Below are 461,373 nucleotides of genomic sequence, written 5' to 3'. Positions count from 1 at the left end.
TTAAAACAAACCCATCGCGCCGCGCCTGACCGGGCGGCGGCGTCCGCCTTGCAGGAGGGGCCGTCCATGAACCGCTACCGTACTTCCTATCGCGTGGATCGCGCGCTCGCCGGCCTGGGACTGACGCTGGCCTGCGCCTTCACCGCGGCGCCCACGGCCGAGGCGGCGCGGCCGGCCGACGCCTGGATCTATGTCGCCAACGACAATACCGGCGAGATGAAGGACCTGCTGGCGTCCGGATGGAACCCGAACCAGAAGAACCGCGGCCAGCCCGCCCTCATGCAGGCGGTGCGGGACGGGGCCTGGAAGGTCTTCGACCTGCTGGCGGCCGATCCCCGCACCGACGTGAACGCCACCAACGGCAGCGACGAAACGCCGCTCATGTACCTGGCGCTCAAGGGCGAGACCAAGCGCGCCGAGGCGCTGATCGCGCGCGGCGCCCAGGTCAATCGCCTGGGCTGGACGCCGCTGCACTACGCGGCTTCCACGGGACAGGTGGAAACCGCCAAGTTGCTGCTGTCCAAGCAGGCCATCGTCAACGCGCCGGGGCCCGACGGCACCACGCCCTTGATGATGGCGGGCCGTTCGGGCAGCCGCGAGATGGCGCAATTGCTGCTGGATGCGGGCGCGGACCCGACCAATCGCAGCCTGGCCGGCCTGGATGCCGCCGCCTGGGCGCGATCCGCGAAGCAGGAATCGCTGGCGCAGTGGCTGGACCAGGCGGCCAGGAACTACCATCCCCCGCGCGCGTCGGCGTCGCCGCCGGCCGGCAACGAGGCCGCGCCCGCGGCGGACACCGTGGCGCAACCCGCCGCGTCCACGCCGGCGCCGTCCGCCGCGCCGTCCAGCCAGCCCGCCGGCGATGGTCCCACGCTGGGCGGCGTGTCCGGCGTCAAGCTGAATTCCTACGACGACCCGCCCAAGCACTGAAAGCCTGAAGGCTGAAACCTGAATCCTGAAAGCGCCGCCGAGGCCGGCTCCGATCTCCGGACCTCGCGCGGCGCCGTTGCGCGCGACCCGGCGTCGCGGCACGGAGCGTCGCGTCCATCGATTTCAATGCGGCCCGAACCATAGGCCCGACCGCCCGGGACTCGACATCGCGTGCGTCTGTCCGCCCGGTTTTTTGCGTGGGTTTGACGGGGGCGTCGCGCCCGTTGAAGCGTTTTGCGTTTGTATGGATCCATATGGGCAAAAAAGTCACTCAGCGGGGCACCTGAGTTAAGATGAATTCGGCTCTGGCCCCGCTTCGGTGCTTTTGCCGGCACCGTGATCCGGGCCGCGCTCCATTCCCCACCAAGGAGGTTTACCCCATGCTCAAACGAAAAATCGCTGCCGCTTTGGCCGTCCTGTCCGTCACCTGGTTCGCCGCGGCCGCGCCGGCCGCCGCGCAGTCGGGCAAGCAACTGGTGGTCGCGACCGACACCGCCTTCGTGCCGTTCGAATTCAAGCAGGGCAACGCCTATACGGGCTTCGACATCGAGCTGTGGGCGGCCATCGCCAAGGAGCTGAACCTGAACTACCGGCTGCAGCCCATGGATTTCAACGGCATCATCCCCGGCCTGCAGACCCGGAACATCGACGTGGCGCTGGCGGGCATCACCATCCGCGACGATCGCAAGCAGGTCATCGATTTTTCGGATCCGTACTACGAGAGCGGCCTGACCATCCTGGTCGGCGAGAAGAACAACACCATCAAGACCGCGCAGGACCTGGCCGGCAAGAACGTGGCGGTCAAGACGGGCACCTCGACCGTGGACTTCCTCAAGGCCCAGGTGCCCGACGCCAAGCTCAAGCTGTTCCCCAACATCGACAACGCCTATCTGGAACTGGCGACGGGCCGGGTCGACGCCGCGGTGCACGACACCCCCAACGTGCTGTATTACGCCAACACCGCCGGCAAGGGCCGGGTCAAGGTGGCGGGCAACGTGAAGAGCGGAGAGTTCTACGGCATCGCCTTCCCCAAGGGCAGCGACCTGGTGCCGCAGGTCAACAAGGCCCTGGCCACGCTCAAGTCCAATGGCCAATACGACGCCATCTACGCCAAGTGGTTCGGCAAGAAGCCCTGAGCCCGCTGCCGTTTCCGACGCACCGCCGCTGCCATTCCGGCGCCTGACCTCCTTGGCCGGACAGCGGTGGATTCATTCAAGATACGGCGTTCGCCGGCGCTTCTTTGTCCGCGATGGCGCGGGACAGAGCGGGGCCGCGTGAGCGCCTTACATGGGGATGCCTGTGAATTTCGATAGCTCCGTCATCTGGGCGGCCTTGCCCAATCTGCTTGACGGGACGCTGATGACCGTCAAGATCACCTTCTGGGGCCTGCTTGGCGGCTTCGTGCTGGGCGCGCTGGCGGGTGTCGCGCGCGCCTACGGCGGCATCGTGCTGTCCGTGATCGCCCAGATCTACGTGGCGGTCATCCGCGGCACGCCGATCGTCGTGCAAGTGATGTTCATCTATTTCGCGCTGCCCTTATTGATCGACGGCTTGCGGGTGGACGCCGAATGGGCGGCCATCGGCACGCTGATGATCAACTCGGGCGCCTACATCGCGGAAATCGTGCGCGGCGCGCTGTTGTCGGTCAGCAAGGGCCTGCGGGAAGCGGGCCAGGCGATGGGCCTGCCGTTCCACAAGATCCTGACGCACATCATCGGGCCGGTGGCGGTGCGCCGCATGATCCCGCCGCTGGGCAACCAGTGCATCATCAGTCTCAAGGATTCGTCCTTGTTCATCGTGATCGGCGTGGCCGAGCTGACGCGGCAGGGCCAGGAAATCATGGCCAGCAATTTCCGCGCGGTTGAAATCTGGTCCGCCGTGGCCATCATCTACCTGATCCTGACGGGCTTGATCGCGCTGACCCTGCGGATCGTCGAGAAAAGGATGCGCATACTATGAGCATGGTTGAATTCCAGAATGTCTCCAAGAAGTTCGGCGAATCGATCGTGCTGCGCGACATCAGCCTGAACATCGACACCGGGGAAGTGGTGGTGGTCGTGGGGCCGTCGGGCTCCGGCAAGTCGACCTTCCTGCGCTGTATCAACGTGCTGGAAACCATCGAGGAGGGCGATCTGCTGGTCGACGGCCTGAGCGTCAAGGGCACGCCGGCGGAGATCCGCGAAATCCGCCGCGAAGCGGGGATGGTGTTCCAGCAGTTCAATCTCTTTCCCCAGTTGACCGCGCTGGAGAACGTCATGTTCGGCCCGATCCATACGCGCGGCACGTCGCGCGACGAGGCGCGCGCCGAAGCCGAGGCCCTGCTGGCCAAGGTGGGCTTGTCCGAACGCATGGGGCACTATCCCTCCGAGCTGTCCGGAGGCCAGCAGCAGCGGGTGGCCATCGCGCGCGCGCTGGCGATCAAGCCCAAGCTGATGCTGTTCGACGAGCCGACCTCGGCGCTGGATCCGGAGCTGCGGCACGAAGTGCTGAAGGTCATGCGCGATCTCGCGGAAGAAGGGATGACCATGGTGGTCGTGACCCACGAGATGGAATTCGCGCGCAAGGTCGGCAGCCGCCTGATCTTCATCGATGGCGGCCGGGTGGCCCATGACGGGCCGCCCCAGGAACTGTTGTCCAATCCGCCCAGCCAGCGGCTGAAGGACTTCCTCCAGCACGTCAGCTAAGGCCATCCCGTGGTCCGCGCGCGCCCGGCCTGAGCGCGCGCCACCAGACGGGAATCGTGGCGGCGGACGCCGCCACGACCAGTCCCAGCGCGGCGCGCATGCCCGATTCGATCGGCGGGACGGCGCCCAGGACGGTCCCGAAAATCGCCACCCCCAGGGCCGCACCGGTTTGCCGGCCGGTATTCAGGACCGCCGCCGCCACGCCGGCGCCTTGCGGGGGGACGGTTTCCAGCGCGGGCGCGGTGGCCAGGGGCGTGATGATGCCGGCCGCCAGGCCGATGACCAGCAGGGACGGCACGGTGAGGGCGGCGTTCGCCAGCGCGAGGCCCAGCCCCAGGCCGGCGGCGCCGCCGGCATAGCCGGCCAGGGCGGCAATCATGGGCCATTTACGGCCATGGCGCGCGGCCAGCGGGCTGGCGCTCATATTGCCGACGCCGACCATCGCCGTCATGGGCAGGAGGACCAGCCCGGCATGCAGGGGCGTGTAGCCGCGCGCCTGCTGGTAGTAGAGGCTGATCACGAACAACAGGCCGTAGAACGCGAAGGCCGACACCAGGGAAACATGGACCGAAGCGGAGAACAGGCCGTCGCGGAACAAGCGTGGCGGCAGCATGGGAGCGGGGTGCCGCGTTTCGACGCGCAGCAGGATCGTCCATGCCGTGACGCATAACGCCGCGCCGGCAAGCATGGGCGCCGACGTCCAGCCCAGGACGCGCCCCTCGATCAGGACGCCGATGGTGGCGCCCAATGCGACGACGCCGCAGGCCAGGCCGGCCAGGTCCAGGCGCCCGGGAGACCGGGGCGCCTCGGCCTGCGCGGGATCCCGCGCGATGCCCCAGGCCATCGCCATCCCCGCCAGGCAGATGGGAACGTTGACCAGGAACAGCGCGCGCCAATCCAGCCAGTGGATCAGCAGGCCGCCGGCCAGCGGACCGGCGGCCATGGCAATGCCGCCCAGGCCGGCCCATATCCCGATCGCCCGCGCGCGTTGTGCGGCGGCGGGGCAGGCCTGGTGGATGAGCTTGAGCGAGCACGGCACCAGCAGCGCCGCGCCCATGCCCTGCAGGGCGCGCGCGCCGATCAGCACGGGCAGCGTGGCGGCCATGGCGCACGCCGACGACGCCAGCATGAACAAGCCCAGTCCGGCCAGATAGACCCGGCGCGCGCCCCAGCGGTCGCCCAGCGCGCCGCCCGTCAGCAGCAGGCTCGCGAACATCAGCGTGTAGGCGTTCATCACCCATTGCAGGCTGGCGATGCCTGCCCCGAACGCCAAGGAGAGATTGTTCAGCGCCACGTTGACGATGGAGATGTCCAGGATGACGATGACATAGCTGACGCTGGTCGCCGCCAGGACGCGGCGGGCCTGGCTGTCCGGCGCGACGGGCGGCGCGCCCGGGCAGGAGAGGGAAGAGTCGGAGGCAGCGGGGCTGCGCATGGGGTTTCCTTTGGAAGATGCGGCGGGGGCGATGCGCGCGGCGCGAGAGCCGGGGCGGCGCAAAAGGCCGCGGACAAGGACCTCTGCCGGATAGCGGCCGCGGGCAAGGGCCTGGAGACAAGCAGGGCCTGGAAACAAGTCTAGGAAAACGGGCAGCCCCGATGATTCGATGGGCATCGAATCATGCGATGGAAGCGCGGTGCTATCGTGGCCGCGTCATTGAAGACGGGAAGAAGGAGGCCGAGATGATGACGGAACCGGACGTTGCCCGTGTCGCGCACTTGATCGCGGACCCGGCGCGCGCCGCCATGCTCATGCTGTTGACGGATGGCCGCGCGCGTCCCGCCGGCGAGCTGGCCTATGCCGCCACGGTGACGCCGCAGACGGCCAGTTCGCACCTGGGCAAGCTGCTGGCCGGCGGTATGCTGGCCGTCGAGACCGAGGGCAGGCATCGGTACTACCGCCTGGCGGGCGCGCACGTGGCCGTGGCGCTGGAGCAGTTGGCGGCCATCGTTCCGCTCGCGCCCGCGCGGCGCAAACCGCTCGGCCGCGAGGCGCAAGCGTTGCAATTCGCCCGTTGCTGCTACGACCACCTGGCGGGCAGCGTGGGCGTGGCCATCGCCCAGGCCTTGCTGGCGCGTGGCTACCTGGCCGCGGGCCCAGGCAAGCAATTCGAGGTTACGCCCGAAGGCGCCGCCTGGTTCGCCGGCATGGGTTTGGATATGACGTCAATCAAGCCGACGGCGCGCGGCCTGGCGCGCGCCTGCCTGGACTGGACCGAACGGCGGCATCACCTGGCCGGCCCCCTGGGCGTGCAATTCACCGCCTTGCTGTGCGAGAAGGGATGGCTGCGCCGCCACCGGAATTCCCGGGCAGTGCAGGTGACGCCGCAAGGGTGGACGGGATTGCGCGAAACCCTGGATATCGCGCCCGGGCTGGGCCTGGACACGCCAGGCTCCCAGCCCCTTAGCCCAAGCCCTTAGCCCTTAGCCCTTTACTCGGACGATCTTCTGCACCTGCGGCACGTGGCGGATGGCGCGGATGACCTGCGCCAGGTGCTTGCGGCTGTCCACCTGCACCGTCAGGTGCAGGGAGACGGTCGCCACCGCGTCGTCGTGCATGGTGACGTGCACGATATTGGCGTCCGTCGCCGTGATCTCGGCGGCCAGGCGGCCCAGCACGCCGCGTTCGTTGCGCGTGACGATGTCCAGCCGCGTCGACAGGTGCTTGGCGGTCTGGGTGTCCCAGGCCACGTTGATCCAGCGCTCCGGCTCGCGCGTGCGTTGCCGCGCGGCGACGGGACAGTCGGCGGTGTGGACCACCAGCCCATGGCCCAGCCGCATGCCGGCGATGATGGCGTCGCCCGGCAACGGACCGCAGCAAGGCGCCAGTTGCACGGCCTGGCCTTCGTTGCCCTGGATGAGGATGGGCGCGGCGCGGGCCGCGGTGATCTCGTCGACGACGCCGGCGGTGGTGGCTATCAGGTCGTGCTCGGGCCCGAAGCGGCGCGCGACGACGGCGGCCAGGCGCTTGCCCAGGCCGATGTCGGCGAGGATTTCGTCGCGCGAGGCGGCGCCGGTGCTGCGCGCCAGCTTTTCCCAACTGGGATCCTCGGGCGAGGGGAGTTGCAGGTGCAGTTCCTGCAAGGCCTGGCTCAGCAGGCGCTCGCCGAACACCACCGACTCGGCGTACTTGACCGTGCGCAGATAGTGGCGGATTTCCGAGCGCGCGCGACCGGTGCGCACGTAGTTGAGCCACTGCGCGTTCGGCCGCGACGCCGGCGAGGTGACGATTTCCACCGTGTCGCCGCTGGCCAGTTCGGTGCGCAGGGGCACGAATTCGTTGTTGACCTTGGCGGCCACGGCCTGGTTGCCGATGTCGGTGTGGATCGCGTAGGCGAAGTCCACCGGCGTCGCGCCGCGCGGCAGCGAAATGATCTTGCCGTGCGGCGTGAAGACGTAGACCGCGTCGGGGAACAGGTCGACCTTGACGTGTTCGAGGAATTCGCCCGAATCGCTGTTCTGGCTCTGGATGTCCAGCAGCGACTGCAGCCATTGGTGCGTGCGCTTCTGCAGGTCATTGAGCGATACGTCGGCGCCCTTGTACAGCCAGTGCGAGGCCACGCCTTCCTCGGCGACGTGATGCATGTCGCGCGTGCGGAACTGGAATTCCACCGGCGTGCCGTAGGGGCCGACCAGGGTGGTGTGCAGGGACTGGTAGCCGTTCACCTTGGGAATGGCGATGTAGTCCTTGAACTTGCCGGGGACCGGCCGGTAGAGCTGGTGCAGGGTGCCCAGCGCCAGATAGCATTCCGGCAGCGTATGCACGATGACGCGGAAGCCGTAGATGTCCAGCACCTCGGAGAAGGTCTTCTTCTGGTCGACCATCTTGCGATAGATGCCGTACAGCGTTTTCTCGCGGCCCGTCACTTCGGCTTCGATGCCGGCGGCCGGCAGCGCCGCGCGCACCGCGTCGGCGATCTTGCCGATCACTTCGCGCCGGTTGCCGCGCGCGGACAGCACGGCCTTGTACAGCACCTGGTAACGGTTGGGGTACATGGCGGCGAAGCACAGGTCCTGCAACTCGCGGAACAGCAGGTTCAGGCCCAGGCGATGGGCGATGGGCGCATAGATGTCCAGCGTCTCGCGCGCGATGCGGCGGCGCTTTTCGGGCGTCACCGCGTCCAGCGTGCGCATGTTGTGCACGCGGTCGGCCAGCTTGATCAGGATGACGCGCACGTCGCGCGCCATCGCCAGGAGCATCTTGCGGAAGCTCTCGGCCTGCTGTTCGGCCTTGGTGGCGAAGTCCAGCCGGTCCAGCTTGGACAGGCCGTCGACCAGTTCGGCCACTTCGGGGTTGAAGCGCTCCGCCAGCTCGGCCTTGGTGACGTCCTGGTCTTCGATGACGTCGTGCAGCAGCGCCGCGGACAGCGCGTTGGCGTCGAGCTTCCAGCCGGCGCAGATTTCCGTGACGGCGATGGGATGGGAGATGTACGGCGCGCCGCTGGCGCGGAATTGTCCGAGATGGGCCTGGTCGGCGAAGCGATAGGCTTCACGCACGCGCTCGACGTCCTTCTTGTCCAGGTAGCCGCTGATGATTTCGGTCAGCGGCGCCAGGGACGCCACGGGAGACGCCGGCGCCTCGGCCGCCTCCTGGGCGGCCGCCTCGGCGGGCGAGGGCGGGATCTTGCCGTTCTTCTTACCGGGCCTGCGTCCCAGACGGGAACCCGCGCGTAGCGCGGCGAGCAGGCCGGACGAAGCGTACTTCAGTCCGGGAAATGCCATGCGAGCCACCCCCGGGTCGAGATCAGGTCGGGACTTTGCGCAGCATTTCGGTGCCGGTCAGGCCGGAGGCGATCTCGCGCAGGGCGGTCACGGTGGGCTTGTCCTTGCTGTCCAGGCGCGGCGCATGGCCCTGGGCCAGTTCACGCGCACGATAGGTGGCGGCCAGGGTCAACGTGAAACGGTTGGGGATCTGGTTCAGACAATCTTCAACGGTAATACGGGCCATGGGTCACCTGCTGCTGCAATGCGTGGAAACAATGAAAACCGCGTCGCCCATGAGGGCGGGACGCGGCGGTGGGGCGTCTTTTTTAGTGGGGCGCCGAGATGCCTAATTGCGAGAACAATTGGGCGTGCCGGACGGCCTGCGATGAAAAACGCAAGCGGGCCGCGCTGACGATTTGTACGAGTTGCAGCAGGGCCACGCTAAATTCTTGATTAATAATAACATATTCGCACTCGGGCGCGTGGGCGATTTCCCCGCCGGCGCCAAGCAGGCGGCGCGCGATGACGTGGGGCTCGTCCTGCCCGCGCGCCTTCAGGCGCGCCTCCAATTCCTCGATGGAAGGCGGCAGGATGAAGATGCCGATGGCCGCGGGAAAATGCTGGCGCACCTGGCGCGCGCCCTGCCAGTCGATTTCGAGCAGCACGTCGCGGCCCTGGCGCGTGGCCTCGTCGATGCGGTCGCGCGGCGTGCCGTAGAAATTGCCGTGCACTTCCGCCCATTCCAGCAGCGCGTCCTGCTCGCGCAGGCGCGCGAATTCCTCCTGCGAGACGAAGCGGTATTCGCGTCCGTCGACTTCGCCCGGCCGGGGCGCGCGGGTGGTGCAGGAAATGGACAGGCTGATGGTCGGATCCTGCTTGAGCAGGGCGCTGACCAGGCTGGACTTGCCGGCGCCGCTGGGCGCGACAACCATGAAGACGTTGCCGTAGGTAGTGGACATGGCGATAAGGAAGCGGGGTGTGCCGAGACGCGAAGGATACCAAATCGCCTTACGCGGTAGTAGGATCGCGCAATATTCCAAGGAGGCGTTGAATGCAAGCGAATAACGAACGTGGCAGCGGCAAGGTGGCGGTGGTGACGGGGGCGGGCAGCGGCATCGGCCGGGCCGTGGCGCTGCAACTGCTGGCGGAGGGATACCAGGTCGTGCTGGCGGGACGGCGGCCGGAGGCGCTGGAGGCGACGCGGGAAGCCGCCGGGGCGGCCGCCGGGCGGGCGATCGCCGCGCCGACCGACGTCTGCGTGGAGGACTCCGTGCGCGGCCTGTTCGAACTGGTCCAGTCCCGCTGCGGCCGCCTGGACGTGCTGTTCAACAATGCCGGGCGCGGCGCGCCGGCGGTGCCCATCGAGGACCTGCCGGTCGACGTATGGCGCAACGTGGTCGACACCAACCTGACCGGCATGTTCCTGTGCGCGCAGGCGGCCATCCGCATCATGAAGGCGCAGCAGCCGCAGGGCGGCCGCATCATCAACAACGGTTCGATTTCGGCGCACGCGCCGCGCCCGTATTCGATCGCCTACACGGCCACCAAGCATGCGGTGACGGGTCTGACCAAGTCGATTTCGCTGGATACGCGGCAGTACAACATCGCCTGCGGCCAGATCGACATCGGCAACGCCGCGACGGAAATGACGGACCGGATGGTGAAGGGCGTGCTGCAGCCGGATCACACCACGCGCGCGGAGCCGCGCATGGACGTGCAGCACGTCGCCGACGCGGTGGCGGCCATGGCGGCGCTGCCGCTGGACGCCAACGTGCAGTTCATGACGATCATGGCGACCAACATGCCCTTCGTGGGGCGCGGCTAGGAGAAGGCGCCCGGCGTGCGAAAGCGCGGCGCTCGAAAGAGGCCGCACCCCGCGCGCCAGGCGCTGTCCCTTGTCCTGCCTGCGTCGTCCGGCTTACTTGCTGGCGACGTGGACCTGCTGATTGCCGGTCGGCGACAGGTAACGGCGGGCGCCGTTGAAATGCTTGGCCCAGTAGCCGGCGTCGAGGTCATCGATGCGCACGGTGGAACCGGTGGTGGGCGCATGCACGAACTGGTTGTCGCCGATGTAGATGCCGACGTGCGACGTGCGGTAGCTCACCACTTTCCTGGCTTTCTTGCCCTTGCCCTTGCGGGTCACGGTGCTGCTGCCGAAGAAAACCAGGTCGCCGGGCTGCAGTTGCGAGACGGCGATGGGCTTGCCTTCGTCGCGCTGGGAAGCCGCATGGTGCGGCAGCGCGAGGCCGGCGACTTCCTTGTAGACGTAGGCGACCAGGCCGCTGCAGTCGAAACCGCCGTCCGAACCGTCGCCGCCCCAGGTGTAGGGCGTGCCGATGGCGTCCAGCCCCGCTTCGACGACGCGGTCGCGCAGGGTGGGGACGGTGGGGGCGTCATTGGGGGACAGGCCTTTCAGGTTGCCGAGGGCGTCGGCAACGATCATCGCATTGGCGGCGGCGGGCATCGCGGCCAGGGCGGCGATGGACAGGCAGGCTGCGGTGAAGAGGGAACGGGGGAAAAATGCTCGTCTCGTCGGCGGCGTCATAACTTCACTTTGGAAAATGGAGTGCTAATGGCGGCGTGGCTTCAACAACGTTCAAGCCGGCGAAGGTTACTGAATTCGGGGTACTGCTCAGGGGATACTGCCGGGGTGCTGCATGGGTACTGCGCGGGGTACTCGGGATGTGGCCGGCAGCGTATATGCGCACCCGGGCACGAGATGTGAATCGCAATAAATTCAGCCTATGCGGCCGATACGTATTCACTAAGTGCGCGAATTATATACCAATGAAAGATTGTTACGCTTATATTCTTATTCTGCGTACTTCAGGGATTTCCCGCGTATGTTCTGACAAACGGATGACAAAAAGGGGCCGGATTGTCATAGAAAACCCGAGTGTCCGTTAGCAAAGTTGTTGATTTGTATCAAGCCTCGGCGAATTCGCTTGTAAATTCTACCCGCGGCCTGCGTGCATCCAGGGCGTGCCGGGGCTGTTGGCTTGCCCCTCATGCGAGGGGCGAGCCGGGGCGGTGCGCCGCCGGCTTGCCCCTTTCATGCCGTCCGCTTATTTAGAAGTTGGCGCGCAGCCCCACCATCACCGCGCGTCCGCCTTCCGGCGCGATGTCGCGCAACACCGACGTCGAATAGCGTATTTCCTGGTTGGTCAGGTTGGTGCCGCGCACATACGCCAGCCACTGCGTCTGCCCCACCTTGAAGGCGTAGCTGGCGTCGGCGTCCAGCCGGTAGTAGCCGGCCGTCGACGTATCGTTCTCCGGCCGCCGGTGCTGGGCGAAGGCCTTGGTGAAGGATACGCCGGCGCCCCACGGGCCATAGGTGTAGTCCAGGCCGAAGCCCAGGCGCAGCGGCGGGATGCGGGGCAGCGGCTCGCCCGTGTCGCTGTTGCGGGCGTGGGTGTAGTCGCCGGACAGGTTCAGGTCCAGCTTGTGGGCGCCGCTTTCCAGCACGCGCGTGGTGGTGCTCGCCTCGAAACCGTAGAAGTCGGCGGGCACGGCGCGGTAGACCGCCTGCGACAAGGCGTCGTCGGTGCTCGACGGCACGACTTCGCCGTCGTCGTCGGTGTACAGGCCGGTGTTGACCTCCGTGATGTAGTTGCGGAAGTGGGTGTAGAAGATGCCGAAATTGGCCTTGTTGGGACCGTCTTCGAAGCGCAGGCCCAGGTCGCCCGAGAACGAACGCTCCTTGTTCAGGTTCGGGTTGCCGATCAGGTACTGGCCCGTGGCGTCATGGGGGCCGTTCGCGTACAGCTCATAGAAGGTCGGCGCGCGCTCCGTATACGCGCCGTTGGCCGCGATGGACCAGCGGCTGTCGAGCTTGTAGATGGCGCCCAGCGAGAAGCTGGTGGCCGTGAAGTCGCGCTTGGACGAATCGAGGAAACGGTCGTTGCCGCCGGCCGACGGGGACAGGCGCGTGTATTCCACGCGGCCGCCCGCGCTCAGCGTCAGGCGGTCATTGACCTTCCATTGCTCCAGATCGAAGATCGCGAAGTTGTTGGTGTCGGTGGACGGCACCAGGGCCTCGTCGCCGAGCGCGGAAAACTGCGTCTGGCTGATCTGCAATCCCATCGATCCGCTGATCGGGCCGAAGTCGCGATGGCGCGCCTCGATGCGGGCCTCGTAGCCGTGATTCTTGAAGGTGGTGCCGGTCTCGCCGTCGTCGACTTCCTTGTGCTGGTAGTCGGTGTAGGCGAAGTCCGCCTTCAGCTTCGTGAAGAAGCCGTCGAGGTCGCGGATCTCGCCGCTGGCGCCGAAACGTTCCTGGTGCATTTTCAGGCGCACGGTGTCCTCGGCCACCGAGCCGTAGTCGGAGTTGTAGCCGCTATACGAGATGCCGGCGTAGCCGCTGTCGCCGGTCCAGGACATGCCGACGCCGCCGCCGTGCACGCGGCCGTCGCTATTGGGCAGGTGGTCGCGCGGGCCGTTGCCGTCGTCGTCCTGGCCGCGGATGTTGCCCGAGTCCGCGTAGCCGGGAATGCGCAGTTCATGCGTGGCGCGGGTATAGGCGTCGGCGCGGATGGCGAACTTGCCGTCGCCGCCTTCCACCTGCACGGCGCCGGTGCGGTCGTCGTTGGCGCCGCCCCAGTCGCCCTGGGCGGTGCCGTGGATGCCGTTGATGGGTTCGCTGGGGATGCGGTCGTCGATCACGTTGACCACGCCGCCGACGGCGTTGCCGCCGTACAGCAGCGCGGCCGGGCCGCGGATGACCTCGATGCGGTCGGCGCTGATGGGATCCATCGGCACCGCGTGGTCGAACGACAGCGAGGACGCGTCGACCGAACCCAGGCCGTTGTTCATGATGCGGATGCGGTCGCCGTCCAGGCCGCGGATGATGGGGCGTCCGACCATGGGCCCGTAGGTGGTGGTCGAGACGCCGGGCAGGCCGTTGAGCGTCTGGCCCAGCGTGCTCTCGCGGCGCAGGTCGAGCTGCTTGCCTTCGAGCACGGACGAGGGGGAGCTCAGGGCGTCATTGCCCAGCGGGTTGCCGGTGATGATGACCGGCGCGAGGTTGGTGGTGTTGATCGGCATGGCGCCGTTCGTGTTGGCGGCGTTGCCGGCGGCGGGGGCGGCCGTGGTGGACGGGGCGGCGTTGTTGGCGCCGGTGGCCGGGGCCTGTTGCGCCCAGGCGGCGGGCGCGAGGCAGCAAAGCGCCAGCGCAAGCGGCGTGAGGGCGCCGGCGCGGCGGGCGGCGGGCGAAGGACGGGAAGCGCGGCGCGCCGGCTGGGCGCGCACGGAGGAGGGCACGAAAGACATGCGTGGATCCGCGAGAAATAGGGGAAGGGCGCGACACGCGCGGCTGCATGCCGTGCGCGCGAGGCGGCGCGGTGCGAAGCGCGGGTGTCGGGTGGCGAGGCGCCGGGGGAGTCAGGCGCGGGCGGAGGAGGCGCGCGGTGGCGCGCGCGGCAGGATCCACGGGCCGCGCGCGACCTGGATGGGGCGCGGCGCGGGGTCGACGCGGGGCAGGAAAGTGGGCGAGGGCAGCGCCAGCAGCGGCGTGGGGGTCAGGACATGGTCCAGGACCTGCCACTCGTCGCAGGTGTGGCAGTGGGCGTCGGCGCCGTGGCCGTCTTCGTCGCCGCCGCTATCGATGATGGGGGCCGGCAGGGCGGTCGCGGCGGCGGGACCGCCGGCGAACGAAGCCGCCGCCAGCGCGCGCAGCGGCGCATGGCCCAGGTGGGTCATCGCGTGCAGCGTGGCGCCCACCGGCGTCAGAACCAGCATCAGCACGGCCCACGCCAGCAGCGCTGCATGGCAGCGCGCTAGGGGGCGTGAGCGGTGGCGTCGGTGCTTCATGCTGGTGTGAAGGCCGCGGAAGGAATCATGCGGCCGGGCTGGAAATGGCGGAAAGAATCGCAATGGCTTGCACGACGCGGCCATCGGCCGCATGAGCGGGCCGGCGCGCAAGGAGGGTGTATCGGGTAACGCGAACTAATGGCTGCGGGCGTGGACTACCAAGGCGAATTACCAAGGTGAATTTTTGGTAATGATATATTATTTCAATATCTATGTCCGCCGATTTGTCTCTCGCCTCTCCATATTCATGCCGGTTTGGGCGAGGTCGTCGCGAGGAGGCGACGGCCATGCCAAGCACAGTGCGCCCCGGAAGCGGCGTGCGCGGGCACTGTGCTCGAAAAATGACGCGCCGGCGGCGCCTCATGGCGGGCCGCGCGATCCTAAAATGCCTGCGGGCGGCGTTCGCCGGCCGCCCGCCATGCCGACCCCCGGTCCACGGAAACACGGAAGTCGTCTGCGCTGGTCACGGTTAGCGGGCGGCTGGCCGTTGCCGCGCCGCCGACGCCGGCGTTGACGGGCCCGGCGCGCCGGCGGGCATTCTTCTCCCTGGGCAGCCTGGCGCGGCCGCCCGCGCAGGGGTTTCCCCATGATCGTTCGTCCCAAGACTACCTGGTTCCGGATGCTGTTCGTCTGGCACGGGTCGGTGCTCCATCGCGTCCTCGCGCCGCTGCTCGTCAACTTCCTGCTGGGATTGCTGGCGGTATGGGGCTCGACCCATGCCTCGCATTTCTTCCCGCACCTGAATCCCGTGCCGTTCTCCCTGATCGGCGTGGCGCTGGCGATCTTCGTCAGCTTCCGCAACAACGCCTGTTATGCGCGCTACTGGGAAGCCCGCACGCTCTGGGGCAGCATGAAGAACCAGGCGCGGGATCTCGCGCGCTTCGCGATCACGGTGACGGACCTGCCCAAGGACGATCCGCAGGTCGCGCGCGCGTTGAATCTGGTGGCGGCCTTCGTCTATGCGCTCAAGCACCAGCTTCGGGACAGCGATCCGCGCGACAGCCTGGCCCGCTTGCTGGACGGGGAGCTGGTCGAGGACATCCTGCGGCGGGACTGCCGGCCGCAGTACATACTGGAATGCCTGCAGCAGCAATTGGTGGCGTGGTGCCGGCAAGGGCGCTACGGCGATATCCTGCTGGAGTCGGGACTGCGCAAGCTGGACACCCTGAACGCCGTGCTCGGCGGCTGCGAACGCATCCGCGGCACGCCCTTGCCCTATGCCTATGACGTGCTGCTGCATCGCACGACCTATTTCTATTGCGCGCTGCTGCCCTTCGGCCTGATCGGCAGCATAGGCCTGGCGACGCCCTTGATCTCCGTGTTCATCGCCTACGCCTTCCTGGCCTGGCACGCCATTGCCAGCGAACTCGAAGACCCGTTCGGCGACGAGCCCAACGACCTGGCGCTGGCGTCGCTGTCGGTCGACACCGAACGCGCCTTGCGCCAGGCCGTCGACGCGCGGGACATGCCGCCGCGCCTGCTGCCGGACCTGGACTTCCGCTTGCGCTGAGCCGGTCCGACCCCCGTGCGGTTCGCTGAATCCTGAATCGTATATGGGCTGAATGGGAAGAATAGGAAATGTCTGATGTACCGCCCGGGACCTCCGTCCTACATTGGCGACCCGGGCCGCTCGCGGGTCGCTCGCCGCGTTTCCATCCCTGGTGCGCCGGCCGGCGATCCGTCACCTGCGCGGCGGGATGTGACAACTACGCGAGTGAATCGGATGATCGTTCGTTCCAAGACGGCTTGGATCAGACTGCTGTTTTCCCGGCATGGATCAATGTTGAAATACATTGCCACGCCCCTGGCCCTCAATCTCCTGCTGGCGCTGGCGGCGGTCTATGGGGAGTACAAGGACCCCGGTTTCTTCAAGGAGCTGAGCCCCATCCCTTTCTCGCTGCTCGGGGTGGCCCTGGCCATCTTCGTCGCGTTCCGCAATAACGTTTGCTATGCCCGGTTCTGGGAGGCGCGCATCCTCTGGGGCAACATGAAGAACACCGCGCGCGATCTTGCGCGCTTCTTCATCACCGCCCCGGGGCTGTCCATGGACGATCCCCAGGTCGTGCGCGCGATCGATCTGCTGGCGGCCTTTCCCTACGCGCTCAAGCACCAGTTGCGCGGCACCGATCCGCGCGCCAATATCACCCGCCTGCTGGACCGGAGCCTCGCCGCCGATGTTCTGCGGCGCGAGTGCCGCGCGCAGTATGTGCTGGAATTGCTGCAACGGCGGCTGGTGGATTGGCATCGGGAGGGGCGTTACGGAGAGGTCCTGCTGGCGGCGGGGCTGCAAAAACTGGGCGTCCTGAGCGGCGTGCTGGGCGGCTGCGAGCGGATACGCGGCACGCCCGTGCCCTATGCGTACGACGTGCTGCTGCATCGCACCACCCATGTCTATTGCGCGGTGCTGCCCTTCGGGCTGGCCGGCAGCCTCGGCTGGGCGACCCCCTTCATCGCCTCGTTCATCACCTATGCCTATCTCGCCTGGCATGCCATCGCGACCGAACTGGAAGAGCCGTTCGGCGTGGAGCCCAACGACCTGGCGTTGGCGGCGATGTCGGTCGACACGGAACGCGCCCTGCGCCAGGCGATCGACGCCGCCGACATGCCGCCCCGGCTGGCGCCGGACAGGCGCTTTCGCCTTTATTGAGCGGGGAATATCGTGAGCGGGGAATACCGCGCGGCGAACTCAGTCGATTTCCAGGTCCGCCAGCGGCCCGTGCTGCTGCGCGCCGTAGACGTCCCGGTCGAAGCTGGACCCGCTGCCGTTGACGCCCCAGCGGCGCGGCAGCGTGACCTTGATGGCGCGCACCCGATCGAACGGGATGACGCGCACCTGCGCGGCGTCGACCTGGTAGCGCGGCGCGATGTTCGCGGGGGTCACGACCCCGGAGGCGAGCACCCGCCGGTAGGCGTCCTCCTGGTTGAACATGATGTCGATCGTGATTTGAAAGGGGCCGGCGTTCTTGCTGCGAAGAACGTCGGCCAGGGCTTGGAGCGTTGCCATGGCGTCAGACCTGTTCGTAGTCGATGGGGAATAGGGAGGTGTTCGTGTCCACGTCCATCAAGTGATAGACGCTGAACTCGTAGACTTCTCCCGCGGCCATGTCGGAGGGGGAGAAGGGGAAGGCCAGGTTGCCCGCCGTCGTCTTGCGGCCTTCGAAGGGACAATGCAGGAAAGAGGACCTCGCCAGGGACAGCACGTAGTTGGCCGTCAGTTGATCGCCGGCGACCGCTTCGATCAGCACGCCGACTTCGCGCGGCGGGATATGGCGCAACGGTTCCAGTTCGCCCAGCACCGCGTCGCGTCCGTAATAGCGGAACTCCAGTTGGAAGTCGCCGTCCGCGATGCCTTTATGGAGGTTGCGCCGCACGGCCGCGCGCACCGTGGTGGCGATGACCTCCAGGTTCTCGATGACCGCCGCGTCCCGGATGCCGGCGATGGTGAACGCGCGGTATCCGAGCAGCCGGGCGCCTTCGAGCTTGATGCGATAGCGCGGCGTCGGTATGAATTTCGAGCCGGAGACGCGCACCGTCTGCCGGTCGGCCTGGCTGAACTCGGCCATGGAGAGGTCCACCCGCCCTTCGGGCTCATGGATGGTCAAGGGGTCGCCTTGCTCGTACATGGTGTGCGCCGCCACCGAATCGGGCGTGCAGATGCGGTTTTCCGACAGGGGGCGGACCAGGAAGTGGTCTTTCCTGATGACGCCCAGCAAGCTGTCGTTCGGCGCCAGCGGGATGCCGCACTGCGCGCCGCACTCCATGATCTTCGCCATATGCAGGGCCAGTCCGGGATCGTAGCCGCGGGCGATGGGCAGCGCGGCGTAAATCGCCGTGTCGCAGGATCGGCCCGCGAGCACGACGTCCGCGCCGGCGGCCAGCGCGCGGGCAAAGGGCTCGGTGCCCATTTGGCCCACGATGCGGATACTGCCCATGATCGCGTCCTCGGTCAGGGCCGGGACATCGTCCATGGGCGTGATCGCGCCCTTGCGCAAGGCGTCGCGCACGTGCGCCTTGTCGATTTCGGCATGAATCGTGGCGAGTTTGAAGTGCAGGTTCTCCTCGCGGGCAAGTTCCAACAGGATTTCGCGCACCCATTGCAGATTGGGTTCGCCGCCCGCCATGCCGGCGGAACCGATGACCAGCGGCACGTTCGCGGCGCGCGCGCGAATCAGCGCCTGTCCAAGGTCGCGCCGGACTTGTTCGCGCTTGACAAGCGCGGTGCCCGATCCGAGGTAATAGGGACCGGCGTCGGTGGAGCCGGCATCGCCGCCCACCATTGCCGGCGCGAGCGCCAGCCCCGCTTCCAGGCTCTTGACCTCGTACCCGTAGCCGAGGCAACCATTGAGGGACACGATTTTCAACTCTTCCATGCGTTCTCCATGATGGGTTCTTCCGGACCGCGATCACGAGGCTTATTCAAGGCGGATGCCGGTCTTTTGCAGGAAGTCCGTCCAGAAGACGGACTCTTTTGAAATGAAGGCCTTCGTCTGGTCCGGCCCCAGTTGCATCGGCTCGAAGCCCAGCGTTTTCAACTGCCGCGACATCTTCGGGGTGCCGAGGGCGGCTTGCGCGGATGCGCTGAGCTTGGCCACCATGTTGTCCGGCGTGCCCGCGGGCGCCATGAGCGCGAACCAGGAATAGGACGTGAATCCCGGGTAGCCGCTTTCGATCACCGTGGGGACGTCGGGCAGTTCCGCCGTCCTGGTTTCCGACGTGACGGCCAGCGCGCGCAGCTTTCCGCCGCGTATGAGCGGCAGCGCCGCCGCCGTGGTCTCGGCGGAGAAAAGCGTGACGCCGGCCGCGACGTCGGAAAGCGACTGGGCCGACCCTTTGTAGGGGACGTGCGTGGCCTTCGCGCCGACCGTGCGCACGAAGCGCTCGCCGGTCAGATGCACGATCGTTCCCATGCCGGAGCTCGCGTAGGTCGCATTGCCCGCCTTGAGCCGCGCCGCGAGTTCCCGCAGGGTCTTGGGCGCCTGGGGCGTATTCGCGGTCACGATGACGAAGGCGGACCGGGCCAGCCCGCAGATCGCGCGGAAGTCCTTTTCAACCTTGTAGCGGGCGTTGCTGTTCAACAGCGGGTTGGTCAGCAGCGTGCTGGTCGTGCCGGTGGTCAGGGTGTACCCGTCGGGATTGGCCCGGGCCACATAGTCGGTGCCCAGAATCCCGCCGCCGCCGGGCCGGTTTTCCACGATGACGCTTTGTCCCAGCGGGCCTTCCATCGATTGGGCCAGCAGGCGCGATAGCGCGTCGCTGCCCGTGCCGGGGGCGAAGGCGACGATCAGATGCACCGGTTGCTCGGGGTAGGGCGCTGCCGCGGCCGGTCCGGCGATGAATGCGGCCGCTGCCCAGGCCATCAGGCCCTGTCCCAGGCCACGTTTCAGGGCACTTTTCAGGCCGGGTAATAGCCTCTCTAGCTTCTTCTTCATGTCTCCTCCTCGGGGGCGTGCCCGTTATCTGTCTGTTTTGCCTGCTTTTCTCGAAGCGTTGCTCTTGTCTACTGTCTGGTCATTCAAATGTACGGACAGGTGAGTCTACGGTAAGATTCCGCCCATCGTCAACAAGGGAAAAAATGTCGATCTCGTCTGGTTCAAGCCCGCGGCAGTCCCGTTACGCGGTCATCGCATCCGCGATCGCGGCCGATATCGAAAGCGGCCGCTATCCGGTAGGGGAGACGCTGCCCGCCGAAGCCGAATTGATGAGGCAGTTCGGCGTCAGCCGCCATACCGTGCGCGAAGCGCTCCGCGAACTGAAGGGGCGGGGATTGGTGTCGTCGCATTCGGGCATCGGCACCCGCGTGCGGGCCAGTTCAGGCGATCAGCGCTTCATCCATGGCGTAAGTACGATCCAGGATCTTCTGCAAGTCGTCGAGGCGACCTATCTGCGGGTGATCGAGACGCGGGAGCTGGTTGCCGACGAGGCGTGGGCTGCGCTGCTGCGCTGTAGCCCGGGCCAGCACTGGACGGAGGTGGCGACCCTGCGCATGGTTCGCGGCAAGCCGGTTCCCATTGCGCTGGTCTACGCTTATATTCCGCCGATGTACAGCGCGGTCGTCGAGGACATCGAGGCCTCGACGCAGCCGGTTTTTTCCATGATCGAACAGCGTTACGGCGTGCGCGTCGTGGAGATCCGCCAGGAGGTGACGGCCGTCACCCTGGATGAAACGCAGGCGCAATTGCTGCAACTGGCCGCCGGCGCGTCGGCATTGAAGATCGTGCGGCACCATCTGGATGCGCAGGACAGGGTCAGCCAGGCGAGCATCGGCATCTATCCGACCGAACGCTCCAGCTATGTCACCAGCTTCCGCGTGCAGCGCGGGCTGGCGCACGGGTAGTCGCCGCCGTCAGCGCACCGGCCATCCGTACATCAGGCCGCCGTCCTTGTAGGAGGCGTTCAGGCCGCGGGGCAGCTTCAGCGCGCTGTCCTGGCCCACGTTTCGTTCGAAGCTTTCGCCGTAGTTGCCGATGGTCTTGATGACGTTGTAGGCCCATTTGTCGTCGACGCCCAGGTTCTTGCCCATGCCCGGCGTCACGCCCAGCAGGCGCTGCACGTTGGGGTTGCTGCTCTTGAGCATTTCATCGACGTTCCGGGACGTCACGCCGTATTCCTCGGCCTCCAGCATGGCGAACATGGTCCAGCGGACCAGGTTGAACCATTGCTCGTCGCCCTGGCGCACCATCGGACCCAGCGGTTCCTTGGAGAAATTCTCCGGCAGGATGTCGTAGCTGTCCGGGTTCTGCAGCGTGCTGCGCGCCCCGGCAAGCTGCGACTTGTCGCCGGTGAAGGCGTCGCAACGGCCCACCACGAAGGCGCGGACGATTTCGTCCATGGTGTCGACCACGACGGGCTTGAAGACGATGTTCTGCGCGCGGAACCAGTCGGCCAGGTTCAACTCGGTGGTGGTGCCGGGCTGCACGCAGATGGTGGCGCCGCCCAGTTCCTTGGCGCTCTTCACGCCCAGCGACTTGTTCACCATGATGCCCTGGCTGTCGTAGTAGTTCACGCCGACGCCGATCAGGCCCAGCGTGGTGTCGCGCGCCATCGTGATGGTGGTGTTGCGCGGCAGCACGTCGACCTCGCCGGACTGCAATGCGGTAAAACGCTGTAGCGCGCTGACGACCGTGATCTTGGCCTTGTTGACGTCGTTGAACATGGCGACGGCCAGGGCGCGGCACAGATCCACGTCCAGGCCCTTCCATCCGCCCTTGCCGTCGGCGATCGAAAAACCGGCCACGCCGGTGGACACGCCGCAATGGACAAAGCCCTTGGCCTTGACGGCGTCGAAGGTCACGCCGGCATGGGCGGCCCAGGAGGAGAGGGACAAGATGGCGCCCGCCGCAAGCAACTTAAATGTTTTCATCGTTTTTTTGTCGCGCGATTCGGCGCATAGCTATGGGGTGCTGAAGCGTAACAAATTTTCGACCCGAAAGCGTGATCGCGCGCGGTCCGCGCCAGGCTCAGTCCAATCCCGTTTTTCCGGGCGCCCAATAGGCCTTGCTGGCGATCCGCGATGCCGGCGTGCCCAGGGCTTTCAGGCAACGGCGCAGGCGTTGGATGGAGGGCGCCTTGCCCGTCAGCAGGAACGTCGCGCCGGCAGAGGCGAGTTCCGCCAAACGGCGCTCCAGGTCTTGCAGATGGGCTTCGTTGTCGGTCCTCGGGAAAAGCTCGGTCCGCCGCAGGTCCAGCCGCGCGAGTGCTTCGCGCGCGGGCGCCAGGGCGTTGACCTCGAACAGGCAGCGGGGCGGATTATCGGGCGCGCGATGGCCGAGTGCGTGGGCCAACCCGATGGAGGTTTCGTCGCCGAAGACGACGCGCAGGCCGGCGGGGTCGCCGCCATCGAGCGACGCGCGCGGCCCGAATACGTCGCAGGCCTGGCCGGCCTGGGCGCGGCGTATCCATTCGCTGCCGGGACCATTGCCATGCGCGTAGCCGAGGATGCGCGTCTGCCGCGTGGCCGTATTCCAGTCGATCGGCGTGAACGTCCTGGCGACGAAGGCGGATCCCATCGCGATCTGCACCTTCTGGCCCGGCGTCCATTGTGGTCCGTCGAACTCGGGGCTTTCCAGGGTAATCAGCCTGAAGCCTTCGGCAATGGACTCGGCCTGGACGACGCGCGCTTGCTTCATCAGCATGCGGAGCAGGACGCGGCCTAGCCGTCCCGGTTGGCGCGGGGAGGGCGACGCGGGCGCGGGTGCAGGGCTCGTCATCGCGTGTACACCGTGAATTCGTTGCCGCGGCCGGGGCTGACGGGAACCGTTTGCGAAACATAGCCGTTCGCCGGATCGCGGACATAGGCCAGGTACGCATTGTCGTCCTGATCGAAGGCGTTTTCCGCCAGGATGGGCGCGCCGGCGGCCAGGCGGGGTTCGAGCAGCTTCAGCACCGGCAGGTAGAGGCTGAACGCGCCGTCGAGCAAGACAAGGTCGATGGGGCCGCCGATCTCCCGCAGGGTTTCGCGCGCGTCGCCGACACGGATCTCGACGAGGTCGGCGAGTCCCGCCGCTTCCAGGTTGGCGCGCGCGCGTTCCTCTTTGGAGGGCTCCAGTTCGGTTCCGATCAAATGGCCGCCGCCCATATCGCGCAGCGCCGCGGCAAGATAGATCGTCGACACGCCCATCGACGTGCCGAATTCCACGATGCGCCTTGCCTTGCAGGCGCGCGCGCACTGGTACAGAAAGCGGCCGTATTCCGGCGCGACGTTGAGGAAATTGCCGGCATAGCTTCGGTACAGGCCGCGCAGGTCGCGGCTTTCCCGGGCGAAGTGTTCGGCGACGCTCTCGGCGAGCAATTGTTCGGGCGCCTCCGCAGCGGTGAACCGCGCCATCAGCTCGCGGTCGGCCTCATCGGCTTCCTCGAAAAGGCGTTGCAGGGTGAGGGCGACGCGCCCGGCGTGCAAGGTATCCATGGGTCCGTGTACTCCGCGAAAGGCCTGGGCAGCGGGGTGCTGGCAGCCGTTCCGGCATGGTAGATAGCGGTGTCCTTGGCAGCATTGGCGAATGTTGCCAAAATATGCGTAATTCCTGCCAAACGCGTGGCCGTCCACGCCCGCCATCTACCGTGCCCGTTCTGACCCGCCTCCCGCATGACGCCGAATGGACGGATCCCGATCTGGTCCCCCGACCGGTGGTGACCATGGGCGCCGCGGGGATCGACCTCGCCGACCTGGATGCCGACGGCCTCGACCGCCTGGAGAAGGATTTCCATCGCCATCGGAAAGGGCAGCTCCTGCTGCTGTTGCGCGGGGTGTTCACCTGCGAAGTGGAGGGCGGGCTTTGGATCGTGCCGCCCCATAGCGCGATCTGGGTGCCCGGCGGCGTCCTGCACAAGATCGTCGCCGCCGGCACGATCGAGTGCTATGTCGTATTCATCGACCCGGCGGCGGCGTCCGGTCTGCCGGCGAAGTGCTGCACCGTCTCCACGACGCCGCTGCTGCGCGAGCTCGTGATCCGTTCGGCCGATCTTCCCCTGCTGTATGCGGACGGCGGCATGGAATCGCATTTGGTCACCTTGCTCCTGGATGAAATCGCGGTGGCGCCGACGGGCAACCTGCATCTTGCGATGCCCACCGACGCCCGGCTGCGCAAGATCGCCGAGATGATCGTGGAGGACCCGGCCGACCGTGGAACGATGCGGACATGGGCGCGGCGCGTGGGATTGAGCGAGCGCACGCTGGCCCGCCGCTTGACGGAGGAGACCGGCATGAGCTTCGGCCGCTGGCGGCAGCGGCTCCATCTCATGCTGGCCGTGAAATGGCTGGGGACCGGATCGTCGGTCCAGCAGGTGGCGGACGGCCTGGGCTACGAGAGCGCCGGCGGTTTCGTGTCGATGTTCCGCAAGGCGCTCGGCACGTCTCCCGGGCGCTATATCGCGGAGCGCCAGCCCGGCCCCGTGTCTTTCAGGTAGGCGCCGTCGCCGGGCGGCGACGGATTTTCAACGCGGTCTTCCAGACAGTCTCGCTTCGCCATGATGAAAACCTATTTTCAAAACCGGATCACCGAAGAAGAATTCAAGCGCCTGATGGAAAAGGGGGATTCGTTCGTGCTCGAGAACGTCGGGGACATGGAGGGCGCGATCAGGGTGTGCGTAGCCGCGGCGGCGGCCCGCGGACTGCGTTGCCGTGTCGACGAACGCCGAGGTTCGTGGCTGGTTGACGGGGCGTCCTTGCTGCCCTTGCCGCTTCAATTCCTCGCGGCCATTTGGATAATAGGCAAGGATTTAATGCATCGCGGCACCGCGCCGCATCCGGGCGTGTTGCTGATTCGGTATCCCCAGGCATTGCACGTCCGGTTTCGTGCGCAGGCTCGGGTTTCTCCGGCCGGATAGCATGAATGACGACTTGGCGGCCGCGGCGCCCTGGCGGGGCGGAGTAAGATAGGGCGGTCCAGGTCGAGCTGGCATTACCGATCAAACAAGCATGGAGAAGGAATGATGATGATTCGTTCAAAGTTGAAGTTTGTCGCGGCGCTTGCATGCGGGGTGGCCGCCGTTCCGCTGTCAGCCATGGCGGCCGATGCGGCGTCCGGCCAGTTGATCGGTAGCGACGGTGGCGCGCGCGGCACGGTCCAGATCACGGCGGCGCCGGCCGGGGTGATCCTGCGCGTGGAAGCGAAGGGTTTGACGCCCGGGTGGCATGGCATGCATTTCCATGAAAAAGGAGATTGCGGCGCGCCCAAGTTCACCAGCGCCGGCGCCCACGTTCATTCGGTCACGCCGGTCGTGCATGGCTTGCTCAATGCCAAGGCGAACGACGCGGGCGACCTTCCCAACCTCTTCGTGAATGCCGATGGTTCGGCCACCGTGGAGCTTTATTCCACGCTCGTCTCGCTGAAACCGGGCGGCAAGCATCCGCCCTTGCTCGACGCTGACGGCGCCGCGCTGGTGATCCACGCTCAGCCCGACGATTACCAGAGCCAGCCGATCGGCGGGTCCGGCGACCGGGTCGCGTGCGCCGTCCTCCATTGAGCGGCGGCTCCGGCGGCCATGCCGCCGGCAAGGACGTGTGAGAGGTCGAGCCTATGCTGGGCCCGTTCGTAAGGGAAGAAGAGGCGATTGCCGGTCTCTTCTTCCGTATTGCAGGCGTGCTCAACTGGCCCGGCGTCGAAGACGCATCGGAGACAGGGAGAAAGGATGGTGCTATCCAACGAGCAAGTCTGGGACGAACTTGAGAATATCCGGCTTCGGCAAGTTCCCTGGCATAAGAAGCCTGCCGTTTTTTCCGCCTTGCAGACGCTCGGTTTGATCGTGCCGGCGCCTCAGCAGATTCTTTCGAATGGCAATCGGCCGGCCGTGCAGATCGCCGTGCTGACCGGGGAAGGGAAGGCCGAACTGGAGCGATTGGCCGGCTATCGCCAGGCTGCCGAGTGGGCCCGGTTGCGCGGGTCTGAATATGCGTATGCGGGGCGGGGCGGTTGAGGGCTGCTTTACAGGCGCCGATGGGGGCGCCACGCGGGCTTTCCGTCTGAGACGGGCCCTACTTGTGGTGCGTAGCTGCCTGTCGCTACCTGCCAGGGGCCTGCTCAGGCAGAGCTTCCGTCTGCGAACCGTGCGCGGAAGATTCGAACAGCGCGCGTAGCGCGTCGGGCCGGTCCACCAGCACGCATTGCTTGCCCGTGCGCGTGCAATAGTCCTGCACGCGCCACCAGGCGCGATGGCTGACGCAGCCGGTCTGGCAAACCACCAGGTCGGCGTCGGCCAGGCCCGCGTCGAGCGCCGACGCGTCCGATCCATCCGACTGCACGACCCGGGCGCCCATCTTGTCTATCGCGCGCTCGGTCCAATCCGTCGCCTGATCCCGGCTTATCCAGAGCACGACCTTCTCATGCAGATCGGGAACGCGCGGCGCGGCGGTCTCGACAGCCGGGCTGTCTTGGCGAGTCCGCCTCCGTACCAACGTGTCGGCGCCCCGCGTCCGGCCCGCTTCCGTCGTCAGGCCCGCATAGGCAGGGGACTGTGCCCGCATCAGTTCACGGACACGTGCTTCTAGTTCGACAACGCGACGCGCCAGTGCCAATCGGCGGGGCAGCCCAGGAACCGCTGCCCGGACGGCATCAAGCTCATCCCGCGCCCACGCCAGCGCCGTTTCCTTCACCATCACGGCGGCACGCAGTCGCATCACCTCGGCTTCCAGCCCGGCGATAACGCCAGCCATGCGTCGCACACTCGCGGCCCCCTGGCGCGACCCCCGCGCCAGCCGAGCGCGGACAGTGGCCACGCCATCACCGCCGGAGAATTGCTCGTCCGGATTTCCGGTCATCTCACACCTCTATCTTCGTCGCCCTCCCAGGCATCCTGGCGGATCGCCGCCAGGTCGATCTGTCTATTGTAATGATAATCATTATTTTTTGTAGGGAAGGCCCACGCGATGCCGGAATCGGTTCCGTCCTCCTCGGGAACAGGTGCAGCCCGGAGGTAGAGAGATGCGGGCTCACCCCCTGCGCAGGCCCTTGGCAGCGCCTCTGCCATTTGGGGTGCGTGCTACGATCCCCGTTGAATCAAATAGTGGAGAGAAAATGGGTAAACGCGAAATTGATGGTTGGACCGTGTGTAGTGGTGCTTTTCAGTCGGGCGACGTGCCGGCAATCGCCGATGTCACGACCCACAAAGAAGGCGAGCCTGAATCAAGTCGTTTTTTCCGAGTGGTAACGGATTGCTCGTTCTCGCAGTTGGAGGATGCCAAGCTCGCCTCGGATGTCGTTGTTGACCGCATCGAGTCGATCGATGAAAACGGCGTGCCGCACCCCTTGACCTACTAGGGTGCTCGCGGCGGGGACAGCGGCGATATCGGCCATGCCGAACAGAAAAATATGCTTTCCCCGCCTTGCCTTTCGACCTTGCTTTGCCATAAAGACGCTGGAAACAAAGCGTAGCGCACTCGCGAAGAGGTTTCCGAGGACGGACGATTTTTCGTGGCAGACTCGCCCTTTTCGAATCGGCCCGGTGGCGAGATCGCCCACCACGCGCCAGCGGAGCCGACATTGCTGGAGAGTTGCGTTGGAATTGGATATTCACGAGATCACGGCGAGGCTACCGCATCGTTATCCCATGCTGTTGATCGACAGGGTCCTGGAGCTTGTCCCGCAAGAACGGATCCTGGCCGTCAAGAATGTATCGGCGGGGGATAGCTTTTCCCGCGGTACGGACGGAGGCAACCTGCCCATGCCGGGGCCACTGATCCTGGAAGCGATGGCGCAAGCCGCGGCGCTATTCTCGTTTGCCGAAAAGGGGGCGGGAAAGAGCACGCACGAGCGGCCTGAAGAGGCCGCGGCCGTGTATTACTTTCTTGGCGTGGACGATGCCAAGTTCCTGCGGCCCGTGCTGGCCGGCGACTGCCTTCGGCTGGATGTTCGCGCTCTTCGATTGAGTCGCTCGATCTGCAAATACAGAGGGCAGGCCTATGTCGGCCAGGAGATGGTCGCAGAAGCAACCTTGCTGTGCGCGGTCCGGTCGACATAGTCATTTCGGGGTGGCGTGGCACCCCGCTGAGCTTTACTCCAAATTCGCCGCCTGCTCCCGCATCTGCTCAATCAACAATTTCAGATTCATCGCCGCGCGCGTGACTTCGACGTTGCCGGCTTTGGAGCCCAGGGTGTTGGCTTCGCGGTTCATTTCCTGGAACAGGAAGTCCAGGCGCTTGCCGGCGCTGCCGCTGGCGCGTTTGCCGGTCTTGTCCTTGTCGGCCTTGGCGTCGTCGCCGGCGCTGAGGATGTGCGTCAGCTCGGCCAGGTGCGAGCGCAGGCGTGCGAGTTCTTCGGCGACGTCGATGCGCAGGGCGAAAAGGGTGGCTTCCTGGGCCAGGCGCTCGCTCAGTTCGGCGCCGCTGATGTGGGTAAAGCCGCCGGGGAAGGCCGTTTCCACGCTTTCGCGCAGCTTGGTCGCCAGTTTCTCGCGATGATCGGCCAGCAATTGCGGCAGCAACTGCTCGACGTCGGCGACGACCTTTTCCATGCCGGCGGCGCATTCGCGCATGACCTCGGCCAGGCGCTGGCCTTCGCGCGTACGCGTTTCCTGCAATTGAGCCAAAGCCTGGCGCGCCGCCTCCATGCCCGCCGCGCCCCAGGCCTGGGGATCCATGGCGTCGTTGTTGCGCTGGCCGGGCCAGTTGAAGAGTTCGGCCAGGCGCGGCGGCTCGATTTCGGGCAGCACCTTGCGCGCGGCGTCGAGTTGTTCGGTCAGCGCGTGCAGCCAGGCCGGGTCCAGGCGCGGCACGTCGGCGTCGGCGTTGCGCGTGTAGCTGACCCGCACCTCCACCTTGCCGCGGCCCAGATTGGCGGTGAGCAGTTCGCGCAAGGGCGATTCCAGATGGCGCAGGTCGTCAGGCAGGCGGAAATGCAGGTCGAGAAAACGGCTGTTGACGCTGCGGAATTCCAGCGCCACCGAACCTTGTTCGAGATCGGCGCGGGCGCTGCCGAATGCGGTCATGCTACGTATCATGTCGGGTGTCCAGGGGATGGTTGCCGGCGCCCGCCGCGGCGCGGGCGGGCGCATGGCCTGAGGATAACAGAGCGCAAAGCCGGCCCATTTACAATGCCGGCCTATCGACGTCTCGATTTTGACGACACACTGACTTTAGCCATTGGAGCCGACCATGACCACTACCGTTACGCCGGGCGCACGTCCCTCGGGCCGCGCCGTCGACGAACTGCGTCCTTTTTCGCTGGAGCGCGGTTTCACGCGGTATGCCGAAGGCTCCGTGCTGGTGAAGGCCGGCAATACGCACGTGCTGTGCACCGCCAGCGTGCTTGAGAAAGTGCCGTCGTTTCTCAAGGGCCAGGGGCAGGGCTGGGTGACCGCCGAATACGGCATGCTGCCGCGCGCCACGCATACCCGGGGCGACCGCGAGGCCGCGCGCGGCAAGCAGAGCGGCCGCACCCAGGAGATCCAGCGCCTGATCGGCCGCAGCCTGCGCGCCGTGGTCGACATGGCCTTGCTCGGCGAGCGCACCCTGCACATCGACTGCGACGTCCTGCAGGCCGACGGCGGCACCCGCTGCGCCAGCATTACCGGCGCATGGGTCGCCACGGCCGACGCCATCGCCTTGCTCATGAAACGCGGCGACCTGGCCGTCAATCCCTTGCGCGACCACGTGGCCGCGGTATCCGTCGGCATGGTCGACGGCCGCCCGGTGCTGGACCTGGACTATGCCGAAGACTCCGCCTGCGACGCCGACGTCAACGTCGTCATGACTGGCGCCGGCCGTTTCGTCGAAGTGCAGGGCACCGCCGAAGGCGTCACCTTCGACCGCGCCGAGCTGGACAGCCTGCTGACGCTGGCCGAGAAGGGGATCGCGGGCCTGGTGAAGGCGCAGAAGGCCGCCTTGGCGTAAACGGGCACCGCCACGCGCCAGCCGATGAGGGTGTGTCAAGGAATTGCCAAATATTGCCGGGATAATGCCTCAGGAGTCTCCCCTCCGGGAGACGTGGCAGCTTCCCCATGCAGAATCGCTTGCGCATCGACACGGCCCTCTCCGCGGTCCTGGTCCTGTTCGTCCTCCTCTTCGCGCTGGCCGGCGCGGGCGCCATCCTCATGCTGCGCGACACCCGCGCCTGGGTCGAAACGCTGGGCCGCGACCACATCGAACGCTCGGGCGACCTGAGCATGCTGGGCACGGCCGTGTTCCAGGCCCGCGCGGCGTTGACCGACGCCAAGACCTATATGGAAGGCGGCCGCATGGAGGACCGCGACCACGAAGTCGCGCACGCCGAAAACCTCCTGGCCCAGGCACAGCAGGCCTTTGCCCGCCTGCGCGAGGTCCCCTATACCGACGCGGACGGCGCCTCGCGCTACACGGCCGTGCTCAAGTCCTACACCGACCTGGCGGACGGTTGCCTCAAGCCCATGATCAAGGCGATCCGGGGCTGGAACGGCATCGAGGTCAATCGCCTGAGCGAGCAGGTGCTGGGGCCCGCGTCCGATGCCTTCGTCAAGGCCCAGAGCACCTTCCAGGCCTATGCGCGCCAACGCGGCGTCGAAGCCGTCGCCGCGGTCGCCCGGTCGCAGGATACAGCGATCTACACCGCGCTTGCCTTGGCGCTGGTCACCGCCGCGCTGGCCATCGGCATCCGCATCTTCTTCCACCGCGCCATGCTCCAGCCGCTGGGCCGGGCCGGCGCGCATTTCGACCGCATCGCCAATGGCGACCTGACGCAGTCCGTGCGCGCGGGCGGCAATAACGAAATCGGCGTGCTTTACACGGCCATGCGCCGCATGCAGGACGGCCTGACGGGCGCGGTGTCCGGGGTGCGCGGCGGCGTGGAGGCCATGCACGCCGGCGTGCACGACATCGCCCAGGCGTGTTCCGATATGTCCGACCGCAGCGCCGGACAGGCCGCCGCCTTGCAGGAAGCCGTGGCCAGCATGTCCGAACTGGCGGATGCCGTGCAGGCGACCTCGGACAACGCGATGGAAGCGAGCCGGCAGTCCGAGCAGGCCGCCGACCTCGCGCAGCGCGGCGGCGCCGCGGTCGAGGCCGTGGTCGCCGCGATGCGCGACATTTCCGCCAGCGCGCGGCGGATCGCGGAAATCGTCGGGGTGGTCGACGGCATTGCCTTCCAGACCAATATCCTGGCCTTGAACGCCGCCGTCGAGGCTGCCCGCGCGGGCGAGCAGGGACGCGGCTTCGCCGTGGTCGCCGGCGAGGTGCGCGGCCTGGCGCAGCGCAGCAGCGTGGCGGCGCGCGAGATCCGCGACCTGATCGAGGAGTCGTCGGCGCGGGTGGATGCCGGCGTCAGCCAGGTCGGCGTGGCCGGCCAGACCGTGCGGGATATGCAGAGCGCCGCCCATCGCGTGTCCGGCATCGTGAGCGAGATTTCGGGCGCCGCCGCCGCGCAGGCGCAGGGCGTGCAGGTCGTCAACGAAGCGGTGGGCAGGATAGAGCTGACGACCCAGGAAACCGCCGCGCTGGTGCAGGACACCGCCACCGCCGCCGCCGCGCTGCGTGCGCAGGCCGGGCAACTGCGCGAGGCCGTGGCCGTGTTTCGTATCAATGAAGGGCAGCGGCGCGAGGAAGACGTGACGCCGGTTGGCGTGCCCGCCGCGCCTCGCCTCCTGATGACGTAGCGTTCGGCGCGCTACTTCTGCGGCCGGCTTCTGGCCGCCTTGGGCGGGGGGGCCGCAAGCGATTCGGCAGGCAGGCCCACCGCGCGCATGGCGATGTTGGTGAGCTCGTCGCACACTTCTTCGATGGACAAGCGCCCTTTGGGGGAGTACCAGCGGTGCACGCTGCGAACCATGCCGCTGATCGAGAGGGCGACCAGCTTGGGTTCCGCCACTTCCACGCCCGCCGCCTGCGCGCTTTCCTTGATGAGGCCCATCAACTGATCGTCGAACGCGCGCAGCTTCACGCGCATGTCCTCCAGCTTTTCCGGGCTGAGATTCTTCTCTTCTTCCAGCAGGACCGCGGAAAACTGGGGCTGCTCCAGATTCTTCCGGATGTATTCCGAGAGGAAGTGCCGCAGCCGTTGCGCGGGCGGAGCGTCCGCGAGATCGTCGAAATGGGTGGCGGATTGAATGACCTGGTCGTAGATGCGATCGAACAGCCGCACCAGGATGCTGTGCTTGGAAGTGAAATACGTATAGACAAAAGGCTTGGTGAAGCCCAACGCCGCGGCGATGTCGTCGATCGTCGTGCGCTGGAACCCCTTTTCGTAGAACAGCCTGGCAGCGGCATCGATGATCAGGGATTCTTTGTATTCCTTGATCTGCGCCTTGGCGTCGATCTCGACCGTTTCCAACCGCGCCGAGTTGCCTGCTCGTCCTTCACGCTCTTGAAGCACTGGAATCCTCACTAAGGTTACGCGGATTGTAGTTGACATCCTCCCCCGCCTAAAGGCAGAGGATCCCTACGGCGCTCATTGCAGGCATCGCGCCCGAACAAGCCGCTTCGGTGGGTTCCTGCTTTACCGAGGCTGCACGCATGGCCTTTGCAGGCTTTGCATGGCTGACATCCTCTCCACAGGCTAGCCGGGCGTGTCCCGCCCTTAAAACATTGATGGCGCCGACCTCATCGGCGTTGGCTTCGTGACCGCATTGCACGCACTTGAACTGCGCTTGCGTCTTGCGGTTGTCCGCCGATACATGGCCGCAACATGGGCAGGTGCGGCTGGTGTTTTGCGGCGGTACGGCAATGAGCATCCCGCCATTCCAGGCCAGCTTGTATTCCAGTTGCCGCCTGAACTCGAACCAGCCCCGAGCCAGGATGGCTTTGTTCAGTCCCGATTTGGCCTTGACGTTCCTGCCCGGAGCCTCTGCCGTGCCGGCGGCCGATCTGGACATATTCTTAACCTGCAAGTCCTCGATGCACACCATCGCGTGGTTTTGGCTGATCGTGGTCGTGGCCTTGTGCAGGTAATCTTTGCGGCAGTTGGCAATCCGCGTGTGTATAGCTCGAACCTTCCTTTTGGCTTTGTGCCAGTTCTTGCTGAACTTCTGTTTTCGGCTCATGGCTCGCTGGTAGCGGCGCAGGCGGATTTCGTGCTGTTTGAAGCTCGCCAGCGGTTCCAGAAACGTACCGTCCGAGAACGTAGCTAAGCGAGTAACACCCATATCGATGCCGATGGCCGATGTGGCCCGCGGCACAGCTTGCACCATTTCGCGCTCTGTCTGAATGCTCACAAACCATTTGCCGCCCGATCGGCTCACCGTAGCATTGCAGGGCTTGCCCAGAACCGCCCGGGACAAACGCAAGCGCATCCAGCCCAGCTTGGGCAGGAAGATTCGGTGATTGGTCTCGTCGAGTTTGAATTGCTTGGCGTCGGGATAGCGAAAGCTCTCCCTGAGGCCTTTCTTCTTGAAACGTGGAAAGGCTGCCCGCCGGGCAAAGAAATTCTTGTGCGCCCGCTCCAGGTCCCTGAGCGCATGTTGCAACGGATGCACAGGCGCATCCTTGAGCCACGGGGTTTCGGTTCCATTACGCCAAGCCGTCAGGTGCCTTGCCATCGCCACATAGCCGATGAATTTTCCACCCGCTTCGTAATTGGTCTTTTGCAGCGCCAGCGCCTTGTTGAACACGAATCGGCACGAGCCAGCGAAGCGGTGCATCTGGCGTGTTTGCTGGCCGTTGGGGCGCAGTTCGTATTTGAAGGCTTGGAGGCGTTGCACAGGCACAGTTTAGTTTGGTTCATGAGTAGCGACAACGGCATTCGTCACGGCAGGCATTGCGCACTCCTGATGCACGTTCATTTGTGCCTTTGTGACCAGATACCGTCGCACTGTGTTCACTGTAGCGATATTGGACGATCTGCGACCCATTTTCGCCAAGATTTGCGCCGACTTTGAGGCGCAGTTGGTGGAGTTCGACGGCGAGGACGACCATGTGCATCTGCTGGTGAGCTGTCCGCCCAAGGTGTCCGCGTCCCCGCTGGTCAGCAACTTAAGGGTCTCCCTAGCTTGCGTTGATCGTCTTTACCTCGGGCACGACAGGCAGCCTCGAGGACGTTACCCACGATCACAGGTCGAAGCGCTGCGCCTGGTCGAAAACGAACGCAAGGGGATGCTCAGGGTGAGCCCAACGAGAACGTCTCGCTTCAAGATCCCGCGCTACGTCATTTCGGTCGACACGCTGCCGATGACGGCGTCTGGGAAGGTGCAGCGCGTGATCCTGCGCGACCGGGCCAAGGAGGAAGTGGCGGGCGGGCAGTAGCCGCGATGCCGGCTCCCGCCCCCTCAATCCTCGCCGACGCCGCCGTAGCGCTCGACCACCAGCGCCGCGTTGCCGTGCTTGACCTTGTGCTTGACCTGGGCGGCCGCCGAGGCGATGTCCTCCGGCCGGATCCGGTCGTATGACGCCGGCTCGACGCGCAGGGCGCCGATCCCCAGCGTGACGCAGGGAAAGAAGCGCATCACGCCATGGCGGTCTTCCGCCTCGATGCCGCCCGAAGCGCGGCCCGCGTCGTCGTAGAGATCGCGCGCGCGCAAGTCGAACTGCGCGATGATGCTTTCCAGCCGGCGATGCCAGTCCGGGCTGCGCATCAGCACCACGAAATCGTCGCCGCCGACGTGGCCGACGAAATCCCGCTGGGGATCGCAGTGCTCGCGGATGATGTCCGCGCACAGCAGGATCATGTCGTCGCCGCGCCAGTAGCCGTAGACGTCGTTGAACGGCTTGAAGTTGTTCAGGTCGCAATAGCCGGTGACGAAGCCGGCGCCGCTTTCCAGCAGCGCGCCGATGTGCCGGCTGATGGGGATGTTGCCCGGCAGCGAGGTCAGCGGATTGGCGTAGCGCGCGGCTTCGATGCGCATTTCCGTGACCGAGCGCACCAGCGCCTCGCCGGTGCCCAGGCCATCGTAGACGCCGTCGCGCGTGACGATGAAGCCGTCGACCAGGTAACGCTGGTCTTGCGAGATCAGCACGTGGCTCAATTGATCGATGGAGGACTGCGCGTCCACCAGCACGGGTTCGCCGTTCATGAAGGTGGAGCAGGGGTCGCGGCCGAACAGCTCGCGCGTATAGCGCTGGGCATAGCGGTCGGTGAAGTCGCGCCGGTTGATGATGCCCACCGGCCGCTGGGCGTCGTCGACCACGGCCACGGCATGCAGCGATTTGTGTTCCGCGAACAGGCGGTGCACGTCGTCATTGGTATGGCGCCCGTGCGAGACGGCGGGCGCCTCCACGCGCAGCGCGGCGACGGTCGAACTGGCGTCGCGCGCCGGGCTGGCCCGGTGCGAGGCGCGCCGCGCCAGCATCTGCCGCGCGTCGTCGGGGATGTCCTGCAAGGGCGCCGGGTGGGGCCGGCCGAGGAACCAGCCCTGGGCGTAGCGCACGCCGAGATCGCGCACGACGGCCAGGTCCTCGGCGCTTTCGATGCCTTCGGCGACGGTGGGCGTGCCGTAGCACTGCGCCACCGCCAGGACGGCGCGCACCAGCTTCTGCTTGCGTTCGTCGCCGCTGATGCCGTCGAAGAAGTAGCGGTCGATCTTGACCAGGTCGGGCTGGGCCTCGGCCCACAACTGCAGGCTCGAATGCCCCACGCCATAGTCGTCCAGCGCCAGGCGCAAGCCCCGGGCGCGCAGGCTGGCGAAGGCTTCGGACAGCACGGCGATGTTCGAGGCGACCGGATCGTGTTCCGTCAATTCGATGATGATGCGGTCCGGCGCCAACGCCAGGCCGTCCAGGATGCGCGATCCCATCTCGTCGCCCCAGGTGGTCCAGAAATGGATCAGGGCGGAACCCGACATGTTGACGAAGACGTAGCCCGCCGTATCCGACGCCTGGCCCTGGAAGGTGCGCAGCCCGGCATGGGCGCTGGCCAGTTCCATCTGCGGATGCACGCCCTGGCGCCGCGCTTCCGAAAACAGGTGCTCGGGCATGTGGAAAGCGGTGTCGGCGGGGCCCCGGATCAGGCTTTCGTGGCCGTAGATGCGGCCATGGGCGATGTCGACCACGGGCTGGAAGTGCGCCGTCAGGCGCCGGTTGCGCAGGATATCGCCCAGGGAGTGGGGGCCGGAGCGGGGCGCCGCGGAAGGCGGGCCCCCGGCCGGCTCGGGGCCGCGACCGTCGGGAGAGGAAGAATCGGAGACAAACATTCGGACGATGCTTCGTTGCGCAATGGCGCTATGGTGGGTGGAGAATGTTTCGCGAACGTTTCAAAGTGTGAACAGGGCAGGTGGGCGATACACTACCACCACCTTGAACGCGCCGCCCGCTCTTTACATTTGCGTGGGCGGCGGCAACCGTCCCTTGTTTGCATTCATGACAGCGATTTCATCCGCCGGCGGCATGCCTGCCCGCGTCGTCCTGGCCTCCGGCAACCCCGGCAAGCTGCGGGAATTTTCCGCCCTGTTCGCGCCCCTGGGCATGACCCTGGTCCCGCAGGGGGAGCTGGGCGTGCCGGACGCCGAAGAGCCCTACGGCACTTTCCTCGAGAACGCGCTGGCGAAGGCCCGCCACGCCAGCCGCCTGACGGGGCTGCCGGCCATCGCCGACGACTCCGGCCTTTGCGTCGATGCGCTGGGCGGCGCGCCGGGCGTGTATTCCGCGCGCTACGCCAGCCTGCAGGGCGGTGAGAAATCCGACGCCGCCAACAACGCCTTGCTGGTTCGCAACCTGGCCGGCCAGGCCAACCGGCGCGCCTGCTACGTCGCCTTGCTGGTGATGGTGCGATCGGAACAGGATCCGCGCCCGCTGGTGGGCGAGGGCGTGTGGTGGGGCGAGATCCTGGACGCGCCGCGCGGCGGCCACGGATTCGGCTACGATCCCTATTTCTATCTGCCGCCGCAAGGGCAGACCGCGGCCGAGCTCGATCCGGCCGAGAAGAACCGCCTGAGCCATCGCGCCCAGGCCCTGCGTCAACTGTTGGAGAAACTGCGGCCCGGCGCGGCCTGACCCCGCCGCCATCCCGGGCGCGCCCCGGCGCTCCCATGCCGGACCGATTCGTTCATGCCCATTTCCATCCCCATCCGCAGCGCCGGCGCGCCCGCGCCGGCCCGTATTCCGGGCCTGTCCGCGGGCAAGTCTTCCGGCCTCGCCAGCCTGCCGCCGCTTTCCGTCTATGTGCACGTGCCCTGGTGCGTGCGCAAGTGCCCCTATTGCGATTTCAATTCGCACGCCGCGCCGGGGGGCGACATCCCCGAGCGCGCCTACCTGGATGCCTTGCGCAGCGACCTGGAGCAGTCCCTACCGCTGATCTGGGGCCGCCAGGTCAATACGGTCTTCATCGGCGGCGGCACGCCCAGCCTGCTGTCGGCGGCGGGCCTGGACGAGATGCTGGCCATGCTGCGCGCCTGCCTGAATCTGTGGCCGGACGCCGAGATCACCATGGAGGCGAACCCCGGCACGGCCGAGGCGGGGCGCTTCAAGGATTACGCCGCCAGCGGCGTCAACCGCCTGTCGCTGGGCGTGCAGAGCTTCGACGACGCGCAATTGCGCGCGCTGGGCCGCATCCACGACGCCGCCCAGGCCCGCGCCGCCATCGGCATGGCCCAGCAGGCCTTCGCCCGCGTCAACCTGGACCTGATGTTCGCGCTGCCCGGCCAGACGCTGGCGGCCTGTAGGCAGGACGTGCGCGAGGCCATCGCCTTCGGCACCGAGCACCTGTCGCTGTACCACCTGACGATGGAGCCGAATACGGTCTTCGCCAAGTTCCCGCCGCCGCTGCCGGACGACGACACGTCGGCCGCGATGCAGGACGAGGTCGAGGCCCTGGCCGCCGCCGCGGGACTGCAGCGCTACGAAGTGTCGGCCTATGCCCGCCAGGGCGCGCGCTGCCGCCACAACCTCAATTACTGGGAGTTCGGCGACTACCTCGGCATCGGCCCCGGCGCGCACGGCAAACTGTCGTTTCCCGACCGTATCCTGCGCCAGGCCCGCGTGCGCGGGCCCGAATCCTGGATGACGCGCGCCCTGGCGCGCGACGGCAGCCACGTGGCGGAATCGACGGAGGTGGGGCCGGACGACCTGCCTTTCGAATTCATGCTCAATGCCTTGCGGCTGAAGGAGGGCGTCCCTGCTTCGTATTTTTCCGAGCGGACCGGGCTGTCCCTGGCCGTCATCGCGCACCAATTGGAGGCAGCCACCGAGCGCGGCCTGCTCGATCCCGACCCCACCCGCCTGCGCGCCACGCCCCGGGGTTGGGCCTTCCTCAACGACTTGCAGGAACTATTCCTGGGCTGATGCACCATAATGGATCATTTAATGCACCATTTTGGACACCATCTTGGTGCATGGCCAAAACAGCACCTGCGGGATAGCCAGGAGGCCGCTACACGGTTACTTGGCATGCATATTGCTTTTCCCCTTATGCCAGTCGAGTTGCAGCACTCGACCCTTTATCAAACGGAGATGACATGGCAAGCGAGAAAGAAGTCCTGAAACAGATTAAAGACCTGGAAGTCAAGTTCGTGGACTTCCGGTTCACCGACACCATGGGCCGTGAGCACCACGTGTCGGTGCCGGCCCATCAGGTCGACGAAGACAAGTTCGAAGGCGGCCACGCGTTCGACGGTTCCTCGATCCCGGGCTGGAAGGGCATCGAGGCTTCGGACATGCTGCTGATCCCGGACGCCTCGTCGGCCCGTATCGATCCGTTCATGGAAGAGACCACGCTGGTGCTGACCTGCGACGTCGTCGAACCCTCGGACATGAAGGGCTACGACCGCGACCCCCGCTCGCTGGCCAAGCGCGCCGAAGCCTACCTGAAGTCCTCCGGCCTGGGCGACACCGCCTTCTTCGGTCCGGAACCCGAATTCTTCGTGTTCGACGGCGTGACCTGGAACACCGACATGTCGGGCACCTTCGTCAAGATCAAGTCCGAGGAAGCCCCCTGGTCGACCGGCCTGGAATTCGAAGGCGGCAACCTGGGCCATCGTCCGCTGGTCAAGGGCGGCTACTTCCCCGTGCCCCCGGTCGATTCCTTCCAGGACATGCGCTCGGAAATGTGCCTGCTGCTGGAGCAACTGGGCGTGCCCGTCGAAGTGCACCACCATGAAGTGGCCGCTCCGGGCCAGTTGGAAATCGGCACCAAGTTCAGCACGCTGGTCCAGCGCGCCGACTGGAACCAGATCATGAAGTACGTGATCCACAACGTGGCCCACGCCTACGGCAAGACCGCCACCTTCATGCCCAAGCCCGTCGTCGGCGACAACGGCTCCGGCATGCACGTGCACCAGTCGATCTGGAAGGACGGCCAGAACCTGTTCGCGGGCAACGGCTACGCCGGCCTGTCGGAATTCGCGCTGTACTACATCGGCGGCATCATCAAGCACGCCCGTGCGCTGAACGCGATCACCAACCCCGGCACGAACTCGTACAAGCGCCTGGTTCCGCATTTCGAAGCCCCGGTCAAGCTGGCCTATTCGGCCCGCAACCGTTCGGCCTCGATCCGCATCCCCTACGTGGGCAACCCGAAGGGCCGTCGTATCGAAACCCGCTTCCCGGATCCCCTGGCCAACCCCTACCTGGCCTTCTCGGCGCTGATGATGGCCGGCCTGGACGGCGTGCAGAACAAGATCCACCCCGGCGATCCGGCCGACAAGAACCTGTACGACCTGCCGCCGGAAGAAGATGCCAAGATCCCGACCGTCTGCGCGTCGCTGGATCAGGCGCTGGAAGCCCTGGACAAGGACCGCGAGTTCCTGACACGCGGCGGCGTGTTCAGCAACGAAATGATCGACGCCTACCTGGCCTTGAAGGAGCAGGAAGTGCAGCGTCTGCGCATGACGACGCACCCGGTCGAATTCGACATGTACTACAGCCTGTAATCTCCTTGCTTCCCCGGTAAGGCAAAGGGCGGCGGACCGCGAGCCGGTACGCCCGCCCGCGCCCTGCCGGGCGCAAAAAACGATGAACGTAGACGCCTTCGAACTCCTCGCCACCGCCATCCTGCTGGTGGATCCGCAAGGCCACGTCGTATATGCCAACACCGCGGCGGAAGACTTGTTCAGCCGTTCGCGCCGGCAATTGACGGGGCAGGCCGCGGCATCCCTGTTCGACGATCGCGAGCAGGTGCAATCGTCCATCGACCAGGGCCTGAAGGGCATCTTCGCCGACGCGCGCCAGTTGTCCTCCCTGCGTCGCGGCGGCGAATCGGTCACGGTGGTGGTCACCACGGTGTCGCTGTCCGGGCAGCCGTGGCCGGTGCTGGTCGAAGTGCGCGAGATCGAGCAGCGCGTGCTGGCCGACCGCAATCATCGTCTCATCGACGAAATCGAAACCCATCGGGAATTGCTGCGCAACCTGGCCCACGAGGTGAAGAATCCCCTGGGCGGCCTGCGCGGCGCGGCGCAGTTGCTGGAAGGGGAGCTGCCCGATCCTTCGCTGGCCGAATACACGCAAGTCATCATTTCCGAGGCCGATCGCCTGCAGGCGCTGGTCGATCGCCTGATCGGGCCGCAGCGCGTGCCGCTGAACGCCAAGCCGGTCAATATCCACGAGGTCTGCGAGCGCGTGAGCGCGCTCATCCAGGCCGAGTTCCGCGATGGCGTGCTCATCGTCCGGGACTACGATGCCTCCATGCCCGACGTGCCCGGCGACGCGGCGCGCCTGATGCAGGCCGTGCTCAACGTGGCGCGCAACGCCGCCCAGGAACTGGTCATCCAGGCGCCGGGCGACGACGTGCCGCCGCCGCAGATCACCTTGCGCACGCGCGTGGCGCGGCGCGTCATGCTGGCCCACCGGCAGCACCGGATGGCCCTGGTGCTGTCCATTATCGACAACGGTCCCGGCGTACCGGAACAGATCCGCGACCGTATTTTCCATCCGCTCGTTACCGCCCGTCCCGGCGGCACGGGCCTGGGCCTGAGCCTGGCGCAGGACTTCGTGCAGCAACACGGGGGCATAATCGAATTCGAATCACGTCCCAGGCATACGGAATTCCGCCTGGTGTTGCCGATGGAACCCGCATGAAACCCGTTTGGATCGTAGACGACGACCAGGCCATCCGCTGGGTGCTTGAAAAAGCGCTGGCGCGGGCTGGCGTGACCACGCGCAGTTTTTCGCAGGCGGCCGACGTGCTTGCCGCATTGGAGAACGACACCCCCGCCACGCTGGTATCGGACATCCGCATGCCGGGCGGCAATGGCCTGGACTTACTGCGCAAGATCAAGGATGGGCACCCGTCGCTGCCGGTCATCGTGATGACCGCCTATGCCGACCTGGACAGCACGGTCTCCGCCTTCCAGGGCGGCGCGTTCGATTACCTGGCCAAGCCTTTCGACGTCAACGAAGCCGTCGCGCTGATCCAGCGCGCGGTCCAGGAAAATGCCGACGCGAACGTGGCCCAGGCCGCGGCGCCCAGCGAACCGGGCGCGGAACGCTGGATGATGACGCAGTCCTCGTCCACCGCCATGCAGGAGATCTTTCGCGCCATCGGCCGCCTGGCGCAGTCCAAGGTGACGGTGCTGATCACCGGCGAATCGGGCACCGGCAAGGAATTGGTGGCGCGCGCCCTGCATGGGCATGGCGTGCGCGCCAACGGCCCCTTCGTGGCGCTGAACGCCGCGGCCATTCCGCGCGATCTGCTGGAGGCCGAGCTCTTCGGCCACGAGCGCGGGGCCTTCACGGGCGCCAACAATCTGCGCCGGGGGCGCTTCGAGGAAGCCAACGGCGGCACGCTGTTCCTGGACGAGATCGGCGACATGCCGATCGAGCTGCAGACGCGCCTGCTGCGGGTGCTGGCCGAAGGCAGTTTCTACCGGGTGGGCGGGGCCCAGCCGGTGCGGGTGGACGTGCGCATCGTGGCCGCCACCCACCAGCCGCTGGAGCAGCGGGTGGAGCAGGGCCTGTTCCGCGAAGACCTGTTTCACCGCCTGAACGTCATCCGCCTGCGCCTGCCGCCCCTGCGGGAGCGCGTCGAGGACATTCCGGCGCTGGCGCAGCATTTCCTCACGGTCAGCGCGCGCGCGCTGGGCGTGCCGGCCAAGCGGCTCACGGCCGAGGCGCTGGCCGTCCTCACGCGCTTCGACTTCCCGGGCAACGTGCGCCAATTGGAGAACTTCTGCCATTGGCTGACCGTCATGGCGCCGGGCCAGACCATAGACCGGCAGGACTTGCCGCCGGAAATCCGCGCCATGGAACACCAGGGCGCCGGCGAATCGTCCGCGCGATCCGTCGCGGCGGTGGCCGCGGGGGCGGGTGCCGGCACTGGCGCCGGGACCGGCGCCGAACCGCAGAGCTGGCAGGATTCGCTGCTGCGCGACGCGCAAAGCCGCCTGGACCGGGGCGAGCCCGCCATCATGGCGACGCTGACGCGCCAGTTCGAACGCATCCTGCTGCAGACCGCGCTGGACGCCAGCCGCGGACGGCGGGTCGAGGCGGCCTCGCGGCTGGGCATCGGCCGCAATACCATCACGCGCAAGCTGCGCGATCTGGGCATCGAGGACGAGTAGAAGGCCGAGGCGGCGGGCGGCAAGGATTCCGCCTTGCCGCGGCCGTCGGTTTGGCGGCGATCCTCGGCCGGTTTCAGTGGTCTTTGCCGGGTCTCGGACCGCTTCGTGGCCCTTCGTGGCCTGTCCTTCGTGACCTGCCCGGCCTGGTTCCAGCCGGTTCCAAGCGACTCCAGCCGCTTTCAGGCGGGCGCCGGCGTGCCTTCGGTCAGGCTCGCGCACAACCGTTCCGATTCCAATTTCTTGAGCCACCACTTGAGCGCCTGGCCCTGCACCGGCGTGCGCCAGGCATAGAGCAGTCGCTCGCTGCCGAACTTCCGTTCCTGCGTGGCTTTCTCCACCAATAGGCCTTGCGCCAGGTAGACGCCGGCGAGGGCGCGCGGCAGGTAGCCGCAGCCGAGGCCGCGGATCTGCGCGTCGACCTTGGCCTGCATGGTGGGCATGACGATGCGCTGCTGCTGATCCAGCAGGTTGCGCGTCGCCGGCGGCAGGGCGCGCGCGGTGTCGGCCACCACGATGGCGCAATGGCGGGTGATCTCGGCCGGCGTCAGCGGATGCTCCACCCGCGCCAGCGGGTGATGCGGCGCCACGCAGAAAGTGAAGCGGGCTTCGCCGAGGGGACGGGATTCGTAGCGTCCCGGGGGCGCCGTGGAGGCGTCGGCGCCGATCGCCAGGTCGGCGCGGCCGGCGGCCAGGGCGTCCCACGAACCGCTCAGCACCTCGCTGGAAAAGCGCAGCTTGGTGGCGCTGCCCAGGGCCTGGAATTCCTCGATCAGGTCGTAGATCGGCTTCCACGCGACGACCGCGCCCACGGCGATACGCAGTTCCAGCTCCCAGCCCGTGGCGATGCGGCGCACGCGCCGCGCCAGGTCCTCCAGCGATTGCAGGACCACCCGGCCGTCCTCCAGCAGGGCAGTGCCCGCCGGCGTCAGGACGGCGCGGTGCCCGCTGCGGTCGAACAGCAGCACGTCCAGCTTGTCCTCCAGGCGGCGCACCGCGTAGGTGATGGCCGAGGGCACCTTGTCCAGCTCGCGCGCGGCGCGGGCGAAGCTGCCGGTGCGGGCGATGGCGTCCAGCATCACCAGCAATTCCGGGGTGATGGGCGGCCCGGTGGGCGTATCGGGAGACGCGGCGGAGGGGGGAGGACGGGCCATGGGCAGGGGGATAACCGGAAGGTGGCGGTCCGCGCGGCCGGCAGGCGGGGCAGGCGGTCCGGATTTTCATTCAAATTTATTGAATGATGTCGTCAAAACCATGCGGCTGCAAGCCCTGGAGTCGCCCCCACAATACCTTCCATGGCAGTTCAACAACATACGAGTCAACGGACCTGCGAGTTCAACGGTCCGAACGACCGGGAGTCATCGACATGCTTACCCTCCGTCGCAGTGAAGAACGCGGTTACGCCGACCACGGCTGGCTGAAGAGCCACCACACCTTTTCCTTCGCCGATTACTACGATCGCAACCACATGGGTTTCGGCCCGCTGCGCGTGATCAACGACGACCGCATCGCGGCGGGCCGCGGCTTCGGCACGCACGGCCACCGCGACATGGAAATCCTGACCTATGTGCTGGAAGGCGCCATCGCCCACAAGGACAGCATGGGCAACGGTTCGACCATCCGCCCGGGCGACGTGCAGCGGATGAGCGCCGGCCGCGGCGTGCTGCACTCGGAATTCAATCCGCAAGCCGACCAGGGCACGCACCTGCTGCAGATCTGGATCGAGCCCGACGTCGCGGGCATCGTGCCGGAATACGAGGAGAAGCGCTTCGACGAGGCCGAGAAGCGCGGCCGTCTGCGCCTGGTGGCGTCGCCGGACGGCGCCGACGGCTCGGTCCGCATCCACCAGGACGCGCGCCTGTACGTCGGCTTGTTCGACGGGGCCGAGCGGGCCGAACTGGCCCTGGCCGAGGGCCGCCGCGCCTGGGTGCACGTGGCGCGCGGCAGCGTGGTGGTCAACGGCCAAGCGCTGAAGGCGGGCGACGCGCTGGCGGCGCGGGACGAAAGCCGGCTCGAAGTCAGCCAGGGCGACGGGGCCGAAGTGCTGGTGTTCGATCTGCCGTAATGCCGTGATGCCGTGGATCGCCGCGGTCGCGGCGGGAGGCGGGCTTCGGGGTTTCGGCTCCGGGGCTCGTCCGACGACCGGCGATTCTACGATCCCGTGATCCGGCGATCCCGCGTGATCCGGCGATTCCGTGATCCGGAGATTCCTGTCCAGCGTTGCCTTTCCAGCATTACCTGTCCGGCGATACTTTCTTGCCGATTATCCTTGGAGCCCTCCATGTCCACACCGACCCAAGATCCCTCGTCCGCCATCGAAACCATCGTCGTGCCGCGCACCAGCGACCTGGGCGGCTTCGAGGTCCGGCGCGCGCTGCCGTCCGTCCGCAAGCGCACGGTCGGTCCTTTCGTCTTCCTGGACCAGATGGGGCCGGCGCTGCTGGCGGCGGGGCAGGGCCTGGACGTGCGTCCGCATCCCCATATCGGCCTGTCCACGGTCACCTACCTGTATGAAGGCGCCATCGTGCATCGCGACGGCGCGGGCCATGTGCAGACCATATTGCCGGGAGAAGTGAACTGGATGACCGCCGGGCGCGGCATCGTGCACTCCGAGCGCTCGCCGGTGGAGAGCCGCGCGCGCGAGCAGCGCATCGCCGGCCTGCAGGCGTGGGTGGCCTTGCCGCGAGAACGGGAGGAAACCGATCCCGGCTTCGTCCACTATGGATCAGAGTCCCTGGCCGAGGCCGAAGGCGAGGGCGTGCGCGCGCGGATCATTGCCGGATCGCTGTTCGGCCAGACCTCGTCGGTGCCCACCCTGTCGCCGCTGTTCTTCGGCGACGTGCGCCTGCAGGCCGGGGTGCGGGTGCTCCTGCCGGCGGAATACGAGGAACGCGCGGCCTACATCGCCAGCGGCGCGGTGGAGATCGAAGGGCAGGTGCACGAGGCCGGCCGCCTGGTCGTATTCGCGCCGGGTTGTCCGGTGGCGCTGCGGGCGCGCGACGAGGCGCGCATCGCCCTGCTGGGCGGCGAGCCGCTGGACGGCCCGCGCCACGTATGGTGGAACTTCGTGTCGAGCAGCGCGGACCGCATCGCGCAGGCCCGCGAGGATTGGATGCGCGATCGCTTCGCCCAGACCGTGCCCGGAGACGAAACGGAATTCATCCCGGCCCCGGAACTGAAGCGGAGCTGATTCGGGGTTCCGCTCCCGCGACCTATGTGGCTTGTGCCGCGTATACGGCATAGGCGACATATGCGGTATAGACGGTATGTCCGGCAGCCACGCCGCGGATTTTTCCGCGCGCGCCGACCGCTTCCCGATATCATGCGAACAGCCCGGGCCCGGATGAGGCCCGGCATCGCAGAATATCGAGGAGACAACCATGACCCTGCCGGTCCGGCGTCCGTTCGCCGCCATCCGCGTTCGCGCGGCATCCCATGCCATCGCGCCCGTCCCCGCCATGAGGGGGCGGCTGGCGCGCGCCGCGGTTTTCTGCGCGGCGGCCGTCGCGCTCGCCGCCGGCGTCGCCACCGCCGGTGCGGCCCGGGCGGCCGGCTTTCCCGCGCGGCCGATCACCTTTATCGTTCCCTATACGCCGGGCGGCACCACCGACATCGTGGCGCGCACCGTCAGCCAGAAGCTGGGGGAAAGATTCGGCCAGACGGTCATCGTGGAAAACCGTCCGGGCGCCGGCGGCAACATCGGCATGGAGGCGGTCGCCAAGGCCGCGCCGGACGGCTACACCATCGGCTTCGGCGCCATCTCGACCAACGCGCTCAATCCCTTCGTCTATCCGTCCATGCCTTTCGATCCCACCAAGGCGTTCACCGGCATCAGCATGCTGGGCACGTCGGCCGTCGTGATCGATGTCGGCCCGCAAGTGCCGGTCAAGGACGTCGCGGGCCTCGTCGACTATGCCAGGAAGCACCCGGGCCTGGGCTTCGGCACGCCGGGCACCGGCACGTCCATGCACCTGGCCGGCGTCCTGTTCGACCAGGCGACCGGCGCGGGACTGCAGCACGTGCCGTACAAGGGCAGTTCGCAGGCCATCAACGACCTGCTGGGCGGGCACATCGACATCCTGTTCGACAACCTGCCGGCATCGCTGCCGCATATCAAGGCGGGGAAGATCCACGCGCTGGCGGTCACCGGCAGCGAGCGCTCCAGCGTGCTGCCGGACGTGCCGACGCTCAAGGAGCTGGGCTATGCCGGCGCGGTGGTGGACCCTTGGTTCGCCGTCTATGGCCCGGCGGGCATGCCGGACGACGTCACCCAGGCCTTGAGCGAGGCTTTCCGCTGGGCGCTGGCGCTGCCCGACGTCAAGGAGAAGCTGCGCCTGGCGGGCTTCAATCCCTACGGATCGACGCCGCGCGAAGTCGATACGCTGAGCCGTTCGGAATACGAGCGCTTCAAGGCGCTTTCGGCCAAGGTGTCCTTGAAGGCGGAATAGCCGCGCGGGCCTTGGTGTCCAGTCGCGCCGGCCTGGCTACGCGCCGGCGCCTGCCTCCTGGCTGCCGCGCGCATACGCCGCCGCGCGCCGCTCGGCCAGCGCCGTTCGGCGTATGAAATCCGCGACCCCGGCGTCGGCCGGATGATGGCGCAGGGCGTAGGGCGTGTCCCACTGCGCCAGCCGGCCATCTCGCATCACACCGATACGGTCCGCGATGGCGAAGGCCTCGTCCTGGTCGTGCGTGACCAGCAACGCGGTGTTGCCGCTGGCCCGCAGAATGTCGCGCAGTTCGAAGGCCAGCCGCTCGCGCGAGTCCGCGTCCAGGTTGGAGAAGGGCTCGTCCAGCAACAGCAGTTCGGGCGCCGGCGCCAGGGCGCGCGCCAGCGCCACGCGCTGCTGCTGTCCGCCGGACAATTCGTGCGGATAGCTGCCGGCCATCGCTTCCAGGCCGACCAGCGCCAGCATGTCGCGCACGCGTTCCCGCTGCCGCGGTTTCGGCTGCCGGCGCAGGCCGAAGCCGACATTGCCCGCGACGTCCAAGTGCGGGAAAAGCGCATAGTCCTGGAACATCATGCCGACGCGGCGCGCCTGCGGCGCCACGGCGGACGCCGGGCTCGCTATCTCGGCGCCGTCCAGGCGGATGCGGCCGCGGCGCAGGGGTTCGAAGCCGGCAATGGCGCGCAGCACCGAGGTCTTGCCGCAGCCGGACGGCCCCAGCAGGCAGCCGATGTGGCCGCGCTCCAGCGCCAGGCTCAGCGCGTCGACGACGACGCGCGGGCCCTGGCCGGTGTCGTAGGCCAGTTGCAGTTGGTCGAGTTCGAGCAGGACGGTCATGGCGGGGACCCGGATCGGGAAGGCAAGGGCGGCCCGGCCGGCGCCGGCGTGCGTCCGGAAAAACGCGGCGCGGCCTGCGCCCGGGCCAGCAGGATGACCGGCAGCAGTCCGGCGGCGACGATGCCCAGGGCCGCGACCGCGCCCTCCTCATAGGCGCCGCGCGCCGCCTCGGCATACAGCCAGGTCGCCAGCGTATCGAAATTCATGGGCCGCAACAGCAGCGTGGCCGGCAGTTCCTTCATCGTGTCGACGAAGACCAGCAGCGCCGCGCTCGCCAGCGCCGGGCGCAGCAGCGGCAGGTGCACGCGCCTGAGGACGCCGCCGGCGTTTTCGCCCAGCAGCCGCGCGGCCTGTTCCAGCGAAGGCGGAATGCGCGCCAGGCCCGCTTCGATGCTGCCGGCGGCGATTGCCAGGAAGCGGATGACGTAGGCGATGACCAGCGCGCTCATCGAGCCCATGAGTATCTGTCCGGCGCCCAGTCCCAGCCAGGCGAGGACGTCGTCGAAAATTGCCAAGGGCGTCAGCAGGCCGATGGCCAGCACCGTGCCGGGTATGGCGTAGCCCAGGCTGGCGACGCGCGGGCCCCATGCGAGCGCGCCGCCGCGCGCGCTTTCGCGGACCCGGCGCGCGGCCCAGGCCACGGCCAGCCCACAGGCCAGGGTCGCCAAGGTCGCCGCGGCCGCGACGCCGGCGGTGTTGCGGGCGGCGGCCCACAACTGGCTGGAGACGCCGCCCACCAGATGCAGGCGTTTCTGCGTTTCCCACAACAGATACAGCGCCGGCGCGACGAAGCCCAGCAGGACGGGCAGGGCGCCCAGCCCGCAGGCGAAGCAGGCGCGCAGCCCATGCAGGCGCCGCGGTTGCATGGGGCGGGGCCGTTGCGTGGCGGCGTAGCGTTGGCGGCGCCGGCCGCGCCGTTCCAGCAGGATCAGGGCCAGCACGCAGGCCAGCATGGCCAGGGCGATCTGCGCCGCGCCGGCCAGGTCCGACCGCGTCACCCATGTCGTGTAGACCGATACGGTCAGCGTCTGGACGCCGAGGAATTCCGACGCGCCGATATCGTTGAGCGTCTCCAGCAACGCCAGGCTGACGCCGACGGCCAGCGCCGGCCGCGCCATCGGCAGCGCCACGCGCCAGAACACGCCCCAGCGGCCGGCGCCCAGCGTGCGCGCGGCTTCCAGCACATTGGCGGCCTGGGTCGCGAACAGCGCCCGCATGCTCAGGTAGACGTAGGGATAAAGCGCGAAGCCCAGCACGAAGATCGCGCCCGGCAGCGAACGCAGGTCGGGCAGGCGGAACTGGCGCGGATTGTCGTAGCCGAGCAGGGCGCGCAGCGCGCTCTGCACCGGGCCGATCGGATGCAGCAGGTCGAGATAGGCGTAGGCCAGGATGTAGGTGGGCATCGCCAGCGGCAGCAGCAGCGCCCAGGACAGCAGCCGCCGGCCGCGGAAATCGTAGGCGCTGACCAGCCAGGCGCCGCCCACGCCCAGGAGCGTGGTGAGCGCGCCCACGCCCGCCAGCAGCGCGCCGGTATTCAGCGCGGCCTGCGGCAGCACGTGGCGGCCCAGGTGGGCCCAATGCGCGGTGTCGCCGCTCAGGGCCCAGCCGGCCAGGGCCGCGAGCGGCGCGCAGACCAGCAGGGCGATCAGCGCCGCCGCCCAGGACCAGGGCGTGGATGGCGTCATGCGGGCCGCGCGGCTTACTGGTCGAAGCCGACCTTGTCGACCAGTTCGCTGGCCTGCTTGCGATAGCGGGCGATGTCGGCCACCGGCAGCGTATCGACCTTCAGCGGGCCGAAGGACGCGACCACCGGGTCGAGCTGCACGCCGGCGCGCACCGGGTATTCATAGTTGGCCTGGGCATAGAGGGCCTGGGCCGGCGCCGACACCAGGTAGGTCAGCAGCTTGACCGCGCCTTCCTTGTGCGGCGCGTGGCGCGCCACGGCCGCGCCGCTGATATTGACGTGGGTGCCGTCGCCCTCGATGAAGGTGGGACGGATGACCTTGATGGCGTCGCCCCACTTGCGCGCGTCGCTGCCGGCTTCGGCGTTCTTCATGTGGCCCGCGTAGTAGGCGTTGGCCAGGCCGATGTCGCAGATGCCCCCGAGTATGTCGCGCGCCACGTCGCGGTCGCCGCCGGTCGCCTTGCGCGCCAGGTTGGCCTTGACGCCGCGCAGCCATTTTTCCGTGGCCTCGGCGCCGTCGTGGGCGATCATCGCCGCCACCAGGCCGGTGTTGTAGGGGTGCTGGCCCGAGCGGATGCAGACCTTGCCCTTCCATTTCGGATCGGCCAGGTCTTCGTAGCGGAAGCTGTCCAGGGGCAGGTCTTTCTCGGCATAGAGCACGCGGTCGCGCAGCGACAGGGCGTACCAGGCGCCGCCGGCGCCGCGCAGGTTGGCCGGCACGGCGGCCTCGATCTCGGGCGACGGCGCGGGCTGCGTGACGCCGCCGTCGACGAGGTCCATCAGGTTGCCGATGTCCACCGTCATCAGCACGTCGGCGGGGGACTTTTCACCCTCGGCCTTGACGCGCTCCAGCAGGCCGTCCTTGACGAACACGGTGTTGACCTTGACGCCGCTTTCCTTGGCATAGGCGTCCAGCAGCGGCTGGATCAGCTTGGGTTCGCGGGTGGTGTAAAGGGTGACTTCCTCGGCGGCGTGCGCGGGCGTGGCGGCGGCCAGCGCCAGGAGCGCGAGCAGCGGGACGAGACGGGGCAGGGTGGGGGACATGGGGGATCTCCTGGCAATCGCGCCGCGCGGCGGCGGCAGGGCTGAGAATCCAGTAACGAAAATGATTCTCAAAACGCGGAAGCCGCAAGATAGCAGGAAGTTCCCGTTCGTTCAACTTAATGTAAGGAATCTGGCGTGGCGCGGGACCAACCCGCGAAAAAGAAGAGCGTGTCTTTTTACGCCGTCACCGCGATGGAGCTGATTAACGAGCGCGAGTTTCAGCGGGTGCCGGGGCTGCGGCTGGAAAACTGGACGGTGGAACCGGCGCAAGGGTGAGGGCGGCCGCGCCGGCGACACGGCATCGGCCGTTCGGGGCCCGTCACTGCCTTGCCGCCGGTCACATTTGGCATAAGCACATGCCGAATGCGTCTAAACCAAAGCCGCCAATGAGAACGTTTATCATCAAAAAGCGCTAAAATCGGAAATTCCTTTAATGGCTCGGCGCGTCCTTTTTGCGCGGGCCGGCGGCGACGGCTCCAAGGAGTTGCCGCGACGCATCTCCTTATCCGCGCATCTTCCTATCCGATATGGCAGCCTTCAACACCGAGCGCGTCTTGAGCGTGCACCACTGGAACGACACCCTTTTCTCCTTCAAGACCACCCGCGACGCGGCGCTGCGCTTCCACAACGGCCATTTCGTCATGATCGGCCTGGAAGTGGAGGGCAAGCCCCTGCTGCGCGCGTATAGCATCGCCAGCGCGAACTACGAAGAGAACCTCGAATTCCTCAGCATCAAGGTGCCCGACGGCCCGCTGACCTCGCGCCTGCAGCACCTGAAGGAAGGCGACACCATCCTGGTCAGCCGCAAGCCGGTGGGCACGCTGGTGGTGGACGACCTGAAGCCCGGCAAGCACCTGTACCTGTTCGGCACCGGCACCGGCCTGGCGCCGTTCATGAGCATCATCAAGGACCCGGACGTCTACGAACGCTTCGAAAAGGTCGTGCTGGTGCATGGCGTGCGCTGGGTCAGCGAACTGGCCTACGCCGACTACATCCAGAACGAGCTGCCGGCCAACGAGTTCTTCGGCGACATGGTCAACGGCAAGCTGGTCTATTACCCGACCGTCACGCGCGAGCCCTTCCGCAACCAGGGCCGCATTACGGAACTGGTCGAGAACGGCAAGCTGTTCGAGGACATCGGCCTGCCACCCCTGAGCCCCGAAAACGACCGCGCCATGATCTGCGGCAGCCCGCACATGCTGGCCGACATCAGCGCCATGCTGGACAAGCGCGGCTTCGTCGTGTCGCCGGGCGTCGGCCAGCCGGGCGACTACGTCGTGGAACGGGCCTTCGTCGAGAAGTAATCCGGCCGGCCCGGGCAGGGCATCGGCTTTTATGCCGGCGCTTGCCGGGGCGTTTGGCGACGGGGGCGAGTGGCGTCTTGCAGGAAGACGTAGAAATTGGCTTCCAGATTGCGGCTCATGGCCTGTCTCTTGACGGTGCGCGCGGCGCGGTGCGCGGCCGCGTAATCGAAACGCCATACGCTGATTGCTTCCTTGCCGAGGTGTTGAAGCATTCTCTGGGTAAACCTTCCGTTATCCGTTTTTTCCAGGAATGCCCTCCCCATATCCTCGGTGGTGCGATGATCGTGGAAACCGGTGGAGAACGCGCCCAGGTATTGTTCTGTCTCGCTGCGTGTGTGGAAGTTTACGACGTGCGAGTATTCGATGATGCGTATGCGTTTCGCATCGAATCCCGCGACGCGAGAGGCCTGATAGGCGAACACATCGCTTCCGAAGTAATCCGATGTTTTCTCTTGCCGGAACGCCAGCTCGATGGTGACCTTATCGTCGGCAAACGCAGTTCGGAACACGCTTTTCGGTTCCCCGTACACCCTGCTCGATTCCGGAGGCGAGGGATAGGTGCCGTTAGGTCGTGAGAGGACCGTGGTTGTGTATCCGCTGAAGCCATCATCGGTTCCCGAGCTTATTCGATGGTCAAATGCCTTCGCCACGAATTCCCTTCTTTCGTCGTCGCTCCTGGCCGCCTGGGATGCTTGCGCCGTGGTTGAGCGTCCATGCATGTCTCTTGAGTCATCCTGGTTTACCAGTGCGGCAGAAGGGCCCTCGGCCTGTGCGACTTCCTCCACGATCCTGATGACGCTTTCGAAGATGATCAGGGCATCCGGGGCCTGGAGCGCTCTATAGTCGAATGTCGACGGGGCCGGGCGGAATGTGCGTAACACGCTGGCGTGGGCTGCTGGGCCGCCGTCTTCCGGGTCGTCGTGAACGGTCCCGAACGCGTCTGTCATGGTCGCCGGGTTGTTGCCCATGGCGCGATACAGGTTGAGGCCATCCGTGGCGCCGGCGGGGTCCGGGCTTATCCATCGTCCTGTCCACGGCTGGTAATAGCGCAAGCCGTAGTAGTAGAACCCGGTGGCGTCGCGCTCCTTGCCGGAATAGCGGATGAATTTGTATTTGACCTCGCTGTCGGTGCGCGATGTCAGCACCGCCGTGCCGCCGTAGGGGTAGTACTCCTCGCGGGTGATGAGGTTGCCGTCCTGGTCGGTTTCGACCATGCAGGATTGTTGGCGGTCGCTGTATTGGTAGCGCAGTTGCAGGTTGGGGATGTCTGAAGGCTTGGCCGTGCCGGCGGGCCAGTTCAATATCCGCGCGCCGTCGTCCAGCACGATCACTTCCAGTTGTTCTCCTGTGCCGGTGTCGCTGCGCAGCTCCAGGCCGGGGAGATAGCGCGTGTCGGTATGGTTCCAGATGCTGCCGGCCTTGCTGCTGCCGTATTTGCGTATCCGTTGGCCGTCGCCGTCGTAGGCATATTGTTCGCGGTCGCTATTGTTCCAATCCGGTTCCGCCTCTCCGGGGGCACGATAGGCGGTCACCACGCAATAAAGCCGATGCAGCGGCGTCCAGTACATGGGCTGGTTGGGGTTGCCGTCCACGCAGATGCTCTTGCCGGCGCTGTCGAAATAGTTGTCGATGTTGTCCGGAGTCGGTCCCGGGTAGTTGGCCGTGCAGACGGCGCGGTTGCTGGCGCGGCCCACGACCAGCTTGCGGGTCGGGGGCATGGCGCCGGTCCAGTCGGCGCTGCCTGTCGAGGTGAGATTGCCGCCGAGGTCGTAGGTGTAGGCGCGTGTGTAAGGACGATAGTCGGGCGTGGTCGATGGCTTGAATGCGCCGCCGGGCCAGTCGGTGCCCTTGGGGCTGCTATCGACGTAGTTCTCGCGGCCGCTGGCATTGGTGAGTTGATACAGGGCATCGTAGGCATAGACGCGGTCGGGCGTGGCGACGCGGTTACGGAAGAAAGTGACCTGCGCGCCGGGGCTGTCGTCGGATAGCGCGGTGACGTTGCCTACGCCATCGTAGGTATAGGCTAGGGCCTGGAGGCGAGTCATGCTGCTGCGGATATTTCCTTCGGTGCGCGTGTCGGTAAGTCTCTTGGTTTCCGATATGCGTGATGCCGTGATTGAAACCAAGCGCCCGGTAATCTGCGGTTCGTAGGTGTACGCCACCTGGATTCCGTTAGCGTCGCTGCGGGTGTCGATCTCGTCGGCGGCGGTATAAACGATGGCGGTGGTGACCGGCATGCGATTGCCGCCCTTGGGTGTGACCGCGGTTGAATACTTGCGTCCGGCGCAGTCGTAGCCCGTGTGCTGCTGATGGCCTTGGGCATCGGTCTGGGTCAACACCTGGGCCAGGGCGTTGTAGGTCCAGCACGTGGCGTACGGATCACGCCCCTCCAGAAGCGACTTGTTGGCGATGAAAGGCGGCTTGTTGTCGCTGACCATCCAGTTGTTGTCGGGGTCGCAGGCAAGCGCCAGGAAGCTGCGATCTTGCCGCAGGGCATGCCCCTGTACGCTATAGCCCAACACACTCATGTCGAGCAGGCCGGCGGTATCGAAGTGCTGGAGGAGTTGCCCGCGTTGGTTGGCGTTGCGCGGGTCGCCGGCATTGAGCGGATCGTAGGTGTCGCCCGGCTGCCCGCTTGCCTCGCCATAGAACCAAAGATCGCAGGCGCCGACGTTCCGCATGCTGGCCATTCCGCCTGGCGTTGTGGACGAAGTGGAGGTAGCGAATACGGTGGACGTGGCAGGCGTAGCAAGCGTGATGGGCGCAGCGGACGCAAGCGGCGAGGTGGCGCGGACCCTTTGTACGGGACGGCCCAAGGCATCGTAATACCAGCGAACGGTGAGGGCGTTATCCGACCGCAACTGGCTGTCGCGCCCTTGGCTGTAGTGCCAGAAAGGCCGGCCCACGATATCAGCGCACGCCCTGGACGTGCCCGCGTCCGCGCTCACGGTTTCCAGCACCTGCCCGGACAAGGCCGGCACGTGGCGAAAGTTCAGCGTCGAACCGCCGAAGAATCGCGGGTCCTGCGACGAAAGCAACTGCCCCAGAGCGTTATGCGTGTAAGCGTCGACGTATTGCGCCGCCACCGCCCCTTCGGCGCCGCGGTTGTAGCGCAGCGTGCGCACGCCCAGTCCACGGTTGTCGCGGACCGTGATCGTCGGGGTGCCAGCGCAAAGGTTCGCCATCGCTCGCGTCGCCGGAAGCGGTCAGGGGGAGCTTGTTTGTATACCCGGGCCACCGCCGCGGCGCCTCTGCGATTCGGCACGATTCTTTTGAATCGGGACTGGCGGACGGCCCTCGCAAGACAGGAGAACCGCCCCGGCGGACCCACATCAAGCAATCACTCAGGCTCGATCCCGGCCTGCTTGATGATATTCGCCCACTTCTTCGATTCGCTCTGCTGGAAGGTTGCCAGTTCCGCGGGCGTGGAGGTTTCCGGCACGGTGCCCGTCAGCTTGTAGAACTGCTGGGCCGCCGGTCCCTTGGTGGCCTCGGCCAGCAGGTCATGCAGCTTCTGGACGACGGCCGGCGGCGTGTTGGCCGGGGCATAGGCGGCGAACCAGTAACCCATCTCGTAGCCCGGCACGCCGGCCTCGGCGATGGTCGGCACGTCCGGCGCCAGCGGCGAGCGCTTCAACGTCGTCACGCCCAATGCGCGCAACTTGCCGGATTGCACCTGCGGCAGGCCGGTGGCGGTGTCGGTGATCATCAGGGTGATCTGGCCGCCCAGCAGGTCCGTGACCGCCAGCGGATTGCTCTTGTAAGGCACGTGCAGCAGCTTGACGCCGGTCATCTGCTGCAGCAATTCGCCCGCGATGCGGCTGCTGGAGCTGCCGCTGCCGAAGCTGAGCTTGCCCGGATTCTTGCGCGCGGCGTCCAGCAGGTCCTGGACGTTCTTATAAGGCGAGTCCGGCCGCACCACCATGATCTGGGCCCCCTTGCCCAACAGCGTCAAGGGCGCGTAGTCCTTCACGGGGTCGTACTGCAAGTGCTTGTACAAATGCTCGTTGGCGGCGTGCGTGGTATTGGTGGTGATCAGCACGGTGTAGCCGTCGGGCGCGGCCCGCGCCACCGTTTGCGCGCCTATCATGGCGCTGGCGCCCGGCTTGTTCTCGATGATCACGGCCTGGCCGCTTTCCTGCGTCACGCCCTGGCCGATGGCGCGGCCGATCTGGTCGGTGGCGCTGCCCGGCGCGAACGGCACCACGAAGGTAATGGGGTGGTTGGGAAAATCGGCGGCCTGTGCCGCCGGGGCCAGGGCGGCGCCGGCCAGCAGCAGCGCAAATACGCGGGACGCGGTGAATCGCATGAGTGTCTCCGGTTGTGATTGTGATTTGTGGCTGCACTATAGGCAGGTAGAGGCCGATTCGTGAAATCGAAAAACAGGATGAATTCATAGATAAACCCGATGCCGCCATGCACAGGGAGGTTTCGCCCGCTTGCGAGGATGCGGAAGCCGTCGATTTGCGTGTCCCGAGGAAAGCAGGCCCCCTGAGGGATAGCCCGGAATCGGATAGTCCTGAGGCCGAAATCGCCGCTGGAGCCAAACCTTTTCCGCCCGTCCGTTACAACTACCGCATTCACCCGCCGTCCCGTCCAGGTCTTTCGCATGCAACTATTGATGATTAAACTTCGATAGACTAAGGATTAAGTCAGACAACGCCTTTCAAGGATCCCCTCATGAGCAAGCAGATCATCCACACCCAGGCCGCGCCCGCCGCCGTGGGACCTTACTCCCAGGCGGTGGCCGTGAATGGCGGCAAGACGGTCTACCTGTCGGGCCAGATCGGCCTGGAGCCGCACACCGGGGATATGGTTTCCGAGAATTTCGAGGCCCAGGTGCGCCAGGCCTTCGAGAACATGCAGGCCGTCATCAAGGAAGCAGGCGGCACGCTGGAGAACATCGTCAAGCTCACCCTGTTCCTGACGGACCTGGGCAAGTTCGCCGCCGCCAACGCCATCATGGCCGAGATCATTCCGCAGCCGTTCCCGGCGCGTTCGACGGTGGGCGTGGCGAGCCTGCCCAAGGGCGCCCAGTTCGAGGTCGAAGCGATTCTGGTCATCTAGACCCCATCGATCGTTCCACGCGAGCGGCCGCGCCGCTTGCAGGACCCACGCGCGACATGCCTGTTTCAGCGGCTTCCCGCAAACCCGCTCCCGCGGCCGACGGCAAACCCGCCTCCCGGCGCGGCAAGACCGCCGGCGCGAAGGCGGACAAGGCCGACGGCGCCGCGCCCCGTTCCGACCTGGAACGGCGGCTGCGCACGCTCGGGCTGACCACGTCCATGGACCTGGTGCTGCACCTGCCGCTGCGCTATGAGGACGAAACGCGGGTCATCCCCATCTCGGCGCTGCGGCCGGGCTATCCGGCCCAGGTCGAAGGCGAGATCACGCGCTGCGAGGTCACGTACCGGCCGCGCCGGCAACTGACCGCCGCCATCGCCGACGAATCCGGCGAGCTGCAATTGCGCTGGCTGAACTTCTATCCCAGCCAGCAGAAGCAATTGACGGTGGGCCGGCGCCTGCGGGCGCGCGGCGAGGTGCGCGGCGGCATCTTCGGGCGCGAAATGGTGCATCCGCGCATGGCGTCCGCCGACGCGCCCCTGGCGACGTCGCTCACGCCGGTCTATCCGACCACGGAAGGCCTGCAGCAGCCGGTGCTGCGCAAGGCCATCGCGCAGGCGCTGGCCGAGACCGACCTGGGCGACACCTTGCCGGACGCGGTGCGTGAACGCTACGACCTGCAGCCTTTCGACGCTTCCATCCGTTTGCTGCACGCGCCGCCGCCGGGCGTCAGCGAGGACGCCTTGATCGAGCGCGCGCATCCGGCCTGGCTGCGCGTCAAGTTCGACGAGTTGCTGGCGCAGCAGTTGTCGCTGGCGGCGGCGCGCGCGGCGCGGCGCGCCAACCGCGCCATGCCGCTGCGCGCGACGGACGCCCCGGACGGCCTGGTGGCGCGCCTGTACGGCGTGCTGCCGTTCACGCTGACGGCCGCGCAGATGCGCGTGGTGGCGGAAATCCGCGCCGACCTGGGCCAGCCTTATCCCATGCACCGCCTGCTGCAAGGCGACGTCGGCAGCGGCAAGACGGTGGTGGCGGCCATCGCCGCGGCGCAGGCCATCGAGGCCGGCGCGCAGGTGGGGCTGATGGCGCCGACGGAAATCCTGGCCGAACAGCATTTCGGCAAGTTGGTGGATTGGCTGCGGCCGCTGGGCGTGCGCATCGCATGGCTCAGTGGCAGCCTGGGGGCGAAGGCGCGCCGCGAGGCCGTCGCCGCGGTGGCCGCGGGCGACGTCGACCTGGTGGTGGGCACGCAGGCCCTGATCCAGGACCACGTGGAGTTCGCGCGCCTGGGCCTGTCCATCGTGGACGAACAGCATCGCTTCGGCGTCGGCCAGCGGCTGGCGCTGGCGCGCAAGGGCGAAGCGCCGCGGGCGCGGCTGATTCCGCATCAACTGAACATGAGCGCCACGCCCATTCCGCGCACGCTGGCGATGACGTTTTTCGCCGACCTGGACGTCTCGGTGATCGACGAGCTGCCGCCCGGCCGCACCCCGGTGGTGACCAAGCTGGTCAGCGACGCGCGCCGGGAGGAAGTCATCGCCCATATCGCGCAGGCGGCGCGGCAGGGCCGCCAGGTCTATTGGGTCTGCCCGCTGGTCGAGGAAAGCGAGGCGCTGGAATTGCAGACGGCCGTCGACACGCACCAGGCCTTGTGCGAGGCCTTGCCCGATCTGCGGGTCGGGCTGGTGCACGGGCGCTTGTCGCAGTCCGAGAAGGCCGAGGTCATGCAGGCGTTCCGCGCGGGCGAGGTCGACGTGCTGGTGGCGACCACGGTCATCGAGGTCGGCGTCGACGTGCCCAATGCCTCGCTGATGGTGATCGAGCATGCCGAGCGTTTCGGCCTGGCCCAGTTGCATCAACTGCGCGGGCGGGTAGGGCGGGGCACGGCGGAGTCCGTGTGCGTGCTGCTGTACGCGAGGCCCTTGTCCGGCGTCGCCCGCGAACGCCTGCGCGCCATGTTCGAAACCTCGGATGGCTTCGAGATCGCGCGCCGCGACCTGGCGCAGCGCGGCCCCGGCGAGTTTCTCGGCACGCGCCAGTCGGGCACCGCGCTGTTGCGCTTCGCCGATATCGAAATCGATGCCCGAATCGCCGAGCAGGCCCGCGAAGCCGCGGCCTGGCTGCGCGCCGAGCATCCGGCGGCCGCCGAGGCGCATCTGGCGCGCTGGATGCGCGGCCGCGAAGATTTTCTACGGACCTGAGATCCTGGCCGCCGTCCGGGCCACATTACTGGAACCGCGAATATGACGCTCACCGAACTCAAATATATCGTCGCCGTTGCGCGCGAGCGCCATTTCGGCCGTGCGGCCGAGGCGTGTTTCGTCAGCCAGCCGACCTTGTCGGTGGCCATCCGCAAGCTGGAGGACGAGCTGGGCGTGACCATCTTCGAGCGCGGCGGCGCCGAGGTCGGCGTGACGGCGATCGGCCAGCGCATCGTCGCGCAGGCGCAGAAGGTGCTGGAGGAAAGCGCGGGCATCAAGGAAATCGCCCGCCATGGGCACGATCCGCTGGCGGGGCCGCTGCGCGTGGGCGTGATCCACACCATCGGTCCCTATCTGTTGCCGCGCCTGGTGCCGGTGCAGATCGCGCGCACGCCGCAGATGCCGCTGCTGCTGCAGGAGAACTTCACGGTGCGCCTGGTGGAACTGCTGCGCCAAGGCGAGATCGATTGCGCCATCATGGCCTTGCCGCTGCCCGAGGCCGGACTGGTGGTGCAGCCCTTGTACGACGAACCTTTCCTGGTGGCGGTGCCGCGCGACCATCCCTGGGCCAAGCGCAAGAGCATCCACGCCGAGGACCTGAAGCAGCAGACCATGCTGCTACTGGGCAGCGGGCACTGCTTCCGCGACCAGGTGCTGGAAGTCTGTCCTGAACTGTCGCGGTTTTCCGCGGCCAGCGACGGCATCCAGCGCACCTTCGAGGGGTCGTCGCTGGAAACCATACGTCACATGGTCGCCGCCGGCATCGGCATCACGGTGCTGCCGATCACGGCGGTGCCCGAACATCCGCCCGCCGACAGCCTCCTGACCTATGTTCCGCTGGAGCCGCCGACGCCCGACCGGCGCGTGGTGCTGGCCTGGCGGCGCAGCTTTCCGCGCCTGGCGGCCATCGAGGCGCTGGCGCAGTCCATCTACGCCACGCAGTTGCCGGGCGTGCGGATGCTGGAGAACGAGGTGGCCTCGCATCAGGATTGATGGATTGACGGCGGCCGCGGCGGGTCGGAACGCGAGGGACGTTGCCGCGGAATTGGCGGCCTGGTCTTATCGGCGGATTCTTGTTGAGTGTCAAAAGCTGTTTATTTGCTAGTGGTATTCTTGTTGAGCATTTCATCCAATTAAACGAGGCTCATCCATGGCTAAAGTTTCCAAGAACAACGCTGGCGCACCGCGGATCAACATCGGCATCTCCGACAAGGACCGCGCGGCCATTGCCGCCGAACTGTCCAAGTTGTTGGCTGACTCGTACACGCTGTACCTGATGACGCACAACTTCCACTGGAACGTCACCGGGCCGCTGTTCAACACGCTGCACACGATGTTCATGACCCAGTACACGGAAGAGTGGAACGCGCTGGACAGCATCGCCGAACGCATCCGCGCGCTGGGCCACCACGCGCCGGGCACGTATCGCGAATACGGCAAGCTGTCCTCCATCGCCGAGCCGGACTCGGTGCCCGAGGCGATGGAAATGGTGCGCCTGCTGGTGAAGGGCAATGAATCGGTCGCCAAGACGGCGCGCGCCGCTTTCGAAAAGGCCGACGGCGCCAACGACCAGCCCAGCGCCGACCTGCTGACCCAGCGCCTGGACGTGCACGAGAAGAACGCCTGGATGCTGCGTAGCTTGCTGGAGTAAGGGGTAACGCCGTCCGGGGGCGATCGTCCCTTACCCTTGCACGACCTCTTGGCGCTGGGTGCCCAATCCATCGATACCTAGCGTCACGACATCTCCCGCCTTCAGGTATATGGGCGGCTTCAGGCCCATTCCGACGCCGGGAGGCGTGCCGGTGGAAATGATGTCGCCAGGCTGCAGGCTCATGAACCGGGACAGGTACGCCACCAACTGGCGCACGTTGAAGACCATGGTCTCGGTTGAGCCGTGCTGGCGGCGCACGCCGTTGACCTCCAGCCACATTCCCAGCCGCTGCGGATCCGCCACTTCATCGCGCGTCGCGAGCCATGGGCCGATGGGTCCAAAGGTGTCGGCCGACTTGCCCTTGGTCCATTGGCCTTGGCGCTCGATCTGGAACGCGCGTTCCGACACGTCGTTGACGAGGCAATAACCGGCGACATGGTCCATCGCGTCCGCTTCGCTCACGTACTTGGCGGGCTTGCCGATCACGACACCCAGTTCCACCTCCCAGTCAGTCTTGGTCGATCCGCGCGGAATCTCGATCGCGTCATTCGGGCCGGCGATGGCGGACGTCGCCTTCATGAAAATGATGGGTTCGGACGGCACCGTCGCGCCGGTTTCCGCGGCGTGGTCGGAATAGTTCAGGCCGATACAGATGAACTTGCCGGTGCCGCCGACACAGGGACCAAGGCGCGGCTGTCCTTCCACCCGAGGTAGCTGCTCGAGGTCGAGCGTGGCAAGCGCCTGTACGCCGGCGGGCGTCAGCACGTCGCCCGCGATGTCGGCGACATGGGCCGAGAGGTCGCGCAGGTGGCCCCGCGCATCGAGCAGGCCGGGTTTTTCATGGCCCGCGAGGCCGTAGCGAACGAGTTTCATCAAGGCATCCTTTGGATGTGTGGATAGGAAGAGGGAATGCGAGCAGGGGCCAGGCAGCAGGTGAGCTTCAGGCGTCGCAACGCAGGCGCTGCACGACGGCCTCGTCCACATCGATGCCCAGGCCGGGGCCATCGGGCGCACGGACGAAACCATCGACCTGTGCCAGCGGCAGCGCGACGAGTTCCTGCTGAACGGCCACCGGGAAGGGCTTGAGCTCGAACAAGCGGGTGTTGGGAGAAGAGAGCGACAGGTGCAGGCTGGCCGCCGTAGTGATGGCGGTGCTCCATGCGTGCGCGTTCACGGTCATGCCCGCCGCGCCGGCGCGTCGGTCGATTTCGCGAAAGCCGGTGATCCCCTCGGCGCGGGCCGGATCCACGCCCAGGACGTCGACCGTGCCGCTGTCGATCAGCCGCTGGTAGCCGCTCACCGTCCACTCGCGCTCGCCGCTTGCAATCGGCACGTTCACGGCGGCGCGCAGGGCGCGGTAGTCGTCCAGGAAGGTCGGATAGAACGGCTCCTCGATCCAGCCGATCTCGTGTTCGGCCATGCGTCGCACGGTGTCGATGGCGGTATCGGCGTCCCACCGCAAGCCGTTGCCGACGTCCACCAGGATCTCGAGCCCGGGGCCGGCTTCGCGCCGCAGGCCCGCCACGAGGGCAATGCTGCTTTCGGGATCGTGTCCGACCGTCGAAAGCGACTTCTTGCCCAGCCCCAGCTTCACGCTGCGAAAGCCCTCGGCATGGAAGCCAAGCGCTTCGTCGATGCACGCCGCGAGGCTCTGCTTGTTGACGTGGCAACTGGCGTTGGCCGGCAATTGCTCGCGCGCCCGTCCCCACAGGATCGACAAGGGCTTGCCCTCTTGCTTGCCGTGGATGTCCCACAAGGCCATGTCGATCGCGCTCAAGGCAAACGAGGCGATGCCGCCTTCGCCGTACCACCAGGTGTGCTCTCGCATCTTCCGCCAGCACTGCGCGACCGTGAGTTCGCCCGCTTGCATGAGCACGGGCGCCAGTCCCTGCTCGATCAGGACCACGGTCGCGCGGCAAGCCTCCGGCCACATGGCGATCGCCTCGCCCCAGCCGACCACGCCTTCGGCCGATACCAAGCGCACGAGGACCGTCATGCGCGCCCGGTCCAGATCATTGGGGTCGGGGTAGCGAAGGATGTAGGGCTGGACGTGGGCGAGCTTCATGGGGCGCTTGCATCAAAGATGCCTTGACGGGGTGGGAGGGAGCTTATATTCTGGCGGCCAAGTCGTCAAGTGACCAAGTGGCCTGACCACTTTGCTGATTGCTGACCACCGGTTTTTCCAGCGCGGTCGGCGCAACGAGCCTTCCCTTCCTGCAGGACGCATCGCAATGACAGATCCCTCCTTCCAAATCACCAGCGTCGAACGCGATCCGGTTTCCGAGCAGGTGGTTGCTCAACTGCTCGGCATGGTCCGCGCGGGCAATCTCAAGCCCGAGGACCGGCTCCCCTCCGAGCGCGAGCTGGCCCTGTCCTTCGGCGTCAGCCGGCCCACCATCCGCGAAGCCGTCCGTGCCCTGGCGGTGCTGGGCGTGCTGAAAACACGCCACGGCGGGGGCATTTACGTGTCCAGCCTGCGCGCCGAAGAGCTTCTTGGCCCCCTGCAGTTCTTCCTGTCGCTGGAAGAGACAGCGGTGGAAACGCTGTACGACGCCCGCCAACTGATCGAAGGCGGTATCGCCGCACGCGCGGCGCTCGCCGCCAGCCCCGCGGACGTGACCCGCCTGCGCGACCTGATCGAGCAGCAGAAGGCTTCCATAGGCGATCCGCAGGCCTACCGCAAGCTCGACATCGCGTTCCACGAGCACATCCATGCACTGGCGGCCAACCCTTTTCTTGCGCGGGCCGCCACCAGCCTGAACACGTTGGGCCTGGAGTTCCGCACCGTGGCCTCCGAATCGCGCCAGGTGATCGCCCAGAGCCTGGTCGACCACGCGGCGATCGTCGCCGCCCTGGCCGCCAACGACGGCGCCGCCGCCGAGCTCGCCATGCGCCAGCACATGCTCAACGTGCTGCAGTCCACCCAGGCCTCGATCGAGGCCACGCGAACCCGATCGGCACGCCGCGCCCAAGGAGAGGCATCTTGAATACGATTTCGCATCTCGAATCGACCACCGTGGTGGTCACCGGAGCAGGCCGCGGCATCGGCGCCGCCTGCGTGCGCCAACTGCTGCGCGACGGCGCCTCCGTGCTGGCGCTTGTGCAGCCGGGTGCGGAGAACGAACTCGCTGCTCTCGCCGGACAGTACCCACAGCGTCTGCGCATCCTCGACGCCGACGTGCGCAGCACCGGGCAGGCCAGCGCGGCGGCCGCCGCCGCCGAGCAGTACTTCGGCGGCGCGGACGTGCTGGTGAACAACGCGGGCGTGATCCATCCCATCGGGCGATTGGCCGAGGTCGACCCCGACCAATGGGCAGAGGTGCTGGCGATCAATGCCGCCGGTGCGATGCGCTGCACCCGGGCCTTCCTGCCCCAGCTACTCGCGCGGCAAGGCCTCATCGTCAACATGAGCTCCGGTGCGGCCTACCGCCCATTGGACGGCTGGAGTGCCTACTGCGCCAGCAAGGCCGCGCTGGTCATGCTCTCGCGCGCCACGGATCTCGAATATCGCGGGCAGGGGCTGCGCGTGTTCTCGCTGGGCATTCCGCCGACCGACACCCGAATGCAGGGCTCCATACGCGACTCCGGCATCAACGAGGTCAGCCGAATCCCGCGGCAAAGCCTGAATTCGCCGCGGGTCACGGCCCGCGTCGTGGCCTGGCTGTGCGGCCCACGGGCCCGCGCCAGGATCGACAAGGTCGAGGTCGACGTGCGCGACCCCGAATTCGCCGTCTTCACCAAGGAAACCGAATGAGCAGCAGCAAGAAGCGACGCGTCGTCGTCACCGACTACACCTTTCCCGACCTCGATTCGGAGCGCGCCGCCGCCCAGGCACATGGCGCGGACTTCGAGTCGTTTCAATGCAGCACCGAGCAAGAGGTGAAGGAAGCCGTTGAAGGCGCCGATGTGGCCCTGGTGCAGTTCGCACCCATGACCGGCGCGGCGATCTCCGGACTGGCGCCAGGCGCGGGCATCGTGCGCTACGGCATCGGCTTCGACAACATCGCCCTGGAAGCGGCTTTCGCCCGAGGGCACGAAGTGGGGTATGTCCCTGACTACTGCACCGCCGAGGTGGCGGATCACGCCGCCGCGATGTTGCTGGCGGCGCTGCGCAAGCTGCCCCAATTGGACGCCTCGGTGCGCTCGGGCGACTGGAAGGCCGTGGCGGTGGCCAAGCCGATGAAGCCGTTCGCCGAAACCACGGTCGGCTTTCTGGGACTGGGCCGCATTGGCACGTTGGTGCTGGCGCGGCTGAAGGCTTTCGGTTTTCGCTTTCTGGTGTCGGACCCTCAGGTCGACGCGGAGCGCGCGGCGCAACTCGGCGCGCAAAGCGTCGACCGCGACACGCTGTTGCGGCAGGCCGACGCGCTGTCGCTTCATGCGCCGGCCACGCCCGAAACCACGCACGCCATCAACGCGCAAACGTTGCGCGCCATGAAGCCCGGCGCGGTCATCGTCAACACTGCGCGCGGGCGTCTCATCGATGAGCCCGCGCTGGCTGAAGCGCTTTGCGCTGGCGTGATCGGCGGCGCTGCCCTGGACGTGTTCGAGGACGAGCCACTGCCTTCGGATTCCGCGTTGCGCGCGGCGCCCAACCTGATCCTCACGCCGCACGCCGCCTGGTATTCCGACGCCGCCATCGTGCGTCTGCAGGAACTCGCCGCGGCCGACATCGGCCGCATCCTGGCTGGCCAGGGGCCGCGTTGTCCGGTGCCTGGCTCGCCCTTGCGCTGAGCGCGCCTCAATTCGCCGGAGAAACCCGAATGCCCCAATACACCGCCGCCAAGCGCCCGATCACGGTTGAAGAGATCCTCGCGCCAGGCTTTTCCACACCGCTGGACGCGCCGACGATTCCTCCCTTTTCCTTCGAATTCCGAAACGCCGAGGTGCTGACGCTGGCCTATCGTTCGGACCCCGCGGCCATGGCCCGCCTGCTGCCGCCGCCACTGGAGCTCACCGGCGACACGGTGCTGATCCACATCTACAAGATGAATGACACCGATTGGCTCGGTCCTTATGGCGAAGCCAATGTGATGTTCGGCGCCCGGCTGCCCGCCGCCCAAGTCAGCGGGGCGTACTCGCCCTATCTGTATCTGAGTTCGGACGTGGGCGTGACGCACGGGCGCGAGATCCACGGCCAGCCGAAGAAGATGGGGCATCCGCGCCTGGAAGCGCGCGGCGACGCGTGGGTGGGCACTGTGTCGCGCAACGGTATTGACGTGATCACGGGCACGCTGGCTTACAAGCAGCACCGCGGAGACCTGGCCAGGCTCTCTGAACTGGTCGACTTCAAGACCAACTTCAACCTCAAGGCCATCGATCACATCGATGCGACACCCGCCATCCGGCAGATCACCTCCCGCAGGCTGACCAATGTCGTCGTGCACGAATGCTGGTCGGGGCCCTGCACCGTGGAGTTGCGCCCCAACATCCAGGCTCCCGTCTTCCGCCTGCCGGTGCTTGAGATGCTCGACGCCTTCTATTGGCGGGCGGACTTCACGCTGGTGCCCGGCGAAATCCTGCACGACTACATGGCCGCTTGAGCGGTGGCGCCAAGTCCGATTCTTCACCGCTTTCATAATCAGACCAACACACGCCCTCCAGGAGACAACGATGGACATGACGAACAAGCCTCCCGCGACATTGCCGTCCCGGCGCGCGGGAGCATCCGAGACCTCGGCCACGCCACCTCACACCGGCCAGGTGTCGCAACGCAAGATCCGCCAGGTACTTGCTGCATCCATCGTGGGAACTATCATCGAATGGTATGACTTCGTCCTGTTCGGCGTCGCGGCGGGGCTGGTCTTCAACAGGCTCTTCTTCCCCTCGTTGTCCCCGGTTGCCGGGACCCTGGCCGCGTTCCTCACCTTGGGCGTGGGCTTCCTGGCGCGGCCCATTGGCGGCCTGGTCATCTCGCATTTCGGCGACAAGAAGGGGCGCAAGCCCGCACTGATCTTCACCATCGCATTGATGGGAACGTCCACGCTGGCCATCGGCTTTCTTCCCACGTACGACCATATCGGCATCATGGCGCCGATCCTGCTCGTTCTGTTGCGCATGCTGCAAGGACTGGGCGCCGGGGCGGAATACGCGGGCGCTCTGATTCTGGTGGCCGAGTACGTGCCCGAACGCAGGAAGGGCTACTACACCGCGTACGTCCTGTCCGCCACGGTGGTGGGCCTGCTGCTGGCGACGCTGGTGTTCCGTGCGATCGCTCAGTTGCCCGAACAGGACATGCTGTCCTGGGGCTGGCGTGTCCCATTCTTTCTCTCGGCCATTCTGGTCGTCCTGGCCCTTTACATACGCAGGCGGCTGGAGGAAACGCCTGAATACGTCAACGCCGTCAGCAACGCAAGCGCCGCGAAGCAAGCCGCCGTGCCGCTGCGCGAAGTCCTTGGCAAGCAACCCAAGACCGTCCTGTACGCGTTCCTGGCCATGGCCGGGGCTAACGCCGTCACCTATCTGATCAACACTTTCGCGCTGAGCTACATGGTCAACAACCTGGGCTTCGACAAGATCGCATCGCTGAATGTGATTATCGTGGCCTCGATTGCCGGCATCGTCTGCACGCCGATCATGGGCGCGGTCGCCGATCGCTTCGGCTACGGCCGCGTGTACGCGCTGGGCACGGCATTCATTCTTGTGTACGCGGCGCCCATGTTCTGGCTCATGGACACCAGGAGTATCTTGATGGCGACCTTGGCGCTTGTCATCGCCTACGGCATTGGCTTCGGCTCCGTCGCGGGCTCGCAAGGCGCCTTCCTCACCAGCCTCTTTCCCGCCCGCTATCGCTTCTCCGGCATTGCCTTCGTGAGAGAGATCAACGGGGCGACCGTGGCCGGGATGACGCCATTCATCGCAACCTGGCTCACCGGGCAGGCCGGCGGCAAATCGACCTACCTGATCGCCTATCTGATCTGCCTCTGCGTGATTTCGGTGCTGGCTATCGTGGCACTGCGAAACAATCGGCAGCCCGCTGATCAGGCAACAACTTGACGGCAGACCTTGCTTACGAGGGCGCGTAGCCCGGTACGGGGGCGATGCGGCGCGCGGGCGGCGCGATGCGCCAGACGGCGCGGCGGCGCAGGGCGCCGTAGAGTTTCAGGCCCTGCGGCCAGTTCTCCAGGCCGCTCTCCGCGTTGATGTGGCCGGCGCCTTCCAATACCACCAGCCGGCTGCCCCAGTCCCCGGCGAATTCACGGGCGCGCGCCAGCCCGCAGCAGGGGTCGTCGTCGCTTGCCACCACCACGCTCTGGAAGCCCAGCGGGCGGCGCGGGATGGGCGCGAATCTGGCCAGGTCGGGATGCGCGCCGTGTCTTTCGATATCCGCCGGCGCCACCAGCAGCGCGCCGGCCACCTTGGCCCGCAGCGGGACGGGCAGGGCCGCGACCGTGATGCAGCCCAGGCTGTGCGCGATCAGCAGCGCCGGCCAGCGCGACGCCTCGATCGTGGCGGCGAGCGCCGAGATCCAGGCATGGGGTTCAGGATGTTCCCAGTCCTGCTGAGGCACGCGCACGGCGTGCGGCAGGCTTTGCTCCCACAGCGTTTGCCAGTGGCCGGGGCCGGAATTCTTCCACCCGGGAACGATGATCGGTTGGAATCGCATGGGCAGGATGATGCGCGCGCGCCTATCCAACGCCAACGAATTAATGGTCGATTGTTTATGCCCTTTCGGGAATAAGGCGGGGTGGGAAACGCCGACGGAAATGGCGCGTTACAACTTGACCCCCTAATTCGGCGCTGATCCGGACCGCGCCTCCAGCGCCGGCTTTTGTTCATGTATTCTTTTCGCCGCCGGGAGGGGAGCCCACCCCGTACCCGCGTCGCGGGCCCCCTCGAGGGGGCGGCGTTGGCGGACCGGCGGAGCCGGATCCGCGACGCCCAGGATGGGTATCGGGCTTGCGCCCGGCCGCGGAGTGTGGAGACAAAGCAAGGAGACAGGCAAATGCAATCATGGCGAAAACTCGCCCCGGCCCTGGGTGTCACGATGGGCATGTTGGCCGGCGGCACGGCATCGGCACAGGGCGCGCTGCGCATCGCGGTGGTCGGCCCGACCACGGGTCCGGTGACGCAGTATGGCGATATGGTGCGGCAGGGCGTCGATACCGCGGTGGAACAGATCAACGCCGCCGGCGGCGTCCTGGGCCGGCAACTGGAGACGGTCAACGTCGACGATGCCTGCGAGCCCAAGCAGGGCCCGGTGGCGGCCAATCGCGTGGTCAACGAGAAAATCCATTTCGTCGTCGGCCCGGTCTGCTCCGGCGCCTCGATCGCGGCCGCGTCCATCTATAACGACGAGGGCGTGGTGATGGTCACCCCCTCGGCGACCGCGCCGGCGCTGACCGACCGCAAGAACTACACCTTCGTCTTCCGCACGATCGGGCGCGACGACCAGCAGGGGCCGGCCGCGGCGCGCTACATCATCGACAAGGTCAAGCCCGCCAAGGTCGCCGTGCTGCACGACAAGCAGTCCTACGGCCAGGGCATCGCCACCGCGGTCAAGGAGCGGCTGGACCAGGCCAATATCCCGGTCGCCCTGTTCGAAGGGATCAATGCCGGCGACAGCGACTATTCCGCCGTGATCACCAAGCTCAAGGCCGCCGGCGTGGATTTCGTCTACTTCGGCGGCTACCACCCGGAAATGGGCCTGCTGCTGCGGCAAGCCGCCGAACAGGGCCTGAAGGCGCGCTTCGTGGGGCCCGAGGGCGTGGGCAATCCGGACATCAATGCTATCGCGGGCGACGCGGTGGAGGGCATGCTGCTGACGCTGCCGGCGGATTTCGCGCACAACCCGGCCAATGCCGCGGTGGTGAAGGCCTTCGCCGACAAGAAGCGCGACGGCAGCGGCGCTTTCCAATTGCCCGCCTATGCGGCGGTGCAGGTGATCGCCGAGGGTATCAAGGGCGCCAATTCCACCGATCCGGCCAAGGTGGCCGCCTATCTGCACGCGCACAGCTTCGATACGCCGATCGGCAAGGTGGCGTGGAACAAGCAGGGCGACCTGACCGACTTCGCCTTCGACGTCTACGCCTGGCACAAGGACGGCAGCAAGACGGCGCAAAAATAGGCGCGGCCCGTCCTGTCCCTGGCGCGGGCCGTTGCAATGCGGCTGCGGCATAATGCCTGCAAATCATGAGGGCGCCGCGCGCGGCGTGGCGTCCCCGTGACCGTCCATCATTCCAGCAGCGGCGTTCCATCATGGTCAGACCGGATTTCATGCCTTTTGAATTGTTCGACAGCGCCGAAGCCGCGGTCGAGCGCTTGATCGCCATTTACGATCGCAATACCGCTTTCCTGCGCGAGGCGCTGGAGCGCGTGACGCGCGGCGAGGCGTTGCAGGGGCGGGTGCGGGCCTGCTATCCCTCCATCCGCATCGCCGTGCACACGTACGACGCGATCGATACGCGCCTGTCGTATGGCCACGTGGCCGAGCCGGGGGTATACCAGACCACCATCACGCAGCCGGCGCTGTTCAAGCATTACCTGCTGGAGCAGATAGGGCAGCTCTTGCAGAATCATCGCGTGCCGGTCGAGGTCGGCGAATCGAACGTGCCCATTCCCCTGCATTTCGCGTTTCCCGACGGGGCGTATGTGGACGGCAGCAGGATCGAGGCCTTGACGCGGCCGCTGCGGGATATCTTCGACGTGCCGGATCTGGCGATCACCGACGATGCGATCGTCAACGGCACATGGCATGGGCGCGAGCACGAACCGCGTCCGCTGGGGCCGTTCACGGCGCCGCGCATCGATTATTCGCTGCATCGGTTGCAGCACTATACGGCCAGCAAGCCGGCCGATTTCCAGAACTTCGTGCTGTTCACGAACTACCAGTTCTACGTGGACGAGTTCTGCGCGCGGGCGCGGGCCTTGTTGGCCGACGAGGCCGGGGGCTACGAGGCCCTGGTGGAGCCCGGCAACCGGGTGACGCCGCGGGGGCAGGCGGCGGCGGAGAACGCGGGCGCCGGCCCGGCGCGGCTGCCGCAGATGCCCGCCTATCATCTGGTGCGGCCAGGCAATTCCGGCATCACGCTGGTCAATATCGGCGTGGGACCGTCGAACGCGAAGACGATCACGGACCATATTGCCGTGCTGCGCCCGCATGCGTGGCTGATGCTGGGGCATTGCGCGGGGTTGCGGACCTCGCAGCGCCTGGGGGACTACGTGCTGGCGCATGGATACGTGCGCGAAGACCACGTGCTGGACGCCGATTTGCCGACATGGGTGCCGGTGCCGCCGCTGGCGGAGGTGCAGGTCGCGCTGGAGCAGGCCGTGGAAGAGGTAGCGGGCCTGTCCGGTTGGGAGTTGAAGCGCATCATGCGCACGGGGACCGTGGCCACCATCGACAACCGGAACTGGGAGCTGCGCGATCATTTGGAGCCCGTGCAGCGCTTCGCGCAATCCCGCGCGATCGCGCTGGACATGGAATCGGCGACGATCGCCGCCAACGGTTTCCGCTTCCGGGTCCCGTACGGCACGCTCCTGTGCGTTTCCGACAAGCCGCTGCATGGCGAGCTGAAACTGCCCGGAATGGCCACCGAGTTCTACCGGCGCCAGGTAGGACAGCATCTGCAGATCGGCATGCGGGCATTGGAGCGCCTGCGGGAAATGCCGCCGGAACGCCTGCACTCCCGCAAGCTGCGCAGTTTCATCGAGACGGCGTTCCAGTAGTCTTCTCGTCCAGTTTTACTGTCATCGTCTTGAAAAAGGCGGCGCCGGCTGGTGCCGCCTTTTTTACGCCTCTTGCAGGAGATCATCAGATAGGCGTTTCGCGGCGTCGTCGGAACCACTTCATCGCCTCGCGCACCCATGCCACTGCTGACGCGTGTTCTGGCGGCAGCCAGTTCTCGTTCTATTTATTGGAGACTGAGGATGCGCATGGGAAAAGTGAAACTGGCCGTGTTGGCCATGGCAGGAGGAATGATACCGATGATGGGAATGTCTTCGAATCTGGAAGCCGAGGGATATCCGCGGCGGCCCATCACGCTGGTGGTCGGCGGGGCGCCCGGCAGCAGCGTCGACCTGCTTGCTCGTCACTTGAGCCGCTATATGTCGGACGATCTGCGGCAAAAGGTCGTCGTCGAGAACAAGCCCGGGGCCACGGGCGCATTGGCCGCCTTGTCGGTCATGCGCGCCGCCCCGGATGGCTATACGGTGTATTTGGCGGGAAGCTCGCTGATCCTGCGCGAGCTGATGTACGGGCAGGGCGAAGTGAATCTGTTGAAAGACATGGCGCCGATCGGCATGGCCACGGGCGTGCCCGTTGTGCTCATCATGGGCAAGCATGTCCCGGGCGCCACGCTGGATGAGGTCATCAGGATGGCGAAGCGCAGGAAGGAAGCGTTGCGCTGCGCCAGCGGCGGAAGCGGTTCCGTGGGCGATTTCCTGTGCGACGCCATGCAGGCCACGGCGGGCGTGCAGTTGATCCACGTGCCCTATAAGCAGAACGCGCAGGCGCTGGCGGACCTGATGGAGGGCAGGGTCGATTTCTATGTTTCCAGCGTCGTGGGGCTGTTGCCTCACATACAGGCCGACCGCGTGCGCGTCATGGCGGTTGTTTCAGAAGGAAAATTCGATCAACTCGCGGATGTTCCCAATATCGGGACCTTCGGTTTCTCCAGCGCGGCGATACCCAGTTGGTATGCCTTCCTGGCGCCGAAGGGAACGCCGGATGAGGTCATCTCCCGCCTGAATCGGTCCTTGAATACGGTGCTGGGGATGGCCGAGGTCCGGCAAAACCTGTCGGAACTGGGCTACGCCGTCCTGCCTGCCTCGGCAGCGTCGCCCGAGGGTCTTGAAGATCGCATCGCCAAGGACACGGCAGCCTGGTCGGAAATCCTGCGGTATCGCGGGATGAGCGTCGTCCACTGACCGCGCATTTGGCTGCACGTCTGGCCGCGTCCGGGCCGGTTTCGGTTGGCCGACCGTTGCGGCCGTGCGCGTGGCGGGTCGGCCGGCCGAAGAAGCCAACCACGCCGGGTCTCGTGTCCATGCCCGATGTCCGGTTTTCCCTGGGGAAGCACGATCATTGGGCGGCCGGGGATGTCCGCGCTACATTTTTTGACTTTTTTGCAGACTTTGGCGCGGGAAAGCATGGTTCATTAGATCTTTATTTACCCCGTCGCGCTCTCCCTGCCGAATGGCGGCGTCGACGGTAAAGGAGATCTGAATCTTATGTCTACTGCGACCCCATACTTGCGCGGCGCCGCGCTGGCCTCGGCCTGCACGGTTTTGCTGCTGGCGGGATGCGCGTCGGATAGGCCGAAGTACGCTGAGACGTTCAGCGATAAGGGGACCTATACGCGGGACTATGCCGTTTCCGGCAAGGATGCCTGCGAGGCGGCGCGGCGCGCGCTGCTGAGCCAGGGCTATACGATCGATAAGGTCAAGGACGATGGCGTGGACGCCAGCAAGAACTTCCAGGAGCCGGATCAAAAACACACCCAGTTGTCGATGCACGTGGTGTGCGCGACGGACGGCAGGGATGGACAGCACAGCACGACGTTCGTGAACGCGGTGCAGGATCACTACATCATCAAGAAGAACAGTACGTCCGCGGGTGTCGGGCTCAGCGTGCTGGGATCGGTGTCGATGCCGTTCGGGTCGTCCGATGATTCATTGACCAAGATCGCCAGCGAGACCATCGATTCGCCTGATTTCTATGACAATTTCTTCGATTTGATGGCCCGCTACATGCCCAAGCCGGCGCCGGCGGGGAACGTGGCGCAGGGCCAGGCAGCCAAGGATCAAGCGGCGAAGGATCAGGCGGCCAAGGATCAGGCGGCGAAGGATCAGGCGGCCAAGGATCAGGCAGCCAAGGATCAGGCAGCCAAGGATCAAGCGGCCAAGGACCAGGCCGCGAAGGACCAGGCCGCGAAGGACCAGGCCGCCAAGGACCAGGCGAATCAAGGTGCGGATGCCGGCGCTGGTTCGTCGTCCGACGCGACCGCCAAGCCGGCGGATGGTGCAACGCCATGACGGTTCGGGAATGAGGGGCCGCGCCTGCATGGCGCGGCCGGCCCCGGCCAGGGGGCCAGGGATCGTACACTTACGCCCTTTACCGAGTTGGCCTGGCCGTTTTTCATGTCGATCACTATTAACGAAGACCTGCGCGCGTATATCGATCCCTTGACCGAGGACGAATACGCGGCGCTGGAGCGCAGTCTGCTAGCGGAAGGATGCCGCGACGCATTGGTGCTGTGGGGCGATGTGCTGGTGGATGGGCACAATCGCTACGAGATCTGCCGGAAACACGGAATTCCGTTCAATACGGTGCAGAATTCCCGCTTCCAGAGCCTGGAAGACGTCCATTTGTGGATGATCGACAATCAACTGGGCCGGCGCAGCGTGTCGGATTTCCAGCGCGGGCTGATGGCCTTGCGCAAGAAGGAGATCATGGCGCTGCGCCGCGTGCGCGCCCAGGCTCGCCGGGCGGCGGAGTCCGAGGGCGCCGAAGGGATGGCGGCCGGGAACCTCACGGCGCCGGGCAGCCAGGATGGAAGCGATATTCCGGGTAATGTCTCCACGGCCGGACAGGCTGGCGAGGCGGCGCCCGACGCCCGATTTGCCGCCGGCGCGGCGGCCGCCGATGACGGCACGCACGCCGGAGACCCGGCCGGCCAGGATGGCGCCGCCGCCGATGACGAGCCGCCCTGGAACCGGCAGACGGCCGCCCGGGTCGCGCGCGTGACGCCCGCGACGCTGACGCAAATCGAGAAGATCCAGAAAAGCGCCGCGCCCGAGCTGGTGGACGCCATCAAGTCAGGCGTGATTTCGATCAACGCGGCCGCCGCGGTGGCCTCCTTGCCGGCCCAGGACCAGGTCGCGGCCGTGGCCGGCGGCAAGAAGGAGCTGCGCGCCGCCGCGCGGCAGGTGAGGGAAGCGCGCGCGCCCGCCAAGCCGCCCCGGCCCGATCTGCCGGAACCGCCTGCCGACGCGACCCCCGAGCAGTTGCAAATCCACAACTTGATGTGTGAAATCGCGGACCTCAAGGATGAGCGCGACCAGTTGAAGAAAAAGGTGCAGCAACTGACCATCGCCTTGGCCCAGGCGCGCGGCGAGGGTGGGGCATGAAAATAGCGAAATAGCGCCAGCGCGCCCTGTTATTGGGCCGCTTATGGCCCGTTTCGACTCATCGACGAGTTATTCGATCCGGCGATCCCGAGCCAAAGTCCGGGCGGCGGCGAGCCCCAAGTCCGAGAACGCAAGCCGCCGAAATGCAGGCACGGTCCGTGCTGACAAGTTTGGCCAGGTATAAGTTATGTAACTTATTTTCACGCTTGGCTGGCGGCCCGCACGGTGGCGTTATATCCTGACCGATCTTGCATGTGCGCGTCTTCAATCGCGCTGGCGCGGCGGGATCCGCGGCGCAGGGGCGGTAATCGCCGGTTCGGCATCACGGCACACGACCATGGCGGAAATCCTGCCAGGCGGTTGAAAGTTTCAAGGGTTGGGGGTAAGCCATGGATGAAATGAACGACGTCGTAACGGTGCAGTCGGCGCCGTCGCGACCCATGTTGTTGCTCAATGAGGCGTGCGCGGCGGCGCGCCGATGCGAGGCCGAATCCGTGTGCCAGGCGATCGACAAGGCTTTGGGCGAATTGGTCGGCCACAAGCTGCTCGCCGTCTATGCCGTATCGCAGGAGCCGCGCGAGATCGTGCGGATGTACAGCAGCCGCCCGCAAGTCCATCCCGCCGGCGGACACCACCCCACCGGCACGCCATCCTGGAACGATCTGGTGATCAGCCGCGGGCAGCCCTACATCGGCTGCGATGCGGATGATTTGCGCTGGGCCTATGAGCACCCCGACGAGATCACCCGCCTGGGCTGCGTTTCGGTGCTCAATGTGCCGGTCGTCGTGAAGGGCGAGACGGTGGGCATGCTGAGCCTGATGCATGAAGAGGGCTGGTACCGCGACCTGCACGTGCAATTGGCCATGCCTTTCGCCTATATGCTGGCCCCCGCCTTCGCCGCGGCGCGTCAGTTGGTGGAAGCGTAGATCCGGCCGTTTTCTTCATTCGCCTCCACGCGCAGGCGCGCATCCGGAGGCAGGGCGCCCAGGCAACGCCACGTTTCGGCATCGACCGTGACGATGGGAACCTGAGCCGCATAGAGTTCCGAGGCGACGATACAGCCCAGCGCGACGATCAGGTCGCGCTCCCGCATGACGATGGCCGCCGGCCCCGTGCCGTTGCGTATCGCCTCCGCCAGCACGCTGCTACTGCTGCTCGATCCCTTGGCGCGGGCCATCAGCAAGGTCGCGCCGGCCAGGGTAGCGCCGTACTGCGGATGGCGCGCTTCGACGATACGGCCGGCATCCGCATCGTATCCACCCCAAAAACTGAGCGGTTCGTCCAACAGGCGCACCGGTCCGCCGCCAGCGCCGGGCACCACGCTGTCCGCGTCCCAATATTTATCATTCATCGAATGCCACCTTGCCCAGGCAGGCGGAACGGATGCAGTCGCGCAGGCTGCCGTAGGCGACCTGCACGCCGATGTTGGCGGGTGCGTAATGGGCCCATTTGCCGGAGTTGGTCATCACCACGCCCCGGGTATCGCGCATGATCGGCGTCAGGTAGGTGCAGGTGTCGGTGACGAACTGCACGCCGGCCTGCCGCAACCGCGCCGCCAGGCCATTGGCTTCCATGTCCCAAAGAATGTAGCGGCTGGTGTTGACGTAGAAGTCCGTCAGCAGGGGCGCGGGCTGCCGCGCGAGCAGCGCTTCCAGGCGGGCGCATTCGTCCAGGGAAAAATGCGGCGTGCCGACGCTGACGGCGGCGAGCGGGGCGCCGGGCGGGGCCTGGTTCAGGCTGTAGCGCATGGCGCGCAGGTCGGCGCCCGTCACCGCCATGCGCTGGCTCGGCGGCCGGTTGCCCAGGGCCTGCGCCAGGCTGCCGGCTTCCGGCGTCAGGCCGACGGCATGGAAAAGGGCGATGGCGCCGCTGGAGGCCGCCGCCGCGCCCAAGGCCTTGAGTTCATCCTCCCGAGTGTCGGGCGGCAAGCCTTCGATGACCGGGATGCGCGCGCCGGCATGGCGGCCCACCCATAGGCCGAGGGCGGCGTACCAGATGTCGCGGCCGTCGGGGTCGGTGGGGAAATCGTCCACTTGGAACAGGTATTGGCCCAGTCGGTTTTCCGCCAGGTGCAGGCCGCAATACGGCGCGCGGCCGGTCAGCGCGGCGCAGAGGTCGATGAAGTCGCCGTAGCGGTTGGTGCGCGCGCCCAGCACCGAGTTGGCGAAGACGATGGCGTTGGATTCCGCCCAGGCGATCTGCTGCCCGAAGCGGGGCCGGTGCTTGAGCTGGTAGGGGGCGCAGGTGAACGTCGATTCGCAGCCCAGTTCCAGATGCGCCCGCATCAGGCGCTCGGCGTCGCGGCGCAGCGCCTCCCCGCCGCGAAAGAGTTCCGGATGGATCAGGTCCACCGACCCGACGTTCAGGGTGGTGGGGACCACGACCCGGCCGCCTCCCGCGACCAGGCGCTCGACGAAATCCAGGCTGGTCTGGCCGTGATAAAGGCAACCGTCGATGTGGGCGCTTTCTATGTCGACCAGGCGGCCGGCGCCCATGACGCCGGCGCAGCGGACCAGGATGCGCATGGCCAGCGCGGCCGCCGGTCCATGGCGGCCGTCCAGCAGTTCCTGGTCGTGGCGGGATAGGGTGACCAAGCGGCAAGTCTCCGGTTCGAGGGAGCGTGATCGCGGATTTTAGCGATGCGCGGGGAGCCGCGTCCTGAAACCGGCCGTTGCCCGCCGGGCGGCGCGGATAGAGACGGGCGCGCTTGGCATCCGCGGGGGCGGAGGGTGTGCCGATGCCATCCTTTCCGTGCCATCTTTTGTCCGGTAAACGGCCGCTGCAAGTAACGCTGTATTACACAATGGGGATTGTGAGGGGACGGCGGGAGACGCAGAATTCCGGCGATTCGAGGCTTATGCATTGTCCAGGCAATGTCCCAAATTTTAAAAAATAGGACGGCATGCGCGCTGGCGCGGCTGTATTGAAGCAGTGGCATATCGAGAAGAAGCGCGAGAACAAGCGGCCCGTGGCCGCGCAGGCAAGTCCGCCGCGAGGCGCGCGGCAACGGCGTTGCTGGCGTGGGCCATGATGGCGGGCGCCACGGCGGCCCAGGCGGCCTACATCGTGGTGGACACCGGCCATACGCCGCAGCATCCGGGCGCCACCGGCGCCAGCGGCCGCGTCGAGTACCAGTACAACCTGGATCTGAGCGGCGCCGTGGCGCACGACCTGATGGCGCTGGACGACCGCGTGAAGCGGGTTTCCGTCAACGGCAAGGAAATCGCGCTGGCGGAGCGCACCGCGCAGGCGCCGGACGCCGATTTCTTCATCTCCATCCATCACGATTCCATGCCGCAGGCCTGGATCGACGCCGGGCGCCAGCGCGAGTTCGCCGGCTACTCGATCTTCGTGTCGCGGCTCAACCCGCATTACGACCAGAGCCTGCGCTGCGCCCAGGCCATCGGCGAGCACCTGCTGGCCGCGGGCGAAAAGCCATCGCTGTATCACGCCACGCCCATCCCCGGCGAGAACCGGCCGCTGATCGACAAGCGCCTGGGCATCCATCGCTTCGACGACCTGGTGGTGCTGAAGACCGCGACCATGCCGGCGGTGCTGGTGGAGGCGGGCGTCATCGTCAATCCCGACGAGGAAAAGCGCCTGGCCCAGCCGCAGACCATCGCGAAATTGGCCAACGCCATCGCGCAGGCCGTGCATGACTGCAACGCGCAACACTGAGATGGCGCGTCATTGCGCCATCCCGCCCCTTTGTCCGCCCGCTTTCGTCCACAAGGAGTAATGACATGAAAAAAACCGCCTTCGGCCTCGCCGTCACCGTGGCCGCCTTTGCCGGTTCCGCTTTCGTGGCGACCGGCGCCCAGGCCGCCGGCTGCGCCAAGCCGCGCAATGCCTTCGACCAGGTCTATTGCTCGGGCAACCTGTTTTCGCAGACCGACCATGACCTGAATACGGCCTATGGCGACCTTCGCAAGCTGTTGAAGCCGGCGCAGCAGGACGCGTTGAAGAAGGGGCAATTGGCCTGGATCAAGACGCGCGACGAACAGTGCAGCTACGAGAAGCCGAACGGCTACTACGTGAACCTGGACTGCGCGGTGAGCATGACGCAGCAGCGCCTGGATTTCCTGAAGGAACGCGAGCGCGAGTGCAAGAGCACCGGCTGCCAGGACAGCAAGATCGGCGGGTAGGAGGGTAGGGACGCGCGTGTGTTGCACGCTGCGCGGGGAGCCGGGGGAGCCGGGAGGGTACCCCCGGCTCCCCGTTCCCGAGTGGCGGCGCGCGCATTCCGCAACGGCTTCTTGGCAAGGGCCAGGCGGAAAATTATCTTGAATTGAGATTCAAAGGTAAATATAGTTCTCAAAATAAGATTTGAGATTGGCGCCGTTCGCCGTCATGGCCGGCCGTCTCGAATCCTGCTTTGGGGACGCCCGTGGAACTTGCCGAACTCGAAATCTTCCGCGCCGTGGCGCTGGCGCAAAGCGTGACGCGCGCGGCTCAGCATCTGGGACGCGTGCAGTCCAACGTGACGACGCGGCTGCGGCAGTTGGAAGAAGGCCTGGGCGTCGACCTGTTCCGGCGCGACAACAAGCGGATGACGTTGACGCCCCAAGGCCAGCGCATGCTGGACTACGCCGAGCGTCTCCTGGCCTTGGCCGAGGAAGCCCGCCAGGCGGTGCTGGGCGCAACGCCCAGCGGGCGGCTGCGCCTGGGATCGATGGAAGCGGCCGCCGCGAGCCGGCTGCCGGAACCCCTGGCGCGCTTCCGCGCCGATTGGCCGCAAGTCGCCGTCGAAATCCAGACCGGAACCACGCAGGCGCTGGCCCAGGCCGTGGCCGAGTGCCGCCTGGACGCCGCCATCGTGGCCCATCCCGCCGCCGGGCGTCCGGAGGATGCCGATATGCGCGAGCTGGGCGAGGGCCTGGAAGGCCGCTATCTCTTCACCGAGGAACTGATGTTGGTGACGCCGCCGGGGCACCCCCGGCCGCGCACGGCCGCCGATCTGCAAGTGCGCAGCCTTGCCGCGTTCGCGCATGGCTGCACCTATCGGAAGTGCGTCCTGCAATGGCTGGCGGAGCAGGGCGGGGACCCCGGCCAGTGGACGCTGCTCGACCTGAACTCCTACGACGCCATCCTCGCCTGCGTGATGGCCGGCGCGGCCGTCGCGGTGCTGCCGAGGTCCATGATCGACATGCGGCGCGTGCCGACCGGGGCGGGGTTGGTGCCGCTGCGGCCGGTCCATAGCTACCTGATACGCCGCGCGGGTTTCGACACCGCCGCGTTGAGCGAGTTCGCCAGGCTGCTGGCCGCTTGAGGTTTCCCGGCCCATTCACTTTCCGGCCCACTCACTTCCCGGTCCATTCATACCGCCGCTTCCCCCGCATCAAGGAAATCGCCATGTCCCTGCCATCGCCCCGCACCTCGCCCTCGGCCGCCGCGCCTTCCTCGTCGGCGCAATCGTCTCAGACTTCCGCGCCGGCCGCCGGCGTTTCCCTGTCCGCCCGCCTGGGCCTGGCCGCGCCCATCGTCCAGGCGCCGATGGCGGGCACCAGTACGCCGGCGCTGGCCGCGGCGGTGAGCAATGCCGGCGGCCTGGGTTTCCTGGGCCTGGGCGCGATGAACGCGGAGGCGGCGCGGACCGCCATCGCGCAAACCCGCGCGTTGACGACTCGCCCCTTCGGCGTCAACGTGTTTTGCCATGCGCCGGCCCAGGCCGACGCGGACGCGGAGGCGGCGTGGCTGCACTATCTGGCGCCGGAGTTCGAGCGCCATGGCGCCAAGCCGCCCGCGGCCTTGAAGGAGATCTACACCAGCTACCTGGTGGACGAGGACATGCAGGCCTTGCTGCTGCGGGAAAAGCCCGCCGTGGTGAGCTTTCATTTCGGCCTGCCCGCCGCCGGCCATATCGAGGCGCTGCGCGCCGCCGGCATTTTCCTGATGGCCACGGCCACCAGCCTGGACGAGGCGCGCCGGATCGAAGCCGCCGGCATCGACGCGATCGTGGCGCAGGGGATCGAAGCGGGCGGCCACCGCGGCTTTTTCGATCCGCGGGCGCACGACGACAAGCTGGGCACGCTGGCCCTGGTGCGCCTGCTGGTCGCGCGCACGCGGCTGCCGGTGGTGGCCGCCGGCGGCATCATGGATGGGGCGGGCATTACCGCCGTGATGGCGCTCGGCGCCCAACTGGCGCAGCTCGGCACGGTTTTCGTGACGTGCCCGGAATCCGCCGCCGACGCGGCCTACCGCCAGAACCTGCTGGGCCACGAGCAGGTGAGCACCGCGCACACGCGGGCGATTTCAGGCCGGCAGGCGCGCGGCGTCCGCAACCGGCTGGTGGCGCTGGGCGAGGCCGCCGGCGCGCCGCCGGCGCCGGACTATCCCATCGCCTATGACGCGGGCAAGGCCCTGCACGCGGCAGCCAAGGCGCAGGGCGACAACGCCTATGCCGCGCATTGGGCGGGCCAGGCCGCCTCCCTGGCGCGCGCGCTGCCCGCCGCGGAGCTGGTGGCGGCATTGGAGGCGGAACGCCGGGCCGCTATCGCGGCGTTGGCTGGCATTTGAGCAACCGGGGCAGGGAATAAGGCTGGACGTAAAAAAATGCCCCCACGCCGCGCGGCTATCGCCGCTTGCTGCCCCCCGAGGAGGCGTTTCTGCCTTGGGACGGCCCGGCGGCAAGAAGCAACGCCTATCGAAGACACCGCGGAGCCGGGTCCCCCGGTCCGCCGGTGTCGCCCCCTTTGAGGGGGCCGCGCGCAGCGCGGTAGGGGGTGGGCCCATCCTTCCGGTCCGCCAACGCCGCCCCCTTGAGGGGGCCCGCGAAGCGGGTAGGGGGTGGGCCTCCCTTGGCGGCCCGGCGGTAAAAAAATCTTTGTTTCGTCCGTTTACAGACCTAAAGACCTTCGGGCAACGGACGTAAAGGAGGAGGTAAGGAAGAAAGCGGTGCGCTAACACTCGATTTCTTGGGACGACCGGCAACCCCGGACGTCCGGGTTCCATCCCACGGCCCGCGCGTGCCGTGTCCCTGGAGGACGCGACGCCAGGGCCGTACCTCGTTGTATCGGCAGCAATCAAGAGTAGGACAAGAAATCGTCATGTTGAAGAATATGAAAATCGGCGCCCGTCTGGCGCTTGGGTTCGGCCTGGTGCTGGCCTTGGCCATCCTTATCGCCGCCATCGGCCTGTGGCGCCTTAGCGGGGTGGCCGATGCCACCCGCGCGATGATGGAGCTGCCGCTGGCCAAGGAGCGCATGACCAACGACTGGGCCAATTTCGTGCTGGTCGGCATCACCCGCACCTCCGCCATCGCCAAGAGCACCGATCCCTCCCTCTCGTCCTTCTTCGCCCGCGACGCGTCGGAAGGCACGCGTATTTCGCTGGAGATCATGAAGAAGCTGGAGCCGCTGATCCAGGCCGAGGACGAGAAGGCGGTCTACCAGAAGATCATGGAGGTGCGCGTCGGCTACGTGAACGCGCGCGACGCGATCATGAAGCTCAAGGGGGAAGGCAAGGCGGAGGAAGCCAGCCAGATCTTCCAATCCACCTTCCTGCCCGCCTCGGTCGGCTACAGCAAGCTGTTGGCCGAGTTCGTCGGCGTGCAGCGCAAGCGCCTGGACCAGGACGCGGCCCACATCCAGCAGATCGCCGGGGAGAGCCGCCATCAACTGATCGTGCTCGCCATCCTGGTGCTGGCGTTCGGGGCGGTATGCGCCTGGCTGCTGACGCGCGGCATCACGCGGCCGCTGGCGTCGGCCGTGGACGCGGCCCGGCGCGTGGCCGAGGGCGACCTGAGCAGCGAGATCGTTATCCATGGCCGCGACGAGACCGGCCAGTTGCTGCTGGCCTTGCAGGCCATGAACGGCAATCTGCGCGACATCGTCGGCCAGGTCCGCGGCGGCACTGATTCCATCGCCACCGCGGCGCGGGAAATCGCCGCCGGCAACCTGGACCTGTCCTCGCGCACCGAGGAACAGGCCAGCTCGCTGAGCGAGACCGCCGCCACCATGGAACAGATGACCGTCACGGTCAAGCAGAACGCGGACAACGCGCGCCAGGCCAACCAATTGGCGATGTCGGCCTCGGAAGTGGCCAGCCGCGGCGGCGCCGTCGTGTCGCAGGTGGTCGGCACCATGACCTCGATCAACGAGTCGTCGCGCCGTATCGTGGACATCATCGGCGTGATCGACGGCATCGCGTTCCAGACCAACATCCTGGCGCTGAACGCGGCGGTCGAAGCCGCCCGCGCCGGCGAGCAGGGCCGCGGCTTCGCCGTGGTCGCCAGCGAAGTGCGCAGCCTGGCGCAGCGCTCGGCCACCGCCGCCAAGGACATCAAGCAGTTGATCAGCGACTCGGTGGTCAAGGTCGACAGCGGTTCGCAACTGGTCAGCCAGGCCGGCGCCACCATGGACGAGATCGTCGAGAGCGTGAAGCGCGTGACCGACATCATGGGCGAGATCAGCGCGGCGACGCACGAGCAGACGGGCAGCATCGAGCAGATCAACCTGGCCATCGCGCAGATGGAGCAGGTGACGCAGCAGAACGCCGCCCTGGTGGAAGAGGCCGCCGCCGCCTCGGGCGCCATGCAGGACCAGACCGCGACGCTCGCGCAACTGGTCAGCGTGTTCCGCATCACGCAGGACGCCGCCGCGAAGCGCGTTCCGCGCCTGGCGGGCGCCGTGCAGGAGATCGAGGAATTCGCCGCCATGCCCGCTTGATGGTGGACGGTGCGCGAGCACGATAAGGCCGCGATGGCGGCCGATCCGGCGCGGCGCCTGGATCCGGACGCGAATCCGGACCGGGGAGAGGGGCCGCCGGGCGCCGGCGGCGATGCGCCGGCCGGCGCGCGCCGGCACGATGACGATGCCTTGCGCGCGCGGATCGAGCATTTGCAATGCCGCTTCGATCTCATCATCCAGGCGACCAGCGACGCATTGTGGGACTTGGAGCTCGGCGACCGCGACGTCAGCGATCCCGAATGTCCCTGCTGGTTCTCGGACCAGTTCCGCCGCCTGCTCGGCTACGCCACGCGCGAGGAGCTGCCGGATCTGTTGGGTAGCTGGTCCTCGCGCCTGCACCCCGACGACCGGGCGCGCACCTTGAGCGCCTTCGCCGCCCATATCGACGACCGCGGCGGCCTGACGCCTTACGACCTGACATACCGGCTGCGCCGCCGCGACGGCGGCTACCGCTGGATACGCGCGCTCGGCCGCACGCAGCGCGCGCCCGACGGCAAGGCGCTGCGCGTGGCCGGCGCGATGACCGATATCACGGACAGCATGGTCCTGCTGGACCTCAAGCGCTATGCGGAGGACATCGCGACCCGCTACCGCGACCAGGCCTCGCTGCTGGACAAGACCACCGACGCGGTGATCGTGCGGGGGTTGGACGGCCGCATCCAGTTCTGGAACAAGAGCGCCGAACGCATGTATGGCTGGTCCGCGGAAGAGGCAACCGGACGCCTGGCGGCGGAGCTGCTCTATGCCGACCGGATCGTGCTGGAAGATATCAATGGCCATATCCTGGCGCGGGGCGAATGGCGGGGAGAGATCCGCCACCGCCGCAAGGACGGCACGACCTTCCCGGTGGAAGTGCATGGGACGCTGGTGCTGGACGAGGCCGGCGAGCCCAAGTCCATCATGGTCATCAACACCGACATCACCCAGCGCAAGGCGGCCGAGCAGAAGATCCGCCTGCTGGCCATGTACGACTCGCTCACCGGCCTGCCCAACCGCACCCTGTGCATGGAAAGCCTGGGGCGCGCCTTGCTGGAAGCCCGCGTGAACGACGGCATGCTGGCGGTGCTGTTCATGGACCTGAACCGCTTCAAGGAAATCAACGATACGCGCGGCCATGGCGTGGGCGACCAGGTGCTGGTGCAGGTGACGCGCCGTTTCCAGGCGGTGCTGGGCGCGGGCGAGACCCTGTCCCGCCTGGCCGGCGACGAGTTCATCGTCGCCACGCCCGTGCTGGACCGCGCCACGGCCGTCGACGTGGCGGAGCGCCTGCAAGGCGCGCTGACGGAGCCGGTGGCGGCGGCCGACCACACCTTCTTCATCCGGGTCAGCATAGGCATCGCCGTGTATCCGATGGACGGCGCCAGCATCGACGACCTGCTCGGGCGCGCGGACATCGCCATGTACCGGGCCAAGCGCGGCGGAGGCGGGCACGTCTTCTACCGGCCGGAGATGAGCGACGGCTTGGCCGAGCGCATGGAACTGGCCAAGGACCTGGCGCGGGCGCTGAACAACGACGAGTTGCAGCTCTACTACCAGCCCAAGATCGACCTGGAGAGCGGCGCGATGGTGGGGGCGGAGGCGCTGCTGCGCTGGTACGACGCGCGCCGCGGCTGGGTCAGCCCCGTCGATTTCATTCCCGTCGCCGAAGCCCGCGGCATGATGGCGCCCCTGGGGCGCTGGGTGCTGCGCGAAGCCTGTCGCCAGATGAAGGCGTGGCAGGGGCAGGGGCTGCATTTTCCCGGCCGGCTGGCGATCAACCTGGCCGCGCAGGAGCTGGACGACGGCACGCTGGCCGGCAATATCGTCGATATCGTGCGGGCGGCGGACCTGACACCGTCCCTGTTCGAGCTGGAGTTGACCGAGAGCGGCCTGATGGGCAACGTCGAGCGCGCCATCGTGGTCATGGCGGCGCTGAAAACGGCCGGCTTCGCGCTGTCCATCGACGACTTCGGCACCGGGTATTCGTCCTTGGCCTATCTGAAGCGCCTGCCGGTGGACAAGCTGAAGATCGACATTTCCTTCGTGCGCGACATGCTCAACGACCGCCACGACCGCACCATCGTCACCACCATCCTGGGCATGGCGCACAACCTGGGCCTGAGCGCCATCGCGGAAGGCGTGGAGCGGGCCGAGCAGGCGGAGGCGCTGCGCGCCATGGGCTGCGACGAGGCACAAGGCTATTACTATGGCCGGCCGCAGCCGCCCGCGGTGTTCGCCCGCACCTGGCTGGCCGCGCGGGCCGGATCCTCGCGATAGCCACGGCTAGAACAAGCCCAATTGCCCGTCCGTGAGTTGCGAAAAATCGTCGCCGACAAAGGCGAGGATGGCGTCCGCGACCGGTTGCAACTGCTTCTCGACATAGTGTTCGTAGTCGATGCCGGCCTGGCGGTTCTCCATCGGCTCGGGGCCGGCCAGCGTCATCACATAGCTGATCCAGCCGCCGTTCTGGTATTGCAGGGGCCGCTGCTGGCGCTGGTTGTATTCGTCGGCGCTACGCGCCGCGCGGACATGGGGCGGCACGTTGCGTTCGTAGTGGTCGAGACGGCGGCGCAGGCGCTTGCGGTAGACCAGCAGCTCGTCCAGTTCGCCGGCGCGGGTGCGGCGCACGAAGTCGCGGATGTAGTCGCGGTAGGGCTCGCGCCGGAAGACGCGCAGGTACAGGTCCTGCTGGAATTGGCGGGCCAGCGGCGACCAGTCGGTGCGCACCGATTCCAGCCCCTTGAACACCACTTCCTCGCTGCCGTCGGCGCGCCGGATCAGGCCCGCATAGCGCTTCTTGCTGCCTTCCTCGGCGCCGCGCACCGTGGGCATGAGGAAGCGCTGGAAATGGTTTTCGTATTGCAGCTCCAGCGCGCTTTGCAGGCCGTATTCCTGTTCCAGGTGCCGGCGCCACCATTGGTTGATGCCGGCCATCAGTTCGCGGCCGATGCGCGCGGCGTCCTCCTCGGCGCGCGCGCGGCCCAGCCAGACGAAGGTGGAATCGGTATCGCCGTAGATCACGGTATGGCCTTGCGCCTCGATCAGCTCGCGCGTGCGCTGCATGATCTGGTGGCCGCGCAGCGTGATGGACGACGCCAGCCGCGCGTCGAAGAAACGGCAGCCCGGCGAGCCGAGCACGCCGTATAGCGAGTTCATGATGATCTTCAAGGCCTGGGACAGCGGCTTGTTGCCCGCGCGCTTGGCGGCCTCGCGGCCCTCCCAGATGCGCGCCACGATGGCCGGCAGGCTGTGCCGCGTGCGCGAGAAGCGCGCGCCCGCGAACCCCGCGACGGAGTCGGCGTCGCCGGGCCGGCGCAAGCCTTCCACGAGACCCACGGGGTCGATCAGGAAGCTGCGGATGATGGAGGGATACAGGCTCTTGTAGTCCAGCACCAGCACCGATTCGTACAGCCCGGGACGCGAGTCCATGACGAAGCCGCCCGGGCTGGCGCGCGGCGGCTGCGCGCCCAGGCGCGGCGCCACGAAGCCGCCGCGGTGCATCAGGGGCAGATAGAGATGCTCGAACGCCGCGACCGAGCCGCCGCTGCGGTCGGCGGCCAGGCCGGTGACGGTGGCGCGTTCCAGCAGGAAGGACAGCAGCTCCGTCTTCTCGAAAATGCGGGTGACCAGTTCGCAGTCCTGCAGGTTGTAGCGCGCCAGGGCGGGCTTGTCCTGCGCGAACATGCGGTTGATCTCGTCCATGCGCTGGTAGGGATCGTCGATGGCCTTGCCGGCGCCCAGCAGGGTCTGCGCCACGTGCTCCAGGCTGAAGGAGGCGAAGCTCCAGGTGGCCGAGCGCAGGGCCTCGATGCCGTCGATGATCAGCCGGCCGGCCGCCGCCGCGAAATAATGCTGGGGCCGCGCGCCATGCTCGCGCCATTCCATCGGCGCGCCGCCGCGGCCCAGCCGCAGGGGCACGCCCAGGCGCTGGGCGTGTTCATGCAGGATGCGCAGGTCGAACTGCACCAGGTTCCAGCCGATCACGGCGTCGGGATCGTGGCGCGCCAGCCAGTCGTTGAGCCGGCGCAGCAGGGCGCCGCGATCCGTACAGTATTCGAGATCGAAGTCCTGCCCATCGGCGCCGGCGACCCGTTCCGTGCCCGCCGTCTGTCCCAGCATATAGACCTGGCGTTGCCCGCAGCCTTGCAGGCCGATGCAATACAGGTTGCCGCGCTGGTCCGTTTCGATGTCCAGCGAGGCCAGGCGCAGCGCGGGGCGATAGTCCGCGTCGGGCTTCAGGGTGGCGTCGAGCAATACGCCGTCCGGACCGGGCTGGCCGCTGAAACGCACCGGCGCGGTGATGAAGCGTTCCATGAGGTAGCGTTCGGGCGGGCGGATGTCGGCTTCGTAGACGTCCACGCCGGCTTCGGCCAGGCGTTTCTCCAGGCGGGCCATCTGGCGCTGCTGCCTGCAATACAGGCCCAGGACGGGACGGTGCTGGAAATCCTGGAGCGCGAGCGGACGCAGCTCGCCGTCCGTTTCGCCGCGCAGGGCGGCTTCGGCCTGCGCGCGCTGGTCGGCCGGGACGAAGGCCACCGAGGGCTGCGCCGGCACCCGCACGCGCCACGGGCCGTCGTCGGTGGCCAGCCAGAATTCGACCTCCACGCCCGCCGGCGTATCGCGCCAGTGGCGGGTCAGCAGGAAGCCCTGGCGGGTTTCGGCGGCGTCGGCGTGGCCCGGGCCGGCGGGCGTGGCCGGGAGGGGCGAATCTGAGGGCATGGCCGGGGCGGATATACTGTTCATGGATACAGTATTTTGCCATGAGCCCGTCAGATCCTCTTTCTATCCCGGTTTCTATCCCGGCTTCCGCCCCGGTTTCCGCCACGGGCGCCTTCGCCACGCCGGCGCGGGCGCCGGCCGCGTCCGTGGACGTCCGCCTGTTGCAAGGTCGCGTGACCGATGACCATGCGCTCGAAGGCGGCGCGGGCGAGCCGGAGGCGGAGCGCGGGACCGCCATCGCCGAAGCGGCTGCCCGCCTGGTTCGTCCGCTGGACGAGGAGGGGCCGGATCCGCACTACTACCTGCGCAACTTCACTTTCGCCCTGGCCTGGATCGCCGAACGCTATGGCGACCTGCTGGACGAGGCGGAGCGCGCCTTCCTCGACGACTATGCGGGCCTGCCGAGGCCCGCGCAGGCGCTGCTGGTGCGGATGCTGATGCGCAAGGGACCGTTTTTCCGGGGCGATACGCTGCGCTACGCCGAGATCGGCGACCCGCGGGCCGCCGCCGCGCCGTTGTTGGCGCGCGGGTGGCTGGATGCGAACCCCGTGCTGACGCTCGATGCCTTGTTCGGCGTCCTGCGCCAGGCGGAACTGGCGCGCCTGTTCGCCGGGGCGGCGCCGGGCAGGCTGTCCAAGGCAGGGCTGCTGGCGTATCTGCGCGGACAGGCGGGTTATGAGGAGGCGAGACGCTGGCGGCAATGGCGGGGCGATGAGGACGATGCGGCCGCTACAACCGCTGTAACCGCTGCCCGGGACGACGACGGTACGGTCAGCCCGGTCCACGCCGCCGGCGCGGCCCTCGCCGTGGACGATCTCGACGTCGTGGAGGTTCGCATCGCGCCGCTGGCCGAGCGCTTGCGCCTGATGTTCTTCGGCAACCTGCGCCAGGACTGGTCGGAGTTCGTGCTCGCCGATCTCGGCATCTTCCAATACGAACGCGTGGCCTTTCCGGTGGAGGCGCGCGCCTTCCAGCACCGGTCGGACATCGATACCTACCTGCGCCTGCAACGCCTGCGCGAGCGTTTCGAGGAGGGCGCGCTGTCCGGCGGCGGCGCGACATCTCCGGCAGACGATGCCGCGCAAGCCGCCGGCGACGCCGCCAGGAACGCCGTCGATACGGATTGGCGCGACATTCTCCAGGCCCTGCTTGCCGAGTCGCCGGCGCATCCGTGGCTGGGCCGGCGCCGCGACAAGCTTTTGTTCACGCTGGGACGGGCGCGCGAGCGGCGGCGGGATTGGGAGGGGGCGCTCGCCTGCTACCGGCCATGCGGATATCCGGGCGCCCGTCACCGTGTCTTGCGCGTGCTGGAGCAGCGCGGCGCCGACGGCGAAGCCCTGGCCCTGGCCGAAGCCGCCTTGGCCGCGCCTGAAAGCGAGACCGAAGTCCAGTTGTTGCAGCGCTTGATTCCCCGTCTGCGCCGTCGTCTCGGCCAGCAGCCGGCGGCGCCGCGCCGGCGCGCGGCGGTGACGACGCTGGACCTGTGCCTGCCGCGTCCACGCGACGGCCTGCCGGTGGAGCTGGCGGCCCGCGACCACCTGACCTGCGCCGATGGGCCTGTCCATTACGTCGAGAACACGCTGGTCAATGCCTTGTTCGGCCTGTTGTGCTGGCCGGCCATCTTCCAGCCGGTGGCGGGCGCGTTCTTTCATCCCTTCCAGCGCGGGCCCGCCGATCTCCACGATCCGGGATTCGCGCAGGCCCGCCGCGCGGCTTTCGACGCCTGCCTGGCCAGATTGGACGACGGCAGCCATGCCGACGCCATCCGCGCAAACTGGCGCGGCAAGGCCGGCCTGATCTCGCCCTTCGTGGCGTGGGGCGCGCTGAACGAGGAATTGCTGGACCTGGCCTTGCATTGCCTCCCGGCCGTTCATCTCAAGCTTTGGTTCACGCGCATCCTGGCGGACATCAAGACCAATGCCAGCGGCCTGCCCGACCTGGTGCGCTTCTGGCCGGCCGAACGGCGCTATGAGCTGATCGAGGTGAAAGGGCCGGGAGACCGCCTCCAGGACAACCAGTTGCGCTGGATCGCGTACAACCAGGCCCACGGCATTCCCGTGCAGGTATGCCGCGTCGCGTGGCGGGAGTCCGCGCCGTGAGCTACGTCATCGCGGTTCGCGCCCTGTGCGAATTCACGGCTCGCCGCGGCGACCTGGACACGCGCTTCACGCCCGCCCCGTCCGGGCAGGAGGGCATCGCCGGCCACCAGGCCGTGGTCGCCGGCCGTCCCGCCGGCTACGAGGCGGAGATCGCGCTGGAAGGCGTGTACGGCGTTGCCGATGCGGGCGACGCGGGCGGCGGCCCGAATGAGAAGCACCCGGCGGATTCCCAAATCCTGCTGCGCGTGCGCGGCCGGGCCGACGGCTACGATCCGGTGAGGCATCGGCTGGAGGAAATCAAGACGCGGCGGGGTTCCGCCGACCGGGTGCCGGACAACCAGCGCGCCGTGCACTGGGCGCAGGCCATGGTCTATGGGCATCTCCTTTGCCGGGCGCGCAGCTTTGACGACATCGAGATCGCGCTGGTGTACTTCGACCTGGGCAGCCAGGAAGAAACCGTATTGACCCGCGCCTGTACCGCCGTCGAACTGGCCGCCTTCTTCGCGGACCAATGCGAGCGCTTCCTGGCGTGGGGCCGGCAGGAGGCGGTGCATCGCGCGGCCCGCGACGACGCGTTGCGCGCCATGCCGTTTCCGCAAGCCGCGTTCAGGCCCGGCCAGCGCGAACTGGCCGCCGCCATCTATCGCGTCGCGCGCGACGGCCGGCCGCTGCTGGCGCAGGCGCCCACCGGCATCGGCAAGACCCTGGGCAGCCTGTTTCCCATGCTCAAGGCCATGCCCGCCGCGCCGCTGGACCGCGTCTTCTTCCTTTGCGCCAAGACAGCCGGCCGCCAGGCGGCGCTGGACGCGGTAGGGCGGGTGCGCGCCGCGGCGCCGCTGCTGCCGCTGCGCACGCTGGAGCTCGCCGCCCGCGAGCAATCCTGCGTCTATCCCGGACGCAATTGCGACGGCGAGGACTGCCCGCTGGCGCGCGGCTTCTACGATCGCCTGCCGGCCGCGCGCGCGGCCGCCGCCGCCGAGCCGGTATTGGACCGGCCGGCGCTGGGCGCCATCGCCGCCGCCCACGGCATCTGCCCGTACTACCTGGGCCAGGAAATGGCGCGCTGGTGCGACGTGGTCATCGGCGACTACAACTACTACTACGACTACAACGCCTTGCTGCACGGGCTGACGCTCGGCGCGCAGTGGCGCGTGGGCGTGCTGGTGGACGAGGCGCACAACCTCGTCGAGCGGGCGCGCGGCATGTACAGCGGACAATTGCCGGCGGCGCGGCTGGCGTTGGCGCGGCGCGCGGCGCCGAAGGCCTTGCGCAAGCCGCTGGACGCGCTGCGCCGCGCGTGGCGGGCCAGCCTGCGCGACCGCGCCGGCGAGGGCTACCGCGTCTACGAAGCCTTGCCGGCCGCGTTGACGACGGCGCTGCAGCGCGCCGCCTCCGCGCTCGCGGATCACTTCGCCGAGCCGGCGCCCGCGATCGAGGACGATCTGCTGGCTTTCTACTTCGACCTGCTGCGTTTCCTGCGTCTCGCGGAAGACCATGGCCCGCACGCGATCTTCGATGCCATGCCTGCGGGGCGCGGTCCGGGCGAAACGCCCATGGAAGCCACCCCGCGGCCGGACGAACGACCCCCGCGAGGGCGGGCAGAGTCCCTGGACACGCTTTCCGTGCGCAACGTCATCCCCGCGCCTTACCTTGCCCCGCGTTTCGCCGCCGCGCACGCCACGGTGCTGTTCTCGGCGACGCTGGGACCCGCGCATTTCTATCGCGACACGCTGGGGCTGCCGGCCGATTGTCCCTGGGTGGACGTGCCGGGGCCGTTCCAGGCCGATCAACTGGAGATCCATCTGGTCGACCGCGTATCGACCCGCTATCGGGACCGCGAGGCGTCGATCGCGCCCATCGTCGCGCTGATGGCGCGCGCCTACGAGCGGCAGTCGGGCAACTACCTGTGTTTTTCCAGCAGCTTCGATTATCTGGCCCGGCTGGCGGACCGCCTCGCGCTCGCGTACCCGGACATCCCAGCATGGCGGCAGGCCTCGGGCATGGATCCCAAGGCGCGCGGCGAATTCCTCGCCCGCTTCGTCGCGGACGGGAAGGGCATAGGCTTCGCGGTGCTGGGCGGGGCGTTCGGCGAGGGCGTCGACCTGCCGGGCTCGCGCCTCATCGGCGCTTTCATCGTCACCCTGGGCCTGCCGCAGATGAATCCCGTCAACGAGGAAATGATGCGCCGCATGCAGGCGCGCTTCGGCCAGGGCTACGACTACACCTACCTCTATCCCGGCCTGCGCAAGGTCGTGCAGGCCGCTGGCCGGGTCATCCGCTCCGAGGCGGACCGCGGCAGCGTCTACCTGATCGACGACCGCTACCGCCGCAAGGAAGTCCGCCGCCTGCTACCGGCCTGGTGGGCCGTCTAGGTCACTGCCGGCCCGCATCCTGCCGGACGTCGCGCGCCAGCCGCAGTCCCGAAAACTGCCAGCGCGCCGCCGGCGGGAAGAAGTTGCGATAGGTGGGCCGCGTGTGCCCCTCCGGCGTCGCGACGCTGCCGCCGCGCAGCACCAGTTGCCCCACCATGAACTTGCCGTTGTATTCCGCGGCCGCGCCGCTCAGCGGCCGGAAGCCGGGATAGGGATCGTAGGACGAGCGGGTCCATTGCCACAGGTGGCGCGTGGCCTGGCTGAAATCCGGCAGCGACGACGCCGCTTCCCACTCGAACTCCGTCGGCAGCCGCGCGCCGGACCAGGCGGCATAGGCGGCCGCTTCATAGAGGCTCAGTTGCGCCACCGGCTCATTTGGATTCAGCGGTTGCAGTCCGCCCAGGCCGAAGACGTGGGCGCCTTTCAAACCCCGGGCCCGGAGGCGTTCTTCGCCTTCCGGCAGCCAGTAGGCCGGGGCCCGCCATTCCTGGGCGCGCACGGTGGCCCAGCCATCGGAGAGCCAGAACTCGGGACGCTCGTAGCCGCCGTCCGCGATAAAGCGGGCATATTCGCCGCAGGTCACCAGGCGATTGGCGATTTCATAGGGATGCACGTAGACGGCATGGCGCGGCCGTTCGTTGTCGAAGGCGAAGTCGGATGCGTCAGCGGGATGGCCGATCTCGACCATGCCGCCGGGATGGCGCAGCCATTGCAGCGGGATGGCCGCGGTCTCGGCGGCATGCGCCGCGCCGGTGGCGCGATATGCCGGCAGCAGCGGATTGCGCGAGAACGCATGCAGGATGTCCGTCAACAGCAGTTCCTGGTGCTGTTGTTCGTGGTGCAGGCCCAGCTCCAGCATGGGCGCCAACGCGGCCAGGGCATCCGCGTCGGCGGCGCCGAGGAGGGCGGCCATGGCCTCGTCCACGTGGCGGCGGTAGGCCAGCACCTGCGCCTGCGGCGGCCGGGTGAGCATGCCGCGCTCCGGCCGCGCATGGCGCGGTCCCAGGGCTTCATAGTAGGAATTGAACAGATAGGGAAAATGCGGATCGAACAGCGCGTAATCGGGATCGTGCTCGCGCAATACCAGGGTCTCGAAAAACCAGGTGGTGTGCGCCAGGTGCCATTTGGTGGGACTGGCGTCGGGCATGGATTGGACGCACTGGTCTTCGGCGGACAAGGGTTCGGCCAGGGCCAGGCTGTGCGCGCGCACCGTCTCATAGGCGGCGCGCAAGGCCTCGCTCGAGAACGGCGGCTGGGAACGGGACAAGGTCATCGGGGGCGAAAACTCCTGGAAATCGGTCCGTGCGGCCGGATACGGGCGCCGCGGCGCAGGGCGCGGCTTCCTCCGCAAGCCGCGCGCCCGCCGGGGTCAGGGCAGGGGCCGGGTGAAGTCGTCCGCCAACGCCGGCGCGTCCGCGAAGGCCGGCGTCAGCATGGGGATGTCCGTGGTCTCCGCGGCCTCGGCCATGTCGGCCCCGTCGCCGTCGTCCGCGATCAGGGCCTCCGTCTGCTCTTGCGCGACGCCGTCCGCCAGCAGATAGCTGCGGTCGGCGACGTCCGTCGGGAACTCCGGATTGCGCTCGGTGAAGAGAATACTGTAGCCCAGCGACTTCAGCGCCGTGATGGTGCGTCCCATGTTGCGGGCCGCCGGTCCCGGCAAGCCGTCGCAGATCTGGTCGAACAGCAGCAGGTTGGCGCCGCTGCGCAGCACGCGCGCCACCGCCAGCATCTGCTGCTCCGCTTCGTCCAGGTTCACGCCCGGCGCGGCGCGGCAGCGGCGCAGCGTGGGAAAGAGTTCGTAGATTTCCGTCAATGACAAACCGCCGCCCAGCACGCCTTCCAGCGGCAAGGGCAGCAGCAGGTTTTCTTCGCAGGTCAGGCCCGATACGACGTCCGGCCGCGCGGGGCAGGCGGCCACGCCGAGATGGCTGACGGCGTGCGCGTCCAGCCCGATCGATTCCACGCCATGGATCTGGATCGAACCTTCCCGCGTGGGATTGTGGCCCAGCACCGCGCGCAAGGTCGCGCTGAGTTCGGCGCCCTCGTGTCCGAGCAGGGCAACCGCTTCGCCGGTGGCCACGCGCAGCTTCACCCCGCGCAGGACGGGGGTCCGATTCTCGCTCGCCTGCAAACCGGTGATTTCCAGGGCGGGAAGCGTCATGGCGGCTCCTTTGTGGGCGGGCGACGGTGTTCTATTCTTTAGGCCGAAGGCGGTATCCAGGGGACATCCGTGCGGTGTATGCCTTTACAGCTTATGGGAAGTCCGCGCCCGCTACACGTAGGGATTTCGCGGGGTAATGCGTGGCGCGTTGGGCGCGCGCATCAGAGTGAAAGTGGCTGTGAGATGGGTATCAAAGAATTACCCTTCATGGGCATTAACTTCCAGGACATGAATCCTAGGGATTTTCCCGGTGTCGCATTAAGATGGGCCCCCGGCCGCACCGCGCCGGGGAGGTCCGCCGGCGGCCGCGTCGCGCGCGCCATGCGCCGAGCCCGCTGCCCGGACCTCACGCCATTCGTCATTCTTATGCCGTCGAGGACCTGACATGGGTAAGCACACCCGCAACGCCGAACATCCCATTTCCGAAATCTTCCTGGAACGCTGGTCGCCGCGCGCGTATACCGGCGAGGAGATTTCCGAAGCCGAATTGCTCACCATGCTCGAAGCCGCCCGCTGGGCCCCTTCGGCCTACAACCTCCAGCCCTGGCGCTTCATCTACGCGCGCAAGGGCACGGCGCATTGGGAGCGTTTGCTGGCGGTGCTCAACGAGTTCAACCAGAGCTGGGCGCGCAATGCGTCGGCGCTGATCGTGGTGCTGTCCGCCGAAACCGGCACGCCGCCGGGCAAGGACCAGCCGGTGCCCAATGCGTCGCACAGCTTCGACACCGGCGCGGCATGGGGCTTCCTGGCGCTGCAAGCCAGCCTGGAAGGCTGGCAGGCGCACGGCATGGCCGGCATCGATCGCGAGAAGGCGCGCGCCGACCTTGGGGTGCCGGCGGGCTACACGGTGGAGGCCGCCGTCGCCATCGGCAGGCCGGGCGACAAGCGCACGCTGCCCGAAGCCTTGCAGGCGCGCGAGGGATACACCGCGCGCCAGCCGCTGGCCAGCATCGCGGCGGAAGGGCGCTTCGACTTCTGAATCCAAGCGCCTGAATCCAAGAGGGCGGCGCCGGCGCCTGTCAGGCGTCGCCCGAATGCGTCTTTTCCCAGAAGACCACGCGCCGGTGCAGGGCGCGCATCAGCAGCGAGCCGGTCAGGCCGATCAGCGCCAGCAGGATGACGCCGGCGAACATGGTGGACAGGCTCATGCTGACCGACGCGGACGCGATCATGTAGCCCAGGCCTTCCTGCGCCGACAGGAATTCGCCCACCACCGCCCCGATCAACGCCAGCGACACGCCGATCTGCAGGCCGGAGAAAATATCGCCCGCCGCCGCCGGCAGCTTGACGTGCAGCAGCAGATAGCCGCGCGAGGCCGAGAAGGCGCGGCACGCGTCCAACAGATCGCGATCCGTGCGGTTGATGCCGTTGACCGTATTCACGAACAAGGGGAAGAAGCACACCAGCGCCACCAGCACCACCTTGGACGCCATGCCGAAGCCGAACCAGACCAGGATGATGGGCCCCAGCGCCACCTTGGGCGTGGCCTGCAGGCCGATCAGCACCGGATAGCAGAAGCGTTCGAAGGTGCGCGATTCGGCCAGCAGCGCGCCCAGCACCACCGCCAGGATGCAGCCGATGGCATAGCCGGCGAAGGTCTCGCCCAGCGTCGCGCCGATGTGCGGCCACAGGGCGCCGGTGGCGAAGCCGTCCACCAGGGCATGCCAGACGCTGGCCGGCGTGGGCAGCAGGTAGTCCGGGATCTTCAGCAGGACGATGGCGAAATGCCAGGCCGCCACCAGCACGGCGAGGCTGATCAAGGGGTAGAGGAAGTCGGTGAAATCAGGACGCTTCATGGCTGAAATGGCGGCGCAGGTGGTGGCAGGCGGCGTTGAAGGCCGCGTCGCCCAGGGTTTCGAGCGTGCGGGGGCGCGGCAGGCCAGGGCGATAGTCCTCGACGATGCGGCCCGGGCGGGGCGACATCACCAGGATGCGATCGGCCAGGAAGACCGCTTCCGGAATGCTGTGCGTGATGAACAGCACCGACTTGCGCTGCTGGCTCCAGATGCGTTGCAGCTCCAGCGTCAGGGCTTCCCGCGTCAGCGCGTCCAGGGCGGCGAAAGGCTCGTCCATCAACAGCACGTCCGGATCGGGCAGCAGCATGCGGGCGATGCCCACGCGCTGCTGCATGCCGCCGGACAGTTCGCCCGGATAGTTGTTGGCGAAGCCGTCGAGGCCGACCAGCTTGAGCAAGGCGGCCGCCCGCTCGCGCGCCGCAGGCATGGGCAGGCCCAGCGTGGTGGCGGGCAGCAGGACGTTGTCCCGCACGGTCTTCCAGGGCAGCAGCAGCGGCTTCTGGAACACCACGCCCGTGCGGCGGCTGGGCTTGCGCACGGGTTCGCCGGCCAGCGTCAGGACGCCGGTGGTGGGCGCCAGCAGGCCGGACGCCAGCTTCAACAAGGTGGACTTGCCGCAACCGGACGGTCCGAGGACCGCCACGAATTCGCCGGATGCGATGTCCAGGTCCACCGGCCCCAGCGCATGGATGGCGCCGCGCCGGGTCGGGTAGGTGAGCGTGACGTCCTTCAGCGACAAGGATCCGTGGCCGGTCTCTCCGGCGTAGGCGCCTTCCTGCGATATCGCTGAATTCATGCACTGGCCTCCGCCAGGAAGTCCCGCGCGGCTTGCCACGAGGCGGCATTGGCGCGGGCATTGGCCAGCGGCGTGCCGCCGCCGGTCAGCACCACGCCGGCCACCGGGTGCGGCTTGGCGATCAGCGTGGTCGGCGTGTTGGGCAGGCCGATGGCGTGGCCGGCGCCTTCGCCGCGGAAGTGGCGATAAGGCCAGCGGTGGCCGCTGGCGCGCAAGGCGTCGACGATCCGGTCGCTGTACAAGGTGGACGGCCAGAAGCCGTCGTCCGTGCCGGAGATCAACAGCACGGGGCCCTCGATTCGCTCGACGGGAATGCGCGCCGCCGCCACGGCGTCGGCGTTGCGCAGGACGCTGAGGAAGGCCGGCGCCTGGCGCACCGGCTGGCCGTCGGCGGGGACCTGGTCGAAGGCGGACCAGTCGGCGTCCGGGTTGTCTTTCCATACGTTGGGCAGGGGTTGGCCCTGCCAGGTCCAGACCGGCGAATCGGGGGCTTCGCCGGGACGGCCGGCGCGCAGCGTGCCATGCACCAGGATGCTGGGCACGTAGGCGATGACGGCGTTGACCAGTTCGGGAAAGCGCGCGCCCAGCAGCAGCGCCAGTTCGCCGCCGCGGGACTGGCCGGTGACCGCGACGAAGCCCTTGCGTGGCGCCAGCTCGGCGCGGGCCCAGCGCAGCGCGCGCTCGAAGTATTCCAGCGGCGTGTTCGAAATATGATCGGGCAGGCCGGGCGCCTTGAAGTAGCCCAGCGCGAAGGCGGTATAGCCATGCGTGGCCCATTGCGATGCGCGCTGCAGCGGAATGCCGCCGCCGGAGCCGTTCATCACCACGATGACCGGATGCGGCCCGGCGCCGCGGGGTGTGAATACGGTGCCGACGATGCCGTCGACGTTGACGTCGCGGCGTTCGACGCCGTCGACCAGATAGCGCTGGATGAATTCGGCCCGCGCCGACGCCCCATCCGCGCCGCGCGCCTGCACGGCGACGGTCAAGGGCTCGATTTCATCGGTCAGCGCGGCCTGGCTGGGCGGCTGCAAGCGGCGCATGGACCACACCAGGCCCATGGCGTCGGCTTCGCGCCAGTCGCCGGCCGACGGCGCCTGGCGGTCGAGATCGACATGGCCGTCAGCGTCCGCGGTGACGGTGGCCTCGCTGCGCCAGACGCTGCCGTCCGGATGGCGCAGTTCCGCGCTCAGTTGCACCGGGCCGGGGGCATAGCCGTCCAGCACGATGCGGCGGGGAACATCCAGCGCGGCGTCGCGCGGAACGATCTGGATCGTCGGCTCGCTCATTTTGCCTCCCGGGCCTTGGCGCGCACGGCATCGGCGTCGAAGTCGTTGATCTTGGCGATGTATTCGTTGGAGAAGATCTTCTCCACCGGCACGTCCGCCGAGGGATATTCCTTGGCCTTGGCCATCGCCTCGATGCCGGCGCGTATGGCCTTCAGGTCGTACTGGCCCGGCACGCGCGCCTGGCCGGAGGGCGTATGCAGCACGCGGCGCAGGCGGTTGCTCACCAGCGTGACGGCGTCGGCCAGCGCCTTGGCTTCGTCGCCGGCGGGCTTGGATTGCGGGTTGGCGCGCCAGAAGGCCCGCACGCAGAATGTGGGATTGGCCTCGCACGCGATCTGGCCCTTGGTATAGGCGCGCGCGAAGCGCACCAGCAGGTCGGGATGGTCGCGGAAGGTGTCGACGTGGGCGATGAAGCCGTTGCCGGCGGTCTCGTCGAAGACGTGGGGATAGGCGATGCGGCGGATGGGCGTGCCCGACAGCTCCAGTTGGTCGTCCCAACTGCTGTTGAAGTTCAGCGCGTCGACCTGGTGCGTCTTCAAGGCCTGGAAGCCGGCGGCCAGGGCGCCGACGGCGACGTAGTTGACGTTGACGCCGGGCTCCAGCCCGGCCGTGCGCAGCGCCGCGCGGCCGCCGGGAATGGTGCCCCAGGTCAGCGCGCCCACGCCTATCTTCTTGCCCTTGAGATCCTGGATGGTCTTGATGGGCGAATCGGCCAGCACCGCGAATTCCATCGTGTTGGCCGGCACGCCGTTGTAGAAGTAGCGCAGCGGCAGGACGTCCTTGCCCGAGAAGTAGCTGGAGATCACCGGTTCGGAGGTGGGATAGCCGAAGGTCACGCGCTTGGCGGCGACCTGCGGCAGCAAGGCCCCGGCACCCTGGAATACGATGGTCTTCACGGAAAGGTTTTCTTCCTTGAAGAAGCCCAGTTCCTCGGCCGCGGCGTAGGGCGCGCCGTCATGTACGGCGGCCGGCACGGCCAGGGCCACGGTGACGTCGTCCAGGGCCAGCGCCGGCGCGGCGGCCGTGGCCAGGGCCAGCGCGGCAAGAAGGGAGGTAAGGCGGATACGCATGAAAGTGTCCTGGTTCGTTCGATTCTTGTGGGAGGATGAGCGACTGGGTGAACGGTGAACTGGGCCGGGCGCGCGGCTAGGCCGGTGACGACGCCATGCGGCTGGCCGCGTCGCGCAGCAGGAAGGCGCGGTCGATCTTGTTGGTGGAGGCCAGCGGCAAGGCATCGACGAACCACACCTGGCGCGGATGCTGGTAGGCGGGCGCGTTTTCCAGGGCGTAGCGCTTGATGTCGTCGGCGTCGGCATGCTGCCCGGGCCGCGGCACGATGTAGGCGACGGGCTTCTGGCCCTTGATGTCGTCGTCCACCGGCACCACGCAGGCCTGTTGCACCGCGGGGTGCCGTTCCAGCATTTTCTCCACCTCGCCCGGATAAATGTTTTCGCCGCCGCTGACGAACATATCATCGCGGCGGCCGACGAAGTAATAGAAACCCTGCTCGTCGCGGCGGAATACGTCGCCGGTCGAGTAGTAGCCGTCGGGCGTGAAGGGCGCCGCGAGATCGGGCCGCTGGTGATAGCCCAGCATCAGGCCGGGGCTTTTCATCTCCAGGATGCCTTGCCGCGGCCCGTCGGCGGGACCGGGCGCCAGTCGCAGCGACACGGCGGGATGCGCATGGCCCACCGACATCGGCGGCGTCGGCAGCTTGTCCGGATGCGGGCCGAACACCACCGGGCCGCCTTCGGTCGTGCCGTAGGCGTTGATCACCCTGGCGTTGGGCAGCATGGCGTGGATCTGCGCCAGCAGGCTGGCGCTGACGGGCGCGGAGCCCATGCGGATCACCTTCACCGACGACAGGTCGGTGCGCGCCAGCAGTTCGTGCTCGCGCAGCATCATGGCGATCATGGGCGGGACCGCGGTCAGCCAGGTGCAGCGGTAGCGGCCGATGCACCGGATGTAGGCGGCCGCGGTGAACTGTGGCAGCAGCACCGTGGTGGCATGGCTGGCCAGCGCCAGCAGGACCAGCGCCAGGGCGTTCATGTGGTACAGCGGCGCGGCGATCAGCGGGCGTTCGGCTTCCAGCGGCGTCGCCTGGCGGCGCATCCGCACGGTCCACAGATGGCTGGCGTGCGACAGGCGCACGCCCTTGGGCTTGCCGGTGGAGCCGGAGGTGTACAGCATCAGGGCCACGTCCTCCGGCTGCACGTCGGCCTCCGGCGCGGGACCGGGACGCAGGTAGTCGAGGAAGGGTTCGCCGTCCAGCGCGATGGCCTGCAAGCCAGCCGGCAGCGCATTGCGGCGTTCGTGGTCATGGAACACCACGCGGGCGCCGCTGTCCGCCAGCACGTAGGCGATGGTCGCCGGCGGGAACTTGAAGTTGACCGGCACGGCGATCAGTCCCGCGCGCATGATGCCCAATAGCGTGGCGACGTAGCGCACCGAGTTGGCGGCCAGGATGGCGACGCGGTCGCCGGGCCGGGCGCCGCCTTGCAGCAGCGCCCGCGCCACGCCGTCGGCCATCGCTTCCAGCTCGCCGTAGGTGCACGGCGATTCGTTCAGCGCCAAGTCGACGCCCAGCAGCGCCACGCGCGCCGGGTCGGCGGAAGGATCGATGACGCGGCCCAGGTTCCGTGGCGTATACATGGGCGGACCTCAGGCCTTGGCGGGCGCGGGCGCCGGCGCGGCGGTGGAATAGACGCCGCGGCCGCTGGCGACCAGCTTGCCTTCGTTGTCGAAGACCTGCGCTTCGGCCACCGACAGTTGCGAGCCGAACTTGACGACCTTGCCCTTGGCGCGCAGGTCGCCCGGCAGGGCGGCGCGGTGGTAGTCCACGCGCAGGTCCACCGTGGGCACGCCGCGGCCCGTCTTGGAAACCAGCGCCCAGTCGGCGGTGAGGTCGACCAGGGCCGCGAGGATGCCGCCGTGCGTGTAGCGCTTGTCGGGATTGACGACCCATTCTTCGCGCCAGCGCGCGGACAGTTCGATTTCGCCCTCGGCGACGGCGAGGACTTCGATGCCCAGCCACTGGTGGTAGGGGCCGCGCAGCAGCCTGGCCTGGATGTCTTCCTTGGTGGGGAGAGATGCGGTGCTCATGGATGGTTTTCCTTGGAATCAGGGGTTGACGACGACCTTGCCCAGCACTTCGCGGTCGCGGATCAGCGCCAGGCCGTCGGCCGCGCCTTCCAGCGGCACGGTGCGGTCGATCACGGGCTTGACGCTGCCGTCGGCGACCATTTGCAGCAAGGCCTTCAGGTCTTCGTCGTAGAAGCTGTTCGAGCCCTTGATGTTCAGTTCGAAGCTCCAGACGTAGCGCAGGTCTTCCTTCGGGTCGTGGCCGGCGGTGGCGCCGCAGACCAGCAGGGTGCCGCCGCGCTTGAGGCACTTGATCGACGGCAGCCAGGTGTCGCCGCCGGTGAAGTTGATCACCACGTCGACGCCGCCTTCGTAGTTGCGGCGCTGGGGCTTGCCGTACTCGGCGATGGCCCACTTAGAGAAGTCGGTGTCGCGGTAGTTGACGACGTGGTCCGCGCCCAGTTCCTTCAGGCGCGCCAGTTTTTCGTCGCTGCCGGCGCAGGCGATGACCTCGGCGCCCAGCAGCTTGGCCAGGATGACGCAGGCGGTGCCCACGCCGCCGCTGGCGCCCAGCACGACGACGCGATCGCCGGCCTTGACCGTCTTGTGCGTGACCAGCATGCGGTGCGCGGTGCCGTACGCCACGGGCAGCGCGGCGGCGTCGTCATAGCCGACCTTGGCCGGCAGGGCGATCAGTTGCGAGGCCGAGACCAGGCAGTATTCGGCCATGCCGCCGTCGAGCATTTCGCCCATCAGGCCCTTGGCCTTGTTCAGCGGATTGACCAGCACGCGGTCGCCGGCCTTCCAGCCTTCCACGCCGGCGCCGACCTCGACGATATCGCCGGCCATGTCCAGGCCGATGACCACGGGCAGCGGCACCTTGATGCCGGGCATGCCCTGCACGGTGAAGACGTCGTGGTAGTTGAAGGACGATGCGCGCACGCGGATGACGACGTGGCCTTCGGTGGCCTGGGGCACGGCCTTGTCGGCGACGACCCGCAGCTTGTCCAGGCCGCCGTGTTCGTTCAGGACCAGGGCTTTCATGGTGGTGCTCATTGTTTGTTCCTCGCTTCCTAGGGTTTGGTATGGGGCGTATCCGCCGTTGCAAAAGCCGGTCCCACGGCGGGGCGGGCCGTGGGGCAGGGCGTCGCGCCGGCCGGGTTCACTTCAAGGTCTTGGCCTGCTGGTAGGGACCGGTGACGAAAATGTCGGCGGGCAACTGGCCCTTGACCAGGCCACTGTCGGCGAACACCTGGTGCTGGCGTTTCAGCGTGTCGATGTCGGCCGGTTCGAACGACACGCGGTACATTTCCCGCCATTGCCCGGCATAGACGCGGGCGTCGGCCTCGGGCAGGTTGGCCGACTTGCGCAGGATATTCACGACCTCGTCGCGATGGCTGTCGCCCCAGGCGAGCGCGTTGCGCAGGCCGGCGATGACGTGGGCCACGGTATCGGGATGCTGGGCGACGAAATCGCTGCGCACCGCGCCGATGCCGATATACGGCACCGAGTCCGACTTGGTCAGCGTCTTCCACTCGTCGGCGAAGGAGCCCAGGCGCGTCACCTTCAGGTCGGTCAGTTGCGCCACGGTGACCGAGCGCAGCGCGGCGGCGTCGACCTGCTTCTGCGCGAGGAATTGCGCCAGGCGCGACTCGTTGCCGCCCACCAGCGAAAAATCGTTGGCCTTGATGCCGTGATTGCCGGCCAGCACGGCGCCGGCGATCACCGCCACCGAACTGCCCGCGGGCGACATGCCGACTTTCTTGCCGCGCAACTGGTCCAGCGACTTGATGGGCGAGCCTTCGGGCACCACGAACTGCACGTCGGCGGGCTGGGTGGCGGCGAAGATCTTGATGGGCACGCCTTCGGCCGCGCTGCTGAAGACGCCCGCGGCCGGCGCGCCGAAGGCGAGGTCGATGGAATTCGACGCCAGCGCGCGCAGGGGCGCGTTGACGTCGGGAAACTTGACGAACTCGACGTCCAGGTTCTGCTGCTTGAGGAAATCCGTGGCCTCCAGCACCGCGCCGTAGCCCAGGCTGACGCCGCTGCTCCAGTAGCCGATGCGTACTTTGTCGGCGGCTTGCGCCGGGCCCATGGCGCCGAGGGCGAGCGCCAGCAGGGCGGCGGGCAGGTGCTTGGTCCATTTCATATCGGAACTCCCGGAAGATGCGTGGATGAGAAGGGCGGCGGAACGCCGGCTATAGCGGTTTCCAGCGGAACAGGCGGCGCTCCAGCGGCTTGAGGACGCCGCTTTCCAGCAGCAGCATCAGCACGACGAGCAGCAGGGTCCAGGCGAACACCTGGTCGGTCTGCACCAGGTCGGCCGCCTGGCGCAGGCGGTAGCCGATGCCGTCGGACGAACCCAGGGTCTCGGCCACCAGCGACACGCGCCAGCCGAACCCGAAAGCGAGCCGCGCGCCGGAGAAGAAATAAGGCAGGATGGTGGGCAGATAGATCTTGCGCAGGATCTGCGTCCGCGTCATGCGGAAGCTGCGGGCGAGGTCCACGTGCAGCTTGTCGACGTTGCGCGCGCCTTGCCAGACATTGGTCAGGATCAGCGGCATGGCCGTCATGAACACCACGAAGATGGTGGTGGCGTTGGAGATGCCGAACCAGATGATGGCGAAGACCGCCCAGATCGCCGAGGAGATGGTGTTCATCACCGCCAGCAGCGGCTCGAAGACCTGCGCCAGCGCCCGGCTCGAACCCAGCGCCAGGCCCAGCGGCGTGCCGACCAGCGCGGCCAGGACGAAGCCGCAGACGACGCGGTACATGGTCATGCCGATGTCGTGCAGGAAGGAGTCGGTGCGCGACAGCTCGCTGAGCGCGCGCAGCACGCGTTCCGGGCCGGGCAGGATGAAGGCGGGCGTGTGGCGGGCGGCCAGCCACCAGGCGAGCACGAAGACGAGCGCCAGCATGACGCGCTGCGCGACGAGGGTGGCGGGGTTCAGGCCCGGCTTCATTGGACGACCTTCAGCCGCAGCAGGCGGGTTTGCTCCGCGACGTCGCGGTCCGTCGCCAGGCGCGGCCGCGCCAGCGGGACGTCGGCGATTTCGCGCACGCGGCCGGGACGGGGCTCCAGCAGCACGATGCGATCGGCCAGCACCACGGCTTCCTCGACGTCGTGCGTGACGAACAGGATGGTGGTGTGCTTCATGGCCTGGATGCGCAAGAGTTCTTCGTGCATCTGCGCGCGGGTCTGCGGATCCAGCTTGGAGAAGGGTTCGTCCATCAGCAGGATGTCGGGTTCGGTCACCAGGCTGCGCGCCAGCGCCGCGCGGCTGCGCATGCCGCCGGACAACTGGTGCGGCCAGGCCTGGGCGAAGGCGGCCAGTCCCACCAGTTCCAGCACGGCCGCGGCGCGGCGCCGGCGTTCGGCCTTGGGAACGCGCCGCGCCTCCAGGCCCAGCGTCACGTTGTCGCGCAGGGTGCGCCAGGGCAGCAGGCGGTCTTCCTGGAAGAGATAGCCCAGCTTCTGCCAGTCGCGGAAGCGGGCGGCCGGCTGGCCGCGGATTTCCAGGTCGCCGCCGTCGGCGCTTTCCAGGCCGGAGATGATGTTCAACAAGGTGCTCTTGCCGCAGCCGGACGCGCCCAGCAGAGCGACGATTTCGCCGCGTCCGACGGCGAAGGAGATATCGCGCAGGACCTCCAGGTCGCCGAAGCGCTTGTTCAGGCGCCGCACACGCACGGCATCGGCGCGGGCGCCGTCGGCGTCGATTGCGGTGTCGATTTCGGCATCGGCGCCGAGGCCGGCGATTGCCGCCGGCGGCGCGGCGGCGTGGGCGTTCGACTGCATGGCGTTCATCGGCGGGCTTCCTGGTGGGTGGGCACGGGAATGGCGGCGCCGGTCTGCGCCAGGCTGGCGTAGAGTTTTTCCAGGGTCATGGCCTGGAAGGTTTCGATGTGGCGCCGGGCGATGAGCTCGGCGCGCTTGCCGTCGCCGTCGGCGAAGGCGTCGATCAGGGCGTTGTGATCGTGCTTGATCTCCGGCTTGGTCCGCTGCACGCCGAAGCCCAGCGCCACCAGGCGCGACATTTCGTCGAGCAGCGACGCGAGGGACTTGTGCAGGCGCGCGTTGCCGCTGGCCTTGGCGATGGCCAGGTGGAACGCCTTGTTGGCGTCCATGAAGACGTCGATCTGGTCGTTCAGCTTGAGCACCGGGTGCTGCACGCGGCACGCGGCCTCCAGTTCGCGCAGCAGGCCCAGGTCCACGCGTCCCACGGCCAGGCGCGCGGCCAGCGGCTCCAGTTGGACGCGCAGGGTGAAGACTTCCTCGACGTCGCGCAGCGTGATGGGCGCGATCTGGTAACCCTTGCGCGGCCGCGAACGCACGAAGCCTTCCTGCGCCAGTCGCACCAGCGCGATGCGGCAACTCGTCTTGCGGATGTCGTAGGCGGCCATCAGCGCCGGCTCGGTGACGAAGGCGCCCGGCGCCAGCCGGCACGATATGACGTCGCGCCGGATGCGCAGGTAGGCGTCGTCGCCGAAGCTGGCGGCGGCAGCGGGAAGAGAGTCAGCGGGAAGGGATTCGAGGAGGTCAGTCATCGTCCATGGTCAACGTTGAACGTGCTGCTGAGCTGCTCACAGATGTCGTGAGAGGCGAGTACGGAACGATTCTAGGCAGGTCCGGACGCCGCGTGAACTACGCATTTCCCCTATGCTTATGCAGTCTCGGGATAAGGAGGCGTGAGCTGCTCAGCAAGAAGCCTGAGCTGCTCAGCGTTGCTTCGGAACGTGTTTGCGTGCTGGCGCAGGGATGGCGCGGCTCGGCGATTGCACAGGCTCAAGCCCATAAGCTAAGACCCATAAGCTAAGGCCTCATCCGTCGTTCCGACTGCTGCGCCGGCGACGCAGACTATCGGCCTTTTTCATCGCCGGGCCGCTCCCAAGATGAAAAGCGCCCCCTCGGGGGGCAGCAAGCGGCGCAGCCGCGCGGCGTGGGGGCCTTTTTTCATCGCGCGGCCGGACGTTGGCGGCCTGATCATGGGGTAAGCACAGCATGAATACCGTATATCGACAACGGCGCCGGTTGCTGCAAGGCATCGCGCTGGCGGCCTTGCCGGCCTGGGCCGGCGCGGCGTCCGCGCCCGCGGCCAAGTATCCTTCGGCCACCGTCCGCATCCTGGTGCCGACGGCCGCGGGGGGCAGCCTGGACACGCTCGCGCGTTTGTTGGCAGGGCGCCTCGAACAGGACTTCGGGCAGTCCTTCGTGGTCGAGAACAAGCCCGGCGCCAACGGCAACCTGGCTTTCGAAACCGCGACGCGCGCCACGCCCGACGGCCTGACGCTGCTGCTCGCGTCGGACGCCATCACCATCAATCCCTTTCTCTACCGGCAGGTGCATTACGATCCGGTCGGCGGGTATGCGCCGGTGTCGCTGGTCTGCACGGCGGCCCAGGTGCTGGTGGTGCATCCCGGCCTGGGAGTCCGCACGCTGGCCGAGTTCACCGAGCTTGCGCGCCGCCGCGCGGCCGAGGGGCGGCCGTTGAACATCGCGTCGCCGGGCGCGGGCAGCGCGGGCCATCTGGCGGGCGTCCTGTACCAGCAGCGCGCCCACGTTTCCTGGACGCACGTGCCGTACAAGGGCGGCGGCCCGGCCGTCGCCGACCTGCTCGGCGGCCATGTCGACGGCCTGTTCGTGACGCTGGCGTCGGCGGTGCCGCAGATCCAGGCCAAGGCGCTGGTCGCGCTGGCCGTGACCACGCCGGCCCGCTCGGTGGCCTTGCCCGACGTACCCACCGTCGCCGAAGCGGCCTTGCCGGGCTTCGACGTGACGAACTGGGAAGGGCTGTTCGCGCCGCCGGGCACGCCGGCGGCCATCGTCGATGCCTTGCAGCATAGCGTCGCGGCGGCCGTCGCGGATGCCGCGGTGCGCGAGCGCCTGCTGGGCCTGGGCTTCGAGCCCGTGGCGGGCGGCCCGCGCGCGCTGGCCGCGCTGGTGAGAGACAATACCGGCAAGTGGAGCAAGGTGATCGAGCAGGCCAACATTCATCTGGAGTGAGTCGGGCATGGATCTGCAATTACGAGGCGACCGTATCCTGGTGGTCGGCGCCAGCAGCGGCATCGGACTGGCGACGGCGCGCGCGCTGGCGCTGGAAGGCGCGGACGTGACCCTGGTCGGGCGCGACGACGCGCGTATCGCGGCGGCCGCGTCCGCGCTGGCCGGCGAAACCGGCGCGCCGGTGCGGGGCATCGCCGCCGACGTGACGGACGCCGCGTCGGTCGAGGCCTTGCGGGCGCGGTGGGACGCCGAGGGGCAGGCGCTGGACGCCCTGGTCGTGGCGACCGGGGGCAGCCGCCGCGCGCGGTTCGAGGAACTGGACGACGCCGCGTGGCTGGAGAACTACGAGTACAACATCCTGGGCGGCGTGCGGCTGGTGCGCGCCTTCCTGCCGGCGTTGCGGCGCGCCGAAGGGGCGCGCGTGCTGCTGTTCGGCGCGGCGGCGGCCAAGATGCCTTATCCCAACCAGGTCGTGTCCAACGTGCACAAGGCCGGCTTGCTGGCGTTGACCAAGACGCTGGCGGGCGAACTGGCGCCGGGCATCCGGGTGAACGCCATCTGCCCGGGACGCACCCTGACCTCGCTCTGGCTCGATCGCGCGCGCGACCTGGCGCGGGTCCAGGGCAAGACGCCGCAGGAAATCATCGATCATTTCGCCGAGGAAATCCTCGCCGGCCGCTTCGCGGAGCCGCGCGAAATCGGCGACGTGGCCGCGTTCATCCTGTCGCCGCGCGCGTCCTACGTGATGGGACAGTGCATCAACGTCGATGGCGGCATCGCGCGCGGCTTGCTTTAGCTTCAGCCCACCGCGGCGACTCCGATTCCTATGGCCGGCCGCGCGGCGGCGGCGGATGTCCCTTGGCGGACGGGGCGCGCTTGCCCGCGCCGCTCATCGCCAATGCCGCCGAGGCCTTGCGCGCCGCCTGCATGACGGCCGGGGCATAGGCTTCCAGTTCGGCCAGGCCCAGGCGGTCCGCCGGGCCGGCCACGCACAGCGCGCCGATGACCTTCCACGAGCCGCCGAAGACCGGCGCCGCCACGCTGGCCGCGCCGGGGTGCATTTCCGCCAGCGTGCACCAGTAGCCCTGGCGGCGGATGCGCTCGAATTCCGCGCCGGCCTGGCCTTCGAAGGCCAGGATGACCTTGCCGGCCGAACCCTTGGTCAGCGGCAGCGATTGCCCCACCCGGGAACTGCTGGCGAAATCGTCATGGCCCCGCACGCGGATCAGGCGCACGCGCCGGTTGCCGTCGTGGGCGAAGAACGACGTCGTTTCGCCGGTGCTGCGGGCGAGATCGCCCAGGATCGGCTCCAGCACGTCGTGCAGGTCGAAAGCCACGTGATAGCGCGCGGAAAGCCAGGCCGCGGCGGGCCCCAGGCGCCAGCCGGCGTTCTCCAGTTGCACCAGGTAGCCGGCCTGCGCCAGCGTGTGCGCCAGCCGGAACGCGGTGGTCTTGGGCAGGGCGGTGCGGCGCGCCAGTTCGGCCAGGCTCAACTGGCTGTCCTCGATGCCGAAGGCGTCCAGCAAGGCCAGGGCGCGGACGACGGCGGTCACGGGTTCGGGCGCGCCGGACGCCGAAGCGGCGGCGGTGTTTTCGGAGACGGGCCTGGCGGGGATGCGGGCGGGCATGCGATGTGGGATGCGCGGAAGGCGTATAAAGACGAAGATGCGGGACGAAGGCGCAAGACGAGGATGCGGCGGAATGGCTGCACGGGCAACGCAATCCGGCGCGTTGTCCCGGCGATCGTTCCACCAGCCGGAACGCTATTGTAGGCCGGCGGCGGAGTGCCTAGACTGCCCGCCGACAGAGTTCACGCAGAATCCCAGCAGGAGCGCAGCACCATGATCATCGATTGCCACGGCCACTACACCACGGCGCCCCAGCGCCTGCGCGATTTCCGGCAGAGCCAGATCGCCGCCGTGCTCGACCGCACCAGCCCCATGCCCGATCCCAACATCCGTTTCAGCGACGATGAAATCCGGGAGGGCCTGGAGAACAACCAGATCCGCATCCAGCGCGAGCGCGGCGTCGACCTGACGCTGTTCTCGCCGCAGGCCGGCCAGATGGCGCACCACATCGGCGACGCCAAGGTCAGCGCCACCTGGACCCGCCTTTGCAACGACCTGATCCACCGCGCGGTGGAGCTGTATCCGTCCAATCTGGCGGGGGTGTGCCAGTTGCCGCAATCGCCGGGCGTGAGCCCCGCGGAATGCATCCCGGAACTGGTGCGTTGCGTGGAAGAATTGGGATTCGTCGGCTGCAACATCAATCCCGATCCCACGGACGGCTATTGGACCGATCCCCCGTTGACGCAGAAGCACTGGTATCCGCTGTTCGAGAAAATGGTCGAGCTGGACGTGCCGGGCATGGTGCACGTGAGTTGCTCCTGCAACCCGAATTTCCATTTCACCGGCGCGCACTACATCAACGGCGACACCACGGCCTTCATGCAGTTCCTGCAGTCGGACCTGTTCAAGGATTTCCCCACGCTGAAGTTCGTCATCCCGCATGGCGGCGGCGCCGTGCCTTATCACTGGGGCCGTTACCAAGGGCTGGCCCAGAACCTGCAGCGTCCGCCGGTGGAGGAATTGTTGAACAACGTGTATTTCGACACCTGCGTCTATCACCAGCCGGGCATCGAATTGCTGTTGGAAGTCATCCCGCCGGAGAACGTGCTGTTCGCGTCCGAAATCGTCGGCGCGGTCAAGGGCATCAACCCGCGCACGGGTTTCAACTACGACGACACCAAGCGCTACATCGACGCGGTCAGTTGGCTCTCCGAGGAGAACCGCCGCCTGATGTTCAGCGAGAATGCATTCAAGGTCTACAGCCGCCTGCGTCCGGAGTTGGTGCGGCGCGGCGTATTGTCCGCCTGAGCCGGCCGGGGCGAGGCCCCGCCGGCGCCGGCGAAACGGGCCGGCGGCCGGCGGGACCGGACCCGGGCGGGCAGGGCGTTCGCGCATACGGTTTTGCACACGGGTTTGCACGCCGATTGCACATCACAGGAAGGAGTTCAGGATGAGCGCAGGTTTTCAGGTTCTCAAACGCAAGCGTGCCGTCGATGCCGAGACGACGGCCAAATTCGCCGCCGTGCCGGTGGCCAACATCAGCGATTCCATGCATCGCATCGTCGCCGGCGGCCCGCGCCTGCGCCCGCTGCACAAGGGCGGCGTGCTGGCCGGTCCCGCGCTGACCGTCAAGGTGCGCCCGGGCGACAACCTGATGGTGCACATGGCGCTGAACCTCGGGGTGGAAGGCGACGTCATCGTGGTCGACGCGGGCGGCGATTTGACCAACGCCATCATCGGCGAGCGCATGATCGCCTATTGCGTGGCCAAGAAATTCGCCGGCATCGTCATCAACGGCGCGGTGCGCGACCTGGCCTGGATCCGCGAGCACGACTTTCCCGTGTACGCGGCGGGCATCACGCACCGCGGTCCCTACAAGGACGGCCCGGGCGAGATCAACGTGCCGGTGGCCTTCGACGGCCTGGTCATCGAGCCGGGCGACCTGGTGGTCGGCGACGACGACGGCCTGCTCTGCATCCCCTACGATGCGACCAAGGACGTGCTGGTGAAGGCCCAGGCCAAGCACAAGCAGGAGAGCGACACCTTCGCCGACATCGGCAAGGGCGACAACAATCGCGCGTACTACGAAAAGCAGTTGCGCGACAAGGGTTGCTACTTCGAAGCGTGATTTAACCGCGATCCGCGGTCATGGCGGCCTGCCGGTCATGCGGCAGGGTCGCCGGGCCCGGCGACGCGCCCGATCGTCACGCCGCGCTCCCCGCGCGGCGTTTCAACGCGCGGGAGAAGCACCCGCCCAATAGCGGCAGCAGCACGGCCGTGCCGCCGAACAGCCACTGCGGATCCACGCGCTGCACCAGCGCGGCGGCCAGCGCCACGCCGGCCGACTGGCCCAGGAACAGGCAGCAGGCGAACAGCGCGACCGCCGTGCCGCGGCGCGAGGGCGCCATCTGCGTGGCGTTGGTCTGCAGCGTGCTGTGGACCAGGTAGTAGCCGAAGCCGCTCAACAGGCTGCCCACGGCGCACCACGTCCATGCCGGGCCCAGCGCATAGAGCGCGCAGGCCACCATCAGCACCAGGCCGCCGGAGGCCACCAGGCCCGCTTCGCCCAGGCTGTCGATCAGCTTGCGCGAGATCAGCACGTAGCCGATGCCGCCCACCGCGAACAGGCCGCCGATGGCGCCAGAGGCGGTCGGTCCCAGATGGAAGCGTTGCTGCACGTAGGTCGGCACGAAAGCCAGCACGCCGAAGACCAGCGCGCCTTCCAGGAAGACGGTGAGCAGGACGGCGCGCGCCCAGGGATAGCCCAATACGCTGCGGATCGGCGCCAGCAGGCCCGGCGCCCCGGACTGGGCGGCGGCGGCGCGGGCCGGCGCCAGCCGCATCAGCAGCAGCCCGGCCGCGAGGTAGATGGCGGCCAGCGTGGCGAAGGCGGCGCGCCAGCCTATGGTGTCGGCGAACAGGCCGCCGATCAACTGGCCCGCCGCCATGCCGATGATGGTGCCGGTGATGAAGCGCGCCAGCGTGGCCTGGCGCTGCGCGTAATCGACGTTGTCGCCGATCCAGGCCATGGCCAGGGGAATGATGCCCGCGCCGGCCGCGCCGGACAGGAAGCGCGCCACCAGCATGCCGTTCAGGCTGGGCGCCAGCGCCGCGCCCAGGCTGCCCACCGCGCAGAGAAACGCCGCCGCGGTCACCGTGCGGTACTTGCCGTAGCGGTCGCCCAGGGGGCCGAACAGGAACTGGAACACGCCATAGGCCACCGCGAATATCGTCACCACGCCGGCCGCTTCGCCCGTGCTGGTGCCGTATTCCAGCGAGAGTTGCGGCAGCAGCGGATCGCAGATGCGAAACGCGCAGGCGCTGGCGAAGGCGGCAATGGCCAGGACCAGGATGATGCGATGGGGAACGGGGGCGGGAGCGGGGGGCGTGGCGGAGGCGGTGGCGGACATGGCTGGGCGGTGTGGGCTGGATGCGCGGGATGATTTCACGCCGCGTCCGGACAGCGCCCAATCATAGCTTGCGCCGGGCTGAACAAAAAAACTTCGCCGGCAAAGTGCGCCGACGATGCGCGAGGGTTTTTGCCTGGGGCGCGGCCAGTGGCAGAAAAAACCGCGCCGACGCTAGGCGACCATCACGCCGCGCGCCCGGAAGCTGCGCCGGCCTTCGCGCAACACGGCCAGCAGGCGGTCGCGGCTTTCCCGCACGTGCGCCTGCACCAGCGCCACGGCATGTTCGGCGTTGCCTTCGCGCAGCGCCGCCAGCACCGCCCGGTGCTCGGCCCAGCCGTGGCCGATGGGATCGCTTTCCAGCCAGCGCGTGCGCGCCAGCCGGTTCATGGCGTCGGCCACGCCCCGGCTGATGAATTCATTGCCGGACAACTGCGCCAGGCGGACGTGGAACTCCAGGCCGATGCGATGGGTTTCCTCCACGCTGGCTTCCTCGCCGCAATCGTCGAGCAGCGCCTCGATGTCGTCCAGGCCGGCATGATCCGGATTCGCCACGGTCAGGCGCATGGCGGCCACTTCGAGGACTTCGCGGTAGACGAATAACTGTTCGATCTCGGCGATGTTGATCGGCGTGACCATCCAGCCGCGGCCTTCGCGGCAGACCAGGCCTTCCGACTCCAGACGCAGCAGGGCGGCGCGCACGGGCGTGCGCGAGGCGCCCAGTTGTGCTTCGGCCCAGCGTTCGGTGAGACGTTCGCCTGGGCCCAACTGCATGTCCAGGATCATCGCGCGTAGTTGTTTTTCGACTTCCAGGGATTGGGACATGGATGCTCCTGCCAGGACGGTGGGCGGCGACAACAATTGATTGGCGGCGCCAAAGATTGACAAGCCGTCCGACGGTGTTTAATGTATCCCAACTTGGTATCCCAAGCAACCCAACTCCCCCCGCACCCATGTCTTCCGACCACAACCCACATTGGCATCGCAATCTTCTCGTCTGCCTCTTCGGCTCGTTTTCCACCCTGGTGGGCATGACGCTGATGCTGCCTTTCCTGCCGCTGTACGTGGAGGAACTCGGGGTGAAGGATCATGCGGCCATCGTGCAGTGGTCGGGCATCGCCTACGGCGCCACCTTCCTGACGGCGGGCATCGTGGCGCCGCTGTGGGGCCACCTCGGCGACCGCTACGGCCGCAAGCCCATGTTGATCCGGGCCAGCTTCGGCATGGCGATCTGCATCTCGCTGATCGGTTTTTCCACCAACGTCTGGCAATTGCTCGCCCTGCGTCTGCTGACGGGCATCGCCGGCGGCTATTCGTCGGGGGCCACCATCCTGGTGGCGGTGCAGACGCCCAAGAACCGCTCGGCCTGGGCGCTGGGCGTGCTGTCGTCCGGCATCATGGCCGGCAACCTGATCGGCCCGCTGATCGGCGGTTCGCTGCCACCGCTGATCGGCATCCGCGCCACCTTCTGGCTGTCCGGCGGGTTGATCTTCATCGCCTTTCTCGCCACCACCTTCCTGGTCAAGGAAGGACCGCGGCCGGCGGGCGCCGCGAAGAACCGGCCCAAGGGCGGCTGGTCGCACATCCCGCGCCGCGACGTGGTGCTGACCATGCTGTTCACGGGCATGCTGCTGATGTTCGCCAACATGTCGATCGAACCCATCATCACGGTGTACGTGAGCACGCTGGTCGCCGATCCCGCGCGGGTGACGTTCGTGGCGGGCCTGGCGATGTCGGCGGCGGCGCTGGGCAGCATCCTGTCGGCCTCGCGCCTGGGCCGCCTGGCCGACCGCATCGGGCATGCCTACGTCATCGTGCTGGCGCTGTGCGTGGCCGCCGTGCTGCTGATCCCGCAGGCCTTCGTCACGGCCGGCTGGCAACTGGTGGGCTTGCGCTTCCTCATGGGCCTGGCGCTGGGCGGCCTGCTGCCTTGCATCGCGGCGGTGGTGCGGCACAACGTGCCGGACCATTTCGTCGGCAGCATCATGGGATATTCCGTCTCGTCGCAATACGTGGGACAGGTGACGGGCCCCTTGCTGGGCGGCTACGTGGGCGGCCACTACGGCATGCCGGCCGTGTTCCTCGGCACCAGCGTGCTGCTGCTGGCGGGCGCGCTGGGCACCTGGCGGGTGGCCGGCGCCGCCGGACGCAAGACGGCCGCGGCGGCGAAAGCGGAATAGCCCGTCATTCGCCGGCGGGTATGGGCAGCGGGAAGAAGCCGCGGTAGGGCCGCGCGTCTTCCACGCAGCGCGCGAAGGACGGCCATTCCAGTAGGCGCTTGCGGTACGCCTGGATATTGGGATGGCGCTCGTCGATCGGGTGCACCCAGTGCGCATAGAAAAGAAAGGGCGCGGCGCCGCAGTCGGCCAGCGTGCGCGACTCGCCCGCGGCCCAGGCGCGCCCCCGCAGGTGCTGCTCCAGCCAGCCATAGGCGTTGTCCAGCATGGCGTGCGCCTCCTTCACCCCGTGCGTGTCGTGCGTGGCAGGGTCGGGGCGCAGCGCGTCGAACACGATCTTCTGCACCGGCGTGGAGATGTAGTTGTCGAAAAAGCGGTCCAGCCACCGCACTTCGAGCGCGGCCCGCGTGTCGGCGGGGATCAGCCGCGCGGGGCCCGGATGCCAGGTCTGCAGGTGCTCGACGATGCAGGTCGCTTCCATGACCTGCTGCGCCCCGTCGACCAGCATGGGAAAGCGCTTGACGGGCCACAGCGCCGCCAGTTCCTCGTAGGCGGGCGAGCCGGGGCCCTCGACGATGCGGCCTTCGAAGGCGATGTCGTTCTCGTAGAAGGCCAGCAGGGCCTTGTGGCAGTAGGAAGAAAACGGGTGGTAGTAGAGTCGCAGGGCCATGGGGGTCTCCTTGTCGCCGTCGCGGCGGGGGCCGCTTTATCGGCTCCTGCCGGTACGACGAACGAGGCCGCCGGCTTTCGACATGATGTGCCGGGGATGGCGCGCGCCGTCGCCGCCGGCCGGCGGACAGGCTTCCAGGGTGTACAGGCGTCCACACAGGGATTTGCGTCCTGATTTTATGTATGCAAAAATATACAAAAATCAGGACGAGACAACATGCCCATCGCCAAGGCGAATTCCCAATCGCACGCCGCCTATAACGAAATCAAGCGCCGCATCCTGGGCGGCCTGTTCGGCCCGCAGCACCGCCTGCGCGAGATCGAGGTCGCCAGTCTGCTGGACATGGGCCGCACGCCGGTGCGCGAGGCGCTCAAGCGCATCCAGGACGAAGGCCTGATCACGCACGAGCCGGGCCGCGGCCTGGTCGTCACCTCGATGGACCAGCAGGAAGTCGGCGAGCTGTACGCCATGCGCCAGGTGCTGGAGGGCGCGGCCGCCGAGCTGGCCGCCCGCCATGCGTCCGAGGCGGAGATCGCCAATATGCAGGCCATCCTCGACGACGGCGACGGCGGCGATCCCGTGGCGCAGAACCTGCGTTTCCACCAGGCGGTGTACAGCGCGGCGCACAACCGCTATCTGATCCGGTCGCTGCATTCGCTGACCGAGACGACCTATCTGTTGGGACGCAGCACGCTGAGCACGCCCACGCGCGCCGCCAAGTCCGATACCGAACACAACGCCATCGTCGCGGCGATCCGCGCGCGCGATCCCGGCGCGGCCCGCGAGGCCGCCCAAGACCATATTCATCAGGCCCTGCTGGAACGTTTGAAAATGCTGCGTCAGGGATGAGCGCGGCATAGCACGGAGACACGAATAATGCGGAAGTCGATTTTCCCCCGCCGGCGCTTGCTGGCGGGGCTGGCCCTGTGCATCCCTACGTTGGCCATGACGGCGGCCGCGCGGGCGAGCGACGATTACCCCAGCCATCCGATCACGCTGGTCGTGCCGTTCGCGGCCGGCGGCGGCACGGACAGCATCGCCCGCGACCTGGCGCGCACGCTGGCCGATCGCCTGGGCCGCTCGGTGGTGGTGGAGAACCGCGGCGGCGGCGGTGGCGCCATCGGCGCCGGCATGGTCGCCAACGCGCGTCCGGACGGTTATACGCTGCTGTTCGCCACCTCGACGTTCGTCACCAATGCGGCGGCGGGCGTGGCCACCAACTACGACGTGCAGAAGTCCTTCGCGCCCATCGCGCTGCTGGGACGCGGCCCCTTGCTGGTGGTCTCCGCCAAGAATCTGGGTCTCAAGAACATCGCCGGCCTGCGCGAACTGGCTTCCAAGCCGGACGCCAACCTGAATTTCTGCTCGGCCGGCAACGGCAGCATCAACCATCTGTCCGGCGAGCTCTTCAAGCAGAAGACCGGCGCGCAGATGACCCACGTGCCGTACAAGGGCAGCGGTCCGGCCACCGTGGACCTGCTGGCCGGGCGCGTGCAGGTGTTCTTCGCGACCGTGCCGACCATCCTGCCGCAGGTCAAGGACCATCGCGTCGACCTGCTGGCGGTGACCGGCAAGACGCGTTCGCCGCTGTTCCCGGACGTGCCCACGGTCGAGGAGTCCGGCGTGCCCGATTTCGATATCTCGACGTGGTGGGCGGTGCTGGCGCCGGCCGGCACGCCCCAGGCCATCATCGACAAGCTCAACAAGGACGTGAACGCGGCGGCGGCCGACAAGATCGTCGCCGAGCGGCTGAAGAACGAAGGCGCCGAAGCCTTCAGCGGCCCGCCGGAAGCGCTCGCCAAGACGCTGGACAGCGAGTTGAAGATGTGGCGCCAGGTGGTGGCGAAATCCGGCATGAAGATGGATTGAGGAGACCCGAGATGCGATACGAATCCGCCACCGGCCTGACGCGCCGGAGTTTCATCAAGGCCTCGGCGGCCGGCTGCGCGCTGGCCCTGGGCGGCCGCGCATGGGCCGCCGGCGACGCCTATCCCGACAAACCTGTCACCCTGGTGGTGCCCTATGCGCCGGGCGGGCAGGGCGACGTGTTCGCCCGCGTGCTGGCCGAACGCCTGGGCACGGAAAAGAAGTGGACCGTCATCGTCGAGAACCGGGCGGGCGCCTCCGGCGCCGTGGGCTCGCGGGTGGTGCTGCGCGCGCCGGCCGACGGCTATACGCTGCTGCTGGGCCAGACCGGCGAGATCGCGGTCAACCAATTCGCGTCCAAGACGCTGGGCTACGATCCGCTGAAGGCATTCGCGCCGGTGATCCTGGTGGGCGATTCGCCCCTGGTGCTGGCGGTGCCGGAGAAGTCTCCCTACGCCGACCTGCAGGCCCTGGTCGCGGCCGCGCGCGCCAAGCCCGATGCGCTGGCCTACGCGTCGTCCGGCACGGCGACGCCGGGCCACCTGGCCGCCGCCGCGCTGGCCCTGGGCACCGGCACGCGCATGGTGCACGCGCCGTACAAGGGCGCCGGCCAGGCGATGTCGGACCTGCTGGGCGGCCACGTCGACTTCTTCTTTTCCAGCGCGTCCGCGGTGATGCCGCATATCAATTCGGGCCGCCTGCGCGCGCTGGCGGTATCCTCGCGTGAACGCCTGAAGGTCCTGCCCAACGTGCCGACCGTGGCGGAGGTGGTGCTGCCGGACTTCCAGTTCAGCCTGTGGGGCGGCGTGTTCGCGCCGGCCGCCACGCCCAAACCCATCGTCGAACAGCTCAACGCCGCGTTGAACGCGGTGCTGGCGGAGCCCGGCGTGAAGGCGCGCTTCGAGGCCGACGGCGCCGCCGTGCGGCCCAACACGGTGGCGGAGTTCGAACAATTCGTGCAGAGCGAGGCGGCCAAGTACCAGAAGCTGGTGCAGGCCACGGGCATCCAGGTGGAGTAAAACAGCGTTCATTCCCGCCGCGTCGAATCGCATCGACGGGCGGCATCGACCAACGGTATCAACCCGCGTAAGGATTCATCATGAAGATAGTCGTAATTCCCGGCGACGGCATCGGCCCCGAAACCGTCGGCATCGCCGTCGACGTGCTCGAGGCCGCGTCGCGGCGCTTTGGCCTGGGCCTGAAGTTCGAGCATGACATCGCCGGCCACGAGAGCCTGAAGAAGCACGGCGCCACCGTCACGCCCGCCTTGCTGGAGAAGGTCAAGGCGGCCGACGGCCTGCTGCTGGGTCCCATGTCCACCTACGATTTCAAGGACGAGGCCAAGGGCGAAATCAATCCGTCCAAGTTCTTCCGCAAGGAGCTGGACCTGCACGCCAACATCCGTCCGGCCCGCACCTATCCCGGCATGAAGCCGCGCCTGGGCGAGTTCGACCTGGTGGTGGTGCGCGAGAACACCGAAGGCTTCTACGCCGACCGCAACATCGAATCCGGCAACAGCGAAATGCTGATCACCCCCGACGTGGTGGTGTCGCTGCGCCGCATCACGCGCTTCTGCTGCGAACGCATCGCGCGCTCGGCCTTCGAACTGGCCATGACGCGCAAGAAGCACGTCACCATCGTGCACAAGGCCAATGTGCTCAAGCGCGGCGACGGCATGTTCATCGACGTCTGCCACGAGGTGGGCAAGGAATTCCCCGAGGTCGCCGTGGACGACGTCATCGTCGACGCCATGATGGCGCACGTGGTGCGCGCGCCGCAACGCTACGACGTCATCGTCACCACCAATATGTTCGGCGACATCCTGTCCGACCTGACCGCCGAGATGTCGGGCAGCCTGGGGCTGGGCGGATCGCTGAACGCGGGCCGCGAATACGCCATGGGCCAGGCCGCGCACGGTTCGGCGCCGGACATCGCGGGCCAGAACCTCGCCAATCCGATTTCGCAGGTGCTGTCGGCCGCCATGCTGCTGAACTGGCACGGGCAGCGCGCCAACGATCGCAAGTTCATCGATGCCGCGGCCGCCATCGAGCAGGCCATCGCCGGCAGCATCGCCGCCCAGGAATGCACGCGCGACGTCGGCGGCAAGCTGGGCACGCGCGAGGCGGGCGAGGCGATGGTCAAGCGGGTGGCGGCGTGATGGCGGCGGCCGGAGCGGACGCGCGCGGCGCCGGGCATGCCGGCGCCGCGCCCTTGCCGGCCGGCGCCTGCGACTGCCATGTGCACGTGGTGGGCGACCCGGCCGCCTATCCCATGCTGCCCGATCGTCCCTATACCGCGGGCCCCGCGACGGTGGCGGACCTGCGCGCGCACATGGCGCGGCTGGGATTGGCGCGCGCGGTCATCGTGCAGCCCAGCTTCTACGGCACCGACAACCGCCTGCTGGCCGACAGCCTCGCGGCCATGCGGGGCGACGGCCGCGGCATCGCCGTCCTGGCCGAAGACGTGAGCGACGCGGCGTTGCAGGAACTGCACGAGGCGGGCGTGCGCGGCGTGCGCGTCAACCTGGAGAGCGTGGGCGCCAGCGATCCCGAGACCGTGGCGCGCGCCTTCGGCGCCTGGGCGGGCCGCTTGCGCGGACAGGGCTGGCATATCCAGGTCTATGCGTCGCTGGACGCCATCGCCGCCGCCGCGCCGCGCCTGCGCGGCCTGGGCGTGCCGGTGGTGCTCGATCATTTCGCCATGATCCCGGGGCGCCTGCCCCTGGACGATGCGCGGGTGCGCGCCGTCCTGGACCTGGTCGGCGGCGGCGCGGCCTACGTCAAGCTGTCCGGGTCCTATCGCATGGACCAGGGCGCGACGGCGGCGCAGGTCGCCGCGCTGGCGCGGGCTTTCCTCGACGCCAATCCGGAGCGCGCCGTCTGGGCCAGCGATTGGCCCCATACCAACCGCGCGCCGGGCAAGCTGCCGACGGAGGTCAGTCCCTATCGCGACATCGACCCGCGCCGGCTGCGCGAGGAAATCGACGCCTGGCTGCCGGAGGCGGCATTGCGCGAGCAGGTGCTCGTCCGCAATCCGTCGCGCTTGTATGGCTTTTGAGCGGGGGCGGGGACGGGGCCTGGCGCCATTGATTTCATATTCTGGGCCCCAGCCTCCGGGTCCCGGCGCTGCCCCCGTCCCGATTCTTCTATAGCTTGTAGCTCTGGTCCAGGCGATCCAGCTTGCGTATCAGCGCCGGCCATTCCAGCACGCCGAAGGGACGGCGGACGTTGGGCTGGTAGTTCTGGAAGGTCTTCTCGATGCATTCCGCGGAGACGGGATTGAGGTCGGTGTTGCAGGCCAGCGCGGCCAGTTGGGCCTTGGCGCTCAATTCCAGCCGGTGCATGGCGTTGAAGGCTTCGGCGATGGTGTTGCCGACGGTGAGCAGGCCGTGGTTGCGCAGGATCAAGGCGTTGTGTTCGCCGAGGTCGCGCACCAGCGATTCCTGTTCGCTCAGGTCCAGCACCACGCCCTGGTAATCGTGATAGCCGATGCGGGCGAAGCGCATGGCGGTCTGGTTCATGGGCAGCAGGCCGCAGGACAGCGACGACAAGGCCATGCCGGGCCAGGTATGCGTATGGATGACGCAGGCCACTTCATGGCGCGCGCGGTGGATGGCGCTATGGATCACGAAGCCGGCCTTGTTGACGCCGTAGCCCAGCTCGCCGAAGTCCGGCTTGGCCAGTATCTCGCCCTTGCCGTTGATCTTGATCAGGCTGGAGGCGGTGATCTCCTCGTACAGCAGGCCATAGGCATTGATCAGGAAAGCATCGTCTTCATCGGGAACGCGCGCCGAGATGTGGTTGGCGATCAGGTCGGACATGCCGTACATGTCCATCAGGCGATAGCACGCCGCCAACTGGACGCGCACCTTCCACTCCGCCGGCGAGCAGGCGGCGCGGATCTCGGGAAAGTGCAGGGGGCCGGAACTGGCGCGGTCTTCGTCGACGTCGTCGACATCGTCGTGGCGGGTATTGGCGAGAGGCATGATGGAGTCTCCATGTTGCGTTGCGGCGTGTTGCGTTGCGGCGTATCCGCCCATCCTACGCCGGATATCGGCCGGCGGCCGGCGTCGGCGCCGCCGTGCGTGCGTCGCGCGCTGGCCGGGGACGCCGCGCCGGCGGTCTGCCTGCATGCTAGCGCTTCGCCGCCGCCGGCCCCTTGCTGGTTGAGAAACGCTGGTATCTCTTTTCTTCAATACGCTTTTGCGCGGCGTGCCGCAAGATGAGCGGGCCGACCCGGCGCGGAAACGGGCGGTTGACATCAAAACGAAAGGAGACAGACATGCAAGACCATGCCCTGCGCGGATCCCGCCGCGCCTTCCTGGCAAGCGCGCTGGCCGGCGGCGCGGCGCTGGCGCTGAACCGCGGCGCGGCGGCCGCGCCGGCCTATCCGGCCCGGCCCATCACCGTGGTGGTGCCCTACGCGCCCGGCGGCAACCTCGACATTACCGGCCGCGCGATCACCAGCGCGATGGGCGCCATCATGCATGCCTCCTTCGTCATCGACAACCGGCCGGGCGCCGGCGGGGTGGTGGGCCACGAGCTGGTGGCGCGGGCGCAGCCGGACGGCTACACCTTGATCGTGACGGCCAACGGCAGCTTCGCCTACGCGCCGCGCCTGGTGCACGGCAGCAAGCCTTTCAAGCCCGCCGATTTCGCGCCCATCGGCTATATGGCGGAGACGCCGCTGGTGCTCGAAGTGCCCGCGCGCAGCCGCTATGCCAGCTACCAGGAATTCATCGCGGCGGCCAAGGCGGCGCCGGGCAAGATCAGCATCGGCCATTCGGGCAACGGCACCACCAATCACATCGCCATCCTGTTGCTGGAGAAGGCCACCGGCGCGCGCTTCAACATCATTCCGTACAAGGGATCGGGACCGGGGCTGAACGACCTGCTCGGCGGCCAACTGGACGCCTTCGTCGACCAGTTGCCCAGCTCCCTGCCGCACCTCAAGGCCGGCAACCTGAAGCCGCTGGCGATGACTTCGGCCAGCCGCGCCAGCGACCTGCCGCAAGTGCGGACCTTGCAGGAACTGGGCGTGGCCGGTTTCGACGTGACCACCACGGCGGGCCTGATGGCGCCGGCCGGCACGCCGCCCGCCATCATCGCGCAACTGAACCAGGTGCTGAACCAGGCGCTGGGCCAGGCCGACGTCAAGCAGAAGATGGCGAACCTGGGGTCGACGGTGAAGCAGGGCAGCGCCGCCGAGTTCACCGCCTATCTGGCGTCGGAGGACAAGAAGGGCGAGCAACTGGCCAGCGAGGGCTTGCTGCGCGCGGGGTAGGCGGTGGCATAATCGCCTGCGTCATCGTCACCGGACGCGGTCCTGCCGCGCCGCGTGACGCACTGCCGCAACGACCCCGGGCGATGCCTGGAAGGTGGACGAGCCGCATGAAGTATCCGACGCTAGAACAGGCCGCCGCGCAATTGCGCGAGGGCCAGGCCAGCGCGGCCAGCCTCGCCGAGACGGCGCTGGCCCGCGCCGCCGATCCCGCGAGCGAGGGCGCCCGCGTTTTCACCAGGCGCTATCCGGAGCAGGCGCGCGCCGCCGCACAGGCGGCCGATACGTTGCGGGCCGCGGGCCTGGCCTGGATCGCCGCCGTGCAGGCGGACATCGCCGGCCATGACGCGCTGGTGCTGCCCACCGTGCCCATCGTCGCGCCGGCCATCGCGCCGCTGCAGGCCAGCGACGATGCGTATTACGCCGCCAATGGCGCGATGCTGCGCAATCCCACCCTGATCAACTTCCTGGACGGCTGCGCCTTGTCGCTGCCTTGCCATGAGGAAGGCACGGCGCCGGTGGGCCTGATGATCGCCGGCGCCCGCGACACCGACCGCCGCATCCTGTCCATCGGCATGGCGGTGGAGGAAATGCTGGCCGCGGATTGAGGCTATCGGGCGGACGCGCCGCCGCCGGTCACGGTCATGCCGGAACGCGCGGCCTCGGCCAGAAGGCCACGGTGCCGAGCTGCACCAGGCCCGCCGTCAGGCCGATGGCGGCGCCTATCTGCCACGCCAGGTCGTAGTTGTGCAGCAGGTCGTAGACGTAGCCGCCGCCCATCGCGCCGGTGAAGCTGCCCAGTTGGTGGCTGCAGAACGCGACCCCGATCAGCATGGCCTGCCAGCGCAGGCCGAAGGTTTCGGCGATCCAGCCCGACACCAGGGGCACCACGCCCAGCCAGAGAAAGCCCATGATGGCCGCGAAGACCAGCGTGGTCTCGGGCGTGGGCAGGTGATGGAAGTACCAGGCCAGCGTCAGGGAACGCAGGACGTAGATCATGCCCAGCAGCGCCTGCTTGTTCCAGCGGCCGCCCGCCCAGCCGAAGAACAGGCTGCCCAGGGCGTTGAAACCGCCGATGGTGGCCAGCGCCTTGGCCGACAGCATGGGATCCATGCCGCAGATATCGAGATAGGTGGGCAGGTGTGTGGTCAGGAAGACCAGTTGCATGCCGCAGACGAAATACGCCAGCGCCATGATCACGAACGGTCCGTTGCGCAAGGCCATGCTGAGCACCTGCGGCGCCGTCAGCTCCGAGCCGTTGGCGGCGCGCGGCGCCGCCGGGCGCGGCAGCCGGTCGACCCGGCCGGCGAACCAGGCGGCCGGCACCATGACCACGGCCAGGACGATGAAGGACAGCGTGCCGACGCGCCAGTGCCAGTGCTGCATGATCTCCTGGCCCAGCGGCGCCGCGATCATCGCGCCCAGCGAGCCGAAGGAGGACACCAGGCCCAGCACCAGGCTGCGCTGCGCCACCGACACGGGACGCACCGAGACGGCCATCGCCATGCTGCTGCCGGTCGCCGCCAGGGCCGCGCCGATGCAGACGCCAGCGCCCAGGATGACCAGCGGCAGGCCATGCGCGCAGGCCATCAGCACCAGGCCCAGCAGGAAGAGCAGGGCGCCGCTGACCAGCAGGGGACGAAAACCGATGCGCGGCACCAGGGCGCCCGCGATGGGCTGCAGCATGCCCCAGGCGAGGTTCTGCACCGAAATGGCGATGGTGAAGTCGCTGACGGAGATGCCCAGGTCGTGCGTCAGCGGCGGTACGAATATCCCCAGGCTCTGGCGCATGCCCATGGAAAGGCTGAGCATGACCGCCGCCCCCAGGAGTATCGGAAGGGCGGGACGCAAGGCGGATAGTTGCTGCATGTCGGTAGGCCGCGGGGGAACGGCGGTTGGGGGATGGCCGCCGGCGCGCCGCGCCTGGCCATCTGGGATGGGTTGTCTCGGATGAATCTTGCCGCATGTCCTAAATATTGAATATGCGGTATATAAATTTTGAAACGACTATACAGCTTATAAGAACGCTAGTCTCTCAACATTTATTGTGCGACGCAGCATTTGTGGTCCCATGGCGAGGGAACGATGGAACCCGCGCGCCATGCCGCGGCGCGGCGACGCGAGCGCCTCGCCTCAGCCCGGCCAGCGGCCACCCAGGGCCCGGGTGGCGCGGGCGGCGCTTTCGAGCAGCAGCCTGGACATCTTCTTGATGGACGCCGGGGTGTAGCGTTCCTTCGGGCCGGACAGGGAAATCGCGCCGCGCATTTCATCGTCCGGGCCGAACACGGGACTAGCCACCGCCGCGCAGCTCGGATCGCGCTCGCCCATGGACGTCAGGATCAGGCCGGCGGTTTCCACGCTTTCGCCGCGCACGAGGTAGGCGGTGAGCAGCTTGCCCGCCGCGCCCTTGTCGAGCGGCAGCAGGTCGCCCGGACGGATGCGGTCCAGCGTCGAATGATGGGAATCGACGCGCAGCAGGCAGATGCGCGAGCGCGGGTCGTGATAGGCATGGAAGGACGCGCTTTCCGTGCCCTGGTCGACCAGGCCTTGCAGCAGGGGCTGCAGGGTTTCGGCCAGGCGATAGGTGGCCTCGTAGGCGCGTCCCAGTTGATGGGCGTAGAGTCCCAAGGCATAACGCCCATCCGCGCGCCGCACCACCAGGTTGGCCTTTTCCAGCGAGGCGATCAGCCGCAGCAAGGTGCTCTTGTAGAACCCGGTCGCGCGCGACAGGTCGGCGAGACCGATGGGCTCGGTGCGTTGGGCGATGGCATCGACGATGGACAGGGCGCGTTCGACGGCGGCCACGCCGTCGGTATTGTCCTGGGGGGCGCTACGGCTCATGAGGCGGATGGGGCGATGGTCAGGGCGGTTGGCCCGAGCCCGCGTTCACGGCGCCGCGCCATCCTCGTCATCGATCACGCGGCTGATGACGGGCCAGTACCGGTCGCCCAGGCCACGCGCCAGGGCCGCCTCGAACCACTGGTCCACGTTGCGGGCGCCGTGCGCCGGGATGCCCGTTTGTTCGGCCAGCCGCAGCGCGTAGTTCAAGTCCTTGCGCGCGTAGCTGACAGGGAACGCTTTCTCGGGAAATTCACCCGGCAGCATAGCCTTTAAGCCATGGTTGCGCAACGCGAAGCTGTCGGCCGAACCCAGCGTGAAGGTCTCCAGGATCACCTTGGGATCGACGCCGGCGCGGCGCGCGATGCCGCGCGCCTCCGACAGGGCGGTGACCGTCTCGAACAGCACCATGTTGTTGAGGATCTTGACCACCTGGCCGCTGCCGACGCCGCCGCACAAGGTGATTTCATTGGCGTAGGTCGCGATCAGCGGACGGACCTGTTCGAACACCGCGGGCTCGGCGCCGACCATGACCGACAGCGTGCCCGCTTCCGCCGCCGCCCGCGTGCGCGCCACCGGCGCGTCGATGAAGACGGCCTGGCGTTCGGCGAATTCGGCCGACAGCTTGCGCGTGGTGTCCACCGGCGAGGTGCTGGTGTCGACGATGACCTGGCCGGGGCGGCAGACGGCGAGCAGGCCGTTCGTGCCATCCGTGCCGCGCGCCAGTTTTTCCACCACCTCGCCGGACGGCAGGGACAGGAAGATGATGTCGCACTCGCGCGCGAGCGTGGCGACGTCGGCCGCCTGCACGCCGTGCGGCGCCAGGCGGGCGAGCGGTTCGGGGTTCGTGTCGCAGCCCAGCACGGGCAGGCCGCATTTCTGCGCCAGGTTGCGGCAGATGGGCTCGCCCATCACGCCCAGGCCGATGAAGCCGACGCGGGTAAAACGATGCATGTTTGGTCTCCGGTGATGAAGGATAGGGGTATCGATGCGCCGGGCGGCGCGCGCCGCGCCATGGCTCACATGGCGAAGTAGATGCCCTTGGATTGCTGGTACAGGCGCAGGCCGCCGATGCCTTTCTCGCGCCCGATGCCGCTTTGCTTGAAGCCGCCGAAAGGCGTGGAAATCGACAACTGCTTGTAGGTGTTGATCCAGACGCTGCCCGCTTCCAGTTGGCGCGCCACGCGCCATGCGCGGCGATAGTCGGCGGTCCAGATGCCCGAGGCCAGGCCGTAGACGCTGTCGTTGGCCTGCGCGATCAGGTCGTCCTCGTCGTCGAAGGGCAGGGCGCACAGCACGGGGCCGAAGATTTCCTCGCGCACCACGTGGGCGTCGGGCTTGAGTCCGCCGATCACGGTGGGCAGGTAGAACGCGCCCTGCGCCAGGCGGTCGTCCTCGGGCCGCTGTCCGCCGGTGAGGATCTCGCCGCCGTCGTGCAATGCGCTGGCGACCATGGATTCGATTTTCTCGCGATGCGCGAAGGAGGCGATGGGGCCCATGCCGGCGCCTTGCGCGTCGGGCTGGTCGACCCGTATGGCGCGCGCCCGCGCCAGCAGCTTTTCCAAAAAGGCCTGCTGCACCGAGCGCTGCACGTATAGGCGCGAACCGGCCACGCAGGATTGGCCGCTGCCTTCGAAGATGCCGCCGATCACGCCCTCGACGGCCGCGTCCAGGTCGGCGTCGGCGCAGACGATGTGCGGCGACTTGCCGCCCAGTTCCAGCGCCACCGGCATCAGCTTGTCGGCCGCCGTGCGCGCGATGGCGCGGCCGCTGGCGGTGCCGCCGGTGAAGGACACCATGCGCACGCCCGGATGCTCGACCAGCAGCTTGCCGGCGCCGCTGCCCAGGCCGGTGACCACATTGAGGATGCCCGGCGGCAGGCCGGCCTCCAGCGCGATGCGGCCCAGCTCCAGCGCCGGCGACGAGGTCACTTCGGAAGGCTTGAGGATGACGGCGTTGCCGGCGGCCAGCGCCGGCGCGACCTTCTGCGCCTCCATGGTCAGGGGCGAGTTCCACGGCGTGATGGCGACGATGACGCCATAGGGTTCGTACTGCGTCATCGACAGGTAGTTGCCGCGCGGCGGCGTGACCTCGGCGGTCACGGTTTCGCAGACCCCGGCGTAGTACCGGAAGGTCGCGGCGGCGCTGGCCACCTGCGCCTTGCATTCGTGCCAGACCTTGCCGTTCTCGATCATCTGCAGGCGCGCCAGCAGTTCGGCGTTGGCGTCGATGCCGTCGGCCATGCGGCGCAGCAATGCCGCACGCTGGTGCGGCAGCATGTCGCGCCAGGCCTTCTGGCGCACCGCGCGCCAGGCGCTGTCCACGGCCGCGTCGACCTGGGCGGCGTCGGCCGCGCCGATATCGAAATTGGCAGCGCCGTTGGCGGGGTTGACGGAGGCGAAGGTCTGCGCGGCCGGGGTCCAGCGCCCGTCGATCAGCAGGGATTTCGTTTGGGAGGGAGTCTGCGGCATCTGTGTCTCTTCCAGTGGATAGGGCGCTGCGTAGCGGCCTGGATGGCGGCTGTTTCGACGAGGCATGCCGATCCTCGGAGAGGACCGGCAAGGGAAAACCCCAATCGAAAACCAAGGTCGCGCCGAAATCGAAAACGTCGAAAAGGTTATAAAATAGAATACATGTTCTGTAGAACAGAACACACAGAATATACAAACCATTCATCGAAAACAAGAGGAGACCACTCGATGAAACACAATCATGGGCACATCGTGACGGCGCGCGCGCAGGCCGCCCAGTCCGTCCAACGCGGCGGCGGCAAGCGCTCGTGCGCCTCGCGCCGCGGCCTGCTGGCCGCCGCGTGCGCCGTCCTGGGCATGGCGCTGATGCCCGCGGCCCCGGCCCGCGCCGACAACTATCCGTCCAAGCCGGTGACCCTGGTCGTGCCGTATCCGGCGGGCGGCGCCACCGACGTCGTGGCGCGCGCCATCGCGGAGAAGTTGACGGGCGCGTGGAAGCAATCGGTGATCGTGGAGAACCGCGCGGGCGCGGGCACCACCATAGGCGCGGGCACCGTGGCGCGCGCCGCGGGCGACGGCTATACGCTGTTCATGACGACGTCGGCGCACACCATCAGCGGCCATATCTACGGCAAGCTCAACTACGACCCGGTCAAGGACTTCGCGCCGATCACGCTGGTGACCAAGGTGCCGCTGGTGCTGGTGGTCAATCCCTCGGTGCCGGCCAAGACGCTGCCGGAATTCCTGGCGTATCTGCGCAAGGACGGGGCCGGCGTCAATTTCGCCTCGCCGGGCAACGGCACGGCGCAACACCTCAGCGGCGAACTGTTCAAGATCGCCACCCATACGGCCATCACCCACGTGCCGTACCGCGGCGATGCGCCGGCCTTCACCGACCTGGTCGGCGGCCAGGTGCAGATGATGCTCGCCACCATCACCTCGGCCTTGCCGCTGATTCATTCCGGCAAGCTGCGCGCGCTGGCGGTGGCCAACGGCAAGCGGGTCCAGGCGCTGGCCGACGTGCCCACCTTCGCGGAGGCGGGCATGCCGGGCTTCGAGGCCGCCACGTGGTTCGGGCTGCTGGCGCCGGCCTCCATCAAGCCGGCGCTGCAGCAGCGCATCTACGAGGACGTCTCGGCCATCGTCGCCACGCCGGACATGCAGCGCCGCATCGAGGACCTGGGCGGCGAAGTGGTCAACAGCACGCCTCGTGAATTCGCCGCGTTCATGCAGGAAGAGACGGCCAAATGGGGCAAGGCGGTCAAGGCCAGCGGCATGGCGACCTTGCAATAAGACCCTTGAGGATGACGAGGATGGAGACAAGCAAGGAGCAGGACGCCGGCGCGAGGCTGGCGGCGCGTTTCATCGCCGTGGCGCGGGACTATGCCCGGCCGCGCCGGTGCGACGTGGAAATGCTGGTGCGCTTCGACGCCACGCCGGTGCACGTGTCGGTGCGCGAGGGCAGGGTCGTCGATGCCGCGGTGGCCGCGCGGCCGCTGGACTCCTGGGATTTCGCCTTCAGCGCCGATGCCGGGACGTGGCGGCGCTTCTGGGAAGCCGTGCCGGCGCCGGGCTGGCACGACATCTTCGCCCTGAGCAAGCGCGGCGCCTTGCGCATCGACGGCAATCTGCAGCCGCTGATGGCCAACCTGCAATTCGTGAAAGACATGCTGGCCCTGGGCCGGGAGGCCGCGCCGGGCGCGCATCCTCCGTCGGAGAAGCAGCCGCGCGGCGGCAGGAGGGCAGGCCAATGACCGATCATTCATCGCGGCAAGGCATGCTGGGCAAACCCGGCAGGCGCGCGCGCATCGAACCCATCGTCGGCCGCTATCTGCACATGGAGGTGGACGGCCAGCCGCATCGCGTCTATTTCGAGGAAGCCGGCCAGGGCATTCCGCTGGTCTGCCTGCACACGGCCGGCGCCGACGGCCGGCAATACCGCCACATGCTGTGCGACGAGGCCGTGACCAGCCGCTTTCGCGTCATCGCCTTCGACCTGCCGTGGCACGGCAAGTCCTATCCGCCGGCGGGTTGGCAGGACGGCGAGTACCTGCTGACGACCGATCGCTACGTGGCCATCGTCATGGCTTTCTGCCAGGCGCTGGACCTGGACGCGCCGGCCCTGATCGGCTGCTCGATCGGCGGGCGCATCGTGCTGGAGCTCGCCAACCGGCACAGCGACTACTTCCGCGCCTTGATCGGCGTGGAGGCGGCCGATCACCAGCAGCCGTGGTACGACACCAGTTGGCTGCATCGTCCGGACGTGCATGGCGGAGAGGTCTGCGCGGCGCTGGTGTCGGGGCTGGTCGCACCGCAATCGCCCGCCGAGCATCGCCACGAAACGCTGTGGCAGTACATGCAGGGCGGTCCCGGCGTGTTTCGCGGCGACCTGCATTTCTATCGGGTGGATAGCGACCTGCGCGGGCGCCTGGGCGGCATCCGCACGGACCTGTGCCCGCTTTACCTGATGACCGGGGAATACGACTTTTCCTGCTCGCCGCAAGACACCGAACGCACGGCGGCGGGCATTCCCGGCGCCGAGGTCACGGTGATGCGCGAGCTGGGCCATTTCCCCATGAGCGAAAACCCGGTCCAGTTCCGGCGCTACCTGCTGCCGGTGCTGGACCGCATACACGCCCGCGGCGCGGGCTGAGCGGCACGGCGCGAAGTCCACGACCGGCAAGACCCACGATCACCAGAAACTACAACCACCAGGAGACGACACCATGAAGAAACATACCCTCGCGGGCCTGATCGCGGCCCTGTCCATCGCCGCCGCGCCGCAGGCGCATGCGCAATCGCAGGACACGCTCACGCTGGGCGCCCTCGTCACCCTGTCGGGGGCGGGCGCGGCCTGGGGCCAGGGCATGAAGAACGCCGCGGAGATCGCCGCCGACCAGGTCAACAAGGCGGGCGGCCTGGAGGTCGGCGGCAAGAAGTACCAGGTCAAGGTCGTCGCCTACGACGACAAGTACCAGGCCAACGAAGCCGTGACCGTGGCCAATCGCCTGGTGTTCGAGGACAAGGTCAAGTACATCATCGGTCCCGTGGGATCGGCGCCCGTGCTGGCCATCCAGCCGATCACGGAAAAGAACGGCGTCATCCTGATGACGCTGGGCTTTACCGCCAAGGCGCTGGCGGCGGACAAGCCCTATACCTTCCGTCCCAACGTCACGACGGCGGAGGTCTCGCAGCCGCAGATCGACTGGCTGGTCAAGCACGAAGGCCTCAAGAAGGTCGGCGCGCTGTTTCCCAATGACGAGACCGGACAGCAGATCGCGCAAGACCTGACGGGCGCCTACAAGAAGGCGGGCGCCGACCTGGCCATCAAGGAATTCTTCGAGCGCGACCGCGTCGACTTCGTGCCCATGCTCACGCGCATGCTGGCCAGCGGCATCGACGCCATCGAACTGGACGGCAACTCGCCGGCCACGGCGGGCATGATCGTCAAGCAGGCGCGCGAGCTGGGCTATACCGGCAGGATCGTGCGCACCGGCGGCCCGGCCACCCAGGAAATCGTCAACGTGGCGGGCAAGTCGGCGACCCAGGGCATGTTCGTGCATACCCCCATCGATCCGGAGCTGGCTTCGACCAAGGCCTATGCGGCGCTCTACGCCGCCAAATACAAGCAGCCGATGAACGGCTTCAGCCCGGCCTTCTACGACGGCACCAACCTGCTGTTCGAGGCCATGCGCCGCGCCGGCACGGTCACCGACACCGACAAGGTGCGCAAGGAGCTGGAAAAGATCAGCGGCTACGAAGGCGCGCTGGGCAAGCTGAACTGGACCGGCAAGGCCATGTACGGCATCGATCATCAACTCGACGCGCCGTTCTACGTGGCCGAGGTCGTGGATGGCAAGGAAGTCATCCGCGCCCGCTGCACGGTGGCCGGCTGCCAGTGAGGCGCATGTGGACTGGACTCTATTGGCAACCCAGGCGACGGTCAACGGGCTGATCGTCGGTCTGCTGTACCTGCTGATGGCGGTGGGCTTCACCCTGGTCTTCGGGGTGATGCGCATGGTGAACTTCGCCCACGGCGAGTTCTACATGCTGGGCGCCTTCGGCGCCTACTTCCTGACCGGATCGCTGGAGCTGCCCTTCATGGCGGCGGTGGCCCTGACCTTCGCCGGCGCGGTGGCCGGCGGGGCGCTGCTGGAATGGGGCGTCCTGCAGCCGTTCCGGCGCGATGAACTCAACGGCATGATCGCCACCATCGGCCTGGCCATGATCCTGCAGAACGCGGCCCTGATGTGGTTCGGGCCCGACCCCTTGTCCATGCCGCCGGTGGCCGAGGGAGTGACGCGCCTGGGCAAGGTGGTGATCCCGACCGCGCGGCTGTACGTGGTGCTGTTCGCCTGCGTGGTGCTGGCGCTGCTCTATGGTTTCCTGCGCTATTCGCGTCCGGGCCGCGCCTTGCGCGCGGTGGTGGAGGACACGGAGATCGCCGCCATCCAGGGCATCCGTTCGCGCATCTACTACCCCCTGGGCTTCGGCCTGGGCGTGGGCCTGGCGGCGGTGGCCGGCGCGCTGATGGCGCCGCTGTTCTCGGTGTCGCCCTTCGTCGGCGCGGCGCCGCTGCTGAAGGCCTTCATCGTGGTGATCCTGGGCGGCCTGGGCAGCATCCCGGGCGCGGCGGCGGCGGGCCTGCTGCTGGGACTGGTGGAGAGCTACGCCAGCCTGCTGCTGTCGGGCAGCACGGCGGACATGCTGATCTTCGCCATCGTCATCGTGATGCTCGTGGCGCGGCCCAAGGGGCTGCTGGGCCGGGGAGAAGCCTGATATGAATACGCTCGTTTTCCCCGCCCCGGCGGGCAGCCGGCGCGGCCGCGCCGCGCGCGCGGGCCTGGCGCTGCTGGCGATCCTGGCCGTGCTGCCGTGGTTCGGCGGTCCCTTCGTGCTGCACCTGGCCATCCTGACCTGCCTGAACGCCGTGATGGTGTGCGGCCTGGCGCTGATCGCGCGCTGCGGCCAGTTGTCGCTGGGCCATGCCGCCTTCGTCGCCATCGGCGCCTACATCTCGGTGCTGGCGGACCGGCTGTGGCAATGGTCGTTCCTGCCCGCCGCCGTGCTGGGGGCGCTGGCGGCCGGGCTGGTGGCCTTGCTGCTGGGATGGGCCATCCTGCGCCTGCGCGGGGTGTATTTCGTCCTGGTCACGTTCGCGTTCGGCGAACTGCTGCGCCTGGCGCTGCTCGACGGCGCGGCCCTGACCGGCGGCGCCAATGGCATCGCCGGCATCGGCCCGGTGTCCGTGCCCGGCTTCGTGTTCGATACGCGGGCCCGCTTCTATGGCCTAGCGCTGGCGGCCGCGCTGGCGTCGACCTGGGCGCTGGCGCGCCTGTTCAAGCGGCCCCTGGGCCACGCCATCGACGCCGTGGCGGACAATCCGGCCCTGGCCGAAGCCACGGGCCTGAACGTGCACCGCATCCAGGTGCTGGCCTTCATCGGCGGCTGCCTGCTGGCGGCCGCCGGCGGCGCGTTGCAGTCGCGCTATATCGGCTACGTGTCGCCGGAATCCTTCAACACCGGCATTTCGGTGGGCTACATCATCATGCTGGTGATCGGCGGCCGCCGCTCGATCTGGGGGCCGCTGGTGGGCGCCATGGTGCTGACGCCGTTGCCGGAGCTGTTCCGCGGCGCCGTGCAGACCCAGCACATTTTCTACGGCGCGGCGCTGATCCTGATCCTGCGCTTTCTGCCGGGCGGGCTCGCCAGCCTGCCGGCGCGCCTGCGCGCGCGTTTTTCCAAGGAGCGGGCATGACGAGCGCCTTGCTGCAAGTAGACAAGCTGTCGCGCCGTTTCGGCGGCCTGGCGGCCTTGCGCGATTTGTCGTTCTCGGTGGACGCGGGGGAGATCGTCGGCCTGATCGGTCCCAACGGCGCCGGCAAGACGACGGCCTTCAACGTCATCAGCGGCACGCTGCCGGCCAGTTCGGGACGGGTGCGCTTCAACGGCGTCGACCTCACCGGCGGCCCGCCGAGCCGCGCCGTGGGGCACGGCCTGGTGCGCACCTTCCAGTCGGCGGCCACCTATGCGGACGTGTCCGTGGCCGAGAACGTCTATCGCGGCCTGCTGCCGCGCATCGCCGGCACCGTGCTGCGGCGCCGCGGCGGCCGGGCGGAGGGCCTGTTGCGGGCCGACCAGGTGCGCGGCGAGATCCAGGCCTTGCTCGACCTGACGGACCTGTCGGCCTGGGCCGATGCGCCGGCGGGCAGCCTGGCCTATGGCCTGCAGAAGAAACTGGGCATCGCCGTGGCCCTGGCGGCGCGGCCGCGCATGCTGTTGCTGGACGAGCCGGCGGCCGGGCTCAATCATGAGGAATGCAACGAGCTCGGCCGCCTGCTCCAGCGCCTGCGCGACCAGCAGGGCCTGACTCTGCTACTGGTCGAGCATCACATGGCGCTGGTCATGGCCCTGTGCCATCGCATCGTGGTGCTGGTGCAGGGCGAGAAAATCGCCGAGGGCGCGCCGGCCGAGGTGCGCGCCGACCCGGCCGTGATCGAGGCCTACCTGGGAGCGCCCGACTATGCCCATGCTTGAAGTCGACAACCTTACCGTGCGCTACGGCCGCCTGGAAGCGGTGCGCGCGGCCAGCTTCCAGGTGCAGGCCGGGCAGATCGTGGCGCTGATCGGCTCCAACGGCGCGGGCAAGAGCTCGTCGCTGAAGGCGGTGATCGGCCTGGCGCCGGCCGCGTCCGGCCGCATCCGCCTGGACGGCCGCGACATCACGACGCTGCCGCCCGCGGCGCGGGTGGCCGGCGGCCTCGCGCTGTCGCCGGAAGGGCGCCGCCTGTTCGGCCGCATGTCGGTGCAGGACAACCTGCTGGCCGGCGCCCATGCCGTGCGGTCCAGCGCGCTGCGCAAGCGCACGCTGGACGAGATCTATGCCTTGTTCCCGCGGGTGCTGGAACGCCGCGCCCAACTGGCGGGATCGCTGTCGGGCGGCGAGCAGCAGATGGTGGCCATCGGCCGCGCCATGATGGCCAATCCGCGCCTGTTGATGCTGGACGAGCCGTCGCTGGGCATCGCGCCCAAGATCGTGGGCGAGATCGCGGCGGCCATCGAGCGCATCAACCGGGAAAAGCAGCTCGCCATCATCCTGGTGGAGCAGAATGCGCGGCTGGCCCTGCGCCTGTCGCACCAGGCCTACGCGCTGGAGCACGGCGAGATCGTGCGGGCCGGGCAGGGCGCCGAGCTGCTGGCCGATCCCTTCGTGCGCAAAGCCTACCTGGGGGTGTGAAGTGGAATACGAGATCTACGCGCTGCGCTATGCCCGCATGCCGCGCCGGCGGCGCGACAACTTTCTCGGCGGCGATCCGCACGAAGGGCCCATGCCCATGGATTTCTTCGTCTGGCTGTTGCGCGCGCCGGGCCACGTGGCGCTGGTGGATACCGGCTTCAGCGCGGCCACGGCGGCGCGCCGGCGCCGCGAATGGATGCGCTGTCCCATCGAGGCCCTGGGTGCGCTGGGCGTCAGCCCGGAAGACGTCGACGACGTGGTGGTGACCCATCTGCACTACGACCACGCCGGCAACCTGGACAAGTTGCCGCGCGCCCGCTTCCACGTGCAGGACGGCGAGATGGACTACGCCACGGGGCGCTGCATGTGCCACGAACCGCTGCGCCACGCCTACGAGGTGGAGGACGTCGTCACGCTGCTGCGGCGGGTCTACGAGGACCGCGTGGTTTTCCACGACGGCGACGGCGCGATCACGCCCGGATTGCAGTTGCTGAAGATAGGCGGCCACACCAAGGGCCTGCAGTCCCTGCGCGTGCGCACGCGGCGGGGCTGGGTGGTGCTGGCGTCGGACGCCAGTCACTACTACGAGAACATGGCGCATGCGCGGCCATTTCCCATCGTCTACAACACCGCCGACATGCTGGCGGGCTATGGGCGCCTGCGCGCGGCGGCCGACAGCGAGGAACACATCGTTCCCGGGCATGATCCGGTCGTGATGGAAATCTATCCGGCGGTCGATGGGCTGACGGATATCGTGGCCTTGCACGAGCCGCCCCGGGCGAGGGCATAGCCGTCGGCGGCCGCGCGGGGCGGCCGGCAGGCGCGGCGCCGGGGGACCAGCCCGGTCCCGCGCCGCCGCGCCTGTCCCTTACAACACCGCGATGCGCTTCCGCTCGATCAGCTCGAAATCGATGTTGGCGCCCAGTCCCGGGCCTTGCGGCGCGTGGACATAGCCGTCGGCGTCGGGCTCGATGTCCTCGGCCATGCCGTACTTCTGCGCGCCGCCGGGCAGCAGCACCTCGAAGTACTCCGTGTTCTTCAAGGCCATGGCGACGTGCAACTGCGCCAGGTTGTTGAGCGAGTTGCCGCCGTGATGGATTTCGTAGTTCATGCGGAAGGCTTCGGCCAGGTGCGCCGTCTTCAGCATATTGGTGATGCCGCCCTTGTTCGGCACGTCGCCGCGCAGGAAATCGGTGGCGCTCTGCTGGATCCACGGGACGTAGGAATCCAGGCCGGCGGCCGGCGCTTCGGTGGCCATGATGGGAATGTGCAACTGCTGCTTCAGCTTCACGTAGTTGTACAGGTCCGAATCCTGCAATGGATCTTCGTACCAGTAATAGTTGAGATCCTCGATCGCGCGCCCCACGCGCACGGCTTCCGGATATTGGTAGGCCCAGGCGGCGTCCAGCATCAGCAGGTAGTCGTCGCCCACCGCGCGCCGCACGGCCTGGCACACGCGGATGTCCTCCTGCCAGGGATGCGGCGGATGGATCTTGTAGGCGGCCCAGTTCCGGGACTGGTAGAGCAGGGCTTCCTCTGCGTATTCCTCGGCCGAATCGAGAATCATCGAGCTGGCGTAGGCCTTGATCTTGTCGCGGAAACCGCCGATCAGGCGGTGGATGGGCAGGCCCGCCGCCTTGCCCGCGATGTCCCACAGCGCGACGTCGCAGGCGCCGATGGTGCGCACGTTGGACGTGCGCACGCGGCGCCACATGGCCTGGAACAGGCGTTCGCGGTCCAGCGGGTCCTGGCCCATGAGGATGGGCTTGAGGTACTTGACGATGTTGGCGCCGTCCATGTCGGCCGGCCAATAGGCGGAGCCCAGGAAGGAATGCCCGGTGATGCCGTCGTCGGTCTGGATCGCCAGCAGCCCCAGCTTGCTGGAACCGGCGAACTTGCCGGTATGCGCCGCGTAGCTGGTCGGCGGGATGTCGTCCCAGGAGAACAGGGTGAGGGTGACGTTGTCGATTTTCATCCCGTCGGCCCTCAGGGTTTCTCGGTGTAAAGGCGCATGCCTTGCTGCACGCCGGCGCGCGCGGCCATGCGCTCGCCCCAGGCGGCCAGCGCGGGGAAGTCGCCCGGCGGCAGCAGGTCGCGGCGCAAGGCGTAATTGGGATAGAGCATGAAGTCGGCGAAGCTGAGCGGGCCGGCCAGGTATTCACGGCCCTGCAACTGCTTTTCGGCGATGCCGAAATAGCGCAGGAAACGCTTGCGGAACAATTCGATGGTGCTGGGCACCTTCTCCGGGGCCACGTTCTCCACCTGGTTCATGGCGGCGCTGGTGCCGGCGATGTCGCTGGCGGCCTGCATGCACCATTGCATGGCGCGGAAGTAGTCGGCGGGATCGGCGGGAACGTGGCGGCCGGCCTTCTGGCAGGCGTAAAGCACGATGGCGCCGGATTGCGCCAGCGTCAGCGGCTGGCCGCCGGGACCGTCGGGATCGACGATGGCGGGGATCTGGCTGGCCGGGTTCACGCGCAGGTATTCCGGCGCCTTATGGGCGCCGGCGCCCACGTCTATCGGGATGACCCGATGGGGCAGGCCGGATTCGGCCAGGGCGATGGTGGCGCGCAAGCCGTTGGTGGTGCGCCAGGCGTAGACATCTATCATCGATCGTTTCTCCGGGTTTGACGAAAGGGGTTCCTGCGTCGCCTTTCCTGTGCCACGTTACTCCACGTGCACCTTGGCGGACTTGATCAAGGCGGCCCAGTCCGTGGATTCCTTGTCCAGCCATTGCTTGTAGGCGTCGGCCGACTGGTCCACCGGGGCCACCATCATCTTGCGCAGCGTGGCCTGCATGTCCGGCTCGCGCATCAGGGCGACGACGGCGGCGTTCATGGCGGCGACGGTCTTGGGCGGCGTATTGGGCGGCGCGAACAGCCCTTGCGAGATCATGGAGGTGAAGCCGGGCACGCCGGATTCGCTGATGGTGGGCACGTCGGGCGCGTCGGCCGAACGTTCGGGCGTGGCGATGGCCAGCGCGCGCAGCTTGCCGGCGTGCAGCAGCTCCAGCACCGAGGGCAGGCCGGTGAAGACCATGTCGAGATGGCCGCCGGCGGTGTCGGTGATGGCCGGTCCGCTGCCCTTGTACGGCACGTGCACCAGCTTGATGTTGGCGGCCTGCATCAGCTTCTCGGCAGTCAGGTGCGTGATGCTGCCCGTGCCGGCCGAGCCGATGGTCAATGTGCCGGGCGATTTGCGCGCGGCCGCGAGCACGTCCTGGAAGGTCTTGAAGCGGGAGTTGGCGGCCACCACCAGCACGTTGCCGAACATCGCCAGGTTGGCCACGGGGATCAGGTCGCTGCGCTTGTACTGCAGCTTGGGATAGAGCGCAGGGATGATGGTGTAGACGGCGGAATCGGCCACCAGCAGCATCTTGTCCTCGGGCCGGGAGCGCACCACGGTTTCCGTGCCGATGATGCCGCCCGCGCCCGCGCGGTTCTCTACGATGACGTTTTCATTGAGCGCCTTGCCCAGGCCGGGCGCCACCAGGCGGGCGAAGAGGTCGGAGCCGCCGCCCGGATTGAAGGGCACGACGATACGGATGGGATTGCCTACCTGCGCCTGCGCGGCGGGGACCGCCAGGGTAGTCAGGGCGGCGAGTCCGAGCGCCGCGCAACTGGCGCGCAACAGTTTGTTCAACATCGATTGTCTCCTGGGTTTTTATGGGCACTGCGTTATTGGTACTGCGTATCGGCACTGCAAACTGGCACTGCGAAAGGGGCTTGCCCCGCGGCGGATTGCGCTCGTCTCCGTGAATAGGATTTTTGGGTAAATTACATTATTGTTAAGTTGTAAGGCAACTAGTGTTTGCACTTCCGCTCGCACTTTCTTCCGCGCCGCGGAGCGGGCGATATACTGGCCGCCGAAAAAAACTCCGCCGCGCGGCCCAGGCCGCCTGCCATGAAAAAAGCTCGCAACCTTTCTCCCCGGCCAGCCGCGGCGCCGGACGCCGCGCGCGCCGCCGACGCCCCCCGTGCGACCGAAGGCCTTCGTACCCCCGAACGGCCGCCGCGCCTTGCCGACCAGCTCTACGATCAACTGCTGCGGCAGATCACCCAGGGCAAATATCCCGAGGAAAGCCGCCTGCCTTCCGAGTTCGAACTGTGCGCGGCCTTCGGCGTGTCCCGGCCCGTGGTGCGCGAGGCGCTGTTCCGCCTGCAGACCGACGGCATCGTCGTCTCGCAACGCGGCGCCGGCTCGTATGTGCGGCATCGGCCCAGCCCCGAACTGGTCAGGCTGGCGCCCATCGGCGGCCTGGCCGAACTGGTGCGCTGCATGGAACTGCGCCGCGCCATCGAAGGCGATGCCGCCTACATGGCGGCCCTGCGCCGCAACGACGACGACCTGGCCGCCATGGAATCCGCGCTCGCCGACATGCAGCGCGCGCTGGACAACCGCCAGGTCGGCAACGAAGCGGATTTCCGTTTCCACCAGGCCGTCGCGCTGGCCTGTCGCAACGATCTCTTCGTCACCGCGCTGCAATCCCTGGCCACGCAGATCTTCGACTACATGCGGGTCATGCGCAGCCTGGCGCTGGCCAGCGAGGCCAGCCGCGGACGCCAGGTGCAGCGGGAACACGAACGTATCTTTCTCGCCATCAGGAACGAACAGGCCGACGAGGCGCGCGACGCGATGCGCGAACATATCAACAATTCGCGCATGCGCACGCTGGACGAAACGTTCGCGCCGTGATTTCCGTCACCGCGGCGTTAATCGATTGCATTCCGCGTTTAACTAAGCCCATTACGCTTTTAACCGCGCCTTAATGGCGTTCATGGGAACCGGGATAATCAAAAGTCCACGTGGATTACGCATCGTTACTCAGGGGAAATTCAGCGAAATTTCTGCGCCTGATTTTCCTCATCTGTTAGAAAAGAGTTAACATTCCCACGCGATCGATTAATGAATTGCCGATTGCGTCGTAGTTATTTTTGCTTTTTTTTTGCGGTCAGCCCCATGACTTGGCCGCTTGCTGATCTGTCATTCGTGCAGTAGTTGGGCAAGGCATAGCTGCGGTGCAGGGTGGGGACATGGGCATAGACCCATGTGCAGTTCCGGAAACGATCTCGCGTTTTTTCTCAAATCATCAGGGTCCTGATGCGAGGCGATACCGTGTTGCCGACTCGCGTCAGTGTCCTGGACACTAGCGAAGACATCCATGTCCAATGACGATCAAGAGCCGCGACGCAAGTTTTTGCGCCAGGTGATTTCCATCGTTCCAGCGTCGACGCTGGCGACGGGCGCGGCGCTCACGCAAACGGCCTGTAGCAGCGGCACGTCGACCCCGACGGCCGCCGCCCCCAGCAGCAACGCCCCCTACGACCCCCGTTATTTCACCGCGGACGAGTGGAAATTCCTCCACGCCGCGGTCGACCGCCTGATCCCCGCCGACGAGCTGGGACCCGGCGCGGTGGCCGCGCAGGTTCCGGTCTTCCTCGACAAGCAGATGGAACTGCCTTACGGCCACGGCAAGCTGTGGTACATGCAAGGGCCTTTCCATACGGACCAGCCGCCGGAAATGGGCTACCAGTTGAGCCTGGCGCCGCGCGACATCTATCGCCTCGGCATCGCGGCCTGCGATGCCTATTGCAAGAAGCAATACAACAAGATCTTCGCCGATCTGGATCACGCCACGCAGGAAACGGTGTTGAGCGATATGGAGCACAACAAGGTCAAGTTCGACCAGGTGCCCGCCAACACCTTCTTCAGCTATCTGCTGAAGAACACCAAGGAAGGCTTCCTTTCCGATCCCATCCACGGCGGCAACGCCGACATGGTGGGCTGGAAGCTGATGGGCTTCCCTGGTGCCCGTGCCGACTTCGCCGACTGGGCCACCCGCCCCGGCGAAAAGTACCCGTACGGGCCTGTTTCGATCTCCGGACGCCGAGGTTAATTCATGGCAATCAAAAAAGATAAAGTCGACGTCGTCATCATCGGCCTCGGCTGGACGGGGTCCATCCTCGCGCAGGAACTGACCAGCGAAGGCCTGAACGTGGTCGCGCTGGAGCGCGGCGCGATGCGCGACACCCCGACCGACGCGCAATATCCCAAGGTCATCGACGAACTGGAGTACGTCTCGCGCGGCAAGCTGTTCCAGGAGCTGGCCAAGGAGACCGTCACCATCCGCCACAGCCCCAACGACCTGGCCGTGCCTTACCGCCAGAACGGTTCCTTCCTGCTGGGCAACGGCGTGGGCGGCGCGGGCTTCCACTGGAACGGCATGCACTACCGCATGCTGCCGGAGGAACTGCAGTTGCGTTCGCACTACGAGGAACGCTACGGCAAGAAGTTCATCCCGGAAAACATGACCATCCAGGATTTCGGCGTCACCTACGACGAAATGGAAGAGCATTTCGACAAGGGCGAATACCTGATGGGCACGTCCGGCAAGGCCGGCAACCTGAACGGCAAGATCGTCGAAGGCGGCAACCCCCTGGAAGGCCCGCGCAAGCGCGACTATCCGAATCCGCCCCTGGTCAATACGCTGGGCGCCCAGTTGTTCGAAAAGGCGGCGAAGGAAGTCGGCTTCCATCCGTATCCGGCGCCCGCGGCGAACGCCTCGCAGCCGTACACCAACTTCTACGGCGTGCGTCTCGGCCCCTGTAATTTCTGCGGTTTCTGCGAAGACTTCGGCTGCTACATGTACTCGAAGGCGTCGCCGCAGACCACCATCCTGCCGGTGCTGCTGAAGAAGGAAAACTTCGAGGTCCGCCCGCATTCCCAGGTGGTGCGCATCAACCTGGACTCGGACAAGAAGAAGGCCACCGGCGTGACCTACATCGACGCCCAGGGCCGCGAAACCGAACAGCCCGCGGATCTCGTGATCTCGGCGGCCTACCAGATGCACAACGTGCGCCTGCTGCTGCTGTCGGGCATCGGCAAGCCCTACGATCCCAAGACGGGCGAGGGCGTGGTCGGCAAGAACTACGCGTACCAGATGAACGGCGCCATCAACGTGATGCTGCCCAAGGGCACCACGCTGAACCCCTTCATCGGCACGGGCGCCGGCGGCGTCGGCATGGACGACCTCAACGGCGGGCAGTTCGACCACGGCAAGCTCGGCTTCCTGGGCGGCGCCAGCATCCGCCACGTGCGCTACGGCGGCCGTCCCATCAACCAGACGCCGACGCCGCCGGGCACGCCCGGCTGGGGCAGCAAGTGGAAGGCCGGCGTGGCCGACGCCTACCAGCGCTACATGACGATCGGCATTTCCGGTTCGGTGATGTCGTACCGCGACGCCTACCTGGACCTGGATCCCACGTACAAGGACGTGCACGGCCTGCCGCTGCTGCGCATGACCTTCGACTGGCATGACAACGAATACGACATGCTCGGCTACCTGGGCGACCGCATGGAAGAAGTGGGCAAGGCGATGAAGCCGGAGAAGGTCATCCGCGCCATCCGCAAGAAGGGCCAGCACTACGACACCCGCGTCTATCAGTCGACCCACACGACCGGCGGCGCCATCATGGGCACCAACCCGTCGAACAGCGTGGTCAACAAGTACCTGCAAAGCTGGGATGTTTCCAACCTGTTCGTGCTGGGCGCCTCGGCGTTCCCGCAGAACATGGGCTACAACCCCACGGGCGCCGTGGTGGCCTTGGCCTACCACGCCGTGAAGGCGATCAAGGAGCAATACCTGAAGTCGCCCGGTCCGCTGGTGCAGGCTTGAGAAGGGGAATCGACATGCTGAATCGTTACGCTCTCGCGACCCTCGTCCTGGCCGGCGCCACCGCCGCCACCGCGGCCTGGAGCCAATCGCCGGCGCAGCCCGCCGCGTCCCAGGCCCCGGCCGCTTCCTCGGAAGATCAACAGCTCATCGCGCGCGGCGCCTACCTGGCCAAGCTGGGCGATTGCGTCGCCTGCCACACGGCGGAGAAAGGCAAGCCTTTCGCCGGCGGCCTGGGCTTCGACACCCCGGTGGGCAAGATCTATTCGACCAACATCACGCCGGACAAGGACACCGGCATCGGCAGCTTCACGCTGGAAGACTTCGACAACGCCGTGCGTCATGGCATCGGCAAGGACGGGTCGACGCTGTATCCCGCCATGCCGTATCCGAACTACGCCAAGATCCGCCCGTCGGACGTCAAGGCCTTGTACGCGTACTTCATGCACGGCGTGCAGCCGGTGTCGCAGGCCAACAAGGACTCCGACATCACCTGGCCGCTGTCCATGCGCTGGCCGCTGTCGATCTGGCGCCACGTGTATGCGCCCGACGTGGCGACCGACGACGCCCCGGCCGACAAGGACGCGGTGGTGCGCGGCAAGTACCTGGTCGAAGGGCTGGGCCACTGCTCGGCCTGCCACACGCCGCGCGGCGTGGGCTACCAGGAAAAGGCGCTGTCGGATGACGACACCGCCTTCCTGTCGGGCGGCGTCATCGACAACTACCTGGCCAAGAACCTGCGCGGCGACATCACCGACGGCCTGGGCAAGTGGACGGAAGCCGATATCGTCGCGTTCCTCAAGAGCGGCCGCAACGACCATACGGCCGCCTTCGGCGGGATGTCCGACGTGGTCGAGCACAGCCTGCAGTACGCCAGCGACGAGGACCTGACGGCCATCGCCAAGTACCTGAAGACGCTCAAGCCCGTCGATGCCAACGCCAAGGCGCTGGCCTACGACGACGCCACGTCCAAGGCCCTGGTCGCCGGTTCCGACCGCAGCAACGGCGCGCTGACCTTCGTGGACAACTGCATGGCCTGCCACCGTTCGACGGGCAAGGGCTACGCGCAGACCTTCCCGGTGCTGGCGCAGAACTCGGCGGTCAATTCAGCCGATCCGACGTCCTTGATCTCCATCGTCCTGCGCGGCGGCGAGATGCCGTCGACCACGGCCGCGCCCACGCACTACGGCATGCCCGCCTTCGACGATCGCCTGACCAACCAGGACATCGCCGACGTGCTGACCTTCGTGCGTTCGAGCTGGGGCAACAAGGCGTCGGCGGTCACCGTCGACCAGGTCGCCAAGATCCGCAAGGATTCGGGCGCCGCGCCAGAACCCAAGCGCTGAGGTGACGCGGCGGGGCAGCCGGCCTTCCGGGCCGGTTGTCCTTTCCGCTCCGTACGCGTGTAGATAGAAAAAAACCCTTGGGGGTAATGCCCCAAGGGTTTTTTGCATGGCCGCCCGGTTCGTGCGGGATTGCGATGCGCGCCCTCAACCCTCAGCCCGCCGCGGTCAACGCGGCATAGGTGTTCTTCACCATGGCTTCCAGGGTCGGCAGCAGCTTGGCCGCCAGGTCTTCGCGGTAGCCGTAGGGCTCGGTCTCGTCCATGTACACGCATTGCGCCATTTCGAGCTGCACGGCGTGCACATTGTCTTGCGGACGGCCGTAGTGGCGGGTGATGTGGCCGCCCTTGAAGCGATCGTCGATGACCCAGGTGTAGGGGCCCGAGGCGGCCGCCGCCATGGCGGCTTCGCGCAGCGCCGGCGCGCAGGCCGCGCCGCTGAAGGTGCCGATGTTCAGGTCGGGCAGGCGGCCCTCGAACAGGTAGGGCAGTTCGCTGGCGATGGAATGCGCCTCCCACATCAGCACGCGGCCATGCTGCTGGCGCACGCGCTGGAGTTCGGCGGCCAGGGTGTCGTGATACGGCTGCCAGTAGTCGCGCACGCGCTGCGCGGTTTCCGCGGCGTCGGGGACGTCCTCGGGGTCCAGGTAGACGGGCTCGCCGTGGAAGGTCGCCACCGGGCACAGCGTGGTGGTGGTCTGTCCGGGGTAGAGCGCGGCGCCGTCGCTGGGCCGGTTCACGTCGATCACGTAGCGCGAGTAGTTGGCGCGAACCATCGACGCGCCCATCTGCCGCGCGAAATCGTACAGGCGCGACAGGTGCCAGTCGGTGTCGGCCAGCTTGCGCGCGGCGGGCGTCATGCGGCGCGCGTATTCCTCGGGCAGGTATTCGCCGCCGTGCGGGATGGAGATGAGCAGCGGAATGCTGCCTTGTTCGAGACTGACGATGGGCAAGGTCATGGCTGGTGCTCGCTGGAAAGAGGGTGTCGGGGTGGTTGGAGGTGCGCGTCCGCGTTGTCGAGTCCGGCCCGTTCGGCCAGCACCTGGCCGAGGGTGCGGACGCCGGCCGCGAAGTCCGCCATCTCCATGGCTTCGTCCGGGTTGTGGCTGCCGTTGGCGTTGCGCACGAACAGCATCGCCGAGGGCACGCCCTGGTTGGCGAACATGGCGCTGTCGTGCCCGGCGCCGCTGGGCATGTCGCGCACGCTGGCGCCCGCCGCGGCCGCGGCGTTATGCAAGGCCTGGCGCAGGGACGGGTCCATGGTCGCCGGCCGGCTGCCGGAGACCGGTCCCCATTCGAAGCTTACGCCTTGCGCGTCGGCGATGGCGAGGGCGGTTTCATGCAGGCGCTCGTCCATCAGGCGCAGCGTGTCGGTGTTGCGCGAACGGATGTCGACCGTGAAGGACACCTGGCCGGGCACCTTGCTGAAATCCGCCTGCTTGGGATCGGTATAGACCTGGCCGAAGGTCAGCGTCAGTTCGTGGCCGTCGTTTTCCAGCTCGGCCCAGGTGTCCTGCAGCCGGTCGATCAGCGCGGCCAGGGCGACCACGGCGTCGGCGCGATGGCCGCGCGGCGTGGCGCCGGAATGCGCGTAGCGTCCCAGCACGCGCGCCTCGCGGTAACGGTGGCTGCCGCAGACGCCGGTCACCACCCCCAGCGCCTGGCCGCCGCCGATCAGCACCGGCCCTTGTTCGATGTGCAGTTCGACGAAGCAGTCCAGCCCGGCCGCCTGCAAGGCGGGCACGCCGGCCGCCACGAGCTCGGGCTGGCCGCCGCAGTCGCGCATGTGGTCGCCCAGGGAACGCCGCGTGTCGGCGCGCGGGCTTTGCAGGGCCTGCGCGTCGAGCAGGCCGAAGGCAGCCTTGCTGCCGACGTAGGAGACGGGGAACCAGGCGCTTTCCTCGGCGCGTATGCCCATGACGACGACGTCGCGCTGCGGGGTCAGGCCGGCGCGCACCCAGCCGGCGAGCACCGCCAGACCGGCCACCACGCCTGCCGCGCCGTCGTAGTTGCCGCCGCGCGGCACCGAGTCCAGGTGGGAGCCGGTCATCACGACGGGCAGGTCGCGGCGCCGGCCGGGCAGCGTCAGGTAGAGATTGAGCGCGGCGTCGCGGCGCGTTTCCAGCCCGAGCTGGCGCGCGCAGTCCTCCATGGTTTCATGGGCCGCCTGCTCGCCGGGGCCGTAGCTGTCTCGGGTAATGCCCACGCCGTCGTGGCTGCGGGCGCGCAGGCGCTCGAACAGGCGTTCGGCGAGGGGGATGTCGGGTTCCATCATGATCGCGGACGGCATCAGGCCGTCTTGGGGGAAGTGGCGGAGGGCGGGGCGGGGGCCGGCACCGGCGCCGCGGCGTGCGCCGGCGCATCGCCCGCCGCGTCGAGGTCCGCATCGGCGGCGATGGCGGCGACGGCGGCCGCCGGGTCCCAATCGCGGCCGGGCATGGCCGCGATGAGCTGTCGGGTGTAGGGATCCTGGGGGTCGCCGAAGATGCGCGCGGGCGGCCCTTGCTCCACCACGCGGCCGCGGTGCATCACCAGCAGGTGGTCGCAGATCTGCGCCGCCACGCGCAGGTCGTGGGTGATGAAGATCAGGGCCAGTTGCAGGCGCTGCTGCACGTCCTGCAGCAGCTTCAGCACCTGGGCCTGGACGGATACGTCCAGGGCGGACACCGATTCGTCGGCGACGATCAGTTGCGGCTCCATGGCCAGGGCGCGCGCGATGCCGATGCGCTGGCGCTGGCCGCCGGAGAATTCGACCGGATAGCGGTCGAAGGCGGACGCGTCCAACTCCACGAGCTTGAGCAGTTCGCGCGCGCGCTGCTCGGCCTGCGCGCGCGGCACGCCGTTGGCCAGCGGCCCGTCGCAGAGGATGCGGCCCACCGTCTGGCGCGGGTTCAGGGAAGCGAAGGGATCCTGGAAGATCATCTGGATCTTGCAGCGCTGCGGGCGGAACTGGGTTTCCGACAGCGGCGCGATGTCCTGGCCGTCGAACAGCATCTGGCCGCCGTCGATGTCCAGCAGCTTGAGCAGGCATTTGCCGATGGTCGACTTGCCCGAGCCCGACTCGCCGACGATGCCCAGGGTCTGACCCCGTCCCACGCGGAAGCTGACGTCGTTGACCGCGTGGACCACGCGCTTCTTCTGGAACAGCCCGCCGCCGGCGGCGTAGATCTTGTTCAGGTTCTTCACTTCCAGCACCGGGCGCGGGCCGGCCGTGCGGCGCTCTTCCTCCGAGGCATGCTGGCTGGGCACGGCGGCGATCAGGCGGCGGGTATAGGGATGGCTGGGGTGGTTCAGCACCTGCGACGCCGGGCCTTCCTCGACCAGCACGCCTTTCTCCATGACCGCCACGCGATCGGCGATTTCGGCGACCACGCCGAAATCATGGGTGACGAACATCACGCCCATGCCTTTCTCGCGCTGGATGCGGGCGATGAGGGCCAGGATCTGCGCCTGGGTGGTGACGTCCAGCGCGGTGGTGGGTTCGTCGGCGATCAGCAGGCGCGGCTCCAGCGCCAGCGCCATGGCGATCATCACCCGCTGGCGCTGGCCGCCGGACAGGCGGAAGGGCCAGGCATGGCGCAGGGTGGCGGGCTCGGGCAGGCCGACGAATTCCAGCAGTTCGAGCACGCGCTTCTCGCGCGATTCGGCGTTGCCGACGCCGTGCACGCGCATGACTTCGTCGATCTGGTCGCCGACCGTCTGCAGCGGATTCAGCGCGGACAGGGGCTCCTGGAAGATCATGGCCATCTCGCGGCCGCGCATGCCGCGCAGGGTGTCCTCGTCCAGTTGGAGCAGGTCGCGGCCGTCGAACAGGATGCGGCCGCCCTGCGGGCGCAGGTAGTCCGGCAGCAGGCCCATGATGGCGTTGGCGCTCATCGATTTGCCGGAACCGGACTCGCCGACGATGCACAGGATCTCGCCGGCGCGGATGTCGAAGGAGATGTCGCGGACGGCGTGCGGGCGGTCGCCCCCGGCGGGCAGGGCGATGGTGAGGTCGCGGATGGAAAGCAGCGGCGCGGCGTCTTTCATGGGGGTGGGCGTGGCGTCGGTCATGGTCAGGCTCCACGCTTGCGAAGTTGCGGATTGAGGGCGTCGTTCAGGCCCTCGCCGATCAGGTTGATGGCCAGCACGGTGAGCATGATGGCCAGGCCCGGCCACAGGCTCATCAGCGGGGCTTCGCGCAGCATGGTGCGTGCCGCGCCGATCATGAAGCCCCAGCTCATCAGGTTGCGGTCGCCCAGGCCCATGAAGGACAGGGCCGATTCGGTGAGGATGGAGGTGGCCGTCATCAGCGAGGCGGTGACGATGATGGGCGAGGCCGCGTTGGGCAGGATCTGCGTGAGGATGATGCGCAGCGGCCGCTGGCCGATCACGACCGCCGCCTGCACGAACTCGCGGGTGCGCAGCGTCATGAACTCCGACCGCACCAGGCGCGCCACCGGCGGCCAGGAGACGATGGCGATGGCGCCCACGATGGAGACCAGGTTGGGCTTGAAGATCGCCACCAGCACCATGGCCATGGCCAGTTGCGGAATGGTCTGGAAGAACTCCGTCAGGCGCATCAGCAGGTCGTCCAGGCGGCCGCCGAAGTAGCCGGCGAGCGCGCCCACCAGGATGCCGATCAGCACCGCGACGGCGGTGGAGATGACGCCGATCAGCAGGGACACGCGGGCGCCGTAGGCCAGGCCGGCGGCGATGTCGCGGCCCAGCATGTCGGTGCCCAGCGGGAAGGACGGGTCGCTGAAGGGCGCGAGCAGGGGCGAGCCCACCATCATCCAGGGCGACTCCTCGAACCAGAAGGGGGCGAGCAGGCCGACCAGGATCACGGCCAGCAGGATGACGACGCCCGCGGTGGCGCCCCGGTGGGCGCAGAAACGTTTGAGAAAGGCTTTCATGGCTCAGCTTCCCTGGATGCGGGGATCGACGAAGCGGTAGATCAGATCGGTGATCAGGTTGAAGACCACCACCATGGTCGAGGTGACCAGGAACACGCCCAGCAGCAACTGGTAGTCGCGCTGGACCAGCGCGTCGAACATCAGGCGGCCGATGCCGGGCCAGCCGAACACGGTTTCGGTTAGCACGGCGCCGCCGGCCATCTGGCCCAACTGGATGCCGGCGAAGGTGATCACCGGCAGCAGCGCGTTGCGCAGTGCATGGCGGCGGATGATCTGCTGCACGGGCACGCCCTTGGCGCGCGCGGTCTTGATGAAATCCATGCCCAGGACTTCCAGCATCGAGGCGCGGGTCAGGCGCGCATAGATCGCCATGAAGAAGCAGCCCAGCGAGACCGTGGGCAGCACCAGGTGCTGCGCGATGTCGCCGACGCGGGCCCAACCGGTCAGCGTGGAGGCGACCGTTTCCATGCCGAAGGGCGGCAGCCAGCCCAGCGTCAGGGAAAAGAAGATCACGGCCAGCAGGGCCAGCCAGAATTGCGGCGTGGCGTAGATCAGCAGGGCGCCGCTCATGATGGTGCTGTCCACCCAGCGGCGGCGCCCTTCGTAGCGGGCCCGCGCGGCGATGACGCCGGCCAGCATCCCCAGCGCGACCGAGAAGATGAAGGCGCAGACCATCAGCAGCAGGGTGGCCGGCAGGCGGTCCAGGATGAGGTTCAGCACCGGCACCCGCTCCCGGTACGAATAACCCAGGTCCAGGTGGGCGATGCCCTTGAGATAGGTGCCGAGCTGCACGTAGAGCGGCTGGTCCAGGCCGAACTCGCGGCGCAGTTGCTGGACGTAGGCGGGGTCGGTGGCGCCGGCCTCGCCGGCCAGCACGGCGGCGGGGTCGCCGGGCGCCATGCGGATCAGCAGGAAATTCAGGATCACCACGCCGAGCACGACGATGACGGCTTTACTCAGCCGCGAGGCGAAATACGACAATGTCTTCAAAGCGTCGGCTCCAAAGCGGTCAGGCAGGAAAACGGGCGGCGCCATGGCCCGCGACGAGCGTGGCCATGGCGGCGCCTGCGGACGGACAAGCGGCTTATTTGTCGATGTACACGTCGGCGAAGGTGTCGTTCAGGCCGATGGCCGTGGTCACCAGGTTATGGACCTTGGCGCGATACAGCGTGGGGTTGTCGATCTCGAACAGGTAGCCGTTGGCGACTTCGTCCACCAGGATCTTCTGCACCTGGGCATAGGCCTGCGCGCGCTCCGCGTCCGAGGTCGAGGTGGCGGCCTTGTCCCACAGCGCGTCGGCCTCGGCGTTCTTGTAGCCCTCGTTGTTGACGAAGGCCGAACCCTTGACGATGTTGCGGGTCAGGAACAGGCGCGACACGCCCAGGGCCGGATCGCCGTACTGCGAGGTGAAGCTGAAGGTCAGGTCGAAGTCGAAATCGGACACGCGCTTGGACCACGTGCCGGCGTCGGCCGATTCCATGTCCACCGTGAAGCCGATCTGCTGCAGGGCCTGGCGGGTGTACTCGCCCAGCCGGTCCCAGGCCGCGCCGTAGGGATAGGCGAGGATCTTCACCGGGGTCTTCGACAGGTCCACGCCCGATTCCTTGATCAGGGCGCGGGCCTTCTTGATGTAGTACGGGTATTGCGTCACGTCGGCGCTATAGAAGGGCGTCTTCGACGAGATCGGGCCGGTGGCGATCTTGCCCAGGCCGAAGAAGATGTTGTCGACGATGAACTTGCGGTTCAGCGCGTACATGACGGCCTGGCGCACCTTGACGTTGTCGAACGGCGGCTTGCGTTCGTTCATCTGGATATAGGCCTGCTGCGAGAACATTTCCCAGCCGTTGGTGGTGTAGTTCACGTTGGGCAGGGCCTTCAGGCGCTTGATGTCGACGTTGTCGACGTCGCCGCTGCGCAGCACGTCCACGTCGCCCCGCTCGAAGGCCACGGCGCGCGAGGCCGAGTCCGGGATCACGCTGAAGACGATGCTGTCCAGGTAAGGCTTGCCCTTTTGCCAGTAATTGGGATTGCGCACCAGCTCGATGGCCGAACCCTTGGTCCAGCTCTTGAACATGAAGGGACCGGTGCCGATGGGATGCTGGTTGTTGGGATTGTTCAGGTAGTCGGTGCCGTCGTACAGGTGCTTGGGCACGATGGGCATGTTGTCGCTGACGAAGGCCTTCAGGAAGGGCGCGAAGGGCGTCTTCAGCTTGATCTCGACCTTGTCCGGCGCCAGGGCGGTGACCGAGTCGACGAACTGGTTGATGATCACGCGGGCGCGCGGGTGCACGGCGCGCAGGAACTTGTCGATGCTGAAGACGACGTCGTCGGCGCTGAAGGGCTTGCCGTCATGCCAGGTCACGCCTTGCTGCAGGTCGAAGGTATAGGTCTTGCCGTCTTCCGAAACGTGCCATGCGCGGGCCAGGCCGGGCTGCGGCTTGAGGTCCGGCGACCAGGTCAGCAGGCTTTCGTAGATCTTGCCCGCGACGTACTGGGTGGGGATCTGCTGGTTCAGGCCCAGCATGAGCATCGGCGGCTCGGGCTGGACGATGGCCCGCAGCGTGCCGCCTTGCGTTTGCGCCTGGGCGCCGGGCGCGCCGGCGACGGCCAGCACGGCGGCCAGCGCGGCGGACAGCAGGGGTCCCTTGAGCCGGCCGAAGCGGGTCGGGGCCGAGGGCGTGTTCGGTGAGGTGGAAGACATGCAGGTCACTCCTGGACTGGGCGGTGGCGTGGAGACGCCGCGGGCGGCTGTTGCGGCGTCGGGACCACGATCGATGAAAAAGGCTCCCCGGGAGCCGCGCGGCGAGGCGGCGTCCGGCGGGGCTGTCGTGGGGTTGGGATGAACGGCCGCGTCTCCCCTTGAGCACGCGGCCGCCACCCGGGCGGACGGCGGCTATACCGTCCGGACTTCGATTCCTTCGGCCTCCAGGGCGGCGCGGATGTTGCGGGCGAACACCGCGGCGCCGGGCTGGTCGCCATGGATGCACAGCGTGTCGGCCTTGATCGGCACTTCCTTGCCCGACAGGGCGCGCACCACGCCGTCCTTGACCATGCGCTTGACCTGGGCGATGGCCTGGTCGACGTCCTCGATCATGGCGTGCGGCTGCGAACGGGGCGTCAGCGTGCCGTCGTCCTGGTAGGTGCGGTCGGCGTAGATCTCGTAGACGGGCTTCAGGCCGCGCTCCAGCGTGGCCTTGGCCATGGGCGCGTTGGCGACGTACATGGGCAGCGACGGGTCGACGTCGGCGACGGCGCGGGCCACGGCATCGGCCAGGGCGGGATCGCGCGCGGTCATGTTGTAGAGCGCGCCGTGGGTCTTCACGTGGTGCAGCTTGCCGCCCTGGGAGCGGGCCACGGCCTGCATGGCGCCGACCTGGTAGACCACCAGGGCGTAGATTTCGTCGGCGGTCATCGCCATGGCGCGGCGGCCGAAGCCTTGCAGGTCGGGCAGGCCGGGGTGCGCGCCGATGGCGACCTTGTGCTCGATGGCGCAGCGGACGGTGGCGAGCATCACGTCCGGGTCGCCGGCATGGAAGCCGCAGGCGATGTTGGCGGCGGTGATGTGGGGCATCAGCGCGGTGTCCTGGCCCATGACCCAGGCGCCGAAGCTTTCGCCCATGTCACAGTTGATGTCGATGGAAGGCATGTCGCTTACTCCTCGCGTTGCGGGGGAATGTTGGGTGGGGGGCTCGTCACGGTCGCAGGACGCGGGCCGCGGCTTGCCGTATTTCGTGCAGACGGTCCTCGACGCCGCGCCACGCCAGCTCGGCGTCGGCCTGCTCGATGCCGGTGAATTGCAAGGCGTCGCCCGGCATCGCCTGCGCCAGCAGCGGCAGGTCGGCGCTGGCGACGTAGGCGATCTTGGGATAGCCGCCGGCGCTCTGGCGGTCGGCCATGAGCACGATGGGCTGGCCGTCGGGCGGCACCTGTATCGTGCCGAAGGCGGTCGCCTCGGAGACCAGTTCCAGCGGCGCGCTAAGCTTCAGCGCTTCGCCGCGCAGGCGCGCGCCCATGCGGTCGGACTGCTGGGTGACGGTATAGGGCAGGGAGGTCAGTTGTTCGTGCGCGGCGGGGGCGAAGGCGGGCCAGTGGGGACCGCGGACGAAGCGGATGGGCTGGGACGCGTGGGACGCGTCGGACTCACGCGGGCCCGGCGGCGTCACGTCCACGGTGTCCGCGTGCACCACCGGCATGCCGCTCTGGACCATCAGCTTCTCGATGGGCAGGATGGGCAGCTCGCGCGGAGGGCGTCCGACCGGCACGCGGTCGCCCCGCTTCAGCGCGCGGCCCTGGTAGCCGCCGAAACCGGCGCGGATATTGGTGCTGCGGCTGCCCAGCACGGGCGCGGGCGCGAAGCCGCCCCGCACGGCCAGGTAGAGGCGCGCGCCTTCCAGGCGTTCGCCCACGTCCAGCACCGTCCCGCGCCGCAGCAGCACCGCGCGGTCCTGCGGCAGCGGCTGGCCATTGGCCGTAATGCGCATGCGCGCGCCGCACAGCGCGACCAGCGTGTTCTCGGCGAAGACCACGCGCGGTCCGGTCAGCGTGCATTCCAGCACCGCCGCGTCCTCGTCGTTGCCCACCAGGGCATTGGCCAGGCGGTGCGACCATTCGTCCATCGGGCCGTTCACCGACACGCCGTATTGCTGATGGCCCAGCCGGCCGCTGTCCTGCAGCGTGCTGAGCATGCCGGGGCGTTCCACGATCATCGCGTTCATGGCCGCGGCTCCAGCAGGTCGCGGAATTCATCGGGTGTGATCGGCTTGAAGCGCAACTGGTCGCCCAGGCGCAGGCGCGTGGGCGGCTGCCGGTCCACCTGGAACAGGTTCCAGGGCGTGCGGGCGATGACGTTCCAGCCGCCCGGCGAGGTGCTCTGGTAGATCGAGGACAAGCCGTTGGCGATGGCGACCGAGCCGGCTTCGACGCGGGTGCGCGGCGACGAACGCCGCTTGACGTTCAGGCGCGGGTCCAGGGGCCCCGCGAAGGGATTGCCCGGGGAGAAGAAAAAAGCGTAAAGCGTCAGCGGCGAACCGCTGTGCAGCGCGACGACTTCTTCCGGCGCCAGGCCGCATTGCCGCGCCACGTCTTCGAGATCGGGACCGTATTCGCCACCGTAGCAGGCGGGAATCTCCACCACGCGGCCTTCGCTGGCCACGTCGGGCAGGTCCTGGCGCAGCAAGGCTTCGATCTGGCGGGTCAGGTACACGCTGGGCAGGTCGCCCTCGCGCGGGCACAGCGAGGGCTGGTAATGCACCGCGACGGTGGTGAAGGCCGGCACAACTTCCACCACGCCGATCGGTGGGCAGGCGTTGATGAGCGCCGTCACCGCCTGCACCGCGTAATGCGTGGCCAGGTCCACGGTGTCGCCCAGGCGGATGAGCAGGCAGCGGTCGCCCACCGGTTCGATGGACGCGCGCGCCCGCGTGCTGGCGCTGTCCGCCGCGGGCGCGGCGTCGTGTTCCAGCGTGGCTGCGTCGACGGGACGATTCAAGATTCGGCTCCGCGCGCGCTCAGCGGGTCAGCTTGGCGCAGGCGGCGACGATGCGTTCGCAGGCGAGCTTGAGGCGGTCGTCGGCGATGCAGAAGGTCAGGCGCAGATACGGCTCCAGGCCGAAGGCACTGCCGGGCACGACCGCCACGCCGGCTTCCTCGATCAGGTAGCGGGCCAGGTCGGCGTCGGTGGCGATGGTCTCGCCCGCCGGCGTGCGCATGCCGATGGCCTGCCGGCAATCCGCGAAGAAATAGAACGCCGCGGGCGGACGGCGAACGCTCAGCACCGGCGCGGCCGCCTGCAGGATGCCGAGCGCCATGTCGCGGCGCGCGCGCAGGCGGTCGCGCCAGCCGTCCAGGAAGTCCTGCGGGCCGTTCAGCGCGGCGACGGCGGCCGCCTGGCTCACGGAACTGGGATTGCTGGTGCTCTGCGACTGCAGCAGGTTCATGGCCTTGATCAGCCAAGCCGGGCCGCCGGCATAGCCCAGCCGCCAGCCGGTCATGGCGTGCGACTTGGAGACGCCGTTGATCGTCAGCGTGCGCGCGCGCATATCGGGCGCCGCCTCGGCGAAGGACACGAACTCGCCCTCGTAGACCAGCTTCTCGTAGATATCGTCCGACATCACCAGCACGCGCGGGTGCTTGCGGATCACCGCGGCGAGCGCGGCGAATTCCTCGCGCGTGTACAGCGCGCCGGACGGGTTGCAGGGCGCGTTGAGGATGAGCCAGCGCGTGTTCGGCGTCAGGTGCTGCTCCAGCAATGCCGGGGTCAGCTTGAAGTCGTTGGCGGCGTCCGGGGTGACGATCACGGGCGTGCCGCCCGCGATGCGCGTCATTTCCGTATAGGAGACCCAGTACGGGGCCACCACGATGGCCTCGTCGCCGGGGTTCAGGGTGGCGAGCAGGGCGTTGAAGAGGATCTGCTTGGCGCCCGTGGCGGCGATGATTTCCGCCGGCGCGTATTCCAGGTGGTTGTCGCGCGCGAACTTGGCGGCGACCGCCGCCTTCAGGGCGGGCGTGCCGCCGACGTCCGTATAGCGCGTCTGCCCGCCGGCGATGGCCTGGACGGCGGCCTCGCGCACGTGGGCCGGGGTGTCGAAATCCAGTTCGCCTTCGCTCAGGCTGATGATGGAGCGGCCTTCGGCCGACAACCGTCGCGCGAGTTCGCTGACGGCGCCGGTGGCGGAGGGGCGGGCGGCCGCGACGCGGTCGGACAAACGGACATCAAGTTCGGCGGAAGACATTGGCTTTCGTGTCGGGAGGACCAGGGATGATGGGGGATTCTGGTCCTTGTGACCGTTTGAGTACATTAGGTATACCACTTATATACAATGTGTCGACTGCGGGGCGAGGATGCGCTTGGCTGGGTGAAAAGCCGCTAACCTCGGGTGCACTAAAACAGCATTTAGGACACCTGCCTACGCCACATTGGCTTTTTTTATGCATATTTCACAAACAGAATTCATGAATCCGGGACACGAGGGAGCGGCGTCCAACCAGGAGCTGGACGGCGGCAACAGGGGATTGGCGAACCAGGCCTACGACGCGCTGGTCGACCTGATACTCTCGCGCGAGCTGAAGCAGGGCGAGCAGGTGCAGGAGAGGGCGCTGGCCTTGCGGCTGGGGGTATCGCGCACGCCGCTGCGGGAAGCCATGCACCGGCTCGAGGGCGAGCAGATGTTGGAACGCAAGTCCAACAATCGCCTGTTCGTGCGCCAGGTCACCTTGCAGGACCTGATGGAGACGCTGCACATCCGGCGCCTGCTGGAGGGCGATGCCGCGGGACGCGCGGCCGGCAAGGTGCCGGCCGCGACGCTGGCCGATCTACGCGCGCGCGTCCAGGCCCTGATGGAGGAAGGCCAGCCGGGCGATCCGCTGCATCAGGAGCTGGACGCCGAGCTGCATGGCCTGATATCCGAATACTGCGGCAACGAGCTGATGGCGGACATGATCGCCAAGCTGCGGCAGAAGACCCGCATGTTCTCGCTGAAGCGGCTGGAGAACCGCATGGTGCCGGTCTGCGGCGAGCACCTGGCGATGCTCGACGCGCTGGCGCGCGGGGACGCCCAGGCGGCCACGGCGGAGACCATGCGGCATATCGAGAACATCCGGCTATCCATCATCGAGAAGCTGTCGGGGACGTACTGAGGGCGGGCCCGGCGGCGGCAGCGGCCGCCGCCGGTGGGCTTACCACTTGTACTTCAGGCCCGCGAGGATCACGCGGCCGGCGCCCCAGGTGCAGAGGCCGCCGGAGCAATAGGACAGGTAGTCGCGATCGAACAGGTTGCTGGCGGTCAGCGACGCCGTCCAGCCGCGCATGCTGTCGAAATTGCGTCCCAGATCGTAGTGCAGCGCGACGTCGACCAGCGTGACCGAAGGCAGCTTCAGGTCGTTGGTGGCGTCGCCCCAGGTATTGCCGATGTAGCGCACGCCGGCGCCCACCTGCAGGCCGGCCAGCGCGCTCGACGGGATGGTGTAGTCCGCCCACAGGCTGGCGGCGTTGCGCGGAATCCCCACCGGCACGCGATCGAGATTGCTGCTGTTGCTGCGCGTGTTCAGCAGGTCGGTGTAGGTGTACGAGGCGATCAACTGGAGGTTGTTGCTCAAGCTGGCGTGGCCTTCCACCTCGAAGCCGCGCGAACGCACTTCGCCGGTCTGGACGCTGAAGCTGGTGTGGTCCGGATCGGTGGTTGTGACGTTTTCCTGCGTCAGGTGAAAGGCCGCCACCGTGACGAAGCTGTTGTAGCCCGGCGGCTGGTACTTCACGCCGACTTCGTACTGCTTGCCCTTGGTGGGCTGGAACGGCGTGCCCGAGTAATCCGTGCCGATCTGCGGCGCGAACGACTTCGAATAGCTGGCGTACGGCGCGATGCCGTTATCGAACTTGTAGACGCCGCCCAGCCGCCACGTGAACGCCCGGTCCGATTGCTCGGTGCTGGCGGTGCCGGCCTTGTAGGGGTCGAACGACTCGTGCGCCCAGTCCTCGCGGATGCCGCCCAGCAGGCTCCAGTTGCCGACGTCGATCTGGTCCTGCGCGTACAGGCCGAACTGGCGCAAGGTCTGGTCGCCGGCCGTCGCGAACTGGAAATTGGCGTCCGGCACGGTTTGTCCGTAGACGGGATTGTTCGGGTCCAGCGACGGCCCGCCCGCCAGGTTGCCCTTGAAATCGTGGTCGTACTGCGTGTGTTGGTAGTCGGCGCCCAGCGTCACCTGGTGCGTCAGCGGACCGGTGCCGAAGCGCGCGATCAACTGGTTGTCGAGGGTATGGGTGTTGATCTGGCCGCTGTTCCAGTAAGGCGTGCGCAGCAGGGTGCGGCCGTCGGACGACAGGCTGGAATAGCTCAGGTAGCGGATCGATTCGCTGTTGTGCAGGAAACGATAGTTCTGCTTCACCGACCATGTGTCGTTGAAACGATGCTCGAACGAATAGCCGATCGACTCCTGCGTCTTGCGGAAGCTGTCGAAGTCCGGCTCGCCGACGTCCAGGCGGCGCGGCAGCTTGACCACGCCGTCGGTCGCGGTGCCCACGGCGGGCACGAAGTTGTAGCCGCCGGCCTTGGGATCGGCCTGGTAATAGGCGTACACCGTCAGCTTGGTGTCGCCGTTGGGGCGCCACATGATGGAGGGCGCGACGGCGTAGCGTTCGAGGCGGTTGTAGTTGGTCTGCGTGCCCGTCTCGAAGCCGTCGGCCGTCAGGCGATAGAGCAGGGTGCCGTCCTTGTTCAGCGCGCCGCTGAAATCGCCGAACACCTGGGTGCGGCCGTAGCTGCCGGTCTGGATGCCGATCTCGTGCAGGGGCTCGTCGGTGGGCGCCTTGCCCACCAGGTTGACCATGCCGCCAGGGGAGCCCTGGCCGTAAAGCACCGACGAGGGACCGTGCAGCACCTCCACGCGCTCCAGCATGTAGGGATCGAAGCTGGTGACGTTGTAGCCCGCGGCGGAGCCGGGCAGGCGCAGGCCGTTCCAATATTGCTCGACCTGGAAACCGCGCGCGTACAGGTATTCGAGCGAGTCGGTATTGGTGCCGCGCTGTTCGGGCGTGACGCCCGAGGTGTAGCGCAGGGCTTGCGCCACGCTTTGCACGTTCTGCGTCGTCATCTGGTCGCGCGTCACCACGGAGATGGCTTGCGGCGTCTTGATCAGCGGCGTGTCGGACTTGGTTCCCGATACGCTGCGCTCGGCGACATAGCCGATGACGGGACCGGTGCCGGTCTGGTCGGAGGCGGTCACGTGCACCGTGGGAAGCTGCGTGGCGTCCTGGGCGCCGGCGGCGGGGCCCTTCAGGGTATAGGCGCCGGCGCGGGTGGCGACGACCTGGATGCCGGAGCCCGCCAGCAGTTGATCCAAGGCCTGGCGCGGCGACATCAAGCCTTGGACCGGCGGCGCGCTGCGATTCGCCACCGTGCTTTCGTCGAACAACACTTGCTGGTGCGCCTGCGCGGAGAAAGCGCGCAGGGCGCTATACAAGGGTTGGGACGCGATGTTGAAGCTGACGCGGGCTTCCTGTTGCGCGTAGGCCGCGGGCGCGGCGGCGGCGACCGCGCCGGCGACGGCCAGGGCGAGGGCGGTCGGCCGCGGGCGCCAGGCGGCGCGCAGGGACAGGGCGGCCAGGGGGCCGCGACGGCGCGGCGGAAGTCCGGGGTTCATTGCCTAGGTTCTCCAGGAGTGTGTCTGTGCGCGGATCTGCGCGGATATCTACGTGAGACGCATTCGCAGGAGAAGTGAGAACCTTGTCCGGGAAATTAATTTGTAACGGCCGTTCGCTTCGGGATTCAGGACTCAGGACTCAGGACTCGAGACTCAGGATTCAGGGCCGGGCGGCCGGGTCGATCCGGTAGCCGCCGTCGGCATCCCGCGCCACGCGCACCGGCAACAGGTCCGGCAAGGATTCGAGGAAGGCCTGCGGCCGCACGGTCGCGGCGAAACCCGACACGGGCAGGGCGCGCGTGCGCGCATCGGCGATGCGCACCGGCTTGCCGAGGTAGCGCGCCAGGTCCAGCGCCACGTCTTCCAGCGGCGTGCGGCGGAAGATCAATTGGCCTTCGCGCCAATCGCCGACCATATCCGTCGTGACGCTATAGACCGGCGTGCGGGCGCAATTGCTGCCCATGTTGATCGCCTGGCTGGCGGTCAGCACCGCCGGTTCGCCGCAGTCGCGCGGGCCCCGGACTTCCACGCGGCCCTCGCGGACCTGGACGGTGGTGCGGGCGGGCAGGTTGCGCACGTCGAAGACCGTGCCGGTCACCCGCACTTCGTTTTCGCCCGATGCGACGACGAAGGGATGCTGGGGCGCATGGGCGACCTGGAACCAGGCTTCGCCCTGGTGGAGCTGGACCTCGCGGCGGCGCGGATAAAGCCGCACGCTCAAGCGCGTATCCATATTGACGGCGATGCGCGATCCGTCGGGAAGGTCCAGGGTGCGCGTCTCGCCGTGGGCGGTCGCGACGTCCAGCCGATATGTCGGGAAATTGTCGTAGGCGAACCAGCCGCCCGCGGCGAGCAGCAGACAGGCGGCGGCCAGCCGGGGCGAGCCGGACCGAAGCGAATACCAGGGCTGTCGTGTCCGGGGCCTGGCATGGCGTGGCGGCAACGGGCGGGTATGGGAGGCGGGGGCTTGCGGCGGTCGCGTCGTGGAGGGGCTTGCGGTCCGCCATGCCGTGGCGGCGCCTTCATTGGGGCTGGCGCCCGCGTCCCGCGCCTGGGCAGCGGCCGAGCCTTGCGCCGCGGCGTCGAGCGCCAGGGGCGGGCGCGCGACGTCGGAGAAATCCAGCCACGTCCGGGACAATGCGCGCAACGCGTCGCCATGGCGGGGATCGGCCCGCAGCCAGGCATCGAACGCCGTCTCGTCGGCGTCGCTCCAGTTCGCGTCCTGCCGGCGCAGGTACCATTCGGCGGCGGCCTCGTGCAGGGCCAGCGTATCGTCGTCGGCCTGGGTCACTGAGGCACCCTCCTGTCGCCGCGCGATCGCTTCCCGGAGAAAGATGCGCGCTTGAAGCGGCCCGGCGCGTTCATGCCCCATCCTCCGGTTCGTCCTGCGCGTCGTCTTGCGGGCGGCTGGCCATCTGGTCGGCGCTCGCATAGCGCACGCGCACCTCGCAGTAGGCGAAGGCGCGGCTCAAGTGCTTGCTTACCATGCGGCGGGAAATACCCATGCGGTCGGCGACTTCATCCTGTGTCAGGCCATCGAAGCGGTGTAACACAAAGGCTTCGCGCTGGCGTTCGGGAAGTTCCTGCAAGGCCTGTTCCAGGCGATGCAAACGTTCGCGGTGTTCCGTGCTGGCGACGGGACAGGCGGAAGCGTCCACCGGCACCTCGTCGGCACGCGTTTCGGGATCGTCGAAGGAAACCATCTTCATCGGCCCTTGCCGCAATTGTTCCCGGGCGCGGTCCCGCAGGAGATTGGCGGCGATCTGGAACAGGTAGGGGCGTTGATTCCTCAGCGCGGTCGACTGTCCGGCGGCGGCCAGGCGGGTGAACGACTCCTGCAGCGCGTCTTCGGCGTCCTGCCGATCGCCCAAGCGGTGCTGCAAGAAGCGCAGCAGCGGGGCGCGGAAGCTGGCGTACATCTGCGTCAGCCAGGACCGGGAATCATCGGAAGGCGCGCTCAATCGCGCTCCCTCGGTCCGCGCGATAACGCCGCCCCATGCGCTTCGCCGCCGCCCGCCGCGCAACGCGATCGCGGGCAGCGCGAAGAGGCGGAACGGACGCTGACACGCTTCATCGACCCATGCACTTAAATGCGAATAGGTCGCAATTCTATCCGAAGCCATGCCCTGAGGGAACCGGATCGATCTATTCTGCGCTGCCTGTGGCGCGCGTGAAACGTCCGGCTTGCCGGACAGGGTGTTTTTCTGGAAGCGGCCGATCGGTCGATGCTGATAGAGTCGCGGGGATGGGGCCGAACCGGTTCTTGCGACCGTCAAAGGAATGAGGATGCTTCGAGGAAGTTGCTTATGCCAGGGCGTTGCGTTTCAAATTGCCGGGTCGGTGACGGACCTGCTTTATTGCCATTGCAGCATGTGCCGTAAAGCCCACGGGTCCGCGTTTCGCGCGAGAGGCCGGGTCAAGGCGTCCGAGTTCCGCTGGACGCGCGGAGAGGCGTTGGTCCGCTTCCATGAATCCTCTCCCGGGCAGCACCGTGGCTTCTGTTCCGTGTGCGGATCCCCTTTACTCACCAAGTTCGACTCGGATCCCACGACCTTCGGCCTGGCCCTGGGCGCCCTCGACGACGATCCCGGCGCGCGTCCGGAACGCCATGTTTACGTCGGATCGAAGGCGCCGTGGCACGAGATAGCGGATTCGCTTCCCCGGCATGAAGGGGGCGCTACGACCTGATGGGCGCCGCCGGCAGCGCGGTTTCCACGACCTGGCCGCCCACCATATCGACAAGGTGAGCGGTCGAGCCGCCTTTCCATGCGTAGACGGCGTCGCGTTTTCCATTGGCGTAGAAGACGGCCGCATAATCGTCAATCGCGATGGATGGTCCGATGCCGCCAGCCGCGCAAGCGGCGTGTAGCGATTCCCTGCGCAGGGGATCGCCGTTGTAGTGGACGGCGCACCCGCCTGGTATGAAACCCAGGCAATCGACGGGCCTATACCACTTGGGCGAGAACGAGTCCGTCACTCCCGATTCAAACCAGCACAACGCGCCGGCGCTCATGCCCGCCAGGAGAATGCCGGCGTTGCCCGCTTCCCGCAGCACGTTATCCAGTCCCCATTCCTTCCACACGCCAAGCGCGGCTTTCGTATTTCCGCCTCCCACGAAAATCGCATCCTGGTCCAGCAGTCGGCTGCGAATGTCCGTCAATGGGATTGCACGCGGGCCGGTGTCTCGGAAAAAGGCAAGATGCGATGCTTCGCAACCCAGATAACCGTAAGCGGCATCGAACTTCGCGAACTGCAAAGGCAGGTCGCCGCTCGCGGTTCCGATGAAGCATATTTTGGGACGCGCCTTGCCCGTCATGTCTCGCACAAGCGCGTCAATGGGAGAAGGGTTTTCTTCCATCAGGAATCCTCCGCCTCCTATGGCCAAGATCCGTTGCGTCATACCAGGAAGCCCCTTTTGATTGGCGGAAAGCCGGATTTACGAATTCGAGGATGAATATTCGCACCAGCAACGTTATCGCGTTTCTCTTCTCCGCGATTGCGATGACGTTCGGATTGCTGTCACCGGGTCGACCAAAGGACGATATGCGTGCCCGACTTCATTGGCCGGCCGTCGGGAGCTGGTCAAGGAGCGGTTTTGCCAGGTGCAGGACCTCGTACGTCACGGCGTGCTTGGGGGCGTCTTCTTGGTGGGATTCGCGTAGAGCGATGCGGGTGATGCGCCAGGTTGTGGTGTCCACGCCCACGGCGGCGGCGACTACGCCGGTTTGGGCCGCGACGGCGCGGTTGTGGTCCAGTTCCTGGGCATAGGCCTGGCCCAGGTCCTGGTCCAGGGGGATGTCGATTTCTTCTGTTTGGGCATAACGCGCCTCCTTGCCTGTGCCGCGACGGGCGTCCAGGACGATGCGGGTGTCGATGTCGGCGCGGCCGAAGCTGTCGGTGACGGTCCTGTATTTGTTCTGCAGGAGGAAATCGCGCAGGCCCTGGTCGTCCTGCCAGAGATACAGCGAGGAATAGCTGTGGCCGATGGCGCCGAGCTGGCCGGCTTCACGAAGCAGGAAACCCTTGAAATGGAGGCGCGGCGTGGCGTCCCAAAGCTTGCCGCGCTCCGCGGCGCGGCGGCGGATGATGTTGAGGTCGTAGTCGGCGGGAAGGCGGTGGGTGTAATGGGCGATGAGCATGGTCAGGTTCCAGGGAATAGGACAGGGCAGGTGGGCCTGCATCAATACGAAAAGGCGAAGGGACGAAGGGGCGAAAAACCATCCGGGTTGGCGAATCGAAAATTTGAATCGCACCCGTCGCACTCGTCTGGACGACAGCGTATCGGCGGCGCTATCATTTGAAAATACGATTTATCAGTATTTCAATGATTTAAAAATAAAATGATTGAGATGCGCCCGTGCCGCCGAAACGGGCGGCCGCCCGCCGAATTCCTTGCTCCGCAAGCCACCCCGACCCGCAGGAAAGCACGATGAAAACCCTGGATATCGAAGCCGTCCAAGCCTTTGTCCTGACGGCGGACATGAAAAGCTTCACGCGCGCGGCGGAAGTGATGGATACGACGCAATCGACCATCAGCTTGAAGATCCGCCGCCTGGAAACCGCCTTGGGCCGCCGCCTGCTGGATCGCACGCCGCGCCTGGTGCGTCTCTCCGCGGACGGCGGTTCCTTCCTGCCGGCGGCGCGCTCGCTGGTGGCGGCGCACCAGGGGGCCTTCAATGCCTTCTCAGATGCCAAGCCGCGCCGCCTGGTGGTGGGCGTCAGCCACCACGTCGTCGGCTCGGAGCTGCCGCGCATGCTGCGGGGCCTGAACCGCGCCGACCCCGCGCTGACCCTGGAAATGCGGATCGCGTCGTCGCTCGACGTGCTGGATGAATTCGACGCGGGCCGGCTCGATGCGGCCGTCGTGCTGCGTCACGACAGCCGTCGCCTCGACGGCGAATTGCTGCTGCAAGAAGGCTTCGGCTGGATGGGCGCGCCCGATTTCGAATGGACCGCCGGTCAACCCTTGCGGCTGGCGACGCAGGCCGAACCCTGCAGCGTGCGCGCGATGGCAGTGGACGCGCTGGGGCAGGCCGGCGTGCCGTGGACGGAAGTGTTCGTCGGCGGCGGCGTGTCGACGATAGGCGCCGCGGTTTCGGCGGGCCTGGCGGTGGCCGCCCTGGGCCGGCGGGTGGCGCCGGCGGGAACCATGGACCTGGGTCCCCGCCTGGGCTTGCCGCCGCTGCCGTCCCGCGACGTCGTGCTGCATACCGGCCCCACCGATGCGCAGGCCCGCGGGGCCTTGCGCGCGCTGGGCGCGGCCATCAGGGCGACGGCGGTCGGGCCATGATCATGCCGCCTGCGCGAGCAAGGCCTGCACCGCCGTTTCCGCATTGGCGATGGCCGCCTGCGCCGCATCGGGCCCGTAGGAGAGGCCTTCCACGCGGACCTGCTCGATATCGGTCAAGCCTATGAATCCCAGCAGGTGCTTCAGATACTTCGATTGGAAATCCGCGGTGGCAAACGGCCCGTCCGAAAAAACGCCGCCGGACGCCGTGACCAGGTAGACCTTCTTGCCCGTGACCAGCCCCTGGACCTTGCCGTCCTCGTACTGGAAGGTGACGCCCGGCCAGGTCACGTTGTCGAACCATGCCTTCAACTGCGTCGGCGGCCCGAAATTGATCATGCCCGAGCCGATGACGACGATGTCCGCGGCTTTCAGTTCCGCCACCAGCGTTTCGGCCTGGGCGACGGCTTCAGCCTGCGCCGGCGTGCGGGCTTCGGAGGGCAGGGTGCGCCCGACGACATAGGCCTCGTCGATGTGGGGCAGGGGGTGGGCGTACAAGTCGCGGACGGTCAGGACGCCGCCGGGGTGGCGCTGGCCCAGCCGGCGCGCGAAGTCCGTGGCGAAACGGGCGGACAGGCTTTCCGCTCCGCGCGGGCTGGAAGTGATCAGCAGAATGTTGCTCATGAGAGCTCCAAGGTATGGAAAAGGAACCAGGTATTCAATCGAGCTTGAATTACCATCCGGTACGAAGGATGGTATGGTTCCTTCCTCGGCCCCACAAGAAGGCACATCCATGTCACCCAGTCACAGCCGCCTGCCTGAGGCGGTCCACGCGCTGCCCAAGCCCGAACCGGGAGGCTGCCGCGCGACCCGCCTGATCCTGGACAGGATCGGCGACAAATGGAGCCTCTACATCATCGCGACGCTGTCCAGAGGGTCGCGGCGTTTCAACGAGTTGAAGCGGGAGATAGACGGCATCTCGCAACGCATGCTGACGCTGACGTTGCGAGGTTTGGAACGCGACGGGCTGATCACGCGGACGGTGTATCCCACCATTCCGCCGCGGGTCGATTACGAACTGACCGGAATGGGACGAACCCTGTTGCAGCCCGTCATGGCATTGCTCAATTGGGCCGACGAGAACCAGCAGGCCATCGAAGACGCGCGGCAGCGCTTCGACGAGGAGCCCGAGCCGGAGCAGGTCCTGATCAAGGGCGTCGTGTACCAACGCCGGTAAGGCCTATCGCGCCGACGCCGCGCGTCCGGGCGCCGCTGCATGCGGTCCGGCCCAGGCGCTTCCGCGGCTTCAAGCCGCCAGCAGATAGCGCTGCAGCAGGTCGCCGAAGCGGTCGTAGGCCGCGTTGGCGCCGGCCAGGACCTCGTCGTGTTCCTCGACGGAGACGGCGCTGCTGTCCAGGGCGGCGACGAAACGGCGCCAGACTAGAGCGCGGCCTTCGGGATAGGCGGCGAGATTGCGCGCGCCGAAAGCGGCGCCCAGTCCCAGGGTCTGTTGCACTTCCTTGAGCAGGAAGGCGGCGCCCAGGGTCGACCCTTCCGAAACGTAAAGCCAGCCCAGGGCTTGCGGCATGGCGACGTGGGAGGTGGCCAGGGCTTCCCGGGGAATGGCCTGTCCCAGATCCTGCAAGTCCGCGGCGGCGGCTTGCACGCGGCCGCGCACCGCCAGGTCGGGAACCGCGGCCTGGACGCGGGCATCGTCGAAGAGATGCTCGACGTCCTGCTGGAACAGGTACTGCGCGGCGACGAAGCGCGCATAGCGTTCACGCGATTCGAATGGCTTGCCTTGCTCCATCAGGGCGTGCATGCGTTCATGCTGTTCGTTGGTCTCATGCTTGAGGCGGAACGAAAGCGTGGCGGGCAGGTCGAGGACGGTGTTCATCGCGGGGGTAATCCGAGTTGGCATGTAGTGCTGTTGTACCCCAAAGGCGCCGCGCGGGGGAACCCCGGCGAGAGCGGCGCCGTCACGCGCCGCCCAGATCCTCGCTCAATAGGCGGGCCTGCTTCCGTATCGCCGGCAGCATGCGCTTCACCGTCTGCTCCGAATAGCGGTAGAGCGGAATGACGACGGACATCGCGCCCACCAGCTTGCCGTCGTGCCCGAAGATCGGGCACGCGATGGCGGCGCTTTCGGGATCGCGTTCCTTCTGCGTGATGGCGTAGCCCTGGGCGCGGATGGTGTCATAGGGCTCCCCTTCGGCCTGCTGGTCGAAGGCCAGGATCACGCGCCCGGCGGCGCCGCGGTCCAGCGGAAACAACACGCCTTCGCGCACGTGCGAGCGCACCGAGCGCTGGGGCTGGATGTGATGCAGGCAGATGCGCTGGTCGCCTTCCCGCACGTAGAGGCCCGAGCATTCCTCGGTTTCCGCGGTCAGGGCGCGCAGGCGCGGCAGCACGTAGTCGGACAGCTTGAACGACTGCCGGTACATCTCCGCCAGGGGCATGACGCCGGGCCCGACCACATAGCGGCCGTCGGCGAGTTTCTTCACGAAGTTGGCCAGGATCAGCGAGTCGAGCAGGCGCAGGATGGTGCTTTCGTAGAGGCCGGTGGCGGCGCCCAGCATGGTCAGGGTGAGGCCGTCGGGCGCCTGGCCGAAGGCGCGCAGGACCGTCAGGGCGCGGTTGGCCGCGGCCACCCCTTCGGGTTTCTCGGGCGCGCCGGTAGCGGCGGAGGGACTGCGTTTGGCGGGCATGTGCGTATCTGGGATTCGTCGTTGACAAGAAAATAGAAGTTTATTCTAATAAAAATAGAAGTTAATTCTATTTTTTAAAAACGACGGAGGCGCGCCGGCAGCAGCATGAGCATCAATGGCAAGGCCTACATTGCGGGAGCCTACGAGCACCCCTTGCGCAAGGCGCCCGACATCTCGCTGGCGCAACTGCACGCGGACGTCGCCGTCGGCGCGCTGGCGGACGCCGGGATACCCGCCCAGGAGGTGGACGGCTATTTCTGCTCGGGCGACACGCCCGGGCTGGGCGCGACCTCCATGCTCGACTATCTGAATCTGCAACCCCGCCACGTCGACAACACCGATCTCGGCGGCGCGTCCTACATCGCGCTGGTGGCGCACGCGGCGCAGGCCATCGCCGCCGGCAAGTGCCGTATCGCGCTCATCACGCTGGCGGGCCGGCCGCGCAGCGAAGGCGTCGCCACCGGCACCAAGGCGCGGATGCGCAGCCCGGACCAGCCGGACGCGCAATGGGAGTTCCCTTATGGCCTGGCCAACGCGGCGGGCTATGCGATGTGCGCGCGGCGTCACATGCACGAGTACGGCACGACCGGCGAACAACTTGCCTGGATCAAGGTGGCCGCTTCGCAGCACGCCCAGCACAACCCCAACGCGATGCTGCGCAAGCCGGTGACGGTGCGCGACGTGCTGGAGTCGCCCCTGGTGGCGGATCCCTTGCATCGGCTGGACTGCTGCGTGGTGAGCGACGGCGGCGGCGCGCTGGTGGTCGTCAGCCCGGAGATCGCGCGCGGCTTGCGGCGCCCGCTGGTGAAGGTGCGCGGCGCGGGCGAGGCGGTGAAACATACCGCGGGCGGCTACATCGACCTGACGTATTCCGGCGGCCGCTGGTCCGGCGCGCGGGCCTTCGAGGAAGCGGGCGTGACGCCGGCGGACATACGTTATGCCTCCCTCTACGACAGCTTCACCATCACGGTCCTGATGCAGTTGGAGGACCTGGGCTTTTGCGCCAAGGGCGAGGGCGGCCGCTTCGTGGCCGACGGCAACCTGATCTCCGGCGTTGGCAAGCTGCCGTTCAACACCGACGGCGGCGGCTTGTGCAACAACCATCCCGGCAATCGCGGCGGCATGACCAAGGTGATCGAGGCCGTGCGGCAGTTGCGCGGCGAGGCGCATCCTGCCGTGCAGGTGCCGGACTGCCATCTGGCGCTGGCGCACGGCACGGGCGGCATGCTGGCCACCCGGCACGGCAGCGCGACCTTGATCCTGGAGCGAGTATGAACGGCCAATCGCAAGCAAGGACTGATGCGGATACCACGCCGGCGCGTGTCCATCCCGCGCCCATCCCGTCGCCCGACACCTTGCCTTTCTGGCAGGCGGCCGCCGAGGGACGCTTCCTGCTGCGGCGTTGCGCGGCCTGCGCGCAAGCGCATTGGTATCCGCGTCCACGCTGCCCCTTGTGCGGGGGCGACGCCGCATGGACCGAAGGCAGCGGCCGCGGCCGCGTGTATTCCTTCACCACGGTGGCGCATGCCGAAGCGCCTTTCGTGCTCGCCTTCGTGACCCTGGCCGAAGGGCCGTCGATGCTGACGCATCTGGTGAACCCGCCGGCCGATGGTTGGGCGATCGGCGACGCCGTGCGGGTGACGTTCGCCGCCACCGACGGTTCCTATCCCTTGCCGGTCTTCGAGCCGGATACCGACGCACACGTTGCGGGAGACAAGCAATGATCGACAAGATCGTGGACGGCCTGGACGCGGCCGTGGCCGATATTCCGGACGGCGCCGTCCTGATGGTGAGCGGTTTCGGCGGCGCCGGGCTGCCGTTCGAACTGGTGGACGCGCTGGTGCGCCAGGGCGCGCGCGGCCTGACCATCATCAGCAACAACGCCGGCAGCCTGGGCAAGGGCCTGAGCAAGCTGGTGGCGGCGGGCCAGGTGCGCAAGTTCATCTGCTCCTTTCCGCGCCAGCCGGGATCGAATGCCTTCGACGACCTTTATCGCGAGGGCAAGCTGGAACTGGAGCTGGTGCCGCAGGGCACGCTGGCCGAGCGCATACGCGCGGGCGGGGCGGGCATCGGCGCCTTCTTCACGCCGACGGGCGCCGGCACCGAGCTCGCGCAAGGCAAGGAGAGCCGCGTCATCGACGGCGTGGAGCACATCCTCGAATATCCGTTGCGCGCCGACTATGCCTTGATCAAGGGCTATGCCGGCGATCGCTGGGGCAACCTGACCTACCGGCGCTCCGGCCGCAATTTCGGCCCGGTGATGGCCGCGGCGGCGCGCTGCGCCATCGCCCAGGTCTCGCGCATCGTCGAACTCGGCGGCCTGGATCCCGAGCACATCGTTACCCCGGGCGTCTACGTCCAGCGGGTCGTCCTGGCAGGAGCGAACTGAACATGAGCAAACCCTATACCCCGCGCAGCGTGCCCGACGTCGCGCGCCGCGTGATCCAGGACATTCCCGAGGGCGCCTGCGTCAACCTGGGCATCGGCCAGCCGATGACCATCTCCAACCTCTTGCCGCCGGACCGCGAGATCATCCTGCAAAGCGAAAACGGCGTCATCGGCATGGGACCCGTGGCCGAGGGCGACGACATCGACACCGAACTGGTGAATGCGGGCAAGCAGTTCGTCACCTTGCTGCCGGGCGGCGCCATCGTGCACCACGCGGATTCCTTCGCCATGATCCGTGGCGGCCACATCGATATCTGCGTGCTCGGCGCCTTCCAGGTTTCCGTGCGCGGCGACCTTGCCAACTGGCGCACGCGCGACGCCAGCGCGATTCCGGCGGTGGGCGGCGCGATGGACCTGGCGCGCGGCGCCAGGCAGGTCTTCGTCATGATGGAGCACACGACCCGGAACGGCGAATCCAAGCTCGTCGAGACCTGCGACTACCCGTTGACGGGCGCCGGCGTGGTCGATCGCATCTACACCGACCTGGCCACGCTGGCCGTCACGCCGGAAGGCTTGCGGGTGGTGGACCGCGTCGACGGCCTGACGCACGAGGCCTTGGAGGAGATCTCGAAACTGCGCCTGCTGCGCGAGTGACGGGACGAAAGCAAAAAAAAGAGAAGCACGGCCGACAAGCCGAGTCGGCCGCAACGACAAAACAGGAGACAGCATGGACCAAGTGGAACAACAAGCAAGACGATACAAGCGAAGCGGCCGATGGGCGATGGCGATCGCAATGATGGCGGCGGCCGTGACGACGGCTCCGGCCCCAGCCCTGGCGCGTTATCCGGACAAGCCCGTGCACATCGTCGTCGGCTTCACCCCCGGCGGCAGCACCGACGCCGTTGCCCGTCTCCTGGCGGCCAAGCTGGGCGAACGCTTGGGACAGTCCTTCGTCGTCGAAAACAAGCCGGGCGCCAACGGCAACATCGCCACCGAATATACCCAGCGCTCGCCCGCGGACGGCTATACGCTGTACTACACGTCCATCGGCTTCGTCACGAATCCGTTGATGTACAAGTCGGCCCGCTACGATCCGGCGCATGACTTTACCGCCATCGGCCAGGTGATGAGCGCGCCCAATGTCCTGGTGGTGCCGGCCAATTCGCCGTATCGCGACATCAGGCAGCTCATCGCCGACGGCAGGAAGCGTCCCGGTGAATTGAACTTCGCCTCCTCGGGCACGGGCACGTCGGTGCATCTTTCCGGCGAACTGTTTGCGTCCCTGGCCGGGCTGGACGTGGTGCACATTCCCTACAAGGGCAGCGGCAGCTTCATGTCCGATCTCATCGCGGGCCGCATGACCATGGCGTTTCCCAACCTGCCCACCGCGCTGCCCCTGATCAAGGGCGGCCAACTGCGCGCCCTGGGCGTGACGACGCGCACGCGCTCCGGGGCGGCCCCCGACATTCCGTCGATCGAGGAAGCGGGCTTGCCGGGCTACGACATGTCGACCTGGTATGGCCTGATCGGGCCCAAGGGCATGCCGCCGGAGGTGGTGGCGACGCTCAGCGACGCATTGCTGAAGACGATGGACGATCCGGACTTCAAGGAAAAACTACTGCAGAGCGGCGCCGATCCCAAGGGCAGCACGCCCGCGGCGTTCCAGCAGTTCATCAATCAGCAGACGACGGCATGGAAGGGCGTGTTGGCCAAGATGAAGATGGAAGGCAACTGAGCGGATAGGAAGCCCTCACGCCGGGCGCGCGGCGTCCTCGTAGAGCGAGGCGTCGTGCTCCAGCCACCATGTGGGAAAGAAGGGGACGCGCGTATCCACCATGCTGGTCCACGATCCTGACATCCGGCGGTCCAGCATGGCGATGTGCGCGTGGGCCCGCGACAGCACGAAATGCTTGTGCCCGGGAAACAGCACGTCCACCTTCAATTCCGCCAGGCGCCGCACGGAAGCGCGATAGGCGCGGAAATCCGTATCCGCATTGACCGTCCCGTGTCCGCCCTCGGCGAAACAGGTGTCGCCGCCGAACAGCACGGTGCGGCCGTCCAGGCGCGCCAGCAGGGAGATGGAGTCGTCGCTGTGCCCAGGCGTATGCACGACCTCCAGGGCGATGGCGCCGACCTCGATCCGGTCGCCGTCCTCCAGCGGCCGGTCCACCCTGGCGCGGCGCGAGGCCACGCCGTGCCGTTCGACGTGCGAGGACGGCCACAATTGCGTCTCCAGGGTGCGCACGCCCAGGCGGTGCACGGCGAGCCTTGCGCCCGTGGCCGCCACCCACCAGGCGGCGCCGCGGCCATGGTCCCAGTGCGAGTGCGTCAGGACGATGGTTTCGATCGCCGTCATCGGGATTCCGTCCTCCCGCATCCGGTCGCGGATTTCCTCCGGCGCGATGCCGCTGCCGGCGTCGATCATCGCGGCCGCGCCGCCGTTCTCGATGACATAGACGTGCGAGTCGCAGGGGTGCGATAGACCCATGCCGCCGCCGCCCACCATGTAGACGGAGGTGCGGCCGGACTTGAATATCTTCATATCAGCCTCCTTGCTCGTTGGCCAGACGCAGGACTTCCCGCATCAATCGATAGACGGACTGGTTGGCGGCGCGCGAGGTCCCGTCCACGGTGTCCAGCGCCAGTCCGCTATACCCGTCGTAGGCGCCCGCGGCGATGGGCGCGGCGATGCTGGCGGCGACTTCGGGCCAGTCGGGCATCAGGCCCGGCCGGCCGTGGACCAGCGCCAGCGCCCCCGCGATGGCATAGGCGCCCCAGTTGGAGACGGCCGCGGGCAGGAGCAGGTCGACTTCCGTCGCGTCCAGCAATCCGCCGTGGCAGGGGCAGCCGCAATCGCGTCCGCCGGGCAGGACGTCGGCGAGGCTTGCGCGCAGGCGCCCGAAACCGATCTCGTTGCCGCCGTCGCCCACCGCCAGCGTGGGCAGGCCGCGCGCGCGCAAGGCGTCCGCGAGCAGGTGGGCGTGCGCCACCCATTCGCTGTCCTTGGGCTTGCCGCTGCTGTTGTGGAAGACGCCTTGCGCGTTCGGTCCCGGCTTCTCGATGAAGAAGCCGGCGGCGGGGTCCGGCAAGCGGCGCAGCAGGCCGTCGATGAACGGTTCCGCCGCCGCCGCGCCGGTGGGAAAGGGCAGCGCGAGGGCGGCGTTATCGCGCCGCCGCCAGGCGGATTCCTCCAGCAGGGGCGTGCCGGCGGCGCGCACCGCCGCGGCGATGCCGGGCAGGAAGCGCGCTTCGGACAGGACGCAACTGCGCAAGCCCAGGGCGCCGAAGACGCGCGCCAATACGGCCACGCCGGACGGTCCGTCGGTCTCGCCTTGCGGCAGCCATTCGGGGTTGCCTGTCCCGGTAACCAGGATGACCGTCCCGCCTGCCGGCAAGGGCAGCAGGGCGCGGGCGATGCGCGCGCAGATCGGCCCGCCGCCCTGCGCGTCGCGCGCGGCGCGATAGCGCAGGGCCGTCCCGCCTTGCTGCGCGGGCTTGTTCTTCAGTTCCAGGTTGGCGATCTGGTCCAGATATTCGTAGTACCAGGGATTGGAGGCGGCGGCGGAAAGTTCAGTGTGCATGGGCATCTTTTCCGAATCCGATGTCCATCCACTGTTCCCACAATTTGGAAATGGAGGCATAGTCCAGGCGGTCCAGTCCGGCGCCGCGCGCGATCTCATACACGGAATGGGACGCCTGCATGGTGAACAGGGGCACGCCCAGTTCGCGCGCCAGCTCCAGCGCCAGCGCGGAATCCTTGCGGGCGTTGGCCGTGGGCATGCCGCCCTCGAAGTCCTGCCCGAGGATGCGTTCGCCGAAGCGGTGCGTGAGCGGACGCATGAGGCCGGATTCGCGCCGCATCAGGGTGTAGAAGACGTCCAGCGGCACGCCCGCCTTCACGGCGAGCGCGGCGGCCTCCAGCAGCATGACCATGGTGGTATGGGCCACGGCGTTGCTCACCAGCTTGGCCCGCATGCCGCTGCCCGCCGCGCCCAGGTGGAAGATCTCCTCGGCGGCCGCTTCCAGGACCGGCCGGGCGCGGGCGTAGTCGGCCGGATCGGCGCCCACCAGGAAGGTCGTCTTGCCCTCGGCCAGTTTGTGCACGCCGCCGATGATGGCGGCGTCAACGACGCGGGCGCCGTGTCCGGCCACGCGCGCCTGGAGCGCCGCCACGTCTTGCGGGCTGACGGTGCTGGTCTCGACGATCAGGCGGTCGCGCAGGGCGTCGTCCGGCGCGCCTTGCGCCAGGGCGTCGGCGGCGGCCAGCGACGCGGCCGGCGTGGGCAGGGACAGCAGGATGATGCCGCTCTCCCGCGCGAGCTGCGCCGCGTCGGCCGCGCCGCGCAGGCCCATGTCGCGGGCCAGCGCCAGCCGCCCGGTGTCGCGGTCGTAGCCCAGGACGTCGAAGCGGCGCGACAAGGGCTGCGCCAACGCCAGGCCGGCGTTGCCCAGGCCGATGACGCCCACCGTCGGCTTCTTCTCATTCATGATCTGCGGCTCCATATATCGGGATAAAACGTATTGAGGTAAGCGGTATTGGGACAGGCGGTCAATCCACGCGGGCGCCCGATGCCTGCACGACCGGCCGCCATTTCCGGATCTCGCTGGCGATGTGGGCGGCGAACTCCGCCGGCGTGCCGCCGACGGCCGTGGCGCCCTGGGCCTGCAGCTTCTGCTGGATATCGGGACGGTGCACGATCCCCGCCACCACCTTGCCGATCTTGTCCACGATGGCCGGCGGCGTGCCGGCCGGCGCGAGCAATCCGTACCAGGAGCCCACTTCGTAGCCGGGCAAGCCGGCCTCGGCCAGGGTGGGCAGGTCGGGCAGGGCGGGATCGCGTTTCGCGCTGGTGACGGCCAGGGCGCGCAACTGGCCGGACTTCACGAAGGGCATGGCCGACGGCAGGGTATCGAAGATCACCTGGACCTGGCCGCCCATCGTGTCCGTCACCGCCGCCGCGGTGCCGCGATAGGGCACGTGCGTCATCTTCACCCCGGCCATCGAATCGAATAACTCGCCGGCCAGATGATGGGAACTGCCGTTGCCGGCCGACCCGAAGTACAGCTTCCCCGGATGCGCCTTGGCGTAGGCGATCAGGTCCGCCACGGATTTCACCGGCAGGGAGGGGTTTACCTCCAGCACGCTGGGCGTCGACGCCACCAGGCTAATAGGCGCGAAGTCCTTGACCGGGTCGAAGGGCATGCTTTTGTAGAGGCTCACGTTGATGCCGTGCGTCGCCACCGTGCCCATCAGCAGCGTGTAGCCGTCCGGCGCCGACCGCGCCACCAGCTCGGAGCCGATGTTGCCGCCCGCGCCGGGGCGGTTGTCGACGATGACGGGGACGCGCAGTTCGGCGCCCATGGCCTGCGCGAGGATGCGCGTCACCAGGTCGCTGGTGCCGCCCGCCGCGAAGGGCACGACGATGCGGATGGGGTTGTTCGGATAATCGGCGGCGGCAGGCGCGGCGGCGACGGACGAAAGCAGTCCCAGCGTGCAAGCCGCGGCGAGCGCGATACGGGAAGCGAGGGGGGCGCGTGCGCTCCGGTTCATGACGGTGTCTCCTTTGTATGGTTGTATGGGCCGGGCCCTGTTTTCGTTGTTTCGTATCGCCGCTTGGGACGGCCTCGGAAGAGGACGCCCGCGCGGCCCACGGTCGAGGACCGAACCCCATAGCGCAGCCGGCCGCTTCAAACCTTGGGACCCCGAATCCTGGGATTGGATAATCACATTGTGATCAAAGTCGTTTTGTGATCTGATCCACTCGTTAGCCAAAATATCGAGGCCGCGGCGCAAAGTTATAGGAATATGTGCCGCCGGGATAGAGATGAACCGGATTCGATGATCACAATATGACCGACACGCCTGCTCTTGCATCGCCGTCCGCCGCGCCCGCCGGTGGCACCCAAAGCATCCGCCGCACGGTCAGCCTGCTGCGGGCGCTGGTTGCCGCGCAGCGGCGCGGCGCCACTTCGCCGGAACTGGCCGCGCGCACCGGCCTGGACCGCAGCACCGCGCGGCGCATGCTGCAATGCCTGGTCGAGGAAGACGTGCTGGTATTCGACAGCGCCACGCGGCGCTACCATTTCGGCCACCTGGCCTACGACATGGGCCTGGCGGCCTCGGAGCGGCTGGACCTGCCGCAACTGTGCAAGCCGGCGCTCGCGCGCATCGCCGACGACACCGGCGACACGGTCTTCCTGATGATCCGCAGCGGCGACGATGCGGTATGCGCGGATCGCGCCGTCGGCTCCTATCCGATCAAGACCTTCATCGTCGACGTCGGCACGCGGCGGCCGCTGGGCATAGGCGCCGGCAGCCTGGCCATGCTCAGCGCGTTGCCGGAGGAGGTGGCGGAACTGGTGCTCGCCAACAATGTCCCCCGCCTCGGCGCCTATGCGGGCATGAACGAAAAGCGGCTGCGGGCGATGATGCGCGAGGCGCGCGGCCAGGGACACGTGGCCATTGACGTGGTGGAGGTGCCGGGCGCGCGCACCGTGGCGGTGCCCATCATGACCGGCACCGGCCGGCCGGTGGCCGCCCTCAGCGTCGCGGCCATCGCCATGCGCATGACGCCCGAACGGGAGGCCATGGTGCTCGCCGTCCTGCGGCGGGAAGCGGCGGGCATCGGGCAGTCGCTGACCGCGCGTTCCGAGCGGGAAGAGGGCGGCGCTTGAGACCCGGGGGCTAACGACGATGCGTTCCAAGGGCTGACAGGCAACGTCGCGCGGCGCGGCGGACCGTAAAAAGCGGCCATCCCACGGGCAGCCCCGTGGATGGCCAGCGGCGGGACCGATCCGGTACAGTGATCCAGCCGGCGTGCACCGCACGCCTGTCACCAGTCCTCGCAAGGGAGCCCGCATGCAAGCATCCGCCACGGCCGCGGCGCTGGACCGCGCCATCGCCGTCGTGGACACCGCGATCCAGGACGTATCGCGGCGTCCCGACGTTCATTCCTTCTTCGACGAGAACACCTTCACGGTCAGCCATATCGTCGTCGATCCCGGTACGAATACCTGCGTCATCGTCGACAGCGTGCTGGACTACGATGCGGCCAGCGGCCGCACGGCGCATGCCAGCGCCGATCGGCTGATCGAGTTCGTCCGCGCGCGGGACCTGCAAGTCGCATGGGTGCTCGAAACGCACGTCCACGCGGACCACCTGTCCGCCGCGCCCTTGCTGCGCCAGGCGCTGGGCGGCCGCGTGGCCATCGGCGCGCGCATCACGGCGGTGCAGGACGTCTTCGGCAAGGTCTTCAACGCCGGCGCGGAGTTCGCGCGCGACGGCAGCCAGTTCGACCACCTGTTCGCCGACGGCGATGCCTTCCACGTGGGACATCTGCAAGCGGTGGCCTTGCATGTCCCGGGCCATACGCCCGCGTGCATGGCGTATGTCATCGGCGATGCGGTCTTCGTCGGCGATACGCTGTTCATGCCGGATTACGGCACGGCGCGCTGCGATTTTCCGGGTGGGGACGCGGCGACCCTGTATCGTTCCATCCGGCGTCTGATGGCGCTGCCGGGCAGCGCGCGCGTTTTCCTGTGCCACGACTACAAGGCGCCGGGCCGCGACCGTTACGTGTGGGAAACGACCATCGCGGCCGAGCGCGAGGGCAACGTCCACGCGCGCCAAGGCGTGTCCGAACAAGAGTTCGTGGCCTTGCGCGAACAGCGCGACGCCACGCTGGGCATGCCGCGCCTGATCCTGCCATCCGTGCAGATCAATATGCGCGCGGGGAAACTGCCCGAGCCCGAAGGCAACGGCGTGCGGTATCTGAAGATTCCCCTGAATACCTTGTGACGCAAGGCGAGACGGCGCGCGGGCCGCCCTGGATGCATACGCCGGGATCGATAGTTGCGAATGAATCGCGACTATCGGGAGAACAGGGAGAACATTCATGAGCGAACTCAAGGAAGGCCCCAAGGATGACCGCGGGCAAGCCGAGGCCACCGCGGACAAGCAGCGCGCCATCCAGCGGAAGCAGGATCAGCGGGACCAGGCAGGCGCCGGAAAGCCGCCGTCCTCATCCGGCGGGAAAAAGGCGATGCAGGCCGGACAGCGGAAGTATCCGGAGCCGCCCCTGCCGGGCCAGCGTATCGAGAAACCCGGCCTGGAAGCCGATATGGACGTGCGGCCGGCGTTCTCGGCGCCGGGGTATCGCGGCAGCGGCAAGCTCGACGGCTTCTCGACCATCGTCACCGGCGGCGACTCCGGCATCGGCCGCGCGGTGGCGGTGCTGTTCGCGCGCGAAGGGGCGGACGTCGCCATCGTCTATCTCGATGAGCACGAAGACGCGGAGGAAACCCGACGCTGCGTGGAAGCGGAAGGGCGGCGCTGCCTGCTGATCCCCGGCGACGTCAAGGACCCGGCGTTCTGCCGCCAGGCGGTCGACCAAACCTTGCAGGCGTTCGGCAAGCTGGACGTGCTGGTGAACAATGCGGCGTTCCAGGAGCATGCGCAGTCGATCGAGGAACTGAGCGAAGAACGCTTCGACGAGACGCTGCGCACCAACGTCTACGGTTATTTCCACATGGCCAAGGCCGCCGTGCCGCATTTGAAGGAGGGCGGCAGCATCATCAACACCGGATCGGTGACGGGGCTGCGCGGAAGCGGTGGACTGCTCGACTATTCCACGACGAAGGGGGCGATCCATGCCTTCACCATGTCGCTGGCCAGCAATCTCGCGGAGCGCGGGATACGCGTCAACGCGGTGGCGCCCGGCCCCGTGTGGACGCCTTTCAATCCGGCGGACAAGCCGCCCAAGGAGTTGGAGGAATTCGGCGCCAAGACGGCGATGGGCCGGCCCGCGCAGCCGGAGGAATTGTCGCCGGCCTATGTCTTCCTGGCCGCGCCCGCGTGCGCCAGCTACATCACGGGGCTGATCCTGCCGGTGACAGGCAGTCCGGGCTAGCGGGTCCTGGCCGGCTCGACTAGCTCGTGCCGCCGGCCTTTTGCTGCGGCCCGGTCTCCTTCGATTCGCGTTGCGCGGCGCGCGTGGCCTGACCGCAAGCTGACATGCCGCGCGTGCGAGCGGGCGGCATGGTGCTTGCTCCGCCAGCGCCATTTTCGGCCACTCGCGCGCGTCGGCGCGCTGCACCCTGCATGGCACAGGTCTTCGACAAAGCCGCGGTCCTGGGTATCAAGCTGGTCCTGTTGGGCACGCTGGCCTTGCTGTTCGCGTCGGTCGCGGCCGTCGTCTGGCAGATGACCGCGCCGGTGGCCGCCGACGTGGCGGTGGCGCAGCCCATTCCGTTCAGCCACAAGCACCACGTCGGCGACGACGGCATCGATTGCCGCTATTGCCATGTCTCCGTGCAAAAGACGGCGTCGGCGGGGATGCCATCGGCGGAGATATGCCTGAGCTGCCATGCGGTGCTGTTCAAGGACTCGCCGGTGCTTGCGCCCTTGCGCGAGGCCGCGGCGAGCGGCGTGCCCATCCACTGGAAGCGGGTCTACGACCTGCCCGATTTCGTGTTCTTCGACCATAGTGTGCACGTGGCCAAGGGCGTGGCCTGCGTCACCTGCCATGGCCGCGTCGACAAGATGCCGCAGTTGGTGCGGCATCAGGAGTTGCAGATGCAGTGGTGCCTGGATTGCCACCGGGCGCCCGAGAAACACGTCGGCCCGGTGGACCAGGTATTCGTCATGCGCGACGTGCCGCCCCTGTCCGACGCCGACGTCGCCACCTTGCAGCGCGTCTTTCATTTCGAAAGCGAGGCGCGCATGACCAGTTGCACGACCTGTCATCGATGACCATGGACCGCCCGCGGACGATACCCATCCTTCCCGTTCACGGCTCCCAGGCAGGGGAGGCCGCGGCCGGCGGCGCGCCGGATGCGCCCGCCAGCCCCTCCCGGCGCGTCTTGCTGAAATGGATGGCGGTGGCCACGGCGCTGGCGGGGGCGGGGTGCAGCGGGCCGCCGGAGGAAGCGATCGTGCCGTACGCGCACATGCCCGAAGGCGGGCCTGGCAACGATCCCGTGTTCTATGCCTCGGCGGTGACGCGGGCGGGCTACGCGCTGCCGGTGCTGGTGGAGACGCACGATGGCCGGCCGACCAAGATCGAGGGCAATCCGCGCCATCCGATGAGCATGGGGTCTACCGATGCACGGACGCAGGCAGCGCTTTGGCAGTTGTGGGATCCGGACCGGTCGGACATGGTGCGGCGAGGAGAAGCAGTGTCCGGCTGGGATGCGGCGCGGGAAGCGTTGCTGGCGCGGCGCGCGGCGATGGCGGCTCGCGGCGGCGCCGGACTGCGCGTATTGACGGGCCATGTCACGTCGCCGACCTTGCTGCGGCAACTGGATGCGCTGGCTGCGCGGTATCCGGGGATGCGCTGGCATCGGCATGACCCCGCGTATCCGGCGGCGGCCGAGGAGGGCGCGAGGCGCGCATTGGGGCGGCCCGCGCAGCCCATGTATCGCCTGGAACACGCGCGTGTCGTCGTGACGCTGGGGGCGGATATCTTCGTCGATACGCCGGCGGGCGTGCGCCTGGCCCGCGAGTTCGCGCGCGGACGGGGCGAGCCGCGGGCCGAGGCGCGGACGCGGCTGTACGCGATCGAAGCCATGCCGGGATTGACCGGCGCGATGGCGGATCAGCGCTGGCCCATGAACCCCGCGGAAATGGGCGGGCTGGTCGAATGGCTGGCAGCGGAGTTGGGCGTGGGCGGCGCGGCGAATGGGAAGGGGGATGGGAATGAGGACGAACGTGGGGAAACACATGGAGATGCACACGGACACGGCGATGATGCACACGGACACGGCGACGTCACGCCTGCATGGCCTTCGTGGGCGCATCGCCTCGTCGATCTTCTGCGCGGGGGTGTAGGGAATGCGGTGCTTGTCGCGGGGCCCTCGCTCCCGGCCGAGGCGCACGCGCTGGCGTGGGCCATCAATGCGCGCCTGGGCGCGGTAGGCAAGTTCGTCACGCCCGTCTCCGTGCGGTCTCCCGCCGGACTGGGCGCGCTGGTCGAGGCGATGCGTGCCGGCGACGTGGAGACCTTGATGGTGCTGGACGTCAACCCCGTCTACGACGCGCCCGGCAAGGCAGCGTTCGCCGATGCGCTGCGGCGGGTGCCGTGGTCCATGCACGTCGGCCTCTATCGCGACGAGACGGCGCGCGCCTGCGCGTGGCACGTGCCGCGCGCGCATGAGCTCGAGACATGGAGCGATGCGCTCGCCTGGGATGGGACGGCGACGATCCAGCAGCCCATGATTGCGCCGCTGCACGGCGGGATATCGCCGCACACGGTGTTGCAGGTGCTGGTGGATGGCGAGGATCCGGATGCGCTGGCGGTGGTGAAGCGAACCTGGCAGGCGCGATGGGGAGGTGCCTCCGGTTGGACCCCTGAGTTGGAGCAACGGTGGCAGGCTGCGCTGCGCAACGGCTACGTCGACATGGCGGGGCAGGCCGACGTGGCGGACGCGCACGCCCCCGATGCGCGGGCTTCAGATGCGCGGGCTCCTGATGCACAGGCTCCAGATGCTGCTGCTCCCATTGTTTCCACTGCTCCGACTGCTCCGGCTGTATTGGCTACGCCCACTGCCACCCTGGGAAAGCCGGCAGCCTCGTCGGATGACAGCCCAGCCTCACAGCCAAGCGTGACAGTGCAACCGACGGCGCAATTGACGGTGCAACTGCTGCCCGATCCCTATCTCGGCGCCGGCGACATGGCCAATAACGCCTGGCTACAGGAATTGCCGCGGCCGTTGACGCGCCTGACGTGGGACAACGCCGCCTTCATGGGACCTGACACGGCGCGCAAATACCAACTCGACACCGGCGACGTCGTCACGCTGACGGCCGTGTCGCGCGACGCCGGCGTGGATGCGCCCGTTCACGTCCTGCCCGGCCATGCCGAAGGCGTGGTCACCTTGCATCTCGGCTACGGCCGGCGCAACGCGGGCAGCGTGGGAACCGGCGTGGGCGTGGACGCCTATGCTCTGCAGGACTGCGATGCGCGGGGCGACCCCTTGCCCACGGTGCAGGCGGTCCTGGCGCGCACCGGGCGCCGCCATGCCTACGCGCATGTCCAGACGGAGATGTCCATGCACGGCCGCGACATCGTCCGCGTCGAAGACCTGAGCGCGCCGCCGCTCGCGCCGACCCCCGAACCGCCGTCGCTTTATCCGAAGGTCGATTATCCGGACTACGCCTGGGCCATGACCATAGACCTCGACCAATGCATAGGCTGCAATGCCTGCACCGTCGCCTGCCAGGCCGAGAACAACATTCCCGTGGTGGGCGCGGAGCAGGTGATGCGCGGCCGGGTCATGCACTGGATACGCGTCGACGTCTATCGCGAGGACGAAGACACGCTGTTCCAGCCCGTGCCGTGCATGCATTGCGAGGACGCGCCTTGCGAAGCGGTCTGTCCGGTGGGCGCCACGGTGCACGATTCGGAAGGACTGAACGCGCAGGTCTACAACCGCTGCGTGGGAACGCGCTTCTGTTCCAACAACTGTCCCTACAAGGTGCGCCGCTTCAATTTCTTCGACTTCGCGGATCACGGCGAGGCCGCCGCCGCGCATCAGAATCCCGACGTCACGGTGCGCCAACGGGGCGTGATGGAGAAGTGCACGTATTGCGTCCAGCGCATCAGCCGCGCGCGCATCCAGGCGCAGAAGGAGAACCGCGAACTGCGCGACGGCGAGGTCGTCACGGCTTGCCAGGCCGCCTGTCCCACGCAGGCCATCGTCTTCGGCAATCTCAACGACCCGGATAGCCAGGTCGCCGCCAGCCGCGCCTCGCCCCGCGCCTATGCCTTGCTGGAAGAGCTGAATACGCGGCCGCGCACGCGCTATCTGGCGCGCCGCGAAGACCGCGCCGCCCGCCTGGAGCCCGACGATGCCTGACACCTACGCCAGCATCACCGACCGCATCTCCGACATCGTGCTGGCGCGCGGACGGGGGCGCGGCGCGGGTTTCCGCGCCGGTTGGCGGGCCCACTGGCGCTGGCGCACGCTGTTCCTGCTCGCCTCCGCCGCGACCCTGACGCTGTTCGGGGCCAGCGCCTGGCTGTTCTACAGGGGCGTGGGCCTGTGGGGCGTGAACATTCCCGTGGCCTGGGGCTTCGCGCTGGCGAACTTCGTCTGGTGGATAGGCATCGGGCACGCCGGCACCTTCATTTCCGCCGTGCTGCTGTTGCTGCGCCAGAAATGGCGCACCTCCATCAACCGTTTCGCCGAGGCGATGACGCTGTTCGCTGCGGGCATCGCGGGTTTGTTTCCCATCCTGCATCTCGGGCGGCCATGGTTCGCCTATTGGCTGATGCCTTATCCCAACCGCATGGACCTGTGGCCCCAATGGCGCAGCCCCCTGGTGTGGGACATCTTCGCGATCAGCACCTATTTGCTGGTGTCGCTGATGTTCTGGTACGTCGGCTTGCTGCCGGACCTCGCCACCTTGCGCGACCGCGCGAAGCGCCGGGCCAGGCGGATCGTCTATGGCCTGTTCGCGCTGGGCTGGCGCGGCGAGGCGCGGCATTGGGCCCGCTACGAAACGGCCTATCTCCTGCTGGCCGGCCTGGCGACGCCGCTGGTCGTATCCGTGCATACGGTGGTGTCGCTGGACTTCGCGATCGGCAATACGCCCGGGTACCACTCCACGATCTTTCCGCCGTATTTCGTGGCCGGCGCACTTTATTCGGGATTCGCCATGGTGTTGACGCTGGCGATCCCGCTGCGGCACGTTTTCCGCCTGCAGGACCTGATCACCATCCGGCATCTGTCGCTGGCGGCGCGCGTGCTGCTGGCCACGGGCGCCATCGTCGCCTACGGCTATGCGTCGGAAGTCTTCATGGCCTTCTACGGCGGCGATGAATTCGAGATCGCCATGGTCCGGGACCGCTGGTTCGGCGCCTATGCGCCGGTCTATTGGTCCGTGCTGCTGTGCAATGTGCTGATTCCTCAGGTGCTTTGGTCGCGCCGCGTACGGACCAGCCCCGTCTGGCTGCTGGCCGTGAGCCTCGTCATCAACCTGGGCATGTGGATGGAGCGGTTCATGATCGTGGTGCAGAGCACGCATCGGGATTTCCTGCCCTCGTCCTGGGGCATTTTTCATCCCACGATTTGGGATTGGACTTTCCTGCTGGCGTCCATCGGCTTCTTTGCCTGGCTGTTCCTGCTCTTCCTGCGCTTCGTTCCGATGATTTCGATGAGCGAAGTGCGGGAGATGGCGTATGAGGAGGAGGGCGAGGTGGCGGCGGAAGATGGTGGTATATCCGCGGGGGGCGTCGGCTTGGCGAAAGTCCCGGCCACCGGACTGCCGTCCCGCCTGTACGGTCTGATCGCCGAGTTCAGGACCCCGGAGGCCTTGCTGGAAGCCGCGCGGCAGGCGCGGGCGGGTGGCGGCTTCACGCTCGAGGCCTACGCGCCGTTCCCCGTGCCCGGCCTGCCCGAGGCCGTGGGCTACGGGGAGAACCGCTCGGTCCCGCGCGCGGCGCTGGCGGGCGGCGTCCTGGGCGGCGTCATCGGCTATGCCATGCAGTGGTATTCCGCCACGCTGGACTACCCCATCAACGTCGGCGGCCGGCCGCTGCATAGCTGGCCCCTGTTCATTCCCATTGCCTTCGAAATGACCATCCTTTGCGCGGCGGTCTGCGCCGTGCTCGGCATGCTGTGGGCGAACGGCCTGCCGCGCCTGAACCATCCGCTGTTCGACGCGCCGGATTTCGATCTTGCCAGCCGCGACCGCTTCTTCCTGTGCCTGCGCCTGCCGGAGAAGGCCGTCCAGGGCGATCGGGCTTGCCAGGCCGCCCGTGCGGTGCTGGAGGGCCAGGAAGCCCTGGCGATACGGGAGGTGCCGCTATGAGGCGCGAGGCGAAATGGCCGCGCCGCCCGTCGCCGGGCGGTCCTGTTCGCAGGACGGGGACGGGCGAGCGGGCACGGGGCCGGCGATCGCTCGGCGCCTTGGGTCCGGCGCTGGCGCTGCTCGCCGTGTTGGCCTTGGCCGGTTGCGAACGCGCCGCGCAGAATATGTACGACCAGCCACGCGGCAAACCCTACAAGGCGGGGACGCTGTTCCCGGACGGCGCCCTGTCCCGCACGCCGCCGCCCGGCGTCCAGGCCTACGCCCGCGGCAGCGAGGCGGACACGAGCAGCGGCAGGAACGGCACGGCCGGCGTCGATGACGACCAGCGGGCGCAGGCCGCCACGGCGTTGCCCGATCCGATCACGCCGGCGATGCTGCGCCATGGACAGACCCTCTACGGGGTGTATTGCATGCCTTGCCATAGTCCAGTGGGCGATGGCGACGGGCGTATCGTCCAGCGGGGCTTCCCGGCGCCGCCCACGTATCACAGCGATCGCCTGCGCGCCGCGCCGGACCGGCATTTCTATGACGTGATCAGCAATGGCTATGGCGTCATGGCCGCGTACGGCAACCGCATCGAACCCGCGGACCGCTGGGCCATCGTCGCCTTCGTCCGCGCGCTGCAACTGAGCCAGCACGCCACGCCGGATACCTTGCCGCCGGCGATGCGGGACGCCGTCCGGGACGGCTTGGCGCGCGCCGGCGCAGGGGCGGACACGAAAGCAGGCGTGGATACGGGCACAGGGGCTGGCATGACAAAGGCAGCAGAGGCAGACACAGCAGGGACAGGCACAGCAGGGACAGGCACAAGCGACGGTCCCAAAGGACAGGAATCGCCCGCCGCCGGCCACGCCAAGCCGGGGAGCCTTCCATGAAGACGCCGCGGCTGCTCCGCCAACTGGCGCGTCCGGGCGCCACGCCACTGCGCCATGGCGTTCTCCTGCTGGCCGCCGGCGGGATTCTTGCGTTGCCGCTCTGCGCGTACGGATTGATCGCGGACAAGCGAGCCTTCGGCGCGGCCTGGTTGGCGGCCTGGTGGTTCTGGGCGGGCCTGGCCCTCGGCGCGCAGGCCACGCTGTGGATGCAGCGCCTGACCGGCGGCCGCTGGCTCGCGCCCATCGCGGACACCTTGAGCCGCCTGCGCGCGGGAACGCCGGCCCTGGCCATACTCATCCTTCCCGTCTTTCCCTGCCTGCGCGCGCTGTATCCCTGGGCGCGTCCCGACTGGGTCGACGCCGCGAAAGAGACTGTGTTCCGTGGCGCCTGGCTTCAACCTTCGGGATTCATGGGAAGAATCGTGATCTACGTCCTTCTCTGGTCCGTGCTGGCATGCCTGGACGGCCGGGGCGGCACGGCGGCGCGGCGGCAGGGCTATGCGGCCGCCGGCCTGGCGCTCTACGCCGTCAGCATCAGCCTCGCCGCGGTCGACTTGTTGATGTCCCTGACGCCGCCCTGGTATTCGACGGCCTTCGGCCTCGTGGTGCTGGTGGCACAACTGAAGATGGCCATGGCGGCCGCGGCGTATCGGGGCGCGCGCATTGCCGCCCCGGAGACGCGCGGCGATCTGGGAAACCTGCTGCTGATGTACGTGCTGACCTGGTCCTACATCGCATTCACGCAATTCCAGATCATCTGGGCGGAAAACCTGCCGGCGGAAATCTCCTGGTATCTGCCGCGTGTGGCGGGACCGTGGGCCGGCGTCGCCCTGGGGCTGGCGCTGCTGGGGCTGGCGCTGCCGCTGGCCGTCCTGCTGTCGCGCGGTTTCAAGCGCGATGCGGCATGCCTGCGCGGGCTGTCGTTGCTGCTGCTCATGGTCGGCGCGTGCGAGATCGCATGGTGGATATTTCCCTCGATCGAGGGCCTCGGCGGACAGGCCGCATGGATGACGGTCCTCGCCTGGCTGGGTATGGGCTTGCTGGTGCGGGGCGCCGTCATGTGCTTTCCCGCGCGATTGCCGCCGGCGCCGTCGCCATCCACCGCGCGGCCGGAACAGGAGGCGGATCATGCATGACGGCATTCGCGTGCGCAGCGTCGTCCGCATCGGTCTGGGAGGACTGGTCGTCCTTGCGGCGGTCGTGACGGCCGCCATGCTGCTGACCTCGCGCTGGGACGGAGACCATCCGCCGTCGGCCTCGACGCCGCCCGCGGCCTGGGTCAAGGGCCCTTTGCTGGAGACCGAACCGCAGGTGGACATGGCCCGCTACCTGGCCGGCAAGCGCAAGCTGCTCGACGGCTACGCCTGGGTCGACCGCGCACGCGGCATCGCCCGCGTCCCGCTGGACGTCGCGATGCAGGCGCTCGTTCAAGGAGCGCGGCCATGACCACGAGAAGTGCGGCAATGAGACGCTGGATCGCGGCGCTGCTGCTCGGTCTCGCCGGCGCGGGGCCGTCGTTCGCTTCATCGGACCTGGCCGCCGGGCTGGATGCCTCCGACTTCGCCTTCCGCCAGCATCCGGGACGGATGATGCCCATGGTCCAGGGCTTGCGCGATGCGCAGGGGCAGGAAAGGGGATTGTCCGATTATCTGGGCCGGCGGCCCGTGATCTTCGTGCTGGGCTACTACCGCTGTCCTGTGCTTTGTTCGACGCTCATGGATTCCGTGCTCCAGACCTTGCAGACCGTCGACGTCCCCCATGAGGTGGTCGCCGTCAGCATCGATCCGGCGGAGACTCCGGCCGACGCCGCGCGCAAATACCCGTACTACGCCAGCCTGATGCCCGCGGGACAACGTGGCCGTCTGCACTTGCTGACGGCCTCCGCGCCCGCCATCGCCGCGTTGACCGACGCCGCCGGCTTTCCCTACCGGCGCGACCCCGCGACCGGCCAATACCTGCATCCGGCGGGCTTTCTCGTCCTGACCCCGCAAGGGCGCATCTCCCGCTACCTGCTGGGCGTCGGCCAGTCCGCGCGCGACGTGCGGCTGGCCCTGGTGGAGGCCTCGGGCGGAAAAGTGGGCGGCCTGGCGGACCAGTTGATCCTGCTGTGCTCCCACTATGACCCCCGGACGGGCCGCTATAGCGTCGCCGCCATGACGATGGCGCGGGCGGCGGGCCTGGGTACGCTGGCCGTCCTGGCGATGGGGCTCTGGATGCTGCGCTGCCGCCGGCGCGGGAACGGGAGGCGCGCATGAGCGATACGCCATTCCTGCTGCCGGTCGCGGCGTCGTCGGTGGCGCCGGGCACCGACCATCTTTTCCTGACCCTTGTCGGCGTGGCGGGGACGATGGCCCTGGCGCTGACCGTGCTGGCCATCGTTTTCTGCGTGCGCTACCGGCGCGGTTCCACGGCGGATCGCAGCCGGGCGCCGGACCACGCCAACGGCCTGGAATGGACCTGGACGATCGCGCCGTTGCTGATATTCATCGGGCTTTTCCTGTGGGGCGCCTACGATTACGCGGCCTTGACGCGCGCGCCCGCCGGCGCGATGCCGGTCTACGTCGTCGCCAAGCAGTGGGTCTGGACGCTGGAGCACGAAGACGGCACGCGCGAGATAGATGAACTGCACGTGCCGGTGGGCCAACCCGTGCGCCTGCTCATGACGTCGCAGGACGTCATCCACAGCTTTTACGTGCCGGCGTTTCGCATCAAGCAGGACGTGGTTCCCGGACGCTACACCGCCATCTGGTTCACGGCGACCAAGGCCGGGACCTATCATTTGCTGTGCGCCGAGTTCTGCGGGACCGACCATGCGTCCATGGGCGGGGGCATCGTCGCCATGCCGCCGGAACAGTACCGCCAATGGGCGGCGCAGGGCAGGGCGGGACCCGACCTGGCCGAGCGCGGCTACCGGCTGTTCAGCGAACACGGCTGCGCGGGCTGCCACGATGCCCGCTCCACGGTCCATGCGCCGGACCTGACGAACCTGTTCGGCCGGCGGGTGTTCCTGCAGGACGGCCGCGTCGTCGTCGCCGACGAGACCTATATCCGAGATTCCATCCTGGAGCCGGGCAAGGATGTCGTCGCCGGCTATGCCCCCGTCATGCCGTCCTTCGCCGGCCAGTTCAGCGAATCGGACCTGATGGCGCTGGTGCAGTACCTGCGCTCCAACCGGCCCAAGGAGGCGCCGCCGCGATGAGCACCATTCCCGGGCCGGCCGCGCCGGCATCCCCCTTGCCCGCGTCGCCGGCCGTGCGCACGTATCTGAACGCCGGCCACACCTTGCGTTCCTGGCTGTTGACGCGCGACCACAAGCGCATCGCCATCCTGTATGCGCTCAGCATCACGGCATTCTTCGTGCTCGGCGGCTGCGCGGCGGCGCTGATGCGCCTGGAACTGGTCACGCCGCAGGGGGACCTGGTCAGCGCCGACACCTATAACAAACTGTTCACGGCGCATGGCGTGATCATGGTCTGGATGTTCCTGATTCCCTCCATCCCCTCCGTCCTGGGCAATTTCCTGGTGCCCCTGATGCTGGGCGCGGAGGACCTGGCGTTTCCCCGCCTGAACCTCATGAGCTGGTATCTCTACGTCATCGGCGGCTGCTTCACGCTCGCCGCGCTGGTGCTGGGCGGCGTGGACACGGGCTGGACGTTCTATACGCCGTTCTCCAGCATGTTTTCCCACAGCCACGTGATCGTCACCTTGTTCGGCGTATTCATCGTGGGCTTTTCCTCCATCCTGACGGGACTGAACTTCATCGTCACGGTCCATACCATGCGCGCGCCGGGCATGGGCTGGTTCCGCATGCCGCTGTTCGTGTGGGCGCTGTACGCGACCAGCATCATCCTGGTACTGGCCACGCCCGTGCTGGCCGTTACCTTGCTGCTGCTGGCCGCCGAGCGCCTGTTCGGCATCGGCTTCTTCGATCCGGCGCTGGGCGGCGATCCGCTGCTGTTCCAGCATCTCTTCTGGTTCTACTCGCATCCGGCCGTCTACATCATGGTGCTGCCCGCGATGGGCGTGGCCAGCGAGATCATTCCCTGCTTCGCGCGCAAGCGCGTCTTCGGCTACCGCACCATGGCCTACGCCATCCTGGGCATCGCCGTCATCGGCTTCCTGGTGTGGGGCCACCACATGTTCGTCAGCGGGCAATCGGTGTACGCGAATATGACTTTCTCCATCCTCAGCTTCCTGGTCGCGGTGCCGTCGGCGATCAAGGTCTTCAACTGGACGGCGACCCTGTACAAAGGGTCGATCACCTTCGAGGCGCCCATGCTGTACGCGCTGGGGTTCGTCGGCCTGTTCATGGTGGGCGGACTCACCGGGCTGTTCCTGGCGACGCTGGCGATCGACGTGCACGTCACCGACACCTATTTTGTCGTGGCCCATTTCCACTACATCATGGTGGGCGGCGCGGTCATGGCCTATCTGGGGGCCGTGCACTTCTGGTGGCCCAAGATCAGCGGACGACGGTATCCGGAAACCTTGGGACGCATTGCCGCGCTGACGATCTTCATCGGTTTCAACCTGACGTTCTTTCCTCAATACATCCTGGGATATGAAGGGATGCCGCGCCGCTACCACGCCTATCCCCCGGAATTCCAGGCGTTGAACGTCGTCTCCTCGCTGGGCGCGGCGGTGCTGGCCGTCGGCTACGTGTTGCCGCTGTGCTACCTGCTCTGGTCCTGGTTCCGGGGCGAGCCCGCCGGTCCCAATCCCTGGCGCGCCACCGGCCTGGAATGGCAGACGCGTTCGCCGCCGCCCACGCAGAACTTCGACACGCCTCCTGACGGTGGGCATGATCCCTACGATTACTCACGGGGGAACGAGTGATGAGCGCGCCGGGCCGCCCCAAGCGCGAATCCTCCCTCGGGGAGGGGGGAGCGAAGCGACAGGAGGGCACACCATGAGCGAAGCGGCGCTTTCGGCATCCGACGTCCTGCATGCCTACAAATCGCGGCTCGCGATGTGGGTGTTCCTGGCGTCGGAAGCGATGTTCTTCGGGCCCGTCTTCTTCGCCTACGCCATCGGGCGCTTCCATCATCTGGAGGCCTTTTCGGCGGCCAGCCGCCTGACCGACGTTACTCTGGGCGCCATCAACACCATGGTCCTGCTGAGCAGCAGCGCGGCCATCGCGCTGGCGGTCGAATATGGCCACGCGGGCGTGCCGTCGCGGGCCAGGCGCCTGCTGTGGCTGACGCTGCTCCTCGGCGGCGTCTTCCTCGCCATCAAGGGCTTCGAATACGCCAAGGATGCCGGGGCAGGCCTGTTCCCCACCGCGGCCTTCCACGCGGCCGGGGCCGATTCGGCAGGGGGCATGCGCCTGTTCTTCTTCGTCTATTTCGTCGCCACCGGCATGCACGCGGTGCATATGATCGTCGGGTTGGCCCTGGTTTCCTACATCCTGGCGTCGGGCGGCCGCGCGCCGGGGACGCCGTGGGCCCGGCGCCTGGAGATCGTGGGCCTGTACTGGCATTTCGTCGACGCGGTATGGGTTTTCCTGTTTCCCATCCTTTATCTGGCGGGACGCGCATCATGAAGATCGAGAATCCCGAATCCCAAATCCTGGATGACGGCTTGCGCCGCCGCCGGCGGCGACTGCTGGCGATATGGGCGCTGCTGCTGTTCCTGGCGGCCTTGACGGTGGGCACCGCCTACATTCCCCTGGGCAGCCTCAACATGCCGCTGAACATCCTCATTGCCGGGATCAAGGCCGTATTGATCGGCGTCTTCTTCATGCACCTGGCCGCGCCCCAGGCGGTGCCCCGCCTGGTCTGCGCGCTCGCGGGCCTGATGCTGGTCATCATGTTCGCCCTGAGCGGCGTCGACTATTACACCCGCGACGACCAGGGCGGCCAACCGCCGCCGGTGTCTTACTCGCCGCCGGCCTAGGACGCCGCGCCAGCCTGTCCGGCGCCGTCGCCAGCCTCGCCGGCCTCGTCGACCAGCGCCAGTTTCCCATCCTCGTACAGCACCGTCCTGCCCAACCACGACGGATCCACGTCCGGCAGCACCGCCGACGGCTTGCGCAGTTCGCGCAACAGCGTCGACCCGTGCGACAGGCGCCCGCCCATGCGCGCGATGACGGCGCGCGCCGCCTGGTAGCGGGCATACATGCCGGGCTCCAGCGCATCCACCAGCAGGATGTCCGCGCCCAGCGTGCCTCGCACCCGCCCCGGGTAGATCATGAAGCCGGCGGCCCGCTCCGCGCTCTCGCGCCCGTCCTGCCAGAAGCTGCCCTGGCGGTCGCGGCTGTCCTCGTGCGGCGCGAACCAGTGCGCGCGGTCGGCCGCGGGCATGGCGTGGTGCAGGCGGAAGCACACCCGCATCAGGTTGTCGCGATACCACTCGCGCACCTGCAGGTAGTAGCCGCGCATGCCGGGCAGTCCCAAGGCATGGGCAAGCCCGATCAGGCGCGGCCATCGGGGAAAGGCCTGCAATGGCAGCGCGGCGAGCGCGGGCCGCGGCGACGCCGGATCGGCTTCGTAGGGCACCCGGTGCGGGCTGTCCGCGAGATCGCCGTAGGCCGTGGCCGGGCGTCCCAGCATGTCGCCGCCGCTGCCGGCCAGCGCCGAGGCGATGCACAGGTTGCCCTGCACGACGAAGACGTAGAAGCGCGTGAACCAGTCGGCCAGTTGCTGTCCGTCCGCGCCTTGCGCGATCAGCCCGCTGAGTTCGTCGTCATGGCGGCGCAGTCCTGCCTCCAGCGTGTACAGGTGCGCGCGGGCGCGCCGCTGCATGCGCGCGAACAGCGGCAGCGAGCGCAGCAGCCGCAGCGGACGCCAGGGCAGGCGCGGCGCCGAGCCGCCTATCTCCGCCGCATAGCCGCGCGACGACATGCCCCAGTCGGCCATGCGCGCCAGGAACAGGTCGCTGTTGATATAGGACGCGCCGGCGAAGGTCGCGGTGAAGGGTTCGTTGTCCATCAGGACGCGCGCATCCCAGCGCGCCATGATGGCGGGAATGCTGCCCGCCGCGCGCCGCTGGGCATATTCGGTCAGCCGGCTGGGGCGCGGCGGCAGGATTTCGCCGATGTTGGCGGAGGTCAGGTTGCGCCGCCAGGGATAGGCGCTGATGGGACGGTATTGCAGCAGCCACAATTGCCGTCCATCCCACGCCCATTCGATATCGCCATGGACATAGTGGAAGGTGCGCAATACGGATTGCAGGAAACGCCACAGCGCGGCCGCGGTCAAGCCGTGGGACGCCGAGAACGCGCCTTCGCGCCAGGCCTCGCCCAGCGGCGACAGCACGGCGCGCCGCGGCGTGGCGGTGCCGTCGGCCAGGCCTTCCAGATGGCCCTCGACCCATTCCAGTTCCACCGCCACGTGGCGCACGAAGGCGATGCCCGAAAGCGCCGGCGCGACGTAGCGCTGCACCACCGCTTCTTCGACGCCGCTGGCGCGCAGGTCGGCGATGCGCGCCGGCACGTCGGCGGCCGGCACGCGCAGGTAGGTGGTATGCAGGCCCGCGTTGGCGGCATCGGCCTGGTCTTCCGTGTGGCTGGACGAACGCACCGCCCAGGCGGCGTTGGGATGATCGGCGAACAGCCCCGGCAAGCGCGCGTCGCCCGGGTCCGTCACGGTGATCGCCGGCGGTACGGGTTGTCCCGCCAGGGTGGCGAGCCGCAGCCGTCCGCCCTTGGTGTGCGCGATGAAACCGCGCGCCGGCGGTCCCGATTCCAGCCAGCCGGCGAATTCGGCTGGCGCGTCGATCCAGGGATAGTGGCCCCAGCCTCGTTGCAGGCTGACGGTCAGTTCCGCCCGCGCCAGGATGGCGGACCAGGCGGCCGCCTGCGCGACGCCCAGCATCCGGTCCTGGTCGCCCCAGACCAGTTCGATGGGATCGCGCACCCATTCCAGCAGGGGCAGGGCGGTGTCCGGCCGCACCAGGTCCCAGTGCGGCACGAAGGCGCGGCAGCGCGCGTAGCCGCGGCCCATGCGGCGGTATTGCTCGCCGGTCCAGCGCTGCCGCGAGAACTTGCGGGCGAACAGGGCCGGCCGGCGCGACAGTAGCCAGTGCACGGTCTTGCGCAGCGGCAGGGGCGCCATCAAGGCCGGCAGGCGCCGTTGCCACAGGAAGGCGCCGACCGGCGCCAGCAGCACCGTCCGCGAGAAATGGCCGGGTTGCCGTTGCAGCGCGTGCAGGACCAGCAGGGCGTTGACGCCCACGGCGACGATGGCGTGGCCCCGTTCCGTCATGGACAGCAGCGCTCGCGCATACTCGGCAAGATCGGCGCATGGCGGCAGGGGATTGTCGCCGAAGCCCGGCAGTTCCAGCGGGCGGGCCTCATAGCGCCGGAAGCAGGGCAGGACATCGTCCCACCAGTCGGTGGCGCTGCCGTTGCCGGCCAGCAGGTATAGCAGGGGCTTGGTCATGCCGCGTTCTCAGACGACATCGCGCAGCGCGAGATCCAGGGTGGGGTAGAGAAAGGTGTAGCCGCCCGCGGTCAGCCGGTTCGGCACGACGCGCTGGCCGTCGAAGAACAATTGCGCCATCTCGCCCGCGATCGCGCGCACGGGGCGCGCGGGTACGTGCAGCCAGACCGGCCGCCGCAGGATCTTGCCGACGCGCTCGGCGAAAACCGCCTGGCTGACGGCGTCGGGCGCCACCAGGTTGTAGGCGCCTCGCATGGCGGGGTCCTCGAAGGCATGGGCGATCACGCGCGTGACGTCGTCGCGATGCACCCAGCTCATGATCTGGCGGCCGTCGCCCATGCGGCCGCCGACGCCCAGGCGAAAGGGAATCAGCAAGGGCAGCAGCGCGCCGCCGGCGCCGAAGACGATGCCCAGGCGCAAGGTCACCTGGCGCACGCCCATGGCCGCCGCCGGCCGCGCGGCCGCTTCCCAGCGGGCGCACAGCTCCGCCATGAAACCTTCGCCCTGGGCGGCGTTCTCGTCCAATCGCTCCTCCGGATCGCGCACGCCGTAGTAGCCGATGGCCGAGGCCTGCACCCACAGCGCGGGCTTGTGCGCGGCGCGCGCGAGCCATTGCAGCAGGGCTTCGGTGGTGCGGATCCGGCTGGCGAGCAGCTTGGCCTTGCGCCCGGGGCGCCATGGGCCGCCGGCGATCGGCGCGCCGGCCAGGTTGATGACGGCGTCGTAGGCGTCGGCGGCGGCGAGCTGGCCGAGATCGCGCACGCAACGGGCGCGGCCGTCGAACTGGTAGGCGGCGCGCAAGGGATCGCGCGTGAGCAGGGTGACCGCATGGCCAGCCTCCAGCAGTTGCGCGACGAGTTGTTCGCCGATGAAGCCGGTGCCGCCCGTCACCAGCACGCGCTGGTGGCCGAGGCCGGCGAAGGGATTCGCGCGCGGCCGCTGGCGTCGCAGGCGCAGGGCGGCGACGCCGTCGCGTATGCCGGAAGCGGTGACGCCGATGGCGAACAGCGTCAGCACCCAGCCGCGCCAGCCCAGGTCCAGGGGCGCGAGCGCCGTGGGCAGGTGGGACCAGGCCCATAGCTGCATGCCGTAGAGCGCGAAGAAGGCCCCCGCGTTGATGGCCAGCACGGTGTGCATGATGCGTTCGATGGCGGGCAGTTTGCGGCTGCGGTCCTCGATCACGAAATCCCACAGCGTCAGGCAGATTTCGAGGGAGAACAGCACGGCCACCGTGACGGCCCAGCCGCCCTGGAAGGCCCGGTGCGCGATGCCCAGGAACAGCACGCCGTAGAAGCAGGAGCGCATGGCGTGGATGCTCAGCTCCAGTCGCGCGCTGCGGCGATAGGGCAGCGCGACGGTGAGCTCATGGTGGTAGATCGTGTCGAGGGCGCCGAGGATCGCCTGGATGATCAGCAGATCGAGCGCGAGGGTCAGCACGGAGAAATCAGCCATGGTCGGGGCGATGCGGGAGAGGGGAGACGGGGGATGTGCCGATGCACCGGCGGTCGTGCCGGTACAGCCAGGCCAGGGGCGGCAGCAGGACCAGCAGAGCGGCGGCGTCGAACCAGAGATTGATCCAGACGCCCGAAGCGATGGACAGATGCATGTCCTGGGGCGCCCAGAGCAGCACGCCCGCCATCAGGCCGAGCCAGGCGGCGGGCGCGCGCAAGGTATTGCCCAGGTGCACCAGCGCCAGCATGAACAGGGAATAGCTCTGCAGGGTCGCGCCGAACAGGGCCAGCCACCAGCGTTGCAGCGCCTGTTCCTGCGCGGGCGCGGCGTCAGGCCGCAGCGCGTGCCCGACGGTGGCCAGATAGTCGGTCACCACGGCGGCGTGGCCGCCCCAGGTCAGGAAGAGGCTGACGGCCAGATGGCCCAAGGCCACGGCGTATAGCCAGGCAACCAGCACGCGCCGAAGGCGTGACGAGGAATGCGACATGGACGGCAGGTATCGACATCATCGTTATGGATGAGTTGGAGTGTACCTGCTTGCCGAGGGGTTGCCGCGAGGGGGCGCGCCGTCTTGCGCGACGCGCACGGCCTTCCCCCTCGTTCACGGCCGCTCGGCGCTCAGTCGATGGTCGCGCCGGCCTTCTTCACCGCGCTGGACCAGGTCGCGATGTCGCGGTCGACCATGGCCTTGAACGGGGCCGGATCCATCAGCATGGCGTCCGCGCCCAGGGTGCGCAGGCCTGCCTGCACGTCGGGCTGGCGCAGGATGTCCTGCACTGCTTCGTTCATCTTGCCGGCGATCGCCGGCGGCAGGCGGGCAGGGCCGAATACGCCGTACCAGGGCTGGGCCTCCAGGCCGTGCACGCCCAGTTCCTTGAAGGTCGGAATGTCGGGAAACAGCGGCGTGCGCGCCTCGCCGGTCACGGCCAGGGCTTTCAGCTTGCCGGTCTGCACCTGGGGCATGACCACGACGGGGCTTTCGAAGGTGAGCTGCACCTGGCCGCCCACCAGGTCGGTGAGCAAGGGACCGGAACCCTTGTAGGGAATGTGCTGCAAGCGGGTATGCGTGGCGGTATTGAACATTTCGCCGAGGATGTGCTGCGGCGACCCGGAACCCGCGGAGCCGAAGTTGAGCTTGCCGCCCTTGCCGGCGTCGATGACGTCCTGCACGGTGCGCATGCCGGTGGCGGCATTGACCGTAAGGAAGAAGGGCGTCGCCACCAGGGGCGCGACGTCCGTCAGGTCGCGCGCCGGCTGGTAGCCCAATTTCGGATACAGGGCGCCGGCGATGGTGATGGGGCTGCTGGAGCCGACCAGGAAGGTATAGCCGTCCGGCTTGGCCCGGCTGACGTACTCGGTGCCTATGGTGCCGCCCGCGCCCGGACGGTTCTCGACGATGACGGGCTGGCCGAATCGCTTGTTGAGCCCGGCGGAAAGCAGGCGGGCCAGCAAGTCCGAGGTGCCGCCGGCGGGATAGGCGACGACGAGGACGATGGGTTTCGCGGGCCACGCCGATTCCGGGGCGGCCTGCGCGCTTGCCGGGGCCGCGGTGGCCGCGGCGGCCGTCATCGCCGAGAGGAACAGGCCGGCCGCGATGCGCGGCAGCCTGGTCGTGATGGGGCGGGTATTCATGGTGTCTCCTCTTGTTTTTCCGTGTTTGCCACGGTGTTCGGTACGGCGTTCGATGCGGCGGCGCCGCGTCATCGCTGCCGCCGGATGCGGCCGTCTCAGGCCTTCCGTTGCAGCGTGTGATACCCCAGCGCTTCACGCGCGGCGCGCAGGGTGTCGCCCTGGGCGATGCGCGCGCGTATGGCGGCTTCGACGCCTTCGATCTCGTGGGCGAGGGCCGCCACCTCGCGCGCGCGATGGCGCGGCACGATCACCACGCCGTTCGCGTCGGCGACCACGATGTCGCGCGCGGCCACGCGCACGGTGCCTACCGTTACCGTGACGTTGACGGCCTCGACCTGCACCCGGTCCTTGCCGGTGCGCATGGAGCGTCCGGCGGTGAACATCGGGTAGTCGTCGGCCAGGGCGCGGCCGACGTCGCGGCAGACGCCGTCGATCACGGTCGCCGCGACGCCGTGCAGTCCGGCGTATTGGGTCAGGATGTCGCCCCAGACCGTGCAGTCCAGCCGGCCGTCGTTGTCGAGCACGACGATGTCGCCCTCGGCGACGTCGTCGATGTAGTCGCCCACCGTGCCGGCGGGGACGGTGGCGGGCACGTACTTCACCGTGTAGGCGGGGCCCACCACCGTGCGGCGGTAGTCGGCCAGCGGCAGGATGCCCAGCGCCTGGCCATGCAGGCCCAGCTTGTCCAGCGCGTCGGATACGCCGGCGGTGTCCAGGCCGGCGAACAGCGCGACGAGTTCCTGGTCCTCAGGGTGGGGTTTGCGAAGGGTGTTCGTGGTCATGGCGGTTTTCCTCGTTGTGTCCTCGTTGTGTCCTTGTTGCGCCCTTATCGCGCCCGGATGGCTTCGAATTCCTCGTCGTGCATCACCTCGGCCACCGGCCGGCCCTGGCGCACCGCGGCCACCATGCCGTCCTGCCGGCGCGCGATGCGTTCCCCCAGGTCCAGGACCGCGTCGATGTGCGCGGCCGGGACGAACACGGCGCCGCAGCGGTCGGCGATCACGTAGTCCCCCTCGTGCACGGTGACGCCGGCCATCGTGATCGGCTCGCCCGCGCCTGTCTGCACCACGCGATTGCGGGCGCTGATCATGGTCACGCCGCGTCCGAACACGGGATAGCCGATGGATTCGCTGCCTTCGATGTCGCGGCTCAGGCCGTCGATGATCGATCCGCGTATGCCCTTGGCGTGGGCGGCGTTGGCGAGGATGTCGCCCCAGCAGGAAATGCCGTCGAGTCCGCCGGCGATCACCAGCACGCGGTCGTTGCGGTCGATGGCGTCGATCACCGGCGAGATGAGATGGACCGTCGGCCGGTCGTCGCGCTTGGGGCCGAGCTGGATGGTGCTGGCGCGTCCGGCCACCTTCGGGCAGTCCCATAAGGGGCGCAGGCCGCAGGTGGCGCCGGGCAGGCCGAGGAAATCGAGGGCGTCGGACACGGTGTTGGTGTCCAGGGAGGCCAGGCGGTCCAGGAGAGATGTCATGCGTCGGTCGATCCACGAGGAAGCAAAGCAGGAAAGTCGCCGTATTATCTGGAGGCCCCACTGATAGCGAAATTTCTAATTTCATATCGCCGTGATACGAATTCCGGAACACATGCCATGAGCACCATCGATTTCCGCCTGATCCGCCAGTCGTGGATGTTTCTCGCCGTGGCCGAGGAAAAGCACTTCGGCCGCGCCGCGCTCAGGCTGGGCATGTCGCAGCCTCCGCTGACCGAGCAGATCAAGGTGCTGGAGCATTCGCTCAAGCTGCGGCTGTTCGAGCGTTCGCGCCGCGGCACGCGTCTGTCCGCGGCGGGGGCGGCCATCCTTCCCGCGGTGCGCCAGTTCGCCGGCCAGGTCGAGCACCTGGAGCGGGTGGTGCGGGAGGTCGCGGCCGGGCAGTCCGGCGTGCTGCACGTCGGCGCCATTACGTCGGCGATGCTGGAGACCGTGCCGCCCTTGCTCAACGCGCTGCGCCGCGGCCATCCTCATCTGACGGTATTCGTGCGGGAGATCGACAGCGCCGAGGCCGTGCCGGCCCTGTTGGCCGGCGAACTGGACATGGCCTTCGTGCGCCTGGACGGCGAAGCCGGGCCAGGCATTGCCACCTTGCCCTTGACCGAAGACCGGCTGGCTGTCGCCTTGCCGCGGGAGCATCCCCTGGCCGCGATGACGCGCATCCGCCTGCAATCGCTGGCGAACGAGCCGCTGGTCATGTCCTCGCGCCAGGTCAGTCCGGCCTATTTCGATATGCTGACGGCCGCCTGCCGCGCCCATGGCCTGATGCCGCGCGTGCTGCACGAGGTGCGCTCGGTGGCGTCCCAGGTGGCCTATGTCGGCTGCGGGCAGGGCGTGGCGCTGGTGCCGTCCTCGATGAAGAAGCTGGCGCCGGAAAACGTGGTGGTGCGGCCGCTCAGGGAAAAGGTCATGGTCGTGACCGCCGCCCTGGCCTGGTCGGCGGAGCGCGCGCATCCCCTGGTGGACGCGGCGGTGGCGTGGCTGAAACGCCGCTACGGAACCGCGCGCCCCGGGGCGTAGGCCTACTTCACCACGGTGACGGGCACTTTCGCCAGGTGCAGGGTCTTGGTGGTCACCGAGCCCAGCCACATGCCGGCGGCCGAGCCCAGGCCGCGCGTGCCCATCACGATGTGGTCGCAATGGTTCTCATCGGCCGTGGCGACGATGGTCTCGGCGCTGCTGCCGGCCTGGATGTGCGCGGTGTAGGGGATGCCGCTGCCGTCGAGCAGCGCCTTGGCGTTGGCCAGGGCCGCCTCGCCTTCTTCCTGGTGGTATTTGTGGATGGTGGCGCTGTCGATGAAGCGGCGCACGGACGCGGACGTGATGGGGATCTGGACGTTCAGCAGATGCAGGGTCAGCGGCTCGAACATCGGCTTGTGGTCGATGACGTAGCGCAGCGCCCGAAGCGCATTGTCGGAACCGTCGACGGGGACGAGTAGGCAGCTCATGCAACCTCCTTGTGGCAAGCCGCGCGGCGGCGCGGCGATCATGGGAAGGACAGGTATGCATCGTCGGCGGGGCGCCGTGCCGGAAAGCTGACAATGCGCTGACAGTATCGCGGCTGCCAGCGCCGGGGTTTTTGCGCCAGATCAATCTTGCGCGGGATCGAAGGAGCGCGCCGCGCCTTATTCCTGCTGGCCGACGGCGTCCGACCAGGGCGAGGTGATCTCGGTGGCGCCGAAATGCCGGCCCCGGCTGGCCATGACGGCCGAGGGGAAGGCGTAGGCGTAGGGATACAGCGTCGCCTGCGTCTGCACCGTCGGAAACGCCTCGCGCAGCGCGGCGATCACCGCCGGGGGCAGCTTGCTGTTGGCGATGACGGTGCCGCTGCCGCTCATGTCGATGCGCGGCTGCCGGAACGCGTCCTCCAGCGTCAGGCCATAGTCGCTGAGGAAGACGGACAATTGCAGCACCGCGCTCATGATCTTGCGGCCGCCGGAAGCGCCCACGGCGTAGCGGTCGCCGCCCGCGGTTTCGCCCACCACGGGGCACACGTTCATCAGGCATTTCTTGCCGGGCGCCAGCGAATTGGGACGGCCCGGCTCCGGATCGAACCACATGATGCCGTTGTTCATCAGCAGCCCCGTCGACGGCGACACCACCTTGGAACCGAAGGCGGACAGCAGGGTCTGCGTGACGGCGCACATATTCCCGTGCCGGTCGATCACGGAGAAATGGCTGGTGCAGGCGGGCGCCGTGGGCGAATCGAGGTCGCCCATCTGCGTCAGCCGTTGTTTGAAGGAACGGTCCAGCGCGCGCGCCATGGCGACGTAGGCCTCCGGGCCCGGCCGGTCGCGCCCGGCGGCGGGCGTGCGCAGCGCCGCCTGCAGCTCGTCCAGGGCCACCTTCAGGCTGGGGCCGGCGGTGTGGCCCGGCGTCGCGTGGATGCGCGCGCCGCGGTAGGGGATGGCCAGGGCATCCTCCAGCCGGGCGGCGTACCCGCGCAGGTCTTCGGCGGACAGGTAGCCGCCCTTGTCCTGGATGTCGCGGGCCAGGGCCTCGGCGATGTCGCCGGTGTAGAACGCCGCCGGCCCCTGGTCCGCCAGGTGGTCCAGGGTGTGCGCCAGCTTGCCCTGGTCGAGCCGGCGCTCGGCCAGCGCCGTCCATCCGCCCACGATGGGCCATTTCCCTTCGTCGAGGAACATGGCCGCCGCATCGGGATCCTGGGCCAGTTCGCGCGTGCACGACGAGATCAGCAGTCCGGCGTACCAGTCGACCAGCAGGCCTTGCCTGGCCATGCCGACGGCGGGCGCCAGCACGTCGCGCCAGGGCATGCGGCCGTAGCGGGCGTGGGCCAGGCCCATGCCGGCGACCGTGCCCGGCACGGCGATGGCCTTGGGGCCGCGCACGTTGCGGTCTTCCAGCACCGCCGGCCAGCCGAAGAATTCGCTGCGGGGCGCCTCGGGCGCCAGGGGATAGGCGGCCGGATCGAGGCGGCCGGGCGCGTGCAGGCCGAAGTTGACGGCGTATGCGCGCTGCTCGTCGGCGCGCCAGACGACCATCGCGCCGCCCCCGCCGGCGCCGCTCATCCAGGGCTCGGCCACGCCCAGCGCGAAGGAGGTGGCGACCGCGGCGTCGACGGCGTCGCCGCCCGCGTCCAGCACGGCGACGCCGGCCAGGGCCGCGCGGCGGCTTTGCGAGGCGACGATGCCGCCGCGGCTCTCGACCATGGGCTTGTCCACGACCTGCGTGCGCGACAGGTTCTCGGTGCTCGCCGCGATGGCGGGGGATTGCGGATTTTCCATGTGCTTCGCTCCAAGAGATTCGGGCCGCGCGTCCCGTGGAGGCGTTGGGCGCGGCGAGATGTTCCAGTCCATTTTCCGGCGTCGTCTATGCCGGTGTTTATGCCGGCGCCGGTCCGCATGAGCCGCGGACCGTGATGCCGTGCCGCGGCAGCGGAGGCGCCGCCGCCGACGGCTTGCCGAGTTCGATCATATCCAGCAAATAGGAAGCGGACGCGCGCCCGAGATCGATGAAAGGATAGCTGACCGCCGTCACCGGGGGAGTGAGCATGTCGGCGACGAAGGTGTCCAGCAGCGCGAGCACCGATACCTGCCGCGGCACCGCGAGGCCCGCGCGCGCCAGCACCGCCAGGATGCCCGCCGACACGGCGACGTTCGCCGCGCATACCGCCGTCGGCGCTGATCCCTCGGGTTTCAGCAATTGGGACATGGCCGATTCCGCTTTCGCGCGTCCATAGTCGCACTCCACCACCAGCGCCCGGTCGAATTCGAGACCCGCTTCCTCCAGGCCGGCCCGGTATCCTTCCAGCCGGGTCCTGCCCGTATAGTGCTCCAGCGGCCCGCTGACGTAGGCGATGCGGCGATGGCCCAGGGCGGCCAGGTAGCGCACCGCGTCGCGCGTGCCGTGCCGGTAATCGACCATCACCTTGGGATCGTCGGCGCCCCTGTCGCGATTGACCAGGACATAAGGAATGCTCCAGCGCCCCGGGTCGAACGGCGGCGCCGTTTGCAGGGTGGTCACCAGCAGGCCGTCCACCTGGTTGTCCTCGACCAGCCGGGCGTAGAGGTCCTGGTCCGGAAAGTCCTTGTCCGCGTAGGCGATCAGCAGCGAGTAGCCGCGCTCGATGGCGACGCGCTGGGCGCCCCGGATGATGGCCCCGAACACAGGGTTGTCGATTTCCGGGATGACCAGCCCGATGGAGAAGGATTTGCGGGCTTGCAGGCTGCGGGCGCGGGGGTTCGGCCGGTAGGACAGCGCGCGCGCCAGTTCCAGCACGCGCTCGCGGGTCTCCGGCCGGATGGAGAGGGTTTTCTCGCCGATCAGGATGCGCGATACCGTCGACGTCGCCACGCCGGCCCGTTCGGCGATGTCGGCGAGCCTGGCCCGCCGCTGCGACGCATCCTGGTTACGCTTCATGGTGTCCCGTCATTTTGGCCTGTCATTCGACCGTGGATAAAGCGCAAGCATAGTCGGAACGGAAGGTCAGCCGGCGATACCGCGCCGGGGCTGGGCGGCCGCGTCCGGCAGGATGCCGCTCATCGACGGCGCCGAGGCCAGGAGTTTTTGCGTATAAGGATGGCGGGGCGCGCCGATCAAGGCGTCGGTCTGGCCTTCCTCCACGATCCGGCCCTTGTACATCACGCAGATGCGATCCGCGATATGGGCCACGACGGCCAGGTCGTGCGAGATGAAGAGATAGGCGACGCCGAGCTGGTCGCGCAGGTCACGCAGGAGATTCAGGATCGAGGCCTGCACCGAGACGTCCAGCGCGGAGACCGCCTCGTCGCAGACGATGAAGCGCGGCTCGGTCGCCAGGGCGCGCGCGATGCCTATGCGCTGTTTTTCGCCGCCGCTCAACTGGTGCGGGTAGCGGTCGGCGTAGTGCGTCCCCAGGCGCACCCGTTCGAGCAGTTCCATGACCCGCCGGCGCGCTTCGGCCTGGGTCGCCGCGAGGCCGAACAACTGCATGGGACGCGCGAGGATTTCGCGCACCGTCTTGCGCGGATTGAGCGACGAATCGGGATTCTGGAACACCATCTGGGCGTCCTTCAGGATCGCGCGCCGGGTCCCGGCGTCGGCGGATACCAGGTCCCGGCCGTCGATGCGCACCTGGCCCGCCGTGGGATGTATCAGGTCGACGATGCAGCGGCCCAGCGTGGTCTTGCCGCACCCGCTTTCGCCGACCAGGCCGACCACCTCGGCCGCGCCGACCGTCAGCGATACCCCGTCCACGCCCTTGAACACGCTGTCCCGGGCAGGCGCGGCGTGGGACCGGCCGCCGAACAGGCGAGGCAGGCGCAGGCGCCAGCCGCCCGCGTCAAAGGCGCGCTCCAGGCGTTCGACGGTGACCATGGGTAGAGCCTCGACATTGGTTCGCGGCGCCGTTTCGCCGGCCGCGCCCGGCTCGGCCGCGGGCCAGGGCTGGCCGGCCAGATCGCGGGCGCGCCAGCAACGCGCGACGTGGACGGACCGGACCGTTCCAAGCGCGAATGCTTCCTCGGGGAGGGGAGAGCAGCCGTTGTCGGGCGCCTGTTCGGTCATTGCCTGGGGCGCCGTACAGGCCTCGGGCCGCATGAAGGGACAGCGATCCGAAAAGACGCATCCCGCCGGACGCGCCGACGGCGGCGGCAGGCGGCCGGGGATGGGAAGCAGCCGCTTGCGCCGGTCGTCCAGGCGGGGCAGGGCGGCCAGCAATCCCTTGGCATAGGGATGCCGCGGATCCGCCAGGACCCGGGCGGTGGGGCCGCGTTCCAGGACTTCGCCCGCATACAGGACGCAGACCTCGTCGCATATCCGGGCGATCACGCCCAGATTGTGGCTGATGAACAGCATGGACAGCTTGCGGGTGACGCGCAATTCGGCGAGCAGGTCCAGGATCTGGGCCTCGACGGTCACGTCCAGGGCGGTCGTCGGCTCGTCCAGGATCAGCAGTTCCGGGTCGGAGGCCAGCGCGGCCGCGATGAGGGCGCGCTGTTTCATGCCGCCGGACAACTGGTGCGGATAGCTGCGCATCATCTTGCCGGGATCGGCGATGCCGACTTCTTTCAGCAGGCGCCGGCACTCGGCATCGGCCCGTGCCGCATCGAATCCGCGGTGCACCCACAGCGTTTCGCAAATCTGGCTGCCGACGCGCAGGGAGGGATTGAGGCTGGTGAAAGGATCCTGGAACACGATGCTGATGACGCTGGCGCGCAGCTTGCGCCGCTCCTCCTCCGGCATCGCGTACATGTCGCGGCCCTTGAAAAGCACCGCGCCGCGCCGGATGCGCGCATCCTTGTCGGGCAGGCCCAGCGCGGCCAGGGCCACGGTGCTTTTCCCCGAGCCCGACTCGCCCACCAGTCCCACCGCCTGGCCCGGGGCGATGTCGACGTCGATGCCGCGCAAGGCCTGGACGGGCATCGGGCCGCCCGTGAAGTCGATGCACAGGTCCCGTATCGATAGCAGCGGGGCGTTCATGCGCGGCTCCGGCGCAGGCGGGGATCCAGCCGCTCGCGCAGGCCGTCGCCGATCAGGTTGATCGCCATGACCGTGACGCACAGGGCGATGCCCGGGGCGCACGCGATCCATGGCGCGGAGGCGATGAAGGGCCTGGCTTCGGCGATCATCAGCCCCCAGTCCGAGGCGGGGGGCTGCACGCCCAGTCCCAGGAAGCTGAGCGCGGCGCCCAGCAGGATGGCGAACGTCACGCGCAGCGAGGATTCGACGATGATGGCCGGCCAGGCATTGGGCAGGATCTCGGAAAACAGGATGTAGGACGTGCGTTCGGCGCGCGCCCTGGCGGACTGCACGTATTCCTCGCCGCACACTTCCAGCGTCACGCTGCGCGTCAGCCGCACCATGATGGGCACGTAGACCAGGCCGACCGCGAGGGTCGTCTTCCAGAGGCTGGGCGTCGTGATGGAAAGAATGAGCAGGCCCAGGATGACGGGCGGCACGGAGATCATCACGTCGACCGCGCGCATGATGAGGTCGTCCACGCGGCCCTTGAAATAACCCGCCGAGAGTCCCAGGGGCACGCCGGCCAGGATGCTGAAGGCCGTCGCGCCGAATCCCATGGCGAGGGACGAGCGCGCGCCGTTGAGCAGGCGGCTCAGGACGTCGCGGCCGAACTCGTCGGTGCCCAGCCAATGGGCGGCATCGGGCGGCGCCAGGCGCTGCGCCAGCGAGGTGGCGTCCATGGGGTAGGGCGAGATGACCGGGCCGATGGCCGCGACCAGGAGGACCAGCAGCAGCAGTCCCAGGCCGACGTGCAGGCCGGTGATCCGGGACTTTCCCCGAAGAAGACTTCGCCCTTGGGACGGCCCGGCATGATCAGGCATCGCGGCCGCTCCCGTATCGGATTCTGGGATTGAGGAAGGCATAGAGCAGGTCCGCCGCCAGGTTGGCCAGGGCATAGACGAAGGTGACGATCATCATGCAGGCCTGCAGCAAGGGCAGGTCCATATGCTGGATCGCGTAGAGCAGGGTTCGGCCCAGCCCCGGATACGAAAAAATGGATTCCGCGACCACCACCCCGCCCATCAGCACGCCCACGTCGATCGCCAGCACGGTAATGGCGGGCAGCAGCGTGTTGCGCAAGGCATGGTGGCGCACGATGCGGCGCTCGGAAAACCCGCGCGCCCGCGCGACGCGGATGTACTGGCTATTCATGACGTCGATCACGCTGGAGCGCGTGAGCCGGGACACGTGCGCGATCAATCCCGTCACCAGCGTGAAGACGGGCAGGATGAGATGGCGCAGCCAGTTCCACACGCCGTCGTCCAGGCTGGCATAGCCCGTGGCGGGCAGGACGCGCAGGTAGCCGGCGAACAGCATGATGACCACGATGGCCCAGAAGAACTCCGGTATCGCGATATTCACGTAGGTGACCATGGAAACGGCCTGGTCCGCCCTCGATCCGCGCCGCACGCCGGTATAGACGCCCAGGCCGATGCCCAGGATGGCCACCAGGACGATGGACGTGCCGGCCAGGACCGCCGAGCGGCCCACGGCGCCCCAGACCACCTCGGCGACCGGCTGGTTCATGGACAGGGAGTCGCCCATGTTCCCGTGCAACATCGCCCAGGCCCATCTCAGGTACTGGACATACCAGGGGTCGTTCAGTCCCATCTGGGATTCCAGGGTGGCGATATCCTCGGGCGTCGCGAAGTCGCCCAGGATCAGGTGGGCGATATTGCCCGGCATGATCTGGGTGATCAGGAATACCAGCATGGACATGACCGCCACGATGGCGATCACGTGCAGCAGCCGCTTGACGACGTATTCCAGCATCGCGGTTCCCCCCTTTCTTACCGATGGCCGGCCAAGGCGCCAGGCGTCATTCGAAATAGGCCGAGCGCAGGTCCATCCAGGAATAGGGATGCGTGTGGTAGCCCTTCAGGGAGCTCGTGTAGGCGGTGACGAAGTTGATCGTGTACATCACGACGCCGGGCACGTCTTCCACGGCATATTGCTGGAAGGTCTTGTAGAGGGCGTTCTGCTTGTCGGGATCCGTTTCCAGGCGCGCCTTGTCCAGCACGGCGTCGATGCGTTCGCTCTTGAAATGCCACATTTGGTTGTTCCAGGAACCCGTGCTGTGATACCAGGGATAGATGGCCGTATCCAGGGTGGGGCGGGCCAGGTAGCCGTCCATGTAGAAAGGCGACTTGCCGGCGATGGTGGCGCCCCAGCGGCTGTAGGGCACCCGCTCCAGCTTCACGGTCACGCCTATCTGCTTCAGCATCTGCTGCAGCGCGACGGCGGCGCGCTCGCGCGTCGGCCGGCCGACGGGGACGTTGAGCGTGATGGAGAATCCCTTGGGGTAACCCGCTTCCGCCAACAGTTTCCGGGCGCCGTCGGGGTCGGGCGTGAACGAGATGTCCTTGTTGAAGGCCGGGCTGTTCGGCGGCACGGGCGTATGGGTGGGGGCGCCGGCGCCGAACAGGGCGAACTCCACCAGTTGCTTCTTGTCGACGGCGAGTTCGAAGGCGCGCCGCACGCGCACGTCGTTGAAGGGCTTGACCTGGTTGTTCATGACGAAGCCGTCCCAGGTGGAGGTGGGCGCTTCGTCGACCACGACATTCGGGATGGCCTTCAGTTCCTTGATCGATTCCAGCGGCGCATTCCACAGGATGTCCACGTCGCCCGCGGAGAGGGCGGCCACCTTGGCGGCGTCCTCGGGCATGATGCGCAGGGTGACCTTGTCCAGCTTGGGCAGGCCGGGCTCCCAATAATTGGGATTCTTCTTCACCACCAGGCGGTCGCCCGGCGTGTAGCTTTCCAGCATGAAGGGCCCGGTGCCTACCGGCTTCTTCATCAGGTCCTCGGCGCTGTGGCCGTCGGGGACGATCTTCAGTTGCCGTTCGATCAGCATGTTGGGCCAGGCGCCGTAGGGCTCCTTGAGCACGAACTTGACCGTGTGGTCGTCGGGCGTCTCGATGTGGTCCACCATCTCCGTGGTGGAGCGGGCCCGCGACGCCAGCGCCGGGTCGGCGAGCAAGGCGAAGGTGTGGGTGACGTCGGCGGCGACGAAAGGCTTGCCGTCCGAGAACTTCACGCCCTGGCGCAGCTTGAACGTCCATACCCGGGCGGCGGCGTCCGAGCTCCAGCTCGTCGCCAGTTCGGGCACCAGTTGCAGTTTTTCGTCGATGCCGACCAGGCCGTTATAGACCAGCATGCCGAAGTTGTAGTCCTCGGCCGCCACGCCGCGCCCGGGATAGAGGAAGTTCACGTTCGAATTGATCGTCGCCACCAATTCGGTCTTGGGCGCGGCGTGCGCCATCGGTCCCGCGGCCAGGGACAGGCAGGCCGCCGCCAGTACGCTTGCGATACGAAGAAGCACTTTCATGATGTGTATCCCCTTGTAGGCGCGAGTGCGGTTTTCCCGGCCGCGCCACTCGCGGGCCGCCATGGCGGCGGGTCGCGAAGATCGCCGTTTCAGGCGCGCGTCCGTTCCGTGGCAAAGCGCGCGATGGCCTGGGCCAGTTGGCCCAGGTGTTTCCTGACTTCCGCGAAGCCCGAGCCTGGTTCGAAGGTGTCCTCGTTCATATACAGCCCGCGCTTGATCTCGATCTGCACGCTGTGGATGCCTTCCGCGGGCCGGGCATGCTTGCGCACCGACTCGGCGCCGGGATAGTGGAAGTTGCGGGTGACGCGGTAGCCGAAACCGCCCAGCGTGTCGGCGATCAGTTCGCTGAGCGCCGGATCGCAAGTGCTGCCGTGGCGGTCGCCGATATCGAAGTCGGAGCGCGGCTTGCCGCGATCCAGCGTGGACGGCCCGCCGATCGAGGCCATGCTGTGGCAACTGACGTGATAGGCGCCGCCGAATTTCTTCCTGCGCTCGGCCAGCATGCCGGCCAGTTCATTGTGATAGGGCCAGTAGTAGCGGTCCAGGCGCCGCTGGACGTCCTGCACGCTGAGCGGCTTGTCATAGATGGCCACGCCGCGCTTGCCGCATCGGGAATGGATGAGGCCGATGCCCAGGCGGGATTTCTCCGTGGTCTCCAGCGCGCCGGGCCAGGGGCCGTCCAACAAGGTGGGATCGATATCCCGCTCGTGGCGGTTGGCGTCGATATAGGTATTGGGAAATGTGGCGGCCAGCCAGCTTGCGCCGCTGTCCACCACGTCCGCGTAGAGATCCGGGACGTGCATGGACACCGACTGGTGCAGGTCCAGGAAGGGCGCGGCGGGGGTGAATTCGCAGGGATACCAGGTGCCGCTGCGCGGGATGTCGAAGACGACGGGGACGCCGGCGCCGTCCGGATCGCGCCGCAGGAACACGCCAGGAAGGACTTTCATCGTTGCTCAAGCTCCGTAGGGCATCCCGGCAGCGGATGCGAGGCCAGCAAACAAGGACCGCGAGAGGAGGGCGGCGGTGGGGAGATAAAAAAGGAAAACAAGGAAAACGTTTTCCTTAGGCAAATTCTGCGCCCCGAGCCGGCGGCGGTCAATACGCCGAGGGCTTCGGAAAAACCCCTAGTCGCCGATTCGCGGGGCCGGCCGCCGCGCCGCCGCCGAACGCAACTAGAATGAACGACGACGCCACAACGAGGGTGAGCCGTGTACGCCGCGACGATAGGCAATGTCCGCCATGTGTTCGAAGGATTGAAGGAAGTCATGGCGCGCGCCACGCCGCTGCGCAGCGGCGACGTCCTGGCCGGCGTCGCCGCGCGCTCCGGCGAGGAACGCGTCGCCGCGCAGTACGTGCTGGCCGATCTGCCGCTGCGCACCTTCCTGGATATTGCGCTGGTGCCTTACGAAACGGATGAGGTGACCCGGCTGATCGTCGATACCCACGATGCGCGGGCGTTCGCTCCCATATCCCATATGACGGTCGGCGAGTTTCGCGACTGGCTGTTGGCCGATACGACGGATACCGCGGTCCTGACCCGGGTCGCGCCGGGCGTGACGCCGGAGATGGCGGCGGCCGTGAGCAAATTGATGCGCCTGCAGGACCTGATGCTGGTCGCGGCCAAATGCAGCGTGGTGACCCGCTTCCGCAATACGGTCGGCTTGCCGGGACGGCTTTCGGTGCGCCTGCAGCCGAACCATCCCACCGACAGTCCGCAGGGCATCGCCGCGAGCATCCTGGACGGCCTGCTGCTGGGCGCGGGCGACGCGGTCATCGGCATCAATCCCGCCACCGACAGCCCCGCCATGGCCAGGGACCTGCTTTGCCGCCTGGACGAAGTGCGGGAGCGCCTGGATATTCCCACCCAGAGCTGCGTGCTGACGCATGTGACCACCGGCATAAAGCTGGTCGAGCGCGGCGCGCCCGTCGACCTGGTTTTCCAGTCGATCGCGGGCACCGAAGGGGCGAACCGCGGCTTCGGCATCGACCTGGCCTTGCTGGCCGAGGCCCGCGACGCCGCGCTCTCGCTCGGACGCGGCACGGTGGGATCGAACGTGATGTATTTCGAGACCGGGCAGGGTAGCGCGCTGTCGGCGGGCCAGCACCACGGCGTCGACCAGCAGACCCTGGAGGCGCGCGCCTACGCGGTGGCGCGGGCGTACTCGCCGTTCCTGGTGAACACGGTGGTGGGCTTCATCGGGCCGGAATATCTCTATGACGGCAAGCAGATCACGCGGGCGGGGATCGAAGACCAGTTCTGCGGCAAGCTGCTGGGCCTGCCCATGGGATGCGACGTCTGCTATACGAATCACGCGGAGGCCGACCAGGACGACATGGACGCGCTGTTGACGCTGCTGGTGGCGTGCGGCGTGAACTTCGTCATGGGCGTGCCGGGCGCCGACGACATCATGCTGGGCTACCAAAGCACCTCGTTTCACGACGCCCTGGCGATGCGCGAACTGCTGGGCCGGCGGCCGGCGCCCGAATTCGAGGCGTGGCTGGCCAGGCAGGGCTTGTGCGACGGGAACGGCCGCATACGTCCGGCGTCCTTGCCGCCCGCATTCACCGCCTTGCTGCCCGCCGCGTGAGGGCCCTTCGACCATGCCCACGGACGATATGAAAGACAGGCGCCCGGACTTGCCCGGCACGGGCATCGACACCGGCACCGCGGCCGCGGCCCCGCTGTGGCAACGCTTGCGGCAATTGACGGCGGCGCGCATCGGCTTGCCGCGTTCCGGGGCGTCGCTGGCCACGGAGTCCCTGCTCGATTTCCGCCTGTCGCACGCGCGGGCGCGCGATGCCGTGCATGCCGCGCTGGACACTGACGCCTTGCGCGCCGACCTGCTGCCCCTGGGCCTGCCGGTGCTGCATTGCCGCACCGAGGCCGCGCAGCGGCAGCAATATCTGCTGCGGCCCGACCTCGGACGCCGGCTGGACGCCGATTCGCGCGACAGGCTGGCGTCTTCCGGACATCGCGGACTGGATCTCTGCATCGTCGTCGCCGACGGGCTGTCCGCGACGGCGGCGCAGCATCATGCGGCGCCCTTGCTGGAGCATCTGGTGCCGCTGCTGCGGGACGAGGGATGGCTGCTGGCGCCCCTGGTCCTGCTGGAGCAGGGCCGCGTCGCCGCGGGCGACGACATCGGCGAGGCGCTGGACGTCAAATGCATGATCATCCTGGTCGGCGAGCGGCCGGGCCTGACGTCGCCCGATTCGCTGGGGGCGTACATGACCTGGATGCCCAGGGTCGGCCGCACGGATGCCGAGAGGAATTGCGTTTCGAACATCCGCCCGCAGGGTTTCGCGCTGCCCGACGCCGCGCGCAAGATCGCCTATCTGGCCGGCCGCATGCGCGCCGAGGAATGTTCCGGCGTCCGCCTGAAGGACGATTAGGACGCGAATCCTAGGGTTTCCACCTATTTGCATACGTATGCAAGGATTCAAAACTGCCCCGCATCGAGCAGTTCCCACGATATCTTTTGCAGGGCAGGAGACCCATGATCCGCTATCTCAAGCGCGGCCGCACCGCCGCCGTGAAGACCGAAGACGACGCCAAGGTGCGCGCCACCGTCGAAGGCATCATCCGCGACATCGAAACCCGCGGCGACGAGGCGGTGCGCGAATATAGCCGCAAATTCGACCAATGGGATCCCGCGGATTTCCGCCTGTCGCGCGCCGAGATCGAGGCCGCGCGCAAGCAGTTGTCGGCGCGCGAGATCGAGGACATCGCCTTCGCCCAGGCCCAGATCCGCCACTTCGCCGGCATCCAGCGCGAATCCATGCGCGACGTCGAGGTGGAGACCTATCCCGGCGTGGTGCTGGGCCACAAGCACATCCCGGTGAACGCCGTGGGCTGCTACATCCCGGGCGGCAAATATCCCATGCTGGCCTCCGCCCACATGAGCGTGCTCACCGCCAAGGTCGCCGGCGTGCCGCGCGTGGTTTCCACCGCACCGCCGTACCAGGGCAAGCCGCATCCGGCCATCGTCACCGCCATGGACATGGCCGGCGCCGATGAAATCCTCGTGCTGGGCGGCGTGCAGGCCGTCGTCGCGATGGCGGTGGGCACGCCCACCGTCGCGCCCGTGGACATGCTGGTGGGCCCGGGCAATATGTTCGTGGCGGAAGCCAAGCGCCAGTTGTACGGCCGCGTGGGCATCGACCTGTTCGCCGGGCCCACGGAGACCCTGGTGATCGCCGACGACAGCGTGGATGGCGAACTGTGCGCGGTCGACCTGCTGGGGCAGGCCGAGCACGGCCCCACCTCGCCGGCCATCCTGCTGACCGATAGCGAGAAGCTGGCCCGCGACACCCTGGAACAGGTCGAACGCCAATTGGCCGCCTTGCCGACCGCGGCGATCGCCGCCAAGAGCTGGGCCGACTGCGGCGAGGTCATCGTCTGCGATACGCAGGAGGAAATGCTGCGGGTGGCCGACGATCTCGCTTACGAGCACGTGCAGGTCATGACGCGGGACCCCGACTACTTCCTGCGCAACATGACCAACTACGGCGCCCTGTTCCTCGGCCCGCGCACCAACGTCAGCTTCGGCGACAAGGTGATAGGCACCAACCACACGCTGCCGACCAACCGCAACGCGCGCTATACCGGCGGTCTCTGGGTCGGCAAGTTCCTGAAGACGTGCACCTACCAGCGCGTGCTGACCGACGCCGCCAGCGCCGCCATCGGCGAATATTGCTCGCGCCTGTGCCATATGGAGAATTTCGCCGGGCACGGCGAGCAGGCCAACATCCGCGTGCGCCGCTACGGCGACCGGCCGGACCTGCCCTGGTACCAGCCGGTGGCGGCCGGAGGGCAGGCATGATCGCCTTGCCCAAGGGGCCGGGTTTCGGCCTGGAAGGGCGCCGCGCGCTGGTGACCGGCGGCAGCGGCGGCATCGGCCTGGCGGCGGCCGCCGCGCTCGGCCGCGCGGGCGCGCACGTCACGGTGGCGGCCCGCCGCGGCGCCGAACTCGAGCAGGTGTGCGAGGCGCTGCGGGCCGAGGGCATAGATTGCGCCGCGCAGGTGCTCGACGTCACGGACGCGACGGCCGTCGACCGCGTCATGACGCAGGGCGAGGCGTACGACATCCTGGTCAACAATGCCGGCATGAACCGTCCCAAGCTCCTGGTCGAGCAGCCGGACGAGGATATCGACGCGGTCTTCGATCTCAACGTGAAGGCAGCTTTCCGCACCTGCCGCGCGGCGGCGCGCCGCCTGCTGCGGGAAGGGCGGGGCGGCTCCATCATCAACGTGTCCTCGCAGATGGGACACGTGGGCAGCCCCCGGCGCACCGTGTACTGCGCCAGCAAGCATGCGCTGGAAGGCATGACGCGGGCGCTGGCCTGGGAAGTGGGATCGGCCGGCATCCGCGTCAACACGATCTGTCCTACTTTCATCGAAACCCCGATGACGGCGGCCATGCTGGCGCAGCCGGGCTTCCGGGAATGGATCTGCGCGCGCAACGCGCTGGGCCGGGTCGGCCGGCTGGACGAGGTGATGGGCGCCATCGTCTTCCTCGCCGGCGAGGCCTCCAGCCTGGTGACGGGCAGCGCCCTGATGCTGGACGCGGGGTGGACCGCCGCATGAAGACCTCTCCCCGGGCGCAGGACGTTGCGGATCTCGCCAACGTGTCGCAGTCCGCGGTCAGCCGCACCTTCACGCCGGGCGCCAGCGTCTCGGAAGAGACGCGGCGCAAGGTGCTCGCGGCCGCGCAGAAGCTGGGCTACCGGCCCAATGCGCTGGCGCGCAGCCTGATCACCCGCCGCAGCCGCATCGTGGCGCTGGTCATGAGCTATCTGGAGAACCAGTTCTACCCGCTGGTCATCGAGAAGCTGTCCCAGAAGCTGCAGAAAGAGGGCTATCACGTCCTGATGTTCATCGCGGAAGTGGACGAGGCGGCCGACGGCGTGCTGGCCGAGATCCTGCAATACCAGGTGGACGGCATCGTGATGGCGTCGGCCATGCTGTCGCCCAATATCGCGCGCGGCTGCGCCGAGGTGGGGGTGCCGGTGGTGCAGTTCAACCGCATCTCCATGCTGGGCGGGCTGGCGCGCCACGCCAGCAGCTCCGTCACGTCCGACAACCGGGCCGGGGGCCGCCTGGCCGCGCGCCTGCTGGCAGCGCGCGGCTACCGCCGTTTCGGCTATCTCGCGGGACTGGAGGATTCGTCGACCAGCATCGAGCGCGAGCGCGGCTTCCGCGAGGAGCTGGCCGCGCTCGGCCACGACCTGCGCCGCCGCGAAGCGGGCCATTACGACTTCGACCGGGCGCAGGCGGCGGCGCGGCGCCTGTTCGACGGCGGCGGCATCGATGGCCTGTTCGTCGCCAACGATCACATGGCCATCGCCGCGCTGGACGTCCTGCGGCTGGAGCTGAAGCTGCGCGTGCCGGAGGACGTGGGCGTGATCGGTTTCGACGACGTGCCGCAGGCCGCCTGGGGCGCCTATCGCCTGACGACCGTGCGACAGCAACTCGAGCCCATGGTCGACGCCACCGTCGCGCTGCTGCGCGAACAGATGCAGGCCGAACTGCGGCCGCGCGACGTCGTCGTGCCGTGCGTGATGGTCGAGCGGGCGACCGTGCGTCCGGCCATCGCCGCGGGATCCACGCATCCATGACGCAACGAGCATCCACATAAATCAAATAACCACGGCGGGCGCCATATCCGTCCGCATTTCAACCGCAGGAGACAACTATGTATCGCAAGTTCTTAGGCGCGCTGGCCGCTACGGCCTCGCTCGGATTCGCCATGGGCGCCGTCGCCACGTCCGCCCACGCGGCGGGCGCCTGGCCGACCCACACGATCCGCTACATCGTGCCTTTTTCGCCGGGCGGCGTGTCCGACGGCGTGGCCCGGCTGATCGCCGAGCAACTGACGACGCGCCTGGGCCAGTCCGTCATCGTGGAGAACAAGCCCGGGGTGTCCGGCATCGTCGGCACGCAGCTCGCCGCCCGCGCCGATCCGGACGGCTACACCATCGTCGGCGGCACGATCACGACCCACGCGGTCAATCCCTTCTTCGTCAAGTCGCTGGGCTATGACCCGGTCAAGGACTTCGCGCCGGTCGCGCTGGTGGGCATGGTCAGCAATGCGCTGGTGGTGCGGGCCAACAGTCCCTACAACTCGGTGCAGGACGTGATCGACGCCGCCCGCGCCAAGCCGGACACGCTGACCTACGGCACCGCCGGTCCCGGGACGTCGCAGCACCTGTCGGGCCAGTTGTTCCAGTCGATCTCGGGCACCCACTTGCGGCAGATCGTCTACAAGGGCGGTTCGCAGTCCATGATCGACCTGATCGGCGGCCAGATCGACATGGTGTTCGATACGGTCGCGGCGGAACGTCCCATGATAGATTCCGGCAAGGTGAAGGTGCTGGGCGTCACGTCCGCCAAGCCGCTGGCGGACCTGCCGCAGGCCAAGCCCCTGGCCGAACTGGGCCTGCCGGGTTTCGAGATGCAGTCCTGGCAGGGCATCTTCGCGCCGGCGGGGACGCCCGCGCCGGTGGTGGAGCGGCTGGCGCATGAGATCGCCGCCGCCGTGGCGACGCCCGAGGTTCGCGCTAAATTGCTGATGCTGGGCGTCACGCCGGATGGCCGGGGCCCGGCGCAATTCGCCGCGTTCCAGCGCAGTGAAATCGAGAAATGGGGCAAGGTGATCAAGGACGCCGGCATCCAGGCCGATTGATGGCCGGTTGACTTACCGATTGATGACCGATCGGTGGCCGGTGCGCCCCCCGCGTCCCGGCCCGCCGAATCGCCACGGCAACGTGGAACAAGGAGACATGCATGACCGATACCCGTTTTCCCATCGACGGCCGCCTTCCCGCGATGTTGCGCGGCGGCCAGCCTTTGCGGGGGCTGTTCAATGGGCTGCCCAGCCCGGCCATCGTCGAAATGTGCGCCTATGCCGGCTTCGATTTCGTGATCCTGGACAATGAGCACGGCAGCGCCGACCTGGGCGTCACCGAGCATATGCTGCGGGCGGCGCGGGCCTCGGGCATCGCGCCGGTGGTGCGCTGCTTCGAGCACGATCTGCCGCGCATCCTGGACATGGGCGCCAGCGCCGTGCAGGTGCCCATGGTGCAGACCGCGGAACAGGCGCGGCGCCTGGCGGGCATGACCCGCTATCCGCCGCTGGGCAGCCGCGGCAGCGCGTTCAGCACGCGGGCGGCGGGCTACGGCGCGTTCGGCGGGGCGGGACATACGCAGCGCAGCAACGACGGCATCGCCTTCATCGCCATGATAGAAACGCCGGAGGCCATCGACGCGGCCGCCGCCATCGCCGCGGTGGACGGCGTCGATGCGGTGTTCATCGGCCCCAACGACCTGGCGCACGCCATGGGCCACGGCAGCGACTGGAACGCCGAACCGGTGCAGCGGGCGATCGAACGCGGCCTGAAGGCCGTCGCCGACGCGGGCAAATGCCCGGGCATCATCGCCCTGACCCCGGCGGACGAGGAGAAATACGGCGCCTGGGGCGCGCGGTATTTCGCCAACGTATCGACCAGCATCATCACCCGGGCGCTGGCGCAGGCCGCCGCGGCGGGGAAGGACGGCGGACTGCGCTATTGACCGGAACGGGCAGGGCGCCGCCGCGCCCCTTGCTGCCCCCCGAGGGGGCGTTTTTGCCTTGGGGCGCGCAGCGGCAAGAAGCAACGCCCATTGAAGACACCGCGGAGCCGGGTCCCCCGGTCCGCCGGTGTCGCCCCCTTTGAGGGGGCCGCGCGCAGCGCGGTAGGGGGTGGGCCCATCCTTCCGGTCCGCCGGTGTCGCCCCCTTGAGGGGGCCCGCGAAGCGGGTACGGGGTGGACTTCCTCAGCAAAAAACTTCCAATACGCTTACTATTCTGTCCGCAGCCCTATCAGAGCAACAACCACCGCTGACGGCCAGGAACGTGGGGGCGTTCCCGTCAGGCGAGAAAGAGTGGATCAAATGGGCGATATATCGATGAATAGGTATCAGGAGAAAACCTTGAACATTACCCGTCGCCGTTTCAATACGGCCGCCTTCGGTCTGGCGTCCGTCGCCGTGGCTCCCAAAATCGCTTTCGCGGACGACAAGTGGCCCTCCCGGCCGATCCGCGTCGTCGTGCCGTTCGCGCCCGGCGGCGCCAATGACCTGCTGGGCCGCGCGGCCGCGGAAGGCATCTCCAAGGCGCTGGGCGTCAGCGTCGTGGTCGAGAACAAGCCGGGCGCCGGCGCCGTGATCGGCACCGACTACGTGGCCCGCGCCGAGCCGGACGGCTACACCTTCCTGATCAGCGCCGCCGGCGTGATCTCGAACAGCATGATCCGCAAGGTCCACTACAAGGACAGCGACCTGGTGCCGGTGGTCATGGTGGGCCTGGCGCCGTCCGTGGTGATCGCCCCCGCCAACTCGCCGTACAACACCCTGAAGGAATTCGTCGAAGGCTCGAAGAAGGGGCACGGCCTGCACTTTTCGACCGCCGGCACGGGCAGCACGCCGCACTTCGTCGAAGGCATCCTGACCACCAACTACGGCGCCAAGCTGGACCTGGTGCCCTACAAGAGCGGCAGCGAATCGGTGTCCGCGGTGATCGGCGGCCAGGTCGACGCGACCTCGGAGGCCAGCATCGTGGTCCTGCCGATGGTCAAGAGCGGCAAGGTCAAGGCGCTGGCCTGCACGTGGTCGGAGCGCATCAAGGCCTATCCTGAATTGTCGACGGCGGCTGAACAGGGCTTCCCCGACATCAAGATCGCCCACTGGGCCGGCGTGCACGCGCCCAAGGGCGTGCCGGACGCCATCCTGGACAAGGTCGCCGCCGGCGTCGACGCCGCCATGAAGGACCCGGCCAACGTCAAGCGCTTCACCGAGCAGGGCATCGAGCCCGTCGGCGGCACGCGCGCCGACTTCATCAAGTTCTGCGATGAAGAGCGCGCGCGCCTGGGCGCCGTGGTGAAGGCCACCGGCATGCACCAGGACACCTGATCCGGGATTGCCGCCGGACCCGGCTCGCGGACTACCCGCGAGCCGGCGCCAGGAATAAGAAAGGGGGGCTTCGGCCCCCCTTTCTTATTGGATGCGTTCAACGGGATGCGTTCAGCGGCCTTCGCCGCCCGCCGCCGGGTGATGCACCTGGCTGAATTTGAACAGCCGTTCGACGTCGGCCAGGTTCTTCGCGGCGCGCTTGCGGTTCCTGATCAGCACCTCGGAACACAGGGCATTGACCAGCGACAATCCGCCCGTCAGCGAGGTGGCCGTACTGAGCACCGAGGTGTGCACGGGCAGCAGCACGTCGGCCACGGCGGCCGTGGGCGACAGCGGGCCGTCGGTAATGGCGATGAGCTTGGCGTTGGCCTCGTGCGCGTACTGCATGGCGGCGACCGTCAGGCGCGCATGGCGCGGGAAGCTGATGCCGATGAGCACGTCCTGCACGCCGATGTTCTGTATGGGCTCCAGCGCCTCGCCCGCCACCGCGTCCATCAGGACGGCGTTGCCCAGCATCTGGTGCAACTGGAAGTAGAGGGAGTGCGCCAGGCAGAAGGTGGTCCGCAAGCCCATGATGTAGATGGTGCGGGCATTGGAGATGATGTCGACGGCGCGGTCCATCAGCGCGGGGGAAATGCCGCGCTCGGTCCGCAGGATGTCCTCGATGTCCTGGTGAAACAGTTGCGAATACGGCCGCACGTCCTGCTGCCGCTCGCGCGAGCTGATCGCCAGGCGTTGCAGCGGCTCCAGGTGGCGGCGGATGTCGCTTTGCAGATCCCGGCGGAAGGCGGGATAGCCTTTGTAGCCGAGCAGGACCGCGAAACGGGTGACGGTCGATTCGCTGACGCCCAGGCGCTCGGCCACCCGCGCCGCCGGCAGCATGGCCACGTCTTCCGGCTTCTCCAGCACGAAATGCGCGACGGCGCGCGCGCCATCGCTCATGTTGTCGAGATTCTTGCGGATGCGGTCGTTGAGCTGGGAAGTCAGCATGGGATGTCGAAAGGGCGCGGCGCCCGCGCCCGGGATGGATGCCGTCCGGCGAAGGATACCACCTACTTTTGCGCCAGGCCCGCCGCTTCGATGAGCGGGCCGAGCGTCTTGTCGCTCTGCTCGAATTGCGCCTGGAGCTGCGCGCCGCTCATCGACTGCGGGATCATCGCCATGCTTTCCATGACGCGCTGGAATTCGGGGTCCTTGACCGCCTGCGCCACGGCGTTCTCCAGCTTCTTGCGGATGGACTCGTCCAATCCGCGCGGCGCCGCCAGGCCGGTCCAGACGTCGGCGTCCCAGTCGAAGCCGAGTTCGCGGATGGAGGGAACGTTCTTGATGGCCGCGATCTTCTGCGACGAGAACGACGCCAGGAAACGGATCTTGCCCGACAGGACGTAGGGCAGGGCCTCGCCGGCCAGCGTGGCGACCTTGATCTGGCCGCCCAGCATGGCGGTCAGGATCTGCGCGCCGCCGCCGTAGGTGATGTATTCGGTCTTCAGGCCGCGTTCCTTCATCATGCGCGCCGTGGCCAGGTGGGTGCCGGCGCCCAGCGTGGTGATGCCGAACATGATCTTGCCCGGATTGGCCTGCATGTCCGCCAGCAGGTCGTTCAAGGTCTTGTAGGGCGAATCGGCCGGCACCGCGATGTAGAGCGTGGTCAGCGCATAGTTCGCGATCAGGGAAAAATCCTTCTTCGGATCGTAGGCCACGGCCTGCATATGCGGCGCGATCACCGCGTTGGGCGGCATGAAGACGCCCAGCGTGTAGCCGTCCGGGTTGGCGCGCGCGACCTGGCCCAGCGCGATGGCGCCGCCGGCGCCCGGTTTGTTGACGATGACCACCGAGGCGCCGGGCAGCGTCTTTTCCAGCGCGCGTCCCAGGGCGCGCGCCGTCACGTCGATCGAGCCCCCGGCGCTGAAGGGGACGTAGAGCTGGATGGGATGGGACGGAAACCCGTCCGCCGGCGACGCGGCCCGCGCGTTCGCGAACAACAAGGCCGCGCCGATCAGCAAGACCCTGCTCCAGATGCCGAAGCGATTCATTGCATTCCCCTTCGTCTCTTTAATGAGATAAAAAAATCATTGATGTTTGGTTGATGACTGAATTTATGCTTATCAGGACCGAAATCTACACACCTGGCTTCCATCCATAAAGCCAGGGCTTATACCTATAAAAACCACAAAATCCTTGGATGAGTCGAGACTGAAGTGGAGCATATCCGCCAAATCAGTGCAAGAAATTAGTCATTTAATTTATTGCAAAGAAGAAAAACTTGCGCAAGAATTCAGCCTGGAACATACGGCAGGGCCCGGCCCGCAACCCAGGAACATCCATGAAGCTCAATCAAATGCGCCTGTCGCTAGGTGTGGACATCGGCGGCACCTTCACCGATATCGTCGTGCTCGACGAGGCCACCCACCGGGTGTGGTCGTTCAAGGAACTGACGACGCCGCAGGCGCCCGCGCAAGGCGTCATCCGGGGAATCGCCAAGCTGTTCGAGCGCGAGGGATTCCAGATGGCGCAGGTGGGGCGCGTCGTGCACGCCACCACCCTGTTCACCAACGCCTTGATCGAGCGCCGCGGCGCCAAGGTGGGCTTCATCACCACCGCGGGTTTCCGCGACCTGGTGGCGATCGGACGCGAGCGCAAGTACGACATCTACGATCTGCAGATCGAGATGGTGGCCCCCCTATGCGGCCGCGATGCCTGCTATGAAGTGGCCGAACGCATGGACGCCGCCGGCGCGGCGGTCGCGCCCCTGGACGAATCCGCCTTGCTGGCCGCGGTGGAGCAAGCGCTCGCCGACGGTTGCAAGAGCCTGGCGGTCGGCCTGGTCAATGCCTACGTCAACCCGGCGCATGAGAAACAGGCCCGGCGCGCGATCGAGCGCCGTTTCCCGGATGTTCCCTTGTCCGTCTCACATGAGATCGCCAACGAGGTCCGCGAATACGACCGCTTCTGCACGGTCATGGCCAATGCCTACATCCAGCCGCTGGCCATCGGCTATCTGAACGTCCTGGCCGGCGAACTGAAGCAACTGGGCCTGGCCTGCCCCTTGTTCGTCATGCGTTCGAACGGCGGCCTGACCACGGTGCAGGAGGCCGCGCGCGCGCCCATCCAATTGCTGGAATCCGGGCCCGCGGCGGGTACGCTGGCGGCCGCCTATTTCGCCAGGACCTGCGGATCGGAAAACTTCGTGGCGCTGGACCTGGGCGGCACCACGGCCAAATTGTGCGCGGTGGAGAAGGGCGAGCCGCTGGTCTCCCACGTGTTCGAGGCGGCGCGGCAGAAGCGCTTCACGCCCGAAAGCGGCCTGCCCATCCGCATTCCCACCGTCGATCTCATCGAGATCGGCGCGGGCGGCGGCGGCATCGCCCGCGTGGACAACCTGGGCCTGCTGAAGGTCGGCCCGACCAGCGCGGGTTCCGAGCCGGGCCCGGCGGCCTATGGCCGCGGCGGCGACCAGCCGACGGTCAGCGACGCCAACCTGCTGCTCGGCTACCTGAACCCCGGCTACTTCGCCAATGGCGAGATCACGCTGGACCGCGGCCGTTCGGAGGACGTATTCGGCCGGCTCGGCGGGCAACTGGACGTCGCCATGGACGCGGCGGCCTGCGGCGTGCACGACCTGGCCAACGAAAGCATGGCGGCCGCGGCGCGCGTGCATGCGGCCGAGCGGGGCCAGGATCCGTCGCGCCTATCCTTGCTGGTGACGGGCGGCGGCGGCCCCATCCATGGCGGCGGCGTCGCCCGCAAGCTCAAGATCTCGACGCTGATATGTCCGGCGGCGGCCGGCGTGGCCTCCGCCATCGGCCTGGTGCTGGCGCCGGTGCGCGTGGATTGCGCCCGTTTCCTGGGCGCGAAGCTCGCGGCGGACACCTTGCCGGCGATCCTGGCGGCGTACGCCAGCCTCGGCGACGAGGCGGTCACCCAGGTCTCGGGCATGCTGCCGGGGCAGGGCGCGGCGCAGCTAACCTGCGTGGCCGAGATGCGCTACGCCGGCCAGGGGTTCGAGCTGTCCGTGAGCCTGACCGAGGCCCTGGCCGCGAGCGACCCGGCCGCGGCCATCCGCGCCGCGTTCGAGGCGCAGTACGGCGCCGTCTTCGGCCAGACCCTGGCCTGGGGCGTGATCGAGTTGACCATGCTGCGCGTGACCGCCACGGTGACGCTGGTCGATCCGGACGCGGTGCTCAGCTTCCCCGAGTCCGGCCCGGACGGCGGCGCGGACGCCAAGGTCGCCGAACGCGACATCCTCATTCCGGGCGACGCCGGGGCCTGCAGGGCAAGCGTCTATCGTTGGCACGCCATCGCCGAGGGGCAAGAGGTCGACGGTCCCGCGGTGGTCGAACAGCCCGGCTCCACGCTGGTGCTGGCGCGCGGCGACAGATTGCGCATGGGCAAGGGCGGAACGGCCGTCGTCAGCATCGCCGGCGCGACCTCGCACAACACGCAGTTCGACAGCGTCAGCCTCGAGATTTTCTGGCGGCGGCTGATCGCCATCGTCGACGAGGCCGCGGCGGCGCTGGTCCGTACCTCGTTTTCCACGGTGGTGCGTGAATCCGACGACTTCTCCGTCGTGCTTACCGACGCGCAGGGCCACGCGCTCGCGCAGGGCACCAAGAGCATTCCCGTCTTCATCGGCAGCCTGCCGCGCACGGTGCGCCATTTCATTGCGCATTTCGGCCTGGACGACATACACGAGGGCGACGTCTACGTGACCAACGACGCGTGGCTGGGCACCGGCCACCTGTCCGACATCAACGTCGCCGCGCCGATCTTCCACCAGGGCAAGCTGGTGGCCTTCGCGGCCAGCACCGCCCATGCCGTGGACATCGGCGGCAACTCCAACGCCTACGCGATTCCGGACATTTTCCAGGAAGGCTTCCAGATTCCGATCATGAAGCTGAAGGAGCGCGGCGTCGTCAACGGCGCCATCCTGCAACTGCTGTCGAAGAACGTGCGCGCGCCGGACCAGGTGGTGGGAGACCTGTTCGGCCAGATCTCCGCGCTGTCCGTCATGACCCGCCGCCTCAAGACCGTCATGCAGGAATGGAACCTGGACCATCTGGAGGACTTCGCGCGCGAGTCGTTCGCGCGCACCGATAACGCCACGCGCAACAGCATCCGCGCCATCCCGAACGGCGTGTATCCGGCCAGCCAGTGGATGGACGGCCTGGGCGCGCCGCTCAAGCTGGACGCCAGGGTGATCGTGGAAGACGAGCGCGTCACCGTGGACTACGAGGGCACGTCGGACGAGGTCCGCGCGGCCCTGAACGTCGCCTACTGCTACACGCACGCCTTCACGGTCTACGCGCTGAAGTGCCTGCTGGACCCGGACAGCCCGAACAACGAGGGTTCGTTCCGCGCCCTGGAGGTGCGGGCGCCCGAGGGCAGCATCCTGAATCATCGCTTCCCCTTGTCGGGCGGCAATCGCGCCACCGTGGGGCACTACCTGCCGTCGCTGGTGTTCCAGGCCCTGGCGCCCGCGCTGCCGGGCAAGATCCAGGCCAGCGCCGGCGCGCCCATCTGGGCCATGCTGATCAAGGGCAAGACCGACGACGGCGAGAACGTGATGATCAAGGGCTTCTTCAACGGCGGCGTGGGCGGATCGTATGCCCGCCACGGCCTGTCCACCCTGAGCTGGCCCAGCAACATCTCCGGCGCGCCCGTCGAAGTCCTGGAGCGGCTGGGCCCGGTGCGCGTGAACTACCGCCGCCTGCGCGCCGGCTCCGGCGGCCAGGGCTGGCGTCGCGGCGGCGACGGCGTGGATATGGAGTTCCTGATTACGCGCCCGGGGACCTATACGCTGAACATGGTGGGCGATCGCGTCCACCATGGCGCGCCGGGCCTGTTCGGCGGCGCCGCCGGCCAGACCGGGCAGGCGCTGCTCAACGGCGTGCAGATCGACCTGCGCAAGAGCCACGACCTGAAGGCCGGCGACGTGCTCATCGTCCGCACCCCGGGCGGCGGCGGTTTCGGCCAGGCCGGCTGGACGGAAGACGACGCGCGGGCGTTGCTGGCCAATTGACCGCTCGTCGCGGCTCGCCACCGGCTCAGGCGATGGGCCGCCTGTAATGCTGCGGCGTCAGCGCTTCGAAGGCCAGGGCGAGCTTGAGCAGCTCCTTGTCCTGGCCCAGCGAGCCGACGAACTGTATGCCGATCGGCAGTCCCGCGTCGTCGAAGCCGTTGGGCAGGCTGATCGCGGGATTGCCTGTCATGTTGAAGGGCATGGTCCACGGGAACCAATTGCTGCGTATGCCTTCGACGCGCTGGCCGTCGATCTCGATGGGCGAGTACAAGTCCTGCTCCAGGGGCAGGGCGGGACGCAGCAGGGTGGGCGTGACCAGCATGTCGGCGTCGGCCAGCAGGTTCTCGACGTGGCGGAACAGCCGGGTGCGGCTGAACATGGCCTCCTGGTAGTCAGCCGCGGTGAAGTGCTGCGCGGATTCGATCTGGCGGATGAAGGTGGCGCTGAAGTCGGACGGCCGCTCCTGGACCAGCTTGCCGAAACGCGACCGCCACACGGTGTGGTTGACCGTCCGCCAGATGGGTTCGACGTCGAATTCCTCGCCCGCCTCGAAGGGTTCGACCTGCGCGCCGGCGGCGGCCATGGTCTTCAGCGCCGCCATGAAGGCTTGCCGGACCGAGGGCTCGACCAGCTTGCCGCGGGGCGCCAGGCAGAACCGGATCCTGCGGCCGTGGAACGAGGTGACCGTCTCTTCGTCCCGCACCGGCGCCGTGCCGCGCGCCCGGGACCACGGATCGCAGGCGTCGCCGCCGGCCATCGCGTCCAGCATGAGCACGGTGTCCATGACGTTGCGCGAAATCGGCGTCACGTAGGTCTGGTTGCCGAAGGCGTCCTGGGCCTGGCTGTGCGGGACCACGCCCAGGCTCTGCTTCAGGCCGACCACGCCGTTGACAGAGGCGGGAATCCGGGTCGACCCGCCGCCGTCGGTGGCGATGCCGATGGACCCGATGCCGGCCGCGACCGCCACGGCCGCGCCGCCGCTCGATCCGCCGCTGGAGTGAGCGGCGCTCCAGGCATTGCGCGTGTCGCCGAACAGGGGCGAGCGCGTGATGCACTGGCTGCCGAATTCCGGCGTGGTCGTCTTGCCGACCAGGATCGCGCCGGCTTGCCTGAGCCGCGCGACCGCCACGGCATCCTGCGTCGGCACGTGATCCTTGTAGGCCACGGTGCCGTAGGTGGTGCGCACGCGCGCGGTATCGACCAGGTCCTTCACCGCATAGGGGATGCCGTGCAGCGGACCGAGATAGCGCCCCGCCATGATCTCCTGCTCGGCGGCCCTGGCGGCGTCGAGGGCGGCCTCGCCGCATAGCGTGATGAAGCAGTTGAGCGCCGGTTGCAAGCGTTCGGCCCGATCGAGCACGGCCCGGGTGAGTTCGACGGGAGAAAGGCGTTTCCCTTCGATCAGCCCGGCAAGTTCGACGGTGGACAGATAGCTCAAATCGCTCATGACTTCCTCATTCAGGGTGCTCGGTGGCACTGGGGTAAGTACCAATGTAGATACAATTGCGGCGTCCGTAGTATCCCAGAAAATCCAAAATCCGGGATACGGGCCTCCAAGGGGAATCCGGAAAGTTCCAAAATCCTGAAAAGGCCTCCAGGCGGAGGCCCCCCACAAGCGAGTTGGCATGACGAAGCCATTTTCCACGCAGTTCCCGGGCGCTTTCACTTTCACCTTCGATAAGCGGCGCCAGGCAAGTTCCCCGACGGGCGCCGGCGTGGCGGCACAGGCAAGACCCGGCAAGCTGCGTTACCTCGCCGGCCTGGCGCTGCTGGGCATCGCGCTGGCGGCCTCGGCGCCGCGCGCCCGGGCCGACGACGCGCCCAAGGACCTGCCCAAGGGATTGATCAAGATCGTGGTCGGTTTCGCCCCTGGCGGCGCCGCCGATTTGACCGCGCGCACCTTCGCCGAGCAGTTGTCCCGGGAAGGCGTCAAGGAAGTCATCGTCGACAACCGCCCCGGCGCGTCGACGCGCATCGCCAACAGCTACGTGCAGCGCGCCGCGCCCGATGGCCTGACGCTGTTGCTGGCGACGTCGCCGGCTTTCACGATCTATCCCTACACCTACAAGAACCTCGGCTACGACGTCGAGAAGGATTTCCGCCCGATCGCGCTGCTGGTCGATATCCCGACAGCCATCGTCACCGGCGTCGACCAGCCCTACAAGGACATGAAGGAGTTCGTCGCCTGGGCCAAACAGCATCCGAACAATGCCACGATAGGCCTGGCGGCGCAGGGCAGTTCGGGTCAACTTGGGACGATCGCCTTGGGCAAGGCCATCGGCGTGGACTTCGCTCCGGTCGTCTACAAGGGCGCCTCTCCCATGCTGGTGGACGTGGTCAGTTCGCGCGTTTCCATGGGTTGGGATGCGGCGGCGAGCATGGTGCCGCTGTACCAGGGCGGCAAGATCCGATTCCTGGGATTGAGCGGATCGGAGCGCCTGGCTTCCTTGCCCGGCGTCCCGACGGCGAAGGAGCAGGGCTATCCGCAGTTCGAGGCGGCGACCAGCTTCTATGCGATCTTCGCGCCGGCCGGCTTGCCCGACAAGACCGCGGCGGCGCTGGAGAAAGTCTTCCTGAAGGCGGCGCGCGATCCGTCGCTGGTGAAGAAGCTGCAGGACAACGGCCTGGTGGTCAAGCCGATGGACCACGCGCAACTGGCGCAGCGCGTGCGCACCGAGCAGGCATTCTGGGCGCCGCTGGCCAAGCAATCGGGCATACAGTTCGAATGACGCCGTGCGTCGTGACGCACGGCGCGCGGGGAGCGGCGGCCGGTCCCCGCGCGGTGCGATGGGGCATCCCATGCGCGGGAAGGCCGGCCCGGCGAGCTCAGCGCCGCGTACTTACTGCCACGCATCCCGCGTGCGGCCGCCGCGCGTTGCGGCGTAGGTGGACGAGAAGGCGCCGATCAGCATCGAAATGAAGGCCCACAGGGCGAAGCCGGCCGCGGCCTTGCGGGCGGCGTCGGCGGCTTCGAGCGCCTTTTGCTTGGCCTGGTCGGCCGCCTGCTTGGCGCTGTTGATGGCGTCGTCGATGCGCTTTTCGGCCGTGGGCTGGTCCACGCCCGTCTGCGCCGAGATCACGCGCGCCACATAGGTCTTGTCCTCCGGCGTGACGTTGCCGCGGGCGATGCTGGCGGCCACGATGCGTCCGACTTCGGCCTTGGCCGCGTCGCCTTGCGTGGCGTCCGGACGGTCGGAGCGGAACAGCATGTCGGTGAAGTATTGCGTGGACGACGACATGCCGCCGGCATTGCCGCTGCCGGCGCTGCTGGCCGCGCCCGCCGCCACCGCCGAGGTGGCCGCCGTGCCGACGCCCGACGCCGCGCTCGCGCCGACGTTCGCCACGCCGCTGATGGCCGACGAGGCGCCGGCCGTCATCAGGAAGGCGCTGACGGTGGCGCCCAGCGCCCACACCAGGAAGCCGTGGGCGGTGTCGCGGAAGAACACTTCATCGGAATGGACGTCGACCCACTTGGTGCGCAGGCGGCCGGCGATATAGCCGCCCAGGCCGGCCGAGATGATCTGGATGACCACCAGCCACACGATGGCGCCGATGCCTATGGCCTTGGCCGATGCGCCGTCGCCGCTCCAGGGAGAGGAGGACGCCAGCCCCAGGCCGGCGCCGGCGACCAGCAACATCAGATACGTGGCGGTGGCCACGAAGGCGCCAGCCAGGACGGCGCCCCACGATACCGCGGACCCGAAGGACTCGCGCTTGCCGATGGAGGCCGGCGATCCGGCGACATACGAAGGACTGGTTTCCATTTGGGTTACCTCGTTCAATTGGGTGATGGTGGCGCGGGCCTACGCAAACCGCATACCCGGGCTGGCGCCGCGGTCAGCGCGCCGGTTTTTCCGCGTTGGCGGGCGCGGCGCGGTCCTGGGGCGGCGGCGTATAAAGACGCTGCACGTCCTTGTTGGTGACCGCGTCGTTGTCGTCGCCGGGCTTGCCGCCGGCCGAAGACGCGGGCGGCGTGCCGGGCGGGGCATGGGAATCGCCTTGCGCGCCGCTGCCTTGCGGCCCGCTGCCGGAAGCGCCCAGGCCGCCGCCGCCTTGCCCGCCTTCCTGGTGCTGGCCTTCTCCCTCCTTGCCGGAGCCGGCGCCCTGGGCAAGGGCCGGCGGGCTCAGCATCAGCCCGGCCGCGCCCACGCCGGCCAGCGAGAGCGACAGCCCGCCGGGCGACGATACGGCCGCCGCGAGGGCGGCCAGCGAGATGAGCATGGCGGGGCGCCTGCCGCCTTTGTTCCTGGGTCCGTCGATGTGCATTTCCGTCTCTCCCTGAGCCAGCCGCCGCCCATTGCCGCGGCTGGCCGTCCGGGAGCAGGCGCCGTGCCCGTGAACCGCGTCCCGGGCGCCGCGCGCCCGCCTGATGAACAAGGCGGCGATGAGACCGTCCAAGGACGCCTGCGCCGGCGTCCTATCGCGCCATCACGGCATTGCGCCAGGCGGGCACCGAACGGATGACCAGCTTCTCCGCCTCGACGAAAAGGAAGAACAGCACCGCGCCCGCGAGCAGCCGGGCCCAGACCGACAAGGGCAGCGATTCGGTCGAGAAAATGGCCTGGAAGGGCGGGGCGTAGGTGAACAGCAACTGCAACACCACCACGGCGAGGATGCCGTACCAGAGCAGCGGATTGCCCCCGTGGGCCTGGGTGGACAGCGACGACAGGATCAGGTGCCGGCTGTTGAGCAGGTAGAACACCTGTCCCAGCGTAATGGCGTTGACCGCCGCCGTGCGCGCCATGGCTTCGGACGCCCCCTGCGTCTGCAGCGCGAAGAAGGTCAGCAGCGTATAGATCAGCAGCGCCGCGCCGACGAACAGGATGCGCCAGATGCCGAAGCGGTTGAGGATGGGCCGGTCGACCGCGCGCGGCGGCCGCTTCATCACGTCGGACTCGTGCGGCTCGAAGGAAATCACCAGCCCCAGGGCGACGGAGGTGATCATGTTCACCCACAGCACCTGCGGCGCGGTAATGGGCAGGGCGAAGCCGAACAGGATGGCCGAGGCGATCACGGCGCCCTGGGCGACGTTGGTCGGCAGCATGAAAAGTATCGCCTTCTCGATGTTGTTGTAGACCGTGCGGCCTTCCTTCACCGCGGCCGAGATTGACGCGAAATTGTCGTCGGCCAGTATCATGCCGGCCGCCTCCTTCGTGACCTCGGTGCCCTTGACGCCCATCGCCACGCCGATATCCGCCTTCTTCAGCGCGGGCGCGTCGTTGACCCCGTCGCCCGTCATGGCCACCACCTGGCCGTTGGCCTGGATGGCCTTCACCAGCCGCAGCTTGTGCTCCGGGCTGGCGCGGGCGAACACGTCGACCTCGCGCACGCATTCCCGCAGCGCCGCGTCGTTCATGGCTTCGATCTCCACGCCGGCGACCGCCGTCCTGCCGTCGCCGATGCCCAGCCGGCGGGCGACGGCCGCGGCGGTGGTCTTGTGGTCGCCGGTGATCATCGTGACCCGTATGCCGCCGTCATGGCACTCGCGCACGGCCTCGATGGCTTCCTTGCGCGGCGGATCCATGAGGCCCACGAGGCCCAGGAACACGAGGTCGCGCGGCAGGTCCCGCGGGTCCAGGCCGTCGGGGCGCCCGGCCAGGCCCGGGTTCGGCAGCCAGGCCAGTCCCAGCACCCGTTCGCCCCGCGCGGCGAGCCGTTCGCCTTCGCGCGCGAAATGCCCGCGATCGATGAGGACCGCCCCGCCTGACGTCTGCTGCCGGTCGCAGTGTTCCAGGATGACTTCGGGCGCGCCCTTGACCAGCAGCATGTCGCCGTCCGCCGAGCGGTTCAGCGTCGCCATGAACTTGTGCTCGGATTCGAAGGGGATGGCGTCCACGCGCGGCGCGGCGGCGGCGACCTCGCCGCGGTCCATGCCCAGCTTGGCGGCGAAGGGGTACAGCGCGCCTTCGGTGGGGTCGCCCTCGACTTTCCACTTGCCGTCGGCCTGGAAGAGTTCGGCGTCGTTGCAGAGGCATGAAACCAGGCACATCATCTTCAGCGTGTCCGGCACCGCGCCCGCGACCGGCCGGCCGTCCTGGCTGACTTCGCCTTCGCAGGCATAGCCGTCGCCGGTCACGTCGTAGGCGCCGTCCGCCGTCACCGCGGAGGTCGCCATCATCTCCATCAAGGTCAGCGTGCCGGTCTTGTCCGAGCAGATCCGGGATACGGATCCCAGGGTTTCGACCGCGGGCAGGCGCCGGATGATGGCGTTGCGCCGCGCCATGCGCTGCACGCCGATGGCCAGCGTGATGGTGATGAGCGCCGGCAGGCCCTCCGGGATGACCGACACCGCGATGCCGACGATGGCCTGGAACAACTGGACGAAGGTCATGTGTCCCAGCCAATGGCCCCAGGCGAAGAGCAACACGCTGACGACGCCGATCACGGCCGTGATCGTGTAGCCGAACTTCTTGATCTGGCGCAGCAGCGGGGTTTCCAGCAAGGTGACTTCGCCCAGCAACTGGTTGATGCGGCCCAGCTCCGTGTGGTTGCCGGTGGCCACGACCACGCCCGTCGCGCGGCCCGAGACGACCAGCGTGCCGGAGAAGGCCATGTTCGCGCGATCGCCCACGGTGGCGTTGGCCGATACCGTGGCGGCCGTCTTTTCGGCGGGAATCGATTCGCCCGTCAGCGCGGCTTCCTCGGTGCGCAGGTTCTTGACCTCGAGCAGGCGCAGGTCGGCCGGAATCTTGTCGCCCGATTCCAGCAGGACGATGTCGCCCGGGACCAGGTCGTCCGCGGAAATGAGACGGGCCGCGCCGTCCCGCAGCACGCGGGCGTGCGCCGATAGCATGTTGCGGATCGAGTCGAGCGCCTTCTCCGCGCGGCCTTCCTGCACGAAGCCCAGCAGGGCATTGAGAACGACGACGGCGAAGATGATGGAGGCGTCCAGCCACAGGCTCAACATCAGCTTGATGAAGCCGGAGACGAGCAGGACGTAGATGAGGATGTTGTTGAACTGGCCGAGAAGGCGGGCGACAGGGCCTCTCTTCTTGCCTTGCGGCAGGCGGTTGGGGCCGCAGGCGTCCAGCCGTTCGAGGGCTTGCGCCGCATCGAGCCCCTGGTCGGCGCTGACCTTCAACTGGCGCTCGACCTCGTTGGCCGGCAAGGCGTGCCAAGGCGTCCCGTCCGTTTCCGCGGCAAGCTGCTGGGCTGCTTTCATCCCCGTCTCTCCTGTTGCGATGCATTCGAGGGCGGGGGCAGCGGAACCGGAACTCACGCGTGGTGGCTATCCCCGGGCGTTGCCGACCGATGATAGCGGCCGTCCCGCGCCGCGGCAAGGCAAGCCGGGCGCGGAAGCGGCTTGTTGCACCCGCGCGCGCGGGCATGTGGCCGCATTTGACGTAGATCAACATCCGGGACGGCGTTGACGGCAACAGTAGGGGCAGAGACCGAGAGGAGCTGAAAATGAAGAGTGCGAATACCGAATCCTATGACATCGCCTGCCTGGCGTCGATGCTGATCCATTTCCTGACGACGGTCGGCGTCTCGCGCGACGAAGCGATCGAAGTGCTCAGGGCCGCGGAAGACATGCTGCCCGCGGCGAGCAAGCCGGTGGCGGTGAAACCCGCCGTGACCAGGAAGCACGAACCGGTCGAGGCTTTGGCGGTGGCGCTGTAGCGTCAGCCGGCCCAGCGCAGCGGCAAGGCCCGCGGACGGCGGACGATGCGCAGGGGCATGAAGCGCCACAGCCGCTCCGCGCCGTCGAACGCGGCAACGTCGGGCGTATCGGCGACGACCTCGGCGCGTCCGCTTATCTGCAGCAGGTCCCCGTTGGCGAAGTCGACGAAGACGAGACCGGCCCTGGCGTTGAGCATGATGTTGCCCAGGGTGTTGAAGAAGCGGTTGCCGTTGAAATCCGGGATCGTCATGCCGCCGTCGGCATCCAGGTGGACGAAGCCCGGCGTGCCGCCGCGATGGGAAACGTCGACCTGCCGCGCCCCGTCGGGCAGGTCCGCGTAGGACGCCACGAAGAAGGTGTCGGACCTGGCGATCAACGCCCTGGCCTCGGCATCCAACGTATCCAGCATTTGGGACGGGGCGTCGCTTTGTTCCGCGGGGTCGCGCGTATAGGCGATGGCGCGCTGGTGTATGTAGCGCGGGCAATTGCCGAAGCTCTGCGCCACCTCGATATGGGACGGCATGCCCCGGGCGTGGCGCAACACGCCGTTCATGCGGTTGCGCCGGCGGGTGGCCAGGTCGATGCCCAGCAGGCCCACCGCATTGCCGTCGTCGAACCCCTCGTCGGCCGGATCGTCGCTTTCGCGCGAGAGCGCGATGTCCAGGCGGCCGGGATCGGGAGACGCCAGGAAACCGGGCCGTCCCGCCCGCAGCGTGGCCCAGGCCGCGCCATCGCGCGCCACCGCTCCCAGCACGACGAAGGACAACTGCGCGAAGAATTCGCGGTGTTGGTCGGGCATGCGGTCGCGAATCAGGCGGCGGCCCAGGCCGTCCATCGCGTCGATCGCGCCCGCCTGCGTTTGCAGGGCCAGTTCGCCGGCGTGCCAGGGAGAAGGGGAGGCCATGAGGTTTCCTCGGCGTGTTTCCTCGGCGGGGAGTACCCGTTCGCTCAGGCCGCCAGGCCGACCGGGGTGCGCCGGAATTCCACGAACCCGGGCAGGGCTTCGACCCGCGCCAGCCAGGCCCGCACATGGGCGTAATCCTTCAAGTCCACATAGCCTTCGGGGGCGCGCGCCGTGTAGCCGTACAGCGCCACGTCGGCGATGGTCGGCTTCGGCCCGGCGATCCACGGGCTGCCGGCCAGCGCGTCGTCCATCCGCCGCAGGACGACGTGGGCGCGGGCAATGGCCGCCTCGGTGTCGACCGGCGCCGCGAACACGGTGGCCAGGCGGGCGGCGGCCAGCCCGAAGATGATGTCGCCGGCCGCGACGGTCAGCCAGCGCTGCACGGCGGCGGCTTCCTTGGGCGTTTCCGGCAACCAGTCCGTCTTGCCGTATTTTTTGCACAGATAAACCAGGATGGCATTGGAATCCGCGATGGCGGCGTCCCCATCTACCAGCACCGGAACCTGCCCGAAGGCATTGAGCTTGAGGAATTCGGGCTGCTTGTGGGCGCGCGCGGCCAGGTCGACCTCGACCAGCTCATGGGGGCATCCCAGGAGCGAGAGGAACAGGTGGACGCGGTGGGAGTGGCCGGAGAGCGGGTGGTGGTAGAGCTTCATGGCGGTAGTCCTATCGTTTCGGTTTTCGCGGCCAATGGCAGCGAATGCAAGGGTGAAACGAATGTTAGGAGTCCGCGCCGCCCGGAAAAACGGCTTCCGGGACAAGATATTCTTCTTGAAACAGCAATAATTGGGATTTGCGCCTAGCCGTTGAGGGACTCGTCCGCGCGCAGCCGGTCGACCGCCAGGTCCAGGAAAGCGCGCACTTTGCGCAAGGCGTGCCGGCCTTCCCGATGAATGAGATGGATGGGGGCGGCCGGCGGCTCGTAGTCGGCCAGCAGCACCCGCAGCTTGCCGTCCCGCAGCTCGCCGGTGATCTGGTAGGACAGCACGCGCGCCAGGCCCAGCCCGGCCGTCGCGGCGGCGATGGCGGAATCGTTGGTGGTGGTGGCGAAGCGGGGCGCGTAACGGTAGGGCAAGGGGGCGCCCTGGTGCGCGAAACGCCATTCGGGCAGGGTGCTGATGCCGGTGACCTGGATCAGCGTGTGCCGGGCCAGGTCGTCCGGCGTCCGGGGCAGGCCGTGCGCCTCCAGATACGACGGCGCCGCGCAGACGACACGCCGCACCCGGCCGACCGGGATGGCCCGCAAGGTGGAATCCGGCAATTCGCCAATGCGCACGCCGACGTCCATGCCTTCCTCGATCAGATTCACGTTGCGGTCCAGCAGCAGGCAGTTGACGTCCACTTCCGGATACCGCCGCAGGTACTCGACCACGATGGGGGTCACGTGCCGGGCGCCGAACAGCACCGGCGCCGTCACCGCCAACTGCCCGCGCGGCGTGGCGTGCGCGCCGGCCGCCGCCAGCTCCGCGTCCTCGATCTCGCCCAGGATGCGCTTGCAGTTCTCGAAATAGGCGGCGCCGGTGTCCGTGGGGCGGACGACGCGCGTCGTGCGGGTGAGCAGGCGGACGCCGAGATGGGTCTCCAGCTCGGTCACGACGCGGCTGACGACCGACAAGGAGACGTCGAGCTTGCGGGCGGCCGGGGTGAAACCACCGCTTTCGACCACGGCGACGTAGGTCTTCATGGCCTGCATCAGGTCCAAGGCAAGGCTCCCGGCGATAAAAAAAGGCCCCCACGCCGCGCGGCTGCGCCGCTTGCTGCCCCCCGAGGGGGCGCTTTTCATCTTGGGAGCGGCCCGGCGATGAAAAAAACCCTCCGAAGAGGGCTTTTCGACTACCGTTCAGCTAGTCCGAAGACTTACAGCACGGTGATCTTGGTGGCCTGGGGACCTTTCTGGCCCATGGCGGGGACATAGCTGACGCGCTGGTTTTCTTGCAGCGACTTGTAGCCTTCACCCTGGATTTCGGAGAAATGGGCGAACAGGTCATTGCCGCCCTTTTCGGGGGTGATGAAGCCAAAACCCTTTTCCGAGTTAAACCACTTGACGATTCCGGTTTCCATGAATTGCGGTACCTTGATGAGTTACGGACACGTGTCCGGGAGGGAGATGATCAAGGCAAGAACATGGACAAATGTGCGCACCACTTACTCGTGCGCGGAGGAACAATATCAGGGCACTTGAAAATCTGGCGTTCACTATGGGGGCGAGTCAGCGGCGAGTCAAGTTTTATTCGCGATTTCGTGCGTATAAAGTCAAAAATTAGTGAAATCGCTCAAACGGCTTCTCATCAATCCAACGCAGCGACTTTCGCAGCTTTGTAACCAGGTCCTCGACCTGCTCGTGGCTGAGCAGAAATACTTCGGTCGATTCCACCGCCGATTCGGCGCCCGGCTCCGACCGGCCGATGCGCAACAGGATGGTATCGCTCGGTCCTGCCAAGGCGCCGACGTCGATGCTGGTGACGTGGGTGAGGCCTTCAATGTCGATCGTCTCCATGGATGCTTTGCCTTAGGTAACGCGAACCGGCATCCCGGGGGCGCGGGGCATCGAGAATGCCGTGCACCGGGCGAGGGGCGGGGCCGCTGGCCAAAAGGAGGCTCGTCAGAGCCCATTGAGGGTCGAGCGTGCAGGATATCGGGTCGGATATATGAGGGTTCGTCTCCGAAGATTGACGCAAGGTTTCAAGACTAGCACGCCCGGGCGCGCCCCGGGGAGCGGCGGTTTCCCCCAATTAAATTCCCCGTCGTCCGTCCGGGGCGGCCGTCGAATCGCCGCGCCGCCGGCGGCGCGCAGCCAATCCGGCGTCCGGTAGCCGCCGAGGTCAGCGCGCCGTCAGCGTTCCGCCGGCTCGACGGCCGACTCGATATCGATGACCGGTTCGCACCGGATGGGAAAATTCACGGAATTCGCGATATAGCACTTCTCATGGGCGGCGTGATGCAGGCGCGCCGCCAGTTCGGCGTCGCCGCCGGCCGCGATCGTCACGCGCGGCCGCAGGACGATGTCGGTGAAACGCCCGCCGGCCGGGTCGTCGGCCATGGCGCCGACGGCGTCGTCCATATAGGACAGCACGCGCACCCCGGCGTCCGCGCACAGATGCAGGTACCAGAGCTTGTGGCAGGCGGACGTGGCGGCGACCAGCAGGTCTTCGGGATTCCAGCGGGCGGCGTCGCCGCGGAAAGCCGGGTCGGCCGAGCCCGGAATGTCGGGCTTGGCGCCCGCCCGGATAAGGTGGTCGCGGCCGTATTCGCGATAGCCGGACGTGCCGCTGCCCTTGTTTCCCGTCCACTGCACGGAGACCCGGTAAATGTGCTTGCCATGTGCCACTGCGCGCTCCAAGAGATGTCGAATTGCTATTTTGATACGGTCTGTCGCAAATCAGCCTCACCGCCGCAAGGGCTAGAGCATACGCCCGGCCTTCTTCCCATGGCCTAGGACATTTCTCCCGCGCTCCGCCGCGACCGCGGCCAGGGTGCGCCGCACAACCCTGGCATGGCGCCGGCACGGGCCCGGCGGGCTCGTCCTTCCCTCAACCCGCGCGCATCGCCTGTTCCTCCGCCACCTTTCCGATGTCTGTTCGGCCTAGGACGAGTTGTCAATTGGTCGGGACGCATTTCGAACGAATCATGGATCACACCTCCTGGCGTGGATCGCCTACGACCAAGGGGGATCCCGATACCGCTCGATACCGTAGGCCCGCCCATGAACAGGTTTCACAAGATCGTCTGGAATGTTTCCCGGCAGCAATATATCGTCGCCTCGGAATTTGCCCAGGGCAAGACACGATCCACATCCGCCTCGCGCCGATCGGGCGCCCGCCCGGCGCCGCGCGCGCTGCATCGTGCGATGGTCCTGACGGTCCTGGCCGCGGGCATCGCCGGCCCCGCGCTGGCCATGGCGTCGAGCTGCAAGACGGGAACCGCCCAGCAATCGGCGCCGGTGGGCGGGCATTGCGCCATCGCGGACTACAACCCGCCCGTCAGCCAGAACGGCGCGGGCGGCGCGGTGGTGAATCATGGGCAGACCGTCACGCTGACGGGCACCTCGGTCGTCGGCACCGGCTACAGCGGCAACACGACCGTGCCGGCCGACTCGGTGAACGTCGTCGCCGGCACCTTCGACTCCAGCGCCGTGGTGACCGGCCCGCAGAACGTGACCGTCAGCGCCAGGAACCCCGCCACGGGCGCCAACGTGACCTACCGCACCTACGATTCGGGCGCGTTCACGGACCAGTCCAATCTCGCCACGCCGGTGAACCAGTTCGAGGACGTCGCCGGCGATATGTATTACCACGCCTCGCTGGGCCGCGTGGACAAGACCGGCGGCACCCTGAACGTGAACCTGGGCGCCACGCCCAGTGGCGCGCCATCGTCCAACGGCATCCTGATGGTTTCCAAGCAGACCTATCTGACCTCCGCCGACGGCAGCGGCAACGCCGACAGCCGCGTCGTCTGGCGCTCGCGCAACGCCATCGACATGGGCATCGATCCGGGCCTGCCCACGCCCGACGTCAACACGGGACAGTTGACCGTCAGCGTGCCGGTGACCACCTACGCGGGCAGCGTGACGTTCAACGGCGTCGCCTACACGGTCACCAATGCCGCGGAGCTGGCCGCCTACAACGACGTGCTCGTCGCGGCCCTGAAGAACGGCACGCTGACCTCGCAGCAGGCCTATGACGCCGCCTTCGCGCAGGCCTACACGACCGTCGACACGCCGGTCACCTACAACACCAATACGACGGCCGGCGACCTGGCGCGCGCGCCCAACGGCGACCGCTACGCCATCCTGGCGTCCGGCCGCAACGGCTCGGCCGTCGTCGCCGCCGGCGGGCAGATCGACATCACGCGCGCCTCGGGCGCCATCAAGGCGACCGACGGCGCCACCGCGACCAATCACGGCACGCTGTCCGGCAACGTCATCGAGCAGCTCGTGCGGGTCGACAACGGCGCGCATTTCATCAACGCGGCCGACGGCGTGGTGTCCAGCGGCTACCTGGCCGGCGACAAGCTGGACACCGCCACCGCCGACACCTTCTACTACACGGGGTCCGGCGTGATCGCCTCGGGCGCCGGCAGCACGGTGCAGAACAGCGGCGTGATCAACGTCTCGGGCTTCGCCTATACCGGCAACACCTCGGTCGGGATGGGATTGGCGCAGGGCGCCAGCGGCAACAACGACGGCAATATCAACGTCGGCGTGAACCCGGGCTACGTGACGACGGCGGTGGGCGTGAACGTCAGCGGCGGCAGCAGCTTCACCAACGCCGCCGGCGGCACCATCTACATCGGCCGCGCCGCGCAATACGGGCTGGCCGACGCGGCGCCCGACGTCGCCATCTCCGCGCCGACCTACGGCGTGCGCATCATGGATACGGGCGACAGCGCCGTCAACGTGGGCCATATCGTCATCGGCGGCCAGGCGCAAGGGGCGGTGGGCATGTATTCCACCGCGCCCGTCAACTCGCTGCTGCTGAACACCGGCACCATCGACGTCACCGGCAGCGCCGCCGGCATGCCTCTTGCAAACATCGGCATGATGGCCGACGACAACGGCGCGGCCGGCACGGGCGCGGTGGTGCGCAACGCGGGCACGATCAATCTCACCGGCGTCAACGGGGTGGGGGTGATGGTCAACGCGGATCCCGGCATCGCCGCCAACGCCGAATCCACCGGCACCATCAACGTCGACGGCGGCGCCGACGTCGCCTCCGGCACGCGCAATTTCGGCGTGTGGGTGAACGGCGCGCAGGGCGTCGCGCAGGTCAGCGGGGCCGTCAACCTGACGGGCACGGGGGCGGTGGGCGTCTTCGCGCAGAACGGCGGCACCATCAACGTCGACGCGGGCGCGGTGCCGCAATTCCTCGCCGGCACGGACCAGATCGGCTTCTATGCGGCGGGCGCCGGCTCCAGCATCAACGTCAACGCCAGCGTGCTGTCGGTGGCGACGGACGGCTCCACGCTGTTCCGCGTCGCCGACGGCGCGGCCTTCACCGGTTCTTCGACCGCCGGGGCGCTGGACATCACCGTGGCCGGCAAGGACGGCCGCGGCGTCGTGGCCACGGGCATGGGCACGACGCTGTCCACCGGCATGTCCACCTATCGCGTCACGGGGGCGGCCGGCAGCGCGGGCGGGGCCGCGGCGGTGGTGGCGGAAGGCGGGGCCACGGGCACCATCGACGCCGGCACCACCATCGTGCTGGCGAACGCGGGCGCCACGGCCGGCATCGTCGACGGCCAGGCGCACGACTTGACCAACGCCGCGGTCGGCGATCCCGTGGCCACCACGCTCACCAACAACGCCGCCATCCGCTCGGATACCGGCGGCGCCGTGGGCTTCGTCGCGCGCAACCTGGGCACCTTGGTCAACAACGCCGACATCGCCTTGACCGGCGCGGGTTCCACCGGGGTGATCGTCGGCCCGCTGGGCACGGTGAACAACACCGCCACGATCCGCGTGGCCAACGGCGACGGCGCCCTGGTGCAGGGCGCGCAGGCCAGCCTGTCGAACAACGGCATCATACGGGCCGACGACGGCACGGCGGCGGTCCACCTGACCGGCGCGGGCGCCTCCGTGGCGTTTTCCGGGTCGGGCCTGGTGCAGGCCGGCGGCGCCGCCGACGGCATTCTCATCGACGACACCGCCGTCAACGGCCGCGTTACCGGCACCGCCGGCACCATCGTGATCGACGGCAGCGGGATGGCGCTGGACAACCGGGCGGCGGGCGGCGCGATCACGCTGACGGATACGTCGATACGCACCAACGGCAATGGCGCGGCCGGCATCAGCTCGTCGGGCTCGAACGGCGAGATCGTGCTGTCGGGCGGCACGGTGAGCACCGCGGGGACCAATGCCGTCGGCATCTACGTCAGCAGCGCGGGACGCCTGCAGATGACGGACACGACGCTCACCACGCAGGGCGGCGGCGCGCACGGCATCCTGCTGGACAACGGCGCCACGGCGGCGCTGTCGCGCGGCGCCGTCTCGACCCAGGGGACGGGCGCGGCGGCCCTGTACGTCGAGGGGCCCGACGGCGCCGCCACGGTCGCCGGCACCACGCTGGCCAGCGCGGCGGGCGCCGGCGCGCAATCCAATTCCGGCGGCACGCTGTCGCTGCGCGGCGCCACCGTCGCCGGCGCGACCTCGGGCCTCGCCGTCACCGATACGAAGGGCAACGGGCAGGCGTCCAACATCGCGGTGTCCGGCGGGACGCTGGCCGCCACGGCGGGCAACGCCATCGACGTCACGGGCGCCCGCGCCAATATCGTGCTGGCCGACGGCGCGAACGTCACCGCCGCCTCGGGCACGCTGTTGAACGTGGCCAACGCCAGCACCGTCAACCTGTCGGCCCAGGGGGTGATATTGAACGGCGACCTGATCGCCGACGCCAGCAGCAACGGCGTCGTCAACCTGAGCCAGGGCACCGTCCTCACGGGCCGCATCGATCCCCTGGACGTCAACGTCGACGCCTCCAGCACGTGGAACGTGTCGGCGAGCTCCGTCACCGGCGCGCTGTCCAACGCCGGCACGGTGGCCTTCGTGCCGCCCACGGGCGATCCCAGGCAGGCCGCCAGCTACAAGACCGTGACGGCCTCCAGCTACGTCGGCGCCAACGGCACCGTGGCCTTGAACACCTGGCTGGCCGGCGACGGCTCGCCCTCGGACCGGCTCGTCGTCAACGGCGGGACGGCGACGGGCGCCACGGCGCTGCGTGTCGCCAATACCGGCGGCCCCGGCGCGGCGACCACCGGCGACGGCATCAACGTGGTCGCCGTGACCGGCGGCGGCAGCACCGCGCCCGGCGCCTTCCGCCTGGCCGGGCCGGTGCAGGCCGGCGCCTATGAGTACCTGCTGTACCGCGGCGGCAGCAGCAATCCCGACGATTATTTCCTGCGTTCCACCTTGCAGGATCCGCAGGGCGGCGGCGGTTCCGGCGGCGGCAGCGCCCCGGTCGCCTACCGGCCGGGCGTGGTGGGCTATACGCTGACGCCCGCGATGAACCTGGACTACGGTTTCACCAACCTGGGCCGGCTGCACGAACGGGTGGGCGACGTCTACAGCACGGAGCAGAACCAGACCGGCAATCGCAACGGCGTATGGGGGCGCATGGGCGGCTACGGCGTGCAGGCGGACGCCGGCGACCGCTTCTCGGTGAACCAGTCCACCTTCTTCATGCAGTTCGGCAAGGACTGGACGCTGGCGCAGGATCCGGAAGGGGGCAGCACCCACGCGGGCGTCACGGCGAGCCTGGGCGTGACCGACGCCAAGTTCAAGGACGGCGCGCGCGACCTGAATTCCATGCTGTCGGACCGCACCGGCAAGGCCAACACCCAGGCCCAGAGCGTGGGCGGCTACTACACGAAATACCTGCGGGACGGCTCGTATTGGGATTCCGTGGCCCAGGTCACGCACTATCGCAACAAATACGACGACATCTACGGGGACAGCGGCAAGCAGAACGGCTTCGGCATCGCCTTGTCGCAGGAAGTCGGCAAGCCCTTCCTGGTCATGCCCAAGCTGGCCATCGAACCGCAGGCGCAGTTGATCTATCAATACCTGAAGCTGAACCGCTTCGACGACGGCGTGTCCAGCGTGTCGGGCACCAGCGACAATGCCGTGCGCGGCCGCATCGGGGTGCGCATCTATTCGCCGAACGTGCACACCGAAGACGGCACGGGCGCCGGCACGCCGTATATGACCATCGACGTGCTGCACGACTTCGTGCCGGCCAAGGCGGTATCGGTGGACGGGGCGTCCCTGCGGCCGAATTTCAGCCGCACCTGGGGCGAACTGGGTTTCGGCCTGAACGAGAGCATCGGAAAGGGCAGCCAGCTCTATGCCGCCATCAAGTTCACCAAGAGCCTGGATGGATCCGACAGGAAGGGCGTCTTCGGGCAGGTGGGATACCGCTATAGCTGGTAGCGGGCGGGTAGGGCGGACAGAGCGGGTGCAGGGCCACGCCCGATGATGCAAAAACGCCCCGGCAGCCGACGGAAGGCCGGTTTCCGGGGCGCGGCGCGTGGGGCGCGCTTAGAGTTTAGGTCCTGACCTTAGTCCTGATAATGGACGACCGAGCGGATCGACTTGCCTTCGTGCATCAGGTCGAAGGCCTCGTTGATGCCCGTCAGCGGCATGGTGTGCGTGACGAAGGGTTCGAGCTGGATGCGGCCGGACATGGCGTCCTCGACCATGCCGGGCAACTGGCTGCGGCCCTTGACGCCGCCGAAGGCCGTGCCCAGCCAGCGGCGGCCGGTGACCAGTTGGAAGGGGCGGGTGGAGATTTCCTGGCCCGCGCCGGCCACGCCGATGATCACCGACTGGCCCCAGCCGCGGTGGGCCGCTTCCAGCGCCGCGCGCATGACGTTGACGTTGCCGATGCACTCGAAGCTGTGGTCCACGCCCCAGCCCGTCATCTCGACGATCACCTGCTGGATGGGCTTGTCGTAGTCCTTGGGATTGATGCAGTCGGTGGCGCCGAAGGTTTTCGCCAGCTCGAATTTGGCGGGGTTGGTGTCGATGGCGATGATGCGGCCCGCCTTGGCGAGCTTGGCGCCCTGGATGACGGCCAGGCCGATGCCGCCCAGGCCGAACACCGCGACGCTGTCGCCTTCCTGCACCTTGGCGGTGTTCTTCACCGCGCCCAGGCCGGTAGTCACGCCGCAGCCCAGCAGGCAGACGTGTTCGGGATTGGCCTGCGGATTGATCCGGGCCAGCGAGACCTCGGCGACGACGGTGTATTCGCTGAAGGTCGAGCAGCCCATGTAGTGATAGACCGGCTGGCCGTTGTAGCTGAAGCGCGTGGTGCCGTCGGGCATCACGCCCTTGCCCTGGGTGGCGCGCACCGCCACGCACAGGTTGGTCTTGCCGCTCTTGCAGAACAGGCACTCGCCGCACTCGGCGGTGTAGAGCGGAATCACGTGGTCGCCGGGCTTGACGCTGGTCACGCCGGGGCCCACCTCGACGACCACGCCGGCGCCTTCATGGCCCAGCACGGCGGGGAACAGTCCCTCGGGATCGTCGCCGGACAGGGTGAACGCATCGGTATGGCACACGCCGGTGTGCGTGATCTTCACCAGGACTTCGCCCTTGCGGGGCGGTTCGACGTCGATCTCGACGATCTGCAGGGGTTTGCCGGCTTCGAAGGCAACGGCGGCGCGGGATTTCATGGACAGGGCTCCAGCAAATGAATGGAAGACGAAGGCGGGCGCGCCCGCCGGAAGAAGGGCGGGGCCGCCTACCGCAGGTAGGCGCGCACCAGCGTGGTCATGTCGCGCACGCGCTGGGCATGCCGCGGATCCTTCCCGGAGTAGTCATCGAACTCCTCGCGGATGTGCGATTCCAGCACCTCGGACATCAAGGCGTTGGCGGCGCCGCGGATGGCGGCGATCTGCTGCAGGACGAGCGCGCACTCGGCGCCGGCTTCCAGCGCGCGTTCCAGCGCCTCCGCCTGGCCGCGGATGCTGCGCACGCGGCGAAGCGCCTTCTTCTTCTCGTCGGGGGTATGTGGCATGGGCGAATACTACACCCCCGGGGAGTGTCCGGGCAAGCGCTCGACACCCGCATTGCGGATGCCGGAGACCGGCGCGGCGGAAGACTGGATCGAAGGGCTATTGCAAGCCGTAGCGCGCGGTCATCAAGTCCGCCACGGCTTCGATCTTCGAATTCAGCAGGTCCAGGGAGGTAATGCAGAGCGAGAGCAGGTCGTCGATCTGCGCGCGGTCGAAACGGCCGTTCGCGCCGGAGTCGTCCGCTTCGTCGTCGTCCTGCGCGCGCAGGATGAGCAGCAGCGAACCGACTCCCGAGGCAATGGAGCGCGAGAATTCCAATGCGTCGAGAAGCGGAAGCGCGTCGATCTTGTGCTCACGGGCGACTTCATAAACGGTCCTATCAAATCGCTTGTAAGTGCTTCCATTCCGTTTGCTAGTCAAGTCTTCCATGACACCGTCAGAGTTTCCGTGGCGTGCGGGATCGAGCTGCGGCTGACGTCCGGCCCCGGCGTTCGCCTGCGAGTCCGGCGCGAATGCATGGCATTCGGCGCGGCCGCGCGAGCGTTGTCTTTCCCACCGGACCTCAACGCGCTCGAGGATTTTTCAATACTGGGCGAAATATACCGATAAATAGATATCGCAAAAACACAATTGTGTTTTATCTATACATAATTGTGATCGAGAACCGGATTTTTTCCAGCCTATTGGCTCGCGGTTTGCATTTTGCAACCTTAAAGACACTTCTAGCAGCGTTCACTCCTTGCCGCTGCGAGACCGGATGAAGGTGTAGACCAGCGATTCCAGCAGCATCTTGTCGGCGGCGGAAAGCTGGCGGAACCGTGCATAGGGCACGGTCTGGAACGGCCATTCCGCCGGGGAGGCCGTGGCAGCGCGCCTGGCGGCCCGGGGCGCGGGCGCGGCGGGCTTGGCGGCGGCCGCGCCGATTTCCATGGGACCCTCGCCGCTGCTGAGCCACACGGCGGAAACGTTCAGGGCCTGGGCCAGCTTCATCAGCGCCGCGCCGGAAGGTATGGTCCGCTGCCCGCTTTCATAATTGCCGATGGCGCTTTGCGCCAGCCCGCTGGCGCCGGCCAGGGTTTTCTGGGTCCAGCCATAGCGCAGGCGTGCCTCGCGCACCCGTTTACCGAAATTCTTCACGGTCATCCTTTGGTAGGGCAACACGCTTCCGGGGCGGACAATCATTCCGCCGCCCCGGAAGTGGGCCGACGGCTGGCATTTTAAACAGCGGCCGCCATCTGGTGCACCGGGAAAAAGGGGGAAAACTCAGCGGATATGCCGCCATAAACCGCCGCTCAGGCGGAGGTTTTCCGGCGGTCCGCCCAGGTATTCGCGCAGGACGGCGAGATAGGCATGGCGCCAGCGCGTCGCATAGCGGCCGACGTCCTCGCCGGGTTCGGGGCGGGGCAGCATCTCCATGTGCAAGGCGATGCGGCCGTCTTTCCAGGCGGGCGCGTAGAAAAAGGACGGCGCGCCGGTGCGGAAGGCCGCGCGCGCGGCGAAGGACGAATAGGTGATCTCCTGGCCTTCGAAGGGGATGCGGGGCGCCGCCGGCGTGGGCGCGCCGTCCACCGCCAACCCCACCATATAGCCTTGCTGGAGCGCCTTGAAGCTGGCCTTGGCGACCTGGACTTCCGTTTGGTCGCTGGTGGAAATCAGCGAGGCGGCGTAGCCGGTGCGCGCCACGCTCGGCGTGGAGGCCAGCCAGCGCGCCCGGACGCCCAGCAGTTCCAGCACCATGGGGCCCGCGTACATGGGGCCGACGTGGGCCGTGGCCACGACGATGCCGCGGCCTTCGGCCAGCAAGGGCCGCAGGAAGGACTCCGCGGCGTCCAGGTCGTCCAGCAGGGCCATGGCTTCGTCGGCCCGGTCGTCGCGGCATTCCAGCCAATCCAGCATCAGGTGATCGACCAGGTTGCCCCAGCGCGCGGCACGCTCCCATTGCGCCCGGTCGGCGGAGCCGGCGCCGCGGCGCATTCCCCAGGCCCAGTCCAGCCGCGCCTGGGGAATGCGCACGCCGTCCGCGCGCCGCGCCAGGTCGTCCAGGCCTTGCCGGAAGCTGGCGGGCAGGGCCGCGGCGCGGCGCTGGATGAAGGCGTCGAACAGGGCGTCCGCCTCGGCGGCGCGGCCCGCCTGGGTCAGGGCGGCCGCCGCCTGGCGATGCCAGTCCAGCCGCCCGGGGACGGCGTGAACCAGCTTCAGGGTCTGCTCGGCCGCTTCGGCATGGCGGCCGGTATGGCGCAGCGCTCTCGCGTACAGGGCGCGGACGTGCTCCAGGCCCGGCTGCCGTTCGCAGACGCCGGCCAAGGCGTCGGCCGCCGCGTCGTAGCGGCCGGCGCGCAGCAAGGCCTCGCCGTACAAGGCGTTCAGGGACACGTCGTCCGGCGCCAGCCGCAAGCCGGCCTCCATATGGGCCAGGGCCTGCGCGTGGCGTTCCGCGGCGCCCGGGCCCGCCAGGCAGGCCTGGGCGAGCTGGGCGCGCAGGGCGGCGCCGTCCTGTCCGGCCGCCAACGCGGCCTGGCCGGCGGCGAGGGCCGTGGGCGCGTCGTCGACGGCCAGCAGGGCGCGCACCGCGGCGGCGGCCGTGCGCGCGTCGGCATAGCGCGCGGGATCCATGCCCCTGGCTACGCGCGCGGCGGCCTCGGCGTCGCCGGCGCGCAGGAGCGCGGTCAGCCAGATGCCGGCCTCGGCGGGCGCCTCCAGCGCCTGCCCGGCGGTGTCGCGCGCGATATCGCCCGCTTCCCGCGCGCGGCCGGCCATGAGGCGCAGCCGGATGCGGGCGGCGTGCAGGGCGGCGTCCGCGGGCTGGACGGCGGCGGCGAGGTCGATGTGCCCGATGGCCTCGTCCCAGCATTTCAGGCGGCCCAGCAGGCTGGCCAGGAGCCGGTGGTCGTCGGCCAGGGCGGGGTAGGCGCAAGCCAGTATCCGCAGCACCCGTATCGCGGCGTCCAGGGCGCCGTCGCGGATGAGCGGGCTCACGACGTGCCGCCGCAAGTCCGGGCGGCCCTGCGCGGCGCGCACCAGGTCCGGCGTCAGCATGGCGATCCCTTCCGCCTGGTCGCCCTGGTTGATGGCCTCGATGGCGCGCAGCAGCCGGGCGCGCGCCTGATGCGGCGCTTCCTGGCCGGCTGGTTCCGCATCGATCGCGGCATCCGGCGCGGCGGCCGTCCCGGTTTCAACCATGGCTCGCGCTCCCCGACAGCCCGCGCGCGAGGTTGACGACGAAGGCGAGAACCAGGCCGGCGGCCAGCGCTTCCAGGAGCAGGATGGGAATATCCGGGCTGCCGGGACGGATCTCGGGCACGGGATTGGCGATGACGCTCAGGTAGCGCTGCAGGCGCAGCGTGTCGGTAAAGGCCTGTTGGTAGTTCTGCCGCGCGGTCGCCAGGTTGGCGTCGGTGAAGGCCTGGGCGTTCTTCAGCGTCTCGTACGATTGCAGCGCGCTGGCCTCCGTGTCGCCCTGTCCGCTCATGCGGCCGCGCACGTCCCGCAGGCGTTGCGACAGCGCGGCGACCTGCATCTCGGCGGCCCGCAGCATCGGATGCCGCGGGTTGCCCATCGCCCGGATCTTGTCCAGGCTGACCCGCGCGGCGTTCAACTCCGCCTCGATCTGGCCGGCCAGGTTCAGCAGCATGGCGGCATTGGCGGCCGGATCGATGTCGCCGTGCGCGTGGCGCCATTCGGCCAGGGCCGCCAGGGCGTCCAGGTCCTGCCGCTGCGCCAGGTCCACCGCCTGCTTGCCGACGCGCAGCGCGTCGGCCACGCCCTTTTCGTCCATGCTGTGCACGAAGGACTGGGCCACCTCGATCAGCGCGTTCGAGATCAGGGCCGCGTCGGCGGACGAGAGCGCGCGCACCCGCACCACGTTGATCTGCTCGAGCATGTTGTACGAGGGGTCCACAGCATCCAGGTAGGCGCGATACAGGGTGTCCTCGTCGGCGTCGCGCGCCAGGCGGTTCAGCGGATCGAGGCCGGCATACGCCAGGCGCCCGCGCAGGTCGATCTTCCGGTCCAGTTGGCGCATGCAGTCGCGCGACTTGAGGAAATCGTTGACCGCCCAGCCGTCCACGAAACCGCCGGCCAGGGCCGATCCGTTGCCGGCGGCGGTCAGGCCGGTGGCGCCCGCCGGCGCGGCCGCCTGCGGCATGCTGGAGCGCACCGAGAAACGGGTCTCCGCGCCATAGCGCGGCGCCGCCACCAGGACGGCATAGATGCCCGCCAGAAGCACCGGCAGCAGGACCAGGGCAACGGTCAGCCAGCGGCCCCGCCGCCGCCGGCGCATGGCTTGCTCCCGTGCGCGGCGCCGCTGCGCCAGGTCGCCGTCGTCAGACGCCGAACTGTCCTCCGGCGTAGTCCTCGATGATGCCTTCTCCTCCCTGATCGGCGGATTCGCTTCGGGATTGCCGGGCGGGGAAGCGTCGTATGCAGCGGTCGAGGTCGGCGTCGACGCGGAAACCGTTTCGTTCATAAACTAGGCCTTTGATGCAGTAATCGGTCATCTGGTTCTGGCGGTACGTGGAAAGGATCAGCGTGCGGCCGACCAACCTTTCCTCGAACAAGCCCAGCCAGAGACGGGTGAAGCGGCAGGGTTCGAAAGGAATCGCGCCCTCGATGACGTAGATGTCGAAGGCGGGCAGCAGTCCCAGCGCGAAGGAAAATTCCTGCCGGACGAACAGGGGCCAGTGCTCCATGGAGCGGAACAGGTAGTCCGGATCGGTGAGCAGATCGGCCACGAATTCGACGCCGGGCCCGGTCTCCATGCCATAGATCCGGCAGACGAACTCGATCATGCGCAGGCCGGTGGCCCGGCCGCGAATGAAGCCCTGCCGGCCGATTGGCCAGGAAACCTGTCCTGTGTGATGCACCATGCCGCGGCGGGGCGGCCGCAGTCCGGTCAATACGTCGATGAGGGCGCGGTGCAACTCCGGGGTGCGCGACAGCAGGGCGTAGCGCCCGCGCGGCAGGTACAGGTCGGCGTCGTCCAGCAGCAGGCGAGGCATGCCGAAGATGCGCGGCGTATCGGTGACGGCGTTCAACTGGATCATGGCCGTTTCCTCACATGGGCTGGACGTTGCTGCGCACCGCGCGCTCGGCGGCGAGCGCCACCGCGCCCAGGAACACCAGCGAGGTCAGGAAATAGGACAGGCTCGCGTCGCTGGAGCGATAGCTCGTGAAATAGGCGGAACGCAGCAACTGCATGCCATGCGCGAAGGGCGACCACAGGAAAAGGCCCCGATATTGTTCCGGCAACTGCTCGGAAACGAAGAAGACGCCGGAAAACACCTGCAGGATGCGCTCGATCACCGGCGCGAAGCGGAGGAAGTAGGGCCACACGGTGGCGATGCTGCCGAACAGCACGCCGGTGCAGGCGCCGCCCACGCCCATCAGGACCACGAACAACAGGAAGCCGGCCCGGCTCGCCGGCAGCGTGACCAGCCCGAATCCGTATCCCGCGCCAAGCAGCACGGCGAAGACCAGCAGGTAGATGCACAGGTAGATCAGCGCCTGCGTCAGCGCCAGCGTGAGCGGGCTGACGGCTTCCAGGTTGATGAGGGAGCGCGCCGACACGTAGCTGGTGCTGCTGCGAAAGACGATCTGCCGGAACATGATCCACGTCGTGGCCCCCAGCAGCGAGAACGTCGCCACGTCCATGCCCAGGATGTAGTGGACGCCGGTGAGGAAATACAGCGAGGAGATCACGCTGAGCAGCACCGCCGGGCCGAGCAGGGCCCACAGCAGGGCGACGCGGCTTTCCCGGTGGATGACGTGCAATTGCAGGAGCAGCAGCGGAATCAAGGTGCGGGACAGCCGCGCGGACGGCGCGGCGCGCGCGGGAAGCTGGCGCGCGTGGATGCCGGCCAGGCGCCGGCGCAGGGCAGCCAGTTGCGGCGCCTCCTGCGCGGGCAGGTCCATTTCCAGCGCCACGTCCAGGCGCGACGCGCGCCGCCGCGCTTCGCGTTCCTCGACGACCTTGCGCAGGCGGGCGCGGCGCGCGTGGCCTTGCGTCAGCCGCTCGTTGATCTCGTCCAGTCCGGCGGGCGCGTAGCCGGCCGCATGCACGTCGATCTCCGCGCGGATGTCGTGTTCCACCTGGCGGATGACGGCGCCCAGTTGGCGGCGGTGGAAGTCGGCGGTCTCCTCGGCCGGGACCTCCCGTTCGATCCCCCGGGCCTGCCCGTCGCGCAGCGCCGCATAGACGGCGCGCCGCTCGGCCGCCGTCGCGCCCGGCGCGCGCGAGAGCGCGTCGAGCACCATGGACAGCGCGGCGCGCGCCGGCGCGGGGCTGTCCGCCACGGCCGCGGCCGCCAGCAGGAAGGCCTGCTCCGGCGCGGTCTGTTCGCGCGATCCGGCGGCGGCCGCCTCGCGCCGCTGCCGCCAATTCCTGATACGGTCTTCGTTCGACATGGGACGACGCTTACCGGCTCGCGGCATTGGTCACGCCCACCGCGGTGTTGCCGAACACGGACAGCACCTTCTGCACGCGGGTGAAGGGCGCGTCGGAGATGTAGATGGCGTCGCCGTCCTGCACGCTGAACATGCCGGCGTCGGCGATCTGCTCCGGCCGGGTGAAATCGAACTGGTAGACGGTGGGGCGGCCCGGCGCGTCCGGCGCGCCGCCGGCGGCGGCCTGCCGCAGCAGATAGACCGCGCGCGGCTGGGCCAGGCCGTCGTTCAGCCCGCGCGCGTCGCCCAGCGCGTCCATGACGCTGTAGTTGCGGCGCGTCAGCGGCAGGCGGTTCTGCGCGCCCGCGGCGCCCAGCACCGTCAGGTAGGACGACACCGCATGCGCGGTGACGACGTCCCCGGGACGCAGGGCGATGTCCTGATGCGGATCGTTATAGATATCGGACAGGCGCACCGTCCCGGACAGGCCGCCGCGGCGCACCGTGATGGCCAGTTGCTCGGGATTCTGCTGGTTGGGCGCGGCGGCGCCCAGCAGGCCGCTCAGTCTTTCGGTCCCCTGGTCTATGGGATAGGCGCCCGGCTTGGCGAGGTCTCCCTGCGCGGTGACGAGGCGGCCGCGGCGCTGCGTCGGCCGCACCGCGACATCGGAGCTGACGATCACGCCGCGCAGCTTCTGCATGATCTCGTCGCGGACCTCGGCCGGCGTCCGGCCGGCGGCGCGCACCTTGCCGATGTAGGGAATATGGATCCAGCCCGCGCGGTCGACCCGCTGCTCGCCCAGGTCGGAGGCGCCGTTGGGACTGGCGGGGAACATGCCCAGGCCGTCGTTTTCCCAAATGATGATATCGACGCCGTCGCCGGCCGCGAGCGCTTCGTAGTTCAGCGGCGCGGCCTGGCCGAACGCGGGCGGGAAGGTGGCGCGCGCCGCGCTGCGCGTGGCCGCGGCCACCTGCGAGGTGACCGGCACCAGAAGGATGTCGTCGCGCTGCGCGGCGTCCGCGATCTCGCCTTCGTACGGGCCGCTGCGCGGCAACTGGCAGCCTTGCAGCGACAGCACGGCGGCGAGAGCCAGGCCGGCGCGCGCCGGCCATGGCAAAAAACGGAACAAGGTCATGGTCTTGCGGATCCTCGTGAAACAGAAGCGGCGGGCCGGGTCACGCCCAGGCGCGCCGCGGCCGGGCATTGCGGTCAGGCAGCCGCGGCGATGGGGCGGGTGGACGATTCCTCGTTGGCGCCCTCGTGCACGTCCACCATGCACAGGCCGATGAAGGCGTCGATCATGGCTTCCACGGAGAACAGCGAACGCGCATGCTGCCTGCCGAGCTCGATCAGGGTGGGGTCCTCGCGCGCCTTGCCGGCGAGCGAGGCGATCTTCTCGCACGCATCCTCCAGGTCCGGGTGCTCGGCGCTCTTGAGCAGATGGCCGGTCACGCCGTCGATGAAGCATTCGCCCGCGCCGCCGGCCGGCGTCGACACCGTGCACACGCCCAGGGCCTGGGCCTCGATCAGCACGTTGGGCAGGCCCTCGAAGCCGGACAGCAGCACCTTGACGTTCATCCTGGCGTACCAGAAGCCGACCCTGGACGTATGGCCGGCCAGCAACAACCGGTCCGCGATGCCCAGTTTCTCGGCCAGTTCGCGCGTTTGCTCGTGCAGGCGGCCGTTGCCGACGATGACGAAGCGCGCGCCCGGCCGCTTCTGCAAGTAGCGATGGGCCATGCGGATCCAGACGAGCGGCCGCTTGTCCGGCTCCAGCCGGAAGACGCCGCCTATGGTTTCCGTGGCGCCTTGCGTGGCTTGCTCGAACCCGGCCCACTTGCGCTCGTCGTCTTCCGTTCCGTCCGTCGCGATTTCCGGCACGCCGTTGTACAGGATGTGGAAACGCGCCAGCGGCAGGTCCAGCCACTTCGCGTATTCCCGGGCCGCGGCCTTGCTGTTGCTCGCGAACAGGACCCCCGGCACCTCGGCCAGCGCGCGGTACAGCACCGCGTATTCGGGACGGGCCCGCGTCTTGCGGATATTCGGCGGCAGGCCGCGAAAAACCAGATGGATCACGGGCACGCCGGCGATCAGCGCGGCCAGCGCGCCGAACAGGCAAGTGCCGTCCTGCCACAGGCTGACGACGTCGAACTTGCGCTCGCGCAGGTAAGGGCACAGGCGGGTGACGCCATAGTGCACCTGCGGCGGCAGGCGCTCGAGCAGCCGCAGCAGGTCGGGCTCCTCGATCGCCTGGCGCGCGGCGGGCACCGGCGGCATGTGGTTGATTTCCTTGACGCGCACGCCGGCCTCGACCAGGTCGCCCAGGAAGAAATCCATGCGCTGGCCGCGCGCGGCGCTGTCGGCGTCCGTGTGCTGCTTCACCAGCACCTCCACCGCGCAAGGCACCGGCCGGCCGCTGCGCGTGCTTTCCTGGCCGCTGGCCCGCAGGCCGCGCAGCTTGCAGGCAAGCCGGCTCAACTGGCGTTCGGCGCCGCCTGCCCCCAGGTTGCCGGTGACCAGCGCCACGCGCTTGGGCTCGTCGCTGGGCCGGGGAACGTCGCGATCGCGGAAATGCAGGATCGCGTGCTTCATCGCGATGACCTTGACGTCCTCGCCGCGCAGCGCATGCAGCGGTTCGCGCCGGCGGTAGAAATCGTAGTCGTCCATCAGGGTGGCGACCAGCTCGGCCGCCTTGCTGCCCGGCGTCACGCTGTCCACCGCCGGGCCCAGCACGTCCACCGCGTCGGCCAGCAGGCCGCGCTTGTGCAGGGACTTGGCGTAGGAGATGCGAACCTCGCGTCGGTCCTCCCGGCGCAGCAGGTCCTGGAAGATGGCGTCCGCCTGCGCGAACTCCTTCACGTCCGCCAGGAGTTCGGCGCGTATCAGTTCCGCCGCCGGATCGTCGGGCGCGGGCGGCATGTGCCGTTCGATGGCCCGCAGGGTCTCGTCGTGGTCGCGCATCCGCGCAAGGTGGCGCACGTAGTAGCGGACGATGCGCGTGTCGCCGGGATGGTCGGCCAGCAAGGCTTCCCACTGCGGCGCCAGCGCCGGCTGCCTGGCGCGGTCGCGCAGGCGCAGCATCGACAGGCGCACGGCGGCGTCCCGCGGATAGTGGGCGGCCAGCGTCTCGGCCTGTTCCATGGCTTGCAGCGCCGCGGCCGTGCTGCTCGCGGCGCCGACCAGCCGGTCCAGCGCCGCGAGCACCTCGGGCAGGGGCGGGCAGGGCGGCGCGGCGGCGGCGGGCGGCTTGCGCCGCTGGCGCGGCGCGCGCGGGGCAGGGGGAGATGAAGCCGGATCGCCGGCGGCGGCCGTCCGGCCGCGACGTGTTTCGCTGCTCGTACCCATGGTCTGTGGTTCATTCATCCGAAGATTGCGCGCCCCTCTCGGGCGCGCGGGCGGTGCCGCATCGCGGCTTCAGGCGGCCTTGCGCTTTTGCGCGCGGTCGATCCACAACAGGCATTTCTGGATGTTGACGTCGACCAGCTTCGGATCGCCGACCTTTTCCCGCAGGGCGCGCCAGTACGGCAGGGCGTCCGAGAATCGGTGCATGCGCATGGCGCCCACGGCCGCGGCCTTCAGGCCGACTTCGTCCTGCGGATTCAGGCGCAGAATGGCTTCGCCCAGGCGCAGGCGTTCGGCGGCGGCCTCGGCGGCGAGGTCCTTGACCTGGGAGCGCAAGGCCCCCAGCACCCGCTTCATTTCCGAGCGCGCGGCCTGGTTGTCCGGATTGACCTCCGCGACCTGGGCGAGCAGCGCCCAGGCCTTGTCGTGCGACCCCTCGGCCAGCAGCGCGCGGGCGCCGCGGATGGCGCGGGTCTCCAGCTTGGCGAGTTGGCGGGCCGCTTCGTCGCGCGCCCACGTCTCCTCGGGCTGGTCCAGCAGGATCTCGCGATAGGCGGCCAGCGCCTCGATGTAGTGCTCGCTGCGGGCGGCCACGCGCGCCAGTTGTATCTTGGTGGAGACCGGCGCGCCTTCCTCCTCGGCGGCGCGCTTCAGGTGCGCCAGGGCGGTCGGCGTGTCGCCGACGGCGTCCGCGGCGCGGCCCAGGAAATGGTCCAGCTCGGGGAAGGTGAGAAGCGTGTCGCGCGCGATGCCGGTGATGCGGATGGCGCCTTCATAGTCCTTCTCGACGAAGGACTGCCGCACCTCGCGCCGCATCTTCTGTTCCAGCGCGCGGCGGCTGCGGATCAGCGGATTCCCGCTGGGGCGGATCTGCCAACGCGCCTGCAGGTTGTCGGCGGCCTCCAGCAGCTTGTCCGCCATGAGGGCGGCCATGCCCTGTTGCAGCCAGGCGTTGGCGCGCTTCTCCGTCCATGCGGCGCTCTTGGGGGCCTTGCTGTGCGTCACGCCGTTGCCCGCGGCGAGCACCGCCGCCGGCGTGGCGAAGCCGGCATCGGCGGCCATGTTGGCGAGCTCGATGGCGGCGCTCTCGGCCAGGCCCGTGGCGCCGCGCGCCAGCTCCAGGAGCCGGGCACGGTCGCGCAGGCCGATGTGATGTTTCCATAGCGTGACGAGGCTGCCGGCGTGGGCAGGCAGGATCTCCAGCACTTCGGCGGCCCAGCCCGCCCTGGCTTCATCGTCTCCCGCCAACAGCTCCAGGATCGCGTCGGCCGCCTCGGCCTTGTGCTCGGTGAGGCGGAAGACCCGTTTCCAGTCGGCCAGGGCGGCCTCGCGATCCTGCATGCGGGTGGCAGCCACCGCGCTTATGCGCATGATCTCGGGCGTCTCGGTCTCGTCGGAAAGCAGCGCCGCCGCGAGCCGCCGCGCCTGCGCGTACTCGCCGGTGCCGAAGTAGGCGCGCATGAGCAGGGTGTCGGCCTTTTCGCTCGGTCCCAGTTCGGCGCGGGCCGATTCGAGGTTGCCGGTGGCGCCGGCGTAGTCGCCGAGCTCGTACTGCATGCGGCCCAGCAGCAGGCGGTAGTCGGATCGCGCGGGCTCGCGCCGCAGCGCCTCGTGGATGCGCTGCGAGGCTTCCAGGAAGCGGCCGGCGTCCCAGGCGGCCTCGATCTCGATAAGCTCGTCGTGCCGCCGCGCGCTCGCCAGCGTCGACGCCTCGTCGGCGACGGCGGCCGCCGCCCTGGTGCGGACGAAGCGCTTGAACAGGTCGGCGCAAATGCGTTCGGCGAACAGCGGCGTGTAATGCGCCAGGTCCAGGCCGTCGTTCTCCATGGCCGTCATCTGGCTGGTTTCGCGCATGAGCGCGGTCGGGTCGTAGCAAGGCGCGCCCAGGCCCTTGGCGATGTCGCGCACGGTCTGGATCAGGCGCTGGCGCGAGGCGATCGGCGTGCCGTCCGGCGTGTTGGCGTTGACGTGCGTGACGAACACCACCTTGTCCTTGCCCAGCAACTCGACCATCCTCGCCATTTCGCTTTCGATTTCGCCGTCTTCCAGCTCGCGTCTTTCGATGCGGGCCAGGAGGTCGGCGTCGGCGGCGGCCAGTTTGCGGAAATACGCATCCTGCTCCAGCAGCTTGCGCCGTTCGGCGAGATGTTGCGGGGCGGCGAGCGACCAGAACATCCTGGCGCGCGCCCGGTCGGCGAAGAAATCGCTGTAGTGGCGGATCGCGTAGTTGGACTGGATGGGATGGCCGTCGACGGACAGGAGCTTGCGCGACGATATCTCGATGAAATACATGTCGGCCGGCACGTGGGCCTTCTTGCTGAACGCCGGCGGAGTGCTGGGGCGGAAGACGAGCGTCTGGACATCGGCGGGAATCTTGCGCTTGCCGAGCATGAATTCGATCTGCTGCACGGCCTCCGAGCTGGTGTGGACGAAACCGTAGTTGCGCCCGAGCGACAGGGTGAACGGATAGTGCCCCACGCCCGCGCGCAGGGGCGTATGGATGCGGCAAGTTCCTATGGGGGCGATCGTCAATTCGGTCATGGTTTCCTGCAAGGTGGGACAGAAGGAGGCCCGGACTTTCCCGGCGCCGGCCAGGCCGGCGCCGACGGGATAGCGGCGTTCGCGCCAGGCGCGCCGGAGGCTCCGCGAAAGACATGTCTCAAAAGAGAAATCTCAAATGACAAATCTCGGAAGACAAATCTCGAAAGACACTTTTTAAAAACACAATCGTGTTTGATGATTAAACACAATCGTGTATTGTTCCGCAATGCGGTAGTTGAAGATAAATGTGTCTTTTCTTTTTCTTCATAGTGCAATGGAAGGCCGGCCCAGGCCGGCGCGCATCGCTGTTCTCGATTTCCTTCCGCCTATCATTTTTTTCTCTCGACAGAGGGTTGGTTCATGTTGCGACTTGAAGATGTAAAGCTCGGTGTAGTGGGTCTGGGTTATGTGGGATTGCCCTTGGCCGTGGAATTCGGCAAGAAACGTCCCGTCATCGGATTCGACATCGATACACAACGGATACGCGAGTTGAAGGAAGGCCACGATCACACCCTGGAGGTGGCCGCGAGCGAACTGGCCGAGGCCGCGCACCTCGGCTATACCGACGACAGGGAGACGCTGGGGCGCGCCAACGTGTTCATCGTCACGGTGCCGACGCCCATCGACGCCTACAAGCGGCCCGACCTGACGCCGCTGGTGCGGGCCAGCGAAACCCTGGGCGCCGTGCTCAAGCGCGGAGACGTGGTGATCTACGAATCCACGGTGTATCCGGGCGCGACGGAAGAGGATTGCGTGCCCATCCTGGAACGTGTGTCCGGCCTCGTGTTCAATCGCGATTTCTTCGTGGGCTACAGTCCGGAGCGCATCAATCCGGGAGACAAGGCGCACCGGGTGAGCACGATCAAGAAAGTGACGTCGGGCTCCACGCCGGAAACCGCGGAACTCGTCGACGCGCTATATCGGGAAATCATCGTCGCCGGCACGCACAAGGCGGCTTCGATCCGCGTGGCCGAGGCGGCGAAAGTGATCGAGAATACGCAGCGCGACGTGAACATCGCGCTGGTCAACGAACTCGCGCTCATTTTCAACAAGATGGGCATCGATACCGAGGCGGTGCTGGAGGCCGCCGGCACCAAGTGGAACTTCCTGCCGTTTCGCCCGGGGCTGGTGGGCGGACACTGCATCGGCGTCGATCCTTATTACCTCACGCACAAGGCGCAGGCCATCGGCTACCAGCCGGAAATCATCCTGGCGGGACGGCGGCTGAACGACGGCATGGGCAGCTACGTGGTGGCGCAACTGGTCAAGGCGATGACGCGGCGGCGCATCCACGTGCAGGGGGCCAAGGTGCTGGTGCTGGGCCTGGCGTTCAAGGAGAACTGCCCGGACCTGCGCAATACGCGGGTCGCCGACATCATCTCGGAACTGGCGGAATACAACGTCGACGTCGATGTGTTCGATCCCTGGGTGGATGCCGCCGAGGCGTCGGCGGAATACGGCGTCAAGCTGGTCTCCGAACCGCGCAACGGCGATTACGACGGCATCATCCTGGCGGTCGCCCACGCGCAGTTCGCCGAGATGGGAGCAGAGCGCATCCGCGGTTTCGGCCGTGCGGATCACGTGCTCTATGACCTGAAGTACGTGCTGAAACCCCATGAGGCCGACTTGCGCTTGTAGAGGCATGGTGGAGCTGACCTTCCTGATGCTGAGCGATGCGTCTTCCGACGCCGCGCGCGACCTGCTGCGGCTGCGCGACCTGGCGGTGGCGTCCGGGCTGCGCGCCAGGGTCTCGACCAATCCGCTGGCGTTCGCGGAAACGCGGCCCGCCGGCGGCGTCGCCGTCGCCGTCATCGACGGCCTGGGCGCCTCGGGCTACGACGTGCCGTGGCTGGTGGGCGTCCTGCGCTGCCTGCCCCGGATGGCGATCATCATGCTGGCGCCCGACACCAGCGCCGCGCGCAGCCAGGCCCTGCTGGCCGGCGCCGACCTGTGCCTGTCGATTCCCGTCGACGGCGCGGAATTCCGGGCCGCGGTGTGCGCGGTGACGCGCCGGATAGCGGTCCAGCCGGGCGCGCCGGCGGCCTTGGACGAGGCGATCGCCTTCGGCCCCGGCGCGGCGGCGCTGGAAACCGGTCTCGCATTCCGGGCGGCGCCGGCGGACGCCGCCGCCATGGCGCCGCCGGCCGTGGCCGGCGAGCCGAGCGCGGACGAAGGCATGCCGGCGGGCGCCAGGAAGCCCTGGCGGCTGGTCAGCAGGGGATGGACGCTGCTGAGCCCGCAGGGACACCGCATCGACCTGACCGCCACCGAACGCGGCCTGCTGCGGCATCTTTTCCTGGCGCCGCGCGCCATCGTGAGCCATCAGGACCTGGTGAACAGGAATGTCGCCTTCACCCGGCCCGCCAACGAGGGCCGCAGGACCCCGCTGGCAGGCGTCGTCAGCCGGTTGAAGAAGAAGTGCAGGGAGGTGGGCGTCAGCCTGCCCATCCTTTCCTCCCGGGGCAGGGGCTACCGGTTCGCGGAGGACTGCGTCATCGGCGAGTGAGTTATCGGCGAATGAGTCATCGGCGAGTGAGGCGGGCGGGGGACGCCCCGGTGGGAGCGGTCCGAGGGTCGTCCTTCAGGCAGGCCGCGATGAACGGCGCCGTGACGCTGCCCTTGCGCCGCGCCACCGCATCCGGCGGTCCTTCCGCCACGATGCGGCCGCCCTTGGCGCCCGCGCCCGGCCCCACGTCGATGACCCAATCCGCCTGCGCCACCACCCGCATGTCGTGTTCGATCGTCACCACGGTATTGCCCATGTCGACCAGACGCTGCAACTGCACCAGCAGGCGATCCACGTCCAGGGGATGCAATCCGGTGGTCGGCTCGTCCAGGACGTACAGGCTGTGGCCGCGCTGGCTGCGCTGCAGTTCGGTGGCCAGCTTGATGCGCTGGGCCTCGCCGCCGGACAGTTCGGTGGCGGGCTGGCCCAGGCGCAGGTAGCCCAGGCCGATCTCGCGCAGCAGCCGCAGCGGACGCAGGACCGGTTCTTCGCCGGCGAAGAAATCGCAGGCTTCCTCCACCGTCAGGCGCAAGACCTCGGCGATGTTGCGTCCATTCCAGCGGACCTTGAGCGTGGCCTCGTTGTAGCGGGCGCCATGGCAGGCCGGGCAGGGCGCGTACACGCTGGGCATGAACAGCAGCTCCACGCTGACGAAGCCTTCGCCCTCGCACGTGGCGCAGCGCCCCTTGGCCACGTTGAAGGAGAAGCGCCCGGCGTCGTAGCGCCGGCGGCGCGCGTCGGGCGTGGCGGCGAACAGCTTGCGCACATGGTCGAACAGGCCCGTGTAGGTCGCCAGGTTCGAGCGCGGCGTGCGGCCGATCGGCTTCTGGTCCACCTGCACCAGCCGCTGGACGGCGTCGACGTCGCCCGCCAAATGGCCCTGCGTGGTCTCGATCACCGGCGGCTCGTCGGACGCGCCTTCGGCGGCCTCGTCCTCGGGCTCGTGGCCCAGGTGCAGCAGCATCAGTTCCGGCAGGGCCTGCGCGACGAGGCTGGACTTGCCGGAACCGGAGATGCCGGTGACCGCCGTCAGCACGCCCAGCGGGATGCGCGCGTCGACGCCATGCAGGTTATGGCGGTGTATCCCCTTGAGCTCCAGCCAGCCGGAAGGCGTGCGCCCGACACTCGGCGGCAGGGGAATCTCGCCGAACAGATAGCGTCCGGTGCGGGACTCGGCGATGCCGCGCAAGCCCTCCGGCGCGCCGCTGTAGAGGATGCGGCCGCCGCGCTCGCCGGCCTCGGGACCGACGTCCACCAGCCACTGCGCGCGCCGCATCAGCTCGATGTCGTGCTCCACCACGAACACCGAGTTGCCCGCGTCGCGCAGGCGATCGAGGGCGTCGTACAGGGCCTGGCTGTCGGACGGATGCAGACCCGCGGACGGCTCGTCCAGGACATAGATCACGCCGAACAGCATGGCGCTGAGCTGGGTCGCCAGCCGCAGCCGTTGCAGTTCGCCGCTCGACAAGGTCGGCGTCGCGCGGTCCAGCGTCAGGTAGCCCAGCCCCAGTTGCCGCAACGGGCGCAGCCTGGCCACCACGCCTTCGGCCAGGCGTTGCGCCGCCAGGCGCTTTTCCTCCGAAAGCGCGGAGGTGCGGCGCACGTCGGGCGATGCGGCATGGACGGCACGGCGGGAGGCGGCGCGTTCGGCGCGGTCGCGCCGGGTCGCCGCCTCGTTCGTCCCCGCGCCGGCGGCGTGCGCGCGGAAATCGCCCTGCGCGATGGGTTCTAGCAGCGCCGCCGCGCGGTCCACCGGCATGCGCATGAACTCGCCGATGTCCACGCCGGCGAAGGTGACCGACAAGGCCTCTGGCTTGAGCCGCTTGCCATGGCAGGCGGGGCAGGGCCGCCCCTCCATGTAGCGGGACACCCGCTTGCGCATCAGCGCGCTCTGCGTATTGGCGAAGGTGTGCAGGATGTAGCGGCGCGCGCCGGTAAAGGTGCCCATGTAGCTGGGCGCCAGCTTGCGCTTGAGCGCGGCGCGCGTCTCGGCGGGGGTGAAGCCGGCATACACCGGTGCGGTGGGCGTTTCCTCGGTGAACAGTATCCAGTCGCGATCCTTTCGGGGCAGGTCTTTCCACGGGATGTCCACGTCGTATCCCAGCGTGACCAGGATGTCGCGCAGGTTCTGCCCGTGCCAGGCCGGCGGCCATGCGGCGATCGCCCGCTCGCGGATGGTCAGCGAGGGATCCGGCACCATGCTGGCCTCGGTCACCTCATAGATATGGCCCAGGCCATGGCAGGCCGGACAGGCGCCTTGCGGCGTGTTCGGGGAGAAGTCCTCGGCGTACAGCATCGGCTGGTCCGCCGGATAGGCGCCCGCGCGGGAATACATCATCCGCACCAGGCTGGACAGCGTCGTCACGCTGCCCACGGACGAGCGCGCGTTGCTGGCGCCGCGTTGCTGCTGCAAGGCCACCGCGGGCGGCAGGCCGTCGATGGCGTCGACGTCGGGCATGCCCACCTGGTCGATCAGGCGCCGCGCATACGGCGCCACCGATTCGAAATAGCGCCGCTGCGCTTCCGCGTAGATGGTGCTGAAGGCCAGCGAGGACTTGCCCGAACCGGACACGCCGGAGAACACCACCAGCGCGTTGCGGGGGATATCGATGTCCACGTCCTTGAGATTATGTTCGCGCGCGCCGCGCACGCTGACGAAGCCGGCCGCCGGGGCGCTCGAAGCGGCCGGGGTGGTGGTCGCGGGGGAAGATGGGCGGCGGGCTGCGGGCATTCGGTCTCCTGTGTCAGGCTTGGGCGTCGGGCTTACGTGTCTGGCTTAGGTGTCAGGCTTGCACACCGCAAGTCTCGCACAGCAAGCCAGGTGCCGCGTCCGCCGTCGGGCGGCATGGCCTGGCATATCATCCACGGACGCGGCAACCGCCGCAAGCGGCCGAAGCTCAGCAAACGCAGCCGACGGCGCGTTCCCAGGTCTCTTGCGCGCCGGTGTCCTCGATCGCCGCCGGCATCGCGGGATCGGGGCTGAAGACCGTCAAGCCCTTCACGCCGGCGCGCCAGGCCTGGAAATAGATCGAGCTGACGTCGCCCGGCGTGCTCTCGGCGGGCAAGGGAACATGCTTGGAGATGGAGGCGTCCACCCACGGCTGCAGCGCGGCGACCATGGCGACGTGGGCGGCGGGCGATATCTCGGCCGCCCGCTGGAAATACGCGGGCAAGGGCGCGTTCTCGCCCTTGAGGCGCCGCCACAGGCGCCACGCCGCATTGTCGGCTTCCACCCGTGCCACGTCCCCCTCGGGCAGGCATACGTGCCGCGAGGTCCGCCAGGCGGAGACGGGTTCGATACCCGGCGAACAATTGCCGAAGAAGGCGACGCTGACGCTGCCCGCGGGCGCGAACGACAGCAAATGGCTGTTGCGCAAGCCATGGCGCCGGATGGCCTCCGTCACGCGAGGCGCGAACCGCGGATGCAAGGCGGCGGCGGTCTCGTCGAGGTAGAAATCCTGCCGGTACAGGGGAAAGGCGCCGCGCTCGCCAGCCAGTTCCGCCGAGGCGAGATAGGCATGGTCGCGCAGGCCGCCGGCGATCTCGACGGCGAGGGCGCGGCCTTCCTGGCTGTCGTAGCGCAGCCCCATCATGGCCAGGGCATCGGCCAGGCCGGTGACGCCGCAACCGATGCGCCGCTTGGTCTTCGCCTCCGCGGCCTGCTCCTGCAAGGGCCAGCGCGTCAGGTCCAGCACGTTGTCCAGCATGCGCACCTGGACGCGCACGCGCGCGCCCAACTCCTCGAAATCGAAAGCCGGCGCCCCGCCGTGCCCGAAAGGATGGCGAACCAGGCCCGCGAGGTTGATCGGTCCGAGCACGCAGGCGCCATAAGCGGGAAGGGGCTGTTCCCCACAGGGATTGGTCGCCGACAAGGTCTCCACCCCGCGCAGCGGATTGCCTTCGTTGATGGTGTCGATGAAAAGCACGCCCGGCGCCGCGCTGCGGCAGACGGCGCCCGTCAGCGCGTCCCAGAGCTGCCGCGCGGGCAAGGCGCCATAGCGCCACCGGCCGTCCTCGCCCCGGGCGGATTGCCGCTTCGCCGTCGCGCGCGCGGGTTCGGCCCGATGGGAAAGCGTCCAGAGTTCGTCCCGTTGCACCGCCTCCATGAAGGCATTGCCCACGGCGACGGCCAGATTGAACGTGGGCCAACGCCTGCGTCCTTCCTTCGCGGCGATGAATTCGAGGATATCGGGATGATCGCAGGCCAGCACGCCCATCTGCGCGGCCGGGCGGCCTATCATCGTGTGCTGGTTGCGGCAGATCCTGTCGTAGCGGTCGATCACCGCGCAGACGCCGCCGCCCGTGGAAGAGGCCGGCGGTATCGGCGTGAAGTCATAGCCCACGCCGCCGCCCATGTTCATGGTGCGCACCGCGCGCGACAGCGCCGCGTCCACGCCGTAGGGCCACCCGAGCACCGGCTCCATGGCGGCCTGGACGAAGCAATTGACCATGGTGGCATCGTCGCCGGCGGCCGCGCCGGCGTTCGCCATGATGCGGCCCGCGCCGATGCCGCCCTTCATGAAGTTTTCCAGGAAGAGGGCGGCGTAGCGATGGCGGTCCGCCGCGCGCTCGCGCGCCGCCAGCGCCGTGGCGACGCGGAGAAAGGTGTCGCGGCGCGTCGCTTCGCCGTCGCGCGCATAGCGGTTGGCGAAGACGACGTCGGAAATATCGGGAGCGAATGACATCGGCAGTCCTGCGCAAGGTTTCCATCGACGCCGTCGCGGGCATACGCGCCGATGCGCCGGCGACGGCGGTATCGGCGGAGGCGGCGGCAACGTTTCCAGCGGGGCACGTCCTGGGTGTAACAGCGGGCCCGCGAGAACCGCTTGATTTGGGTCAAACGGGTCAAACCGCTGGGTCAAACCGCCGGCCAGCAAGAAAGCGGCCGCGGGCTGCCCCGGCTTCCGTTTTTCCCCCATACCGGCGGCGGGCGGCCGGATGGCTGCTGACGGATTAGTCCCCGATCGATGTCCCGGGCATGGGGACGCATGGAGGACGTATGGAGATGCGGGCCGGCTCTTCTGTTTGCGCAAGATCAAATCGGCGGCGCGCGCCGGGCGTACGATGATTGAAGAACGCGGCCTTCCAGAGTCGGCGGGCCGTCCCCGGCGCACCCCGCGCGCCGAAGGAATTTCGCCCTGGGTCCACGCACCTGATCTCGGAGGTCAGCCATGTTCAAGAGAATCGCAGTCCATATCGACAAAGATCCCGCCTGCGAAGGGCGTGTCGCCACCGCGATGGCGCTGGCCCAGACGTACACGGCGCATATCGTCGGCATCTACGTCCAGGATCCGCCATACAACTACGCTTACGGCGAGGCCGTCATTCCGTCGGCCATCCTGGAAGTGCAGCAGCAGCAGATCGCCGACGAACGGCACAAGTGCAGCCAGGAGTTCTGCCATCTGACCGCCTCCGCCGGCCTGGGCAAGTCCTGGATCGCCGTGGAAGGGCTGCGCGAGGAAGAGCTCGCCTTGCAGGCCCGGTGTAGCGACCTGCTCATCCTGAGTCAGGCCGATTTGCAGACGCATCGCTCCTCCATCGAACCCTACCAGTTGGAGTCCGTCATCATGACGGCTGGCCGGCCGGTGCTCGTCGTTCCCTACGAGGGCAAGCTGACGCAGCCCGTCGAGCGGGTGCTGATTTGCTGGGACCGCGGCCGCGAATCCGCCCGCGCCATCGCCGACGCCGCGCCTTTCCTTTCCCGGGCCAAGGAAATCGCCGTCCTGACGGTCGACGAAGCGCCCGCCGCGGCGCCGCGCATCCGCAATACCATGCACGGACTGGACGATTATCTGCGCGCGCACGGCTACGTCGAGGCCAAGCCGGTGTCGTCTTCCTCCAAGGGCATCGGCATCGGCAACGCCATCCTCAACACCGCCTCGGACTGCGGCGCGGACCTGATCGTGATGGGGCTGTACGGCCATAGCCGGGCCCGCGAATGGATGCTGGGCGGGGCGTCGCGCGAGATGTTGGAGAGCATGACCGCCCCGGTCCTGTTCTCGCACTGACGGCGGCGAGGCCGCCGGCCACGTTGGAGCAGCCGCGTATGGAAGCGATGGCATTGCACGCGCACGGGCAGCCGCTGCAGCGGGAAACCCGCCCCACGCCCGAACCCGGGCCGGGCCAGGTCCGCATCGAGGTCGAGGCGTGCGGCGTGTGCCGCACGGACCTGCACGTCGTGGATGGCGAATTGCCCGATGCGCCGCTGCCCATCATTCCCGGCCACGAGATCGTCGGCATCGTGGAGGCCCTGGGAGAGGGCGTCACCCAGGTGGCGCGGGGAGCCCGCGTCGGCGTCGCCTGGCTTGCCCGGACCTGCGGACATTGCAGCTACTGCCTGGAGGGCCGGGAGAATCTTTGCGACGCGGCATTGTTCACCGGCTATACCCGCGACGGCGGCTACGCCACGCACGTCATCGCGGAGGCGGACTATGTCTTCCCCCTACAGGCTGAACAGGAAAGCCCCGCTTCCGTCGCGCCGCTCCTGTGCGCCGGCCTGATCGGCTGGCGCTGCCTGTGCGCCGCGGGCAACGCGCGGCGCATCGGCTTGTACGGATTCGGCGCCGCCGCCCATATCCTGGCCCAGGTCTGCCGCTGGGAAGGGCGCACGGTCCATGCCTTCACCCGGCCGGGCGACGCCGCGGCGCAGGCATTGGCGCTGTCCCTGGGCGCGGCATGGGCAGGCGGCTCCGACCAGTTGCCGGACGAACCGCTGGACGCGGCCATCCTTTTCGCGCCGGTCGGCGCCCTGGTGCCGGCCGCGCTGCGGGCGGTGCGCAAGGGCGGGACCGTCGTCTGCGGCGGCATCCACATGAGCGACATCCCGGCCTTTCCCTACAGCCTGCTGTGGGAAGAACGGCGCATCGTCTCCGTGGCGAACCTGACCCGCCAGGACGGCCACGGTTTTCTCGACATCGTGCCGCCCGCGCACATCCATACCCACACCACGCAATATGCCCTGGCGGACGCGAACCGCGCCTTGGCGGATCTGCGGGAGGGGCGGCTGGTAGGCGCCGCCGTATTGATTCCTTGACCTGACCGCGGGGCAGGGCAACGCCGTCGCCGCGGCAGGCGCATGTATGTGTACGCGTATTCAGGTGGCTTCGAGCGCCGCGCCCTGTTCCCCCTGACAGGGTGGGGACACGCAGTCTTCATGGGAAGCGATGCGGCGCAGGGTGCGCGGGTGGACGGAATATGCCGCCGCCACATTTTCCAGGGAAGAGGACTTCAGCGCCTGCAAGGCCTCGATGCATTGCTCGGGCGTGAGCGAGCGGCGCCGGCCGACGTGCCGTCCCCGCGCTTTCGCCGCGGCCATGCCGGCGCGCGTGCGCTCGCTGATCAGCGCGCGTTCGAACTCGGCCAACGCCGCCATCATGTGGAAGATGAGCACGCCGCCCGAATTCGAGGTGTCTATATTTTCAGTCAGCGACACGAACTGGATGTTCTTCCTGCCGAGCTTGTCGATGAGATCGACCAGGTAGCGCAAGGAGCGGCCGAGCCGATCCAGCCGCCATACGACCAGCGTGCTGCCCGGACTCAAGGTCCTGAGCAAGGCGTCCAGTCCCGGACGGGATGAGGTCGAGCCGGAGATGCCTTTATCGGTGTAGATCCGATCGCAGTTCGCGCGCTTCAGGGCGGCGATCTGCAAATCCAGATTCTGGTCTTCCGTGGATACTCTCGCATATCCCAGTGTCTTGCCTGTCATTGTCTGCATGTGTTTGGTTGCCGTATCAGCCTAACCGCCACACAGTCAACGGAATCGCACAATCGATTCCTGGGGCAAAAACCGGGAAAACATAGGGCTAGAGGGCACCCGCGGCGCACTCCTGCCGTATCCCAAAGGGCGGGCGTGTTGCGATTCCTCCGGTGGCTTTGGCTTCCGAAAAACTGTCCTTCGTGAATCCGCCAACCACCATTTCCCTTAATGTGCCATCAGGCATGTGTAGCAAAGATTGACAAAAAGGACCCCTTTTGCCGGAGAGGATACCGCAATGCGTCCTTGCATATAGGTACGAAAGCCGAGCCGGAATTTGATATTGTGCGCATCGTGACAGAAGGGGTCCCTTTTGTCGCCCGCGCGGGCAACGGCAATCGTTGCCGGGGAGTGCCGTCGCCTTGCGCCGAGTGCGCGGGAGGATGCGCATGAAGGGCGCGCCCGCCATGCCGGCTGCGCCGGGGGGTATCCCGCCGCTCGCCACGTCGCATCTTTTTGTCACTATTAAGGATTTTGAGGCGCTGGGCGAGGTCTACGGACCGGCATTCGTGCACGGCGTGGACGAGCCCGGACTGCAAGGCCGCGCCGCCGATAGGGACGAGGCGGTCCGGCTCTATTCGCAACTCGCCGCGGGTCAACTGGCCTTCGCCTTCCAGGCCATCGTCGCCTGCGCCGATCCAACGCGGGAGCTCTACCAGGAAGCCTTGCTGCGCATGCGCGCGCCGGACCGCGAGGTCTGCTCGGCGGGGCCGGCCATCGCCGCACTGGAGCGCCTGAATCTGGTGCGCTATCTCGACCACTGCGTGGTCAACACCGTCCTGGCGCTCCTGGCCGCCACGCCGGCGCTGCATCTGGGATGCAACATCTCGGCGCAGAGCACCGTCGAGGACGCCTGGTGGACCGGCATCTTCGAGCGATTGGCGGCGGCTCCCGAGCTTGCCGGCCGGCTGGTCATCGAGATCACGGAAAGCGCCCGCGTGCCCGATGCCGCCGCCGGCCTGGCGTTCGTGCGGCGGCTACAGGCCTTCGGATGCCGGGTCGCCATCGACGATTTCGGTTCCGGTTTCCTCCCGCTGGATTTCGTCGTGCGCGCGCGGCCCGACATCATCAAGATAAGCGGCGACTATCTCCGGCGCGGCCGCGAGCGCGATGCGGATCGCGCAGTCTTTCGAAGCCTGCTCCAACTGGGCGCGTCCATCGCCACCGACGTCGTCGCCGAGGGCGTGGAAACCCACGCCGATTTCCAGTCGATCGGAAACGGCCGCAACGCATGGGCGCAAGGCTGGTTCGTGGGGCGGCCGACGCTGCTGCCCGCATGGCACGCCAACGATCATTGCGTGCTCGCCGCCGCGGACGCCACCGCCGTTTCCTCCATGGCGCGGCGCGCCCGGCGTGATGAGTGAGATCGACGTGACGCTGCTGCAATTGAGCTCGGCCGCGCCGCAGGGCGTGGCCGAAATGCTGCGCCTGAGCAATCTCTGCATCGACTCGGGTTTTCACACGACGGTATCGACGGACCCGGCGGATCTGGCGAAGCGGCGGCAGTCCGGCCGGCCGGCGATCGTTGTCATCGAAAGCCTCGGCAGCAGCGACTATGACGTGCAGGCCCTGGTGTCCATCCTGCGCTGCCGCCAACGGGTGGGCGTCATCATGATCGTGGCCGACGACAGCGCCGCGCGCAGCCGCGCCTTGAACTGGGGGGCGGATCTTTGCCTGTCCTACCCGGTGGACGCCGATGAATTCCGTTCGGCGGTGCACGCCGTCGCCAGGCGTTGCGCCCCCGCGGCCGGCTCGCGCGACGAAGGGGAGGGCGAGGCACGCCGCTTCGCGCCCATCGGCGAGGCGCGCCGGGAACATCGTCCGCCGGCGATTCGGATGATCGACCCGGGCTCCTTCCAGCATGCGGGCTCTTCACATCGTTCGGCCCCTCCATACCCTTCGCCTCATTCGGACGCTTCAGACCTCTCGCTCCCTTCGGACCTACCGGACGCCGCCGCCGCGCCAACGACGTGGCTGCTGACCTCCAGCGGCTGGTCCTTGAGAAGCCCCGAGGGCGCCACGATAGCCTTGACCGCGACCGAGCGGGTGCTGATGTCCAGCCTTTTCGCGGCGCAACCCTCGGTGGTGAGCCACGAGGAACTGCAGGCGCAGTGCGGTTATGCGGGCGCCGCCAGCAGGAATCCCGTGGCCTCCGCGATCAGCCGGCTGAAAAGGAAATGCCAGGCCGATGGCGTGTGGCTGCCGATCGACAACAGCAGGGGCAACGGCTACCGCTTCGGCGCGCGCTGCGCCATCGAGAACTAACTGGCGGCTCGGCATGCCGCCAGACCCATTTCAACCAGCCAATGACAGGGGAAGGGACTCCGTAATGCAAAAGACAACGATACGAAGCGGCATGCTGCGCAGGTCCGCGCTGACCGCGGCGCTGCTGGCGATATACGGCTACGCGCCCGGCGCCGCGGCCGCGACCAACCTGGTCGTCGACACGCCCTACGACCTGAGCGGGAGCACGCTGGCCAACGGCACGGTCACCGTGAACAACGGCGGCGTGCTCACCGGCGACGGCGCGACCGTCCGCGGCAGCGCCTACGACCTGGTGCTGGTGAACGCGGGCGGCAGCCTGGTGCTGGACAATGCGAACCTGTCGAACGATCTCGACAGCCCGACCGGCCAGAACGGCCGCACCGTCACGGCCAAGGGCGCGGGGGCGACGGCCACGCTGAATGGCGCGACCATCGTGATCAGCGCGCAATCGACCAATCCCGGGACCGATTATGCGCATGCGTTCACCGCGGGCGTCGGCGCCGCGGATGGCGGCCACGTCAACCTCGATGGCGGAAGCATCACCGCGTCCGGCAGCAAGCGTACCGTGGGCATGCAGGCGAATGACGGCGGCGCCATCGACGCGAGCAATCTCCAGATCACCACCAATGGCAATTACGGCCACGCGATCCAGGTGTATCGAACGCCCACGGCGGCCGAGACCGCAACCCATATCGGCCTGGACCACGTGTCGATCACGACCAACGGCGCCACCTATGCCGTCGGCATCCAATCGGCGAACAAGGGCGCCAGCGTGACGGCCACCGACACGGATATCGCCACGGCGGGAAGCGGCAGCTTCGGCGTGGAGGTGTTCAACGGCGCCACCGCGGCGCTGGTGAACGGGTCCATCACGACCGCCGGAATCGGCGCCGCGGGCGTGCGGGTGTATGGCGGAAACCTGGGATCAGGCGCCGTCACCGTCGAAGGCACGAAGATCGTCACCGGCGGCGTGGGCGCGTCCGGCGTCCTGGCCGGCGACACCGCGGAGCCCACCAGCGGCATCGCCAGCCTGTCCGGCGTCGACATCGCGACGACGGGAGGCAATGCGGCAGGCATCGAATCCGCTTTCGGCAGCAGCATCGCCAGCACGAATTCCACCGTGCATACGCAAGGCGATGCCGCGAACGGCGTGTACGCCCACGACGGCGGCGCGGTTTCGCTGGACGGAGACGCCGTGACGACGGACGGGAACCACGCCTACGGTTTGTATGCCACGGGCGCCGGCTCCACGATCAGCGCCGGCGGCGCCTCCGTGGCGACGAACGGCTTGTATGGATACGGCGTGCGCGCCGAAAACGGCGGCGTCGTCAACCTGGACGGCGGTTCGGTAACGACGAACAATGCGACCGGCCGCGCCGCGCAGGACGGCGACGGATCGCGCGCCTATGCGCTGAGCGCGGACGGCGCGAACTCGAGCATCGTCGCGAAGAACGGCACGACGATCAACACAGAGGGCCAGCGCGCCTACGGCGCCTACGCCACCAACGGCGGGCATATCTCGCTGGACGGCGGATCGGTGACGACCCACGGGTTCATGGCCTATGGCCTGTATGCCAGCGGACCGGGCTCCACCATCGATGCCGACAACGTCGCCGTCGCCACCTCCGGCAACGTGGGCGACGGGGTGTGGGCGTACCAGGGCGGCGTGGTCAACCTGAGCGGCGGCAGCATTGCGGTGTCCGGGGAGCCCAACGCGAACAGCCCGCATGAAACGGCCAATGGCCTGGTCGCCGTCGGCGGCGCCTTCGGGGCGGGGACGATCAACGCCACCGGCGTCTCGGTGTCGACCCGGGGAGCCAACAGCGTCGGCGCGATGGCGGGCGCGCAGGTCGGCGATTCCTACACCAGCGGCGCGATCAACCTGGTCGATTCCAGTATCGCCGTGCAGGGCGCCAATGCCGTCGCCGCCAGCGTGAGCTACGGCAGTTCGCTGACGGCGCGCGGATCCACCCTGGTGTCGCAGAACGGCGATGGCATCACGATCACGGACGCCGCGACCGTCACGCTGATCGGCACCCGCGTGCAGGCGGCGGGCGCCTCGCTGGTGTCGAACCTGGACAGCGCGGGGCAGACGCAGGACATCGTCATCGGCGCGGGCTCCACGCTGAGCGAGAACAACGGCACCCTGTTGCAGGTCAACCGCCAGGACGCCGGCATGGACGGCATCGTCAACCTGACGCTGCAGGCCGGCGCCACCGCGCGCGGCGACGTCATCGACCTGGACGGCCTGAGCGCGGACAATCCCACGCGCAGCCAGGGCGGCAAGACCAACTTCACCGTGGCCGCGGGCGCGAACTGGCTGGGCATCGTCCGGGGAATAAACGACGTCTCGACCGACGACGGCGGCTCCTTCGTCGACAACGGCGGCGCGCCGATCGCGGGCAACGTCACCGGCGGGCAGGACGCCACCCTCGTATTCAACAACGGCGCTACCATCGGCGGCAGCGTATCGACCGGCGCGGGCAGCCAGGCCACTTTCAACGGCGCGACGTCCATCGCCGGCAACGTGACGGGAACGGGGGCCACGCTGGCCTTCAACGGCCCGGCGACGATCGGCCAGAACGTCAGCGCCGTCCAGGGCCAAGTGACGTTCGCCGGGCCGGCGACCATAGGCCAGGACGTGCGCGGCAGCGGCGCCGCCTTCGAATTCAGCCGGGGCGAACAGACGTCGATCGGCGGCAACGTGACGCTGGACGACAACGCCAGCCTGAAGGGCGGCACGACCGCCGTGCCTATCGCCATCGCCGGCGACGTGACGGTCGCCGGCGGCGCCACCCTGGGCGGCAACCTGTTCGTCCAGGGGACCTTGAACGGCGCGGGCGGCATCGTGAGCCCCGGCAACTCCGTCGGCACCCAGAGCTACGCCTCGATCGCCAGCTTCGGCAGCACCTACAAGGCCGAGGTCAATGCCGCCGGCAATTCCGACCTGGTCATCGCCAGGACGGGCGACATCGACCTGTCCGCCACCCATCTGACGGTCGCCCAGGAAAACGGCAATGGCGGGTACGTGTTGAATCACGACTACACCATCGTGCAGACCGTCGATGGCCTCGTCAGGAACCAGTTCGCCAGCGCGCAACTGGACGACAGCTTCGCCAATACGCTGGTGGCCCTGGACCCGGTCAAGTATGCCGCCAAGGACGTGACGGTCAGCTTGTCCGTCGATCCGGCGAAGGTCGCGGCGGTGCGCGCGGGCCTTTCCTCCAACCAGAACCACACGCTCGATGGCGTGATCTCCGTGGCGGGACGGAATGCCGCCGCGGACGCCGCGCTGGCTTCCACGGGCACCCGGAGCGCGTTGAACGCCTTGTCGGGCGAGGTGCACGCCAGCACCCAATCGGCGCTTCTCGATGCGAGCAATATCGTGCGGGACACGGTCTCGGACCGCCTGCGCGGAGGCGCGGGCGCCGGGCTGTCCTCGCCGAACTCGCCCTTGTGGGCGCAAGTGGTGGGCGATTGGCGGCGGATGGGCGGCGACGGCAATACCGCGCGGGTGAGGAACTCGCTGGGCGGCATCTTCCTGGGCGGCGACACCCACGTCGGCGCCGGCTGGCGCGTCGGCGGCGCCTTGGGCTACACCGACGGCGACATCAAGGTCGATGATCGGTCGTCGAAATCCGACGTCAAGAGCTATACGGCCGTCATCTATGGCGGCAATCGCTGGGCGACCGGCAACGGCAGCCTGGACCTCACGGTGGGCGCGGCCTACACGCGGCATGACATCGATACGAGGCGCTCGGTCACGCAAGGCGGCGACCAATCCCTGAAAGCCAGCTATCACGCCGATGGCACCCAGTTGTTCACGGATCTGGGATACGCCTTCGCGCTGGGACAGTCCGCCTCGGTCGGGCCCTATGCCGGCCTGGCCTGGATCAACCAGCACGCGGACGGTTTCAGCGAATCGGGCGGCCCGGCCGCGCTGAAGGGCAGGGGACAGACCGACAACGTCACGACGTCCACGCTGGGCGTGCGCGGCAAGGCCACGTTCGACCTGGGCGCGCGGACGGCGACGCTGCTCGGCGGAATAGGGTGGCGGCACGCCGCCGGCGACGTCGATCCGAAGCGGCGGCTGTCGTTCATCCAGGGCAACGGCGCCTCCTTCGGCGTCACCGGCGCGCCGATCGCCCAGGACGCCGTGGCGCTGAACGTCGGCGCCGAGATGCAGCTAAGCAGGAATGCCGCCATGGGTTTGAGCTACAACGGCCAGTTCGGCGGCGGCAACATCGATAGGGCAGGGTCGCTGTACCTGAAGGTTGCGTTCTGAGTCCAGGCCCGGGCGCGGCGCTTACTGGTCGATCCGTATGTTCTGCTCGCGTACGATCTGCTCGTAGCGCCGCATCTCGCCATCGACCGTGTCGCGCAAGGCCTGCGGCGTGCCGCCCACCAACTGCCAGCCTTGCACGTCCAGCGTGTTCTTCACCTTTCGATCAGCCATGGCCTTGGAGAAGAGCGCGTTCAGCCTGTCGACGACAGGTTGGGGCGTGGCCGCGGGCGCGAAGATGCCGAGCCAGTTGTAGTTGACGTAATCCGGCAGGCCGGATTCCTTCACGGTGGGCACGTCCGGCATGATGGACGATCGCTTGCTGCCGGTGGTGGCGATGGCGCGCACCTTGCCGGACTTGACGTATGACTGCCCGGTGGCCGCGCTGATCAGGAAGACCTGGATTTCCCCGCTCGACACCGCCGTGACGGCCGCGGCGGTGCCCTTGTAGGGAACGTGCAGCAGCTTGATTCCGGCCTGGTGGCTCAGGAGCTCCATGGCCAGATGCTGGGAGGAGCCGATTCCCACGCTGCCGTAGGCGAGCTTGCCGGGTTGGCGCCTGGCCTGCTCGATGAGGTCCTTCACGGAATGGATGGAGGAAGCGGTGCTGACCAGGATGACGTTGTCCAGCGTGGCGGCGCGGATCACGGGCGCCAGGTCATGCCGCACGTCGAAGGCGGTTTTCTTGTAGATCAGCGGGTTGGTGGCGATGGAAGACTGGTCGACCATGAAGGTGTACCCGTCCGGCGCCGACCGGGCCACGTAGTCGCCGGCGATCAGGCCCGCCGCGCCGGGGCGGTTCTCCACGATGACCGCCTGTCCGGTGTTCTCCGCGATCTTCTGTCCCACCACGCGCGCGAACAGGTCATTGCCGCCGCCGGGCGGGTAGGGCACGATGAAGTGGAGGGGCCGCGAGGGAAATGCCGGGTCCGCCTCGGCGGCCTGGCTACAGGCAGGCACGACGCAGGCCGGGGCCAAGGCGAGGGCGGCCAACAGGCATAACAGGCGCGGCAGGGCGTGCTTCAATTTTTCCATCGTATTGTCTCCTCTAGTCGTTGTCGCGGGTATGCGCCGCGCCGTCACACGCGCCCGACCGCCGGTAGTATGCCGTCCTTGACCCAGTCCTGGCGCGGCACGCCTTGGCGCACCCAGCGGTCCAGCGCCGGATCGAAATCCCCCATGTCGCGCAGCTCGATCCAGATCCGCAGCATCAGGCGTTTGTGGCCGTCGCCGTCGACGAAGGCGGTGCGATAGTGCAGCGCCATGTAGTTGTTCAATAGCTGGATATCGCCGCGCTCCAGTTGCATGTCCATCCGCACCTCCGGGTCTGTGCCCAGGCGCTCCACGTAATCCAGCGCCTCGCGTTGCAGCGGGGTGAGGGCGATGCCGCGCTTGGCGGCGCCTTGCCGGATCTTCTTGCCGTGGAACCAGGACCGCAGACGGCCGTCCCGATAGCTGAATACCGGGACAGGCGCATCCGAGACCTCGTCGGGATCGCCGGTGGGGCCTTCGCCGCGCAGGTCGTGGTAGTAGCCCTCGTACAGGGCTTGCAGGTACTCCGGCTTGTCGCGCAGCATGCGGTTGTAGATTTCCATCATGCTGACGATCACGCTGGTGCCGCCTTCCTTGGCGCGGTCCACGCACAGCAGGCCGACCACGTCCGCCAGGTCCGCGTGCGGCGGTTGCGCCTGCGCGGTCACATAGCTGCGCAGGTTCGAATCGCCCAGGTTCTTCGGCGCCTTGTCGGCGATCTCCTCGATCAGGGTGCCCAGGGCGTTCTGCGAGACCACCGTGCCCAGATGCACGGACAGGCCCCAATAGATGGTCTTCAGTTCATCCAGCGAGTAGCGGCCGACGTCCAGGCCGCGCAGCAGCGCGAAGCCGCGGCCGTTCTTGATTTCTTCCTCGCACCGCGCGAGCCGCGGGCCGAGGGCGGGCAGGGGGAACCCGGCCGCGCCGAAATGGCCCCACGCCAGGCCGGCGCGCTGGACGCCGCGCAGGGCGGCGTCGATTTCCTCGCATTCGTCGGGTGTCAGGCGCGTGATCCAGTCATCGCTCTGCGCCAATGTCGCGCCGGTCCACGTCATGCGGGACGGCACCGGTTCCTTGAGCATTTCGGGCATATCGTGTGTCCTGTCGATCCAGCCTGGCGAAAATTTAATCATCGCCATCCATTAGGAACAATCGCTGAATTCTTATTGATTCATTAGCTGGAGTCGTATTATCTTGACCGTTTACTTTCCCGGGCGACGAACGCCATGCGCAACGTTTCGCTGAGACAGATCGAGGCATTTCTCGTGGCGGCCGAAAAGCTGTCCTTCAGCCGCGCGGCGGAAGCCATGAGCGTGACGCAGTCGGCGTTCTCGCAGTTGATACGCGAACTCGAATCCAAGCTCGACGTGCGGCTGTTCGATCGCACCACGCGGCGGGTGCGCCTGACCGAGCCGGGCCAGGTGCTGCTGCGCAAGATGAAGCGCGGCGTGGCGGAAATCGACGACGCGTGCGAGGAGGCCCGCGCCATCGCCCGCGCCGAACACGGCCATCTTTCCGTGGCCGCCTTGCCGTCGCTGGCCATCGGCATCGTCATGCGCACGCTGCAGGCCTTGCACCGCGCCCATCCGCAAGTCACCTTCGACATCCGCGAAGACTTCAACGGGGCGCTGTTGCAGCGCGTGACCGCCGGGGACGCGGATTTCGCCGTCTGCGCCCACAGCGCCATGGCCGCCGACCTGGATTTCGAATGGCTGTTCGACGACGAGTTGGTGGCGGTGATGGCGAAATCCCAGGCGCGCGGCCTGCCTGGCGTGCTGCCGTGGTCGGCGATGCACGACAGGCCGCTCATCATGACCTTGAACACCTCCAGCACCCGGGAGCAGGTTTCGGCCGCGCTGGCGCGCAATCGCGTGCGCACGCCGCATGGCTACGACGTCGCCAACATGTTCACGGCGCTGAGCATGGCGCGGGCGGGCTTCGGCGTCACGTTCCTGCCGGTGCGCGCGCTGTGCGAGGTGGACATGAAAGGACTGGCTTGGCTGCCCATGGCGCCGCCGGCGCCATTCCGTCCCATCGGCATCTGCCGCCGCCGCGACCGCACGCCGTCGCCCGTCACGCTGAAGTTCGAGGCCTTGCTCAGGGAGCAGGTTGCCCAGCATCGTGGTTGATAGGAGACCGAGCCCCCTGGCGCTGGAACCGAGATAAGCCGCATAATGTATATTATGTAAAGTTAAATATAGCCCAAGAATACGGACGAGCCAGCCTATTGGATCTGACGGCGGGAGCGCTTCTCCGCCAAAAGCCCGCATGGCCTCTACTTCATTTCGCGCCAGATTGTCAGCCAAGAGCAAGATCAATAGGGAAATTTATATTCGACATCGATTTCCGCATCGAGCCGTGCGCTGCTGGATTTCTTCCAGGATACGACCCTTTCCAGGCTTGACCGATATTGGAGCAGCAACTGCGCCGCTTTGATGTGCTGAAGCCTCTCCCGGCCGTGCCAGCACTCGATGACAAGATGATGTTCGTGTTCAAGTACGCGTATCGCCGCGTCGCTCATCGCCAGGCAGGCTTCTGCCCAGAGATCCGCATCGACCGACGGGACTTCCCCCGCGACCGGGCGGCGGTGATCGGCGTACAGATATGCGACGGCGTCCATACCCGTGACCGGCTGCGCGCTGTCGGATGACCGGCGGAACAGATAAGCAGACACGAAGTGCGACGCCACCGCTGCGTGCTTCCATTCGATGGTGTCCCGTCTTAGATCTGTCGCATTTCTTCCGTGGCAGAGCGCCCCCAAAACAGCGGCAAGAAGATCCGGCATCGTACAGCGCAGCCTCATGCCGATCTCACGTAAATCACCCACCAAGGGTTCGCACAAGACCATCGGGACGCGGTTTTCTATTGTGACTTGAACGTACGCGCCATTCTCCTGTTTCGCCATCGTGGGCACTACAGGCCTATCGGTCCCTGCCATTTCCCTTCCCCCACCGTTCGTATCGTGAGTGCAGAAGTCAAGCGCGGACAAGGCCGCGCGCTGGGCGAGCAAAATACGCCGAATCAAGAATAGGAATAATTATTATTCATGATATTGCGGTCAAGACCCGGCCACAAGTCTATTCAACAGGATTAAAAGGACGAGAACATTACAGATCATGTCAAGGGTGCATGCGCACACCCCTTGAATGAATCGTGGGGAAATAGTCGGATACCGCGGCGCATGCGTTTGAGCAGGCGCTTCCCTACCTCAGCCCCGGCGTGCGCCGCTTATGTTCTGTCGCGCTTGCGGCGGCTGGCAGTCCCGCCCGTCGCGGAGCCCTCGGTCTTGACAGTACCCAGGTTTTTCGTGGGTTTGTCACTGACCGCCCCGCCCATGCGATTGCGGCACTCCGGACAGATGCCGTACAGCGCAAGCTGATGGTCGTGCAGAAGATATCCCAGCTCCTCGGCGACCGACTTCTGCCGCGAAACCATGATCTTGTCGTAGAACTCGTCGACGCGGCCGCAATTGATACAGACGATGTGGTCGTGCGGCCGACCTTCATTGAGTTCGTAGGTCACCCGTTCCGCGTCAAAACGGCTGCTGCGCAGCACGCCAGCTTCCTCGAATTGCTGCATGACCCGATAGACGGTCGCCAATCCCACGTCGATCCTGCCATCGATCAGTCGCTTGAACATCTCGTCGGCGCTGAAGTGTACGGACTCCTGGCGCTGGCCGGAAGTGGCCGCCGCGTGCGCCCGCTTCTCCTGCTCAGCCTGGAAAATTTCCAGAATGGCGACGCGTGGCACCGTGGCCCGCATACCCAGGCTTAACAGCTCTTCACGCACATCTTGCTTTGTTCTCATCGTAGTGAAGTGATAATTACTTATTTCCCGACGCCTATGCCCGCCCCGCGCCGACCCAGGAGCAACTGACATAAGCGTACCACCATCGGGGAATAAGAGCGTCCTGAATGTCACATCGATGTGACATTCGCGGTTTTGAACGCATTTTTCAAAGCCGCTTGCCATGCTCCGCTGTCATGGCTGGTATCGTCGGTCCCGTCCAGGAAACGGATGGCAACCCCTGCCCCGTCCATGAACTCCACGACCTCATAACGGTGATCGGCGCTACGGAACAGGCGCGCCCGCGCAAGCGCGGGACGATAGATATGCAATTCGACGCCGGGCCCGGCCAGGCTGAAAAAGCCTTGCCCCAGTTCGTGCGCACGCTCGATGTTCCCCGTATATAGCTGGCTTAATCCTCGATTGCCAACGACCGCGGTCACTCGGACGTGACGTTCCACCAGAGCCGTTACAAAGGCATCGAAGACCGAAATGTCGAGGTCTCGCACGATAAATCCCGCGTGATCGTCGACATCCGTCGAAGCGTCCCCCACCTCGAAGGCTCTCTCCAAGGTCGCATGATCGTGGATATTCTTCCACGCAAGCGCCCCCTGCGCTGCCGGCGGCCGGATAGCATCGCTGCGTGTCCGGGGCAGTTGCGCAGGCGGCTGGAAAGCATGCACGTCTCGATATTCCCGAGCCATGCGATCAAAGGCCGCGTCGCCATCCGGCGCGTTGAGGATAATCTTGGTGATCGAATCTCCATGCAGGTCGTAGGCTTGCAGGCTGCGCACGGGTTTGTGGTCCTTGCCGCTGTAATGGGTCACGGCAAACACGTAGCCCCAGCCCGCCCAATGAGGAGCCAATGCCACCGGCGCTTGCGCACCGGGTGACGTGCGCTCGCTGATGCCGTTCTCATTCCGGGTCACGGCGATCACGGGTCCGAGCGTGTCCAGGCGTGCCCATATCTGTTTCAGCGCCGCGGGATCCGTACGTAAGGGAACGACGTCCGGGCCTATCTCCGTGGCGAGCAACTCGACCTCCGATACATGCAATACCCGCGCCGCATCGCGGGCATTGAGCGCCGGCTTGAGGGCGCGCAGGGTTTCCCATTGCGCCTTCAACGGTTGTTGCCGGCATGCGTCATCGCATGCTGTACGGATGCGCTGCTGAATGTCCGTCCAGCGATCCACACTGGCGATATCCTGGCCGATGGCGAGCGCTGGCAGCGCGGCGGCAAGCGTGCATGTGAGCAAATGGCCTGCAAGCTTTATTGCACCATGGGGCGGAACGAGGCGTAGGAACAAGATAGTCTCCGGAAAGGGAAGTCGATCAGGCGTACTGCTGCCTGATGGCTCATGCTGCTGCCTAATGGCTGAGCATCGCGCCAGGATGAAGGATCCGTACGCGCAGCCCGGGATCCACCTTGATTTCCTTGGGAACGAATCGCCACGCGGTCCATTGCTGTTGCGCGTACCGCAGCGTGCCGACGCCGAATGCGGGATTGGCTGGGTCATCGGACTCTCCGGACGCCAGCATCGTCCACGCTCGGGGGCCGGCGCTGCCGAAGGTCACAACCTGCAGATAGCTGTTGCCCTGCAACTCGGAAGCCTCACCCGGCCCCTGCGCGTCCTTGCTCCAGACCGCGCAGGCCGATGTGAAGTAGCCAGGTCCGTCGCAGCCACCGTATAGCGGGATACGCGTCTGGGCAATATCGATGAATAAGGCGTCTCCACGCGTGGCGTCCACGGGCATGCCGGCGTCGCGCAGGGCGAGGACGGCCGCCCCCAAGGCCTCTGCCGCGACGTCGCTGTCGGCGTTCAGGTCCGCCGGCGTGTCCAGGGGATGGGCGGGATCAAAACCACGTCGATACAGCGTGGCGCCATCCTGCCTGCTCAGTCGATTCCAGAAGGCATCCCACAGCGGAGGGCCCCGGTCGCCAGCGCGAGCGCGGCCCCTCCAGTGGCGCAAGACCTCGCACGCCGGCCCCAACGCGACCTCGATGGGCGGATCATAGACCTTGCCGGTGTAGGGATCGCCGGCCACCCGCACGCTCGACCGCTGGCAGATGCCTTGCACGGCTTGCGCGCGAAAAAGCAGCGCGGACATCGCATCCGAGCTCAAGGCGAGATCGCGTAGCGCGGCCGGGCTGACGTTGCGCATGCCCTCGCCATGCGGCGCCCGCATGGCTTGATCGATCAGCCGGAATCCCTGGCGTTGCCTCAGCGTCAGTGCCTTGCGTTCGGTGCCCAGTACCGAGGGATAACCCTCAAGCAGCGCTTGCGGATTGGGCAGCCAATGGCTGTTATTCATATTCGCGACGTAGTCACGCCGCCACAGACCGGGCATCTTCTCCGCGGGCAGAGCGCCAGCCTGCGCGGCATGCGGGTCGTTCGCCCAGTCGCAGGCCGAGCGCGAGCCGTCGAGGACAGGCACGCCGGGCATTTTCCGGGTGACGGCTTGCCCCAAGGGCGTCGTGCAGCCTGCCGCGAGCGTGTCCGGGACATTGGGCACCGCGCCAATATCCGCATACCAGGCACGGCCATCCTTGCGTCCGACGGCCAGGGTGTTGACCCAGGGCATCGCCGCATACTTTTTTTGCAAATCGACGAATTCGTCCAGGGAGCCGGCCCGCCCCCACGCGAGGAAATTCTGGAAGATGCGATAGTTATCGGCGTTCACGTCCCTGATGACGAATACCCGCTCTGGCGTCGACGCAAGCGCCGGTGACAACGTGCTCAGGTCGACGACTGGCCCTAAGCGGGTCTGCTGAAACGTGCGCGCCACCTGGCCCATGCTACCGTCCGGCTGGCGCACCGGGACGGTCAGCGTGATCTCGTCCAGCGCGATACGCTGGCCATCGACCAGATAATGACCTGGATCTCCCGCCGGGCGCCGCAGCTCATACAGGCCGAAACGGCGCGCCGCGGAGACCGTATGTGTCCAGGCGACGGCGTTGTTGAAACCGATCATGATCACTGGCACGCCAAGGAACGAGACTCCGCCTACGTCGATCTGCCCCGGAATGGTCAACTGCGCCTGGTAGAAACGGTCCGGGCCGGTCCAGAACCAATGCGGGTTGCCGAGCAACAGCCCATGCGCCACGCCTGTCGCCTCGCTGCCCAGCGCGATGCCGTTGCTGCCTATGCCCGCGTGGCGGCCGGCTTGGAACCACGCATCATCGATGCCGTCGGCGCGCGCCAGTCCGCGCGCGGCCCGCGCGTCCGTTCGAGCTCCCCTGGCGTTATCGGATGAAGACCCGGTCACCGGCACACCGGCCGCGATGCCTTTGATGAACGCCATGTACCCACCGGCAAGATTGGCTGCGTACAGGCGGCGATAGACATCAGTCGCGTCGATCGGCCGCACCCACGCCTGATTGGCACATGCCGCGTGCGTCCGATCCGTTGAACGCTCCGCCAGGTAGGCGTCGTAGCCCCTCGCATAACCATCTATCAGGTCACGAAGGTCGGCGGGCTGGGCCGCTGCGTAGGCCTGCAAGCGCGCGGGCGTCTGCAGCAAACGGAAGAAGAAATCCGAGTCCAGGTTGTTCGGTTCACCCATGGTCGAATGCCATGCGGCCTTGCCGTCGGCACCGAAATAGCGTGATCGTTCACCCCGGTAAGTGACGAAAGCCTCGGCCAGCGTGCAGAGATTGTCTTCGGCTTGCACATACCCATAGCCGTAGCCCAGCCCGCGCCAATCTGCCGCCTTGATATGCGGAATGCCATCGCTGGTGCGGGCGATTTCGACGGCTTGCGCATCAATCGGCTGCGTCGCGCTCGCGGCGGCGGTTTGTCCGGCGCCGACCATCCCCGCAATGAAGACGGTGGCAGCCGCCGCGTACCGCCTGGTGACAACGCTTCCCGCCCCGCCATTACGTACGCCCACCTGCTTCTCCCAGCCAACCTCTTGAAAGTGGAATGATTCTACTTCCATTATTTGACGAAGCAAGCCGCCAGCCGAAATGAACCGGGTCAAATCCGCGCCTAGTGGCTTTCCCTGAGCCTGCGCGAACAAGGATGGAAAGAGTTTCAAAGAGTGTTATACAATTTAAATACTAACGATTCCTATTTTGATTACTTCGTCTTTATCCCCGGACGCCTCATGGCCGCAGGCTGGGCTGCCGACAGGGATCCCCGTTCCGGAACCGGGAGACACGCCGCTCCTGCCCTTAAGGGTGTCTGGTTATCGTGTTCGAGCGCTACTACAAAGAATTGAGCGGGTTCTTTTCCCGCTCCCTCAAGGACCGCGAGGCTGCCGCCGACGTGGTGCAGGAGTGTTATGTACGCGCCCTCGCCATGGACACAGGCGGGATGGCGATCGAAAATCCGCGTGCGCTGCTTTACCGCATCGGCAAGAACATCATCATCGATCGCTCGCGGCGGCAAGCCGCGGAAGACCGCTTCCTCACATCCCTGGGCGTGGTCACGGGCGTCGACAGCCCTTCGGCCGAGCAACACGTCATGTGGCGCCAGCGCCTGAGTGGCTTGCTCGCCCGCTTGCAGCGCATGCCGCCCAAACGACGCGATGTATTCATCCTGGTGCGGATTTACGGCTACAGTCATGCTGAAGCGGCGGCGCATCTGGACTGCACAGTGGCCGCGGTAGAAAAACACGTCGTCCGAGCGGTGATCGACTGCGGGGATCTGGCGCTTTATTGACTTGATTATGACTTCCCCGATAGTCCCGGCCGCCCTTGGCGACCTGTCTTCCGCGGCGGGCTCGAAGCCCGCGCCATCCTCCCCGGACTGTACCGCCGCGCCAGCGGCGGGATCCGCTAGCGCACGCAAACTGCTGGAACGGGCCGTGTTGCTGCTGGCTCGTACACAGGGTGGTTCCACCGACGTCGCGCGCGCCGCATCCCTCGAACTGGAGCGCTGGCGCGCGGCCGCGCCAGCCCACGAAGAAGCCTATCGCCGCGCGACGGCGCTATGGTCCGCCACGTCCGCTGATGAACTCCAAAGCCAGGTCGGCTTGCCAGTGGGCCAGGCGGAGCGGCGGGCCCAGGCTCGCCAGAACCGGCGCCGGGCGCTCACCCTGTTGGGTTTGACGGGGATTTCTTTCTTCACGGCCGGATCGACGCGCTCGTATTGGTCGCTGGCGATTCCGCGGGTCCTCGAAACCGCCCGCAGCGAAATGGCGACCGAAACGCTACCCGACGGCACGGTAGTGGATCTGGCCGCCCGGACGCGGGCAGTCGTTTCCTATTACCCCGACCGCCGCGAAGTGCGCCTTGAAACGGGCGCCGCGCGTTTTCAGGTGCGGCATGATCCCGACCGTCCTTTTTTCGTTCAAACGAATTGGGGACACGTCAGGGTTCTGGGCACGATCTTCACGGTGTCGGCCCACGGCGCCATGGTCGTCGAGGTCGCCGAGGGACGCGTTGGCGTCTGGGCCGGCGGCCCGGACGCGCGGATGATAAGCGCGGAGACCGAGCCGCCGGTCCTGCTGATCGCGGGGCAGCGGGTACGAGCGGATGCGGGCGGTTTGGGCGTTCCAGGCGTGGTTTCCCCCGCCGACGTGGGCGCCTGGCGCCGTGGCTGGCTCATCTTCGACAATGAGCTTTTATCCCGCGTGGTCGCGACCTGGAATGATTACCTCGATCCCCCCTTCAAGCTGGATCCCTCCGCCCTGAGCGATCAGTTACGGCTGACGGGCAGTTTTCCGATCCGCGATCCAGAGGCTTTTCTGTCCAGCCTGCCTGGCATCCTGCCGGTGCGGGTACAGCGGTCCGCGACCGGGGTTGCCCTCATATCGGGTCGCCGCTGACTCCGTTGTCCAGGGCCAGGCCAGGGCCGGTAAAAATAATTGTCCGGGTTTCCGGTTTTCGTGCGTCTTCACGTTAGAAAACACCAAGACTCAACCCTCGGAAACCGTAAGACATGCCGACTCTCTCCCCTCGCGCCAGCCACCGCGCGGCGCTCGCCGCCCCTGCCCGCCTCTCCCCTCGTTTCTACCGTTTGTCCTTGCTGACGTTCGCTTGCGCCATGGCGTTCGCCGCTGCGGGCACCAGCCGGACGGCGCATGCGCAGCAGGCCACCAGCCCCGCCCTCGCGTCCGTGCGCCAGGTCGCGCTGCCGGCGCAACCCCTGGGGCAGGCGATCAACGCGCTGGCACGCGAATGGGACGTAGCCATCTCCATCGATGCGTCGTTATCCAACGGCAAGTCGGCGCCGGCCGTCCAGGGGTCGATGACGCTGTCGCAAGCCCTGTCGCGAGTATTGGCGGGCAGCGGCCTAGTGGCGGTTTCCAGCGGTTCGGCCGTCATCATCCAGCGGCCATCCAGCGCGCAGGGTGCCACCACGTTGCCCACTGTATTGGTGACCGCGGAAGGCGCCGTCGCCAATTCCATGAATCTGCAGCAGCCGGTGGCCAGCGGAACCCTAGGCAACCGCTCGCAGTTGGACACGCCCTTCTCCACCACCATCGTCAGCAGCCAGGAGATCGAGAACCGCCAGGTCACGACGCTTGGATCCCTGTTCGCGGGTGATGCGTCCGCCGTACCCGCCGGCGCCACGTACAGCGGTCGTCCCAACTATCTGCAAGTGCGCGGTTTGCGCCTGGATGATTCCAACGGTGCCAAGATCAACGGTTTGCCGGTGGTCAACTACGGGGTCGAAATGCCTTACGAGCAATTCGAACGCGTCGAACTGCTAAAGGGCCTCTCGGGCTTCATGTACGGTTTCGGCAGTCCCGGCGGGATCGTCAATTTCGTCACCAAGAAGCCTCCCGTCGGCGACAAGCCCGTGCGCAGCATCGACATCGGTTACACGTCGGACCATGTGTGGAGCCGGCACATCGATCTGGGTGACCGCTTCGGCAATGACGGCCGCTTCGGTTACCGGTTGAATGCGACCCACGAAGAAGGCACCACCTACAACAACGGCAAGATCAATCGTGACTCGGTTTCGCTGGGGCTGGATGCCCGTCTGACCCCGGACCTGCTCTGGACCTTTGACGGCCTGTACCAGAAGCGTCGCGCGGAAGGCACAGTCTATGTGAATACCAGCTCCTTCACCGGCGCCTCGCTGCCTTCGGCGCTCAATGGCCGAACGAACCTGACCTCATCGGACAATTCGCCGAACAAGACAGAGTTCTACATGATGTCGACGGGGCTCCAGTATTCCATCAATGCCGACTGGAAAATCAGCACCAACTACAGCTATACGCGGACCAAGAAACGTTATCAGGAGGACTATCTCTACCTGCTAACCGAAGGTGGAGATTATCGGGAATCCGTCTTCGACTGGGCCAACAACTTCGGCTTCCACCAAATGCAGGTCATGGCGGACGGCAAGGTCAGGACGGGCCCCATCGAGCACCAGCTGGTCTTCGGCGCGCAACGCATCTCCCAATATACCGACACGGCCAGCAACGGCTCCTTCGGCAGCATAGGCACCGGCAATCTCTACGACGACAATACGAACGTCTATAACGTGACGCGCATCCCCCAGACCTATCGCGCCATCGATATCCGTCAGAACGTGCTGTTCGCCAGCGATACGGTGAAATTCAACGACCAGTGGTCGCTGATCGCCGGCGGCCGCTACACGGACTACCAGCAAAAAGGCCGCAACAAGGCTGGCGATGTGACGTCGACGTACACCAAGAACCAGGTGTTCACACCGACACTGGCCCTGATGTACAAACCCCTGGCCACCACCACGATCTACGGCAGCTACGTCGAGTCACTGGAAGCCGGCACCATCGTCAGCCCCATATACACGAACGCGAATTCCGTACTCAGTCCGCTCAAGAGCAAACAGTATGAATTCGGCGTCAAGACCGAGCAGGACGACTGGAGCGCGACGGCCGCGCTGTTCCGTATCGAGCGCGGCGCGGCTTACGTGACGCCCGACAACACCTACGTGCAGGACGGCCGGGTGCGCTTCCAAGGGCTCGAACTGGGGTCCATCGGCAAGTTGACGCGCGCGTGGACGGCAGGTGCCAATCTGATGCTGCTGGACTCGGAGTACCGCCGCACGGCGTCGCTTCAGGAAGGCAACCGGGTGGCGGCGGCACCGCGCTACGTGGTGGCGCTGCAAACGTCCTATGACATCGGCGCGGTGCCGGGGCTGAGCGTGGGCATGGACGGCAAGTACATCGGCCGCTCCAACCTCAAATCGAACGGCACCCTGCCGATGCCCAGCTTCTGGGTGTTCAATGCAGGCGCGAGCTACCACACGCGCGTCTCGTCCTATCCCGTCACGCTGCGGCTGGCCGTGGACAATATCGCCAACAAGCGCTACTGGTACGCGCAGGGCGAGGATGGCCTGCTCATCGGCACACCGCGCACTGTCAGCCTGAACGCGAAAATCGAGTTCTAGGGCCATCTGGCGCAAGCTGCCATGCCGCCCGGCGCGGCATGGCAGGCGAGCGGATCAGCGGAGCTGATCCGCCATGACGTCATCGAGCAGCCCTTCCAGAACGCTCACGGCATCCAACGACCCTTGCGAAGTGCCCTCGCCCGCTTCCAGACGGCCGGCGAGCGCCGACAACGAGGCCGATGTCAGAATCGCGCTCAAGGGGCAGTCCAGCCCCAGGCGTTGGCGCATGCGATGCTGTACCCGCACCGCCATCAACGAATGCCCGCCCAGGTCCAGAAAGTTGTCTTCGCGGCCTACGGCGGCGATCCCCAATACCTCGCACCAGATGCCGGCCAGAGCCGACTCCATGGCACCGCGCGGCTCACCGCCGGCCTGATCGGCGCTGAGCACGGGGACTGGCAGGGCTGCACGGTCCACCTTGCCGTTGGCATTCAGCGGCAAGACGTCCAGCACCGTGATCGTCGCAGGCACCATATGCTCGGGCAGACGGCTGCGCAATGCGATACGTAGTGCGCGCCCGTCCCCCAGCCGCGCGCCGGGTATGGGAGCTACATAGGCCGCCAGGCGCTGCTTGCCCGCACCATCGGCCACCGCCTTGACCGCGGCGACCCGCACGTCGGGCAGCGCCAGCAAGCTGGCTTCGATCTCCGCCGGTTCGACACGCATGCCGCGTATCTTCAACTGATGATCGCTGCGGCCCAGATACTCCAGAGCGCCATCCCCTCGCCAGCGCGCCAGATCCCCTGTCCTGTAAAGGCGAGCCCCCGGTCTTCCCGCGGCATGCGGCACGAACCGGTCCGCGGTCTGTCCCGCCCGGCCCAGATAGCCCCGCGCCAGAGGTCCGCTCAGATACAGTTCGCCCCGCACCCCTGGCGGCATGGGGCGCAACCAGGGATCGAGCACATGCAAGCCGGCGCCGTTGATAGGCGCTCCTATGGGTGGCAGGGCCTCAAGCGCCGAAGAGGGAACTTCGTAATGACTGACCACATGTGTTTCCGTGGGTCCGTACTGGTTGTAGAGGCGGCAATCCGGATGCCTTGCCAGCCATTGCCGCAATGCGGGCGTCATGATCAAGGACTCACCCGCCGTCACGATCTGGCGCAATGCCACGCAAGGGACTCGGTGAAACGCCTGCGTCTCCATCAGGGCTTGCAGCACCGCGAATGGCAGGTGCATGCGTTCGACCCCCGCGGTGTCGATACGAGCGGCGAGCAGTTCCATGTCCCGTCGCTCGGCCTCGCTCGCTACCACCAGGCATGCACCGGCCGTCCAGGCACCAAAAATCTCCTGATAAGCGACGTCGAATCCCGGTGACGCAAACTGGAGCACCGACGAGACCGGTGGCAGCACGGCATCCTGCCAACGCAGCAGGTCGTCAAAAGCACCGCGAGGCATGGCGACGCCTTTCGGCTTGCCCGTGGAGCCTGACGTATAGAGTACATACATCAGGTTGAGCTCCTCGGCGCGCACGACGCGTTGTGCCACCCGTTCCACGTCTGCTGGTGGAAGCGCCGGGAGCGCCGGATCGTCCACGTCGATGACCCTAGCGCCGCCCGCTTCTTCGCTGGAGAACAATTCAGGGTGGGATCCGCGCACGGAGGAGCAAGTCAGCAGGACCGCCGCGCCGCAGTCACTGAGCATTTCGCGCAATCTTCCTGCCGGATGGTTCACGTCCAAAGGCACGCAGACCGCACCCGCTTCGTGGATGGCCAGCAGGCCGATGTACAGCTCCGCGCGCCGATCCATGGCCACGGCGACGCGCGACTCGGAAGTCACGCCCAAAGCGAGGAGGTTGCCAAGCAATCGTTGCGCGCGGGCGTGTAGCTCACCATAGCCCATCGATAGCCCGCCCACGGCCAGCGCCACGCGGGATGCGCTCCGCGCTGCCTGCGCGCGGCAGCGTTCGGCCAGCGCCGGCCCCGCGGCAACGGCGGCACCGCCCGAGGACCAGGCGGCCAGCTGCAAGGCATCCTGCGTATCGCGAAGATCCAGGTCATCCAGCGTGCGCACGCCCTCCATGGGCAGGGCCACCAGCAAGGCACGCAAGCGGCGCAGCAACCCGTCCACCGCGTCAGCCGCGATACGGGTCGGCGAGTAAAGCAGCCGCACGCGCAGCTGCCCCGAGTCAGACGCGACCAACGTGACGGTGTAATGGGTTTCCTCGTGGCTGGCGATGTTACGCCACGACAGGCCCGCCGATGCCTGCTCGCGCAAGGCCTGGTCGACAGGATAGTTTTCGAATACCACCAAGGTATCGAATAGCGAGCCCACCGAGGCTGGCGCCAGACGCTGGATTTCGTGCAGCGGCAGGGTGTCGTGCTCGCGGGAGGCAACGCCTTGCGCCTGCAATGCCCGCAGCCAGGCGCCCACGGGCTGCGCGGGATCCAGCGTGCTCGTCACGGGCAAGGTATTGATGGCGAGACCCAGCATCTCCTGCGCGCCGGGCAATTGGGCCGGTCGCACGGACGTCGTTGCCCCGAATGCCACATCGGCAGCGGCACAATAGTGATGGAGGAGCATTGCCCAGGCCCCTTGCATCACGATGCTCAACGTCACCTTTTCGCGGCGGGCATAATCTCTCAACGCCTGGCTGGCAGACGGGTCGAGCAGCAGCGTATGCTGATCGACCGCGCCGGACGGGGCGGAGGCGGCCCAGGCTTCTCCCAGGCGCGTGCCAACCGTCAAGGGCGCCAGCCGTTCACGCCAGTAGGCGCCTGCCGCTTCGGTGGGCCGGCTGTTCATCCACGCCAGGTAATCGCGATAAATGCCGTCCGTTGTGCGCGGGGGATGCGCGCCCTGGTAGCGCAACAGCACCTCGCCGAGGAAGCGCGATACGCTCCAGCCGTCCATCAGCAGGTGATGGAAGGTCCAGATCAGGTGATGGCTGCCGTCTACCATGGCCACCAACTTCACTCGCATCAGAGGCGCTCGCGCCAGATCGAAGCCCAGGGCCCGCTCGGCAACGGCGACCTGCCCCGGTTGTACGCCCACTCGCATTTCGTCGATCGGCACGCTTACGGTGGTTTCGATTCTTTGGACGACCTCATCACCCTGCATGAAGAAACTCGCGCGCAGGCCTTCGTGGTGGTTCACGGTGTCCTGCCAAGCCCGCCTGAAGCGTTCGACGTCCAGACCGTCGAGGTCCATGCAAAGCTGGTTCACGTACGCCGTACTGTCCGGTTGGGCGCGTGACTCGAACAGCAGCCCCGCCTGAAGCGGTGTGGGTGGATACATGTCAGGCGAGCCGGCCACCGATCGCGGTAGCAATGATTTCTGCTCGTTCCTCCCGGCCACTGCCGTGATGACCGGCGCAAGCCGGCGGATGGTCCGACGTTCGAAGAACTGGCGTGGCGTGGCGTGCCACCCCGCGCCGTGCAACCTCGCGATGACCTGCAGGGTCAGGATCGAATCACCGCCAAGGTCAAAGAAGTCGTCATCGATGCCCAGCGTGGCCAAACCCAGTACCTCGGCCCAGATAGCCGTCAGTTCGGCTTCGCGCACGGTGGACGGCGCCACGGGATCCTGTACGGCGAAGGTTGGCGCTGGCAGCGCCTTGCGGTCGATCTTGCCGTTCGGCGTCAGTGGCAAGGCGGTCAGCGTCACCACTGCCGCGGGCACCATGTATTCCGGCAGGCTGGCCGCCAGGGCGCGGCGCAAAGCGCTACCCTGGCGCGCGTCCGCCCCATCGGCTGCCGAGCCGGGGACGAGATCGACGGCCGCATATGCAACGAGCCTCGGGCCGGTCGGCCCGGGCGCGGTTACCACTACGGCGTCCCGGACGCCATCCTGCTTGCGCAAGACCATCTCGATCTCGCCGGGTTCGATACGATGCCCACGCAGTTTGACCTGAAAATCGCAACGTCCCAGATGTTGCAAGCGGCCCGCCGCGGTCCACGCCGCCAGATCGCCCGTGCGGTAGAGCCGGCCGCCGTTCGCGCCATAGGGATCGGGCAGAAAGCGCTCCGCGGTCAAGCCAGGGCGGCCGAGGTAACCGCGCGCTACGCCCGCGCCACCGATATAAAGCTCGCCTGGCGCGCCCCAGGGGGCCGGCTCCAACTGACTATCCAGGACATAAACCTGGGTCGCGGCAATCGGATGCCCAAGGTCGGGGTCTTCCGCGCCCACCAGGCCTGTCGTGGACCAGATCGTCGTTTCGGTCGGCCCATACATATTCCATAGGTCCACGCCCACTGCCCGCAGGCGCCCGGCAAGGTCCGCCGGCAACCCCTCGCCGCCGCACAGCGCCTTGAGATGCCCCCCCTGCCAACCGCTGTCCAGCAGCATGCGCCATGTCGTCGGCGTCGCCTGCATGACGGTAATCGACTTCTGTCCCAGCAGATTCGCGATGGCGGCCCCGTCGTGGCATTCATCAACCGTGGCAATGGTGCAGCGCGCGCCAACGGTCAGGGGCAAAAGCAGTTCCAGGGCGGAAATGTCGAATGAGAGCGAGGTCAACGCCAGCAGATGGTCTGAGGATGCCAGTCCCGGCGCCATCGCCATGCTCTGCAGGAAGTTCGTCAATGCACCATGCGACACCATGACGCCCTTGGGCTTACCCGTGGAGCCGGAGGTGTAGATGACATAGGCCAGTTGCTGTGGATGCACGGCGATACCGGGATCTGTCGACGGCCGGCCGACCCCGGGCGGGGTGTCTATCCGCATGCAATGCAGGGATTCTGGCAAAGGCCGCGGCAGCTGCGCTTGCGATGACGCGTCTGTCAGCAACAGGGCCATGCCGCTTTCCTCGATCATGGCGGCCAGACGATCCGCCGGATAGGCGGGATCCAGCGGCAGATAGGCCGCGCCCGACTTGAGAACGGCCAGCATGGCGACCAGCATGTCGATGCCGCGGTCCAGCGCCAGGCCTATCAATGCGCCTCGACCGGCCCCGGCGCCCAGCAGCTGATGCGCCAAGGTGTTGGCGCGCACGTTCAAGCTTGCATAATCCAGCAGCACCGTGCCCTGACTGAGGGCCACGCGATGGGGTGCCGCCCGGCAGACCTGCTCGAATTGCACGTGCACCGGCAGGCCCGGCGCCTGACTCGCCGCACCGCGCCCCCACGTCAGGACGTTGCTGCGTTCATCTTCCAAGGGCAGGTCCAGCGCGCGCACGAGCCTGCTGTCGCCTGTGCGAAGCGCCTTGACCAGGGCCGTCAGCGCCGCTGTCATGTGGCCGACAATACGTGCCGCCCCGACGGATTCCTCGATGTGGCCGACAAGCTCGAACCGGGTGCCGCTGTCGTTCACCGACATCGCGAAAGGATAGTTCGAGCGCTCGCGCGAGCCCAAGGCTTCGATGCCCTCCCAGGCCGCGGCATCCACGCCAGCGACCGCGGTCACATGGCGGTAGTTCAAGATGGCCGAGAACAAAGGCGCCCCACCGGGCAGGCCGCTGCTACGCTGAGCCAGCGCCAGACTGCAATGTTCATGGCGGATCAGGCCAGCGAGCGCGGTCTGGGTCTCGCGCAAGGCCGCCGTGGCATCCCGGCCTTGCATGCGTACGCGCAGGGGCAAGGTGTTGATGAACATCCCCACGGCTTGATGGGCGTCTTCCGCACCCGCCATGCGGCCAAATAGCACCGTGCCGAAGACGACGTCCTCGCGGTTGCTGATGCGCGCAAGGACCAGCGCCCAGGCCAAGTGAAACAGCGCGGCGGCGCTGCTGCGGTGTTCCCGCGCCATCGCGCGCAGGTCACGCGTCAGCTCCTCGTCCAGTACGGTCCGGTGTTCCGCGACCGAGAGGCCGTTGCCTTGCACGTCGGCCAGATTGAATGGCAAGGTGGATTCCGTCAGGTCACCCAATTGGGCGCGGAAGAATTCCGCGCCGGCGCGCTCGGCGCCGCGCATGGCGCCCACGAAACGGGTGAAGGATACGGGAGGCGCCAGGTCTTGCGGGCGGTCCGCGAGCAAGAGTGTCAGTTCGCGCACCAGCAGATCCTCGGACGTATGGTCCAAGGCCAGGTGATGATGAGCGAGTTTCAATAACCAACGATGGTTGGCGATGTCGTGTACCGCGTGCCCACGCAGTAACGGAGCCTCGCGCACGTCCATGCGATAGTGGCTCGGATCGGTACGCTGCTCGATGCGCGCCGCGGCGCCGTCTGGCGTTTCATCGGGCAAGGCAGGGAGCCAGGTCACCGGCAGGCTTGCGGCGCGCTGCACCCGCTGCACGGGCTGGGACAAGCCTTCCCAGTGTACGGACGTCCGCAGGATATCGTGCCTGGCGATGACCTGCTCGAAGGCAGCAAGGAAACGGTGCAGACGCCCGACAGTGTCGAAGGCCAGCAGGAAGGCAGTGACATAGACATCGCCCTCCTCCTGCATCAGGTGATGAAACAGGATGCCTTCCTGCAAAGGCGTCAATGGATGGATGGCCTGGAGACCTTCCATGCCGCCCGGCAGGCCGCTGGCCAGCTGATCGATTTGGGCTTTTGTCAGGCCGGCGTTATCCGCGGGTATGGCCGCGTCGGGCCGCGCATCCGGCTCGGCGGCGCGGTTTGCCTCAGCGCCTACGGCCGCCGCGAAATCCGCCAGCTCGGGATGTTGGAACAGCATACGAACATCGGCTTTCCAGCCCGCGCGCCGCAGCGCCGACATCAGCGTGATGGCCATGAGCGAATGGCCGCCGAGTTCGAAGAAATTGTCCTGCCGACCGATCGGCGTGACGCCCAGAACGTGCTGCCACACGCCGGCCAGCGCGATTTCACGTTCGCCGATCGGCGGGTCGTAGGCACGGCCGGCATGGGACGGTTCCGGCAGAGCGGCGATGTCGGCCTTGCCGTTGCGGGTCAACGGGAGCTGGTCGAGCACCTCGATGGCCGATGGCAGCATGTAAGCAGGTAGGCACTGGGCCAGGGCCTGGCGCAGCGCGGCCGCGTCCAGAGGCAACGCCGCGAGCGGCGGCGAGGAGCGCGTCGTCGCAGACAGCGCGGAAGAAGGCGTTATCGCAGGCGTCACATAGGCCAGCAGGCGCGCATCCGCGCCCACGCCACGGGCAACGACGACTGCCTGGCCGACGCCGGGCTGCTCCAGCAGCCGGGCGCGCACTTCCCCGACTTCCACCCGGTGGCCGCGTATCTTCACCTGCTGGTCGATGCGGCCAAGGTAGTGCAACTCGCCATCCTCCGACCAGCGCGCCAGGTCGCCCGTGCGATACAACCGCCCGCCGTCGTCGGCAAAGGGATTGGGGATAAATCGTTCGGCCGTCAGCGTCGCGCGCCCCAGGTAGCCGCGCGTGAGCCCCGCCCCGCTGACATGCAGCTCGCCCGACTCACCGTAGGACACCGGCTGGCCGGTCGCGTCCAATACGTACAGTCCCAGGTCGTCGATCGCCTCGCCGACGGGGCTGCCGGCCACACGAAGATCCTCTCCCACGATCTCCCGGTACGTCACGTGCACCGTCGTTTCCGTGATGCCGTACATATTGACCAGACGCGGCCCATGCGGTCCCTGCCCTGCTACCCAATCGGCCAGCATCCGAGGGTCCAGCGCCTCGCCGCCAAAGATCACCCAGCGCAGGCGCAGCGCGGGCAATTGCCCGCCCTCGTCCCGCGCTACGCCCTCGTCCTGGGCTATGCCTTCGAATAGTTCGGTGCGTTCCTGCTTCACCGCACCGTCATGCAGTCCAGGCACCTGGATCAATTGCCCGAACGCCGAGGGAGTCTGGTTCAGTACCGTCACGCCTTCCGCGCGCAGCAGCGACAGGAAACTCGCCGGCGCCCGCGCCTGCTCGGCGCTTACGACCACAAGGCGGCCGCCATGGCATAGCGCGCCAAAAATCTCCCAGACCGAGAAATCGAAGGCATAGGAGTGGAACAGGGTCCAGACATCGTCCGGACCAAAGTTGAACCACCGCTGCGTGGCCGCCAGAAGACGCGCGACGTTCCCGTGTGTCATCTGCGCGCCCTTGGGCACACCCGTGGAGCCTGACGTATACAGGACGTAGGCGAGATTGTCCGGCCTTATCGCGACGTCCGGCGCATGCGCCGGCAGCCTGGCGTCCAGGGCATCGACACACAGCCACTGCACCGGCCACGCCCGCGGCAGCGCCGCCAAGGTCGGCGTGTCGGAGACGACGACCTCGATCCCGGCATCGTCCACCATCTGTGTCAAACGCGCATGCGGATAGGCCGGATCCAGGGCCACATAGGCCGCGCCGGCCTTGAGGATGCCCAGCAGCCCCACGATCAGGTCCAGGCCGCGCCCCATCGCCAGCCCCACCCGCGACTCCACGCCGACACCCCGCGCGATCAAGCCATGCGCCACCCGATTGGCCGCCGCATCCAGCTGCCCATAGGTCAGCTGCTGGCGCGCACCGGCCTGGGCAGCATCCGGCATTGATACCGCCACGGCGTCAGGCCGCAACCCCACATGGCGGGCAATGGACGCGAGCACCGACGGCGCAACATGCGGTAGTGGCATTTCGTTCCGCACAAGCGCCCTGCCGTCCGCCTCCGGCGTTATCGTGACTTCCCCCAGGCAGACTTCAGGATTCGCCGTCACTTGGTGGAGGACGTGGATATAGCGGCGCAGCACTGCTTGCATACGGCCGTCGTCGAAACGGCCGGCGTCATACTCAAGACGTAGTTGCAGCGTCCGGGACGTGTTGATGGCCGATAGCAGCAGTTCAGTTTTTGCCCCCAGGGCTGCTACGGGCAAAAGCTCCCCGCGCAACCCTCCGATCGCGAATTCCCGCGATCCTTCCTGTACCGTATAGTCGAACATCGCCCGCAAGAGCCCGCTACCGCCGTCCGCTTCCTGCCCTGGAATACTATCCACGGCGACGCCGGCGTGACGCATCGCCGCGATTGCGTCACGACGCACCGCCGCGCACAGCGATGCAAACGTCTGTTGTGGCGCCAGATGGGCGGCATAGACCTGGGTCGTGACGAACAGACCAATGGTCGCGTGGGCGTCCTCGTCGTCACGCCCCGCGTACGGCACGGCAACGGGAAAGTCGGTCTGCCCGGCCAGCCTACCCAACAACAGCTGCCAGGCGGCCATCAGGATGACAAAGGGCGTGCAACGCAGCCGTGCAGCCAGCGCGGCGACGGCCTCGGCCTGCCCCTCGGAGAGCGTTGAAACCACCGTACCGGCGCTGGCCGGACGGTCGTGATCGCCACCCAGCGCCAGCAAGGGCAGATCTTCCCCCAGATACGCCGCCCAGTACCGGCGCTTGTCCGCATACGCCTCACTGGCGCTTTCTTCCAGCTCGCGCAGGGCGAAATCTCCGTATTGCAGCGCAAGGCCGGGAAGGCATGCCGACGCGCCCTTGCCCTGTGCCCCCTGGTAGGCCCGTACGAGGTCCTGGAAAAACAGCGCATTGGACCAACCGTCCGACACGATGTGGTGCAGGCACAGCATCAATATCGAGGTTTCATCATCCAGCTGCAGCAGGCGCGCGACCAACGGAGCGGGCTTGGTCAGATCGAAAACATGACCCGCCATCAGGTCGACACGCGCCTGCACCGTTTCGTCCTGAGCGAAAGCGGTCAAACCGGTCAAGTCCTCCCACGCGACCAGGACGCGCGCACCCGCCACGGGCTGTTGCCGCACGCCATCCGCCGTCTCCACGAAACGCGAGCGGAGGATGGCGTGACGGCGCAGCACGGCATCGAAGGCGGCCTGCAGCGCCTCGGCGTCCAGCGGCCCCGTCAAGCGGACGACGCGGCACAGGTTGTAGGCCGTCGATGCCGGATGGCGTTGTTGCAACAGCCAAAGCTGGCGCTGAGCTTGACTCAATGGATAGGAAGCCTCGATGTCCTCATCGTCATCCGCGTCCGCACGCGGTGGATCGCCTTCGACCAAGGCTCGCTGCAATATCGCCGGCGGTACTATCGCGTGCATCGTCGTCTCCAATACCGTGGCAGGTCGCAGAAGACCTGCCTGCTGTGTCGTGGGATCAAGCCGAGGGTGTGGCGCGAGCGAGCAAGCGGCCCAGCGCGGCCGCGCTGGGATGCTCGAACACATCCGCCGGCGTCAGATTGACCCCAAGCCGTTTACGCAAGCGCGCGACCAATTTGATGACCATCACCGAATGTCCGCCCAGGTCGAAGAAATCGTCTGTCGGCGTCACCAGCTGCGTACCGAGCAATTCGGCCATGCAGGCGGCGACCTGGTGCTCTATTGCGCCATCCGTCTCCTCATGAACCGCACGTGCGCTTGCGGCAGGTGCTATGGATCGGGCCAGTGCGGCGCGATCTATCTTGCCGTTATCCAGGCGAACGAAGCGCTCGACCGGCACGATGCTCGTCGGCACCATATACGCCGGCAACCGCTCGGCCAGCCACGCGCCCAGCGTGCCGACGTCCGCCCGCGCCGCCCCCGCCATGGGCAGGATGAAAGCTGTCAGCGCAACCTCGCCCCCCGCGGCCGGCGACGCCAATACCGCGGCCGTACGCACCGCGGAATGCTGCGCCAGCGCCGCTTCGATCTCGCCCGGATCGACGCGAAAGCCACGCACCTTGACCTGATGATCGATGCGGCCAATCAACTCGATGGCGCCTCCCGGCAGTCGTCGCGCCAGGTCGCCCGTCCGATAGGCTGGCGTTGGCAGACCCGCGTCGGGCGCCTCGACCCAGACGGGTTCCGATCGGGTATAGCCCAGGCAACGTTGTGCACCCGCGATGCAGAGTTCGCCCGTCTCGCCCTGAGCGACTTGACTCCCGTTGCCATCCAGGACGGCAACGGCGTTGCCGGCCAGCACGTCGGTCAGCGGGATTACGGGGGGTAATATGGGTAGCGTATCGACGCGGCTGACCATGACGCCCACGGTGGTCTCCGCCGGGCCATAGTGATTGAACAGCACGCTCGCCGGATTGCGCGAACGTATCCGCCTCACGAGCGCCGCCGTCAGGGACTCCCCGCCCAGCACGATCCTGGCGGGCGGCAGCAGCGTGGGTTCCTCCAATAACGCTTCCAAATGCGAGGGGACGATCTTGATCGCATTCACATCCTGCGCCCGCAGGAAAGCCGCGAACTGGCCGCCGTCCTTGACAATGGCATCGTCCGCGACAGCGAGATAGGCGCCGTTGCACAGCGCGCCAAACAAGGCCGTATAACCGAGATCGGCGGCAACCGAGCTGGTCAAGGCCCAGCGGTGTGTAGCGTCCAGATTCAAGGCGCTGCTGACAGCCTCGACATAATTGGCCAGGCTGGCGTGCGCGATGCGGACCCCTTTCGGCGTTCCCGTCGACCCCGACGTGTAAATGATGTAGGCGATGGCTCCCGCTTCCGTAGCCGCCCGTTCATCCGCCTCCACGCGTCGGTTGGCGTCATCGATGGGACGCTGGTCAGCGGCGGGCGCGGTGTTCAAACTATCGAAGCTCACCCTTGCGATTCCTGCCTCAGGCTCCTCGGCGCCCGCCGTTACCACCAAGCAGGCGCCGGCGTCCTGGATGACTTGCCCGCGCCGCTGCGCTGGCCAGCCGGGTTCTACCGGAACATACGCGGCTCCGAGCTTCCACAGCGCCAGGATGCCGACGATCAGGTCAACAGACCGCGGCAATTCCAATGCGACGACCGCGCCGGCCCCGACCCTCTGTTTGCTCAAGCCACGTGCAAGCCGGGCGGCCGCCGCATCCAGTGCACCGTAAGACAGTATTTGCTGCCTGTCGCCCACTGCCGGCGCCCCAGGTGTTTGCCGCATCCAGTGCGCGATCAGGTCCAGAACCGTCTTCCTTTGCGTCATGACGCTATCCTCATCAAGCCGGGGCTATTGCACTCGTTGCGTGCTTGCGTTCAGGCGTGCAGCTGCCGCGCGTCGCCGCGCGCCACCATGTCGCCCATGGCAACCGCGATCTTGCGCGGTCCCTCATAGGGATCGCGGGCATGGGCCACCCGCATGTTGTCCAGCAGCAGCACATCGCCGCGCTGCCACGTAAAGCGCACTGCGAGACGCTCGTAGGTCGCTCCCACCACCGCCATGGTGGCGTCGCTGATGGGGCTGCCGTCGCCGTAGTAAACATTGCGCGGCAAACGGTCCTCGGCCACCATGCTCAGCAGGCTTTCGCGTAATTCGGCGTCCAGGCTGCTGATGTGGTGCAGTTGGACCTGGTTGAAGAAAGTCGGCAGGCCCGTGCGTGGATGCACGATCACGGCCGGGCAGACCATGCGCGTGCGCAAGGCATCACCGTCCAGCCATTCCCATTGCGCGCCGGCTCCGCGCAAGCGGGTCTCGACCTGCGCGCGATCGGACGTGCCATAGAAATCCTGCCAACGAACGTCCAGGCCGCGTATGAAGTTGCGCACGTATAGCAGGTGTTTGCGCGCGAAATCCCGCGCCATGTCCGCGGGCAGCGCGCGATAGACGGCCTGGCAGTCGACGATGGGCGTTGCCCCACCGTGCGTCGACGGCAGCTCGCAGAAAAAGAGCTGGCGCCCAGGCCAACGCTCGAGGTGCGAGCTTTCGTTGTGGTACAGGATCATTTCCCTTTCCGGATACGGCGTGGACTGGTATATCTCCTGACCGCCCTCCTTCTTGGGCAGATCGCCATAATCGCCGTACAGTCGACTCACCATGCGGCTGGCAAAAGCCTCGAATTCGGCAGGTGTCTGCAAGGGGAATCCACGAAACAGGATGGCGCCGTGGCGCAACAAGGCTTCGTCGATATCCGCCTGGTTCGCGTCAGCCCAAGCGCAGGCGTCCAGCCCCCGTGCCGCCGCATATTCGATGACCAGGGGCATGCCCGCTGCTGTCATATCCATATCGTTTCTCCCTCCTAAGCCAGTGGGTCCAAGGTCTTTTCGGCACCGGGGCGTACCGCAAGCCGTGCCCGGCACGCCAGAAAATCAGGGTCCATTCTCAACAGCGCACCCGCTACGTCGCCCCACGCGGCAGCCAGGTCTTCGACCGCGGCGCTGGCGCAGACGCGAGGATCGAAGACCCAGTCCACGTCCAGACCATGGCCTTGTGGCGTCACGAACACCGTCAGGTCAAATTTCGCCGCGCCATATGGCGCCGGCGTGGGGACTATCGTCAGGCCGTCGAATTGCGGCACCGGTACGCTGTCTTGCATGACGAACAACACCCGCACCAGAGGATGCCGATCGGCAACGCCGAGCCGCTTTCTGGTCTTTTGTGCGGTGCGGGCAATGTCCTCATAGGGCAAGGCCTGATGATCGGCCGCCTCGGCAAAACGCCGGCGCAGGTCATCCAGATAGCTCGCCACAGTCATGTCGGAGGTCACGCGCGAGCGCACGGGCAGCACATTGACGAAGAAGCCGATCAGGTCCCCAAGCGCGGACGCATTGCGGCCGGCGACGTCCACCCCCAGAATCGCATCGTCCAGACCCTGCTTGCCGTGCATGGACAGACCCAGGGCGGCGAACAGGCGAGGAAACAGGGAGCCCGGGGCCAGGGTCTCATTGAGGGAAACATGTTGACGCAGTACGTAGCTGCTTCCGGCAGCACCGGGCCTGGCGTTCGCCGCGCCTGCTCCTTCCTCGCCGGGCTCTGGCGTATCCAGCGCGAACGACGGCACGTCACCAAGCGCCTCGCGCCAATACGTCTCCAGGCGGTTCCGGTTGCCGAGCACGGTTTGCTCGGCGTCCATGGCATAGTCGGCATACTGCAAGGCCAAGGGGGGCAGCGGGCTCGCCCTGCCCGCCCTGAAGGCGTTATAGAGCACGCCCAATTCGCGCAGGAATATGCTTGCGGAGGTGCCGTCGAAGATAATGTGGTGCACCACGAGCAACAAGGCATGCCGGTCGGCCGAACGGCGCACCACCTCGATACGGAGCAAAGGCGCCACGCCCAAGTCGAACGGCGCCTTGCTCATGTCCCGCAGGCGCGCATCGCGCCAAGCCGGCCATCGCGCGTCGTCACCCTCGTAGGAGCGTGTCTCTAAAGTCAAGTCGATCTTGCCCACGGTGACGACACTTGCCTCACCATCATCATCCTCGGGATAGGCCGATCGAAGGATGGCGTGGCGTTCGACCAGGGCGTGCAGCGCGCGGCCGAGCGCGCCATGATCCAGCTTTCCCGCGATGTCGAATGCGCTGCCCATGTTGTAGGAGGCGCGCTCAGCATCACGCGCAAGGCGGTCTGCCAACCAGATGCGGCGCTGCAAGGGCGCCAGCGTGGCGGAGTCCGCACGCCCGCTGGCGGCGGAGGCAGCGGCCGGGTCGGACGGCGATGCTCTACCGGCGTCCGTGTGCTGATCATCCGCGCCGATTCCCGTAGCGTTGCCTGTTCGGTCAGCCACTGCGCGACGGATCGCGTCGGCCAGCGCGCCCAGGCGCGGGCTGCCGTAAAAGACGCTGAAAGGCACGCCGACACCGTAGCGGGCATTCAGCCGTGCCAGGCATTGCATGGCAGCCAGGGAGTTGCCGCCCAGATCGAAGAAATCGTCCTCGCGGCCTATGTCATCGACGGCCAGAGCCGCCTGCCATTGCGCGGCGACTGCACGCTCGACGTCGTCAGCCGGCAAAGAGCGCGGCGCCGACGACGCGACGGGCATGGGCAAGGCCTTGCGGTCTACCTTGCCGTTGCTATTCAAGGGCAGCTGGTCCAGGCGCACGATCTGCGCGGGCACCATGTAATCCGGCAGCGCGGTGGCAAGCGCGCTGCGTAGCGCGGCCGGATCCACATCGACGTCGGGATCGACGGTGACGTAGCCAACCAGCACCACGCCCGCCGCCATATTCCAGGTCACCACTACAGCCTGGCGCACGCCTGCGTAGCTCGACAGCTGGCTCTCGATCTCGCCCAGTTCGACCCGAAAGCCTCGTATCTTGATCTGATGATCACGCCGGCCGAGATAGTTGACGCTGCCATCGCCGGCGCGCCGCACCACATCGCCGGTCCGATACAGCCGCTCGCCCTGGTCGCCGAAGGGATCGGGTACGAAACGCTCGGCGGTCAGCCCGGGTTTGCCAAGGTAACCACGCGCCAGCCCCATGCCGCCCAGGCAAAGCTCGCCCGACGCACCGAGCGGCAGCATTTCCGCCTCGCCATCCAGCACATACGCGGTCGTGCCCGCCACCGGCGCGCCAAGGTCGGCACGGCCTGCCCGCATGCGGCCCGTCAGGGACCAGATGGTCGTTTCCGTCGGGCCGTACATATTCCAAAGCGCCACGCCCTCGGCCAGCAAGCGGTCGGCGAGCGACCCGGGCATGGCCTCCCCCCCGCACAGCACGCGCATCCCTACCGGCGACCAGCCGCTATCCAGTAGAAGCTGCAACATGGCTGGCGTCGCCTGTAGAACGTCGACCCTCCCCGCCTCGAGCATGGATGACAGGGCGCCAGCATCCCGCGTTTCCCCATCCGTGGCAAGGATCAGTTCGCCGCCCGCCATCAGTGGCAGGAAAAGCTCCAACGCGGCGATATCGAAAGACAAGGACGTAACGGCGAGCAAGGTCTCCCCCGCGCGCAGACCAGGTTGACGCCGCATGCTGCTCAAGAAGTTTTGCAGTGCCCCATATGGCACCATGACGCCTTTGGGCCGCCCTGTCGACCCCGATGTATAGATGACGTAGGCGAGCGAGCCGGGTTGCCGCTCATAGCCGTCCGCTCCCATGGCCGTCTGCTCGGCCCGCTCAGCCTCAGCGGGCCATGGCAGATCGATGGCGACCCGTTGCAAGCCCGGCCTGTCGGGCAGCGTAGGCAGTACGGCGGCCTGGCTGAGAAGAATGGTTATGCCGCTATCCTCGATCATGTAGGACAGGCGGTCGGACGGCAGGGCCGGGCTCAAGGGAACGTAGGCGGCGCCTGTCGTCAGCACCGCCAGCAGGGTCGCGGGCAGGTCGGGCGTGCGCGCCATCGCGACCCCGACGAGACTGCCAGGGCCGATGCCCATGGCCACGAGCCGTCGAGTCAGCGCCTGGATCCGCTCGCCCAGGACGCCGCGCGTCCAGCGCGTGGCGCCGCAGCGTAACGCCGGGGCGCCGGGCTCGACGCGCGCCCAGTCCGCGATGGCAACGAGAAAGTCCGGGCCGCTGTCGGCGGCGAGCGCCGGCTGCGCCAGGGTGCGCAGGACGCCCTGCTCACCCTCGTCCAGCATCGCCAGCTCGCCCAGTCTTGCACCTGGCTTCCGCAGGCAAGTCAACAGTACCTTGATGTAGTGCTGCACGAGCCGGGAGGCAGTGGATTGATCGAACAGCTCCCTCGCATAGGCGAGCGTGATGACGATTCCGCCGTCGTCGCGCTCTTCGCTTTCGAGCGCAATTTCGAACTGCGCGTCGAGCGCCAAGGCAAGCGGGCACAGGGACACATCCATGCCAACGGGGGCCGGCGGCATCGCCAACTGGCGCTGGTGATTATGCAGAACCTGGACCAGGGGACCATGGCGCGCCCCGCGCTCAGGCTGGAGGGCATCCACGACGGCATCGAACGGCAAGCCCTGGTTGTCACGTGCCTCGGCAAGTGCGGTGCCGACCTGGGCGACCGCCTGCGCTGCCGTCATGCCGGGCGTCAACGCCGTCGCAATGATCTGCGTGTTGACGAACAACCCTATGGTTTCGGCAAAGGCTGCCTGGGACCGATTGGCCTCGGTCACTCCCACCCGCAGCGAAGTCTGCCCGGTATAACGGTGCAGCAGAATATGCCAGGCCGCGTGCAGCAACACGAAAACGGTATCGCCGCGGGTACGCGCGGCCAGCCGCAATTGTTGCGCCACGAGCGCATCGATGCACATCGACTGCCTGGCCACGGTGTAGCGCGGTTCGGCCCGTCGAGGGTGATCCGCGCTCAGTTCCAGGGGCGCCACGGGGCCGGCCAGACGCCGGGTCCAATAAGACAGCTGCGCGCGTGCTGCCGCGCCGGACAGCCACTGCGCTTCCCACACGGCATAGTCCGCATATTGCAAGGGCGGAGAGCCCGACGCCACGGGCATCGCGCCGCCTGCAGCGGTCAGCGCCTGGATAGGCCGAGTCCCGGCCAACGCCGCCAGGACGTCGCGCAGCAGCAGCTGCATGGCCCAGCCGTCCGCCACGACGTGATGCAGCACCACGGCCAACACGTGATGATCGGGACCCAGGCGATACACCGCCGCCCGCAGAAGCGGTCCGCGCCGCAAGTCGAAAGGTCTTTCGGCGTATGCCTGGATGCTTGCCTGCAGGCCGGCAGGATCGTCGGTCAGATCCCGGGTTTCCCAGCCGCATGGCAACGTGTCGTGGATGACCTGGAACAGGCCCTCGTCTTCCATGTCGAACGTCGTGCGCAGCGCTTCATTGGCGGCCACCATGCGCTCGAAAGCGGCCCGTAGTGTATCCGGCGCAAGACCGCCCTTGAGGGTCAGTGCGCCCACGATGTGATAAGCGCTGCTGGCTGGCGCCAGATTCCACAGCAGGCAGAGCCGGCGCTGGGCGGCCGACGCCGGGGCGCGGTGGCGCAATTCGGGCGCCCGCGGCAGAGGCTCTCCTTGCCGCGGCGCCCTGCCCTCGATGGCCGCGGCCAGTGCGCGCACCGTCTGATGAGCAAACAGATCGGCGGGGACCACCTCGATTCCGGCGCGGGCCGCCAGGGCGACCATTTTCAACACGAGTATCGAATCACCGCCCAGTTCGAAGAAGTTCTGTTCCGTCCCGATATCCGCGACGCCGAGCACCGTGCGCCAGACCTCGACGAGCTTGCTTTCGGTAGGCGTCCGGACGCCTTGATCCGTATCCGTGGCAACGGTAGCCACGGCCGTGCGCTCCGGCAGGGCCGCCAGGGCCTTGCGATCGGCCTTGCCATTCGCGTTGACGGGCAGCTGCTCAAGAACCTGCACCTGCGTCGGCACCATGTACGCCGGGAGGCGCGCCGCCAGGTCCGCTTTCAGCGCGTCCGTGTCCAGTGCTGCGGCATGCATGGCCGTGACATAGGCATGCAGCCGCGTGCCGGCATCGTCCTTGCGCGCCACCACGACCGCCTGGCGCACATCCCGGCGCTCGGCCAGGATGGACTCGATCTCGCCCAGCTCCACGCGGAAGCCGCGCAGCTTGACCTGATCGTCGCGCCGGCCCAGGTATTCCAGGACACCGCCGTCCGACCAACGCGCCAGGTCGCCGGTGCGATACAGCCTGCCACCGCCGCCATTGATGAAATCGGGCACGAAGCGCTCGGCGGTCAATGCGGCCTTCCCCAGATAGCCCCGTGCCAGTCCCGCACCGCCAAGATACAGTTCCGCTGCCTGGCCCGCCGGCATCAACGCCAAGGCGTCGTCAATCACATACGTGCGCAGATTGGCGATCGGTCTGCCGATGGGGACGATCGCGTCCTCGGGCCGGCAGGTCCAGTGGGTGACATCGATGGCCGCTTCGGTGGGCCCATACAAGTTGTACAACGCGGCGTCTGGCAACAGCGACAGGGCGCGGTTCTTCAGATCCACAGGCAAGGATTCGCCGCTGCACACGAGGCGCCGCAAGCTGGTGCAGGCAGGGGCGTCGCCGTTCAGCAGAAAGGCATCCAGCATGGATGGGACGAAGTGCAGCGTGGTGACGCGGTAGCGCTTGATCGCCGCGCAAACCAGAGCGCTGTCACGTTGCGCGCCCGCCGCGAGCAAGGCGATGCTCGCGCCCTGCATCAGGGGCCAGAAGAACTCCCAGACCGAAACGTCGAAGCTGAAGGAGGTTTTCTGCAGCACTACATCCGCGTCATCCAGGCGGTAAGCATCTTGCATCCAGGCGATGCGATTGGCGAGCGCACCGTGGGTGTTGCACGTACCCTTTGGGCGTCCCGTGGATCCGGATGTATAGATGATGTACGCGAGATTGTCAGGATGCAGAGGAACGTCCGGGTCGCCGCAAGGCACGGCAGGCGCATCCAGGCTGTCCATATTGATGACGCGCAGCGTTGCCCGCGCTGGCGCCTGTTCCGGAACGATCGCGGCCAGCTCGGTGACCGTCAACAGGATATCCATGCGGCTGTCCTGCAGCATGTAGACGAGCCGGTCCGCGGGATATTCGGGGTCCAGGGGAACATAGGCGCCCCCCGCTTTCATTACCCCCAGGATCGCCACGACCATATCCACCGAACGGTGTAGCAGGATGCCCACGGCATGGTCCGGCGCCACGTCCTGCGCGACCAGGATGGCGGCCAGCGCATTGGCGCGTGCGTTGAGTTCGCGATAAGTCAGTACGGCGCCGTCGGCGCAGGCCAGCGCGGTCGCGTCAGGTCGCAAGAGCGCTTGCGCCTCGAATGCCTTGTGGACGGGACGACGGGGCCAGGCCACGACCGGGCCGGCGCCGTTCGCGTGGACGCGGCGCAAGGCCGTGGCGTCCTGCATAGCCAGATCGTCGATATTGACCCGGCTGCCGACAGCGATGTCTTGCAGGACCGCAAGGTATTGATCGGCCAGCGCGCGGATCGTCGCTTCGTCAAACAGATCGGCGGCAAAGCGCAGATTCACCGTGACGCGGTCGTCGTCGTATTCCACGGTCTCGATCTGGAAGTCGGCCTGCGCGCCCGTATTGGGCAGATCGAAGTACTCGACCCGCAGGCCCGTCCATTGCGCCAGCGGCGCATGGCGCTGGCGCAAATGGTTGTACATCACCTGAAACAGCGGTGTTTCGCCCAGGCGGCGAGTTGGCCTCAACGCTTCGACCAGGCGGTCAAAAGGCAGATCCTGAGCCCCTTGCGCTTCGGCGGCGGCATCTCGCGTTCTTAGAATCAAGTCGTCGACCGGCAGGCTTCCCTCGACCGGCACGCGCAGCACCAGGGTATTCGCGAACAGACCCACGATATCGCGCGTCTGCGCCATCGTGCGGTTGGCATAAGGAACACCTATCCGGACATCGCCGCCGCGAGTACGGCGAAAAAGCGTCGCCTGTAGTCCGGCAAGCAGGACAGCAAACATCGATGCCTGCAAGCGCGCAGCCCGGCGACGCAGTCCACCCACGACTTCCGGGCGCAAGGCGTAGGCCATAGTCGTCGCGCGGCCGCTACGCTGGCCCGCGTGAACGTGGTCGGGTTGAACCAGCGGTTCCGGCGCATCGCCTTGCAGGCGTTGTACCCAGTAGGCGAGCTGGCGCGCGCCTTCCGGCCCTTCCAGCCAAAGCCGCTGATAATGCGCAAAATCGGCATAGCCCACGGGAGGCGGATCCGCATCGACCCGAGCCACGCCGGGTATCCCGGACTCACGCTGGGCGATTGCGCCGCGCGCCGTCTCATCACGCGCGCCAATCTCGCTGGCATAGGCGGGCCCCAGTTGATCCAGTATCAGTTGGGTCGACCAGGCATCCGCGACGATGTGATGAATGACCACCAGCAGGCAATGTTCATTGCTGGCCATGCGGATCAGTGCGTAGCGGATAAGCGGTCCACGCTCCAGATCGAAAGCTTGTTCGAACAAACGGGTTTTCAGCGCTTGCAGGGTCTCTTCGCGACGCGGCTCGGGCTGCGCGGTCAGGTCCGTCAGCGGCAAGGGCGGCGCCCCTTCTTCGCATCGCACCGGCACCGGCTGGCCATCCGCGCCAGCCGGGAATGCCGTGTGCAACGATGCATGACGCCGCGTCAGCGTGTGCAGTGTACGCTCCAGTGCCTTGACGTCGAGATCGCCGTGCAGGCGCAAGCCTGCGCCAAGATGGTAGGCCGTGTCCGCCGGCGCAAGCCGCCAGAGAAACCACAGGCGTTGCTGAGCATGCGAGAGCACCGCGTCGACGCCTTCCGGCAAAGGCGAGATAAGCGCTGGCGCCGCTCGTCCAGCGGGCCCGCCGCCCCGTATCCGCGCGCGCAAGGCCTCTTTCTGCGCGGGCGTCAGCGCGGCTCTGCGGCTATCCAGGTTTGACGATTCAGACATAGGCGGCTCGTGCTAAGGGGATGGTCCAGGTCACCAGGTCAAGGCTGCGTCAGCGGATTGCCACATCACCGAGTCTCCTCGGAGATCGCCTCGGCTTCCAGGGCATCGATCAGACGGGTCTCCACCAGCTCCGCCAGCCCGGCTATGCAGGGCGACTTGAAGAATTCGGCGGGGTGCAAGGCAACGCCGAAGCGGTCGCGCGCGCGCACCAGCAGCTGCACGGCCAACAGGGAATCGCCGCCCAGATCGAACAGGCTGTCGTGTGTGCCGATGCCGGATGTCCCCAGCAGTTCCGTCCACAAAGCGGCCAATTCCGTCTCCAGCTCGGTCGAGGGCGCGATGTATGGGGTCTCCAGCGGCGGCCGCCCCTGTGCGGACCGCGCTTGCGCCACGTGCGCGGGCAAGGCAGCCGCGAGATCCATGCCTCGGGCCCGGGCGAATTGCGTGGATAGGGGCAAGCTCGACACGATGACCGTGTCTTCCATCCCGGCGAGGCATTGCTCGAAGGCATTCAGGCCCTGCTCCAGCGTCAGCCCGACCCCTGGCGCCAGACGCTGGCCGGCAGCCATGCCGACACCCGGCCAGGCATCCCAGGCGATGGCCAATATCGGCACATCCGCCGCGGCGCCGCGCGCCGTCGCATCCAGGAAACGGTTCGCGGCGCAATAGTCTGCCTGGCCATAGGCGCCGGTCACCCCGGCGAGCGCCGAGCAAAGGAGTATGAAGTCCGGGGCATGCGGCATCACTGCGGCGAGCAGGGCCCGCGTTCCGGCGACCTTGGGCGCAATGACCGCGTCCATCGCGGCGCGGGTACGTCCCTGCAACATGCCGCCACCCGCCAAGCCGGCGGCGTGAATGACGCCGTTGATTGCGCCGAAGCGCGCAAGTACGGCCGCCACCGCTGCCTCCAACGCCACCGGGTCCGTGACATCGGCCTGCAAGAACATCAGGCGGGCCGCGGTATCCGCATCGACGCCTCCCAACGCGGCGACCTGCGCGTTAGCCTGCTCGACTGGCCGGCGCGACACCAGCACGACCCGCGCTTGCCACTTGACCAGTAGATGCCGCGCCAGCGCGGCGCCGATTCCCCCTAGGCCGCCGGTAATCACGTAGACGCCGCCGACGCGTAACCGGCTGGTGGGCGACGCTGTTTCGGTCGTCACCGGCTCATAGTCGAGCAGCCACCGTTGGTTTCCCCGCAAGGCGACCGCACGCGTTCCGGCCGGCTGGCTGACTTCCGCGACGAGCCGTTCTCCCAGCGCCGCGGCAGGCGCGCTGGCCGCCGCGCCGATATCGACGACGCGTACATCCAGCGACGGGATTTCGAGCGGAATGACGGCGCAGGCGCCAGCCAGGGTGGCGCGCGCGGGCTCCATCGTTTCGGCGCCGGACACATCCACGGCATGCCGGGTCACGGCGATGACCGTCGCGCCGCCGTCGGCTATATATGCGCTATCGCGCGTCACGGCCTGGGCCAGCTCGACGAGACTGAAATAACCCGCTTCCAGCGCCTCATCGTCGGCAGCGCCCACGGACGTGGTGTGGAAGATGTGGGTGATCGGTCCCAAGGTCTGAATGGCGGTGGCCAACGCGGCCGCATAGCCGGCGGGGTCGCCGCGTGTCGGCGCTTTGTCTTCCTGGATGCGCGCCACCCTTGCGCCCGAGGCGGCAAGCCGCGCCTCAAGTGCGTCATCCCACTTGTCGCCGCGCCCCCAAAGCAGCACCCGCGCGCCGGCCAGTTCTGCTTCACTCAAGGGGCCGAGCGCCTGGGCCTGACGCCAGACAGGGCGATAGAAGTAGATGCCGCTTGCGGCGGGTTTGTCGGCAATGCGCCTCGCGCTATCCCTGGCGGGCGCATCGATCCAATAAGTCAGGCGCTCGAACGGATACGTCGGCAGCGGTATGCGGCGCCCGGCCTGCCCGGAAAAATAAGGCCCTTCACTCAGGTCGATGCCGCTTACCCATAGACTGGCCATGCAACGGTCCAGGCTCAGGTCCGCATCGGCCGGACGATCCGGACGATTCAATGTCGCGGCGGCGCGGATGCTGGACGTATCGGTTTGTGGCGCCGCGGCCAGTGCGCGCCTGGCCAGATTCGTCAGCGACTCGCCCGGTCCGGCTTCCAGCAGAAAGCGGTCGGACTTGCTCAGCAATGCCGTCAGGCAATCCGCGAAGCGCACCGTGCCGCGGGCGTGCGCGGTCCAATACGCCGGATCGCGCGCCTGGTCCGGCGTGATCCATGTGCCCGTCAGATTGGAAAGAAAAGGGATCCGAGGGGACGTCAGCTCAAACTGTCGCAGGTGCTGCTCGAATGCCGGCAAAACCGCGTCCAACTGGGCGGAATGGAAGGCCCGGGTCACGGCCAGCTCCCTCACCACGGCGCCAGTTTGTTGCAGGTCGCCCGCCAGGCGCGCGATCGACGCGCTCGGGCCGGCCACAACGCATTGGCCAGGCCCATTGACCGCTGCCAGGTCGCAATCGCCAGGCAGCAGAGCCATGATCTGGTCTTCGGCGAGGCTGGCGGCAAGCATGCTCGCCGGCGCGCTCTGCTGCAGGATTTTGCCCCTCATGGCGACGATGGCCAAGGCGTCCGGTAAAGAGAAGACCCCTGCGACGCAAGCGGCGACGTACTCCCCGATGCTGTGGCCCAACATCGCGTCGGGCTGCAAGCCATAATGCTGCCACATCCTGGCCGCCGCGTACTCCACGACGAACAGGGCCGGTTGCGTCATGTCTGTCTGGGCCAGACGCTGCTCCGCCTGCGCGGCTGCGTCTTGGTCCGGGTAGAGCAAGGTGCGCAGATCCAGCCCCAACCATGGCCGCAACAGCTCGCTGCACGTGTCCACGGTCTGCCGGAACACGGTATCGCGCGCATACAAGACGCGACCCATGCCGGCATGCTGCGCGCCTTGCCCAGGGAACAGCAGGGCCACGGACGGCGACGCAGACAGGGCTCGCCCTTGAATCGTGACCGCGTCAGCCGTCGGTGTCGATGCGTCCAACGACGCCGCGGCTTGCTCGGGAAGACGCGCCACCGTCACCGAGCGGTAGCCGAAGCGCCTGCGCCCTACGCGCAGGGTGTAGCCGACGTCCTGCAGCCCCGCGGCGCCTTCTGGCGCTGCGCAGGCAGACCGCAAATATGCCGCCAGTTCTTCACGTTTGGCCGTCAGCGCCGAGGCCGTGCGTGCGCTCAAGGGCAAAAGGACGGCTTGTCCGGCTGGCGCTGCGAAGGCACGTTGCGCCGCGCCAGCCGCTGCCGCGACGGGCGCCTGCTCCAGCACGACATGAACATTGGTTCCACCGATGCCAAAAGAGCTGACACCCGCGCGCCGCACCAGCGCCGCATCGGGCCAGGGTGTGGCGCTGGTGTTGATGTAGAACGGCGTGGTATCGAGGTTCATCCGCGGATTTGGCGTCTGAAAATTCAGACTGGGCGGCAAGACTCCGTGCTTGATCGCCAGCACGGTCTTGATCAGTCCCGCGACACCTGCCGCGGCGTCCAGATGGCCGATATTCGTTTTGACCGATCCGATGGCGCAAGACGCGGCAGGCAGCCCTTTGCCATAGGCGTCCGCGAGCGCCGTCACTTCTATGGGGTCCCCCAGGATCGTCCCGGTGCCATGTGTCTCGACGTACCGTATCGTCTCGGGCGGAACATCCGCCATCGCCAGTGCGCCGCGTATCACGCTGGCCTGTCCCGAGACACTGGGCGCCGTGTACCCGACCTTGTCGGTGCCGTCGTTGTTCATCGCGGTGCCTCGTATGACCGCATGAACGGTGTCACTGTCGCGCAAGGCATCGCGCAGGCGCTTGAGGACCACCACGCCCGCGCCGCTGCCCAGCAGCGTGCCACTGGCGCCGGCATCGAAGGCACGGCAATGGCCATCGCGCGACAGGATGGCGCCCTCCTGGTAGCGATAGCCCATGCGTTGCAGCAGGTTGATCCAGGCGCCGCCGGCCAACGCGACGTCGCACTCCTCATTGAGCAACGCTCGCGCCGCCAGATGCACGGCCGCCAGGGAAGTCGAGCACGCCGCATTGACCGTGAGTGCCGGCCCTCGCAGGTTCAAACGAAAGGCGATCTGCCCCGTCAGCGAATTTCCCGAATTACCGTTCATCAGACTGAGCCATTCGGCGATGCCCGCCGCTGCGCCCAGCTCGAAGCGCGGACCCAGATGGGTCAGCAGATAGAGATTGGGCCCCGTTCCCGCATAGATGCCCGCGACGCCCTGCAAGCGATCGACGTCGTAACCGGCGTGCTCGATCGCCTGCCAGGCGCACTCCATCAGCAAACGCTGCTGCGGGTCTATCAGTTCGGCCTCGCGCGGCGAATAGCCGAAGAATGCCGCGTCGAAGCGGTCGTAGTCCGCGAGTGGAATGCCGGCCTTGACGTAGTCGGGGTCGCCGAGCACCGCCGCGGGCACGCCCGCGCCGAGCAGCGCTTCGTCCGTCAAGGACACCACGGACTCATGGCCGCGCACGATATTGGCCCAGAAAGCATCCACATTGTCGGCGTCGGGGAACCTGCCCGCCATGCCGACGATGGCGATGTCCATATCATATTGATCGGTCGCGCTGGTTTCCATATCCATCAGCCTATCCGTCCCGTCAGTCTGCGCTGTCGCGACAAGGCACTGCGTTGTCGCGCCGCGCGGTTGGCTTCATCCTGGGCGTGCTGGGGCGAATTTCGCCCCGCTTCGATGCGGGCCGCGAGCGCGGCGATGGTCGGATACTTGAACAGATCGACGATATCCAGTCCCGGCCGTAGTTTCTCTTCCAGCAGCAGGTGCAACCGAACCAGAAGCAAAGAGTGGCCGCCCAGTTCGAAGAAATTGTCCTGCCTGCCGACTTGCGCGACGCCGAGGACATCGCGCCATATCCCGGCCAAGGCCTCTTCGCCCGAATTCTGCGGGGCGTCGTAGTGGCGACCGGCGTGGGTGGGCTCCGGCAATGCGGCGACGTCGACCTTGCCGTTGCGGGTCAACGGGAGCTGGTCGAGCACCTCGATGGCCGATGGCAGCATGTAAGCAGGCAGGCACTGGGCCAGGGCCTGGCGCAGCGCGGCCACGTCCAGAGGCAACGCCGCGAGCGGCGGCGAGGAGCGCGTCGTCGCAGACAGCGCGGAAGAAGGCGTTATCGCAGGCGTCACATAGGCCAGCAGGCGCGCATCCGCGCCCACGCCACGGGCAACGACGACTGCCTGGCCGACGCCGGGCTGCTCCAGCAGCCGGGCGCGCACTTCCCCGACTTCCACCCGGTGGCCGCGTATCTTCACCTGCTGGTCGATGCGGCCAAGGTAGTGCAACTCGCCATCCTCCGACCAGCGCGCCAGGTCGCCCGTGCGATACAACCGCCCGCCGTCGTCGGCAAAAGGATTGGGGATAAATCGTTCGGCCGTCAGCGCCGCGCGCCCCAGGTAGCCGCGCGTGAGCCCCGCCCCGCTGACATGCAGCTCGCCCGACTCACCGTAGGACACCGGCTGGCCGGTCGCGTCCAATACGTACAGTCCCAGGTCGTCGATCGCCTCGCCGACGGGGCTGCCGGCCACACGAAGATCTTCCCTCACGATCTCCCGGTACGTCACGTGCACCGTCGTTTCCGTGATGCCATACATATTGACCAGACGCGGCCCGTGCGGTCCCTGCCCTGCTACCCAATCGGCCAGCATCCGAGGGTCCAGCGCCTCGCCGCCAAAGATCACCCAGCGCAGGCGCAGCGCGGGCAATTGGCCGCCCTCGTCCCGCGCTACGCCCTCGTCCTGGGCTATGCCTTCGAATAGTTCGGCGCGTTCCTGCTTCACCGCGCCGTCATGCAGTCCAGGCACCCGCATCAATTGCCCGAACGCCGAGGGAGTCTGGTTCAGTACCGTCACGCCTTCCGCGCGCAGCAGCGACAGGAAACTCGCCGGCGCCCGCGCCTGCTCGGCGCTTACGACCACCAGCCGGCCGCCATGGCATAGCGCGCCAAAAATCTCCCAGACCGAGAAATCGAAGGCATAGGAGTGGAACAGGGTCCAGACATCGTCCGGACCAAAGTTGAACCACCGCTGCGTGGCCGCCAGAAGACGCGCGACGTTCCCGTGTGTCATCTGCGCGCCCTTGGGCACACCCGTGGAGCCTGACGTATACAGGACGTAGGCGAGATTGTCCGGCCTTATCGCGACGTCCGGCGCATGCGCCGGCAGCCTGGCGTCCAGGGCATCGACACACAGCCACTGCACCGGCCACGCCCGCGGCAGCGCCGCCAAGGCCGGCGTGTCGGAGACGACGACCTCGATCCCGGCATCGTCCACCATCTGTGTCAAGCGCGCATGCGGATAAGCCGGATCCAGGGCCACATAGGCCGCGCCGGCCTTGAGGATGCCCAGCAGCCCCACGATCAGGTCCGGGCCGCGCCCCATCGCCAGCCCTACCCGCGACTCCACGCCGACACCCCGCGCGATCAAGCCATGCGCTACCCGATTGGCCGCCGCATCCAGCTGCCCATAGGTCAGCCATAGGCAGGCCGCCGGCGAATCGCCCCCCACTGACCGTCCCGAATGCGTTCGCGCAGGCGCATGCATGCACACGGCCACGGCATCCGGCTGGGCCGCGACCTGCCTTGCATAGGCCTCCAGAACCATCGGTGCTGCGTATGACCGCCGAGGCGCCCCACGTGCCGATAACCGCTGGCGCTCATCGGCATCGAGCACATCCAGGCTCGCCACGTCTTGCGCCGGGTCGCTGAACAAGGCGTCCAGTATGCGCAGATAATGTGCCGCCAGGCGGTCGATCCGCGCCGCCGCGAATAACGGGCTGGCATGAATGAAGCGCAGTTCGAAGCGCCCGTCAACGAACTCCCGGACGTCCAGGGTGAGGTCGAAGCGAGCCAGCCGCTCGGGCACGGAAACTTCTTCCACGCCCACGCCGCTGACCGCGCCGAGATGCGAGGTATCGCCCCGGAAATGATTGAAGACCACCGGCGTGAGTTCCGCCCCATGCTCAGCGTCCGGCGGCATGAGGCGGGCCAATTGATCGAGCGGCATGCCTTGATGGGCCTGGCCCGCCATCACGGCTTCCGCGACCCTTGCCAATACCGTTGACAAGCGATCTTGCGCTTCGATCCGCACCTGCTGCGGCAAGGTATTCACGAACAGGCCCGGCAAGGACTCCACGACAGGCGGCGTCCGGTTGGCTACTGGCAAGCCGACACGCACCTGGGTTGCACGCGTATGGACATGCAGCAGCAGATCCAGCGCGCTAAGCAGGACAATCGCCGGCGTCACGCCATGGCTGCGAGCGCAGGTCACCAGCCGACGGGCCTCGCGCAAAGGCAGGCTCATTGCCAGTGTCCGAGCGGGATAGACGCGGTGCCGTTCGCGCGGCAGGTCCGGCGCCAGCACCGCCAGGCCGTTGCGCGCCGCCAGCTGGCCTTTCCAGTAGGCCACGTCCTCTTCCCGTGCTCCATCCGCCAGGCGTTCGCGTTCCCAGCTGGCATAGTCGGCATACTGCAAGGCGGGGGCCTCACGCAGCAGCAGAGCAGTAGCGCCGCGTGCGCGCGCCTGCGCATAAAGATGGAACCATTCGTCGAGCAGCAAGCGCACCGACCAGGCATCGGTCACGATGTGATGTTGCGACCAGAGCAGCAGATGGCCGTCGTCAGCATATTGAAAAAGCTGGGCGCGCGACGGCGCGTCTTCGAGCAGGTTGAATGGCGCTTCCGCTTTTCCCAGCAATTGCGCCAATGCGTGCCCGTAGGCGTCGGCCTCTTCACGGCAATCCGTCAGCGGGATTTCGAGCGAAGCCCGCCCGTCCGGCAAAATCTGACGAACCCGGCCTTCGGCGCCCGCGCGAAATCGCGTCAGCAAGATCGGATGGCGCCGCGCGGTAGCGGCGAGGGCAGCACGCAAGGCTTCCACATCCAGATGTCCCGCCAACTTCAGGCAGACGTTCACGCTGTAGGCCGTGCTCTTGGGATTCAGGCTCCAGAGGAACCACTGGCGCTCCTGGGCATGGCTCAATGGCGCGGCGTCGCCGGCTCCGTAGTCGCGCGCATGGGGTGTACTTGCCGACGTTCTGGCGTGTGCGCCCCCCGTCGCATTCGCATCCAGCGCGGCACGGTCTCCGCCAACGCGGTCGCGCCGATGCGCGATCAGGTTCGTCGCATCCGACAATACCGGATGCGCGTAGAGGTCCGCGGCATCGAAATCGATGCGCCATTCCTGCCGCACCCGGGCCGCCACTTCCACGGCGCTCAGCGACGTGCCGCCGCAGGCAAAAAAGTGATCGGCGGGACCGGCGCTGATCGCTTCGCCTATCGCCAATCGCCACGCCGTGGCCATCCAGGCCTGCATAGGCGTCGTTGCCTCGGTTTTCGAGCCACCCTGGATATCCGACGTGGTCGGGGGGGCGATATCGCCGAGGGCGCCAGCGGCGGTTTTCGTCAGGATCTCGTAGGCGGCCAAGCTGCCGGATTGCCAACCTCGTCGCACCTGATCGCGTTGCAGTTTGCCGCTGGTGGTTTTCGGCAAGGCGCCAGGCTCCAGCAAGACAATGACCCGGGCTGCCTCGCCAGCCAACGCGCCGACGACATCGTCCACCGACCGCGCAATAACATCCGTGGCGACCGCCTTGCGGCTGGCACGGGAAATCTCCATCGCGATGCCTATGCCCTCGCCTTGCTCCGTCGCCGCGGCGAACGCCGCCACCCGGCCCTTGCGCGCATGAACGACGCGCGCCTCGATCTCCTGTTCGATATCCTGCGGGTGCCACTTTTGGCCACGAACGACGATGACATCCTTCAGGCGCCCGGCGACCAGCAAACCTGCGGGGGTCAGCCTTCCCATGTCGCCCGTACGCAGCCAGCGCTGCCCCGCATGTTCGACGAAAGTGGCCTGGGTGGCTGCCGGATTGCGCCAGTAGCCCGCCGCCACGCTGGGCCCGGCGAACCAGATTTCCCCCTCATCGCCGTCTGCCACCGCGCTTAGCGTCGCCGGGTCCACGATTCTGATCTCGTGGCCCGAGGGCGCGGCACCGCAGATGACATCGGGCGCTTCGACGACGCCGGCGCTGGACGCAGGTTTCGCGGGGACGGTGCCATCGTGCGTGGCAATCGCCGCGTCCGTGCCGGCGTGGCTATCTGCCATATGCCGTCGAGGCTGCGTTTTCATGCCCGCCCCACGCGTCATACCCGTCGCCAGCAAGGTCGCTTCCGCGAGTCCATAGCATGGGTATAAGGCGTTCTCATCGAATCCGGCGGGCGCGTATCGAACGCGGAAGTCGCATAACGTGCTATGACGCACCGGCTCCGATCCCGAAAAAGCGACGCGCCAGCTCGATAGATCCAGCGCTGCCCTTTGCGCATCGCCGACGCGGTCGGCGCAGAGCCGATAGGCAAAGTCCGGCCCGCCCGACACCGTCCCGCGAAAGCGGCTGATCGCCTCCAGCCACCGTACCGGCCGTTCCAGGAAGTAGGCGGGTGACATGAGCACCAGCGGAATCCCGCTGAAGACGGGTTGCAAGACCGTGCCGATCAAGCCCATATCGTGGAATAGCGGCAGCCAGCTGACGAAGATATCGTCTGCTGTGATGCCCAGCTTCTCGCGTATGGCAATCTCGTTGGCGATCAGATTGCCGTGCGTGACCATGACACCCTTCGGATCCGCGGTGGACCCGGAGGTGTATTGGAGAAAAGCCGTATCCCCGGGGGCCGCGTCATGGCCGGGGCCGCGAAAACCCGCGCCTGTCATGGTGTCGACGGCGAGATATCGGATAGCGCCGTGCGTGCCTAACGTGTCACGTAGATCCGACAACTGCCCCGCCAAGGCAAGGACATGACTGGCGTCGGCATCGGCCGCGATGACCGCGATGCGCCGCATGTGATGCGGCCGCGACGTTTCGGGCGGAAATGCGGGGACTGCCACCAACCCCGCTGCCAGGCAGCCGAAGAACGCCGCGACATAGTCCAGGCCGCTGTCCAGCAGCAACAAGACGCGGTCGCCGGGCGCCGACGTCCGCATCAGCACCGCGGCGATCTGGCGCGCACGGCTTTCCAGTTGCGCGTAGGTATGGGCGGACTTGCCCTGCCGGTCCAGGCAGATCAGCGCGAGGTCCCCTCCGCGCCGGGCGGCGTGTTCCCGCAAGCGTCCCCAAATCGTGAGAAAGTTGCCGTTCATGCCTGCTCCTCTGCCTGCGCCAGGATGTACGCGGCGCGGCGGTCCTGCTCGTGCGCGGGCCTGCCCATCGTGCTTGCCCCCAGGCGCCGCTTCAGGCTCTCCAGGAAGGCCGGATGACGAATGATCCCCAGATGATCCGTGTCGATCACATCCGCCAGTACGGTTGCCTGCTCGAAGACAGCGCGCCACGCGTCGTGGCGGACAGGCACGTGATCCGGATTCGGTTGGCCGGCAAACCACAGTGTGGGCACCACGCGCAAAGGATTCGCCCCCGTATCAGGCGCCAGGGACTCGAAATGGCGGACGACCCGCAAGGCTTGCCGGGCAAGGCCACGCAGCGCGGCGTCGTCGTCCAGGCGATAGCTCAACCTGGTGCGACTCGCGCGTACCCAATCGAGCACGTCGTCCACGTCGGCTTCGCTTATCTCCGCGTCGGGCAAGTCGTCGGCCCTGCGCGCCGGGGGTGACGCCAGCGCATCGACGACCCCAAGGAACGCCACCTGATTGCCTTGCGCCTCGAAGACCCGTGCGACGGCGACCGCCAGATTGCCGCCGGTGGACCATCCCAGTAGCCGATAAGGCCCGGTGGGCTGCACGCGGCGTATCCGGGCGGCATAGTCCTGCGCCACATCGCTCATTCGTCCCGGCCACCAATCGGTCTCGGTGTGTATGGGCGATGCCAGGCCGTACACCTGGATGTCGGGCGCCACGTGCATGGCCAGATCCTGGTATTCGCTGACGAAGCCATAGCCGGGATGGATGGCGAAAAGCGTAGCCTGCGCCGCGTCGTCCCCATTGCAGCGATTCAATGCAATGACGTTCGAAGGCGGCTTGGCGATCGCGTTATTTCCCGCGAGCGCGGCGACCGCTTCGACCGTTCCGCCCTCGAACAGCATCGCCAGGCTCACCTGGGTCTCACCGCGTGCCTTCAGCAGCGCGATCGTCCGCAGCGCGAGGATGGAATCGCCACCCGCTTCGAAGAAGTTATCGCGGATGCCGATGTTCTCCCGACCCAGCACCTCGCGCCAGACCGTCAACAGCCGTTCCTGCACCGGCGTGGCGGCGGCGACAGGCCCGTTCTCACCCACGTCCATCCGTGGACCTGGCAAGGCCTGCCGGTCCAGTTTTCCGCTCGGCAGCAGCGGCAAGGCGTCAAGCGTCACCCAGGCGGCTGGCACCATATACGCCGGCAGGCGCGACTGCGTCCACGCGCGGACGGCATCCATGTCCACCACGCCATCCATCACGTCATCCGGCGCGGCCCCCGCGCGGTTGCCCACGACGTAGCCCACCAGGCGCTTCGCTTCTCCCTCGCCCCAGGGCTGCACCACCGCCTCGACCACGCCGGGCGCCTGCCGCACTACCGCTTCGATCTCGCCCAGTTCGATGCGCATCCCGCGCAGCTTCAACTGCTGGTCCTGCCGGCCGAGGAAGTCCATGTCCCCATCGGCGCGGCGTCGGCACATGTCGCCGCTGCGGTAAAGCCGCGCGCCATCGTCGCGATAGGGATCCGGCACGAACTGCTGCGCCGTCAACGCGGCACGGCCCAGATACCCGCGCGCCAGGGTGTCGCCGCCGATGCACAGTTCGCCCACGCCGCCGATCGGCACTTCGTTGCCGCGCCGATCCAGGACGTAGACGCTACGCGACGGATACGGCCTGCCGATGGACACCACCGCCTGCTGCGCATCTTCGGCACGCGTGCGCCGATACATGCAGGCGACCGTCGTCTCGGTCGGGCCGTACAGATTGTCCAGATGGATGCCGGCCAGCGGTCCGTCGAACCAGCGCGCCAGCGCATCGCCGGGCAAGCCTTCGCCTCCCACGGTGATCTGGCGCAGGGCCTTGAGCGTGTCGGCAGCCGGCGGATCGCGCAGCCACTGCTGCCAATACGCCGTCGGCAGCCGCGAGAAGGTGACGCCCTCCTCGGCCAGCGCCCGGCTGGTGCGCTGCAAATCCCAGGCGGCCGGGCCACGCATCTCCACCTGCCCGCCCTGGGCAAGCGCGGGCAGCATCTCGTGCAGGGACACGTCGAAATTGATCGTCGAGCTTTGCAGCTGCTTGTCGGCCGCGGTGATCCTGTAGGTGCCGATGAAGTCATCCAGATGGCGGCTGAACGCCGCCTGGCTGATCGCTACTCCCTTTGGTTTGCCGGTCGACCCAGAGGTGTAGATGACGTAAGCCAGTTGCTCAGGATGAACCGGCACCTGCCACGGCAGGTTGTCCCCGGCACCATCCGGAGCCGCCAGTTCATCGATGTCCACCACCGCGCAGCCCGCCGGCAGCCAGTCCAGGCCGCGCGCCGTGACCGCATCGGCCAGAACCCGGCGCACACCGGCATCTTCCAGCATATAGGCCAGGCGCTCGCGCGGATATTCGGGGTCCAGCGGGACGAACGCCGCGCCCGCCTTGAGCACGCCGAGCAAACCGGCGACCAGTCCGGGCGAACGCGTGACGCATAGCCCCACACGCTCCTCCGTCCGTACACCCATCCGCGTCAAATGCCGGCCGATGCGATTGGCCCAGCCGTCCAGCTCTCCATACGCCAGCCGCCGGCCTTCGCAGTGCAAGGCCGGACGTGAGGGATCCCGCGCCGCCTGTGCCGCGATCCGCGTCGCCGCCGGGAAAAAAACATGCAAGGCCCGGGACGCCCGTGCCGGCCCATCCATAAGCAGCTTCACCTCGGCCAAGGTCCGTATCCCCTCCGTATCGGCAAACTGGTCGAGGATATGGAGGAACTGGGTCGCCAATCGCCCAACTGCGGCTTCGTCGATACGGCCGCTGTCGAACTTCCAACGGAACCGCGTATGCACCCCCGGCACCGCGACGAGCACCATCGGATAGTGCGTGCGCTCGGTCAAGGCCACTTCGCGTATGGTCACCTCGCTGTCGCCCGAGCGCATCGCCTTGTCGATCGGATAGTTTTCGAAGACAAGCAGGCTGTCGAACAGCGCCTCTCCCGCGAGGCCGGTCCATTGTTGCACTTGGGAAACCGACGCATGCGACCGTTCGCGCAGTTCGCCATTGGCCGTCTGCAGGTCGCCGAACCACGCGCTCAGGGGGCTGTCCCCTGGAACCCGCACCCAAAGCGGAAGGCTGTTGATGAACAAGCCAAGAATATGCTCCACCCCCGGCAAGACCGACGGGCGACCCGAGACCGTGATGCCGAACACGGCACGCCGCTTGTCGCCCAGACGCCCCAGCAGCAAAGCCCAGGCGCCCTGCACCAGCGTGTTGACCGTAACGCCGTAATGCCGGGCGGCTCGGGCCAGCGCCTCCGTCGCCGCCTCGTCCAACTCGTGTACGTGATGACGCAGGCGCTCTGTCGCGTAGACGCCGGCGCTGCCGGGCTGCAACAGGCTGCTGCCCAGTCTGGCGGCTTCCTCGCCTTCCACGTGTTGTCGCCACCAGCCTTCCGTGCTCGGCTGTCGACTTACCCAACTCACGTAATCCCCGTAGCGGCCGGGTGCGGGTAGTTGCGCGGCCTTGCCCGCGGCCAGGGCTTTGTAGGTATGGATGATCTCGCCGATCAATTGAGCGTCACTCCAGCCATCCAGCAAGGCGTGGTGATCCGTGATGACGCAATCATGGTCGCCGTCAGGCCGCCGGAACAGATTGATGCGCAGCAGGGGCGCGGTTTCCAGGTCGAACCCGCGCGCAAGATCCGCCTGGCGCCAGGTCGAGAGGAAGGCCGGATACGTCCGGGCATCGGCCGGCGCGTCGGCATGCACCGTCATGGGCACGACCACACGACGCGCCACCACCTGCAAGGCGTCGCCGCCATGCCGCCACGTGAAGGCTGTCCGCAGAATGGCGTGGCGCTCAAACGCCAGCGCCCAGGACGCCTCGAAACGGGCAACATCCAGATGCCCGCCCAAGGTGAAGCACTTCTGGTTGACGTATACGCCCTGCCCGTCCTGCAACAGGCTGTGGAACAACATGCCGTTCTGCAGCGGAGTGGCGGGATAGATATCCTCTACGTTGTCTGGATCGTCCAGCAGGCGCGCCACATCCGGGCGACTCATCGGCGCCGCCACCTCCCCGGATACCGGCGCCAGGGCAAGCGGCAGGACGGCCGCCATGCCGGCCACGGTCGGCGCGTCGAAAAGATGCTTGGGCGTAGCGGCGTATCCCAGCCGATTGATACGGGCCACGATCTGCAGACTCAGGATCGAGTCGCCGCCCAAAGCGAAGAAATTGTCCTCCCGGCCGACGCGCTCCAGCCCCAGCACTTCCTCCCACACCCGTGCCACCGTCTTTTCTCGTTCACCGCGCGGCGCCTCATAGGCGGAAGACGTGAAGACGGGCTCGGGCAGCGCGGCGCGATCCACCTTGCCATTCGGGGTGAGCGGCATTCGCGTCAACACCTGCACCGTCGCGGGGACCATATGTTCCGGCAACTGCCGCGCCATGGCCTCGCGCAGCGCGCCGCCGTCCAGATCCACGCCCGGCCGCGCTGTCGCGTAAGCCACCAACTGGGGACCCGTGGCGCCCACACGGGCGAGAACCACGGCCTGGGCCACTCCAGGCAGCCCCTGCAAATGCGCCTGTAGTTCGCCCAATTCAATTCGATGTCCGCGCACTTTCACCTGGTCGTCGACCCGGCCCTGATACGTCAGCTCGCCGTCGAACCCGCGCCTCGCAGCATCCCCCGTGCGATAGAGCCGGCCACCCGCGCCGTCGTCCGGATCGGGCACGAAGCGGTCCGCTGTCAGGCCCGGACGACCCAGATAACCACGCGCCAATCCGGCTCCGGACACATACAGTTCGCCCACCGCGCCATCGGCCGCAAGTTGACCCGCGCGATCCAGGACATACATCCCCAGATCGGGGAGCTGTCGGCCTATCGGACTGGCGCCTCTTGCGACATCCCCGGCCTCGATGACGCGATGGGTGACGTGAACGGTGGTTTCCGTGATGCCATACATGTTCACCAATCGCGGGCGGGTCACGCCGAAGCGATCCACCCATGGACGCAAAGTACGGGGATCAAGCGCTTCGCCGCCAAAGATCACCACTCGCAAGGCCAGATCGTCCGTCCGATCGAGGTCCGGTATCTGCGCCAACTGGCCGAATGCCGATGGCGTCTGATTCAACACCGTAACACCGTACTCGCGCAACAACGCCAACATGGCTTGCGGTGAACGGCTGGTGTCGTAGGGAACGATCACCAGGCGGCCGCCGTGGCATAGCGCGCCAAATATCTCCCACACTGAGAAGTCAAAGGCGTAGGAGTGGAACAAAGTCCAGACGTCGTGCTCGTCGAAAGCGAAATCCGCCTGCGTACTCGCCAGCAAACGGGCGACGTTACGGTGAGTCAGCTGGGCACCCTTCGGCTGCCCCGTGGATCCCGAGGTATAGATGACGTAGGCAAGATTATCTGGATGCAGTCGCGTTTCGACCCGAGTGGCCGGCAGCGTCGACAAATCCTCTTCGTCCACCACCAGCAGCGGCACGGCAACGTCCGGCAGGCGCGCACGCGCGCCGGACTCCGTCAGCAGCAGGGACAGACCGCTGTCCTGGACCAGGTATTCCTGGCGCGCGCGCGGATACGCGGGATCGAGCGGGAGGTAAGCCGCGCCCGCCTTGAGCACGGCGAGCAAGGCCACCACCAGATCCGCGCCGCGCGCCATCGCCACGCCGACCAGCGACTCCTTGCCCACGCCCAGGGCGACGAGCCGGTGCGCCAGGCGATTGGCGCGCGTGTCGATGTCGCCATAGGTATGGGAGCGCCCGCTATCCATGATCGCCACGGCGCCAGGGCGGCGTTCGGCATGGGCGGCAATGCGCTCATGTATCAACTCGGCGGCGGGGTACGCGTTGACCGGCCGGCTCTGCTGGCGCAGCACTTCACGCTCCGCTGCATCCGTGATTCCCACATCCGCCAACAACGCCTCGCCATCGCGCGCAAGCGCCCGCAGCGCCGCCAGATAAGCGCCGCACAGATGTCGGGCGGCGGCATCATCGATGCGCGCAGCATCCCATTTCAGGGTGATGGCCAGTTTGTCGTTGAAGGCGGCAGTCAGCACCAGCGGATAATGGGTCGTTTCGACCGCCTCGAGCCGGTCCAGCGTCAGCAAGGCTGGGCCCTCACGCAGCGCTTCGTCCACGGCGTAATTGTCGAAAACCACCAGGCTGTCGAACAAGGCCTCGCCGGACCTGCCGATCCACTGCTGCACACGCGCCAGATCACTGTGCTCGACCTCGCGCAGCGAACTGTTCTGGTCCTGGATACGACGCAGCCATTCCGCCACGGTCATGGACGCGGGCACATCGATCCACAGTGGCAAGGAATTGATGAACATGCCCAGCATGTGCTCCATACCCGGCAATCCGGCCGGGCGCCCGGTTACCGTGACGCCGAAGGCGGACTGATCGCGGTTGCCCAAGCGGGCCAGCAGCAAAGCCCAGGCACCCTGCACCAGGGTATTCATGGTCACCTGGCTGGCGCGGGCACGGGTGCGCACCGCTTCTTGCAGCGCGGTATCGATTTCCATGACGCGTTGGCATGGCAGGAACGGCCGATGCTCGGATGCCGCTTTAGCGGTGCGCGATCCCAACGACGGGAGAGCCAAGGCAGGGTCGCGCAAGCGTTCGGTGGCTGACCGCCACCAGTCGCGCGGGTCCGGCTGGCGCGATAGCCAGCGCACATACTCCTTGAATTGTCTGGGCGCCGGCAAGGTTGGGCCGGCGGCGCCGCTTTTGCGGGCGCGGTAGGCATGCAGGATCTCGCCGAGCAGCTGCCCGCCACTCCACCCATCGGTCACCAGGTGATGCCCGGTCCAGATCACGTCGTGCGTGCCATCAGCCGCGGCGAATACATTGATGCGCAAAAGCGGCGCGCGGGCAAGATCCAGGCCCCGCGTCAAATCATCGGCCTGCCAGGCCTTGAGCCTGTCCTGATAGTCGGCTGCCGTGTATCCCGTGTAGTCGTGCAAGGCATAGGGGACCGCGGCATGTTTGCGCACCACCTGCAGCGGCGCGCCACCATGGGTCCACGCGAAGTGGGTACGCAGGATATCGTGGCGGGCGATGACGCTGGCCCAGGCTGACTGCATGGCCGCGCCATCGAGTTCGCCCGACAAGGTCATGCGTTTCTGCACGACATAGAGACCGGCGTCCGGCTGCGCCAGGCACTGGACCAACATGCCGCCCTGCAAAGGGGTGGCGGGATAGATATCCTGCACCTGATCCCAGGGGAGCTGCAACTCGGCCAGCGCCGCGCTGTCCAGTGCGGCCAGGGGAAAATCGGAGGGCGTTGCCAGCACCTGGGCATCGGCGCAATGGCGCGCCAGAAGGCGTATCTCCGCCTCAAAGCGTTCAATCAAGCTGTCCGCGCCCTGCTCCGGCACGCGCGCCGAGAACGTCCACGTCAGCTTCAAGGCGCCCCCCGTCATCAGACCTTGCAAGTCGATGGCGTAAGGCGAACGTCCGCCGTCCGCCATCGAAGGCCCCGTGGCTTCGCCGGCGAAACCGAATACGCCGTCCGGCGTCAAGCTCTGGTCGAACTGGCCCAGATAGTTGAAGCTGATCTCCGGCCGCGCCAAGGCCTTGAGTCCGGCGCGGCTGGACTCTGTGTCATGCAGACGCAGCAAACCCCAATGCAGGCCCCGGTGAGGAACGGCGCGCAGGGCCTCCTTGACGGCGACGATGGCCGCACCTGCTTCGCCCGCGATGGGCAGCAAGACCGGATAGCGCGTGGTAAACCAGCCCACGGTCGCCGCCGTATCCAGCCCCTCGATGACCGTTTCACGGCCATGCCCCTCCATTTCCACGAGAACATGCGCATTGTCATTCCACGCCCGCACCGCACGCGCCAACGCTGTCAGAAGGATGTCCTCGATGCTGGCTTTGTACGCCCGCATGGCGTGTTCCAGCAGGCCTTGCGTCAAGGCGGCGTCCAATACCAATTGACTACGTCGGGGCGCTTGAGGTGCCTCACCGGTGTAAGCCGAATGGCCGGTTTCGTCCAGCAAGCCCGCCAAGGGAGTCGCGGCGCGTAGCGCTCGCGCCCACCAGGCCTGTTCTTCGCGCACGTTGGCTTGAGCGGCATAGCGCGAGAGTTCCTGCGCCCATACGCTCCACGGCAGGCTGGCCAGGACTGTTGCCGGTTGCCCGTCAGCCAGGCGCGCATAGAGCCCCTGCAAGTTGTCGAACAGAATACGCCACGAGACGCCATCGACGGCCAGATGATGGATCGCGATGAATAGACGTCCGGCGTCTTCCAGCTGGAAATAGCAGGCGCGCAGCAGTGGGCCCGCCTGCAGGTTCAGTCTCTTTTGCAGAGCCGAGCAGGCGTCGGTCAGGCGATCAGCCCAATCCGTCCTGCCGCGCAGGTCGACCCGGGTCATGACCCCCACGTCAGAGCCGGGCTCCACGCGTTGCCGCCAGTGTCCGTCCCCACGGTCAAAGCGCAGCCGCAAGGCGTCGTGGCTGGCAAGCAGCATATCCATCGCCTGCCCCAATGCCTCCACGTCCGCGCCCGCGTCCACGCGCAAGAGGACTGACTGATTCCAATGCGCCTCGCCGTGTGGAAAGCGATCGAAGAAGACCTGCTGTATGGGCGTCAACGGCAACCAATCATGGATCTCGACATGAACCTGGTCAGCGGCGGCGGGCACGGCCTGCTCGGCCAACCGCTCGACGTCGGGATATTCAAAGACCTGGCGCGGCGTCAAGGACAGCCCCTGGCGCAGTGCCATGGCTATCACCCGCAGCGCGAGGATGGAATCGCCGCCCGCTTCGAAGAAGTTATCGCGGATGCCGATGTCCTCCCGGCCCAGCACCTCGCGCCAGATCGTCAACAGCCGTTCCTGCACCGGCGTGGCGGCGGCGACCGGCCCGTCCTCACCCACGTCCATCCGTGGACCTGGCAAGGCCTGCCGGTCCAGCTTGCCGCTCGGCAGCAGCGGCAAGGCGTCAAGCGTCACCCAGGCGGCTGGCACCATATACGCCGGCAGGCGCGACTGCGTCCACGCGCGGACGGCATCCATGTCCACCACGCCATCCATCACGTCATCCGGCGCGGCGCCCGCGCGGTTGCCCACGACGTAGCCTACCAGGCGCTTCGCTTCTCCCTCGCCCCAGGGCTGCACCACCGCCTCGACCACGCCGGGCGCCTGCCGCACTACCGCTTCGATCTCGCCCAGTTCGATGCGCATCCCGCGCAGCTTCAACTGCTGGTCCTGCCGGCCGAGGAAGTCCATGTCCCCATCGGCGCGGCGCCGGCACATGTCGCCGCTGCGGTAAAGCCGCGCGCCGTCGTCGCGATAGGGATCCGGCACGAACTGCTGCGCCGTCAACGCGGCACGGCCCAGATACCCGCGCGCCAGGGTGTCGCCGCCGATGCACAGTTCGCCCACGCCACCGATCGGCACTTCGTTGCCGCGCCGATCCATGACGTAGACGCTACGCGACGGATACGGCCTGCCGATGGACACCACCGCCTGCTGCGCATCTTCGGCACGCGTGCGCCGATACATGCAGGCGACCGTCGTCTCGGTCGGGCCGTACAGATTGTCCAGATGGATGCCGGCCAGCGGTCCGTCGAACCAGCGCGCCAACGCATCGCCGGGCAAGCCTTCGCCTCCCACGGTGATCTGGCGCAGGGCCTTGAGCGTGTCGGCAGCCGGCGGATCGCGCAGCCACTGCTGCCAATACGCCGTCGGCAGCCGCGAGAAGGTGACGCCCTCCTCGGCCAGCGCCCGGCTGGTGCGCTGCAAATCCCAGGCGGCCGGGCCACGCATCTCCACCTGCCCGCCCTGGGCAAGCGCGGGCAGCATCTCGTGCAGGGACACGTCGAAATTGATCGTCGAGCTTTGCAACTGCTTGTCGGCCGCGGTGATCCCGTAGATGCCGATGAAGTCATCCAGATGGCGGCTGAACGCCGCCTGGCTGATCGCCACCCCCTTTGGTTTGCCGGTCGACCCAGAGGTGTAGATGACGTAAGCCAGTTGCTCAGGATGAACCGGCACCTGCCACGGCAGGTTGTCCCCGGCACCATCCGGAGCCGCCAGTTCATCGATGTCCACCACCGCGCAGCCCGCCGGCAACCAGTCCAGGCCACGCGCCGTGACCGCATCGGCCAGAACCCGGCGCACACCGGCATCTTCCAGCATATAGGCCAGGCGCTCGCGCGGATATTCGGGGTCCAGCGGGACGAACGCCGCGCCGGCCTTGAGCACGCCGAGCAAACCGGCGACCAGTCCGGGCGAACGCGTGACGCATAGCCCCACACGCTCCTCCGTCTGTACACCCATCCGTGTCAAATGCCGGCCAATGCGATTGGCCCAGCCGTCCAGCTCTCCATACGCCAGCCGCTGGCCTTCGCAGTGCAAGGCCGGACGCGAGGGATCCCGCGCCGCCTGCGCCGCGATCCGTGTCGTTACTGGCAGAAAAGGATGTTGCGCGAGCACGCCGCGCGGCTCGCCCGTGTCCTTCAGCTGAATATCATCGAGAAGGCGAGCGCCACGGCTCCACTGATCCAGGATGTCGCAATAATGATCGAGCAAACGTCCTATCGTCCCACCATCGAAGACATCCGTCGCGTAGTTGAATGCCACCGACAAGGCATCGCCATCCACGGCATGCAGCACCAGGTCAAAGCGCGAGGTTTCCATCTGGGCGGGCATGGACTGAACGCGCAGATCGGGAAGCCTGGCATCGTCATGAGGGTGTGCCGCCGAGAAGTTGAACATCACCTGGAAGAGTGGTGTCTGATCCAGCATCCGTGCAGGCTGCAGATCGTCCACCAGGCAGGAAAACGGCAGATCCTGATGCTCCTGCGCCTCAAGGACGCGATCACGCATATGGCTCAATAAGTCGTCGCAGCGCATCAGGTTCGCGAACTCACCGCGGATGACCAGCGTGTTGACGAAGAATCCGATGAGCGGCTCCGTCTCGATACGATTTCGACCCGCTACCGGAATGCCTATGCGAACGTCCTGCTGGTTCGTATAGCGCGACAGCAGCAATGCGTAGGCTGCCAACATCACGGTGGAGAGCGTTGTGCCGCCCGACACCGCCAAACCACGCAACGCCGCGGCCTGCGACGGCGTAAGTTGCCTGACGATGCGGTTTCCCTGTCCACTACGAAGTCCCGTTCGGCGTCCGGAAAAAGGTAGCTCCAATATCGGATGCTCCGCTCCGAGCCTGAGCCGCCAGTAAGCCAGCTGCCGCTCCAGTTCCTCTACATCCAGCCACTCCCGCTGCCAGGCAGCGTAGTCTCCATATTGGATCGGCAGCGGCGCGGAGCCGAGCGGCATCCCGCCATGACTGGCACGGTATGCTTGCACGAACTCGCGCGTGAGAACGTCCATGGACCAGCCATCGGAAATGATGTGATGCATGGCGAAGTGCAGCACGTGCTCGGACGCGGACAGTCGCAGCATTGCCACTCGCAGGAGTGGGCCGTCGCGCAGATCGAAGGGCGCATGGGTCAACGCCGCCAACTTATCCGGCAATGCCAGATCCTGCTCCTCACGCGAGCGTGCCGAGATATCCTCCTCGTGCCACCCATAACGGGACTTACCGACAGCTTGCCACGGCACGCCGTCCGCCTCGCCAAAATATTTGCGCAAACTCTCGTGGCGTTCTATCAGGCTGCCGACGGCCGCTCTTACGGCATCCGCGCGCAGCGATCCGACCAAACGCACCGAGCTGGACAGGTTATAGGCCGAACTTTCCGGGTCCAGGCGCCAAAGGAACCATAGTCTCTCCTGCGCGTGCGACAGCGGAAAACGACCACCGCGGTCGGGAAAAGGCACGATAGGAAGCTGGTTGGCCTTGATGCCCCGCTCCCGTACCCGCTGCCTGAACTCGCGTCGCTTGTCGGCTGGCAAGGCAGCGTAGGCTTGAGATACCGTCAAGAGCCGATGATCGGCAGGCACAGCGCTCATTTTCTTCCCCGGCTCTGTCCCGCATCAGCGATCCTGACGTCCTCCGGCGAAGCGCCGTCCCCTTGTGCCGCGGCAGCGCGCCGGCTGAGGAAGGGACAACGGTCCACCGCCGGCGTGTTGTCGTCAGGCAGGAAATACTGTTTCCACTCCAGGTTGCCGGGGTCGCCATAGAAACCGAGGTCCGGGTGGGCGGGAATGCTGTCCCAGGTCGACAGCCGCCGCCGCACCTCATTACGTGCCTGCACGCCGATGACGCGGTTGGTCACCTTGTCGAGAAAAACGCTTCGTGGCTGGAACAGCAGCACCATCCCTGGTCCCAGATTGCGGCTATGGCGCTGCTCGAACGACGGGCAAGCACACACCACGAACATCTGCACCCCGGCGAACGAAAACTCCCAATCGGGATGACTGGGATCAGGCTGTTCCTCGACATCGGGATGCTGATCGGCGTCGTGCAGGTACTGCAGTACCCGCCAGAACAACTCGTGGTAGCGCTTATGCGTCAACGGCCGCTCGTCGGGCGTGAAGAAGATGGCGATATTGTTCTTTTCATAGCGGGGCTGCACGGACAGCTCGGAGAATGCCGCCATGGTCGCGGGCAAGGCCGTCAAATCCATATCTTCGACATACGAATAGAACATCTCCCCCCGTTTTTCCGCCATGGTGCCAAAGAAGCAAGGATAGTCAGGATCCATCACATGTCCCCTGAGCGTGGCATACGACGCGGCCAACCAGTGAGGTACATCCGCGGGTCCTATGCGGCCTTCTACGATGACGCGGCTGCGCCAGTCAGATGGGGGCTGGATCGAAGGACGCGTATCGTCAACCTTCAAGCGTTGCTGTTCTTCAGTGCGCATGCCGGTCTCCTGGTCCACTCACGCGGCAGCCGCCTGGCGCACCTGGTTGGAGAGCAAGGCCTGGATCCACTCGTCCGGAATGATGGGCTGGTGATAGGTGCACTCGTGCGATACGACAGTCGAGCCATGCAGACGGCCATCCGGGATCAACACCATGTCGCCTACCGTCATCTTCAACTGCATACCGAGGTTGCCCCAGAAGATCATGTCGCCGTGCTCGATGACAACCAGCCTGTGATCGTTATGCACATGGGTCGTAGAGCACATTTCCCTTGGCTCCACGAATGTCTCACGATCGATGTTTGGGCACTCGCGTTGTATGCGTGCATCGATATCCTTGGCCCAGGCGCAATAGTTCTCAAGTGCGGAGAGCCACCGCAATTGCTCGCCCAGATCCCAGCGGCCGCGCTCCGCGACGGACGCCACGGCTTCCAGTCCCAGCCTGAGTTCGCCCAGCGCATCGCCGGGCGCGTGCGCCTCGGTTTCCGCCAGCGCATTGCGCAGCCTGGCCTTGAGATCGGCAACTACCTGGCGTTCATCGATGACGGAGCAACCCGGCATGCGCGCCACCTGCGGGCACGCATGCTGCAAGGCCACCACCAACGCCAGGGACTCGATCTCCGCGCCGTAGGCGGCGCCCACCATGACATACGGACGATCCGGCCGGTTCGCCAGCGCGTACAGGAGATTGACACGATGCATGCTGGTCGGCAGATAGAACTGCCAATACGAATGTTGGCGCCGGTTGACGCCGGCGAACATGGCGGCCGCTCGCAACGTGGCGTCCAGCGGCCATGCGCCACCGTCCCAGGGCAGCACGGCCGTCGGCAACGCGTCGAAGTAGCCATTGGCCGCCGCGCGCCGGAGGGCGATCCCTTGTGACGGCCGCAAGCTCCAGCGTTGAATCAGGATGAAGCGCAGCCCCTCCTCCAGGTACCCGCGTTGCCCGAGCAGCTTGAAGACGTCCGTCCAGAAACGCAATTCCTGTGTGTAAAGCGCATCGACGGACTCCTCGATATTGCCACCTGCATTGACCCTAGCCGCCGCCGCCTGGCTGACATAGGAAAAACCGTAGTGCTCCAGATAGGGACGAATGCGCATGCCCAGGCTATTATTCAGGTCGCTGTGGAACAGCCGCTGGCGTTCGCGCTCCTGCGGCGTATCCTTCATAGTCGGGCGCGACACTGCAAGCTCGTTGATGCTGAGCAGCAGCCGGTTGGTCGCCAACGACGGCAGCCGGCTGACGGTCTGCGCGGTAATGGCACGCTGGAACTTGAGAAACTCCAGATCTTCCGGCCGCAAGGGACGGCGGTGGAAGTCCTCGTCCAACTCCAGTTCCTCGACGACGGCGCTGCGAAACGCCGTATGGCCGGCAAACTGCTTGATGAGCGGTAGTATCTCCTCGCGCTGCGCTTTGTAGGGCTCGAAGTCGAAGAGAGAATGCGGAAGAGACGGGTTCACCGGGGATCTCCTGGTCAGGTAACGCAGAAAGATGGCAGTGCTCAGCGGCTATCACACGCCGCACGTGGCGGGACGCCGCCTGTGCATCACCCCTGTAAGGGAACGGCTGACGATGCTCAACACTGCGTCGCGCCGGGTATTGATGAAGAAATGATCGCCTTTCAACAACACTAGCTCTGTCGGCCCGGTGGTCTCGCTGGCCCACGCCTTCAGCTTGCGTGAGTCGTCACAAACATCCTTGTCCTCCGTACCGCCCAGCACCAGAATCGGGCAGTCGAGTGGGGGGCGGCCAACTTCGCGGGGATACACGCCGCACAGATGGAAGTCCGCTCGCAGCACGGGTTCGACCAAAGCCATGAATTCGTCATTGCGCAGCAACTCCTGGTGCGTTCCATTGAGATCCTGCAGTTCATCCAGAAGCTCGGCACGCGGACAATGCAACCACTTGTCTTCCCACTCGCGCAGCGCGGGCGCCACGCACGCCGACAACCCCAGCCAGACCGGATTTGCGCCGTATCGCTCGCGCATCGCGTGAGCCAGCTCGAAAGCCACCAGCGCGCCCATGCTGTGCCCGAACAAGGCCAGCGGGCGATCCATATAAGGATGGAGGTCGGCCAACAACACGTCCAGAAGCGCCGGCCATGTCTGTACGGGTGGCTGCTGAACCCGCGGTCCGCGCCCCGGCAGATGCACTGGAATGGGAATGACGGCGCCGGGCAAGCCATCGGCCCACTGCCGGTAAATCGCCGTCCCGCCGCCCGCGTACGGGAAGCAGAACAATGGCAAAGGCGTATGCATTGACCGATCAGACGCGCGTAGTTGAGCCGGACGCCAGCGCGTCTGCTTCCATGGCCTTGCGCAGGCTCAGGGGCCGCATATCCGTCCAGTTCGCCTCGATATAAGCAAGGCACTCGGCTTTGGTACCCTCCACGCCGACAGCGCGCCAGCCCCCAGGAATCACCGACTTATACGACGGCCAGATGGAATACTGCTCTTCGTGATTGATGACGACCTTGAATGTCGCGTTCTCATCGTCCCAGCTCATGCTCGCCTCCCAGTCGATTGATTGAAGAAGACCTGCCAGACCTCGCCACTGCCATCCAGCAGGCAACATCAAAGTAAGAATCATTCCATTTCTTACGAAACTCTAGGCGGTACGAATGCGGTTGTCAACACATGAATAATTTGCTTTTAGACATACCTTTATAGGCTTTAAATGCGCTGACAGCACTGGAGTCAGCTGTATTTAAACAATCGAAAATGACATAAGTAAGTAAGAATCGTTCTATACTTTCCCACCATGACCGCAGCCATGGCTACCTGTCGCAGATGGACGCAACGTCCGTCTTTCATGCCATGACCCTCCTCTCGCCCTCCAAGGAGAGTTTCCGTGTCCGAGCGCTCCTCCGCCCTCTTACCCATCGTCATGCGCCTGCTGCGGCCGTTCTGGCCCATCACCGTCTTTTGCACCCTGGCGGGGATTGCCAGCGGCCTGGCCACGGCCTTCCTGCTGGCAACCATCAACGCGAACCTGCACGGCGACGCAGGCATCACCCACGGCCTTGTACTTCTGTTCATCGGTCTTTTCGTGCTCACGTTGGCCGGCGAGATCACCTCGGATATCGGCAATACGCTGGTCGGTCAGAAAGTGATCGCCAACCTGCGCGATTCTCTTTCCGCCAGGCTGTTGCAGGCACCAATACTGGAAATCGAGCGCTATCAATCGCATCGGATACTGACCGTACTGAATCAGGACATAAATACCATCAGCAACCTGACCTTCGGTTTCTCCGGTTTTGCCATTGCTGCAGCCGTTCTCGTCGGATGCTTCGCATACATGTGCTGGCTGTCGCCGCTCATGTTCGTCATCACGCTGATCGCGCTGGCCCTGGGCTCCGTAGTGACCGGCTGGGCGCGGGGACGAGGCATGCGCAGCTTTGCCAAGACAAGAGAGGCCGAGGAAGAGTTGCAGAAACAGTATCGAGCCATTATCGAAGGGGCCAAGGAGCTGCGACTTGACAAGAACCGGCGTGTTCGCCTCTATGAAGGTCGCATCCAACGCTCGACCAAGCGCATCGTCGATGCCTTCATGAGCGGTGTCGCCGTGTTCTGCAGCGCCAATGCGTTCGGATCGGCGTTGTACTTCTTCGTGATCGGCCTTCTGCTGGTCATGCAGGCCAGCGCCTCTGTTGCCGACCGTTCAATGATCAGCGGCTTTGTCATCGCGCTACTGTACGTCCGCGGACCGTTGACGCAGATCATTGGCCAGTTGCCCATGTTCTCGCGGGCGCAGATTGCAATGACCCGCTTGAGCGACCTTGCGAGCCGTTTTGAGGCTGTGGAAGGCAACCTGCTGGAACCACATACTGCGAACGATGCGTTGGGTACCTTCGAAATGCTCACCATGCGCGACATTTCTTTTACCTTCCCGCCGCGTGAGGGCGAGTCCGCATTCACGCTCGGGCCGATCAACCTGACGCTCAAGGCCGGCGAGATCTTCTTCATCACCGGCGAGAACGGCGGTGGCAAGACGACTTTGATCAAGCTGCTTTTAGGCCTCTATGCGCCGACCCAGGGCCAGATCCGTTTCAATGACCGACAGATTACCGTGCAGGAACTGGACGGCTACCGTCAATCCTTCGCCACTGTCTTCTCAGACTATTTCCTTTTTGACGACCTGAGCTTGCCGACCGACGTATTGCCTGAGCGCGTGGCGTTTTATCTGGATAAGTTGGATCTCGCGCACAAGCTGACCGTCGAGGATGGACGCTATAGTACGACGGCGCTTTCCACTGGTCAGCGCAAGCGGCTTGCGCTGATAGAAGCCTGGCTCAAGGGACGGCCGATAATCGTCTTCGACGAATGGGCAGCGGATCAGGACCCTGAGTTTCGTCATATGTTCTATACGGAAATCCTGCCCGAACTCAAGGCGCAAGGCCGCACCATCGTTGCCATTTCGCACGATGATCGCTATTTCCACATTTGCGACCGGCGCGTTACGCTACGCAATGGTCGTATCGTGGAGTTGGTCCAGAGCGATGCTGCCGTGACGCGCACGTCCAGTGTTGCCTGATGTGTGTTCGCTCAAGCGAACATATGTGCAGCGCCCCCGGCGTGCTGGGCCCATGCCACGCATGCGCTATGGAAGGGGATTTCCCTCAGCCATCCCAGTCGGAGCCCACGTAATTCATCGTAGCTCGGGTCTTCCACGACGATAAGTGGGCGTGCCGGGTCACAGAAGTCCAATGTCACTTTTTGGAGCGCTTCGGTGATGCCATGCCCCAGCGTTTTGAGCAACGCTTCTTTGCCCGTCCAGATATCAAAAAAGAGTCTAGTCCTATCCTCGGGTGCCGCAGCACTCAGTAGGACCGATTCGGAGTCCGTGCAAACAAGCGGCAGCATGCCCTGCCAGTCTATGGAGGGATTGACGCGTTCGATGTCAATTCCCACTGCACGGCATCTCGAAACGACGATCAGCGCGTAATCTCCCGAATGCGAAACATTGAAGGAAAGCTCGTAAGCGGATGGCAACTCCGGCCGCCCGCGGTCTGTATAGACGAAGCGCAGCGCCGCGGCAGGCTGCCCCGCATACTTGCCTAACAGTTGCCTTAGCAATGACCTCGTCACCGCGAACCGCTGCGCGTCCCTGGCATTGCGATAGCGTTGGGCTCGAGCGCATTCGTCGTCATTCAAGTAACGCGTCGAGAAGACATACGCCGACAAATCCGCGAGCCATACCTCCACATCTGCCGGCCAACGGCCCAGCGAGGAAAGCATCCTGAGGTCATCCAGCGCGGGCATCTGTCCTCATTGCGGTTATCTCGACTTTCAGTTTCATGATGCGTTTGGACCTGATGTCGTGATTCGGGCGCCCATTTAACCTAAATGTTGAGTTCAGCAAGGCACGTACGCCCTGGCGCAACACCTGGAGAACACAAGAGGCACTTAAGGAATTGGTATAACCTTTGATTATTTAGTCTTGGTGATAGTAGACGGTTATCCGCCCCGCATCCAAGCGAAAATGCACGTTGCGATTCCCCCTCACCGACATCCAAACCGTCCATATGACCCCAACCCCTGGCTTTCGTGATTGGGCCCTCGCCATCATCTCATTGGCATTCGTCCTGCTCGGCATCGTCATCCTGCCCACCAACCGCGGGGTCGGCATCACGACCATCGCGTTCTTCGGGGCCTGCGCTGTGGTGGGCGTCGCCCAACTGCGCCGCAAGTTGCGCTATGGGCGCATGAAGATAATTTCGGTCGACGTGGTCGTCGGCACGCGCATCCAGCGGTCCAAGCGCAAGGTCGCGCTACTCGGCGCCGCGCTCGCCGCGCTTGGGATCGTCCTTCTTGTCTTCTCGCCCGACCCGCCTTTGCTCGTGCGCGCGTGCTATTGGGTGATCGCCGGCGCGGGCGTGCTGGTGCTCGCTATGCTGGCGTCGGGAAAATTCCCCGACCAAGCCCTGGAATTCCAGTCCGAGGGCCTGGTATTCACGAATGGAAAATGGTCGGTTCTTCTTCCGTGGGACCGGATATCGGACGCCACGGCAGGAGAAATGAACGACAATCCGGCCTTGCTGATGTCATTCGACGCCCCCGAAACCCATCGTGTTTCCCCGCCGGAAATGCAGAAAAAGTTCCTGAAATACGTCGCGCAGTGCCGGACCTGGCGTGGCGTCGATTTCTACCTGCTCACCACCCATTTCGACGTCGATCTGCCGGTGCTCGTGGCGGCGATAAACAAATTCAGGGCAAGTCATCCATCTTTCGCCCGCCAGTGAGGCGGAACCGTGCGGCGCGGGATGCCCGCCGCAAAGGCCGTCGTCCCGAGGTTCGAAACCAGACTCCGGCCCCAGGCTATCGCGCCCGTCCCGCATTCTCCCGGGATTTCGCCAGCGTTTTCTGGGCATGCGCCGTAAGCACGTCCAGGGCGCGGTCCAGAACCGCCCGCTCTTCGTCGCTGAGCACCGACAGCAGCTCTTCGTTGCGCCTGACGGCGCGCGGAAAGACCTTGCGGTACAGGGCCTTGCCCTGTGCCGTCAGGCTCAGTTGCACGCTGCGGCCGTCGCTTTCGTCCGAATCGCGCTGCAAAAGGCCGCGCTCGATCATGTCCGACACCGTGCGGCTGGCCTGGCTCTTGTCCAGGTTCACTTCGCGCGCCAGGCCCTGCAATGACATCGGCGCATAGGCGCCCAGCATGCCGACGATGCGCCATTCGCGCGGGTCGAGCCCGAATTCGCGTTGATTCGTCTCGGCGGCGAGCCGGCTCCAGGTGCTGGCCAGGATGTTCAAGCGGAAGGAAATCAGCTCCTTGAAATTCCGGGCTCGCGTGTCCGCCGGCGCGGACGGCTGGGTATCAGGTGGCATATTCGTTTGGATAACAGGTTCGGTGCTCATGGTCTGGGCAAGTCTAACGGATCGGCAATCGCGCCCTATTCCCCTACGCTGTCGAGCCCTGGGATCGGGCCGGGGATGAGCCCAGGGCGGTGCGCAGGGGATTCAAGCCGCTGCGCGCCACCCTGCCCTGCAACGTCCTGCCGAGCGCTTCTTCACAGGCCTCGACGGTCGACAGCAGCCTGTCCAGGTCGATGCCGGTGCTCACGCCCATGTTCTCGAAGAGATCCACCAGGTCTTCCGTGCACACGTTGCCGGTGTGGCCGCCGCCGTAGCGTACCTTGGCCGGGTAGCCGCCGACGCCGCCGAAGGCGCAATCGAAATGCCGCACGCCTTGCTCCAGCGCCGCGACATAGTTCGCCAGGCCGGTGCCGCGCGTGTCGTGGAAGTGGGCGATGGGGACGACGTCCGGATATTCCGCCATCATGCGGCGGAACAGCGCGCGCGTCGTGGCGGGCGTCGCGGTGCCGGTGGTGTCTCCAAGCGTCACATGGCGCACGCCGGCCTCGCGCATGCGGCCCACGTCGTCCATCACGGAACCCGGGTCGACATAGCCCTCGAAGGGGCAGCCGAAGGCCATGGAAATCGTGCCGATCAGGCGAAAGCGGCCGCCGGCGGCCATGGCCATCTGCCGGATGTTCGCCCACTGGTCCGCCCGGCTGCGCGCCAGGTTCTTCATCGAGTGCGATTCCGTGGCCGACGCCAGCAGGCTGATCTCGTTGGCGCCGATGCCGGCCTGGGCATCGGCTACGGCGCGCTCGACCGCGCGCACGTTGGCGCAGGTGGCCTTGTAGAAGACGCCAGGACGGCGCGGCAGCGCGCGCAGCAGGTCGGTCGCGTCGGCGAATTGCGGCACCACCTTGGGATTGCTATACGAGGTGGCCTCCACCCGGGCGAAACCGATGTCCGCGAAGCGCCGGACCAGCGCCGTCTTGGTGGCGGTAGGCAGGAAATCCGGCTCATGCTGCAGTCCGTCGCGGGCGAAGCATTCGCACAGCACGACGGCCCGGCCGTCCTGTTCCAGCGACGCATCCGTCGTCGCGCGCTTGTCATCGCTCATGAAGCCACCGTGTCGCGTTCGATTTTCCAGAGCTTGACCGCGTATTCACGCAGCTTGTTCTTTTGCACCTTGCTGCTGCCGGTCATGCCGATGTCCTCGAACGTGTCCACCAGCGCCATATAGCGAGGCACCTTGAAGTTGGCGCAGCGCGCCTTGCACCAGGCAAGCAGTTCTTCGCGGCTGCTCCGCTGTCCCGGCTTCAGCAGGACGAAGGCGCCCGCCACCTCGCCCAGGCGGGCGTCCGGGACACCGATCACCTGCGCCATCTGCACCGCGGGGTGTCCATGCAGCACTTCCTCCACTTCCGCGGGCGCCACGTTTTCGCCGCCGACGCGGAACATGTCCTTGAGCCGCCCCACCATGCGCATGCGGCCGTCGGCGCGCTGTTCGCCCATGTCGCCGGTGCGCAGCCAACCGTCCGCGGTGAAGGCGCGGGCAGTCGCTTCGGGCAGGTTGTAATAGCCGCGCATGACGTTCCAGCCACGCACCTGGATTTCACCGGGGCCCGTGCCGGGCGTAATGACGGCGCCCGTGTCCGGGTCCGCCAGGCGCACTTCGACGCCCGGGTGCGGCAGCATGAAGCCGTCGCGGCGCAGTTCGAAGGCGTCCTCGCGGTCGCTCACCAGCACGTTGGGCGACGCCTCGGACTGGCCATAGGCATTGCAGACATATGGCACCCGCATCACATCCCGGATTTTCTGCATGACCTCCGGTCCGGCCGCCGCCCATCCGCCCTTCAGGTGGATGCGTTGCGGGTCGAAGTCGGCGTGCCCCATCATCATCAGGAAAATCGTGTCATTGCCCGAGGTCAGCGTGCAGCGTTCCGTCTCCAGGACATGCAGCGTCTGCCCGACGTCAAATCTGGGCAGGCTCAACAGGCAGCAGCCCGTCACCAAGGTCACCAGCACGGACAAGGTGCTGCCCGCCACGTGATAGAAAGGCCGGATGCTGAAGTAGCGGTCGTCGGGAGTGACGCCCAGGCGGCGCGCCACGGATGCCGCATCGCCGAGCATGTTGTGATGGCTGAGCATCACGCCCTTGGGGAAGGACGTGGTGCCGGACGTGTACTGGATAAGCAGGACGTCCCGCGGCGCAACGGCGTCGGCCAGGCGGTCCAGTTCCTGGCCGGACACGTCCTTGCCGGCGGACAGGAAATCCGCCAGGGTGCGCGCGCCGGCGGGGGCCTCGCCCTCGCCCACCATGACCGCGCCGCGCAAGCGGGGAAGCGCATCGCCGGGCAGGCAGTGGTCGATGGCCGGTTCGACCTGGCGCAGCAGGTCCGTGAAGTCGATGCCGAGAAAGCGATCGGCATACAGCAGCAGCTTGACGTCGGCCTGCTTCAGGCAGAACTGCAACTCTTCGATCCTGAAGCGGGTGTTCACCGGGACAGTGACCGCGCCGAGGGAGGCGCAGGCCAGGAAAGCCGCGATCCACAGCCCCGAATTGCCCAACAGCACGCCCACGTGGTCCCCCTTGACGATGCCCGCTTTGTGCATGGCGGCGGCCAGGCGCCGGCTCTCCGCGCGCAAGGCCGTCCACGTCCAGCGCTCGCCCTGCCCCACATAGGCTTCCTGGTCCGGCCGCAGGCGTTCGGTCTCCTTCAGGACTTGCGGCACGGTCGCCGGAATGGGCACGCCATGATCGTCAAGCAGCCGCATCGCCCTTCTCCTTCTTTCCGAAGGCGGAGATCGCCTTCTGCCAGTCGCTGTGCCGCAGGTTGCGCTGGATGGCCAGCAGTTCGATCGCCATGGCGCCCTCGCGAGTGGTGTCCAGTCCATCGTCGATGCTTTGCTTGGTCAAGCGGACGGTCAGCGGATTGGCCGCCGCGATGCGTTCGGCCATTGCGGCAACCGCGGCATCGAATTCCGCCGGGTCGTACACGTGGTTGACCAGGCCCAGTTGAAGCGCCTCGTGCGCGTCGACGGTCCTGCCGCTGAACAGCAATTCCTTGGCCATGCGGCGGCCGACGATGCGCGGCAGGCGCTGGGTCGCGCCGACCGTGCCCCAGCCGACCTCCGGGTACTTGAAGGCCGCCTGCGACGTCGCCAGGACAAAATCGCAGGCCGCCGCGATCTCGCAGCCGGAGCCGAAGACGGCGCCGTGCACGGCGGCGATCAAGGGCTTGGACAAGGCCTCCAGCGCGGCGTAGGCGGTGAAGCCGTCCACCCGGCGGGCCACCATCTCCGCCGCGCTCATGCCCTGCCGTTCCTTCAGGTCCGCGCCGGCGCAAAAGGCCGTGCCGCGCGCCCGCAGGACGACGACGCGGACGGTTTCGTCGGCCTCCAGGATCTCGCAGGCCGCGGTGAGCTCGTGGCACATGCGCAGGTTCAAGGCGTTGCGGCTGTCCGGACGATTCAGCCAGAGCGTGGCGATTCCGCCTTCGATTTCGAGCTGCAAGGTGTCGAATACGGGTAGCGTGTTCATGGCTGTCCTTCACTCCTGTAGTTTCATGCCCGTGGCCTTCACGAGCGCGGCAAGCCGCTTGCCGTCGGCGCGGATGTAGTCGGTGGCCTGCTGCTTCTGCTGCGGCATCGCGACGGCATTCTGCGCCGCCAGTATCTTCCTGAATTCCGGCCGCTCTTGCACTGTCTTCAGGGCCTGCGCCAGCTTGTCGACGATGGCGGCGGGCGTTCCGGCGGGCACGGCCAGGCTGTACCAGCTACCCGACACCATGTCGGGCAGGCCCGATTCCGCGAACGTGGGCACGTTCGGCAGGTCGGGCGAACGGGTCTTGTTCGCGTAGGCCAGCGCCCGCAGCTTCCCGGCCTTGATGAAGGGCAATACGGCGGAAATATTGAGCAGCCCGACGGGCACGGTGCCCGCCACCATGTCGTTCACCGCCGGCGCCGCGCCTTTGTAGGGCACATGGACGAGATCGATCTTGGCGTAGTACTTGAACATCTCCGCCGCGATGTGCGGCGAACTGCCCATGCCCGCCGACGCGTAGTTGAGTTTCCCGGGCTCCGACTTGGCGAGAGCGATGAACGCCTCCAGGTCCCGCGCCGGGACCGAGGGATGGACGGTAAGGATGTTCGGCACGTTCGCCACCATGCCGATGAATTCGAAGTCGTCGATGCCCTTGTAGGGGACCTTGGTGGCCGCCGGCGTCACCGTGTGGCCGGCCGCCGTCCCGAGCAGCAAGGTGTAGCCGTCGGGCGCGGCTTTGGCAACATAGCCGGTGCCTATGCTGGTGCCGCCGCCCGGCTTGTTCTCGACGATGACCGATTGTCCCAGGACCCCTCCGAGTTCCTGGGCCAGCGCGCGTCCCAGGAGATCGGCCGGGCCGCCCACCGCATAGGGATTGACCAGCACCAGCGGATGCGAAGGATAGTTGTCCGCGGCCATCGCCCTGGGCAGCAGGATGCAGAGCGCCATGGCCAGCAAGGCGCGGCGAAGCGTATTCATGTCTTGTCTCCTGTGGTTATGCGTTATCGGGCCGCGTCTGCGCGCGCTCCTTGCCTAGACCGCGCCGGCGTCGCGCAGGCGAGCGATCTCGTCGTCGTCCAGGCCCAGCTTCTCGCGCAACACTTCGTCCGTATGCTCGCCCAGCAGCGGCGGACGTCCCACCCGGGGATCGTCCATGCCGTCGAACCGCAGCGGCACGCGCAGTCCCTGGAAACGGCCGGCCTGCGGATGCTCGAAGGCCACGACCATGCCGCGCGCGGCCACGTGCTCGTTCGCAAGCACCTCGTCGACCTGAAGGATGGGGCCGGCGGGCACCCCGGCGGCATCGCAGCGGCGGCACAGTTCGTCCCGATCCAGGCGACGTATGGCCTGCTGCAGGCCGGCCATCACTTCCTCGCGCCGCGCCAGGCGATCGGCATTGCGGGCCAGGGCCGGATCGGCGCCCCACGCTTCCAGGCCGAGCAGATTGCACAAGGGCGGCCAGTGCTGGTCGCTGCCGGTTATCTGCACCCATTTGCCGTCCGCGCAGATGAACGCGGCCGAGGGGATGCGGCCGGGATGCTCGGTGCCCAGGCGTTCGGGCACCTCTCCTAGCGCGAACCAGCGGGCCGCGGCGAGCGACAGCAGTCCCACCTGGCCGTCGAACATCGAGAAGTCCACGTGGCAGCCCTGCCCGGTTTTCTCGCGGCCGGCCAGGGCCGACAGAATGGCGATGCATACCCACAGGCCGGAACTGAGGTCCGCCACCGGCAGGCCGGGCTTGACCGGGCCGCCGTCCCGCTCTCCCGTCAGGCTCATGATGCCGCCCATGGCCTGGAATACCGTGTCGTAGCCCTTGCGTCCGGCGTAGGGACCGGTCATGCCGAAGCCCGTGCAGCTCACGTGGACGAGGCGGCGGTTGAGCCCGGACATCGCGGCATAGTCCAGTCCGTATTTCTTCATGGTCCCGACCGGGAAGTTCTCCAGCAGGACATCGGCCTTGGCGGCCAGGCGGCGAACGACGTCCTGGCCTTCGGGGGAACGCAGGTTGACCGTCACGGACCGCTTGCTGCGATTGAAGGCCATGTAGTACGCCGATACCTTGCCGCCCTCCCCCTGCACCACGGGTTCGAAACTCCGCGTTTCATCGCCCGTGCCCGGCTGCTCGACCTTGATCACCTCCGCCCCCAGCTCGGCCAGGATCATGGACGCGAAGGGGCAGGCCAGGACGCGCGACAGATCGAGAATGACGAGGCCTTCCAACGGTCTCATTGGACTACCCTCCTGTCGCTGCGCGACCTCCTCCCCGAGGGAGGACTCACGCTCGAGACGGCCCGGCCCACTCATGCCCGTTCCTTGCGAAAGCCGCGCATCATGACGTTGGCGTCGCGGCCGACCTCGAGCGCCTGGGCCAGGCCCAGGTCCGCCGCGCGGTGAAACGCGCGCTTGGTCGTGGCCATGGCGATGGGGCTCCAGGCCGCCACCTTCCGCGCCAGTTCGAGGGCCGTCTCCAGCACCTGTTCGTCCGGCACGACGCGGTTGCACAGGCCCCATGCCTTGGCGGCATGGCCGTCCAGGGGCTCGGCCAGGGCGACCAGTTCGAACGCCTGCTTGCGGCCGAGCTGGCGCACCAGGTTGGCCATGACCACCGCGGCGACGATCCCGTGCCGGAGCTCGGGATACCCGTAGCGCACGGTCTCCGACATGACGCACATGTCGCAGGCGATGGCCAGGCCGGCGCCGCCGCCCAGCGCGTTCCCCCGCACGGCCGAGACCACCGGCTTGTTCATTTGCGAGAACACCAGATGCAGGCGGGTGGTCAGGTCCGCGCGGGCGCTCACCGCTTGCGGGTCCTGCGGCGTCAGCGCGGAAAACTCGGTGGTGTCGGCGCCCGCGCAAAAGGACTTGCCGGCGCCCGTCAACACCACGGCATTGACGCCGTCGGCCCGGTCCGCGTCCCGCAGGCTGTCCAGCAGCTCCTGCGTCAGGCGCGTATTCAGCGCGTTGTGCTTCTCGGGGCGGTTGAGGGTAATGACGCGGACGGCGCCGCGGTCTTCGATGAGCAGGTGTTCCATGTAGGTGCGCTAGTCCGTTGAAAGAATCGTGAGAATTCAGCCTTCCATGGTTCGCAGCCGGCCAGTGGCTTCGGCCAGTTCGCGCACCAGCCGGTCCATCACGACGGCCGCCGGCTCGATCCGCGAAATCAGCCCGGCGGACTGGCCCAGTTCAACCCTGCCCCACTCGACGTCGCCGTCCAGCGCGGCCTGCCTGAGCGTGCTTTTCTTGAAAAGGGCCAGGTACTCGTCCTGCGCCAATTGATCGCGTTCCGCGTCGAAAACCGCGCGCGCGAAGGCGTTGCGCAGGCCGCGTATAGGCAGGTCGCGGCGGCCCACCAGCGCGGTGTCGTGGACGTCCGCGGCCAGGACGGCAGACTTGTAGTTGGCATGCACGGTCGCTTCCTCCGTCAGCAGGAAGCGGGTGCCCAGTTGCACGGCGTCGGCGCCCAGCGCCAGCAGCGCGGCGATCCCCCAGCCGTCCGCCACGCCGCCGCTGGCAATGATGGGGATGGACACTTCCTGCAGGACGCGCCGCACCGTCACCAAGGTGGTGACCTCGCTGACAGGCGGATGGCCGCCGGCCTCCGTCCCCACGACCACCAGCGCGTCGACGCCCGCCGCGGCGGCTTTTTTAGCGTGTTCGAGCGTGGCGACGACCTGTATCCACGTCGCGCCGATGTCGCGGAATCGGGCCAGATGCGCCTTGGGGCTGCCCTGCGAGGCGATCACCACCGGCACGCGGCGGGCATGCATGGCATCCAGGATCTCGGCGGCGCCAGGACGGTAGAGCGGGATATTGACGGCGTAAGGCCGGTCGGTGGCAGCGGCCAGTTCGCCGAGAACGCGCACGAAATCGTCCGGCCGCAGCGGCCCCGCCGCCAGTACGCCCAGCCCGCCCGCGTTCGAGACCGCCGCCGGCAGCGGCGCGCTGGACGAGGCCCAGCTCATTCCCGCCTGCACGATGGGATGGTCGATACCGAGCATGGTGGTGATTCGCGTGCGCATGGCCCTGGCTATCCGTCAAAGTAGTTGATAAACTAAACTATCTAGTGGACAAAATCAACTAATTATGAAAAGCACGGAGACAGCGGCGGCGGCCGATACGGCGATGCCGTTGGCGGGCATACGCGTGGTGGACCTGACCTCGGCCGTGGTCGGCCCCTATTGCACCCAGGTGCTGGCGGACTACGGCGCCGAAGTCATCAAGCTGGAGGAGAAATCCGGCGACGTCATCCGCTGGATTTCGGGGCGCTCCCGGACGCCCGGCATGTCCGGCAAGTTCATGCACATGAACCGGAACAAGCGCAGCATTTCGCTGGACCTGAAGCAGGAAGCCGGCCGCGAGGCGCTGCTGAAGCTGGTGGACGGCGCCGACGTGTTCCTGCACAACATGCGCAACGCGGCGGTGGGCCGTCTCGGGCTGGACGCGGAGACGTTGATGGCGCGCCGCCCCACCCTGCTCTACTGCGGGATCGTCGGTTTCGGCAGCGACGGCCGCTATGCCGGGCGGCCGGCTTACGATTCCATCCTGCAGGGCGGCACCGCCTTGGCCAGCCTTCTGGCCGGCGCCGACGGCGAGCCGCGCTACGTCCCTTACGTGGTGATCGACCGCACCGCCGGCCTGATGGTCGCGCATGCGCTCCTGGCCGCGCTGTTCGCGCGCGAGCGCGACGGCCGCGGCCGGGTGATCGAAGTGCCGATGTTCGAAAGCTATGCCGGGCTGTTGCTGAGCGAGCATCTGTACGGCCATAGCTTCGAGCCGCCCACCGACCGCCTGGGCGATCGCCGGCTGCTGGACGCCAACGCCCGCCCCGTGCGCACGCGCGACGGCCACGTCTGCATCACCACCAACACCGATGCCCAGGTGCACAAGTTGTTCGTCGCGCTGGGACGTGCCGACCTGGCGGGCGACGCCCGCTTCGCCACGTCGCTATCGCGCATCGAGCATATCGCCGACTTCTTCGCCATCCGCGCCGAACTGCTCGCGCAGCGAGATACGGACGACGTCGTCGAACTGCTCTTGAAGCACGACATCCCCTGCATGCCTTGCCACACGCTGGAGTCGCTGTTGGCCGATCCGCACCTCGGCGACGTCGGTCTGGTGCAGCCGGGCCAGCACCCGACGCAGGGCGAGATACGGCAGATCCGGCCGACCATCCGCATGACGGGCTTCGAACCGTCCGTGCGCCTGCCGGCGCCCCATATCGGAGAGCACACGGCGGCGGTGCTGGCCGAACTCGGCTACCCGCCCGAACGGATAGCGGAGCTGTTCGACAGCGGCGCCGCCTACACCGCTCCCGACGCGCCATCGCGCCCATAAATCATTCATACGGAGACGAATTCCATGATCGACCTTCCGCGCCGCAGGCTCCTGGCCGCTGCCGCCCTGGCGGCCGTTACCCCCCTTGCCCGCGCCCGCGCCGGCTTTCCGGACCATCCGCCGCGTCTCATCGTCGGCTTCGCGGCGGGCGGCGGGAGCGATTTCATCGCCCGCGCCCTGGCCTCGGAAATCGCCGGGCCCCTGGGCCGGCCGCTGATCGTGGAAAACCGGCCCGGCGCCGGCGGCGCCATCGCGGCGCGCGCCGCGGCGTCGAGCCCGCCCGACGGCTACACCCTGTTCCTGGGCAGCGCCGCGACCTTCGTCATCAATCCGGCCCTGATGGCGAACCTGCCCTACGACGCGGAGAAGGATTTCGTGCCGGTGGGATCGGTAGCGCGTTTCGACTACGTGCTGATGACGCGCCCGGACCTGCCCTACAAGACCATGGCCGACCTGATCGCGCACGCCAAACAGAAACCCGGCGAGCTCACCATCGGCTCGGCCGGCAACGGATCCAATACCCATCTCGCCGCGGCCGCGTTCCAGCAGGCCGCGGGCATCCGGCTGCGCCACATTCCCTACAAGGGGACCACGCCGGCGCTGACCGACCTGGCGGGCGGCAATATCGATCTCCTGTTCGACTCGGTGCCCACGGTGCTGAGCCTGGTCAAGTCCGGCAAGGTAAAGGGGCTGGCCACGACCGGCAGCGCGCGCGAAGCCCTGCTGCCCGACCTGCCGACCGTCATGGAAGCAGGCGTGCCGTCCTTCACCGCCAGCAACTGGTTCGCCGTCTTCGCGCCCGCCCGCACCCCGCCGGAAATCGTCACGGCCATCAACGCCGCCATGCAAAAAGCCCTCGGCGGCGAGGCCCTCCGCGCGCAATTGACCTCCACCGGCAATGTCCCGCTGCCCGGCAGCCCCCAGGACCTGCAAACGTTGGTGAACGAAGAGCGCGCGTCGTATCGGAAACTGATCCAGTCCTCGGGCATCAAGATCGAATAACGCCGCCCGGCCCTATCCGGCGGTGGTCATGCCAGTATCATTGTTATCGTCGGCTACCACCGGATAGGCGGGGCGGCCACCTTGCGCGCCGCCCGCCTTATGGGTCAGATCTGCTCTATCTCAGGTCGTTGCATGCTTCGGTTGAGCCACCAGGCGCACACCCAGGGCGCTGCATACGCGGCTAATCGTCTCAAAACGCGGAGTACTGCCCGGCCGTAATGCCTTATATAGCGCTTCGCGCGCAATACCAGCGTCCTGGGCAACTTGCGACATTCCTCGCGCGCGGGCGATGTCACCAAGAGCGACGGCCAAAAGTGCGGGATCATCATCTTCAAGAACGGTGGTCAGATATGCCGCTATATCCTCTTCACTGTTCAGATATTCGGCTGCATCGAACTCAGGAAGTTCGGACACTTTGACTTTCTTGGTCATAGTCAATCCTCCAAGGCTTTGCCTTCAGACCTTTAAACCACACGCAAAAGTCAGGATGCGGCTTCACCGCGTAGATCATGGCCGTACTGTAATCGTTCGATTACACGCTATCAACCAAGTCGGCAGCGCAAGCTTGTTCCAAATGAATCTGGCCGAGAGGGTTGCCCACCTCGGCCAGTGTTTGCATGTCCATATTTACTTCTTCTGTGGCGATATTGCCCCAAAGATCTCATAGCCGTCTCTGCCTTGGCGAACAAACCGTCCCTGGCCCCGTTTCACGCGGCGAAGGAAGTCGCCAGGGAGGGGTTGGCAGCGCGCCCCAACGAACGCCGTCAACCCCCCGCGGTCTACCAACTGATCCGCACCCCCACATTCCCCTGCACCGTCTCGCGCCGTTCCCCGCCCAGGTTGAAGCCATAGCCGGCCGAGGCGTATACGCTGACGCGTTCGTTCACCCTGGCGGAGACGCCCAGGCCCAGGCGGGCCTGGGTGCCGCCCATGGCGGATTTGCTCTTGGTGCCGCCGTCGAAGGCAACGCTGTCGTTGCCGCCCAGGGTATGCAGCAAGTCGGCGCGCACGTAGGGCTTCCAGCGGACGCTGCCGGATTCGAATTCGCCTTGCAGCCGCGCGCCCACGCGGCCGATGACCGCGTCCTTCGGACTGAACGAGACGTCGGAAGCGGAATCCTGTAGCGAGTCGATGTGGGTGTGCTGGTAGATGAGCTGCGCCTGCGGTTCGAGGGTGACGTTGGGACGCAGCGGCATCGGCAGGCCCGTCTCGACCGAGGCCGTGAGGGCCGAGCCGTGGGTGGACGAGGTGTCGCCCGCATGGGACCGGGGATCCACCTTCAAATGGCTGCCCATGACGACCGTGTCGGTGTACCAGCCGCTGGGACCGACGTGCGTCCAGTAGCCCCCCACGCTGTAGGAATCGATCGCCAGCTTGCCGGCCCGGTAGCCGGATTGCCCCATGGCGTCGCCCTTCACGTCGCCGTCGCCCCGCGCATAGCCGAGGAACATGCCGTAGCGGTCCTGGTGGCCGCTGTCGGTGGTGCGGGCGTAGAGGTCCTGCCCGACCTGCATGCCGAACGTGGTGCCGCTGAACGACTGGTCCACCGTGCCGTCGCGCTTTTCCGAGAAGTGATCGCCCCAGGTGCGCGCCCAGCCGGCCGGGAAACGGCCGTTTTCGGTCAGGAGATCCTGGTTGCCCTGGCGGTCGTGGAAGGTGCCGATCTGCTGCACCGCCAACTCGCGCGCCAGCGAAGGCACTTCGGTATAGATGGGAACGCCGGGCCGGTAGATGGGCCGGGGATTCTGGCCGGGATCGGTGGGGATCAACTCGGAACGCAGGTACCAGTTCTGCTCGGTGCCCGGCGTCACGCCGCCGCGGAACAGCATGTAGGAATACGCGCCCGCATAGACGCCCGTGCTGGTGAAGGCCCCGGGCGCGGTGGTCGCGCCGTTGAGGGCCTGCACCACCTGGATGCCGTCGCCGGTGGTCATGACGCCCGGACCGTTCTTGTTGGTGATGCGCACAGCGCATCGGCCACGGCCAGCGTGCCGGCGTTGCTGACGTTGCCCCTGACGCTGCCGTAGCCGCCCAGGGTGGCGCCGCGCTGGATGGCCACGGCGCCGCCGCCGTCTATCGCCGCGTCGGCATGGCTCGCGTCGCCCACCGCCAGGGTGCCGGCGGCGACGGTGGTGCCGCCGCTATAAGTGTTGAAGGCATTGAGCACGGTCGTGCCGCCGCCCTGCTGGACCACCTGCCCGGTCCCGTTGATCTCGTCGGCCTGGACGTAGCGGTCCGCGCGGTTGAAGGCCAGCACGCCGTCGTTGTCGACGCGGCCCATGATGTTGCCGGTCGTGCCGCCGTCGCCGACCTGCAGCGTGCCGGCCTGGATGACGGTGCCGTTGGCGTAGCTGTTGCTGCCCGTCACGACGGCGGTGCCCGCGCCCAGCTTGGTCAGCGAACCCTCGCCGCCGATGTTGCCCGCCAGGGTCAGCGTGGTGCCCGCCACCGGCTCGACGCCGCCGCCCATGCTGCCCAGGGTGATGGCGCGCGATTGCACCAGGTTCTGCGTGGTGCGCAGCGTGCCGTCGTTCATGCCGAGCGCCGTGCGCGCGGCGCCCAGGGCCGCGTCGCTGGCGATCTGCAAGGTGCCGCCATTGATCTCCGTGCCGCCCGTATAGGTGTTGGCGCCGTTCAGGACCAGCGTGCCCTGGTCCGTCTTGACGAGCCGCGTGTTTCCGCTCAGCACCGAATCGATGGTGGTGGTGTAGCCGGCGCTCAGGCTGCTGCCGTCGCCCACCCGGATGATCGAGCCGCCGGTCGCGTCGGGCAGCAGCGCGATGCCGCCGCCCTGGACGCGGTAGCCGTCGCTGGCGAACTGCATGCCGATGGCGCTCACCTGCCCCAGGCCGTTGTCCACGGTGACGACGCCCGGATTGGACATGAAGATGGCGAAGGTGCCGTCGGCGTAAGGCGCATTGGGCGCGCCCAGCGCGTTGGTCCAGTTGTCGTTGCCGAGCGAGTTCTGCCAGACGCCGTTGCCGCCGTCGACCGTGTTGTTGTTCTTGCCCGTGGCGCCGTCCCAGAAACTCAGGTTCAGGCCCGAGGTGTTGATCAGGTTGACCTGGTTCGCCACCGCGGTCTGGACATAGAAATCGGGAGACGGAATGGTGCCGATGGCCAGGCCGTTGTCGGTCAGCGCGCCGCTATAGCTAATGACGCGGTAGATGCCGGGGTCGAAACTGCCTCCAACCGGTGTGGTGACGTTGAGCGTGCCGCCCAGGGTCAGGTCGCCCTTGACGACGGTCAGGTCGTTGAGCGGCCCGCCCACCACGCCGGCCTGGCCGAAGTTGTAGGCCAGGGAGGCGTTGCCGTCGAGGTCCAGGTTGCCGTTGATCGTCAGCGTCCCGGGCGCGCCCGTGATGTCGCCCGGCGTGAGCGTGCCGTTGGCGTCCACCCTGGTATTGCCGCCGATCGTGCCGGTGCCGCCCAGCGCGCCGCCCGCCTGCGCGGTCGTCTGGCCCGTGGCGGCCGACTGGTCGCCGTTGATGTAGAGCGCGCCCGCGGCGACCCGCGTGGCGCCGGTATAGGTGTTGTTGCCGCTCAGCACGGTCTGGCCGGCGCCCTGCTGCGTGACGCTGCCGGTGCCCGATATAAGGCCCACCAGGGGCAGTTGGTCGCTGCGGTCGATGGCCAGCGCGGCGTTGTTGACGATGTCGCCGTTCACCGAGCCGCCGGCGCCGCCGTTGCCCAGTTGCAGCGTGCCCGCGGCGATGAGGGTGCCGCCGGTGTAGGTGTTGTCGTGGGTGAGGATGGTCGTGCCCGTCCCCGCCTGCACGAGCTGGCCGGTGCCGCGGATCGCGCCGTCCAGCGTGACCGTGTCGCTGCGGTTCACGGCCAGGACGCCGGCATTGGTGATGGGCCCGGAAATGCTGCCGCTGGTGCCGCCGTTGCCCAATTGCAGCGTGCCGTCGTCGATGAAGGTGCCGCCGGTATAGGTGTTGTCGGCGGTCAGGATCGTCGTGCCGGCGCCGGCTTGTCTCACGGTGCCGCCGCCGCTGATCAACCCGGCGAAGGTACCGGTGTCGCTGCGGTTGAAGACCAGGGTGCCGTTGTTGGCGACGTCGCCGACGATGCTGCCTGTCGTGCCGCCGTCGCCCAGTTGCAGCGTGCCGGCCGAGATCGTGGTGCCGCCGCTGTAGGTGTTGTCCGCCGTCAGCACGGTCACGCCGCTGCCCTGCTGCGCGACGTTGCCCGACCCGCTGACCGTGCCGACGAAGGTGTAGGTGTCGCCGCGGTTGAAGGCCAGCGTGCCGTCATTGGCGACGTCGCCGACGATGCTGCCGGTGGTGCCGCCGGCGCCCAGTTGCAGCGTGCCGGCCGAGATCGTGGTGCCGCCGGTGTAGGTATTGTCCGCCGTCAGCACGGTGACGCCGCTGCCCTGCTGCGTGACATTGCCCGTGCCGCTGACCACGCCGCCGAAGGTGTAGGTGTCGCCGCGGTTGAACGCCAGCGTGCCGTCGTTGGCGACGTCGCCGACGATGCTGCCGGTCGTGCCGCCGGCGCCCAGTTGCAGGATGCCGGCCGAGATCGTGGTGCCGCCGGTATACGTATTGTCCGCGCCCAGGACCAGCGTGCCCGCGCCCAGCTTGTTCAGCGCCCCGCCGCCGGCGATGGCCCCGTTCATGCCCAGCGTGGTGCCGGCCGCCGTGTCGAAGCTGCCGCCGCCCGCGTCCAGCGTGGTGGCGCGCGCGGTGCCGAAACTGGCGCTGGTGGCCAGCGTGCCGTCGTCCAGCGACAGCGCGCCGGCGGCATCGCCCAGGTTGGCGTCCTGCGACACCTGCAAGGTGCCGCCCTCGATGGCGGTGCCGCCGAGATAGATGTTGACGCCGGACAGCACCAGGGTGCCCAGGTCGGTCTTGACCAGCTTGGCCGCGCCGTCGAGCACCGCCGAGATCGTGGCCGTGTAATCGGCGCCGGCGGCCGCGCCCGCGCCGACGCGGATGACGGCCTCGTTGGGGCCGCCACTGCCCGTGGGCGTGCCGGTCAGGGTCAATTTGTCGCCGGCGGCGTTGTTCTGCAAGACGTAGCCGTCCGTGGCGAACTGCATGCCCTGCACGTCGATCTGCCCGTTGGACGTGCTGTCCACCAGGACCGTGCCGCTCTGGCCGGTGAAGACCGCGAACGCGCCCTGGCTCCACGGCGCGTTGACCGTGCCCGTGGCCTCGGTCCAGTTGTCGTTGGGGGTGGTCGGCGCCACCCAGGTGCCCGACCCGCCGTTGACGTGGCCGTCGTTCTTGGGACCGGCATCGCCGTCCCAATAGTTCAGCGTCAGGCCGTTGGTGTAGGCCAGGTTGACCTGCTTGTCCACCGAGGTCTGGACGAAGTAGTCGGCGGGGTTGGCCCCGGCGGGAAGCGTGCCGATGGTCAGGCCGGCCGGGTTGCTCAGCGTGCCGCCGTAGTCGATGACGCGGTAGATCCCGGCGTCGAAGCGGCCGCCGGGCGACAGCGTGACGTTGATCCTGCCGCCCAGGTCCACGTTGCCGCTGACTTCGGTCAGGTCGTTGAACGGGCCCGCCGCCACGTTGGCCTGGCCGAACGCGTAGTCCAGCGAGGTGTCGTTGCCCAGCACGAGATTGCCCTTGATGGTGAGCGTGCCGGGCGCGGTGCTGTTGTCGCCGGGCGCGAGCGTGCTGGTTCCCGTGAATACGACGTCGCCGCCGATCGTGCCCGCGCCGCCCAGCGTCGCGTTGTTGACGGTGGTCGCGCCGGTGGCGGCGGTCTGGTCGCCATTGACGAACAGGCTGCCGGCGTTCACCGTGGTGGCGCCGAGATAGCCGTTGGCGGCGGTGAGCACCGTGGTCCCCGCGCCTTGCTGCGTGACCGAGCCAGCGCCGCTGATCGCGCCGTCGAAGGTGTAGTCGTTCCCCCGGTTGAAAACCAGGGCGCCGTCGTTGGCGACGTCGCCGACGATGCTGCCGGTGGTGCCGCCGGCGCCCAGTTGCAGCGTGCCGGCCGAGATCGTGGTGCCGCCGGTGTAGGTGTTGTCCGCCGTCAGCACGGTGACGCCGCTGCCCTGCTGCACGACGTTGCCCGTGCCGCTGACCGTGCCGCCGAAGGTGTAGGTGTTGCTGCGATTGAAGGCCAGCGTGCCGTTGTTGCTCACGTTGCCCAGGATGCTGCCGGTCGTGGAACCGCCGGCGCCCGTGCCGAGCTGCAGCGTGCCGGCGGAGATGGTAGTGCCCCCGCCGTATGTATTGTCGGCGCCCAGGACCAGCGTGCCCGTGCCCAGTTTGTCCAGCGCGCCGGCGCCGGCGATGACGCCGTTCATGCCCAACGTGGTGCCGGCCGCCGTATCGAAACGGCCGCCGCCCGCGTCCAGCGTGGTGGCGCGCGCGGTATCGAAACTGGCGCTGTTGGCCAGCGTGCCGCCGTCCAGCGACAGCGCGCCGGCGGCATCGCCCAGGTTGGCGTCCTGCGACACCCGCAACGTGCCGCCGTTGATGGCGGTGCCGCCCAGGTAGGTATTGATGCCGGACAGCACCAGGGTGCCCAGGTCGGTCTTGACCAGCTTGGCCGCGCCGCCGAGCACCGCCGAAATCGTCGCGGTATAGCTGGCGCCTTCGGCCACGCCGGTGCCCACGCGGATGACGGCCTCGTTCGGCCCGCCGCCGCTCACCGGCACGCCGGTCAGGGTCAGCGTGTCGGCCAGCGGATTATTGCCGGCCAGCGTGTAGCCGTCGGCGGCGAATTGCATGCCCTGCGCCTGGACCGGACCGTTGACCGTGCTGTCGACCAGCACGGTGTCGCCCTGCCCCATGAACACCGCGAACGAATCCTGGGCCCATGGCGCGTTCACGGCGCCGACCATCTCGGTCCAGTTGTCGTTGGTCAGCGCGCCGTTGGCCGTCCAGACGCCCGGACCGCCGTCCACGGTATTGTTGTTCTTGTTGGCGGCGGCGGCGCCGTCCCAGTAATTCAGGGTCAGGCCGTTGGTATTGACCAGGTTGACCTGCTTGTCCACGGAAGTCTGGATGAAGTAGTTGCCCGCCGCCGGCACGGTGCCCAGCGCCAGGGTGCCCGTTTGCGTCCCCGCGTAGTCGATGATGCGGTAGATGCCTGGATCGAAGGAGCCGCCGGCCGAGGTGATGACGTTCAGGGTGCCGCCCAGCGCGACATTGCCGCCGACGTCGATCAGGTCGTTGAGCGGTCCGCCGACCACGCCGGCCTGGCCGAGCGAATAGGCCAGCGTCGACGAGGACTGCAGGTTCAGGTCGCCGCCGACCGTCAGGGTGCCGGGCTGCGGACCGATGAGGCCGGGCGACAGCGTGGCGCCGGACTCGACGGTGACGCTGCCTCCCAACGCCCCCGTGCCTCCCAGCAGCGCGCCGCTGCCCACGGTCGTCGCGCCGGCGCCGGTCTGCGTGCCGTTGACGTACAGGGCGCCGCCGGTGACCGAGGTCGGGCCGCCGTAGCTGTTGTCGGCGGACAGGATGGTGGTGCCGGAACCGATCTGGCTGACGCCGCCGGAGCCGGAAATCAGGTTGTCGAAACCGAACTGGTCGCTGCGGTCGAAGGCCAGCGTGCCATTGTTCGTGATGGCCGTGCCGGCCGGGAGATTGCCGGACGCGCCGCCGTTGCCCAACTGCAGGGTGCCGCCCGCGATGGTGGTGGCGCCCGCCCATGCGTTGCCATCATTGGTCAGCACGACCGTGCCCGCGCCGTCCTTGGTCAACGCGCCGGCGCCGGTGATCGATTGGGCCACCGTGGTGGTCACGCCGGGGTTGGCGATAAGGGTGCCGTTGTTGGCGGTCACGGTAAGGGCGCGGCTGGCCGACAGGTCGAAGCTGCCGGTGAACGCCAGCGCGCCGCCGTCCAGCGTTACGGCGCCGGCGCTGTCGCCCAGCGCGGCGTCGGCGCCGACCGCGATGGTCCCCTCCTCTATCCGCGTGCCGCCCTGGTAGCTGTTGGCGCCGCTCAAGGTCAGCGTGCCCGGGGCGATCTTGGTCACCGCGCCGGTGCCGCTGAGCACGCCGGCATAGGTGCCGTCGTCCGGCTGGTTGAAAAGCACCAGCCCGTTGTCGGTCACGCTGGGCGGCAGGCTCTGCGCGCGCGCCTCCAGCGTGCCGGCCGGGTCGACCAGGACCGAGCCGTTGAAGCCGGTGTTGTCGCCGGTCAGCGCCAGCGTGCCTCCCTGCACCTGGACCGACAGCGGCGTGCCGCCGCCGTTGCTGCCGACCGAGCCGGACAGCGTCCATTTGCCCTCGCCGGTCTTGATCAGCGATTGGAAATTGCGGATGGTGCCGGGCAGGCTGTCGCTGGAGCCCTGCTCGCCGGCGAGCAGCAGGCTGTTGGTGCCGCCGCCGCCGTTGAAGCCGCCGGTGATGGTGGAGCCGGGATAGAGGGTGAGCGAGTCGTTGCCGCTGGCGAAGGTGAGGCTGCCGCGCACGGCGGCGCCGCTGCGGTTGATGAAGTTCACGCTGCCGCTGCCGCTATTGCCGATCACGTTGCTGCTGCTGCCGTTGCCCGCCTGGATGACGCCGTAGTTGTCGACGGTATTGGAGGCGCCTCGCGTGCGGTCCTCGAACCAGATGGCGGCCGCGTTGCCGCCGGTGATCAGCCCGCGGTTGACGATGGTGTTGCCCGCGCCGATGACGTTGATGGCTTCGGCGTTGCCCTGCGTGCCGAGCGCCTGGATCCGGGCGCCTTCGGAAACGACGAGGCTGCCGTTCGAGTTGAATTCGATGGTGTTGTTGCCGGCCGTCCAGAGGCCGACGCCGGACGTCGCCTGGTTGCTGACCACGGCGCCCGGGTTCAGCAGGATGGAGGCATTGTTGCCCAGGCTGATCGCATTGGCGTTGCCCACGGTCAGTTGGGCATTGGGCTGCAAGGTCACGGAGGCGCCGGCGGCCGTGGACGGCCCCTGGCCGACGGTGGCCGTGGCGGGGTTGGGCGCGTTCGTGTCACAGGTGGTGGCGGAGCCGGAAGTCGTGCAAGCCGCGTAGACGGCCGGGGCCGGCGCGGCGCCGAACAGCGCGGCGCCGACGAGCACGGCCGAACGGCGAGGAGGCCGGATAAACGGTTTCTTTCCTTGCATATTGATCCCCAGCAAATAGGCGCCCACGAGATTTACAGGCGCATGTTGAAGCCTTTACAGCGCGTTTTTTGAACAAGCCGCAAACGAACGAATACCCGTACGCGAATATCCGGAATACGGATATTCGAGAATCTGGCTGGAATGAATGGAAAATCGAACCGCACCCCCTGTGCGCGCTTTACCGGCGGCCGGGGCGACCCGCGTGATCAGCGGGGTCTAGCGAATAACTAATAACGAATAACGAATAACGCGAACGGGACAAAAATAGAAAATAAGATTCCACGCCACGCGGTGCGAGCGCGTGGCTATTTGCCGGTAATTCCGGATATTGATGTAAAGGCGGGTCAGCCGCGCTCAGGAAACGGGCGTTCGGCGACTGGGCATCCTATGGGCTTGGATCCCATGAACCGGAGGTATATGCGTTGTCGCCGGATGCATGGAAGCCGGATGTATTGAAAACGGAGGCATTGAAGCCAAATGGACTGAAGCCCAATGGTTCAACAGCGGTGATCCGCTTATGTGTCCTTGCTTCATTTGAAGTTCCCCCTCCAGGGTGCAGCCATCGTCTCCTCCCCAATATCCGCGCCAAGCTCCCGAAATAAAATGTCTCTGTCATCCGGTGTTGGTGAAGATATCAGGCTGTATATATATCCGAGGCTAAAAGTAGTATCAAGTCCTCAAAAATGCGATGGCAATTATTACTCATCCGTAAATGCCTAAAATGGCCGGTAATGTAGAAAATGCCAGCAAGTGCGTTGCGTTTTCGCAAACACGCGTATCGAATCGCGCACCGGCATCGCGATCGGTATTCGTATTTGTTTGACCATCCGACTTTCACTATCTTCGCTTCGTTTTGATTATTAGCGGAATCAGCGGACGCAGGCGGCTTGTGCGCGCTCCCCATGGCCGGCGGCGCAGCGCAAAAAAAGCCCGCGAAGCGCGGGCCGATGAATGGTAAATGGAATGTCGGCTTGGGGACCGGAAGGCGGACTCAGATTGCCGTCGCGGCCTGCCCCTTCAATCCCAGCATGGCGCGCGCCTCGTCCGGGGTGGCGATTTCCAGGGAGAGTTCTTCCAGGATGCGCCGGACCTTGGCCACCTGCTCCGCGCACGAGACGGCCAGCTTGCCCTTGCCGATATAAAGGCTGTCCTCCAGGCCCACCCGCACGTTGCCGCCCATGATGGCCGCCATGGTGACCAGCGGCAGTTGATGCCGTCCCGCCCCCAGCACGGAGAAGCGGTAGCCGTCGCGGCCGAACAGGCGGTCGGCCGTGGTCCGCATCGCGACGAGGTTTTCCGGATCGGGTCCCAGGCCACCCAATATGCCGAAGATGCTCTGGATGAACAGCGGCCCTTGCACCAGGCCCTCGTCGACGAAATGCGCCAGGTTGTACAGGTGGCCCATGTCGTAGCACTCGAATTCGAAGCGCGTGCCGCACTCCTCGCCCAGCACCTTGAGGATATGGCGGATATCCCGGAAGGTATTGCGGAAAATCAGGTCCTCCATGCCTTCGACATAGGGCTTTTCCCAGTCGTACTGCCATTGCGCGATGCGGCGGGCGGCGGGATGGATGGAGAAATTCATCGAGCCCATGTTCAGGGAACACATTTCCGGCTTGGCTCGCAAGGGATAGGCCAGCCGTTCGTCCAGCGTCATGCGGGTGCTGCCGCCGGTCGTGATGTTGATGACGGCGTCGGTGGCGTCGCGGATGCGCGGCACGAAGGCCTCGAAAACGGCGGGATCCGGCGTGGGTCGGCCGTCGCGCGGATCGCGGGCGTGCAGGTGCAGGATGGCCGCCCCGGCGCGCGCCGCCTCGATGGCCTGTTCGGCGATCTGGTCGGGCGTCAGCGGCAGGTGCGGCGACATGGTCGGCGTATGGACCGAGCCGGTGACCGCGCAGGAGATGATGACCTTGTCGTGGCTGTTTTTCATATCGATAACCTTGGGTGGGAGAGAAGAAAACGCCCGCCGCCCGGGCCTCGCGCGCGGGCGAACGCCGGCTTCAGACGGCCAGCCATTGGGAAACCAGCGCCTCGTTCGAACTCAGTTCGCCGGGATGGCCCTCGAAGACGATGCGGCCATGGCCCATGACGCAGACGCGCGTCGACACTTTCAGCGCGATGGTCAGTTTCTGCTCCACCAGCAGCACGGACACGCCCTTGCGATGCATGTCCTGGATGCACTCCCCCACCTGCGCGACGATCTTCGGCGCCAGGCCCTCGGTGGGTTCGTCGATCAGGATGACGAGCGGGTTACCCAGCAGCGACCGGCATATGGTGAGCATCTGCTGCTCGCCGCCGGACAGGCTGCCGGCGCGGGTATTGCGGCGTTCCTTCAGGCGCGGGAAATAGTCGAACATCTGCGCGATGGTCCAGCGGTGGGCGCCCTCGACGGCGCGCTGCTCGCCCATGCGCAGGTTCTCGTCCACCGTCAGGTTGGCGAAGACTTCGCGTTCTTCCGGCACGTAGGCGATGCCGGCGCGGCAGATGGCATAGGGCCGCGCGCCGGCGAGGTCGCGTCCGCGCAGGCGGATCCGGCCCGAGGTCGGCGCCACCAGGCCCATGATGGTCTTCATGGTGGTGGAACGGCCCGAGCCGTTACGGCCCACCAGGCTGACCACCTCGCCGGCGCCGACCCGCAGGTCCACCCCGTGCAGCACGTGGCTCTTGCCGTAGTGGGCATGCAGGTCCGCCACGTCCAGCAGTGTCGTATCGGCACTCATGCGCTCACCTCATCCCCCAGATAAGCCTCGCGCACGGCGGGGTCCGCGCGGATCGCCTCCGGCGTGCCGGTGGCGATCACCTGCCCATAGACCAGGACGCTGATGCGATCGCTCAGCGTGAACACCACGTCCATGTCGTGCTCCACGATCATCAGGGTGCGGCCGGCCGTGGCCTCGCGGATCAATTGCGCCGTATAGGCCGTTTCCTCGTGGGACATGCCCGCCATGGGTTCGTCCAGCAGGATGAGGCGCGGGTCGGAAGCCAGCGTCATCGCGATTTCCAGGGAGCGCTGCTCCGAGTACGCCATCTCGCCGGCGATGGCGCGCGCTTTCGTGCCCAGGCGCACCAAGTCCAGCAGGCGCTCCGTTTCCTCGCGGATGCGGCGGTCGCGGTCGATGAATTTCCAGAATGCATATTGCAGGCCATGCGCGCGCATCACCGCCAGCCGCACGTTCTCGAACGTGGTGAGCCGGGGAAAGATATTGGTGATCTGGAAGGAACGCGCCAGGCCTGCCCGGTTGATCGCCTGCGGCGGCCGGCCGCCGATCTCGCGGCCCTCGAAACGGATGGCGCCCGAGGACGGCGCGAGCTGGCCGGACACCAGATGGAACAGCGTGGACTTGCCGGCGCCATTGGGGCCGATCACCGCATGGCGCTCGCCGGCGCGCACTTCCAGGTCCACGCCGCGGATGATCTCCGTGGCGCCGAAGGACTTGCGCAGGCCTTCGAGGGCGAGAATGGGAGCGTTCATGCCAGCGTCTCCTTCGCCGCGCCGGCGCCCGGGGATGCGGGCAGCGCCTGTTCCTCGCTGTCCAGCCGCGCCAGGCGCCTGCGCGACGTCCACACCGCCGCGCCGCCGCCGGCCAGCAGCAGCGCCGGGACCAGCCAGGTCAGCAGCGCGCCCGGCCGCCAGGAACGGTCGAACAGCGCGATGGCGGGCCAGGGTTTGCCGGCACCGAGCTGCGCCAGCGCGCGATAGTCCTGCGAGAACAGGCGCTGCAACAGCTCCACCAGGAACACGCCGCCCGCCGCCAGCAGCGCGGCGCCCGCGATCGCCAGCGCGAAGACGCCCAGCATGCGCGCCGCCCCATGGCGCTCGCGCAGGCGCCGCGCCAGTCCGGGCAGGCCGCTCAAGCCGGCGGGCATGAACATCATGACCAGCACGAAGACGATGCCCTGGTAGAGCAGCCAGGACTGCGTGAGATCGGAGACGGCGTAGCCGAAGAAGGTCATCAGCGCCGCGCCCAGGGCCGGGCCCAGGAATACCTGCACCCCGCCGATATACGTATTGAGCACGGCGGCCGCGGACAGCGAGGGATCGAACAGCACGTAGTTGGCCGACTCGTTGGAGATGACCTGCAGCCCGCCCGCCATGCCGGAGAACATCGCCGAAATGGCGAAGACGGCGGTGGCCAGGCCGTGCACGTTGTAGCCCAGGAAGCGCAGGCGCTGGCTGTTCTCGCGCAGCCCCACCGTCAGCCGGCCCAGCGGCGTGCGGGTGTAGAGATAGAGCAGCAGCAGGGCCAGCAGCACCCAGGCCAGCGTCAGGTAGTACACCTGCGTGGTCGACCCGAAATCCAGGCCCCAGGCCGGCATGCGCATGGTGGATATTCCCGCTTCGCCGCCGAACAGGCCCTTGAGCTGCGGCGCCAGCGCATGCACCAGTTCCGCGATCGCCAGCGTGATCATCGCGAAATACGTGCCGCTGCGCTTGGTGGCGAACCAGCCGGCGATGCCGCCGAACAGCAGTCCGCCCACGGCGCCGGCCAGCGGCATCAGCGGCGTGGGGACCAGGCCCTCCCCGCCCAGCGCGTTCATGGCGTGCACCGTGGCGAAGGCGCCGACGCCGAAGTACGCCGCATGGCCGAAGGACAGCATGCCCGCCTGGCCGCACAGCAGGTTGTAGGCGGACGCGAAGAGCGCCGCGATCAGCATCTGGATGGCCGCGTTCAGGAGCCCTTGCGAAAGCAGATAAGGCAAGGCCGCGAGCAGCAGCACGGCCGCCAGGCAGGAAAGAAGCCGGGAATTCTTCATCGCGTCACTCCTTCTCGCCCATCAGGCCGCCGGGACGCACCAGCAGGACCAGCAGCATGAGCGCGAAAGGCAGCGTGGCCGCCAGGCTGCTCACCTTGAGCGTCATCAGGCCGCCCACGCCGCGCGCCCACTCGCCCGCGCCGACCAGGTCGAACAGGTCCGCAAGGCTGCGGTCCACGCCCACGGCCAGCGAGGTGATGACGCCGATCAGCAGCGAGGCCAGCATCGCCCCGGGCAAGGATCCCAGGCCGCCGACCACCACCACGACGAACACCATTACGCCCAACTCCAGCGCCATGTTCGGATTGGTGGTGTAGAAGGCGCCGGCCACCGCGCCGGCCAGCCCCGCCAGCGCGGCGCCGGCCCCGAAGACGCCCATGAAGACCAGGGGCACGTTGTGGCCCAGCGCTTCCGCCATGTTGGGCCGATGGATGGCCGAGCGCACGACGATGCCGACGCGGGTGCGGGTCAGCACCAGGTAGATCGCGATGAACATGGCGATGGCGATCGCGCCCATGATCAGCCGGTAGGCGGCGTACTGCGTGCCGCCGATGCTGAAGGCGGCGAAGTCCAGCGAGGCCGGCACGCGGTAATCGACCGGATAGTTGCCGTAGAACAGCTTGACCGACTCGGCGATGATGAAGGACAGGCCGAAGGTGAGCAGCAGTTCATGGGCATGCCCATGGCGATGCACGCGCCGCAGGAAATAGCGTTCCACCGCCACGCCCACCAGTCCCACCAGCACGGGCGAGAGGATCACCGCCGGCCAGAAGCCGAGCGCGCCTTGCAGCGTGTAGGCGAAGTACGCCCCCAGCATGTAGAACGAGGCATGGGCGAAGTTCAGTACGCCCATCATGCCGAAGATCAGGGTGAGCCCGGCCGAGACCATGAACAGCAGCAGTCCGTAGACCACGCCGTTCAGCAGGGAGAAAAGGAGTTGTTCCATGGAGTCCGAATGCCGCCGCGAGCGGGCCGCAAGGGCCGCCCGCGGCCGTCAGGTTGACGTTGCGCCGCGAGGGAAAGAGCCTCGGGGCCTCAGCCCGGCCGCTTCATCTTGCAGGTGGCTTGCACCGGCGTGGAGGCCTGCTCCGCCGAAAGCAGCAGCACCGGCTTGAAGCCCATGTCGGTCCCGTCCACCTTGATCTTCGCGTCGCGGGACACGACGGACACCACGATGGGCAGTTGCGCCTGGTGATCTGCCGCCCGCATGCTCATCTCGCCCATGGGCGTCGGGATGCGGGTGGTCTCCAGCACCTTGGCGAATTCGTTGACGTTCAGCGCGCCATCCTTTGCCGGCGTGTGCTTGAGCGCCTCGGCGACCATCTTCATGCCGTAGACGGTCTGCGGCTCGACGAACACGGGCACGTGGCCGGTCTTGGCCTTGTAGTCCTCGACGAACTGCTCCCCCGCGGGACCGTTGGCCTCGGCGTTGAAGGTATGCGCGACGAAATTGCCCAGCGCCAGCTCGCCGGCGTTGGCGATGTTGCCGGGCTGGTCGAGATAGACCGTGCCGTAGTGCGCCTTCAGCCCCGCCGCCTTGGAGGCCTTCATCAGCAGCAGCAGATCGTTGGACCAGTTGCCGGTGATGACGGTGTCCGCCCCGGATGCCGCGATCTTGGCGACGTAGGGCGCGAAATCCTGGATCTTGCCGACGTCGTGCAGCGTCTTCTCGACCACGGTGTAGCCGCCCTGCTTCTGGTAGTCGACCGTGGCCTGCTCCATGTCCTGGCCCCAGGAATAATTCTGGTTGATGGCGTAGACCTTGGTCCCCAGGGCGTTGGCCTGCTTCATGCCCTCGACCAGGGCCTTGGTGCGGACCTGCGCGTTCCCGGCGAAGCGGAAATGGTAGAAATTGCACTTCTCGCCGGTCAGGTCCAGGGCCTCGGCCCCCATGTTGATGTAGACCATCTCCTTGCCGGGATGGCGCAGATTGTATTTGCGCACGTCCTCGGTGATCTGTCCGCCGATGGCCGATGAGGCGCCCTGCACGACGATGTTGACGCCGTCCGCGGCGGCGGCCTTCAGCTTGTCCGCGGCGCCGGCCGGTCCGCCCTGGTTGTCGTACTCCAGCAACTGCACCGGCTCGCCGTTCCAGCCGCCGCCGGCGTTGATCTGGTCGATGGCGTAGCGCACGGCGGCCCGGTAAGCCTGGCCCGTGGAGGCCTGCGGGCCGGATAGCGTCTCGACCAGGCCGATCTTGACCGGCGCAGCGGCGGCGGGCAAGGCGGCCATGGCGGCGACGGCGGCCATCGCCGCCATGCCCGGGATGTGGCGTTTGTTCATGTCTGTCTCCTTGTTTTCTTTTCGTGGAATGTGAGATGCGCGCGGCGGTTGGCCCGCCCCGGCATCGGCTTCAGAGGTATTCCATATTTCCGTCCACGCTGATCGCCTGCCCGGTGACGTTGCGCGCCGCCGGCGAGCACAGGAACAGGGCCATGGCGGCGATGTCGTCGGTGGTGACCATGCGGCGCAGCGAGATCTTGCGCAGGTACTCCTCGCGCATGGCCTCGGCCGGCACGCCGGCGGCGGCGGCGCGCGCGCCGATGACGCCGTCCATGCGGTCGCCCTCGACCGTGCCGGGAAGAATGGCGTTGACGCGCACGCCCTGGGGACCCAGTTCGATGGCCAGCGATTTCACCAGGCCGACGATGGCCCACTTGGTGGCGGCGTAGGGCGTGCGCAGGGCATAGCCCAGGCGGCCCGCGACCGAGCTCATGGCGATGAGGCAGGGATCGCGGCCGGACTGCTTCAGCAGCGGCACCGCGCGGTTGGCGAAATAGAAGTGGCTGTTCAGGTTGACGTCCACGGTTCTTTCCCAGTCCATCCGCCCGATTTCCTCCACCATCCCGGTCGGGCCGGCGATGCCGACGTTGTTCACCAGCACGTCCAGGCCGCCCAGCGTGCCGCGCACGTCGTCGAATACGGTGTCGACGTCGCCGGCCACCGAGGCGTCGGCCACGCTGGTCGTGATCTCGGGAAACTCGGCCGACAGGCGGTCCAGCGCCGCCCGGTCGATGTCGCACACATGCACCCGCGCGCCGGTCTCGCGAAAAGCGCGGGCCACCGCCGCGCCGATGCCCGAGGCGCCCGCGCTGACCAGCACCCGCAGGCCGCGCGCCGGCCGCAACATATCGATGACGCTCATGTCCACTGCCTGTCTCCGTATTGGTATTCGTCTTCGTATGGCAGCAGTGTCCGGCGAATGCCGGCCGCGAACCATGTGCAATATGCACATAGGATTGCCCGCCTTGATATGATGTTTGCACTTTTCCTGAATTTTGTTTGCACCAGGACACCGGCGCCGGCCGTATTTCGGCGCGCTTGCCGGCCGCTCCTGCCTTCCCTCCTCCGGCCCGCGCAACCATGACGTCTTCCTCCCCGACCCACGGCAATCCCCTGGATGCGGCTGCCCATGGGACGCAGGCGGAATCCGTTGCCGCCGACCTGCTGGCCCTGCTGAACGGCAACGCCCCGGCGCAGGCCTTCGCTGCCCGCCTCGCCGCGCTCGAAGCGCTCCCCGACGGGATGGCGCGCAAGCCGGGCCTGATCGAGCAGGCGCGCATGGCGATGGCCCTGCGCAACCGCCTCGACCAGCATGAGCAGCGCGAGCGCGGCATGCTGGCCGTCATCGAATCCGCGCAGGACCTGTCCGCGCGGCTGGACCTGCCGGAGCTGCTGAAGGCCATCGTCATCCGCGCGCGCGACCTGCTGCGCGCGCACCTGTGCTGGCTCACCATCTACGACGCCGCGGCGGGCGAATTCAAGGTGGTGGTGGCCGACGGCGCCATCGCCACGCGCACCGGCAGCATGACGGCGAAACGTCCGCTGGGCGTGGCGGGCATCGTCATGACCACGCGCATGCCCTTCTCCACGCCGGACTATCTGCGCGACAACCGATTCGCCCACGACGCCGACCTGGACGACATCTTCCGCGACGAGGGCGTGAGTGCGCTGGTGGGCGTGCCCCTGATCTGGAACGACGATGTCATCGGCCTGCTCTTCGTCGCCGACCGCTACCACCGCACGCATACGGCGCTGAATATCTCCATCCTCTGCACGCTGGCCACGCACGCCGCGGTCGCCATCAACAACGCCAAGGCCTTCGCCGACGCCCAGGCCGCCGTCGAGCGCGCCGACCAGGCCCGCGCCGAACTGGAGCGGCATGCGCGCGACGTCCAGGCCGCGGTGGAAGCGCACGAGCGCCTGACCTCGCTGCTGGCGCGCGGCGCCTCGCTGGGCGAGCTGTGCCAGTCCATCGCGCAACTGCTGCAAGGCAGCGTGCTGGTCCTGGACGAGGCGCACCAGGTGATCGGCCGCGCCGACGCGCCGGACTATGCCGGCACGGCGGCCGACCGCTACCAGCCCTATGGTCCGCACGATGCCGCCTTGACGCAGGCCTTGCGCGAAAGCCGCCGCGCCGGCCGTTCCGTCATCGCCTACGAAAGCGAGGGCGAGCTGTGCCGCAGCATCGCCGTCATCGGCGGCGACGGCGTCCTGGGCGCCGTGCTGCTGTTCCGGCGCGAGGACTTGCGCGACAGCTTCGTGCGCACCTTCGAACGCAGCAGCAGCGTCATCGGCATCGTGCTGCTCTCGCAGGAGCGCATGGAGGCCAGCAAGAGCCGCGCGGTGTCCGAACTGCTGCAGACCCTGGTCTCGCCGCGCCAGGGCGAACCCGCCCTGGCGCGCGACCGCGCCGAACGTTTCGGCCTGGACCTGACGCGGCCGCTGGTGCTGATGCTGGTCGAGCTCGACCGGTCCGAGGCCGGCTTCATGGCGCGCCGCCTGCGCGACGGCCTGGCGCTGCCCGGGCTGGTGCTGGACGAGGTCGATGGCGTCCTGGCCTTCGTCTGCGGGGCCGCCCATGCCGGCGTGTTGCGCGCCGGCGTCGAGGACGCGATGCGGCGAGCCGCCGGGGCCGCCGGGACCGCCTATTGCGGCGTGCTGTCCCGTCCCGCGCACGGCGCCGCGGAGCTGCCTGCGCTCTACGCCGCGCTGCGCCGCGCCCTGGCCGTGGTCGGCCGCCTGGGCATGCGCGGCCGCATCGTCGCGCAGAACGAGATGGCCGTCTATTCCATCCTGTTCGAGACCCAGGACCGCGCCAGCCTGGCCCAGTTCCTGGACGCCGCCATCGGCCCCCTCATCGACCACGATCGCAGGCGCGGCACCGAGCTGGCGGCCACCCTGCTCGCCTACCTGGACAACCGGCAGAACGCCTCGCTCACGGCCACTCGCCTCGGCATCCACGTCAACACCATGCGCCAGCGGCTGGCCAGCGTCGGCATGCTGATCGGCGGCGCCTGGAGCGAGACCCACCGGGCCTTGGAGATCCATCTCGCCTTGCGGCTATGGAGCCTGGGGGAAGCGGGCGCGCCGGACGGTGCCGCGCGAGACTGATGCGTACAATTCCTGTTCCCTGTTTCGATCATGGTTTTCGATCATGGCCTTAGCGACGACGATGCGGATCCGGAAACTCCTATTGCCGGTCGCCTGCGCGATCTTCATGGCGGCTACGGCGCCGGCGGCCGCGGCGGCGCCATCCACCCAGGCTGAAATCGGGACCGCGCTCGCCGCCGTCGTCGACCGGATCGCCGAACAGTACGTCGACCCGGTCGACGCCCGTACGCTCAGCGTGCAGGGCCTGCGCGGGCTGGACGCCCTGGCCGCCAACGCGCCGCCCGAGCAGGGACAGGCCAGGCGGCGGGCCATCGGCCGGGCCATCCAGGCCGAGGAAACGGCCGCCGGCGTCGCGGCGCAGACGGGCATAGTGGCCGATGAGATCATGCGCTTCCCCGCGGGCGCCGAGCGCGACGCGGCCTTGGAGGCGGCGCTGCGCGCCATGATGACGAGCCTGGGGCCGTACAACCGGCTGGCGTCGCCCGCGGAAATGGCGCCGCCGCCGGCCTCGGTCGGCCTGGAATTGAGCCGGCGCGACGACGCGCTGACCGTGGTCCGGCCCCTGCCCGGCAGCCCGGGCGAACGCGCCGGCATCCAGCCGGGCGACGTCATCCTTAGCATCGACGGCCGCCCGGCCAAGGACCTGCCCCTGCCCGAAGCCGTGGCCTTGCTGCGCGGCGCGCCCGGCAGCAGTCCCGCGCTGGAGATCCGCCGGGCGGGCGCGGCGCAGGCGCTCGTCGTGCATCCGGTGCGCGGGCCGGTGCAGCCCCCGCCTTCGCTGCGCTGGACGCTGCACGGCGACGTGGCCGTGATCGGCATCCGCGCCTTCGACAACACGACGCAGGAGAATTTCAGGGTGGCGATCCGCGCGGCGGCCCTGCGCGCCGATACGTCGCTCGGCGGCCTGGTGCTCGATCTGCGCGGCAACGCCGGCGGACTGCTCGACGTGGCCCAGGCCCTGGGCGGCATGCTGTTGCCGCCTGGGCTCCGCATCGCGACCCTGCGCGGCCGCACCGAGGCCAATGCCCGCAGGCTGGTGGCCCGGCAGCAGGACGTGGTCGAGGGCCTGCCCATGGTGGTGCTGGTCGACAGCCGGACCGGCGCGGGCGCGGAAATCGTGGCGGCCGCGCTGCAGGACCACGGGCGCGCGCTGCTCATCGGCCAGAAGACCGCAGGCGCCGGCACCATACAGACCGTGCTGCCGCTGCCCGACGGCCTGGGCGCGATGGTCCTGACCACCGCGCGCGTGTACCGGCCGAACGGCGCAAGGATAGAGACCGCCGGCGTCACGCCCGACCTGCTGCTCGACCCGGCGACGGGCCAGCTCACGGTGCGTACGGACCTCGCGCCGGATTTCAATGAGACGCTCGCGAAGCACGTGGCCGAGGCCTTGGCGTCGGCGCCGCCCGGCAGCGACCTCGCGCAGGCCGCCGCCCTGGCGGCGATACCGGACACCCGCGCCGGCGGCGGCACGCCCCGCTAGCGGCTGGTGTCGTGTCCCGGCACGTTATGATGGCGGCCTGTCCGCGGACCAACGAAAGCAGGAGCAATACCGTAGTGAACGACATCGACATCCCGGACGCGGACGCCGCCGAAGACAGCAAGATCCAGGAAGCCAGGCTGTGGCGCGACGACGGCTGGACGGCCCGCGTCATCAAGAACGAGGACGACGACGGCTGGGCGGTGGAAATGACGCAGGACGGCCAATCCGAGCCGGCGCTGGTCGGTCCCTGGACCATGGGCCGCGACAAGAAGAATCCCAAGCCGCTCGACCCGCCGGCTTTCTTCACGCTGGTCAAGACGGCCAACGAAGTCCTGCGCCGCCATGAGCAGCAACTGCACGCGACGCTGCACAAGAGCGTGAAAATCGATGCCGCCGAAGGCCGGCTGACCGTCAAGCTGGACATCGTGCCCGACGAGGACGATCCCTACGCCCTGTTGAGCGCCTACGACGAGTCGGGCGAGCAACTGGCCGAGATCCGCGTGGCGCCCACCTACAAGCTGAACGTGCAGCGCGCCTCGAATTGGGCGGCCGGCGGTTTCGGCAGGGACGGCTGAGGCGCCGCGCGGCCATTCGGCGGGCGCCGCATGCCGCGCGCCGTCATCGGGGCAGCGATTTCTCCCACTTGACCAGCGCGTCCACCACGGCGGCGGGTTCCTCGGGCACCAGGGCGTGGCCCGCGCCGGGAATGACCACCAGCGTCACGCGGCCGCCGAACTCGTCCTTGACTTCGTTGCGCGTGGCCGCCGGCTTGAAGGGATCGTTGCCCGCTTGCAGGTCCAGCATGGGCGCCTTGCCGCCCGACCACCAGTCGGACTGCCTGGTCGCCTTGCCCGCCAGGCGCTGGCTCTCGTTGACTTCCGGGTACCAGCCCTTGAGCCAGACGCTGGCGTCATGGCCCGGCGCGAAGAAAGCGAATTGCAGCGACTTCAGCCGTTCGGCGTCGGGCAGCGACAGGTCCGAACTGCGGTCCACGTGCTCGCTCAATCCCGGCGGATAGGCCTTGGCGGCGGCCGCCACGATGACGACGCCGCGAACCAGATCCGGATGGTCGACGCTGGTGGTGCGCGCGACCCAGTTGCCGAAGGCGTGGCCGACGATGACCACCGGCTGCCTGGCCTGGTCCCGGATCACCGCCGCGACGTCGTTGCCCAGGTCGTGCAAGGTGATGTTCCGCATGGGACCGACGCTTTGCCCGATGCCGCGCGGCTGCGGGTGGATCACGCGGTAGCCCCGCGCCGCCAGGCGCTGGGCGACGTCGTCGAAGTCCTCGGCGCCGCGGCCGCGCGAGGGCAGCAGCACCAGCGGGGTCCCCTTGCCCTCCTCTATCACGTCGATGCGGACGTCGGGCGCGGCCTGGACCAGGACGTGATGGCGCGCGGCGTCCATATCCGCATTTGCGGCATTCGTCCCATTTGCTGCATTCGCCGCATTTGCCGCATGCGTCGCGGGGCAGCCCAGGAACGCGCTCGCCAGTCCCAACGCCAATGCCGCCATTCTCGTTTTCATCGTTGTCTCCTTCCCGGGGCCCCTAGGGGATTCCCAAATCCTGGCTGCCGTATGCAACGTCACGCCACGATCTGGTTCGTCAGTTCGCCGATGCCTTCGACGCGCGCCTTCACGACGTCGCCGACATTCAGGCAGCGCGGCGGGATGGCGGCGTAGCCGACGCCCTTGGGCGTGCCCGTCGAAATGATGTCGCCCGGCAACAGCGTCAATCCCGCCGACAGTTGCGCGATGACGGCCTGGACGTTGAAGATCATTTCGTCCGTACTGGCCGATTGGCGGAGTTCGCCATTGACCTCCAGTTCGAGACGCTTGGCGTTGGGATTGCCGAACGCCGACTTGTGCAAGATGACCGGTCCCATGGGGCAAGTCGTATCCAGGCCCTTGCCCTTGAACCATTGGCCATGGCGGCGTTGCAGGTCGCGCGCGGTGACGTCGTTGACGATGGTATAGCCGAAGACGTGATCCAGCGCGTCGGCCTCGGAGATATTGACGCCGCGCTTGCCGATGACGATGGCCAGCTCGACCTCGTAGTCCAGGCTGTTGGTCAGCGCCGCGTGCCGGTTGACGTCCCAGCCGTGGCCGACGACGGCGGTGGACGGCTTGGTGAAGAATTCGATCGCCTCGGGAAAGGTATTGGCCGGAATGCCCTTGGCGATATTGCCCTCGATGATGTGTTCGCGATAGTTCCGGCCCACGCAGAACACGTTGCGGCGGAGCTGCACGGGCGGCAGGAAACGGATCTGGTCCACGTCGACCGCGTGCCCCGCGTTGCCGGGGTTCTCCACCAGCCGCGCCAATTCCTGCAGCGGCGTCGCCTCGGCGTCGATCAATGCGTCCAGCGACAGCGGCAGGCCGGCGGCCTCGCCGGGAGGAAGCGCGCGGACGGCGGCGGTGACGTTGAAGACCTTGCCGTCGTCCAGGGCGATGCCCAGTTGGGGGTCGAGGCCTTGCTGCCGCGCGTCGAGAAAGGACAGGAATTTCATGTCGATGGACTCAGGAAAAGGAGTGGGAGGGTTCGAGGGATTGCTTGACCGCGTCGAGGATCGCGCGCACGTGCGCACGCGCCAGGCTTTCGGCGGCATCGGGATCTCGCCGATGGATGGCTTCGATGATCTCCAGGTGGTCGTTCAGGGACTGGTCGCGCCGTTGCAGGCGCGCGATGACCTGGCGGCGGGCGCTGGTCTGCCGATGTCCGAACGATTCCCAGATGCGCGCCAGCAGGCCATTGCCCGACAGGCGCATGATTTCCTTGTGAAAAAGCACGTTGGCCTCGGCGTAGGCCTCGTCGCCCTCGCGGTCGCGGCCGCGATCGCCCTTTTCGCCGCTTCGGCCGGACGGCGCCTGGAACGGCGCGAAGATGGCGCGTAGCTGCTCCACGTCGCGTCCGGATGCGTTGAGCGCCGCTTCCCGCGTCGCCAGCCCTTCCAGGTGCTCGCGGATCTGCAGCCACTCCAGGTACTCCGCGTCGGTGACCGGCATGAGCAAGGCGCCCCTGCCCGGACGCAGGCGGACCATGCCCATGCCGTCGAGCCGGATCAGCGCTTCGCGCACCGGCGTGCGGCTGACGCCCAATTGCTCCGCCAGCGCCTCCTCGCCGATGCGCACGGGCTCGGTCAGCCCTTCGCGCAAGGACTTGAGGTGCTCGTTGACGGCGTCGAAAACGCGGGTGCGGCCGACGTCGGGATTTGTCTCTCTGACCATGCCTGTGTGCAAGGGGAAATTATTTTGCACAAGTATATGGTTTTGTATACAGGATGACAACGCCTATATATCGGTCCAGGCAACCGATAAATCGCCGCGCCGTGATCGCGCCCCGCACGACCAAATCCCGCGCCGCCCTTTTCAGTTTTCAGGAAAAGTGGACGGAGATGCCGCCCAGCTTGCCGTAGTCGGCGTGCAGCGTGTCGCCCGGCCCCACGGCCACGGTCCGGGTGAACGACCCGGCCAGGACGATGTGGCCCGCTTCCAGGCCGGCATCGTGCAGGGCCAGTTTGTTGGCCAGCCAGGCGATGCCCAGCGCCGGATGGCCCAGCACCGCCGCCGACACCCCGGATTCCTCGATGACGCCGTTCTTCAGCAGGATGGCGCCCACCCAGCGCAGGTCGACGTCCATCGGCCGCACCGGCCTGCCGCCCAGGACGATGCCGGCGCAGGCCGCGTTGTCGGCGATGTTGTCGACGATGGTGCGCGGATACTTGCTGCGGCCGTCGATGATCTCCAGCGCGGGCACGACGTAGTCCGTCGCGTCCAGCACGTCGAACAGCGACACGCCGGGGCCGCGCAGGGGCTTGCCCAGCACGAAGGCCAGCTCGACCTCCACGCGCGGCACGATGAGCTTTTCCGTGGAGATGTCCTGGCCGTCCTGGAAGAACATCGTATCGAGCAGGTGGCCGTAGTCGGGCTCGTCGATGCCCACGGTGCTCTGCATGGCCTTGGACGTCAGGCCGATCTTGTGGCCGCGCAGGCGCGCGCCGCCGGCGATCTTGCGGTCGATGATGCGTTTCTGGATGTCGTAGGAGTCCGCGATCTCCATCCCCGGGAAAGCCTGGGCCAGTTGCGTGGTGGGTACGCCGGTGCGCTCGGCCTCCAGCAACAGTTCGGCGGCGCGCGCACGGTCTTGTTCATTGAGCATGGGAAGTCCTCGGAAGTCTTTGCGGGCATGCGCGGCCGCGTTTACGCAGCGGCCGTCTCATCGGCCACGGTGTTCGACAGCGTGCCGATGCCCGGCACCTCCACTTCGACCACGTCGCCCGGTTCGAGAAAGCGCGGGGGATCGAAGCGCACGCCCGCGCCCACCGGCGTGCCGGTCGAGATGACGTCGCCCGGCTCCAGCGTGGTCCAGATGGAGATGTAGCGGATCAACTCGGCGAAGGGGAACATGAGGTTGGCGGTGGTGTCGTGCTGCCGCTGCTCGCCGTTGACGCGGGTGGTCACCGTCAACGGCGCCGCGGGATCGAATTCGTCCGCGCTCGCCATCCAGGGTCCCATCGCGCCGCTGCGGTCGAAATTCTTGCCCTGCGTCACGTTGAACTTGCCGTGGCGCACCCAGTCGCGCACCGTGCCCTCGTTGCAGCAGGTCAGTCCCGCGACGTGGGACCAGGCGTCGGCCGCCGCGATGTGCCGCCCGCGCTTGCCGATGATGAGGGCGATTTCGCCTTCATAGTCCAATTGCCGGGACACGCGCGGACGCAGCAAGGGCTCTCCGTGTCCCACGAACGAGCCCGGGAAACGCGGAAAGACGCTGGGATACGCGGGCGGCGCGCTGCCGTCCTTGTATTCCTCGTTGCGGTTGCCGTAGTTGACGCCCACGCAGATGATCTTCTCCGGCGCGGGTATGGGCGGCAACAGCCGCACGTCCGACAGGCGCAGCGGACTGCCGCTTTCCGTATTGCCTGCTCCCGCCGCGCGGCGCGCCAGTTCGGGCAAGGCCTGCGCCGCGATCGCGGCGCGCAGGCTGGCGTGGCCCTGTTCGCTGAGATCGACGATCTCATCCTCGCCGCGCAGCAGCCCGAAGCGCTCGCGGCCCCGATATTCGAAGGAAAGCCATTTCATTTGTCGTATCCAAAGAGGCGGGCCGGGTTGTCGACCATGATTTTCTTCAGGGTGTCCGCGTCGCCCGCGTAGCGCGCCACCAGGTCGACCAGGCGGCCCTCGTCGGGCGTGGCCTTGACGGATACCGGATGCGGCCAGTCGCTGCCCCAGATCACGCGGTCCGGATTGGCCTGGATCAGCGCCTGCGCCAGGGGCACCACGTCGTCCCAGGGTTCGCCGGCGCGGGACAGTTTTTCCGAGAGCGACAGCATCACCCAGAAATTGCCGCGCTCGAGCAGTTCCAGCAGTTTGCGGCGGCTGGGATCGCTCTCCCCCGCCGCGGGGTTGGCGCGTCCCATATGGTCGATGATCACGGGAATGTCCAGATCCTCGAACTGCTCCACCTGGGCCATGATGCCGTCGGGCTCGGGCTGGAATTTGGCGTACCAGCCCAGTTCGCGCAGGCGCGCGATGGACCGCCGGTAGACGGCCGGCTCCATGCTGATGCCCAGGCCCTGGCGGGTGTAGCGGGCGCCCCGCACGCCGGCGTCATGCAGCTTGGCGATATAGGCATCGTCGCGCTCGGCCAGCACCGCCGCGTTGGCGCAGCCGCGATAGTTCGGCCCGGCCGCCGCCAGGCCGTCCAGCACGACCTGGTGGTCGGCGCCGTAGGTCGTCGCCTGCACGATGACGCCGCGCTCGATGCCGAGCAGGCGATGCAGCTTCAGGGCGACCTCGATGGTCGCGCTGGGCATTTCATAAGCGGCGCCCGGACGCACCGGATAACGGTCGGCGGGGCCGAACACGTGGAACTGGCTGTCGCAGGCGCCGGCCGGCAGCCGGGTGCGGGGCGCGCTGGGATGGGGCTGGAAGGATTGGTATTGGGTCATGCCGCCTCTCCTTGCAGGACGGCGATGAAGTCGCACTCGATGAGCTTGTCGCCGTCCAGGTCGGCCTTCATGGTGTGGCGCGCGGGACGGTCCTCGGGATTCGGGAAGGCGCGCAGCCAGACCGCGTTCAGGGCGGCCCGCTGGTTGCGGTCGCGCATCCACACCGTCATCTTGACGATGTCCGCGAGCGAGCCGCCGCCCGCCTCGACGATGCGGCGCACATGGTCGAACATCAGTTCGCATTGGCGTTCCATCGTCGCGCCATAGGCGCCGGTGGCGGGATCGGTGCCCTGGATGCTGCCCGAATAGAGCATGCCGCCGATACGGCAGGCGGCGGGAATGGGGTTCTTGTGGCTGAAGCCTTCGGCGTAGATGCTGCGTCTGCTCATGGCGATGTCCCGGAAAGCGCGCGATGCGCGGTGATGGCGGTTCGGCGCCGCATGGCCGGTTCCCGCGAGGGCCCCGGCCTGCGTGGCGGAAGTCAATTGGCGGTGATGTGCGCCTGCTCGATGATGGGCGTCCAGCGGGCGTCCTCGGCGGCCAGGTAGCGGGTGAAGTCCTCCGGCGAACTGGCGCGCGCCTCGGCGCCCAGGTCGTCGAAGCGCTTGACGATGTCGGGCTGCTTGAGGATGCCGTCCAGCGCCTTGCTCAATTTGGCGAGTATTTCCGGCGGCGTGCCCTTGGGGGCCAGCAAACCGGTGAACGTCGACGCTTCCACGTCCTTGATGCCCGCCTCGGCGAACGTCGGCACGTCCGGCAGCATCGGCACCCGCTGCGCGGTGGTCACCGCCAGGGCGCGCAGCTTGCCGTCCCGGATGAAGGGCGACGCCACCGAGACCTGGTCGAACTGGAAGTCGACCTGGCCGCCCAGGAGATCGGTATTGGCGGGCGCGTTGCCCTTGTACTGCGCCGTGGTCCAGCGCGCGCCGGTGACGTGCTGCAGCAACTCGCTGACCAGGTGATTGGTCGTGCCCGCGCCGGGCGACGCCATGGTCAGCTTGCCCGGCTCCTTCTTGGCCAGCGCGATCAGTTCGCCCAAGGTCTTCACCGGCAGCGACGGTTTCACTTCCAGCACCAGCGGGGTATAGGAAATCGAACTGATCGGCGCGAAATCGCGGTCCCACTTGTAGGCCTCGCGCTTGAAGATCAGCGGGCTGAACAGCAAGGGGCCGTTCGCCGCCATGAACAGCGTGTAGCCGTCGGGTTCGGAACGCGCCACGTACTCGCCGGCGATCATCCCGCCCGCGCCGGGCTTGTTCTCGACGATGAAGGTCTGCCCCAGGGCCGATTGCAGGCCGGGCGCGATCAGCCGCGCGGCCACGTCCACATTGCCGCCGGGCGGGTACGGCACGATGATGCGCACGGGTTTGTCGGGCCAGGCGGCGTGGGCGATGGAGGCCAGGCCGGCCAGCGCGACGGCGGCGCAGGCCCGCGCCAGAAAGCGGTGGGTCATGATGGTTGTCTCCGGTGTCGTGTGTGTCGATCTTGTGAGGACAAACTCTAGGAATTTGCGCGCCGCGCGACAACGCAAAAATTCCTGAAAAGTCCAAATGCCGGACTTAATCCGGGAATGAGTTTTTCGGCGTGGTGACGCTGTCCGCTGGAAACGCCGAAAATGGCGGTGAATAGCCGGGCAGGCGTGGCCGGGCGCCCGCCATCGCGCCGGCTGCGGGGCCGGCCGATAGTTCATTACTTGGACGCCCGACGCCGGTGGCCAGGAACACCAACGAGACAGAGAGAGACAAATCCCATCATGCGTATCGCCGCGCAGGAACTCACGCCGGAACAGACCTACAAGCTCATGAGCGGCATCGTGGTGCCGCGTCCCATTGCCTGGATCAGCACCCTCGGCCCCGGCGGCAAGGTCAACCTCGCCCCCTTCAGTTGCTACACCTTCGTCTCGAATACGCCGCCCATGATCGGCGTGAACCTTGGCCGCAAGGCCGGCCAGCGCAAGGACACGGCGCGCAACATCCTCGACCATGGGCATTTCGTGGTGAACGTTGGCGACGAGACCCTGCTCGACGCCATCCATGCGAGCGCGGAGGAACATCCGCCCGAGGTCAGCGAAGTGGAATTGCTGGGACTGGAGGTGATCCCCGGCGAACGCATCGCCACGCCGCGCCTGGCCGCCGCGCCCATAAGCATGGAATGCCGCTTCCATAGCGTCACGCCCTATGGCGACACCGGCGCCGAGTTCTTCGTCGGCGAAGTCCTGGTCTTCCATATCCGCGACGGCCTGGCGCGCGACGGCAAGATAGACACGGAGCGGCTGCGCCCGGTGTGCCGCATCGGCGGCCCCAACTATGCGTCCCTGGGGCCCATCGTCACCAAGCAGGCGATACGGCAGACGCCGAAATCCGTCATGCCGGGCAAACCATGACGGAAAGACCATGAGGGATGCAACCGAGGACACCCCGGCCGGCGCGCAAACCGTGCGGCGCGCGGTCGCCATCCTGCGCCTGGTCGCTTGCGGCCAGGAACGCGGCGTACGCCTGATCGACCTGGTGCGCATGTCGGGCCTGAACCGGCCGACCGTGCACCGGCTGCTGAAGACCCTGATCCAGGAAGACGCCATCGAACAGGATCCCGAGACGCGGCGCTATCTCATCGGCCCGGAGATCAGCCTGCTGGGATTGGCGCGCACGCGCCGCTTCCCGCTGCAAACGCTGGCCGATCCCTATCTCAGCGAACTGGCGGACCAGGTGGGCGACACCGTGTTCCTGAGCATCCGGCACGGCCACGACTCGATCTGCATAGGCCGGCGCACCGGACGCCATCCCATACAGGTGCTGTCGATCGAGGTCGGCGTGCGTCGTCCCCTGGGCGTCGGCGTGTCCGGCGTGGCCCTGCTCGCCTGCCTGACCGAAGAGGAATGCGCCGCCGTGGTCGCGGCCAACGCGGCGCGCCTCGCGGTGCTGGGAGAGAACCCGGCGGAGATCCTGGCCCGGGTCGCCCGCGCCAGGACGAGCGGCATCGCCCATGCGCCCATCGGGCTGATGCAAGGCACCAGCGCCGTCGCCGTTCCCATCCCCGGCCCCGAGGGATCGGCCCTGGGCGCCGTCACCGTCACCGCCATGGCGGAAAGGCTGGCGCACGACAACTTTCCCAGGGTCGTCGAACGCATGCGGATCGCGGCCCAGGCCATTGCCCGCCGGCATGCCGAGATCGCCGCGCGGCGCTAGAAATAAATTGCGCTAGGGCCGCAGCGTGGCGGCGATGCGGGCCGCCACGCCGATGAACAGCGTGCCGACGGCCCGGTCCACCCAGGTCTTGACCGTCACGTTGCCGGAGAGCCCGCGCGACACGCTGGCGGAAACCCAGGCCACGATGCCGTTCCAGACGGTCGACATGGCGATGAAGATGCCGCCCAGCACCAGGAAGGCCAAGGTCCTATGTTGCGTGTCGGGCTCGACAAATTGCGGGAAGAAGGACAGGAAGAACAAGGCAACCTTGGGATTCAGGACGTTGGTCAGGAAACCTTGGGAAAACAGCTTTCCATAGGATTGCGCCGGCCGCGCGCGCCGTCCCGCCGCGGGCCTCCCGGCTGTTGCGGCGGAAGGCTTGCGGCCGCGCGTCGCCCAGATCATGCGCACGCCGAGATACGCAAGGTAGATGGCGCCCGCGCATTTGATGGCGGCGAACGCGTACACCGACGTGGCCAGCAAGGCGCTCAGGCCCAGCGACGCCGCGAGCACGTGAACGCAGCAGCCCGCGGAAATGCCGAAGCTCGACACCAGCCCCGCCGCCCTGCCCTGCGCCAGGCTGCGCCCGACGACGTAGGCGGTATCCGGGCCGGGGGTGACGTTCAACAGGAAGGTCGACAGGACGAATAGCGGCAGGTGTATCAGGCCGAGAGAACTCATGCATGTGCCCGGGTGGATGGCGCGGCTAAGCACCTAAGCGGATGAACGGATGGCCGGATTTTATTTCGATTGCGTCTAGGCGCCCAGATCCAGGCCGGCGAACAGGTCCGCGAGCGTGGGCACGGACCGCACCGGCCAGATGGCGCTGAGATCGAAACTGGGCAGGTCGTGGCCGTCCGCGACATCGCAGAAGCGCACGCCGCGAAAATTCAGCGCGCGTATCCACGTGGGCAGCAAGCCCACGCCGCAACCGCCGGCGACGCAGGCCAGCACGGTCAGCGTGCGGTTGGCCTCCTGGGCCACATGGGTTTCGTGGCCGGCCTTGCGCATCGCGTCCAGGATGCCTTCGTACAGGATGGGCAACTGCGCGCGCGGATACAGGACCAGCCCCGCCTCGGCGATCTGCGCCAGGGTGACCGTCCCGTCGCCGCCGACGGGAAAATCGTCCGGCACCGCGGCCACCAGGCGGTCGCGCAGCAACTGGCGTTCGCGCATGCGGCCGCCTACCGCCACCGGCGTGTGCATCAGGCCGATGTCGATGACGCCGGCCTGCAAGGCGTCCGCCAATTCCGCGTTGCTCATTTCGCGCAGGATCACCTTCACGCCCGGCGCGCGTTCCCGCAATTGCCGCAACGCCCTGGGCAAGGTGTCGAACAGCGCCGTGGAGACCAGCCCGACGGTAAGCTGGCCGGCGATGCCGCGGGCGATGTCCCGCGCCTGGGCTTCCGCCGCGTCGATGCGGGCCACGCTGGCGCGCACGTCCTCCAGGATGGCGCGGGCGGCCGGCGTCAGGGCGGCGCCCCGGCGCGAGCGCTCGAACAGCCGCACGCCCAGGCTCTTCTCCATGCGGACCAGCGCCTGGCTGAGCGCCGGCTGCGCCACGCCCAGCCAGGCGGCGGCGCGGCTGACGCTGCCATGGTCGGCAACGGCGAGGAAGTAACGCAGGTGTCGGGTTTCCATGAGGGACGTTGAGTTTTCATCGGTATCCGGCGGCATATCCAGGGAGGCTGCGGCCGGCGGGATCCATATCATATCGATATATCAGAACCGCGCCAGGAGAATAGATCAATATGGACGGCCGTCTTAGTATTCCGTCCAGGAAAGTCCCAAGAAAAAAGTCCAGATGGAGACACCGTTGTCCCTCGCCACGCCCCACCCTGGTCCCACAGGCAATCCCGGCGCCGCGCCGCGGATCGCCGCGGTCGATACGCATGCCCACGTCTTCGAACAAGGGTTGGGACTGGTCGCGGGCCGCCGCTATACGCCCGACTACGACGCCCGCCTGGACGACTATCTGGGCCAGTTGGACGCCAACGGCATGTCGCATGGCGTGCTGGTGCAACCCAGCTTCCTCGGCACGGACAATTCCTATCTGTTGGACGCCCTGGCGCTGCAGCCCCACCGCCTGCGGGGCGTGGTGGTCGTGGATACCGATATCTCCGACGAGGCCTTGCGCGACATGGCCAAGGCCGGCGTCCGCGGCATGCGGCTGAACCTGATGGGCCGGCCAACGCCCGCCCTCGACAGCCCGCCCTGGCGCCGCCTGCTGGAGCGCGTCACGGCCCTGGGCTGGCATGTGGAAGTGCACCTGCCCGCCGCGCGCCTGGCGGAGGTCCTGCCGCCGTTATTGCAGGCGGACTGCGCCATCGTCGTCGATCATTTCGGACGGCCGGATCCCGCGCTGGGCATCGACGATCCCGGATTCCAGTATTTGATACAGCAGTCCGCGACCGGCCGCGTCTGGGTGAAGCTTTCCGGCGCCTATCGCAATTGGCCGCCGGAACAGGCGTCCGCGCTGGGCCGGGAGGCCGCGTGCCGCCTGCTGGATGCCTACACGCCGGAGCGGCTGGTGTGGGGCAGCGACTGGCCGCACACGGAACATCGGCATATCGCCTACGCGGACACCCGGCGCTGGCTGGCAGACTGGATCGACGACCCCGTCGTCCGGCGCGTCCTGCTGGTGGATACGCCGGCGCGGCTATTCCATATCTTGCAATGACGGCCTTTCCGGACAGCATGCCCCGATAACGCTTCCCCGCGACCAACCCACGATCTGATTTTTCCACGCCGGGCAGGCTCGCCCGGATGCCCCAAGCCGATACCCATACCGACAATTGCAGGAGACACCCATGCGATTCAAAACGCCCCTGACCCATCTGCGCCGCTGGCTGGGCGCATTCGCCCTGGCGGGCGCCGCCGCCACCGCCTCGGCCGCCTATCCCGAGCGTCCCATCACCCTCGTCGTCACCTATCCGCCCGGCGGCACGGTCGACGTGGTGGCGCGCGTGATCGGCCCGCGCCTGGCGGCCATCCTCGGCAAGCCCGTCATCATCGAGAACCGCGGCGGCGCGGGCGGGATGATAGGCGGCGCGGTGGTGGCCAAGGCGGCGCCGGACGGCTACACGCTGATGCTGGACGCCTCCAACCATGGCCAGAACCCCGCCCTGCACAGCAAGATGATGTTCGACACCCTGCGCGATTTCGCGCCCGTGTCGCTGCTGCTGCGCGTCCCCAACGTGCTGGTCGTCACGCCGTCCTTCCAGGTCAAGACCGTGCAGGACCTGATCAAGCTCGGCCAGAGCAAGGAAGGCGAACACGTGTACTTCGCCTCTTCCGGTCCGGGCTCGGCCCAGCATCTGGCCGGCGAACTGTTCAATATGGAAGCGCACACGCATCTGCAGCACGTCGCCTACAAGGGCGGCGGTCCCGCCATGGTGGACGTGATGTCCGGCCAGGTGCCCGTGATGTTCGCCAGCATGGCGTCCTCGTGGACGCACGTGCAGAGCGGCAAGCTGCGCGCGATCGCCGTCGGCGGCGACCATCGCTCCGCCGCCGCCCCGGATCTGCCCACCATCGCGGAATCCGGCGTGCCGGGATACTCGTCCTATGAATGGAACGCGGTGTTCGCGCCCGCCGGCACGCCGCCCGAAATCGTGAACCAGGTGTCCCAGGCCTTGGCGCAGGTGCTGAAGGATCCCGCCGTCGCCAAGCAATTGACCGACATGGGCGCCGAACTGGTCGGCTCCACGCCCGCGGAGCTGGACACCTTCCGCCGCGCCGAAATCGACAAATGGAAGAAGGTCGTCAGCGAAGCGCACCTGCAACTGGATTGACGGCAGGCCCGAGGCGCGCCGCCCTCCCCGGCGGCGCGGCCTGCCGATTTACGGAGAAAAGGGCTTAGGGAAGAACGGGCGCTTCCGCAAGCCGCGGGCCGGATCGTGTAAGGTAGCCGCGTCTCATCACAGGAAGCCTCGATGCCTCTCCGCCATTTCATCAAGCTCTCGCTACTCGCCGGGGCGGCCGTCTGCGGCCTGGCTGCCCTGCCCGCCTGGGCGGACGCGCACTGCGAGCAGTTGAACGACAAGCTCTCCGGCCCGGACGACAACTTCCGCCCGCCCCTCTCCGCGACGGCCGAACCGGAGGCGCCATCGAAGCGGGTCTACCTGCGCAGCGCGCCCGACGAGCAATGTGCCGCCGGCCAGCCTTTCATCGTGCGCGGCGACCGCGTGGTCGTGTACAAGCCCTACAAGGAATGGATGCAGGTCATGTACGTCTCCAAGAGCGGCGACGACTATACCGGCTGGGTCAGGGAAACCGAACTGCGCGAAACGGGCACCCTGGGACCCGGCAACTGAAAGATGGGACAGGCGCCGGGCGAGCCCGCCCGGCGCCTGTTCGTCAGCGCAGCGCCTTCACCGCGGCGGCGATGCGCGCCATCGCCGTCTTCAACTGCGCTTCCGAGGTCGCGTAGCTGATGCGGAAGTACGGGGCCAGGCCGAAGACGGTGCCCGGGACGACGGCCACGTCATGCGCGTCGAGCAGATACGCGCAGAAATCCGCGTCCGTCTCCAGCACCTTGCCGTCCGGCGTGGTCTTGCCCAGCACGCCCGCGCAACTGGCGAAGGTATAGAACGCGCCCTCGGGCCGGCGGCAGCGGATGCCCTCGATGGCATTGAGCGCGGCCACCACCAGGTCGCGGCGGCGCAGGAAGGACGCGCGGCGCTCTTCCAGCACGTCCTGCGGGCCGTTCAGCGCCTCGATGGCGGCGGCCTGCGAGATCGAGCAGGGATTGGAGGTGCTCTGGCTCTGCACCACGGCCATGGCCGCGATCAGCTCGCGCGGCCCCCCGGCGTAGCCCAGGCGCCATCCCGTCATCGCGTAGGCCTTGGACAGCCCGTTGACCGTCAGCGTGCGATCGGCCAGGCGCGGCTCGATCTGCGCCATGGTCTTGAATTCGAAGCCGTCGTAGATCAGGTGTTCGTAGATGTCGTCCGACAGCAGCCAGACGTGCGGATGGCGCAGCAGCACCTGGGCGATGGCGCGCAGGCGCGCTTCGTCGTAGGCCGCGCCCGAGGGGTTGGACGGCGAGTTCAACATCAGCCAGCGCGTGCGCGGCGTGATGGCGGCTTCCAGGTCGGCCGGATCCAGCAGAAAACCGTTTTCCTCGCGCCCGGGCACCTGCACCGTGACGCCGCCGGCCAGGGTGATCATGTCGGCGTAGGAGGTCCAGTACGGCGTGACGACGATCACCTCGTCGCCCTCGTCCAGGGTGGCCATCAATGCGTTATGCAGCACCTGCTTGGCGCCGGCGCCCACGGTGATCTGGTCGACGCCGAAGGTCAGGCCGTTCTCGCGCTTGAACTTGCCGACGATGGCCTGCTTCAGCGCCAGCGTGCCGTCCAGCAGCGTGTACTTGGTTTCGCCGGCCTCGATGGCGCGCACGGCCGCGGCCTTGACGTTTTCCGGCGTATCGAAATCCGGCTCGCCCGCGCCCAGCACGATGACGTCGCGGCCTTCGCGCTTGAGTTGCGCGGCGCGCGCGCCGATGCGCAGGATTTCCGAAACTTCGATGTTGGCGATGCGGCGGGCGCGGCGCAGCGGGGTGGCGGGAGCAAGAACTTCGGACGTGGACATGGAGACGATGGCCTTCAAAAGGGTTGGCTATTGGGGTTGGCTGTTCGGATGAGGGTTCAGGCAGGCTTGAGATCGGCCGGCGTCATCTCGCCGGCCAGGCGCGCCTCGGCGTAGTCCGCCAAGGCGTTGCCCATGTAGATTTCGGCGTAGCTGCGCCGGGTCAGGTCGATCACGTGGTCGAGGTGATGGTCGATGTGCGCCGTCATCAAGGCCTGCACCCGCGCGAGATCCCTGCCCTGCAAGGCGCGCACGATTTCCGGATGGTCGTTGCGGGTGTGGTCGCGGCGGGCGCGCAGGTCCATCCAGCGCGCAAAGCGGATGCGTTCATTGATGGAGCGCACCGAACGCAGGAATTCGGCGTTGCCGGCCAACGTGGCCAACCGCTCGTGGAAAGCCTCGTCGCGCCACAGCAGGCCGATGGCCTGGGCATCCGTCTCGGGCTCGTCGCGGCTTTCCTCGACGAAGGCCGCCAATGCGGCCAGGTCCTCGTCGCTGGCGCGCTGGCAGACCAGGCGCACGACGCCCAGTTCCACCGTCGCGCGGTATTCGTAAAGTGCCAGGAGGTGCTGGGCGTCCAGCGCCCGCACGGTAAAGCCGCGCGCCGGCGTCGCGGTCAGGAAGCCCTCGGCCGCCACCCGCGCCAACGCCTCGCGCACCGGCGTGCGGGATACGCCCAGTTGGCGCGCCAACTCGACTTCGTTGATGCGTTCGCCCGGACGCAGGCGGTAGGTCGTGGCCATCGCCTTGATGCGTTCGTAGATGTTGGCCTGGACGGCCGAGGATGATGCTGTCATGAAAAGGTACCGATCTTCCGCCCATCCATGCGCTGGACGGATTGCGCCCCGGAACGACGCTTGGTCATGGCGCGCGCTCCGAGCCCCCGCCGACGTTCCCGCCGCGGGTTGTACATGATATCCGTCCGCATCGCCAGCGCCTTGGCGCACATCCTTTCTCCGTGGTCGGCCGGCCGCCCCGCTTCCCCGGACACGGCGACATGTCCCCCGGAGCGCGCGAGCGGCAAGGATCCCGAATCGATCGGTGATTCCTGTATCTTACACCGTATACACATGATGATTATTGTTCTGTATGCAGTCAAGTGTTATGCTCCATTCCCCTCGGATTTCCTTCACCACGGGCAGGTTTTCTTGCATCCGGCCCCCACACGAGACGCTCATCCATGACCGCTGATCTCTCCTCCTGCCCCGAACGCAACGGCGGCCAGATCCTTATCGACCAACTGCGCATCCAGGGCGTGGAACGCCTGACCTGCGTGCCCGGCGAAAGCTATCTGGCCGCGCTCGACGCGCTCTATGACAGCGGCGTCGAGGTCATTTCCTGCCGCAACGAAGGCGGCGCGGCGATCATGGCGGAGGCCTACGGCAAGTTGACCGGACGGCCCGGCGTGTGCTTCGTCACGCGCGGTCCCGGCGCCACCAATGCCAGCCACGGCGTGCACATCGCCATGCAGGACTCGACGCCGATGATTCTTTTCATCGGCCAGGTCGACCGCTCCATGCGCGAACGCGAAGCCTTCCAGGAAGTGGACTACCGCGCGTTCTTCGGCGGCATCGCCAAGTGGGTGGTGGAGATCGACAGCGCGGCCCGCGTGCCGGAACTCGTGGCGCGCGCCTTCCGCGTCGCCATGCAGGGCCGCCCGGGCCCGGTGGTGATCGCGCTGCCGGAGGACATGCTGGTCGAGACCTGCCGCGTGCCGGACGCGCCGCGCGTGGAGGCCGCCGAGGCCTGGCCCGCCCCCGCCGACCTGGCGCGCTTGTCCGCCCTGCTGGCCGATGCCCGCAAGCCCATCGCCATCCTGGGCGGATCGGGTTGGGACGAGGCGGCCTGCGCGGCGTTCGCCCGCTTCGCCGAACGCGCGCAATTACCCGTGGCGACGTCCTTCCGCCGCGCCTCGCTGATGGATGCCGATCATCCGAACTACGCGGGCGACCTGGGCATCGGCCCGGACGCCAAGCTGAAGGCGCGCGTGGCCGACGCCGACCTGATCCTGCTGGTGGGCGGGCGCCTGTCCGAAATGCCGTCCTCGTCCTATACCTTGCTGGACGTGCCCGTGCCGCGGCAGAAGCTGGTGCACGTGCATCCCGGATCTGAAGAATTGGGACGCGTCTACCAGCCCACGCTGGCCATCCAGGCCAGTCCCAAGGCCTTCAGCGCCGCGCTGGAGAACCTGTCCGTGCCGGCGGCGCCGGCCTGGGCCGGCTCGGCGTCCGCCGCGCATGCCGAATATCTCGCCTGGACCGATACGGCGCGCACGCTGCCCGGGGACTTCCAATATGGCGAAGCGGTCACCTGGCTGCGCGACCGCCTGCCCAAGGACGCCATCATCTGCAACGGCGCCGGCAACTATGCGGGCTGGCTGCATCGCCATCACCGCTTCCACCGCTACGGCACGCAGTTGGCGCCCACCAGCGGCTCCATGGGCTATGGCGTTCCGGCCGCGGTGATGGCCAAGCGCCAGCGGCCCGACAGCGTGGTCGTGGCATTCGCGGGGGATGGCTGCTTTCTCATGAACGGCCAGGAATTCGCCACCGCCGTTCAATATGACGCGCCCATCATCGTGGTGGTGGTGGACAACGGCCAGTACGGCACCATCCGCATGCACCAGGAACGCGATTATCCCGGCAGGGTCGTGGCGACGCGGCTGGCCAATCCCGATTTCGCGGCCATGGCCATCGCCTTCGGCGGCCATGGCGAGCGGGTGGCGACCACCACTGAATTCGCGCCAGCCTTCGAGCGCGCCCTGGCCTCGGGCAAGCCGGCCATCCTGCACTGCCGGCTGGATCCGCGCGCGCAATCGCATGCGCGGGATCATGGAGTGAATTGACCGGTCCGTAGTCCGGCCAACGCCGCCTTACAAGGCGGCGTTTTTGCTTTGGGAAGCTCCGGCAAAGAAGTACCCGGCCGAAACCGCCAGCATGCGGTCGACCGATACGTCCATGGGGGGCGTCCTGCGACGGCGGCGCTCGGAGGCGGCCAGTGCCGCGTGCTGGCGCACGCGCGCGAGGCCTTGCGCGGCCAGGTTCATGGGCAAGCGGGAGGAAAGGAAGGCATGTCTCATGGCATGGGGCTCATCGAAAGATAGGCCATGCTAGCGCCTCGCGCGGACGAGGCGAACGATCATGTCGCGATATTCTTATTTTCTCCGAAGATGACATAAGAAGATGACATAAGGACATGCCTTGTCGCATTGCCCGCGTCAGACCGCCGACGTGGCCGCGCCGCCGCCCTGCCCGTCCAGGATGGGCGGCGTGGTGACGATGGAGGTCAATGCCGGCTCGGCCTTCGACTTCACCAAGGCCGACAGGTCCGGCCGCGGACGCGCCAGCGCGGGCACCGCGGCGAAAGCCTGCTCCATCGCACGCGCGGCGCCCAGCAGCTCGTGATCGCCGCGGAAGCGGCCCACCACCTGCAAGCCGAAAGGCATGCCCTGGCCATCGCGGCCGCAGGGCACGGAAATGGCCGGATGCGTGGTCAGCGTGATGACGTAGGTCAGCGCCAGCCAGCGGTAATAGTTCTCCTGCTTCTCGCCGTTGATGGTGTCGGCGTACAGCGTGGTCCACGGGAAGGGAGAAACCGGCGTGGTCGGCGACAGGACCAGGTCGTAGTCGGCATAGACGCGCTGGAACTGCTTGATCAGCCGGGTCTGCGCCGCCTGGCCCCAGGCGCTGTCCTTCAGGCTCATGGCGGCGCCCATCTCATAGTTGGTGCGGGTGTTCGGCCCCAGGCTGGCGGGATCCTTTTCATAGGCCTCGCGCATGCCGGCGACGAAGGCCTCGGCGCGCAGCACGTCGAAGCAGCGATGCGCGTCGTCCATATCGAACGCCACCTCGTCGCAGGCGGCGAACAGGTGGCGCATGGCGGCGATCTTCTCGCGGAAGGCGGCGCGTATGCCGTTATCGACGGCGCAGACGCCGAAGTCCTCGGTATAGGCCACGCGCAGCCGGCCGAGATCGGTCCTGCCCGGTTCCAGGAAGGACAAGGGATCGAGCGGATAGCTCAGGGGATCGCCGGCGTCCATGCCAGCGCTGGCCGCCAGTTGCAGGCAGGTGTCCGCCACCGTGCGCCCCATCGGGCCGACCACCGAGATCGGCGTCCAGCCCAGGAGCTTGCGCACGCTGGGCACGACGCCGGGCGACGGGCGGAAACCGACCACGCCGCATTTCGCGGCGGGGATGCGCAGCGAGCCGCCGGTATCCGATCCCGTGCAGACGGGCAGCATGTCGCAGGCCAGGGCCGCGGCCGAACCGCCGGACGATCCGCCCGCGTTCAGGTTGGGATTGAAGGGATTGCCGGTGGCGCCCCATACCGTGTTGCGCGAGTTCGCGCCCGCGCCCATTTCCGGCACGTTGGTCTTGGCCGTGACGATGGCGCCCGCGCGCCGCAGGCGCGCCACCAGTTCGACGTCCCGGTCCGGCACGTTGCCGCGATAGATTTCCGAACCGAAGGTGGTCAGGAGACCCGCCGTCGGCTCCAGGTCCTTGACCCCCAGCGGCAGGCCATGCAGCAGGCCCAGCGCCTCGCCGCGCATGACGGCCTGCTCGGCCGCGCGGGCCTCGGCGCGGGCGCGGTCGAAGGCGGTTGCGGTGATCGCATTGACGTGGGGATTGATTTCCGTGATCCGCTCGATGCACGCATCGAGCAGTTCGACCGGCGAAAGCTGCCGCGCGCCGATCAGCCGCCGCAGTTCGACCGCGTCCAGGGAAACCAGGGAATTTTGAGTAGGCATCGTCGTCTCGTTATTGGGTTCGGGTTGTTCGGCGCGGCGGGTGTTCAGGATTCAGGACAGCCAGCATACGGGAATGGAATCCCACGCGCACCGTGCTATTCCACTTTGATGTTGGCCCGCTGCGCAATCTCGCGCATCTGCGGCAATTCCTTGGCGATCAGGGCCGAGCTCGCGGCGGCGTCCTGGAAATTCACCTCGAAACCCTGCGCCTCCAGGCTCTTGCGGGCCTCCGGGTCCGCCACGACGGCGGCCAGCGCCTTCTCCAGCCGGGTCCGTATGTCGACCGGAAGGCCGTGCGGGGCCACCAGCATCAACCAGGTATCCATCGCGATCTGGGGATAGCCCTGGTCCGCGAACGTGGGCACGTCGGGCAGGAAGCTGGAGCGCGCCGGGCTGGAGATGGCGACCGCCTTGATCTTGCCGCTCTTGAGTTGCGGCAGCGCCGCGGCCACCGTGTCCACGGAGAACGGAATCTGGCCGCCGATCAGGTCCGCCATGGCCGGCGAACTGCCCTTGTACGGCACGTGCGTCAGCTTGATGCCGGCCGCCGCCGCGAACGCCTCGCCCACGAAATTGGCCGTCGAGCCGGTGCCGAAGGATCCATACGGCGTAGCGGGATGCGCGGGGTCCTTCGCATAGGCGAGGAAGGACGCGACGTCATGCACCGGCACCTTGGCGTTGGCGATCAGGATCAGGCCGGTCCGCGCGACGATGCCGATGGGCTGGAAGCTCTTGATCGGGTCGTAGGGCAAGTCGCTGCGCACCGCCGGATTGATGGTGAACGTCGTCCCCGAGCTGACCATCAGGGTATAGCCGTCCGGGGCGGACCGCGCGACGTAGGACGCCCCGATCGCCGTGCCGGCGCCGGCGCGATTCTCCACGATCACGGTCTGGCCCAGTTGCTTGCCCAGGCCCTGGGCCACCACGCGGCCGACCACATCGGTGGCCCCGCCCGGCGGGAACGGGACCACCAGCGTGATGGGTTTGGACGGATAGGCATCGGCGGCGGATGCCGGAACGGCGGCCATGCAGAGGGTGGCGATGCCGGCGGCGGTGAGGAGCGTTTGCAGTTTCATGGCGGGAGGGCTCTGGGTTTGGTGGATGGGAGATGCTGTTGTTGCACGCGTCTTTGGAGGCGCGGCTTTCTATCCGTGTCCGGGCAGGTGTCCGGGTCTACGTCTTGGCTTTATGTCTCGGCTTATGTCTTGGCCTATGCCCGGGCCGCGTCGGCCGCGATCGCGTTCCTGCCGCGTTGCAGGAAGCCTTCGAATTCTTCCGGCGGGACGAAGCGGCCGCCCGTGGTCCATGCCAGGTGCGTGGCGTGGTCCATGCGATCCTGCAACCCATGCTCGCGCAGATAGGCCTGGCCGGCCGGCGTGCCGCACACCCGCGCCGGCCCGCTGAAGCCGGCCGCCGCCGAGGGTTCGACGCGCAAGCCTTCGCTGTCGTGCAGCCGCGCCAGGTCCGCGAACAGGCGGTCGTCACTGACCGTGTAGACGCCCGCCAGGCGGGTGGCCATGGCCGCCAGGGCCAGATCCGACGCGCGCGGCACGGCCAGGCCGTCGGCTTCCGTGCGGTTCAGCAGGCCGACGTCGTAGACCGAAGGCAGCGCCGGCAGGCCCGGCGCCTGCCCGCATTGCGCCATCATGCCCAGCAGGAAGCACGGCGATTGCACCGGCTCGGCGAAGAAGCAGTGCACGTGCTCGCCGAACAGCATCTTCAGGCCATAGGCGATGCCGCCCGGCGCGCCGCCGACGCCGCAAGGCAGGTAGACGAAAAGCGGACGATCCGCGTCGACGCCGATGCCGGCGGCCTGCAACTGCTCGCGCAAGTGCAGCGCGGCCGCCGCATAACCGGCGAACAGCGCCGGCGAACGTTCGTCGTCCACGAAATAGGCGTAAGGATCGGACTCGGCGCCCGCGCGGCCGGCGGCCACGGCCTGCTCGTAGTCGCCCGTATGCTCGATCACCTTCACGCCGTGCGCGCGCAGCCTGGCTTTCTTCCAGGCCTTGGCGTCCGCCGACATATGGACCTCGGCCTGGAAGCCCAGCAGGGACGCGATGATGCCGATGGACATGCCCAGGTTGCCCGTCGAGCCGACGGCGACGCGGTGCCGCGCGAAGCACGCGCGCGCGGCCGCGCCGCCCAGCACGCGGTAGTCGTCGCCGGGCCGCAGCAACTCCTCCCGCATGGCCAGGGACTCGGCGTATTGCAGCACCTCGTGGATGCCGCCGCGCGCCTTGATCGAGCCCGCGATGGCCAGGTCATGATCGGCCTTGACGTAAAGCCGGCCGTCGGCGCTCCCCAGGCCCAGGGACTGCTGCATGGCGGGCACGGGCAACAAGGGCGATTCGATGATGCCGCCGCTGCCGGCGAGCTCCGGCGCCAGCTCCGCCAACAGCGGGGCAAACCGCTCGAAGCGGGCGCGCGCGAGCAGGACCAGTTCGGGACGGAACCGCGTCCCGGCATCCGGCGCGGCGCCCTCGGCCGGCGCCGCGGGGCGCAGCCACAGCAAGGGTTGCGCGCAACGCAATGCCGCCAGGGTCGCGGCGGCGGTTTCGGCCTGGCCGGGTGCGCCCTTCCCCGCATCGGCGGTGGAAGGTTGGGCGGAGGCGGCGGAAGATAGTGTCATGAGCGTCGGCGGAGCGGGAGGGATATCCGGAATGGAGACGGCAGCGAAACCGCACGCCGGAGTTGTCATCCTAGGGACGCGCGCGGCGTGCCACAAGATCAACGAGTAGAATCCATCGTTGCCGAAACGGCAATGCTCCCAGAGGAAGCCACACCCATATCGGGAATACCCTGACCGTTTTCCGCCGCCCGTTTTCCGCCGCCATGAACCCGCTCGCCCTGCAAAGCCCCGCCCTGCGCTATTTCCTCGAAGTCGTCCGCAGCGGCTCGGTCACCGAGGCGGCCGAACGCCTGGAGGTCGCGCCCTCGGCGGTCAGCCGCCAGATCGCCCGCCTGGAGCGGGAGATGGACACCCTGCTGTTCGAGCGCCGCGCGCGCGGCATGGTGCCCAATGCCGCCGGCGAACTGCTCGCCGCCCATGCCAAGCGCGTCAGGCAGGACCTCGACCGCCTGGGCAGCGACATCCTGGCGCTGCGCGGCGTGCGGCAGGGACTGATCCGCTTGGTCAGCACCGAGGGCTACGCCTTCGGCTTCGTCCCGTCGCTGATCGCCTCCTTCCGCCGCGAATACACCGGCATCCGGTTTTCCCTGGACGCCGCGTCCCAGCACGACATCCCGCGCCGCATACGCGCCGGCGAGGCGGACATCGGCCTGACGCTGAGCCTGACGTCGGAGCGGGATATCCGGGTCGAACTGCGCACGCCCGCGCCGGTGATGGCGGTGCTGGCCCCGCGCCATCCGCTGGCGGGCAAGCGCACGCTGTCGCTGGCGCAACTGGCGCCCTACCCGCTGGCCTTGCCCGATCGCGCTTCCACGCTGCGGCAACTGCTGGAGATCAGTTGCAGCCGCCAGCAACTGGTCTACGAACCCGCCTTCACCAGCCGCCACATGGATGCCCTGATCACCTTCGCCGCCGAGTCCGACGGCGTGGCCTTCAGCGGCGAACTGGCGATCCGCGCCCGCCTGCGGCGCGGAGAAATCGTGTGCGCGCCGTTGCGGGACCGGGAGATGAACGAACGGCATTTCGAAGTCCAGACCCTGGCCGGACGGCCGCTGCCGGAAGCTTGCAAGGCCTTCATCGCGCACATCAAGAAGGAAATATCCGCTTCCGCGGAGGGCGGTGGCGGGAAGATCCCGGTATAAGCCGCACACCCGCGCGGCGTAGAGGCCTTTTTTGTAACAACGCAGGATTGGTACTAACCATTATCCGGGACGCCCGGGCGCGCGCCGTCCCAGGCATATCTCACGTTTCACCACCCCGCCTATAACCTTTGGGAATAGGAATAGACCCCCAGGTACTTTGACGCTATGCGCGGCGCGCTCTAACTTGCCATCGTCCGACCGACGCATCGCCGCGACCACGCCACACGGCCACGAAGAAAAAGGGGAATCCATGAAACGTCCTATCCTGTCCGTCCTTGCCGCCGCCCTGCTTGCCGCCGGCGCCTGTATGCACGTCGCGGCGCATGCCGCCGACCGGCCCGAGCTGCGCATCAGCTCGGGCGCCGCCGACAACGCCACGCTCGATCCGCATCGCGCCACCTCCACCGTCGACAAGGGCGTGGCGTCGGAGATGTTCGACGCGCTGGTGCGCTTCCCGCCCGGCAGCGCCGATCCCAAGGCGCTGGAACCCGACCTGGCGACGTCCTGGGAAAGCTCGCCGGACAGCAAGGTCTGGACCTTCCACCTGCGCAAGGGCGTGCAATTCCACGCCGGCTACGGCGAGCTGAAGGCGGAGGACGTCGTCTACTCGCTGCTCCGCGCGGCCGATCCCAAGCGGTCCAGCTTCGCCAACAACTTCGACCTGCTGGACAAGGTCGAGGCGGTCGACGACTACACGGTGAAGATCACGCTGAAATACCCCGACGCCGCCTTCCTCGGCCGCGTCTCGAATTACCACGGCGGCAACATCGTCAGCAAGAAGGCGGCGGAAAAACTGGGCGACAAGTTCGGCGCCTCGCCGGTGGGCACGGGGCCTTTCGCGTTCGGCGAGCACGTCACCCAGCAGTACGTGAAGCTGGTGGCCAACGACAACTACTTCCGCGGCAAGCCCCAGTTGGGCGCCATCGTCTACCGCATGATTCCCTCGGACAGCGCGCGCGAACTGGCGTTCACCTCCGGCGAGATCGACGTCATGCAGGGCAAGCGCGAACAGCGCTGGGTGGAACGGTCGAGCAAGCGCGGGATGAAGGTCGACATCTTCGATCCGGCCGAGTTCCGCACGCTGCACCTGAACCGCACCATCAAGCCGCTGGACAGTCCCAAGGTGCGGCTGGCCATCGCCTCCGCCGTGAACGTCGACGAAATCGTGCGCTACGCCGGCAAGGACGTGGCGCAGAAAGGCTGCTCGGTCGTCCCCAACGGCTACCTGGGCGAAGACTGCAGCGCCGGCGCCTACCCGTACGACGTGGCCAAGGCCAAGCAACTGCTGGCCGAAGCCGGCTTTCCGAACGGCATCGAGATCAAGTCCGTGGTGTCGAACATTTCGGCGCAACTGCCCATCATGGAGATCGTGCAGGCGCAGTTGGCCAAGGCCGGCATCAAGCTGGACATGGAAGTGGTGGACCATGCCACCTACCAGGCCAAGAGCCGCCAGGACCAGAGCGCCCTGGTGTTCTACGGCGCGGCGCGCTTCCCCAACGCGGATGCCTACCTGAGCGAGTTCTACGATTCGGCCTCCGCCATCGGCATGCCCACCGCCATGTCCAATTTCTCGCACTGCAGCGTGGCCGACGCGGATATCCGCGCCGCGCGCGTCGAACCGGACGCGGCCAGGCAACTGGCCTTGTGGAAGGACGCGCAGGTCAAGATCCACGACGACGTCTGCGCCATTCCCCTCTTCGGCCTGAAGCAGGTGTGGGCGCACGGCGACGGCGTGAGCTACGGCTACGACCTGAAGGGCGCGCTGAACCTGCAGCCGCCCGTCACGGAGAAAACGACGGTCAAGCATTGACCCTCGGGGCGGCCGGCGCGAATCGCCCCCGCTTCAGCGCAATTCGCGGGAAACCTGGGCCGCCACGGCGCGGGCTTCCCGCACGAAGGTCTCCACCAGGCTTTCGTTGCGCGAGGCGCGCACCCGGCACAGTTGGAAGTGGAATTGCATTTCCGGATCGAAACGCCTGAGCACCAGGCGATTCTGCAACCCATCGGCGAACAGCGGATGAATCAACGACACGCCCAGCCCCGCCGCGACGAACTCGCATGCCGTCGGCGCGGTATTGGTATCGAGCACCACATTGAGCCTGGCGCCCGCGCGCTGGAAGGCGATCTGCGCCAACTGGTGCGTCTGGCTGTCCGCGCCGAAGGCGATGAACGGCAGCCCGTCCAGGTCGCGCGGCCGCAATACGCGCTTGCGGGTCAGCTCATGGTTGACCGGCAAGGCGCACATCAAGGCGTGCTGGAACATCGGGTCACGGTCGATGTACGGGTTGTCCACCCGGCTGCCGACCAGCGCCACGTCGATCTGCCGCGTCGCCAGCCAATCCGCCAGGAACTGCGAGCCGCGGCACTGGATGGTGACGCGCACGTCGGGATGATGGCGCAGGAAATTCATCGTCACGCGGCGGATGAAGGAACCGGAGAGCGCGGGCAGCACGCCGACGATCAAGGTGCGCTGTTCGTCGCGGCGGATGGACTCCACCGCCTGTTCCACCTGGCGCAGGCCGGCGAAGATGCGATCCACTTCCTCGTACAGCCGCATGCCGTGCGGCGTGGCGGCCAGCTTGCCGCGCACGCGCTCGAACAGGCTCAGCCCGGTATCGGCTTCGAGGTGCGCCAGCAGCTTGCTGACGGCCGGCTGCGTGACGCCCAGCACCGCCGCGGCCTGGCTGACCGTGCCGTGTTCGATGACCGCCTTGAAGGCCTCGATTTGCCGCAGATTGAGCGTTCGCGCCATGCCGTGTCCTGTATAACCTTTTCGAATAGGCCATGCTTCCGGTCCAGAAAGGGTTATAGCCTATCGTGGGCCGACGGACGAGTCCCGGGACGCGCACAGCGTCCGGCGACGCCGCGGTCCGATCTCGCGGGACATGCCCGCGCGCCGGCCGGAGACACGCGATGACCCGGGACTACGACTACATCGTCGCCGGCGCCGGCATGGTCGGCTCGGCCATCGCCCTGGGCCTGGCCGGACGCGGCCGGCGCGTGCTCATGCTCGACGGCGCGGATACCGATTTCCGCGCGGCCAAGGCCAATTTCGGCCTGGTGTGGGTGCAGGGCAAGGGCTATGGCAACGTCCACTACCAGCGCCTGTCGCATGAAGCCGCGACCCTGTGGCCGGCGTTCGCCGCCGAGCTGCGGCGCGAAAGCGGCATGGACCTGCAATACGAATGCCGTGGCGGCCTGCATTTCTGCCTCGGCGAGGCGGAATGGGAAGACCGCGCGAAGCGCATGCGCGCATGGGAAGGCAATACGCCCGAACGCGCCTCCTGCATCGAGATGCTGGACCGGGGCGCGTTGCAGCGCCGCTTCCCCACCCTGCGCCTGGGCGACGAGGTATCGGGCGGCAGCTTCGGCGCGACCGACGGCCACGTCAATCCGCTGCGGCTGCTGGCCGCCTTGCAGTCGGCCTACCAGGGCCGGGGCGGCCGACTGATCAGCCGGCATCGCGTCGACGCCATCGCGCGGGCCCCGGGAGGCGGCTTCACGGTTTCCGCGGGCCAGGACCGCTATGACGCGGGCCGCGTAATCGTCGCCGCCGGCCTGGGGTCGAATGCCCTGAACCCCATGGTGGGCCTGGACATCGCGTTGCGCCCGCAGCGCGGCCAGGTCCTGGTTACCGAGCGCCTCGCGCCGCTGCTGCCGGTGCCGGCCAGCGGCGTGCGCCAGACGGGCGACGGCACGGTGCTGGTCGGCCTGACGCAGGAAGACACCGGCTACGACATCGGCACCACCGCCATCGCGGCCACCCGCATGGCGCGCAAGGCCTTGCGCGTGCTGCCGGATCTCGCGCGGGCGCGCCTGGTGCGGCAGTGGTCCTGCCTGCGCGTCATGACGCGGGACGGCTGTCCCGTCTATGCCGAATCCGCCACGCAACCCGGCGCCTGGACCGCGCTGTGCCACTCCGGGGTCACGTTGGCCGCCTTCCATGCGGGGCCCCTGGCGCGGGCGATCGACGGCGGCGAGCTGCCGCTGTCCTTCGCCGCGCATTTGCCGCGCGCCGGCGCGGCGATTCCTGCCATCGCCGCTGCCGGCGAGCAACCCGTTTCTTCCGCCGCCGCGGCCGCCCGCGCGGCCTGGTCTTCATTCCTGGATGCCTTCAACCATGAGCGCTTCGATGTTTCGCAAGCTGCATGAACCCGGCGCGCAGACGCTGACGGTCTATATCGACGGCCAGCCGGCCGCCGCCGAACCCGGCGAGACCGTCGCCGCCGTCCTGTTGCGCCAGGACGCCCCCGCCTCCCGCACGACGCCCGTGCGGGAAAGTCCGCGCGCGCCGTATTGCATGATGGGCGTGTGCTTCGACTGCCTGGCCATCGTCGACGGCGTGGCCTCCACCCAGACCTGTCTGGTCACCGTCCGCGAGGGCATGCGCGTGCAGCGGCAGTTCGGCAAGCGGAGCGTGCTGCCATGATGCGCGAATTCGATGTCCTGATCGTGGGCGCCGGCCCGGCCGGCATGAGCGCGGCCATCCGCCTGCGCGCCCTGGGCCGCGACGTCCTGGTGGTGGACGAGCAACCCGCGCCCGGCGGCCAGATCTGGCGCGCGGTCGAAACCGTGGCGGCGACGCCCACCGGCGCGCTGCTGGGCGACGAGTACCGCGCCGGGGCCGCGCTGGCCGAGGCGTTCCGGCGCAGCGGCGCCGTCTACGAACCGGGCACTCAGGTGTGGCAGATCGAGCCCGACTGGCACGTCTACATGACCCGGGCGGGCAAGGCCGAAGCCGTGCGCGCCAGGCAGGTCCTGCTGGCGACCGGCGCGCAGGAGCGGCCCATGCCCTTCCCCGGCTGGACGCTGCCCGGCGTGCTCACCGTGGGCGCGGCGCAGATACTCCTGAAGACCTCGCGCCAGGTGCCGGCCCAGCCCGTCTGGGTGGCCGGCAGCGGACCGCTGGTGCTGCTCTACATGGCGCAGTTGCTGCGCGCCGGCGGCAAGATCGCCGGCTGGCTGGACACCGCGCCCCCCGGCGCCTGGCGCCGCGCCCTGCCCTATCTGGGCGACGCCTTGCGCCGCGCCGGCGAGGTCGGCAAGGGCCTGCGCTGGCTGCGCGAACTGCGCGCAGCCGGCGTGCGCCGCATCGCGGGCGTGCGGGAATTCCGCGCCCTGGGCGAAGGCCGCCTGCAACAGCTCGAATACACCCTGCCCGGCGGCGCCACGCAGCGCGCGGACGCGCAGGTGCTGCTGGTCCATGAAGGCGTGGTGCCGTCCATCCACATGACGCGCGCGCTGGAATGCGAGCATGCGTGGAACGAACGGCAGTCCTGCCTCGCGCCCGTGCTGGACGAATGGGGCCGCACCAGCCGGCCCGGCCTGTACGTGGCGGGCGACGGAGCCGGCATCGGCGGCGCCAATGCCGCCTGCGTGCGCGGCGAGATCGCCGCCCTGGGCATGGCGCTGGCGGCGGGCGCGCTGGACGCCGCCAAGGCATCGGCCGCCGCCGCGCCCCTGCGCGCCTCCCTGGCCGACATGCTGCGCCTGCGTCCCATGCTGGACGCGCTCTATCCGCCGCGTCCCAACGTTTCCTCGCCCGCCGACGACACCATCGTCTGCCGCTGCGAGGAATTGACGGCGGGCGACATCCGCAAGGCCGCGGACCTGGGCCAGCCCGGCCCCAACCAGATCAAGTCCTTCACCCGCGCCGGCATGGGGCCGTGCCAGGGACGGCAGTGCGGCTACACCATCGCGCACATCCTCGCGGAGAAACAGAAGCGTCCGGTCGCCGAGGTCGGTTTCTATCGCGTGCGGCCGCCGCTGAAACCGCTGACGCTGGGAGAACTGGCGAGCCTGGACCTCGAAGACGCGCAGAAAGCGGAGGCCAAATGAGCAGCGCCCCCAGCAGCCCCGCCAGCAGCAATCCGGCGGCAACCCGGGCTTATGACGCCGTCGTCATCGGCGGTGGACTGCACGGCCTGTCGGCCGCCCTGCATCTCGCGCGCGGCGGCGCCCGCGTGGTCGTCGTCGAGAAGCACTGGGTGGGGCGCCATGCCTCCGGCGCCACCGCGGCCGGCGTGCGCACGCTGAACCGCGACCCGCGCGAACTCGATCTGGCCCTGGAAGCCATGGATATGTGGCACGCCATGGCGTCGCTGGTGGACGACGATTGCGGCTTCCACGCCAACGGGCAGATCTGCGTGGCCGAAACGCCCGCCGCCTTGCAGAAGCTACAGGCCCGGGTGGAAGGCCTGCGCGCCGCCGGCTATGTCCATGAGGAAATCATCGACACCGGCGAACTGCGCCGCCTGCTGCCCGAGCTGAGCCATCATTGCCTGGGCGCGTCCATCGCCCGCCGCGACGGCGCCGCCGATCCGCATCGCGCCTTGCGCGCCTTTCGCGGCGCCATCCTGCAGGCCGGCGTCGAGCTGGTCGAGCATTGCGGCGTCACGGCCATCGAACGCCGGGGCCAGGATTGGCGCGTGATCGGCGAAGGCGGCCGAAGCTGGACCGCGCCGGCCGTGGTCAACGCCGCCGGCGCCTGGGCGGCGCGCATCGCCGCGCTGGTGGGCGACGATATTCCCCTGGCCGCCAAGTCGTCCATGATGATGGTCAGCGAACGCCTGCGGCCCTTCATCAAGCCGGTGGTGGCCATCATGGGCCGCTCCCTGTCCTTCAAGCAGTCCGACCAGGGAACGCTGGTGATCGGCGGCGGCCTGCAAGGCATCCCCGACCTCGACAAGGAAACGTCGACGGCGCGCATGAAAGTGCTGGCCAAGGGCGCCCATGCCGCCACCGACCTGTTTCCCGCGGTCGCCAATATCCGCATCGTGCGCGTGTGGGCGGGCCTGGAGGCCAAGACCGAGGACTTGCTGCCGGTGGTCGGGCCCTCGCCCAACGCGCCGGGGGTATTCCATGCCTTCGGCTTCTCCGGCCACGGCTTCGAGCTGGTGCCGGTGGTGGGCGCGACGATGGCGGACCTGGTCCTGCGCGGCGGCACCCGGCGTCCCATCCAGAACCTCAAGGCGGAACGCCTGATGGCGCGGGCGCCATCCGAAACAGCGGCCGCCAGGGAGCACGCATCATGATGCGTTATGCGGTCAAGCGCCTGCTGCTGGCGATCCCCACGCTGCTGGCCATGCTGACGGCGGTGTTCGTGCTGGTGCGCCTGGTGCCGGGCGATCCGGCGGCCGTGATGCTGGGCGACCAGGCCAGCGCCGAAGCCCTGGCCGCGCTCCGCACCCGGCTGGGCCTGGACCTGCCCATGCAGGTGCAGTACCTGCATTTCCTGCGCGACATGCTGTCCGGCAATTTCGGCGTCTCGATGGCGTCGGGGCGCACGGTGCTTCAGGAAGTCGCGCTGGTGCTGCCGTGGACGCTGCAGTTGACCGCCGCCGCCATCCTCATCGGCGTGATCCTCGGCCTGCCCCTGGGCACCTGGGCCGCCTTGCGCCGCAACGGCTGGCCCGACTACCTGGGCCGGGTGCTGTCGCTGGCGGGCCTGTCCTTTCCCGCCTTCGTCTCGGGCATCCTGATGCTGCTGGCCTTCGCCATCCAGTTGCGCTGGTTTCCGGTGATCGGCAGCACCATCGCCGGCGACTGGACCAGCCAGTTGCGCGCCCTGGTCCTGCCGGCCCTGAACCTGGGCTTGATCATGACCGCCTACGTCATGCGCGTCACGCGCTCGTCCATGCTGGGCGTCATGGGCGAGGACTACGTCCGCACCGCGCGCGCCAAGGGTGTGCGGCCGATGCGGCTGGTGCTGCGCCATGGCCTGCGCAACGCGCTGATCCCCATCGTCACCGTCGTGGGGCTGTATTTCGGCACGCTGATCGGCAACTCGGTGCTGACCGAGATCGTGTTCAACCGGCCGGGACTCGGCAAGCTGATCCTCGGCGCGTTGAATACCCGCGACTACACGCTGCTGCAAGGCCTGATGGTGGTCTTCGCCGCCTGCGTGATCTTCGTCAACCTGCTGACCGACCTGGTGTACGGGTGGGTCGATCCCCGGGTGAAATACCAATGAGCGCCGTTCCTTCCTCCGCCGCCTCGCCCGCCCCGGTTTCGCGCCGGCCCAATGCGCTGTGGCAGGCCCTGCGGCGCAACAAGCTTTCGTGGGTCGGCATCGGCCTGCTGCTGGCCATCGTCCTGGTGGCGGCGTTCGCGCCGTGGATCGCGCCGCACGATCCCTTGCAGCAGAACATCGCCTACCGGCTGGATCCGCCGTCGGCCGACTACTGGCTGGGCACCGACAGCTACGGACGGGATGTGCTGTCGCGCCTGATCTATGGCGCGCGCGTGTCGCTGCTGGTGGGTTTCGTCGCCATCCTGATCGCCATGAGCATCGGCGCGTCCCTGGGCATCCTGGCGGGCTATGTGGGCGGACTGCTGGACCAGTTCATCATGGGATTGGTCGACGTCCTGCTCTCCTTCCCAACCCTGCTGCTGGGCTTGATGGTCGCGGCGATGCTGGGCGCCAGCCTGGAGAACCTGATCATCGCCATCGCCATCACGGAGATCGCGCCCTTCGTGCGGGTGGCGCGGGCGCCGACCATCGCCCTGAAGCAGCGCGACTTCGTCGAGGCCGGCCGGGCCCTGGGCTTCGGTCCCCTGCGCCTGATGGGCGTGCATATCCTGCCCAACATGATTTCCGACGTGGTGGTGGTGGGGTCGCTGTGGATGGCCTCGGCCATCCGCACCGAGGCCTCGCTCAGCTTCATCGGCCTGGGCGTGCCGCCTCCTGCCGCGACCTGGGGGGCCATGATCCGCGAGGGTTTCGAGAACATCCTGGATGCCTGGTGGCTGACGGTATTTCCCAGCATTGCGATCCTGTTGACGGTGCTGGCCTTGAACCTGCTGGGCGATGCCTTGCGGGACGCCATCGATCCCAAGCTGCGATCGGAGCATTCATGATGAAGGAATCGATTCTGACGCCCGTTCGCACGATGCAGGATGAACAAGCCCTTCCCGGCGACGAGACGAGCGGCGCCGCGCCCGTCGTGCTCGAACTGCGCGACCTGCGCACCGAGTTCCGCATCGGCGGGGCATGGCACGCGGCGGTGCGCGACGTCTCCTTGAGCGTCAGGCGCAACGAAACCCTGGCCATCGTCGGCGAATCGGGCAGCGGCAAGAGCGTCACCGCGCTTTCCGTCTTGCGCCTGCTGCCCGCGGCCGGCGCGCGCCATGCGGGCGGACGGATCCTGCTGGAAGGCCGCGACCTGGCGGCCTTGTCCGAAAAGGAAATGACCCGCCTGCGCGGCAATGCGCTGGCAATGATCTTCCAGGAGCCGATGACTTCCCTGAATCCGACCATGCGGATCGGCGACCAGATCGCCGAAGCGATACGCCAGCACCGCAAGGTGTCGTGGAAAGATGCCCGGGCGGAAGCCTTGCAGGCCCTGGAGGAAGTGAAGATTCCCGCCGCGGCCAGCCGTTACGACGATTATCCGCATCAGTTCTCCGGCGGCATGCGGCAACGCGTGATGATCGCCATGGCCTTGGCCTGCAAGCCCAAGGTCCTGCTGGCCGACGAGCCGACCACGGCCCTGGACGTCACCATCCAGGCGCAGATCCTCAGCCTGTTGGCGGACCTGAAGACGGCGCGCGGCATGGCGGTGGTGTTCATTACGCACAACCTGGGCGTGGTGGCGCAGATCGCCGACCGCGTGGCGGTGATGTATGCGGGCGAAGTGGTGGAGACGGCGGACGTCGACACCTTGTTCGCCGCGCCCACGCATCCCTATACCGAGGCCTTGTTACGGGCGATGCCGCGGGTGGATACGGATGCGGCGTCCCTGGATCCCATCGCGGGAAGCGTGCCCGCGATCACCGCGATTCCGGCGGGGTGCGCGTATGCGCCGCGCTGTCCGCTGCGGCAGCCCGCCTGTGAGGCCAGGCGGCCGGCGTTGAACGACATTGGCGGAGAGCATGCGGTGCGCTGTTTGGTGAGAGCGCCCGATGGCGGCGTCAAGGTGACACAAAGCCTGACGTCGAATTCCCAAGCATCGGGATTGTCCGCTTCCAAGGAGCAAGCATGAACGTGCCGGACCAGGCCAAGCGCGAGTCCTCTCTTGGGGAGGCGGTCGCGCAGCGTCAGGAGGGTACACCCGTGAACGTGCCGGGTAGTTTTCAACGCGAACCCTCTGTCGAGGAGGCAGTCACGCAGCCGCGGGAAAGCACATCCATGAATCCGTTGTTGCAGGTGCGTCATCTTGTCAAGCGCTTCCATAGCGGCGGGGGCTGGCTGGGCGGCGCGAAAAAGATCGTGCATGCGGTCAACGACGTGTCCTTCGATGTGGGACGGGGCCAGTCGCTTGGGCTGGTCGGCGAATCCGGCTGCGGCAAATCCACCGTGGCCCGCATGCTGCTGCGCCTGATCGAAGCGGACGAAGGCAGCATCGTCTTCGACGGCCAGGACCTGCGCAGCGCCGGCGCCGCCCAGTTGCGGGCCTTGCGGCAGCGCATCCAGATCGTTTTCCAGGATCCCTATGCCTCCCTGAACCCGCGCCGGACCATACGCCAGACCTTGGCGGAACCCTTGTTCGTCCATGGCGCCGGCGACGCATCGGCGATCGATGCCAAGATCGTCCAGACGATCCAGGAAGTAGGATTGCCGGTGTCGGCCCTGGATAAATACCCGCATGAATTCTCGGGCGGTCAGCGGCAGCGGATAGGAATCGCCCGCGCCCTGGTGCTCGATCCGCAGCTCATCGTCGCGGACGAGCCGGTGTCGGCGCTGGACGTGTCGGTGCAGGCCCAGATCCTGCAATTGCTGGAGCGTTTGAAACGCGAACGCGGGCTGGCGTTCGTCTTCGTGTCCCACGATCTGGGTGTGATTCGCCACTTTTGCGACACCGTCAGCGTGATGTACCTGGGCCGCATCATAGAAACCGGCCCGACCCGCCAGGTGCTGGACGACCCGCGCCACCCCTACAGCCGGGTTTTGCGCGACTCATCGCCCGTCCCGGATCCCAGGGCGCGCATCGCCCTGCCCAAGATCCAGGGTGAGATCCCCTCGCCGACCAACCTGCCCCCGGGCTGCACCTTCCATCCCCGCTGCGTCAATGCCCAGGCCGATTGCAAAGCCCGCGTGCCGGCGCTGGAGCCGGTTGGCGATAGACGAGCGGCCGCCTGTTTCCATCCGCTGTGATCCATGTCTGTGCGCGGATAAACCACTACGACAAATCAAGCTTCCGAGCCCAGTGATACAACCTGGTAGGCGGATCCAGCCTTTAAATCCCTTCATCTTTCATACTAAAGGTCCCGCAAGTTAAAGGTCCCGCAAATTCCAGTCGACGTAGCGCGCCCTCACAGGCAGGCTGCTTCCTCTCTGCCGTGGGCCACGAATCGCCGATCGTCCCGGATTGAGCGGTTCAGCCGCCCCTCCCCTTCTTTCCTGAAACTTTTGCCCCGGCAGCGTCAGCCGACGTGGGGCTGGCCGGCGCCGAGACGGGGCCAGTGGCTTGCGCCGTTAGCGCCTTCTCCTTGCTGCTGTCCTGGCCTTGATCGTCAGAGGCCCTGACGCGCGCGGCTACCTGCATCAATAGTTCGATCTGGCGATCCTTGGCGGCCAGTTGTTCCCGCAGCGTTTCGTTCTGCGCGATGAGTTGAGCGGACGATTGCGCGGCCTGCGCTCGCGCGGCGTCGGCCGCCTCGGCGGCGCTTGCCATGCGCGCGGACAAGGTCTCGGCATTCGCCTCGGCCATCGCCGCGCGGCGCGCCTGGGCATCGATCTCGTCGCGGGATTGGGTCAACTCCCCTTGCAATGTCGCTACCTGCGCCTGAAGCTGGGTGGATTGGGACTGGAATTGGGACACCTGCGCCTGGAATTGGGCGGCAGCGGCCTCGGTGGATTTGCGCAGCCGGTCCAATTCTTCCTGCGTCTTCTTCAGCGCCTGACGCTGGGCGTCGATCTCACCGAGCCAGCGTTTTTCATGGGCCGAGTGGCGAGCTTCACTGGCTGCCACCGCCTCCCGTCCGGCCGCTTGCGCCTCGCGCAAAGCATGCTGGCCGGCGACGACCTGCTCCTGGACTGCGGCCAATCGCTGATTCAGCGTCTTGAGGGCGGCCGCATCGTCCCGCGCCTGTCGTTCGGCGTTACGCAAGCGCTCCTCGGCAGCCGTGGCTTGGGCGCGGGCGGCATGCGCGGCAGCCTCCAGGTCGCTTTCCCGGATACGCAGGCGAACCTGCTCCTGCGCGAGAGCAGCCTGGTCCGAGGCAATCTGCTCCCGAACCCGCGCCAGTTCATCGCGCTCGCGCGCCGATGCAAGCGCCCATTCCTCACGGGCCGAGGCCAGGGCTTGCTCCCAAATCTGCGTCACCGCGCGGGTCACCCCTTCGGGAATGTCCGTGGACCGCCCTTGCCCGCCCACCAGGCGTTCGCTCAGGCCACGAAACCAAGCTTTGAGATGCGGCCCGACCGTATTGGGCGAGCCCCGTCCCAAATGCAATCGCACCCGTTCGATCGTAGGCTGCTCGCCCGCCTGCAACAACGCGTCCGCCGCCGCCCAGACGTCCGAAGCTTGCACACCCGTGGCCATGAAGTCGTTCTCCTATCTCGCGGAATGCTTAGGTGGCCGTGTCCATCCGACGCGTCCCAGGTATCGGATATCTAGGTCGGATAATTAAAAGTTATCCGACTTAAATGCGCTATAAAGTATTATTTAATACATCACACATATTAAATAATACACTTCTGAAGCTCGCGGAAGCAATTCGGTCAGTGGATGTCTCCTCAACGCGACATAAATGCCTCTTCCACCACCTCTGCACGCTTAATGACCAATTTACTTCCCGCGTTGTAACCACGTCGATTCAGAGGGCTCCAACCGCAAACGTGGGCGGATGGTCATGTGCGGGTTCAGTCGCTAAACAAGGTGGCCGCGATTTCGTCGGCACCATTCATACAGGCGCCCCACCTAGGCGTCGCTCACTTCCAACATCGACACCCACGCGCATGGCCGGCGCCCGCGATGCGCCTTGCCCACTCGCGCCTGTTCGTGGCACCGCCCACGTACGCACAGGGAAAACCGCCTGGGGAAAACCCGCATGCCGAATTAGTGATATATCAGAGTATTATCACTTGATCATCAGAAGCAGGCCCCCTCATGTCGCGCTCCGTAGTCATTCCTTTGAACGCCGAAACCAAACAGGAAGCGGCGGCGCCCCGTCCGTCATCCGGCGCCGCCTTGCGTGAGCTCGCCTATGCGGAAATCAAGCGCCGCATCATTGCCTGCGAGTTCCGCCCGGGTGAAGCCATCAACGAATCGCAGGTCGGCGCCCTGCTGGGATTGGGACGCACGCCGGTGCATCAGGCCCTGCACCGTCTGGAAAGCGATGGCCTGGTGACCATCCTGCCGCGCAAAGGCGTGCTGGTGGCGCCGCTGTCCCTGAACGACGTGCTGGACATGATCGAAGTGCGCCTCAGCAACGAGCTGCTGTGTGTGACCTTAGCCACCGAGCGCGCGCACCACAGCGACCTGCAGGCCATGCGCGACATCGTGCAGCGTTCCGCCGAGCTGCTGGAACATCGCGACATCAACGGCCTCATGGCGCTCGACCTGAAATTCCATATCGCCATCTCGGCGGCGTCGCGCAATCGCGTGCTGGCGGAACTGCTGCGCAATCTGCACGAGAAACAAGCCCGCTTCTGGTTCCTGTCCCTGCAGGATCCCATTCACCTGGCCAATGTCTACCAGGAACACATGGCCGTCATCGATGCTTTGGAGCGCAGGGACGTGCCTGCCGCACGCGAAGCGATACGCGAACACATCGACGAATTCCGCAAGAACATCATCCGCTCGATCTGACGGCCCGGCCGCCGGACGCCTGCATTACCTCGTACCCAATCGAATTGCCAAAGCGCGGCCACGCCGCAACGAAAGGACCTCATACATCATGCCGAAACTCAATCTGAACATTGCCGGTACCGGCGAACGCAGCGTCCAGATCGACCATCTGGTCATCGCCGGCTGGGCCGGCCGCGACGCGGAAGGCGTGCAGCATCACATTCGCGAACTGGAAGCGATTGGTGTCAAGGCGCCCTCCACCGTTCCTTGCTACTACCCGCTGGCCGCCGCGCTGCTGACCACCGACGACGAAATCGAAGTGCCGCGCGCGGACTCGTCCGGCGAAGTGGAAGCCGTATTGCTGTCGACGTCCGAAGGCCTGCTGGTCGGCATCGGCTCGGACCACACGGACCGCAAGGCCGAAGCCTACGACGTGACGGTTTCCAAGCAGATGTGCGCGAAGCCCGTCAGCCGTGACGTCTGGCGCTTCGACGAAGTGGCCGGCCATTGGGATGACTTGATCGCGCGCTGCTGGCGCACCCGCAACGGCGTGCGCGAGCTGTATCAGGAAGGCGCGATGACGTCGCTGCGCGATCCCCGCGAGCTGGCGCAGAAGTACGCCAATGCCGCCGAACTGCCGGTGGGAACCGCCATGTATTGCGGCACGCAGCCGGTCAAGGGCGAGCTGGGCTATGGCGAAAAATTCGAATTTGAACTGCACGATCCGAAACTGAACCGTTCGCTCACGTGCGCCTACACGGTGCGCGCACTGCCCGTTGCCGACTGAACTTTCTATTTCTCAACCCTGCTTCGTCAATCTGGTTCGAATAGGACTTCACATGCAGACCATCCAACAATTGCAGGCCGACCTGCAAGCGGGCCGCAACACCAGCGAAAAGCTCACGGCACAAGCGCTGGACGCCATCGAGGCACATCGCAAGCAGGGCGGCAGCGCCTTTGTCCATGTGGATGCGGAAGCTGCCCTGCAGGCAGCGCGCGCCAGCGATGCCGCGCGCAAGGCGGGCTATGCCCCGTCGCCGCTGGCTGGGCTGCCGGTATCCATCAAGGACCTCTTCGATGTGAAGGGACAGGTGACGCGGGCTGGGTCCAAGGCCCTGGACGGCGCCGCGCCCGCGCAGCAGGATGCGGTTGCCGTCGCGCGCCTGCGCGCGGCCGGCGCCATCCTGGTCGGGCGCACCAATATGAGCGAGTTCGCCTTTTCCGGACTGGGCTGGAATCCGCATTACGGCACCCCGCGCGCGCCTTATGACGAGGAACGCGTGTCGGGCGGGTCGACGTCTGGCGGTGCGGTCAGCGTGGCCAAGGGCATGGCGGCGTTCGCGCTGGGCACCGATACCGGCGGCTCCATCCGCATACCGTCGGCCTTCTGCGGACTGACCGGCTTCAAGCCGACGGCCCATCGCGTTTCACTGCAGGGCGGCGTGCCGCTGTCGACGACGCTGGACTCCGCCGGCCCGCTGGCCCGTTCGGTGGCCTGCTGCGCCACGGTGGACGCCATTCTTAGCGGCCAGGCCCTGGATGCCCGTCCCGCAAATCTTGCCGGCCTGCGTTTCTACGTGACCCAGGACTTCATCGGCGACGGTGTCGACGACACGGTGGGCGCCGCCATCGAGTCCGCCTTGAGCCGCCTGTCCGCCCAGGGCGCGCAGATCGTCAAGTTCGATTTTCCCGAACTGCGCGAGCTGCCCACCATCAATGGCGGTGGCGGTTTCGCCGCGGCCGAATCCTGGCAATGGCACCGCAAGCTGCTGGCGGAACAGGGCAATGCCTACGACCCGCGCGTCGCCACGCGCATACGCCGTGGTGAAAACATCGGCGCTGCCGACTATATCGAGCTGTTCCATGCGCGCGCGCGTATCCAGGCAATCGCGGCCGACCGTCTGCGCGATGCCGACGCGTGGCTGATGCCCACGGTGGCCGTGGTGCCGCCGCGCGTGCGCGACCTGGAGCAGGACGAGGCCTTCTTCGCCGCCAACGGCCTGGTGCTGCGCAACCCCAGCGTCATCAACTTCTTGGATGGATGCGCCGTGTCGCTGCCTTGCGGCGAACCGGGCGTGGGCCTGGCCGTCAATGGCCTGCGCGACGCCGACCAACGCATCCTGCAAATCTCGGCCGCTGTAGAAGCCGCTCTGAACTGATCACCACCAGTCCCCGCTGAACGGGGCTTTTTCAATGCAAGGGGAGTTTTCACCCATGTCGTCCATCGCTACACCGGCTTCCGGCGGCTCGGCCAGTCCCGCGCCTTCCGAGAACGAACGCGCGCTAGCCTATCGCAAGATCACCGTTCGCCTCATTCCATTTCTTGTTTTCCTGTTCGTGCTGGCGTGGATAGACCGCGTCAACATCGGCTTCGCCAAGCTGCAGATGCTGCAGGATCTGCAGTTCAGCGAGACTGTCTACGGTCTGGGCGCGGGCATCTTCTTCATCGGCTATTTCCTGTTCGAAGTGCCCAGCAACCTGTTGCTGGAAAAAATCGGCGCGCGCCGCACCCTGGCGCGCATCACGATTCTGTGGGGCCTGGCCTCCATGGCCATGATTTTCGTGAAGACGCCGACGCAGTTCTACGTGATGCGCTTTCTTCTGGGCGTATTCGAGGCCGGCTTCTTCCCTGGTGTCGTGCTGTACCTGACCTACTGGTTCCCGTCCGACCGGCGCGCGCGCATCAACGGCTATTTCATGACCTCGTTCGCCATCGCGGGCGTGGTCGGCGGCCCGATCGCGGGCTTCGTCCTGAGCATCATGAGCGACGTCGAAGGGCTGGCTGCCTGGCAGTGGCTGTTCGTCATCGAAGGGATCCCCTCGGTGCTGGCCGGTTTCGCCGTGCTGGCGTGGTTGCCGGAGAAGCCCGAGAACGCGAAGTGGCTGCAGCAGCGTGAGCGTGACATCGTCCAGCTCGACCTGGACAAGGAGCAACACGACCCCGCCAAGCATTCCGGCCTGCGCCATGCCTTCAATGCCAAGGTGTGGCTCTGCGCGGTGATCTATTTCTGCGTGGTCAGCGGCAACGCCACCATTGCGTTCTGGACGCCGTCCATCATCAAGGAGCTGGGCGTGCAGGGGCCGTTGAACATCGGCCTGGTCTCCGCCATTCCGTTCGTGCTGGGCACCATCGCCATGATCTGGAACGGCATCAGCTCGGATCGCAGCGGCGAGCGCCGTTGGCATTGCATCCTGGCCAGCATTATCGCCGCCGCGGGCTTGATGGGCACCGGCGCGCTGTTGCACAACCCCGTGATGGCGCTGGTCGCGCTGTCGGTCGCCGCCATCGGCATCCTGGCCGCCTTCCCGGTGTTCTGGTCGTTGCCGGCTGCATTCTTGACCGGCACGGCTGCCGCGGGCGGCATCGCCCTGATCAACTCCGTCGGCAACCTGGCTGGCTTCGCAGCGCCGTTCCTCATGGGCTGGCTGCGCGACAAGACGGGCACCTTGGAATCGGGTCTTTACAGCGTGGCGGCGATGGAGCTGTGCGCGGCCATCCTGGTGCTGGTGTTCATCAAGGTCAAGCGCGGCCAACCGACGCGGACGTGATTGACAGGCCGGCCAGGGACGGACCGGCCAAGGTTCAGGCAGGCACCCGCGAGCAAGGGTGCCGCCTAACCGCCGTCCAGAAACAGCTTGTCGCAATATCCACCCAACAGCTCGTAAGACACAATGTTCTTATTGCCGTCGGTGACGAACGATAGACGGCAGACCTCGCCTTCCTGGGTGTAGTACCCCGTCGCCGCGGTGTTTTCCTGGTAGACCGGCGTGGCCGCCTGGCCGTCGCCAGTGCCGGCGCGATTTTTACCCGCCAGGGTGCCGGCACGGCGTCCACGCCTCACGTCCCTGCCTGTTCGACCGCGCTACGTGGCGGTACCCAGTGACGACCGGGCACCGCGGCGAGCAGCGCTTTGCTGTAGGGATGCGATGGTGCGCCGAAGACCTGCCCAACCAGGCCGAGTTCGACGACTTCGCCCTGGCGCATGACAGCCACGCGATCACACACACGGGCTGCTACCCGCAGGTCATGGGTGATGAAAAGTAGCGACAGGCCAAGCTCCTCCTTCAACTCCGCAAGCAATGCCAGTACCTGCGCCTGCACGGACACATCGAGCGCGGACACTGGCTCGTCTGCGACCAGCAGGCGGGGACGCAGCGCCAGCGCCCGCGCCAAGCCGATGCGCTGACGCTGCCCTCCCGAAAACTCGTGTGGATAGCGGTCCATGGCCGACGCTTTCAAGCCGACGCGACGCAGGAGTTCCTCGACGCGAGGCATCACCGCGTCGCGCGCCTCGCCGTGAGTGATCGGTCCTTGTGCAATGAGGTCACCGACGCGATGGCGCGGATTCAGTGATCCATAGGGATCCTGGAACACCATCTGCACCTGGGACGCATAGCGGAGTCTACCCCTGCGAGAGCGATCGGCCGCGTCAACGCGAGCGATCTCGATGCTGCCCTCCTGCGCCTTGAGCAAACGCAGGATGCAGCGTGCGAGCGTCGACTTTCCCGATCCGCTCTCCCCGACGACGCCGAGCGTCTCACCCGTGGCCAGGCTCAGATTGACATGGCTCAGCGCCGAGGTCACCCGGCCGGGACGGAGAAAGCCCGTGCTGCGATAGGTCAAGGACAGATCCCGCACATTCAGGACGGTATTGGGAACCAAGGCGCCCGCCAGGGGCGCGACCGACGCCGACGCGGCGCCAATTCCATTATCAGGCGCACCGGTGGCAAATGGCGGCGGCACCGCGGCGATCAGCGCGCGGGTATAAGCATGGCGTGGCTGGTTCAAGACCTGGGCCGCGCTCCCCGACTCCCTCACCTGCCCATCCTGCATCACCGTCACGCGGTCAGCCACCTCCGCCACCACGCCGAAATCGTGGGTGATGAAAAGCACTGCCGTCCCCCGGCGCGACTGCAGGTCCTTGATCAGGGCCAGTATCTGCGCCTGCGTCGTGACATCGAGCGCGGTGGTAGGCTCGTCCGCAATCAAGACCTCCGGATCGAGCGCCAGCGCCATGGCGATCATGGCCCGCTGACGCTGACCTCCGGATAGCTCGTGAGGGTAAGCGCGCGCCACGGCCGCCAGCTCGGGCAGGCCCACTTGGGCCAACAGCTCCAGCACCTTGGCGCGTGTCTGGGCACGCGCCAGACGACGATGCAGGCGAAACGTCTCGGCAATCTGGCGGCCCACGGTATGCAACGGGTTCAGCGCCGTCATGGGATCCTGGAAGATCATGCTGATGCGCGCGCCACGAATGCGCCGCAACTGCGCCTGGGTCAACGCCAGCATATCGTCGCCGTCCAGCAGGATCGCGCCTGCTTGCACGTGCGCCCCCGCGGGCAGCAGCCCAAGGATGGCGCTGGCGGTCATGGACTTGCCGCTGCCGCTCTCGCCCACGACGCAATGGATCTCGCCCGCCCGCAGGGTAAGGTCGACACCCTGCAACGCGTTTACGCGGTCGGCTCCCGGAGGCAGCGCCACGGTCAAGCCACACACTTCCAGGACGGGCGCTCGTTCCTGGCCGTGGTCCGGCTGTGCCATACAGTCTCCCGATAGGCTTCCGAGTTAGCCACGACCTCGATGTCCGTGCTCACGGCCGGTCGCACGTCCAATACCGCGCCCAGCGCCGGCCACCGACGCCACTTTTCCCTGCAATCGCTGTTCGCTCATAGCTCACCCTAGGCACCGCGTGGCACATGCCGCGCCGAGAACCGTACATAGTAGGAGGGTGGCTGCGCGCGCATCAAAGACTCGTTTTCTATTTTTTTATGCCGAGCAGCGCGAGGGCCATCGACAGCGCTCACGCGCGACGCATCCGCGCACAGGATATACGTCCCGCGCCATGCGCGCCAGGGATGCGTCGGCATGTCTATGGTCGATATTGTTATTTCCCTCGCACGCGTTGTCCTGCCTAAGATCGCTGGTTACAGCAACGCCCGATCGGGCACGTTTGCATCGTCAGGAGTCAGGGCAATGGCAGGTATATCACGGCGCGGGTTCGTCAAGGTGGCCGGCGCGGGCGCGGCAATGGCCGCGGCGGGTTGGCAGATTCCCGCTTGGGCGCAAGGCGCGACGGCGCCGCGCAAAGGCGGCGTCCTGACCGCGACCATTGGGTTTCCGGAGCCGCATACGATGTTCGCGCCGGCCGGCGGTGGCGGCAGCCCCGCCTTTACCGCGGCACGGGTTCTGGAAACGCTGGTGCGCATCGCGCCGGACTTGTCGGTGAGCCCGCATCTGGCCACGGCCTGGGCGATCGACCCGGATCACCAACGCTACAGGATCACCCTGCGCCAGGGCGTGAAGTGGCACGACGGCAAGGATTTCACCGCGGCCGACGTGGCGTTCACCATCGGCGAATACTGGAAGCAGATCGCGGCTGGCGGCGCGTTGACCGCGCTCAAGCGGGCCTATGCGAGCAGCGAGCAGGAAGTGACCGTCGAATTCGACAAGCCGGTCCCGGAATTCACTTTCCTCTATGCGCTGGGAACCCTCAACGTCATACCGGCGCACATCTACGGCAAGGGCGATCTGAATACCAATCCCGCCAACAACGCGCCCGTGGGCACCGGCCCATACCGCTTCCAACGCTGGGTGCGTGGCAGCCGCGCCGAGTTCGAACGCAATGCGCACTATTGGCAGCCGTCCCTGCCCAATCCAGACCGCCTGGTGGTGCGCTGGTGGCGTGAGCCGTCGGCGCGCGCGGCCGCGCTGGAAGCAGGCGAACTGGACATCGGCGTCCAAAACCCCGTCCCGTTCGCCGATATCAAGCGGCTGCGAGACAGCGGCAAGTTCCTGGTCAGCGATAAGAACTACGAGATCTCCGACTGGGACGCAACGTTGATATTCAACGTGAAGCACCCCATCACGCAACACCGCGCGGTACGCCAGGCGATCCTGCATACGCTGGACCCGAAGTACATTGCCGACGTGATCTACCAGGGCTTCGCCACGCCAGCCCGCAGCATCATAGGCAGCCACAACTCGCTCTACTACAACCCCGACGTGCCGCAATATCCTTTCGACAAGGCACGGGCGGAAAAACTCCTGGATGAGGCCGGTTTCCCGCGCAAGGAAGGCCGCAAGCGCTTCGCGGTGCGGCTGGTGGCGGCCGGCTGGGTCGACGAGAACGGCAAGCTGGGCGCATATATCCGGCAAGCGCTTCAGGATGTGGGCGTCGACGTGGAGTTGCGTGTTCCCGATCGTGCCGGATCGCTCAAGGCGATCTACACGGACTACGACTTCGACCTGGCCATCACCAACGCCGGCTCGACGGCCGAACCTGTACCGGGGACGACCCAGTTGTTCACCTCGGAAGGGATCGCCCGCGGCCTGGCGTTTCGCAACGCCAGCCAGTGGTCCGATCCAAAATTCGACGCGCTGGTCGACAAGATCACGTTTGAAATCGATGCGGCCAAGCGCAAGCAGCTTATCCACGACTATGCCGTATTCGCTGCCACGGAGGCCACCAACGTCCGCCTGGTCGAGGTCAAGCAGATCACCGTCGCCCGCTCCGTCGTTCAGGGCCTGCCCAACGTCGCCGACATCAAGCGGGACTCCTGGGACTCGATCTGGCTGTCAGCCTGAGGACCTCCAGCATGAACCACGGCCCTTACGACCTCGGTGACCTTTGGGATCACGACCGGCCCGCGGACGATCTGGCGATGGTGGATCCGCACGATCCTGACACAGAATGGATAGCCATTTGTCCGGGTTGAAAGGAGCATTTTCATGACAGGCGTGATCGCCCGCCGGCTGGCACATTCGCTGCCGATGATATTCGGTGTCATCGTCCTGAGCTTTTTCCTGATCAAGGCGGCGCCGGGCGACTTCCTCGACGTCATGACGTCGGACATGCAGCTGGCCGATCCCGCCATGATCGCCAAGCTGCGCGTCACCTACGGCCTGGACCAGCCGGCGCTGGTCCAATTGGGCCGCTATGTCTACGCAGTGCTGCATTTCGATCTGGGCTTCTCGTATCGGCAAGGCGTGCCTGTCATCGATGCCGTCCTTGAACGCGTCCCCGCGACGCTGCTGCTGGTGTTGTCGGGCATCGCCATTGCCGTGCTGACGGGCACCATTGCCGGTGTATACGCGGCCATGCGCGAAAACCGTGCGGGCGATCGCATCGTGTCGACCTTGGGGCTGTTTCTCTATGCCGCGCCCAGTTTCTGGCTGGGCCTGATGCTGGTGGTGCTGTTCGCCGTAAAGCTGGGCTGGCTGCCTGCCGGCGACATGGAATCCTATACCCAGACCGGTGGTGCCTGGGCTCGGGCATGGGACGTCTTGCGTCACCTCGTCCTGCCGGCGATTTCCCTGGGTCTGTTCCACTGCGCCATCTATCTTCGGGTTACCCGTGCATCCATGCTGGAAGTGGCTCACCTCGACTTCGTGCGAACGGCCCATGCCAAGGGCCAGACCCCGCGCGGCGTCGTCTGGACGCATATGCTTCGCAATGCGCTGTTGCCTGTGGTGACCCTCGCAGGCATGCAGTTCGGCAGCTTGCTGGGCGGCAGCGTGGTCATCGAGGCCGTGTTCGGCTGGCCGGGTATCGGCAGCCTACTTTATGACGGCGTGCTCAATCGCGACTATCCGATGGTGCTGGGCATACTGATCTTGAGCGCGGTGGTCGTGGTGCTGGCCAATCTGCTCACCGACCTGATCTATACGCGGCTGGATCCGCGCATGCAACTCTCGTGAAGGCGTGTTTATGAGTGCGATTTCCCTCCCCGAACGACGCAACGGTCCCTTCGCGCTTGCCGCGCGGCGCTTCCTGCGCGTCAGCGGCGCGTGGCCGGGTGTCGTCATCCTCGGGGTGCTCATCATCGTGGCCCTGGCCGCCCCCTGGCTATACCCGGGCGATCCCTTGCGCATCGTCGCGCCGCCCCAGCAGTGGCCGCTGCACGACTGGCGCTATCCCTTGGGCACCGACTCGATGGGACGGGATATTGCCGCGCTGATCGCGCACGGGGCGCGCGCCACGCTGTCGATAGGCTTGCTGGCCTGCCTGACGGCCACGGTTATCGGCGTGCTGCTCGGCGCCGTTGCCGGGTATTTCGGGGGCGCCGCGGGCGCGGCGGCGATGCTGCTGACCGAGCTGTTCCAAACCATCCCTGCGTTGATGTTCGTGCTGGCCATCGTGTCCATCTTCGGCACCGGCGTCGCCCATACCATCCTCGCCATCGGCGCGGTGACCTGGCCCCCCGTGGCGCGCCTCACGCGCGCGGAGTTCCTGACCTGGCGCAGCCGCGACTTCATCGCCTCGTGCCGGTCGCTGGGGATGACGGACACCCGCATCATCTTCTCCGAGATCCTGCCCAACGCCCTGCCGCCCATCATCGCGCTGGCCACCATCATCATTGCCGGCGCCATCCTCCTGGAGGCGGGCTTGTCCTTCCTTGGCCTTTCGGATCCTGCCGTCGCGACCTGGGGCCGCCTGATCGGCGAAGGCCGCGACATGCTGCGCACATCCTGGTACATCAGCGCGCTTCCGGGCGGCGCCATCCTGCTGACCGTCTTTGCGCTGAGCCTGGTAGGCGAAGCCATCGGCGCGGCAACCCGGCCGGCGGGACGCCGGGCCTGAACTCTTTCGCACTTCACCCGCAAGGAATGCCATGCGCGCCGTCGCACCGCCTCCCCGTGATCCTGGCGCCGCGGCCGCGCATGACCGCCCACGAACGTCTGTCCGGCGCGATTTCGGTATCGCACGGCGGCCTATGGCACGTTGCTGGCGTTTGCCCAGGAAAGATAAATGCCCCCGGGGGCTGCCTGGCCCAAGGCCGGATTCACCTCGGGAAGAAGCAATTCTCCGGCCGGGGCAGCCCCAGGTTGTCCCGCAGCGTCTTGCCTTCGTATTCCCGGCGGAAGATGCCGCGCCTCTGCAGTTCGGGAACGACCCCTTCGACGAAGGCGTCCAGGCCGCCCGGTAGCCAGGGAAACATCACGTTGAAGCCATCGGAGCCATAGCCTTCCAGCCACGCCTGCATCTCGTCGGCGATCGACGTCGGCGTGCCGGCGAAAGTCAGGCCGCCGTAGCCGCCCAGGCGCCGCGCCAGCTGCCGCACGGTCAGGTTTTCGCTGCGCGCCAGATCCACGGCGCGCTGCCGCCCGGTCTTGCTGGCATTGCTTTCGGGGATGTCAGGCAGCGGGCCATCCAGGTCGAACTTCGATGCGTCGTGGCCCAGCACGACAGAGAGCGACGCAATCGCGCTGGCATCGTGGACGAGGCCGTCCAGGCGGTTGCGGATATCCTTGGCCTGATCGAGCGTCTCGCCCACGACAACGAGCGCGCCTGGCAGTATCTTCAGGTGTTCCCGGTCGCGCCCGAGACGGTCCATGCGGCCTTTCACGTCGGCATAGAAAGCCTGGCCGGCGGCCAGGTTGGGCACCGCTGTGAAGACAGCTTCGGCCGTTTCCGCGGCCAATTGCCGGCCGGGCTCGGAGGCCCCGGCTTGCACGATGACCGGCCAGCCCTGCACGGGCCGGGCGATGTTCAAGGGCCCGCGTACGGAAAAGTGCTCGCCTTTGTGCGCCAGCGTATGCAAGCGCGCGGGATCGAAATAAAGGCCCTGCTCGGCATCGCGAATGAAAGCGTCGTCGGCCCAGCTGTCCCACAGTCCGGTCACCACGTCGAAGAACTCACGCGCACGCGCATAACGCCGGGCGTGGTCGACATGCTCTTCTCGGCCGAAATTCAGCGCGGCATCAGGATTGGACGTGGTCACCACATTCCACCCTGCCCGGCCCTCGCTCAGGTGATCCAGCGAGGCGAAGCGGCGCGCCACGTGGAAGGGCTCGTCGAACGTGGTGGAAGCGGTGGCGACCAGGCCGATATACTCGGTCGCCTGACTGAGCGCCGATAACAGCGTGAAAGGCTCGAACGACGTGACGGTATGGCTGCGCTTGAGCGCATCGATCGGCATGTTCAGCACGGCCAGGTGGTCCGCCATGAAAAAGGCATCGAACCTGGCCTTCTCCAGGGTCTGGATGTAGCGCTTCAATGCCGGCAGATTGAAATTGGCATCGCGCGTGGCGCCTGGATAGCGCCATGCGCCGGTATGGATGCTGACCGGGCGCATGAAGGCGCCCAGCTTCAATTGGCGAGTGGCCATCACGATTCCCCGGTGAGTGTGCCCACGCGCGTGTCGTCCGTGCGCCAGCTGGCGATGCCGGCGACCGCCTGGCGGGTGATCTGCAGGCCGTGCTTGATGACAGCGCGACGCCACAGGCTGGACGTGGGCACCATGGCGTCGATGACGTCAGCTTTCAGGATAGCGTCCCGTCTGGGATCGGGCTGGCCCGGCGCCACGAAGCGCAGCCACTGGTCCAGTCGCGAGGCCGCGCGTGCGGGTCCGGCCGCGGTGCCGTACTCGATGACCGCGCCCACCATGGGACGCCCGTCCAGGAACTGCCTGACGCCGTTGAACACCAGGCCCTGGTAGTCCGGCCGGGCCAGGCCGTTTGGCCGCTGGCCCACCACGCGTTCATGGCCCCACCAGCGGGCGGCCTCCGCCTGAAGGTCACTGCCGTCCGGGTTGAAGCACAGGAAGAAAGGCTCGCCATAGTCGCCTATGCCCGTATGCCAGTCGATCAGGCCGACCTGGCGCGCGCCGGCCAGATGGGTCTGCACGATACGCTCCAGGGTCAGATTGGACCACTCGCGGCCACGCCCGCCATACATGACGCCGTCGGGATGGGTGTACTGGCCTCGCGCGGTCACATCGAACAGGGCGTCGGGACCATGCTCCTGGCGATAGCGTGCGGTGGCGGCCTCCGTCGCGGCCAGCGCCGCTTCGGACCAGACCGGTGGCAGCAAGGCGTGGTGCAGTTCGGCGTAGCCCGGGTTGTCCGGATACGGCGCGCCATGGTCGACGAAGTTGCGGTTCAGGTCCACGTTGTTTTCCGTGGTCCGCGACGCGTAGGCGAAGCCATAGGGATTGAGGGCGTGAACCAGCACCACCCTGACATCGGGAGGCAGGCGGCCGCCGTCGCCGGCAAGCAGCCACGCCACTTGCATGGCGGAGCCGGCGCGGCCCTCCAGGCCATGGGTGCCGCTCAGGATCAGCAACTGCCTGGACGCGTCTTGCGGGCCCAGGGTCGCCACATCCACGGCCAATGCCTCGCCTTCCGGCCCTTTTCTGTCGGGATGGATATAGGCCGTCAGGTCGGCGCCGGCGGCGGTCGCCGCTTCCAGGAAAAGATGCCTTGCGGACGCGTAGTCTTCGCCGAAGCAGCGCCAATAATCCAGATATTCGCTCATTGTCCTACCCAGGCCAGGCGCGTCGGCACGCAATGCCGGGCTGCGTTGGAGGACACTGCCCGCGCCGATTCCCGGCATGCTATGCCGAAGATTCTATCGGCGCGGCATGGGCATCCATAGATCGATGGCGCATAAGGGTATGCAGCGAAGCTGCGTGCAAGGAAGGGATCAGGCTAGCCGAACGCCATATCTACATGGGAATGTCTATGGTCGAAATGATTATTTCCCTCGGCCTGGCGACGAAACTTAAGATCGAGAGCTACGCACAACTCGATGGTCTTTGCCGCTACGCGGAATACGCCTGCCGTCCAGCCCCCATACATCCGTGCAGGAGGCCCGCAAGGTGCCTTCGCCGGTCCAGCCCTATCTCAGCCACGACGTTTACCCATGAAACTGAATTTCAAGGCTCTCATTGGTCCGGCCATCATGGCCGCCATTCTCGGTGCAAATAGCGGTGCCGCCATGGCGGAAGACTGGCCCAAGGTCATACGCATAGGCGTACAGGAGGCCGACGGCCTGGTCGCCCTGCGCGCCTCTGGCCAACTGGAGAAAGCCCTGGCGCCGCACGGAGTCAAGGTGGAATGGCTCACCTTTGCCTATGGTCCTCCCTTGGTCGAGGGCATCAACGCGGGAGCGGTAGACCTGGGTACGGTCGGCTCGACACCCCCTATCCTGGCCCAGGCAGGCAGTGCCCCGGAAGTCCGGTACGTCGCCTATTCGGATCCTCAAAAGGATGGCTACGGCATCGTCGTCGCGGAGAAGTCAAGCATTCATGCCGTCACTGACCTGCGTGGCAAGCGCGTGGCGACGGCCAAAGGTTCGCAAGGTAACGTCTTCCTGCTCCAGGCACTTCGCGACGCCGGCATCAAGATCACTGAGGTCGGCATCACCTTCTTGTCTTACAGCGATGCCCGGTCCGCCTTCGAACGTGGGGATATCGACGCCTGGGTCGTGCCCGATCCGCGGTACGCCGACGTGGAACTGAACAACCATGCCCGCACCGTCCTGCGCATCGGCCAGATCTCCGTGCCGCAATACAGCTTTTACATCGCCGCGCGCAGCTTCGCCGAGCGCTACCCCGCCACCTTGCGCGTCGTCTTCGACCAGCTCGACAAGCAGGAAAAGTATGCGCTTGCGCACATCGACGAGACTGCAACGCTGCTCGAACAGGGGACCGGTGTCAAGGCGCCCATCTGGAAAGTCGCCATTCCGCGCGCCGGCTGGGGGACGCACTACCCATTAAGCGCCGAAGTGATCTCGGCCCAGCAGAAGTCCGCGGACCTCATTTTCGACAACAAGTTGATCCCGCGACCGGTGGAAGTGTCCAAGGCCGTCGTGAACATAGGGCACGACTGAGGACAAGCAGCCATGACGCGCGCATATCGTCGCCCGGTTCCCAAGGCAGCTGCCTGGGCCGTCCCACTCCTGCTCACCGTCCTCTGGCAGATCGTGGCGGAAAGCAATATCTTCCCGCCACGCGTACTCCCCGGACCGTGGGAGGTCATCCAGGCGCTCGTCCAGCTCGCTCGTAGCGGCGAGCTGTGGGCGGATCTGCGCATCAGTGCGTGGCGTGCCGCCATAGGGCTGGCCGCCGGCGGCACGGCGGGTTTGTTGTTGGGCATGGCAACGGGCGCCTTCCGATCGGCCGAGACCGTACTGGACACAACGGTACAGATGCTGCGCAACATTCCTTCGCTCGCATTGCTACCCCTGATCATTCTGTGGTTCGGCATCGGCGAAGAGACGAAGACGCTGCTCATCGCAATCGGTGTCTTCTTTCCCATTTATCTCAATACACACCATGGCATCCGCGCGGTCGACCCCGCGTTGATCGAAATGGGAAGAAGCTACGGCTTGGACCATCGTCAGCTACTTCGCGAGGTGATACTGCCTGGCGCCACGCCTTCCATACTCGTCGGACTGCGCTACGCCCTTGGGCACATGTGGATTTCCCTTATCGTCGCGGAAACGGTCGCGGCGCAGGCCGGCATAGGATATCTCGTGGTCAATGCGCGCGAATTCATGCTGACCGACGTCGTCATGGTAGGCATTCTGCTCTACGCCCTGCTGGGTAAAGCGGCGGACCTGGCCGCCAAACTGCTGGAGCGCTCGCTGCTTGCCTGGCATCCCGCGTACCAGCCCGTGCAAACGAAATGATACGGATGCTCCGATGAACTTCCTGTCCACGCATTTGCGCCGTCTGGGGCTGGGCGCCGGAGACGCGGCGCTGGTCGACCTGCCCGCGTCGAACGGGATCGGTGCCGAAACGACCGACGCGCCACGGGGCCTCGCGGTACGACTGCGTGGCCTTAGCAAGTCCTATGGCGACCGGCGTGTGCTGAACGCGATCGACCTCGACATCGAAGCGGGCGAGTTCGTCGCCGTGGTCGGGCGCTCCGGCTGCGGCAAGAGCACGTTGCTGCGTACGCTTGCGGGGTTGGAAGCGCCGAACGACGGGGCGCCAGGCGCGCCGGAATCCATAGGCTTCGACGGCGCGGACGTCAACATCCGGCTGATGTTCCAGGACGATCGCCTGCTCCCCTGGCGCCGAGTGATCGACAATGTGGCCCTGGGCTTGCCGCCATCGGCCCGTGCGACAGCGATGTCGGTCCTCCGCGACGTCGGTCTGGAAAGCCGCGCGGCCGATTGGCCGGCCGCGCTTTCTGGAGGCCAGAAGCAGCGTGTCGCGTTGGCGCGCGCGCTGCTGCATCGCCCCAGGCTGCTGCTCCTCGATGAGCCGCTGGGTGCTCTCGATGCGCTGACGCGGCTGGAGATGCAGGGACTGATTGAGCGAATATGGCAGCAGGCAGGATTCACCGCCGTATTGGTCACTCGCGATGTGGCGGAAGCCGTGGCGCTGGCCGACCGTGTGCTGGTGATCGAAGAAGGCACCATCGCGCTGGATCTGCGTATCGACCTGCCCCGCCCCCGATCCCCGCGCAATCCTGCGTTTGGCATACTTGAATCGCGCATCCTTGACAGCGTACTGCACCCGGCCGAACACGGCCGGAATGCGAGAAAACCAGCACTGCCATCAAGGCAATCCAGAACAGCGGCGCCCCGGCGGCCTGCATGACCGCGCCCTGCTCGATGGCCACGCGGCGCGATGTCCCAGCGGCCAGCAGGCCGTACGCCAGAAACAGGACGCACGCTTGAATAAGATCACGCCATTCACACACATGGCTGTCGATTCCCTGGGAAACTAGAGTTCTACATCCTTGGTCCGGGCCCGCGACGACAACTGCCAGTTCGGGGGGATCATCCCTGGACGGACCAGGACCTGGAGCACAGTGACGCGGACTTCCGCATTCACATTCAAACCTTCATCCAGGCCATCACGCACCGGCTCGTCCGGGTCCAGGACGATCGTGGCGTGCCCCTGAATCTGCAGGACCGCACCGCTGCGAAAGTCCGGAATAAGAAGACCGCAATTGCCGTCCACCAGCAGATTGCCCAGCGTATTGAAGTACCAATTGCCCCGATACTCGGGCCAGCTGAGTACGCCGCCATCGATACGGATGAATCCGGGCCTTCCTCCCCGATGAGAGACGTCGATGCCGTCATCGATATTGGCGGCGTCTCCCGGTTGACTGCGATAGCCGCTGGCGATGAAGAAGGTATCGGCGGCCTCGACGGCTTGGCGGACCGCGGGGGACGCCAAAGTGGCTTGCCGGACAGGCGCCCACACCGTCACGTTGGGTGCCTCGACCGGACCTGGCGTACGGGGCCAGATGTACTGCGGACAGTTGTTGTAGGACTGGACGACATCGACGCGCAGGCCTGTGGCCGTCGATCGAGCAACCGATCCGTTGACGCGTATCCGTCGGCGCTCGGCCAGGACGATACCCAGCAGCCCCACCGATGCTCCCTGCTCCAACCCTGCGCCGGCAGGATCGATCCCGGCGGGCCTGGCGCCGATGTCCAAAACGACATCGCTGCGGGGAACGACGAAACCCGGCGTCCCGAAAACCATCGTCGCCCACAGCCGGCCCTGTCCATCGCGCGCCCCGATGATGAGATAAGACAGGCTGCGCAGGAACTCGGCATGGACGCCGGTCATCGCGGGTTGGATGGCACGCCGGCCATTTTGCGATACCCGCTCGCGTACGCCGAAGTGAAGCTGCAAGCGCCGCTCCCCCGAGTGGAATACTTCTCCCTCGATCGGCTCGGCGCCGGGCGGATCAGCGTCCAGGGAATTCACGGTGTCACTCCGCGCGCCCGAGCGCGGATCGCCTCGGCATCGAACTGGTTGAACTGCTTGACGAAAGCATTCGTGAACAGGCGATCCACAGGAACCTTGTCAGACGCGAACTCGCCGTTGACGGCCATCTGATGAACGTATTGCCGAATGACGGAAATGTCGAACTCCCCTTGCACGCGTGGCGTGCCATCGGGGTAGGTCAGGAATCGTGCCAGCCAGCGCCGGGTCAGTTCCAGGGAGTGATCCTTGCCCGCCCGAACGTCGGCCTCGGCCGGTCTGGCTTCAGGGTGGGCGCGCCAGTAGGCTGCGACACAAGCGGGCACATTGGCGGCGCAGGCGATGCGCGCTTTGCTGTATGCACGACCGAATCGGACGATAAGATCCGGCCGCGATTTCAAGGTATCGGGATGGACCACGAAACCATTGAGCGACATCGCGCCATAAACGCCGGGCAAGGGAATGTGCCTGATCGGGTTACCCGACAACTCGAACATATCGTTCCAGTCCCGATTGAAATTCAGTGCGTCGACCTTGCCCCGCTTGAGCGCCGTGAACCCGGCGTTCAGCGCGCCGACGGGGATGATCTCGTATTCGTCGCGCTTGATACCCGCGTCTTTGAGCACCGCGCGTGTGCTGGGAATATTGCCCCAGGTCAGCGCTCCCACGCCTATCTTGCCGTTCTTCAGATCCTCTACGCGATGTATCGGGGAATCCTCCAGTACGGCGAATTCCAGTGTATTGACGGGGATCTGGTTGTAGACATAGACCAGCGGCAGGTCCTGGCCCGCGGCGAATGCCTGCAGGATGGACTCGGGACTCGGCAGACCCGTGAAGATGGATTTGGCTGCCACCTGGGGAATCACCGCGCCGGCGCCGTTGAATACGATGGTCTTGACCTGGATGCCCTCTTCCTGCCAGATGCCCAGTTGCTGGGCAAAATCCCACAAGCTTCCATTGGCAGGCGTGGGCGGCAGCGTCAAGCCTACCGTCACCTCGTCCAGGGCATGTGCCGGGACGGCGCTGATGCCCAGCACCATTCCCAGGGCATAGCGGGCCAGCCGGTTTTTCATTCGAAGAGAAGCTCGTGTCTTCCGCATCAGGCGGATAGTCGACACCAAAAACACTCGATAGGCAGGAAAGTTCATGAATCCGCTCGCGTTCAGGAGAAAGGCTATCGGGGACTGCCGGCATCACCGGCCGGCGTCAGGGTTGTGCTACGGGTCTCGCGAGAGCCGCGAGCACACCCTCGTTCAATTCGGTCTCCCCTGCGTCGGACAACTGCCGGATCAAACCTGCCTCCCACTCCAGGTAACGGATGAAGGCCTCGTGTCTCTCCTGAGGATCGGTCAAAGAGTGAGGGCCACGCCAGGCGTCATGCGCCGACGGCGGCGCGGCCGTAGTCAACGCACGGGAGAAAGCAGGATGGAGTTCCGGCTGCTTGAGCGCCGGCGTCGCGCCCGTGACCAAGGGCGTCGCGGACGACGGCCGCCACAGGGAAACGTCATGACGGCCCAATGCCGCCAACCACGCGCCGATGTAGGCGGCTCGCACGCCATCCCAGTCGACCAGAACGAGCCGCGCGCCCCGTACGGGCGCATACGCGTCGAGCGTATGGATCAACTGCCCTCCGGGCGCATTGACCGAACCGGCCGCATGACCGGCTTCGAACTCCCCTGGCAAGCGGATATCGAAAAGATAAACCGATCCATGGAATTCTTCGCGCAAGCGCGCCAATGCGGCATCGTCCACGACGTCCAGTCCCGCGCGACGCGCGACGCTGGTGGCACGGACTCTTTGCTCCGCCAGCCGCCGCGCAGCCTGCTCGGGCCGCTCGTCATGGGAGGGAAGCGGCAGAAAGGCCTGCTGGTCCGACTTCAGTTCTCCACCTTCCAACTCCCAGCTCATGGTGCCGTTGCGCAAGGCGTAGACACGCTGCGGCACTCCGGCCGCGATCAAGGTCTGCGCCGCCACCAGGCTGCGCGCACGGCCCGCGCAATGGACCACGACTGTCAGGGACGGAGCCAGATCCAGCGCCGGCAGACGCAACGCCAGGTCCGCCGCGGGGCAATTGATCGAGCCGGGTATCGAATAGCGGCGATACTCGTCGAACGGCCTGACGTCCAACAAAAACAGCGGCCGTCCTTCGGCCCGCCACGCATGGAATTCGGCCACGTCGACCTCGGGAATACCCAGAACGCGCTGTGCCTGCTCCGCCAGCGCCTTGCCTGGCACATGTACTCCCTCGAACAAGGGATAGCCGGCAGCCTCCCAAGCCCCGGTCCCCCCGCGCAACACGGAAACGCTCCCATAGCCCAGGCGGACCAGGGTGGCGGCCGCCAGATGGGCCAGTTCCTCGTTGGCGTCCAACACGACGACAGGCGTTTCCAGGCCAGGAACGAGCCGGCCGATCCGTGCCACCAGGTTGGCCAGGGGAACGTTGCTGGCGTGCAGCAGATGGCCAGTGGCGTACTCGGCCTCCGTGCGCACATCCACCAATGCCAATTCACCCGCGCCCTGCGTCCAGCCGTGCAATGTCTCGGGCGTCACCAGCGGATGCCGGATGCGCGTCGGCACGGGCACCGGTACGGGATGCCCGCCAGCCACGTCGTCGTACCGCACACGGTCGAACATCAGCTCCTGGCTGAGGCCATAAAAGTGCAGATGGAGCGCGGGAGCGGCACCAACGATCTCGGTGCTATGCAAGTCCTCGGGGGCCAGGGCGACCACCTGCGCAGGGCCGACCGTGACTGTGCGCGACGCCGACAGCTTGACCTCGCCCGGCGTGCCACCCGGCGTCCGGCGATAGACGACATTCTTCTCCTGACCCCGGATGCCGGCGATGACCGCCCACGTGGTGTGGTCGTGCGGCAGCTGTTTACGGCCCGGGACGCTGGCCGACACGTAAAGCGCAAAGGCCCCGTCGGCGTCTTCGGCAAGACGATAAAAAGTGGTAACGCGTTCGAGATCGACAGGAAACTCGTCGAACGTGAACCACGCTGCATTTGCGGCCAGGCGCGCCAGGTCGGCGCTGATCTGCGACAGATCGGGTATGCGGCCATCCCGTGCATGGGTCGACGCCCGAGTTTTTGCAAGCAGTTCACGCACGGCGTGTGCGCGCTTGTCCAGCAAGGACGGCCCCCCCGCATCAACACTGCCAGGCCGGCCGGTACCCGCACTCGTTAAGGTCTCTGCTATCATCGAAAACAATACGTACGTGTGGAATAAATATCCGGGCAATACGCCCCGAAAACGGAATCACGTCCATGACCACGGAAGAAACCGACGGCCGCCGCCTGCGCGGCGAGCGCTCGCGCGCCCACATCCTCGATCACGCCATCGCCATTGCCTCGATCGATGGATTGAGCGGGCTGACCATAGGACGCGTGGCGACCGAGGCCGGCGTGAGCAAGGGCAACATTACTGTGCTGTTCGGCGACAAGGAGGCCTTGCAGATCGCCACGCTGGACCGCGTCATGGAGCAGTTCCGCAGCGCGGTTGTTGTCCCCGCCTCGACCAGGCGCACCCCGTTGGACCGTCTGCTGGCCTGGGTCGACAACTGGTTCGCGTTCGTGGAACAACGCGTGCTGCCGGGCGGCTGCTTTCTGAATTCGGCGAGCAGCGAGTACCGCGCGCGCCCAGGCCAGATCCGCGATGCCATCAATCACTACCGCCATGCGGGCCAGGCCCGTCTGCAGGAATGGTTGGAGGCCGCGCGCCAGGCGGGCCAATTGCGCGACGAGACCGACGTGCCGGCCCTCGCATTCGCGCTGCTGGCCTTTCAGGCCAGCGCCAATGTCGCGTCGCTGATGGGCGACACCGCCCAATTCAAGCTCGCCCACAACCAGTCGCGGCGTCTTCTTCTCGAGCACGGCCACAGCCGCCCACGCAGCGCCCGCCGCAAAGTTGCCGCTACGCGGTGACAGCGCCGTACGCATTCAGACCAAGTCCTTGATCGACCGGCTGGCAACGATCTGTTTCCACCGGACTTCTTCTGCACTGACCAGTTTCGGGAAGCCGAGCGGGTCGACCGGCAGTTCCGCGTACATCTGGCGATAGCGCCGCTGGATATCGGGATCGGCCAGGGCCTTGCGGGCGCTGCGCGCCAGCACCTCCAGCACGGGTGCAGGCGTACCGGCGGCAGCGAAAAGGCCGGACCACGGCGTCACCACGGCGCCGGCATAACCCGCCTCCCCGAGCGTGGGCACTGCCTGCAACTCCGGCAGGCGCCGCTCCGAGACTGTCGCCAGCACCCGCAGTCGTCCTGCCTCGACCTGCGGCAGCGCAAGCTGCACGCTGAGAAAGGCGAAATCCAGGCGCCCTCCCAAAAGGTCTGTGACGTAGGGAGGCGAGCCCTTGTAAGGCACCACCACGGCATCGATACCGGCCTGTTGCAGGAACAGGCTCAGCCCCAGATGAACGGAACTGCCTACCCCCGCATGCGGTGAGGAAAGCTTGCCGGGCTGCCGCCTGCCGTCACGAATCAGGTCATCCAATGTCTGCCAGGGCGCGTCGCGATTGACGACGATGACATTCGGCGGTGCGCCAAAACTGGCAACGGGTATGAAATCCTCCGTCTTGTACCGTGCTTGAGGATCAATCAGGGGATTGAGCACGACGAACATGGCGCCGGACAGCAAGGTGTAGCCGTCGGCATGCGCTTCCTTGACCGCCATGGCGCCGATCGAACCGTTGGCGCCTGGACGGCTGTCAACGATGACCGACTGCCCCCATTGCTGCGCCAGACCATCCGCGAGTATGCGCGTGGCGATTCCATTGGGGCCGCTGGTCAGATACGGCAGCACGATCCGGACGGGCTTGTCGGGGTAAGCGGCGACAGCCTGGGCCTGGCGTGGCGCGCCAGCCAGGCTGGCGAGCGCACCGGCGGCGCCGGTGACAAGCAGGCGGCGGCGCATTTGGTCGAAGGAGTTCATGTAGGCGAGCGGATATCGTTGGAAAACCCTATTCGCTAGGGCATGGGACCTGTCCGCATCACGTTGCGAACGCACGCAAATATTAATCTAAGCATACGAACGTTTTTATACTTATCCAGAATGACGTAATCACCGGAATCATCCGGCGGCAGCGTGAAACCCAGCGAGGCGGAAGGCGCTTTCCTGCATGCGCCGAGTTCCCCACAGAGGGGCTTGTCGATTGACTAGACCATCATTTTATATATACGATCGGATGTATATTTTTGAGAGAAAAGCATGTCTATCGGCCACCCAAGCAATGTCTCGACAACATCGCAGACCGACGCAAACCGCCCCCACGTCCAACGACGCTGGCTTGCCTTGGCCGTATTGCTGACCGGCAATTTCGTCACCATCCTGGATCTGTTCATCGTCAACGTCGCCATTCCCAGTCTGCGCGACGGCCTGGCGGCCAGTGACGCGCAGGTCCAGCTGGTGCTGGTCGGCTACGCCGCGGCGTATGGAATCTGCCTGATGAATGGAGCGCGCCTGGGCGATCTATACGGTCGCCGTCGTATTTTCCTGGTCGGCATGGCGATATTTACGCTCGCATCGGTGCTGTGTGGCTTGAGCTTCAGTCCAAACCTCCTGATCGGCAGCCGCGTTCTGCAAGGCGTGGGGGCGGCCTTGCTAATGCCGCAGGTCCTGGCGTCGACGCGACTGCTGTTCGAAGGCGACGAACGGCGCAAGGCGTTCGGCATCATGGGGGCGGTCCAGGGCGTAGCCGCTTCCATATCCCAACTGGCGGGCGGATGGTTGATCGAGCACGCTCCTCTGGGAGAGGGATGGTGCATGGTCTTTCTGATCAATCTGCCGGTGGGGCTGCTGGCGCTGTGGGGCGGCTACACAGTGTTGGCAAAACTTCCTCCTGGCCATGCCCCGCGGCTGGATCTGGTTGGCGCCGCCACCAGTGCGCTCGGCCTGGGCCTGATTCTTGTCCCCGTGATGGTGGGGCGCGAGAGCGGCTGGCCAGCGTGGTCGCTCACGCTTCCCTGGCTCGGCGTGGCCGTGCTGGCCGCTTTTGTCCGGTACGAGCGCAACCTACGGGGGCGCAAAGGTTCGCCCATGCTCGATGTGACGCTCTTCCACAACTTGGCGTTCTCTCTAGGCGTTCTTGCAATCTTCCTGTTCTATTCCGCTATCAGCTCTTTCTTCCTGACGCTCACGTTCCTGCTGCAAGCGGGATTGCACTTGGGCCCTCTCGCGGCAGGTATCGTCTTCACGCCTTCCGCCGTTGCCTTCTTCTCCGGATCGCTGCTCGGGCCTCGCGTGGCCGCGCGCATCGGCCCGTGGGCGCTTCTATTGGGCGTGATCTGCTTCGGCGCCGGGCTCGGTTTGTCCGCTTTAATCGGAACGTACGCGCCGCGGCAGCTTGGTTGGCTCTCCCTGTCGGTCGCCGTCAACGGTCTTGGCCAGGGCCTGGTCATTCCCCTGGCCCTGAACGCCTTGCTGGGGCTGGTTCGCGATGAGCAAGCGGGCGTCGCAGCCGGTGCGGTGGGGACGTTGCAAACAGTCGGTACGTCGGTGGGGGTCACCATCGTCGGCATGCTGCTGTTTTCAGCCCTGGACCATGGCGCAGACGGTGGCGGCGCGATGCGCTTGCCGGCCGTCCTGCCGGCTGCCGAGGAAGCAAGCCAGACCGCGGCCCGCTACGGTCATGCGCTGGCACACGCGACATTGGCCTACAACATTCCCGCCACTCTGGTGGGGCTGCTGTTGTTTGCCTATGCGCTGGTCGCGCATCCCAAGCGATCCGCGCACCGCGCCTCCCAAGGCTGATCTTTTCGGCGCAACATCAATTTCGAAAATTCGAAATCAATAAACAAATAGCAAGAACTTGGTTCGGGCGGCCGGGTGGCGGCCGGCTTCATCCTGGCCTCCCTCACCGCGTTTGTGCTGGTGCTGGGCATGGTCGCCGTCTTGGTCTGGCCGCGTTCTTCGAGCCGCTTTTGATCGTGGGGTTGACGGTGCCCGGACTGGTGTGGGCCATCCTCTGCATCATCTGGTTCGGCATCAGCGCGGCAGGCTCGGCCATCGCGGTCGCCATTTCCATCGCGCCCGCCATCTCGTTCAACCTGATCCAAGGGGTTCGGTCCATAAACGCCGAGCTGCTGGAAGTCGCGGCGATGCCGCGGCTGCCACTGGACGTGCGCCTGCGCCGGCTCTGGTTGCCCGGCTTGTTGCCAGTTCGTCGTGGTCATAGCCATGCTGGCCCCCTCCCCCACATCACCGTACGTGCACGGCAACCACCTCGGATTCCCTGACCGCCGCCATCCCCCTTTCTTCTCGCCGAAATTGAAACGTTTTTAATTCCGTTGCCGAATTAGTTAACGCCATAAAGGTAGTGGACCATTCGACCGGCGTTGTAGGAGACTATTCGACGATCTCTCAATAAAAACGTTTTTGACGATGTCCCTGTCTCTCGTGATCGGAATCACGGCGCCTGTCGCCGCATCCGGCACCAGCCTCGGTATCAACACCAGGACCTGCGCATGCGCGCCGACGCGCGGCGCGCCGGCAGCGGCGTGACCGTCAGAGCCGATCGCCGCCACTAAATGCCAAGCGACATCACCGTGCCAAGCAACATCACCGCATCCCGGCAGGACGCCATGCCCGCTTCCTTCTCCCCACCGCTCTCGGGCGATGTCAAGCGATTGAGCCAGCTGGAGCAGCTGGTGACATCACGCTTCCCTGCGCGCGAGCGGGCAAGCCACCAGCATGCCTCGCTGCCGGTCGACAATCTGCGGGATCTGCATGACGCGGGATGGTTGCGCAGCACACTGCCACCGGCCTACAGCGGCGCGGATAGCCATCTATACAGCGAAGATAAGGCGACCTACCTGCAGGCCATCCGGATCGTCGCGCGCGTCTCTCCGGGAACGGCTCACTGCCTGCAAGTGCATAATCACGCGGCGTGGGCCATCGCGGAACTGGGCACCCCAGAGCAGCGCGAGCGCTTCTTGCGCCCCATGACCGAGAAACTCCACCTGGCGTCCTTCATCGGCAGCGAGCCCGGCCTCCAGGTCGGCGCTCAGGCCTTCCAGACGATCGCCACAAAAGGGCCTCAAGGAAGCTTGCGCATTTCCGGCCGTAAGTACTACGCGACCAACGGCGTCGAAATGGGCCTGGGTCTGGTTTTCACATCACTGAAAGACGTCGAGGGCGGCATGGCCGCCAATCACCAGATGGTGGTCGTAACCCCCGATATGCCTGGCGTACGCGAAGAAAAAGGCTGGTACCAGCCAAGCGGCATGCGGGTAGCGGAAAGTCCGCAAGTGCATCTGGACGATGTCCATATTCCAGCCAGCCACATCCTGGGGCCCGCCGGCGCGTACCCGAACGGCCGGTGGCAAGGCCGCTTCCACCTCGGCTTCACGGCGACCTATCTTGGCGCGGCTGAAGGCATCCTGCGATGGGCATTGGCCTGGATCGGACAGATTTCCCAGAAGAAGGCCGATCCTTATGTCCAATGGCACGTAGGCCAGGCCCAGACGGACCTGTATGCGGCCCAGTCCGCTTTCGAAAGCGCGCTGCGCGCATGGCAACATGGCAGTGTCACGAATGCGGAACTTGCATCCATGGCCGCCAAGTCCATTTGCGCCAGGACGGCCCAGTCGCTCGCGGACAGCTTGTCGAAGCTGGTGGGATCCACCGCCTTGTTCGACGAACACCCGCTTGGCCGGCTTACGAGAGACCTGCAGACACATGTACTGCATGTCGGTAATGACCGCACGTATCAAACCCTGGGGCAGGCCGGCATGGGCCAGCATTTCGACTCGACTCGCCAGAGATGAGCATGTCGGCCCATTTCGACGTCGTCGTCGTTGGTTATGGCGCCGCGGGCGCCGCGGCGGCGATCGCCGCGCATGACGCGGGCGCCCGCGTCCTGATCGTCGAAAAGATGCCGTATCCCGGTGGCTTGTCCGTGGTCTCGGCCGGCGGCGCCCGGATCGCCTACGATGCGGACGCCGCGGCACGATACCTGATCGCGACCTGTGGGGGCCGCACACCACCGGACGTGCTCCGACGGCTCGCGCAAGGCATGGTCGAACTTCCCGGCTGGATGCAGGCACTCGCCAAGGAGGTCGATGCGTCCGTCCGCGTGTTTCCCGCCCTGGGCAACTACCCTTTCGAAGGGTTCGACCAACTTGGCTATGTCGAAGTCGATCGGCTGCAGTCCGATGCCACCCCCCTGCCGCCTACTTTCTACTCCAACGCCGGCACGAATTTTTTCGGCCTCCTGCGCCAGTGCGTCGAGCGCCGCGGCATCGAGGTCAGGCTTGGCACCGCCGCCAAAAGCCTGCTGCGCACGGCGTCAGGCGTGCACGGGCTGCGGATCGAACATGAGGGGCAAAGCGAGACCGTGGACGCCCGCGGCGGCGTGATCCTGGCGTGCGGCGGATTCGAGGCCAATGCGCAGATGCAAAGCCAGTATTTTGAAGCGACCGGCACTCGCCCTGCCAGTTTTCTGGGCAACACGGGCGACGGCATCACCATGGCCCAGGCGCTGGGCGCCGACCTTTGGCATATGTGGCACTTCCATGGTCCTTACGGTTTTCGGCATCCGGATCCGGCATTCCGGTATGGCCTGTATGCCAAGAACTTTCCAATGTGGACGCCCGGCCATCATCCTGATCCCTTGCCCCCCGTGCCGTGGATACTCGTGGACCAGCGGGGGCGGCGTTTCGCCAACGAGTACGAACCCTATCCCGGCGATACCGGTGTCAGGCATTTCGCGCATTTCGATGCCGCCAGCGCGGCGCACAGCCGCTTGCCGGCCTACTTGATCGTCGACCGGAAAGGCTTGGAGATGTATCCCCTGGGACGTGCCATTGCCAACGATCCCGCGATGACGTATCGCTGGAGTGAAGACAATCTGGCCGAGGTGGAGCTGGGTATCCTGCGTCGTGCCGAGTCGCTGCCCGCCTTGGCCACTGCCCTGGGCATGGATCCGGTCATGCTTGAAACCCAGGTACGGCAGTGGAACGCGGCGTGTGACGCTGGCCGCGACGACGCGTACGACCGCCGGCCGGAGACGATGCTGCCGTTGCTGCACGCGCCCTACTACGCCGCCGAGGTCTGGCCTCTGGTCATCAACACGCAGGGCGGCCCGGTCCACGATGCCCACCAGCGCGTGATCGACGTGCGCGGCGAGCCGATCGAAGGCCTGTATGCCGCGGGTGAACTGGGCAGCGTGTTCGGCCACATCTACCTGGCCGGCGGCAACCTTGCCGAATGCGTCGTCGGCGGGCGCAACGCCGCGCGCCATCTGGCGCACCGGCTTGAGCGATGACGCCGATCGCGCAAGCGCAGCGGCGGCGATGGTCCTTCATTCAACTCGCTTCGCTTCTATCCATATCATGCTTTAGTAGTTGTGCATGACCTCATGCCAACACAAAATCGAAACGTTATTAACCCGATATCGGTACGTCCATGTCCACACTTTCGCAAGTCAAAGCTTCCGGCTTCCGCCTCAAATCCCTGATTGCGGTCGGCGCTGCGGCCATGGTCCTGCTCAGTGCCGGCCCCGCTCATGCGGTGGGTGGCAAACCCGCCGTCGACAAGAGCACGCTGGTGGTCGCGCTGCCTGCCGAGCCAGGCAATCTGGACCCCCAGGTCGCGCCCAGCGTCGACTCGGCCAAGTTTGCGTGGAACGTGTTCGATACGCTTTATGGCTTCGACCGCACGGGCAAGCTGGAACCTCGCCTGGCCACGGACCACAAGGTCAGCGCGGACGGACTGGTGCATACGTTCACGCTCAGGGAAGGCGTCAAGTTCCAGAATGGCGCGGCCTTCACCTCGGCCGACGTGAAGTACTCGATTGAAAGAATCATCGAACCGGCGACCAAGAGCACGCGCCGTCCCTACTTTGCACCCACTGTCGATAAAGTCGAGACGCCGGACGACAAGACCGTGATCATCCGTCTCAAGCAGGCCGATGGCGCGTTCATCAACAAAGTGGCGGGCTACCTGTATATCGTGCCAAAGGCCTATACCCAGGGCCTGGCTACGCCGGAAGCTTTCGCGCAGGCGCCCATAGGTACCGGGCCTTATCGCATCGTCGGACACGAAGTGGGCCGTTCGCTGGAACTGCAGCGCTTCGACGGCTACTGGGGCAAGGCCCCCGCGATCAAGACCATACGTTATCGCTTCATTCCGGAGCCGAGCAGCCGCGTGAATGCCGTACTATCCGGCGAAGTGGACCTGGTGACCGATGTCGCGGCATCCGATGCCGAGCAACTCAAGACGCACGAGGGAATCAGCGTGACATCGATTCCCGGCGGCAGCCCCCTGCATGTGCGCATCTACTCGAAAGAACCCGGCACGCCGCTCAGCAAGCCCGACGTCCGGCTTGCCTTGAACTACGCAATCGACAAGAATGCGCTGATCAAGAGTGTTTATCGCGGACGGGCGGCCACGCTCAGCTCCACCATCCCGTCGAGTTACCCCTACGGGTCCAATCCTGATCTACAACCCTACCCCTACGATCCGGCGAAAGCCAAGGCGTTGTTGGCCAAGGCCGGTTACCCGAAGGGGTTCCAGACATCGGTGTACTTCCCGGCGGCGTTCCCCCGCGCGCTTGGCGAGGCGGTCGTGGCCTACTGGGGCCAGGTCGGCATCAAGGTTCAGCTGAAGACCCTCGATTACGTCGCGTTCAACCGGATCAACAACGTCCATCAAAGCGGTCCGCTGGCTTTCTCCGAGTTCGGCAATGCGATCTACGATCCGATCCATGTCATTGGCGGCTCGGTCTCCAAGGACGGCACCTGGTCGGATTACTACAACCCGGAGGTGCAGAAGCTGATCGACGAGGTTGACGGCGTGTCCGACCTGTCCAGGCGCGATGCATTGTTCAAGCAGATCCTGAAATTGACGCACGACGATGGCCAGGCCGTGCTGCTCGCGGAAGTCTTCCTGAACTATGCCAAGGACTCCACGCTGCAATGGGATCCCCAGGTTGCCGGATGGAGCCTGAACTTCCGCGACGCATCCTGGAAGTAACCGGGTCCGCGCGCGATCCTCATCATGTACGCATACATCCTGAAGCGGCTGGCTCAATCGTTGGTTACCGTATTGTTGGCGGTCGCGGTGATCTTCGTCATCGTGCGCGCCGTGGGCGATCCTACCCAGATCCTGCTGCCTCCGGAAGCCACGGAGTCCGATCGCCAGGTGCTACGCGAACAAATGGGATTGAATCGGCCCTTGGCGGTGCAATTCGTGTCTTATCTTTCTGACATTGCACACGGCCGGCTTGGCATGTCCTATCGATATTCCAAGCCGGCCGGAACCGTCGTGTGGAACTCCCTGTTTCCGACGTTGCTCCTGGCGGCGACCTCGCTGGCGCTGGCGCTGCTGCTGGGCATGTCCCTGGGCGTGGCGAGCGCCGTCTGGCCTGGCAGCGTGATCGACCAATTCGGCAAGTTGTTCGCCGTCCTCGGCCAGGCCGGCCCGCCTTTCTTCTTCAGCCTGATCTTCATCAAGCTGTTCTCCCTGCGGCTGGGCTGGTTCCCCACAGGAGGCTACGGCACGGCCGCCCATCTGGCGCTGCCCACGCTTGCCCTCGGCTGGTACGCCGCCGCGGGGATCGCGCGCCTGACGCGATCCAGCATGGGCACGGCCTTGCATTCCGAATACGTGAAATTCGCGCGCATCAAGGGCGTACCCGAGCATGTGATCGTATTACGCCATGCGCTGCGCAACGCATTGCTGCCCGTCCTGACCTTCGTCTCGCTGCAGTTTGGCATCCTGCTTGGAGGCGCGGTTTCAGTCGAGGTGGTTTTTGCGTGGCCAGGACTCGGCCAACTGCTGCTGGATTCCATCAACAACCTGGACTACACCGTCGTACAGGCGGCGGTATTGCTGATCGCGGTGAATTTCGTGCTGCTCAACCTGGTCGTCGACCTTCTGTACGCCGTCGTCGATCCACGCATCCACTATGGCTGATCCTCACCTTTCATCGTCCAGCCCGCAACTGCGCCAGTATGCCGCGGATCCCGCGGAACCGGACAACGGCGCCATCCGGCGCAGCCGCCGGTGGCTCGCACGCGCACAGTTCTGGATCGCGCTGTCGATCTTCGCTGGCGTGCTGACATGCGCGCTCTTCGCACAGTGGATCGCGCCCTTCGATGCGCTGTCGATCGCGCCAGGCGACAGCTTCCTACCCCCATCCGGCCTGCACTGGTTCGGCACCGACCAGCTCGGGCGGGATGTCTACGCGCGCGTCGTGCAATCCGCACAGATCACCCTGATGATCGCAGCCAGCGTGGTCGCCTTGGCGGGGATCGCCGGCAGCCTGCTGGGAATCATGGCGGGCTACTTTGGCGGCATCGTCGATGCCGTGGCCATGCGTCTTGCGGATCTCCAACTGGCCCTGCCCGCCGTGATACTGGCCATGGTGCTGGCGGGCGTGGTCGAAGCCAGTCTCGGCAATCTGGTGATCGTGCTGGCGCTGTCCAGCTGGGCCCGGTTCGCCCGCGTGGCACGAGGAGAAGTGCTGTCCCTTCGAACGCGCGACTTCGTCTTGCTGGCGCGTCTCGCCGGGGCATCGCGCCGGCGTATCATGCTGCGCCACCTGGCGCCCGGCGTCCTCGGGACCTTCATCGTATTGGCCACCCTCGACGCGGGCACCATCGTCCTGTTCGAAGCCACGCTGAGCTTTCTGGGCCTGGGCGTGCAGGCGCCGCTGATCTCGTGGGGCGGAATGATCGCGGAGGGCCGCGGCTTCCTGAACAATGCGTGGTGGGTGTGCGTGTTCCCGGGCGCCGTGCTCATTGCCACGGTACTCGCCTTGAACGTCTTGGGCGACGCCCTGCGGGATCGGCTCAATCCCGTCATTCCACAATCCTGGTAAGCAGGAATCCCCATGAGCGATATACTCGACGTGCGCGACCTGACCACGCAATTGATTTCCCGCAACGGCCTCGTCACCGCGGTGGATCACGTCAATCTCAAGGTGCGGCGAGGCAGCGCACTGGCCCTGGTCGGAGAATCGGGTTCGGGAAAGAGCATGACCTGTTCGTCGTTGATGGGCGTACTGCCAGCCAATGGCCGCGTCGTGTCGGGGCAGGTGCTGTTCAACGGCGAGGACCTGCTGAAGAAAAGTGCGCGCGACTTACGGCAAATCCGGGGGCGGCGGATCGGCATGGTGTTGCAGGACGCCATGACGTCATTGAACCCCCTGATGACGATAGGGGACCAGATCGCCGAGGTCTTCCGCTATCACCATGGCATCAGAAATCTCGCGGAACTGCGCCGGCGTTCCATTGAGGCGCTCGAAGCCGTGAAGATACCCGCCGCCAGCGAGCGATTGGACAGCTATCCATTCCAGTTCAGCGGCGGAATGCGGCAACGCGTGTCGATCGCCATCAATATCGCCTGCGCGCCCGACCTGCTTTTCTGCGACGAACCAACGACAGCGCTCGACGTGACCGTGCAATTGCAGATCCTTGCGTTGCTGCGTGAACTCCAGCAGCAACGCAATATGAGCATCGTTTTCATCACCCACGATCTGCGCCTGGCCTCGCAGTTCTGCGATGACGTCGCCATCATGTACGCCGGACGCATCGTCGAGCGGGGGCCTATCGGACAGGTCTTCCGCCAACCTGTCCATCCTTACACGGAAGCCTTGCTGCGCGCGGCGCCCGCGCTGGGCACCAGGCACGAACGTCTGCTCACCATACCCGGGGCCCCCTCCTCGCCGAACGCGCGCGGTCCAGGCTGCCGCTTCGCGCCTCGCTGCCCGGAGGCCGACGAACGCTGCCGCCTGGCCTTGCCGGATTGGTTCGCCTGGCAGGATGAGCGGCGCGCGGCCGCCTGTTGGCACACACCACAACGCCTGGATGCGCCTGTCGTGTGGCGTGGCCCCGGCACCTGGGACATGGATGCGCGATTGGAGGCCGCGGCATGAGCCTACCCTTCATTTCCGCGAATGCGCTGCGCAAGGAGTACCGGGTCCGACGCAATCCTTTCGGCAAAGGCCGGACGTTGCACGCGGTCGCCGGGGTTTCGTTCGCCCTGGAACAGGGCGAGACATTCGGCCTGGTGGGTGAATCCGGCTCAGGAAAAAGCACCATTGCCAAGGTACTGCTTGCCGCCGAGCCCGCTACCGCAGGCTCGATCCACGTAGCCGGGCATGTGCTCGACGCAGGCAAGCGAGTCGACCGGCAGTTCCATCGGGACGTCCAGCCGGTTCTGCAAGACCCCTATTCATCCCTAAATCCCCTCATGCGCATCGAGCACATCGTCGACGAGCCGATGCGCGTCCATGGCTTGCACCGGGGTAAGGCCTTGCGCGGCAAGGTGCATGAATTGCTGGATCTGGTCGGCCTGACGGCGGAGATGGCCCGGCGGCATCCTCACGAGTTGAGCGGCGGCCAGCGCCAGCGCGTCGCCATCGCACGCGCACTCGGCGTTCAGCCCAAAGTACTGGTGCTCGACGAACCTGTGTCGGCGCTGGATGTGTCCATCCAGGCTCAAGTGCTGAACCTGCTGCGCGACATGCAGACGGAACGCGGCCTGACGTATTTATTGATCTCGCACGATCTCGCCGTCGTGGCCTATATGAGCACCAAGGTCGGCGTACTGTATCTGGGCGAGCTGATGGAAATCGGCCCGAGCGAAACGGTGGTCGGCTCCGCGCGTCACCCTTACACCCAAACGCTGATTACCGCGAGCGAAAGCCGCGTCGACGCGTCGGCGACCGTCGCGGGCGAAATCCCCTCGCCTATCGATCTGCCATCAGGATGCCGATTCGAAGCGCGCTGCATCCACGCAACGGCGCGTTGCCGCACGGAAAAACCACTATTGCGTCCAGTTTCCCAGGACCATTGGATAGCATGCCACCTTGATATCCCGGCGCTCTCCGCGCCCCCCTCGCGGACGGCTGCCTGAGATAAACAACGCCGCCGTGCGGACGCCGACCGTCTAACCACCGCACGGGCCCGCCGGCCGGGCCCGTTGCGCACATCGCCATAGATCATGTCCAGACAAATCCGAATCAATGCTTTCGCCCTGGCAGCGCCATCTCATCTCTCTCCCGGTCTCTGGCGGCACCCGCGCGACCGGTCGAGTGAATACAACACGCTGCGTTACTGGACGGATCTGGCGAGCATTGCCGAACGCGGAAAATTCGACGGCATCTTTCTCGCCGACGGCATCAGCCTCTACGACGTCTACAAGGGCAGCAGCGAACCGGCTGTCCGCCTGGGTGTGCAGTTCCCCCGCCTGGATCCCATCCTGCTGGTCTCGGCCATGGCGCACGTAACCCAGCACCTAGGCTTCGGCATCACCAGCAGTGTGACCTATGAGCCCCCATATCTTTTCGCGCGCCGCATGAACACGCTAGACCACATCACTCAAGGACGGGTCGGGTGGAACATCGTGACCAGCTTTGGCAATAGCGGCACCAAGGCATTGAAAGGAGAGGACGCCAAACCGCATGGCGACCGCTACGCACTGGCCGATGACTATCTGGATCTCGTCTACAAGTACTGGGAGGGCAGTTGGGAGGACGCCGCCGCCGTGAGGGACCGCGCCACCGGCGTGTTCGCGGACCCAGGGCTCATCCACGAAGTCTCCCACCATAGCGCCAATTTCAAAAGTGAAGGGATCTTCATCGCGGAGCCCTCGCCCCAGCGTACTCCCCTGCTCTACCAGGCCGGAGCGTCCACCCGGGGGCGGGAGTTTGCCGCTCGCCACGCCGAATGCGTGTTCGTCAGTGGCCCGACCAAGAAGGTGGTCGGTGACCTCGTCGCCGATGTGCGCCGTCGCGCTGCCGATAATGGGCGCGATCCGCGAGAAATCCTGTTCTTCGCGTCCATCAAGATCATCCCGGGCAAAACCGAGTCCGAGGCCGTCGCGAAGTACGAAGACTATCGCCAGTACGCAAGCGTGGAAGGGGCGGCGGCGCTGTACTCCCGCTGGAGTGGGATAGACCTCGCTCAATACGACCTCGACGAGCCATTGCGACACGAAGAAAGCAATCACATGCAATCGGCCGTGGAGTCTTACACGACCGCGGATCCCGGGCGGACCTGGACTGTGCGGGACATCCTGGAAGCCATCGCGTTAGGTAATCGCGGCAGCACGCTGCTGGTGGGCTCGCCCTCGGAGGTCGCCGATGGACTGCAATCCTGGGTGGACGAGACCGATGTCGATGGCTTCAACCTGGGCTATGTGCTGGCGCATGAGAGCTTCGCGGATTTCGCCGAACTGGTGGTCCCGGAGCTGCAGCGACGCGGCGTGTATAAAAAGGCCTACCGCGCGGGAACGTTGCGGGAAAAGCTCTTTGGCCGCTCGCCCCGCCTCGGCGACTCGCATCCCGCGCACAAGCACCGCCGCCCGGGGAACGCTGCCTAGCGCAAGTCCGCCCCGCGGTGCGAGCGTTTCCGTTGCGGCGCTGCCCGATGAATATCGGGCAGCGCTGTCCATAATCTCGACTACGATGCCGACCGGGACGATCTTCCCCGGTAAGGCGCGCAGGACTGGCCCAGTACGAGTTCAGACTCGACGGTCAAAGTGCGGCAAGGCGCATCGCGCGCCTTGATTCGTTCGATCAGCAGCTGGCTCACCAGCCGGCCGGACGACTCCACGTCCCAACGTACGACCGTCAGGGGCAGAACGGAAAACTCAACGGCGTCCGTGGGCCCCAGCCCGATAGCCGATATGTCCCCCGGGATCGAAAGGCCGGCAAGCCGTGCCGCCTTCAGCGCCCCGCCGAGCATCCTCGTACTTGGCGCGATGACGGCCGTGGGTGGATCAGGCAGCCGCAGGAGTGCCTGCATGTCATCGGCGCACCGATAAAGCCACGACTCCACCGGACGGATCAATCGCTCGTCGACCTCCAACCCAGCCGCGGCGTGGGCCTGACGGTAGCCTGCGACACGTTCGATCCCGGTGCGTAGCTGAAAGCCTCCGGTGAAAAGCGCGATGCGCCGATGCCCTAGCGAAAGCAGGTATTCCACGGCTTGCCGCGCGCCGCCGCGCTGGTCGACGTGTACCGTGTCGCGCAAGCCATCCGCATCCCGACCGTAGACGATCAAAGGCGTCTTGCTGCGTCCGAACGGACCTTTGGCGAAATCGGGCCCTTCGACACTTGGCGTCGCAATGATGCCATCCACGCCGTGGCCTTCGAAGAAGCGCAGCAATTCCTGCTCGCGCTCGATGCTGCCACGCGAACTTCCCAGCAGCAACATATAGCCCTGCGAATTCAACTCAGACTCGACCGCGCCGACGAAGGTGGAGTAAATGGGGTTGCGTATCTCGGGCACCATGCAACCCACGATCTGGCTCACCCCCAGCCGCAGCCCGCGCGCATGCACATTCGCCCGATAACCCAGGCGCTGCACCACGGCCAACACCTTGGCTCGCAATACGTCGCTTACGTTGTCGCCGCCATTGAGCACCCTGGACACACTGCCGATCGAAACTCCAGCTTCCCGCGCCACGTCGCGCACCGACACACTCTTGCTCATGGAAATCGATAATCAAGAAATTTATTGATACCAGTTTACTCGTCGTGAAGCGGGGCGCGGCGTCAGGCAAGCGCCCGACGACACCGCGTTCGCGCGCTCAGAACGTCCGGCCTTCCACAAGGTGCGTCTTCGTGCCATTGAGCACGTACTCGCCGACCACCCTCGCCTTGTGATGCAAGGGATTGTGGCTGAAGATCGTACGCAGATTGCGCCAGTGCCTGTCGAAGTTGTACTTGCGGGACGTCATCGACGCACCACCGGCGTCGAACAGACGCTCACCCGCCTTCAGGGCCAGCTGGGCCACGATGAGTTGCGTGCGCGCGGTAGCCAGGGCGCCCTGCAGCACTTTCTCATCGGCATCGGCGTCCGCATGGAAGATGGCGTCCGACGAATGTCCCAGGACACGTGCATTCTCGTACACCAAGGCGTCGATGGCATGGCTTGCCGCGGAGAGCTCACCCACCACCTGCTGTATGAATCCGTCCTCGCTCGCGGTGGACGCGCTGCTGTACAGGACGGGCCTGCCATGGGCTCTCACGTAGGCGGCGGCATCCGACGCGAGGTTGCGCACGATGCCGGCCGCCACGGCCACCAGGTGAAGTTGGCGGTAGGCCCCGCCATGGCGTACCGCCAGCGACGGCTCGCCCTTGCCAAGGACCTCGGTGGCGTCCACCCGGACGTTTTCAAAGACAACGCTGCCGCTCGCGGTCATGCGCTGGCCCATCCCGTCCCAGTCGTCGACGGGCCTCACGCCCTCCGCCTTGACGGGAATGACGGCCATGACACCCTTGCCTTCTTCATCCACGAAGTTAGCCCTGATGTAGTCCGCGTAGGCCGAACCCGTCGTGTAGTACTTCTGGCCCGTCACCCGATAGTGATCCCCTTCCCGCCGCAGGACGGTCTCGATCTGGCCCGCGCGCGCCGTGCCTTGCTCGCCGGAGGCGCCGCCATAGAGCGCCCCGTCGACCAGACGCTGAACCTGCCGATCGTGGAAAGGCGTGCGCGGCGCCAGCCGCATGGACTCGACGACATCGAAGTGCACCCGCAAGGCATGCGCGACATTGGACTCGGCTGCCGCCAGCGTCGTCACCACATGGATGGCGTCTTCCAGGGACCCGCCAAGCCCGCCGCGTTCGACCGGGATGCGCAAGGCGGCCAACCCCGATGCCCGGAAGGCGTCGAAGGCCGCGTAAGGCAGTTCGCGCCTGACCTCGCGCTGCGCTGCGTCAATGCCTATTTCCCGCGCCAATGCGGGCAGACGCGCCAGCGCCTCGGGCAGATTATCGGAGGAATTCTGTCGGGCAACGGTATTCATTACTGCGATCCTGTAAGTGGCCAGATTCAATGTGAAAGGCGGCACCGTCCGCTACCTGCGATACGCGGCGCCTGGATGGGTTTCGGCCAGGCCAGCGCGGCCGCCGAGTTTCTCGCGTAATGTACCCAGTGCGTACCGAGTCTTATACCGTCCGCGCTCCTGCAGCACCGGCACGACCAGGTCCGCGAAGTCCTCGTAAGCTTCCGGGGTCACCGCATAACTGAGATTGAAACCATCGACGCCGGTGTCGTCCACCCATTCTTCAAGGCGGTCGGCCACTTCGGCCGGTGAGCCGATGAAAACCGGGCCGCGGCCACCAATGGCATTGTGCAGCGCCAATTCCTTGACGGTCCATACCCGGTCGGGATCGAGCTTGGTGAAACCCTCCAGCGCCGAGGACGTGCCATGATCCAGTTGCAGATAGCGTATGGGCGCATCGGGATCGTGAGCGGAAAAGTCGATGCCGGTCCAACCCGAGAACATGGCCAAGGCAGCTTCGGGCGTCACGTAACGGCGATAGTCCTCGTATTTGTCGCGGGCTTCCTGCGCGGTACGGCCGGTGATGATGGTCGCCATCGTATAGAACTTGATGTCGCTTGCCGCACGGCCCGCCTTCACCGCTTCCGCTCGTGTGAGGTCCACGACCGGCTTGAGTACGGTCTTGCTGGGACCGCTCAAATAAACGCCTTCGGCATGGCGGCCGGAAAAACGGCGTCCACGTTCGGACGAGCCGGCCTGAAACAGAACTGGCGTGCGTTGCGGCGTCGGTTCCGTCATGTGTATGCCTCGGACCTTGAAATACTTTCCTTGATGGTCGACGACATGGACCTTCCCGGGATCCGCGAAGACGCCCGTGACGGGATCCCGCACTACGGCGCCTCGCGCCCAACTGCCTTCCCACAGCTTGTAGACTACGTCCATGTATTCATCGGCGATGTCGTAGCGCTCGTCACGCGGCGCGACGTTCTCCTTGCCCAATGCCCTGACGCCACTCTGCGAAAATCCCGTGACGATATTCCATCCGATACGCCCGCGCGTCAGATTATCCAGTGTCGACATTCTCCGGGCGAACACGTAGGGCGGCTCGTGATTGGCATTGCTGGTCACGCAAAGGCCCAGGTCGCGGGTGACGTACGCCATGGCCGACAGCGCCATCAGCGGATCCTGCTTGGGCACCTGCGCGCCGTGGCGCAACGCGGTAGCCACGCCGCCGCCGTAGACATCGTTGACGCCGACGCTGTCCGCCATGAACAGGGCGTCCACCAGACCGCGCTCGAGCGTCCGTGCCAGATCTACCCAATAATCGAGCGTGTGATACTGGAGCGACCGGTCGCGCGGATGCCGCCACATCCCGGGCGAATGATGGACCGGACTGTGCAGGGCGAAAGCGTTGACGCGTATCTCTTTCTTCTGAGCCATCGGAATATCCTGTCAAGTCCGTAGATAAGGCTTGTCGCCGTTGATCGTCACCCGGTAGCCCGACCGCACCTCGGGGAAGTAGTCCCACACCGCCAGGTGCTGGCATGACCGATTGTCCCAGAATGCGATCGAATCCCTGTCCCAGGTGAAGCGGACCTGGTAATCGGGCACCGCGAAGCGGTCGAAAAGCAAATTCAGGATCGCATCGCTTTCAGCTTTGGAGACGTTGTCCAGGTGTGTGGTGAATGCCGGGTTCACGAAGACGCCCTTGCGCCCGCTCTCCGGGTGCGTACGAACCACGGGATGGCTGGCCTTGGGATAGACCTTACCGGTGTCGTCGATGCCCTTGAGCCGGTTCCGCTCGCGGTAGTTCGGGCCACCATCGTGCGTCGCGGTCAGGCCTTCGAGATAGCCGCGCAGGCCAGGCGAAAGCGATTCGTATACCGCATAGGCGCTGGAAAACAGGGTATCTCCGCCTACCGGGGGTACCGTGTGCAGATGCAATATGCTGCCCAGCGGCGGCGCTTCGTCGCAGGACACATCGGAGTGCCACCGGTCGCCGGCGATCCGGCGCGAATTCGCATCGGTGTGTATGGGCAACACCTCGGGATAACCATCGGGGCCAGGGCTGTTGGGATGCACGTGGAGCGTGCCGAAATAACGGCCCAGCGCAAGATGCTGGTCCAGGTTGATCGGCTGCCTCCGGAAAAAAATGACAAGGTGATCCAGCAGTGCGCGGCGCAACTCCGCCACCTGCTCCGCCGATAAGGGTATCGAAAGGTCTATGCCGCTGATCTCGGCCCCAATATGGCGCGTGAGAGGCTTGACGTGTATGGTCTTATAGGAAATGTCAGGCATGAGTTTCAGGTTCAACAGGGTTGCGGGACGCCGCCCGGTGACGGGCAGCGGGGTGAGGTTCGGGCAGTAGCGCCTTGCCGGTGCCGAAGAGTTTTTCCCGCAGCGTGCCGCTGCCGTAGGCCTGCTTGTAGACGCCTCGACGGCGCAGTTCAGGTACCACCAGGTCGACGAAGTCCTCGTGCGTGCCTGGCATCAAGGCGTGGCTGAGATTGAAGCCGTCGACGCCGGCCTCGTCCTTCCAACGCTGCAGCGCGTCCGCGACTTCGGTGGGCGATCCCACGAATACGGGCCCCTTGCCGCCGATGGCGTTATGGAGGGCGAGTTCGCGTATGGTCCAGACGCGATCCGGATCGGCCACGGTGAAGCCCTCGATGGTCGACTGCATTCCTTCGGTCCTGGCGTAGCGCAAGGGCGCGTCCGGATCATAGGTGGACAGATCGACGCCGGTCCACCGCGAGAACAGCGCCAGCGCGCCTTCCAGGCTGACATGGCGCTGCAGGTCCAGCCACTTTTCCTGGGCCATGGCCGAAGTCGGAGCGACGACCACTGTCGCCAGAGAGAAGAACAAAATGGAACGGGGATCGCGGCCAAGGATCTCGGCGCGCCGGCGGATGTCCGCGATGTCCCGCTTCACGATGCCGGGACTGGGCGCGCTGAGGAACACGCATTCGGCGTGCAATGCCGCGAAATCCTTGCCTCGGTTCGATGAGCCGGCCTGGTATAGCAGCGGGGTGCGTTGCGGCGAGGGTTCGGAATAATGCACCCCCTGCATCGAAAAGAACCTGCCCTCATGCCTGATCTCATGGACCTTGGCGGGGTCGGCAAAGACGACCTCTCGAGCATCCCGGAGCGCGGCCCCCTCTTCCCAGCTCTGCTCCCAAAGTCGATAGACCACGTCCAGGTATTCGTCGGCGAGGTCGTAGCGCTCATCATGCGGACGTGCCTTTTCCTGTCCGATGGCGCGCGCGCCGGAATCCCCGAAGCTGGTCACGATGTTCCACCCTATGCGACCCTGCGATAGATGATCCAGCGTGGACATCCGGCGCGCAAACAAATATGGTGTCTCGTAGGTCACGCTGCTGGTAACGGCGAAACCCAGGTGCTGCGTGGCCTGCGCCATCGCCGAGATCAGCAGCAGAGGATCCAGCCGCGGGAACTGCAAGCCCAGGCGCACGCCCGACGCGTTCGATCCGCCATACACGTCGTACTGGCTGATGCCATCCGCGAAAAAAAGGGCATCGTATCCGCCCCGCTCGGCCGTACGCGCCAACTCGGTCCAGAGAGACAGCGTGTTGTACTCCAGCGACCGATCATTGGGGTGAGCCCATAGCCCAGGCGAAAGATGAGTGGGAGCGAACGTCAGGAAAGCATTGATGCGGATTTCATTGGACATGCTGGTGAACCTCTTCTTTACCCGCCCAGCGGCGCCAGGGAAGGAAAGTGGCAAGTGACGCGATGCGTCTCGGACAGGTTGCGCACCTGCGGGCGTACCGATCTGCATATGTCCTGAGCAAATGGACAACGGGTATTGAAAACACAGCCTTCCGGAGGATCCAGCGGCGATGGCATCTCGCCCGCCAGGGTCTGCGAGGCCGCTGCGTCGATCTCCGTCGACGCGATCAGCGCATGGGTGTAAGGATGCGCGGCCCGCTCTATGATGTCCTCGCGCGTCCCCTGCTCCATGAAATGTCCGAGGTAGAGCACGCCGATATGCGTGCTCATGAATCCAACGACGGCCAGGTCATGGGAGATCAGCAGATAGCTCAACCCGAGCTCGTCCTGCAGGTCCTTCAGCAGGTTCAGCACCTGAGCCTGTATGGAAACGTCGAGCGCGGAAACCGGCTCGTCCAGCACAATGATTTCGGGCTCTGGCGCCAACGCGCGCGCGATGGCCACACGCTGGCGCTGGCCTCCGCTGAGTTGCCGCGGGCGGCGTGCCTTGAACTCGGCCGGCAGCCCGACCTGGTCCAGCAATTGGTTTAGCCGGGCGTCGAGTGCTCCGCGCATCGGCCCCCGCTGCTGGACATGCAGCGGCTCCAGCACGATGTCGCCGACGCTCATCTGGGGGTCCAGCGAGCCGAAGGGATCCTGCAGCACCGCCTGCACGGCACGCTGCCGCCAGCGGACGTCATCGCCACGCGGTTTTCCGGAAAAGTGCCTGTCACCCAACCGCACGCTCCCCTTGTCTGCCTGGTCGGCGCCCAGCACGATCCTGGCCAGGGTCGACTTGCCGGAACCCGATTCCCCCACCAGACCGAACGTCCCTCCTCGCGGCAGCGTGAAAGACACCTCTTCGACCGCCCGCAGCGACCGTGCGCGCGAGAAAACCCCGGTACGCACGGCAAACGTGCGCGTCACGGCGCTGACCTCGATGGCCGGCGTGGACGTGGGCGCGGCCGCGGTGGGGGGTAAAACCGGCGCGGAATGAGTCATGTGAGCGTCGCCTTGAAGTCGGATCACGCGTCAACGGGCGCCGGGACGGCAGCCGGGATCCCGCGCGCACCGGCCGGCGGCAAGTGCGCGATCCGGGGCGTGCGCCAACAGGCGGCTTCCTGGCCGCCAGGCAGGCTGCGCGTATCCGGATAAGCGGACAGGCAATCGTCGGCGGCCTGGGGACAGCGCGGGGCGAATCGGCATCCTTGCGCGATGCTGCCAGGCTGTGGCGGCTGGCCCGTGATCGCCTCCAGTCTGCGTTGGAGACCGCGCAGACGAGGCACGGCCGCCAGCAAGCCCTGCGTATAGGGATGCAAAGGCCGCGCGAACACCGCGTTCACCTGACCGCGCTCGACGATCCGCCCGGCGTACATCACCGCGACGTCGTCGCAATAACGCCGCACCAGATGCAGGTCGTGCGTCACGAGCACCATGCCCATTCCATTCTCGGCTTGCAATTCACGCAGCAGGTCAAGAATCTGTAGCCGCACCGTGATGTCGAGCGCCGTGGTTGGTTCGTCGGCTATCAGCAGATCCGGATTGCAGGCAATGCCTATCGCGATCGCGATACGCTGCCGCATGCCTCCGCTGAATTGGTGCGGATAACTGTCCAGACGGCTTTCCGGGTCTGGAATCCGCACGCGCCGCATGAGCTCCACCGCGCGCCTGCGGCGCTCCTGGCGATCACCGATACCCGCGCGAAAACGGAACATCTCGGTGATCTGGCGGCCGACCGTCAACAGGGGGTTGAGCGAGGTCAGCGGGTCCTGCAGCACCATGCCCATATGCACGCCACGCAACGCATTCATCTCTTCCGGCGTGCTCTCCTCCAGCGCCCTGCCGTTGAGCAGGATGCGGCCCCGAGCGATGCGCGTTCCTTGCGGAGGCACCCCCAGCACGGACAGGCAGGTCACGCTTTTGCCGGAACCCGACTCTCCGACCAATCCCAGCGTACGGCCCCGCTGCACGGAGAAGTCCACGCCGTCGACCAGGCGCACCGGCCCCTTCGGGCCATGGGCTTCGACCACGAGGTCCTCGACACGCAACACCGGCGCCTCGGCGGCGGCCACGGACGACCAGCGGCTCATCGGAACACCCCGAACGACTGCGTGCGGCGCCGGTAGGCCTCGCCTATCTGGTTGGTGCTCAGCACGGTCGCGAAAAGCACCAGGCCAGGCAGCGCCGACATCCACCAGGCGCTGTCCAGATAGTTGCGGCCTTCCGCTATCATGCCGCCCCACGATGGATCGGGCGGCTGGATGCCGAGTCCAAGAAAACTCAGCGCCGCTTCCATGAAAATGATCAACCCCACGTCCATGGTGAGCAGGACGACGAAAGTGTCGCGCACGTTCGGCAGCAGATGGCGCCAGGCCACATTTACCGGCGACGCCCCGAGCAACCTGGCGACCAGGACGAAATCGCGCTCGCGCAGGCTGAGCGCCTCGGCACGGATGATGCGGGCAAAGCGCCCCCAGTTCGCCAGCGTGACCACGACGATGATGTTGAGTGTGCTGGGGCCCAACAAACCGACGATCAACATGGCCAGGAAGATGGGCGGCAGGGAATACTGGACATCGACGATACGCATCAGCGCGCCATCGAACCGTCCACCGATGTAGGCGGCGAGTATCCCCGCGAGCGCGCCGAAGAAGCCGGCCAGCACGACCGCGCAGAAGGCGATCAGCAGGGAGACGCGACCACCGTACAACGTTCGGGCGAAGACGTCGCGGCCCATCTGGTCGGTGCCGAACCAATGCGCGATTCCGGGCGGCTGCAACGTGGCGGCCAGGTCGATCGCGTTGGGATCACTGCCGGCCACCCATGAGGCAAATAGCGAACTGGCCACGATGACCAGGAAAAGACAGGAAAACGTTCTCATCTCTGGTACCTGATTCGGGGGTCGATCGCTGCGTACAGAATATCAGCCAGCAGATTGATGCCGATGAACAGCACCACGGAGACGATCACCGCCGCCTGCACCACCGTGAAATCCAGCGTATTGATCGCTTCGACCATCAGGCTGCCGAAACCCGGCCAGGAAAATACGGTCTCGATCGCCACGGCGCCGCCCACCAGAACGCCGAACTGGGAGATGCTGAAGGCAATGATGGGGATGGCGGCATTTTTCAAGGCATGCGTGCCTATCACGACACGCTCAGGCAAGCCTTTGAGCCGCGCCAGTTTGATGTAGTCCGTCTCCAGGGTGGCGAGCAGGTTCACGCGCGTCAGCTTAGCGATGCCTGCGCCTGAATACCAGGCCAGCGCCGCCACCGGCAGCACCAGATACCGCCAGCTTCCGTGCCCCCCGGTGGGAAGCCAGCCCAATTGCACGGAGAACAGGCGAATGAAGAGCAAGGCCGCGAAGAACGGTGGAACGGCCTGGCCCAGCACCACGAAAAGAGTCGTAAAAAGGCCGATACGGCGCCCGCGCGCCACCGCCGCGGCCACCCCTAACGGAACGCCCACGGCCAGCGCCACTACCAGCGCGGTGCTCACCAGCACCATGCTCGACGCCAGCCTGTCGGCGACCATCGTCAGCGCCGGCGCGCCGAAATGAAAGGAGTTCCCCATGTCGCCGCGCAGCATGCCCAAAAGGAAATGCAGGTATTGCACGGGAACGGGTTGCGCCAGGCCCAGTTGCTCGCGGAACAGCTGGCGATCCGCGTCAGTCGCTTCCGGCGGCATCAACAGATAGGCTGGATCGCCCACCATGCGCACCAGCACGAAGATCAGGAGCGACATCAACAGGACGGTGAGCAGCGCCGATGCCGCACGCCGCAGGCTATACAAGAGCATGGGTCAGCTTCCAGGCGCCCACTGCACGGTACGGAAATTCAGGAAACCCGAACCTTGCTGAGGCTGCCATTGCACACCCTTCTTCTTGGTAAAGATATATGTGTACTCGGAAATGTAGAAGGCGGCGGCGTCGTCATGCAGCTCGCGGCCCACCTGCTGGAATATCTCACCACGCTTCTTCGTGTCGCTCACCTTGGACACTTGGGCGAGCAGCTCATCGACTTTGGGGTTCGAATAATCCGACCAGCTGCCACCTGTCGCAAATCCTCCGCCGACCGGATGGATCGGGTCGTACAGGGCGTTGGTGAACTGGCTCAATGCCAGCGGCCCTGAGGTATGGCTGTTGTTCAGGCGCTGGAACGTGGCATAGGTAAGGCGATTCAATTTCACCTTGACACCCAACTGCCCCCAATACGCGGCAACCGCTTCCGCCACGCCCTCCGGAATGTCGCCCTGGATGTTGAGCTCAGTGTTGAAGCCCTTCGGGTAACCGGCTTCGGCCAGCAATGCCTTGGCCTTGGCCGGATCGTAGGGATAGGGCTTGATCGATCGGTCACCGCCATACGGGTAGTAGTTGGAAATGAAGGTCCCGAGAGGCTCGCCGACACCGTGCAGCACGCCTTTGATGATGGCCTGGGTGTCCAGCGCATAGCTGAGCGCCTGGCGCACCTTGGAATTGGCGAACGGCGAGTCCTTGACGTTGGTATAGACACGGACGTAGATAGGCGACGCGACGCGGCTCTGTATGACATCGATTCCTTCCTGCTTCTTCAGGCGGTCGAAGTCAGAAAAAGGCAAGGCGACGGAGACATCCACCTCGCCGCGCAAGACCGCATTGACTCGGCTGGCGGGCTCCGTGATGGCGCGAAACACCAATTTCTTGATTTTCGGCTTCTCGCCCCAGTAGCCGTCATACCGCTCCAGCACCAGTTCACTGCCGCCGGGCGCCAACGACTTGAATCGATATGGCCCCAAAGAGATGGGATGCTGCGCAAACGCATCGGGATTGGGCAAGCTCGCCAGATAGTCGGCGGGTACGATATACAGATAGCCGGCAATCTTGTTGGCGAAAGCGCCGTCCGGCTGCTTCAACTTGAATACGACCGTCAGATCGTCGGGGGTTTCGACGGCGTCGACGATGGGCGCGAAGAAAGGCCGGCGTGTGCTCTTGCTCCGTGGGTCCAGGATATGATCAAGGGACGCCTTCACATCACGGGAAGTGAAGGCCGCGCCGTTCTGGAACTTGACGCCCGGCCTCAGTTTGTAAGTGAAGACGCGCGCATCATCCGAGATGGACAGACTGGTCGCCAGGTGGGGCACCATATTGCCCGTGCCGTCGAAGGCGTAGAGCGTGTCATAGATCTGCCAGCCATATCGCAGCGAGTCACCGCTGACGGCCACCAGGCCATCGAGGTTGTAGAACTCTTTCTCGACGCCCACCACAAGTGTGTCGGTGTCGACAGCGGGTGACGTGGGAGCGGCGTGAGATGCAGCGGAAGCAACGAGCAGGATACCCGTCATTGCCAGCCCTTTCAGGGCGGTAGGAGTAAAGCGCATGAAGCCTGCCTTGGGTAAATGCACGAAAGGACGACCCGGGTGAATTCAGCCCGCGATCTGGTGGGCCAGGACAGGGTTGCCCTGGATGGCCTTGGAAGACTGGCCATCGGGGCCCACAGGAACATCGCCCACAAGAGTGATGCGATAGAGCTGCCTGTCGAAATCCGTCTTGTTGATGTCAGTGGGAGCGCGATGGGCTGTTGCCCGGTTGTCCCAGAATGCGATGGAACCCGGCTCCCATTTGAACCGCACGACGTACTCGGTCCTGAGTACGTGCTCGAACAGCAGCGCCAGCAGGTGTTCGCTCTCGCGCGGGCTGAGGCCGACAATCTGCTTGATGAAGCCGGGGCTGATGAACAGCGCGCGCTCGCCGGTTTCCGGATGTACGCGCACCAAAGGGTGCTCTGACACCAGGGGCGTATCGTCGATTTTCTTGATGAATTCCTGCTTCGCCGACCGCCCTTCAGGCGGCGTGAACCGATGTATGGCCCTGAGGCCGTCGAGGAAGGACCGCAAGGTCGGCGACAAGCCGTTGTACGCCTCGACAAGATTGGTCCACTCTGTATCGCCACCGTAGTGCGGTACCGTAACGCCGCGCAATATCGATGCCGCTGGAGGATTTACGGCCGCGGTAATGTCGGTATGCCACCCTGTCCAAGGCCGAACAAGGGGCTCGCCATTGAACCGCGCCTTGAAACGATCCTTCGCCACGGAATAAAGCTCCGGATATCCCTCGACATAGCCGAAGACAGGATGCCCTATGGTCAACTCGCCAAAATGGCGGCCGAAGCGTATCTGATCCGCATGGTCCAGGTGCTGGCCGCGAAAGAAGACCACCTTCCATTTGAGCAGCGCGGCGCGGATCTCCGCGATGACATCCGCGGCCAGCGGCTCGCGCAGGTCCACGCCATGGATTTCAGCGCCAGTCCACAAGGACAGCGGGCGAACCTCTATTTTGTTTGGAACTCGAGACACGGATCGGCCTTCATGAACGGATGGTGGTCGGAATCTCCGGCGTCCGCGAGGCAAGCCTGACCCCACCGAAGTGAGGCCATTCTATGAGGCGCTCAACTCATTGCAAAACGTTTTTATTCAATATCTAAATGCCTCTAAGGCCTAAAAATATCGATATCTAAACAAATTCGGGTGCTTCTTCGTTCGTCCAATTAAAAACGTTTCAAATTTATCGCCGGCGGCAGCTGCCTCGCAATGGGTGCGCGCGAGCGGAGGTATGAAGCTGAATGCGCCAAGCATCGAGGCATAAAAAAAGAGGGCTCGAAAGCCCTCCAAAGGCCCTAGCGAAGGTAAATAAAGACTAATCGGGGGGGCGGGCAGCGACGCCCTGGCCTCGGCAACCTTCGACACGGGGATTTCCTCTCCGCGATTGCCCCAGCTATTACGAACGTAGGTCAGCACATTGTTGAAATCGTCGATCGCCACGCCGGTCGAGCCGCCAGTCATATAGGGATTGAAGCGATTGTCGTAGAAGAACGCTTGAAGCCGACGCTAGCGCAAGGGCGCGTCGCCCTCGCCTGGATAGCGCCTTCAGGAAAGTCCGGCGGTTTCTGCTGACCTGCTTACCGTAGGGCCAGCTTGTCCCCGGGCACTGGAGAATAGAGGATGACTTCGCCGTTCTGGACGATCTCGGCGCCGCCTGGCTCCTCGATGCGCGCAACCTGCACTCATCCTCGCCAAAAGTCCCTGCCGCGGCCGCTCCGTGATGATCCTTTTAGAAAGGACGCGTAGCGCCTACGCGAAACGCGTGGCGCGGAATTCACGTCTCGCGCCTTGGACGACCGGGCATACTGACGCGGCGTCAAGCTCGATGACACCCGCTCAGCAAGCCGATTATCGTGAGAACTTAGCTCAAGACGTCGTGCGATTGGTTTGGACCCCGGAATCGCCAAACACCCCTTCGCTGCCATAGACCTTGGCTCGTCTTGCGTCTTCCAGATGCTTGCGCATCAATCCCGCGGCCTCAATCAAGTCCTGCCTTTCTATGGCCGCCAATATAGTCAGGTGCTCGGTGGCCTGAGTGTGCCTCGCTTGCCGCCGCGTAGCCGCTTGCCGGTACTCCACCAGGCGGCGCAGTTGATCGAGCCTTCGGACGGTCTGCAAGACAAAGCGATTCCCAGACCAGAGCGCGAGGGTCTCATGGAAACGACTGTTGGCCTCGAACAATTCAATAGCCGTCATCGTCTCATAGCCACCATTGACGATGAATTCCTGCTCGCGCCGTAATTTGACCAGTTCTTCCCGGTCCACCTTGAACCAAGGGCTCAATAGCGCGGCGGGCTCTACGGACTGCCGAAAAAGGTAGCTTTCTTCGTAGGCCTGCGGGGAATCGATCATAGGCAAGAAGACCCAACCGCTACCAACCCGCTGCTCGACCCAGCCTTCGTTCGATATACGCGCAAGCACCTTGCGTAGCGTACTGCGAGCGACATCGAATACTCGCATCAGTTCGGCCTCGCTTACTTCTTCCGGCAATTTTCCTGATTGGCGAGCTTCCGCGATCTGCAGGTATAGCGGATCATCAGGCGACGCGGCCACGTCCTCCACGACGTCGTCAAGGGCGACGGCATCTCGCGCAAGCATATATCGACGGTTCGTATCCTGCCGCGCAACGCCCAAAGTGGCCAAATGGCGCAGAGCAACTTTCACAGGCGTACGCGAGGTGCCGATTGCCTCGGCGAGTAACACCTCCGGCAAGGCAGCCCCCGCCTGCCAGTTTTCTCGCCGGACAAGCGCAATGATTTCCCGTACGACACGAGCCTGGACGGGCGACAGATCAGCAATCGGATTATCCATAGCACGCATTTTACGCACTACCAGCCAAGCCAGGCCGCCAAGGCCGACGTCAATTCCCGCGGCGCCTCAAGCGGCAGCACATGACCAGCGAGCTGAACCGGGGCCATGTCCTGCCCTCCCTCACTCCACCTTTGCGCCCGAAGCCTTGACGACGCGCCCCCAGCGGACGGTATCGTCACGCAACAACTTCGCGGCATCCTGTGGAGGCATGTATTCGCTCTGCGCGCCACTCTGAATCAGATAATCCTTCAGCCCTTGCTCGTTTGCGGCGGCCTGAAGGGCATGTGAAAGGCGGCTGACGATTTCATCGCTGGCGCCTGCTGGCGCGAACAGGCCCATCCAGTACTTCACTTCATAGCCCGGCACCACCGCCCCAAGCGCGGCGACACCCGGCAAGGCCTTGACAGGCGCGGCGTCCGTCACACCGAACGCCTTGGCCCGATGCCCGGCAACCAGAGGCAAGGCCTCCAGCGTCGACGCCCAGAAGAGTTGTATCCGGCCACCCAGCAAGTCCGTGATCGCGGCCTGGCTGCCTCGATAAGGGATGTGTTGCATCTTGATGTCCGCCTGCTGCATGAACATCACCGCGGCGAGATGGTTGACCGCACCGTTGCCCGAAGATCCGAAAGCCACTTCACCTGGATGCTTTTTGGCATAAGCCAGCAGGTCCGTCGTCGTCGATGCCGGAAAATCGTTGTTCGCGATCAACGTGTATCCGGTCGTCGAGAGGATGCCGACAGGCCGCAGGTCCCTCTGGGCATCGAAAGCCAAGCGAGGATAGAGCGTCGGATTGATTGCCAGGCTGGACGTTCCCACCAACAGCGTATATCCATCCGGCGCTGCCCGCGCAACATACTCCGTCCCGATGTTCGTACCCGCCCCCGGCTTGTTCTCCACCACAACCGACTGCCCGAGCTCTTTGGACAACGTGACGGCGGCTCGCCGCGTGACCACATCCGTGAAACCGCCCGGGGGAAACGGCGCGATCAGGCGGATTGGACGATCAGGGTAATCGGCCGCCTTCGCGGACCCACAGACGGCCGCCAAGGCAAGCATCAGCGCCGCTCCCGCCCGTTGCATTCCCGTTCCGATCATGGTGCCGCCCTCCTCAGTCTATGGACAGCTTCAGTTGCGAAATCAAGGCCGATAACTTGCGGGATTCGCCTTGTATCTGCGCGCGAAAGGCGTCCGGCCCGGCGCCGGAAGGCACCATCATGCTTTCCTTCAGCCTCTCCGCGACGGTCCTGTCCCGCAAGGCCTGACCTGTCGCTTCGGAGAACCGCGCGATGCGGTCTCCGGCCGTTCCCTCGGGCGCCACAATGCCCATCCAGGACACGAATTCGTAGCCCGCGACACCGCTTTCCTGCACGGTAGGCACATCCGGCAGAATAGGACTACGCCGCGGCCCTGTCACGGCGAGGGCCTTGAGCTTGCCGGACTTGATATGGGGCAAAGCGGCGATCGGAAACGCCACCACGGTCGATATTTCACCACCCAAGGCGCCGATGATTGCGGGGCCGCCACCCTTGTAGGGAACGTGGACCAGATCGACTTTGGCCATGGACTTCAGCATCTCGCCGGCGAGATGGTTCGCGCTCCCATTGCCTGCCGTGCCGTACGTGAACTCGCCTGGCCTGGCGCGCGCCTTTGCAAGAAACTCAGCCAGATTGGATGCGCCCACGGAGGGATGGGCACAGATGATGAGGTCATTGCTCGTAAGCCAACTCACAGGCATCAACGACTCGACCTTGAACCCTGGATTCTTGTAGAGGAAAGGATTGATCGACATCGTCCCTTGATTCACGAACGTATAGGTGTAGCCATCATTCGGCGCACGCGCACCGGTGCTGGTTCCGATATTCCCGGCTGCGCCGGCCTTGTTGTCGATGATGACCGGCTGTCCCAGCACCTGTTGCCACTGCGGCTGCAGCATGCGGCAGACCGCGTCGGCATCACCGCCAACCGGCTGCGGCACGATAAGCGTGATCGGCTTTTCGGGATAACTTTCCTTGGCGAACGCCAGGGAAGGCAGGCCCGCGAATACGCCACCCGCGGCCAAGACGCGCAGCGCGCGCCTGCGATGCAAGCTCAAACTTTCCATGATTGTCTCCAATGATCGACTTCTAAAGTTCGTTTGTTCAAAAAAAGAGGTACGACGCCCGGCACGCCACTGACGGCGATAAAGGCCAGTTAACGCAAGCAGGCTGGAGTCAGGCCGGCACAGTCGTTTCGGATTCATTGAGGTAATCGCGCCAAACACGCGGCATGATGCCGCCATGGCGCCAATACTCCACGTCCTCACGCGTATCCAGACGCACTTGCACGCGCACTGTCTGCTCGTGGCCATCCGCATGCCGGAACACCACACGAACGGAGGCGCCGACCTCGATATCGTCGTGCAGGTCAAGCACGTCTATCGTCTCACTCCCATCCAACCCGAGCGTCTGCGCATTCACGCCCTTCTCGAATTGCAACGGCAAGACGCCCATTCCAACGAGATTGGTGCGGTGAATGCGTTCAAACCCCTCCGCGATCACAGCCTTGACCCCCAATAGCGCCACGCCTTTGGCCGCCCAGTCACGCGAAGAGCCGCAACCATAGTTTTTTCCAGCAAGCACGACCAACGGAACTTGACGTTCCAGATATACTTCCGCCGCCTCGAATATCCGCATCTGTTCGCCCTCCGGCATGAGACGCGTCACCCCGCCCTCCACGCCCGGAACCATCTGGTTGCGCAAACGGATGTTTGCGAACGTTGCCCGGATGGCGACATCGTGGTTGCCGCGGCGCGTCGTGTAGTTATTGAAGTCGCGCTGCTGCACACCCTTGGAAATCAGGAAGTCGGCGGCTGGCGTACCCAGGCTGATCGCCCCGGAAGGCGAAATGTGATCCGTCGTTACGGAGTCGCCGAGAATGACGAGGGGGCGCATACCGACGATGTCGCTCACCGGTAAAGGATGGCGCGGCAAATCCTTGAAATACGGGGGACGGCGAATATAGGTGCTTTCAGGCTGCCAATCGAAGCGCTCGCTGCCCTCGCCCGCAAGCGCATCCCACGGTTGGCCTCCGTCGAAGAGATCCGCGTACTTTTCATTGAAGATCCCGGGCTCGTACACACCCTGCACTGCGTCGCGTATCTCTTGCGCGCTTGGCCAGATATCACTCAGGTAAACGTTCTTGCCCTCCCGGTCCTGGCCGATGGGATCCGTCGTCACATTGACGGTCAGCGAGCCGGTCAGCGCGTGGACAACCACAAGCGCGGGTGAGCCGAGATACGCCGCGCGGACATTGGGATGAATCCGGCCTTCGAAGTTGCGGTTGCCAGACAATACGGCCGTCGCGACGATGCCATTACCTTCAATGGCTTGCACCACCGGCTCGGGCAGCGGGCCCGAACCACCATTGCAGGTGGTGCAACCGAAACCGGCGATCTGGAAGCCAAGGGTATCGAGCGCGTCCTGCAGACCCGCCTTTTCCAGGACGGCGGCAGTAACCTGGCTACCGGGAACCAACGACGTCTTGACCCAGGGCTGAGTCCGCAGGCCACGCGCAACCGCTTTCCTGGCCACCAGGCCGGCGGCCATCATGTTCACCGGATTGGCGGTATTGGTGCAGCTCGTGATCGCGGCGATGACCACGGCGCCATCGTGCAGGGTGAATGTCTCACCCGTGACCGGGACCCTATGCGCCGGGTCGAACGGCTTACGAGCGATCTCGCGATAGTGCAGCTTGAACGCTTCGCTGACCGATCCGAGGTCGATGTGGTCTTCCGGATTGCGCGGCCCCGCCAAACAGGGCTGCACGGAATCGAGCTCAATGACCACCGTCTGCCCAAAGGCCGGCGCCGGGGTCGATGCGTCGCGCCAAAGCTTCTGCGCCTTGTAGTACGCCTCGACCAGCGCCACGTCTTCAGCCTCACGGCCCGTCATGCGTAGATAATCGAGCGTGATCCGATCTACCGGGAAGTAGACCGCCGTCGCGCCGTATTCGGGCGCCATATTGGCTATCATTCCGCGATCGCCCAGCGAGAGCGCGTCGAGACCCGCACCAAAGAACTCGACGAACTTTCCGACCACGCCGAGCTCGCGCATCTTTTTGGTAATGGCCAGGACCAGATCCGTCGGCAGTACGCCATCGCGTAACTGGCCGCGAACTTCGATGCCCACCACCTCGGGCAATGCCAGCGCCACGGGCTTTCCGACCATGACCGCCTCGGCTTCGATGCCACCAACGCCCCAACCCAACACGCCCAGGCCGTTCACCATGGGGGTGTGGCTATCCGTGCCGACACAGGTGTCCGGAATGGCCAGGACGGAGCCGTCCGCGGCCTTGTCCAACCAGACGACCCTGGCGATTCGTTCCAGGTGAAGCTGGTGCATGATGCCCTTGCCGGGTGGCACGATACGCACGCCATCGAAGCTGTTGCTGCACCAGCGCAGGAAAGCGAAACGCTCGCCATTGCGCGAGTACTCCTTTTCCAGGTTGACCCGCCTTGCATCGGGGCTCGCCCATTTATCCACCTGAAGAGAGTGGTCGATAATCACGTCCACAGGCACTTTAGGGCTGACGCGGCCGGGATCGCCGCCCGCATCGGCCACGGCGTCGCGCATGCCGGCCAGATCAACGAGCATCACCTGACCCAGAATGTCCTGCCCGAAGACACGGACCGGGTAGAAATTGATGCCGGTGCCGGATTTACGGGACAGGACCGCGGCAATTTCGTCTTGCACCGACTCCCCACGCGCGCCCTGGCGCACGAGGTTCTCCAGAAGAATTCGCAAGGAAAAAGGTAACGCTTCTACCTGCTCGAACTCGGCGATGCTGGCGTATTGGAGGTCTTTTCCCGCAATGGGCATGCTCTTGATAAGCGATGAGTAGTTCATGATTCTTCCTGGCAGCGTAACTGCCGCGCTGGCAATTACCGTTGGAGGACCGATTCGGGTACGAAAATGACTCCGTCCATCAGCCGGCGGGCGCTTCGGCTCATGGTCGCCTTGGAGACGATCCAGTCCTCGCCTTCCTGCCGCGCCTCGGCGCCGACGCGCAGTGATCCCGATGGATGGCCGAAACGGACTTCCGATGCGTGCCCATGCGGCGCCGCGCGCGACACCACCGTTCCGGGAATCGACGCGGCCACCGCTATCGCGACGGCCCCCGTGCCGGTCATGGCATGGTGCAGTTTTCCCATTGAAAAGATGCGCGCGACGATGTCGATATCTTCGGCACGGACGACCTTGCCACTCGATGCGGTGTAGGTCTGCGGCCCTGTCACGAACGCCAGTTTCGGCGTGTGCGGGCGCGAGCGCGTAGCTTCTTCCGCGGTCCTGGCCAAGCCCATCGCGACGGTTGCATAGGCACGGATGGCTTCGCAGCGGGAAAGCAATTCCGCATTGCCGTTGATATCTGCCTGGCTTTCCGTCCCTTTCAGCCCCAGCGTCTTCGCGTCCACGAAGATGGCGGGATTACCGGCATTTATGAGCGTCGCCTCGACCGTGCCAACGCCCGGGACCTCTAACTGGTCAAGACGGTTTCCGGTAGGAAACATCGCCCCGCCTTCGGCTTCGTCGCCATCCGCACCCGGATCGAGAAACTCCAACTTGATTTCGGCGGCGGGGAACGTGACGCCGTCCAATTCAAAATCGCCCAGTTCCTGTACCTGGCCATTGACAACCGGCACATGGGAGATGATTACCTTGCCCAGATTGGCCTGCCAGATCCGGATCGTCGCGATGCCATCGCGAGGCGCCTGCACCAATCCGCGATGGATGGCGAACGGGCCCACCGCCGACGTCAGGTTGCCGCAGTTGCCGCTCCAATCGACGACAGGAGATTCAATGGACACGGCCCCGAACAGATAGTCCACATCGCAGTCTGGACGCTCGCTGCGGGAGATCAAGACGACCTTGCTGGTGCTCGACGTCGCCGCCCCCATGCCGTCGATATGCTTTTCATACGGATCGGGACTGCCGATGGCGCGCAGCATGAACGCATCGCGTGCGGGACCCGGCTGCTGGCAAGAGGCCGGCAAATCGGCGGGGACAAAGAACACGCCTTTGCTGGTGCCGCCTCGCATGTACATCGCGCAGACGGAAACCTGGGTATCTTGACTGCTCATGAATCTCTACTCCTGGAAAACGATGCAGACTGGACTGCCAGTGCGGGCAACGATGATCGGCGGAATGTCCACGCACGGCGACAGGCGGACAATCGTGTCTGTGTCTTCGTTGGCGACGAGAACATCTCCGTCGGGGCTGAAAGTGATGAAACGCGGCACTCGTCCGCCCGCGTCGCGCCAAACTGGCGAGGACAACTCACCAGTCGCTGGGTCGATAGCAAAGCGCACCACGCTGCCGTGGCCGCGATTGGAAACGAACAGCGCGTGGCCAGTCGGATCCATCAGGATTCCCGAGCCGGTGTTCTCGCCCGTCTCCGACGCGGGCACGGTAGTCAACCGCTGGAAGGCATGAAACTCCCCGTCGTCTGTCACGCGCGCCGCGAGTACCTGGCTGGTCAATTCCAAGACGATCCACGCGTAGCGACCATCCTTGCTGAACGCCAGGTGGCGCGGACCGCTGCCCGGTGCAACGGCGGTCATGGCAAGATGCCGCAACAGGCCTGAAGCCTCGTCCAACGCGATGGCGTGAATGACATCGCAGCCCTTGTCGGGCACGGCGATCCAGCGGCCTGAAGGATGGATGACGAGTTGGTGAGGATGCGACCCCTGCTGCTGTCGGCGGTGTGGCCCAGGTTCTCCGGGCAACTCGATCAGGTCTCGCACGCCACTCAACCGACCATCTTCCTCGACACCAATGGTGACGACGGAGCCCGTTGCGTAATTGGCAACGACCAACCAACGCCCCGACCTGGACAGAATCAGGTGGACGGGATTGCGGCCTCGGCAGTCCTGCCGATTCAGCAGGGCCAGCGACCCGTCGGGCTGCACCGCAAACGCCGAGACGGTCCCACCATCGCCATGCACGGCGTACAGCGCTTCGCCGCCGCTTGCAAGGCAAAGGTAGGAGGGATTGTCCGCGCCCCCTAGAACTTGCAAGGGGGACCACACGTTATCCGTACAGGAGAACGCCGTGATCCCCTTCCCTCGCGCCGCTCTCTCACGGGTGGTACGGCACCCTACCCAGGCGCGTTCACCGGGTCGGCGCTGAGGCTCCGGCGGCATGGTCATTGCAGTCTCCTAATGATTTATATGGTCAGATTATACATTTATGGAAATCATGGCAAGGGAAATATGCGTAGATAAGCCGATATTTTGACGCCTTTAGGGTTTATACCTACAGGCATCTCGGTCCGATCAAAAGGACTTAGGTGGCAACATAATGCAGTCAGGTATGCAACGCTTCGCGCGCAAGGGCGGAAGACTGAAGGCAACCTCGGGAACGCTGGCGCTGCTCCCTGAGATCAGGGGAGATATTCAGGCGCGTCGAGCGCGTAAGCGAAAGCGCTCAGGCCCTGGTCTGATCGAACGCGTGGTGTCCGAGGAGATCGAGTTCGATGGCCGTTAGCGAGCAGTTGGAATATCGCGCCGAACCTCGCCGACAGGCAAAATCGGCTTCTCGTTGAGGACTGTTTCAGGCCAGAAGCTGCCGCTCGGAATCGTATGCTTTCGGATATGCCAGAATTGGGACCATCGTCACGGAGCGCTATCGATGGACCGGACCGCAGAACTGGATGTGTATTTTGAAAGGGTCGAAATTGGTCAATACTCTGGCCGATATCACAATGAGGTGAACCTGCTCACCAGGGGTAAGGTCCAGAAAACTACCGAACTATTCAGCGGACATCCAACAATTGAAGCGCTCGGTGGCTTCGTTCTGGACGATCCTGAGACCAGCAATCACCATGTTTTTGCGACGAAATCGCCGATCGCTGGGCAGATACTTTATCTCAGCCACGACGGCGACACGCGAGTCGTGTTTGAGTCCCTCACGCACTTCGTCGCCGCGGTAGAACGGGCGTTGGAGGAAAGAGGCGTCCTAAGTGATCTGCATCCAGTTCTCTCTCCCTTGTGCCAGGACCAACCTGGGTTGGTCAACTTCATCGAGACGCTCTGCAAGGATGACGAAGGTGAGGACGTTGCGGTTCAATTGATCCCCAGTCTTGATCTCTACGATTATGCGTTGCTGAATCGCATGGCCGTCGCAGACAATTTTTTCCTGGCGGAGGCAATAGCAATCGAGATCAGGAAGCGGCCGAGGCCGGACTTGCTGCGCATCGCCGAACAGTGCCGCGCTCATCCCCACGCTCAGGTGGCGAAAGCGGGAGCTGCCGCTGTGGCTGCGATTCGCGGAGTCTGACGAACGAATGCACTGTCGCTTGAAAAGCGTTCTCCGCAAAAAGCAGCCCGTGACGCCCCCCATGGCGTTCAGTTCAATACGCCATCACTGTGAATTCGCCAGCACCAGATCGGCAAAGGCCTTGCCCTTGCCGATGATGTGATCGCGCATCGCCTTGGCCGCCGCCTCCCCGTCGCCCGCGCAGATCGCTCGAACCAGAGGCTCGTGCTCCGCGCTGGACACCTGCAGGCGGCCCGGCTGGTCGAAGACGTTTCGGCGGAAGTTGGATAGCTTCAGCCGCGCCTCCTCGATCTCGTCGCGCACGATCGCATTGGCGCTGCCGGCATAAATCAGCCGGTGCAAGGCCAGGTTGGACGCCTCATAGGCCGGCCGGTCGTTGTCGCGCGCCTGGCCGAGCGAAATCTCATACACGCGGCGCAGCTCGTCGCGCTGCGCCGCGCTCATGCGCTGCGCCGACAGCCGCGCCGCCACGCCCTCCAGTTCGCCCAGGTATTCGAGCAGCGCGATGAGTTCGGCGGCGCCCGGCTTATATACGAAGGTGCCGGACCGCGGAACCGTCACCACCAGCTTGCGCGCGGCCAGCATCAACAAGGCTTCGCGTATCGGCGTGCGGGAGACGCCAAACCGCGCGGCCAAGGCTTTTTCGTCCAACAGCATCCCGGGAGGCAGCGCGCCGTCGGCGATTTCCTGTTCGATGAGCGCCCGGATGCGCTCGGGCGTGTTGCCGGAGGGGCTTGCAGGTTGATCCATATTGATAATTTTACTGCCCATTTCTATAATTACAGATACTACTCAAATAATTATTACTGGAGACACCATGCCCAGCATTGCCTACAAGGCGGCCCTGGCGATCACGCTCGCGGCCGCAAGCACGATGCTTCCCGCGCGGGCAGCCCCGTATCCGGACAAGCCGATCCGCGTCGTCGTACCGGTCCCGCCGGGCGGCATTATCGATCAAGTCGTCCGCATCATTACGCCGCCCATGGCCGAGATACTCAAGCAGCCCATCATCGTCGAGAACCGCGCGGGCGCCAGCGGCAATATCGCCTTTTCCTATGTGGCGCGCTCCGCCCCGGACGGCTACACGGTGCTGGCGAGCTATTCCATGTTCCACGTCGGCAATCCGGTCATGTTCCACAAGCTGGAGTGGGATCCCTTCAAGGATTTTTCCGGCGTCGCGATGCTCGTGTCCTCGCCGCACGTCGTGGCCGTCAATCCCAAGGTGCCGGTCCACAGCATGAAGGAGCTGGTCGACTACGCCCGCGCGCATCCCGGCGAACTCAATTACGCGACGTCCGGCAATGGATCGGTGCCGCACATCGGCATGGAACTCTTCAAGCAAAAGACAGGAATCCAGATCACCCACGTGCCCTACAAGGGCGCCGGTCCCGCCATTCAGGACGTGCTGAGCGGCAACGTGCAAATGACGGTGGCGACGCCGCCGTCGCTGGCGGGCTTCGTCACGACCGGCAAGTTGCGCCCGCTCGCGGTCGCCGCGAAATCCCGCATACCCATGCTTCCCGACGTGCCGACCACCGCCGAGGCCGGCTTTCCGGGGTTCGAGCTGGAGGCCTGGGTCGCCCTGTTTGCGCCGTCGGGCACGCCGAAAGACGTGCTCCAGGCGCTGACCGGCGCCGCGCACCAGGCGCTGGAAACGAAGAAGGTCAAGGACGCGCTGGCCGCGGCCGGCGTCACGCCCTGGTATCTCACCCCGGACGCACTGGACCGGCATGTGCGCAAGGACGCCGACTACTGGCAGCCCGTCATCCGCAAGGCCAACATCACCATCGAATAAGCGGGCCGGCACGCCCGGACGACGTGCCGCCCGGCCGCGTCATCGCGATCGACAACCGCGGCCGCGATGCCCGGCGGATTGCTAATATCGGGCCCATCGCTCGATTCGAGCCCGGCCGGCCATTGGCCTTCGGATTCCCATGACCCTCAAGCAACTCGAAGCGTTCTATTGGGCGGCGAAGCTGGGAAGCTTCGCCATCGCGGCCGAGCGGCTGCACGTGACGCAGTCGTCGCTTTCCAAGCGGATCGCCGAGTTGGAGGCATCCCTGGGCGCGCCGCTTTTCGACCGCTCGAGCCAGCGCGCGGTCCTGACCGACCTGGGACAGCGCACCGTCCCGCTGGCGAATCAGATGCTGTCCTTGAGCGATACGGTGAAAGCGCTGGTCTCGGCGCCGGAAGGACTGCACGGCGTGTGCAAGTTCGGCATCAGCGAATTGGGTTCGCTCACCTGGCTGCCCCGGTTCGT

367 protein-coding genes and 2 pseudogenes (1 of these 369 only partly in view) are annotated in these 461,373 nt (G+C 66.9%); 171 read left to right on the top strand and 198 right to left on the bottom strand.

Going from position 1 to position 461,373, the window contains the following annotated elements; genetic code table 11:
• Nucleotides 1-66 precede the first annotated feature (66 nt).
• The 4 genes from CAL29_RS15975 (at nt 67) to glnQ (ending at nt 3,614) form a co-directional block, all read left to right on the top strand.
• Entirely contained in the window at nt 67-930 is an 864-nt protein-coding gene (locus CAL29_RS15975) for an ankyrin repeat domain-containing protein (protein WP_094853945.1), read from the top strand.
• 380 nt (nt 931-1,310) lie between these two features.
• Entirely contained in the window at nt 1,311-2,066 is a 756-nt protein-coding gene (glnH, locus tag CAL29_RS15970; protein WP_094853944.1) for a glutamine ABC transporter substrate-binding protein GlnH, read from the top strand.
• A 163-nt stretch (nt 2,067-2,229) separates the two neighbouring features.
• Entirely contained in the window at nt 2,230-2,889 is a 660-nt protein-coding gene (gene glnP, locus CAL29_RS15965; protein ID WP_094854128.1) for a glutamine ABC transporter permease GlnP, read from the top strand.
• Complete coding sequence (gene glnQ / locus CAL29_RS15960; RefSeq protein ID WP_094853943.1) at nt 2,886-3,614, top strand: glutamine ABC transporter ATP-binding protein GlnQ; 729 nt, start codon at nt 2,886-2,888, stop codon at nt 3,612-3,614. Before glnP ends, glnQ begins: the two co-directional genes overlap by 4 nt.
• On the opposite strand, the gene CAL29_RS15955 is transcribed toward glnQ, so the two are convergent.
• Nucleotides 3,607-5,049, bottom strand: coding sequence for an MFS transporter (locus CAL29_RS15955; RefSeq protein ID WP_094853942.1), 1,443 nt, complete (start codon nt 5,047-5,049; stop codon nt 3,607-3,609). The two genes, glnQ and CAL29_RS15955, sit on opposite strands and share 8 nt — an antisense overlap.
• A 245-nt stretch (nt 5,050-5,294) precedes the next feature.
• Between CAL29_RS15955 and CAL29_RS15950 the strand changes: the two genes are divergently transcribed.
• The gene (locus CAL29_RS15950; RefSeq protein ID WP_179284059.1) at nt 5,295-6,032 is read left to right on the top strand and encodes an ArsR/SmtB family transcription factor; all 738 of its coding nucleotides are present in this window, start codon (nt 5,295-5,297) and stop codon (nt 6,030-6,032) included.
• A gap of 3 nt (nt 6,033-6,035) precedes the next feature.
• On the opposite strand, the gene CAL29_RS15945 is transcribed toward CAL29_RS15950, so the two are convergent.
• The 3 genes from CAL29_RS15945 to gmk all read right to left on the bottom strand — a co-directional run bounded on the left by CAL29_RS15945 (nt 6,036) and on the right by gmk (nt 9,274).
• Entirely contained in the window at nt 6,036-8,333 is a 2,298-nt protein-coding gene (locus tag CAL29_RS15945; protein ID WP_094853941.1) for a RelA/SpoT family protein, read from the bottom strand.
• A 22-nt stretch (nt 8,334-8,355) separates the two neighbouring features.
• Nucleotides 8,356-8,559 carry a DNA-directed RNA polymerase subunit omega gene (gene rpoZ / locus CAL29_RS15940; RefSeq protein WP_094853940.1) on the bottom strand — a complete coding sequence of 68 codons (204 nt, stop codon included), beginning with the start codon at nt 8,557-8,559 and terminating at the stop codon, nt 8,356-8,358.
• An 82-nt stretch (nt 8,560-8,641) separates the two neighbouring features.
• Entirely contained in the window at nt 8,642-9,274 is a 633-nt protein-coding gene (gene gmk, locus CAL29_RS15935) for a guanylate kinase (RefSeq protein ID WP_094853939.1), read from the bottom strand.
• A gap of 92 nt (nt 9,275-9,366) precedes the next feature.
• Between gmk and CAL29_RS15930 the strand changes: the two genes are divergently transcribed.
• The gene (locus CAL29_RS15930) at nt 9,367-10,140 is read left to right on the top strand and encodes an SDR family oxidoreductase (protein ID WP_094853938.1); all 774 of its coding nucleotides are present in this window, start codon (nt 9,367-9,369) and stop codon (nt 10,138-10,140) included.
• A gap of 93 nt (nt 10,141-10,233) precedes the next feature.
• Here the strand turns inward: CAL29_RS15930 and CAL29_RS15925 are convergent, their stop codons facing one another.
• The 3 genes from CAL29_RS15925 to CAL29_RS15915 all read right to left on the bottom strand — a co-directional run bounded on the left by CAL29_RS15925 (nt 10,234) and on the right by CAL29_RS15915 (nt 14,057).
• Nucleotides 10,234-10,860 carry a C40 family peptidase gene (locus CAL29_RS15925; RefSeq protein ID WP_094853937.1) on the bottom strand — a complete coding sequence of 209 codons (627 nt, stop codon included), beginning with the start codon at nt 10,858-10,860 and terminating at the stop codon, nt 10,234-10,236.
• 524 nt (nt 10,861-11,384) lie between these two features.
• Nucleotides 11,385-13,583 carry a TonB-dependent receptor gene (locus CAL29_RS15920; RefSeq protein WP_094853936.1) on the bottom strand — a complete coding sequence of 733 codons (2,199 nt, stop codon included), beginning with the start codon at nt 13,581-13,583 and terminating at the stop codon, nt 11,385-11,387.
• 111 nt (nt 13,584-13,694) lie between these two features.
• Nucleotides 13,695-14,057: a hypothetical protein gene (locus tag CAL29_RS15915; protein WP_094853935.1), complete on the bottom strand. Its 363-nt coding sequence runs from the start codon at nt 14,055-14,057 to the stop codon at nt 13,695-13,697.
• Between the two features lie 652 nt (nt 14,058-14,709).
• Here CAL29_RS15915 and CAL29_RS15910 point away from each other — a divergent pair.
• Together CAL29_RS15910 and CAL29_RS15905 are read left to right on the top strand one after the other, a co-directional pair.
• Nucleotides 14,710-15,633: a bestrophin family protein gene (locus CAL29_RS15910; protein WP_094853934.1), complete on the top strand. Its 924-nt coding sequence runs from the start codon at nt 14,710-14,712 to the stop codon at nt 15,631-15,633.
• 75 nt (nt 15,634-15,708) lie between these two features.
• On the top strand, nt 15,709-16,770 hold the full coding sequence (locus CAL29_RS15905; protein ID WP_094853933.1) for a bestrophin family protein: 1,062 nt from the start codon (nt 15,709-15,711) through the stop codon (nt 16,768-16,770).
• Nucleotides 16,771-16,809: 39 nt separating this feature from the next.
• Here the strand turns inward: CAL29_RS15905 and CAL29_RS15900 are convergent, their stop codons facing one another.
• The 3 genes from CAL29_RS15900 to CAL29_RS15890 are packed head-to-tail and all read right to left on the bottom strand — an operon-like array spanning nt 16,810 to nt 19,552.
• Nucleotides 16,810-17,127 carry a DUF4387 domain-containing protein gene (locus CAL29_RS15900; RefSeq protein ID WP_094853932.1) on the bottom strand — a complete coding sequence of 106 codons (318 nt, stop codon included), beginning with the start codon at nt 17,125-17,127 and terminating at the stop codon, nt 16,810-16,812.
• A gap of 4 nt (nt 17,128-17,131) precedes the next feature.
• On the bottom strand, nt 17,132-18,493 hold the full coding sequence (locus CAL29_RS15895; protein WP_094853931.1) for an acyclic terpene utilization AtuA family protein: 1,362 nt from the start codon (nt 18,491-18,493) through the stop codon (nt 17,132-17,134).
• A gap of 42 nt (nt 18,494-18,535) precedes the next feature.
• A complete protein-coding gene (locus CAL29_RS15890; protein ID WP_094853930.1) occupies nt 18,536-19,552 on the bottom strand; it encodes a Bug family tripartite tricarboxylate transporter substrate binding protein in 1,017 nt (338 codons plus the stop codon).
• 143 nt (nt 19,553-19,695) lie between these two features.
• On the opposite strand from CAL29_RS15890, the gene CAL29_RS15885 reads away from it, so the two are divergent.
• Nucleotides 19,696-20,457: a GntR family transcriptional regulator gene (locus CAL29_RS15885; protein ID WP_179284057.1), complete on the top strand. Its 762-nt coding sequence runs from the start codon at nt 19,696-19,698 to the stop codon at nt 20,455-20,457.
• A gap of 9 nt (nt 20,458-20,466) precedes the next feature.
• Here CAL29_RS15885 and CAL29_RS15880 read toward each other — a convergent pair whose 3' ends face one another.
• The 3 genes from CAL29_RS15880 to CAL29_RS15870 all read right to left on the bottom strand — a co-directional run bounded on the left by CAL29_RS15880 (nt 20,467) and on the right by CAL29_RS15870 (nt 23,028).
• Nucleotides 20,467-21,483 (bottom strand): amino acid ABC transporter substrate-binding protein, encoded by a 1,017-nt coding sequence (locus tag CAL29_RS15880; RefSeq protein ID WP_094853928.1) that lies wholly within the window; start codon nt 21,481-21,483, stop codon nt 20,467-20,469.
• 97 nt (nt 21,484-21,580) lie between these two features.
• Nucleotides 21,581-22,255 (bottom strand): siderophore-interacting protein, encoded by a 675-nt coding sequence (locus CAL29_RS15875; protein WP_179284056.1) that lies wholly within the window; start codon nt 22,253-22,255, stop codon nt 21,581-21,583.
• A gap of 71 nt (nt 22,256-22,326) precedes the next feature.
• Nucleotides 22,327-23,028 carry an O-methyltransferase gene (locus CAL29_RS15870; RefSeq protein WP_094853926.1) on the bottom strand — a complete coding sequence of 234 codons (702 nt, stop codon included), beginning with the start codon at nt 23,026-23,028 and terminating at the stop codon, nt 22,327-22,329.
• A 152-nt stretch (nt 23,029-23,180) separates the two neighbouring features.
• Between CAL29_RS15870 and CAL29_RS15865 the strand changes: the two genes are divergently transcribed.
• The 4 genes from CAL29_RS15865 (at nt 23,181) to CAL29_RS15850 (ending at nt 25,535) form a co-directional block, all read left to right on the top strand.
• Nucleotides 23,181-24,026, top strand: a complete 846-nt coding sequence (locus tag CAL29_RS15865) for an AraC family transcriptional regulator (protein WP_094853925.1) — start codon at nt 23,181-23,183, stop codon at nt 24,024-24,026.
• A gap of 60 nt (nt 24,027-24,086) precedes the next feature.
• Nucleotides 24,087-24,446, top strand: a complete 360-nt coding sequence (locus CAL29_RS15860) for a hypothetical protein (RefSeq protein ID WP_094853924.1) — start codon at nt 24,087-24,089, stop codon at nt 24,444-24,446.
• Nucleotides 24,447-24,548: 102 nt separating this feature from the next.
• Nucleotides 24,549-25,085: a superoxide dismutase[Cu-Zn] gene (gene sodC, locus CAL29_RS15855; RefSeq protein ID WP_218831858.1), complete on the top strand. Its 537-nt coding sequence runs from the start codon at nt 24,549-24,551 to the stop codon at nt 25,083-25,085.
• Nucleotides 25,086-25,250: 165 nt separating this feature from the next.
• Nucleotides 25,251-25,535, top strand: a complete 285-nt coding sequence (locus tag CAL29_RS15850) for a hypothetical protein (RefSeq protein WP_094853923.1) — start codon at nt 25,251-25,253, stop codon at nt 25,533-25,535.
• An 85-nt stretch (nt 25,536-25,620) separates the two neighbouring features.
• Here the strand turns inward: CAL29_RS15850 and CAL29_RS15845 are convergent, their stop codons facing one another.
• Nucleotides 25,621-26,271 carry a DUF2325 domain-containing protein gene (locus CAL29_RS15845; protein ID WP_256977485.1) on the bottom strand — a complete coding sequence of 217 codons (651 nt, stop codon included), beginning with the start codon at nt 26,269-26,271 and terminating at the stop codon, nt 25,621-25,623.
• A gap of 361 nt (nt 26,272-26,632) precedes the next feature.
• On the opposite strand from CAL29_RS15845, the gene CAL29_RS15840 reads away from it, so the two are divergent.
• Together CAL29_RS15840 and fabZ are read left to right on the top strand one after the other, a co-directional pair.
• Nucleotides 26,633-26,875: a hypothetical protein gene (locus tag CAL29_RS15840; RefSeq protein ID WP_094853922.1), complete on the top strand. Its 243-nt coding sequence runs from the start codon at nt 26,633-26,635 to the stop codon at nt 26,873-26,875.
• A 238-nt stretch (nt 26,876-27,113) separates the two neighbouring features.
• Entirely contained in the window at nt 27,114-27,575 is a 462-nt protein-coding gene (gene fabZ, locus CAL29_RS15835; RefSeq protein WP_094853921.1) for a 3-hydroxyacyl-ACP dehydratase FabZ, read from the top strand.
• 33 nt (nt 27,576-27,608) lie between these two features.
• Here the strand turns inward: fabZ and CAL29_RS15830 are convergent, their stop codons facing one another.
• The gene (locus CAL29_RS15830; RefSeq protein WP_094853920.1) at nt 27,609-28,553 is read right to left on the bottom strand and encodes a YicC/YloC family endoribonuclease; all 945 of its coding nucleotides are present in this window, start codon (nt 28,551-28,553) and stop codon (nt 27,609-27,611) included.
• Nucleotides 28,554-28,707: 154 nt separating this feature from the next.
• Between CAL29_RS15830 and rph the strand changes: the two genes are divergently transcribed.
• Together rph and CAL29_RS15820 are read left to right on the top strand one after the other, a co-directional pair.
• Complete coding sequence (gene rph / locus CAL29_RS15825) at nt 28,708-29,445, top strand: ribonuclease PH (RefSeq protein WP_094853919.1); 738 nt, start codon at nt 28,708-28,710, stop codon at nt 29,443-29,445.
• Between the two features lie 107 nt (nt 29,446-29,552).
• The gene (locus CAL29_RS15820) at nt 29,553-31,178 is read left to right on the top strand and encodes a methyl-accepting chemotaxis protein (protein WP_094853918.1); all 1,626 of its coding nucleotides are present in this window, start codon (nt 29,553-29,555) and stop codon (nt 31,176-31,178) included.
• Between the two features lie 11 nt (nt 31,179-31,189).
• On the opposite strand, the gene CAL29_RS15815 is transcribed toward CAL29_RS15820, so the two are convergent.
• Both CAL29_RS15815 and CAL29_RS15810 read right to left on the bottom strand, forming a co-directional pair.
• On the bottom strand, nt 31,190-31,894 hold the full coding sequence (locus tag CAL29_RS15815; protein ID WP_179284054.1) for a TetR/AcrR family transcriptional regulator: 705 nt from the start codon (nt 31,892-31,894) through the stop codon (nt 31,190-31,192).
• Nucleotides 31,895-31,943: 49 nt separating this feature from the next.
• Nucleotides 31,944-33,218 carry an RNA-guided endonuclease InsQ/TnpB family protein gene (locus CAL29_RS15810; RefSeq protein WP_094853916.1) on the bottom strand — a complete coding sequence of 425 codons (1,275 nt, stop codon included), beginning with the start codon at nt 33,216-33,218 and terminating at the stop codon, nt 31,944-31,946.
• A 21-nt stretch (nt 33,219-33,239) separates the two neighbouring features.
• On the opposite strand from CAL29_RS15810, the pseudogene tnpA reads away from it, so the two are divergent.
• Nucleotides 33,240-33,495: pseudogene (gene tnpA / locus CAL29_RS32015) on the top strand (IS200/IS605 family transposase); the annotation flags it as partial.
• Between the two features lie 287 nt (nt 33,496-33,782).
• On the opposite strand, the gene CAL29_RS15800 reads toward tnpA, so the two are convergent.
• On the bottom strand, nt 33,783-35,642 hold the full coding sequence (locus CAL29_RS15800; protein ID WP_094853915.1) for an EAL domain-containing protein: 1,860 nt from the start codon (nt 35,640-35,642) through the stop codon (nt 33,783-33,785).
• 166 nt (nt 35,643-35,808) lie between these two features.
• Between CAL29_RS15800 and rdgB the strand changes: the two genes are divergently transcribed.
• From rdgB to ntrC, 5 genes are all read left to right on the top strand, one after another.
• A complete protein-coding gene (rdgB, locus tag CAL29_RS15795) occupies nt 35,809-36,441 on the top strand; it encodes an RdgB/HAM1 family non-canonical purine NTP pyrophosphatase (protein ID WP_094854124.1) in 633 nt (210 codons plus the stop codon).
• 54 nt (nt 36,442-36,495) lie between these two features.
• Complete coding sequence (gene hemW / locus CAL29_RS15790; protein WP_094853914.1) at nt 36,496-37,728, top strand: radical SAM family heme chaperone HemW; 1,233 nt, start codon at nt 36,496-36,498, stop codon at nt 37,726-37,728.
• Between the two features lie 173 nt (nt 37,729-37,901).
• On the top strand, nt 37,902-39,314 hold the full coding sequence (gene glnA, locus CAL29_RS15785; protein ID WP_094853913.1) for a type I glutamate--ammonia ligase: 1,413 nt from the start codon (nt 37,902-37,904) through the stop codon (nt 39,312-39,314).
• Between the two features lie 82 nt (nt 39,315-39,396).
• Nucleotides 39,397-40,458 carry a nitrogen regulation protein NR(II) gene (gene glnL / locus CAL29_RS15780; protein WP_094853912.1) on the top strand — a complete coding sequence of 354 codons (1,062 nt, stop codon included), beginning with the start codon at nt 39,397-39,399 and terminating at the stop codon, nt 40,456-40,458.
• Nucleotides 40,455-41,939, top strand: a complete 1,485-nt coding sequence (gene ntrC, locus CAL29_RS15775) for a nitrogen regulation protein NR(I) (RefSeq protein WP_094853911.1) — start codon at nt 40,455-40,457, stop codon at nt 41,937-41,939. The genes glnL and ntrC overlap by 4 nt, the downstream gene beginning before the upstream one ends.
• A gap of 179 nt (nt 41,940-42,118) precedes the next feature.
• On the opposite strand, the gene CAL29_RS15770 is transcribed toward ntrC, so the two are convergent.
• Nucleotides 42,119-43,090 (bottom strand): LysR family transcriptional regulator, encoded by a 972-nt coding sequence (locus tag CAL29_RS15770; protein ID WP_094853910.1) that lies wholly within the window; start codon nt 43,088-43,090, stop codon nt 42,119-42,121.
• 212 nt (nt 43,091-43,302) lie between these two features.
• On the opposite strand from CAL29_RS15770, the gene CAL29_RS15765 reads away from it, so the two are divergent.
• The 3 genes from CAL29_RS15765 to CAL29_RS15755 all read left to right on the top strand — a co-directional run bounded on the left by CAL29_RS15765 (nt 43,303) and on the right by CAL29_RS15755 (nt 46,384).
• The gene (locus CAL29_RS15765; RefSeq protein WP_094853909.1) at nt 43,303-44,001 is read left to right on the top strand and encodes a pirin family protein; all 699 of its coding nucleotides are present in this window, start codon (nt 43,303-43,305) and stop codon (nt 43,999-44,001) included.
• Between the two features lie 216 nt (nt 44,002-44,217).
• Nucleotides 44,218-45,126, top strand: a complete 909-nt coding sequence (locus CAL29_RS15760) for a pirin family protein (protein ID WP_094853908.1) — start codon at nt 44,218-44,220, stop codon at nt 45,124-45,126.
• 268 nt (nt 45,127-45,394) lie between these two features.
• A complete protein-coding gene (locus tag CAL29_RS15755; RefSeq protein ID WP_094854123.1) occupies nt 45,395-46,384 on the top strand; it encodes a Bug family tripartite tricarboxylate transporter substrate binding protein in 990 nt (329 codons plus the stop codon).
• A 36-nt stretch (nt 46,385-46,420) separates the two neighbouring features.
• On the opposite strand, the gene CAL29_RS15750 is transcribed toward CAL29_RS15755, so the two are convergent.
• The 3 genes from CAL29_RS15750 to CAL29_RS15740 are packed head-to-tail and all read right to left on the bottom strand — an operon-like array spanning nt 46,421 to nt 49,946.
• Nucleotides 46,421-47,218: an ABC transporter ATP-binding protein gene (locus CAL29_RS15750; protein WP_094853907.1), complete on the bottom strand. Its 798-nt coding sequence runs from the start codon at nt 47,216-47,218 to the stop codon at nt 46,421-46,423.
• The gene (locus tag CAL29_RS15745) at nt 47,215-48,903 is read right to left on the bottom strand and encodes an ABC transporter permease (protein WP_094853906.1); all 1,689 of its coding nucleotides are present in this window, start codon (nt 48,901-48,903) and stop codon (nt 47,215-47,217) included. The genes CAL29_RS15750 and CAL29_RS15745 overlap by 4 nt, the downstream gene beginning before the upstream one ends.
• Nucleotides 48,904-48,917: 14 nt before the next feature.
• Nucleotides 48,918-49,946 (bottom strand): Fe(3+) ABC transporter substrate-binding protein, encoded by a 1,029-nt coding sequence (locus tag CAL29_RS15740; protein ID WP_094853905.1) that lies wholly within the window; start codon nt 49,944-49,946, stop codon nt 48,918-48,920.
• A 135-nt stretch (nt 49,947-50,081) separates the two neighbouring features.
• On the opposite strand from CAL29_RS15740, the gene CAL29_RS31320 reads away from it, so the two are divergent.
• Both CAL29_RS31320 and CAL29_RS15735 read left to right on the top strand, forming a co-directional pair.
• Entirely contained in the window at nt 50,082-50,222 is a 141-nt protein-coding gene (locus CAL29_RS31320; protein ID WP_143277678.1) for a type II toxin-antitoxin system VapC family toxin, read from the top strand.
• A gap of 251 nt (nt 50,223-50,473) precedes the next feature.
• Nucleotides 50,474-51,250 carry a ferredoxin--NADP reductase gene (locus CAL29_RS15735; RefSeq protein WP_094853904.1) on the top strand — a complete coding sequence of 259 codons (777 nt, stop codon included), beginning with the start codon at nt 50,474-50,476 and terminating at the stop codon, nt 51,248-51,250.
• Between the two features lie 29 nt (nt 51,251-51,279).
• Here CAL29_RS15735 and CAL29_RS32010 read toward each other — a convergent pair whose 3' ends face one another.
• Nucleotides 51,280-54,435 (bottom strand): RHS repeat-associated core domain-containing protein, encoded by a 3,156-nt coding sequence (locus tag CAL29_RS32010; protein WP_094853903.1) that lies wholly within the window; start codon nt 54,433-54,435, stop codon nt 51,280-51,282.
• A 155-nt stretch (nt 54,436-54,590) separates the two neighbouring features.
• The gene (locus tag CAL29_RS15725) at nt 54,591-55,559 is read right to left on the bottom strand and encodes a Bug family tripartite tricarboxylate transporter substrate binding protein (protein ID WP_094853902.1); all 969 of its coding nucleotides are present in this window, start codon (nt 55,557-55,559) and stop codon (nt 54,591-54,593) included.
• Between the two features lie 371 nt (nt 55,560-55,930).
• Between CAL29_RS15725 and CAL29_RS15720 the strand changes: the two genes are divergently transcribed.
• From CAL29_RS15720 to CAL29_RS15705, 4 genes are all read left to right on the top strand, one after another.
• Entirely contained in the window at nt 55,931-56,317 is a 387-nt protein-coding gene (locus CAL29_RS15720; RefSeq protein WP_094853901.1) for a Rid family detoxifying hydrolase, read from the top strand.
• Between the two features lie 56 nt (nt 56,318-56,373).
• Entirely contained in the window at nt 56,374-58,515 is a 2,142-nt protein-coding gene (recG, locus tag CAL29_RS15715) for an ATP-dependent DNA helicase RecG (RefSeq protein WP_094853900.1), read from the top strand.
• A 42-nt stretch (nt 58,516-58,557) separates the two neighbouring features.
• On the top strand, nt 58,558-59,508 hold the full coding sequence (locus CAL29_RS15710; protein ID WP_094853899.1) for a LysR substrate-binding domain-containing protein: 951 nt from the start codon (nt 58,558-58,560) through the stop codon (nt 59,506-59,508).
• 157 nt (nt 59,509-59,665) lie between these two features.
• A complete protein-coding gene (locus tag CAL29_RS15705; RefSeq protein ID WP_094853898.1) occupies nt 59,666-60,166 on the top strand; it encodes a Dps family protein in 501 nt (166 codons plus the stop codon).
• A gap of 30 nt (nt 60,167-60,196) precedes the next feature.
• Here the strand turns inward: CAL29_RS15705 and CAL29_RS15700 are convergent, their stop codons facing one another.
• Together CAL29_RS15700 and CAL29_RS15695 are read right to left on the bottom strand one after the other, a co-directional pair.
• A complete protein-coding gene (locus CAL29_RS15700) occupies nt 60,197-61,039 on the bottom strand; it encodes a fumarylacetoacetate hydrolase family protein (protein WP_094853897.1) in 843 nt (280 codons plus the stop codon).
• A 67-nt stretch (nt 61,040-61,106) separates the two neighbouring features.
• Complete coding sequence (locus CAL29_RS15695) at nt 61,107-62,231, bottom strand: mandelate racemase/muconate lactonizing enzyme family protein (protein ID WP_094853896.1); 1,125 nt, start codon at nt 62,229-62,231, stop codon at nt 61,107-61,109.
• Between the two features lie 166 nt (nt 62,232-62,397).
• On the opposite strand from CAL29_RS15695, the gene CAL29_RS15690 reads away from it, so the two are divergent.
• The 5 genes from CAL29_RS15690 to CAL29_RS15670 all read left to right on the top strand — a co-directional run bounded on the left by CAL29_RS15690 (nt 62,398) and on the right by CAL29_RS15670 (nt 67,162).
• The gene (locus CAL29_RS15690) at nt 62,398-63,153 is read left to right on the top strand and encodes a FadR/GntR family transcriptional regulator (RefSeq protein WP_094853895.1); all 756 of its coding nucleotides are present in this window, start codon (nt 62,398-62,400) and stop codon (nt 63,151-63,153) included.
• Entirely contained in the window at nt 63,150-63,920 is a 771-nt protein-coding gene (locus CAL29_RS15685; protein ID WP_179284053.1) for an SDR family oxidoreductase, read from the top strand. Before CAL29_RS15690 ends, CAL29_RS15685 begins: the two co-directional genes overlap by 4 nt.
• Entirely contained in the window at nt 63,917-64,900 is a 984-nt protein-coding gene (locus CAL29_RS15680; protein ID WP_094853893.1) for a C-terminal binding protein, read from the top strand. The genes CAL29_RS15685 and CAL29_RS15680 overlap by 4 nt, the downstream gene beginning before the upstream one ends.
• A 29-nt stretch (nt 64,901-64,929) precedes the next feature.
• Nucleotides 64,930-65,709 (top strand): acetoacetate decarboxylase family protein, encoded by a 780-nt coding sequence (locus CAL29_RS15675; protein ID WP_094853892.1) that lies wholly within the window; start codon nt 64,930-64,932, stop codon nt 65,707-65,709.
• Nucleotides 65,710-65,779: 70 nt separating this feature from the next.
• On the top strand, nt 65,780-67,162 hold the full coding sequence (locus CAL29_RS15670) for an MFS transporter (RefSeq protein WP_218831856.1): 1,383 nt from the start codon (nt 65,780-65,782) through the stop codon (nt 67,160-67,162).
• A gap of 13 nt (nt 67,163-67,175) precedes the next feature.
• Here CAL29_RS15670 and CAL29_RS15665 read toward each other — a convergent pair whose 3' ends face one another.
• A complete protein-coding gene (locus CAL29_RS15665) occupies nt 67,176-67,772 on the bottom strand; it encodes an RBBP9/YdeN family alpha/beta hydrolase (RefSeq protein WP_094854121.1) in 597 nt (198 codons plus the stop codon).
• A gap of 339 nt (nt 67,773-68,111) precedes the next feature.
• Between CAL29_RS15665 and CAL29_RS15660 the strand changes: the two genes are divergently transcribed.
• The 6 genes from CAL29_RS15660 (at nt 68,112) to CAL29_RS15635 (ending at nt 75,162) form a co-directional block, all read left to right on the top strand.
• Nucleotides 68,112-69,233 carry a branched-chain amino acid ABC transporter substrate-binding protein gene (locus CAL29_RS15660; protein WP_094853891.1) on the top strand — a complete coding sequence of 374 codons (1,122 nt, stop codon included), beginning with the start codon at nt 68,112-68,114 and terminating at the stop codon, nt 69,231-69,233.
• 131 nt (nt 69,234-69,364) lie between these two features.
• A complete protein-coding gene (locus tag CAL29_RS15655; RefSeq protein ID WP_094853890.1) occupies nt 69,365-70,834 on the top strand; it encodes an AMP nucleosidase in 1,470 nt (489 codons plus the stop codon).
• A gap of 267 nt (nt 70,835-71,101) precedes the next feature.
• Nucleotides 71,102-72,034 (top strand): Bug family tripartite tricarboxylate transporter substrate binding protein, encoded by a 933-nt coding sequence (locus CAL29_RS15650; protein WP_179284052.1) that lies wholly within the window; start codon nt 71,102-71,104, stop codon nt 72,032-72,034.
• A gap of 303 nt (nt 72,035-72,337) precedes the next feature.
• The gene (locus CAL29_RS15645) at nt 72,338-73,141 is read left to right on the top strand and encodes a DUF2242 domain-containing protein (RefSeq protein ID WP_094853888.1); all 804 of its coding nucleotides are present in this window, start codon (nt 72,338-72,340) and stop codon (nt 73,139-73,141) included.
• A 105-nt stretch (nt 73,142-73,246) separates the two neighbouring features.
• Complete coding sequence (locus tag CAL29_RS15640; RefSeq protein WP_094854120.1) at nt 73,247-74,236, top strand: DUF6026 family protein; 990 nt, start codon at nt 73,247-73,249, stop codon at nt 74,234-74,236.
• 398 nt (nt 74,237-74,634) lie between these two features.
• On the top strand, nt 74,635-75,162 hold the full coding sequence (locus CAL29_RS15635; protein WP_179284051.1) for a GAF domain-containing protein: 528 nt from the start codon (nt 74,635-74,637) through the stop codon (nt 75,160-75,162).
• Here the strand turns inward: CAL29_RS15635 and CAL29_RS15630 are convergent.
• Nucleotides 75,144-75,587 carry an aconitase X swivel domain-containing protein gene (locus tag CAL29_RS15630; protein ID WP_094853886.1) on the bottom strand — a complete coding sequence of 148 codons (444 nt, stop codon included), beginning with the start codon at nt 75,585-75,587 and terminating at the stop codon, nt 75,144-75,146. The two genes, CAL29_RS15635 and CAL29_RS15630, sit on opposite strands and share 19 nt — an antisense overlap.
• Nucleotides 75,580-76,830, bottom strand: a complete 1,251-nt coding sequence (locus tag CAL29_RS15625) for an aconitase X (protein ID WP_094853885.1) — start codon at nt 76,828-76,830, stop codon at nt 75,580-75,582. Before CAL29_RS15625 ends, CAL29_RS15630 begins: the two co-directional genes overlap by 8 nt.
• Nucleotides 76,831-77,263: 433 nt before the next feature.
• On the opposite strand from CAL29_RS15625, the gene CAL29_RS15620 reads away from it, so the two are divergent.
• The 6 genes from CAL29_RS15620 to CAL29_RS15595 all read left to right on the top strand — a co-directional run bounded on the left by CAL29_RS15620 (nt 77,264) and on the right by CAL29_RS15595 (nt 85,179).
• A complete protein-coding gene (locus CAL29_RS15620) occupies nt 77,264-77,914 on the top strand; it encodes an N-acetylmuramoyl-L-alanine amidase (protein ID WP_094854119.1) in 651 nt (216 codons plus the stop codon).
• Between the two features lie 65 nt (nt 77,915-77,979).
• Complete coding sequence (locus CAL29_RS15615) at nt 77,980-78,381, top strand: lysozyme inhibitor LprI family protein (protein WP_094853884.1); 402 nt, start codon at nt 77,980-77,982, stop codon at nt 78,379-78,381.
• Nucleotides 78,382-78,623: 242 nt separating this feature from the next.
• Complete coding sequence (locus tag CAL29_RS15610) at nt 78,624-79,505, top strand: LysR substrate-binding domain-containing protein (protein WP_094854118.1); 882 nt, start codon at nt 78,624-78,626, stop codon at nt 79,503-79,505.
• Between the two features lie 83 nt (nt 79,506-79,588).
• On the top strand, nt 79,589-80,752 hold the full coding sequence (locus CAL29_RS15605) for an NAD(P)H-dependent flavin oxidoreductase (RefSeq protein WP_094853883.1): 1,164 nt from the start codon (nt 79,589-79,591) through the stop codon (nt 80,750-80,752).
• Nucleotides 80,753-81,282: 530 nt separating this feature from the next.
• Nucleotides 81,283-82,902, top strand: coding sequence for a methyl-accepting chemotaxis protein (locus tag CAL29_RS15600; protein WP_094853882.1), 1,620 nt, complete (start codon nt 81,283-81,285; stop codon nt 82,900-82,902).
• A gap of 33 nt (nt 82,903-82,935) precedes the next feature.
• A complete protein-coding gene (locus tag CAL29_RS15595; RefSeq protein ID WP_143277677.1) occupies nt 82,936-85,179 on the top strand; it encodes a putative bifunctional diguanylate cyclase/phosphodiesterase in 2,244 nt (747 codons plus the stop codon).
• A gap of 6 nt (nt 85,180-85,185) precedes the next feature.
• On the opposite strand, the gene CAL29_RS15590 is transcribed toward CAL29_RS15595, so the two are convergent.
• Entirely contained in the window at nt 85,186-87,621 is a 2,436-nt protein-coding gene (locus tag CAL29_RS15590; RefSeq protein WP_094853880.1) for a DNA polymerase II, read from the bottom strand.
• A gap of 41 nt (nt 87,622-87,662) precedes the next feature.
• Between CAL29_RS15590 and CAL29_RS15585 the strand changes: the two genes are divergently transcribed.
• Complete coding sequence (locus CAL29_RS15585) at nt 87,663-89,720, top strand: VRR-NUC domain-containing protein (protein ID WP_179284050.1); 2,058 nt, start codon at nt 87,663-87,665, stop codon at nt 89,718-89,720.
• Nucleotides 89,717-92,092, top strand: coding sequence for an ATP-dependent DNA helicase (locus tag CAL29_RS15580; protein ID WP_094854116.1), 2,376 nt, complete (start codon nt 89,717-89,719; stop codon nt 92,090-92,092). Before CAL29_RS15585 ends, CAL29_RS15580 begins: the two co-directional genes overlap by 4 nt.
• A gap of 1 nt (nt 92,093) precedes the next feature.
• Here the strand turns inward: CAL29_RS15580 and egtB are convergent, their stop codons facing one another.
• On the bottom strand, nt 92,094-93,365 hold the full coding sequence (gene egtB, locus CAL29_RS15575) for an ergothioneine biosynthesis protein EgtB (protein WP_094853879.1): 1,272 nt from the start codon (nt 93,363-93,365) through the stop codon (nt 92,094-92,096).
• Between the two features lie 96 nt (nt 93,366-93,461).
• A complete protein-coding gene (locus tag CAL29_RS15570; protein ID WP_094853878.1) occupies nt 93,462-94,253 on the bottom strand; it encodes an ATP-binding cassette domain-containing protein in 792 nt (263 codons plus the stop codon).
• A 385-nt stretch (nt 94,254-94,638) separates the two neighbouring features.
• Here CAL29_RS15570 and CAL29_RS15565 point away from each other — a divergent pair, with 385 nt between their 5' ends.
• Entirely contained in the window at nt 94,639-95,232 is a 594-nt protein-coding gene (locus tag CAL29_RS15565) for a nitroreductase family protein (RefSeq protein WP_094853877.1), read from the top strand.
• 40 nt (nt 95,233-95,272) lie between these two features.
• Here the strand turns inward: CAL29_RS15565 and CAL29_RS15560 are convergent, their stop codons facing one another.
• The 11 genes from CAL29_RS15560 to CAL29_RS15510 form a co-directional block, all read right to left on the bottom strand.
• Nucleotides 95,273-96,049 carry an ABC transporter permease gene (locus CAL29_RS15560; protein WP_094853876.1) on the bottom strand — a complete coding sequence of 259 codons (777 nt, stop codon included), beginning with the start codon at nt 96,047-96,049 and terminating at the stop codon, nt 95,273-95,275.
• Nucleotides 96,036-96,845, bottom strand: coding sequence for an ABC transporter ATP-binding protein (locus CAL29_RS15555; protein ID WP_094853875.1), 810 nt, complete (start codon nt 96,843-96,845; stop codon nt 96,036-96,038). Before CAL29_RS15555 ends, CAL29_RS15560 begins: the two co-directional genes overlap by 14 nt.
• Nucleotides 96,842-98,134: an acyl-CoA thioester hydrolase/BAAT C-terminal domain-containing protein gene (locus CAL29_RS15550; protein WP_094853874.1), complete on the bottom strand. Its 1,293-nt coding sequence runs from the start codon at nt 98,132-98,134 to the stop codon at nt 96,842-96,844. The genes CAL29_RS15555 and CAL29_RS15550 overlap by 4 nt, the downstream gene beginning before the upstream one ends.
• Nucleotides 98,131-99,204, bottom strand: coding sequence for an ABC transporter substrate-binding protein (locus CAL29_RS15545; protein ID WP_094853873.1), 1,074 nt, complete (start codon nt 99,202-99,204; stop codon nt 98,131-98,133). The genes CAL29_RS15550 and CAL29_RS15545 overlap by 4 nt, the downstream gene beginning before the upstream one ends.
• A 76-nt stretch (nt 99,205-99,280) precedes the next feature.
• Nucleotides 99,281-100,786 (bottom strand): class I adenylate-forming enzyme family protein, encoded by a 1,506-nt coding sequence (locus CAL29_RS15540; RefSeq protein ID WP_094853872.1) that lies wholly within the window; start codon nt 100,784-100,786, stop codon nt 99,281-99,283.
• A 9-nt stretch (nt 100,787-100,795) separates the two neighbouring features.
• Nucleotides 100,796-101,236, bottom strand: a complete 441-nt coding sequence (locus CAL29_RS15535) for a PaaI family thioesterase (RefSeq protein ID WP_094853871.1) — start codon at nt 101,234-101,236, stop codon at nt 100,796-100,798.
• An 18-nt stretch (nt 101,237-101,254) separates the two neighbouring features.
• Nucleotides 101,255-102,259, bottom strand: coding sequence for a zinc-binding dehydrogenase (locus CAL29_RS15530; RefSeq protein ID WP_218831863.1), 1,005 nt, complete (start codon nt 102,257-102,259; stop codon nt 101,255-101,257).
• Nucleotides 102,260-102,377: 118 nt separating this feature from the next.
• On the bottom strand, nt 102,378-103,364 hold the full coding sequence (locus tag CAL29_RS15525; RefSeq protein ID WP_094853869.1) for an ABC transporter substrate-binding protein: 987 nt from the start codon (nt 103,362-103,364) through the stop codon (nt 102,378-102,380).
• Between the two features lie 49 nt (nt 103,365-103,413).
• A complete protein-coding gene (locus CAL29_RS15520; protein WP_094853868.1) occupies nt 103,414-104,178 on the bottom strand; it encodes an ABC transporter permease in 765 nt (254 codons plus the stop codon).
• A complete protein-coding gene (locus CAL29_RS15515) occupies nt 104,175-105,020 on the bottom strand; it encodes an ABC transporter ATP-binding protein (RefSeq protein ID WP_256977483.1) in 846 nt (281 codons plus the stop codon). The genes CAL29_RS15520 and CAL29_RS15515 overlap by 4 nt, the downstream gene beginning before the upstream one ends.
• Complete coding sequence (locus tag CAL29_RS15510) at nt 105,017-105,760, bottom strand: GntR family transcriptional regulator (protein ID WP_094853867.1); 744 nt, start codon at nt 105,758-105,760, stop codon at nt 105,017-105,019. The genes CAL29_RS15515 and CAL29_RS15510 overlap by 4 nt, the downstream gene beginning before the upstream one ends.
• Before the next feature lie 454 nt (nt 105,761-106,214).
• Between CAL29_RS15510 and CAL29_RS15505 the strand changes: the two genes are divergently transcribed.
• Together CAL29_RS15505 and CAL29_RS15500 are read left to right on the top strand one after the other, a co-directional pair.
• The gene (locus CAL29_RS15505) at nt 106,215-107,216 is read left to right on the top strand and encodes a tripartite tricarboxylate transporter substrate binding protein (RefSeq protein WP_094853866.1); all 1,002 of its coding nucleotides are present in this window, start codon (nt 106,215-106,217) and stop codon (nt 107,214-107,216) included.
• A 7-nt stretch (nt 107,217-107,223) separates the two neighbouring features.
• Nucleotides 107,224-108,012 (top strand): SDR family NAD(P)-dependent oxidoreductase, encoded by a 789-nt coding sequence (locus CAL29_RS15500; protein WP_094853865.1) that lies wholly within the window; start codon nt 107,224-107,226, stop codon nt 108,010-108,012.
• A 28-nt stretch (nt 108,013-108,040) separates the two neighbouring features.
• Here the strand turns inward: CAL29_RS15500 and CAL29_RS15495 are convergent, their stop codons facing one another.
• Nucleotides 108,041-108,844 carry an IclR family transcriptional regulator gene (locus tag CAL29_RS15495; RefSeq protein ID WP_094853864.1) on the bottom strand — a complete coding sequence of 268 codons (804 nt, stop codon included), beginning with the start codon at nt 108,842-108,844 and terminating at the stop codon, nt 108,041-108,043.
• A 213-nt stretch (nt 108,845-109,057) separates the two neighbouring features.
• On the opposite strand from CAL29_RS15495, the gene CAL29_RS15490 reads away from it, so the two are divergent.
• Nucleotides 109,058-110,092 (top strand): amidohydrolase family protein, encoded by a 1,035-nt coding sequence (locus CAL29_RS15490; RefSeq protein WP_094853863.1) that lies wholly within the window; start codon nt 109,058-109,060, stop codon nt 110,090-110,092.
• Nucleotides 110,093-110,234: 142 nt separating this feature from the next.
• Entirely contained in the window at nt 110,235-110,912 is a 678-nt protein-coding gene (locus tag CAL29_RS15485; protein WP_094853862.1) for an RraA family protein, read from the top strand.
• Nucleotides 110,913-110,988: 76 nt separating this feature from the next.
• Here the strand turns inward: CAL29_RS15485 and CAL29_RS15480 are convergent, their stop codons facing one another.
• Both CAL29_RS15480 and CAL29_RS15475 read right to left on the bottom strand, forming a co-directional pair.
• The gene (locus CAL29_RS15480; protein WP_094853861.1) at nt 110,989-112,194 is read right to left on the bottom strand and encodes an MFS transporter; all 1,206 of its coding nucleotides are present in this window, start codon (nt 112,192-112,194) and stop codon (nt 110,989-110,991) included.
• Between the two features lie 171 nt (nt 112,195-112,365).
• Complete coding sequence (locus CAL29_RS15475; protein ID WP_094853860.1) at nt 112,366-113,016, bottom strand: GntR family transcriptional regulator; 651 nt, start codon at nt 113,014-113,016, stop codon at nt 112,366-112,368.
• 128 nt (nt 113,017-113,144) lie between these two features.
• Between CAL29_RS15475 and CAL29_RS15470 the strand changes: the two genes are divergently transcribed.
• Nucleotides 113,145-114,371: a multidrug efflux MFS transporter gene (locus CAL29_RS15470; protein ID WP_094853859.1), complete on the top strand. Its 1,227-nt coding sequence runs from the start codon at nt 113,145-113,147 to the stop codon at nt 114,369-114,371.
• Between the two features lie 4 nt (nt 114,372-114,375).
• Here CAL29_RS15470 and CAL29_RS15465 read toward each other — a convergent pair whose 3' ends face one another.
• Nucleotides 114,376-115,038, bottom strand: coding sequence for a glutathione S-transferase family protein (locus CAL29_RS15465; RefSeq protein ID WP_094853858.1), 663 nt, complete (start codon nt 115,036-115,038; stop codon nt 114,376-114,378).
• Between the two features lie 216 nt (nt 115,039-115,254).
• On the opposite strand from CAL29_RS15465, the gene CAL29_RS15460 reads away from it, so the two are divergent.
• The 5 genes from CAL29_RS15460 to CAL29_RS15440 all read left to right on the top strand — a co-directional run bounded on the left by CAL29_RS15460 (nt 115,255) and on the right by CAL29_RS15440 (nt 119,961).
• Nucleotides 115,255-115,887 carry a GntR family transcriptional regulator gene (locus CAL29_RS15460; protein ID WP_094853857.1) on the top strand — a complete coding sequence of 211 codons (633 nt, stop codon included), beginning with the start codon at nt 115,255-115,257 and terminating at the stop codon, nt 115,885-115,887.
• A gap of 27 nt (nt 115,888-115,914) precedes the next feature.
• A complete protein-coding gene (locus CAL29_RS15455) occupies nt 115,915-116,907 on the top strand; it encodes a Bug family tripartite tricarboxylate transporter substrate binding protein (RefSeq protein WP_094853856.1) in 993 nt (330 codons plus the stop codon).
• A gap of 11 nt (nt 116,908-116,918) precedes the next feature.
• Entirely contained in the window at nt 116,919-117,923 is a 1,005-nt protein-coding gene (locus tag CAL29_RS15450) for a Bug family tripartite tricarboxylate transporter substrate binding protein (protein WP_094853855.1), read from the top strand.
• An 80-nt stretch (nt 117,924-118,003) separates the two neighbouring features.
• A complete protein-coding gene (locus CAL29_RS15445; protein ID WP_094853854.1) occupies nt 118,004-119,062 on the top strand; it encodes an isocitrate/isopropylmalate dehydrogenase family protein in 1,059 nt (352 codons plus the stop codon).
• On the top strand, nt 119,062-119,961 hold the full coding sequence (locus tag CAL29_RS15440; RefSeq protein ID WP_256977482.1) for an amidohydrolase family protein: 900 nt from the start codon (nt 119,062-119,064) through the stop codon (nt 119,959-119,961). Before CAL29_RS15445 ends, CAL29_RS15440 begins: the two co-directional genes overlap by 1 nt.
• Nucleotides 119,962-120,049: 88 nt before the next feature.
• On the opposite strand, the gene CAL29_RS15435 is transcribed toward CAL29_RS15440, so the two are convergent.
• A complete protein-coding gene (locus CAL29_RS15435; RefSeq protein ID WP_094853853.1) occupies nt 120,050-120,889 on the bottom strand; it encodes a class II aldolase/adducin family protein in 840 nt (279 codons plus the stop codon).
• Between the two features lie 296 nt (nt 120,890-121,185).
• Between CAL29_RS15435 and CAL29_RS15430 the strand changes: the two genes are divergently transcribed.
• The gene (locus tag CAL29_RS15430; RefSeq protein ID WP_179284049.1) at nt 121,186-122,187 is read left to right on the top strand and encodes a tripartite tricarboxylate transporter substrate binding protein; all 1,002 of its coding nucleotides are present in this window, start codon (nt 121,186-121,188) and stop codon (nt 122,185-122,187) included.
• Between the two features lie 260 nt (nt 122,188-122,447).
• A pseudogene (locus CAL29_RS32280) lies at nt 122,448-122,792 on the top strand (amidase); the annotation flags it as partial.
• Nucleotides 122,793-122,826: 34 nt separating this feature from the next.
• Here the strand turns inward: CAL29_RS32280 and CAL29_RS15420 are convergent.
• The 4 genes from CAL29_RS15420 to CAL29_RS15405 form a co-directional block, all read right to left on the bottom strand.
• Entirely contained in the window at nt 122,827-124,053 is a 1,227-nt protein-coding gene (locus CAL29_RS15420) for an MFS transporter (RefSeq protein WP_256977481.1), read from the bottom strand.
• 264 nt (nt 124,054-124,317) lie between these two features.
• Nucleotides 124,318-125,025 (bottom strand): IclR family transcriptional regulator, encoded by a 708-nt coding sequence (locus tag CAL29_RS15415; protein ID WP_094853850.1) that lies wholly within the window; start codon nt 125,023-125,025, stop codon nt 124,318-124,320.
• Nucleotides 125,026-125,070: 45 nt separating this feature from the next.
• Nucleotides 125,071-125,976 (bottom strand): NAD(P)-dependent oxidoreductase, encoded by a 906-nt coding sequence (locus CAL29_RS15410; protein ID WP_094853849.1) that lies wholly within the window; start codon nt 125,974-125,976, stop codon nt 125,071-125,073.
• 65 nt (nt 125,977-126,041) lie between these two features.
• Nucleotides 126,042-127,493, bottom strand: coding sequence for an aldehyde dehydrogenase (locus CAL29_RS15405; RefSeq protein WP_094853848.1), 1,452 nt, complete (start codon nt 127,491-127,493; stop codon nt 126,042-126,044).
• A gap of 228 nt (nt 127,494-127,721) precedes the next feature.
• On the opposite strand from CAL29_RS15405, the gene CAL29_RS15400 reads away from it, so the two are divergent.
• From CAL29_RS15400 to CAL29_RS15360, 9 genes are all read left to right on the top strand, one after another.
• Nucleotides 127,722-128,786, top strand: coding sequence for a Bug family tripartite tricarboxylate transporter substrate binding protein (locus tag CAL29_RS15400; RefSeq protein WP_306430689.1), 1,065 nt, complete (start codon nt 127,722-127,724; stop codon nt 128,784-128,786).
• Between the two features lie 20 nt (nt 128,787-128,806).
• Entirely contained in the window at nt 128,807-129,247 is a 441-nt protein-coding gene (locus CAL29_RS15395) for a hypothetical protein (protein ID WP_179284048.1), read from the top strand.
• A complete protein-coding gene (locus tag CAL29_RS15390) occupies nt 129,244-130,146 on the top strand; it encodes an alpha/beta fold hydrolase (protein ID WP_256977480.1) in 903 nt (300 codons plus the stop codon). Before CAL29_RS15395 ends, CAL29_RS15390 begins: the two co-directional genes overlap by 4 nt.
• A 73-nt stretch (nt 130,147-130,219) precedes the next feature.
• Nucleotides 130,220-131,395: an ABC transporter substrate-binding protein gene (locus CAL29_RS15385; protein WP_094853847.1), complete on the top strand. Its 1,176-nt coding sequence runs from the start codon at nt 130,220-130,222 to the stop codon at nt 131,393-131,395.
• Between the two features lie 7 nt (nt 131,396-131,402).
• Nucleotides 131,403-132,272 carry a branched-chain amino acid ABC transporter permease gene (locus CAL29_RS15380; protein ID WP_094853846.1) on the top strand — a complete coding sequence of 290 codons (870 nt, stop codon included), beginning with the start codon at nt 131,403-131,405 and terminating at the stop codon, nt 132,270-132,272.
• Nucleotide 132,273: 1 nt separating this feature from the next.
• Nucleotides 132,274-133,251: a branched-chain amino acid ABC transporter permease gene (locus CAL29_RS15375; protein WP_143277676.1), complete on the top strand. Its 978-nt coding sequence runs from the start codon at nt 132,274-132,276 to the stop codon at nt 133,249-133,251.
• Nucleotides 133,248-134,030: an ABC transporter ATP-binding protein gene (locus CAL29_RS15370; RefSeq protein ID WP_094853845.1), complete on the top strand. Its 783-nt coding sequence runs from the start codon at nt 133,248-133,250 to the stop codon at nt 134,028-134,030. The genes CAL29_RS15375 and CAL29_RS15370 overlap by 4 nt, the downstream gene beginning before the upstream one ends.
• Nucleotides 134,017-134,730, top strand: coding sequence for an ABC transporter ATP-binding protein (locus CAL29_RS15365; RefSeq protein WP_094853844.1), 714 nt, complete (start codon nt 134,017-134,019; stop codon nt 134,728-134,730). The genes CAL29_RS15370 and CAL29_RS15365 overlap by 14 nt, the downstream gene beginning before the upstream one ends.
• A 37-nt stretch (nt 134,731-134,767) precedes the next feature.
• Nucleotides 134,768-135,520, top strand: a complete 753-nt coding sequence (locus CAL29_RS15360; RefSeq protein WP_094854111.1) for an N-acyl homoserine lactonase family protein — start codon at nt 134,768-134,770, stop codon at nt 135,518-135,520.
• Nucleotides 135,521-135,598: 78 nt separating this feature from the next.
• Here CAL29_RS15360 and CAL29_RS15355 read toward each other — a convergent pair whose 3' ends face one another.
• The 3 genes from CAL29_RS15355 to CAL29_RS15345 are packed head-to-tail and all read right to left on the bottom strand — an operon-like array spanning nt 135,599 to nt 138,375.
• Complete coding sequence (locus CAL29_RS15355; RefSeq protein WP_094853843.1) at nt 135,599-136,705, bottom strand: enolase C-terminal domain-like protein; 1,107 nt, start codon at nt 136,703-136,705, stop codon at nt 135,599-135,601.
• Between the two features lie 11 nt (nt 136,706-136,716).
• Nucleotides 136,717-137,340: a glutathione S-transferase family protein gene (locus CAL29_RS15350; protein WP_094853842.1), complete on the bottom strand. Its 624-nt coding sequence runs from the start codon at nt 137,338-137,340 to the stop codon at nt 136,717-136,719.
• 57 nt (nt 137,341-137,397) lie between these two features.
• Nucleotides 137,398-138,375, bottom strand: coding sequence for a Bug family tripartite tricarboxylate transporter substrate binding protein (locus tag CAL29_RS15345; protein WP_094853841.1), 978 nt, complete (start codon nt 138,373-138,375; stop codon nt 137,398-137,400).
• Nucleotides 138,376-138,633: 258 nt separating this feature from the next.
• Here CAL29_RS15345 and CAL29_RS15340 point away from each other — a divergent pair, with 258 nt between their 5' ends.
• From CAL29_RS15340 to CAL29_RS15325, 4 genes are all read left to right on the top strand, one after another.
• A complete protein-coding gene (locus tag CAL29_RS15340; protein ID WP_143277675.1) occupies nt 138,634-139,425 on the top strand; it encodes a FadR/GntR family transcriptional regulator in 792 nt (263 codons plus the stop codon).
• A gap of 466 nt (nt 139,426-139,891) precedes the next feature.
• Complete coding sequence (locus tag CAL29_RS15335) at nt 139,892-140,626, top strand: gluconate 2-dehydrogenase subunit 3 family protein (protein ID WP_094853839.1); 735 nt, start codon at nt 139,892-139,894, stop codon at nt 140,624-140,626.
• Between the two features lie 3 nt (nt 140,627-140,629).
• Entirely contained in the window at nt 140,630-142,405 is a 1,776-nt protein-coding gene (locus CAL29_RS15330) for a GMC family oxidoreductase (protein WP_094853838.1), read from the top strand.
• Between the two features lie 14 nt (nt 142,406-142,419).
• Nucleotides 142,420-143,748, top strand: coding sequence for a c-type cytochrome (locus CAL29_RS15325; protein WP_094853837.1), 1,329 nt, complete (start codon nt 142,420-142,422; stop codon nt 143,746-143,748).
• A 151-nt stretch (nt 143,749-143,899) separates the two neighbouring features.
• On the opposite strand, the gene hutG is transcribed toward CAL29_RS15325, so the two are convergent.
• The 10 genes from hutG to CAL29_RS15275 all read right to left on the bottom strand — a co-directional run bounded on the left by hutG (nt 143,900) and on the right by CAL29_RS15275 (nt 155,370).
• Nucleotides 143,900-144,703, bottom strand: coding sequence for an N-formylglutamate deformylase (gene hutG, locus CAL29_RS15320; protein ID WP_094853836.1), 804 nt, complete (start codon nt 144,701-144,703; stop codon nt 143,900-143,902).
• Complete coding sequence (locus tag CAL29_RS15315; RefSeq protein ID WP_256977478.1) at nt 144,700-146,019, bottom strand: Zn-dependent hydrolase; 1,320 nt, start codon at nt 146,017-146,019, stop codon at nt 144,700-144,702. Before CAL29_RS15315 ends, hutG begins: the two co-directional genes overlap by 4 nt.
• A 14-nt stretch (nt 146,020-146,033) precedes the next feature.
• Nucleotides 146,034-147,773 carry an ABC transporter ATP-binding protein gene (locus CAL29_RS15310; RefSeq protein ID WP_094854109.1) on the bottom strand — a complete coding sequence of 580 codons (1,740 nt, stop codon included), beginning with the start codon at nt 147,771-147,773 and terminating at the stop codon, nt 146,034-146,036.
• Nucleotides 147,774-147,799: 26 nt separating this feature from the next.
• Nucleotides 147,800-148,639: an ABC transporter permease gene (locus CAL29_RS15305; RefSeq protein ID WP_094853835.1), complete on the bottom strand. Its 840-nt coding sequence runs from the start codon at nt 148,637-148,639 to the stop codon at nt 147,800-147,802.
• 3 nt (nt 148,640-148,642) lie between these two features.
• A complete protein-coding gene (locus tag CAL29_RS15300) occupies nt 148,643-149,629 on the bottom strand; it encodes an ABC transporter permease (RefSeq protein ID WP_094853834.1) in 987 nt (328 codons plus the stop codon).
• A gap of 94 nt (nt 149,630-149,723) precedes the next feature.
• Entirely contained in the window at nt 149,724-151,340 is a 1,617-nt protein-coding gene (locus tag CAL29_RS15295) for an ABC transporter substrate-binding protein (protein ID WP_094853833.1), read from the bottom strand.
• A gap of 192 nt (nt 151,341-151,532) precedes the next feature.
• On the bottom strand, nt 151,533-152,285 hold the full coding sequence (locus CAL29_RS15290; RefSeq protein WP_094853832.1) for a LamB/YcsF family protein: 753 nt from the start codon (nt 152,283-152,285) through the stop codon (nt 151,533-151,535).
• A 46-nt stretch (nt 152,286-152,331) separates the two neighbouring features.
• A complete protein-coding gene (locus CAL29_RS15285; RefSeq protein WP_094853831.1) occupies nt 152,332-153,354 on the bottom strand; it encodes a 5-oxoprolinase subunit C family protein in 1,023 nt (340 codons plus the stop codon).
• Entirely contained in the window at nt 153,351-154,127 is a 777-nt protein-coding gene (gene pxpB, locus CAL29_RS15280; RefSeq protein WP_256977477.1) for a 5-oxoprolinase subunit PxpB, read from the bottom strand. Before pxpB ends, CAL29_RS15285 begins: the two co-directional genes overlap by 4 nt.
• Before the next feature lie 19 nt (nt 154,128-154,146).
• Nucleotides 154,147-155,370 carry a pyridoxal phosphate-dependent aminotransferase gene (locus CAL29_RS15275; protein ID WP_094853830.1) on the bottom strand — a complete coding sequence of 408 codons (1,224 nt, stop codon included), beginning with the start codon at nt 155,368-155,370 and terminating at the stop codon, nt 154,147-154,149.
• 220 nt (nt 155,371-155,590) lie between these two features.
• Between CAL29_RS15275 and CAL29_RS15270 the strand changes: the two genes are divergently transcribed.
• A complete protein-coding gene (locus tag CAL29_RS15270; protein WP_094853829.1) occupies nt 155,591-156,274 on the top strand; it encodes a GntR family transcriptional regulator in 684 nt (227 codons plus the stop codon).
• A gap of 39 nt (nt 156,275-156,313) precedes the next feature.
• Here CAL29_RS15270 and CAL29_RS15265 read toward each other — a convergent pair whose 3' ends face one another.
• The 3 genes from CAL29_RS15265 to CAL29_RS15255 all read right to left on the bottom strand — a co-directional run bounded on the left by CAL29_RS15265 (nt 156,314) and on the right by CAL29_RS15255 (nt 161,049).
• Entirely contained in the window at nt 156,314-158,773 is a 2,460-nt protein-coding gene (locus CAL29_RS15265; RefSeq protein WP_094853828.1) for a TonB-dependent siderophore receptor, read from the bottom strand.
• 160 nt (nt 158,774-158,933) lie between these two features.
• Complete coding sequence (locus tag CAL29_RS15260) at nt 158,934-160,064, bottom strand: FecR family protein (RefSeq protein ID WP_256977476.1); 1,131 nt, start codon at nt 160,062-160,064, stop codon at nt 158,934-158,936.
• Nucleotides 160,065-160,134: 70 nt separating this feature from the next.
• Nucleotides 160,135-161,049, bottom strand: a complete 915-nt coding sequence (locus CAL29_RS15255; RefSeq protein ID WP_143277674.1) for an RNA polymerase sigma factor — start codon at nt 161,047-161,049, stop codon at nt 160,135-160,137.
• Between the two features lie 10 nt (nt 161,050-161,059).
• Here CAL29_RS15255 and CAL29_RS15250 point away from each other — a divergent pair, with 10 nt between their 5' ends.
• On the top strand, nt 161,060-161,461 hold the full coding sequence (locus CAL29_RS15250) for a GFA family protein (protein WP_094853825.1): 402 nt from the start codon (nt 161,060-161,062) through the stop codon (nt 161,459-161,461).
• On the opposite strand, the gene CAL29_RS15245 is transcribed toward CAL29_RS15250, so the two are convergent.
• Both CAL29_RS15245 and CAL29_RS15240 read right to left on the bottom strand, forming a co-directional pair.
• Entirely contained in the window at nt 161,451-162,173 is a 723-nt protein-coding gene (locus CAL29_RS15245) for a Type 1 glutamine amidotransferase-like domain-containing protein (RefSeq protein WP_094853824.1), read from the bottom strand. The genes CAL29_RS15250 and CAL29_RS15245 overlap by 11 nt on opposite strands.
• A 157-nt stretch (nt 162,174-162,330) precedes the next feature.
• On the bottom strand, nt 162,331-162,912 hold the full coding sequence (locus CAL29_RS15240) for a DUF4865 family protein (protein ID WP_094853823.1): 582 nt from the start codon (nt 162,910-162,912) through the stop codon (nt 162,331-162,333).
• A gap of 290 nt (nt 162,913-163,202) precedes the next feature.
• On the opposite strand from CAL29_RS15240, the gene CAL29_RS15235 reads away from it, so the two are divergent.
• Nucleotides 163,203-164,063, top strand: a complete 861-nt coding sequence (locus CAL29_RS15235) for a LysR family transcriptional regulator (protein ID WP_094853822.1) — start codon at nt 163,203-163,205, stop codon at nt 164,061-164,063.
• Here the strand turns inward: CAL29_RS15235 and CAL29_RS15230 are convergent, their stop codons facing one another.
• Nucleotides 164,064-164,684, bottom strand: a complete 621-nt coding sequence (locus tag CAL29_RS15230; RefSeq protein WP_094853821.1) for an FMN-dependent NADH-azoreductase — start codon at nt 164,682-164,684, stop codon at nt 164,064-164,066.
• A 109-nt stretch (nt 164,685-164,793) separates the two neighbouring features.
• Between CAL29_RS15230 and CAL29_RS15225 the strand changes: the two genes are divergently transcribed.
• Nucleotides 164,794-165,237 (top strand): winged helix-turn-helix transcriptional regulator, encoded by a 444-nt coding sequence (locus CAL29_RS15225; RefSeq protein ID WP_094853820.1) that lies wholly within the window; start codon nt 164,794-164,796, stop codon nt 165,235-165,237.
• Nucleotides 165,238-165,306: 69 nt separating this feature from the next.
• Here the strand turns inward: CAL29_RS15225 and CAL29_RS15220 are convergent, their stop codons facing one another.
• Nucleotides 165,307-165,897 carry a biliverdin-producing heme oxygenase gene (locus CAL29_RS15220; RefSeq protein WP_094853819.1) on the bottom strand — a complete coding sequence of 197 codons (591 nt, stop codon included), beginning with the start codon at nt 165,895-165,897 and terminating at the stop codon, nt 165,307-165,309.
• An 82-nt stretch (nt 165,898-165,979) separates the two neighbouring features.
• Nucleotides 165,980-166,708, bottom strand: a complete 729-nt coding sequence (locus CAL29_RS15215) for an IclR family transcriptional regulator (RefSeq protein WP_094853818.1) — start codon at nt 166,706-166,708, stop codon at nt 165,980-165,982.
• A gap of 105 nt (nt 166,709-166,813) precedes the next feature.
• On the opposite strand from CAL29_RS15215, the gene CAL29_RS15210 reads away from it, so the two are divergent.
• The 5 genes from CAL29_RS15210 (at nt 166,814) to CAL29_RS15190 (ending at nt 170,831) form a co-directional block, all read left to right on the top strand.
• Nucleotides 166,814-167,983 (top strand): thiolase domain-containing protein, encoded by a 1,170-nt coding sequence (locus tag CAL29_RS15210; protein ID WP_094853817.1) that lies wholly within the window; start codon nt 166,814-166,816, stop codon nt 167,981-167,983.
• Entirely contained in the window at nt 167,980-168,432 is a 453-nt protein-coding gene (locus CAL29_RS15205) for a Zn-ribbon domain-containing OB-fold protein (protein WP_094853816.1), read from the top strand. The genes CAL29_RS15210 and CAL29_RS15205 overlap by 4 nt, the downstream gene beginning before the upstream one ends.
• Complete coding sequence (locus tag CAL29_RS15200) at nt 168,429-169,097, top strand: 3-oxoacid CoA-transferase subunit A (protein ID WP_094853815.1); 669 nt, start codon at nt 168,429-168,431, stop codon at nt 169,095-169,097. Before CAL29_RS15205 ends, CAL29_RS15200 begins: the two co-directional genes overlap by 4 nt.
• Nucleotides 169,098-169,099: 2 nt before the next feature.
• Complete coding sequence (locus tag CAL29_RS15195) at nt 169,100-169,750, top strand: 3-oxoacid CoA-transferase subunit B (RefSeq protein WP_094853814.1); 651 nt, start codon at nt 169,100-169,102, stop codon at nt 169,748-169,750.
• A 73-nt stretch (nt 169,751-169,823) separates the two neighbouring features.
• The gene (locus CAL29_RS15190; protein ID WP_094853813.1) at nt 169,824-170,831 is read left to right on the top strand and encodes a Bug family tripartite tricarboxylate transporter substrate binding protein; all 1,008 of its coding nucleotides are present in this window, start codon (nt 169,824-169,826) and stop codon (nt 170,829-170,831) included.
• Between the two features lie 15 nt (nt 170,832-170,846).
• Here the strand turns inward: CAL29_RS15190 and CAL29_RS15185 are convergent, their stop codons facing one another.
• The 4 genes from CAL29_RS15185 to CAL29_RS15170 form a co-directional block, all read right to left on the bottom strand.
• Nucleotides 170,847-171,638, bottom strand: a complete 792-nt coding sequence (locus CAL29_RS15185; RefSeq protein ID WP_094853812.1) for an MBL fold metallo-hydrolase — start codon at nt 171,636-171,638, stop codon at nt 170,847-170,849.
• A 1-nt stretch (nt 171,639) separates the two neighbouring features.
• The gene (locus tag CAL29_RS15180) at nt 171,640-172,677 is read right to left on the bottom strand and encodes a glutamate cyclase domain-containing protein (RefSeq protein WP_179284045.1); all 1,038 of its coding nucleotides are present in this window, start codon (nt 172,675-172,677) and stop codon (nt 171,640-171,642) included.
• A complete protein-coding gene (locus CAL29_RS15175) occupies nt 172,667-173,584 on the bottom strand; it encodes an NAD(P)-dependent oxidoreductase (RefSeq protein ID WP_179284044.1) in 918 nt (305 codons plus the stop codon). The genes CAL29_RS15180 and CAL29_RS15175 overlap by 11 nt, the downstream gene beginning before the upstream one ends.
• A 61-nt stretch (nt 173,585-173,645) precedes the next feature.
• Complete coding sequence (locus tag CAL29_RS15170) at nt 173,646-174,647, bottom strand: Bug family tripartite tricarboxylate transporter substrate binding protein (protein ID WP_094853809.1); 1,002 nt, start codon at nt 174,645-174,647, stop codon at nt 173,646-173,648.
• 299 nt (nt 174,648-174,946) lie between these two features.
• Between CAL29_RS15170 and CAL29_RS15165 the strand changes: the two genes are divergently transcribed.
• The 14 genes from CAL29_RS15165 to CAL29_RS15100 all read left to right on the top strand — a co-directional run bounded on the left by CAL29_RS15165 (nt 174,947) and on the right by CAL29_RS15100 (nt 190,678).
• Nucleotides 174,947-175,771 carry an IclR family transcriptional regulator gene (locus tag CAL29_RS15165; protein WP_094853808.1) on the top strand — a complete coding sequence of 275 codons (825 nt, stop codon included), beginning with the start codon at nt 174,947-174,949 and terminating at the stop codon, nt 175,769-175,771.
• Nucleotides 175,772-175,955: 184 nt separating this feature from the next.
• Nucleotides 175,956-176,894 (top strand): MBL fold metallo-hydrolase, encoded by a 939-nt coding sequence (locus CAL29_RS15160; protein ID WP_094853807.1) that lies wholly within the window; start codon nt 175,956-175,958, stop codon nt 176,892-176,894.
• 97 nt (nt 176,895-176,991) lie between these two features.
• A complete protein-coding gene (locus CAL29_RS15155) occupies nt 176,992-178,005 on the top strand; it encodes an SDR family oxidoreductase (protein WP_094853806.1) in 1,014 nt (337 codons plus the stop codon).
• A 191-nt stretch (nt 178,006-178,196) separates the two neighbouring features.
• A complete protein-coding gene (locus CAL29_RS15150; protein WP_094853805.1) occupies nt 178,197-178,847 on the top strand; it encodes a cytochrome c3 family protein in 651 nt (216 codons plus the stop codon).
• Nucleotides 178,844-181,951, top strand: a complete 3,108-nt coding sequence (locus CAL29_RS15145; RefSeq protein ID WP_256977472.1) for a 4Fe-4S dicluster domain-containing protein — start codon at nt 178,844-178,846, stop codon at nt 181,949-181,951. Before CAL29_RS15150 ends, CAL29_RS15145 begins: the two co-directional genes overlap by 4 nt.
• On the top strand, nt 181,944-183,908 hold the full coding sequence (locus CAL29_RS15140) for a quinol:electron acceptor oxidoreductase subunit ActD (protein ID WP_094853804.1): 1,965 nt from the start codon (nt 181,944-181,946) through the stop codon (nt 183,906-183,908). Before CAL29_RS15145 ends, CAL29_RS15140 begins: the two co-directional genes overlap by 8 nt.
• 125 nt (nt 183,909-184,033) lie before the next feature.
• Nucleotides 184,034-184,783: a c-type cytochrome gene (locus tag CAL29_RS15135; RefSeq protein WP_218831855.1), complete on the top strand. Its 750-nt coding sequence runs from the start codon at nt 184,034-184,036 to the stop codon at nt 184,781-184,783.
• Nucleotides 184,780-185,919, top strand: coding sequence for a hypothetical protein (locus CAL29_RS15130; RefSeq protein ID WP_094853802.1), 1,140 nt, complete (start codon nt 184,780-184,782; stop codon nt 185,917-185,919). The genes CAL29_RS15135 and CAL29_RS15130 overlap by 4 nt, the downstream gene beginning before the upstream one ends.
• The gene (locus tag CAL29_RS15125; RefSeq protein ID WP_094853801.1) at nt 185,912-186,229 is read left to right on the top strand and encodes a hypothetical protein; all 318 of its coding nucleotides are present in this window, start codon (nt 185,912-185,914) and stop codon (nt 186,227-186,229) included. The genes CAL29_RS15130 and CAL29_RS15125 overlap by 8 nt, the downstream gene beginning before the upstream one ends.
• Before the next feature lie 17 nt (nt 186,230-186,246).
• The gene (locus tag CAL29_RS15120) at nt 186,247-187,038 is read left to right on the top strand and encodes an SCO family protein (protein ID WP_094853800.1); all 792 of its coding nucleotides are present in this window, start codon (nt 186,247-186,249) and stop codon (nt 187,036-187,038) included.
• Nucleotides 187,035-187,982: a cytochrome c oxidase subunit II gene (gene coxB / locus CAL29_RS15115; RefSeq protein ID WP_094853799.1), complete on the top strand. Its 948-nt coding sequence runs from the start codon at nt 187,035-187,037 to the stop codon at nt 187,980-187,982. The genes CAL29_RS15120 and coxB overlap by 4 nt, the downstream gene beginning before the upstream one ends.
• Nucleotides 187,979-189,619 carry a cytochrome c oxidase subunit I gene (gene ctaD / locus CAL29_RS15110; protein WP_094853798.1) on the top strand — a complete coding sequence of 547 codons (1,641 nt, stop codon included), beginning with the start codon at nt 187,979-187,981 and terminating at the stop codon, nt 189,617-189,619. Before coxB ends, ctaD begins: the two co-directional genes overlap by 4 nt.
• 73 nt (nt 189,620-189,692) lie before the next feature.
• Nucleotides 189,693-190,325, top strand: coding sequence for a cytochrome c oxidase subunit 3 (locus CAL29_RS15105; RefSeq protein WP_179284043.1), 633 nt, complete (start codon nt 189,693-189,695; stop codon nt 190,323-190,325).
• The gene (locus tag CAL29_RS15100) at nt 190,322-190,678 is read left to right on the top strand and encodes a cytochrome C oxidase subunit IV family protein (RefSeq protein WP_179284042.1); all 357 of its coding nucleotides are present in this window, start codon (nt 190,322-190,324) and stop codon (nt 190,676-190,678) included. Before CAL29_RS15105 ends, CAL29_RS15100 begins: the two co-directional genes overlap by 4 nt.
• Here the strand turns inward: CAL29_RS15100 and CAL29_RS15095 are convergent.
• The 6 genes from CAL29_RS15095 to CAL29_RS15070 form a co-directional block, all read right to left on the bottom strand.
• Nucleotides 190,675-193,164 (bottom strand): PEP-utilizing enzyme, encoded by a 2,490-nt coding sequence (locus tag CAL29_RS15095; protein WP_094853795.1) that lies wholly within the window; start codon nt 193,162-193,164, stop codon nt 190,675-190,677. The two genes, CAL29_RS15100 and CAL29_RS15095, sit on opposite strands and share 4 nt — an antisense overlap.
• 9 nt (nt 193,165-193,173) lie before the next feature.
• A complete protein-coding gene (locus tag CAL29_RS15090) occupies nt 193,174-194,616 on the bottom strand; it encodes a TIGR01777 family oxidoreductase (protein WP_094853794.1) in 1,443 nt (480 codons plus the stop codon).
• Nucleotides 194,609-195,103, bottom strand: coding sequence for a hypothetical protein (locus tag CAL29_RS15085; RefSeq protein ID WP_094853793.1), 495 nt, complete (start codon nt 195,101-195,103; stop codon nt 194,609-194,611). The genes CAL29_RS15090 and CAL29_RS15085 overlap by 8 nt, the downstream gene beginning before the upstream one ends.
• 131 nt (nt 195,104-195,234) lie before the next feature.
• Complete coding sequence (locus CAL29_RS15080; protein WP_179284041.1) at nt 195,235-196,248, bottom strand: Bug family tripartite tricarboxylate transporter substrate binding protein; 1,014 nt, start codon at nt 196,246-196,248, stop codon at nt 195,235-195,237.
• A gap of 95 nt (nt 196,249-196,343) precedes the next feature.
• Nucleotides 196,344-197,030 carry an RraA family protein gene (locus CAL29_RS15075; protein WP_094853791.1) on the bottom strand — a complete coding sequence of 229 codons (687 nt, stop codon included), beginning with the start codon at nt 197,028-197,030 and terminating at the stop codon, nt 196,344-196,346.
• 44 nt (nt 197,031-197,074) lie between these two features.
• A complete protein-coding gene (locus CAL29_RS15070; protein ID WP_094853790.1) occupies nt 197,075-197,728 on the bottom strand; it encodes an RraA family protein in 654 nt (217 codons plus the stop codon).
• A gap of 117 nt (nt 197,729-197,845) precedes the next feature.
• On the opposite strand from CAL29_RS15070, the gene CAL29_RS15065 reads away from it, so the two are divergent.
• On the top strand, nt 197,846-198,766 hold the full coding sequence (locus CAL29_RS15065) for a LysR family transcriptional regulator (protein ID WP_094853789.1): 921 nt from the start codon (nt 197,846-197,848) through the stop codon (nt 198,764-198,766).
• A 2-nt stretch (nt 198,767-198,768) separates the two neighbouring features.
• On the opposite strand, the gene CAL29_RS15060 is transcribed toward CAL29_RS15065, so the two are convergent.
• The 8 genes from CAL29_RS15060 to CAL29_RS15025 all read right to left on the bottom strand — a co-directional run bounded on the left by CAL29_RS15060 (nt 198,769) and on the right by CAL29_RS15025 (nt 208,486).
• Nucleotides 198,769-199,194 carry a universal stress protein gene (locus CAL29_RS15060; RefSeq protein ID WP_179284040.1) on the bottom strand — a complete coding sequence of 142 codons (426 nt, stop codon included), beginning with the start codon at nt 199,192-199,194 and terminating at the stop codon, nt 198,769-198,771.
• A 177-nt stretch (nt 199,195-199,371) separates the two neighbouring features.
• Entirely contained in the window at nt 199,372-200,991 is a 1,620-nt protein-coding gene (locus CAL29_RS15055) for a gamma-glutamyltransferase (protein ID WP_094853787.1), read from the bottom strand.
• A gap of 97 nt (nt 200,992-201,088) precedes the next feature.
• Nucleotides 201,089-202,126, bottom strand: a complete 1,038-nt coding sequence (locus CAL29_RS15050) for a LacI family DNA-binding transcriptional regulator (RefSeq protein ID WP_094853786.1) — start codon at nt 202,124-202,126, stop codon at nt 201,089-201,091.
• A 66-nt stretch (nt 202,127-202,192) separates the two neighbouring features.
• The gene (locus CAL29_RS15045; RefSeq protein WP_179284039.1) at nt 202,193-204,166 is read right to left on the bottom strand and encodes a dipeptide ABC transporter ATP-binding protein; all 1,974 of its coding nucleotides are present in this window, start codon (nt 204,164-204,166) and stop codon (nt 202,193-202,195) included.
• Nucleotides 204,163-205,029 carry an ABC transporter permease gene (locus CAL29_RS15040; protein ID WP_094853784.1) on the bottom strand — a complete coding sequence of 289 codons (867 nt, stop codon included), beginning with the start codon at nt 205,027-205,029 and terminating at the stop codon, nt 204,163-204,165. Before CAL29_RS15040 ends, CAL29_RS15045 begins: the two co-directional genes overlap by 4 nt.
• Entirely contained in the window at nt 205,022-205,981 is a 960-nt protein-coding gene (locus CAL29_RS15035) for an ABC transporter permease (protein ID WP_094853783.1), read from the bottom strand. The genes CAL29_RS15040 and CAL29_RS15035 overlap by 8 nt, the downstream gene beginning before the upstream one ends.
• 46 nt (nt 205,982-206,027) lie before the next feature.
• Complete coding sequence (locus tag CAL29_RS15030; protein WP_179284038.1) at nt 206,028-207,536, bottom strand: ABC transporter substrate-binding protein; 1,509 nt, start codon at nt 207,534-207,536, stop codon at nt 206,028-206,030.
• 89 nt (nt 207,537-207,625) lie between these two features.
• Nucleotides 207,626-208,486: an N-formylglutamate amidohydrolase gene (locus CAL29_RS15025; RefSeq protein ID WP_094853781.1), complete on the bottom strand. Its 861-nt coding sequence runs from the start codon at nt 208,484-208,486 to the stop codon at nt 207,626-207,628.
• 261 nt (nt 208,487-208,747) lie between these two features.
• Between CAL29_RS15025 and CAL29_RS15020 the strand changes: the two genes are divergently transcribed.
• The 8 genes from CAL29_RS15020 to CAL29_RS14985 all read left to right on the top strand — a co-directional run bounded on the left by CAL29_RS15020 (nt 208,748) and on the right by CAL29_RS14985 (nt 217,488).
• Nucleotides 208,748-210,127, top strand: a complete 1,380-nt coding sequence (locus tag CAL29_RS15020) for an ethanolamine ammonia-lyase subunit EutB (protein ID WP_094853780.1) — start codon at nt 208,748-208,750, stop codon at nt 210,125-210,127.
• 28 nt (nt 210,128-210,155) lie between these two features.
• Entirely contained in the window at nt 210,156-210,932 is a 777-nt protein-coding gene (eutC, locus tag CAL29_RS15015; protein WP_094854106.1) for an ethanolamine ammonia-lyase subunit EutC, read from the top strand.
• A gap of 104 nt (nt 210,933-211,036) precedes the next feature.
• On the top strand, nt 211,037-212,362 hold the full coding sequence (hisD, locus tag CAL29_RS15010; RefSeq protein ID WP_094853779.1) for a histidinol dehydrogenase: 1,326 nt from the start codon (nt 211,037-211,039) through the stop codon (nt 212,360-212,362).
• Entirely contained in the window at nt 212,359-213,126 is a 768-nt protein-coding gene (locus tag CAL29_RS15005; protein WP_094853778.1) for an SDR family NAD(P)-dependent oxidoreductase, read from the top strand. The genes hisD and CAL29_RS15005 overlap by 4 nt, the downstream gene beginning before the upstream one ends.
• Nucleotides 213,123-214,157 carry a LacI family DNA-binding transcriptional regulator gene (locus tag CAL29_RS15000; protein WP_094853777.1) on the top strand — a complete coding sequence of 345 codons (1,035 nt, stop codon included), beginning with the start codon at nt 213,123-213,125 and terminating at the stop codon, nt 214,155-214,157. Before CAL29_RS15005 ends, CAL29_RS15000 begins: the two co-directional genes overlap by 4 nt.
• Before the next feature lie 77 nt (nt 214,158-214,234).
• Nucleotides 214,235-215,224 (top strand): Bug family tripartite tricarboxylate transporter substrate binding protein, encoded by a 990-nt coding sequence (locus CAL29_RS14995; protein ID WP_094853776.1) that lies wholly within the window; start codon nt 214,235-214,237, stop codon nt 215,222-215,224.
• 101 nt (nt 215,225-215,325) lie between these two features.
• Nucleotides 215,326-216,111, top strand: coding sequence for an HpcH/HpaI aldolase family protein (locus CAL29_RS14990; protein WP_094853775.1), 786 nt, complete (start codon nt 215,326-215,328; stop codon nt 216,109-216,111).
• Between the two features lie 441 nt (nt 216,112-216,552).
• The gene (locus CAL29_RS14985) at nt 216,553-217,488 is read left to right on the top strand and encodes a tripartite tricarboxylate transporter substrate binding protein (RefSeq protein WP_256977510.1); all 936 of its coding nucleotides are present in this window, start codon (nt 216,553-216,555) and stop codon (nt 217,486-217,488) included.
• A gap of 111 nt (nt 217,489-217,599) precedes the next feature.
• Here the strand turns inward: CAL29_RS14985 and CAL29_RS14980 are convergent, their stop codons facing one another.
• Complete coding sequence (locus CAL29_RS14980; protein WP_094853774.1) at nt 217,600-218,478, bottom strand: MurR/RpiR family transcriptional regulator; 879 nt, start codon at nt 218,476-218,478, stop codon at nt 217,600-217,602.
• A gap of 62 nt (nt 218,479-218,540) precedes the next feature.
• Nucleotides 218,541-219,521: a Bug family tripartite tricarboxylate transporter substrate binding protein gene (locus tag CAL29_RS14975; protein WP_094853773.1), complete on the bottom strand. Its 981-nt coding sequence runs from the start codon at nt 219,519-219,521 to the stop codon at nt 218,541-218,543.
• Nucleotides 219,522-219,811: 290 nt separating this feature from the next.
• Here CAL29_RS14975 and CAL29_RS14970 point away from each other — a divergent pair, with 290 nt between their 5' ends.
• Nucleotides 219,812-223,507 carry a hydantoinase B/oxoprolinase family protein gene (locus CAL29_RS14970; RefSeq protein ID WP_094853772.1) on the top strand — a complete coding sequence of 1,232 codons (3,696 nt, stop codon included), beginning with the start codon at nt 219,812-219,814 and terminating at the stop codon, nt 223,505-223,507.
• A 25-nt stretch (nt 223,508-223,532) separates the two neighbouring features.
• Here the strand turns inward: CAL29_RS14970 and CAL29_RS14965 are convergent, their stop codons facing one another.
• Nucleotides 223,533-224,954, bottom strand: coding sequence for an amidase (locus CAL29_RS14965; RefSeq protein WP_094853771.1), 1,422 nt, complete (start codon nt 224,952-224,954; stop codon nt 223,533-223,535).
• A gap of 178 nt (nt 224,955-225,132) precedes the next feature.
• On the opposite strand from CAL29_RS14965, the gene CAL29_RS14960 reads away from it, so the two are divergent.
• Nucleotides 225,133-226,236: a Bug family tripartite tricarboxylate transporter substrate binding protein gene (locus tag CAL29_RS14960; protein WP_094853770.1), complete on the top strand. Its 1,104-nt coding sequence runs from the start codon at nt 225,133-225,135 to the stop codon at nt 226,234-226,236.
• 111 nt (nt 226,237-226,347) lie between these two features.
• On the opposite strand, the gene CAL29_RS14955 is transcribed toward CAL29_RS14960, so the two are convergent.
• From CAL29_RS14955 to CAL29_RS14945, 3 genes are all read right to left on the bottom strand, one after another.
• Nucleotides 226,348-227,271: a hypothetical protein gene (locus tag CAL29_RS14955; RefSeq protein ID WP_218831854.1), complete on the bottom strand. Its 924-nt coding sequence runs from the start codon at nt 227,269-227,271 to the stop codon at nt 226,348-226,350.
• Nucleotides 227,272-227,344: 73 nt separating this feature from the next.
• Entirely contained in the window at nt 227,345-227,728 is a 384-nt protein-coding gene (locus tag CAL29_RS14950; protein ID WP_143277672.1) for a hypothetical protein, read from the bottom strand.
• 196 nt (nt 227,729-227,924) lie between these two features.
• Nucleotides 227,925-230,669, bottom strand: coding sequence for a cation-translocating P-type ATPase (locus tag CAL29_RS14945; RefSeq protein ID WP_094853768.1), 2,745 nt, complete (start codon nt 230,667-230,669; stop codon nt 227,925-227,927).
• A gap of 245 nt (nt 230,670-230,914) precedes the next feature.
• Here CAL29_RS14945 and CAL29_RS14940 point away from each other — a divergent pair, with 245 nt between their 5' ends.
• Nucleotides 230,915-231,127, top strand: a complete 213-nt coding sequence (locus CAL29_RS14940; RefSeq protein ID WP_094853767.1) for a hypothetical protein — start codon at nt 230,915-230,917, stop codon at nt 231,125-231,127.
• Nucleotides 231,128-231,129: 2 nt separating this feature from the next.
• On the opposite strand, the gene CAL29_RS14935 is transcribed toward CAL29_RS14940, so the two are convergent.
• From CAL29_RS14935 to CAL29_RS14910, 6 genes are all read right to left on the bottom strand, one after another.
• Entirely contained in the window at nt 231,130-232,032 is a 903-nt protein-coding gene (locus tag CAL29_RS14935; protein WP_094853766.1) for a pyridoxamine 5'-phosphate oxidase family protein, read from the bottom strand.
• A gap of 44 nt (nt 232,033-232,076) precedes the next feature.
• On the bottom strand, nt 232,077-232,688 hold the full coding sequence (locus CAL29_RS14930; protein WP_094853765.1) for a glutathione S-transferase family protein: 612 nt from the start codon (nt 232,686-232,688) through the stop codon (nt 232,077-232,079).
• 143 nt (nt 232,689-232,831) lie between these two features.
• Complete coding sequence (locus tag CAL29_RS14925) at nt 232,832-233,734, bottom strand: LysR family transcriptional regulator (RefSeq protein ID WP_094853764.1); 903 nt, start codon at nt 233,732-233,734, stop codon at nt 232,832-232,834.
• Nucleotides 233,735-233,889: 155 nt separating this feature from the next.
• Nucleotides 233,890-234,093, bottom strand: coding sequence for a cold-shock protein (locus CAL29_RS14920; protein ID WP_094853763.1), 204 nt, complete (start codon nt 234,091-234,093; stop codon nt 233,890-233,892).
• Nucleotides 234,094-234,292: 199 nt separating this feature from the next.
• Nucleotides 234,293-234,529: a hypothetical protein gene (locus CAL29_RS14915; protein ID WP_094853762.1), complete on the bottom strand. Its 237-nt coding sequence runs from the start codon at nt 234,527-234,529 to the stop codon at nt 234,293-234,295.
• 336 nt (nt 234,530-234,865) lie between these two features.
• The gene (locus CAL29_RS14910; RefSeq protein ID WP_094853761.1) at nt 234,866-235,360 is read right to left on the bottom strand and encodes an OsmC family protein; all 495 of its coding nucleotides are present in this window, start codon (nt 235,358-235,360) and stop codon (nt 234,866-234,868) included.
• A gap of 375 nt (nt 235,361-235,735) precedes the next feature.
• Here CAL29_RS14910 and CAL29_RS14905 point away from each other — a divergent pair, with 375 nt between their 5' ends.
• On the top strand, nt 235,736-240,955 hold the full coding sequence (locus CAL29_RS14905) for an autotransporter outer membrane beta-barrel domain-containing protein (protein WP_094853760.1): 5,220 nt from the start codon (nt 235,736-235,738) through the stop codon (nt 240,953-240,955).
• Nucleotides 240,956-241,083: 128 nt separating this feature from the next.
• Here the strand turns inward: CAL29_RS14905 and CAL29_RS14900 are convergent, their stop codons facing one another.
• The 11 genes from CAL29_RS14900 to CAL29_RS14850 all read right to left on the bottom strand — a co-directional run bounded on the left by CAL29_RS14900 (nt 241,084) and on the right by CAL29_RS14850 (nt 254,805).
• On the bottom strand, nt 241,084-242,199 hold the full coding sequence (locus tag CAL29_RS14900; protein WP_094853759.1) for an S-(hydroxymethyl)glutathione dehydrogenase/class III alcohol dehydrogenase: 1,116 nt from the start codon (nt 242,197-242,199) through the stop codon (nt 241,084-241,086).
• Nucleotides 242,200-242,267: 68 nt separating this feature from the next.
• Nucleotides 242,268-242,543, bottom strand: coding sequence for a metal-sensing transcriptional repressor (locus tag CAL29_RS14895; protein ID WP_094853758.1), 276 nt, complete (start codon nt 242,541-242,543; stop codon nt 242,268-242,270).
• 97 nt (nt 242,544-242,640) lie between these two features.
• Nucleotides 242,641-242,970 carry a hypothetical protein gene (locus CAL29_RS14890; protein ID WP_143277671.1) on the bottom strand — a complete coding sequence of 110 codons (330 nt, stop codon included), beginning with the start codon at nt 242,968-242,970 and terminating at the stop codon, nt 242,641-242,643.
• Between the two features lie 303 nt (nt 242,971-243,273).
• A complete protein-coding gene (locus CAL29_RS14885) occupies nt 243,274-243,678 on the bottom strand; it encodes a helix-turn-helix domain-containing protein (protein ID WP_256977469.1) in 405 nt (134 codons plus the stop codon).
• Between the two features lie 126 nt (nt 243,679-243,804).
• Nucleotides 243,805-245,721 (bottom strand): tetratricopeptide repeat protein, encoded by a 1,917-nt coding sequence (locus tag CAL29_RS14880; RefSeq protein ID WP_094853755.1) that lies wholly within the window; start codon nt 245,719-245,721, stop codon nt 243,805-243,807.
• Nucleotides 245,714-246,820, bottom strand: coding sequence for a sugar ABC transporter (locus tag CAL29_RS14875; RefSeq protein WP_094853754.1), 1,107 nt, complete (start codon nt 246,818-246,820; stop codon nt 245,714-245,716). The genes CAL29_RS14880 and CAL29_RS14875 overlap by 8 nt, the downstream gene beginning before the upstream one ends.
• Nucleotides 246,821-246,863: 43 nt before the next feature.
• Complete coding sequence (locus CAL29_RS14870; RefSeq protein WP_094853753.1) at nt 246,864-247,583, bottom strand: ATPase; 720 nt, start codon at nt 247,581-247,583, stop codon at nt 246,864-246,866.
• Nucleotides 247,584-247,593: 10 nt separating this feature from the next.
• A complete protein-coding gene (locus tag CAL29_RS14865) occupies nt 247,594-248,943 on the bottom strand; it encodes an ABC transporter permease (RefSeq protein WP_094853752.1) in 1,350 nt (449 codons plus the stop codon).
• Nucleotides 248,944-248,953: 10 nt separating this feature from the next.
• A complete protein-coding gene (locus CAL29_RS14860; protein ID WP_179284037.1) occupies nt 248,954-250,057 on the bottom strand; it encodes a polysaccharide biosynthesis/export family protein in 1,104 nt (367 codons plus the stop codon).
• A 74-nt stretch (nt 250,058-250,131) separates the two neighbouring features.
• Nucleotides 250,132-252,267: a glycosyltransferase gene (locus CAL29_RS14855; protein WP_094853750.1), complete on the bottom strand. Its 2,136-nt coding sequence runs from the start codon at nt 252,265-252,267 to the stop codon at nt 250,132-250,134.
• Between the two features lie 69 nt (nt 252,268-252,336).
• On the bottom strand, nt 252,337-254,805 hold the full coding sequence (locus CAL29_RS14850) for a hypothetical protein (protein WP_094853749.1): 2,469 nt from the start codon (nt 254,803-254,805) through the stop codon (nt 252,337-252,339).
• A gap of 360 nt (nt 254,806-255,165) precedes the next feature.
• On the opposite strand from CAL29_RS14850, the gene tviB reads away from it, so the two are divergent.
• Both tviB and CAL29_RS14840 read left to right on the top strand, forming a co-directional pair.
• A complete protein-coding gene (gene tviB / locus CAL29_RS14845; RefSeq protein WP_094853748.1) occupies nt 255,166-256,443 on the top strand; it encodes a Vi polysaccharide biosynthesis UDP-N-acetylglucosamine C-6 dehydrogenase TviB in 1,278 nt (425 codons plus the stop codon).
• 4 nt (nt 256,444-256,447) lie between these two features.
• Nucleotides 256,448-257,311 carry a winged helix-turn-helix domain-containing protein gene (locus CAL29_RS14840; RefSeq protein WP_179284036.1) on the top strand — a complete coding sequence of 288 codons (864 nt, stop codon included), beginning with the start codon at nt 256,448-256,450 and terminating at the stop codon, nt 257,309-257,311.
• A 16-nt stretch (nt 257,312-257,327) separates the two neighbouring features.
• On the opposite strand, the gene CAL29_RS14835 is transcribed toward CAL29_RS14840, so the two are convergent.
• Together CAL29_RS14835 and CAL29_RS14830 are read right to left on the bottom strand one after the other, a co-directional pair.
• Nucleotides 257,328-260,042: an excinuclease ABC subunit UvrA gene (locus CAL29_RS14835; protein ID WP_094853746.1), complete on the bottom strand. Its 2,715-nt coding sequence runs from the start codon at nt 260,040-260,042 to the stop codon at nt 257,328-257,330.
• Nucleotides 260,043-260,208: 166 nt separating this feature from the next.
• A complete protein-coding gene (locus tag CAL29_RS14830) occupies nt 260,209-261,996 on the bottom strand; it encodes an adenosylcobalamin-dependent ribonucleoside-diphosphate reductase (RefSeq protein ID WP_094853745.1) in 1,788 nt (595 codons plus the stop codon).
• 486 nt (nt 261,997-262,482) lie between these two features.
• Here CAL29_RS14830 and CAL29_RS14825 point away from each other — a divergent pair, with 486 nt between their 5' ends.
• Both CAL29_RS14825 and CAL29_RS14820 read left to right on the top strand, forming a co-directional pair.
• Complete coding sequence (locus CAL29_RS14825) at nt 262,483-263,319, top strand: universal stress protein (RefSeq protein ID WP_094853744.1); 837 nt, start codon at nt 262,483-262,485, stop codon at nt 263,317-263,319.
• 38 nt (nt 263,320-263,357) lie between these two features.
• Entirely contained in the window at nt 263,358-264,344 is a 987-nt protein-coding gene (locus CAL29_RS14820; RefSeq protein ID WP_094853743.1) for a zinc-dependent alcohol dehydrogenase family protein, read from the top strand.
• Nucleotides 264,345-264,404: 60 nt separating this feature from the next.
• On the opposite strand, the gene CAL29_RS14815 is transcribed toward CAL29_RS14820, so the two are convergent.
• The gene (locus CAL29_RS14815; protein ID WP_306430688.1) at nt 264,405-265,025 is read right to left on the bottom strand and encodes a recombinase family protein; all 621 of its coding nucleotides are present in this window, start codon (nt 265,023-265,025) and stop codon (nt 264,405-264,407) included.
• Between the two features lie 428 nt (nt 265,026-265,453).
• Here CAL29_RS14815 and CAL29_RS14810 point away from each other — a divergent pair, with 428 nt between their 5' ends.
• The 3 genes from CAL29_RS14810 to CAL29_RS14800 all read left to right on the top strand — a co-directional run bounded on the left by CAL29_RS14810 (nt 265,454) and on the right by CAL29_RS14800 (nt 271,614).
• Nucleotides 265,454-266,428 (top strand): EAL domain-containing protein, encoded by a 975-nt coding sequence (locus CAL29_RS14810; RefSeq protein ID WP_179284035.1) that lies wholly within the window; start codon nt 265,454-265,456, stop codon nt 266,426-266,428.
• On the top strand, nt 266,421-267,329 hold the full coding sequence (locus CAL29_RS14805) for a winged helix-turn-helix domain-containing protein (protein ID WP_094853741.1): 909 nt from the start codon (nt 266,421-266,423) through the stop codon (nt 267,327-267,329). Before CAL29_RS14810 ends, CAL29_RS14805 begins: the two co-directional genes overlap by 8 nt.
• A gap of 91 nt (nt 267,330-267,420) precedes the next feature.
• Nucleotides 267,421-271,614, top strand: a complete 4,194-nt coding sequence (locus tag CAL29_RS14800; RefSeq protein ID WP_094853740.1) for an autotransporter domain-containing protein — start codon at nt 267,421-267,423, stop codon at nt 271,612-271,614.
• A gap of 21 nt (nt 271,615-271,635) precedes the next feature.
• On the opposite strand, the gene CAL29_RS14795 is transcribed toward CAL29_RS14800, so the two are convergent.
• Together CAL29_RS14795 and CAL29_RS14790 are read right to left on the bottom strand one after the other, a co-directional pair.
• On the bottom strand, nt 271,636-272,646 hold the full coding sequence (locus CAL29_RS14795; protein WP_094853739.1) for a Bug family tripartite tricarboxylate transporter substrate binding protein: 1,011 nt from the start codon (nt 272,644-272,646) through the stop codon (nt 271,636-271,638).
• Nucleotides 272,647-272,690: 44 nt separating this feature from the next.
• Nucleotides 272,691-273,734, bottom strand: a complete 1,044-nt coding sequence (locus CAL29_RS14790; RefSeq protein ID WP_179284034.1) for a TauD/TfdA family dioxygenase — start codon at nt 273,732-273,734, stop codon at nt 272,691-272,693.
• Between the two features lie 135 nt (nt 273,735-273,869).
• Between CAL29_RS14790 and CAL29_RS14785 the strand changes: the two genes are divergently transcribed.
• A complete protein-coding gene (locus CAL29_RS14785) occupies nt 273,870-274,772 on the top strand; it encodes a LysR family transcriptional regulator (RefSeq protein ID WP_094853737.1) in 903 nt (300 codons plus the stop codon).
• A gap of 185 nt (nt 274,773-274,957) precedes the next feature.
• On the opposite strand, the gene CAL29_RS14780 is transcribed toward CAL29_RS14785, so the two are convergent.
• From CAL29_RS14780 to CAL29_RS14765, 4 genes are all read right to left on the bottom strand, one after another.
• Nucleotides 274,958-275,548 (bottom strand): hypothetical protein, encoded by a 591-nt coding sequence (locus CAL29_RS14780; protein WP_143277670.1) that lies wholly within the window; start codon nt 275,546-275,548, stop codon nt 274,958-274,960.
• 323 nt (nt 275,549-275,871) lie between these two features.
• Complete coding sequence (locus CAL29_RS14775; protein WP_306430687.1) at nt 275,872-276,432, bottom strand: Fur family transcriptional regulator; 561 nt, start codon at nt 276,430-276,432, stop codon at nt 275,872-275,874.
• Between the two features lie 128 nt (nt 276,433-276,560).
• The gene (locus CAL29_RS14770) at nt 276,561-277,736 is read right to left on the bottom strand and encodes a ChuX/HutX family heme-like substrate-binding protein (protein ID WP_179284033.1); all 1,176 of its coding nucleotides are present in this window, start codon (nt 277,734-277,736) and stop codon (nt 276,561-276,563) included.
• Between the two features lie 61 nt (nt 277,737-277,797).
• Complete coding sequence (locus CAL29_RS14765) at nt 277,798-280,368, bottom strand: penicillin acylase family protein (protein WP_143277669.1); 2,571 nt, start codon at nt 280,366-280,368, stop codon at nt 277,798-277,800.
• 254 nt (nt 280,369-280,622) lie between these two features.
• Here CAL29_RS14765 and CAL29_RS14760 point away from each other — a divergent pair, with 254 nt between their 5' ends.
• The 3 genes from CAL29_RS14760 (at nt 280,623) to CAL29_RS14750 (ending at nt 284,759) form a co-directional block, all read left to right on the top strand.
• Nucleotides 280,623-281,093 carry an RNA polymerase sigma factor gene (locus tag CAL29_RS14760; protein ID WP_094853732.1) on the top strand — a complete coding sequence of 157 codons (471 nt, stop codon included), beginning with the start codon at nt 280,623-280,625 and terminating at the stop codon, nt 281,091-281,093.
• Between the two features lie 145 nt (nt 281,094-281,238).
• Nucleotides 281,239-282,201 (top strand): FecR family protein, encoded by a 963-nt coding sequence (locus CAL29_RS14755; protein ID WP_179284032.1) that lies wholly within the window; start codon nt 281,239-281,241, stop codon nt 282,199-282,201.
• A gap of 113 nt (nt 282,202-282,314) precedes the next feature.
• Nucleotides 282,315-284,759 carry a TonB-dependent siderophore receptor gene (locus tag CAL29_RS14750; RefSeq protein ID WP_094853730.1) on the top strand — a complete coding sequence of 815 codons (2,445 nt, stop codon included), beginning with the start codon at nt 282,315-282,317 and terminating at the stop codon, nt 284,757-284,759.
• 54 nt (nt 284,760-284,813) lie between these two features.
• Here CAL29_RS14750 and CAL29_RS14745 read toward each other — a convergent pair whose 3' ends face one another.
• The 11 genes from CAL29_RS14745 to CAL29_RS14695 form a co-directional block, all read right to left on the bottom strand.
• Nucleotides 284,814-294,605 (bottom strand): non-ribosomal peptide synthetase, encoded by a 9,792-nt coding sequence (locus CAL29_RS14745; RefSeq protein WP_179284031.1) that lies wholly within the window; start codon nt 294,603-294,605, stop codon nt 284,814-284,816.
• Between the two features lie 55 nt (nt 294,606-294,660).
• On the bottom strand, nt 294,661-296,448 hold the full coding sequence (locus CAL29_RS14740; RefSeq protein WP_094853728.1) for a non-ribosomal peptide synthetase: 1,788 nt from the start codon (nt 296,446-296,448) through the stop codon (nt 294,661-294,663).
• Between the two features lie 50 nt (nt 296,449-296,498).
• Nucleotides 296,499-297,464, bottom strand: coding sequence for a TauD/TfdA family dioxygenase (locus tag CAL29_RS14735; RefSeq protein WP_094853727.1), 966 nt, complete (start codon nt 297,462-297,464; stop codon nt 296,499-296,501).
• A gap of 14 nt (nt 297,465-297,478) precedes the next feature.
• Nucleotides 297,479-305,476, bottom strand: coding sequence for a non-ribosomal peptide synthetase (locus CAL29_RS14730; RefSeq protein WP_094853726.1), 7,998 nt, complete (start codon nt 305,474-305,476; stop codon nt 297,479-297,481).
• 65 nt (nt 305,477-305,541) lie between these two features.
• Complete coding sequence (locus CAL29_RS14725) at nt 305,542-310,068, bottom strand: type I polyketide synthase (protein ID WP_256977465.1); 4,527 nt, start codon at nt 310,066-310,068, stop codon at nt 305,542-305,544.
• On the bottom strand, nt 310,068-315,629 hold the full coding sequence (locus CAL29_RS14720) for a non-ribosomal peptide synthetase (RefSeq protein ID WP_094853725.1): 5,562 nt from the start codon (nt 315,627-315,629) through the stop codon (nt 310,068-310,070). The genes CAL29_RS14725 and CAL29_RS14720 overlap by 1 nt, the downstream gene beginning before the upstream one ends.
• The gene (locus CAL29_RS14715; protein WP_094853724.1) at nt 315,626-327,526 is read right to left on the bottom strand and encodes a non-ribosomal peptide synthetase; all 11,901 of its coding nucleotides are present in this window, start codon (nt 327,524-327,526) and stop codon (nt 315,626-315,628) included. The genes CAL29_RS14720 and CAL29_RS14715 overlap by 4 nt, the downstream gene beginning before the upstream one ends.
• Nucleotides 327,523-328,383, bottom strand: a complete 861-nt coding sequence (locus CAL29_RS14710; protein ID WP_094853723.1) for a YqcI/YcgG family protein — start codon at nt 328,381-328,383, stop codon at nt 327,523-327,525. Before CAL29_RS14710 ends, CAL29_RS14715 begins: the two co-directional genes overlap by 4 nt.
• Before the next feature lie 18 nt (nt 328,384-328,401).
• A complete protein-coding gene (locus CAL29_RS14705) occupies nt 328,402-329,844 on the bottom strand; it encodes a peptide synthetase (RefSeq protein ID WP_094853722.1) in 1,443 nt (480 codons plus the stop codon).
• 51 nt (nt 329,845-329,895) lie between these two features.
• A complete protein-coding gene (locus CAL29_RS14700) occupies nt 329,896-330,642 on the bottom strand; it encodes a thioesterase II family protein (protein ID WP_094853721.1) in 747 nt (248 codons plus the stop codon).
• Nucleotides 330,643-330,649: 7 nt separating this feature from the next.
• On the bottom strand, nt 330,650-330,889 hold the full coding sequence (locus CAL29_RS14695) for an MbtH family protein (RefSeq protein WP_094854101.1): 240 nt from the start codon (nt 330,887-330,889) through the stop codon (nt 330,650-330,652).
• Nucleotides 330,890-331,234: 345 nt separating this feature from the next.
• On the opposite strand from CAL29_RS14695, the gene CAL29_RS14690 reads away from it, so the two are divergent.
• Nucleotides 331,235-332,917: a cyclic peptide export ABC transporter gene (locus CAL29_RS14690; protein ID WP_256977464.1), complete on the top strand. Its 1,683-nt coding sequence runs from the start codon at nt 331,235-331,237 to the stop codon at nt 332,915-332,917.
• Between the two features lie 11 nt (nt 332,918-332,928).
• On the opposite strand, the gene CAL29_RS14685 is transcribed toward CAL29_RS14690, so the two are convergent.
• Complete coding sequence (locus tag CAL29_RS14685; protein WP_094853720.1) at nt 332,929-333,645, bottom strand: 4'-phosphopantetheinyl transferase family protein; 717 nt, start codon at nt 333,643-333,645, stop codon at nt 332,929-332,931.
• 227 nt (nt 333,646-333,872) lie between these two features.
• Here CAL29_RS14685 and CAL29_RS14680 point away from each other — a divergent pair, with 227 nt between their 5' ends.
• Nucleotides 333,873-334,625, top strand: coding sequence for a hypothetical protein (locus tag CAL29_RS14680; RefSeq protein ID WP_143277668.1), 753 nt, complete (start codon nt 333,873-333,875; stop codon nt 334,623-334,625).
• 76 nt (nt 334,626-334,701) lie between these two features.
• Here CAL29_RS14680 and CAL29_RS14675 read toward each other — a convergent pair whose 3' ends face one another.
• From CAL29_RS14675 to CAL29_RS14640, 8 genes are all read right to left on the bottom strand, one after another.
• A complete protein-coding gene (locus CAL29_RS14675) occupies nt 334,702-335,211 on the bottom strand; it encodes a MarR family winged helix-turn-helix transcriptional regulator (RefSeq protein ID WP_094853718.1) in 510 nt (169 codons plus the stop codon).
• A 73-nt stretch (nt 335,212-335,284) separates the two neighbouring features.
• Entirely contained in the window at nt 335,285-336,298 is a 1,014-nt protein-coding gene (locus tag CAL29_RS14670; protein WP_094853717.1) for a hydroxymethylglutaryl-CoA lyase, read from the bottom strand.
• Nucleotides 336,295-337,956 (bottom strand): AMP-binding protein, encoded by a 1,662-nt coding sequence (locus CAL29_RS14665; protein WP_094853716.1) that lies wholly within the window; start codon nt 337,954-337,956, stop codon nt 336,295-336,297. Before CAL29_RS14665 ends, CAL29_RS14670 begins: the two co-directional genes overlap by 4 nt.
• Nucleotides 337,943-338,722 (bottom strand): enoyl-CoA hydratase/isomerase family protein, encoded by a 780-nt coding sequence (locus CAL29_RS14660; RefSeq protein WP_094853715.1) that lies wholly within the window; start codon nt 338,720-338,722, stop codon nt 337,943-337,945. Before CAL29_RS14660 ends, CAL29_RS14665 begins: the two co-directional genes overlap by 14 nt.
• 9 nt (nt 338,723-338,731) lie before the next feature.
• The gene (locus tag CAL29_RS14655) at nt 338,732-339,703 is read right to left on the bottom strand and encodes a Bug family tripartite tricarboxylate transporter substrate binding protein (RefSeq protein ID WP_094853714.1); all 972 of its coding nucleotides are present in this window, start codon (nt 339,701-339,703) and stop codon (nt 338,732-338,734) included.
• A 54-nt stretch (nt 339,704-339,757) separates the two neighbouring features.
• Entirely contained in the window at nt 339,758-340,954 is a 1,197-nt protein-coding gene (locus CAL29_RS14650; RefSeq protein WP_094853713.1) for a CaiB/BaiF CoA transferase family protein, read from the bottom strand.
• A 71-nt stretch (nt 340,955-341,025) separates the two neighbouring features.
• On the bottom strand, nt 341,026-341,757 hold the full coding sequence (locus CAL29_RS14645) for an enoyl-CoA hydratase/isomerase family protein (RefSeq protein WP_094853712.1): 732 nt from the start codon (nt 341,755-341,757) through the stop codon (nt 341,026-341,028).
• A gap of 36 nt (nt 341,758-341,793) precedes the next feature.
• Nucleotides 341,794-342,744, bottom strand: coding sequence for an NAD(P)H-dependent flavin oxidoreductase (locus CAL29_RS14640; protein WP_094853711.1), 951 nt, complete (start codon nt 342,742-342,744; stop codon nt 341,794-341,796).
• 64 nt (nt 342,745-342,808) lie between these two features.
• Here CAL29_RS14640 and CAL29_RS14635 point away from each other — a divergent pair, with 64 nt between their 5' ends.
• Both CAL29_RS14635 and CAL29_RS14630 read left to right on the top strand, forming a co-directional pair.
• Nucleotides 342,809-344,059 carry a CaiB/BaiF CoA transferase family protein gene (locus CAL29_RS14635; protein WP_094853710.1) on the top strand — a complete coding sequence of 417 codons (1,251 nt, stop codon included), beginning with the start codon at nt 342,809-342,811 and terminating at the stop codon, nt 344,057-344,059.
• Between the two features lie 24 nt (nt 344,060-344,083).
• Nucleotides 344,084-345,061 carry a Bug family tripartite tricarboxylate transporter substrate binding protein gene (locus CAL29_RS14630; protein ID WP_094853709.1) on the top strand — a complete coding sequence of 326 codons (978 nt, stop codon included), beginning with the start codon at nt 344,084-344,086 and terminating at the stop codon, nt 345,059-345,061.
• Nucleotides 345,062-345,181: 120 nt separating this feature from the next.
• Here the strand turns inward: CAL29_RS14630 and CAL29_RS14625 are convergent, their stop codons facing one another.
• The 10 genes from CAL29_RS14625 to CAL29_RS14580 all read right to left on the bottom strand — a co-directional run bounded on the left by CAL29_RS14625 (nt 345,182) and on the right by CAL29_RS14580 (nt 362,001).
• A complete protein-coding gene (locus CAL29_RS14625) occupies nt 345,182-345,493 on the bottom strand; it encodes an addiction module antidote protein (protein ID WP_179284030.1) in 312 nt (103 codons plus the stop codon).
• Between the two features lie 347 nt (nt 345,494-345,840).
• Nucleotides 345,841-347,028, bottom strand: coding sequence for an autotransporter family protein (locus tag CAL29_RS14620; protein WP_094853707.1), 1,188 nt, complete (start codon nt 347,026-347,028; stop codon nt 345,841-345,843).
• A complete protein-coding gene (locus tag CAL29_RS14615; RefSeq protein ID WP_143277667.1) occupies nt 346,992-354,098 on the bottom strand; it encodes a beta strand repeat-containing protein in 7,107 nt (2,368 codons plus the stop codon). The genes CAL29_RS14620 and CAL29_RS14615 overlap by 37 nt, the downstream gene beginning before the upstream one ends.
• 991 nt (nt 354,099-355,089) lie before the next feature.
• The gene (locus CAL29_RS14610) at nt 355,090-356,031 is read right to left on the bottom strand and encodes a 3-keto-5-aminohexanoate cleavage protein (RefSeq protein ID WP_094853705.1); all 942 of its coding nucleotides are present in this window, start codon (nt 356,029-356,031) and stop codon (nt 355,090-355,092) included.
• Between the two features lie 70 nt (nt 356,032-356,101).
• Nucleotides 356,102-356,821 carry an ABC transporter ATP-binding protein gene (locus CAL29_RS14605; RefSeq protein ID WP_094853704.1) on the bottom strand — a complete coding sequence of 240 codons (720 nt, stop codon included), beginning with the start codon at nt 356,819-356,821 and terminating at the stop codon, nt 356,102-356,104.
• Nucleotides 356,818-357,573 (bottom strand): ABC transporter ATP-binding protein, encoded by a 756-nt coding sequence (locus CAL29_RS14600; protein ID WP_094853703.1) that lies wholly within the window; start codon nt 357,571-357,573, stop codon nt 356,818-356,820. Before CAL29_RS14600 ends, CAL29_RS14605 begins: the two co-directional genes overlap by 4 nt.
• A complete protein-coding gene (locus CAL29_RS14595; protein WP_094853702.1) occupies nt 357,570-358,856 on the bottom strand; it encodes a branched-chain amino acid ABC transporter permease in 1,287 nt (428 codons plus the stop codon). The genes CAL29_RS14600 and CAL29_RS14595 overlap by 4 nt, the downstream gene beginning before the upstream one ends.
• A 4-nt stretch (nt 358,857-358,860) precedes the next feature.
• Nucleotides 358,861-359,802, bottom strand: a complete 942-nt coding sequence (locus tag CAL29_RS14590; RefSeq protein WP_094853701.1) for a branched-chain amino acid ABC transporter permease — start codon at nt 359,800-359,802, stop codon at nt 358,861-358,863.
• Nucleotides 359,803-359,891: 89 nt separating this feature from the next.
• The gene (locus CAL29_RS14585; protein WP_094853700.1) at nt 359,892-361,139 is read right to left on the bottom strand and encodes a branched-chain amino acid ABC transporter substrate-binding protein; all 1,248 of its coding nucleotides are present in this window, start codon (nt 361,137-361,139) and stop codon (nt 359,892-359,894) included.
• A gap of 70 nt (nt 361,140-361,209) precedes the next feature.
• Nucleotides 361,210-362,001 (bottom strand): SDR family oxidoreductase, encoded by a 792-nt coding sequence (locus CAL29_RS14580; protein ID WP_094853699.1) that lies wholly within the window; start codon nt 361,999-362,001, stop codon nt 361,210-361,212.
• Nucleotides 362,002-362,219: 218 nt separating this feature from the next.
• Here CAL29_RS14580 and CAL29_RS14575 point away from each other — a divergent pair, with 218 nt between their 5' ends.
• The 3 genes from CAL29_RS14575 to CAL29_RS14565 all read left to right on the top strand — a co-directional run bounded on the left by CAL29_RS14575 (nt 362,220) and on the right by CAL29_RS14565 (nt 366,308).
• Complete coding sequence (locus tag CAL29_RS14575) at nt 362,220-364,250, top strand: helix-turn-helix domain-containing protein (RefSeq protein ID WP_094854099.1); 2,031 nt, start codon at nt 362,220-362,222, stop codon at nt 364,248-364,250.
• Between the two features lie 82 nt (nt 364,251-364,332).
• Nucleotides 364,333-365,733, top strand: coding sequence for a S41 family peptidase (locus tag CAL29_RS14570; protein ID WP_143277666.1), 1,401 nt, complete (start codon nt 364,333-364,335; stop codon nt 365,731-365,733).
• Between the two features lie 74 nt (nt 365,734-365,807).
• Nucleotides 365,808-366,308, top strand: a complete 501-nt coding sequence (locus CAL29_RS14565) for a hypothetical protein (protein ID WP_094854098.1) — start codon at nt 365,808-365,810, stop codon at nt 366,306-366,308.
• 43 nt (nt 366,309-366,351) lie between these two features.
• Here CAL29_RS14565 and CAL29_RS14560 read toward each other — a convergent pair whose 3' ends face one another.
• The 8 genes from CAL29_RS14560 to CAL29_RS14525 all read right to left on the bottom strand — a co-directional run bounded on the left by CAL29_RS14560 (nt 366,352) and on the right by CAL29_RS14525 (nt 373,134).
• Nucleotides 366,352-367,260: an alpha/beta fold hydrolase gene (locus CAL29_RS14560; protein ID WP_306430686.1), complete on the bottom strand. Its 909-nt coding sequence runs from the start codon at nt 367,258-367,260 to the stop codon at nt 366,352-366,354.
• 59 nt (nt 367,261-367,319) lie between these two features.
• Nucleotides 367,320-368,243: a fumarylacetoacetate hydrolase family protein gene (locus tag CAL29_RS14555; RefSeq protein ID WP_094853696.1), complete on the bottom strand. Its 924-nt coding sequence runs from the start codon at nt 368,241-368,243 to the stop codon at nt 367,320-367,322.
• A gap of 10 nt (nt 368,244-368,253) precedes the next feature.
• A complete protein-coding gene (locus CAL29_RS14550) occupies nt 368,254-368,961 on the bottom strand; it encodes a GntR family transcriptional regulator (protein ID WP_094853695.1) in 708 nt (235 codons plus the stop codon).
• Nucleotides 368,962-369,109: 148 nt separating this feature from the next.
• A complete protein-coding gene (hpaH, locus tag CAL29_RS14545; protein WP_094853694.1) occupies nt 369,110-369,892 on the bottom strand; it encodes a 2-oxo-hept-4-ene-1,7-dioate hydratase in 783 nt (260 codons plus the stop codon).
• Nucleotides 369,893-369,933: 41 nt separating this feature from the next.
• Nucleotides 369,934-370,812: a fumarylacetoacetate hydrolase family protein gene (locus CAL29_RS14540; RefSeq protein WP_094853693.1), complete on the bottom strand. Its 879-nt coding sequence runs from the start codon at nt 370,810-370,812 to the stop codon at nt 369,934-369,936.
• On the bottom strand, nt 370,809-371,681 hold the full coding sequence (locus CAL29_RS14535; protein WP_094853692.1) for an amidohydrolase family protein: 873 nt from the start codon (nt 371,679-371,681) through the stop codon (nt 370,809-370,811). The genes CAL29_RS14540 and CAL29_RS14535 overlap by 4 nt, the downstream gene beginning before the upstream one ends.
• Nucleotides 371,678-372,070, bottom strand: coding sequence for a RidA family protein (locus CAL29_RS14530; RefSeq protein WP_094854097.1), 393 nt, complete (start codon nt 372,068-372,070; stop codon nt 371,678-371,680). Before CAL29_RS14530 ends, CAL29_RS14535 begins: the two co-directional genes overlap by 4 nt.
• Before the next feature lie 92 nt (nt 372,071-372,162).
• Nucleotides 372,163-373,134: a Bug family tripartite tricarboxylate transporter substrate binding protein gene (locus tag CAL29_RS14525; protein WP_094853691.1), complete on the bottom strand. Its 972-nt coding sequence runs from the start codon at nt 373,132-373,134 to the stop codon at nt 372,163-372,165.
• Nucleotides 373,135-373,434: 300 nt separating this feature from the next.
• On the opposite strand from CAL29_RS14525, the gene CAL29_RS14520 reads away from it, so the two are divergent.
• Together CAL29_RS14520 and CAL29_RS14515 are read left to right on the top strand one after the other, a co-directional pair.
• Nucleotides 373,435-374,064, top strand: coding sequence for a flavin reductase family protein (locus CAL29_RS14520; protein ID WP_094853690.1), 630 nt, complete (start codon nt 373,435-373,437; stop codon nt 374,062-374,064).
• Between the two features lie 10 nt (nt 374,065-374,074).
• Nucleotides 374,075-374,866, top strand: a complete 792-nt coding sequence (locus CAL29_RS14515) for an IclR family transcriptional regulator (RefSeq protein ID WP_094853689.1) — start codon at nt 374,075-374,077, stop codon at nt 374,864-374,866.
• 12 nt (nt 374,867-374,878) lie between these two features.
• On the opposite strand, the gene CAL29_RS14510 is transcribed toward CAL29_RS14515, so the two are convergent.
• Nucleotides 374,879-375,547: a LysE family translocator gene (locus CAL29_RS14510; protein WP_094853688.1), complete on the bottom strand. Its 669-nt coding sequence runs from the start codon at nt 375,545-375,547 to the stop codon at nt 374,879-374,881.
• Nucleotides 375,548-375,622: 75 nt separating this feature from the next.
• Nucleotides 375,623-376,507, bottom strand: coding sequence for a LysR family transcriptional regulator (locus tag CAL29_RS14505; RefSeq protein WP_094853687.1), 885 nt, complete (start codon nt 376,505-376,507; stop codon nt 375,623-375,625).
• A gap of 163 nt (nt 376,508-376,670) precedes the next feature.
• Here CAL29_RS14505 and CAL29_RS14500 point away from each other — a divergent pair, with 163 nt between their 5' ends.
• From CAL29_RS14500 to CAL29_RS14490, 3 genes are all read left to right on the top strand, one after another.
• On the top strand, nt 376,671-377,546 hold the full coding sequence (locus tag CAL29_RS14500) for an amidohydrolase family protein (RefSeq protein WP_094853686.1): 876 nt from the start codon (nt 376,671-376,673) through the stop codon (nt 377,544-377,546).
• Between the two features lie 130 nt (nt 377,547-377,676).
• Nucleotides 377,677-378,660 carry a tripartite tricarboxylate transporter substrate binding protein gene (locus tag CAL29_RS14495; RefSeq protein WP_094853685.1) on the top strand — a complete coding sequence of 328 codons (984 nt, stop codon included), beginning with the start codon at nt 377,677-377,679 and terminating at the stop codon, nt 378,658-378,660.
• Nucleotides 378,661-378,801: 141 nt separating this feature from the next.
• A complete protein-coding gene (locus CAL29_RS14490) occupies nt 378,802-379,182 on the top strand; it encodes a hypothetical protein (RefSeq protein WP_094853684.1) in 381 nt (126 codons plus the stop codon).
• A gap of 43 nt (nt 379,183-379,225) precedes the next feature.
• Here the strand turns inward: CAL29_RS14490 and CAL29_RS14485 are convergent, their stop codons facing one another.
• Nucleotides 379,226-380,461 carry a pyridoxal phosphate-dependent aminotransferase gene (locus CAL29_RS14485; RefSeq protein ID WP_094854096.1) on the bottom strand — a complete coding sequence of 412 codons (1,236 nt, stop codon included), beginning with the start codon at nt 380,459-380,461 and terminating at the stop codon, nt 379,226-379,228.
• Nucleotides 380,462-380,517: 56 nt separating this feature from the next.
• On the bottom strand, nt 380,518-381,255 hold the full coding sequence (locus CAL29_RS14480; RefSeq protein WP_094853683.1) for a GntR family transcriptional regulator: 738 nt from the start codon (nt 381,253-381,255) through the stop codon (nt 380,518-380,520).
• A 383-nt stretch (nt 381,256-381,638) separates the two neighbouring features.
• On the opposite strand from CAL29_RS14480, the gene CAL29_RS14475 reads away from it, so the two are divergent.
• On the top strand, nt 381,639-383,303 hold the full coding sequence (locus CAL29_RS14475; protein WP_094853682.1) for a thiamine pyrophosphate-binding protein: 1,665 nt from the start codon (nt 381,639-381,641) through the stop codon (nt 383,301-383,303).
• 27 nt (nt 383,304-383,330) lie between these two features.
• Here the strand turns inward: CAL29_RS14475 and CAL29_RS31610 are convergent, their stop codons facing one another.
• From CAL29_RS31610 to CAL29_RS14460, 4 genes are all read right to left on the bottom strand, one after another.
• Nucleotides 383,331-383,504, bottom strand: a complete 174-nt coding sequence (locus CAL29_RS31610; RefSeq protein ID WP_179284029.1) for a hypothetical protein — start codon at nt 383,502-383,504, stop codon at nt 383,331-383,333.
• Between the two features lie 171 nt (nt 383,505-383,675).
• A complete protein-coding gene (locus CAL29_RS14470) occupies nt 383,676-385,205 on the bottom strand; it encodes an amidase (RefSeq protein WP_094853681.1) in 1,530 nt (509 codons plus the stop codon).
• A 95-nt stretch (nt 385,206-385,300) separates the two neighbouring features.
• Nucleotides 385,301-386,281 carry a Bug family tripartite tricarboxylate transporter substrate binding protein gene (locus CAL29_RS14465; protein WP_094853680.1) on the bottom strand — a complete coding sequence of 327 codons (981 nt, stop codon included), beginning with the start codon at nt 386,279-386,281 and terminating at the stop codon, nt 385,301-385,303.
• A gap of 134 nt (nt 386,282-386,415) precedes the next feature.
• Nucleotides 386,416-387,837 carry a D-serine ammonia-lyase gene (locus tag CAL29_RS14460; protein ID WP_094853679.1) on the bottom strand — a complete coding sequence of 474 codons (1,422 nt, stop codon included), beginning with the start codon at nt 387,835-387,837 and terminating at the stop codon, nt 386,416-386,418.
• A gap of 203 nt (nt 387,838-388,040) precedes the next feature.
• Between CAL29_RS14460 and CAL29_RS14455 the strand changes: the two genes are divergently transcribed.
• Both CAL29_RS14455 and CAL29_RS14450 read left to right on the top strand, forming a co-directional pair.
• Nucleotides 388,041-388,979, top strand: a complete 939-nt coding sequence (locus CAL29_RS14455) for a LysR family transcriptional regulator (RefSeq protein ID WP_094853678.1) — start codon at nt 388,041-388,043, stop codon at nt 388,977-388,979.
• Between the two features lie 250 nt (nt 388,980-389,229).
• On the top strand, nt 389,230-390,789 hold the full coding sequence (locus CAL29_RS14450; RefSeq protein WP_094853677.1) for an ABC transporter substrate-binding protein: 1,560 nt from the start codon (nt 389,230-389,232) through the stop codon (nt 390,787-390,789).
• Between the two features lie 33 nt (nt 390,790-390,822).
• On the opposite strand, the gene CAL29_RS14445 is transcribed toward CAL29_RS14450, so the two are convergent.
• Nucleotides 390,823-391,731, bottom strand: coding sequence for a LysR substrate-binding domain-containing protein (locus tag CAL29_RS14445; protein WP_094853676.1), 909 nt, complete (start codon nt 391,729-391,731; stop codon nt 390,823-390,825).
• A 161-nt stretch (nt 391,732-391,892) separates the two neighbouring features.
• Between CAL29_RS14445 and CAL29_RS14440 the strand changes: the two genes are divergently transcribed.
• The 8 genes from CAL29_RS14440 to CAL29_RS14405 all read left to right on the top strand — a co-directional run bounded on the left by CAL29_RS14440 (nt 391,893) and on the right by CAL29_RS14405 (nt 400,074).
• Nucleotides 391,893-393,131, top strand: a complete 1,239-nt coding sequence (locus CAL29_RS14440; RefSeq protein WP_094853675.1) for an NAD(P)/FAD-dependent oxidoreductase — start codon at nt 391,893-391,895, stop codon at nt 393,129-393,131.
• On the top strand, nt 393,112-393,408 hold the full coding sequence (locus tag CAL29_RS14435; protein WP_094853674.1) for a (2Fe-2S)-binding protein: 297 nt from the start codon (nt 393,112-393,114) through the stop codon (nt 393,406-393,408). The genes CAL29_RS14440 and CAL29_RS14435 overlap by 20 nt, the downstream gene beginning before the upstream one ends.
• Entirely contained in the window at nt 393,405-394,817 is a 1,413-nt protein-coding gene (locus CAL29_RS14430; protein WP_094853673.1) for an NAD(P)/FAD-dependent oxidoreductase, read from the top strand. Before CAL29_RS14435 ends, CAL29_RS14430 begins: the two co-directional genes overlap by 4 nt.
• Complete coding sequence (locus tag CAL29_RS14425; protein WP_094853672.1) at nt 394,814-396,013, top strand: NAD(P)/FAD-dependent oxidoreductase; 1,200 nt, start codon at nt 394,814-394,816, stop codon at nt 396,011-396,013. The genes CAL29_RS14430 and CAL29_RS14425 overlap by 4 nt, the downstream gene beginning before the upstream one ends.
• Nucleotides 396,010-396,951, top strand: a complete 942-nt coding sequence (locus CAL29_RS14420; protein ID WP_094853671.1) for an ABC transporter permease — start codon at nt 396,010-396,012, stop codon at nt 396,949-396,951. The genes CAL29_RS14425 and CAL29_RS14420 overlap by 4 nt, the downstream gene beginning before the upstream one ends.
• A complete protein-coding gene (locus CAL29_RS14415; RefSeq protein ID WP_094853670.1) occupies nt 396,948-397,838 on the top strand; it encodes an ABC transporter permease in 891 nt (296 codons plus the stop codon). The genes CAL29_RS14420 and CAL29_RS14415 overlap by 4 nt, the downstream gene beginning before the upstream one ends.
• Before the next feature lie 32 nt (nt 397,839-397,870).
• A complete protein-coding gene (locus tag CAL29_RS14410; protein ID WP_094854095.1) occupies nt 397,871-398,962 on the top strand; it encodes an ABC transporter ATP-binding protein in 1,092 nt (363 codons plus the stop codon).
• 146 nt (nt 398,963-399,108) lie between these two features.
• Nucleotides 399,109-400,074, top strand: a complete 966-nt coding sequence (locus CAL29_RS14405) for an ABC transporter ATP-binding protein (protein WP_094853669.1) — start codon at nt 399,109-399,111, stop codon at nt 400,072-400,074.
• A 223-nt stretch (nt 400,075-400,297) separates the two neighbouring features.
• Here CAL29_RS14405 and CAL29_RS14400 read toward each other — a convergent pair whose 3' ends face one another.
• Complete coding sequence (locus tag CAL29_RS14400) at nt 400,298-401,464, bottom strand: DNA-binding protein (RefSeq protein ID WP_094853668.1); 1,167 nt, start codon at nt 401,462-401,464, stop codon at nt 400,298-400,300.
• Between the two features lie 567 nt (nt 401,465-402,031).
• Between CAL29_RS14400 and CAL29_RS14395 the strand changes: the two genes are divergently transcribed.
• The 4 genes from CAL29_RS14395 (at nt 402,032) to CAL29_RS14380 (ending at nt 406,261) form a co-directional block, all read left to right on the top strand.
• Nucleotides 402,032-402,733: a GntR family transcriptional regulator gene (locus tag CAL29_RS14395; protein WP_094853667.1), complete on the top strand. Its 702-nt coding sequence runs from the start codon at nt 402,032-402,034 to the stop codon at nt 402,731-402,733.
• An 88-nt stretch (nt 402,734-402,821) separates the two neighbouring features.
• Nucleotides 402,822-403,499 (top strand): DUF2848 domain-containing protein, encoded by a 678-nt coding sequence (locus CAL29_RS14390; RefSeq protein WP_094853666.1) that lies wholly within the window; start codon nt 402,822-402,824, stop codon nt 403,497-403,499.
• Between the two features lie 52 nt (nt 403,500-403,551).
• Nucleotides 403,552-404,871, top strand: a complete 1,320-nt coding sequence (locus CAL29_RS14385; RefSeq protein ID WP_094853665.1) for an amidase — start codon at nt 403,552-403,554, stop codon at nt 404,869-404,871.
• A gap of 55 nt (nt 404,872-404,926) precedes the next feature.
• Nucleotides 404,927-406,261: an MFS transporter gene (locus CAL29_RS14380; protein WP_094853664.1), complete on the top strand. Its 1,335-nt coding sequence runs from the start codon at nt 404,927-404,929 to the stop codon at nt 406,259-406,261.
• Between the two features lie 65 nt (nt 406,262-406,326).
• Here CAL29_RS14380 and CAL29_RS14375 read toward each other — a convergent pair whose 3' ends face one another.
• Nucleotides 406,327-406,554, bottom strand: coding sequence for a hypothetical protein (locus CAL29_RS14375; protein WP_094853663.1), 228 nt, complete (start codon nt 406,552-406,554; stop codon nt 406,327-406,329).
• Nucleotides 406,551-408,254, bottom strand: a complete 1,704-nt coding sequence (locus CAL29_RS14370; RefSeq protein ID WP_094853662.1) for an ABC transporter ATP-binding protein — start codon at nt 408,252-408,254, stop codon at nt 406,551-406,553. The genes CAL29_RS14375 and CAL29_RS14370 overlap by 4 nt, the downstream gene beginning before the upstream one ends.
• Nucleotides 408,255-408,578: 324 nt before the next feature.
• On the opposite strand from CAL29_RS14370, the gene CAL29_RS14365 reads away from it, so the two are divergent.
• From CAL29_RS14365 to CAL29_RS14355, 3 genes are all read left to right on the top strand, one after another.
• Nucleotides 408,579-410,297: an ABC transporter substrate-binding protein gene (locus CAL29_RS14365; protein ID WP_094853661.1), complete on the top strand. Its 1,719-nt coding sequence runs from the start codon at nt 408,579-408,581 to the stop codon at nt 410,295-410,297.
• 144 nt (nt 410,298-410,441) lie between these two features.
• A complete protein-coding gene (locus CAL29_RS14360; protein WP_094853660.1) occupies nt 410,442-411,410 on the top strand; it encodes an ABC transporter permease in 969 nt (322 codons plus the stop codon).
• A 10-nt stretch (nt 411,411-411,420) separates the two neighbouring features.
• Nucleotides 411,421-412,293 carry an ABC transporter permease gene (locus CAL29_RS14355; RefSeq protein ID WP_094853659.1) on the top strand — a complete coding sequence of 291 codons (873 nt, stop codon included), beginning with the start codon at nt 411,421-411,423 and terminating at the stop codon, nt 412,291-412,293.
• Nucleotides 412,294-412,495: 202 nt separating this feature from the next.
• On the opposite strand, the gene CAL29_RS14350 is transcribed toward CAL29_RS14355, so the two are convergent.
• Together CAL29_RS14350 and CAL29_RS14345 are read right to left on the bottom strand one after the other, a co-directional pair.
• Nucleotides 412,496-413,821: an LLM class flavin-dependent oxidoreductase gene (locus tag CAL29_RS14350; RefSeq protein ID WP_094853658.1), complete on the bottom strand. Its 1,326-nt coding sequence runs from the start codon at nt 413,819-413,821 to the stop codon at nt 412,496-412,498.
• Nucleotides 413,821-414,969 carry a M14 family metallopeptidase gene (locus CAL29_RS14345; protein ID WP_094853657.1) on the bottom strand — a complete coding sequence of 383 codons (1,149 nt, stop codon included), beginning with the start codon at nt 414,967-414,969 and terminating at the stop codon, nt 413,821-413,823. The genes CAL29_RS14350 and CAL29_RS14345 overlap by 1 nt, the downstream gene beginning before the upstream one ends.
• Nucleotides 414,970-415,356: 387 nt before the next feature.
• On the opposite strand from CAL29_RS14345, the gene CAL29_RS14340 reads away from it, so the two are divergent.
• Genes CAL29_RS14340 through CAL29_RS14330 form a run of 3 tightly spaced genes read left to right on the top strand, consistent with a single transcriptional unit; the run spans nt 415,357 to nt 418,045 of the window.
• On the top strand, nt 415,357-416,325 hold the full coding sequence (locus CAL29_RS14340; RefSeq protein WP_094853656.1) for an aliphatic sulfonate ABC transporter substrate-binding protein: 969 nt from the start codon (nt 415,357-415,359) through the stop codon (nt 416,323-416,325).
• Between the two features lie 12 nt (nt 416,326-416,337).
• Nucleotides 416,338-417,126 (top strand): ABC transporter permease subunit, encoded by a 789-nt coding sequence (locus CAL29_RS14335; protein ID WP_094853655.1) that lies wholly within the window; start codon nt 416,338-416,340, stop codon nt 417,124-417,126.
• A 13-nt stretch (nt 417,127-417,139) separates the two neighbouring features.
• On the top strand, nt 417,140-418,045 hold the full coding sequence (locus CAL29_RS14330) for an ATP-binding cassette domain-containing protein (protein WP_094853654.1): 906 nt from the start codon (nt 417,140-417,142) through the stop codon (nt 418,043-418,045).
• Between the two features lie 126 nt (nt 418,046-418,171).
• Here CAL29_RS14330 and CAL29_RS14325 read toward each other — a convergent pair whose 3' ends face one another.
• The 3 genes from CAL29_RS14325 to CAL29_RS14315 form a co-directional block, all read right to left on the bottom strand.
• Entirely contained in the window at nt 418,172-419,170 is a 999-nt protein-coding gene (locus CAL29_RS14325) for a pyridoxamine 5'-phosphate oxidase family protein (RefSeq protein ID WP_094853653.1), read from the bottom strand.
• On the bottom strand, nt 419,167-420,240 hold the full coding sequence (locus CAL29_RS14320) for an ABC transporter substrate-binding protein (protein WP_179284028.1): 1,074 nt from the start codon (nt 420,238-420,240) through the stop codon (nt 419,167-419,169). The genes CAL29_RS14325 and CAL29_RS14320 overlap by 4 nt, the downstream gene beginning before the upstream one ends.
• Nucleotides 420,241-420,373: 133 nt before the next feature.
• Complete coding sequence (locus tag CAL29_RS14315; protein WP_179284027.1) at nt 420,374-422,299, bottom strand: rhodanese-like domain-containing protein; 1,926 nt, start codon at nt 422,297-422,299, stop codon at nt 420,374-420,376.
• A gap of 134 nt (nt 422,300-422,433) precedes the next feature.
• On the opposite strand from CAL29_RS14315, the gene CAL29_RS14310 reads away from it, so the two are divergent.
• Nucleotides 422,434-423,090, top strand: coding sequence for a TetR/AcrR family transcriptional regulator (locus tag CAL29_RS14310; protein ID WP_094853650.1), 657 nt, complete (start codon nt 422,434-422,436; stop codon nt 423,088-423,090).
• A 15-nt stretch (nt 423,091-423,105) separates the two neighbouring features.
• On the opposite strand, the gene CAL29_RS14305 is transcribed toward CAL29_RS14310, so the two are convergent.
• Complete coding sequence (locus tag CAL29_RS14305) at nt 423,106-424,101, bottom strand: tripartite tricarboxylate transporter substrate binding protein (protein ID WP_094853649.1); 996 nt, start codon at nt 424,099-424,101, stop codon at nt 423,106-423,108.
• Nucleotides 424,102-424,377: 276 nt separating this feature from the next.
• Between CAL29_RS14305 and CAL29_RS14300 the strand changes: the two genes are divergently transcribed.
• From CAL29_RS14300 to CAL29_RS14255, 10 genes are all read left to right on the top strand, one after another.
• Nucleotides 424,378-425,919: an MFS transporter gene (locus tag CAL29_RS14300; protein WP_094853648.1), complete on the top strand. Its 1,542-nt coding sequence runs from the start codon at nt 424,378-424,380 to the stop codon at nt 425,917-425,919.
• Entirely contained in the window at nt 425,817-426,404 is a 588-nt protein-coding gene (locus CAL29_RS32190) for an ABC transporter permease subunit (protein ID WP_143277665.1), read from the top strand. The genes CAL29_RS14300 and CAL29_RS32190 overlap by 103 nt, the downstream gene beginning before the upstream one ends.
• 291 nt (nt 426,405-426,695) lie before the next feature.
• On the top strand, nt 426,696-427,934 hold the full coding sequence (locus tag CAL29_RS14290) for an acyl-CoA dehydrogenase family protein (RefSeq protein WP_094853646.1): 1,239 nt from the start codon (nt 426,696-426,698) through the stop codon (nt 427,932-427,934).
• Between the two features lie 2 nt (nt 427,935-427,936).
• The gene (locus CAL29_RS14285; protein ID WP_256977457.1) at nt 427,937-429,433 is read left to right on the top strand and encodes an FAD-dependent oxidoreductase; all 1,497 of its coding nucleotides are present in this window, start codon (nt 427,937-427,939) and stop codon (nt 429,431-429,433) included.
• Between the two features lie 140 nt (nt 429,434-429,573).
• Nucleotides 429,574-431,142 (top strand): ABC transporter substrate-binding protein, encoded by a 1,569-nt coding sequence (locus CAL29_RS14280; protein WP_179284026.1) that lies wholly within the window; start codon nt 429,574-429,576, stop codon nt 431,140-431,142.
• A gap of 24 nt (nt 431,143-431,166) precedes the next feature.
• Complete coding sequence (locus CAL29_RS14275; RefSeq protein ID WP_094853644.1) at nt 431,167-432,084, top strand: ABC transporter permease; 918 nt, start codon at nt 431,167-431,169, stop codon at nt 432,082-432,084.
• A complete protein-coding gene (locus CAL29_RS14270) occupies nt 432,077-432,991 on the top strand; it encodes an ABC transporter permease (protein ID WP_094853643.1) in 915 nt (304 codons plus the stop codon). The genes CAL29_RS14275 and CAL29_RS14270 overlap by 8 nt, the downstream gene beginning before the upstream one ends.
• A gap of 12 nt (nt 432,992-433,003) precedes the next feature.
• Nucleotides 433,004-434,047 carry an ABC transporter ATP-binding protein gene (locus tag CAL29_RS14265; RefSeq protein ID WP_094853642.1) on the top strand — a complete coding sequence of 348 codons (1,044 nt, stop codon included), beginning with the start codon at nt 433,004-433,006 and terminating at the stop codon, nt 434,045-434,047.
• The gene (locus tag CAL29_RS14260; RefSeq protein WP_094853641.1) at nt 434,044-435,030 is read left to right on the top strand and encodes an ABC transporter ATP-binding protein; all 987 of its coding nucleotides are present in this window, start codon (nt 434,044-434,046) and stop codon (nt 435,028-435,030) included. Before CAL29_RS14265 ends, CAL29_RS14260 begins: the two co-directional genes overlap by 4 nt.
• A gap of 87 nt (nt 435,031-435,117) precedes the next feature.
• Nucleotides 435,118-436,497 carry an LLM class flavin-dependent oxidoreductase gene (locus CAL29_RS14255; protein WP_094853640.1) on the top strand — a complete coding sequence of 460 codons (1,380 nt, stop codon included), beginning with the start codon at nt 435,118-435,120 and terminating at the stop codon, nt 436,495-436,497.
• A gap of 80 nt (nt 436,498-436,577) precedes the next feature.
• Here the strand turns inward: CAL29_RS14255 and CAL29_RS14250 are convergent, their stop codons facing one another.
• From CAL29_RS14250 to CAL29_RS14170, 18 genes are all read right to left on the bottom strand, one after another.
• The gene (locus CAL29_RS14250) at nt 436,578-437,612 is read right to left on the bottom strand and encodes a LacI family DNA-binding transcriptional regulator (RefSeq protein ID WP_094853639.1); all 1,035 of its coding nucleotides are present in this window, start codon (nt 437,610-437,612) and stop codon (nt 436,578-436,580) included.
• Between the two features lie 97 nt (nt 437,613-437,709).
• Nucleotides 437,710-438,927, bottom strand: a complete 1,218-nt coding sequence (locus CAL29_RS14245) for an acyl-CoA dehydrogenase family protein (RefSeq protein ID WP_094853638.1) — start codon at nt 438,925-438,927, stop codon at nt 437,710-437,712.
• A 51-nt stretch (nt 438,928-438,978) separates the two neighbouring features.
• The gene (locus CAL29_RS14240; protein ID WP_094853637.1) at nt 438,979-440,346 is read right to left on the bottom strand and encodes an LLM class flavin-dependent oxidoreductase; all 1,368 of its coding nucleotides are present in this window, start codon (nt 440,344-440,346) and stop codon (nt 438,979-438,981) included.
• Between the two features lie 12 nt (nt 440,347-440,358).
• On the bottom strand, nt 440,359-441,204 hold the full coding sequence (locus tag CAL29_RS14235) for a TauD/TfdA dioxygenase family protein (protein WP_218831853.1): 846 nt from the start codon (nt 441,202-441,204) through the stop codon (nt 440,359-440,361).
• Nucleotides 441,197-442,597 carry an LLM class flavin-dependent oxidoreductase gene (locus CAL29_RS14230; RefSeq protein WP_094853636.1) on the bottom strand — a complete coding sequence of 467 codons (1,401 nt, stop codon included), beginning with the start codon at nt 442,595-442,597 and terminating at the stop codon, nt 441,197-441,199. Before CAL29_RS14230 ends, CAL29_RS14235 begins: the two co-directional genes overlap by 8 nt.
• 17 nt (nt 442,598-442,614) lie before the next feature.
• Nucleotides 442,615-443,637: an ABC transporter ATP-binding protein gene (locus tag CAL29_RS14225; RefSeq protein WP_094853635.1), complete on the bottom strand. Its 1,023-nt coding sequence runs from the start codon at nt 443,635-443,637 to the stop codon at nt 442,615-442,617.
• A 23-nt stretch (nt 443,638-443,660) separates the two neighbouring features.
• Nucleotides 443,661-444,725, bottom strand: a complete 1,065-nt coding sequence (locus CAL29_RS14220; RefSeq protein ID WP_094853634.1) for an ABC transporter ATP-binding protein — start codon at nt 444,723-444,725, stop codon at nt 443,661-443,663.
• A complete protein-coding gene (locus tag CAL29_RS14215) occupies nt 444,722-445,516 on the bottom strand; it encodes an ABC transporter permease (protein ID WP_094853633.1) in 795 nt (264 codons plus the stop codon). Before CAL29_RS14215 ends, CAL29_RS14220 begins: the two co-directional genes overlap by 4 nt.
• Nucleotides 445,513-446,433, bottom strand: coding sequence for an ABC transporter permease (locus CAL29_RS14210; RefSeq protein ID WP_094853632.1), 921 nt, complete (start codon nt 446,431-446,433; stop codon nt 445,513-445,515). The genes CAL29_RS14215 and CAL29_RS14210 overlap by 4 nt, the downstream gene beginning before the upstream one ends.
• A 3-nt stretch (nt 446,434-446,436) precedes the next feature.
• Complete coding sequence (locus CAL29_RS14205) at nt 446,437-447,990, bottom strand: ABC transporter substrate-binding protein (protein WP_094853631.1); 1,554 nt, start codon at nt 447,988-447,990, stop codon at nt 446,437-446,439.
• 45 nt (nt 447,991-448,035) lie between these two features.
• A complete protein-coding gene (locus tag CAL29_RS14200) occupies nt 448,036-448,965 on the bottom strand; it encodes a TauD/TfdA dioxygenase family protein (RefSeq protein WP_094853630.1) in 930 nt (309 codons plus the stop codon).
• Nucleotides 448,966-449,106: 141 nt separating this feature from the next.
• Nucleotides 449,107-449,451 carry a hypothetical protein gene (locus CAL29_RS31310; RefSeq protein WP_143277664.1) on the bottom strand — a complete coding sequence of 115 codons (345 nt, stop codon included), beginning with the start codon at nt 449,449-449,451 and terminating at the stop codon, nt 449,107-449,109.
• A 405-nt stretch (nt 449,452-449,856) separates the two neighbouring features.
• Nucleotides 449,857-450,801 (bottom strand): GntR family transcriptional regulator, encoded by a 945-nt coding sequence (locus CAL29_RS14195; RefSeq protein WP_094853629.1) that lies wholly within the window; start codon nt 450,799-450,801, stop codon nt 449,857-449,859.
• Between the two features lie 120 nt (nt 450,802-450,921).
• Nucleotides 450,922-451,896, bottom strand: a complete 975-nt coding sequence (locus CAL29_RS14190; protein WP_094853628.1) for a tripartite tricarboxylate transporter substrate binding protein — start codon at nt 451,894-451,896, stop codon at nt 450,922-450,924.
• 13 nt (nt 451,897-451,909) lie between these two features.
• Nucleotides 451,910-452,902, bottom strand: coding sequence for a Bug family tripartite tricarboxylate transporter substrate binding protein (locus CAL29_RS14185; RefSeq protein ID WP_179284025.1), 993 nt, complete (start codon nt 452,900-452,902; stop codon nt 451,910-451,912).
• Between the two features lie 109 nt (nt 452,903-453,011).
• The gene (gene acnA, locus CAL29_RS14180; protein ID WP_094853626.1) at nt 453,012-455,684 is read right to left on the bottom strand and encodes an aconitate hydratase AcnA; all 2,673 of its coding nucleotides are present in this window, start codon (nt 455,682-455,684) and stop codon (nt 453,012-453,014) included.
• A 35-nt stretch (nt 455,685-455,719) separates the two neighbouring features.
• A complete protein-coding gene (prpF, locus tag CAL29_RS14175; protein WP_094853625.1) occupies nt 455,720-456,916 on the bottom strand; it encodes a 2-methylaconitate cis-trans isomerase PrpF in 1,197 nt (398 codons plus the stop codon).
• 6 nt (nt 456,917-456,922) lie between these two features.
• Nucleotides 456,923-457,984, bottom strand: a complete 1,062-nt coding sequence (locus CAL29_RS14170; protein ID WP_094853624.1) for a lactonase family protein — start codon at nt 457,982-457,984, stop codon at nt 456,923-456,925.
• Nucleotides 457,985-458,465: 481 nt separating this feature from the next.
• On the opposite strand from CAL29_RS14170, the gene CAL29_RS14165 reads away from it, so the two are divergent.
• On the top strand, nt 458,466-459,113 hold the full coding sequence (locus CAL29_RS14165) for a hypothetical protein (protein ID WP_094853623.1): 648 nt from the start codon (nt 458,466-458,468) through the stop codon (nt 459,111-459,113).
• Between the two features lie 84 nt (nt 459,114-459,197).
• Here CAL29_RS14165 and CAL29_RS14160 read toward each other — a convergent pair whose 3' ends face one another.
• Nucleotides 459,198-459,863, bottom strand: coding sequence for a GntR family transcriptional regulator (locus CAL29_RS14160; protein ID WP_179284024.1), 666 nt, complete (start codon nt 459,861-459,863; stop codon nt 459,198-459,200).
• 67 nt (nt 459,864-459,930) lie between these two features.
• On the opposite strand from CAL29_RS14160, the gene CAL29_RS14155 reads away from it, so the two are divergent.
• Together CAL29_RS14155 and CAL29_RS14150 are read left to right on the top strand one after the other, a co-directional pair.
• On the top strand, nt 459,931-460,908 hold the full coding sequence (locus CAL29_RS14155; RefSeq protein WP_094853621.1) for a Bug family tripartite tricarboxylate transporter substrate binding protein: 978 nt from the start codon (nt 459,931-459,933) through the stop codon (nt 460,906-460,908).
• Nucleotides 460,909-461,047: 139 nt separating this feature from the next.
• A protein-coding gene (locus tag CAL29_RS14150) for a LysR family transcriptional regulator (protein WP_094853620.1) crosses the window boundary here: on the top strand, nt 461,048-461,373 show its 5' portion. It continues 592 nt past the right edge of the window; 326 of the gene's 918 nt are visible here — the first part of the coding sequence; the start codon lies at nt 461,048-461,050; its stop codon lies off the right edge, out of view.

It is taken from the genome of Bordetella genomosp. 10 (assembly GCF_002261225.1).
Taxonomy (GTDB): Bacteria; Pseudomonadota; Gammaproteobacteria; order Burkholderiales; family Burkholderiaceae_B; genus Bordetella_C.
This window is presented reverse-complemented; position numbering and strand designations above follow the sequence as displayed.

Coding starts and splice junctions, on each gene's coding strand:
- CAL29_RS14445 (WP_094853676.1), bottom strand. CDS start 391,731: ATGGCGCGAACGCTCAATCTGCGGCAAATCGAGGCCTTCAAGGCGGTC.
- CAL29_RS14765 (WP_143277669.1), bottom strand. CDS start 280,368: ATGGAAGTAGAATCATTCCACTTTCAAGAGGTTGGCTGGGAGAAGCAG.
- CAL29_RS15005 (WP_094853778.1), top strand. CDS start 212,359: ATGATCGCCTTGCCCAAGGGGCCGGGTTTCGGCCTGGAAGGGCGCCGC.
- CAL29_RS15740 (WP_094853905.1), bottom strand. CDS start 49,946: ATGTCCCCCACCCTGCCCCGTCTCGTCCCGCTGCTCGCGCTCCTGGCG.
- CAL29_RS14285 (WP_256977457.1), top strand. CDS start 427,937: ATGTCGGCCCATTTCGACGTCGTCGTCGTTGGTTATGGCGCCGCGGGC.
- prpF (WP_094853625.1), bottom strand. CDS start 456,916: ATGAGCAGTCAAGATACCCAGGTTTCCGTCTGCGCGATGTACATGCGA.
- CAL29_RS15500 (WP_094853865.1), top strand. CDS start 107,224: ATGGATCTGCAATTACGAGGCGACCGTATCCTGGTGGTCGGCGCCAGC.
- CAL29_RS14585 (WP_094853700.1), bottom strand. CDS start 361,139: ATGAACAAACGCCACATCCCGGGCATGGCGGCGATGGCCGCCGTCGCC.
- glnQ (WP_094853943.1), top strand. CDS start 2,886: ATGAGCATGGTTGAATTCCAGAATGTCTCCAAGAAGTTCGGCGAATCG.
- CAL29_RS15085 (WP_094853793.1), bottom strand. CDS start 195,103: ATGTCGCATTCCTCGTCACGCCTTCGGCGCGTGCTGGTTGCCTGGCTA.
- CAL29_RS15745 (WP_094853906.1), bottom strand. CDS start 48,903: ATGACGCCATCCACGCCCTGGTCCTGGGCGGCGGCGCTGATCGCCCTG.
- CAL29_RS14790 (WP_179284034.1), bottom strand. CDS start 273,734: ATGCCCGAAATGCTCAAGGAACCGGTGCCGTCCCGCATGACGTGGACC.
- CAL29_RS15125 (WP_094853801.1), top strand. CDS start 185,912: ATGCATGACGGCATTCGCGTGCGCAGCGTCGTCCGCATCGGTCTGGGA.
- CAL29_RS14905 (WP_094853760.1), top strand. CDS start 235,736: ATGAACAGGTTTCACAAGATCGTCTGGAATGTTTCCCGGCAGCAATAT.
- CAL29_RS15130 (WP_094853802.1), top strand. CDS start 184,780: ATGAAGACGCCGCGGCTGCTCCGCCAACTGGCGCGTCCGGGCGCCACG.
- CAL29_RS15420 (WP_256977481.1), bottom strand. CDS start 124,053: ATGCAGCAACTATCCGCCTTGCGTCCCGCCCTTCCGATACTCCTGGGG.
- CAL29_RS14830 (WP_094853745.1), bottom strand. CDS start 261,996: ATGTCATTCGCTCCCGATATTTCCGACGTCGTCTTCGCCAACCGCTAT.
- CAL29_RS14645 (WP_094853712.1), bottom strand. CDS start 341,757: ATGGAACACCTGCTCATCGAAGACCGCGGCGCCGTCCGCGTCATTACC.
- CAL29_RS14870 (WP_094853753.1), bottom strand. CDS start 247,583: ATGATCCAGTTGAACGCCGTCACCGATACGCCGCGCATCTTCGGCATG.
- CAL29_RS14260 (WP_094853641.1), top strand. CDS start 434,044: ATGAGCCTACCCTTCATTTCCGCGAATGCGCTGCGCAAGGAGTACCGG.
- CAL29_RS14220 (WP_094853634.1), bottom strand. CDS start 444,725: ATGAGCCGCTGGTCGTCCGTGGCCGCCGCCGAGGCGCCGGTGTTGCGT.
- CAL29_RS15485 (WP_094853862.1), top strand. CDS start 110,235: ATGAGCGCAGGTTTTCAGGTTCTCAAACGCAAGCGTGCCGTCGATGCC.
- CAL29_RS15840 (WP_094853922.1), top strand. CDS start 26,633: ATGGGTAAACGCGAAATTGATGGTTGGACCGTGTGTAGTGGTGCTTTT.
- CAL29_RS14740 (WP_094853728.1), bottom strand. CDS start 296,448: ATGACGCAAAGGAAGACGGTTCTGGACCTGATCGCGCACTGGATGCGG.
- CAL29_RS15945 (WP_094853941.1), bottom strand. CDS start 8,333: ATGGCATTTCCCGGACTGAAGTACGCTTCGTCCGGCCTGCTCGCCGCG.
- CAL29_RS14700 (WP_094853721.1), bottom strand. CDS start 330,642: ATGCATACGCCTTTGCCATTGTTCTGCTTCCCGTACGCGGGCGGCGGG.
- CAL29_RS14900 (WP_094853759.1), bottom strand. CDS start 242,199: ATGAAATCCCGCGCCGCCGTTGCCTTCGAAGCCGGCAAACCCCTGCAG.
- CAL29_RS15560 (WP_094853876.1), bottom strand. CDS start 96,049: ATGAAGCGTCCTGATTTCACCGACTTCCTCTACCCCTTGATCAGCCTC.
- CAL29_RS14525 (WP_094853691.1), bottom strand. CDS start 373,134: ATGACCCACCGCTTTCTGGCGCGGGCCTGCGCCGCCGTCGCGCTGGCC.
- CAL29_RS15155 (WP_094853806.1), top strand. CDS start 176,992: ATGAGCGAACTCAAGGAAGGCCCCAAGGATGACCGCGGGCAAGCCGAG.
- CAL29_RS14860 (WP_179284037.1), bottom strand. CDS start 250,057: ATGACCTTGTTCCGTTTTTTGCCATGGCCGGCGCGCGCCGGCCTGGCT.
- CAL29_RS14615 (WP_143277667.1), bottom strand. CDS start 354,098: ATGCAAGGAAAGAAACCGTTTATCCGGCCTCCTCGCCGTTCGGCCGTG.
- CAL29_RS15520 (WP_094853868.1), bottom strand. CDS start 104,178: ATGAAGCCGGGCCTGAACCCCGCCACCCTCGTCGCGCAGCGCGTCATG.
- CAL29_RS15635 (WP_179284051.1), top strand. CDS start 74,635: ATGAACGACGTCGTAACGGTGCAGTCGGCGCCGTCGCGACCCATGTTG.
- CAL29_RS15100 (WP_179284042.1), top strand. CDS start 190,322: ATGAAGATCGAGAATCCCGAATCCCAAATCCTGGATGACGGCTTGCGC.
- CAL29_RS15285 (WP_094853831.1), bottom strand. CDS start 153,354: ATGAACGCGATGATCGTGGAACGCCCCGGCATGCTCAGCACGCTGCAG.
- CAL29_RS14355 (WP_094853659.1), top strand. CDS start 411,421: ATGAGTGCGATTTCCCTCCCCGAACGACGCAACGGTCCCTTCGCGCTT.
- CAL29_RS15410 (WP_094853849.1), bottom strand. CDS start 125,976: ATGCATCGTTTTACCCGCGTCGGCTTCATCGGCCTGGGCGTGATGGGC.
- CAL29_RS15050 (WP_094853786.1), bottom strand. CDS start 202,126: ATGAAGCGTAACCAGGATGCGTCGCAGCGGCGGGCCAGGCTCGCCGAC.
- CAL29_RS15875 (WP_179284056.1), bottom strand. CDS start 22,255: ATGCTGATGAAGCAAGCGCGCGTCGTCCAGGCCGAGTCCATTGCCGAA.
- CAL29_RS14240 (WP_094853637.1), bottom strand. CDS start 440,346: ATGGCTCAGAAGAAAGAGATACGCGTCAACGCTTTCGCCCTGCACAGT.
- CAL29_RS15310 (WP_094854109.1), bottom strand. CDS start 147,773: ATGAAAGACGCCGCGCCGCTGCTTTCCATCCGCGACCTCACCATCGCC.
- CAL29_RS14370 (WP_094853662.1), bottom strand. CDS start 408,254: ATGGCACAGCCGGACCACGGCCAGGAACGAGCGCCCGTCCTGGAAGTG.
- CAL29_RS14875 (WP_094853754.1), bottom strand. CDS start 246,820: ATGCGCCGGCGGCGGCGGGGCCGCTGGCTGACCGTTGCCCTGGTCCTG.
- CAL29_RS14685 (WP_094853720.1), bottom strand. CDS start 333,645: ATGCCCGCGCTGGATGACCTCAGGATGCTTTCCTCGCTGGGCCGTTGG.
- CAL29_RS15540 (WP_094853872.1), bottom strand. CDS start 100,786: ATGTATACGCCACGGAACCTGGGCCGCGTCATCGATCCTTCCGCCGAC.
- CAL29_RS15565 (WP_094853877.1), top strand. CDS start 94,639: ATGGGTAAGCACACCCGCAACGCCGAACATCCCATTTCCGAAATCTTC.
- CAL29_RS31310 (WP_143277664.1), bottom strand. CDS start 449,451: ATGACTGGCGGCTCGACCGGCGTGGCGATCGACGATTTCAACAATGTG.
- CAL29_RS15465 (WP_094853858.1), bottom strand. CDS start 115,038: ATGGCCCTGCGACTCTACTACCACCCGTTTTCTTCCTACTGCCACAAG.
- CAL29_RS14440 (WP_094853675.1), top strand. CDS start 391,893: ATGACCCGGGACTACGACTACATCGTCGCCGGCGCCGGCATGGTCGGC.
- CAL29_RS14415 (WP_094853670.1), top strand. CDS start 396,948: ATGAGCGCCGTTCCTTCCTCCGCCGCCTCGCCCGCCCCGGTTTCGCGC.
- CAL29_RS14380 (WP_094853664.1), top strand. CDS start 404,927: ATGTCGTCCATCGCTACACCGGCTTCCGGCGGCTCGGCCAGTCCCGCG.
- CAL29_RS14450 (WP_094853677.1), top strand. CDS start 389,230: ATGAAACGTCCTATCCTGTCCGTCCTTGCCGCCGCCCTGCTTGCCGCC.
- CAL29_RS14785 (WP_094853737.1), top strand. CDS start 273,870: ATGCGCAACGTTTCGCTGAGACAGATCGAGGCATTTCTCGTGGCGGCC.
- CAL29_RS15275 (WP_094853830.1), bottom strand. CDS start 155,370: ATGTCTTCCGCCGAACTTGATGTCCGTTTGTCCGACCGCGTCGCGGCC.
- CAL29_RS15345 (WP_094853841.1), bottom strand. CDS start 138,375: ATGTTGAACAAACTGTTGCGCGCCAGTTGCGCGGCGCTCGGACTCGCC.
- CAL29_RS14305 (WP_094853649.1), bottom strand. CDS start 424,101: ATGAACTCCTTCGACCAAATGCGCCGCCGCCTGCTTGTCACCGGCGCC.
- CAL29_RS14840 (WP_179284036.1), top strand. CDS start 256,448: ATGGTGGAGCTGACCTTCCTGATGCTGAGCGATGCGTCTTCCGACGCC.
- CAL29_RS15195 (WP_094853814.1), top strand. CDS start 169,100: ATGAGCAAACCCTATACCCCGCGCAGCGTGCCCGACGTCGCGCGCCGC.
- CAL29_RS15030 (WP_179284038.1), bottom strand. CDS start 207,536: ATGAAAGTGCTTCTTCGTATCGCAAGCGTACTGGCGGCGGCCTGCCTG.
- CAL29_RS14855 (WP_094853750.1), bottom strand. CDS start 252,267: ATGGGTACGAGCAGCGAAACACGTCGCGGCCGGACGGCCGCCGCCGGC.
- glnL (WP_094853912.1), top strand. CDS start 39,397: ATGAACGTAGACGCCTTCGAACTCCTCGCCACCGCCATCCTGCTGGTG.
- CAL29_RS14890 (WP_143277671.1), bottom strand. CDS start 242,970: ATGGAAGACTTGACTAGCAAACGGAATGGAAGCACTTACAAGCGATTT.
- CAL29_RS14420 (WP_094853671.1), top strand. CDS start 396,010: ATGATGCGTTATGCGGTCAAGCGCCTGCTGCTGGCGATCCCCACGCTG.
- CAL29_RS15230 (WP_094853821.1), bottom strand. CDS start 164,684: ATGAGCAACATTCTGCTGATCACTTCCAGCCCGCGCGGAGCGGAAAGC.
- CAL29_RS14280 (WP_179284026.1), top strand. CDS start 429,574: ATGTCCACACTTTCGCAAGTCAAAGCTTCCGGCTTCCGCCTCAAATCC.
- CAL29_RS15445 (WP_094853854.1), top strand. CDS start 118,004: ATGAAGATAGTCGTAATTCCCGGCGACGGCATCGGCCCCGAAACCGTC.
- CAL29_RS14155 (WP_094853621.1), top strand. CDS start 459,931: ATGCCCAGCATTGCCTACAAGGCGGCCCTGGCGATCACGCTCGCGGCC.
- CAL29_RS15430 (WP_179284049.1), top strand. CDS start 121,186: ATGCAAGACCATGCCCTGCGCGGATCCCGCCGCGCCTTCCTGGCAAGC.
- CAL29_RS15545 (WP_094853873.1), bottom strand. CDS start 99,204: ATGCGTATCCGCCTTACCTCCCTTCTTGCCGCGCTGGCCCTGGCCACG.
- CAL29_RS14205 (WP_094853631.1), bottom strand. CDS start 447,990: ATGCGCTTTACTCCTACCGCCCTGAAAGGGCTGGCAATGACGGGTATC.
- CAL29_RS14405 (WP_094853669.1), top strand. CDS start 399,109: ATGAATCCGTTGTTGCAGGTGCGTCATCTTGTCAAGCGCTTCCATAGC.
- CAL29_RS14635 (WP_094853710.1), top strand. CDS start 342,809: ATGAAAAGCACGGAGACAGCGGCGGCGGCCGATACGGCGATGCCGTTG.
- CAL29_RS14430 (WP_094853673.1), top strand. CDS start 393,405: ATGATGCGCGAATTCGATGTCCTGATCGTGGGCGCCGGCCCGGCCGGC.
- CAL29_RS14745 (WP_179284031.1), bottom strand. CDS start 294,605: ATGCACGCGATAGTACCGCCGGCGATATTGCAGCGAGCCTTGGTCGAA.
- CAL29_RS15450 (WP_094853855.1), top strand. CDS start 116,919: ATGCGATACGAATCCGCCACCGGCCTGACGCGCCGGAGTTTCATCAAG.
- CAL29_RS14190 (WP_094853628.1), bottom strand. CDS start 451,896: ATGATCGGAACGGGAATGCAACGGGCGGGAGCGGCGCTGATGCTTGCC.
- CAL29_RS15905 (WP_094853933.1), top strand. CDS start 15,709: ATGTACCGCCCGGGACCTCCGTCCTACATTGGCGACCCGGGCCGCTCG.
- CAL29_RS14805 (WP_094853741.1), top strand. CDS start 266,421: ATGAGTGAGATCGACGTGACGCTGCTGCAATTGAGCTCGGCCGCGCCG.
- CAL29_RS14250 (WP_094853639.1), bottom strand. CDS start 437,612: ATGAGCAAGAGTGTGTCGGTGCGCGACGTGGCGCGGGAAGCTGGAGTT.
- CAL29_RS14940 (WP_094853767.1), top strand. CDS start 230,915: ATGAAGAGTGCGAATACCGAATCCTATGACATCGCCTGCCTGGCGTCG.
- CAL29_RS15590 (WP_094853880.1), bottom strand. CDS start 87,621: ATGCCCTCAGATTCGCCCCTCCCGGCCACGCCCGCCGGCCCGGGCCAC.
- CAL29_RS14490 (WP_094853684.1), top strand. CDS start 378,802: ATGCCTCTCCGCCATTTCATCAAGCTCTCGCTACTCGCCGGGGCGGCC.
- CAL29_RS15620 (WP_094854119.1), top strand. CDS start 77,264: ATGATGGCGGGCGCCACGGCGGCCCAGGCGGCCTACATCGTGGTGGAC.
- CAL29_RS15305 (WP_094853835.1), bottom strand. CDS start 148,639: ATGAAAGCCTTTCTCAAACGTTTCTGCGCCCACCGGGGCGCCACCGCG.
- CAL29_RS15385 (WP_094853847.1), top strand. CDS start 130,220: ATGAAGAAACATACCCTCGCGGGCCTGATCGCGGCCCTGTCCATCGCC.
- CAL29_RS15890 (WP_094853930.1), bottom strand. CDS start 19,552: ATGAAGAAGAAGCTAGAGAGGCTATTACCCGGCCTGAAAAGTGCCCTG.
- CAL29_RS14625 (WP_179284030.1), bottom strand. CDS start 345,493: ATGACCAAGAAAGTCAAAGTGTCCGAACTTCCTGAGTTCGATGCAGCC.
- acnA (WP_094853626.1), bottom strand. CDS start 455,684: ATGAACTACTCATCGCTTATCAAGAGCATGCCCATTGCGGGAAAAGAC.
- CAL29_RS14575 (WP_094854099.1), top strand. CDS start 362,220: ATGACGTCTTCCTCCCCGACCCACGGCAATCCCCTGGATGCGGCTGCC.
- CAL29_RS15200 (WP_094853815.1), top strand. CDS start 168,429: ATGATCGACAAGATCGTGGACGGCCTGGACGCGGCCGTGGCCGATATT.
- CAL29_RS14535 (WP_094853692.1), bottom strand. CDS start 371,681: ATGACCCAATACCAATCCTTCCAGCCCCATCCCAGCGCGCCCCGCACC.
- CAL29_RS14735 (WP_094853727.1), bottom strand. CDS start 297,464: ATGGATATGACAGCAGCGGGCATGCCCCTGGTCATCGAATATGCGGCG.
- CAL29_RS14185 (WP_179284025.1), bottom strand. CDS start 452,902: ATGGAAAGTTTGAGCTTGCATCGCAGGCGCGCGCTGCGCGTCTTGGCC.
- CAL29_RS15090 (WP_094853794.1), bottom strand. CDS start 194,616: ATGGCTGATTTCTCCGTGCTGACCCTCGCGCTCGATCTGCTGATCATC.
- ntrC (WP_094853911.1), top strand. CDS start 40,455: ATGAAACCCGTTTGGATCGTAGACGACGACCAGGCCATCCGCTGGGTG.
- CAL29_RS15860 (WP_094853924.1), top strand. CDS start 24,087: ATGATGAAAACCTATTTTCAAAACCGGATCACCGAAGAAGAATTCAAG.
- CAL29_RS15895 (WP_094853931.1), bottom strand. CDS start 18,493: ATGGAAGAGTTGAAAATCGTGTCCCTCAATGGTTGCCTCGGCTACGGG.
- CAL29_RS15000 (WP_094853777.1), top strand. CDS start 213,123: ATGAAGACCTCTCCCCGGGCGCAGGACGTTGCGGATCTCGCCAACGTG.
- CAL29_RS15120 (WP_094853800.1), top strand. CDS start 186,247: ATGAGACGCTGGATCGCGGCGCTGCTGCTCGGTCTCGCCGGCGCGGGG.
- CAL29_RS15645 (WP_094853888.1), top strand. CDS start 72,338: ATGTCTACTGCGACCCCATACTTGCGCGGCGCCGCGCTGGCCTCGGCC.
- CAL29_RS15215 (WP_094853818.1), bottom strand. CDS start 166,708: ATGCCCGCCAAACGCAGTCCCTCCGCCGCTACCGGCGCGCCCGAGAAA.
- CAL29_RS15185 (WP_094853812.1), bottom strand. CDS start 171,638: ATGAAGATATTCAAGTCCGGCCGCACCTCCGTCTACATGGTGGGCGGC.
- CAL29_RS14560 (WP_306430686.1), bottom strand. CDS start 367,260: ATGAAAACGAGAATGGCGGCATTGGCGTTGGGACTGGCGAGCGCGTTC.
- CAL29_RS32010 (WP_094853903.1), bottom strand. CDS start 54,435: ATGGCGAACCTTTGCGCTGGCACCCCGACGATCACGGTCCGCGACAAC.
- CAL29_RS14510 (WP_094853688.1), bottom strand. CDS start 375,547: ATGAGTTCTCTCGGCCTGATACACCTGCCGCTATTCGTCCTGTCGACC.
- CAL29_RS15035 (WP_094853783.1), bottom strand. CDS start 205,981: ATGCTGGAATACGTCGTCAAGCGGCTGCTGCACGTGATCGCCATCGTG.
- ctaD (WP_094853798.1), top strand. CDS start 187,979: ATGAGCACCATTCCCGGGCCGGCCGCGCCGGCATCCCCCTTGCCCGCG.
- CAL29_RS14670 (WP_094853717.1), bottom strand. CDS start 336,298: ATGAGCGATGACAAGCGCGCGACGACGGATGCGTCGCTGGAACAGGAC.
- CAL29_RS14390 (WP_094853666.1), top strand. CDS start 402,822: ATGCCGAAACTCAATCTGAACATTGCCGGTACCGGCGAACGCAGCGTC.
- CAL29_RS15400 (WP_306430689.1), top strand. CDS start 127,722: ATGAAACACAATCATGGGCACATCGTGACGGCGCGCGCGCAGGCCGCC.
- CAL29_RS14590 (WP_094853701.1), bottom strand. CDS start 359,802: ATGGAACAACTCCTTTTCTCCCTGCTGAACGGCGTGGTCTACGGACTG.
- CAL29_RS15700 (WP_094853897.1), bottom strand. CDS start 61,039: ATGAAACTCGTTCGCTACGGCCTCGCGGGCCATGAAAAACCCGGCCTG.
- CAL29_RS14275 (WP_094853644.1), top strand. CDS start 431,167: ATGTACGCATACATCCTGAAGCGGCTGGCTCAATCGTTGGTTACCGTA.
- CAL29_RS15240 (WP_094853823.1), bottom strand. CDS start 162,912: ATGCTCATCGCCCATTACACCCACCGCCTTCCCGCCGACTACGACCTC.
- CAL29_RS14820 (WP_094853743.1), top strand. CDS start 263,358: ATGGAAGCGATGGCATTGCACGCGCACGGGCAGCCGCTGCAGCGGGAA.
- CAL29_RS14650 (WP_094853713.1), bottom strand. CDS start 340,954: ATGAGACCGTTGGAAGGCCTCGTCATTCTCGATCTGTCGCGCGTCCTG.
- CAL29_RS14555 (WP_094853696.1), bottom strand. CDS start 368,243: ATGAAATTCCTGTCCTTTCTCGACGCGCGGCAGCAAGGCCTCGACCCC.
- CAL29_RS14600 (WP_094853703.1), bottom strand. CDS start 357,573: ATGAACGCTCCCATTCTCGCCCTCGAAGGCCTGCGCAAGTCCTTCGGC.
- CAL29_RS14710 (WP_094853723.1), bottom strand. CDS start 328,383: ATGCGCACTGAAGAACAGCAACGCTTGAAGGTTGACGATACGCGTCCT.
- CAL29_RS14665 (WP_094853716.1), bottom strand. CDS start 337,956: ATGCGGCTGCTTGACGATCATGGCGTGCCCATTCCGGCGACCGTGCCG.
- CAL29_RS14965 (WP_094853771.1), bottom strand. CDS start 224,954: ATGAGCGATTTGAGCTATCTGTCCACCGTCGAACTTGCCGGGCTGATC.
- CAL29_RS15095 (WP_094853795.1), bottom strand. CDS start 193,164: ATGACCAAGCCCCTGCTATACCTGCTGGCCGGCAACGGCAGCGCCACC.
- CAL29_RS15630 (WP_094853886.1), bottom strand. CDS start 75,587: ATGAATGATAAATATTGGGACGCGGACAGCGTGGTGCCCGGCGCTGGC.
- CAL29_RS14195 (WP_094853629.1), bottom strand. CDS start 450,801: ATGGATAATCCGATTGCTGATCTGTCGCCCGTCCAGGCTCGTGTCGTA.
- CAL29_RS14995 (WP_094853776.1), top strand. CDS start 214,235: ATGTATCGCAAGTTCTTAGGCGCGCTGGCCGCTACGGCCTCGCTCGGA.
- CAL29_RS14750 (WP_094853730.1), top strand. CDS start 282,315: ATGCCGACTCTCTCCCCTCGCGCCAGCCACCGCGCGGCGCTCGCCGCC.
- CAL29_RS15735 (WP_094853904.1), top strand. CDS start 50,474: ATGGCAGCCTTCAACACCGAGCGCGTCTTGAGCGTGCACCACTGGAAC.
- CAL29_RS15295 (WP_094853833.1), bottom strand. CDS start 151,340: ATGTCTTCCACCTCACCGAACACGCCCTCGGCCCCGACCCGCTTCGGC.
- CAL29_RS14640 (WP_094853711.1), bottom strand. CDS start 342,744: ATGCGCACGCGAATCACCACCATGCTCGGTATCGACCATCCCATCGTG.
- CAL29_RS15660 (WP_094853891.1), top strand. CDS start 68,112: ATGCAATCATGGCGAAAACTCGCCCCGGCCCTGGGTGTCACGATGGGC.
- CAL29_RS14605 (WP_094853704.1), bottom strand. CDS start 356,821: ATGAGTGCCGATACGACACTGCTGGACGTGGCGGACCTGCATGCCCAC.
- CAL29_RS15710 (WP_094853899.1), top strand. CDS start 58,558: ATGACGCTCACCGAACTCAAATATATCGTCGCCGTTGCGCGCGAGCGC.
- CAL29_RS15235 (WP_094853822.1), top strand. CDS start 163,203: ATGAAAACCCTGGATATCGAAGCCGTCCAAGCCTTTGTCCTGACGGCG.
- CAL29_RS15330 (WP_094853838.1), top strand. CDS start 140,630: ATGGCAATCAAAAAAGATAAAGTCGACGTCGTCATCATCGGCCTCGGC.
- CAL29_RS15595 (WP_143277677.1), top strand. CDS start 82,936: ATGGCGGCCGATCCGGCGCGGCGCCTGGATCCGGACGCGAATCCGGAC.
- CAL29_RS15045 (WP_179284039.1), bottom strand. CDS start 204,166: ATGAACGCCCCGCTGCTATCGATACGGGACCTGTGCATCGACTTCACG.
- CAL29_RS14950 (WP_143277672.1), bottom strand. CDS start 227,728: ATGCTCATCTCGCTGGCCGCCCTCGCGGCGGCCGTATCGTCGCCCGGC.
- CAL29_RS14540 (WP_094853693.1), bottom strand. CDS start 370,812: ATGAAATGGCTTTCCTTCGAATATCGGGGCCGCGAGCGCTTCGGGCTG.
- CAL29_RS15695 (WP_094853896.1), bottom strand. CDS start 62,231: ATGAAGCTCGCCCACGTCCAGCCCTACATCCTTCGCTACCCCGACCCC.
- CAL29_RS15140 (WP_094853804.1), top strand. CDS start 181,944: ATGCCTGACACCTACGCCAGCATCACCGACCGCATCTCCGACATCGTG.
- CAL29_RS15870 (WP_094853926.1), bottom strand. CDS start 23,028: ATGGATACCTTGCACGCCGGGCGCGTCGCCCTCACCCTGCAACGCCTT.
- hpaH (WP_094853694.1), bottom strand. CDS start 369,892: ATGCTCAATGAACAAGACCGTGCGCGCGCCGCCGAACTGTTGCTGGAG.
- CAL29_RS15205 (WP_094853816.1), top strand. CDS start 167,980: ATGAACGGCCAATCGCAAGCAAGGACTGATGCGGATACCACGCCGGCG.
- CAL29_RS15615 (WP_094853884.1), top strand. CDS start 77,980: ATGAAAAAAACCGCCTTCGGCCTCGCCGTCACCGTGGCCGCCTTTGCC.
- CAL29_RS15830 (WP_094853920.1), bottom strand. CDS start 28,553: ATGATACGTAGCATGACCGCATTCGGCAGCGCCCGCGCCGATCTCGAA.
- CAL29_RS14290 (WP_094853646.1), top strand. CDS start 426,696: ATGCCAAGCGACATCACCGTGCCAAGCAACATCACCGCATCCCGGCAG.
- CAL29_RS15535 (WP_094853871.1), bottom strand. CDS start 101,236: ATGAGCACCGCATCTCTCCCCACCAAGGAAGACATCCAGGCCAGGCTG.
- CAL29_RS14270 (WP_094853643.1), top strand. CDS start 432,077: ATGGCTGATCCTCACCTTTCATCGTCCAGCCCGCAACTGCGCCAGTAT.
- CAL29_RS15265 (WP_094853828.1), bottom strand. CDS start 158,773: ATGAACCCCGGACTTCCGCCGCGCCGTCGCGGCCCCCTGGCCGCCCTG.
- CAL29_RS15250 (WP_094853825.1), top strand. CDS start 161,060: ATGCTTCGAGGAAGTTGCTTATGCCAGGGCGTTGCGTTTCAAATTGCC.
- CAL29_RS15435 (WP_094853853.1), bottom strand. CDS start 120,889: ATGCCTCTCGCCAATACCCGCCACGACGATGTCGACGACGTCGACGAA.
- CAL29_RS14425 (WP_094853672.1), top strand. CDS start 394,814: ATGAGCAGCGCCCCCAGCAGCCCCGCCAGCAGCAATCCGGCGGCAACC.
- CAL29_RS14955 (WP_218831854.1), bottom strand. CDS start 227,271: ATGGAAACCAGTCCTTCGTATGTCGCCGGATCGCCGGCCTCCATCGGC.
- CAL29_RS14475 (WP_094853682.1), top strand. CDS start 381,639: ATGACCGCTGATCTCTCCTCCTGCCCCGAACGCAACGGCGGCCAGATC.
- CAL29_RS14720 (WP_094853725.1), bottom strand. CDS start 315,629: ATGAACGGCAACTTTCTCACGATTTGGGGACGCTTGCGGGAACACGCC.
- CAL29_RS14935 (WP_094853766.1), bottom strand. CDS start 232,032: ATGGCCTCCCCTTCTCCCTGGCACGCCGGCGAACTGGCCCTGCAAACG.
- CAL29_RS14660 (WP_094853715.1), bottom strand. CDS start 338,722: ATGAACACGCTACCCGTATTCGACACCTTGCAGCTCGAAATCGAAGGC.
- CAL29_RS15070 (WP_094853790.1), bottom strand. CDS start 197,728: ATGACATCTCTCCTGGACCGCCTGGCCTCCCTGGACACCAACACCGTG.
- CAL29_RS14410 (WP_094854095.1), top strand. CDS start 397,871: ATGCAGGATGAACAAGCCCTTCCCGGCGACGAGACGAGCGGCGCCGCG.
- CAL29_RS14800 (WP_094853740.1), top strand. CDS start 267,421: ATGCTGCGCAGGTCCGCGCTGACCGCGGCGCTGCTGGCGATATACGGC.
- tviB (WP_094853748.1), top strand. CDS start 255,166: ATGTTGCGACTTGAAGATGTAAAGCTCGGTGTAGTGGGTCTGGGTTAT.
- CAL29_RS14970 (WP_094853772.1), top strand. CDS start 219,812: ATGAAGCTCAATCAAATGCGCCTGTCGCTAGGTGTGGACATCGGCGGC.
- CAL29_RS15750 (WP_094853907.1), bottom strand. CDS start 47,218: ATGACCGTCCTGCTCGAACTCGACCAACTGCAACTGGCCTACGACACC.
- rpoZ (WP_094853940.1), bottom strand. CDS start 8,559: ATGGCCCGTATTACCGTTGAAGATTGTCTGAACCAGATCCCCAACCGT.
- CAL29_RS15290 (WP_094853832.1), bottom strand. CDS start 152,285: ATGCCTTCCATCGACATCAACTGTGACATGGGCGAAAGCTTCGGCGCC.
- CAL29_RS14225 (WP_094853635.1), bottom strand. CDS start 443,637: ATGACTCATTCCGCGCCGGTTTTACCCCCCACCGCGGCCGCGCCCACG.
- CAL29_RS15680 (WP_094853893.1), top strand. CDS start 63,917: ATGAGCAGCAGCAAGAAGCGACGCGTCGTCGTCACCGACTACACCTTT.
- CAL29_RS15355 (WP_094853843.1), bottom strand. CDS start 136,705: ATGAAAATCGACAACGTCACCCTCACCCTGTTCTCCTGGGACGACATC.
- CAL29_RS14610 (WP_094853705.1), bottom strand. CDS start 356,031: ATGAAAAACAGCCACGACAAGGTCATCATCTCCTGCGCGGTCACCGGC.
- CAL29_RS15455 (WP_094853856.1), top strand. CDS start 115,915: ATGCGGAAGTCGATTTTCCCCCGCCGGCGCTTGCTGGCGGGGCTGGCC.
- CAL29_RS14825 (WP_094853744.1), top strand. CDS start 262,483: ATGTTCAAGAGAATCGCAGTCCATATCGACAAAGATCCCGCCTGCGAA.
- CAL29_RS15165 (WP_094853808.1), top strand. CDS start 174,947: ATGACCGACACGCCTGCTCTTGCATCGCCGTCCGCCGCGCCCGCCGGT.
- CAL29_RS14915 (WP_094853762.1), bottom strand. CDS start 234,529: ATGGAGACGATCGACATTGAAGGCCTCACCCACGTCACCAGCATCGAC.
- CAL29_RS14495 (WP_094853685.1), top strand. CDS start 377,677: ATGCGATTCAAAACGCCCCTGACCCATCTGCGCCGCTGGCTGGGCGCA.
- CAL29_RS14335 (WP_094853655.1), top strand. CDS start 416,338: ATGACGCGCGCATATCGTCGCCCGGTTCCCAAGGCAGCTGCCTGGGCC.
- CAL29_RS14165 (WP_094853623.1), top strand. CDS start 458,466: ATGGACCGGACCGCAGAACTGGATGTGTATTTTGAAAGGGTCGAAATT.
- CAL29_RS14460 (WP_094853679.1), bottom strand. CDS start 387,837: ATGACACTATCTTCCGCCGCCTCCGCCCAACCTTCCACCGCCGATGCG.
- CAL29_RS15025 (WP_094853781.1), bottom strand. CDS start 208,486: ATGAAAGTCCTTCCTGGCGTGTTCCTGCGGCGCGATCCGGACGGCGCC.
- CAL29_RS31610 (WP_179284029.1), bottom strand. CDS start 383,504: ATGAACCTGGCCGCGCAAGGCCTCGCGCGCGTGCGCCAGCACGCGGCA.
- CAL29_RS14960 (WP_094853770.1), top strand. CDS start 225,133: ATGACGAAGCCATTTTCCACGCAGTTCCCGGGCGCTTTCACTTTCACC.
- glnA (WP_094853913.1), top strand. CDS start 37,902: ATGGCAAGCGAGAAAGAAGTCCTGAAACAGATTAAAGACCTGGAAGTC.
- CAL29_RS15570 (WP_094853878.1), bottom strand. CDS start 94,253: ATGACGCTTCCCGCCCTGGAAATCACCGGTTTGCAGGCGAGCGAGAAT.
- CAL29_RS14385 (WP_094853665.1), top strand. CDS start 403,552: ATGCAGACCATCCAACAATTGCAGGCCGACCTGCAAGCGGGCCGCAAC.
- hisD (WP_094853779.1), top strand. CDS start 211,037: ATGATCCGCTATCTCAAGCGCGGCCGCACCGCCGCCGTGAAGACCGAA.
- CAL29_RS15340 (WP_143277675.1), top strand. CDS start 138,634: ATGAAAAAAGCTCGCAACCTTTCTCCCCGGCCAGCCGCGGCGCCGGAC.
- CAL29_RS14470 (WP_094853681.1), bottom strand. CDS start 385,205: ATGCCTACTCAAAATTCCCTGGTTTCCCTGGACGCGGTCGAACTGCGG.
- CAL29_RS15470 (WP_094853859.1), top strand. CDS start 113,145: ATGTCTTCCGACCACAACCCACATTGGCATCGCAATCTTCTCGTCTGC.
- CAL29_RS14345 (WP_094853657.1), bottom strand. CDS start 414,969: ATGAGCGAATATCTGGATTATTGGCGCTGCTTCGGCGAAGACTACGCG.
- CAL29_RS14550 (WP_094853695.1), bottom strand. CDS start 368,961: ATGGTCAGAGAGACAAATCCCGACGTCGGCCGCACCCGCGTTTTCGAC.
- CAL29_RS15190 (WP_094853813.1), top strand. CDS start 169,824: ATGGACCAAGTGGAACAACAAGCAAGACGATACAAGCGAAGCGGCCGA.
- CAL29_RS15325 (WP_094853837.1), top strand. CDS start 142,420: ATGCTGAATCGTTACGCTCTCGCGACCCTCGTCCTGGCCGGCGCCACC.
- CAL29_RS14630 (WP_094853709.1), top strand. CDS start 344,084: ATGATCGACCTTCCGCGCCGCAGGCTCCTGGCCGCTGCCGCCCTGGCG.
- CAL29_RS14795 (WP_094853739.1), bottom strand. CDS start 272,646: ATGGAAAAATTGAAGCACGCCCTGCCGCGCCTGTTATGCCTGTTGGCC.
- CAL29_RS14210 (WP_094853632.1), bottom strand. CDS start 446,433: ATGCTCTTGTATAGCCTGCGGCGTGCGGCATCGGCGCTGCTCACCGTC.
- hemW (WP_094853914.1), top strand. CDS start 36,496: ATGCCCATTTCCATCCCCATCCGCAGCGCCGGCGCGCCCGCGCCGGCC.
- CAL29_RS15220 (WP_094853819.1), bottom strand. CDS start 165,897: ATGAACACCGTCCTCGACCTGCCCGCCACGCTTTCGTTCCGCCTCAAG.
- egtB (WP_094853879.1), bottom strand. CDS start 93,365: ATGACCTTGTCCCGTTCCCAGCCGCCGTTCTCGAGCGAGGCCTTGCGC.
- CAL29_RS15950 (WP_179284059.1), top strand. CDS start 5,295: ATGATGACGGAACCGGACGTTGCCCGTGTCGCGCACTTGATCGCGGAC.
- CAL29_RS15270 (WP_094853829.1), top strand. CDS start 155,591: ATGAATCCGGGACACGAGGGAGCGGCGTCCAACCAGGAGCTGGACGGC.
- CAL29_RS14350 (WP_094853658.1), bottom strand. CDS start 413,821: ATGGCCACTCGCCAATTGAAGCTGGGCGCCTTCATGCGCCCGGTCAGC.
- CAL29_RS14515 (WP_094853689.1), top strand. CDS start 374,075: ATGAGGGATGCAACCGAGGACACCCCGGCCGGCGCGCAAACCGTGCGG.
- CAL29_RS15075 (WP_094853791.1), bottom strand. CDS start 197,030: ATGACCACGAACACCCTTCGCAAACCCCACCCTGAGGACCAGGAACTC.
- CAL29_RS14485 (WP_094854096.1), bottom strand. CDS start 380,461: ATGTCCACGTCCGAAGTTCTTGCTCCCGCCACCCCGCTGCGCCGCGCC.
- CAL29_RS15145 (WP_256977472.1), top strand. CDS start 178,844: ATGACCATGGACCGCCCGCGGACGATACCCATCCTTCCCGTTCACGGC.
- CAL29_RS15880 (WP_094853928.1), bottom strand. CDS start 21,483: ATGAAAACATTTAAGTTGCTTGCGGCGGGCGCCATCTTGTCCCTCTCC.
- CAL29_RS15395 (WP_179284048.1), top strand. CDS start 128,807: ATGGAGACAAGCAAGGAGCAGGACGCCGGCGCGAGGCTGGCGGCGCGT.
- CAL29_RS15900 (WP_094853932.1), bottom strand. CDS start 17,127: ATGGCAACGCTCCAAGCCCTGGCCGACGTTCTTCGCAGCAAGAACGCC.
- CAL29_RS15530 (WP_218831863.1), bottom strand. CDS start 102,259: ATGAAAGCCCTGGTCCTGAACGAACACGGCGGCCTGGACAAGCTGCGG.
- CAL29_RS14945 (WP_094853768.1), bottom strand. CDS start 230,669: ATGAAAGCAGCCCAGCAGCTTGCCGCGGAAACGGACGGGACGCCTTGG.
- CAL29_RS15925 (WP_094853937.1), bottom strand. CDS start 10,860: ATGACGCCGCCGACGAGACGAGCATTTTTCCCCCGTTCCCTCTTCACC.
- CAL29_RS15515 (WP_256977483.1), bottom strand. CDS start 105,020: ATGAACGCCATGCAGTCGAACGCCCACGCCGCCGCGCCGCCGGCGGCA.
- CAL29_RS15040 (WP_094853784.1), bottom strand. CDS start 205,029: ATGCCTGATCATGCCGGGCCGTCCCAAGGGCGAAGTCTTCTTCGGGGA.
- sodC (WP_218831858.1), top strand. CDS start 24,549: ATGATGATGATTCGTTCAAAGTTGAAGTTTGTCGCGGCGCTTGCATGC.
- CAL29_RS14810 (WP_179284035.1), top strand. CDS start 265,454: ATGAAGGGCGCGCCCGCCATGCCGGCTGCGCCGGGGGGTATCCCGCCG.
- CAL29_RS14360 (WP_094853660.1), top strand. CDS start 410,442: ATGACAGGCGTGATCGCCCGCCGGCTGGCACATTCGCTGCCGATGATA.
- CAL29_RS15510 (WP_094853867.1), bottom strand. CDS start 105,760: ATGACTGACCTCCTCGAATCCCTTCCCGCTGACTCTCTTCCCGCTGCC.
- CAL29_RS14695 (WP_094854101.1), bottom strand. CDS start 330,889: ATGAGCTGGGACGATGAGAACGCGACATTCAAGGTCGTCATCAATCAC.
- CAL29_RS15640 (WP_094854120.1), top strand. CDS start 73,247: ATGTCGATCACTATTAACGAAGACCTGCGCGCGTATATCGATCCCTTG.
- CAL29_RS15495 (WP_094853864.1), bottom strand. CDS start 108,844: ATGCCCGCCCGCATCCCCGCCAGGCCCGTCTCCGAAAACACCGCCGCC.
- rph (WP_094853919.1), top strand. CDS start 28,708: ATGACCACTACCGTTACGCCGGGCGCACGTCCCTCGGGCCGCGCCGTC.
- CAL29_RS15475 (WP_094853860.1), bottom strand. CDS start 113,016: ATGTCCCAATCCCTGGAAGTCGAAAAACAACTACGCGCGATGATCCTG.
- CAL29_RS14330 (WP_094853654.1), top strand. CDS start 417,140: ATGAACTTCCTGTCCACGCATTTGCGCCGTCTGGGGCTGGGCGCCGGA.
- CAL29_RS14815 (WP_306430688.1), bottom strand. CDS start 265,025: ATGCAGACAATGACAGGCAAGACACTGGGATATGCGAGAGTATCCACG.
- CAL29_RS14895 (WP_094853758.1), bottom strand. CDS start 242,543: ATGCCACATACCCCCGACGAGAAGAAGAAGGCGCTTCGCCGCGTGCGC.
- CAL29_RS15850 (WP_094853923.1), top strand. CDS start 25,251: ATGGTGCTATCCAACGAGCAAGTCTGGGACGAACTTGAGAATATCCGG.
- CAL29_RS14835 (WP_094853746.1), bottom strand. CDS start 260,042: ATGCCCGCAGCCCGCCGCCCATCTTCCCCCGCGACCACCACCCCGGCC.
- CAL29_RS15060 (WP_179284040.1), bottom strand. CDS start 199,194: ATGAGCTGCCTACTCGTCCCCGTCGACGGTTCCGACAATGCGCTTCGG.
- CAL29_RS15360 (WP_094854111.1), top strand. CDS start 134,768: ATGCCGCGCCGGCGGCGCGACAACTTTCTCGGCGGCGATCCGCACGAA.
- CAL29_RS14255 (WP_094853640.1), top strand. CDS start 435,118: ATGTCCAGACAAATCCGAATCAATGCTTTCGCCCTGGCAGCGCCATCT.
- CAL29_RS14675 (WP_094853718.1), bottom strand. CDS start 335,211: ATGCCACCTGATACCCAGCCGTCCGCGCCGGCGGACACGCGAGCCCGG.
- gmk (WP_094853939.1), bottom strand. CDS start 9,274: ATGTCCACTACCTACGGCAACGTCTTCATGGTTGTCGCGCCCAGCGGC.
- CAL29_RS15225 (WP_094853820.1), top strand. CDS start 164,794: ATGTCACCCAGTCACAGCCGCCTGCCTGAGGCGGTCCACGCGCTGCCC.
- CAL29_RS14245 (WP_094853638.1), bottom strand. CDS start 438,927: ATGAATACCGTTGCCCGACAGAATTCCTCCGATAATCTGCCCGAGGCG.
- CAL29_RS14455 (WP_094853678.1), top strand. CDS start 388,041: ATGAACCCGCTCGCCCTGCAAAGCCCCGCCCTGCGCTATTTCCTCGAA.
- glnH (WP_094853944.1), top strand. CDS start 1,311: ATGCTCAAACGAAAAATCGCTGCCGCTTTGGCCGTCCTGTCCGTCACC.
- CAL29_RS15885 (WP_179284057.1), top strand. CDS start 19,696: ATGTCGATCTCGTCTGGTTCAAGCCCGCGGCAGTCCCGTTACGCGGTC.
- CAL29_RS14725 (WP_256977465.1), bottom strand. CDS start 310,068: ATGGATATGGAAACCAGCGCGACCGATCAATATGATATGGACATCGCC.
- CAL29_RS15080 (WP_179284041.1), bottom strand. CDS start 196,248: ATGAATACCCGCCCCATCACGACCAGGCTGCCGCGCATCGCGGCCGGC.
- CAL29_RS15770 (WP_094853910.1), bottom strand. CDS start 43,090: ATGGCCCGTCCTCCCCCCTCCGCCGCGTCTCCCGATACGCCCACCGGG.
- CAL29_RS14975 (WP_094853773.1), bottom strand. CDS start 219,521: ATGAATCGCTTCGGCATCTGGAGCAGGGTCTTGCTGATCGGCGCGGCC.
- CAL29_RS15705 (WP_094853898.1), top strand. CDS start 59,666: ATGGCTAAAGTTTCCAAGAACAACGCTGGCGCACCGCGGATCAACATC.
- CAL29_RS14340 (WP_094853656.1), top strand. CDS start 415,357: ATGAAACTGAATTTCAAGGCTCTCATTGGTCCGGCCATCATGGCCGCC.
- CAL29_RS15175 (WP_179284044.1), bottom strand. CDS start 173,584: ATGAATGAGAAGAAGCCGACGGTGGGCGTCATCGGCCTGGGCAACGCC.
- CAL29_RS15555 (WP_094853875.1), bottom strand. CDS start 96,845: ATGAATTCAGCGATATCGCAGGAAGGCGCCTACGCCGGAGAGACCGGC.
- CAL29_RS15725 (WP_094853902.1), bottom strand. CDS start 55,559: ATGCGATTCACCGCGTCCCGCGTATTTGCGCTGCTGCTGGCCGGCGCC.
- CAL29_RS15065 (WP_094853789.1), top strand. CDS start 197,846: ATGAGCACCATCGATTTCCGCCTGATCCGCCAGTCGTGGATGTTTCTC.
- CAL29_RS15315 (WP_256977478.1), bottom strand. CDS start 146,019: ATGATGGAACCCGACATCCCCCTCGCCGAACGCCTGTTCGAGCGCCTG.
- hutG (WP_094853836.1), bottom strand. CDS start 144,703: ATGACCTTGCCCATCGTCAGTCTCGAACAAGGCAGCATTCCGCTGCTC.
- CAL29_RS15440 (WP_256977482.1), top strand. CDS start 119,062: ATGGCGGCGGCCGGAGCGGACGCGCGCGGCGCCGGGCATGCCGGCGCC.
- CAL29_RS14265 (WP_094853642.1), top strand. CDS start 433,004: ATGAGCGATATACTCGACGTGCGCGACCTGACCACGCAATTGATTTCC.
- CAL29_RS14850 (WP_094853749.1), bottom strand. CDS start 254,805: ATGACCGAATTGACGATCGCCCCCATAGGAACTTGCCGCATCCATACG.
- CAL29_RS15720 (WP_094853901.1), top strand. CDS start 55,931: ATGAGCAAGCAGATCATCCACACCCAGGCCGCGCCCGCCGCCGTGGGA.
- CAL29_RS15160 (WP_094853807.1), top strand. CDS start 175,956: ATGCAAGCATCCGCCACGGCCGCGGCGCTGGACCGCGCCATCGCCGTC.
- CAL29_RS14400 (WP_094853668.1), bottom strand. CDS start 401,464: ATGGCCACGGGTGTGCAAGCTTCGGACGTCTGGGCGGCGGCGGACGCG.
- CAL29_RS15550 (WP_094853874.1), bottom strand. CDS start 98,134: ATGAGCGAGCCGACGATCCAGATCGTTCCGCGCGACGCCGCGCTGGAT.
- CAL29_RS15955 (WP_094853942.1), bottom strand. CDS start 5,049: ATGCGCAGCCCCGCTGCCTCCGACTCTTCCCTCTCCTGCCCGGGCGCG.
- CAL29_RS14865 (WP_094853752.1), bottom strand. CDS start 248,943: ATGTCGAACGAAGACCGTATCAGGAATTGGCGGCAGCGGCGCGAGGCG.
- CAL29_RS14880 (WP_094853755.1), bottom strand. CDS start 245,721: ATGGTTGAAACCGGGACGGCCGCCGCGCCGGATGCCGCGATCGATGCG.
- CAL29_RS15405 (WP_094853848.1), bottom strand. CDS start 127,493: ATGCCGCAGACTCCCTCCCAAACGAAATCCCTGCTGATCGACGGGCGC.
- CAL29_RS14730 (WP_094853726.1), bottom strand. CDS start 305,476: ATGTCTGAATCGTCAAACCTGGATAGCCGCAGAGCCGCGCTGACGCCC.
- CAL29_RS14520 (WP_094853690.1), top strand. CDS start 373,435: ATGCGTATCGCCGCGCAGGAACTCACGCCGGAACAGACCTACAAGCTC.
- CAL29_RS15365 (WP_094853844.1), top strand. CDS start 134,017: ATGCCCATGCTTGAAGTCGACAACCTTACCGTGCGCTACGGCCGCCTG.
- CAL29_RS15415 (WP_094853850.1), bottom strand. CDS start 125,025: ATGAGCCGTAGCGCCCCCCAGGACAATACCGACGGCGTGGCCGCCGTC.
- CAL29_RS14235 (WP_218831853.1), bottom strand. CDS start 441,204: ATGCCTGACATTTCCTATAAGACCATACACGTCAAGCCTCTCACGCGC.
- CAL29_RS15245 (WP_094853824.1), bottom strand. CDS start 162,173: ATGACGCAACGGATCTTGGCCATAGGAGGCGGAGGATTCCTGATGGAA.
- CAL29_RS14920 (WP_094853763.1), bottom strand. CDS start 234,093: ATGGAAACCGGAATCGTCAAGTGGTTTAACTCGGAAAAGGGTTTTGGC.
- CAL29_RS15600 (WP_094853882.1), top strand. CDS start 81,283: ATGTTGAAGAATATGAAAATCGGCGCCCGTCTGGCGCTTGGGTTCGGC.
- CAL29_RS14320 (WP_179284028.1), bottom strand. CDS start 420,240: ATGAAAAACCGGCTGGCCCGCTATGCCCTGGGAATGGTGCTGGGCATC.
- eutC (WP_094854106.1), top strand. CDS start 210,156: ATGAAAGACAGGCGCCCGGACTTGCCCGGCACGGGCATCGACACCGGC.
- CAL29_RS14300 (WP_094853648.1), top strand. CDS start 424,378: ATGTCTATCGGCCACCCAAGCAATGTCTCGACAACATCGCAGACCGAC.
- CAL29_RS14580 (WP_094853699.1), bottom strand. CDS start 362,001: ATGAGCGTCATCGATATGTTGCGGCCGGCGCGCGGCCTGCGGGTGCTG.
- CAL29_RS14170 (WP_094853624.1), bottom strand. CDS start 457,984: ATGACCATGCCGCCGGAGCCTCAGCGCCGACCCGGTGAACGCGCCTGG.
- CAL29_RS14980 (WP_094853774.1), bottom strand. CDS start 218,478: ATGCTGACTTCCCAGCTCAACGACCGCATCCGCAAGAATCTCGACAAC.
- CAL29_RS15335 (WP_094853839.1), top strand. CDS start 139,892: ATGTCCAATGACGATCAAGAGCCGCGACGCAAGTTTTTGCGCCAGGTG.
- CAL29_RS15675 (WP_094853892.1), top strand. CDS start 64,930: ATGCCCCAATACACCGCCGCCAAGCGCCCGATCACGGTTGAAGAGATC.
- CAL29_RS14310 (WP_094853650.1), top strand. CDS start 422,434: ATGACCACGGAAGAAACCGACGGCCGCCGCCTGCGCGGCGAGCGCTCG.
- CAL29_RS14365 (WP_094853661.1), top strand. CDS start 408,579: ATGTCTATGGTCGATATTGTTATTTCCCTCGCACGCGTTGTCCTGCCT.
- CAL29_RS15460 (WP_094853857.1), top strand. CDS start 115,255: ATGCCCATCGCCAAGGCGAATTCCCAATCGCACGCCGCCTATAACGAA.
- CAL29_RS15820 (WP_094853918.1), top strand. CDS start 29,553: ATGCAGAATCGCTTGCGCATCGACACGGCCCTCTCCGCGGTCCTGGTC.
- coxB (WP_094853799.1), top strand. CDS start 187,035: ATGAGCGATACGCCATTCCTGCTGCCGGTCGCGGCGTCGTCGGTGGCG.
- CAL29_RS14595 (WP_094853702.1), bottom strand. CDS start 358,856: ATGAAGAATTCCCGGCTTCTTTCCTGCCTGGCGGCCGTGCTGCTGCTC.
- CAL29_RS14160 (WP_179284024.1), bottom strand. CDS start 459,863: ATGGATCAACCTGCAAGCCCCTCCGGCAACACGCCCGAGCGCATCCGG.
- CAL29_RS15170 (WP_094853809.1), bottom strand. CDS start 174,647: ATGAACCGGAGCGCACGCGCCCCCCTCGCTTCCCGTATCGCGCTCGCC.
- CAL29_RS15665 (WP_094854121.1), bottom strand. CDS start 67,772: ATGCGATTCCAACCGATCATCGTTCCCGGGTGGAAGAATTCCGGCCCC.
- CAL29_RS15650 (WP_179284052.1), top strand. CDS start 71,102: ATGTCTTCGAATCTGGAAGCCGAGGGATATCCGCGGCGGCCCATCACG.
- CAL29_RS15920 (WP_094853936.1), bottom strand. CDS start 13,583: ATGTCTTTCGTGCCCTCCTCCGTGCGCGCCCAGCCGGCGCGCCGCGCT.
- CAL29_RS15480 (WP_094853861.1), bottom strand. CDS start 112,194: ATGTCCGCCACCGCCTCCGCCACGCCCCCCGCTCCCGCCCCCGTTCCC.
- CAL29_RS15760 (WP_094853908.1), top strand. CDS start 44,218: ATGTCCACACCGACCCAAGATCCCTCGTCCGCCATCGAAACCATCGTC.
- CAL29_RS14435 (WP_094853674.1), top strand. CDS start 393,112: ATGTTTCGCAAGCTGCATGAACCCGGCGCGCAGACGCTGACGGTCTAT.
- CAL29_RS14505 (WP_094853687.1), bottom strand. CDS start 376,507: ATGGAAACCCGACACCTGCGTTACTTCCTCGCCGTTGCCGACCATGGC.
- CAL29_RS14215 (WP_094853633.1), bottom strand. CDS start 445,516: ATGAGAACGTTTTCCTGTCTTTTCCTGGTCATCGTGGCCAGTTCGCTA.
- CAL29_RS15910 (WP_094853934.1), top strand. CDS start 14,710: ATGATCGTTCGTCCCAAGACTACCTGGTTCCGGATGCTGTTCGTCTGG.
- CAL29_RS14715 (WP_094853724.1), bottom strand. CDS start 327,526: ATGAGCGCTGTGCCTGCCGATCATCGGCTCTTGACGGTATCTCAAGCC.
- CAL29_RS14990 (WP_094853775.1), top strand. CDS start 215,326: ATGACCGATACCCGTTTTCCCATCGACGGCCGCCTTCCCGCGATGTTG.
- CAL29_RS15765 (WP_094853909.1), top strand. CDS start 43,303: ATGCTTACCCTCCGTCGCAGTGAAGAACGCGGTTACGCCGACCACGGC.
- CAL29_RS15690 (WP_094853895.1), top strand. CDS start 62,398: ATGACAGATCCCTCCTTCCAAATCACCAGCGTCGAACGCGATCCGGTT.
- CAL29_RS14655 (WP_094853714.1), bottom strand. CDS start 339,703: ATGAATACGCTTCGCCGCGCCTTGCTGGCCATGGCGCTCTGCATCCTG.
- CAL29_RS14480 (WP_094853683.1), bottom strand. CDS start 381,255: ATGACAGCATCATCCTCGGCCGTCCAGGCCAACATCTACGAACGCATC.
- CAL29_RS15845 (WP_256977485.1), bottom strand. CDS start 26,271: ATGGCTGGCGTTATCGCCGGGCTGGAAGCCGAGGTGATGCGACTGCGT.
- CAL29_RS15800 (WP_094853915.1), bottom strand. CDS start 35,642: ATGTTTGTCTCCGATTCTTCCTCTCCCGACGGTCGCGGCCCCGAGCCG.
- CAL29_RS14500 (WP_094853686.1), top strand. CDS start 376,671: ATGGAGACACCGTTGTCCCTCGCCACGCCCCACCCTGGTCCCACAGGC.
- CAL29_RS15490 (WP_094853863.1), top strand. CDS start 109,058: ATGATCATCGATTGCCACGGCCACTACACCACGGCGCCCCAGCGCCTG.
- CAL29_RS15350 (WP_094853842.1), bottom strand. CDS start 137,340: ATGATAGATGTCTACGCCTGGCGCACCACCAACGGCTTGCGCGCCACC.
- CAL29_RS14395 (WP_094853667.1), top strand. CDS start 402,032: ATGTCGCGCTCCGTAGTCATTCCTTTGAACGCCGAAACCAAACAGGAA.
- CAL29_RS15180 (WP_179284045.1), bottom strand. CDS start 172,677: ATGCACACTGAACTTTCCGCCGCCGCCTCCAATCCCTGGTACTACGAA.
- CAL29_RS14930 (WP_094853765.1), bottom strand. CDS start 232,688: ATGAAGCTCTACCACCACCCGCTCTCCGGCCACTCCCACCGCGTCCAC.
- CAL29_RS15370 (WP_094853845.1), top strand. CDS start 133,248: ATGACGAGCGCCTTGCTGCAAGTAGACAAGCTGTCGCGCCGTTTCGGC.
- CAL29_RS15105 (WP_179284043.1), top strand. CDS start 189,693: ATGAGCGAAGCGGCGCTTTCGGCATCCGACGTCCTGCATGCCTACAAA.
- CAL29_RS15670 (WP_218831856.1), top strand. CDS start 65,780: ATGGACATGACGAACAAGCCTCCCGCGACATTGCCGTCCCGGCGCGCG.
- recG (WP_094853900.1), top strand. CDS start 56,374: ATGCCTGTTTCAGCGGCTTCCCGCAAACCCGCTCCCGCGGCCGACGGC.
- CAL29_RS15505 (WP_094853866.1), top strand. CDS start 106,215: ATGAATACCGTATATCGACAACGGCGCCGGTTGCTGCAAGGCATCGCG.
- CAL29_RS15210 (WP_094853817.1), top strand. CDS start 166,814: ATGAGCATCAATGGCAAGGCCTACATTGCGGGAGCCTACGAGCACCCC.
- CAL29_RS15055 (WP_094853787.1), bottom strand. CDS start 200,991: ATGGAAAATCCGCAATCCCCCGCCATCGCGGCGAGCACCGAGAACCTG.
- CAL29_RS15390 (WP_256977480.1), top strand. CDS start 129,244: ATGACCGATCATTCATCGCGGCAAGGCATGCTGGGCAAACCCGGCAGG.
- CAL29_RS15585 (WP_179284050.1), top strand. CDS start 87,663: ATGAGCCCGTCAGATCCTCTTTCTATCCCGGTTTCTATCCCGGCTTCC.
- CAL29_RS15755 (WP_094854123.1), top strand. CDS start 45,395: ATGAGGGGGCGGCTGGCGCGCGCCGCGGTTTTCTGCGCGGCGGCCGTC.
- CAL29_RS14465 (WP_094853680.1), bottom strand. CDS start 386,281: ATGAAACTGCAAACGCTCCTCACCGCCGCCGGCATCGCCACCCTCTGC.
- CAL29_RS15655 (WP_094853890.1), top strand. CDS start 69,365: ATGGTCAGACCGGATTTCATGCCTTTTGAATTGTTCGACAGCGCCGAA.
- CAL29_RS14530 (WP_094854097.1), bottom strand. CDS start 372,070: ATGAGCAGACGCAGCATCTACGCCGAAGGCTTCAGCCACAAGAACCCC.
- CAL29_RS15150 (WP_094853805.1), top strand. CDS start 178,197: ATGGCACAGGTCTTCGACAAAGCCGCGGTCCTGGGTATCAAGCTGGTC.
- CAL29_RS15525 (WP_094853869.1), bottom strand. CDS start 103,364: ATGAAATGGACCAAGCACCTGCCCGCCGCCCTGCTGGCGCTCGCCCTC.
- CAL29_RS15930 (WP_094853938.1), top strand. CDS start 9,367: ATGCAAGCGAATAACGAACGTGGCAGCGGCAAGGTGGCGGTGGTGACG.
- CAL29_RS14780 (WP_143277670.1), bottom strand. CDS start 275,548: ATGGCGAAACAGGAGAATGGCGCGTACGTTCAAGTCACAATAGAAAAC.
- CAL29_RS15975 (WP_094853945.1), top strand. CDS start 67: ATGAACCGCTACCGTACTTCCTATCGCGTGGATCGCGCGCTCGCCGGC.
- CAL29_RS14230 (WP_094853636.1), bottom strand. CDS start 442,597: ATGTCCAATGAAATCCGCATCAATGCTTTCCTGACGTTCGCTCCCACT.
- CAL29_RS15605 (WP_094853883.1), top strand. CDS start 79,589: ATGTCCCTGCCATCGCCCCGCACCTCGCCCTCGGCCGCCGCGCCTTCC.
- CAL29_RS15375 (WP_143277676.1), top strand. CDS start 132,274: ATGAATACGCTCGTTTTCCCCGCCCCGGCGGGCAGCCGGCGCGGCCGC.
- rdgB (WP_094854124.1), top strand. CDS start 35,809: ATGACAGCGATTTCATCCGCCGGCGGCATGCCTGCCCGCGTCGTCCTG.